Source organism: Synechococcus sp. OH30 (assembly GCF_047462175.1).
Classification (GTDB): domain Bacteria; phylum Cyanobacteriota; class Cyanobacteriia; order Thermostichales; family Thermostichaceae; genus Thermostichus.
The window spans coordinates 164,659-558,663 of record NZ_JANSIP010000001.1 but is presented as its reverse complement, the minus strand read 5'-3'; the positions used below and the strand labels follow the sequence as shown (position 1 = coordinate 558,663).

The following is a 394,005-nucleotide window of genomic DNA, read 5'->3' as shown; positions in this document are numbered from 1 at the left end:
TTGGCTACGAGTTCTAGGGAGGGCTAAGAGGCTGGCAGGTGCAACAGGCACTCTCTTGGGGGGTGGTGATCCTGAGCTATATCGGGCTGGGGCTGGGATCCCTGCCCCGGCTGCGCATGAACCGGGCCACGATTGCCCTGGTGGGATCCGCTTTACTCATTGCCCTAGGAACGGTGCCGCTGCCGCAGGCCTGGGCAGCCATCGACCCAACCACAATTGTCTTTCTCCTCAGCATGATGGTGGTGAACGCCAGCTTGTCCCAGGGCGGCGCCTTCCAGTTGGCTTTGCTGGGCCTAATTCGGGTTAGCCGCAGCCCCTTTGGGCTTTTGCTCATGCTGGTGTTTGGCAGTGGGCTGCTCTCGGCCTTTCTCCTCAACGATACCCTGGCGCTGGTGTTTACCCCCCTCACGCTGCAGGTAACCACTGTGCTGGGGCTGAACCCCATTCCCTATCTCTTGGGCTTGGCGGCAGCCACCAACCTAGGGTCTGTAGCCACCCTGAGCGGCAACCCGCAGAACATTCTCATCGGCTCCTTCTCCGGAATTGGCTACCTGGAGTTTGCCGCCCAGATGACCCCGATTGCCGTGGTGGGGCTGCTGCTGGAGGTGGGGCTGCTGTGGCTCTACTACCCCGAGGTACGCTCGCTGCAGCCCTTCATCCATCAGGCGCCTTGGACGCCGCTGCGCCTCTACCCACCCCTGTTGCGCAAGAGCGTAGCCATTACAGCGGGGCTGTTTGGGGCTTTTGTGGCCGGCTTGCCCCTAGCCGAGTCGGCCCTGCTGGCGGCAGCCCTCTTGCTGATTACCCGCCGGCTGAAGCCGGAGCGGTTTTTGGGGCAGGTGGACTGGAATCTGTTGGTGATGTTCTCTGGGCTGTTTATCCTGACGCGGGCAACCCGAGAGCTGCTGGCCGGCTGGGGACCCAGCCTAGGGCCCTGGGCGGAGCAGGTGGCGGGATCCCCGTTGGCGCTGCTGGCCGCTGTTGCCCTCCTGTCCAACCTCATCTCCAACGTGCCGGCAGTGCTGCTGCTGCAGTCGCTGCTCCCGCTGCAGGGGACGACTGCCTGGCTACTCCTAGCTGCCGGCTCCACCCTAGCGGGCAACTTGACCTTGTTTGGGGCAGTGGCCAATTTAATTACCGTTGAGGCCGCAGCCAGGAAGGGGTATGTGTTAACCTTCGGGGAACACCTGCGCTTTGGTCTGCCCCTGACGCTGCTTACGCTTGGGTTTAGCGGGCTGTGGCTAAGTCAGGCCTGAGCCTTACTGGGCACCAAGGGCAGCCAGCAGCTCGTCGGCCAACAACACTGCCGTATAGACTAGGGCCTGGCGCTGCTCAGGAGACAAGTTGCCAACGGGGGTCTGGGAGTTGCTTAGGATACCTTGCAGTAGCCTGCTGGCCACGTATTCCCGTTTGGAGACGCCGGGGCTGGAGATAGTGGGGTTATCCAGGGAAAACTTTTGGTGGTGCTCGAAAGGAAAGGCGTATTCAGAAGCTACCGGCATGGCTCCACTCCCAACCCAAACTCGAGGCTGTGCTTGGCCCACTTTCCTTGACTGGGAATCCCAGAAAGCAAGGTCTCAAAAAAGACACTACGGGTTATCGTATCAAGGGGATCCCTGCGTGGGGGAGCAGTTGGGTTTGGTCTCCCCGGGAAAGATTGCCATGCACTTGAGCGAGTCTTTTCGACGCACCAAAATTGTTGCCACCCTTGGCCCCGCCAGCTCCGATCCAGCCATTCTTAGGGAAATGATCCTGCAGGGGGCAACCACCCTTCGCCTTAACTTTTCCCATGGGGATCACGAGCTCCACCGCCGCAACATCCGCCTCATCCGCCAAACCGCTATGGACCTGGGCATCCAGGTCGCCATTTTACAGGACCTGCAGGGGCCCAAAATCCGCCTGGGCAAGTTTGCTGGAGGCTCGATTACCCTCAAGAGCGGGGATCCCTTCGTGTTAACCAGTAAGCCCGTTTTGGGATCCCAGGAGCGCAGTTGGGTCACCTACGACAAGCTGGCCCAAGAGGTGCCGGAAGGAGCAACCATCCTTCTCGATGACGGTCGCGTGGAGATGCGCGTGGAGGCGGTGGATCCGGCAGCGGGGGAGCTCTTTTGCCGCACCATTGTTGGCGGCACCCTCTCCGACCACAAGGGAGTAAATTTCCCTGGGGTGCGCCTTAGCATTGGCGCCGTTACCGAAAAGGACAAAGAAGACCTCTATTTCGGCCTCAACCAAGGAGTGGACTGGGTGGCCCTCAGCTTTGTGCGGGATCCCTCGGATGTGCTGGAGGTGCGGGAGCTGATGGCTGCCGTCGGCAAGCGGGTTCCCATCATCGTCAAGATTGAAAAACACGAGGCCATCCAGCAACTGCCCCAGATCCTGGCTCTTAGCGACGGGGTGATGGTGGCGCGGGGGGATCTGGGCGTGGAGCTGCCAGCGGAAGAAGTGCCGCTTTTGCAGAAGCGGATCATTGCCATGGCCAACTGCCTGGGGATCCCGGTGATTACTGCTACCCAAATGCTGGACAGCATGGCCCACAACCCCCGCCCCACCCGGGCCGAGATTTCGGATGTAGCCAACGCCATCTTGGACGGCACCGATGCCGTTATGCTCTCCAATGAAACGGCGGTGGGCAAATATCCTGTTGAGGCGGTGGCCACCATGGCCCGCATTGCCCTGCGCATCGAACAGGACTACTTCAGCCCCCTCTACGCCGATCGCCGCCAACACCTACGTGCTCTTGCCCAGCAAGAGTTGAGCCAAAGTAGGGGCAGCTTTGCCGAGGATAACTCGCTGCGTCCCAAAACTCTCATAGCCGATTCCATTAGCCGCGCTGTGGGGGAGATTGCCGAAGAGCTGGAGGCGGTGGCCGTGATGACCCTAACCAAAACAGGGGCTACCGCTCGCAATGTCTCGCGGTTTCGCCCGCGTACCCCCATTCTGGCCGTAACACCCCATGTGGAGGTGGCGCGGCGACTGCAGTTGGTGTGGGGGGTACGGCCCCTGTTGGTTCTGGACTTGCCTACCACCCGCCAGACCCTTCAAGCTGCCATTAGCCAAGCCCAGGAAGAAGGCCTGCTCAAGGATGGGGACTTGGTGGTGCTCAGTGCCGGCACCCTACCGGGCATCTCTGGTTCCACTGACCTCATCAAGGTAGAGGTGGTGAAGGCGGTGGTAGCTAGAGGCAGAGGATTTGGCAAAGGCACTGTCAGTGGCCCAGCCCGTATCCTTCGCTCCAGCCTCGATGCCAGCAAGATTACCCCCGGCGACATCCTGGTTGCCCGTACCACCGATGCCAGCTATGTAGAGGCAATCAAGCAGGCGGCTGGAGTCATTACTGAAGAGGACGGCGTCTCCTCCCATGCAGCTGTCATTGCTCTGCGACTGGGAGTGCCCGTGCTGGTGGGGGTTAAAGATGCCACACGCCTTATCCGCGATGGGGCCATCGTTACCCTAGACCCAGAAAAAGGCACGGTGACTTCAGGAGCAGACGGCCTGGGTTTTTAAAGACGCCCATGACTTCGGCTTCGCTCCCAGCGCGTCTCTGCTTTACCAGAAGTCTGGCTTGGGCAGCAAAGAAGCATGGGCCTCTCCGACTACCGCTCAGCTCGTCTTCGGAGGTTGATGTTCCTCGAGGAAGATCCAACAAGAAACCCGACAACCCCAGCGAAAACTAGTGAAACTGGCCGAGACCCTAACCACATCAGCAGAGCTCAGAGGCCACCATCGGCACCTTGGAAACAGAGCCAGGGATAGCCCCCCTAGAAGGGGAGGGGATCCCTGTCAGCGCCGTCGAGCGCAGCGACGCAGCAACCACCTAGCGGCAGCCCGATCACCCTCATCCCAAGCTAACCGCTCCACGGCCACCATCACTATTGAGGTAATCGCCGCCTCGCTAAGACGTTGAGAACGCAGCTGCTGCACAGCTAACGTAGCGGCCTCAAGATCGCGTTTGCGAATGGCGCGGAGCAGCTCCTCAGACATAGGTGAAGGCCAGCCTGCCTGATATCCCTTGCTCCCTTTCTACCGCAAGTGCCGGGAGCTTCCCTTTTCCTTCACTTTCCTGTCAGGTAATGCAAAGATTCGTCTTGCGGGCCCAAAATGCTGCAAAAAAACCTTCTGTCCTAGTAGGGGAAGCTGGGCTAAGGGGGAGGGGCTGGCAGACCCCGTTCGCGGCGCAACCCTGAGTCAGCCAGCGGGAACAGCCGTAGGGGAGGGCAGGAGTCGCTCCATGGCCGCCTGCAGCTCCTGCGTCAGAGCTTGGATAGCTTGCCGGCGGTTGGCCTGGTAGGTGGACCAGCGCTCTGAAACTGAGAGGGGATCTCCAATGCGGAAACGGGCTAATCGCGGTCCCAGCTGAGGGGGAGGAGCACTCAGGGGATTCTGGCCTTTGATCCAAGCCAGTAGGTGCCACAGTCGCAGGGCGGTTTCAGCCAGCTCCTCCAGGCTAGGCCGCTCAGGTAGGGGACGGACAGCAAACACCATCAGGGTTTCCACCAAGCGCATGTGCCAGAGGTGGAAAGTGGCTTCAGAGGCAATGCGATTGGCCAGCCCCTTCTCTACAGCTGAGAGGGTAGCAATATTGGAAATATCTTCCCGGTAAATCCAGGACCAGCCTGCCTGTTCGAGGCGATGCCGCCGCTCGATGAAGTCTCCCTGCGGCTGTAGGCCAAAGCGCTGCTCAGCCACGCGCAGAGCCAGATCCGATAAGCTTTGTAGACGTGCCCGCAGATCCCCTCCCTCTCTCCGCTTGATCCGAATTGCAGTAGGCAAAGTAGGGGCATAGAAGCGCTCGTAAAAGCCCTCCATAATCTGAATGAGATGTTCAGCCAGGCGGAGCAAGCGGGCCATGAGAAAGCCTTGGCCAACATGGGCGGAGCGCCTGGTCGGCAGCTGGCAATCGGCCTCCATGCGGCGGAGTAACCTATCGAGGGCTGCCCGGGGATCCTTCAAGTAGTAGTAGCGGAGGCCCACCGGTAGGATCAGCACTTCCTCGGGCCGCCCCGCCTTGAGCAGATCTTCCACGGCCCAAAAGCTCAACTGGGCTACCCCCGGCTCCAGCGGGTTAAGCAGCCCACTCATGCCGTTGATTGTCCCCTCGGGTGCTACTGCCAACGGATAGGGGCCCGAGACCAGCTGCTCGCGAGAGCTCTTCAGCCCCGCCCGATCCAGACGGCCCCGCAAAATCGGGATCCCACCCAGCCGGGGCAAGCCCCAACTGGCAATGGCCCCCAGCCATAGCGGCAGGCCGCGGTCGTAGACAAACAGGACGTGGGGCCGCCGCTGGAGGCGGATCCCCTGCTGTCGGGCCAGCTGCGGCAGAAGATGGGAAAACAAGTACAGCAGGCAGGGGGGATCGTCGAGAGTGGGGTGGCGAAAGGCTACCAACAGGCGAATCTTGCCCGCCTCAAATTGCTGATAAAGCTGAGCCAACCGCTCGCCCCCATCCACCTCAACGCGCGGGATCCCTTTGGCCCAGCGCAACCAAAAAGGCAAGCCTGTTTGCACAAAACGAACTACCCACGGCGTCAATCGCGGCGGCAGAAACTGGAGGGGAGGTTGAACGGTCTGCTGCATAGGGATCCTCAGTCTAGGGGATCAGCACCTTCGGTAAACCTATGCTTTGGATCCCATCATAGGGAAGGCTAAAGAGGCACTGCTGCTCCACTGGATCCCCTCTCTTGAGAAGGCCTTCAACCTCCTGCCGCTTTTTTCCGGGAGCCCCGCGTCTTTTTGGGGGGAGCTTCTTCTGAGGTTGCGTCCTCCATGACCTGGCCGTTTAACACCTGCTTGAGGTGAATGTGCTTATAGCCCAGCTGGATCTCGAACTCATCGCCAGGCTTGAGATTCATCTGTTTGGTGTAGGCAGACCCGATGATGATCTGCCCATTTTTGTGCACGCTGACGCGAAAGGAGGGCTCGCGACCGCGCTTTTCCCGGCTAGAGCTGGGGCCGAGGCTCAGACCTTTTGCCGCCAGCACCGCATCATAAAAAGCATTTAAGTTGACGCGGAGCTTGTTGTTCTTGGTCACGGTTACGTAGCCACAGCGCTTTGCCGTTTCCCGGCGAGGCAGGTGCCCCAAAGCCTCTATCTTCTGCAATAGAGCCTTCCCGGTTAGAGGTTGTGGTGGTATATCCGACATTTTCTAATACCCTACAGCCCTCTCTAAGAGATCATAACCTCCTGACGTACTTCTGCAAGCAAAAGTTTGCGACTCCGTTCCGGGTCGTATTTCACTCTAGGGGAGAAAGGCTCTTCTCAAGGGGGCATTCAATGGATGTTCTGCCTCTGGATAAAGAGGGGTGCAAGAAGTGCTTAATCTAGCCTGGCTTCTGGAACTTCAGCAGCAGAGAGATGGGATTGATTTTGCCCAAATGGCTCAGGAAGGCCCCCTGCCGTCAGCCACAGACCGTTCCACCATAGGCAGGGCAGAGACCCGTGGCCGCGGCTATGGGCTACGGCCCCTCCTTTTGCAACGGTTAGCTGTCAATGGGAAGGCAATTTAGCCAGGCCCCAACTGCTGGGCTACCAGAGAGGGAAGCTGAGCCACAGGGATCCCCTCGAGGATTTCGGCTGCAAAGGCGTAGGTGAGCAGTTGGCGGGCTTGGGCTAGGGGGATGCCGCGGCTTTGCAGGTAGAAGATCTCCTCGGCCTCCAGTTGGCCCACGGTGGCTCCGTGGGTGCATTTGACGTTGTCGGCAAAGATCTCCAGTTGGGGCCGGGTATCCACCCGCGCTTTGGGGCTTAGGAGTAAGTTGCGGTTGGTTTGGGCTGCGTCGGTTAGTTGGGCTTCTCGACTGACGAGAATGCGCCCGCTAAAGACCGCACGGGCTGTCTCGTCGACAATGCACTTGTGCAGTTGGCGGCTGCTACCCTGGGGGGCTTGGTGCCTCAAGCGGGAGTGGGTGTCACTGTGCTGGGATCCCTTCAGCAGGGTCAGCCCCTGCAGTTGGGTGTGGGCCTGGGGCTCCACCTGGGCAATCTCCAGGTTGTGGCGGGAAAACTGGGATCCCCACTGCAGGGCCTGCAGCCGGTAGTGGCTGTGGCGACCCTGGCGCACAGCAGTTTGGCTGATGTGAAAAGCCTGGGATCCCTGCCGCTGGAAGATTACATGGTGCAGGCGGGCTCCTTCGGCCAGGGCAATCTCGGTAACGGCGTTGCCAAAGGGAATCCCTGCCCCCACCGAGACGTGATCCTCAATGAGGGTGAGGGCAGTGTTAGCCTGCAAAGTTACCAGGCAGCGGGGCTGGGCCAAAACCGCCTCTCCCTCTGGGGCCAGAGTGACCCAGAGCAGGTGCAAGGGCGGCAAAACCTCCTGCTGGGGCGGCAGCTCAATCTGGATCCCCTCAGCCAGATGGGCGGCGTTGAGGGCGCTGAAGACGTCGACCTTGGCGATGGTTTGCAACCATCCAGGGGCCGACTGGCTCAGGGGAGTAATTCGCAGGGCTGAGGGCAGGCCGCTCAAGTCAGAAAGGTGGGGAGCAAAGTAGCCGTTGACGAACACCACATAGCTGTGACGGCTCTCCGGCCACAGCCAGGGCTCCAGCACGGCCTTCTCTAGCGTTGCCTGTCCAGGGCCGGCTAGGCGAAAGGTGTGGGCCACTAGCGGCGAGAGGTCGCTGTATTTCCAGTCTTCCTCGCGGGGGGTGGGGATCCCCAGTTCCGCCAGTTGGGCGCGGGCCTGCTGTCTCAGAGGGGTATGGGGATCCTCCACCTCCGGAATTTGGCGGAGGATGTGCTCTAGAAAGGAACGGCCAAAGCGCTCAGCGCCCCCATCTCGAACCGAGGACTTGGGCACCGCAGCGCTCATCCCACCTCCTCCTTGAGCCAGTCGTAGCCCCGCTTCTCCAGCTCCAGCGCCAAGGTCTTATCGCCGCTAAGGAGAATGCGCCCCCCTTCCATCACATGCACATAGTCAGGGGTCACGTACTCCAGCAGGCGCTGGTAGTGGGTAATGAGGAGCATAGCCTTCTCAGGACCAGCCAGTTGGTTAATGCCCTGGGCAACGATGCGCAGCGCGTCGATATCCAGGCCAGAATCCGTCTCGTCCAAAATAGCCAGCGTGGGTTCCAGCACGGCCATCTGCAGGATCTCGTTGCGCTTTTTCTCACCGCCAGAAAACCCTTCGTTGACGGAGCGCTCCAAAAAAGCCGGATCCATTTTGACCAGACCCAGCTTTTGGCGCACGAAGTCATCAAACTCAAGGGGATCCATTTCCGGCTGATCCCGATATTTTTGCCGGGCGTTGTAGGCAGCGCGCAAGAAGTCCAAGTTGCTCACTCCGGGAATCTCGATGGGGTATTGAAAGGCCAAAAAGATCCCAGCCCAGGCCCGCTCCTCCGGCTCCATTTCCAAGAGGTTCTTGCCTAGATAGAGAATCTCACCTCCTGTTACCCGGTAGTCCGGGTGGCCGGCCAAGATCTTGGAGAAGGTGCTTTTCCCGGAGCCATTTGGACCCATGAGGGCGTGAATTTCACCGGCCCGGATCTCCAGGTTCACCCCCTTGAGGATAGGGGTGCCGTCGATCTCAGCCCTGAGATCGCGGACAGATAAGATGACAGGGCTGTTTTCCCGGATCATGTCAGCAGTTACTCTTGGGTCGAAGTATGGGTGGGCAGGCTTGCCCCCAATTGTACTCGTCGGGGATCTAGCCAACGGATCCCTCCAGCTTCAGGCTCAGCAGCCGATCCGCCTCGACGGCAAACTCCATCGGCAATTGGTTGAACACCTCGCGGCAGAAGCCGCTGATGATCATGGAGACGGCGTCTTCTACAGAAATGCCGCGCGATTGGAAGTAGAACAGTTGCTCTTCTCCAATCTTGGAAGTGGAAGCTTCGTGCTCTACCTTGGCAGTGTTGTTTTGCACCTCAATGTAGGGGAAGGTGTTGGCACTGCAATGATCCCCAATCAAGAGAGAATCGCACTGGGAAAAGTTGCGGGCGCCCTCTGCTTTTGGCCCAATTTTTACCAGGCCACGATAGCTGTTTCTAGAGTGCCCTGCCGAGATGCCTTTGGAGATGATCTTGCTGCGGGTGTTGCGGCCTATGTGGATCATCTTGGTGCCCGTGTCGGCCTGCTGGTAGTGGTTGGTCAGGGCCACTGAGTAGAACTCGCCCACCGAGTTTTCCCCTACCAACACACAACTGGGATATTTCCAGGTGATGGCAGAGCCGGTCTCCACCTGCGTCCAGGAGATCTTGGAGTTGGCCCCCTGACAGAGGCCGCGTTTGGTCACGAAGTTGTAGATGCCGCCCTTGCCGTTTTCGTCGCCGGCATACCAGTTCTGCACCGTCGAGTACTTGATCTCGGCATTGTCTAGGGCAATCAGCTCCACCACCGCTGCGTGCAGTTGGTTGGTGTCGAACATGGGAGCCGTGCAGCCTTCTAGGTAGCTGACGTAGGATCCCTCGTCAGCAATGATTAGGGTGCGCTCGAACTGGCCCAGCTCGCCGTTGTTGATGCGGAAATAGGTGGAAAGCTCCATTGGGCAGCGCACCCCTTTGGGCACATAGACAAAGGAGCCATCGCTAAACACTGCCGAGTTCAGCGCCGCGTAGTAGTTGTCGGTAATAGGTACCACCGTGCCCAGGTACTTGCGCACCAAGTCAGGATACTCCCGCAGCGCCTCCGACATGGAGCAGAAAATGATCCCTTCCTTGGCCAACTTCTCCCGGAAGGTGGTGGCCACTGAGACACTGTCGAAAATGGCGTCTACTGCAACATTAGCCAGCCGCTTTTGTTCCGACAAAGGGATCCCCAGCTTCTCAAAGGTTTCCAGCAGCACGGGATCCACTTCGTCGAGGCTCTTTTTCTTCTCCTTTACCTTGGGAGCAGAGTAGTAGACGATGTTCTGGTAGTCAATGGGTGGGTAGGTGACGTTTGGCCAGGTGGGCTCGCTCATCTTCAGCCACTGGCGGTAGGCCCGCAGCCGAAACTCCAGCATAAAGTCCGGCTCTCCCTTCTTGGCCCAAATTTGCCGAATGATGTCCTCGTTTAAGCCTTTGCCGATGGACTCAGAAGGGATGTCGGTAACAAAGCCGTACTTGTAAGGCTGGCTAACCAGGGTGCGGACGCTCGTAGACATGGATAGCTCTCGGTTAGGGACAGGGGCAAAACAGGTGGCCAATTAAAACAACATGGTTGTTGCTTAGCTAATCCTCAGGTTACTTTAGGAATGATCCCGTTGTCAAAGTAGTAGAGAGCGGGGCTGGCAGCGGCAGCTGAGTAAACCCAGTCCAACTAGGAGGGCGAGGGTGGAGAGCGCGCGGAAGATCAGCGGTCCGTTTACGCAACCCCTTTCCAGCAAGCAGGCCATTTTGATCTACCTGCGCAAGGCGGGGCAGGCCACCGCCCAGGCTTTGGCAGAGCACCTGGGCATTTCTCCCCAAGCAACTCGCCGCCACCTCAAGGATCTGGAGGCGGAGGGACTGATCCACCATGTCGCACAGCCCAGTGGCCTGGGCCGCCCCCAACACCTCTATCAGCTTAGCCCCCAGGGGGAAGCGCAATTCCCTGCCAGCTACGACCAGTTTGCCCTTGGCCTGCTCAACACGCTGGCTGAAACTCTGGGAGCGGAACAGATGGGATCCTTACTCCAGCAGCAGTGGCAGCGCAAAGCCCAGGAGTACCGAGCCAAGATAGGCTCTGGATCCCTGACCGAGCGGCTGGAGCGCTTGGTGCAGTTGCGCCAGGCGGAGGGCTACATGGCGGAGTACTACCCCTATCCTGCCGACCTGGCTGCCCCGATTGTCGAGCAATATGTTTTCGTGGAGCACCACTGCGCCATCGCCCAGATTGCCCAGCGCTTTCCCAGCATCTGCGGCCACGAGCTGGAGATGTTTGCCGCCGCCCTGCCCGATTGTCGGGTAGAGCGCCTCACCTGGCAAGTAAACGGAGAACACCAGTGCGGCTACTGGATTGCCAAGCCAGGATCCCCCCCTAGACCCAGCCACGATTAGCAGTTCGTCCTTTGCTGGGCCTACCTCAGGTGACGGCTTCGGAAGACGGGCAAGAGCAGCTATGGATGCATAAAAGTATAGCTATATGGTAGTATAAGCATGAACCAATCTGGATTTTTCCCATGTCAGAGCTGGAGAAGCCGCACCAAGGGGTGGGGCAGGTTACCGCTTACTTTATCAACAACGCCCAGCTTACTTCCTTGATTATTGTGGGTCTGGCCATCTTTGGCCTGCTGGCGGCGACCTTGACCCCCAAGGAAGAAAACCCGCAAATTGTCGTCCCGGCAGCGGATGTAGTTTTGCGGTATCCGGGGGCCAGTGCCGAGGTCGTGGAGAAGACGCTGATCACCCCTGTGGAAGCGAAGCTACGGGAGCTGACGGGGATCGACCACATCTACTCGGTGGCCCAGGCCTCTGGCGGCTTGATCACGGTGCAGTATGAGGTGGGGGAAAACTGGGAAGACAGCCTGTTCAAGCTGCAAAACCATCTGTTTAGCCACCCGGAGCTATTCCCCCCTGGCGCCAGCTATCAGGTGCAGCCGGTCATCATTGACGATGTTCCCATCGTTACCCTCACCTTGACAGGGGCCGACTACAGCGACGATCAGCTACGGCGGGTGGGAGAGCGGCTGCTGGAGGATCTGCGCAGCCTTCCCAACACGGCCCACCTGACGCTGGTGGGGGGGCATCCCCGCACCATCCGGGTGGATTTGGATCCGGAGCGGCTGGCCAGCTATGGTCTTTCCCCGACCCAGGTGGCCCAACAGATTGCCGCCGAAAACTTGCAACTGCCGGCGGGAGAAGTGGAGGTGGGATCCCAGCAGATCCGCCTGGAGGGGGGACAGCGGCTGGCTTCGGCTGAGGACGTGGCCGCTATTCAGATCAAGCCGGAGGTCTATCTCAGAGATGTAGCCAGCGTGCGGGATGAGTTTGCCGAGCGCACCTCCCTGACCCGCATCCACTTCCGCAGCGACGAGCCCATCACGGATCCCTATCCGGATCCGCGCCGCCGCTCGACGGGAGAGTGGATCACCCAGCCGGCGGTCACCATCGGCATTGCCAAGAAGCCGGGAACCAACGCGGTCACCGTAGCCAAGGCCATTTTTCGGCGGCTGGAAGAGTTGCGGCCGCAGTTGCCTCCCGGGATCCAGGTTGCCGTCACCCGCAACGACGGGCGGACGGCCTCAAAAGCGGTTGGGAACCTCTACAACAGCCTCTTCCAGGCCATCGGCATTGTGGTGGGCCTGTTGTTGATCTTCCTGGGCTGGCGGGAGGCGGCCATTGTGGCTTTTGTAATCCCGTTAACTTTGGCCGGCACGCTGGGCGTGGGCTGGGTTGCCGGCCAAACCATTAACCGCATCACCCTCTTTGCCCTGATCCTGGCCCTGGGCACCTTGGTGGACGACGCCATCGCCGTTACAGAGAATATCCACCGTCGCTTTGAGCTGCGCCCCGGCATGAACTTTCGCGAGAAGGTGGAGGAGGCGATTGCCGCGGTGGAGGAATTGGGTGTGCCGGTTATTCTCTCCACCATCACGGTCATTTTGGCCTTCCTGCCCATGCGCTTTGTCACGGGGATGATGGGGCCCTACATGGGGCCGATCCCCTTTAATGTGCCGGTGGCGATGATCATCAGCACAACGCTGGCCCTGACGGTTACCCCCTTTCTGGCGGCCCGCTGGATTCGCCTCAAGCCCTCCACCGAGGCCTCTCCACCCCAGCTCGCTCTGGAAGAAACGCGCCTGTATCGGCTCTACCGCCGCCTGATGCAGCCGCTGCTGGAGTCGGCCTTCCGGCGGCGTCTGCTGATTGGGGTGGTCACTGGCCTGTTCTTGGCCAGCTTTCTCCTGCCCCTGACCCAGGTGGTAAAGTTTCGCATGCTGCCCAAGGCGGACAAGGACACCTTCCTAGTGCAGTTGGATATGCCGCGGGGGACGGAGCTGGCCGCTACCGACGCTGTAGCCCGCGAGCTGGAGGAGGTGCTCAAGCAGGATGCCGAGGTGTTTAGCTTTGAAACCTACGTCGGTACGGGGGCGCCGGTGGACTTCAACGGCCTGCTGCGGGGATCCTACCGCCGCGAGGGCGAGGATGTGGCCGACATCCGCGTCCACCTCAGCCAGCCGGAAGCCCGTCGGATCGACTCGGAAGGGATCGTGCTGCGCCTACGGCCTGCTATGCAAGCGGTGGCGGAGCGGCACAACGCCATCGTGAAGCTGGTGGAAGATCCACCTGGGCCGCCCGTGCGGTCTACCCTGCTGGCAGAAATCTATGGCCCCGACTACGCCCAACTGCGGCAGTTGGCCAAGCAGGTGCGCCAGGTGTTTGGCGAGACGGAGGGCGTGGTGGACATCGACGACTCGGTGAAAAACCCCATTCCCCAGTTGACCCTGAAGGTGGATCGGGAGCGGGCCAACCGCGTCGGCCTGACCACGGCGGAGGTCTCCCAGACCTTGAGCTTGGCCCTGCGGGGATCCACCGTCAGCATCCTGCAACTGCCCGGGGAGCTGACACCCGTGGGGATCCATGTCCGCCTCGAGCCGTCGGCCCGGCAAAGCCTGGAGGATCTCAACCGCATTCAACTGCCGACGCCGACGGGATCCCTGGTTCCCCTGTCGGAGCTGGTGGAGTGGGTGCCCACGGTGGCCGACGAGCCCATCTTCCATAAAGACCAGCGGCCCGTGGCCTACGTAATGGGCGAGATGGCCCGCCGCTCCTCGGTCTATGCAGTCTTGGATCAAATAGCCTATTTCTGGCGGCATCCCCTCCCCAAGGGCTTTTGGATCCAGTGGGATGGGGAATGGAAGCTGACCCTGGACGTGTTCCGGGATCTGGGCCTCGCGATGTTGGTAGCCATTTTGTTGATTTACCTCATCCTGGTGGGCCAGTTCCGCAGCTTCAAGGTTCCGCTGATCATCTTGGGCAGCATTCCCCTGGCCCTCATCGGCATCCTGGTGGGTTTTAGCCTCAACGGAGTGTACTTCAGCGCCACGGCCATGATTGGGGTGATCGCCTTGGCGGGGATCGTGGTGCGCAACGCCATCGTCTTGCTGGAGTTTATCGCCGATCAGCGGGCCCAGGGGGTCAGCCTGGAAAAAGCCATTGTGGCAGCCGGGGCCGTTCGCTTTCGTCCGATTTTGCTGACCAGCATCACCACCATGTTGGGCACGGTGCCCATCTTGTCCGACCCGGTGTGGTCGGGCTTGGCCTGGACGCTGTTGACGGGGATGTTGACCTCTTCCGCCTTGACCTTGGTGGTCATTCCCATCTGGTTCTACGGGGAGCAAATCCGCCTTGCCAAAAAGCTGGCTCTGGAGCAAGCTGCTGCTTAGCCATCCCACCCGTAGAGAAACTTTTTGACATCCACCCTTCGAGAAGGAGACAAGACGATGTGGACATACCTGAGAAGATGGCTCTTGCTGGCGGTGGCCTTAGGCAGCTTGGGCTGGGGCGCTGCCGCAGCCTTGGCCCAGCCGGATCCCGCCCAACTGGCCAAAGCGGTGGAGTCCGTAGAATACCTGGATCAACTGCGGCACGGCCTGGCGGCCAGCTTGGCCGGATCCCCACCTGCGGGGGTGGATGCCGAGACCTTCAAACGGTTTGTCGCCCTGTGGCGGTGCAGGCGCAGGCCCTGGCCCAAGAAAATGGCTGGCAAGTTAAGCAAATTGCCCAAAAGTACCGTAACCCGGAGCACGCCCCCGACAATCTACACGCCACGATGGCCCTGGCCCGTTTCCAGCGGGATCCGGAGCTCATTGGCTTTTGGGAGCGAGAAGTGCTGGCTGGCCAGAGGGGCATTCGCTACTACCGCCGCATCAACGTCGAGGCTAGCTGCCTGGCCTGTCATGGGCCCAAGGACTCGCGACCGGCCTTCATTGTCAGCAAGTACCCCCAAGACCGGGCCTACGACTTCAAGGTGGGAGACCTGCGGGGCATGTACGCCGTGTTCATTCCCGAAGCAGAGGAACCTGCTCGATAACCCCTTGTCCCCAGGCAAGGAGGAGAACCAAATCTTCTCTCCACTTTTTATCGACATATTTTATCGACATATAGTTATATAGTTTGTCAAAATAACAATAGGAGAGGGTTACCAAGGAGTTGATTTCTATGGACGCTGCCCTGGTTCCGTTTGAAGAGCCGCCGCTGTCGCGGCGCCGTTTTCTCAACTTCCTGACCGGCTCGGCGCTGGCGGCGGTGGCGGGTTCGGTGCTCTACCCGCTGGGCCGCTACCTCATCCCGCCGGCGGAGGGATCCGCCAATGGATCGGCCCTGGCCAAAGACAAGCTGGGGAACCCGATCCCGGCGGAGCAGATCTTGGCAGAGCCGCCTGGGACGCGGGCGCTGGTGGCGGGTCTGGCGGGGGAGCCCACCTACCTCACCGTTAGGGAGGGGGGGAAGCTGGACGAGCAAGGGCTGGTGAACAACTGTACCCACCTGGGCTGCACCTTCCCATGGAACCCGCTGGCCGAAGAGTTCCAGTGTCCTTGTCACGGATCCCGCTATGCGGCTGATGGCTCGGTGATTCGAGGTCCGGCAGCGCTGCCTCTGAAACTGGTGCGGGTGGAGGTGCGGGAGGGGTGGATCTGGCTCTCTCCCTGGTTGGATGTCGATCCGCGAACGGGGAGTCTGCCCTGGTGGGTGTGAAGGAGGGCGCTCTTGGGATCGGCTTCTGGCCGCAGGTTTTTTTCATCAAGTTCAGAAAAGAGGGGGAGCAGTTTTGATGGCTCGCGTCGTCGTCATTGGGGCTGGGCTGGGAGGGCTGCCTACTGCCTACGAGCTGCGGCATCTTTTGCCGCAGGGATCCCACCAGGTAACTGTAGTCAGCAATACTCCAAAGTTTACGTTTACCCCTTCTCTGCCGTGGGTGGCGCTGGGCCTGAAGCGGCTGGCGGACATTCAGGTGGAGCTGCCGCAGCGGCTGGAGAGGAAGGGGATTGAATTTATCCAGGGCACGGTAACCGACTTGCAGCCGCCAAAGCGCACCCTGCGGGTTAACGGGGAGCCTCTGGCCTACGACTACTTGGTGGTGGCCACGGGAGCGGAGTTGGCCTTGGACGCCATCCCAGGTCTGGGGCCGGAACAGGGGTTTACCCAGTCGGTGTGCACGCTGCACCATGCTTTGCTAGCTCAGAAGGCGTGGGCAGAGTTTCTCCGCCAGCCGGGGCCGCTGGTGGTGGGGGCGGTGCCGGGGGCCAGTTGTTTTGGGCCGGCCTATGAGTTTGTCTTGCTGGCCGAGGGGCAGTTGCGAAAAAGAGGGCTGCGGGAGCAGGTGCCCATCACCTTCATCACGCCGGAGCCCTATGCTGGCCATTTCGGGATTGGCGGCATGGCGGGGGCCGAGGAGCTGGTGAAACGGCTGCTGGCCCAGCGGCAGATCCGGGTTTTGGCCAATACTGCCATTGCCCGTGTCGAAGAGGGGGAAATCGTGCTGGCAGAAGGGGAGCGGATCCCTTTTGCCTACGCCATGCTGCTGCCGCCCTTCCGGGGAGCCCAGTTCCTGCGGGAAGTCCCCGGCCTGACGGACGCCCGCGGTTTCCTGCCGGTAACTTCCACCTACCAGCATCCCGACTTCGATAGCTTCTATGCGGTGGGCGTGGTGACCCAGCTAGCCCCTTCCGAGACAACCCCTTTGCCGGTGGGAGTGCCCAAAACCGGCCAGATGACCGAGGCGATGGGGATGGCAGTGGCGCACAATATCGCCCTGCGCCTGGGAGCCCTGCGGGGGGAACCCGTGAGCCCGACGCTGGAAGCCATCTGCTTTGCCGACTTCGGCGATACGGGCATTCTCTTTTTGGCGGATCCTGTCTTGCCGGTGCTGGGGCGCCGCCGCCGCGCCCTGGCCGTACAAGGGCCATGGGTCAGTTGGCTCAAGTCCGCCTTTGAGCACTATTTCCTGGCCAAGATGCGCTGGGGGTGGGCGGTGCCTTGGTTTGAGCGCCTCAGTTTGCAGGGGGTGGGGCTCTCTCTGATAGAGCCCATCTCCAAGCCATTGGGAGATTTGGTCTCCCCTTAGAAAAGTTCCGATTTTCTCGTCACGCTCAAGTTACGCCGGACACTTGCGCTATGAAAACTCAAGTCGGCAGGTTGCAACAACAAACGTTTTCCGGCTGGAGCTGGGGCCACCTGGGCTGGGCGCTGCTCTTCCTCTCGCTAGGGGGGCTGGGCGGCTGGCTGCTGGGATCCCAAGGCCGGCCCGGCCAAGGGGGGGCAGCTTTGGAGGTTGCCGGTCGCGTCGGCGGGACAGGGTCCCTGGAAGCCACCGAGGCCGCTCCACTGACCACGCTGGAGGTCAAGCCACGGGAAATCAGCCAAGAGCGGATCCTGGTGGGCAGCCTAGAGGCCGTGGAGCGCACCCCCCTCAGCAGCCGCATCGTGGGCCGAGTCGTGGAGCTGCCGGTTCAGGAGGGGCAGCGGGTGGCGGCTGGATCCCTGATTGCCCGCCTGGATATCAGCGATGTGCAAGCCGCCCAGCAACAGGCCCAAGCCCAGCGGCAACAGGCTGAGGCGCAACTGCAGCAGGCCCAAGCAGGCCTTCTGGCCGCCCAGGCGGGGGTGAGGGGAGCAGAAGAAGCCTTGCGCCAGGTGCAAGCCCAGAAGCAGCAGGCGGAAGCGGAGCTGCAGGAGGCCCGTTTGCACCAAGAGCGGATGCAGAAGCTGCACGCCGAAGGAGCCGTGGCCCAAGCCCAGGTGGATCAGGCCAATACGCGGGTAGCCGTGCTCCTGGGCCGCCTGGCCCAGCTCGAGGCCGGGATCCAGCAGGCCGAACAGGGATTGACCCAAGCACGGGCCCAGCTTGCCCAGGCGGAAAGCCGGATCCCTGAGGTGCAGGCAGCCATGGCCCAGGCCCAGGCAGGGGTGGCGCAAACCCAAGCCAACCTTGCCTACGGAACCCTGGTCGCCCCCTTTGCCGGCGTCGTCACCCGCAAGTATGTGGAGGTAGGGGCTTTGGCGGGGCCGGGCCAGCCGATTGTGGAGCTAGAAAGCAGCGAGCGGCTGCGGTTTTCCGTGGCCTTGCCCGAATCCCTGGCCGGCCAAATCCGGGTGGGACAAGCGGTGCCCATCAACATCGACAGCCTCAACCAAACCGTGGAGGGAACCATCCGCCAAATCATCCCCAGCGCCGACCCCAGCTCAAGAACGGTGGAGGTGAAGGTGGAGATTCCCCCGCTCCCCGGAGCAATGCCGGGCATGCTGGGCCGTCTGAAGTTGGCAGGAGAAACCCGCCAAGCCCTGCTCCTGCCCCAAGCAAGCCTGGTAGAACAGTTCGGCCTTACGGGCGTGTACCGGCTGGTGGAGGGCAAGCCGCTGTTTACGCCCGTGGTGGTGGGATCCCGCTATGGGGATCAGGTGGAGATCCACAGTGGGCTACAGCCTGGAGACGAGGTAATCCAGGAAGCGGCTGCCGTCCGGGCTAGATCCTTCTGAAAACTGTTTCCTAGGACAGAAGCTCAGAGTTCTGCTGACTTTCTTGATTTCCACCGGGCTTGCGGGGCTTTCGCCGCTGCGACCTTGTCGGGCTGAGGCAGCGGAAAGAAGTCCCTCACCGCCCTGAAGCTTTTCTCCTCGCCCCGCTTGCAACAGCGTCGCAGAGTGATGGCTACGGAGCGGGCAAGCTTCTTGATCTGGGTGGGAGAAAACCGTCCTCTGGGCTGCGCCTGGGAACCCTGGGAGCGACCCAGAACCTGAACCCGTCTTGGTAAATCCAGTTTCTTTTTGGGTATACTTCCGCTATACTCATCTCGTACAGATTCCGAGTTCCTTCCCCTGAAGATGACCTGGCGCGCTCCCTTTTTTGGCTACTTTAGCTTTCCCTGGCAACGACCAGGGCGGAAGGGTGGCGCGTAAACCATAGAGCCTAGGTTTACCCGAGTCAGTCCTGAAGCCCTGAGCCCAGTGCCAGGGCTTTTTTGATGGCTCGATGCTCCATTCCCTCACTTCCCATCCCTTGCACACAATCTTGCCCACGATGAAGGACAGTTCTATGCCCCCCCAAACCGACAACTGCAACATCCAAGAGGTGACTCCCTTGATTGCCCCTGCTGCTGTCAAGGCCAAGCTGCCGCTGACGGAAACGGCAGCCCAAGTGGTGCTCTCCACGCGGCAAGCCATCCGCGACATCATCCACGGGCGGGATCTCCATCGCTTGGTGGTGATTGTCGGCCCCTGTTCCATCCACGATCCCGAAGCGGCCCTGGAGTACGCCCATCGCCTCAAGCGGGTAGCCGACCGAACCCGCGAGCACTTAGTGATTGTGATGCGCACCTATTTTGAGAAGCCGCGCACCACAGTGGGCTGGAAGGGGCTGATTAACGATCCCCACCTGGATGGCTCCTGTGATATCGCCACCGGCTTGCAACTGGCCCGTTCCATCCTGCTGCAGATCAACGAGCTGGGCTTGCCCTGCGCCACGGAGATGTTGGATCCGGTAACCCCTCAATACACCGCAGATCTGGTGAGCTGGGCAGCCATCGGCGCTAGAACCATTGAAAGCCAGACCCACCGGGAAATGGCCAGTGGCCTCTCTATGCCCGTGGGCTTCAAAAATGGCACCGACGGACGGCTGGAGATTGCCCTCAACGCCATCCTGTCCGCTAGCCACCCCCACAGCTTCCTGGGCATTGGCCAAGACGGCAGGACGGCTTTGGTAAAAACCACCGGCAACCCTGACCGCCACATCGTGTTGCGGGGAGGTGGTGGCAAGACCAACTATGGGCCGGAGGATGTGGCGCGGGCGGCCCTGCTGATGAAGGATCAAGGGATCCCGCGCTCAGTGATGGTGGACTGCTCCCACGACAACTCCCACAAAGACTACCGCCAGCAGGGAGCCGTCTGTCGAGCAGTGCTGCGGCAGTACCAAGAAGGGCAGCGGGCCTTGATGGGACTGATGCTGGAGAGCAACCTCAAGCCGGGCAAGCAAACTTGGCAGAAGGGAGTGCCGCTCCAGTACGGTGTCTCCATTACTGACGGCTGCATTGGCTGGGAGGAGACGGAGGAGCTCCTGCAGGAGATGGCGGCAACCGTGGCGGGGAAAGCCCTGGCCCTGAGCCATTGAGCCCTTGGACAAGCTCCAGCCTTGTCTAGAGTTGTCTAGGTCTTCCAGAGGAGAGGGGCAGCGCTAAGATCCTGTTGTCCCTCTTCCCCTGTTCCAAGGGGACCGTTCTTGCCAAAACCTTTTTTGCTTTTCTTGAGCCTGTGGTTACCCTCCAACTGGCTTCCCCCACTTCTGAGGCCTGGATTGAGCAGGCCACCCATCACCTTGACCTCATTTTGTTGGACCACGCCAACTGCGAGAAAAAAGCGGCGGGTAACGCCCTCAGTCTCCTCTTTCGCTACCCGGCCAACGGGCGGCTGGTGGAAGCCCTTTCGCCACTGGCGCGGGAGGAGCTGCAGCATTTTGAGCGAGTCCACCGCCATTTGCAGCGGCTGGGGATCCCCTTTAGGCCCCTGTCGGCTGCTCCCTACGCTAGCCGCCTCAACCAACACTTGCGCCGCCGTGAGCCAGAGCATCTTCTGGATACGCTGTTGGTGGCCGCCATCATCGAGGCTCGCAGCCACGAACGCTTGGGCCTGCTGGGAATTCACCTCCTCGATCCCGAACTGCGCCAGTTTTACCTGTGGCTGGCAGCGGCTGAAGAGCGGCACTGGCAGCTGTACCTCGAGCTGGCGCTGGAGCAGTTCCCCGCTGACCAAGTGCAGGAGCGGCTGGACACCCTGCTGCAGGTGGAAGCTGAGATCCTCTCCACCCTTCACCCTGAGCCACGTGTCCATAGCTAACCCCTTCCCTTGCGGCAACCTGAAGGCAGAGGCCTGTTGAAGAGAGCCGGTAGGCAAGGGGGATCGTGGTTGCCTGTCCGGCTCAAACTAAGCTACTGGGGGCGGATAAGCCCCGCCCTGTACTTGGAGAGACACCCTCGCAAAGAGAGGGTAGGAGGGTCTCGGTTGCAACCACGCGGTGGGACATGCCGTGGCTGCTCGGGGAGGGACGACCAGATCCCGTTGAAGTGTTGGCAGAGCGCGGCATAAGCCTTAGCATGGGCGATATTGCCAAGCGGCAGTCGCAGGGGGGATCCTACCAGGAGAAGTCAATGGGGTTCTGCCGTCTGCAGAGAGGGGAAGATCCTGCTTAGCGGCGCTGGCGCAATCCGGAAAGGGCTCCAACCCAAAGCATCAGCCTTGCCTGGAGAGAGAACCACATCTCAGGATTTGTGCGCAATCCAAACAGGGCATACAGGCCCAATAGAAACAAAACACACCCATTTCCCAGCCCTTTGTAAGTTTGAACAATTTGGCTTTGGCTCCAGCCAAATTCATAAACTAAGCGATTCATATCCCCAGCAGCATCTCCTTGGCCACCCAGCAGAGTTCCCCACGGAATTGGAGCTAGCCCTTTTTGAATGCTGTGCCATTGCCAAAAGCTTCTCCAGAGGCTGCTGGCTGCAACTCCCAAAACGACGAATCGCCAAAAGTCCCACCGCCAGCGGTCTGGCAAGCGAAGATAAAAGCAGGCTATTAAGAAGGTCCTGATGTAAAACTCACCGCCTACACCGCCAAAGGTAATGAGCATTTCTTTGGTGCGATTGGGCATGAGCCAGGTCATATAAAACTGCAGCAGAGCAAGAACAATAGCCAATGGCTGCAGCCATTGGATCTGCTCCTCGCGAGCCGACTTGAAGAGCAAAGCCAATAAAAAGAGGATCCCAAAGTACACAAAGGGATCCTTCTCGGAACTGATGCTGGTCCAGCCAAACGGTAAGGGCAAAGCGCGATGCCCACTCCACCAGGCAATTGTGGCATGGCCCAGCTCGTGAATCCAAATGTGCCAAGGGAGATGTAGCACCTGCAGTAGAGCAATGTTGTTTACCAGCAGGGCCACCACCACTGCAGCCGGATAGGCCCAGAGGTTGACTGCCCAGCTATCAAAAGAAAAGCGATCCCAACGCGGCTGGGAGCCTAGGCGCAGGCTGCGCTGCCAAAGCAACTGGGAGCCACGGAAAGCGCGGATTTCCAATTGCTCGAGGCGTGGAATCCGCAGTTGCTTCACCATTAAAAACAGTTGAGCCGCAACCACTGGCGGCGAGAGGCCTTGGGGCAGGGATCCCAGCAGGTGGATGTGCAGGGTGTTGTCAGCAAAATGTACTTGCGCAGGCCAGCCCCGTCGCAGCAGCTCCAGCCGAACAACTCGCACAATTGCTTGGCTGTCCCCAGCGCGGGCCAGGGCGAGGGAATCAGGGGAGGCGGGCATTGCCAGTTACCTCCTAGAGCACGGCGGCAGCACCATTATTCTTCACTGGGCTGACGGACAAAAATTGCGCTCCCTCTCAGGTCGTCCCAGGGGGAGGTTGGTATAGTTGAGGGCAGCAGGTAGGCGGAGTGAGTGGAGGATCATGCCTGGCTTGGACAAGGGGGGGATAAGACGGGATCCCAAACCGTCTAGGCAGAGCGCCCTGTGGGGAGCGACGCTGCTGTTGGGTTTAGCCGCAGCAGGTTTGTTTTCCCCCTTGCCTGTTCAAGCGCAGCCGACCCCTGTTCCCGGTCTGTCTCGCATTGACCGTTGGCACTACGACCCCCAGCGGGGGTGGCTAGAGGTTAACACTGAGGGAGAGGTGCGGCCTTTTTTGTTTGTGCTGCAAAACCCTCCTAGGGTAGTGCTGGATTTTCCCAACACCCTTTTTGGGCAAGAGCCCCAAACCCAGAACTTTCCAGGACGGGTTACCTCGGTGGAGATCAAACAGCTCACCCCAACCATCACTCGCTTTGTGCTGCACCTGCAGCCGGATCAACCCCTTAGTCTTGGCCAACTGCAACTGCTCACCGCCGGCCCTTCCCGCTGGGCTGTCCAGTTCCTCCAGCCCGAGCAATCCCTGCTTCTCCCTCCCTCACCGCCTGCTCCCCAGGAGCCCACGTCCCTGCCTCTGTCAACAGCGTCGCCCGCTCGCCCCGAAGCCAGCCTGCCCTCTCCTCCTGCCCCATCCCCTGCCAGCCATCAGATCTTGGCCATCTCTCCCCACGCGGAGGGCTTCTTTATCCGCACCCAAGGCAGTCCCCCGACCACGGTGCGGCGCATCCTCGATCCGGATCGGGTGGTGGTGGATTTTCTCAACACCACCCTCAGCCCTGCCCTTACCCAGCGGCTCTATACCGTCAACCGCCTGGGGGTTTTGCGGCTGCGGGTGGGGCAATTTGAGCCCACCATTGCCCGCGTGGTGTTGGATGTGGATCCTTCCAGTGGCGATTGGGAGGCCCGCTACGACCCGCAGCAGGGAGGAATCTGGATCCAGCCCGCCGGGGGTGCTGCCCAGGCCAGCCTTCTGCCTGATGTCAGCCCAACCGAGGCCCAAGAACCGCTGGCTACCTTACGCTCGGTGGAGCTGCGGGGGAATCAGCTCATCATTAGCGCCGATGGGTTCATGTTCTACCGGGCCGGCTGGGATCCTGAAAGCGGCGGCTACCGCATCAACGTGGCCCCAGCACGCCTGCCTCCGTCCTTGCCGGATCCCGGCTTGCCCATTGGGGGACCGGTGCAGCGGATCCGCTTTGTCCAAGAGGACGCTCGCACGGTCAGCATTCTGGTACAGCCTGCCGAGGAGTTCAATGTCTTTGAGCCCAACCCTGGCCAGGGATCCCGACGCATCACCCTGGAGCTGCGGCCTCTGAAGGCTCCGCTGCCCAGCCCTCAGCCGCCAGCGCCTGCCCAAGCTTCCCCTCCTCCCCCCCTGGGCCGGACGGTCATTGCCATCGATCCGGGACACGGCGGACGGGATCCCGGCGCCATCGGGGTAGATGGGATCCAGGAAAAAGACATCGTGCTCTCCGTTTCCCACCAGGTTCGACAATTGTTGCAGGAGCGGGGGTATACGGTGGTGATGACCCGCACCGACGACCGCGAGGTGTTGCTGCAGCCGCGGGTGGATAGGGCCGTGCAGGCCAATGCCACTCTCCTGGTGAGTATCCATGCCAATGCTCTGGAGCGCTCCAGTGTTCACGGCATCGAGACCTACTACCTGCGGCCCGACAGCGCTGAGCTGGCCCGGATCCTGCACCGCAGCCTGGTGAGGGCCACCGGTGCCGCCGACCGGGGAGTGAGGCGGGCCCGCTTTTTTGTGGTGCGAGAAACGCCCGTGGGCATGCCCTCAGTGCTGCTGGAGCTGGGGTATGTAACCAACCCAACCGAAGGGCGTAGGTTGGCCACTCCCGAGTATCAGGCCATCTTGGCGCGGGCCATTGCCGAGGGCCTCGAGACCTTCTTGCGCAACCGCTAGAGGATGCCGCCTGTCCTAAGGCAGGGTAGGATACAGCAGCTTAGGCCAAGGTGCTGAGGGAGGAAGGAGCATGCGTTGGGGGTGGGGAGCAGAGCCAGATCCCAGTTGGCCAATTGGGGTGTTTGACAGCGGCCTGGGGGGGCTCACCGTCTGGCGGGCCCTGCGCCGGCAGTTGCCCCAGGAGCGCCTTGTTTACTTTGCGGATACAGCGCGGCTGCCCTATGGGGATCGCTCCCCCGAGGAGATCTTGACCTTTGTGCGCCAGATCCTGCACTGGCTGCAGGCACAGCCCGTGAAAGTGGTGGTGATGGCCTGCAACACCAGCTCGGCGCTGGCTTTGGAGCAAGTGCAGCAGGAGTTTGCCCTGCCCATCCTTGGCCTCATCCTGCCCGGTGCCCAGGCGGCCTTGGCCCAGGGATCCCGTATTGGGGTCATTGCCACGGCGGCTACAGTTAAAAGCCGCGCCTACTCCAAAGCCATCCAGGAGTACAGCGCCCTGGATCCAAGGCGCTTTCCCCAGCCTGTCCAGTGCTGGGAGCAGGCCTGCCCGGCGTTCGTCCCCCTCATCGAAGCGGGTCAGTTAGACAGCCCCGAGCTGCAGCAGGCCGCCAAACGCTACCTGCAGCCGCTCCTGCGGCAGGGGATCGACACCCTTGTCTATGGCTGCACCCACTATCCCCTCCTCGATCCCCTGCTGAGGTCTCTGCTGCCCCCTTCAGTCAAGCGTGTGGATCCCGGGGTGGCCCTGGTGCGCTCCCTGGCCCGCGAACTCAGCCTCTGGGGCCTGCGCCGCCCCCCAACGGCCCCCCCAGACGAACCCCACCGCTTCTACGTCAGCGGGGATCCGGAGCGCTTTGCCCAGTTGGCCACTCCTTGGCTGGGCTTTCGGCCCCAGGTGGAACGGGTGGAATGGCCGGCCCTGGATGTCAACAACTTCCGTCGACCCTAGGCAAGAGCAGCCAGAGGGCTGGGTTGAGGAGAGCCCAAGGCCTGCGGCGCCAAGCCAGGATCCTATCTCCCTTCGCGGAAGCGGGCCGTAGCACCCTGAACCTGGGCCCAGACACGGGTGGGCAAGCCCCAAATGTAGATGAAGCCTTCGGCGGCGCGGTGGTCGAATTGATCCCCTTCCCCGTAGGTAGCCAGCTCTGGGTTGTAAAGAGAGTAGGGAGAACGGCGGCCCACGCAAACTGCTTGGCCCTTGTGCAGCCGCATCCGCACCACACCGGTAACGCTCTTTTGGGTGGTGCGGACGAAGGCGTCGAGGGCCTCCCGCAGCGGCGAATACCAAAGGCCGTTGTAGACCAACTGGCTATAGGTGGTCTCGATGCCGTACTTGTACTGGAGGACCTCACGGGTAAGGGTGAGGCTTTCCAGCTCGCGGTGGGCTGGAATCAGCACACTTAGAGCGGGGCACTCGTAGATCTCCCGCGACTTGATCCCAACCAGCCGGTCCTCAATCATATCGATGCGGCCCACCCCGTGGCTGCCGGCCAAGGCGTTGAGCTGCTCAAAGAGAGCTCTGGGGCTGAGGCGTTGCCCATCCAATCCCACAGGGATCCCTTGCTCAAACTCAATCTCCACATAGGCAGGCTCATCGGGTGTCTGGGCAATGGGCCGGGTGAGGGCGTAGACTTCCTCCGGCGGCTCTTGGTCGGCGTCTTCCAGGATCCCGGCTTCGACGCTGCGGCCGAGGATGTTGAAGTCAATGCTGTAGGGGCTGGACTTCTGCACTGGCAGGGGGATCCCGTAGCGCTCGCCATAGGCAATGGTCTCCTCGCGGGTCATGCCCCACTCACGCGCTGGGGCCAGCACCTTTAGCCTAGGGTTTAGGGCAGCAATGGCTAGATCGAAGCGCACTTGGTCGTTGCCTTTGCCAGTGCAGCCGTGGGCTACGGCGTCGGCACCCACTTCTTCTGCCACCTCCACCAGCAGCTTGGCAATTAGGGGTCGAGCCAAGGCAGTGGAGAGAGGGTAGCGCTGTTCGTAGAGGGCGTTGGCTTGGAGGGCCGGGAAGGCGTAGTCGGTAATCAGGGTCTGGACAGCCTCCCGCACCAGGGATTGCTCTGCCCCTGCCCTAAGGGCCTTGGCCTGGATGGCCTCCAGCTCTGCTCCTTGCCCCAGATCCACCGCCAGGGTTACCACCGATTCCACCCCCCACTCGTGTTTGAGGTAAGGAATGCAGACGGAGGTGTCAACGCCGCCGGAGTAGGCCAAAACCACTTTCTTTGCCCGTCCCATGGTGTTGTGGATCCCTGTTGGCAACAAGTTGCTAGCCCATTATGCCTTGTGGCTTGCCCGCTCTGGATCTAGGGGCAGCTTTGTCGAGTATTCTCACAGAGGATTTCTCCTGGGCTTGGGATCGCTGTCTAGGCAGTTGTTGGCGCAGTGTGGGGGGTGGGGGTTAGGTGAGCACAGCCAGCAGAGGGATCCTGGCAGCACAGCCGAGACTTAGCCGCAGACGAGCCCTGGGGCTGGGGCTCCTGTCGCTGCTGAGCTTTGTGGCCGGGGCAGGGTTTGCCGCCCTCTCCCAGCCGGAAGGGGGATCTCCCGTTGCCGCCCCAGAGCCGGAGGTGCCCCGCTTTACCGCCCACGGCTGGCCGCTGCTGGATCCCCTGCCGCCGCCGGACGAGATCTGGGAGTGCGAGCTGGTGGTAGTAGGCGGATCCTTGGGGGGCGTGGCGGCAGCCAGTCAGGCCATGCGGGGGGGTGTGCAAACCTGCCTCATCGAGCTCACCCCCTGGCTAGGGGGGCAGATCACCTCCCAGGGGGTATCGGCCCTCGACGAGTCCCTCCTCATGCGGCAGCGGGGCAATTTTTCCCGCCACTGGCTGGAGTTCAAAGCCCTAATCGCAAGCCAGCCGGTGCATCTGCCTGCCTGGACAGGGGTGCCCCCCGGAACTCGCGTATCCGAGATCAACAGTTGCTGGGTAGGGGAGCTGTGTTTTCCGCCCCAGGCGGGTCTGCAGGCGGTGGAAACCTGGCTGCAACAGGCTGCCCGCAGCGCCCCCAACAGTCGCTGGGCCACCCAGACTGCTTTTAAGGGGGCCACCTTCAGCGCTGACGGCTCCCGCATTGAGAGCATCTACGCTGTGCGGCGGCAGCCGCGGGATCCCAACTTTGTGCCGCCAGGGCGGCTGTGGCGGGAATTGGTGAGCTGGTATAGCTGGCAGGAAACGGAAGTGTTTGCCAAACGGGTGCTACGGCTGCAGGCGCCACCGGGCCGCCACCTGTTTGTTATCGACGCCACCGACACCGGTGAGGTAGTGGGCTGGGCCGGCATCCCCTACCGGCTGGGCTCAGAAGGGCGAGATCTTACTGGGGAGCCCAATGCCCCGCCGGCCAGCAACCCCGAATGTACCCAGGCCTTTACCTTTCCCTTCGTGCTGGCCATCCACGACGATGGGGGCCGCTCCCGCGCTGAGCTGGCCCAGCTGCAGCCGGGCTACTCCCGCGCCGAACACCGCCGCCAGTTTGACCTGGAGGGGTTTCCCACCTTCAGCGGCCAGAGCTTTTTCAACTACCGCCGCATTGTCAGCAAAGGTCGCACGGATCCCTTTTACGGCACCCCGGTTCCCGGAGATCTAACCCTGGTGAACTGGAACCGCGGCAACGATTGGGGGATCATGAACCCCCCCCTAATCTTGACAGAAGAACAGCTGGTGGCCTCAGGGCAGCGCCACAACTGGCTGGGGGGGCTGGACGTCTCCGCCCTCAAAGATGGAGAAAACCACGCCCTGCTCTTTGCCGAGTGGCTGATGGAAACTCAGTCCCGCGCCGGCTATCCCCTCTCGTTGGTGTTTGCCGAGGACTCTTTGCTGGGCACCCGCTCCGGCCTCAGCCTCTACCCCTACATCCGGGAGGGGCGGCGCATCCTAGGGCGAGCTGCCTACGGCCAGGCGGAATTCCAGATGCTGGAGCAGGATATTCGCGTTGGTGCCTTGGGGGGGCGGGATTTCAGCCCCACGGCAGTGGGGGTGACTCATTACGCCATCGATATCCACGGCTGCCGCTACCGCAACTGGGAGCCTTCCCTGTCAGCCAGCTCGGCGCCTGTCAACGAGTTTTCCGTCCGCCCCATCCTCATCCCCCTCGAGGCCCTCATCCCCCAGAAAGTGGATAACCTGCTCATCGGCGGCAAAGGGATCGCCGTCAGCCACATCGTCAACGCCGCCACCCGCACCCATTACGGCGAGTGGACCATCGGCTCGGCAGCGGGGCTCATCGTAGCCTGGTTGCACAGCCAGGATCCCGGCTTGATCCCGGCTCAGATCGTGCCGCAGGGCAAAATGGCCGACTTGCAGCGCTACCTGGTTGCCCATGGACAGCGGCTGCACTGGTAGGCAGTTGCCGCCGTCCTACCCCTGTGCGCCGGAAGGGAGTGAATCGGGATCCCCTTTTCCGCCATAGCGCCGCTGCCGCCACCACACCAGCAGGGGGCTGGCGATGAAGATGCTGGAATAAACCCCCAAGCTGAAGCCGATGAGCAAAGCGATGGCAAACCCCTTCAGGGTGGCTCCCCCAAAAATGGCAATGGCCAGCAGGGGCAGCATCGTGGTCAGGGTGGTGTTCAAAGAGCGGGCAAAAGTCTGGTTCAACGACAGGTTCACCACCTCGGCAAAGCTGACCTTGCGGCTGACCAGACGCAGATTTTCCCGGATGCGGTCGTAGATAACCACCGTGTCGTTGACGGAAAAACCAATGATGGTTAACAGCGCCACCACAAACAGGCTATCCACCTCCATGCCCACCGTTAGGCCCAAAAGGGCAAACAGACCTGTTGTCAGCACCACATCGTGCAGCAAGGCCACAATGGCAAACACCGCGTAATCCCACTGGAAGCGCAGGGCCAGATACACCACAATGAGCCCAAAGGAGATGAGCACGGCCACGAGGCCGGAACGCAAGAGTAAACGCCCCACCGTCGGGCCCACCGTCTCCACTAGGTTGCGCTCAAAAGGGCCTACCTGCTGCCGCAGCGTCTCCTCTACCGCTAGGCGCTCCTGCTCGGTCAAAGGGGGCATGCGGATTAGGGCTTCCTGGCCGGTCTGGGTGTCCAGTTGGATGATGCTGCTGCCCAGGTTGTGTTCCTGCAGCGCCCGCCGCAGCTCGTCAGTGGTGACAGGCCGCTCAAAACGCAGATCCAACAAGGTGCCGCCGGCAAAGTCCAGCCCCAGCCGCAGCGGTGTCCCTAGAGAGGCCAGAGAAAAGGCCATGCTGACCAGCCCCACCAGCAACACCGCCAAGGAAAGGGTAAACCAGAGCTTGCTGCGCCCGACAATGTCGAAGCGGTAGTCGAGCAACCGCCGGGAGCCCCCCGCCGGATCGGGGGGGGATAACTCTTGCGCCGTCATGATTGAGCTGCCTCCATGCGAACGCCGTAGAGCTCTGGCTTGCGCAGGCTGGGGATCGCCATTGCCGCCAAAAGCAGGGTGCGGGTACAGGTAATGGCCGTGAAAAAGCTCACCAAAATGCCAATGGCCAAGGTGACGGCAAAGCCTTTCACCAGCCCCATCCCCAGCCAGAAAAGTACACCACAGACCAAAAGGGTGGTGACGTTGCTGTCGAGGATGCTGCTGAAGGCACGATTAAACCCTTCCGAGATGGACTTGTAGAGGGATTTGCCCGCCCGCAGCTCCTCCTTGATGCGCTCGAAGATCAGCACGTTGGCATCCACCGCCATGCCGATGCTGAGGATAAAGCCGGCGATCCCCGGTAGGGTCATGGTCACCCCCAGCAGTTGGAACAGAGCAAACGTACAGAGGGCGTAGATGAGAAGAGCAAGATCGGCAACAAGCCCCGGCAGGCGATAGTAGGCCACCATAAACACCAGCACCAGCACCAGGCCGCCAATGCCGGCATAGAGGCTGCGGCGCACGCTCTCTTCCCCCAGCGTGGCCCCCACCGTGCGGTTTTCAATGACGCGAATGGGAACCGGCAGCGCCCCCGCCTTGAGCTTGATTGCCAAGTCAGTAGCAGTTTCCACCGTGAAGTTGCCAGTGATCACTGCCGTTCCGCCAGTAATGCCAGTGCGGGCAAACTCTGGCCCCACGATGGGGGCGCTAATCAGCACGTCGTCGAGAAAAATGCCAAGCGGGCGCCCTGTGCCCGCCAACTCTCGAGTGAGCTGGGCAAATTTTTCTGCCCCTTCCGGCTTAAACTCTAGCAGTACTTCCCAGCTCTGGGAGCCGCGACGAGGGGCTTGGGGATAGGCGTTGCGCAGGAGATCGCCAGTGAGACCAACCCGTTCAAACAAGGCCTCAGGATTCTCTCCTGCAGTTACCTCCCCCTGTTCGTTGCGGGGCAGGGCGCTAACCGGCACCAAGCCCTTGCGGAATTCCAACTGGGCCGTATCCCCCAAAAGAGCAACAGCCCGATCCGGATCCGCTACCCCCGGCAGTTGCACGAATAGACGATCCCGGCCACTGATTTGAATCAAGGGCTCAGTTACCCCTAGGCCGTTGATCCGCTGCTGGACAACGGCCTCCACCCCCTGCATCACCTCGGGAGTAATCTCGGGTACCTCTTGGGTTGGCAAAGCCTGCAGCGTGAGTTGCGTCCCGCCTTTGAGGTCAAGGCCGAGGCGAACTTCTCGGCTCAAGCCTAAGTAGGTAAGAGCAACTACCACTGCTAGGATAAAGACTAGACCTCGCAGGAAGGCAAGCCGATTGAGCCACGAAGCTAGGGATCTGGCCATACTGCCTAGTTAGAAAGCCAAGAACACGGGCGCCCTGGTCGGCAGCCTGAGAGTTTTGTTGTGTTTTGAACTTCTCGATTTTACCCCAGACAGCCTCCCTCTTGGTTGACGTTAGCTCCAAGGCTAAGCTGTTGCCAGGGGCAGGAAGTGCCCCAAACCTGCAAAGGAGGGGAAGTGGAGGTGAATTGGCGACGGACTGGCCCCATGGCGGTGTTGCTGTTTGCCCTACCGTTGGCGGGATCCCCTGCTTGGGGGGGAGAGTACTTCACAGAAGAGGTAACTCGCCCTAGCCTGGAGGTTGTCCATGGCTGGCGGGAGGTGGTGTCCGGCACTCAGGTGACCATCACCAACACCAGTTCGGGGTCCTTTCGGGTGCCCCTGGAAATTGACCTGGCGGATCGGACTAGCTGTGAGCGGGCTGAATTGGTGTTAACCAACAAGAGCACCTTGCCCCTGGGCTCCTTTCAAGATTGCATCCTTAACCTCTTTCCCTATCTGGACAAGTTCATCAACCAAGAAGTGGCCAGCATTCGGGTTACCCTAAAAGGGGTCGCTCCCCTCCTGGAGATCCCTCTGGAAGAGTCGGATCGGCTGATCCTGGCCCAGGTGGCCAACCAATCCCGGGAAGCCTTTGTCTTCTTTCAGCAGGAGCTGGCCCGCGTTTTGGAGCTCTTGAAGCAGCCGACGGCCAGCCAAAGCGCCCCACCCCAACCCTCTGCCCCTGCCAGCCCAACTCCGGCTACCGCTGGACCCAACCCAGGGGAATTGGTGATTGTGGGATCAATCCGGGAGGAACGGGTAGGGGCTGGCAGTCGCCTGAGCGTGGAGGCCATCAACCGCAGCAGCCGCACCGTCCTCAACGCCCGCGCCCGCTTTACCTTCTATCGGGGCGGAGAAGTCGTCGAGACGCGCGTGGCCGCCTTTGAGCCCAGCGATGTACCTCCGGGCCAGAAAGCTACTGCTAGCGTGCTGAAGACAGACGCCAACTGGGATCGCGTTACCGTCACCTTCCAGTGGCAGTAGGACCCCCTCAGGGAGCCAGGGCGTTGCCCCGCAGCAAACTGCCCAGGGTTTTAACGGTAATCTTCAACTGTACCCAGGGGCTCATGGGCGCCACTGTCTTGTAGAGGTAGCTGGCAAAGGTTAACCGCTGCACATCCCGGTCGGCGCACATCTCCACAAAAGCCTCGCGGGTGGCGTTGGAGCGGTAGAACACCCGCTGCAGAAGGTCCAAGACCTTGTAGGTCAGGCCGTACTGGCGATCCCAGCGCTGGAGGTAGAGCTTGAGATCCTCTTCTGTGGGAAGGCGCTTCCCACCGTTGGAGGTCTCGACAATGGTCTCGGCGCACATGCGGCCCGACTTGGCAGCAAAATAGATCCCCTCACCACTTGCCTTGGTTACGTATCCTGCCGCGTCTCCTACCAAGGCAGCTCGGCCCACCACCCGGCGGGGACGGGGGTGCTCTGGAATAGGATGGGCCTCCACCTTGATCACCCGGCCCCCTCGGATTCGTTCGGCGGCGCGGGCGCGGATCCCGGCCTGCAGCTTCTGGAGGCTGGCCTGGTTGGTCTGCATGGTGCCGGTACCTACCGCCACATGGTCGCACTTGGGAAACACCCAGGCATAGAAGTCGGGCGAGACATCGTCTCCCACGTACATTTCTGCCCGCTCCTCGTAGTAGGCCATTTTGTCCTCCGGGAGGCGAATGCGCTCCTGAAAGGCCAGCGCGTAGTTGTAGTCCCCGGCGCCGATGGCTTCTGCCACCTTCGAGTGGAACCCGTCCGCCCCAATCACTACATCCACCGCCAGTGAGCGAGGTGCCCCCTGGGGCAAGCCGCTGGAGAAGTCAACGTAGTGCAGGACGTAAGGATCCCGGCCATTCTGGGGGACTTCCAGATGCATCACCTTGCCGTGAATGAGCTCTGCCCCTTTTTGGCGGGCGCGGTTGCGCAAGAAGGCATCCAGGACCTCGCGGCGGCACATGCCAATGTATTCGCCTTCCTTTTCGAGGGCAATGTCCACCTCGTAGTTGGAAGGCGAGATCATCTTCATCTTGCGCACCTTGCGGTCGATGATCTCCTCCGGCAGGTCAAACTCCGAAACCATACACAGGGGAATGGCACCCCCGCAGGGTTTGGCGTTGTCCAGCTTGCGCTCAAACAAGAAGGTTTCGATTCCCGCTTGGGCCAGAACCTCGGCCGCAGAAGCACCCGCCGGGCCACCCCCAACCACGGCAACTCTCAGGCTCAAGGCGCCCTCCTTTTTCTTTCCTTCTTTCCAAATTCCTAGATCTCCCCCAAAGGGAAGCTAGTCTGCAGCATACACGCAAATGAGTTCCATTTGGGCAATTTCCAGGGATCCCCCCAGGATCCAAGCAGGATAAGGCGTTGTGGCTAGGGTTGGGATCCCTCGATGTGGGAGTAGGGTTCCAGGTGGATGGTGACTCGCACCGGCCCGTAGCGCTCCTGCAGCAGTTGCTCCACCGCTTCGGTGATGCGATGGGCCGACTCCACGTCCAGCGGCTCCACCACCATATGCATTTCGATAAAGATCATCTGCCCTGGGATGCCGCGGGAGGTGATATCGTGGCAGTCGAGGACGCCGGGCAGGCTGAGAACCAGCTCCCGCAATGTCTTAGGCGGAATGGCTACCCGGTCGGTTAAAAAGGGAACGTTTTCCCGCAGCACTTCCCAGCCGCTCCAAAACACCAGCAGCCCCACCGGCACCGCCAGCACCTGATCCAGCCAGGGGATCCCCCAGTAGTGGATCCCGGCCAGTCCCAGCAGCACCGTCAGGGTTACCCAAACATCGCTGAGGGTATGGCGGGCATCGGCCAAGAGCAGCGAGCTGGACAAAGCCTTGCCCCAGGAACGTTCATAGAAGGCCACGAAGAGGTTGATCCCCAGTACCCCCACCATTAGGGTTAGGGTCAGTCCATCGACCTGCAGCGGCGGCTGGGGCTTAAAAAACCGTCCCACTGCTGCGCTGAGGATCTCAAAGCTGGCCATCCCCAGAAAAGCGGCGATCCCCAGCGCTCCAATGGCCTCAAACTTGCTGTGGCCGTAGGGGTGCTCCTCATCCGGCTCTGGCGAGGAAAAGCGGGCCGCCAGCAAGGCAAGAATGTTACTCCCACTGTCGGTAAAGCTGTGCAGGGCATCGGCCACCAAGCTGAGGGATCCCGTCGCTAGGCCCAGCCCCAGCTTGACCAAAAACACCAAAAGATTGAGCCCCAGGGTAACATAGAGCACCCTCTGTACCTGGTGCTGACGGCGAGCGGCAATGGCAGCAGAATCGGGGAAACTCACCGCTCATCAGAAGGGGTAGGTTCTGTTTTATTTTGCCATCGGCTTGAGTTCAAGGCCGTCTTTCCTCCGCTTGAGGATAGGGGATCCCGGTCAGCAGGGTATTTTAGAAGCAAGCCTCGACACGAGGGGGAAGCAGACAATGGACGTGGCGGTCGTGGGGGCCGGCTATGTGGGGTTGGTCACCAGTGCTTGTCTAGCCAAAGTTGGTCACAGCGTCATCTGCGTGGACAACAACCCTGCCAAGATTGAAGGGCTGCAGCGGGGCCGCCTGCCCATCTACGAACCTGGCCTGGAAGAGCTGGTGCAGGCTGGAGCTGAGGCCGGTCGGCTGCACTTTACCACCGACCTGGGCCTGGCAGTGAAAGCCAGCGAGGTCATTTTCATTGCCGTGGGCACCCCAGCTCTGCCCAGCGGCGAGCCAGATTTGCGCTACGTAGAGGCCGTGGCGCGGGAGATCGGCCAGCACTTGGACAACCGCTACCGCGTCATCGTCAACAAGTCCACTGTGCCCATTGGCTCCGGCGACTGGGTGCGCATGCTTATCTTGGATGGGGCGGCAGAGGCCGCTAAGCAGCGGCTGGGCAGCCAAGCGGAAAAACAGCTGGCCCTGGCTGGTGGGGATCCCACCCCCTCCTCCCTGGCCACCCTGGACAAGTCTCCCTGTGTGCCGCCCTTCGACGTGGTCAGCAACCCCGAGTTTTTGCGAGAGGGCAGCGCCATCCACGATACCTTCTACCCAGACCGCATCGTGATTGGCTCCAACAGCCCCCGCGCCATCGAGATCCTGCGGCAGCTTTACGAGCCCATCCTCAGCCGCCAACAGGGCTTGGGCGGGGATCCCGTGCCCTTGCTGGTCACCGACCTGGCCTCCGCCGAGATGATCAAGTATGCCGCCAACGCCTTCTTGGCCACCAAGATTAGCTTCATCAACGAGATCGCCAACATCTGCGAGCGCACCGGCGCCGACATTACCCAAGTGGCCGAAGGGATCGGCCTCGATAAGCGCATTGGCCGCGCCTTCCTCAACGCCGGGATTGGCTGGGGGGGGAGCTGTTTCTCCAAGGATCTGGCCGCCTTGATCCAGACTGCGGCTGACTACGGCTATGAGGCCAAGCTGTTGCGGGCTACTGTCGAGGTCAACCGCGAGCAGCGGCAGCGCCTGGTGGAAAAGCTGCAGCAGGCCCTCAAGGTGCTTAAGGGCAAAACCATTGGCCTTTTGGGCCTCACCTTTAAGCCCCACACCGATGACCTGCGGGATGCGCCGTCTCTAACCCTCATCGAGCAGCTCCACCGCCTCGGGGCCAAGGTGAAGGCCTATGATCCCATTGTCTCGGCTTCGGGGATGCGGGAGGGCCTGGCCCATGTGGTGGTGGAAACGGATGTGTTCCGGCTGGCCCAGGATTGCGATGCCCTGGTGCTGGTGACGGAGTGGCCGGAGTTCTTGTCGCTGGATTACCGGCGCCTTGCCGAGCTGATGCGGCGGCCTTTGCTGATTGATGGCCGCAATTGCTTAGATCGGCAAACCCTTCAACAGGCGGGCATTACCTTAATTGGAGTGGGCTGGTGAAGATTCTGGTAACGGGTGGTTTGGGGTTTATTGGCTCCCATCTGGTCAGCCGCCTTCTGCAGGAGGGCCACGCAGTTATCTGCCTCGACAACGGCTACACGGGGCGGGAGGAGAACGTGCAGGCCCACCGCGACAACCCCGCCTTTACCTTGCTGTGGCACGATGTGGCCGAGCCGCTGCCGCCGGAGCTGGAAAAAGCTGGGATCGAGCAAATCTACCACCTGGCCTGCCCCGCCTCGCCGCCCCACTACCAGGCGGATCCCATCCGCACCATCCGCACCGGTGTCTGGGGCACCTACCACCTGCTGGAGCTGGCTCAAAAAACCGGGGCCCGCTTCCTCCTGGCTTCCACCTCGGAGGTGTACGGGGATCCCCAGGTGCACCCCCAGCCGGAGGACTACTGGGGCCATGTCAATCCCATCGGCCCGCGGGCCTGCTACGACGAGTCCAAGCGCCTGGCCGAAACCCTGACCTTTGATTGGCAGCGGCAATACCAGACGGAGGTCCGCGTGGCCCGCATCTTCAACACCTATGGCCCGGCCATGCGGGAAGACGATGGCCGCGTGGTCAGCAACTTCATCGTCCAGGCCCTGCGCGGGGATCCCCTCACCGTCTATGGAGATGGATCCCAGACCCGCAGCTTCTGCTACATCGCTGACCTCATCGAGGGCTTGGTGCGCCTAATGAACAGCGCCCACCCCGGCCCCTTGAACCTGGGCAACCCGCAGGAGTTCACCATCCTAGAGTTGGCCCAGCAGGTCTTGGCCCTCACTGGCAGCTCTTCTCCCATTGTCCACCGCCCCCTGCCAACCGACGATCCCAAGCAGCGCCGGCCCGACATTAGCAAAGCCCGTGCCCTGCTGGGCTGGGAGCCGCAGATCCCTTTGTCCGTCGGCTTGGAGCTGACCATCCCCTACTTCCGCCGCCGCCTGGGGCTGGCGTAGGAGAATGCCCCCTGGAGTTCCCAGGCCACTGGCCACTTCTAGAGGTGAGTAGAGGGCCCCAAGGTTGTTACATACTACGATACAAATACGGAGAAGGGATGTTAGCCTAAGCAGGGGATCCCCAGGGCCATGGACACTTCTCCTCTATCTCCGGAAGAGCCGACCACCCTCCTGTCCCCAGAGAGCCGCAGGCTGGAAGGGAAGGGGGAAGTGGTGGGTGCCTTTTTGACCGTGCTTCAGGGATCCGACAGGGGCAGGACTTTCCGCCTCGAGGAGACAGCGGTAGTGGGGCGCAGCTCCCAAGCCGACATTCAGCTTTTCGACTCCACCGTCTCTCGGCGGCATTGCCGGCTGGAGAAGGCAGGGGAAAGCTATCTCCTCACAGATCTAGGCAGCCTCAACGGCACCTATGTCAACGGGGAACGGGTAACTTGCCGGGTTCTGGCGGATAGGGATCGCATCCAGGTGGGCAATAGCCTCCTGCAGTTTGCCTACTATGACCAGCTGGAGGAGACTTTCTTTTCCCAGATGGCCACTGCTGCCCTCTATGACCCACTCACAGGGCTGTACAACCGTCGGTTTTTCCTAGAGCACTTGGAGAGGGAGATTGCCTTTGCCCGCCGCCATCACTTTCCCCTCCACCTTCTCTACCTGGATCTGGACAACTTCAAGCTCATCAACGACCGCTGCGGACACTTGGCTGGGGATCAGGCCTTGACTCAGGTGGCCCAACAACTGCAGTCTCAAGTTCGCCGCGAGGACTTACTGGCCCGCCTAGGGGGCGATGAATTCGCCCTCTTGGTGCGCGGGATCCCGGACTCTCAGATCCTGCAGTTGGCCAGGCGCCTACAGCAGGCCATCCAATCCCTTCCCCTGCAGGGGGGAATTCACCTCACCTGTAGCATTGGTGTCGCCTCTTTGCTCCGGCTTCCAGCAGAGACTTCTGCACCCCGCTTCCTAGAGGCAGCCGACCAAGCCCTCTACCAGGCCAAAGCACAGGGGGGCAAGCGGGAGGTGTTGCTGTAGGGTTCAGGATCCTTCCACCAAGCTGGCATAGGCCTCGGCGCTCATCGTGTCCTCGAGATCCTCGGGGTTGGTCATGCGCACCTTGATCAGCCAGCCATCCCCATAGGGATCGTCGGCAATGCTCTCCGGGCTGTCCACCACCGCCTTGTTTACCGCCACCACTTCCCCCGAAACAGGGGCATAGAGATCCTCCACGGCCTTAACGGATTCCACTGAGCCAAAGCTCTCGCCCTTTTCAATCTCTGTCCCCTCCTCGGGCAGGCCGACAAAGACGATATCCCCCAGCTGATCGACGGCATAAGCGGTGATCCCAATCACCGCAATGTCATCCTCAACGCGAATGTACTCGTGGGTGTCCACGTAGCGCAGATGGGGTGGATACTCCAGGGCCATGCCGTTTCCCCCGCTCAATCCAGTGGACTATTCTAGGGCAACCCCAGAGCCTGGTAAAGCTCTCCCCAGGGGGGCTAAAGGAACTCCATCAGCAGCCGATTCACGGTTTGCGGCGCCTCCTGCTGCGCCCAATGGCCACACTCAGGGATGTACTCCTTGCGCAGGCCATTGGGGAAAAAGGGATCCATTCCCTCAGTCAGTTCACGGCTGAGGGCAAAGTCTTCCTCTCCCCAAATGAGTAGGGTGGGGGCGAGGATCTGCCGCAGGGGCTGCAAAAACAGGTTCTGCAGAGTGGGCAGGCTAAATAGGTGGCGATAGTAGTTGAGGGCAGAGGTGAGCACCTTAGGCTTGGCGAGGGCCTCTTGGTAGATCTTTAGGTCGTGGCGAGTGAAGGCGCTTTTGCGCACGGAGGTCTCTTGAAAAATACGCCGCACCCACTCCTCTAGGTTCCACTGCAGCACCCACTCCGGCAGCCAGGGCAACTGGAAGAAAAACAAGTACCAACTGCGGCGCATCTGATCCAAATTGGTCAGGAACTCCCGGCGAAAGCAAGCTGGGTGGGGAGAGTTGAGCACGGCCAGCTTGCGGATCTCATGGGGGAAAAGTTGCGCCCAGTGCCAAGCAATGGCTCCTCCCCAGTCGTGGGCCACCACCACTGCGCTTTTGACCCCAAAATGCGCCAGCAGGCCGCGGACATCCTCGGTGAGAGTATCCAGGTCGTAGCCGTAATCTGGCTTGTCGGAGTCGTTGTAGCCGCGCAGATCAGGGGCCACGACGCGAAACCGCTGCGCCAACACCGGGATCTGGTGCCGCCAGGAATACCAAAACTCTGGGAAACCATGCAGCAGGATTGCCAGCTCCCCCTCCCCCTGGGTGACATAGTGCAGTTGAATGCCATTGGTCAGGGCATAGCCGTGCTGCCAGCTTCCTATCTTGGCAGCCACCTCAGCAGGAAGGCGTTGGATCCCTGCTTCTGTCATGTCGTCTGCTCTCAGGCCAAACCCATGATTTGGTATCCACTCATACTAACCTTTGTCGCTCTCCTGCTAGTGGGGAGTTCTTCGGAGGCGTCTGCAAAAGGCATCTTGGGAAAGAAGCGGCGGCTACAAAGGTCAGATGAGAACTAACACAACATCCCCCCAAAAGATCGCCATTCTAGGAGCGGGGGCCTGGGGAAGCACACTGGCTTTGCTAGCCCAGGCCCAGGGACACGGGGTGCAGGTTTGGGATCGGCGCCATGGCTGGGACCTCAAAGAGGTGCTCCAGGGATCCAACATTATTATTTCGGCCGTCTCCATGGCCGGAGTGCGTCCCGTGGCCGAGGCGGTGCGTCAGGTGGGGATCCCCCCCCAAGCCATTTTGGTCTCGGCCACCAAGGGGCTAGATCCCCTGCAGCTTTTGACGCCAGCCCAGATCTGGGCAGCCACCTTCCCCACTCAGCCGTTGGTGGTGCTCTCCGGGCCAAACCTGGCAGCTGAGATCCGCCAGGGTTTGCCGGCAGCCGCAGTGGTGGCCAGCCGCACTCCCGAGGCAGCGGTACAGGTGCAGCATGCCCTTGCCTGCGAGCGCTTTCGCCTCTACACCAGCAGCGATCCTCTGGGAGTGGAGCTAGGGGGCATCCTCAAGAACGTCATGGCCATTGCCGTGGGGGTGTGTGATGCGCTGCAACTGGGCACCAATGCTCGCTCTGCCCTGGTCACCCGCGGCTTGGCTGAAATGATCCGGGTGGGAGCCTGCTTGGGGGCCCGGCCTGAGACCTTCAACGGCCTCTCAGGATTGGGGGATCTGCTGGCCACCTGTCACAGTCCCTTGAGCCGCAACTACCGCGTAGGCTACGGCTTGGGTCAAGGCAAGCCTTTGTCCCAGGTTCTGGCGGAAATCGAGGGCACTGCCGAAGGGGTTTACACCGCCCCCGTCGTGGTCAAGATTGCCGCCCAGCACAACATCCGGGTGCCTATCACGCAGGAGGTGCATCTGTTGTTGCAAGGGCAGACCACCCCCCCTGCTGCCCTAGCTAGGCTGATGGAGCGACAGCTTACCTCAGAATAAAACCCTCACCCCCCGCTTCTCTCCCTGAGGCAGGCGGATGAGGAAAGGGGTTCTGCACCGTCTCAGGATTTTTGCAGAGGGCTGGGGTACCAAAATGAGCCATTTGGCGGAGTTTTTTTCCTTCAGAGTTCTTCTATGCTGCCTCTGTAGCTTCCCCGTTCGTTCCTGCCTCAGCATGTCCAAACGCATCTTGGTGATTGAAGACGAACCCGCTATCCGCACCTATTTGCAGAAGGTGCTGCAGCGAGCTGGGTACGACACTGTTGCGGCTAGCAACGGGGAGGAAGGATTACAGCTGGTGCGCGCCCTCCTGCCCGACTTGGTCCTGTGCGATGTAGTCATGCCCAAGCTCAATGGCTATGCAGTGCTAGAAGCCGTGCGATGGGATCAAGCCACAGCCCACATTCCCTTCGTCTTTCTCTCCTCCAAAACTTCCCGGGAAGCTACGGAACAAGGGCGACAACTGGGTTCCAACGCCTACCTCACCAAGCCCATTGATCAAAGCCAGCTGCTGAGGGCCATTGCTGCCCACCTAACCTCTAGGGGTTGCCCCTAGGAGTTTCAATCCCAGCCCTTCCCCCTGCGGCAGAGCACGGCTCGACAGGTCAAGAGGCTGGAGCACGGCCAATCGATAAAAAATTCTGGAGTAGCCGCGCCGCGAGGTCGGGGCGGGATCCCCAGTGGAGGTGCAGGTAGGAAGCATGTAGGCGCTCAGTGGCCCAGCCTTCCTGCTGGGGCGGGGATCCCCAGCTGTAGACGGGGTTTGGGCAGGCAGGGCTGCTGCGGGAGCGGTGAAACTCGTGTCCTCGCAGGCAATCCCCGGCCGCTGCCAGGAGGGTGGAGCGTAGAACGGTGGCCTCGCGATAGCCCAGACACAGCCGCTCCCCCATGTCCACGGTGATGGGAAGCAGGCCGGCCATGGGGTAGGTCTTTCCGTCCCAATCAGTGAGGGACTGTCCCAATACCATCAAGCCGCCGCATTCGGCATAGAGGGGGGGATGGGCGGGTGGCGGAGTTTGCTGGGCTATTTTTTCAGAGAGGGCGGCGGCAAACAGTTCTGGGAACCCGCCCCCCAAGAGCAGGCCATCGCAGGGATCCGGTGGCCACAGCCCGACTTCCAGGGGGGAGTACTCCAGGAGCTCCGCCCCCCAAGCCCGTAGGAGATCTAGGTTGTCGGCATAGTAGAAGTTAAAGGCGGCATCGCGGGCCACTGCCACCCGCACTGGCGTTGCCAGGGGATGAACCCCTGGCCAGAGCTCCCCCACTGCTGGCGGCAGGGAGCGGATTAGGGGCAGAAGCTGATCCCAATCTAGGTGGTGCTCTGCCAGCTCAGCCCAGGCCTCCTGCCAGCGGGGAAAGCCAGCCAGTTCCAAGACAGGCACCAGCCCTAGGTAGCGGCTGGGCAGGCGCAAGTCCTCGCGGCGAGGAAATTGCCCCAAAACCGGGATCCCCACGGCTGCCGCTGCCTGCTGTAACACCTGGCCATGGCCCTCTGAAGCCACCCGGTTGAAGATGACGCCGGCAATAGCCAGGCGGGGATCAAAGCGGCTCAGGCCGTAGAGCAAAGCGGCCACGGTCGTTCCCATGCCACTGCCGTCGATGACCAGCACCACTGGGATCCCCAGCAGGCGGGCCACATGGGCGCTACTGGCCCAGGAAGATCCAGGCCCTTGCCCATCGAAGAGACCCATCACGCCTTCTACAATCGCCCCATCTTTGTCCTGACAGTGGTAGCGAAAGCAGCGCTGCACAAAGCTCTCGTCGGTTAAAAAGGGATCCAGATTGCGAGAGGGGATCCCGGCCACTGCCGTGTGGAAGAGAGGATCGATGTAATCCGGCCCCACCTTAAAGGGCTGGATGCGCAGGCCCCGCCGCCGGAGTGCGGCCAGCAGAGCTAACGTGACGGTGGTCTTGCCGCTGCCGCTTGCCGCTGCTGCCAGCAGAATTGCCATCTGTCCAAGGGCTAGAACTCGATACCCCTTTGCGCCTTGATCCCTTGGTCGCGAAAGGGATGTTTGACCAAGGCCATTTCCGTTACTAGATCAGCCCGCTCAATTAGCCCTGCCGGCGCCCCTCGCCCAGTTAGGATCACGTGCACCCTTTCTGGTTTTTCGGCTAGGCCAGCCAACACCTGCTCCAGAGAGAGATACCCCAGCTGGAGGGCAACGTTGATTTCATCCAAAAGCACCAAGTGGTACTCGCCACTGCCCAATAGCTCCCGCCCCTTTTCCCAGGCAGCCTGGGCGCAGGCAATGTCCCGCTCGCGATCCTGGGTTTCCCAGGTAAAGCCTTCCCCCATGGCATAAAAGGCAATCTTCCCTAAGTTCAGCTCGGGATGGGCAGCTAACTTGCGCAACAATTTGGCTTCACCTGGATCCCAGGCTCCTTTGATGAACTGCACCACCCCCACTGACAAGCCCTGGCCGAGGGCCCGAAAGACCGTACCAAAAGCCGCTGTGCTTTTGCCCTTGCCCTGACCTGTGTAGACAATAACTAAGCCTTTGTTGTCACGCATACCTGCCAGGCGCTGGCGCTGGATTTGCTGACGGCGCTGCATCCTTTGCCGGTGTTGCCAGTTTCGCTCGGCCTCTCGTTCAGGGGTCGAGGGCGATGGGGAGGGGTGGGTCATGGTTACCGAGGGGGAACTTGCAGAAGCACTCCCGCAGGCCGAATCCTTCGCCCGGCCCACTGCCTCTCATCCTAATCCGGCTTCCAGCTTTTCGAATCTTCGGACAGCTGTCGCCGCTGGGTTAGGATCCTAGCGGTTGGGCTGTGCTACTGCAGGGGCTCTGGGCTCATGAAGGAGCCGGCTGGTGCCTTCCGAGATAGCCTGCTGCTGGGTTGCTTTGTCTGGGCGGTGCCAAGTTCTGCCCTAGATGCGAACTGGAGCCAGTGGACAGGGCTGGGGGGATCCCGGCGCTGGGATTAGGAGTGGCCGTCGCTGCAGAGCGGCAGGCGCTTACCTGGTGCGGGTTTTGGGGGTGCTCTTTGGGCCTGGCTGCTGTCCACTGACTGGTGGCAAAAGCTGTTTGGCAAGCGGCTGATGCAAACCCTAGGAGGGGGGTGGGGGTATATTAGTTAGGGCTGGGCATTGCTTTGCTGCAGGGGGTGGGATTTCCTGCCTTCTGGGCCAGTGCCCCACCCAGAGGCAGGTTCTGCTGGCCTGCCTAGGTTTTCTGTTTTACTGCTTTCGAAGGAAAGGAGAGGTTCCTTGTCCAAGTCATTTCTGTTTTCCTCGGAGTCAGTGACGGAGGGGCACCCCGACAAAATCTGTGATCAGATCTCTGATGCCATTGTGGATGCCCTCTTGACGGCAGATCCCTCCAGCCGAGTGGCAGCAGAGGTAGTGGTGAGTACGGGCATGGTGATCCTCACCGGGGAAATCACCTCGCAAGCGCATGTCAATTTCACGCGCTTGGTGCGGGACAAACTGGCCGAAATTGGCTATACCGACGCCAGGAATGGCTTTTCCGCTGACAGCTGCGCGGTGCTGGTAGCTTTTGATGAGCAATCTCCCGATATTGCCCAAGGGGTGAACAAGGCCTTGGAAAGTCGCACCGCCTGCGAGGATGAATTCGACCTGCTTGGCGCCGGCGATCAAGGCTTGATGTTTGGTTTTGCCTGTGACGAGACCCCTGAGCTAATGCCACTGCCCATCAGCTTGGCCCACCGCCTCAGCCGCCAGTTGGCTATAGTTCGCAAGAACGGCACCCTGCCCTATCTGCGCCCTGACGGCAAGACGCAGGTAACGGTGGCCTATGAGGGGGGACGTCCAGTGGGCATCCACACCTTGCTCATCTCCAGCCAGCACACGCCAACTATCGGCTCCATTACAGAAGAGGCGGCAGTGCAAGAGCGCATCCGTGCCGACCTCTGGGAGGCAGTAGTGAAGCCTGTGTTTGCTGAGCTGCCCATCAAACCCAATAGCAATACCCGCTTCCTCACCAACCCCACCGGCAAGTTTGTCATCGGCGGCCCCCAGGGGGATGCCGGCCTGACTGGGCGCAAGATTATCGTCGATACCTATGGGGGCTATGCCCGCCATGGCGGTGGCGCTTTCTCTGGCAAGGATCCCACCAAAGTGGATCGCAGCGCTGCCTATGCCGCCCGCTATGTGGCCAAGAATATCGTGGCTGCCGGCCTAGCCCAAAAATGCGAGGTGCAGGTCAGCTACGCCATTGGGGTGGCTCGGCCCATCAACCTGTTGGTGGAAACCTTTGGCACAGGGCGCATTCCTGACGAGGATCTGCTGCGGCTGGTCCAGCGCCACTTTGACCTGCGGCCAGCGGCCATTCTGGCTCACTTTCAACTGCAGGAGCTGCCCCGCCAGCGGGGGGGACGCTTCTATCAAAATGTGGCAGTTTACGGTCACTTCGGCCAAACCCATCTGGATCTGCCTTGGGAGCGCACTGACAAAGCTGCCCTGCTGCGGGAGGAGGCTCTCTCCAGCTCAAGGTTTGTCCTGTCCTGAGCAAGAGGAGCAGGGTTCTTCTCGGGAGGCTGGGGTAGGAGTGGGAGAGTCGACAGGCTGGAGCTCCAAAGTCAGCAAGATCTCTGGCTCACAGGCAGGGGAGGAAAGTTGCAGCCGCTGGAGCAGGTAGCGGAGTTTGGGAGGAAGGTCCTGCAGCTCCGCCAACAACAGGTCAAGGGAAATAGCCGCTTCCTCTGCAAAGCGGGATCCCTTGCCAGCTGGAGTTGGAAGAGGTGAGGGAGGTGGCGCAAGGCAGCTGGTGGCCGTTGCCAGTAAGGAGCGGATCAGCTCCTCTTGTTCTCGCCACAGAGAGCGGCTCATTTCCGGAGGAAAGGTGAGGTAGGGAGCGCCGCGGCGCTGCCAGAGGCGGAGGATTTGTTCTACAGAGGTGGCCTTGTAGCGGCCCCGGTAGAGGGCTTCCAGCAAAGCGGCTGGGATCCAAGGGCCTGGGAACTGCTTGCTCCAGCGCTCCACCCACCTTTGGCTAGTTTGCCCCTCCAGCTCAAATCCATAGCGCTCCAAAAAGGTGGCGGAATCCATCGGCCCCTCCTAGCGCTAGGCAACTCCACCCAAAGCTAACTCAGACCTAGCTAGGCAAAGGCTCCTCCCCAGCTGCTGCGGACCAGCCAACTGGCCCCAATCCTGCTGCTAGGCACAAGCTATAGCCTTCGCCGCCTTCAACACCAGCAAGTCTAAGGTGCCGGTGTTCTCTTCGCCGCGCCCATTAAACGTGGAGCGCACCAGCCACAGCCCCTGGCGCGCACGGCAGCAGAGGTTGAGCAGAGTGCGAGCTAGGATTTGCTGACGCGCCTCTCGATCCTGAGCCGTATCGAAAACTCCCCCCTCCCATTCCGGTGTCAGCACACGGCTGTTGTAGAGCCCGCGCCAGAGAGAGCGGGACCAGCGGGGGTTGGTGATGTCAAACCAAAACTGGTAATCAGCCTCCAAGCCGCGTTGGATGTAGGCCGCTGGCGTGGCCACCACCAGGTAGCGGGAGTAGTCGGGCTCAAAGCGACTGTTGCTGGGGCTTTGTCCCGAGCGAATCATGGCTAAAAAGGCAGGATCCTCTTCTGTAGGAAAGGCGCGGCGAAATCGCTGGGCTGCATCCGTCAGCAGCTGCAGTAGCTCTTGATCCTGAGGGGAAGCAGTGGTTAGGTGCTCGGCAAAAAAGCGCTGGAAGAAAGCGGCTAAGGAAGGCCCAGGCCGGTAGCTGCGCAGCCAGTCCAATAGCCTCTGGTAGCGCTCCAGGTTGGCAAAGCCCACCCGCTCTGGCTGGCGCACGGCAGTTCTAGGCCGCAGGGAACGTCCCACGGGATCTAGGGTATCTTCGGCCAACAGCGCTGCTCGAATGGGATCTAGGTCCAACACCCTGCTAAGCAACAGCCGCCAGGCTGGCAAGGTGGGAAAGGCTCCCCACTGGGGATGGGCCACCTCTGCGGCCGTCAGGAGCGCCCGCACCAGGGGGTAGCGGATGAGAGCTGGGAAGGGGGCAATTGGCAAGATGGGGGCCTCCGGCAACTGCTCCTGGAGGCTTAGGCTGACCCCGGCATCCATGCAAGGCAGGAGGACAGCAAGGCGAAAGGCAGGAATTCCTGCATCCAGCAGTTGCCGGATTTGGGCAACCATGGCCTCTAGGGCTGCAAAGGGGGTTTCTCCCTCCAGCACCTCCACCCTCGGCAGCTTCCCTAGCGCTGGTTCTGGGAGGGGGGAGGAGAACTGGGGAGCCACAGCTCGCGCTATCTGCAGCCCCAAGCGGACCAGGCCGGCTGAACCGCAATAGCTCCCTTCTGTAAACCGAACCTGGGTGTTTTCCAGGAGGAAGCAGGCCACTGTTTCCGGGATCGCCGTCAAGGAGATCCCGCCGCCGAGAGTGTAGCTGAAGAATTGGCTCTGCAGGTGGGCTTGCCCCTGGCGATAGAACTCCAGTGCCACGCCGCAGCTGTCTTCTGCCTGATCCACGATTAGGTGATCCCACTCCTGCCAAAACTCCGCCAAGGGCAGGATGTGCTCCTGAAAGAGGCGGAGTTGCAGGCCAAAATCCAGGGATCCCAACTGCAGCCCTGCCTGCCATAGTTGCTCCACGCAGCAGCTTAGTGCTCCCAGGGCTTCTGCCCGTGCCGGATCCCTGTCCTCGGGCCAGGCCGCTGCTAGCCGGGATCCCACCGCTTCTGCTGTTAGGCCGGAAGCGCCGGCAATGTAGGCGGCGCTGCTAATTTGATCCCAAATCTGGAACTCGTCCAGCCCAAGATTGGCGAAGACCTCCCCATGCCGTGGGCACAAAGCACAGACTCGCCCACAGAGAAACTGGGTGAGATCCTTCGCTAGAGGCACGGGCTCAAACGAGCGCGGCAACTGGGGGACACGCGCACACACCTGCGGCCAGTACTCCGCCAAAGCCCGCCCCACCCGCTGCAAAAACGTCTCAATCCGCCACGGGCCCACCAAACCTGAGCTGAGGGCCTGGAGGCGCCGCAACACCTCTGCTCCCTGCCGCCGACTGCGCACCAGAAACAAGATCCGCGCCGGATTGGCTCCGGCCTGCAGCAAATGCCAGTAGCGATCTACACAAGCCTGGGTCAGCCCGCTGCGCGCCCACCCCATCACACTCTGAAACTCTCTGTCTCCCCGAGCGGCTTTCCCAGTTGCTGAACCCATTTGTTAGCAAAACCTAGACAAACAACCCGTCACCTCACTATGATGTACTACTGTTGTCAATTGAATCCGCCCGCAGCAACAACGGTTCTCGGCAACTTAGCGTGCTGCTAAGCCAGATACTGCCTCTTTGCAGGTAAGTCTGAGCAGCCCCCAAAAGCAGTTTGGCGTCAAAGGGAATTAGGCAAAAAGCGCAGCGCCATTGGCGCTGGGAGACCTTAGGGGATACGACAACTCCCTCTCCATTGCTTTTTCGCCTGGGCAGGTTTCTGCCAGGGCGCCTACTGCCTGGACTTGGGTTAGGGAGCCAGTTGCAAGCTGTTAAAGCAACAGAGCAAGCCGCGCAGGCTTGAGAGGAGGTTTCTGTGGCGCTTGGCATCCTGGGAAGAAAAGTTGGCATGACCCAGATCTTCTCGCCGGAAGGGTTGGCCATTCCGGTGACCGTCGTGCAGGCTGGGCCTTGCACGGTAACCCAGATTAAAACCCAAGCCACGGATGGCTACAATGCCGTGCAGTTGGGCTACTGGCCCACCACTGAGAAGCACCTTACGCGAGCTCAGCGCGGCCACTTGAAAAAGGCAGGGGTGACGGAGCTGCTGCGTTACCTGCGCGAGTTCCGGGTTGACCAGCCAGAAGCCTACCAATTGGGGCAGAAGATTACCGTCGAGATCTTCTCTCCCGGCCAGTTGCTGGACGTGGCGGGTACCTCTATTGGACGGGGGTTTGCCGGCTACCAAAAGCGGCACCACTTTGGTCGGGGTCCCATGTCCCACGGCTCCAAGAACCACCGCCGACCTGGTTCCATTGGCGCCGGCACAAGGCCTGGCCGCGTGTTCCCAGGACTGCGCATGGCTGGTCGGATGGGCGGTCGCCGCGTCACGATTCGCAGGCTGGAGTTGGTGAAGGTGGATCCGGAGCGGAATCTGTTGGTGATCAAAGGCTCGGTCCCCGGCGTGGAGGGAGGGCTCCTGGAGATTACCCCTGCCAAACAGGTGGGCAGTAAACGCTAGAGGAGGGATCCCTGGCAAACCGGCATCGGCAAAGACGAGGGAACCATGGCAAGTTGTGTGGTGAAAAATTGGCAAGGGGAAACAGTGGGCAGCGCGGAGCTAAACCTCAAGGTGGCCCGCCCCGAGACGGCTGTCCACGTTCTCTATCTGGCTCTGCGCCGTCAGATGACCAACGCTCGCCAGGGCAATGCCCACACCAAGACACGGGCTGAAGTGCGCGGTGGCGGCCGCAAGCCCTGGAGGCAAAAGGGCACTGGGCGGGCTCGCGCTGGTTCTATTCGCTCTCCTCTTTGGCGTAAGGGGGGGGTGGTCTTCGGCCCCCGCAAGCGGGAGTACAACCTGGCCATGAACCGCAAAGAGCGGCGGCTAGCGCTACGTACTGCTCTGCAAAGCCGAGCGGAGGACCTGATTGTAGTGGAAGATTTCCAGGACCAGCTTAACCCGCCCAAGACCCGCGTGATGGCCCAAGCCCTGCTGCGCTGGGGAGTGAGAGAGGATCAGTCGGCTCTGCTGATTGTTGCCGAGCGCTCGGAAGTGGTGGAGCGAGCTGTGCGCAACATCACCCGTGTCAAGCTGATTGGCCTGGATCAGCTCAATGTCTTTGATCTGCTCAAGGTCGATTGGGTGCTGATGACAACCTCTGCCCTCGAGAAGCTCAAGGCCCGCTGGGGAGCTCCAGCCCAAGCTGAACTCAGCGAGGAACAAGCTCAGGTTCTGGATCGAGAAAACGGGCAGGTCGAGCCAGGAGCAGCTTCTAGCAACGAGCAAGCTCCCCAGGCTGTGCACCCAACTCCCCCAGCCGCAGAGCCCCTTGCCCCAGCCGTAGAGGAAGCCGAAGCAGTGGCAGCAGAGGAGGAGGACAATGACGGAGAGCAAGCGAATTCTGGCTGATGTTCTGTTACGCCCTGTCATCACCGAAAAGACAACGGCTTTGATGGAGCAGCGCAAATACGTCTTTGAAGTCATGCCCAACGCCACCAAGCCGCTCATCCGGGCTGCCGTTGAGGAAATGTTTGGAGTACGGGTGACTTCTGTCAACACCCTGAAGCTGCCCCGTAAACAGCGGCGGGTAGGTCGTTTTGTCGGCTACCGCAGCCGTCCCAAGCGAGCGGTGGTAACCTTGGCCGAAGGCGATTCCATTGTCCTCTTCCCTGAAACCTAAGACTACTGGTCAAGCCATGGGTATTCGCACGTTCCGACCCTACACCCCCAGCGCCCGCCACATGACAGTCTCCAACTTTGAGGAGCTGTCGCGGGACGAAAATGGCAAGCGACCCCGACCGGAGAAGTCGCTGCTGCAGTTTATCCACCGCAAGAAGGGCCGCAACAACCGTGGCGTCATCACCTGCCGCCACCGGGGAGGTGGCCACAAGCGGCTCTACCGCATCATTGACTTCCGCCGCGACAAGCGGGGGATCCCGGCCACGGTCAAGACCATTGAGTACGACCCCAACCGCAGCGCCCGCATCTGCTTGGTGGAGTACGCCGATGGCGAGAAGCGCTACATCCTTGCCCCTCGCAACATTCAGGTGGGAGCCACGATCATGGCCGGGCCTGACGCTCCCTTTGAGGTGGGCAACGCCATGCCGCTGGAGCGGATCCCCCTAGGGACGATAGTTCACAACGTCGAGCTCTACCCCGGTCGCGGCGGACAAATTGTTCGCGCTGCCGGAGCCGGCGCCCAAGTGGTGGCCAAAGAGGGTAAGTACGTCTCCCTAAAGCTGCCCTCGGGTGAGGTTCGCATGATCCGAGGGGAGTGCTACGCCACCATTGGCCAAGTGGGCAATGTGGACCACAACAACATTAGCCTTGGCAAAGCGGGGCGCAGCCGCTGGCTGGGTCGACGCCCCCACGTGCGGGGCTCGGCAATGAACCCTGTCGATCACCCCCACGGCGGTGGGGAAGGCAAAGCTCCCATTGGTCGCAGCACCCCTGTTACCCCCTGGGGTAAGCCCACCTTGGGGTACAAAACCCGCAAACGCAACAAACCCAGCAACAAGTTTATCGTGCGCGGTCGCCGTCGGGGTGGCCAGCGGGACAAGGGCGGGATGGCCCCGCAATAGGTTTGGCCTCTGCCGCTTACTCTAGCCTAAACCCAGTTGCCAAAGGGGTGAATTCCTATGGGACGTTCTCTGAAAAAAGGTCCGTTTGTAGATGCCAAGCTGCTTCGCAAAATCGAGAAGCTCAACGAGCGCAATCAAAAGCAAATGATCAAGACCTGGTCGCGGGCCAGTACCATCCTACCTGTGATGATTGGTCACACTATTGCTGTCTACAACGGCAAGCAGCACGTGCCCATCTACATCACTGACCAGATGGTGGGTCACAAGCTAGGGGAGTTTGTCCCTACCCGAACCTTCCGCGGCCACGCTGGCAGCGACAAGAAAGCTGCCCGCTCTTGAGTCCAGCAACAAAATAGCAGCAAGAAAGGAGAGCGCCATGGCCGATCCCTCCCCTGAAGTTAAAGCGGTAGCCCGTTACATTCGCATGTCTCCCTACAAGGTGCGGCGCGTTCTCAACCAGATTCGAGGACGCACCTATGCCGATGCCTTGATTCTGCTGGAGTTCATGCCCTACGCCGCCTGCGAGCCGGTGCGCAAGGTGCTGCGCTCAGCGGTGGCCAATGCCGAACACAACAACGGCTTGGATCCCCGCAATCTTGTCATCAGCAAAGCCTACGCTGACCAAGGACCGACCCTGAAGCGGTTTCGCCCCCGCGCCCAAGGTCGGGCCTACCCGATTCGCAAGCGCACCTGCCACATCACCATTGCTGTCCGGCCTCTGGAAGCGGAGGCGGGGACGGCTCCCTAAATCCTCAGACCTCTACCCTTTGCTGGCGTCACCATGGGACAGAAGATCCACCCTTTTGGCTTCCGCCTCGGCATCATCAAGGAACACCGCAGCCGCTGGTTTGCCGACCCGGCCCACTACCCAGCGCTGCTGCAGGAGGACGACTACATCCGCACCTACCTAACCAAGAAGTTGAGCAATGCTGGTCTAGCTGACATTCTCATCGAGCGCAAAGCCGATCAAATCGACCTAGAAATCCGAGCTGCGCGACCTGGAGTAGTGGTCGGTCGGGGTGGATCCGGCCTTGAAGAGCTGCGCCAGGGCTTGCAGAAAGAGCTAAGCCTGCGCGGCAGCCCTGGCAGAACCATCCGCATTAACGTAGTCGAGGTTACCCGTCCTGATGCTGAGGCGACGTTGTTGGCGGAAAACATTGCCCAGCAGTTGGAGCGGCGGATTGCCTTTCGCCGCATTGTCCGCCAGGTCATCCAACGAGCTCAGCGGGCCGGCGTGCAAGGGATCAAAGTCCAAGTTGCCGGTCGGCTGAATGGCGCCGAAATTGCCCGCAGCGAATGGACGCGGGAAGGCCGGATCCCTCTGCATACCTTGCGGGCAGACATTGACTATGCTGAGCGCGTTGCTCAGACCACCTATGGCGTCATTGGGGTCAAGGTCTGGGTCTTCAAAGGGGAAATTCTTCCTGGCCAGGAACGTCTCGAAGCAAAAGTTCCCTTGCAGCAGGCCAAGCGTCGGCAGCAGCGGCGACGGCCTACCTTTGAAGACCGCTCAGCAGCCGAGGCCTAAGGGCCAAGAGCGGAACCCCTACTGCAGTTGACTTAAGGAGCGGCCATGTTAAGCCCCAAACGAACCAAATACCGTAAACAACAGCGTGGGCGCATGAAGGGCAAGGCAACCCGTGGCAACCGCATTAGCTTTGGGGAATATGGCCTGGTGGCCCTAGAACCTGCCTGGATTACGGCACGACAGATCGAGGCCAGCCGTCGGGCTATGAGTCGCTACGTTCGGCGGGGAGGCCAGATCTGGATCCGCATCTTTCCCGACAAGCCCGTTACCCGCAAGCCTGCCGAAACCCGCATGGGATCCGGCAAAGGCAACCCCGAATATTGGGTTTGCGTTGTCAAGCCGGGCCGCATCCTCTTTGAAATGGGGGGAGTTCCCGAAGCAACGGCCCGCGAGGCCATGCGCCTGGCCGCTCACAAGCTGCCCATCAAAGTTAAGTTTGTTACCAAAGCCGACTTTGAGAAGCCAGAACTTGCTCAGGAAGCAGCCGGAGAAGCTCCGGAAGTGTCAGCTAGCGCCGTCTAGAGGAGGAGAGTTAGCCATGCCTATGCCTAAAATTGCCGATGCCCGCGCCCTCTCCGACGAAGAATTGGCCCAGGAGATCTATGCCGTCAAAAAAGAGCTGTTCGAGCTGCGTTTGCAGCAAGCCACAGGGCAGCTCAACCAACCTCACCTCATTCGCTTGCGCAAGCACAAGCTGGCCCAACTGCTGACTGTGGAGGCAGAGCGCAAACGCGGCAAATCCTTGTCCTCAAGTCAGGCTAAGAAGGAGGAGTGATGCCTGCTCGTGAAAAGATTGGCATTGTTGTCAGCAACAAAATGCAAAAGACAGTGGTTGTTGCCGTGGAAAACCGGGTTGCCCACCCAAAATACGGCAAGATTGTCGTCAAAACTAAAAAGTTTAAAGCCCACGACGAGGAAAACCGCTGTCAGGAGGGGGATCTGGTGCGCATTGTTGAAACCCGCCCCCTCAGTCGTACCAAGCGCTGGCGGGTGGTTGAGATCCTAGAGGAAGGGAAGAAGCCATGATTCAGCAGCAAACCATGCTAACGGTAGCCGACAACACCGGTGCCCGCAAACTCATGTGTATCCGCGTCCTAGGCAGCAGCGGCCGCCGCTACGCCAGCCTGGGGGATGTCATTGTTGGCGTTGTCAAAGACGCCCTGCCTAATATGCCGGTTAAAAAATCCGATGTGGTCAGGGCCGTTGTCATCCGCACTGTGGATACTGTACGCCGCCCCGATGGCACCTGTATCCGCTTTGACGACAATGCTGCTGTGATCATCAACAACGACGGCAACCCCCGTGGAACCCGCGTCTTTGGTCCTGTAGCCCGCGAGCTGCGGGAGAAAAACTTTACCAAGATCATCTCGCTTGCTCCGGAGGTTCTGTAATGGTTCGCCCTCTTAAGCCCAGCCAAATCCGACGACTCATCCGGCAGCCTGGCGTTCGCAAGCACCGCAACAGTCTGCGCTACAAGATGCGCATCAAAAAAGGAGATCTCGTTCAGGTAATCTCAGGTGACGACAAAGGCAAAGTTGGCGAGGTGCTGCGGGTCTTCCCCGAACGCAACATGGTTTTGGTGGAAGGGGTTAACATCGTTACCTACCACCGCAAGCCGCAGCGGGAAGGGGAAAAGGGCCGGATTGAGACCAAGGAAGCCCCCATCCATGCTTGCAAGGTAATGCTCTATTCCAAGAAGCACGAGGTTGCCAGCCGGGTCGGCTACCAAATCACCGCCGATGGCCGCAAAGTCCGCGTGCTCAAGAAAACTGGCGAGATCCTTGACTAGAGGGTTGGGAGAGCTCTGACCCAGCCCAGAGCAAGAAGGAGAACCTGCCATGCCTCAGCGTCTGCAAGTCCTCTACCATACCGTCATTGTCCCCAAGCTGCAAAAAGAGCTGGGCTACACCAACATCCACCAAGTGCCTCGCTTGGAGAAAATTGTCATCAATCGTGGCTTGGGAGAGGCCTCCCAAAATGCCAAAGCCTTGGAATCTTCCATTGCTGAGATTAGCGCCATTACTGGCCAGCGCCCTGTGATTACTCGCGCCAAGAAGGCCATTGCTAGTTTCAAGATCCGCAAGGGCATGCCGGTTGGCTTGATGGTAACCCTGCGGCGGGAGCGGATGTATGCCTTTTTGGATCGCCTCATTAATCTGGCTCTGCCGCGCATCCGCGACTTCCGCGGCGTCAACCCCAAATCCTTCGACGGGCGCGGCAACTACACCCTTGGAATTCGCGAGCAACTGATCTTCCCCGAGGTCAACTACGACTCTGTTGACAAGATCAGAGGCATGGACATCTGTATTGTGACCACCGCTAAGACCGATGAAGAGGGCCGTGCCCTGCTCAGAGAGTTCGGCATGCCCTTTGCTTCTTAGACTTACCCCCACAAAAAATTCTCCCCACCAATCTTTCCAGGAGCACTAACCCACCCATGGCCCACACCAACGACACAATTGCCGACATGCTCACCCGCATTCGCAATGCCACTATGGCTCGGCACGAATCGGTGGCGGTTCCGGCCACGCGTATGACCCGTAGCATTGCCCGGGTTCTCCACGAGGAAGGTTTTGTCAGTAGCTGGAGGGAGGAGGGAGAAGGGATCCAAGCGCGGATTGTGCTGCAGTTGAAGTACAAAGGCAAAGGCAAAGACCGCCGACCCATCATCAATGGTCTCAAGCGGGTAAGCCGGCCTGGCCTGCGGGTTTACTGCGGCCACAAAGAACTGCCGCGGGTGCTGGGAGGAATTGGGATCGCCATTATCTCCACCTCCAGTGGCATTATGACTGACCGGGATGCTCGCAAGCGGGGCATCGGCGGTGAAGTGCTCTGCTACGTCTATTAAGGTTTTCCTTGTCAGGAGTGGCTCCATGTCTCGTATCGGCAGACGCCCCATCCCTCTTCCCACCAAGGTGGAGGTTCAAATTGAGGGTCAACAGATCTCGGTCAAAGGCCCAAAGGGGCAGCTACTGCGCACTCTGCCCCCCCTGATTGCTGTGCGTCAAGAGGACCAAAGACTCCTGGTCAGCCGGGTCAACGAGTCCCGGCCGGCCCGCCAACTGCACGGTCTCTGCCGCACCTTGATTGCCAACATGGTTGAGGGGGTATCCAAAGGATTTGAGCGCAGGCTGGAATTGGTGGGGGTGGGCTACCGCGCTTCCACGCAGGGCAACAAGTTGATCCTAAACGTTGGCTACAGCCACCCAGTGGAGATCCCTTTCCCCCCCGGGATCCAAATCTCTGTGGAAGGCAACAACGTCATCGTTGTCTCGGGCATTGACAAAGAGCTGGTGGGCAATACAGCAGCACGCATTCGGGCTGTGCGGCCGCCCGAGCCCTACAAAGGTAAGGGGATCCGCTACCTCGGGGAACAGGTTCGCCTCAGAGCAGGTAAGTCCGGCAAAGGGAAGAAATAGCCATGAAAGCCAACCGCAAACTCACCACCCAACGTCGCCATCGCCGCATTCGCCGCAAGGTTTCCGGCACTCCCGAGCGGCCTCGTTTGGCTGTGTTTCGCTCCCATCGCCACATCTATGCTCAGGTAATCGACGATGTAGCCCAACGTACTCTGGTTTCTGCCTCCACGCTGGACAAGGACCTGCGGGGAGCCTTCCAAAACATCAGCACGGCCACGCGGGAGGCTGCCGCCATTGTGGGGCGTGCGGTTGCTCAGCGAGCTCTACAGGCGGGCATTTCTCGAGTAGTTTTCGACCGTGGCGGCAAGCTCTACCACGGACGGGTCCAGGCCCTGGCGGAAGCTGCCCGGGAAGCAGGCTTACAGTTCTAGTTCCTAAGGAAATGGCTTATGGCTGAGCAAAAAGAACGTCGCAGAAGCAAAAAAAGCCGCGAAGAACAAACCGCCGAGTGGCAGGAGCGGGTTATTCAGATCCGACGTGTCTCCAAAGTAGTCAAAGGCGGCAAAAAGCTAAGCTTCCGCGCTGTGGTGGTGGTAGGCAACGAGCGGGGGCAAGTAGGAGTTGGTGTGGGCAAAGCCAACGATGTGCTGGGAGCAGTGCGCAAGGGAGTCGTTGATGGCAAAAAGCACTTGATTGAGGTGCCCCTGACCAAAGGCCTGTCTGTACCCCATCCCATGCGGGGATCGGGCGGTGCCGCCACAGTTTTGGTGATGCCAGCCGCTCCCGGCACAGGAGTCATTGCTGGGGGGGCCGTGCGCACCGTTTTGGAACTGGCAGGCGTGCGCAATGCCTTGGCCAAGCAGCTGGGCTCTAGAAACCCCCTCAACAACGCCCGTGCTACCATTGACGCCCTGCGGCGGATGCGCACCTTTGAGCAGGTAGCTGAAGATAGAGGGATCGACATGCGCCGCCTGTTGAGTAGGTAAGGAGGTTAGGATGCGACTGGAAGATATTCGCCCCCAACCAGGATCGAAGCGGCGGCGGCGGCGGCTAGGCCGTGGCATTGCTGCTGGCCAGGGAGGTTCTTGCGGTAGAGGAATGCGAGGACAAAAGGCCCGCACAGGAGGAGGTACCCGGCCAGGTTTTGAGGGAGGTCAGACGCCCCTCTATCGGCGGCTACCTAAGCTCAAGCATTTCCCCCGCTACGTGCGACGCCCGCAGTACACCCTAGTTAACCTGCGCGCCCTGGCAGCCCTGCCTGCCGGCAGTGAGGTGACTCTAGAAAGCCTACTGGAGCGGGGGATCGTGACCACCAACGATGGCCCCCTGAAGATCTTGGGGGACGGAGAAGTGGGCGTGCCCCTAACCATCCGAGCTGCTGCCATTACTGCCTCGGCCAAAGCCAAAGTTGAAGCTGCCGGAGGCCAGGTGGAGATTGTGGCATCTCGGCCTGCCCGCTCCTAGGTTGGCCGCAGTTTTTTGGCAGCCCTGGGTTTTGCCGACTTCCCCATCAGCGGCGTAGAGTGGTAAGTAGCTCACCTGGCCCTTTGCTTCTGCGAGGTTTTCCTTATCTATGGCTTACACACGAGGCTCTACTCCCTCCGCTCAAGAGACCTTCATGCAGATGGCGATGGCCTCTGGCCTGCGCAGCCGTCTGTTGCTGACCCTAGGCCTCTTGTTGTTGGTGCGGCTGGGCATCTACATTCCCATCCCCAGCATTGACCGCGCTCGCTTTGCTGCCGAAGCTGCCAGCAGCCCAGTGTTTGGCTTTCTGGATGTCTTCTCAGGCGGTGGCATCTCCGCCCTGGGGATCTTTGCCCTTGGCATCCTGCCCTTCATCAACGCCTCGATTATCATGCAGCTGCTGGTTTCAGCCATTCCGGCTCTGGAGAACCTGCAGAAAAACGAGGGAGAGCAGGGGCGGCGGCAGATCTCTCAGTACACCCGTTACGTTACTCTCCTCTGGGCCATCCTCCAGGGCATTGGCATCTCCTTCTGGGTGCGGGAGTTTGCCAATACCAGTAATGAGCTGGCCTTTATGGCCTCTACCACCCTGGCCCTAGCAGCAGGCTCTATGTTTGTCATGTGGCTGGGGGAAATGATCACCGAGAAGGGAGTGGGCAGTGGGCCGTCACTGCTGATTTTTGTCAACATTGTTGCTACGTTGCCGCGCGCCCTTGGCCAAACCATCAGCCTGGCTCGTGCCGACAGCAGCACCATTGGGGGTATCCTGCTGTTGACGGCTGTCTTCCTGGCTACCATTGTTGGCATTGTCTTTGTCCAGGAGGGCAGCCGCAAAATTCCTGTCGTCTACGCCAAGCGCCAGGTGGGCAACAAGCTGTTCCGGGAGCAGAAGAGCTACCTTCCCCTGCGGCTTAACCAGGGGGGCGTGATGCCCATCATCTTTGCCTACTCCGTGCTCTCCCTACCTTTGGCTTTGGCCCAGTATACCCAGAACCCAACCTTAATCCAGGTGGCCAACTTTCTCTCCCCCACTTCTTGGTTTTACATCCCCTTCTACTTCCTGCTCATTCTCTTCTTTAGCTACTTTTACGCTTCCTTAATCATCAATCCAGCGGAACTGGCGCAAAACTTGAAGAAACTGGGTGCTAGCATCCCGGGAGTGCGTCCAGGCAAGGCCACGGCTGAGTACATCGAAGGGATCCTCAACCGGCTAACCTTGCTGGGGGCGTTGTTTTTGTGTGCAGTGGCCATTATCCCCACAACAGTAGAGCGGGCAACGGGGATCACCACTTTCCAAGGTTTGGGGGCCACTTCGCTGCTCATTCTGGTAGGGGTAGCAATTGAAACCTCCAAACAAATCCAAACCTACGTCATTTCGCAGCGTTACGAAGGGATGGTCAAGCAGTAGTGCTGAGGTTAATCTTTTTGGGACCACCAGGAGCAGGCAAGGGCACGCAGGCGGAGCGCCTGTCAGCCATCTACCGTACCCCCAAAATTTCCACCGGCGATCTGCTGCGGGCAGAGGTCAAAGCTCAGACCCCGCTGGGACAGCAAGCCAAGGTGTACATGGATGCAGGGGAGCTAGTGCCCGATGAGGTGTTGATTGGGATGGTCAAAAGCCGGTTGCAGCAGTTGCCGGAGCAGGGCTGGATCCTGGACGGCTTTCCCCGCACCTTGGCGCAGGCGGAGGCTCTAGAAGAGCTGTTGCGGGAGCTGGGGCAGGACTACGACCACGTCCTCAACCTAGAGGTACCTGACGAAGTGGTGGTGGCACGGCTATTGGCTCGCGGCAAGGAGCAGGGGCGCAGCGACGATGCGGATGAGGCCGTTATCCTCAAACGCCTGCAGGTGTACCGGCAGCAAACTGCTCCTCTCATTGATTTTTACGAGGCGAAAGGCCGTCTGCGGCGGATTAACGGCAACCAGCCGATGGAAGTGGTTCAGCAGCACCTCCAGACCCTTTTGGAAAGCTGCAGGAGGACAGCATGAGCAAGACGGGGGCTGGAAATCCATCCCGGCCAGGATCTTGGCAACAGGGGCTGCAGCTCATTGAGATCAAATCTCGCCGGGAAGTGGAGAAAATGCGCCAGGCTGGGCGAGTGGTGGCCCAGGTGTTGCAGGAAATTGCCGAGCGTCTGGAGCCAGGCTGGACAACTGCAGACATCGATGCCTATGCTGAGCGGCGGGTAGCAGAATTGAATGCCCTACCCAGCTTCAAGGGCTACTACGGCTTTCCCGCCTGCGTCTGCGTCAGCATCAACCATGAAGTGGTGCACGGGATCCCTAGCCCCCACAAAGTGGTGCAGCCGGGGGACATCGTTAAGGTGGACCTTGGCGCCATGGTTGAAGGCTGGCATGCGGATTCTTGCATCACCATTGGCCTAGAGCCCCTCAGCGAGGCCGCCCGCGATCTCATCGACACAGCGGCGCAGGCTCTGCAGGTGGGCATTGCGCATGTTCGCCATGGGGTTTGGCTGCAGGATGTCTCAGGCGCCATTGAGGACTATATTCAGGGGCGGGGCTACTCCGTGGTGAAGCAGTATGTCGGCCATGGCGTGGGTCGCAACTTGCACGAAGAGCCGCAGTTTCCCCACTACCGCACCCCCGAGCTACCCAATCCCAAGCTGCGGGCCGGCATGACGCTGGCCATTGAGCCCATGGTTACTGCCGGGGGAGAAGCCACCCGTGTGCTACCGGATCGCTGGACGGTGGTGACAGTGGATGGCTCCTGGTCAGCCCAGTTTGAGCACACCATTCTGGTTACCGAGTCTGGAGCTGAGATTTTGACCGATCGCACTCCCTTTCAGTCCTAGGGAGCTCCCCCATGAAGGACTGCAACAGCTAGGATAGAAGGAGTAGAGTATTGTTTCGGCTCTTAACCCGCTCTTAACAGCGGGGAGGGGAGCGAGGAAATTGTTGTCGTTGGATAAGGAGGGTTACTTGGCTAAGGAAGACGCTATTGAAGTGGAAGGGGTAGTTACGGAGTCCCTACCCAACGCTATGTTCCGCGTGGATCTGGACAATGGCTTTAACGTTCTTGCCCACATCTCGGGCAAGATCCGCCGCAACTACATCAAGATCCTGCCCGGCGACCGGGTGAAGGTAGAGCTCAGCCCCTATGACCTCAACAAAGGGCGGATTACCTACCGCCTTAAGAAAAACTAGGCCCTCCCCCTGCCCCTGGGGCAGTAAAAGCCGGGTCTAGTGCTCTGCGCTGCTAGGCAGTTCTCCCAACGAGGCCCCAGCAGGCAAGAAGGCCGAGGGCCTGCTTTACAATAGGCCAGCTCCGCCTCTTGGGAGGCTGGGCTCTGGTTCCCTGCCTGAGGTTATGTAGCCGCTTCACCGGTTAAGTGGGATCGCCAGCGCTCTCCTTGGAGGGATCTGAACTTTCAGGGGGAGGGGGAGGTTCTTCTTCTTTAGGGTACTCCTGCTCCCACGCCGGTTGTTCAGAGACAGGGGAGGGGGGAGGTGGCACGGGTTCGGGCAGGAGTTCAGACTCGGTGTCCTCCTCCCCATATTCGTCTTCGTATTGTTTCTCTGCCTCAGCGTCAGCAGCAGACCGGGGCAGAGCAGGGGCAGAGGCGGCTGCAGCCAGCCAGGGAGGTTTGCCCAAGCCCAGGGTCTCCAAAATTCCTTTGGACAATTGGGTTAGGCGGCTCTCAGCGCCATCGGCCACAATGAGGCGCTCGCTGCCCACAGCGATGATCTCCTCGGCAGGGAGTAGATAAGTACTAAGGATAAAGCCGGGCAAAAAGGTCAGACCAAGGTTGGAGAGGATCAAACCCGTGATTAGGCCGGAGACAGAGTTGAATTCGAAATCTTTGACTTTGCCGAGGCGGATCCCTTCTTCAGTTACCACCTCACTGCCAACCACTTGGCTGAGGCCTTCCAAGTCCAGGTTGTCGAACACCTCATCACTAGGGACGAGGATGGCATCTTGGCCCAAGGCAGTTACCTGACGCAGCTCTAGTAAACGCGGCGATCCAGCAAAGGCCTTTTCCAGAACCCCCAGCACGAGGACTTGCCTGGCTTCCAGATCTGCCCAAACTTCGCTAACCACCCCGAGCCGGGCCGCATTGGCTTGGCTAATCACCTGCGTTCCCAGAACCTGTGACCGCCGACAAACCTCTGGTCGCACCAGCGCAACAGATCCTTTCCCAGTCGTCATGGTGGTTTCCCCGTCGTGAGTCGAAGCTTCGCGTCAGTGGGCTGGTCATCCGGCCCCAGGCACCAAAATCAAGTTAATAGTACCATTGCCTGTCCCCTCCCTTGCGGGCGGCTGGGATCGGATCCCGGAGAATTTGCTCACTCCAGGCCAAAAACCGCTCCGTCATGGCCTGCAGGGAATAGTGCTGTTCTACCTGGTGTCGGCAGCGGCTGCGGTCAAGGCTATCCAGGCGTTCTACAGCCCTTACCAAGGCGGCCACGTCGTCTGGCTCCACCACCCAGCCAGTCTCGCCATCGCTAACAATTTCCGCTGGCCCTCCACGGCGGTAAGTAATCACCGGCACGCCACAAGCTAAGGCTTCCACTGCCACCAGGCCAAAGGCTTCCACCCACTTGGGCGTCATGATCAAGGCAGAGCATTGGCCCAAGAGCCGCTGCATTTGGGAAGTGGGCAAAAACCCCCGGTAGTCCAATTGGGCCCGCGGGTACTGTGCTTGAATCTGCTGCCAGTAGGCTGGGTCTTGCAGGTGGCCCAGGATCAGTACCGGCCTTCCCGTCTTCTCGGCCAGGGCAGCGCAGTCTTCCAGGCCCTTTTCTGGGGCAATGCGGCCAACCCAACACAGGGATCCGTTTCCCTCCGCCACAAAGTCGTAGCGGCTGAGGTCGACGCCGCAGGGCAAATAGACAAAGGGATCCCGCCCCGCCGCCATCTGGGCGCGGGCAAAGGCAAAGGTCTGAGCTTGCGCCCGCGAGTGCACTGCCAGCCGACCTGGGTAGCGGTAGGCAATGTGCTCCAGGGCCTGATCGATGGCGTCGCTAAGGGATCCCATGCTGACAATATGGGCCAGGGGGGTGCGGAAAAAATCCGTCAGGTAGAAGGAGAGCCAGTCGTAGCTCCAGTTCACGATGAGCTCGAACTGATCCTGCAATTGGGCAGCCCGCTGCCATAGGTTGGCCACTAGGGAAGGGGTGGAGATACAAACCGGCTGGTCGCGGCGCTGGCTTTGGGCATAGGGCGGGGGGAGGCCTGTAACTGTCTCGATAACTCCCTCTGGCAAGTCGGCACTGTGGGATCCCGCAGGTGCTAGCACGCGCACCTCGGCTCCCCTCTCCAGCAGGCTACGCGCCAAGTTGACAAGGTTGAGCTCTACCCCCCCGCCAGCCCCCGATCCCAGAGGCCCAACGGGGGTGGAGACAAACAAGAAGCGGTGGGGACGAATCATGGGCGGCCTTGCAGGCTCGACCCCTTGCTGGCTAGTTTGGCTAACCCGAGGGGGACAAGGTCAGGTTCTGGCCACGAAGATTTCCCCCTTCTCCACCTTGACCTTATAGGCAGTCAGGTCGGCATCGGCTGGGCCGCGAGTACGGCTGCCATCAGCAGCAAAAGCTGAGCCATGACAGGAGCAGACAAAGTTCTTACCTCGCCACTCCACCTCGCAGCCAGCGTGGGGACAGGTTGCATCCAGAGCCAGTACGGAGTCCGCTTTTTTGGGATCCTTGACCAGCCACAGGGTGGCGGTGTTGTCACCAAAGGCGTTTTCCACCTTGAAGGGACCTCTTTCAAGATCGGCAACTGTTGCAACCTTTACAAATTGCAGCTCGGCAGCCTTGGGGCTGGCAGGGGCGCCCTGGGCAAGGGCCCGGTCAAAACGGCGCCGCGCCAAAGCAGGCAGCAGGCCCATTAGCGCGCCAAAGCCTAGCGCTAGCCAGCGCAGAAAACCGCGACGATTACTGTACATGGCCATTGGCTCCTTGGATAGGGCAAAGTTGCGGCTAGGAAGCGGCTCAAGCCTGGCCTCCCCATGGGGGTGCCAGCACATTGGCCACTTTAATTTTGGTGCACTTTTTGGTGGACTGGAATTGCTTTAGCCAGCGCCAAGCCGCACTTTCGTTGGCAGTTGCCAAGGAGGCCCCCTCTAAAAAAGAGAGCAACGGCCTTGCCCTTGCAGCAGAGGGGCTAACTAGGGGATCTTGCGAAGGCGGCGGCGGCGTTCCTCATATTCTGCACGGGTAAGCAAGCCCTGCCTCAACTGGAGCTCCAACTGCTGCTCGGGATCCTGGACTTCCCGCCCTTTCGCGCTGCTCCAGTCCAGCTCGATGAGATCCCGGTTGAAGCGAAAATCAAAGTCCTCATTGGTCATGGTAAGCAGCCACAGCCCTTCTAGCAGGCAGAGGGCGCGCAACCCATAGCTGAGGATCTGCAGGGGAATAGAGGGGACAAACACCATCAGCCCCACCAGCAAGTACACCCAACCCCAGCGCTTGTGGCCCATGTAGAAGCGCTGCAGTCCCGGGATCAGCACCCCCAGCACTGCCAGCCAGCCGGCTGCCTCGCGGACCAAGCGCTGACTATCCGAGCCCTCGCTCCCAGCCATACCCTGCCCCACCTCTACGTGCCACCAGGCTAGCGCAGTTTCCAAGGGCTTGACAGAGGGGGAGGGAACACCAGCGCCTGCCGCGTATACTTGAGGGGGCAGATCGGAGGGCAAAGATGGCAGAGCGGGAGCTGGCCGTAGCAATCTTGGCAGCGGGCAAGGGCACCCGTATGCGGTCGCAGTTGCCCAAGGTGCTGCACAAGCTGGGATCCCTGTCTTTAATCGAGCGGCTGCTGCGCACGGTGCTGGCCTTAGAGCCGCAGCGCTGTCTGGTGATTGTGGGTTACGGGCAGGAGCAGGTGCGCCAAACCCTACAGGGGTACCCGGTTGAATTTGTGGAGCAGGCCCAGCAACTGGGCACCGGACACGCGGTGCAGCAGCTTCTGCCTGTCCTTGGCAACTTTCAAGGGGATCTGCTGGTGGTTAATGGCGATGTGCCCCTGCTGCGGGTGGAAACCCTCCAGGCACTGGTGGAACGCCACCGCCAAGTCCAGCCGGATGTAACCTTGCTCTCGGCCCAGGTGGCGGATCCCTATGGCTATGGGCGGGTGTTTTGCGATGCCCAGCAGCGGATCCTGGAGCTGGTGGAAGAGCGGGACTGCACCCCGGCCCAACGGCAAAATCGCCGCGTCAACAGTGGCGTGTACTGTTTCCATTGGCCGGCCCTGGCCCGGGTACTGCCCCGTTTGGAGCGGAACAACGCCCAGCAGGAGTACTATCTCACCGACGCGGTTAAGCTGCTGGAGAAAGCCATTGCCTTGGACGCCGAGGATCCGCGGGAAATTATCGGCATCAACGATCGCCGCCAACTGGCCCAAGCCCATCAGATTTTGCAGGATCGCCTCAAGGAAGCCTGGATGGAGGCAGGGGTAACTTTTGTGGATCCCGATAGCGTCAGCTTGGAAGAGACAGTGGAATTGGCCCCGGATGTGGTGATCGAAGCCCAGACCCACCTGCGGGGGAAGTGCCGCATCGGGCCGCGTACTCGCTTGGGGCCGGGCAGTTGGATTGACTCCAGCACCATCGGCTCCGATTGCCACATCCTCTACTCGGTGGTCAGCCACAGCCAGATCGGCAACCATGTCTGGATAGGGCCCTATGCCCATATCCGCCCCAATAGCTGCATTGGCGACGGCTGCCGCATTGGCAACTTTGTGGAAGTTAAAAACACCCAGATTGGCTCCCACACCAATGCCGCCCACCTGGCCTACTTGGGTGACGCCAAGCTGGGATCCCAAGTCAACATCGGCGCTGGCACGGTCATTGCCAACTACGACGGCCAGCAGAAGCACTTCACAGAAATCGGGGATCGTAGCAAAACAGGGGCCAACTCGGTGCTGGTGGCCCCTCTCAAGGTGGGATCCGATGTCACCATTGCCGCCGGCTCCACCATCCCTGCCCGCTACCCTGTACCCGACGACTGCCTGGTGATTGCCCGTGCCTACCCGGTGGTCAAGCCCGGCTGGCGACCGGGGAGCGCTGCTGCTGGCCGTCCCCAGCCTCTACCCCCAGGATCCCTTAGGATCTATCCCATGCGCCTGCTGCCCGGCCAAGACCTCAAGCAGGAGCTGGAGCGTTTTGCCCGCCAACAACCCCTGCAGGCAGCCTTTGTCCTCAGTGCTGTTGGCAGCCTCAGCCAAGCCACCCTGCGTCTAGCCGACCAAACGGAGGATTACTTGTTGGCCGAGCGCCTGGAGATCCTGGCCTTGAGCGGATCCCTATGCCCGGACGGCGTCCATCTTCATCTTACTGTTGCCGATGCCCAGGGCCGAACTTGGGGAGGGCACCTGCGCCCTGGCTGCCTCATCTACACTACCGCCGAAATTGTCCTTGCCGACAGCCCGGAGTACCGTTTCTCCCGACAGTTGGATCCGGCCACCGGCTACCGAGAGTTGCACGTTGAAAGGGTGGCCCCGCAGCCGTTCCAGGCAGTAGGAGAGGGCTGAGCTGGTATATTGGCTAACGTAGCCTTGGGTTGCAGGCACCCTAACCGGTACTGACCTAGCCATAGGGGGGTATTCAGCATGCCCCGAGTGACCACTGCCGAGGAGCTACTGGCAAACTACGCCGCTGGCGAGCGCAACTTCCCAGAATCGAACCTGGTGGGGGTGGACCTGGTGCGCGCCACGCTGCAGGGGGCCAACCTAAGGGGAGCCAACCTCTCCTTTGGCAAGCTGAGCGGGGTTAACTTGCAGGAGGCGGATCTGCGCGGCGCCGATCTCAGCTCCGCCAACCTGATGGGGGCCAACCTGCGCGGTGCCAACCTTTGGGAAGCCAACCTCATCGGCGCTGACCTCAGCTTTGCCGACTTGCGGGAAGCCAACTTGCACGGGGCCTACCTTTGGGAAGCCAAGCTAACCCGTGCGCAACTCCAGGGGGCGGATCTAAGTGGGGCAAAAATAGGTGGAGCGGTGCTGATTGGCGCTGACCTCAGCGGCGCCATCCTGCCCGATGGCACAGTACAGCCCTGGGCTGCTCCGTCAGCAAACAAGGCAGAATAGAACTGTTGCAAGTAGCTCCTCTCATGTTCCTGCTATTTAACTTGCTCCTGACTTTGCTGCTGGCTTTGGGAGTGGCAGTCCTGGCTGGCCAAAACTTGACCTCCTGGACAGTGCAGTTTTTGCTGTGGCGCTCGGTGGAGCTACCCCTGGGATTGCTCATTGCCGCTGCGATTGGTCTGGGCCTGCTGAGCGTGGGACTAAAGTCTTTGCTATGGCCTAAGCGGAACTTTTTCCTGCTTGCCCGCCAATTGCAGGAGCGGCTGCAGCAACTGGAGGGCCAGGAGCTGCCGCCTGCTTAGGGCGCAATCTTCTGGGGCGGGAATGGCCTACCCTCTTACAAGCGCGTAAGCTGAGAAAGGCTCCCTTCGCTTTTGTTGTCAGCAGTGCCTAGCCGAGGTGACAACTATGTCTTCTTCCCCATCCTCCCCCCAAGACCCGCGCGCTCTGCGCAAAGCCCTGCGCAGCTCTAGTACATACTTTGCTAAAGGATTTGAAGAGTACAAGGATCAGGCCCAACAGGAGCTGCAAACGACTTACAAAAGCCGCCTCGTGGAGCAGATCCGCAGCCAGTCTTACCGCTATCAGCGGGGGGATATCACCATCCATCTGGCCAAAGCGTTTGGTTTTTGCTGGGGAGTGGAGCGGGCGGTGGAGTATGCCTACGAAGCGCGGCGCCGCTTTCCAGATCGTCAAATCTGGATCACCAACGAGATCATCCACAACCCCCTGGTTAACCGGCACTTGCAGGAGATGGGGATCCGCTTTGTGGAGAAAGGCCCGGACGGCAAGAAAGACTTTTCCCAAATCCGACCGGAAGACGTGGTCATTTGGCCTGCCTTCGGGGCAAGTGTCTCGGAAATGGAGTTTTTCCGCTCCCAGGGCAATGAGATTGTCGATACCACCTGTCCCTGGGTGTCTCGCGTGTGGAACCAGGTGGACAAACACCGCGCTGCCCAGTTCACCTCCATCATCCACGGCAAGTACGACCACGAAGAGACCGTGGCCACTAGCTCCTTTGCCGGAAAGTATCTGGTGGTGCTGAATCTAGAGGAAGCCGAATGGGTTGCCCGCTACATTTTGGAAGGGGGGGATCGAGAAGAATTTCGGCGACGCTTTGGCAAGGCTACCTCCCCTGACTTTGATCCGGATCGGGACCTGGAGCGGATTGGTATCGCCAACCAGACCACGATGCTGGAAGGGGAAACTCGGGCCATCGCCAAGCTGTTTGAGACCACCATGCTGCGCAAATATGGCCCCCAGGAGCTGGACAAGCACTTCATGAGCTTCAACACCATCTGCAACGCCACCCAAGAACGGCAGGATGCCATGTTTGAGCTCCTGGAGCGGCCTTTGGATGTGGTGGTGGTCATTGGTGGGTTCAATTCCTCCAATACTACCCACCTGCAGGAAATCGCCCTCTCGAAAGGGCTGCCCTCTTATCATATTGATGGCCCCGACTGCATCCAACCTCCCAACCGCATCCGCCACAAGCCCCTCCACCAAGACCCGATTGTTACCGAGGGGTGGTTGCCCGAGGGGCCAGTGCAGATTGGGATTACCTCCGGTGCCTCTACCCCAGACCGGGTGGTAGAGGAGGTGATTCTGCGCATCTTTGCCCTGCGCGAACAGCAGCAGATCCCTGCCCAGTTGCCAGGATGAGGCTGGGATCCGCTTCCTCTCCCCCTAGGGACACTTGGGCGTGCTCACCACTCTTTTTCAGGTCTATCTCCCCCTGCTGGGCTGGACGCTGCTGGGGTTCCTCCTGCAGAGGGGGCTGCCCCCTACTTGGAGCCGCTGGCTGGCCCCCCAAGTTCTAGGCCGCTTCATGTTTTGGGTGGGGGTGCCCCTGGGCACAATTGGGTTTATGCGGGGGGCAGATCTCTCGGGCCAGATCTGGGTGGCGCCTTTGGTCTGCTGGCTGGCCACAGGGCTGGGGTTTGCCCTAGCCGCCGCCTGGCTGCAGTGGCAACACCACACCTGGCAGGGGAAGAAGGATTGGGATCCCTGGCTTTGGAGCAGAGCTCGGCGCGGCAGCTTCTATCTGACAGCCACCCTGGGAAATACGGGTTATCTGGGCTACCCCATCTGCTTGGCGGTGGGCGGGAGTGCCTACTTTGGCTGGGCTTTGTTTTACGACCTCTTGGGTACCCTCTTTACCGCCTATGGGCTGGGAGTGTGGGTGGGCAGCCGCTACAGCGCTTCCTTCCTCCCTCCCTGGGAGGCTCTGCTCCGTGTCCTGAGTAGCCCCACCCTCTGGGCTTTCTTTGTTGGCCTGGCCACCGCTCGCTACCCTCTGCCAGAATGGCTGGCCCAAGGGCTAACTGCCTTTGCCTGGAGCACGATTCCCTTGAGCCTGATCCTCTTAGGCATACGGCTAGCTCAAGTGCCCCACTGGGGATCTTTTCGCCCTGCCGCCGTGGCCCTCTTCATCAAAATTGTTCTTCTGCCCCTTTTGGTGGGCCTAGGGCTAGCCTTGACTCCCTATCCTCCTTTGGCCAAGCTGGTGCTGGTCTTGCAGACTGGCATGCCCCCTGCCATTGCCACCTTGGTGCTGGCGGAAGAATACGACTTGGATCGAGAGCTGACAGCAACAGCCTTGGCCATAGGCTACGTGGCGGCTTTGCTGACCCTACCCTTCTGGTTGCTGCTGTGGGGATCCTAGTAGGCCAAGTGAGATAGGGCCTGCTCCAGGTAATGGTGCACGAGGCGATCCAGCTCAGCTTCCCCCTGGGGCAGCTCCTGCCCCTGCAGCCATACCTGGAAGCCTGAACTTTCCACAATGGCTTGCCGCAATGACTTCCAAACTGCCTGCACAGGCTGGGCTGGAGTGGAGCTGAGAGCAGAACTGGTCATGATCCCCGCCGAAAGAGGTTAGCTCTAACCTTAGGATAGCCCGGGTTCAGCTTGGCTTTGGCTAGCTGGAATACAGTCTCTAAACCAGCAATTGGCTGCGCTGCTGGATGCGCAGAGTTGGCCCCAAGGCATTGAGGAGGGCAACGCCGTAGCTGCGGGCAACAATGCGGCTATCCAAAATGGCCACCCAGCGTTGAGGCAAGCCGGTGGCCTCGACTGCTTCGGATCCCTGCCGCAAGGGGGCGACAGCCCGCTGCAATTGGCTGGCTGCCACCGGCAAAAGGTATTGGCGAAACCAGTCCTGCCGGCTGCGCTGCAGATACTGCACTCTTGCGGCCACCCTAGGATCTTCCATCGAGGGAAACGGCAAGGTGGCAATGGCCAGCAGCTCTGGACAGGGTAGGCTAGCTTTGTGCTGCAGCCAGTAGGACCAGTCGCAGACTAAGATGCCCTTTTCTCCTATGAAGGGGCTATTCACCCGTACCCGCGAGCCAAACTCAGCGGCCAAAGCAGCCCCCACTTGCCCCTGGAGGGGCTGATCCGAAACCAGCACCACCACAAAGCCCCGCGCCTTTGCAATCAGGCTCTTTAGCTCTTGTAGCAAGTGCTCCCGGAACAGAGGACTGTTGGGTAAGGGCAACCATGGCAAATAGAGGGCTAGGCTGGGCAGCGGCTCCCCACCGGAGCGGATCCACTCTTCACCTGAGCCGAAGCGCAGGGGTGTCAAGTCCGGCAGGCCCAGGCGCCAGCGATAGCTCTCTGCCTGCCGATCTAAATCCAGCGCCTCGCCGATAATCACCACTGGCTGGGTAGCCCAGATGGGTGCCAGCCATTCGTGTAAGGCCACTGGGCTGTGGTGAAGGGTGAGGCGGCCAGTCTCGCGATTGGTTTCTGCCCACCAGACCCAGCGGGAAGCGGGATCCCCTTCGGCGCTGAGCCGCCGGCGGAGCTGATCCCAAGGATCCGGCAGCCAGCCGCGGTAGCCAACCACCAAAGACAGCGCTACCTCCAGGTGAACCTGTTCGTCTGCCTGAACCAAGCAGCGGGAAAGGGGCCGTCGCAAAAGCTTTAGAGTCAAATGAACCTGGGCCTGGGAGATCCGCTCGGCCTCCGCAGGAAAGATTTGCCGCAGTTGCTGCCAATGGTTGGCTTCTAGGGTTAGGGTCAGCGCTTGGTAGGCCCACTCCTCCAGCTCCTCGGCGCCGTCCAAGATCAAGGGGATCCCGGTCGGCATCTTTGCCCCCCTTAGGCGCTCTTGCAACCAATCTAGGGGATCGACCAACAGCAACCCTTGAAAGTCAGGATCTGGCCAGCGATCCTTTTGCAGAACTGGCTTATGCAACTGCAAGACTTGTTGCAGCCAGGGGATCTCTTCCCTCAAAATTTGCGCCTGCACGGGCGCTGTGGCACAAAGCAAGGTAGCCTGGGGCCACATCAGAGCCGGCAGCAGATAGCTGAGGCGGTGCTGGCCCCCACCTGGCACCTGAATCAAGGTGCTGCGTCCTAGCCGCAATCCCCGGGCCACCATGCGGGCCATTGTCAACTGATGGGGCCACCCGGCCTCGGGAAGCTGCCGCAAAAGTTGCCGCAACTGTTGGTGGACTTCAACCTCAATCACGGTCGCTACGCCAGGGCTCCGCCACAGACGCTAGGGTGAACTAGCCTATTCTAGGGTAGGGAAGAAAACCAAACGACACCTTTGGGGTGAGCGATGTCTGGTGTTTCTGCTGTTCCCACGCCCTCGCCCAAACTGGGAGCCGCCCAGGCGGGATCCCTGCTCTTAGATCGCTCTGAGTGGGGTCGCTTGCGGATCCAGGGATCCGCCGCCCTAGACTACTTGCACAGCCAGAGCACTCAGAATCTCAAGGCTCTAAGCCCTGGCCAAGGGGCGGATACGGTTTTCGTCACCCCCACAGCAGGGATCATAGATCTAGCCACAGTCTACGCGGAAGAGGAAGCCTGCTGGATTTGGACTTCGCCGCAGCGCTGTCGCTCCCTGATGCAGAGCTTGGGGCGACTGTTGCCCTTTGTGCGCGGGGCCCAGCTAGTCGATGTAACCGATCAGACCTTTGCCTTTGGGCTAATTGGCCCCCAGAGCCAGGCCCTTCTGGAGAAGGTAATGGACCCAGGAGGGATCCCGACAAGACTATACGAACACCGCCAGGTAGAGATTCAGGGGATCCCTGTCCATTTGGCCTGTGGCAGCGGCCTTGCCCAGCCGGGATTTACCCTCTGGGGCAACCTAGAGCACAAAGCCGCCCTTGTCGACTGCTTGCTCCAGGTGGGAGCAGAGCTGGCCTCACCTGAACTTTGGGAAGCCCTGCGCCTGGAGGCCGGTCGCCCTGCCGCCGACCGCGAGCTAACCCCCGACTACAACCCTCTGGAAGCCGGCCTATGGCACGCCATTTCCCTCTCCAAGGGATGCTACATTGGCCAGGAAGTCTTGGCCAAGCAGGTAACCTACCGGCGCATCCGCCAAACCTTATGGGGGATCCGCCTCCAAGGCGAGGCTCAGCCCGGTGCCGACATCGTGCGGCAAGGAGAAAAGATTGGTGTGTTGACCAGCGCTGGTCCCACCTCCCAAGGCTACTGGGGCTTGGGCTATGTGCGCACCAAGTTCGAGCCGGCTGAAGGGTGGGAGGTGGAAGTCGGTTCTGTAGCAGGGATCCTCACCCGCCCGCCCTTTTTGAGCTTTCCGCCTGTTGTTTGAGGTAGATCTCAGCTCCCTAGAGATCGAAATGGCGGCGAAAGCGGGGATCCCACCTGTCCTTTTTGCGCTGATTACAGACTTTGCACAGGGTTTGCAAGTTGCTGATGTCGTTGCTGCCGCCCTGGGCAAGGGGGACGATGTGATCAACCTGAAGCTGCACCTCTGGGGGCGATTTGCCACAACTGCGGCAGCGGAAGCCATCCCTTTGGAAGACATACTCCCGCACAGATGCTGGGATCGGGATCCTCTCACCAGGTTTTCTCTCTTTCATCCATTACTCACCTGTATTGCGAAAACTATCTAGTTCGGAGTCTCGAGATGGGCTATCGGGAATAAACTCGAGACAAACTTTAAGGGATACCTTGCCCTCAGCCCAATCCTTTCTAGGCTGCAGGATTCGGGATTTTACTCCCTCTACTAAAGCTCTAATTTCTACGTGAACCTTTTTTGAGCGAAGGTAGCTATTTGTTCGTGCAATATCTGCAAGAAGGTAATCAATAATTGCACTGTGCAAAATACTAGGAAGATAGATTTGGTCGCCAATCGCAACGGCAGTTTCTTTGTCATCTGCTTTGAGAAGTATCGAGTCAAGCATGTCTTGTTTCCTAGTGCTAACAGACCTGGCTAATCGGCATCCTTTCGAAGGTCATCCAGAGAAAATCCATCGCTTGCTGATCCTGGATCTTCTGGCTCAAACTCAACTATTAGCCTTACCCTAACTGTGCCGGCAATCCATGGCGAGCCAGGACGTAAAAGTTTAACAGGGATCCCTCTCGCATCAGTCATATGGTAAAAATTGCCAGAAACGTTTGTGCCTTTAAGTTTGTCAGATAAACGAGATCCAAAGTTATCATAAGCACTTCGCAAGCAAGCCCCAATAAACTCTTTTGAGTAGATCAGGCCTCCTCCTATATCAATGACGGTGCTTGGAGAAGCATCTATCTCGACAAAGCGATCCTGAGGTTGATCGTTGCTTGACATTGACCCGGCCTCCTAATGCATCCCGCTAACTTAAGCTACTCCTTGTCTGTGCGAAGGTCATCTAGAGGGGATCCATCACTACTTTCTGAGCCCGTACACTCTGGCTCAAACTCTACAGTGATCCGCAATCTGACCCTGCCTTTCTCCCACTCCTTCTTACCCGGCACCAAGAGCTGACAGGTCAGGCCCTGATCAAACCACTTGGTTTCTTGCAGTAGCTTCTCTTCGGGTTGAGGGGCAAGAAGGCTACTGGCAATACTAATCAGGTTTTCCGGCGGGAGGATCCCCGAGGATCTCAAGGCTGCAATAAACAATCGATTGAGCTCTTCCTTTTTGGCCAAATCCTCTTGGGCAGCTTTGACCAGGCTAGCAACCTTGAAAGTTTTGTCCCCTACAGAGAGGATCCCTTCTAAGTATTGCTGCAAGGGCAGGGACTTAGGCAACAAAACTTCACCTCCTCAAAAATAGTAGGGAGAAACAAACTGCTTTATCTCAGATCGTCAAGTATGCTGTCCAGCTCGGAGAAAATCTTACCTAAGTCAGAGATCTCATCACTCGGCCCACTTTCGCTCGCTGGCTGCTCGGAAAAATCTGCTGAGCTGTCGGCTAATTCACCGGTTGAAGAAGGTTTAGGTAGAGAAATCAAGGGCAAAAGTTCACGACCTAGGCCCATAGCCTGTAAGCATAGGTTAATCCCAGAAACAGCTTGGTTGTAGCTATCGATCTTTGCTTCTAGGTCCCTTAGACGCTGCTGGTTTAAGGCGATTCTTTCTTCTGCTTCCTTCCTTAGCGTTGCTTCCATAAACTGCTTTGCTTCAGGATACCTCTGTGGAATTTCATTAGCCACTTCCTTAGCAAAAGGCAAGAGCTGGGTCTTGAGGGTATTGTTGGTTTCTTGCCGGAAGTTAGAGCGTATTGTCTGGCTGACTTTGGGCTCAAAGTCAAGCTTCAGTAATTGCCGGATCCCGGGCTCTGCATCTCGAATAGCGGAAATATCGTAGGACTGAGACGTTTGCTTTAAAACTTCCCGGAACTGGTAAATGGAGAAAGTGCCCTCGTCATAGAAGCGAGGACTTTCTCTTAGATACCGGTCGCACTCTTTTCGAGCACCACTGACTAATGCAGTGCGAACTTTTTCTTTAACCTCTAGTAGTTTCTTCTCTAGATCACCGTCGGATCCCAGTAGGCGAAACAACTGCTTGTAGTAGTCTGAACTGCGTACCCGATCAATAATCCGCCGGAAGGAGTTCTCCACAACTGTGGTGGCAGACTCGACCAGTATATCCTCTAAGTGATTTGATAGGTAGTAAAGAGCCTCAACCAGTACAGCCAAAAAGGGAGCCGTGGAGTTACGGTGGTGGATGCGGACAGCTTGGCTATAGGCACTATCTATTGAGAATGTGTCCAGAAGCTCATCCAGCCTACGCACCATCTTGGCCTGCAGCCTTCGGAAGTCATACTCAAACTCTTTATCCGTTCCGTCAATAATTTCGTTAACCATAGTTTGAATATGTTCATCGAACTCTTGACCAATCCTATTCAACTGCTGATTAATAAGCATTAACTCATGGGCAATCATGCTATCAACTTCTCTAGGCTGGCTGTCTAGGTCTCTATAAAGATCTATGTAAGACTTTCTGAGCTCAATACACAGAGGCTGCAAGTCATCGGCAAGAGCTATAAACAGCTGCGGGCGCTTTTCTTCCTTTAGATAGCGAGTAACTCCACTGCGGAACTCTTCTATGCCGCTATCCTTGATCATGTACTCAACCAGGGGCATGCCCCACTCGTTTAGAATTCGAATATAGTTATCGATAGGAGTCTCGTAGCCGTGCACCGAAGGGCGGAAGGGGGATCCCACAAGCCTGCCTGAAGAGCTACAGTACTTGACAAACTCACTAATAAATTGAGGTGTCTGCTCTCTGCCACCTAGCTCTTTTATACTTTCTGCAAAAATAGTATCTAGACCAAACCTTGTTTCTCGAGTTGTGGCCTTGATCTGTGAGCCGTAGAAGCCAAGCAGGGCACTAGTCTTGAATAGGCGAGCTTGACGAAACTGCTGGTCAATGATGGCCTCTAATCTCTGCCTTAGCTGCGAGTTGTACCAAGTTTCATCAATGCGGTTGAACACATAAAAAACTCGATCGCGAATACTTTCGCTACTTTGGATGTGCTCAATGAGTTCTGTTTCTTCTTTAGTCAGCTCACCCGTTGTAGCACACTTGAGGACACAGACAACTGCGGAAGTATTTGGATCGGCAATTTTTTGATAGGTGCGCTCGGCATCCGCCTTAACCGGAGCATCAATTCCAGGGGTATCGACAATAACGTTTCCATCCTCCAATAGAGGATGATGGCAGTAGTACTCAATCTTCCGCAGAACTGCACTATTGGCACCGCGCCGGGCAAAACTGGCCGCTTCTCTTAGGTTGCCAAGGTTAAGCTGTTCCATCGAGAACACTCTGTTTTCGGTTGGGTGAATTCTGGCGCGGTTTTGCTGGAAACCTTCAATTAATAAGCGCAGCGCATCTGCCTGCTTTGCCCGTTCCGACTTACTTTTGCCGCCCTCCTGCTGAACAATAGCCTCAGCCTGCTCTTTTAGGCGATTGAGGGTGACTTCCTCTAGGTTGTTGCCGCTGGGTAGGGCTAAGCCCAAGCGAGTGCAGAAGGCAGCCATCTGTTCCTGCACCTGCCGCTCGCTGAGGAAGGTGAGTACTACCCTCTCGGCGTCAGGCTCTGCATAGGAGATGTAGCACTCTGTCCCTGTGGCGTGTCCTTCGGCGCTATAGAGAAGCTCCCTTTCCAACAAGGCGTTGATCAGCATCGACTTGCCAGCGCTAAAGGCACCGGCAAAGACAATCTCAAAGGTTGGAGAAATAGCCTTGCTCAGTGAAGCCTGAACTCGGGTTGTGTCTTGCTTCCCCGAAAGCGTGGGATCCTGCTGCCAAAGGTTTAGAATCGTTTCAACGTGCTCCCGTAAGTTCTCACACTGAGGTAAGAGCTGCACAGCCATCTCAGGGACCTCCGCTAGGGCTGGGGAGATTATAACGCCCTCAGCCTCGGGCGTGAGATCCCTATACTACTTTTCTTCCGACGGGGCCCTAGCTTGCTAGGGCAAAGAGGTCACTCCACTCCCGCCTGGGAACGCCGGGCTTAGCGATGATCTCGAAGATGCGGTTTTTTGCTGCCGGTTGAAATAGGCTTTCAACAGCCACTTGAGCTACTTTGAGGCGAGGGATGCTGCCCTCAAAGAGAGTGTCAGCCTGAGAGAGGACAATGCCATCCTCGTTGTCCTGGTTTTTCAGGCCCCCTGGCCGAATGATGGTGTAGGTGAGGCCGCTGTTTTGCAAGTATTCTTCGGCTCGTTTTTTCCACACCAAGATCAGCCAAAACAGGTTGAGGGGATGGAACAACTGGGACACGCATAGAGAAGAAATCAAAACAAAGTGTTGGATCCCTTGGGCTTTGGCCACATCCACTAAGTTCTTGGTGCCTTCATAATCCACTCGGTAAGGCAGAAAGGGATCCCAACTAGGCCTAGCTCCTGTAGCACAGAGTACCACCGTGCATCCCTCCATGCCGGCCCTTAGCGTGGCCAGGTCCAGCACATCTCCCACCACCACTTCTGCTTCGGGGGGCAAAACCTGTGCGGCCAGCTCGCGGCTGCGCACCAGCGCCCGTACCGGGATGCCGCGGCCCACCAACTCTTTGACGATGCGCCGCCCCGTTTCTCCCGTAGCCCCTGCAACAAAAGCCTTCATCTTCTCCCTTTGCCTAGGTTGGCTGTAGTTGTACCAGCTCTTGGGTTGGCCCTGCTAGAACCATTATCCAATCCGCCCAGAGCGGAATGGTAGGGATCCCAAAGCGCAACGAATAGCCCCAACCTGCTGGTGAAGCAAGTTACGGGGGAGTAGCCGGTGGACTTCTATTGAAGTGGCTTGGCTACATCTCCCACCTTAAAGCCAGAGCCGCTGAGAATGCGGCCCACACTGGATCCCTGATCCACCTCTGTCAGTTGAATTTGGCCAGCTGGCTCGGTCAATTTGCGCAGGACTGCTCCTGTGGCCGGATCCTTAACCTCGCGAACGACGCGCTCCACAGAAAGGATCAATCCCACGCGATAGCCGTCGCGGCTGCCCTTGTTCAAGATCACCTGATTGCCGTAGACATCGGCCACCAAGGCATCCACCGTCGGCAAAGAGCGGGGCTGGGCTGCCAAGCGACTGGCAAAACCGGCCAACTGCTGGGCAATTTGCTCCACCGCCTGCTGGCTGGCCAAAACCAGCAGCTTTTCTTCGTTGCTGGTGGCGGATCCCCCGCCAAAGCCGGCAACCGTGACCGTAGTATCCGACTGGCTGGCGTTGCCCCGGCCCTCGACCACGGCCAAGATCTCGGCCGTGCTGGTGCTCACCAGGCGGGCATTGAGCTGCACGTTGGCATCGGCATCCACCGACTCGGCCCCCACCGCCAGCGGAAAGCTGCCGAAGGGGGTTAAGACCGGCACCCCACCGCCGGAACGGCGCACCGACACATCGAACTGGGTAACACTGCCGAGGATCACCGCATCGACCCCGAGGATCCGGCCCACCTGAGCGGCGGTGTTGGCATCCAACCGCCCTGATAGCCCCAAGTTCTGCTCGGCCAAGATCGCGTCCAGCCGCGAGCGCTCGATAACAGAAAAAGTGCCATCTCTCACCAGCCGATCCACCAGCAGATCGCTCACCCCCCGGGAAGCCTCGCGCAGGCTGTAGGAATTGCTGAGGCTGCTGAAATCAAAATCCAAAACCGCAACGCGCGGGCGAGTGCTGGGTTGAGGCGCTTGTCCTACCTGGCTGGGGGCAGAGAGATTGCAGCGAAGGTCTTGGGGAAACTTCTGGCACAGCTCCGGATTGGTGGATTGGGCAGCCACTGGGATCCCCGTCCAACCCAAGCTCAGCAGCGGGATCCCGAACAACAAGAAGAGAGGTTGCGCATGATTGAGCGATCTCCTGGATCGAGGAGGTGGCCACAGTCCATTCTTAGCTTGCACCCAAAAGAGCTTCCGGGGGAGGATGACCAATCTCACCTGGCCGCCTGTTCCAGAAGATGTCCTATACTCTACCGACTTCGAGGCCTTTGGGAAAAGGGATGAAGAGGGTTTGCACAGAGGAGTTGACAGATCTCAACAGTTAAGGCTGGGCAGAGAGGCTCGCCCTTTGTAAGTTGCCGGAAAAGCTTGACCCAATTGGGCCAGGTTCAGAACGGGATCGAGCGTGCAAGCCCAGTGCTAGCCTAGTAAAGCTGTGTTTTTGTGCAAGCTATGCCTGTTCCTAAGAAGAAAACCTCCAAAGCCCGCAGTCGCAGGCGGTATGCTGTCTGGCTGGGCAAAGCCAAGCTACAGGCGCAGCGGGCAATGACCATTGGGCGCGCTATTCTCAGCGGTCGCAACACTGGCTTCTACTACCCCAAAGCCAAATCTGAAGAAGAGGAGGGAGAAGAATAAAGCCTGGCAGCAGGGATCCTGGTTTACATTGGGGTCAGGCTCCCTTGAGAGCTGTTCTGCTGCCTCCCGGTCTTGGTTGTTTAGCGACTGGCATGCGCTCGTTGACCTCTCTTACCTACTACCAGCGGCTGGGCCTGTCTCCAGGGGCTTCCCCTGAGGAGATTCGGCGGGCCTACCGGCAGTTGAGCAAACGCTACCATCCCGACACCTCTCCCCTGGCCCCAGAGGTGGCCATTCGCTGCTTCCAAGAGTTGCACGAAGCCTACCTTGTTCTCAGCAACCCGACCAAGCGGGCTATCTACGATGCCAGCCTCCAGGTAATGATGGCCAAAGCGGGATCACTCGAGCGCATAGGCTCGCCGGGGGCAGAGTCTCTTGAGCTACCCATGGAAACCCGACCGCTTTCTGCAGGTGAGCTCTGTGCTCTGCTGCTGATGGGTGCTACTTTTGTGATCTGCCTAGTGCTGGCAGGCGTTTTGGCGTGGCTGCGGGAGGGCGGGGTGGGCTAACTGGGCTGCTCCAGCTGCGGGCAGGCAGACTAGGAAATGCTCGGCATCTGGCCTAGAAGGTGGTTGAATAGGTAGCTGGGTAGTTTTTATCTCGCCATGCCTTTGCCGCCTGAAACTACACCTCTATATAATCACTCGCTTTTCTCTCTCGAGCAGTGGCTGGAGGAACAGGGTTGTACCCGCGACCCAGAAGATGTAGAGCAGTGGTTTTGCGAGCGGCCGGGCTGGAAAGCTTGCCTGCGCTTGGAAGAAACTAGCATTTGGGTGCGCTACACCTACCCTAACGGCAACACCAAGACTTTGTCTTTTCCCTACTCCCTCAGCCGCAAGGATGTAGAACAGGCCATTTTCGAGGATTAAGTGGCCATGCGCATTCTGCAATTGCCTGCCCTGCGCGACAACTACATCTATCTGCTCTACGATCCCGAGACGGCAACGGCGGCGGTGGTGGATCCGGCAGTGGCCGAGCCGGTGCTGGACAAATTGGCCGAGCTGGGGGCGGAGCTGGTGGCTATCTTCAACACCCACCACCACCACGACCATGTGGGGGGCAACCTGCAACTTTTGGCCCGCTACCCCCGCGCCGTCGTCTACGGCAGCCAGGTGGATCGAGGGCGGATCCCTGGCCAGAGGGTGGAGCTGCAGGCAGGGGAGACGGTGGAATTTGCGGGCCGGCAGGCGAAGGTGCTGTTTGTGCCCGGCCATACGCGGGGACATGTTGCCTACTACTTCCCCGAAAGCGGGGATCTCTTCTGCGGCGATACCCTGTTTGCCGGGGGATGCGGGCGGCTCTTTGAGGGCACCCCAGAGCAGATGCTGGGATCCCTGGATCAACTGCGGCAGTTACCTGAACCGACGCGGGTGTGGTGTGCCCACGAGTACACCTTGAACAATCTCAAGTTTGCCTTGACGGTGGATGGGGACAACCCGGATCTGCAGGCGCGCTATCAGCAGGTGGTGGCCCTGCGCCAGGCGGGATCCCCAACGGTGCCCAGCACCATCGGCGAAGAGCGCCGCACCAATCCTTTTTTGCGCTGGGATCAGCCGGCTCTGCAGGCGGCCACCGGCGTTCAAGAGCCGGTGCGGGTCTTTGCCCGGCTGCGGGGTATGAAGGATCAGTTTTGACACTTTTCTTTCTTTTGGCAATTTCTAAGAGAGCTAAGGCATACTGTCGGGGGGACTGCCTCTAGCTACTCCCTGCAGATCTATGTCTTGCCCCGACTGCCCAGCTCTGCCCGCCTTTCTGCAAGAGCCAGGGCGCTTATTTCTCTGGTTGCCCACTCCTCATACCCACCAGAAGCTCTGGCGGGCCCTGGAGGCCAAGACAGAGGTTCCCGTTCAACTTTTGCAAGACCTTGGCCTAGTTGTTGCCATTGCCCAGGGAGCCCTTAAGAAGACCCTGGAGACAATGGCTGAGATTCTCTCGCAAGAAGAGATGCGGGCCAGCCGCGCCCTGTTTTTGGCCGGAGATAGGGATCCCTGCTGGCAAGATTGCGCCCGGGTGGAGTCGCTGCTGCAGTTGTTCCACCGCACCCAAGCTGGGCTTTTGTTGGAAGTGTTGAAGGAAGACCGTCTCACTACCTACTTTCAGCCCATTGTCCGGGCGCAGGATCCCACTTGTGTAGTGGGCCACGAGGCGCTGGTGCGGGGATTGGACAAAGAGGGCAAAGTGATTGAGCCAGGCTTGCTCTTTGCCATGGCCCGCGAGGCCGGGCTGCTCTACCACTTGGACTTGGCCGCCCGCCGCACGGCCATTGCCGCGGCCACCCAGCACCGCTTACAAGGGGATCTCTTCATCAACTTCAGCCCTACGGCTATCTACGACCCGGCCTTTTGCCTGCGCTCCACCGTCTGGGCCATCAGTCGCGCCGGGATCCCGCCCCAGCGGGTGGTGTTTGAGGTCAACGAATCCGACCGCAGCCCCGATTTGGACCACTTGCAGCGGATTTTGCGCTTCTATCGGCAGGCGGGCTTTCGGGTGGCGCTGGATGACCTGGGCGCCGGCTACGGCTCCCTGAACCTGTTGCACCAGTTGCAGCTGGATCTCATCAAGCTGGATAGGGAGCTCATTCGCGGCGTCGATCGGGATCCCTATAAGGCGGTGATTGCCGAGAAGCTGCTGGAGCTAGCTCAAAAGCTGGGGATCACTACCCTGGCGGAAGGGATCGAAACGGCAGGAGAGCTGCAGTGGGTGCGCGACCGCGGCGTAGATCTGGTGCAGGGCTTTTTCATCGCCCGGCCCCAGCCTGTCCCCTTAGGATTAAGACCCAGAGGATAGCTGCCCCCACGGCTTGAGCGGCTACTGAGAAGATGACCAAGGCCGTGAGGGAGAGATCGTAGAGCACCCCCATCAGGGCGCTGCCCAAAAACCAGGCCAGGCCGTAGATGCTGGTAAACAGCCCAAAGGCAAAGCCCCTCGCCTGGGCGGCCACCATGCCGGCTACTGCTGCCTTCATGACCGATTCCTGGGCGCCCAGGCCAATCCCCCAGAGCAGCATGCCCACCACCGTCAGCCCGTAGCTGCCGGAAAAGGCCAGCGGCGCAAAACCGGCAGACAGGATCACCGCCCCCAACAGGCTCCCCAGCCCCAGGCGGTCAAATAGCCAGCCCCAGCCCAGGGCGGCCAGGGCATCCACCCCCATGGCCAGGGCGTAGAGCAAAGGGATCCCAATAGCTCCTTCGCTTCCGTGCTGCTGCTGCAGGTGCAGGGCAATGAGGGAAAAGTCGGCAAACCCCATGGCCACACAGGCCGCTGCTGTGAGATACAGCCAAAAGACCCTGGAAAAGCCTTTTGCTGGAGTGGTTTCCGGCTCCGGCTCAAAGTCGCGCGGGGTGGGATACAGCCATTGGGCCAGCCCCAGCACCCCTAGCCCCAGGGCCGCCGGGATCCCCAAGGCCAAGAATGCGCCCCGGAAACCGTAGCCAGCGGCAACCATTCCTGCCACCAGCAGCGGCCCTCCCACCGCCCCAACTTGATCCAAGGTCTCGTGCAGGCCAAACCCAATGCCCTGGCCCACCTGCAACGCTGCATGGGAGAGCAACACATCCCGCGGCGGGGTGCGGATCCCTTTGCCCAGGCGCTCGACCAGCAAAAGCAAAGCAGCCCCAGGCCAACTGCTCACCCAGGCCAGAGCGGGGATCACCGCCGTGTTGAGAACATAGCCCAGGGTGGTGAGCTGCCACTGCCCTCGACTGCGGTGCACGGGATCCCTACTGAGACGGTCGCTCCAGTAGCCCACGCCCAGGCGCAGCCCATAGGCCAGCAGCTCCCCCCCGCCGGCCACCAGGCCCACCACCGTGCCGCTGGCCCCCAGGGATCCCAAAAAAGCTCCGGAGATGCTGCGGGCCCCCTCGTAGGTGGCGTCGGCGCAGAGGCTGACGATCCCCAGCAAAACGATGAAGCGCCAAGCACGAGAGAAAAGAGTCATGGCCGGCGTCCATGCCTAGCGGAGACAAGAGGTGAGAGCAAAGAAGGCTTCAGGAGGGTCTTATCTAACCAGGAGCAACTGCGGCCAATCTAAGGCTAAGCCAATCTTGTTCTCCTTCCTTTGCATCGAATAGAATTAGACACCCTCCGTCCTTTTGGCTAAGGGAGCAAAGCAATGGCCGCTAAAAGAATTCTTTTTAAGCTGGCTTGCTTTTTGTTAAGTGCCTGTTTAGTTTCGATAGCATCGACGGTTAAAACAAGTGCCGAGCAGGCGTTCTTAAACGCTGAGTATCTCATAGCTACCTCGCCCCTTCCAGATATTGAGCGGGTTCGTTTTCAAGATGGCAAGTATCAAAGAGGCTCTAGCATTTTTGAAGAAGGGTTTCTAACAGCAAGCCTTGAAAGGCTGGAACCTACCGATCTTAACAACGATGGGCTTCAGGATGTGGTGGCGGTTGTAGCAAGCAGTACAGGAGGCAGTGCTGCCTGGATAAGCCTATCCGGCCTGTTAGGTGGCAGCAAAAACCCCACACTCCTAGAGCCTGTATTTCTTGGCGATAGAGTTGTCGTTAACAACATTTCCATCGCTCGTAGCTCTAGAGGAAGTGCTGAGGTCTGCTTAGATATGCTTGTTCATGGTCCCAAAGACGCCCAGTGCTGCCCTACTAAGAAAGAAAAAAGGTGCTTCACTGTCGCCGAAAACCGATGGATACCCCGTAGAGCCAAATAATCTTTGCTGAGGCCGGTTTGGAGGCCTAGCCTAGCAACAGCTCTAGGGCCCAGCATTGATCTTTAAGCCTCCGCTGCCTGCCCAGGGGTTTCTCTAGGAGACTCTACGAGGATTACAGGAATAGAGCTGGTCTCCAACACCGCTTGGGAAGTGGATCCCACTAGCACCTGCTCCCAGGGGCGGTGGCCCCGCTTGCCTAGGACTATGTCGGTAACCTGCCGCTCCTGGGCTATGTCCACGATGGTCTCCGCCAGGGGGCCGGAAGCCAGGCAAAATTCGTGGCGAATATCCGCCAAAAGACGCTGGGCAAGCTGCCGCAACGCTTCCACCCCCTTCCCCTGAGGCTCATCGGTAACATGGAGCACAATCACTTCCCCATCCACCCGCCGCGCCAGATCCGCTGCCTTGCGCAGCACCGCCTCCGCCAAGGGAGAGGTATCCACGGCGGCCAAGAAGCTCACCTTGCCCTGGCTGCCCACCTTGGTGGGATCCACCTCTCCCTTTTCCAATAGGCGAGGGGCAAAAACTTGGGTTAGCCAGGCCCCTAGGGGTGCTGTGGTCAAAATCGACAGGGCCGCTAGGGCGAGGATCGTGTCCCCGCCAGGGATCCCCTGGGCTAAGGGGATGCCGCCGATGGCCGCCTGCACCGTGGCTTTGGCCATGTTGCCCGGCAGCAAAAAGAGCCGCTCCCGCCAGTTCCAGTTGCTCCCCAGGGTGGAAAGCCACCAGCCCAGGCCCCGGCCCAACAGCAGGCTCAGGGTCAAAAGCAGCAAACCGGGCAAGAGCAGGGATCCCAGTACCTGCAGATCCAAAGAGGCTCCCAGCAGGACAAACAGCACGATCTCCGCCACCGTCCAGAGGGCGTCGAACCCAAGCCGCAGCCGCCGCGCCAGCGGCCCATCCAGTTGGACGAGAAAAAACCCCAGGGCCATCACCGCCAGGTAGCCGGAAAAATAGGGCCACACCTGCGACGCCAGCACCAAGCCCAGCGCCAGGCAGGCCGCCAGCAGCACCTCCTGCGTGCTGTTGCGGGTCCAGTTCTGCTGTACCAAGAGGGCCACCAAAACCCGCGCCCCCAGGTAGCCCACCGCCACCCCCAGCAGGATCTCCATCCCCACCTGGAACGGCAGCCACTGCAGGCGAAGGCTCTGGGCAGATCCCTGCCCCAAAAAGCTCAGCAACAGGCTAAAGCCCAGCAACAGCAGCACATCGGAAAGGGCGCTGCCGGTCAAAATGGCGTCCGGGATCCCTTTGGCTACCCCCCAGCCCAGGCTCTTGAGGCGCAGCATCCCTGGCACAATCACCGCCGGCGACTCCGCCCCGAGCACGCAGCCCAAAAGCAGCCCCGTCCCCCAGTCCAGCCCCAGGATCCAGCGGCTCAAGAGCGCCACTGCCACCGCCTCACAGGCTGCCGGCAAAAACCCCAGGCGCAGGGCCACGGATCCCTGCTGGGCCAGCTTTTCCCAATCCAGCCCCAGGCCCGCCCTCATGAGGATGATCGTGACGGCCACTAGGCGCAGATCCCCGGCTGCCGCCAACAGCTCTGGGGACAAGACCTCTTGCAACAGGATCCCGGCCAGAATCATCCCCACTAGTGGCGGCATCCCCAACCGGCCCACGATCTGGCCGACAAAAAAGCCCATCCCTAAGATCCACAGCCAACTGCCCAGCATCAACAGAACCTCTCTCTTTGCCGTCCGGGTGTCGAAGGGCAGCCCAGGGGAAAGTAGAGCCGCGGAGTGGCAAGCCAACATCAAAGACTCCCACCCCCTGGAGCTGCCCAGAAGAGTAGGAGTCATCAGCCTCAGCCTTGGATTTAGAGAATTCTTAGAACCTGCCTGAGGCGGTTGCGGCGAACCCCATCACCGGTTGCCGGGAAAGGCCGAGCAGCCCACCCGCAACGCATTTGCCCCTTACCGTATCACGCCCCATCTTCCACCGCAACCAAGCGATAGGAGTGATGGGGACGGCCAATGGAGCAATAGAAATCGCTGCAGACATTGTGGGTAAAGCGATCGCTAAGGCTGCGGGTAACCTGCTGCACCACCTGGCTGCCCACCCTCTGAACCAACTTGCGCGGCAGAACTTGCAAAAACTTGGGCAAATGCAGCCGGATATCGAGATGAAGATCCCAGTGGACACGGGTAGTGGCAGGGGATCCCGGTAGCTCCTCCAGCCGGAAACTGGCCTGGCAATCTACCCGATAGGGCAGAGCAGCCTCCCCCGGCAGCTCAGTCGAAGTCAGCCGAAACAGGTAATCTTCCTCCGGCCAGATCTTCACCCCAAAGCAGGGCTCCAGCTCAAACCCCAGCCCGCCCATGCGGAAAAACTGCAGCTTGTAGGTGTCGGCAGAGAGGGGCTCCACCTGGAGTGGCCGGAAGCAGCGCTGGATCCACTGGCCGTGGCCGCGCAGGTAACGGGCCAAAGTCTCCCGATCGGTCTCCAGATCCACTTGGCCCCGTCGCCCAGCCTGCAAATCCAAGTGGACCTTAGCTGTTGGTTGATCTAACGGTGGGGGGTGATCCATCTCCTCCAAAAGCGGCTCCCCCTCTTCGGACAAAGCCCCTTCACTGAGGGGAACGACGGGCTTGGAGTTGGCGATAGACATCCCGAATATCCACCTGATAGTGAGCAAGAGCCACGAGGCAGTGGTACCAGAGATCCGCCACCTCGCGGGCCAGGGCGGTCTTGTCCCCCTCCTTTGCCGCCATCACCACTTCAGCCGTCTCCTCGCCGAGTTTTTTCAGGATGGCGTTGTCTCCCTTGGCCAGCAGGCTGCTGGTGTAGGAATCGGGACGGGGATCCGCCTGGCGGGCCTTGATCACGGCAAACACCTGCGACAGGGTATCGGCGGCCGGGATGGGATCCCCTTCCTTCTCTGGGAGGGTGCGGAAGAAGCAGCTCCGCGCTCCTGTGTGGCAGGCCGCATCTCCCACCTGCTCCACCAAAATGACCAGTGCGTCGCTGTCGCAGTCGTAGCGGATTTGTTTGACCCACTGCACGTGGCCAGAAGTTTCCCCCTTGGGCCAGAACGCCTGGCGGGAGCGGCTCCAGAACCAGGTGCGGCCTGTCTCCAGCGTTTTTTGCAGCGATTCCCGGTTCATCCAGGCCATCATCAGCACCGTCCCGTCCAGGTAGTCCTGCACAATGGCCGGGATCAAACCCTGTTCGTTGTAGCGGAGGCTGTCCAGATGAGCGATCCCCTCCGGCAGAAGAGCGCGGGGCGGATCCGCTGAAGGAATGGAGTCCGAGGCAGCAATCATAGAGGGTAGGAATCCAAAGAGAACATAAAAAGCAAGATAGCAAAGCCAGCTCTCCCCAGGGTACCTCCTCCTGCCCAGCCCGGTTTTTGTTGCCGCTAGGGGGATCTTAATCTGGGCTTAACCCCGTTTTAGTCGTGACTTAAAGTCAAGCTGCTAAGTTTGATACCGAGCTTTCACGCGCCGAGGGAGAGCAATGCGCATCCGGGTAGAAAACCTCTGGGTCACCTTTAAAAACAAGGTTGCCCTAAGAGGGGTTTGCCTCGACCTGTTTGGCGATGGAGCCCAGGTGGTGGCTCTGATTGGCCCCTCTGGCGCTGGGAAGTCCACCCTCCTTAAGCTCCTGAAGGGAATGGTCAGGCCCAGTTTTGGAAAAGTCTGGGTTGGCTCTTTCCCCCTCCATGAAGGCGGAGGGGAGGGGCTGCAGCAGGTGCGCAAGCGCACGGGCATGATCTACCAGACTTTTCAGCTCATTGGCCGCCTGACTGTCTTGGAGAACGTCCTGATTGGGCGCCTGCCCCACCTGAATCTTACCCAGGGCTTGCTGCGGCAGTTCTCGAAGCAAGATCTGGCCCAAGCAGAAAAGCTACTGGAGGAGGTGGGGCTTCTCGAGCACGCCTGGCAGAGGGCCGATGCTCTTTCGGGGGGACAGCAGCAGCGGGTGGGCATTGCTCGCGCCTTGATCCAAGAGCCGGCGCTGATCCTGGCAGATGAACCCATCTCGGCTTTGGATCCCAAAAATGCGCAGGTGATCATGGATTTACTGCTGGGAATGGTTCGTCGACAGGGCATCCCGCTCCTAGTGACCCTGCATCACCTGGAGATGGTGCGCCATTACGCCAACCGAGTTGTTGCCTTCAAGGAGGGGCAGGTTTTCTTTGATGGGCCGGTCTCTGCTCTCACCCCTGAAAAAGAGAAGGATCTCTACTTCGGGGAGGGGGAAGCCTCTCAAACCCTCGGAGGGTTGCCCTCAGCCTTAAGGGCTTGAGGACAGGCAAGCTCAAACTCAACTTCACAACTGCAGAGGAGAATACTCATGCGCAGAAGAAAGGTTTTGGCTCTAGCGGCTTTCCTTCTGGGCTTTGCCAGTTGGGTGCCGGTGCTGGCGCAGAAGCAGAACTGGCCCAAGGAGCTAGTGATCGCTGAAGTGCCGGTGGAGAGTGCTGCTGATTACGAAGCTCGCTATGCGCCTTTCCTGGAATACCTCAAGCAGAGATTGGGGATCCCGGTGCGTTTGTTTGTGGCTGGCGACTACACAGCCGTGATGCTCTCCCAGGCGGAAGGGAAAACCCACGTTGCTTTTTATGGGCCCGCCTCTTACGTCGATGCGATTGAAAAAGCCAACGCCCCCATCGAAGCCTTTGTGAAGGAAGATTCTGTTCGCTCGGGCACTGTTTACCACTCTCTGATGATTTCCAAGAAGGGCAGTGGCATTACAACTCTAGAAGCTGCCAAGGGCAAAGATTTTGCTTTCGTTGACCCGGAGAGCACTTCTGGTTTCAAGGTGCCCATGGCTTACTTCTGTCTAGAGGCCAAGATCAAGCCCAAGGAGTACTTTAAACAAGTTACCTTTGCCGGCAACCATGAGTCGGTTATCCTGGGGGTTGCTCAGGGAACCATTCCCGTGGGGGTGACCTGGGATACCGGGATCAGTATTGCCACCAAGAAGGGCCAAATTAAGGGTTTGGAAGATTTTGAGGTGATCTGGAAGTCCGATCCGATCCCTTCCTCTCCCTGGGCCTACCGCAAAGACCTGCCGGAAGACCTCAAAGAAGCCATCCGCACGGCCTACCTAGAGTACGAGAACACACCGGAAGGCAAGCAATGGCTAGAAGCTCGCGGTCTCAAGGGTTTTGAGCCGGCCAGCGACAAGGATTACGATCCCTTCCGCAGGGTTAACAATGCTCTTAAGCAACCTGAGTGCCAACTCTAAGAAACTGCCCCCCTTACCAGCGGAGCTCAAATGGAGAGATCGCCTCAGTGTTCTCCTCGGCGGGATGGTCTTTTTGACTCTCCTGCTGACGGCGGGGCCGGCTGAGATCTCACCAGTCAGGTTGCTGGCTGGGTTGGGGAGGAGTGCTGTCTTTGTCGCTCGCTTCTTTCCGCCCAGCCTGCAATTTCTGCCAGCTTTTCTTTACTCTTTGCTCCAGACCCTGATCATGGCTTTCTGGGGCACTTTTCTGGCCACCTTTCTTGTGCTTCCCTTGGCCTTCCTGGGATCCAAGAACGTCGTCCGCTCTCCCGTGGTCTATCTGGCTGTTCGCGGGTTAATGGACATCCTCAGGGGGCTTAACGAGCTGGTTCTAGCCCTGGTTTTTGTGGCTGCCATTGGCTTGGGACCTCTCCCAGGGATCCTGGCGTTGACGCTGCACACAGCTGGAGTGGCAGGCAAGTTGCTCTCCGAGGCCATTGAGACAGTGGATATGGGGCAGGTGGAGGCCGTGAGGGCTACGGGCTCCCATCCTCTGTTGGTTCTTGTCTATGGCTTTTGGCCGCAGGTGGCCCCAGCGTTCTACTCGGTGACGCTCTACCTGTTTGAGGTCAATGTGCGCTCGGCAACAGTCTTGGGCTTGGTGGGAGCTGGTGGTATCGGCTTCGATTTGATGCAGACGGTGCGGGCCTTCCGCTTTCAGGACGCCGCCACCATCATTTTGCTCATCCTACTAACCGTGTTTACAATCGACAAGGTCTCGGCGCGAATTCGCCAATCCCTGGTATAGGAGGTGAGGGTGCAGGCTCTTGAAATCCTGGAGCTGCTGCAGGAGGCTCCTGAAAAGACAGTTGTGGCTCTGGCGCGGGAGGTACGGCCCGCTCTGGGAGCTAGCCAGAAGCTGAAGGAAGGGGCAGGCCTGCTGTTGCTCCCCTTCCAGGACTCGCGCAGCGGTACGCCGTTTTATCTGGGAGAAGTCTTGGTTTACGAGGTTTGGCTGCGCTTCCCCCGAAAGGGAGTGGAAGGCTATGGAATGGTGCTGGGGGAACGGCCGCGCCTGGCCCGCTCCCTGGCTTACCTGGATGCCGCGTTGCAGGCGGGGATTGCTGAAGATCGGATCCAGGCCTTGGCCCTGGAAGCTCAGGAACATCTCCAGGAGAAGGATGAGCGCCTCTGGCGCAAGGTGGCCGCCACGCGCTTGGAGGTGGAGACGCTATGAGCGTGCCCATACCTGCAGCCGAACGGCAAAGCCAACAGGTCTTCCGAACCTTGGTGATGGCGCTGAGCTACCCTGGCCGGCTTTGGCGCTTGCCAGCTCGCTCGCTGCGCCAAGCCTTCCGCCTCATTGGAACTACCCTGGTGGATGGAAATGTGGGGGTTTGGGCGCCAGACTGGCTGCTCTTAGATCTGCGCGGTCAGGCTCCTCGGCCCGTGGCCTTGGAGGCGGCGGACTTTGTCTTTGCCGAGCGGCTGGCGGATTTGCCTGCCGGCTGGGAAACCCTCTCGGTTCTTAAGAGGGGCACCTACCTGGAGCCGGAGAGCGGGGCAACTCTCATCCTGGGAACTGGCTGGGGCCAGGGATCCCCTCTTGTCTTCAAGGGCCCCGGCATTGCTGGGGAGGTGCGCTTGGCTGTGGATTTGCCCCCTGCTTTTTGGCGGCTGCGCTCCCAGATCTCGGCCTACCCGTTGGGAGTGGACATCTTGCTTACCGACGGGCAGCATGTAGTAGGCATACCGCGAAGTGTGGAGGTGGGTTGATGGGCTACGTGGTGGCGCGGGGCAGTCAGGAGGCCATTCTCAATGCCGAAGCCCTTTTTCGGGAATTGTTGCCGAGGGGGGCAGGTCAGTGGAGTAAGGGCCTGGCCAGCTACTTGCCCTATCTTTTGGATCAGGTGATGGCGGAAGCTGGCCTCTGGGCTCCAGAGCTGGCTGCTGAGGCCTTGGCCCAGACAGGGGGCGATCTCTACGAAGCGCTGCTGCTTTTGCGAGCTCATCGAACTACCCTTCCTCGCCTGGGCAAAGCGCAGCTTCAGAAAAAAGAAGATTTGCTCCTGGTGCGACGGCTTTCTTCAGCCTTCAAGAGCATTCCCGGCGGCCAAGTCCTCGGCCCCACCCTCGACTACAGCCTGCGTCTGCTGGGTTTTTCCGGAACCCAAGGGGTGGAGCCAGAGACCACGGCTGCTCCCCAGCGCTACCCTTCGGTGCGAACCTGGCTAAAAGAGCAAGGCCTGCTGGAAGAAGATCCAGTGGCAGAGAAAGACTTAGAGGAAGAGATCCCGGATCTAACGCGGCAGCCGCTGCTGTTTCCGGCGCCAAGAGCCCATCGCCTGCAAGCTTTGGCGCGAGGGGACACCGGGGGACTCCTGGCCCTCGCCTACAGCGCCATGCGGGCCTACAACGTCCACACCCACCCAACAGTGGCGGAGTTGGGGGTGGGCTATCTCGAGGTGCGGGCTATCCACCCGGTGCGGGGAGGTAGCTTTCGCCTGGGGCGGATCCGCTTGGCCTTTGCAGAAGTCGTCGGGCATGGGGAGAAGGGATACCGCTTAGGCTTTGCTGCCAGCTTGGGCTGGAACGAGGGGCGGGTTATTGCGGGCGCAATGTTGGATTTGGAGATGGATCGCCCCACCCATCCGGCCCGCAGCGAGGAGTTTGTTCTGGTACACACGGATCCCGTGGAGGCCTCGGGCTTTGCCCTGCACTACAAACTGCCTCACTATGTAACGTTCTTCAGCAATTGGATGAGCCATCAGGAGGCTGCTCTTGAACCCTAAGCATAGCTACGCCTACTTGGATCCTGAAGCCAAGCGAGAAATTCGGCGCAAGGTTCTCAAGGCTTTGGCCATACCGGCATATCAAGTTCCCTTTGCCAGCCGAGAGATGCCCCTAGCCCGCGGCTGGGGCACGGGCGGCCTGCAGCTTACCCTCAGCCTCGTGGGGCCGGAAGATGTGGTGAAGGTCATCGACCAAGGAGCGGATGACTCGGTTAATGCTGCCAACTTGCGCCGCTTCATTGCCCACGTCAGCGGAGCTCGAACCACCACTGATGCTTTGGAAGCAACCCTCATCCAAAGCCGTCACCGCATCCCGGAGGAGCGGCTGCAAGAAGGACAAATCTTGATCTTGCAAGTCCCGATCCCTGAGCCCCTGCGCTACGTGGAGCCTTCCGATGCCAAGGCGCGGGAGCTGCATGCTCTGGGGGACTACAGCCTGCTTTGGGTGGATCTATTTGAAGAACACTTGCGTCACGGCCGCAGCCGCAAGGGAGCAGCCTATCCCGTTCTGGTGCATGGCCGCTATGTGATGGATCCCAGTCCCCTGCCGCGCTGGGATCTGCCCAAGCTGCACCAGGCAGCCCACATCACGCTCTTTGGCGCCGGTCGGGAGAAGCGGATCTATGCTGTCCCCCCTTACACGCAGGTAGAACCTCTGGCCTTTGTGGATCGACCCTTCCAGCCGGAACCCATTGTGGGATCCTGCCGCCGCACCGGTTGCCGCCACGTCTTTCTCAACGCCATTCCCCAGGAGGATGGCAGCTTGGCCTACGAGATCTCCGACCAGGGCTATATGGAAAAACTCCTAGCTGGCAAAGAAAGTGGGCCTTTATTTGTTGGGGAGAAGCAGCATGGTTGAAGAAAGGCCTTTGCTGGAACTGGTCAAGGTTTGGAAAGCCTACGGGGATCGCTGGGCCCTCAAGAACGTCAGCCTCAAGCTCTATCCCCAGGAGGTGCTGGGGGTGGTAGGGGCTTCTGGCAGCGGCAAGAGCACCCTTTTGAGAATTCTCTATCTCCAGGAGACGGCGCAAGGGGAATACTGGCTCAACCTCCCCGGCTGGGAGGGGTGTAATCTGCTGTCGCTTTCTCCCTATGAGCGACCTGCGGCGCGGCGTCACTTGGCCATGGTTTATCAAGAAGCTGCCCAGGCCCTGCGCATGGGCTTTGCCGCCCTAACCAATGTTGCTGAGCCCCTTGTGCTCAAGGGGGAACGGCGATTTGAAGTTTTGCAAAAGGAAGCGCAGGCAGCTTTGGAGAGGGCAGACTTCCCCCTGGAGCGGGCTGGGGATCCGCCTACTTTCCTTTCGGGAGGGGAGCGGCAGCGGGTGCAGATTGCCAAAGCCTTGGCTCAAGAGCCAACGGCCATCCTCTTGGACGAGCCAACGACTGGCTTAGATTTGCTGGTGCAGGCAACCTTCTTGGACACCCTACGCCGCCTCAAGCGGCAGTTGGGGATGAGTCTGATTTTGGTTAGCCACGATCTCTCGGTGGTACGGGCATTGGCGGATCGCATTGTGGTTTTGCACCAAGGAGAGGTGGTAGAAGAAGGCCTCGCCGACCAGGTGCTGGAGGATCCCCGCCACCCCTTTACTCAGGATTTGGTTGCCGCAAGGCTGTAGAGAGATGCTGCAAGTTATCGATTTGGAAAAGCGGTTTTTCCTGCACCGGCTGGGGCGGGAAGTTCTGGCTTTCAAACAGGTGAGCTTCTCCCTACAAGCAGGGGAGTTGCTGCTCCTAGAGGGCCCGAATGGCGCCGGCAAGTCTTCCCTGTTGCGAACACTTTACCGCAGCTACTGTCCCACAGGGGGGCAGATCCTTCTGCAGACTCCTCGCGGAAGGGTGGATCTGGCGCGTTTGGGGGATCGCGAGATCTTGTGGATCCGGCGGGAGTACATCGGCTATGTCAGCCAGTTTCTGGATCCCCGACCCCGCACCACCGCCCTGGAGCTGGTGGCGGAGCCGCTGCTGTGGCGAGGTGTAGAAGAAAGCCGAGCACGGCAGCGGGCGGCAGAGCTGCTCCTGGAGCTGGGCCTAAAGCCCGAGTTACTGGAGGCTTTCCCCACGGGTTTCTCTGGGGGCGAAAAACAAAAGCTCAACCTGGCCCGCTCGCTCATTCATCCCTATCCCTTGCTGCTGCTGGACGAGCCCACGGCCAGCTTGGATGCAGGGGCCAGGAAAGCTCTGCGGGAGCGCCTTCGCCATCTGAAGCAGCAGGGAACTGCGCTTGTTGGCGTTTTCCACTCGCCAGAAGACGTGGCGGGCTTGGTGGACAAAACCTACCACCTGGAGGAGAAGCAAGATGTGGCTGTCCGGACTTAAGCTGGTTCTCCCTGACCAAGTGCTCCCGCTGGGATCCCTGCGGCTGGAGGGGGAGTGGATTGCCGAGATTCGAGAAGGGCAGGTGGACGAAGGAATCCCTTTACAGGGCTTAACCCTCGTCCCTGGCGTCATCGATCTCCACGCCGACAGCCTAGAGCCGGAGCTGGAGCCGCGGCCAGGGGTACAGTTGGCTGCCGAGATGGCCCTGGAGGTTTGGGAAAACCGAGCTCTGGCAGCAGGCATGACCACTGCTTTTGTCACCCTGTCCTTTTGGGAGGGCCTGCCCGGTTGGCGCAGCCCGGAGACCGCTTTGGCCCTGGCCGAGCAATTGGTTGCCCTGCGTTCCCATTTGTCGCTGGACTTGCGGATCCATGCCCGCTACGAAGTCTCTCGCCCCTTGGGAGCAGCAGCCGTTCGCCACGCCCTCAGCCAAGGTTGGGTGGATCTCCTTTCGTTTATGGATCACACGCCTGGCCAAGGCCAGTTCCCGACCCTAGAAGACTACGTTCGCTATATGGCCCGTCACCTGGGCCAGCAGCCTGAGGAGGTTGCCGCCAGCCTCAGGAACCCATCCCAGCCAGAAGTTCTCCCTGCCCTTGCCGAGCTGGCCCAGCAGGCAAAAGAGCGGGGAGTCACGCTGGCTTCCCATGACGACGATTGCCCCGACAAGGTTCAGTTGATGGCCAAGCTGGGCGTGAAGATCAGCGAGTTTCCGGTCACCTTGGCCGCTGCTCTAGAAGCCCAACAGTTGGGCTTACTGGTGGTCATGGGGGCCCCCAATGCTCTCAGGGGATCCTCCCATGTGGGCAATCTCTCCGCCCTCCAGGCCCTGAAGGCAGGATCCCTGGGCGCTCTGGCCACCGACTACTCGCCGGCTGCCGCGCTAAGAGCTGCCTTTGCCCTGGCGGAGAAGCAGGCTTTGGAGTTGCCCCAGGCCATCGCCTTGGTCAGCCGCAACCCCGCCCAGGCCGTTGGCCTCCAGGATCGGGGGGCTCTTTGCCCAGGGCTGAGGGCCGACCTGGTGATCTTGCGGGAGAAGCCCTTCCGGGTTATGGGCGTGTTTGTTGCCGGCAAGCCCGTCTTTCTCCGCGAGGGCCTGGGTTGGCAGGGAAGACTGGATCGCCAAAAAGTTGTGCCCAGAGTCGAAGCCCCCTGAATCTACTCCAGAGCCGCTCTCGGCAGCAGCTTCCGGGTCGGCTTGCGCTCCAGAGGCCAAGTGGGTCGCTCCAGACGGGTATCCACCAGCACAGAGGCTGGGGCGAGATTAACCCGCTCCAGCAGCCGTTGCAGCAGTTGAGCATCGATGGCATCCCCCCCCCTGGATGGGGTTGCCGTTCCCGCCACCAGGGGAGTATCGGCCAGCAGCAACTCTGCCACTGCCTGGGCCAGTTCTTGGCCGTACACGCCATCAGGGCCAGAGGGGAGCAGATCCAGCCGTCCCTGCTGAGCGGCCAGACGGCTTAAGCCCAGTTGCACCGCCACCACGGCCGGGCCCCGCTCCCCTTGCCTTAGAGTGCGCTGGCCGGCCAGGATGCTCTCCAGCTGCGCCTTGGCCACTTCCTGGTCGCCGCTGGGGAGCAACTGCACCAGTCCCTTCAGCCGGCTGCCGGGGGAGTTGGCGCTTGCCTGCTGCTGGGGATCCTCCCTCCACAGACGGGTTAGGTCGTAGAGCAAAATGGCGTGGGGGACAGGGCGGCTGAGCTGGTTGGGGCCGGCATGGCCGGTGGCGAGGATCTCCCCTTGGTAGACCAGTGAGGTGCTGAAGCCAGAGTCCAGCAGCACCGCCTCACGGATCCCGGTTTTGGGCAATAGGCTAGCCAGGATGGCGGCGTTGACGTGGGTTTTGGTAACCCCGATTACCACCTGATCCTGGTTGTCTACGCCAAAAAAGGCGCGGGGGCGGAACTCGGCGGCGCTGGAGAGGCGAAACGAGTCAATCTCCGCTGGCGAAAGGGCCCGGCCATCCTTGACCAGCCACAAACCCGCCACAAACAAGTCCGTGACCTCCGGCATGAGCTGGCGAAGGTTGTCGAGCTGGGTCATGGTGTCGGGATCAAAGGGCACAAAGCGCAGCCGATCCCTGCCTAGGAGTACCAAAGGCCGGCCCCGGATGACCCTGTCATCTTCGGGGCGACCGGGAATAAAGGTCTTGTGGTTGGCGGCCATCACTGGCCCCACCATGACGTTGCTGGCCGAGTTAATCCAAGGAATGGAGAAGAAGCTGCCGTTAATGCCGGCATCGGCTTGGTAGCGCTGGACTAGGGTTCTTACCTCGTAGCGCCGCTCCGCGTGCACCGTAGCCGCCCGTCCGCCGCGGATGGTGAGGATTCTCACCCCGTCGATGACCTCATCGGTTAGAGCCAGGGGCCGTGTCCCATCCAGCCAGTAGTCGGGGCTGCGGCCAAGGGTAAAGGTGCGGGCGCCAACAATGGCCTCGGTGAGGCGAAACTGGTTAAAGCGGCGCACCTCCAGCAAGTTGGGCGACTGTCCCGTAAAGCCGGGATCCATCGTAAAGGCCATCCGGTAACCCGCCTCGGCCAGGTATTGCTTCACCCGCTCGTCCCGATTGCCTTCCGGATAGGCAAAGTAGTGGATGGGGTGGCCCAGCTCCTGCTCCAGCTTGGTCTTGCAGTCAACCACCTCTCGCCGCAGGCGGGCATCGTCCAGCAGCCGCAGGTCGGGAGGATGGTTGACGGTATGGGCGGCAAAGTCAATCAGCCCGCTGGCATCCATCTCCCGCATCTGATCCCAAGTGAAGTGATCTTTGTCCGTAGGCACGCCGACAAAGCCGGTCTGAACAAAGTAGGTGGCGGGGTAGTTGTACTCCTTCAAGAGGGGGTAGGCGTTTTCGTAAAGCCCAAGGTAGGCGTCGTCAAAAGTCAGCAAAATGGCCTTTTCCGGCAAGGGATCCCCGTCCCGTAGGTGTTTGTAGAGTTGGTCGATGTGGATGGGGGTCAGCCCCGCCTGCTTAATGGCCTCAAAGTGCTGCCGCAGCTCGGCTACCGTGGTGTCAAACCAGACTTGTTTGCGGCCAGCCACCACGTCGTGGTACATGATGGCCGGCACGTAGGAGAGGCTGGCCAAGGGAGCCAACGCAAAAGGATCCCGCTGCAGTTGCGGCTCTTGGGGGAGGGGCGGGCGCTGTTGGGCGGCCTTGGCCTTGGCCCGAGGGGTTGGAAACTCAGCTAGGGTCCACGCCAGGGCCGGCAGGCGGCTGGCCCAGTCGGGATGAGCAGTTGCCCAGGCCACCAGGGCTCCAGTCCCAAACCCCAGCACCGTAACCAACAAAGCCAAGAAGCGGAGCAGCCGGAAGCGCAACTTCGTTGGCGGTCGCTGCCCAGAGTTAGAAAAACTTCGGCGCGGGAAGGGGGATCCCCTTTTTGCCCCAGGGACTGGATGACCGCCCCGGCGCGTCGGCGGCTGTCGAGAGGTCATGTCCTCCTCCTCACCGGCAAAACCAACGTCAGCCTACCACCCCCATCTCCTGGTTGGGGATGAGGAAGCCCTTGCCAGTGGTTTGCACCCCAGTCCATAGGAGGGGTAGCAGAGCCACCGCCCAGAAGCTGTCCAGGCAAGTCAGTCGAGGTTGCTCAACAAATTGGACTCTGTAATGCTGACAATCTTGCCCCCCCTTTGGGTAATGCGCTTCACTTCTTGGGAGAGCCGGCTGAAGGGCACTTTGTACTCGACAACGCTCTTGCGCACGCCCCCTCCCACCAGACCCGATACCTTGATGGTGAAAATCTTGTCGCTGTTGGGCAGGGACGAGGCTGCCGAAGGGGCAACCTGAGCAGGTTTGGTCGCTGGAGCCGCTTTCGCTTGCGGTACAGCGGCGCTCTCCCGCTCCAAAAGCAGCCGCCAACTGCGGGGATAGGCGGGAGCCAGACGATAAACCACCTTGTAGGAGCCAGTTACATGGTCATCTTCCGACTCCACCCTCACCACTGTTCCTGCTGGGATATCTAGCTTGGCTCCCTTGGACATCACTTTAATTCCAGGCCAGTTGGTGGGCACATCCGTCAGCAGCTCAACTTCAAACGCTTGATCCCCTAGTAGCAACTTGGCCATGGCGATAACTCCGTTTTGCTTGGCAGGCAGCTGCCAAAAACCCCGCTCGACTACAGCCTCACCGCTAGACATTTTACTGGTTACGGGTGCTCCACCAAAGCCTCCCGCCAGTATCTGTCCTGGAAAGGGAGTCTGTTGTAGATTTGTAAAGGAATTGTCGAGGGTGGCACACCTGGAGGGATCCCCATGCTGAACTTGGCTTTGCTGGATTTGGCAGCAGCTTCGGATTGGCTAACGACTGCCCTTCAGCCGGTGGCTGACTTCTTTGCCGGCTTCAACCTGCCCCAGCCAATTGTGCAGTGGGGGCATCCTCTCATGATGGGGATTGTCGTGGTGGTGATGGGCAGCTTTGTGGGTCTAACGGGCTGGCGGGGGCGGGCCTTGCGCCTGGCAGCCGAGGGATCCCTGCCGGAATCGGCCCAAAAGCCGCTCTTGGATCACCGCAAATTGGCCCCCTGGATGGCCACCTTCCTTGCCCTGGGCTACACCGGCGGCCTTCTCTCCTTGGTCATGCAGGGCAAGCCCCTGCTGAGCAGCCCCCACTTCTGGACGGGATCCCTGGTGTTGCTGTTGTTGGCCGTGAATGGCACCTTGTCTCTCAGCGGCTTTGGCGGCAACCGGGAGACCTTGCGCACTGCCCATGCCTATCTGGGCAGCCTCATTCTCTGCTTGCTCTTTACCCATGCCCTCCTGGGCCTAAAGCTGGGGCTGTCTTTGTAGCGGATCCCCCTAGCTACTAGAGCCAAGCCTAGCGAATGTACTGCACCAGCGTTCGCGAAGCAGAGCCCACCCGCAGCTTGCGCAGGGCATCCCGCTCGATCTGGCGAATCCGCTCGCGTGTCAGGTTAAAGTGGTTCCCCACTTCTTGCAGGGTTCTTGCCCTTTGGCCGTCTAGCCCATAGCGCAACTCCAATACTTGCCTCTCAATGGGCTTTAGGGTCTGTAGGGCAGAACGTACATCTTGCCGCAGAGACTGCTCCAGGATCTCTTCAAAGGGTTGCTCCTGCCGCTCATCCGGCAGCAAGTCCCCTAAGCGGCTTTCCCCTTCCTGGCCAACTGGTACATCTAACGACAGGGGCAAAGCGGCAGCCTGCTGGATGAGGCGCAACTTCTTGACCTTGATGCCCATTGCCCCGGCCAGCTCAGCTTCTGTAGGTCGCCGCCCTCGGGCCTTCGTGAGCTCGCGGTTGGTCCGCTTGAGCAAGCGCACTTTGTCTACCATATGCACTGGCAGGCGGATAGTCCGGCCCTGGTTGGCAATGCAGCGGGTAATGCCCTGGCGGATCCACCAGTGGGCATAGGTACTGAAGCGGAAACCTCGCTCGGCATTGAATTTTTCAGTGGCTCGAATCAGACCTATGTTGCCCTCTTGGATCAAGTCCAAAAAGGGTACCCCTCGGTTGAGGTACTTCTTGGCCACACTCACCACCAGACGCAGGTTGGCGTTGATTAGCTTGCGTTGGGCCTGCTCTCCCTGGCGGATGCGCGAGCGCAGAGTTGCCACAGGGATCTGCAGGGCTGCCGCCAATTCCTCATCGCTGGGATCCTGCCCCCGCTGCTGCCGCCATTCTTTTCGGGCCTGGTCAATGAGCAGCTTCTGCTGAATTTTGCGCGACAGCTCAATCTCTTCCGCGTGATCAATGCGGGGCACCCGGCCAATGGTATTCAAGTAGTGATCAACAGCATCTTCGTTAAGGCGTGCACTGGCCGCCAGGTCAGCCTCTGCAGCGGAATCCACAGCCTCCGGCCAGGGCTCATCGAACTCCTGAGGGGAGAAGGGAAGGTTTTCAGGGTGAGGATGAGAGAGAACCACGGCCACCTTGAGGAGAGAACTTTCCTCCCTAGTCTAGGAAAGTTTCTTCCCCCCCTGTAAGCGAAAATCGATCATCACCGCCTTTTTTGCCTAGAAATTTTCCTGCCTAGAGGGGGGATTACCCCGGATCCTACCCGCTAAGCCCTGACCGAGCAGGCATCCTAGGCGCAAGCGTCCGTAAGCAATTTTCGATCTAGAGCCTGAGGTAGGATGTTTAGGAGGCAGCCAGGCTGCCTGCTCTAACCAAGTTTCCCTAAGAAAATCGTGCTTGCCTAGGCTACCATGGGGCGCCGGAGAAGCCATCAGCCTCCTCAGCCTGGAAAAGAACATTCCTCCTCCCTTGCCAACCCCAACCAGCACCCTCCTGCAGCAAACTTGATTGGAGAGCGAGTGCGCTGGGTACGGGAGAGGTTGCAGCTCACTCAGGATCAACTGGCGGGTCGCCTGGCCAAGTACGGTGTCCATTTGGATTACGTCAAGGTGGGCCAGGTGGAAAAGGGCAAACGGCGCGTCATCGACAAAGAACTGGTGGCTTTTGCCAAGGCGCTGGGAGTCTCGGTTACTTGGCTGCTGAGTGGCGACGAATCTAGCCTCTAGTCAGTTCCCTAGCCCCTACCGCCCTGGCTAGGAGCGGCAGCAGAAGGAGCAACTCCAGGCGCTCTGCTGGCCCTAGGGTCACTCTCCCCCTTGCGGATCGTTACAGATAGTTGAGAAGCTGCAGTAAAGCAAAGCAGAGACTGGCGCTGCCCAAAGGCACGGTCAGGTTATCCAGCCCCCACCAAGAGAACATCTCCAAACCCATGGCTATCCCCCCCACCACGACGCTGATGGCAAGCAACAAGGGAGAGAAGCCAAAGTACCCCAATAGTAGCAATGCCATCACTAGGCTGCTCACCACCCACATGGTCAGGGATCCCTCCCAGCTTTTTTGGAGGGATCCCAGTTGATAGGGATGTTTCCCCCAGCTCTTGCCCACCAGCCCCGCCAAGGCATCGGCCCAGGTCATCACCAGAATGCCAATGACAGCGAAAACTTGTTGCTGGGGCCGCCAAAACAAGAAGAGGAGGAGGCCAATGCTGACAGCATAGAAAAAAGTGCCGAAGCTGCGGCGCCCGACGCTATTCAAGCTAGGCAAGATAGCCACCCGGTAGGAGAGCAGCGCCAAGCCAGCAAACACCAGGGAGAACCCCACCCCAAGCCAGCGGGGCACCTGCAAGGCCCAAGCCAGCAGAATGATATTGCCCACACCAATGTGGACAGCTTTGCGCACCCATTCCCCATCCACTTGTCGGGAGCGCAGCCATTCCGCAAAGGCAAATACGGAGGCCAGCCAGAGAGCGTAGCAAGCAAGCTGCTGCGCTAGGCCCATGAGCTGGCCTCAGAGAGTTTTCAAGTAGCTAAGCAGATCCGCCATTGCCTGGGGATCGGGCTGGAACTGGGGCATGGGCGGAGTCTTGCCACTGGTTACTTGGTAAATGATAAACCGGTCAGAGCGGCGGCTGCTCACCCCCCGCAGGCTGGGGCCTACGCGGCCATCCCCTTCTTCGCCATGGCAGGCGGCACAGTTAAGGGCAAACAGCGAGGCTCCCCTGCTGGCTTGCCCTTCCATGCTAAGAACAGCCTCGATGTAGGGATCTGGCCGCACGGCTGCAGCCAGCCAACTCCAGCCAAAGACCGCCAGACCTACAAGAAGTAGACCCCATCCCAGCTTCCTCACCCAGCCCCCTGACCCCAGCACTTGCAGGAAGGAAAAAAACGGCCTCAGGGGCTGCCCTGGGGAGAGCTGAGAGCAGGCTTGAGGCTCTCCCCTGCTGGAAGCCAAGCAGGGGCTGCCGGAAATGCCGAGATTGGGAAAGAAGAAGGGCACAGCAGACAAACCTGAGAGAAACCGTTTCAATCTTTTACATTTCCACCAATACAATAGCCTAGAAGCCGCTTCCTGCCAACAATCTGTAAGGGTATTTACTTTTTCTTAATGATCTGCGACGGCTTGCTGAGGCTTGGACTTCCTCAGCAGCGGTTGGCTGGGAAACAGGCGTTGCATCACTTCCAATTGGGCCTGGGGATCGCTGTTGAGGCTGTGGATGACGTTGGCCCCTTGCAAGTAACTGCGGAGGCGATAGCCAACCTGCAGGTTTCCATAAATAACAACGGCTGCTACCTGCTCCCGCCGCTGCCCTAGCCAATCCACCACATAGTTGGGCAGAGGATCGCGAACAAAGGCTTGGAAAATCCACTGGCCGCTGCGGTTGTTTAGAGCTGCCTCCAGCAAGCTCAAGGGGGTAAGGGAATGGCTAAGCAGAGGAGGAAGACCCAAGCTGGCGGGAATGCTCAGGGCAGGAGATTCGGCTAAAAGCACTGCTTCAGGACCCAGGGAGAGATCCTGCCAGATCCAGTTCCAACTGCCGGGCGGCAAGGGCAAAGGCAGGGGTTGGCCGCCTGTAACTCCACCGCGGGCCATGGCCGCCTGACAGGGGACAATGTCGCTCTCGGCTAGGAGGGATCCCAACTGGGCGGCCCTGGGCAGAGGGGAGCGGGCGCCGAACAGCTTGGCCAAAGGGGAGTCCTTGGCCAGGGGATCCCCCAGCAGTAGGGGCTTTAGTTGCTCGTCGGAAAAGCCGCGGTTGAGGGCCGGGTCAGTGGGATCCTTAGCCCCCATCCAGCCGGGCAGCAAGCTAAAGTCCGTCTCCGCCAGGGCCGGCCACACTTGCTTGAGCAGGGCGGAGGCGGAGGGAAAAAGCCGCTGCTTGGCCCGCAGCACCCGCGTCACCGATTGGGCAATGGCCTGGGCATCTAGGGATCCCTGCTGCACGGCTTCCACAATGGCCGCCACAGCCGCCACCGGCTCAGGAGGGGCCAAAAGGAGGTCAGCGCCGGCCTGGAGGGCCCGCACTGCTAGTGGGCAGGGAGAGGACTCCGTCCCCCTGCCGCGAACAGCCAACTCGGCCAAGAAGCCCTGATCGAGGCCCTCTGCCACAATCAGCCCACTGAACCCCCATTCTTGGCGCAGCAGTTGCGCTAGCCGTCCCGGCAAAAAAGAGATTGGCCAGCGCTCATCCCACTCTGGCAGCACCACTGGCGCAACCGAGATGGCCCCCACCTGCTCCACCAAGCCGCGGAAGGGCAGCCAGGGTCCTGCTTGCAGTTCGCCCAAGGTAAGGCGCAGGCGAGGACAGCAGGGGGCAGCAGTTGGCTCTAGCGATAGCAGCGGGCGGGCCTGCTCTACCTCGGCCCAGCCTTGGCCGGGGAAGGATCTGGCTGTGGTCAGGATCCCCTCGGGAACCGCCTGCTCACAGCCCCGGATAAAGGCCCGCGCCAGTTGCAACGCCAGGTGCGGCTCCTCCGCCAGCGCCAGCTCTGCTGGGCCTTGCCCCAGGGGCTCAGCCACCGGGCCAAGCAGCCAGTTAATGCCGATGGCCGCCGCCTCCCGCGCCGTGATCCTTCCCCACTGTTCTGCCCAGCGCTCGGCTTCGGATCCCAGGCGGCTTAGGCCCAGGGGGTGGGGGAAAGAAGTAGCCCCCGCCAGCGCCAGGCCGCGACTGGCCTCGGCTGCCACCAAAAGGGGCAGGGCAGCCCAAGACTGCGCCTCCTCGATCAGCAGCAGGGCCTCTGCCACATGGCCCTCAGTAATCCAGAGGCCCCCGATCCCCACCTCTTGGATCAGTCGCTTGAGGACCTCTCGGGGAGGAGACTGGGATCCCAGGCGGGCCGAAACCGGCACCACCAGCAGTTGGGCCACCTGCCGTGCTAAGGACAAGGGCTGCTCAAGGGCAGCGACCGGGGATCCCGAACCACTCATGGACACCATCAGCAAGGGGAAAGCGAGGGGATCCTATCCTTTGCGAAAACGCCGGGCAAGCGCAAAGATCCTAACCCCTCTGCCGGCTGCCGAAACCCTCAACGCCTTTGGGAAGCCCGGCAGCGGTCGCAGGTGCCGCAGGGCAGGCTGGACTGGTTCTCAGGGTAGCCAAAATGTTGCAAAATTGCCTGCCAGCGACAGCCGCGGCTGTGGATGAAGTCCTCCATCCCCCGCCAGGGATCCTCCCGCCGTGGCGGTTGCCAGCGGCGGTGCAGCACCTGGAAGTGAAAGGGATCTGGCCAGTGCAGACAGCCCATTTCCTGTAACAGGCCCAGGGCCACCCGCGTCTCCCCTGGGGGCAAGTCGGCATAGGATCCCTGGGAGGGCAGAGTTTGGAGGAGGCGGCGTGCTTGGGCCAGCAGGCGCTCCTGCTGGGAATAGAAATAGGCTTGGCGCTGGCGATCGGTGGGATCCAGCAGGCCCGTCGGCTCCGAGACAAGCATGAGGGCCCGGCAAGGGCCACCATCCCGCCCGCCCCGCCCCACCTCCTGCAGATAGTCCATCAAGTTAGGGGGCGGGTGAAAGTGCAGCACCCAACGCACGTCCGGCTTGTTGATGCCCATGCCAAAGGCGTTGGTGCAAACCAAAAAGCGCAGCTTGCCCTCTAGCCAAGCCCGTTCCAGCTGGCGGCGGGATCCCGCTTCCAGCCCGCCGTGGTAGGTGGCGGTTTTCTGGTTTTGTCGGCCCAGCCACTCGGCCAGCTCCTCCCCATCCCGCCGGGTGCGCACATACACTAGGCCCGAGCCGGGGTTTTCGGCCAGGAAGCGCAGCAGGCGGCGACGGCGATCCGCTGGGCTCCAGGCCACCTCCACATGGAGGGAGATATTGGCGCGCAGGGGATCGGCACGGATGCACTCCGGCTGCTGTAGCCCTAGGAGGTGGCGCAGGCGGTTGAGGGTTTCGGGATCGGCGGTGGCAGTAAAGGCAGCGATGGGAAAGGCAGGCTGGCCCAAGGCAGGACGCACCAACCCCAGGCGGCGGTAGTCGGGCCGGAAGGATCCTCCCCAGTGCACCAAGGTGTGCGCCTCGTCCACCATGAGGCCGTTGATAGGCACCTGTTGCAGCCGCTCCCAGACCGGCGGGCTAAAGAGGGTTTCCGGCCCTAGATAGAGTAGACGCAGCCGATTCTCCGCCAACGCCCGCAACACCCGCTTGCGCAGAGCCGGTTCCAGCTCGCTGTGCAGACAGGCTGCCGGCAGACGGCGCCTCCAGAGGTCCTGAACTTGGTCCTCCATCAGGGCAATCAGGGGTGAGACCACCAAGGTCAGGCCTGTCTGCAGCAAAGCCGGCAGTTGAAAACACAAGGACTTGCCAAAGCCCGTCGGCAGCACCACGAGGGCATCCCGCTTCTCCAGCAAGGCGCGGATTACCCGATCCTGGGGCGGCCGCAGCGCCTCGTAGCCCCAGTACCGCTTGAGGGCAGAGTAAACCTGCTGCCAATCCTGCAAACGGCAATCCCCTTTGCCGCGATCTCTCTACCTACAGCAATCTACAGCGACTTCCTCGAGGGAAGTTCCGGGCCACTCCAGATCCTCCCAAAGGAAGAGGGGGCAGGGGTGAGGGAAACCCCCTGCCAGATCCACTCCCTAGGCTGGACGGCTGGGATCGGGGCTAGCGGGGAAGCGATGATGCCTGCTCAGGCTGGCAAGGTGGGGTTGCAGTAGCCATAGGGCAGCAGGCTTGTGCGATGCTAGAGGTGGGGTGTTCCTGCTGCTTTGGTTCCCATGACTGCCCTAGATTCCACGTGCTCGCTCCAGCCCAGAGTGGCTTTTGTTCACCGTCGCACAGCAGAGACGGACGTGCAGGTTCGCCTCAACCTCGATGGCAAGGGGCAGCACGAGATCGACACGGGGATCCCCTTTTTGGACCACATGCTGGCCCAGCTCAGCACCCATGGGCTAATTGATCTCCAGATCAAAGCGGTGGGGGATCTGCACATCGACGATCACCACACCAACGAAGACGTGGGCATCGCGTTGGGACAAGCCCTAGCCCAGGCGCTGCAGGATCGGCGCGGCATTTACCGTTTTGGCCACTTCTGGGCGCCTTTGGATGAGGCCTTGGTGCAGGTGGTGCTGGATGTTTCCGGACGCCCCCACCTCAGCTACGGCCTGGAGCTAACTGTGGAGCGCATTGGCCGCTACGAAACCCAGTTGGTGCGGGAGTTTTACCAGGCAGTGGTCAACCACGCCCAGCTGACCCTGCACATCCGCCAGGCAGCCGGCCTCAATGCCCACCACATTGTTGAAGCCAGTTTCAAAGCCTTTGCCCGCGCTCTGCGCATGGCCGTAGAGCGGGATCCGCGCCGACAGGATGGGATCCCCAGCTCAAAAGGGGTGCTGTAAACTTAGCTCCCGCTTCAGCTGGGGACGGCGTGGCTGGCCAAAACAACACTGCCGCAGGCGGGCCAACTCCGCCTCACTGAGATCCTGCCACTGGCCGGGAGCCAGTCCCTCCAGCGAGAGAGGGCCCAGCCGCACTCGCACCAATCGCAGAGTTGGGATGCCGACAGCGGCGGTCATGCGGCGCACCTGGCGATTGCGACCTTCCCGCAGCGTCAGCTCCAGCCAAGTGGTGGGGATGGAGCGGCGAAAGCGAATGGGCGGATCCCGCGGTGGCAAGGGTGGCTCTTCGGTGAGAACCCTCACCTGGGCAGGGCGGGTTTTCCGCCCCTGGATGATCACCCCTTTTTCCAACTGTTGCAGAGCCTGCGGCGTGGGGATCCCTTCCACCTGCACCCAGTAGGTGCGCTCGTGGCCGAACTTGGGATCGAGGAGGCGGGCGTTGAGGCGGCCATCGTCGGTCAGCAGAAGCAGACCTTCGCTATCTCGATCCAACCGCCCCACCGGATAGACCCTGGGCACCGGGATGAAAGACTTGAGAGTTGGCCGCCCCTGCCGGTCGGTAAATTGGGTGAGCACGCCGTAGGGTTTGTAAAACTTGAGGTAGCGCATGGCAAAAGGGTGGATCCCGTCTTTTAAGATTGGGCAGAGCAGCTTCAACGGTAAGATCAAGCCTTAAGGGCAGCGTTTCCCCCTGGCGGCAAAGTTGGACGGATCTCACCTCATGACGATAGACAACAATCTACTCTGGGTTTTAATTGGAACGGCAGGGCTCTCCCTTCTCAGTCTGGTGTACGTGTGGGTGGATGAGGGGATCAAACGGCGCCGCTACGAGCGGCAAAAGCAAGAAGAGGCTGCCCAAGCCGCTGCTGCTGCCCCCGAGCCCACCGCCTCAGAGCCAAAAGCCGAGCTCGAACCCTCCGCCTCTCTCCAGGAGGCAGAGGTAGCGCCTAATACACCCAATGCCCCAGCCGCCACCTCCGAGCCGCTTGCCGATACCGCCGCTAGAACAGAGGAGACGCCGGAGGCCACCCCTTGAAGCTGCTCTTCCCCCGTTCCGCCTAAGTCGGCAGGTGGGCTAACCTGAGACAGGACGGCCAACGGGATCCCTATGTTGCGCCTGTTGCGGATCGAGAACTTCGCCCTCATCGAGCACTTGGAGATCCCCTTTCGGGCAGGGCTGAACGTGCTCACGGGAGAAACAGGGGCGGGCAAATCTATCATTCTCGAGGCTCTCGATGCCGCGCTAGGGGGGCCAGCTCGCGCTCTGCGCAGCGGCAGCGAGCGGGGCCTGGTGGAAGCCATTTTCCAGCCCACGGCCGCCCTGGAGGCCTGGCTAGAGCAGGAGCAAATTGAGCCTTTGGAAGAAGGCCTGGTCTGCAGCCGCGAGCTGGTGGTGCGCAACGGCAAGCTCAGCAGCCGCCTGCGAGTCAACGGGGTGCTGGTGAACAAGGCTCAGATGCTCAGCCTGCGCTCCTACCTGGTGGAGATCACCGCCCAGGGTCAGACAATCCAGCTCCAGTTGCCCCAAACTCAGCGCCGCTGGCTGGATGCCTTTGGCGGCGAAGAGCTGTTGCGCCTGCGCCTAGAGGTGGCAGCTTGCTACCAAACCTGGAGCCAGCTCAAAGCAGAGATAGCATCCCGCCAACAAAACCAACAACTGCGGCTGCAGCGGCTAGATCTCCTGGAGCTGCAAGCCCAAGAACTGGCTGCCCTGCGCCTAGAGGATCCCGGCGAACTGACCAAATTGGAGCGGGAGCGGGAGCGCCTAGCCCACTGCGTGGAACTGCAGCAGCAGAGCTATGCCCTCCACCAACTGCTCTACCAAAACGACAGCGGCTCCCCAGCTATTGCTGACTTGTTGGCCCAAGCCGAGCGGTTGCTGCAGAGCATGGCTCAACGGGATCCCGACCTAACTCCCCTCCTCGAACTGGTTAGCAGCGCCCTCGTTCAGGTGGAGGAGGCCGGACGGGAGCTGCTGCGCTACGGCGAGACCCTGGAAGCAGATCCCAGTCGGCTAAACAAAATTGAACGGCGCCTTGCCCAACTGCGCCAGGCCTGCCGCAAATACGGCCCCACCCTGGCCGAGGTGATGGCCCACGCGCAGCGGGTGCAGGCAGAGTTGGCCCAACTGCGGCACGAGAGCACCGACTTGGAGGAACTAGAGGCGCGGCTGGACCAGGCAGCCCAGGAGCTGGAGCGCCACTGCCAGGCGCTTTCCCACCTGCGGCAGCAGGCGGCCCGGAAACTGGAAAAGGCCCTCGTTGAGGAGCTCAAGCCCCTGGGGATGAGCGGCGTGCAATTCCAGGTGCAAATCCAGCCAGGATCCCCCACCGCCGAAGGGGTGGATCAGGTGAGCTTTTGGTTTAGCCCCAACCCCGGCGAGCCCCTGCAACCCCTGGCCGAGATTGCCTCTGGCGGCGAGATGAGCCGTTTTCTACTGGCCTTAAAGGCGGTGTTCAGCGGCGTGGATCCGGTGGCTACCCTGGTTTTTGACGAGATCGACGTTGGCGTATCCGGCAAGGTGGCGCAGGCCATTGCCGCCAAATTGCACCAGCTGGCCCGGAACCACCAAGTTCTCTGCGTTACCCACCAACCCCTGATTGCCGCCCTAGCCGATCACCACCTGCGGGTTTACAAAGTGGTGCAAGAAGGGCGGACCTGCGTGCGGGTGGATCCTCTGGGAGAGAGGGAGCGCCGGGAGGAATTGGCCCAACTGGCCGCTGGCCACTCCGCCCAGGAGGCAATGGGCTTTGTGGAAGCCCTTCTCAGGCAGGCAGTCCAACTGGCCAGCTCCGCTTAGCTCCCCTCTCCCTCGAAGAGAGGGGCTGGAGGTGAGGGCCTCAGCCCCCCAAAAACAGCTCCAGCACTTGGGGATTGCGCAACAGGTTGGGGCCAGTATCCTCAAAGCGGTTTTCTCCCATGGACAAGACGTAGCCCCAGTCCGCTATAGCCAGAGCCTGCTTGGCATTTTGCTCCACCATCAGGATGCTGACGCCAAGGCGGTTGATCTCCTGCAGGAGAGCAAAGGTCTGCTCAACGTATAGGGGCGACAGGCCAGCAGTGGGCTCGTCCAGTAACAACAGCTGTGGCTCTGTCATCAACGCCCGCCCCATGGCCAGCATCTGCCGCTGCCCACCGGAAAGGGATCCCGCCGCTTGCTTTCGCTTCTCCTTTAGGGGCGGAAACAGCTCATAAACCCGCTCCAGTTGGGCAGTGTAGTTATCGCGCCGGATAAAGGCCCCCATCTCCAGGTTTTCCTGCACCGTGAGGGAGGGAAAGACATTGTTGGTTTGGGGCACAAAGCCAATCCCCCGCCGCACCAGTTGCTCGGCAGGGAGATGGGTGATGTCAGAGCCTTGGAAGAGCACCCGGCCAGAGTGGATAGTGGCCAACCCAAAGAGGGACTTGAGCACCGTGGATTTGCCCGCGCCGTTGGGGCCGATGATGACCACAATTTGGCCCGGATTGACCTTGAGGCGGATCCCTTTGAGGATGTCTACGCCGCGGTAGCCGCTGTAGAGATCCTGAATCTCTAGCAAAGGGGTCATGGGGGGGATCCCTCCGGCGAGACGGTGGAGGCCGGCCCGGAGCTGAGGGCCTCGGCCAGGGCAATGGATCCGAGATAGGCCTCGCGCACAGCTGGGTTTTGCCGAATTTCCTGTATGGATCCCTGAGTCAGCACCCTCCCCCCCGCCATGACCACCACATGGTGGCAAAGGCGAGTCACCAGATCCAGGTCGTGTTCGATGATGCAGAAGGTGCAGCCGCGCTCACGGTTGAGGTATTCGATGAAGCGGATCAAGTCCGCCAGCAGGGTGCGATTGACGCCAGCCCCTGGCTCGTCCAAGAGGATGACCCGCGCGTCCGCCATTAGGGTACGTCCCAGTTCCAACAGCTTCTTTTGCCCGCCGGAAAGGTTGACCGCCAGTTGATCGCGCAGGTGGATGAGGTTGAGCCGTTCCAAAACTTCTTCAGCCCGAGCTTGCAGCTGGCGCTCCTGCCGTTGCACGCGCCGCCAGCGAAACCAGGTGTTGAACAGGTTTTCCCCCGCCTGCTCAGGAGGGACGACCATCAAGTTTTCTAGAACGGTCATGCGGCCAAACTCGCGCGGGATCTGGAAGGTGCGCACTAGCCCGCGTTGAAACAAGCGGTGGGGAGGCAAGCCCGTGACGTCCTCCCCATCTAGCCAGATGCGGCCACTGCTGGGTCGAATAAACCCGGCAATGATGTTGAAGAGAGTTGTTTTCCCCGCCCCGTTGGGGCCAATCAAGCCCGTGATCCGGCCAGCTTCGATGCGGAAGGAGCAGCGATCCAGGGCATTGACGCCGCCAAACTGTTTGGAGACGTTGTCGATAACGATCACACTGCTACCCTGGGAAAACTCCATTGCCTAATGAATTTACCATTCCATTCTATGAACTTTTATCGTAGGATAATGAGCCTTATTTAACCAAACTCGAGAATAGGTTTGCCAAAAAGCTCCCCCTCGGGAGTGGAGCTGACTCTAGGAGGGAACTCTCCGAAGTGACCCAACGTCTGCTTGTACGACCACCAACTTTTGGGAAGTGCAGTTGTATTCTCTCACTGGAGGTTCTTATGCAGAGACTGACACGGCGGGCCTTCGCAACGGCAGCAGCCCTAGCAGCTGCGCTCCTGGTTACCCCCTTGCTACCGAGCACAGCTCAGCAAGCAGCCCAAACCCCGATCAAAATTGGAGCGCTGCTGTCTCTGACGGGTGACCTGCAAGCCTATGGGGAAAACTGCCTCAAGGGCATCAAGCTGGCCCTGGATCAGATCAACGCTGCCGGCGGCGTCCTCGGATCCCAAATCCAAGTGGTGGAGGCGGATGACCAGACCTCAGCCCAACCAGCTATCGATGCGGCCAAGCGGCTGGTGAACGTGGAGAAGGTGGCCGCCATTATTGGTGCTTTGGGCAGTGGCGTTACCATCCCAGTGGCCACAACAGTAACAGTTCCTAGCAAGATTCCGCAGATTTCGCCCGCTTCTACTGCTCCCAGCATCACCACCTTGGACGACAATGACTTTCTGTTCCGCACCGTTCCTTCCGATGCTTTCCAAGGGGTAGCCCTGGCGCAAATTACCCGCGAAGAGAAGCTGGATCGCCTGGCGGTTATCTACATCAATAACGACTACGGACAGGGGCTGGCCGACAGCTTCAAGGCAGCCTTTGAGAAGCAGGGAGGCAAGATCACCAAGGCCGTCCCCTACGAGCCCGGCAAAGCCTCCTACCGCGGCGAGCTGGATCAGCTCAAGGAAGGGGATCCCCAGGCCCTAGTGGTTATTGGCTATCCAGAAAACGGTGCAGTTATTCTGCGGCAGGCCCTAGAAGGGGGGCTATTTAAGCGCTTTGTCTTGACAGACGGCATGCGGTCTCCCGATCTGGCTGCCCAGGTGGGGGCGGACAAGCTAGAGGGATCCATCGGCACCTCCCCCCAGGCCCTCACCGATAGCAAGGCTTACCAAAGCTTTGCCGAAGCCTACAAAACTACCTATGGGGAGCTGCCCCCCACCCCTTACATCGACACCGCCTACGATGCCGCCTTCCTCTTAGCTCTGGCCATTCAAAAAGCCGGCAGCACCGATGGTACTGCCATCCGCGATGCCCTGCGACAAGTGGCCAATCCGCCTGGCACCGAGATCCTGCCTGGCGAGTGGGCCAAAGCAGTGGAGCTGCTGAAGAAAGGGGAAGACATCAATTACACTGGCGCTTCCGGCTCGCTGGACTTTGATGAAAAGGGAGACGTGGCCGGAACCTTTGCCCACTGGACCTTCAAAGGCGGCCAGATCGTGGACTTGAAGGTGTTTGAGCCGAAGAGCTAAAGACTAAACTGCCTTCAAGGAGGAGTAGGGGCTGGCTGGGGAGATGCCTGGCAAGCCCCTGCTTCATGGCACCGCCGGCCCTTTAGGCGTACTCGGCAATGACGACGGTGATGTTGTCCCGACCTCCTCGCTCTTTGGCTGCCTCGATTAATTTGAGGACAAGCTGCTCTAGGTCTTGCACCCTCAAGCAATACTCGGCAATGACTTCGTCGTCCAGCTCCTCGGTGAGGCCATCGCTACACAACAGGAGGCGATCCCCGGGAAGCAGGCTAATGGGTTGGATAGCAGGCGGCCCTGTGTCGGGCCGGCCTAGGCAGCGCTCAAGGATGTGCCGCCAGGGGTGGATGCGGGCCTGCTCTTGAGTCAGCTCCCCCTGCCGAACTGAGCGAGCAACTAGCGTGTGATCCTCCGTCATCTGCTGCAGCTGGGATCCCCGCAGGCGGTAGAGACGGGAGTCGCCAATGTGAGCACTCCAGCAATTGTTGTTGGGATCCACCATCGCCACTACTACGGTGGTTCCCATGTCCGCCCGTTGCGGGTTTTCCCGCTGATCCTTAAGAATCGCCTCGTTGGCAGCTTCCACTGCTTTGCTCAGGAGCTTGGGTGCCGGCACTGTCTCCCAGCCTCCATCCAAACAGGCCCGAATTGTCTCAACCGCTAGCTGGCTGGCTGTGGCTCCCGCTGCATGCCCACCCATGCCGTCGGCAACGATGAAATAGCGCCCTTTTGGATCGCAGTAGTAGGCATCTTGATTGCTGCTACGGACCTTGCCCGGATCCGTAGCGCCAGCATAGCGTCGCATCACCTCAGCCGATCCAATCCCTTTGCCTTCCAGAGTACCCTGACCAGCGCCAAAGCAGCGAGAACAGCCAAGACCAGGGTGACAACCGCTAAAGTAGCATGCCCGGCCAAAAATAGCTGCGTGGCGCTGAGCAAAAAGGCTGCAAACAATACGGCGTAGATGGTGCCCAGGCCAGTTGTGTTGAGCTGACGCAGCAGGCGTTCCATTTCACTGGAGCGGACCCGCAGGCGCAGCTCCCCCTGGTCCAACTTACTCAAGGTCGCCTCTAGGCGGCGGGGCAGGCTGAGGCTGCTGCTGGTAAATTCCACCGCCTGGCGGCTGACTTGGGCTAGCAGGGTTTCCTTCTCGGGTTGGCTACTGTTCATGAGCTCTTCTGCAAAAGGCTTGGCCACCTCGATAAAGTTAAACTCTGGATCTAACCCTTTTCCCAACCCCTCCAGGGTAGTGAGGGCTCGCATGACAAAGGTAAAGGTGGCAGGGAAGCGAAACGGCTGCTCGTAGGCCAGCTCGTAGAGGTCTTCGCTAATGGCCGCCACCGAGATCTCGTCCAGCTTGCCGGAAAAAGGTCTGTCCAGGAAGTGATCCAGAAGGTACTGCACTGAGCGACGGACGGGTGCGAGATCGGCAGTGGGCACCAGAACGCCCAGCTCCACCAGCAAGGCCACCACTTGGTCGGCATTTTTGGCCACCACAGCTGCCAGCATATCTGCCAGCTTTTCCTTGAGGCCGGGACGAAGGCGCCCCATCATGCCAAAGTCGTAGAAAATCAGTGTGCCATCTGGCTTGACGGCAAGGTTGCCGGGGTGGGGATCGGCGTGGAAAAAGCCGTCTTTAAGCAGTTGCCGCAGATAGGCCTCTGCCCCCAAGCGGGCCAAAGCCCTGCGATCCAACCCTGCCGCCCTCAGGGCCTCGTAGTCGCTAATTTTGATGCCCGGTAGGTACTCCAATGTCAGCAGCCGGGGGGAGGTGTAGCGCCAGTACACCTTGGGAACGGCAATCTGGGGCATGTCGCGAAAGTTGCGGCGGAACCTGTCGGCGTTGCGGCCCTCGTTGAGATAGTCCACCTCTTCCCAAAGGGTGCGGCGACACTCTTCGTAGATGCCAATCCAGTCCCGGCCCGGCCCGCCCCAGGGGGTGTGGTGCTGAAAAAACTCGGCAATGCCGCGGCAGATCTCGAGATCGATGGTGAACAGCCGCACTAGGCCCGGCCGCTGCACCTTCACCACCACTTCTTCACCGCTTTTGAGCTTGGCGCGATGCACTTGCCCCAAACTGGCTGCGGCCAAGGGGGTGGGATCAAAGTAGCTGTAGATTTGCTCAATGGGCTTGCCCAGCTCCTGCTGTACAATGGCCGCCACCTGCTCATAGCTGAAGGCAGGCACCCGATCCTGCAGCTTGGACAGCTCCTCCACATACTCAGCAGGGAAAAGATCGGCGCGGGTGGAGAAAAACTGCCCTACCTTGATAAAAGTGGGGCCCAGCTGGAGCAGCGTCTCGCGGATCCAGATGGCTCTAGCACGACGGCGCTTGGCTTTTTGCTCTGGCGTAGGCTGCCCCCCATAGCTCCAGGCCTGCTGGTCCAGCCAGAGGTAGAACAGCCAAGTCAGCACAAAGCGCCAAATGTCAAGGAGGCGGCCCCATCGGCTGTAGTTTTCCCGGGCCCACCGGTAGGCGGTGTAGGGTTTAGCAGGCTTGGCTCCCGTTGCTGTGCTTGCCTTCAAGCGTTTCGATTGCGGTACTTCTGCAACTCAGAGCGGAGCTGGGCTACCTCGGCCCGCAGGTCGTCTAGAGTTGCCTGCAGGTCTTCCACCTTGTAGGTGGACGAGGCCATTGCTTGGGTAGCTAGCGATGCTTCTGTCTCGGCTCGGGCCATCACCTCCTGGGCAAAGGTCTGCCAGCCTTCCTGCAGCTCTGCCCACAGCTTACCTACCTCCGCAGCAATGTCGGCAAGCGTGCCCTCCCAACGCTCCCGCAAGACATCGGCCATTGCTTTGCCGACGAAAAAAGCCCGCACAACGGAATTCTTCATGCAGCCCAAGGGTTAAGAAGCATCACCCAGATTATAACGAATCTTGCCGCAGGCAAGCTGCCGAGCCACCCCACCCGAACAGCAGCGGAGCCTTGGCCCGGCAGTCCCACAGGCACTTGCCCTAGGAAGCCTGTCTAGGGCTAGCGACGGTTGGTGGTCATGTCAGGGATCTTTAGATCAAAGACGCTGATGTTTTGCCGCGCTGCCGGCTTGGGATTGAGCAGGCGAGCCATGTTGATGAAGTTCTCCGGATCCCCAGGTTTAGGCGGGCGGACAACCCGATAGGTGCGCACCACTTCCCGGGCCGAAGGCCTTACGCCGGAAATATCCCGCCAACGTGGTCCATAGCGAGGGGTGACCAAGTTGGTTGGCTTCTCGGAAAGGCGGCGGCGCTGGTAGGGCACCACATCGTCTCCAAAAGCGGCGTCGTACTCCTCGCTATCCACAATGGCGTCGATGAACCCGTCTAGGCCGCGGGTGGCCAGGATAATCGAGTACTGGATGCGCTCCATTTGGCTGTAGGTGGGCCGACCTAGGAAGCGCTGGAAGGTGATCTCAACGAAGCGGTAGTTGTCGTTGGGAACCATGACCAGGTCGCGGTAGACCTCCGACTTGCCCAGGCCACGGATAAACTCTTTCACCGAAATCGCCCCGTTGCGCAACTGGGACTCCAGCGCTCTTTGCCGGTAGCTCTCCAGCATCAGGTGCTCGCTGAAGATTTGGCGGTAGGCGGCGCGGATAACATTCTCAATACCCGTTGGGTCATCGGGGCGGTAGACGGGCGGAGTTTCGTCACTAGCCACAAAGTAGCGGTTTACCCGTTCGTTTTGCGTGGTGGGGCGAACAGCCAGCAAAGGAAGAGACATAGGCGGTGCTCCTATCAAGAAACGAAACAACAAGAAGAGGCTACAGCTCAGTAGCCAGCTCCTCCTGGCTTAGGCGAGCGCGGAGAGGGATCAAAGGATCCGCATCCTGCAAAGCTGTCTGCAGAGCTGCCTTGGCAGCAGGTCGCAGGGAAAGCTCCCCTAGGCGGGCTAGGTCCGTTAGGGCTGCAACAGCGGCATAGCGCACTCCCCAATCGGCATCCCCTAGGCATTGCTGGAGTAGCTGCAAAGCTCGCTCTTGATCGGACAAGGGGCGTTGGGCAGCCACCCGTCCCAGTCCCCGTGTTGCTGCCCGCCGCACGCTAGGGGCGAAATCAGCCACAATGGAGTCGACCAAAAGGGGGTAAGCATCCCCATGGCCAATGCGGGCTAAGGCTCGCACCGAGTAGGCCCGCGCCCCATAGTCAAAGCCGTCAATGTTGGCTAGCAAGGGCTGTACCGCCGCTTCTCCAAAGCGCAACACCTCCTCCAGAGCTGCCTCCCCCACAGCAGGGCGGTTGAAGCCAAAAGCGCGAATGAGCAGGGGGATCCCTTCTACCTGGCCCAGGGAGCCCAGAGCTCGTACCACGCCCAGCAGTTCCGCCTCTGAGGTGGCCTGCTCCAGTTGGGCAGCCAGTTGAGCCACAGCAGGAGGAAGCACTTGCGCAGGGGATGAGGAGGACATAACCGGCCTAGAAGCTAAGGTGAGGTCAAAAAAGTCCCAGCTCTAAAACAGCCTGTCAAGGTGGGGGATGATTGCCGCTGCCACCTGATCTGGCGGCACCCACCCCAACTGCAAGGCCACGTCAAATAGCCGCTTTAGAGCATTGAGGCGCAGGTTAAGGGCCACATTGGCAGTGGCCAACAGGGGGGCTCCTGCAAGCCAGCCCGATTCAGCTAGGTCGAAGAGGGCTGCCTGGCGCAAGCTAAAGTTGGGGTGGGCTAGCAGCGCCACCAAAACTTGAGTCAGCTCCTCCGCTTGGGTAAAGCGATAGAGGACCCAAGCTGCTGCTGAACGCACCCGCTCTGAAGGGTGATCCAAGAAAGGCCGAATGGCTGCTTCAGCTTCGCTAGCGTTGAGGTGGCCCAGCGCCTCAATGAAAGCCTCCCAAGGCTGCTCCTCCTGCGACTTTAACAAAGCTAGCAGGGGCTGCACTGCTCGTCTATCTCCCAGCTGGGCTAGGGCGTAGGCCGCCTCTTCCCGCACCAGCAAATCGCTGCAGCTAAGCGCCTCAATCAGCCCAGGCACAGCCCGGACATCGCCAATTTGCCCTAGAGCTTTGGCGGCGTTGCGCCGCAGCGGGTAGCCTCCCAGGGCAGTGCGATCTCGCTCGTCTTGCAACGCCAACAGCAAGGGCTCAACTGCCCGCCCGTCGCGCATAGTGCCCAAGTACCAGGCGGCGTAGTAGCGCTCCTGCGGATCGTCCCCTTGCAGCCAGGCTATTGCCTGCTCCCAGGTAAGCTGCTGGGGCAGCACTGCCGTGTTGGAGGCTAGACGAGCTATTGCAGAGCCATTCATGAAGCCAGGGCAACTTTTTCAACAACTGCTTGCCTAGAGCCAAGCCCCAGGGCAGTAGGATCCCTTACTGGACAGGAGGAGTAGGGCCTTGGGCAGGGGATCCCGAGAGAGGGATAACCCGGAGAACCTTGCCACCCATCCGTAGAATGCGCCGCATCTCAGCAGACAGCCGGCTGTAGGGGACGGTAAGCGTAGCAGTGCTGCGGCGCACTTTCTCTGAGGTACTCAGGGCCTCAGGTGGGTTGAGTAGGCCAGTGTACTCAATTCTGTAAACCCGACTACCGGCTTCTGTCAGAGCCTCTGGGCTACTGGTGCTTTGACCGAACATACCTTTCCCCGCTGTTTGAATAGTTGTCTTGCCACTCCCGCTGCCCAAGCTCGGAAGAGGCCTACACAGTTAGCAAAAGAACCCTAGGAGGCACTGTCAAGCTGCCTCGCCCTAAAGTTGAGGACTCCCATCCCTTCGGTTAAGCCTGCAGGCAGACAACCCACTCCCTAGGAGAGCTTGGTTACTAGGAGCTAGGGAGCTTACCTCCACCCAGGTTGCTGCCTGCTAGGCAAACCAAAAGAGATTGGCTCAATGGCTAAGGAGCCCTATCTTTACCTCCCCTAGCTGAGGGCGTTGATGGCGTAATCGAAGTAGATGGCCGCTTCATTGGCCGCTTGGCCCTTCAGCATGCCCAGAGCGCGGCTCTTCATGTGCTGCAGAGCCACGATGTACCAGCTGGGGGAGAGGTTAAAAGCGCGGTTCACTTCCCGCAGACCAGCCACCAAGTATTCGTCGAGGGGGCCGGTGCCACCGGCAACCAGCGAGTAGGTGATAAAGCGCAGGTAGTAGCCGATGTCACGGGCGCACTTGGCCTGAAAGACCTCGCCATGCCCCATCTCCCCTGGTTGGCTTAGGTAGGGGAAGCGCTTGAACACTTCTTGCACCGCTTCGCGCACCAGCGTCTGTTGGTTTTGGGTTAATACACGAGCTGCTTCTAGAGAGGCGGCAGCCCGCTGGTAGCGACCACTCACAGCCTGCAGCTCGCTGGCGTTGAGAAAACGCCCTTGATTGTCAGCAGCGGCAATTGCCTCAGTAATAACAGTTTTCACCTTTCAACTCCTCAATGCGTTCACTGCTAGCAAAAACAGACCTTAAGCAGCCAGTCCACCCCAAATTGGGGGACTTCTGCTTGCTACTAAAAGAAGCTTTGCTTAGCACGGGCCAAGCCGGCCCCCGCTAAAAACACCCTACACAATGGCGGCAGCAGCTTTGTCGAAGTAGCTGGCCACTTCGCTTTGGATTGCTGAGCAGTCGCCAGGGGTGATGCCGTTTGGATCCATGATCTTGGCCAGGGCTTCTCTCTTCATAGCCGCAATGGCATTGGCCATGGAGCTGGTGGGCACTCCCAGAGCAATGTAAGTTTCCCGCAGACCGTTCAGGCAGCGATCTTCCAGCACGGAGCTGTCTCCCGCCAAGGTGGCGTAGGTAATGTAGCGCAAGATGATCTCCAGGTCGCGCAGGCAAGCAGCCATGCGGCGGTTGGTGTAGGCGTTACCGCCGGGAGCAATTAGATCTGGCTCCTGGGCAAACAGAGAACGAGCTGCGTTAACCACAATTTGAGCAGCGTTGCTGGTCATGCGGTTGACGGCATCCAGGCGCTTGTTGCCTTCTGCCACCAAAGCCTCTAAACGAGCAAAGTCTTGTTCACTTAAAAAAGCGCCACGTGCATCTGCCTGAGTAATTACCCGGGTAAAGGCGTCTTGCATAATGGATCTCCTCTTGGTTTTTTCCCAAAGTAAGGATGAGCGACTGGCTGATCCTCTCAAAAGCTAGCTGCTCAGCCTCGCTGGATGCGGGATCCGTTCGCCCAAAAACCGGGGATCCTGTGAAGGGGGCTCAAAACTACCTCCACCGAAGCCCCAGATTTTGAGACCGGCCGACAACTCCTACAACTTTCAGACAGCCGAGCATCCAGGACAATTTTATAGCGCGGGAGCGATGAGTATTTTGTGAAGATTTACAAACAAGCAGATCGGCCTGGCCGGCAAGCTCCTCGTTCTGCCAGTGCAGTGAGCGGGCAATTGGTCGACAGGGGAGCTAAAAAATGTAAATATTCGTTTCATTTCTTTTCCGCTGCAGCCATCAAGAGTGCGGGGCCCCTACTCCTTGCAGGGCAGCCTTGAGCTCGCGGCAGAAGCAAGCAATTTGTTGCAGGCCGTGGGCAGGGGTGGGCGCTTTGGCCAGCCGTTGCACAAAGGCGCTGCCGACAATGGCGGCATCGGCTCCCCAGAGGGCAATCTGGCGAGCCTGGTCGGGGGTAGAGATGCCAAAGCCCACCCCAATCGGCAGGGAGGTGGATTGGCGCAACTGCTGCAGCAAGGTTGGGAGCCGCTGCTCGAGGGTGGCCCGCTCGCCAGTGACGCCGGTGGTGCTGACCAGGTAGATAAAGCCCTTGGAGTGTTGGGCAATGCGCCGCATGCGCTCGGGGGGGCTGGTAGGGGCCACCAGTAAGATGAGGTCGATCCCCTCTGCCTGCGCTGCTTCCCGCAGGGCTCCGGCCTCTTCTAGAGGCAGGTCAGGGACGACTAGGCCAGCACAGCCAGCCTGGCGCAGCTGCTGCACAAAGTTGGGGATGCCGAGCTGGTAGATGGGGTTGTAGTAGGTGAAGAGGATGAGAGGGGCCCGCAGCGAGAGGCACCTCAACCCCTGCAAAATGGCGCCCAAGGTCACGCCCCGCCTAAGGGCACGGGTAGCTGCTGCTTGGATCACCGGCCCATCGGCCAGGGGATCCGAGTAGGGCACCCCCAGCTCGATGAGATCAGCGCCGTGGTGATCCAGCACCTGCAGAGCCTCAAAGGTGGTTTGCAAGTCGGGATCCCCGGCGGTGAGGTAGGGGATAAGGGCGGCTTCACCGCGGCTGCGCAGCGCCTGGAAACAGGCTGTGATCCGGCTGGGCATGGGATCCGACCCCTCTGGTTTTTTGGAGAGCATTACCACTCTAGCGCCTAGCGGGATCCCTGGGGGATGGGCACAAAATCGTAGCCCGTACCGGAGCGGTTGCCCCGTTCGACGCGCACCAGCACGTAGGGGGCATCGCGGTCGCCGGAGGGCAAAAAGCGCACCTCCCCGGAAGCGCCTCCCTGCAAGCGGAAGTTGGGGTCGCCCAGGACGGCAAGAACAGCGCTGCGGCTGGGGGATCCCTGCCGAAGGGCCTGGAGAAAAACACGGGTGGCGTCGTAGGCCAGGGCGGTGCGCCAACTCACCTGCCCTCCCCACATCTGGGCTGCCTTCTGGGCAAAGCCGCGGCTGCGGGGAAGATCGGGGTGCCAGGGCACCGCCACCACCATGCCCTCCACCGCTGCTCCCCCTTCCTTGAGCGTGGTGAGGCTAAAAAGCACATCTCCCCCCACCAGGGCAAGGGGTTGGCCGCGGAGGGCGTTCTGGCGGGCAACGGCCAGCGCGTGTTGGGCTACGGAAGCCGTAGGCGCCAAGAAAGCCACCTGGGATCCCTGCTCCAGCGCTCTCTGGAGGCTGGCCTGGGGGTTGAAATCGGCGGCTGTTAGGTCGAAGGTGGCCAGCACAATCCCCCCTTCGCTGGTCAGGGTGGAGGCAAAGGCGTCGCGCAGGCTGGTGCTGTAGGCGCTGTTGGGGTTGTAGAAGATGGCCACCCTCTGCAGGCGCAGTTTGTTAAGGACATAGCGGGCCAGTTGCGTGCCAGCAATCTGGTCAGAGGGGACGGTGCGAAAGATGGCGTTCCCCAGCAGGCTGATGCGGGTGCTGGTGGAGGTGGAGGAGATCATAGCCAGGCCGGCAGCCTGATAGATCTCAGCCGCCGCCAGGGTGGCATCGCTGGCGTTGTGGCCGATCACCCCCAAGATCTCAGGCTGGCCCACCAGGGCTTTGGCCACTGCCGCCGCTCGCTCTGGGTTATCCCCGTCGTCGGCAATCACCACCCGCAGCAGCCGCCCTGCAATACCCCCTTGCTGAAATAGCTCCTCTTGGGCCTGGGCCACGCCCCGCAGTGTCTCTTTGGCGCGGTTGGGGTTACTGGAGATGGGCACCACCACGGCTATGCTCAAGGGGTTGCCCTGCTGCTGGGCGCGGGCGTTGTTGAGGAAAATGCGAGCTTCCGGGTCGTTGCGGTTGTTCTGTAGCCCCATCTCTAGGAGCGGGATCGCCGCCCTAAAATTGCCCTGGCGGATGAGCTCTGCCGCGGCCACGGCGGCGGGGCTGCTATCGGCAAAGAGGGTGCGCTCGCCGCTGGTTAAGAGCAGATCCTGGGCCCCACTGCCCAACCCTGGCAGCGAGATCCCTTGCGGCCAGCGAAGGTAGCCCGCCCGCCAAGCGCGATGACCGCCCCAGAGGAGCAGGAGTCCCAGAACAATGTAGACGATAGGTGGCGGAGACTTGGCAACCATGGAGGAGTTGCAGCAGGGCCAGCTGCTCCAGAATGGAAGTAGGCCCAAAAGGAGGCCGCCTCGCTAGCATTGGCCAGTGGGCGATACCGTAGTCTTCCCATGATAGAGGCTGTCGAAAACCCTGTGCCGCAGGATCCGCTGGAGCAGGCGCTCTGGGACTGGCACCGGGGCCAAGCCAAGGGAGCTTTGCGCCTGCACGCCTACAGCGCTGAGGGGATCCCGCTGGCAGAGGAGCCCCAGGTGATCTCACCGGAGGTGTTCTTCACCCAGGAGCTGCCGGAGGTGGAGGCCCTGGCTTTGGATCTCTGTCGAGGTCGCGTGCTGGACATTGGTGCCGGCACAGGCCGCCACAGCCTGCTGCTGCAGGAGGAGGGGTTGGCTGTGGCCGCCCTGGATCGCTCTCCGGTGGCGTTGCAGATCATGGCCGAACGGGGGGTGCGCTGCCGTATTGCCGCCGACCTGTTTCACTGGGCAGGGCCGGAGGAGCCCTTCGATACGCTGCTGTTGCTGATGAACGGCGCCGGCCTAGTGGGATCCCTGGCGGGGTTGGAGCGTTTTTTGCGCCTGGCTCGCCCTTGGATTCAGCCTATGGGTCAGTTGCTCTTGGACTCTACTGAGCTCAGTGACTTCGGCGAAAACCCAGCACCTCTAGAGGATCTGCTGCCGCGAACTCCAGAGCCGGCCATTCCTGCGGATCCAGAAACCAGGGTTTTAGAAGAGGAAGGGAGAGGGGAGGTAAAAACCAAGGTAGTCAACTTTGTGGCCGAATACAACGGTCAGCGCGGGGATCCCTTCCCCTGGCTCTTTGTGGATCCAGAGACCCTGCTGCACTATGCCCACGCCAACGGCTGGCAGGGACAAATTCTCTACCAAGAGCCGGGGGGAGCTTTCCTGGCGCGGCTCACCCCCTTGTACTAGTCCGAGCGGGAGTTCCTTGAGGTGAGGCCAGCCAAACCCCCAGTAGGGCTCTAGGCGATACTTTAGAAGAGGTCCTTGAGTTCAATCAGTACCAACGATGGCTCAGCCTGCCCTGCGCATCCTGCTTGTGCGCCACGGTGAGAGCACCTTCAACGTCGAAAATCGCATCCAAGGCCGCTCCGATCTCTCTCGCCTTACCCCCAGCGGAGAAGCGCAGGCACAGCGGGTAGCTGAGGCTCTAGCCGGGATCCCCTTGGATTATGTCTACTGCAGCCCTCTCTCCCGCGCCCTCGACACCGCCCACATTCTTCTCAGGGAGCGAGGGGGGATCCCGTTGCTGATTAGTGAGCAGCTGCGGGAGATTGACCTAACGGAGTGGGAAGGCTTGACCTTTGCCGAGGTGAAGGAGAAGTACCCGGAAGAGTACTACCGCTGGCGGTACCAGCCCGACGAGCTGGAGCTGGGGGGACGCTTTCCAGTGCGGGATCTCTGGCAGCAAGCGCAGGTCTTTTGGCAGCAGTTGGCTGAGCAGGTGCAGTTGGATCCCCGCTCGGAGCGGGGGAGTGATCCTACGCATCCCCTCAACGTTCTTATCGTCGGCCACAGCGGCCTCAACCGTGCCCTGGTCAGCACGGCCATTGGCTTGGGGCCAGTCCACTACCACCGTCTGGGGCAAAACAACTGTGCTATCAGTGTTCTCAACTTCCCCCAGGGCCTGGGGGGACCAGTGCAACTGGAATCTTGGAACATCACCGCCCATCTGGGCCAGCCTCTGCCCAAGCGCAAGCAGGGGATGCGCATTCTGCTCGTGCGACATGGCGAGACGCAATGGAACCGGGAGCAACGCTTCCAGGGGCAGCGGGATATTCCCCTCAACGCCACCGGCGAGGAGCAGGCAGCCAAGGTGGCCGAGTTTTTGGCGGATCAGCCGCTGCACCTGGCCTTTTCCAGCCCCCTCAAGCGGCCCTGGGCTACCGCTGACGCCATTTGTCGCCACCACCCCCACCTCATCCTGCGCCCAATGGTGGAGCTGCAGGAAATCTGCCACGGCGACTGGGAGGGCAAGCTCCAGAGTGAAGTGGAAGCCGAATACCCCGGCGAGCTGGAGCGCTGGCAGCGGGATCCTGCCGCCGTGCAGATGCCCAACGGGGAAAACCTCTACCAAGTTTGGGCCCGCACTCGCTCGGCCTGGGAAGAAATTTTGACCACTACGGCCGCTCAGTTTCCAGAAGGTACGGCAGTGGTGGTAGCCCACGATGCCATCAACAAGGCCATTATCTGCCAGTTGTTCGACCTTTCTCCCCATGCCTTTTGGATCTTCAAGCAAGGGAATGGCGGCATTACCGTCATCGACTACCCGGAAGGAAAGGAGGGTGCGCCAGTTTTAAGAGTGCTGAACCTCACCACCCACCTGTCCGGCCAGATTCTTGACTGCACCACTGCGGGCGCTCTCTAGGGGGTGAAGATGGGATCCCCTCTCCCTGTCGACCTGGGTTTGCCGGATATTTGCCTGCAAGGAGTACGCCTGTTGGATCCCTGGCGCCAGCGCGATGAAGTAGCTGATGTTTGGCTACGTCGGGGCCGCCTTCTCCTCGTCGAGGCAGCAGCGATCCCCGCCAAGGTTCCCCGTCTGGACGCCTCCAGCTGGGTGCTGGGCCCAGGCTTGATCGATCTGTACACCTACAGTGGCGAGCTGGGGGAGAGGGGCTTCTCCACTGGCCGCGAGACCCTCACCTCCCTGGCAGCCGCAGCGCGAGCAGGCGGATTTACCCAAGTTGGCCTCCTGCCCACTCCTGTCCCGGGGACGGCAGCTTTTCCGGTGCTGGATCAGCCAGAGCAGCTGGGCCGCTATCGCCGCCAGCGTGGGGATCCCCGCTGGCTGCCCTGGGCTGCCCTTAGCTTGGGTGACCGGGAAGAAGCTCCCAGCCCCTGGGGAGAGCTGGCCCACGCCGGAGCCATTGGCTTTGTGGCTCGGGTCGGCGGATTAGAGCCGCTGCGCTCCTTGGCTCTGCTGCGACGGGCCCTGGAGTATTTGCGACCTTGGAATAAGCCGCTACTGGTTTGGGCCTGGGATCCCACCCTGGCGGGCTCGGGCAGTCTCTACGAGGGAGTATGGGCCCTTCGCCTAGGGCTAAAGGGCATCCCAGCCAGTGCCGAAACTGCCGCCTTGGCCCGCCTCCTGGAAGTGCTGCGCAGCGTCCCTTCGCCGGCGCCGGTGCATGTGATGCGCCTTAGCCAAGCCCGCAGTCTAGAGCTTGTCCAGCAGGCCCAGGCAGAGGGGCTGCCGGTTACTGCCAGCACCACCTGGATGCACCTCCTCCTGTCGGAGGAAGCTGTCCTCGAGGGCGGCTACGATCCCAACCTGCGCCTGCTGCCTCCTCTGCCCCATGCTGCCGACCGGGAGGCCCTTATTGCCGGGATCCGCAGCGGCAACTTGGGCATCGCCACCGATCATGCTCCCTACACCTACGAGGAGAAAACCCTGCCCTTTGCCGAGGCTCCTCCTGGGGCCATAGGCCTGGAGTTGGCCTTGCCGCTGCTGTGGCAAAACCTGGTGGAGACGGGATTGCTAACAGCGCTACAGCTCTGGTCGGCCCTCAGCCTCTACCCGGCCCGCTGCCTGGGGCTGGAGCCGCCCTGTCTGGATCCCGGCAGTGACTGGGTGCTCTTTGATCCAACCCATACCTGGACAGTTTCAGCAGCTACCCTCCGCTCCCATTCCCAAGCCACTCCCTGGTTGGGCAAGACCCTGCGCGGCAAGGTGTTGCACACCCATGTTGAAGAAGGAAGCTAGCCCTGAGGCCGAGACCGGCAAAACCCGTTCTCGTTGCCCGCAGGGCCGTGAATCCCCTCCCATGCAAACCCAGATCCTCCCCCCCACCCCTGAGCACCTTGCCCTGGCGGCCGAAGCGCTGCGGCAGGGCCAGTTGGTGGCCATGCCTACAGAAACGGTCTACGGCCTGGCAGGCCACGGCCTCAACGAGCAGGCGGTGGCCAAGATCTTTGCCGTCAAGGAGCGCCCTCGTTTCGATCCCCTGATCCTGCACCTTCCAGCCGGGATCCCTCTCGAGGGGCTGGAGGGAAAGCTAGTGGATCTGTCGGCTTTTACTGCCACCGCTCGCGCTCGCCTGGGATCCCTTGTCGCCACCTTCTGGCCGGGCCCGCTGACCTTGGTGCTACCCAAGGGCCCGCAGGTGCCGGATCTCGTCACCAGTGGCTTGCCCACCGTGGCGCTGCGGGTGCCGGCCCACCCCGTAGCCCAAGCTTTGCTGCAGGCAGTTCAGGTGCCTTTGGCTGCCCCCAGCGCCAACCGCTTTGGCCGCCTCAGCCCCACCTCGGCCCAGGCTGTCTACGCCGAGTTGGCGGGGCGGATCCCCTATATTTTGGACGGGGGGGAGTGTGCCGTGGGCGTGGAATCGACAGTCCTCAAGCTTAGCCCCGATGGCACCCCCACCTTGCTGCGCCCCGGCGGGATCCCGCTGGAAGTTTTGGCATCCCACCTCGATTTGCCCCTCAGCTCTCCCCCTGCCCCCGGAAGCGGCGAGAGGCCGGAAGCTCCAGGACAACTGAGCAGCCACTACGCCCCCGGCAAGCCCCTCTGGTTGTTACCCGTTGCCTTTGCCCAGCTCCAGCCCGAGGACTGGCAACAGTTGCGGCGATTGGCAGTGGGACACTCCCACCTGGGCATTCTCAGTTTTGCTGCCAAACCGGAAGCGCTGGCAGAAAGCCTCTCCCGCCACTGGCCTGAAGTTGCCTTTACCCTAGAATGCCTGGGCCCCGATCCCAACTTGGCGGCCCGCGCCCTCTTTGCCAGCCTGCGCCGCCTGGATGAGGGAGCAGCCACTCTGCTATTGGCTGAACCGCCACCGGTCGTCACCGGCCTAGGTTATGCAATTATGGATCGGCTACGACGGGCCAGCCGCTTATGGAAGCCTCCCCTCTCGTCGCTATCGTGATGGGCAGCGACTCAGATCTGCCTACCCTAGCCCCTGCCGCCCAGGTGTGTGAGGAGTTCGGGATCCCCTATCACCTCCAGATCCTCAGCGCCCACCGCACGCCGGAAGCAATGGTGGAGTTTGCCCGCCGCGCCCATACCCAAGGGATCCGCGTCATCATTGCCGGCGCCGGCGGGGCAGCCCACTTGCCGGGGATGGTGGCGTCTCTAACTCCTCTGCCGGTCATTGGGGTGCCGGTGTTTAGCCAATCCCTACAGGGGCTAGACTCCCTCTACTCGATTGTGCAGATGCCCAAAGGGATCCCCGTGGCCACTGTAGCCATCGGCAATGGGTACAACGCTGGACTCTTGGCCGTGCAGATCCTAGCTAGCGGCGATCCCGCCCTACAACAACGGGTGCTGGCCTATCGGGAAAGCCTCAAGCAGAGCGTGCAGGAGAAAAATGCCCGCTTGCAAGCCCAAGGGTGGAAGGCCTATCTAGCTGGCCTCAGTGGGGCAGAGCGCTCTTAGCATAGTTGAGGGGACGCCGGCCTAGGGGGCTAGCGGATCCCCTCTAGAGGAAGCGCAGCTTTGGGAGTTCCAGCGGTGAAGAAGGGAACGGAGCGCCCCTCCCCTGGCCAGGGATCCTGGCGAGAGTATCTGCAGCGGGTTCAGAAAGGGGCAGTAGAAGTGGGATCCCAGGTGGCCCTATGGATGCTTGCAGGGCCGCAGTGGCGGGTTCTGGCTTTGTCGGGCTTGGCCCTGGCGGGGCTGGCTTTTTGGCACTGGCGCCTGGCCCTTTCCTTAGCGGTGGGCACGGGGGTGATGCTAGGGGTGTACGCGGCTTGCAGCCCTGAGTTTAGCCGCCGCTGGCAGGAGTGGCAAGCTTGGCTGCGCCAAGCCGATCGCTCCCTGCTGCTGGCTGGGGCGGGGGGGGCAGGCGCTGCCCTCGGTACCTACCTTGTGGTCTCAATCTGGGCAGAAGCCAGCCAACGCTGGCTAGCCACGGGCGCCATTGTGCAGGGGCTGGTTACGCTGGCCCTGCTGTTGCTGCTGTTTGGGGAATGGCTCAGCCGCCGGCAGGAGCGGCGGCGTTCCCAATTGGAGCGGGATCTGGGTGACATTGCCTCCCCCGATCCCTACAGGCGGCTGCTGGGCGTGCGCCGGCTGCAGAGCCTTATGCCCCATTTGGATCCCGAACAAACCCGGCTAGCAGTGGACTATCTACGCCTGGCCCTTGACCAGGAAACAGTGGCTGTCGTGCGGGAGGCCCTCTTGGAAGCCCTGCAGGGATGGGGGATCCTGCGCCGCCTCAACGATTTGACCAGTCTCCAGCAACCCGAAGGCAGTGGCGATCCCTCGGCAAGCCGTAGGGGCAACGCCTAAACGGCCAGCGGCTTCAAGAGTTGGTTAGGTGTAATCGCCCTTCAGGGATAGCTTTTGCCTCCTCGAGGAGAAAAGGGAACTCGAGCTAGAGCTTCTCCGTCGTAAAGGAGTGTAAACCTACTCTTCACGGAGGGTTACATCGCATGATTCGCAATCTCTTCGCGCTCTCTTTGGTCGTTGCCTCGGCCGCTACGTTGGCTGCAGCCCCTGGAGTCCATGCCAGTAGCCCCAGCCCAGCGCCTGAAAGCGCGAAGACTGCGGCTCCTGCCCAAAAAACCATCGTGGATGTTGCTGCAGAGGCTGGCTCCTTCACCACCCTAATCAAAGCCCTGGAGGCTGCTGACCTGGTGAAGACCCTCTCTGACAAAGGTCCCTTCACCGTTTTTGCCCCGACGGATGAGGCCTTTGCGGCCTTGCCGAAAGGCACTCTAGACGACTTGCTCAAGCCAGAAAACAAGGAGAAATTGAAGCGAGTGCTCAGCTATCATGTGGTGTCTGGCGAACTTCTCTCTCAAGATCTAAAGGCCGGTAAGCTAACTACCCTTGCCGAAGCCCCTGTGGAGATCGCCGTCAAGGATGGGATCCAGGTCAACGACGCCAAGGTGGTAACCCCTGATCTCAAGGCCTCCAACGGCGTTATCCACATCATTGACAAGGTAATCCTGCCACCAGAGAAATAACCTTTTTGGCCTCCTGAATCTACAGAAAGCCCACCCAGAGCCCCCAGCTCCAAGGCTAGGGACCTTGGACTGCAACGGGGGCTCCCTGGCTTCTTGGCTTTTGGGATTTTTACACTCCTTCAATACCAACACTGGAGGTGTAGATTGCCTCCACAGATACACCAGCCACCCGCCGGGGACGCACGATCATGTACTCATTGTCCATTTGCTTGGGCAAGGGGATGAACTCGTCCCCGCCCACCATCAGCTGGTTGATTAGCTCTGTGTATTCTCTGGCATCCTTGACCCGTACCTGCAGGGTTTGACCCCCTTCCAGCATGATGTGAATGAGGTAGCCATCGGGTTTCCTGGGCATGGGTGCTCCTGCTTGGCTGCAGCAAAGGTCGATAAGGGAGGTTCTCATGAACATAACATTATTCCCCCTCGGGGAGACCTGACCAAGCTGTGGCTCCTCTTGCAGGCAGGGGAGAACATCCTCCCTTACTAGGCCATAGCCAGCGAGGGACGGGAGGAGGACCCCTAGAGAGTTCCCCTGGGAGGGTCGGTGGGCATAGAGTAACAGGATGGACCCACTTTGGGTTACTTCCTCGCTTCCTCTGGTGGCTGGGATGGCCAACACCCCTCTCCCTCAACGGCTGGACTGGCGCAACCTCAATGCCCTTTGGGGATCCGTTTTGGCCGAGACCTTGAGCCGGCTGGGTTGTCGGGTGGCCGTGGTGTGTCCAGGATCCCGCTCTGCCCCCCTCACCTATGCGCTAGCGCGGCACCCCGAGATCGAGGCCATTCCAGTGCTGGATGAGCGGTCAGCGGCCTTTTTTGCCCTTGGCTTGGCCCAGCGGCTGCGGCAGCCCGTTCCCCTCGTTTGTACCTCCGGCAGTGCTGGTGCCCATTTTTTCCCTGCCCTGATCGAGGCAGCAGAAAGTGGCTGGCCACTTTTGGTGTTGACGGCGGATCGGCCGCCGGAGCTGCGCCACTGCCGCGCCGGTCAGACCATCGACCAGGTAAAGCTCTACGGCCATTACCCCAACTGGCAGGCAGAGTTGGCAGTGCCCAGCGCCGACCTGGAAGCTCTGGCCTACCTGCGCCAAATGATTGTCCACGCCTGGGAACGCGCCCTCTACCCCTTTCCCGGCCCCGTGCATCTCAACGTGCCCTTGCGGGATCCCTTGGCCCCTGTTGCTGATGGCAGCACTGCGCCTCTAGTCCATTTGCAGGAAGATCCTGAGTTTGAGAAGACCTTTTTTCGGGGGGTGGCTCCTGCTGGATTTCCCTTCCCGACAAGGCGGAACTCTTCTCAGGTAGAGACAGCTTCTTTTTGGCAGGAGTGGTGCAGCTGCGAGCGGGGGGTGATCTTGGCAGGGCCAGCCCAGCCGGCAGATCCCCAAGAGTACGTGGCAGCAGTGGCCCGTTTGTCGCTGGCTCTGGGCTGGCCGGTGCTGGCGGAGGGACTCTCCCCCTTGCGCAACTACGCTTCCCTTAACCCTTACCTCATCACTACCTACGACTTCCTCCTGCAGCGGGGGGATCCCTTGCTCTGGCCGGAACACGTCATCCAACTGGGATCCCTGCCCACCAGCAAGGTGCTGCGGCAAGTTCTGGCGCAAGCGGCTCCCCGCACCTGGCTACTCGACCCCCGTCCTCAGAACGCCGATCCCCTCCACAACTCCACAACCCACTTGCCCTACACAGTAGAGGAGGTGGCGGCAGGGATCCCGGCAGGCAAGGCCAAGGCAACCGCTTTTCTGCAAACCTGGCTGAGGGCGGAAGCAAAAGCTCGGGTTGAGCTGGATCGCCTGCTGGCGGCTGTGCCGGAGTGGTTTGAGGGCAAGGTTGCCTGGTGGCTGGCCCACCACCTGCCTCCGGAAACGCCGCTATTTATTGCCAACAGCACGCCGGTGCGGGATGTGGAGTGGTTCTGGCCGCCCAACGACCGCCGCATCCGGCCTTACTTTAACCGCGGCACCAACGGCATCGACGGCATCCTCTCGACTGCCTTTGGAGTGGCCCACCGCTATCGCCCGACGGTGTTGCTGACTGGGGATCTGGCCTTTCTGCACGACTGCGGTGGCCTGCGGCTTAGCTCTCAGCTACAGGGATCTCTAACCATTTTGCTCATCAACAACCAGGGAGGAGGGATTTTCGAGCTACTGCCCATTGCGGAGGTGGGCCGCCAGGGGCTCAATCCTCCCTTTGAGCCCTACTTTGCCACTCCCCAGGCGGTAGATTTTGCTCGCCTCTGCCAGGCTCACGGCATTCCCCACCAGCGGCTGGAGACGTGGGAGGAGCTGGCTCAAGCCCTGGATCCCTTGCCCGCCCAAGGGGTGCAAGTGTGGGAGATCGTTACCAATCGGCGGGCGGACGCGCAGCGACGGCAGGAGTGGTTTCGGCGCTGGTCTGAGCCGCCCTCCACGCCATAACCCGGTTCCAAATCTGCTCCGGCAGATCCTCAGCCTCGCAGTCTAGCCACTGGATCCCTGGCATGGCCCGAAACCAGGTCATCTGCCGTTTGGCAAACTGGCGGGTACGCCGCACAATCAAAGGCTGGAGCTCCGCCTCTGGGATCCGCCCTTCTAGGTAAGCACTAATCTCCGCATAGCCCAAGGTCTGCAGAAGAGGCAAGTCCGGCCCATAGCGCTCCCGCAGCGTCTTTACCTCCTCGATCCACCCCTGCTCCAGCATTGCCGCTGTGCGCCGGGCAATGCGTTGTTCTAGACGGGGCATCGGGCAGTGCAGCCCCAAGATCAAGATGGGGTAGTTGGGAGGGTGGGCCTGCCGCAGGCGGGAAGCCGGCTTCCCGGTGGTGTAGATGATCTCTAAAGCCCGCAGGGTGCGCACCTCGTCATGGGGGTGAATCTGCCGAGCGGCCACGGGATCCAACTGCTGCAGCCAGGCGTAGCGGATCTCAGGCGGCCACGTCTCCAATTGAGCGCGCAACTGGGGCTGCGGGGGAACTGCCGGGATCCCCAGCCCTGCAGTGATAGATTGGATGTAAAGCCCCGTCCCCCCCACCAGAATGGGAGTCTGTCCCTGCCGATGGGCCTCGGCAATGCGGGCTTGGGCGGCTCGTTGGAACTCGGCCACAGTGTAGGTGTGGCGGGGATCCACAAAGTCAATGAACTCATGGGGCCAAAGGGCCCGCTCAGCAGGGGTGGGCTTGGCGGTGCCGATGTCAAACTCCCGGTAGACCTGACGAGAGTCGGCGTTCAACAGGGGGGATCCCAGCCGCCGGGCCAGCCACAACGCCTGCTGCGACTTGCCGGTGGCGGTGGGGCCAGCAATAACGATGAGCCCCGGCCCTACGGTCGAGGAGGGAGCTTCTCGGCAGTCGCGCCCAGTTGGATACGGGTTTTGATCCATCCGCTGTCGGCAAGAAAGTTCACCCAGGGCAGCAGGTTAAGATTTCTAAGGAACCTTAGCACTGTGAGTGAACGACTCCCGACCCTCGTCTTCGTTGAGTAAACCCACCCTGGCTTACGACAGGCTGCGCGAACAGCTAGCGTACCGGCTTCGCATTTTTTGTTGGTCCAGAGGCCTCGGCCTGCTGCCACCCTGCGACCCCCAGCACGAACAAGTCAGGGAAATTACTTGTTCCCCCTAGTTGTAGCACGAACGGCTTTCGTCCCGACACTACATGGAACTCCAGTGCAGGGCTTCCCGCTGGTTAAGCTAGAATAAGGCATTCATGGCCCCTATCCTCTTCCTGGCCTCTTGATCTCCCCGTGATCTCATCTTACGTCCCTGCTTCTCTAGCTGCGTTGGGCGGGGCGTGGCTTTGGTTTGAGCTGCCCCTGGTCAGGCTGTTGCTACGGGCGGCACGGCGAGGGCTGGCCAGCCTTGGCAGAGCAGTTGGAGCAGGTGTCTTGGCAGCACTGCTGACGTGGGAAGGTTACCCAGCGCGGGCAGAAGTTTTGGTGCTCAAGCAGGGAGAAGTGCGCACGCTGCCCCTCTTGCAAACGCGGGCCCGACCGTCCTGGCAGATGGAAATGCTCTATTTGGGCATGGTGGAGGAGCGCTTCCTAAGCTACGCCCGCGCCAACAATTGGGAAGCCCTCTCCAGCGACCGGGAGGATCCCCGCTGGAGCCGCTGGCAACTGCGCCCCGGGGGTGAGGCTCTCTACTTGCCGGCTGCCCCTTCGTCGCGGGATCCCTCCGTGCCCCCCCTCTATGCCCGCGGGTTTTATGTGGAGGCCTACTTCATGGGCGGGCGCCTAGTGGGGATGCACCTGATTTATAACCCAGAGGAACCGGGCTTCAATCCAAGGCAGCTGCAAAGACTTGTCCGCGCTTGGTTCCCCGATAACCGCCTGATGGTGTACTACCAGGTGCTGCCGGAGGATCCCGACCAGCAGGTGCTAGAGGCCTACTGGGGTACTATCCCTCCTCCCTACCTTGCTGACATTCAGCGCAACAGCCGCCTGCCTTTCTGCCAGGTTTTTTTCAGCCCTACTTCGCCCCAGCCAATCACTCCTCCTTCCACGCCTCCCCATTGCCTAGTCCAAGCCGCCAGTGAGGAGGGTACGGTGCCTTCGGCTACCCAGCAGGAGACCGCCGCTCTGCGCTAGAATTTCGGGCTCGTCCTCCCCTCCCTGCTCCTCTGTGCCTTGGCCTGAGAGGAGCGCAAGAGCACGGTTTTCCCAAATCAAACCGTTACCAGCTCCGGGCGACGGCTGTTGCGGATAGCGCGAATAGCCTCCGCATAGTCTTTGGCCTTGAACACGGCCGAGCCGGCCACGATGGCATTGGCCCCCGCCTCGATCACCTGCCAGGCGTTGCTAGCCTTGATACCGCCATCCACCTCGATCCAGGGATCCAGACCGCGCTCGTTGCAGAGAGCCCGCAACTGGCGAATTTTGGGCACCACTGCTGGAATGAAGCTCTGGCCGCCAAAGCCGGGGTTGACGCTCATGATCAAGACCAGATCCACCAGATCCAGCACGTACTGGATGAGCTCCAAGGGGCTGGCCGGGTTGAGCACCACGCCCGCCTGTTTGCCCAGATCCTTGATTTGGCTGAGGGTGCGGTGCAGGTGAATGGTGGAGCTGGACTCGGCATGAACGGAGATAATGTCGGCCCCCGCCTTGGCAAAGTCGGCCACGTACTTTTCCGGCTCCACAATCATCAGGTGGACGTCCAGAGGCTTGGCCGTAACCGGGCGCAGGGCTTCCACCACCAAGGGGCCAATGGTAATGTTGGGCACAAAGCGGCCATCCATGACGTCCACGTGGATCCAGTCGGCCCCCGCCTCATCCACTGCCCGCACTTCTTCTCCTAAGCGGCTAAAGTCTGCCGAGAGGATGGAAGGGGCAATAACAAGTGGCTTTTGCCCAGAGGTCGCTGACGGCTGAGTCATGGTGAGTATCCAAGTTGTAAACCGCAAAACAGGGGGCCTGCTCCTCTATGGTACGGGGTTTGATCCCCTTTGCAAAGCACCACCCTGCTTCTCGGCTTGGAACCTAGGGGTGGGGATCCCGACGAAGCTGGCCCCCCGGAAAACTTGGGCCAGATGACCCCAGGGATGCGGCGGCTGGGCGTTGCTCTGCGGCTCTGGAGCAGCCTGTTCTGAAGGAGCTGGGTTCACCTCTTCTTCCAACCGCAGGGCAAGCTGCTGCAATTGCAAGTAGATGCCGTTAACAGCCAGCATGGCCAAGACGGTGCCGAAAAACTTGGTGTGGGATCCCATAGACCAACCCCTAGGCAAGAAGCAAGATAGAGGATATTCTCGTCGCCGCTGCCCTAGCTCCACCTTAGCGTCTGGGCGGAACAGGCCCTTGGAGATTACTCTCGCCCGCTTCAAGGCCTTGCGGTGAACGACTCCCGACACTCATCTTCGTTTTAGATAGCGTACGGGCTTCCCGCTTCACAGACTTGTTGGTACAGAGGTCTCAGCCTACTGCCACCGGGCGACCCACGGCAGGAATAACTTGTTCTCCTCAATTGTAGGACGAACGGCTTTCATCCCGACACTGATATAAATACAGTGCAGGGCTTCCCGCTGATTAAGCTAAAGCAACGTCATGAGCACCTATCAACACCTCCACACCGCCCTTTGGGTTAGCGATCTGGCCAGGGCCGAGCATTTCTACGCAACTGTGCTCGGGCTCCCGAAGGCAGAGCGGTTTCCCTTTAACTTTCCTGGTGCTTGGTACCAGGTGGGGTCTTCGCAGATTCATTTGATCGTCCCTGAGGAGCCACTTAACCAAGGGCAGCAAGCCAGTCGTGGCAGCAAGGCGAAGTGGGGGCGCCTTCCCCATGTGGCCCTGGGAGTGGAAGATCTGGAGGCGGTAAAGGCCCGCCTGCTGCAGGCAGGCTATGAGGTGCAGCCCAGCGCTTCCGGGCGGGCGGCTGTGTTTGTTCGGGATCCCGACGGGAATGTGATTGAGCTAAGCTCCCTGAGTTCCCCCCAGCCATGACCGCCATGCCAGAGCCCTCTTTGCCCCAGCCAAGCAGCCTCCTCCCCTCCTTTGACCCGGCCACCGCCTTGGTCAACTCGGCGCAGATGCGGCGTCTTGAGGAGGAGATCTTCGCTGCCGGCATGCCCGTGGCCGCCCTGATGGAGAAGGTGGGGCTGGCCGCCTTTGCCCAGTTGCAGCAGGATTTTCCCCAGGTGCAGCGCATTGGCATCCTCTGCGGCACGGGGCACAATGGCGGCGACGGCTTGGTGGTTGGGCGAGAGCTGCGGCTAGCCCAAAAGGAGGTGAAGGTTTGGTTGGGGAAGCCGGATCTCAAGCCCCTAACCGCTAACCACGCCCGCTACCTCAGGGCTCTGGGAGCGGAGTTTGTGGAGCGGGTGGAGGCGTTGGCCGACTGCGATCTGCTCATTGACGCCCTCTTTGGCATTGGCCTAAACCGGCCCCTGGGGGATCCCTGGGCGGGGGCGGTGGAATGGGCCAACGGCAGCGGCATTCCCATCCTCAGCCTGGACTTGCCCTCCGGCCTCAACGACCAGACAGGCGAGATCTGGGGCTGCTGCATCCGCGCCAGCCACACCTATGCCCTGGGCCTCTGGAAACGGGGCCTGTGGCAGGAGGCGGCTCTGCCCTGGGTGGGACGGCTGCATCGCCTTGATTTTGGCATCCCCCCTTGGGCCTGCCTAGCAGGGGCGGTTCCCCAGCTATTGCTGAACCCTTGGCCCCATTTTCCCCCTGACCCACCTTTGGATACCCACAAATATCGCCAGGGATCCCTGCTAGTAGTCGCAGGGTCGGCGGCCTATGCCGGGGCGGCGGCGTTGGCCGGGCTGGGATCCCGCGCCAGTGGCGTGGGCATGGTAACCCTGGCGGTGCCGGCGGAATTGAAGGGGCTCATCCACAGCACTTTGCCGGAAGTCTTGGTTCACCCCTGGGAAGGGATCCCGGCTCTGCCGCCGCTGGGCGAAAAACCTTTCCAGGCGGTGGCAGTGGGGCCCGGCCTAGGAGAAACCCGCCGGCGACTGCTGGAGAGCTTGCTGCAGGATTGGGCCGGGATCCCTTGGGTTATCGACGCCGATGGCCTCAATGCCCTGGCGGAGATGGGGGTGGAGCGCTTGCAAGAAAACGGGATCCAAGCCATCCTCACCCCCCACCTGGGGGAATTTCGCCGGCTTTTTCCAGGGATCCCGCTTGCGGATCGCATGGAGGCAGCCCAGAGAGCAGCAGCCCAGAGTGGAGCGGTGGTGGTTTTAAAGGGAGCACGGACGGTCATCGCCTCTCCTACGGGGGAATGCTGGGTCAACCCGGAGAGCACACCGGCTTTGGCCCGCGGTGGCAGCGGCGATGTCCTAACTGGCTTAATCGGCGGCCTGGTGGCGCGCAGAAGGGCCCAACTGGGTCAGTCGATGGGGATCGCGGAGCTGCTCAGTTGTGCCTGTGCTGGAGTGTGGTGGCACGCCCAAGCCGCTATCCAGCTGGCGGGGGAGCGGGGTCTAACAGGGGTGGATCCGGCCCACCTAGGGGAGTACCTGCCCAAAGCGCTAAGTCGGCTTAAGGTTGCAGGAACCCCAGGGCTAGCCCCAAGAAAATGAACAGGCCAAACCCAATCCGGTAGACGATAAACAGCCAGGTGCTGCTGCGCTGCAAAAATCGAATGAGCCAATCGATGGACCAGTAGGAGAAAACAAAGGCCGAGAGCGTCCCCAACCCCTGCGACAGCAGTGCCTCTGCCCTGAACTCGGCGATAAATTCCTCCACCCCGGCCAAAAAGAGGGCCGGGATCCCTAGCAAAAAGGAGTAGCGGGCGGCAGCCGAGCGCTGCAAATCCAGCAACAGAGCCGCTGTCAGCGTCACACCGGAGCGGGATACCCCTGGAATCAAAGCCAAAGCCTGGGCCAGCCCTACCCAGAGCCCATCCCAAATGCCCAGGCTGTGCAGATCTCGCCGGCGTTTCCCCACCCGTTCCGCCCAGCCCAAAGCCAGTGCCAAGCCAATGGCGGCAGTAGCAATCACCCCCAACTGGCGGGGCGGGGATCCCCAAATGGCCTTGACGGCCCACCCGGCAACCCCAATTGGCAACGTCCCCACCAGGATCCCTATGAGCAGCCGCCAAGACTCCTGCTGGAAATCTCGCTCCTGCCAAGCCTTCCAGGAGCCAAGGAGCACCTGGCGCAGATCAGAGGCAAAGTAGATCAACACTGCCCCCAAGCTGCCCAACTGGATTACCGCCGCAAAGGAAGCGCCTGCATCTGGCCAGCCCAGCAAAGCCGGAACCACCCGCAGGTGCGCCGTGCTGCTAATGGGCAGAAACTCGGTGATCCCCTGCACCATGCCCAAGAGCAGGGCCTGCCACCAATTGGGATACCAGGTGTCGGCTAGGACCAAAGACAACCTCTCCCTGGATGCCAGGCTACCGTTCGCCCCCAGCTCCTCTTTGGATCCCTTGAGGTTGTTGAAGCCAGAGGCAGCGGCCATTAGAAGGTAAGCCGCTCCGGATCGTCGATGGTGATGAGCCAGTTGCCCACCTTGCGGAAGAGCGGATTGGGCTCTGTCCCCTTTACCCGCGCTTCTACCCGGTAGATGCCGGCAGCGGAAGGATTGCGCACATTGGAGAGCACCAAGCGGATCTCCTGGCCGGCGGCAATGGGCTGACGGGCCACCACCTCCAAGGAGCGAAACTCCTCGTCCCAATACACTTCCGCCAGCTCCACTGGCTTCCCCTCCACCTCTAGGCGCACATTCTGGGGATCGATGACGGCATCAAAGTTCCTGTCCCCACTAATTAGAACTTCTGCTACCGCCACGTCCTGCGGTGGGATCGTCAGGCGATAGCGATCCAGCCGACCACGAATGCCGCGAAAATCCAGCCGATAGCTGAGGACAGGTACCCCCTCGCTGCCCGTGATGACAAAGCCCGACTGCCCCACTGCTGGACGGGACAGCAGCAGGGATCCCACTACACCTGCCACCGCCATCCCCAGCCGCACCCAGCCAAAAAGCTGCCAGCACTTTGCCCCTCTCACCACCCAAACCTCCCCAAACACGTCAGCGCCTCAGAGCTCTGCAATCGCTAGCGACTCAGCAAGCAGCAGAACCGTATCCAAAACACCCTCCATTCTAAATGGGTGGGATCCCCGCTCAGGACCCAACAGAGTGCGGGGGTGCGCAGTTTTTCCCAGCCACCAGAACCTTGCAGTCCTGATGCTCTGCCACGTCCAGGAGCTGGTGGGAGGGTGGGAGGATCACTTAAAGAAACTAAGTACTCCCACCCCGATTACCATCAGCACCCAGAGCAGGGATCCCACCAAAAGGACATTCTTGGCCCGGCTCCAGTCGCTGGCTGAGCTAAGGAGCACTGGCACTGCCACCACCAGGAGCAAGCTGTAGAGCACCAACACCAACAGAGCAATTTGGAAAATGAGCATCATCTTTACGGATCCCTCACAAAAGTCTTGTCTTAAGATAAAGGCTCCCGACAACAGCGGGCTGCCCAAGCCGGGCCGGCTTGCTGCGCACCGGCGGCAGGAGAGAAAGGATAACGCTCTGACTATACCAAAACTGGGATCCCTCTCGCCGGGGCAGCTGATGGATGAACTACCTAGATACAGACTGCATTCGGAAAGGGTTGAAGTCGGTTGCCACGTCAAAGTAGTCTTCCTGTTCCTGTTGCTTTAGCCAGCCGGTGATGGCGTAGGTCAGGGGCGTACAGACTGCCTCAACGGCACACTTGAACACGTAGTTGGAGACAATGAGGCTCATCAGACCGGGAAACACCCCCCAGAAGGCGATGAGAATAAACAGGCCCGTATCCACCGCCTGGCCCACCAACGTGGAGCTGATGGTGCGTGTCCACAGCCAGCGTCCCCGCGTCCACACCTTCAGGCGGGCCAGCACATAGGCATTGGCAAAGCTGCCGCTCCAGTAGGCAATGAGGCTGGCCAGTACAATGCGCGGGGCAAGGCCGAGAATCTGGTTGTAGGCTTCCTGGTAGGGCCAATCGGGGGCTGCCGGCAGGGATCCCACGATCATCAAGGTTACCGACAGCAGGGCCGCCGAGAAAAACCCCAACCAGATCACCCGCCGCGAGCGGGCATAGCCATAGACCTCCGTGAGGATGTCGCCGAAAATGTAGCTGAGGGGAAAGAGAATAGTGCCGCCATCAAAGGTAAACGGCCCCAAAAGCACGATCTTGGCCGAGGCGATGTTGGAAATGAGCAGCACAGCCACAAACAGGGCCGTCACCGCATCCAGGTGCCGGTAGGCGCGCTCCAAGCCTTGCTCAGACATCAGGATCCCCCTAGCAGTTTACGAATATGCCGCAACTCCTTGACGATCAGGGCCAAGCCCTGACTGTGCCGTTCCACTTCGCTAGTGAGTTTACGGATCTGCTCTTCTAGACTAGCGCTGTGGGCTTCCTGACGGTCTAGGCGCTGGCTGAGGTTGACAAGCCGCGTCACCACCTCCCGCTGGATGAGGTTTTCCGTGCCTTGGATGAGCAGGGTCTCGATGGCGGTGAGCTTGTTCAAGAGCAACTGGGTGTTGGTTTCCGACCCCGGCTCTGGTGCCGCCTCAGGGGTCACCCGCAAGGCCTTTTGAATTTGGGCCAGAAGGGCTTCCGCCTCAAAGGGCTTTTCAATGAAGTCAAAATCGACAAAAGGCTCAGGGATGCGGGCTGTTACCTGCTCTTTCATCCCCGACATCATAATGACAGGGGTGTTTTTCAGGCTCTCCTCCCGCCGGATGGCCTGCAAGGTCTCGTAGCCATCCATGTTGGGCATGACGAAATCCAGCAAGATGAGATCGGGATGGTGCTTTTTGGCAACCTCCAAGCCCGTCAGGCCATCTTTAGCCTCCAGCACCTGGAATTGATCGGCCAAGATCCCAGCCACCATCTTGCGGATCATGATGCTGTCGTCAATGACCAACACCGTCTTGGCTGTCATGCTCGGGCGCTCCCTTTTCCCAATCTGCTCGACTTGCTCAGCCTCTTCCCCCAGGGCATTAGGCAGTGGAGACGTCTTTCCTGGGACACCAATAGAGTACTCTCCCTGCTAAAGAAGTGGGGTGGGACTAGCAATTCGCCGGCTCTCCCAAGGCCCAGAACTTGCCGGTTTCGCACCGCTGCCTTGCTATAATCTAACGTAAACAAACATTAAGCATTCGCACCTTGCAGGGTTATGAGCCTACAGTTAAGCTCCGAGCTGTCGCTGCCAATCCCATCGCCAGTTGGAGAGGCAGCCTACCGTGCCTTTCAGTGGAGCAAAAACCTCTTCGGCTTTGTCCACAAGGCTCTCTCCACGCAGGCTTCCGAGCTGATGCTCTCTGCCATTAGGGAGTTGCAGAGCTTTGTCTCCGGCAAGCCCCTGCCGCCGCGGGAGCGGGTAAAGGTCAGCGCAGCTACTTTGCAGGAGTTGCGGGCTCGTTACGAACGGCTGCTCCAGGTCGATTGGCAAGATGCCGAGGCAGGTTACTACCCTCACGCGCTTCTCTTTGACAACCCCTGGCTGGACTTTGCTCGCTATTACCCAGCCGTGTGGTTGGAACTGCCCCAGATTACCCGACGGGTCCACAGTCGGCGCTACCAGGAGTTTTCTCCAGACATCTCCACAGAGGGCTACCCGAAATACTACCTGCAGAATTTCCACTACCAAACCAACGGCTACCTAAGCGATCGCTCGGCTGAGCTCTACGACCTCCAGGTGGAGCTGCTGTTTGGGGGCACGGCGGATGCCATGCGGCGACGGGTAATCCGGCTGCTCAAGGATGCCCTCGATCCTGCTCTATCTGCTCCCCACATTCTCGATGTGGCTTGTGGTACGGGGCGCACGCTGCGCCTTTTGCGGGGAGCTCTGCCCAAAGCGGCGCTGTACGGTCTGGATCTTTCCCCTGCCTATCTGCGCAAGGCCAACCGCCTGTTGCAGGAGTTGCCTGGGGAGCTGCCCCAGCTCATCCGCGCCAACGCTGAGGCTATGCCCTATGCCGACGCCACCTTTGATGCGGTTGTCAGTGTGTTTCTCTTCCACGAGCTGCCCGGCCCGGCCCGGCAAAATGTCATCAACGAGATGAGCCGCGTGGTGAAGCCGGGGAGCGTCATTGTCATCTGCGACTCGGTGCAACTCTTGGATTCGCCGGAGCTGGAGGAGACGATGGAAGCTTTTGTGCAAACCTTCCACGAACCCTACTACCGAGACTACATCCGCGACGACCTGGGGGCGCGTCTGCAGCAGGCAGGCTGTGAGGTGCTGCGCCGGGAAACCCACTACGTCAGCACTTATATCCTAGCCCGTAAGAGTTGAGCGCCCTTGCCAAAAGCGAGGAAGAGGGGAGTCGCAGTTGTCTGTCTGAAGTATAGTAGTAGCAGACACGAAACCTGGGATAAAAAGCTAGGCCACCCATACCTCTGGCTGCAAGGCGGTTAAAATCCCCTTTTAGGCTCATGTCTCCTCCGTATGGCTCCCTCCGTGCTGGCATCACTGCGCTGAAGCAGGAGCGCTACCTAGAAGCGATCAACCTTCTTGAGTCTTTTTGCTACTGCTGTTCGATTCAAGGGAGCTCACCCCGCCGGAAGGAGCGTAGAGACTCCAGGCTAAACTCCGAGGAATGTGCTCTGGCGCGAGTGGCTCTGATTATGGCCTATCAGGGCAGTGGCGACCTGGAGCGCTCGACTGCCCTCTGCCAGGAACTGTTGGAGCAGGGGGAAACCCCTTCAACTCCCCTCTGGGCACGGGAGTGGGCAGCCCAAGCTCTAGCTACCCTCAAGCAGGCGGCAGAACATCCTATGCCCCCTGAGGAGGTAATGGCGCGGCTGCCTGCCCTCCAGCAGTTGGAAGCCTGCCAGCCCTGCTGGAGCTCTCGCGACCCGGCCCCCCATTTGCTTAAGTCCGCCACCTGATTGCGCATGTCTGCCACTGAGCCCACTACCTACCACTTCATTGTTGCCAGTTTGGATTTTTTGCGGTCTGAACCTCTAGAGGAGGTGCTGGAAGAGCGTCGCCGACACTACGAGGAGCACCATCGCCCCATCGATTTCTTTTGGGTGCCCCAGCCGGCTTTCATGGAAGCTCCTGAGTTCAAGCCGCTGCGCCACAAGTTGAAGGAGCCGCTGGGAGCGGTGGTCTCGACCAATGAGGATTTCATCCGTTGGCTGGCGCTGCGCCTTACCTTTGTGGAAAAGGGCAGCTTTGTAGCCCCCAGCGAGTCGATCCCAGATCCCTTGCGCTCCCTATCGTTTTCAGAAAGCTGATAGCCTTTCCCTACCCTCGCCTTAGCGGCTTGCTCAGGGGGGAGGCACAACTTGGGCGGCCCAGGGGTAAGCTGCCCTGGAGGGGAAGCCAGTTTGATTGCAGGCTAGGTCAAGATTTAAGATTAGGGCACCTCTCCCAATCCAGCAGCGGTAATGCTGGAGCGCGGCAGGGAAAACCAAGGCGGGGGAGAGGGATATGCTGAACGGGGGCACCATGACTTTGGAGCAACGATGGGACTGGCCGGAAGGGGAGGTGGAGGTCTGCCACCGGACTTCTCATCTTCGGGATCTTCCTTCCCCATTTCCTTCAACTGAGGTGCTGAAGTCAGAGGCCCCCCCACTTGAGCCGCCGGCAAGTCCCCCCTCCGGCTCGCTGAAGTGTTCGTCGGGGGATCCCTTGCCAGAGCCCCCTCCCCAGGATCCCAAAGAGGACAGCCAAGCGGATTCCCCTTTCTCAGGGACAGGCCTGGGAAACTTTGCTGCCGTCCTGCGTCGACCCAATTTCCTGCTGCTGTGGATGGGGCAGGTGTTTTCCCAGTTGGCCGACAAGGTGTTGTTGGTGCTGCTGATTGGGGTGATCTCGAAGCAGTTTCAGCCAGAGGGGGCTTCCATCAGCGGCTGGGTGGCGGCGGTTATGCTGGCTTTTACGCTGCCGGCGGTGCTGTTGGGCAGTCTGGCAGGGGTGTTTGTGGATCGCTGGCCCAAGAAGGGGGTGCTGGTGCTCTCCAACGTACTGCGCGGGATCCTGGTGCTGCTGTTGCCGCCGCTGCTCTGGCTTACCGCCGGGCGTGACCTTTGGCCAGGGATCCCTTTGGGCTTTGGCAGCCTGTTGCTGGTGAGCTTTGCCGTCTCTGTCTTGACCCAGTTTTTTGCTCCTGCCGAACAGGCCACTCTGCCGCTGATCCTGCCTAGGCGGGAGCTGTTGGCGGCCAACTCCCTCTACACCACGACGATGATGGCTTCGCTGATCGTCGGCTTTGCCATTGGCGAACCCCTATTAACGCTGGCGGATCGCTGGGTGCACACTTGGCTGCCTGGCTGGGACGTGGGACCGGAGCTGGTGGTGGGGGGAGCCTACCTGTTGGCGGGATCCCTGCTACTGCTGCTGCAACCCCACGAGAGGCTAGAGCCCCGGCCTTGGCAGGCTCCCCATCTCTGGGAAGATCTCAAGCTGGGCCTGCAATACATCGGGCAAATGCCCTTGATCCGCGCGGCCTTGCTGCAAATGGTGGTGCTCTACTCGCTGTTTGCGGCGCTGGCAGTCTTGGCGGTGCGCATGGCCGAGGTGACGGCGGAGCTGGAGGCAGATCAGTTTGGGGTGTTGCTGGCGGCTGCCGGCCTGGGCATGGCCATTGGCGCCTTTTGGGTGGGGCATACGGGCCGGCAGGTGAGCCGTCGCGCCTGGAGTGGGCTGGGATCCCTGTTGCTGTGTCTGTCCTTGGTGGCTTTGTCCTGGACGGAGGGGAAGCTGTTTCCCAGCTTGGCTTGGATTGTCCTGCTGGGCTGTGGAGGGGCGTTGGTGGCGGTGCCCATGCAAACCTTGCTCCAGGAGGAGACCCCCGAACATCTGCGCGGCAAGGTTTTTGGACTGCAGAACAATGCGGTCAACATTGCTCTCAGTTTGCCGCTGGTTTTGGCGGGGGTGGCAGAAACGTATTTCGGCCTTGCCTGGACGTTTCTCGGCCTGGCAGCCCTGACTGGGTCGGCGGGGCTGTACCTCTGGGGTCTGCTGGGCAGAGAGGGGCACAGATAAGTTTTTCTGCTGGATAGCTGCGGCGTAGGGCTGTCGGTCTAGGTTTCTCCCTTGAGAGGGGAGCAGCGGACCGACGTGGGAGGTGAGTCTGCTACCCTTATAGAGGCTTTGAATCGCACATCCCGTTGCAGATCAGCGTTCTGGCGCCGTAGGGATCCGCCCATGCACATCGCCTGGATAGGCAAGAAGGCACCTTTCTGTGGCAACGTCACCTATAGCCGTGAGGTGACCAACGGCCTTTTGGAGCGGGGACATCAGGTGAGCTTTTTCCATTTCACCAACGAAAGCCCCTCCCCCAGCCTGGAGGCCCCTGCTGTAGAGGGATCCCGTCGTGAGCTGGTGGGGCGGGATGTTTCCCTGCCCTGTCTGTACAAGTCGCAGATCTACACAATCCCGGCTCCCAACGCCCGGCGGTTGCTGACCCAAGCCCTACGGGAATTGCAGCCGGATTTGGTGCATGCTTCTTTAACAATTTCGCCCATTGATTTTGTGTTGCCGGAGATCTGCGCTGAGCTCAACCAGCCCCTGGTGGCTACTTTCCACCCGGCTTTTGACCGACGGCGGCGCAACATCGCCTCCCGCACCCAATACCTGGCCTATCAGCTCTATGCCCCCTGTTTGGCCCACTACGACCGCACCATTGTCTTCTCGGAAACGCAGCGCCAGATCCTAAGCAAACTGGGGGTGAGCCGCGAGCAGGTGGTGGTCATTCCCAACGGCGTCGACGTTGATAAGTATTCGCCAGGACCCTCCACCCTGAAGCAACGGTTGGGGCTGGAGCGGGTCTTTGTCTACCAAGGACGGATCTCGCCGGAAAAAAATGTCGAGGCCCTGCTCAAAGCCTGGAAGCAGGCTCAAATGGGTGAGAAGTGTGGCCTCCTGATTGTGGGGGATGGACCCCTGCTCAATACTCTCAAGCCTTTCTACACCCGCCAGCACGGGATCTACTGGCTGGGCTATGTGGCGGACGAGCAGGAGCGTATCGAGATCCTGCGGGGATCTGACGTGTTCATTCTGCCTTCCTTGATTGAGGGGCTGTCCTTGTCGCTGCTGGAGGCGATGGCCTGTGGGGTGGCAGCGGTGGCCACTGATGTCGGTGCCGATGGCGAGGTTCTAGCGGATGGAGCCGGGATCTTGTTGGACCCCGCTCGGGTGACAGTGGAGCTGCAAACGCTGCTTCCGCTATTGCGGGATCAGCGGGAGTTTACCCAACTGCTGGGGATGAAAGCCCGCCAGCGCGTTCTAGAGCGCTACACCCTCAGCCACAACCTCAGTCGCCTAGAGCAGCTCTACCAAGAACTGTGCCAGGGATCCCGTCAGCGCCGCCGGGCCTGAGGAAGACTGTTGGGATTGGGCTAAAACTTTTGTGATGGAGCTTCTGACATTTTTGCTAAACTGCATCGTTATGTTTCCAGGGGATCTCCTCTAGCTTCCCGATGGATGAGCACAACCCGCAAAAAGCCTTTCCGGCCCAGCCCCCTGCCGGGCTATCGGGTTTGTCCTGGCCGGAGTCTTTTCCTGCCAAGGTTCTGCCTGCCTCGCTGCCGCCCACAACCGACCAGGACACGCTCAGCTCAGTTCAGGAGGATCCCACCCCTAGGCTGGGCACTGCCAAGGAGAAGGAGTCGCCAGCCCTCTTGCCCGCCCCGGCCAAAGCTGAAGCCGGTGCAGACCAGCAGTCGATGCTGTACCTGCTGGGAGGATTGGCCTTTGCCCTGCGCTCCTTCAACAACCTCAACCAGATCCTGGAGCTTACCGCTTTTGTGGCCAGCCAGCTCACCGAAGCTGATGGGGGAGCCCTAGTGCTGTTTAGCCCCAACGGCACCATTCAGTTGGATCAGCTGCATTGTTCAGATCTTGAGCGCCGCGAGCAGATTCGCGCGGAAATGGAGCAGATTGCCCAGAGCCTATCTGCTCAGGAGCCCCTCCTCAAAGCAGAAGGATCCCTGGCGGTGAAGATCCCAGCTCTCGAACATCTTCTAGACGAGCGCCTGCGTCAGAGCCTGGGGCCAGATGTGCGCCTGTTTGGCACGCCCCTGTTGATTCGTAACTCTGTCCAGGGTCGCCTGTACGTTTTCAGTCGCCAGCCCACCTACCACTGGACTGAGCGCCGCCAGCAACTGCTGCGCCTCGTGGCCGACCAAGCGGGTGTGGCCATTGAGAATGAGCGCTTGACGGCGGCCTTGCGCCGCAAAATGGCCTTGGAAAAAGAAATGGAGATTGGCTCCTACATCCAGACCCAACTGTTGCCCCGCCACTACCCCCAAGTCAAGGGCATTCGGCTGGCGGCCCGCTGCCGCGTAGCCAGCAAAGTGGGGGGCGACTACTACGATTTCATCAAGATCCCGAAGGCACCTGCCTCTGGGGAGCCGGGCAGCAACCTGGAGGAATCGTCTGAGCCGTCGGCAGACTCTCGCCTGGCGATCGTGATTGGGGATGTTATGGGCAAAGGCGTGCCTGCCGGCCTGCTAATGAGCATGACCCGCGCCATGGTGCGGGCAGAAGCCCTTAACGGCCACTCGCCGGCCCGTGTTCTCCAACATCTCAATCGGGCTATGTACAGTGATCTGGAAAACTCCAGTCGCTTTATTAGCTTGTTTTACTCGGAGTACGATCCCCGCTCCCGCCGCTTGTGCTTTAGCAACGCCGCCCACAACCCCCCCCTCTGGTGGCGGGCCCGCAGCCGCGACATCCAGCCCCTAGACACGGAAGGAGCGCTGATTGGCTTGGAAAAACACAGCCAATACACGGAAAGCTGCGTGCAACTGCAACCAGGGGATGTGGTAGTCTACTACACTGATGGCTATATTGAGGTTGCAAATACCCGCGGGGAGCGGCTAGAGACCTCAGGTCTAGTGGAGGCCATCCAGCGGGCTGCTAGTTGCTACGAGTTGCCCGAGGAGATCCTAGAAAGCCTCTTTGCCCAGATGGAGGCTTTCCGAGGCCCTAGGAGATCCCGCCCTGTTGTCCCCGAGCCAGCGGCGGAGGTGGAGCTTCTGTTCCAGGACGAGATTTCTTTGCGGCCTGAGCTGGTGGACGATACGACGCTGGTGGTGTTGAAAGTATTGCCCGATTCTGAGCCAAGCTAGGTAGGAAGGTTCAAACTGAGGGTACCCTCTAGTAGGGAAGCCTCCTAGGGGGGCGGCTCACTTTCCCAGTCAACCTTCACCTGAGGTACAAGCATGCACTTCACTGCTTCTGGCTTCGAGCTTTCCTCGGTTTATTTGCCGGCCTCGCCGGCCTTGCAGACGGAGGCGATGGTTGCCCAAGTGTTCCGGCAGGACGTGCTGGGCGATATCCGCAAGGGGTGGAACAACTTTGTGGAATCGGGCCAAATTTGGGCGCTTTTGATAGGAATCGTGGCGGGCTACATGCTCAAGAGCATCACTAGCTCCCACTAGAGGCAGTAGCCCTTGGACCTCCTGGCGCTGAGGTGGCGGCGCCTTGGCCGTTGCTGCTTAGCTTGCTTTTTTCTAGTCTTCCTGTGGTAGTCGATCCCTATCCTCCTTCCGCGTCCATGTCCCAGCCGACAGCCCCTTCCACCCCGCGCCCCTGGAGCGGACGCTTTGCGGGATCCCTGCACCCTCAGATTGCCCGCTTCAATGCCAGCATTGGCTTTGACATTCGCCTTTTGCCCTACGATGTGGCCGGATCCCTGGCCCACGTGCAGATGCTGGGGGCCTGCGGCATCTTGAGCCGCGAAGAGGCAGAGCAGATTCGGCAGGGGCTGGAGCAAATCCAGAAGGAGGTTGCCGAGGGCATCTTCCAGCCCGACCCAGAGGCGGAAGATGTCCACTACGCCGTCGAGCGCCGGCTGGTAGCGTTGGTAGGGGAGGTGGGGAAGAAGCTGCACACCGGCCGCTCCCGCAACGACCAAGTGGCCACCGACCTACGCCTTTACCTGCGGGATCAAATCGACGCTATCCGCCACTCCCTCTGGGAGCTGCGAGGGGTCTTGCTGGAGTTGGCTAGCCAGCACGTGGAGACAATCCTGCCCGGCTACACTCACCTGCAGCGAGCCCAGCCCGTGAGCCTAGCCCATCACCTTTTGGCCTACGAAGAGATGTTCTGGCGGGATTGGCAAAGGCTGGGACGGGTGCGAGAAGAAGTGAACGTCTGTCCCCTGGGATCTGGGGCGCTAGCTGGCACTTCCCTACCCATTGACCGGCACCTTGCCGCTCATTTGCTGGGGTTTGAGCGCATCAGTGCCAACAGCTTGGATGCAGTGAGCGACCGTGACTTCCTCGTGGAGTTCCACGCTGCCGCCAGCTTGATTATGGTTCACCTCAGCCGCCTCTCGGAAGAGATTATCCTCTGGGCATCGCAGGAGTTTGGCTTTGTCGCCCTCACCGATACTTGTGCTACCGGCTCTAGCCTTATGCCCCAGAAAAAAAACCCCGATGTGGCAGAACTGGTGCGGGGCAAAGCCGGGCGGGTATTCGGTCATCTGCAAGCTCTGTTGGTTACCCTCAAAGGGCTGCCCCTGGCCTACAACAAAGACTTGCAGGAGGACAAGGAGGGGCTTTTTGATGCTGTCGATACTGTAAAAGCCTGCCTGGAGGCGATGCGGATCCTCCTGCGGGAAGGCATCCAATTCCAAACCCAGCGCCTAGAGGCCGCGGTGCAGACAGACTTCTCCAATGCCACCGATGTAGCCGACTACCTAGTGCGCAAAGGGATCCCTTTTCGCACTGCCCATGATCTGGTGGGCCGGATTGTGCGCACCTGTCTTGCGGAAGGTATCTTATTAAAGGATTTGCCCCTGGAGCGCTGGAAAAGCTTTCACCCCGTCTTCGAGGAGGATATCTTTGCGGCCATCGATCCCCGGCAGGTAGTGGCTGCGCGGCTTAGCCCTGGAGGCACTGGCTTTGCCGCAGTACGGCAGGCCCTGCAACGGGCCCAGGCCCGCCACCAGCAGCTAGAGCTAGGGTAGCACCGCCCTCCTAGAAGCAGCCTTGACAGAATTGGAGGCAGGATGGGATCCCAAGCCACCTCCCCACCCCCCTTTGCTTTGGGAGAAGTGGTGGAAGCCAACACCACCACCTTCGTGGCCCAGTGCTTTGAGCCGGAGCGGCTGGCTTTCCCAACCCTGCCTGCTCTTGGTAGCTGGATCTGCTCTCAGGATGAAGAGAGCGGCAACTGGATCTATGGAGTGGTTTGCTACGCGGCCATCACGCCTGTTGACCCAATTCACCGACCTAGAGCTTTAGGCTTGTCCCTCCAACAGCTGCGGGAGCAGCAGCCCCAAATTTTCGCCATGTTGCGCAGCGACTTCCGTGCTGCCATTGTTGGCTTTGTCAGCGGGGAGCGAGTTTACCAGTACCTGCCGCCGCGCCCGCCCCAGATTCACCAGCCAGTTTATCCCTGCTCGGAGGGACAGGTGCGGGAGTTTTGTCGCTCGTTTGAGTTTCTGCACACCCTGCTGCGCATCAACAGCATTCCCAGCGACGAGTTGGTAGCTGCTGCCATCCGCCAGACCTATCGCCTCTTGAACCGGGACCGCCACTGGTTGGTGCAGGTAGGGCGGCAGTTGAGCTTGCTGTTGCGGGAGGATTACGAACGCCTGAGGGCAATTTTGCGAAAGATTGAAGCCTAGGCGAAGAAATATTGAGAACGGTGCTGAATCCCGCTGAAATGGCCCCTGAGGGTGATAGTCTGGGACAAACTCAATGACCTGCTCTTTTGTGCACCTCTTGGATTGAAATGTTTGACAAATTTAATCCCTTTGACAAGCCCTCCAAAGGTAATTGGGCAGGCCGCACTTTTTCTGCCGCTGTTGGTGCCTCCTTGGCCGCTGCAGTTTGCATAGCCCACGGCCAGTCACTTCTCCTCTCGCTGCTGGTGGTCAGCTGCGCGACGGTGTTTACTCTTATCTGCGACGAAATGGGGTGGATGTAGACAGCCCTGGACAAAAGGGATCCTCCGTCTGCATTGCAGCTTTCTTCTTGCTTGCACGAGAAAGCTATCTAGAAACGTCCTGTGCCGCTATGCCCGCGTATAGTTGATGGTTAGCGTCAATGCATGCTAATGCAAACAGAAAGCAGGGGTAAAGCCATTAGGAGAAACTGACAAGGGTGGCGTGTCCCTGTATCCGGAGGCTGAGCTTTTAGGTACAGCCCAGTAGCCCCCGTTAGTTAATCCCCCTCCCTCGGCTTCGGCGGTGGAGGGAATTTATTGCTGTGCGGGCAGAGGTGGAGCTGCTCCCAAGGTGTCCTTGGTAAAGCTAAGGTGAGGGAGGTCTTGACGATACAGGTATAGTCTCTGTTGAGAACCTTGCAGACTGGCGAGGCGGGACCTAGGCCTTGCCCAGGCGCAAGGGAGGGAGGCCTGGAGAAGATTTGGGTCCTGCCTAGAGTCCATTGCCCTTGAGCCCATGACTTTCCTTCCTCTGGTTTCCGTGATCTTAGGCACGCGGCCCGAGGCCATTAAGCTGGCCCCAGTTATCCAGGCTCTGCGGGCCAGTCCCCACCTGCGCACTGAAGTAGTCCTGACGGGGCAACACCGGGAGATGGTGGATCAGGTGATGCGGCTTTTTGGCCTGCAGGCGGACTGCGACTTGGGGATCATGCGTCCTCGCCAAAGCCTAACTGATATTACCGAAGCCACCCTGCGCGGCCTGGAGCCCTACCTGCAGGCGCAGCAACCCCAACTGGTCTTGGTCCAGGGTGACACCACCACAGCCTTTGCTGCTGCCCTAGCTGCTTTTTACCAACGCATTCCCGTGGGGCACGTGGAAGCTGGCCTCCGCACCGACGATCTTTACCATCCTTTTCCTGAGGAGGCCAACCGCCGCCTCATCTCCCAGTTGGCTACCCTTCACTTTGCCCCCACGCCGCAGGCGGTGGAAAACCTAAAGCGCAGCCACGTGGTTGGCTCTATCTACTGCACCGGCAACCCAGTTATCGATGCTCTGCAGCAAGTGGCCTCCCTTGGGATCCCCTGTCCCATTCCCGGTCTGGACTGGGAGCGCTATCGCGTTTTGTTGGTTACCGTACACCGGCGGGAAAATTGGGGGGATCCCCTCCATGCCATTGCTAAGGCTCTCCTACAACTTTTGGCTGAGTTCCCTGACACCGCGATTCTTTTACCTCTCCACCCCAACCCGGTGGTGCGGGAGCCCCTGCAAGCTCTCTTGGGATCCCAGGAGCGAGTCTTTCTCACTGATCCCTTGGACTATCCCTGCTGGGTGAGTGCCATGCAGCGCTGCACTCTCATTCTCACAGATTCGGGCGGCATCCAAGAAGAGGCTCCTGCTCTGGGCAAACCGGTGCTGGTGCTACGGCAGACCACCGAGCGCCCAGAGGCAATTGCTGCTGGCACCGCCCGCCTAGTCGGCACCCACCCCGAAAAGATCCTGGAGGCGGCCCGGGAACTGCTCAGCGATCCCCAAGCCTACGCCCGCATGGCCCAAGCCAAAAACCCCTTCGGCGACGGCACAGCTGCCCAACAAATTTGCCACCTCATTGAGGATCAGTTGCACCTAAAGAGCTGCCAGGGATAAATTCCACGGGAAGATTACACAAGTCCGGCCTTGTTTTGAAGGCAACAGCAGAGCTCCCTTGAGGTATTGTAGAGCACACGAGTTTGTAGGCAAGTTGGCATTCCTAAAAAGCTCAACTGTAAGGAGGAGGCGTAAGCAAAGTAGCAAACCTCAAAGAGCCCAGAGTATCCTGGTGAGGCCTTGTATTGGCAGGGGAGGAGAGTTGCCTTAGGGTCAGCTAGGATGCTTAGTATTGAATAGAGTCTTAAGGGCTGACATGCCATCTAGCTGGTTCTATACCTCCTTCCCTACCCCTGAGCAGGAACTAGAGCAAGCCCACTTGGCTTCTTCTCGCTGCAGCAAGCCCTCCTCAGGCGAAGGGCTGGGGGCCAGCTTCGAAGGAAACGGCGCCCAGAGTAAGGCGGCAGGTTATCCAGAGGAGAACATGGTGAGCAATGCCGCAAAAATTAAGGTGGTAGGGGTAGGGGGGGGAGGTGGCAACGCCGTCAATCGGATGGCAGCTAGTAACCTCAAGGGCGTTGAGTTTTGGAGCATCAACACCGACGCCCAAGCTCTTGCTCAATCCTCAACGCCAACAGTGAAATGCCTGCAAATTGGGCAAAAGCTAACCCGTGGGCTAGGGGCAGGTGGCAACCCAGCCATTGGTCAGAAGGCGGCCGAGGAGTCGAGCGAAGAAATTGCTGCCATTCTGAAGGGGGCAGATCTGGTCTTCATTGCTGCTGGCATGGGAGGGGGTACAGGGACAGGGGGAGCGCCTGTGGTTGCCCAGATTGCCAAGGCCAGTGGCGCCCTAACCGTAGGAGTGGTGACGCGGCCTTTTTCTTTTGAGGGCAAGCGGCGCGCCAAGCAAGCTGAAGAAGGGATCCAAGCGCTGCAGGAGGCAGTGGACACCCTGATTGTGATCCCCAACGACAAATTGCTCTCGGTAATCTCTGAGCAAACCCCTGTGCACGAAGCCTTTCGCGTTGCCGATGATGTCTTGCGCCAGGGGGTGCAGGGCATCTCCGATATCATTCTCATCCCGGGCATGATCAACGTGGATTTTGCCGATGTGCGCAGTGTCATGGCCGATGCCGGCACTGCCCTGATGGGCATTGGCATGGGCTCCGGCAAGTCCCGCGCCCGCGAAGCTGCCATTACTGCCGTGTCCTCTCCCCTTTTGGAAACCTCCATTGAGGGGGCTAAGGGCGTCCTCTTCAATATCACTGGCGGACTGGATCTGTCGTTGCACGAGGTAACAGTTGCAGCTGAGATTATCGCCGAGGCCGTGGATCCGGAGGCCAACATCATCTTCGGCACCGTGCAAGACGAGCGCATGCAGGGCGAGGTGCGCATCACCGTTATTGCCACCGGTTTTGACCGACCGCGGTCGGCTGCTAGCACTCCTGCAGCTAAGGCCTCCGCAGGCAACTCAGGGGGGACGCGCAAGACCCTCTCTGAACCACCCCCTCGGCAGCCCCCTGAGCCTGAGCCCCCTCCTTCCGGCGGCTTGGACATTCCCGAGTTTTTACGTCGTCGCCGTCCGCCTCTCTAGGTAGGATTGAGAAATGGCCAGTTAAGAGCAGCAAGTCTTGGGGTGGTGGAGGAGTCATGAACATTGTCGTCCTGGCGGGAGGCCGTTCGGCAGAACGGCAGGTCTCCTTGGTGACGGGTAGGGCCTGCAAGCAAGCTCTGGAGGATTTGGGGCATCGCGTAAAGCTCATCGATCCGGAGGAGGACCTGCCCCTGCGCCTTTGGCAGGAACGACAGGCTGGCTGCGACTTTGTTTGGATTGCCTTGCATGGCCCAGGCGGCGAGGATGGGGTGGTGCAGGGGATGCTGGAGTGGCTGGGCCTGCCCTACCAGGGATCTGGGCCCCTGGCCAGCGCTCTAGCCATGGACAAGCTGGTCTCTAAGCAGATCTTTCGGGCTGCAGGGATCCCCACCCCTGACTGGCTGGTCTGGGATAAAGCGCAGCCGCTCTCCTGGGTTGAGTGCGTGGCGCGCTTAGGATCGCCGCTGGTGGTCAAGCCCAGCAACAGCGGCTCGACGGTGGGGATCAGCATTGCCCGGGATGAGGAGTCGTTTGCCCAGGGGCTGGAGTTGGCCTGCTCGGTCTCATCGCGGGTTTTCCTAGAGCGCTACATTCCCGGTAAGGAGATTACCCTTGCCATTCTCTCCGGCCAGGTTCTCCCAGCCATTGAGATTATCCCGGCACGGGGAGACTTTTACGACTACGCCGCCAAGTATGCCCCCGGCGGCTCGCGGCATTTGATCCCTTGTTCCCTCAGCGCGGCAGGGTTGGCCCGCTGCGAGGCGGCAGGGCTAAAGGCCTATCAGGTGTTGGGATGTGAGGGCCTAGCGCGGGTGGATCTGCGGGTGGATGCTGACGAGAACCCCTGGGTGCTGGAGGTGAACACCCTGCCTGGCATGACCCCTACTTCGCTTTGCCCAGATGCGGCAGCGGCGCTGGGGTGGACGTTTACAGAACTGGTGGAGCGGATACTGCAGGATGCCCTACGGAGGGCAGCTTTGACCCGCTCGCCCCTCCCGGTTTAGCCCCACCCCTGCTGGCCACAACTTCTCCGGGCTTAGGGGGCGGGTGGAACTGATGGCCTTGCTTTTCCAGCACGAGCGCGGTCTCCTCAGCGCCCCTAGACCGTCACCTCTTCCCAGGACCTCCAGCGCGGCTTGCCTTCTTGGCCTAGATGCAGGGAGTCAAGTTGGGTTTGGAGCAGGTGCAGGTGAGCTTGGCAACGCTTGACAGCAACCCTGACAGGGACGGCCAAGCGAGCCTGCAACGCCTGGGCAATCTCAGCTTCTGTCTTCAAGATCCCAGGGCGGGCAAGCCAATTCCAATACGGCCGTTATGGCCGGGGGAGGGGCGCTGCTTCGGGGTAAAATGTATCCGCATCTCCAGGGAGACAGGGATTCCCCAGCAGATCCCGGCATACAACTGGCAGTCTTATGCAGGAAAAAACCATCGTCCGCAACTACTTCAACACGGTCGGCTTTGAGCGCTGGCGCCGCATCTACGGCAACGAGGAAGTCAATTTTGTCCAAAGAGATATCCGACTGGGCCATGCCCGCACTGTTGAAACGGTGTTGCAGTGGCTGGGGGATCCTTCAGGTTTGCGCATTTGCGATGCCGGCTGTGGGGTGGGCAGCCTCAGCCTGCCTTTGGCTGCCCGTGGGGCGCAGGTATTTGCCAGCGACATTTCCGAACAAATGATTAACGAAGCGCGTCGCCGGCAGCAGCTCGAGCTGGGATCGCCAGACAATCCCCAGTTTCAGGTTCTGGATCTGGAGGAGCTGACAGGGGAGTACGATATCGTCGTCTGCCTGGATGTAATGATCCACTACCCCGAAGCCGACGCCCTGCGTATGCTTAGGCACTTGACCGGCTTAGCCAAGTCCCGCCTAATCTTCAGCTTTGCTCCCAAAACCCCCTGGCTGACGCTGCTCAAGAAAGTGGGAGAGTTCTTCCCTGGCTCCACCAAAACCACCCGTGCCTACCAACACCGCGAGGCAACGTTGGTCAGCCACCTTGCCGAGTGGGGCTGGAAAGTCCAGCAGCGACAAACCATTCAAAGCCGCTTCTACTTTGCTTGTCTGCTCGACCTGGTGCGCTACAACTTCGTTCCCAATTGCACGGGTAACAACACCTTCAGCAACACCGGCTAGGCCCGGGGGATCTTGAGCACTGCCCAGGGCCCACCCCAGGTCTTTGTGAAGTAGCCGTTCCCATCCTGCTAAAAACTCGCGCTGCCCAGCTAGGGAGTAGCCTCAATGGCCAGGATCCCTAGTTTGCAACCGGCTTTGGACTTGGCACCCGCAGCAGCTCTGCTCCCTCTAGCACCCGCGCCGAGCGGATGACATCTCCCACTTGGATACGCTCCACCCACTCCATGCCACTGGTGACATAGCCAAACACTGCATAGCGCCCATCCAAAATTGGCAGATCCGAGAGGGCGATATAAAACTGGGATGAGGCTGAATCCAGAGGACTGGAACGGACCATGGCCACCGCGCCTAGGCGATGGGGCAGGGCCAACTTACTCAGGGCCAGGGGATCCTCAATCAAGGTGTTGTAGCGGGGGTAGGGTTCTCCCCGCACCTGGATTTCTAGGGGGAGGGTCCGTAGGCGGCTGCTGCCCGGCTCGGTGGCGCCACCGCTGCCATCTCCGCGGGGATCTCCTCCCTGCACCACAAAAGGTTGGGGATCTTTCTCCACGCGATGGAAAGTAAGGCCGTTGTAGAAGCCCCGCTGCACCAGATCGACAAAATGGCCAGCCGTAAGGGGCGCTGCATCGCCGCGGATCTCCAGGAGCACCCGCCCTCGCCCTTCAGCAGTCTGGATTTCCAGTTCCACCACCGCTCTGCCTTGCAATTGCGGGCGATCGGCATAGGCTGCCGGGATCCCCTTCAAGGCTTCTGCTGAAGGAGGCCTGCCGTGGCAGGCCAGTAGACTGAGACACCCATATCCCAACACCAAGCCGATCCCCAGCTTGCCCCCTGTCATCTGTGCAAGCCTCGCGTAACCATGCGTAGCGTGCTTCTCGTATTCCCTCCACGAACGGACACGGGATGCCCCAGCGCCTGGTTGTACCCAATTTCAACCCGGGGGTGTCCAAGTCCAGGGCGGGGCTTATCCACCCCCAGCAACTAATGAGACAACCCCAACTGCAAGGTAAGGCTGCGAACACCGTTGCTCACAGCCACGCCGTAGCGGGTAATGGAGGTGACCCGCCACTCGCCTTTCACCCTCTGGCCCGCCTGCACCTGCCGCACCACCTTGTCCACCAAGATCAAGGCCTTAGGAGCGCCTGGATCGTGGATCAGCCCCACCAATTTCATCGGCGGCGGTGCTTCTTGGGAGGGGAGCGGCGCCGGCGGAGTCAACCTTCGAGAAGGAGGGGGAGCGGCGGCTACTGGTCTTCCCGCTTCCGGCTTGGCCGCGACCTCTCCCCTTGGCTCCTGAGAGGCACCCTGCTTAGGCAGATCCAGACAGTTGGAGGACGGCTCCTGAGCTGGCGGGGGAGCAGAAGGGACAGGCTTAGGCGTCTCGAGGCGGGGATCCCTTGCGGGAGCGGGATCGGCCAGCGAGAAAACCCCCACCCGCGGACCCAGAGTTAGCCAAAAAGCTAGCCCCACCACTAGCGTGGCCAGCAAACCCAGCAGCAGCCCGCCACTAGCCGAAGAACGGTGGGAAAGCAACGGGGGGCGTGTACCCAAATAGGGATACTCCTCTGCCCCCCCTTCCTCAAGGCTGTGCTCCAACTCCTCCAACAGCTCATCCAGGAGAGAGTCGGCTTGATTTGTATAACCGGCCAAGGCCCACGGAGAACAACGGCTCCTGGCTGCTGAAGCATCCAACCCAGACACGGAAACGGAACCTCCCTAGCCTGACGGCAAGGCGCCCGCGGCGGTGAAACACCCCAGCTGCTGTCTCCTTACCCCCGCGACCTCAGAGGAGCCGCATTTCTGGGTACTCGGTCAACAGCGCTTCCGCCGACAGGGTGTCTCCCTCCAACTGCGGCGTCCACAGCACTTCAATGGCCACAATCCGCTCGGCAGGGATGGAGGCCAACTGCATTAGCCACTGCCGCAGCTCTGCCACGGACTTAACTACAGGTAGTGTACCCAAGTTGCCGCGATACGCAACTAGTAGAGTAACGACCAAGTACTCGCCGACATCTGGGATCCGCCTAGTCGATTGGGGCAGGGCTGCTTGGGAAAGCTGCTGGATCTGGTTGTTACGGTTGGTGAGGGTTTCCGCGCTAAACTTGCTCCGCTCTTGCAACGAGGCTCGGTAGAACAGGGATTCGGCCTGGGAGAGAGGCCGCTTCTCCGCCTCTGCATAGCCATAGACCCAGTAGTCACTGTAGCGCATCAAACTAAGGCTGACTTCTTGCAGCAGTTGGCTCAGCCCCTCTGGGGACTGGGTATCCGCTTCCAGAGCCAGCGCGTTGATCTCCTTTTGCAGTTGTCGGGCGCTGGCCAGCAGGCCCACTTTCACCTGGGCCACGGTTACTGGCGGGTCAGCAACCCCTTCGTCACCCTCTTCGGAAACAGCTGAGCGCAAGCTGCGCACCAGAAAGCTACCGGCCCCAATCAAAAGCAGCAACGTCAGCAGGCTGCCACCGCCTCCCCAAAACAAGGGCACCACTAAGGGAAACCCAAACCCCCCTCCGTAGCTGGGGTACACCGGAGCGGAACGGGGACCAACGGTGCGGGGAGCTGAGAAAGTCGGGGAGCGGAAAGAGCCACCGCCAACACGACCACCACTGCGCGCCCAGACAGCACTGAGGGGCGCCAAGGCCAGGATCACGGCCAGAGCAAGAGCCAACAGGGACCGGCAGAAGCGACCGATTCGTTTCAGCATGTTCACAGTTTGTCCACGTCCTTCCTCAATTGTAGGCTCTTTCCTCAGCCGGCAGAGGCCAGGGGCTTGCTCTCCCTGAACGACTCTCGATCCTCATCTTTGTTGGGTAAACACAAACACAATATGGCCTACGCCACCTACGCAACCCAAATCCAGGGCAGGGCTTCCCGCCGATTCAGCTAACCCTATCCAGCAACTTGGAGCATTACAGACCATTACAATCTGTATCGAGCCCTTGCCAAGTTCAACCCCAAACCCATGGACGGGCCAAGAGGAGGAGCAATGCAGCCAGTAGAAGTGCAAGAGCGGCCCCAGAAAAGGCAATCTCTTCAGTCCTTGGCCCAGAGGGAGGTGCGGCTGTTGGTGTTGGACATCGATGGCACGCTGGTAGGACCTTCCAACCAAGTTTCAGAGCCAGTGCGACGGGCAATCCAAAGGGCTAAGGCGGCAGGCGTGCGGGTGGCCATTGCCACGGGTCGGATGCATCGCTCTGCCGAGCGATTTCACTACGCCATTGGAGCGGATATGCCCCTCTGCAGCTACCAAGGGGCGCTCATTCGGGATCCCGAGAGCCAGAAGACGTTCAAGCACTGGCGCTTGGACTGGGCGCTGACAGAGGAGTTGTTGCAAGTGCTGCAGGATCTGCCGGTGGGGGTCCATCTCTACATCGACGACCAGCTCTATGTGCGGGAACTCAGCCCTCTGAGCCACGCCTATGCTGAGCGCTCGCAAGTGCCGTTCCAGATTCTTTCCCCTGCCCAATATGGGCAAAGACCCACCAAGATCCTAGTTGTTTCAGAAGATACGGAGTTTTTGCAGGAACTCCAGGGATCCCTGCGGCAGCGGTATTCTCCAGAGCAGCTCTATCTCACGCGGTCAGAGCCAATTTTTTTGGAGGCTACCCATCCAGCGGTGAACAAGGGCAATGCAGTGCGCTTTCTGGCGGAAGAGCTGCTGGGGCTGTCGGCGGAGCAGGTGATGGCCATTGGGGATGGCGACAATGACATTGAGATGCTGCGCTATGCAGGGATCGGGGTGGCCATGGGGAATGCCTCACCGGCTTTGCTGCCCTACGCTGATTGGGTGGCTCCTCCCGTCACCGAGGATGGGGTGGCGGTGGCCATCGAGACCTTTATCCTCACCTAGGCAGGGATCTGACCGTGGGCTTAGCTGATTCTCCCTTCCCCCAGATTATCCTGCGTCCGGAGCAGCAACAGGTCTTGGCCTATCAATCAGGGCAGCTGGGGATTGCTGCTGTTCCAGGGAGCGGCAAGACGTTTATCCTGGAGCTTCTGATTGTCAATCTCATCCTCAAGCGCGGCATCCCGCCCGAGCGCATCGGGGTATTTACCTACATGCGCTCAGCACGGGTCAATCTGCTGCGCCGTATCAACCAACGCCTGCAAGAGGCGGGCTACCCAGATCGCTTTACCCAAGCCTTTACCTTGCATTCCCTAGCGCTGCGGGTGTTGCGGGAAGCCCCCGGCCCTTGGGAAGAGCTGTCCATCCTGGAGGAATATGAGCAGGAGCGCCTTCTCACCCGTCTCTGCCGCGCCTGGCTCAACTCCCACACCCACCTCTGGGAGCCCCTGATCCCTGCCGATGAGAGGGCAGTCTACAACCGGCTGCGGTTTCGGCGCAGCTTTCAACAGATGGTGCAGGCGGTGATCAGCACAGCTAAGAACCTGCGCCTGGAGCCGGAGGTGCTCCCCAGAGAGGGCTACCTAGGCTGGGCGGCTCCCCTCTATGCTGCCTACCAAGCGGAGCTGCGTCGCCGAGGCCAGCTGGACTACGACGACCTGGGCTGGCAGGCGGTGGAGCTGATTGAGCGGGACTCGGCGCTGCAGCAGCAGGTGCAACAGTGGTACGACTACCTATTCGAGGACGAAGCTCAGGACAGCTCCCCCCTCCAAGAAGAGCTGCTGCGGCTGCTTAGCCAGCGCACGGGCAACCTAGTACGGGTGGGGGATCCCAACCAGAGCATCATGGGCACCTTCACCACCGCGGAGCCGCGGCTATTTCGTGACTTTTGTCAGGCCAGTCCCCAGGTCATCTCGCTGCAGGAGTCCAGCCGCAGTGCTCCCCAGATCCTGGAGCTGGCCAACCGCCTGGTGGACTGGGTAACTCAGGAACACCCCATCCCAGCCCTGCGCACCGCTCTAGCTCGGCAGCACATTCGTCCAGCCAGTACCGGCAGCCCAAATCCCCCAGCCAGCGAAGGACAGGTGGAGTTTCGCTGCGTCAGAGGAACCCCCGAGCAGGAGCTGCAGGAGGTGGCTCAGTGGGCCTTGACAGCCGCCCAGGCCTTCCCCACCCAAACAGTGGCTATTCTGGTTACCACCAACGAGCTGGGAGGAAAAGCCCTCGACTACCTGCGGGAAAGGGGCGGAGAGCGGGTTATTGACCTGTTGCGGGGCAGCCCCACCCAGCGGCGGGTGCTGCTGCAGCTCAAGGGGGTGATTGACTGGTTGGCCCAGCCCACTTCCTCTGCTCGACTGGCTGCAGCCGTAGAGCACCTAGCCGACTGGGCCGGGATCCCACGGGCGGAGCTGGAGCCAATGCTGGGCTGGATCCGCGCCTCGCTGCCAGAGCGGCTGCTGTTTCCCCAGTTTGGGGAAGCTCCTACCTGGCCAGATAGCCCCTCTTGGCAAAGCTTAGGCCAGTTGCTGCAGACCCTGGCCAGTTGGCTACGGGCTGGGCGTTCTCCCTGGCTGGAGGTGCTGAATTTCATTGTCCAAAGCCTCTACCGCAAGCCGGAAGAGCTGTTTGTGGGTTGCTATGTCATCAACCAGTTGGAGCAGGTGTTGGGATCCCTCCCTGAGGCGGATTGGCAGGAGATTGCCCAAGAATTTCAGGTGATTCTGGATTACCGCCTCCGCAACTTGCCCTCGGAGCTCTTTGCCTTCAACCCCGAGCCGGGCAGCATCACGGTTGCTACGCTGCACCGTGCCAAGGGTTTGGAATGGGATCAGGTCTTCATCCCCCAGGTGTCGGCCTACGAGTTTCCTACCCACTATGAGGAGCGACCGGTGGGGCTAAAGTTTTTGGAAGATGTCGATATGAAAGCAGAAGCCCTGGCCCAGCTGCGCCAGCTTAGCCGCAGAAGCTACTGGGATCTACAGGCCAACTCTCCTACCGAGCAGGCCTTTTTGGACTTGGCTGCAGAGCGGCTACGGCTGCTGTATGTGGGCATTACCCGCAGCAAACGGCGGCTGACCCTCTCGGTCTCTAGCCACTCCTCCTATGGCAGAGAGCAAAGCCCAGCTTTGGCCTTTCGCGTGCTCAGGCGCAGTTTTGAGCTCAATTAGCATTTGTTCTGCCTCCCGCCTGCTAGCATAGCTAAGCCCAATCGGGCAGTCGTAACAAGGGTGTTTTGCAATGCAACCTCGGCGTGTTGCCCGCGAACTGGCCTTGCTGGGGGTCAGCCAACTGCCGGCCACGGCGGCCAAACTCAGCGAAAAACAACTGGAGGACTTGCTGCTGGCAGCCATCCGCACCCTGCAGGAGGAAACCCATGAAACCCTTGCGACGGCAGCGGCAGAAATTGAGCGCAGTGACCGCCTGTTGCAGGAGAGCGATCCTCTGTTTTTGGCTGCCTCCGAGGTCAAGGAAGAGAGTGGATCCCGTTCCCTTGCCCTCCGTCTTCACCAGGCCCAGCGACATTTGCAGCGTCTGGAAAGTGCCTTGCAGGGGGCAGCTGTGCCAAGGGAGTTGCCAGAGCTGGTTTACCAAGCCCAAGTGGCCCTCGGCAATGCTGGCCAAGCCCTAGAGCACCTGGAGCAGCGCCTGCAGAGCGTCCGCCACATCCTGGAGGAAGTTGTTCAGTTGTCCCAAAAGGCAGTCAACCGGCTGGGGGCTGCCCTCTCGATGCCGGAACTGCTGCACCTTGCCCAAGCCCAAGAGGTGCGCACCTATGCTCTGCAACTGTTGACCGCCCTGCATACCCACAAAGAGGTGATTGACGCTCGTTTACAAAAGGTTCTGGTGGGCTGGCAATTGCAGCGGTTGGGGCGGATCGAGCGGGATATCCTGCGCCTGGCGGTGGTAGAGATGGAAATACTGGCCAGCAGTCCCGTTAAGGTCGCCATCAACGAAGCTGTAGAGTTGGCCAAAAAATACGGGGACCCGGAGGCCGCCGCTTTCGTTAACGGCGTGCTGCGGCGGGTGGTGGACAACCCGGTGGAGACCCCCGAAGGCCCTGCTGCCACCTCCGCAGGCTGAGCAGATAAACCTCCCCTGCTCTAATGCGGAGGGAGACTGGGCAGGCAGATCTGTCTCAGACAAGGGCGTTTCTCCCACCACCAGGATCCTTCCTGCAGGGCTGCCACGGGCTTAAGGCTGGGATTGTCCCTGAGCACTACCCGCCAACTTCTGCCTTGCAGGTGGGGCTGGAAGTGCCCCTTTAGCAGAATGCCCTAGCCAGATCCCTGGCCAGTTCAGCAGGGCAGCTTGCTCTTGCCTCCAGAAGCTACGTGCTGCCCACCCTCCCTTCCCCCTCGACACTGGCTAGGGGTAGGTTGAGACCGGCAGCGGCAAGAGAGGGTTTTGCTTGTCCAGAAGCGGGCGATGAGATTCGAACTCACGACATCCAGCTTGGGAAGCTAGCGTTCTACCACTGAACTACGCCCGCAGTTAACCTCGACTACCATATTAGCACTTCTTGGGCGGGATCCCTGGTACAACAGAAGCAGCGTTCTGCCTTTGGCCGATGCCCTCTATTCTTCTGCTCTCCGGTAGCCCCGGCCCCCGCGAGTCTGCCGGCCCACCGCCGCGGTCGGAGGCGATTTTGCACCATGCTGCTGGGATCCTGGCCAGCCTGGGGTTGAAGACGGAGTTTGTTTCGGTGCGGGATTTGCCGCCAGAGGATTTGGTACGGGTTAACTTCGAGAGTCCTCAACTTAAGCAGATTCAGGAAAAGGTGGCCCAAGCCGCCGGGATTATCCTCTCCGCTCCTGTGTACAAGGCTTCCTATCCCGGCGTGTTCAAGGCCCTGTTGGATTTGCTAGACCAGGATGCCTTTGTCGGCAAAGTGATTCTCCCCATTGCTACGGGGGGAACGCTGGCCCACCTGTTGGCCATCGACTTTGCCATGAAGCCGGTGCTGGCCGTGATGGGCGCAACCCACATTTTGAAAGGGATCTACATCCTCAGCTCGCAAATCCAGTTTGAGCCAGACGGCACCCTGCGCCTGGAGGAGGAGATTGCCGAACGCCTGCAGGCTGGGCTCCAGGCCCTTGCCCAGGCGGTGCAGTGAGGAACTCTCTCAGGGATCCCGCAGCAGCACTGGTGTGCTTACAGCAGTGCTTTGCCCCAGCCGGTCGAAAACCCGCAAACTGAGGAGGTAGGGGCCGGGCGCCAGGGTTGAAGGGGGGCGGAGGCGGAAGCGAGTAGTGCAGGATACCTCGCCGGCAACACAGTTGACCTGGGCTGCCGAGAGGGTTTGCACCTCGATCCCTGACCAGGAGAGCTGCAACGCCAGCTCCGCCGGGAGCCGCCCCGGTACCGACACCGCGATCCCCACCTCCAAAAAGTTGCTCCGACTGATGACGGGCGGAATGTCGCTGCTAAGGATGAGTGGCGGCAGAGGAGGGCTAGGAGCCAGAGCAGCAGGGCTACACCCCCCTGCAGCCGCTACGGCCAGTAGGGCCAGTGTCAGTGGCCAAAGTCGGGATCCCACCGGACTTCCACCTAAAAATCCCTCTCCCAGTATAGGCGGTAAGCAGGAGATCCCTAGCGTCAGTTTTGTGGGAACCCAAAAGTTTACGCTATATGTGGTGGTCAAGCTGGATCTTCCCCCCCAGCATCTGCTACAGTAAGGCGCATGACCTGTTGAGCAGCCCGGCTATGGAAGGGGAAGAGGAGCTAGAAACGTTGCGGGCGCGGGTGCGCAACCTGGAGCGATCCCTGGCCGAGTCAGAGGCGCTGTCGCTGCAGCAGATTGAGTGTATCCAACGCCTGGAACAGCAACTGCAAAAGCAGGAGCAAGCGTTGCAAGCCTGTCAGGAAGAGAAGGCTCGGCTGGAACAACGTCCTACCCTGGAAGCTTTTCAGCTTCAGCAGCAGCACATTGAGGAGCTACAAAATCTCCTCTGGGAGATGGAGCGGCGCCCCACGCTGGAGCACTACCAGCTCCTGCAGCAGCAGTTGCAAACCAGCCAAGCGGAAATCGAAACCCTCAAGGCAGAATTGCAGCGGCGTATCGAGCCGGCCCGGTTCTATCAACTGCAGCAGGAGATCCTGGAGCTGAAACAGCAAGCGAAGCAGCTGGAGGAATACGCCGCCAAGTTATCGCAGGTGCAGCTTTTGCAGACCCAACTGCAGCTCCGCATCCAGGAGTTGGAGAAAGAAAAGGCGCAGCTGCAGGCGCAAATTCAGGAGCTGGCCAGTCGGCCCTCTGCCCAGGAGTTGGAAACCCTGCGGGCGGAGCTGGAAGCTGCCCACCGCCAGGCTGAAGCGGAGTGGCAACGTCTGAGGACCCAGCTGGAGAGTGAAAAAGCCCACCTCAAGGCCGAGCTGGACAAGGCCCGGCAACAGATTCGTCAATTGCAGCAAGGTTCCTTGCCGGAGCAGGGGGAGAAGCTGCAAGCAGAGTTGGAGCGCCTGCGCCAACAGGCCTCTTTTGCCAAAGCGGAGCGGGCCAGCTTGCTGGAAGAACTGCAGCAGAGCCGTCAGCAGCAGGCGGAGCAGACCCAGCAGCTTCTTGCCCTGAAAGAGCAGGTGCAGGCTCTCACCTCTGAGCTGGACGCCCTGCGAGCTGAGCGGGATCAGCTCCGCCAAGAGCTGGCCCAGCGACCAACGCAGGAAAGCCTGAAAGAAGCCCAGCGGGCGCGGGAAGTGGCGGAGGCCCACTCTCTATTTAGCCAAAAGCAGATAGAGAAGTTGCAGCAGCAGGTGGCGGCCCTGAAAGCTGAGTGTGCCCAGGCCCATGCCTACGCGCAAACGCAGGAAAAGGAGGTGGCCCTGTTGCAGCAGCGCAACCGGGAGCTGGAGGAGCAACTGGCTGCCCTGCACCCGTCGGCTCCCGGCCGGGCCGTTGTCGAGCCCAGGTCGAGCCAGCCGGCTGCTGCCCACCGCTGGCCCGCTCAGGAACGGCTGCAAGCAGCGCCTGCCCAGCCTGCTCCCTCCCCAAAAGGAGCTGCCGTCCCTCCTACCGGCGAACCCCCAACGGGGAGAATGCCTGCCGGCGGGATCCCCCCCCTTACCCTCAAGGAGGAGCAGGATCGCACAGAAAGGCTGCTGAAGCGCTCTGTTTTGGCCACGGGCTGCAGCGGCGGAGAAAGGGGGGAGCGCAGCCGCATCGAGTTGCCCACTTTTGTGCAGCGGCGGCTCTACTCAGCGCTCCATGCTCGCGGATCCAGCGGCTCTCCAGCTTGAAAACGGGGCCAGGCCCAGCGCAGCAGGGATCGCAGTTGGGCATGAAACCGCTCCGGTGCAAACTGCAGAGCATGGGCGCGAATCTGCCGCGGATCCCACTCCTGGCGCTCTGCCTGGCGCAGTCCTTCGACGAGGGCTTCCACACTGGCTTCGGAGATGAGGATCCCCGTTTGGCCGTGGCGGACGGTCTCGCAGGTACCGCCTCGGTTGAGGGCCACCACCGGTCGGCCACAGGCCTGGGCTTCCACGGCCACCAAGCCAAAGTCTTCCTCCCAGGGCAACAGCAGCAGCCGGCAATTGGCCAGCAGTTCCTGGAAGCACTCTAGAGGCTGGTGGGGCAAAAACTCCACCTGTGGTCCTGCCAATTGCTTTAGCCGCGGCAGCTCCGGCCCTTCCCCCACCACTACCAAACGGCGGTTCAGTTGCTGGCAGGCAGCAATGGCGAGATCCACCCGCTTGTAGGGCACCAGCCGGCTTACCACCAGGTCGTAGTCGGCCTGGGGAGTGGCCACCGGCTCAAACCCCTGCAGCGGCACCGGCGGATAGATAACCACGGCCTCGCGGCGGTAGAGCTTGGCGAGGCGCCGGCGGATGTGCTGCGAGTTGGCAATCAATAGATCTGGCCGCTGGGCCGCCACAAAATCCCACTGGCGCAGGCGGTGCATTAGCCATCGGCTGAGGGCAGCAAGCGGGCGGATCCCTGTCAACCCCTCCCGCTCAAGGTAGATCTCCCGGTTTTCCCAGAGGTAGCGGGGCGGGCTGTGGATGTAGCTTAGGTGGAGGGTGGAAGGCCCTGTCAAGATCCCTTTGGCAAAGGCATGGCTGCTGGAGATTACACAGTCATAGCCGGAAAAGTCGAAGCTCTCGTAGGCTAAGGGCATCCAGGGTAGCAGGTACTTGAGGCGGCCATGGTAGTTGCGGCGCAGTACCCCTAGCCACTTGGCCCAGCTTTGCAAAAACGAAGTGTGAACGGAAAGCTCCCGCCAGCTCGGCGGCAGGGTGTGGGCCGAGAAAAGGCTGACATAGAGGGGAGCCTGCGGGGCAAAGGCCAGTAGCTCCTGCAAAACCTTTTCCGATCCCCCCGGCCAGATGAGGTACTCATGCACCAACGCTAGGCGCTGCGGCCAAGAGGGCTCCCAACTCGGCATAGCTAGGACTCTGCCGCGGGGGGTCTTTTGCCAATAGGGCCGCTGACCTTTCTGGCTTTTTCGTCAAGCCGCTCGCTAATGTAGGCGTAGATCTCCCGGAAGCGCGGCACTGCCCGCATCTCTAGGCGGCTGCCGTCTTTGAGGGTGAGCACCATATCGCCCCAAGTGCCCAGGCCCCGCGGCACCGTCACCACCTTGGCAATCTCCTTGTAAATGACATCGGAGCGCTCCTTCCCCCCCCAGCCGCCAATGACCGTGATGCGGCGATTGGTAATCCGGTAGTGAACCCACAGCCTGCGCACCAGCGCCCCTACAAATAGAGGCAAGCCAACCACGGTAAGACCGACAAAGGAGTTCAACACTAGATCGCCAATATGGGGCCCGCCTTCAAAAAAAACCTCTTCTTTGATAGCCATGCCCAGTCGAATGTTCGTAGGGACCATAAACAATCTTAAACAGTTTCTTAGCCTTCCCCAACTGCCCGGCAAGCTAGCGGGAGAGGCGGGAGCGGGTTTGCCGTTGAAGGGCTTGCCCTGAGCAATAGGTGGCCCAGATTAGGCGAACAAACAGGGCTATCACAACCAGCGCCACGGCTGCTGCCCCGATATTGCCCAGCCAGCCCCATCCCTCTAACCCGGTCAGAGCCACCAAGGCCCAAGAGGCGGGGTGCAGCATTCCACCCAAGAGGAGAATTTGCGAGAGGAGTTGCCCAGCCGTAAAGCGGGATCCTAGCACCACCAGCGCCAGGCCGCCGCCGATGTTGATGAGTCCCATATTGCCCAAAAAGGCGTAGCAGATGTGCCAGGCGTACTTTTGTTTGGGCACCTCTTGCCAGGAAAGGGGTTCTGTAGGGATCCCTGAGGCCTCCTGGGGGGCAAGCGGCAACGGCTGAACTTGGCTGAGGATCCAGCCCAGGACAATCGCGGCAGCAAGCATTGCCACGCCTGCCTTCACGTTCAACTTGCCAGGGATAGCCAGCTCGGGGTGGGCCCACATTGCCGCTCCTCCTCCCAACCTGTCCTAGCCTATCCTGTCTTTGCCTCCAATTGGCCACTAGCCTCGATCCCGGGGATAGAGCGGCGTGCCACAGCGCTTACAAAACCGGGCATCCTCATCGTGCTGGGAGAGGCCACAGCCTGGGCAGGCCCACTGAACTGAGTTGCCGCTTTTCACCAGTTGCTTGATGAGCTCTCCCACTTGCCAAGGGATCAGGGCCACGCCCGTCAAGATCATCAGCACCGTCAACAGCCGGCCCAGCTCAGAGGTGGGGGTGAGATCCCCAAACCCCACCGTGGTCATGGTGACAACAGAAAAGTAGAAAGCATCCAAAAAGGTGGCAAAAGTGGTGGGATTGGCCGGATGTTCCACCTGGTAGATAAGGCCAGAGTAGACAAAGACAATCGCAAAGAGAGTAAAAAGGATGCGCAACAAGATGCGGGTGTCAGCGGAGATTACCTGACCCAATAGGGTCTTGCCCTCCACTAGGCGCAGCAGCCGCAGGATGCGAAACCAGCGCAAGAGACGGATAAAGCGAATATCGGCTAGACCAGCAAAAAATGGCAAAATCGCCAGCAAGTCAATGAGCGAATAGAGGCTGAAGACATAGCGCAGCTTCTGGGGAGCCGCTGCCCAGCGCAGCAGGTACTCCACCACAAACAGGCCAAGGATCAAGCGATCCAGCCGCTCTAGGCTAAGGCGCACCTCCAAGGGCAGGGGATAGGTTTCCGCCACAAAGAAGGTGGACGAGCAGAGAACCAGGGCTGCCACCAGTAAATTCACCCAGCGGCTTTCGGGAGTGTCTTCATCTCCCCAATACCGCTGGAGGAGGCCAGCAGGGACAAGCTTGGCTTGAGGGGAGGCCTGGGAGGGTAGGGTGGTCACAAACAAGCTCCAGTTGGGAGAGATCGAGAGAGTTTCCTTGCAGCGCCTGTCGGGCGTACCTTGACTAGGGTAATGGAAACTGGTAGGTAGAGCGAACTTCAATCCTACAAACGTCTAGGCTTGAGGTGAGTATTGAATCGATGTTGCCTCCCATTGTCCTGGCTTCACAATCTCCTGCCCGCCGCCAACTGTTAGAAGCTGCGCGGATCCCTTTCCGCGTTCAACCCAGCTACTTTGACGAAAGCCAAATCCAAAGCTCGGATCCAGTTGAACTGGTGCAGAAGCTGGCCTCGGCCAAAGCCGAAGTGGTGGCGGCCCAGCAACGGGAGCCTGTTTTGGTCATTGGGGCCGACTCGGTGCTCTACCTCAAGGGAGAAATCCTGGGCAAGCCGGCCAATGCTCTGGAAGCGGAACGGCGCCTGCGGCAAATGCGGGGCGAAGTGGGAGAGCTCTACACGGGTCATGCCTTGATTGACACGAAGCAGAACCGCCGCCTCACCCACTATGCGGTTACGCGGGTGTTTTTTGCTAAGCCCAGCGACGAGGAGATCCGCGCCTACGTGGCCACCGGCGAGCCGCTTAATTGTGCGGGCTGCTTTGCCATGGATGGCCGGGGCAGCCTGTTTGTGGAGCGGATTGAGGGGTGTCCTGGCAACGTCATCGGGCTAAGCTTGCCCCTGCTGCGCCGCATGATCCAGGAGTTGGGCTACTCCCTCACCGAAGTCTGGAGTTAGCTAGGGGGGGTGGACAAGTCCTGCACTGCCCTTGCAGAGCCAGGGCCGGGATCCAAACACCCCCGCCAAGAGGCGGTGAGCGCTGCTGGAGTCGAGGACACCTACGCGGTGGGGCAGCCCGTGTCTGCTCGTGGAGGGACTGCAAGATCCCGTTGAAGCGGAAGAGGAGGAGCTCACCCGTCTAGATGCCGCTTGAGCAGCTCGTTGGCTAGCTTAGGATCCGCCCGCCCTTGGGTTTTTTTCATCAATTGCCCGACAAAGTAGCCAAAGAGCTTGGTTTTACCCCCGCGATACTGCTGCAGTTGCTCGGGGTTTTCTGCCAGCACCTCGGCAATCATCTGCTCCAAGAGGTGGCTATCGGAGATTTGGGTCAGGCCCTTGGCCTCCACCAAGGCGCGGGCAGAGCCACCTTTTTCCAACAGCTCCGGCAGGATCTCCTTGGCAATTTTGCTGGAAATGACGCCCTGCTCGATGAGGCTAATTAGCTCGGCCAGGGTTTCCGGTTTTAGGGCAATGTCGGGGTAGTCCAGCTTGTGGGTGTTGAGGTAGCTGGCAATGTCGCTCATCATCCAGTTGGCGGCTGCCTTCGGGTCAGCGCCAGCGGCAACCACGGCCTCAAAGTACTCGGCGGTGTTGCGTTCGTCGGTGAGGTAGCGAGAGGCGTACACCGAAAGTCCGTACACCTCTTGGTAGCGCCGCCGCTTCACAGCCGGTAGTTCCGGCAGCTCCGCCTGCCAGCGGGCTTTTTGCACCTCGGTAACGCGAATGGGCGGCAGATCCGGCTCGGGAAAATAGCGGTAGTCGCTGGATCCCTCTTTCTTGCGCATGCTGATGGTGCGCTGGCTGTTTTCTTCCCAAAGGCGAGTTTCCTGCACGATAGGCTCGCCCGCTTCCAAAGCCTTGACTTGGCGTTTGAACTCGTACTCAATCGCCCGCTGGATGGCGTTGAAGGAGTTCATGTTTTTGATTTCCACCTTCGTGCCGAAGGTTTGACTCCCCAGCGGACGCACCGAGATGTTGACATCGCAGCGCAGGGATCCCTCCTGCAGGTTGCCATCACACAGGCCGGCGTAGCGCAGGATGCGGCGCAGCTCCTGCACGTATTCTGCGGCTTCCTCGCCGCTGCGGATGTCTGGCTCGCTGACAATTTCGATGAGGGGGACTCCTGCCCGGTTGAAATCCACCAGGGAATAGCTGGATCCCGCAAGGCGATCGCTGCCAGCATGCACCAACTTGCCCGCATCTTCTTCGATGTGCAAACGAGTGATGCCAATGCGCTTGGTGCGGCCGTCGCTAAGCTGGATCTCGACCCAGCCTTGGGTGGCAAGGGGTAGGTCGTACTGGGAGATTTGGTAATTTTTGGGCAAGTCGGGGTAGAAGTACTGCTTGCGGTCAAACTTGCTGTAAGGGGCAATGGTGCAGTTCAAAGCCAAAGCTGCTTTGACTGCATACTCTAGAACCTTTTCGTTCAGCACCGGCAGCGTACCGGGCAGGCCCATGCAGATGGGGTCAATTTGGGTATTGGGGGGAGCGCCGAAGGCCGTTGCGCTGCTGGAGAAGATCTTGGAGCGGGTGCTGAGCTGGCAGTGCACCTCCAGCCCAATGACAGCTTCGTATTCCACTTTGGCAGGAGCAGCAACCGTCATGGCCAAAAGAGTAAAGGGTAGGTTTCCCCATTCTAGTGGGATGTCGCCAGCTCCTGACCCGCTGCCTCAAACGGTGGGGCGGATCTCAAAGGTGGAGAGGCCCTCGGGTGGCTCGGAACGGTGTTCGACGCCCTCCACCCGCGAGCCGGGGCTGCCCTGCTGACACCAGCGCAGCATTGCCTCCACCGCCGCCGGGGATCCCTCAAAAACCGCCTCGACACGGCCATCCCGCAAGTTGCGCACCCAGCCGTGGACGCCGGCGCTGCGGGCCATGGCTTCCGTGTAAGCCCGAAACCCTACCCCCTGAACTCGCCCGCGCACCCAAACGTGAACGCGAACTGTGTCATTCATGTTGACAGGGATCCCTCCTCCGAGGTGCTACGAGGTTCCGGAGCTGCTGGCGGCTCGGCTGGCTGGGCCGTAGCTTTCTCGGCCTGCTGCTCTAGGCGCTGCCAGAGAAAGTTGATGAGGGCAACCAGTCCCAGGATCCCCAACGAGATCCCGCAGGCGTACCCAATGGCTTGCCACAGCACAGGAGACATGCGCCAACCTCGCTTGTGCAGAAAGCTCCCTTCTGACCTTATCAGACAGAAACGGAAAAAGAGGGGATCCCTGGACAACGCCCCCCAAGCTGGACAAGATTCGGCACAATGGGGAGAAGTGTTTCTAGCGAGCAGTTGAGAAGAGGCCATGGCCTACAAACTCTGGATCGACGGCCAATGGGTGGATAGCCAAGGGGGAGACCTGATGGTTATCGAGAACCCGGCCACGGGGGAGAAACTAGCGGAGGTGGTGGACGCCAGCCCCGCCGATGTGGATCGGGCAGTCCAGGCTGCCCAAACCGCCTTTTCCGATGGCCGCTGGTCGAAGCTCACCCCCGGCGAGCGATCCCTGGCCCTCTGGAAACTGGCGGATTTGATCGAGGCGCAGGCTGCTGAACTGGCGCGCCTGGAGTCGGAAAACACCGGCAAGCCCTATGAGTTGGTGAGCTTGGGAGGGGATCTGCCTCTTGCGGTAGATAACCTGCGTTTCTTTGCCGCTGCCGCCCGCGACATCCATGGCTTCAGCGCCGGAGAATACGCCAAGGGTTACACCTCACTATTTCGCAAGGAGCCGGTGGGGGTGTGCGCGCAAATTACCCCCTGGAACTACCCCCTGCTGATGGCCGTCTGGAAGATTGGCCCTGCCCTGGCCGCCGGCTGCACGGTAGTGCTCAAGCCTGCTCCCACCACTCCTCTAACCACCTTGAGGCTGGCGGAGCTCACTGCCGAGGCCGGGATCCCGCCGGGGGTGGTCAACATCGTTACCGGAGGCGATGCTACCGGCCAAGCCCTGGTGGAGCACCCGCAGGTACGCATGGTTAGCCTCACTGGCTCTACCGCCACCGGCAAGCAGGTGATGCGCACCGCTGCCAACACCCTGAAGCGGGTGCATTTGGAGCTGGGGGGCAAGGCGCCCTTCCTGGTCTTTGCAGATGCCGACCTGGAAAGCGTAGCCGCCAAGGCCGCCTTTGCTGCCACCTTCAACAGCGGCCAGGACTGCACGGCAGCTACCCGCATCTATGTGCACGAGAGCAGACTGGCGCAGATGCAAGAGGCCATTGTCGAGGCAATGCGCAAGGTGGTGGTGGGGCCTCCCTTTGAGGCGGGGGTAGAGATGGGGCCTTTGGTCTCGGCAGCCCAGCGGGAGCGGGTGATGGGATTCGTGGAGCGGGCCAAAGCCGAGGGAGCCAAGGTGCTAACCGGCGGGCGGATCCCTTCCCGGTTTGACCGGGGCTACTACTACGAACCCACAGTGATTACCGATGTCGATCAAAAAGCGGAGATCGTGCAGAGTGAGGTTTTTGGGCCAGTTCTCACCCTCAGCTCGTTTCGCGAAGAAGCAGAAGCGCTACGCCTGGGCAATGACGTCCTATACGGGCTGGCGGCTTCTGTGTGGACTCAAGATATTGGACGAGCAATGAAGCTGGCGGCTGAGCTGGAGGTGGGCACCGTCTGGATTAACGATCACCTCCCCATCGCCTCGGAAGCCCCCCACGGCGGCTTCAAGCAATCGGGATTTGGCAAAGATCTCTCGACAGAAGCGGTACGAGAGTATCAGATTACCAAGCATGTGATGATTGCAAGCCGCTGAAGTTTGACAAAACAGCAGCACTTCAGTAGGGACATCCAGAAACCCTTCCCCATCTCATTCGCGTCAGCGGCGCGGAGCGCTTAGTACGGGGCTACCGAGCTATTCTTCTGTGTACAGCTCTCAATCTGCCCTGGATCTGGGAAGATCTCAAAAGATTGGCAAGATTTAACCGTCGATGACCCACCTCCCTAAGTCACCCCTGGGATCTGCAACCCTAGCCCCCCCCCGCACCTTCCCCCTTACCGCTGTCGTCGGACAGCAAACCGCCAAGCTAGCCCTATTGCTGGCGGCGGTGGATCCCAGCTTGGGAGGGGTGGTGCTGGTGGGGCCGCGCGGCACGGCCAAGTCGGTTTTGGCCCGAGGGATCCACGCCCTGCTACCTCCCATCGAGGTCATCGCCGGCTCCTATTGCAACGACGACCCGGCGCGGCCCGAGACCTGGTCGGACTGGGCCAAGGCCCGCTACCCGCAGGGAACAACGCCCCCTACCCAAGTGATAGCTCCTCCCTTTGTCCAGATTCCCTTGGGGGTGACGGAGGATCGGCTGCTGGGATCCGTGGATGTGGAGGCCTCGGTGAAGCAGGGGGAAACGGTCTTCCAGCCAGGGCTCTTGGCTGCCGCCCACCGGGGTGTGCTCTATGTGGACGACATCCACCTCTTAGACGACGCCATCGTCAACCTGCTGCTGACGGTGGTGGGAGAGGGAGTAAACCGCCTGGAGCGGGAAGGGCTGAGCCTGCAGCACCCCTGCCGGCCTCTCCTAGTGGCCACCTACAACCCCGAAGAGGGATCCCTGCGCCCCCACCTGCTGGATCGCCTAGCGCTGGTGGTGCCGGTGGGGCAGGAGCTGAGCCTGGAGGAGCGAGGGGAAATTGTCCAGCGGGCAACTCGATTTGTCGACGCCCCTGAGCCCTTTCTGGCGGAACACCAGGCGGAAGTGGAGGAAATCCGCACCCGCATTCTCCTGGCGCGGGAGTGGCTGCCCCAGGTCAAGCCACGGCGGGAACAGATCCACTACCTGGTGCAGGAGGCCATCCGCGGCAATGTCCAAGGCCATCGAGGGGAGCAGTTTGCCCTGCGGGCGGCCCGTGCCCTGGCGGCGCTGGAGGGACGGGATCACCTCTTGGCCGAAGACCTGCAACAGGCGGTGCAACTGGTGCTGCTGCCCCGCGCCCGCTACAACCCCGACCAGCCGCCGCCTCCCCCACCCCCATCCCAACAGTCGGATCCTCAGCCGCCAGAGCCCGCCAAGGAGGGGGAAGACAGAGAAGAGACAGAACCCCAGCCGGAAAATCCTAGCCTGCCCCAGGAGTTTTTCTTCGACCCCGAACAAGTGGCCCTTGACCCGCGCCTCTTGGCCTTTGCCCAAGCGCTAAGCCAACAGGGAAAAACGGGATCCCGCAGCTTGGTGTTTAGCACCGACCGGGGCCGCTACGTCAAGCCCATCCTGCCCCAGGGAGCCAACCCCCGCATCGCCGTTGACGCTACCCTGCGGGCTGCTGCCCCCTACCAGAAAAGTCGCCGCCTGCGGCAGCCAGGACGGGCCGTCATCGTCGAGCCTGGCGATATCCGCGCCAAGAAGCTGGCCCGCAAAGCTGGAGCCTTGGTGATCTTCGTGGTGGATGCCTCTGGCTCCATGGCTCTTAACCGCATGCAGGCGGCCAAAGGCGCAGCTCTGCGCCTGCTGACCGAGGCCTACCAAAACCGCGACAAAGTTGCCCTGATTGCCTTTCGCGGTGAGGCTGCGGAAGTGTTGCTGCCCCCCACCCGCTCCATCGAGCTGGCCCGCCGCCGTCTGGAATCCCTGCCCTGTGGCGGGGGATCCCCCCTGGCCCATGCCCTCACCCAAGCGGTGCGCCTGGGGGTGAATGCTCGCGCCAGTGGCGACGTGGGTCAAGTCATGCTGGTGGCCCTTACCGATGGCCGGGCCAATATTCCCCTCAGCCGCTCTCTGGGACGGAGGGAGGGGGACTCTGTCGACATCAAGCAAGAATTGCGAGAGATTGCCCTGCGCATTCGCGCTTTGGGGCTAAAGCTGCTTTTCATCGACTCGCAAAGCCGCTTTGTCACCACTAGCTTTGGCGCTGAGCTGGCGGAACTGGCAGGCGGACGCTACTTGCACCTCCCCCGGGCCACGGACCAGAGGATTGCGGCCCTAGCCCGTTCGGCTCTTCGAGAGGAACGTAGCTCTCCCTAGAGGAGCTGCAGCTGTAACTTTTCTTAATGGATTGGTTATGATCCCTGTAGGCGCTCTTCACCTTGCCCTATGGCCACAGGACTTCTGCCAGAACTCTCCCTGCCCCATTCCATGCTTACTGACTGGGTCAGCCGGGGAGTAAGTGCTGCCATTCGTGCCCTCTTCAAGCAAGCTGGGCGGGTGGAGGCGCGGGTGCGGGCAGAACCGATTACTAAATTGCTGCAGGGGCGGATCGACAGCTTTGAGCTGGTGGGCCAGAACCTGCAGATGTACAACGGCCTGCAACTCTCGCTCCTAGAGCTGTTTTGCAGTGCCGTGGCCATTGATTTTAGCCAAATCTGGCAAGGGCAGATTAAGCTGCGCCAGCCGGTACAGGCCAGGATGCGGGTAGTGCTGAGCGAAGTGGATCTGGCGCAATCCTTCAACACCCCTCTTGTACTGAACAAGCTAGCTCAGGTGGAGGGAAAGAACCAGCCCCTGTCATTTTGCCAGGTGGAAGTGCGCCTCACCCCAGAGCAGCGGTTGCAATTGCGGGCCAAGGCGCAGCAGGGAGAAGGCAGGGTTTTTCAGGTGGGCTTCTCCGCCCGCCTCGAGGTAATAGAGCGCCGCTGCCTCTGCTTGGCCGATCCTTTGTTTGAGGGCGAGACAGAAGAGGGACGCGCCCTTAGCCGCGCTTTGGTCGACCACCTGAATACACTCCTCGATTTGGATCGACTGGCCTTGGGAGGGAGCAAGCTGCAGGTAGATCGGGTGTGCCTCCAGCCTCACCAGATGATCCTCTATGGCAGCGCCATTCTGGCGCGCTTTCCCACCCGCCGATCCCACTCGGAAAATGCTTGACAACCCTTCAGGGGGGGGAGTACGCTCAAAAGCGGTGAGGAGTGAAGAGAAGAAGCCTCTGGGGTCGAAACAGGGAAAGACGCCCAGAGGTTTTTTCACAACCTGTTGACGGCTGGTCGGAGTTCAACGCCGGGCCTCTACCTTCAGCAAGGCCGGACAATTTTTCTCAGCACCTCAACCCTCCTTGGGCCCCGATTGGCCAAAAAGCCTGCTTACCCAACCAGCTCTTGGGGCAACTTTTTGCTGGGAAGAGGCGGGAGAGTTTTCCCTTGCTGTGAAAATGCCTCGGTCTTTCGCCAGCCCTCTTGACCCGTCTGCCGCTCTCTGGCCTAATTCAAGTCAGGCCTCTCTCCCGTTCTCCATTGAGATACCGCCTCCTTGAGTTCTGGCGTCGCTGCTTTCCCCACAGCCTGCGCACTCAGGTGGCGCTGGTGATTGCCAGCCTTTCCTTTGTCCCTAACCTGGTCTTTATCCTGTCAGTGCCTTGGATCCTGCCCGGCACAGAGCTCAGTCCCGAGGGATCTGTCCTGCTGCTGCTGTGGATCCCTTTGCTGGCGGTGCTCTCAGCGCTGGCGGGCTATGCTTTGTCTTCCCTGCTCTTGCAGCCCCTGACCTTGCTAGCCCGCGAGCTGGCCCACCTGGAAACCTTGATTAACCAGCCAGGCCGCTGGACTTTGCTGCTCCGCCCAGGGGATCCCCAAGAGGTTCTGATCCTACGGCAGGCTCTTGCCCATCTGCTGCGCCAGATCCAAAGCGATCAAAGACGGCGGGAGGCTTTCACAGCTACGCTGGTGCATGACTTGAAAACTCCCCTCATTGCCTTCGGGCATCTGCTGAGTGCCCTCAAGCAGGAGCTGCCCTTGAGTCGCCAGGAGCAGCTTGCCCTGCTGGATCGCATGCTGGAGGAGAACCAACGCAACCTGGCGCTGGTGCAAAAGATGGTGGAGGCCTACCGCCTAGAGCGGGGGGAGATTGCCCTGCATCCCCGGCCCTGTGACCTGGGATCCCTAGCCCGACGGGTGGCCGAACGCATGGGATCCCTGGCTCGAGAGCGAAGGATTGACCTGCGGGTGGAGGGAGAAGGGTGGGGCAACGCCGATGAGGCCGAGCTGGAGCGGGCGCTGGTGAATCTCGTAGACAATGCCTTGCGCTATGCCCGCCATGCGGTGGTGCTGACTGTTGGCCCTCGCCAAATCCAGGTACGGGATGATGGACCCGGCCTGCCGGCTCCCCTAGAAGATTTGGCCCAGCCCTACATCGCCCAGCCCCTTTCCATCGCCGGCCAGCACTACCCGAGCGGATTGGGAGGCCTAGGACTCTACATTGCCAAGGGCATCCTGGAGGCGCATGGAGGAGAATTGCGTCTGGTGGAGACGGGATCCCAAGGCTCTACCCTGGCCCTGGTACTGCCCTGATGCCCAACCCTGCCCTGAAGGGCGAGGAGTCTTGTTCCTGGTTCACCCTCCAGCCGGCGCAGCCGTGCTCGTTGCCTCGGGCATCTGCCCGGTCGGGGCGGTACTGTCTCACTCGCTTCCCAACAGCGCGCCTAAGGCAGACTGCAGGGACGCCGACTCGCGCGCCTGTCTTCTCTGGCAAGACGCCAGATAAGGGCCTGCCAACCACTTGCCACTCACTCGACGGGACGGCCCCGATACATCAACCGGTACTTTGCCGGTGGGGGCGCAGCCGTTTGCCCTTGGCGTTCTTCTGGTGCAACGGGCGGGGAAGGAAGGGAGCTGTCTTTTTCAGGCCGCAAACCCGCCTGCTCGAGAACCGCGTGAAGAGCTGCCGTGTCAATGGGAAAAGGCCACCTGGCTGCCTTGTAAACTTGCTCGAGGGAGTGAAGAATGTCGTCGGCTTCGGCCAAACCAGGGATCACCTCGGCTGCCCCCTGGGAGATGGCCCAGCGCCGCTCTGCCGGCTCAATGCGGCGACGGGGGTGATGAGTGAGAATCACAGGGATATCCGGAAGCCGGCTCCGACACTCTCGACAAAAGGCATAGGGGTTAAACAGCCCCGTCGTCATATCCACCACCATCAGATCCGGAGGATGAGTTGCCGCCACCTCCACCAGATCTGCCTGAGGAGAAACCAGCACCACGGCATGGCGCTGAGACTCCAGCACCGACTTCCAGAGCTGGGCCTGCCAAGGCTGACCCTGAGCCACCAAAACGGTCTTGGTCACGGTGAGCAGAGCTAGGTGAGCAAAAGGGGAAGGGGAAACCTGCACGACTTAACGGCTCGCCTCAGTTCACAACTTTGCCTAGGGCGCAAGCTAGCATTTCCAATCAAGAAAAACAGTAACTAGCCATACAGGTAGGGTTGGACCGACCCCGCCGCTCGGGTAGCTGAAACTCCACCAGTTTGCGGCAGATTTTTGGGTACAGTTTGTCCGGCAGCTTCAGCGCTTGCCTTGCTCGGGCAAACCAACCTCAGCTTTCTCTTCGGTTTCGGATCCCAGCTCGGCCTGCAAGGCCTGCCACTCCTCGGGGGAGAGGGAGTGAAGTTTCTCTTGGATTTGCTGCCTCTCAAAAGCGGCCCACTGGGCCTTCAGGGTCATTTCCCTGCTCAACACCCGCTTCAGGTAGCCCACAGTCCAGCCCAGGCACCCCAGCAGAAACACCACGCTTGACACCTGCTGCGCCGCGCCCGTATCCAAGCCGGCCCAAAGCAACAGCCCGTAGAAAAGTCCTCCCCCCAAGAGCAGGGCTAGGCCAATGCCGAGAACATCCCGTCTGCGCATAGCTGGTAGGTTGCAGAAGGGCGGGCTCTAGATCGAACGCGGCTTGGGTCGAAACGTCATGAAGGGAGCCACGAGCACCATACCGGGGAAGAAAAACAAAACTAGGAAAAACATCAACACCTTTTCCCAGGCACCGCTGTAGTTCCAGCGCTTGTCCACGTACACCAAAAACAAGAACGGCAGCACCAGCAGGTAGAGAACTGCTAGGGCAGCATAGGTCAAGCCAATGAGCGTTGGGGTCGAAAGCATCTCCAGTTGCCTCAAATTAGCCTGTGCCAATCCAGCCCGCATCGGGGTTACATTGCAGCATTGTAATAGCGAATAAACTTGTCGGCTTAGCCGGCTCTTCGCCTTATTGCTATAAACTCGTGCTGATGGCCCCGACAGGGCAGGTAGAGACGCATTGTTCGCACATAACACAGCGATTACGCAGAAACTCCAGTTTCCAGTCAGGAGCGGCAATCTTCAGCGCCTCGGTGGGGCAAACGCCTGTACACAAGCCGCAGTCCACACACAAAGCCGGGTCAATCTGAATTTCCTTGGCCTGTTCGGCTACCTCGATCCCCAACGACTGCACCCACTCTAGCCCTGCTTCTACTTGGTCAATATCTCCGGAGAGCTCCACCACGAGGGTGCCCACTTCGTTGGGACTCACCCTAGCACGCACGATGTTGGCGGCCACGTCGAAGTCCTTGGCCAGGCGGTAAGTAACAGGCACATTCACCAAGTGCCGCGGGAAAATCAATGTTACTCGTTTGCGCACAGCGTCTCAGGTTGCTGGTTGAGCATTGACCAGGCCACACCTTCCAGTATGGCAAGGCTGTCCTCCCTGGCTGCTCAAGCCCCTGCCTGCAGGGGCAGAAGAACTGGCAAGGCGGGAGTTTCTCCCCTTGGCTCCGGCGCCTGCCACAATGGAAGCAGAGCGTTCTTGATCCCCACCCCATGAACTCGGCCCGGCCCCGCCTTAACTCCGAGCACTACCGACAGATGTTGGTGCGCGATGGCGAGCGGCGCTTCCGTGAGTGGCATACCGCCTTTCTCAACTACCAGCGGCGGTTTTTACGCGAGATGGAGCAACTGCGTCTTCGGTATTCCTCAAATCGCTGAGTAATGCCCCCGGCTATCCCTTCTCTCCTGGTTTCTTCTGAGCCTGATTCCTCCCTCCGCCAGGAAACCCTGGAATTACTGGAGTGGCGCCGCCTCTGTCAACATCTGGCCACTTTTGCTGCTACGCCCCTAGGCCGCCGCGCCTGTCTAGAGCTGGATCCCTGGCGCAGCCGCGAGGAGAGTGAGGTCTGGCTTGATCAAACGGAGGAGGCCATGCGGCTGGATTGCAGCCAGCCAGGGGGGGTTTCGCTAGAGGGGATCCACAACCTGCTGCCGGCCTTGGAACGGGTCGAGCGAGGGGGCATCCTGAGCGGGGAAGAGCTGGTCCAGATTGCCACAACGCTGGGAGCTGCTCGCCGCCTGCGTCGCCTCATCGATGACCAGGATCACCTACCCCGCCTGCGGGAGTGGGTGAGCACACTGCGCACTTACCCTGAGCTGGAGCAGGAGATCTTCCGCTGTCTGGATGAGCACGGCGAGGTGAGAGATAGCGCCAGCCCAGCCCTTGCCGATTTGCGCCGTCAGCACCGCCTTTTTCACAGCCAGATCCAAGAACGCCTGCGGGAGGTGATGAGCCAATGCCCCCAGGCGCTGCAGGATACCCTGATTGGCCAGCGGCAGGGGCGCTTTGTGCTGATGGTGAAGGCCACCCACCGCGACGTGATCCGGGGCATCGTCCACGACAGCTCTGCCAGTGGGGCCACCCTCTATGTGGAGCCCTACGCTGTGGTGGAACTGGGCAACCGCCTGCGGGAAACCGAGGTCCAGATCCAGGCGGAGGAAGAGCGAATCTTAGCAGCGCTCTCGGCCCAGGTGGGATCCGTAGCCGCCGACTTGGAGCATCTGCAAGCGGTGCTGGTTGGGCTGGAGCTAGCTCTGGCCCGCGCCCGCTATAGCCTGTGGTTGAAGGGCAACCGTCCCCAGTTCGTTGCCGCTGGATTGCGCCTGCGCCAGGTTAGACACCCTTTGCTTTGGTGGCAGGTCCGTCAGGAAGGCAAAGGCCCAGAGGTGGTGCCCATTGACTTCACCCTCTCCGAGTCTATCCGCGCTGTGGTCATTACTGGCCCCAACACCGGCGGCAAAACCGTGGCCTTGAAAACCCTGGGCCTGTTGGTGCTGATGGCCAAGGCAGGGATCTTCCTGCCAGCTCAGGATCCACCCCAACTGCCCTGGTTTGAGGGGGTCTATGCCGATATTGGCGACGAGCAATCCTTGGAGCAAAACCTCTCTACTTTTTCAGGCCACATCCAGCGGATTAGCCGCATTGTGCAAACCCTGCAATCGCGTCCAGAGCCGGCCCTTGTTTTGCTGGACGAGGTGGGGGCGGGCACAGATCCCACGGAGGGCGCTGCCCTGGCAGCTGGGCTATTGGAGTATCTCTCAGAGAAAGCCCTGCTTACCCTGGCCACCACCCACTACGGCGAGCTAAAAGCTCTCAAGTACCAGCACCCCGGCTTTGAAAATGCCTCGGTGGAGTTTGACGAGATTACGCTGGCCCCTACCTACCGCCTTTTGTGGGGGATCCCGGGCCGCTCCAACGCCTTTGCCATTGCCCGGCGGCTGCAATTGGATCCGGAGATCCTGCAGCGGGCCCAGCGGTATCTGCAGGGAGAAAGCCAACTGGAGAAAGTAATTGCTGGGTTGGAAGCGCAGCGGGCTCACTTGGAAGAGCGGCTAGCTCAGGTGGGATCCCTGCACCAAGAGCTAGAGACCCTCTACCGCCAAATGCAAGAGCGCAGCCAGCGGCTGGCCGAGCGAGAAGCGCAACTGGAATACCAGCAGCGCCAGGGGCTGGAAACTCTGCTGGCTGCTGCCCGCCAAGAGGTAGCCGCCGCCATTCGCAAGCTGCAACAGGGGGACGATCCCCGCCAGGTAACCGCCCATCTCCAGCAAATCCGCGAACGCTACTTGCCGGCACCTCTACCTGTGGACACCGAGTTTGTGCCGCAGGTGGGGGATCGGGTGCGGCTGCGGGGCCTGGGACAGACAGGAGAGGTCATTGCCGTCGAAGGGGAGGTGTATGTGGTGCGCAGCGGCATCCTCAAGTTCACGGTGCCGCGGGGCCAGTTGGATCCCATCGATGAACATCAGGCCAAACAGCGCCAGCGCCCCAAAGCTCCTCCCTCCCCTCCGCCCACCACTGCTCCCCTGAACCTGCGCACCAGCCGCAACACCCTTGACCTAAGGGGGAAAACTGTAGCCGATGCCGAGGCGATTCTGGAACAGCACTTTGCCCAAGCCCCTCCTGGCCCGGTTTGGATCATCCACGGCCACGGCACGGGACGCCTGCGGGCCGGCGTCCAGGCCTACCTCCAAAATCACCCGCGTGTCCAGAGGTTTGCCCCGGCGGATCCCCAGGATGGGGGTACCGGCGTAACGGTGGCCCAGCTGCGATAGGATCCCTCAAGTCTCTGCCTCTGCTTGCAGCAACTCCCCTTCTCCCTCTTGCCGCCGGCTCTGCCAATGCCAGTAGCCGCACAGCAGTTGACTATCCCCAATGAGCTTCAGCATCACCGCCACCACCACTGTCCAACTGAGAGGCCCAAAGGCAGTGCCTGCTGCAACCAACAGCGCCAGCCCGGAAAGGTTAAGTCCCAAGCCTTGTACCCCCATCCCCAAGAGGCTCTCGCGATCCGACATCCGACAACTCCCAAAGGTGGATGGTCCCAATTTCCCTGGCCAGAGCTGGAAAAAGAACCTATCCAAGCCTCAGTGGCGTTGCCCTAAGCCGCCCACTTTGGGAGGCATAATGCGGCGCGGTGTCTTCCCCCTTGCAGTCATCCCAAGGTCAGCCGCTGCTAAGGCCGTGCTGCTGGAGTAACCTTGGAACAAAAGGTTACAAAGGGGATAGAGGTAGCTGCCCTGGGTAAAAACCTAGGGTGACCCCAGCTTTTCCCTCTTGGGAGTCTGCTGCTCCCTTTGCTAGGCAGTCCACGAGGACCAGGTTAATTATCAATACGGAGTATTAGGTAGACTTAAAGTTTCGTTTAGATTGGTATCCCATAGATTGGCATCTCAGCCCTCAATGGGTTTGTTGCGAGCGAACTTACCGGTTGCTTAGCAGTCTGCTTTGAGATACGGGTTGACTAAGTTTGAGTAGCCATGAAACTCGAACTGACTCCCCGCCAGCGGAAGATTCTCTGGGCGACAGTGCGCAGCTACATTGCGACGGCTGAACCTGTCGGTTCCAAGACTTTGGCTCAGTCGTATAACTTTGGGGTAAGCACAGCCACCATTCGTAACGACTTAGCCACCCTTGAGCAGGCGGGGTTGCTGTTCCAGCCCCACACCTCTGCCGGTCGGATCCCTTCTGACTTTGGCTATCGGGTTTATGTCAACGATTTGTTGACCTCCGGCTGCATGGAGGGGATCCCCAACGACGCTCCCCAGCCAGAGCCCCATCCGGCGCTGCAGCAGTTGCTGGATCAGGTCAGTCGTGAGCTGGGAGACGACCTCGACAGTTTCCTCCAGCGAGTAGCGCAGCTTTTGGCCCAGGTGAGCGGTTGCATTGCTCTCATCACCCCACCTCAGGGGCCAGTGGTAGCCATTCACCACGTGCAGTTGCTGTCGGTAGGACCAGCTCGGGTGATGGTGGTGGTGGTTACCGATTCCTATCAAGCCCATTCAGCCTTGGTCAGTCCACCGGAACGGCCTGAAAACCGCTACGAGGATCTGGAAGACGAGCTGCAGCTACTTAGCAACTTTCTCACCCTCAAGCTGCGGGGCAAGACCTTTGCCGAGCTGCAAGACCTGAGCTGGCTAGAGCTGGACAAAGAGTTTCGCGCTTACAGCCATTGGCTGCAGCAACTGCTGCATTTGGTGGTTCAGCGCTATCTACGGCCCTCTTTGGGGCCTGTGTTTAGTGCAGGCATGACGGAGCTGATGCGGCAGCCAGAGTTTTCCCAGCCGCAGCGGGTGCAAGCAGTGGCCCGGTTGATTGAGGAGGGCTCTGAGCAACTGCAGGGGATGATTGGGCTCTATGCTGCCAGCACCCCAGCTTGCCAGGACGGGGCTGCTCTTTCTGCCCCGCTGGCCAAGAAGCCTTCCTCCTCTGCCGATCCCAAGCGGGATCCCTCCCACAACAACATCCCTGTGATCATCTACATTGGCAGCGAGAATCCGCTGGAATCCCTGCGCCACTGCACGGTGATCGCCTCGGTCTATCGCCGTCGCTCGGCGCCCCTGGGGACGGTCACCTTGCTGGGGCCAACGCGGATGGCCTACGAGCGCAGCATTGCAGCTGTGCAGACGGTGGCCTCCCATCTCACGCGGGCCCTAGCCTAGCAAGTCTAGAAGCGGGTTGCCTGGGAGCAGTACCCCACCGTGGCTAGACTCTCTCCTCTCCACCTGCGGGTTCAGTGTGCCATCCGAGAGCGGCAACTGCTTTGCCCCGGCCAGCGGCTGCTGGTGGCCTTTTCCGGCGGGCAGGATTCTTTCTGTCTGCTCCAGATCCTGCGCGATCTGCAGCCGCGCTGGAACTGGCAGATTTTTGTCTTGCACTGCAACCACCGCTGGTCGGAGGAGGAAACAGCCTGTGCCCACTTTTTGCAAGAGTGGCTCCACCAGCAGGGCCTCCCCCACGCCGTCGAAACTGCCGATCCCATCCGCTGGGATGAAGCGGGGGCCAGGGCTTGGCGCTACCAACAGTTGGATAAATGGGCGCGCGCCTGGAATTGCCAGGCCGTGGTTACAGGGCACACAGCCAGTGACCGCGCAGAGACGTTCTTGTGGAACCTGCTGCGGGGCACGGGAGCGGCTGGGCTAGCCAGCCTGGATTGGCAGCGGCGTTTAGACGAGCGGGATCCGACCTCTGCCTGGTTGGTGCGACCGCTGCTGGGCCTTTTCCGTTGGGAAACAGAGGAGTTTTGCCGGCAGTACCAACTGCCGGTCTGGCCGGATCGCAGCAATCAAGATTTGGCGCACGGGCGCAACCGGATCCGCCTGGAGGTGATGCCCTATCTCAAGCAGCACCTTAACCCTCAGGTAGAAAAAGCCCTGAATCGGGCCGCCACCTTGCTAAAAGCGGAACATGAACTGGTGGTGGCGCAAGCTGCGCAACTGTGGCCGCAGGTGTATGAGCCAGCCCTACCAGGGTTGCGACGGGATCCCTTGCGAGCTGCTCCCCTTGCCCTGCAGCGGCAGGTCATGTTTAAGTTTTTGTCTTTGCTGATCCCCCATCACCCTACCTTTGAGCAGGTGGAAGCGGGGATCCGGCTCCTCAAAGCAGGTCGCCGTAGCCGCAGCCCCGACTATCCTGGGGGTGGCTGGCTGGAGGTAAAAGGGGAGTACTTGGCTTGGGTTGCTCGCCCCTGTTCTCCAGTAAGGACTCCGTCCCACTGAGGTCCGCGGCAGCGCTAGAGCGCAGCTGCGCCACCCTGGCCTTCCTGCAAACTGGCTACAGCCATGAGCATGCCCCGCGCTTTGTTCAAACATTCTTGGTACTCCCGCTCTGGCTCGGAGTCAGCCACGATGCCTGCCCCAGCTTGCACGCTCACCCGGCCGCGGTGAACCAGCAGGGTGCGGATGGTGATGGCAGTGTTCAGTTGGCCAGCAAAGTCGTAGTAGCCGTAGGCGCCGGCATAGGGGCCGCGGCGGCACTTCTCCAGTTCGTGGATAATCTGCATGGCGCGAATCTTGGGGGCACCGGTCACCGTGCCGGCAGGGAAGGTGGCCCGCAGCAGATCCCAGGCACTGTACTGAGGATCCAACTGCCCCACCACGTTGCTGACAATATGCATCACGTGGCTGTAGCGCTCAATTTGCATTAGGTCGTCCACCTGCACGGATCCCAGGCGGCAGACCCGCCCCAGGTCGTTGCGGGCCAAATCCACCAGCATGACGTGCTCCGCCCGCTCCTTGGGATCTGCCAACAGCTCCTGCTCCAACTGGCGATCTTCGGCAGGGGTGGCGCCGCGGGGACGGGTGCCAGCGATGGGACGCACGGTGGCAATGCGCTCTTCCCCAACGCGGCTAAGCTTGACCATCACCTCCGGGCTGGAGCCGACAAGGCAGAGATCGCCAAACTGCAAAAATGCCATGTAGGGGGAAGGGTTAATGAGCCGTAGGGAGCGGTAGAGCTGGAAGGGATCCCCGGCAAAAGGAGTGGTGAAGCGCTGCGAGAGGACCACCTGAAAGATCTCGCCGGCGCGGATGTACTCTTTGGCCCGCTCCACTGCCTGGCAGTAGGCGTCGCGGCTGAGGGTGCTGGGAGGAATCTGATCCGGTAGGTGGGGCTTCCAGTTAAGGCTAAGGTGGGAGAGGGAAAGGGGGGCGCTAAGCTGTTGCACCAACGTTTCCACCCGCTGGCAAGCTTGGGCGTAAGCCTGCTCCGCCGGCTGCTGGCGCGTGTCGGCAAAGGCCACCACCCAGATCTTGCGCTTCACCTGGTCGAAGATGAGGATGCTGTCCACCTGCATTAGGATAGCGTCAGGAGGATCTCCCGGCTGCCAGGGATAGATAGGCACCCTAGGCTCAATCCAGCGAATGAGCTCATAGCCCCAGTAGCCAAAGAGCCCGCCAATGCTGCTGGGCAACTCCGGCAGGTGCACTGGCTTATAGGGCTGCAGGCAGCGGGCCAAGATGGCAAACGGATCCCCCTGGTGCTGCTCCTGCCGACCGTCGCGGTGGATTTGCAGGGCCTGGTCCCCGCGCACCTCTAGCACCCACTGGGGAGCGCAGCCGAGGAAGCTGTAGCGGGCCACCTGTTCCCCCCCCTCCACTGATTCCAACAGAAAGTTGTAGGGCTGCCCAGCGCAGACCCGGTACCAGGCAGAGACGGGCGTTTCCAAGTCCGCTACCCATTCCTGGTACACCGGGATGAAGTTGCCCTGGCCAGTGAGGGCAAGAAACTCTTTCAAGGGAGGGTAAACCATGGCCTGCAAGTTGGGATCCCTGCTTTCCCAGACTTTATCCCAGAGCGGATCCCTCTGACCTGCCCAGTTGCTCTAGGATCAGAGGCTACCGGGCTAAGGGCGGCTCTACCTTTAGGAAATCTTGGCTATGCAAGTTCCATCGCAGATCCTCAGCGAGCGCCTGCGCTTTCAAGGCCACAAGTACACCTTTGTTAGCCAGCGTTTGCGCTTTCCCAACGGGACAGAGGGAGAGCGGGAGTACCTCATCCACCCCGGTGGCGTGGTGGCCGTGCCAGTGACTGCCGAAGGCAAGTTTGTCTGCATTCGCCAGTATCGCTTTGCTGTCGCCTCCTACCTTTACGAATTTCCTGCCGGTACTGTCGAGCCGGGGGAACAGCCGGACGAAACCATTCGCCGTGAGCTGGAAGAAGAAACTGGCCTGCGGGCTCACCGCTGGGATTCGCTCGGCCAATTTTATCTCTGCCCCGGCTATTCCAGCGAGATTATGTATGCCTATCTAGCGCGGGATCTGGAAGTGCTGGATTCTCCTCCCGCTAGGGATGAAGACGAAGACATTACTGTTGTCGAGTTTTCTCCTGATGAACTTACAGAAAGGGCCAGTTTTGGCCTCGATTTGGACAGCAAATCCATTGCCTGCTTTTGGCGGGCCCAACTGTTTTTGGCAGCAGAAAAGAGGACCCTTGCCAGGGGGAATGGGCCCTAGGCAGGGCAGCCAGTTCCTGTCCTGCTTAAACCTCCCCCCGCGGGAGAGGGGGTCACCTACAGCAAAGTAGCAGCATAGCGGGCAGCCCCCCTCAAACCCACCTGCTCGTTGACCACCACCTGCACCGACAGCTGCTCCAACAGTGGCCGCATTCGCCCCTTATCCAAAAAGGCTGCCAGAAACTCCCCCTGCCTCAACAGGGGCAAGAGCTTGGGGGCAATCCCACCGGCAAGGAAGAGGCCGCCGCGGGGCAACAGGTGCAGGGCAAAATTGCCGACAGCCGCTCCGTAGAGGCCAATGAACAGCCGCAAACACTCCCTAGCGAGGGGATCCCGTCCCTCCAGGGCGGCATTGGCAATTTCAGCGGCTGGATCAATCCAACCGGCCCCCTTTTCCCAGGCGGCAATTTGGGCTAACACTTGCTCCTCTCCCTGGGCCCAGCGACTATCCCGCAAAAACTGGTAGATGGCTACGATCCCCTGGCCGGAGACCACCCGCTCGGTGGAGACACGCCCGTATCGCTGTTGCAAGTACTGCAGCAGCTCCCATTCCTGAGGGGTGCGCGGGGCAAAGTCCACATGTCCTCCCTCGCTGGCATGGACCTGGTAGCCACCTTCTCCCCAGGTGAGGTAGGCCTGCCCCAGCCCTGTGCCCGCTCCAATGACTCCAATGGGCGCCCGCGGCTGCCGTTCCCCCGCTTGCAAAGTCTCCAGCTCCCCCTCCCTCAGCGCTAGCACGCCATAGCCTACGGCGCTGAAGTCGTTGATCAAAGCTAGGCGCGGGATCCCCAGCTCTACGGCCAATTGGCTTGAGTGCAGGCTCCAGGGCAGGTTGGTGATTTTGGCCGTTTGTGGGCCCCCATCCCCTTGCTTTTCCTCCATCACTGGGCCAGCCACAGCAAAGCAGGCAGCAACCGGTTGGGGATCTCGCCCCAGCTCCTGCCGCGCCTGGGCCAGAAACTCCAGCACCAGCGGGGTGAGGTGGGGATAGCTCTGGCTGGCGTAGCGGCGGTGGTAGAGGCTGTGATTGAGATCTTGGGCATCGAAGAGGCTGAGGCTGCTCTTGGTACCCCCAATATCTCCGGCCAACAGCAAGTCCATAGGATTTCTTCTAGCCAGCAGCTTCCTTTCCACCCTGCCACCTCTGGAGAGGCCATGCCAACCTCAGGCCGCCTCGACCCGCCAAGATCCCTGCTGCGAGGGCTGCTAGGACCCACTAGGCGGAGGAAAGCGCAGAAAAGGTGCTATGTTAACTGCTGTGAAGTTTCTTAATATCGCGCTTTGCCTTCTCTACCTTTTTTACCCCTTCTTGCGGAGAAGCGTTTTGGATCCCTTAGGTCTCACCACGCCGTTGGAGGAGCGGCGGCTATGCTGGTGGGCCTACCCGTTTTTGTGGAAGCGCCCCTGGTGCGCTCTGCCCCTTGGCTGAGCTTGGCGATGGCTGTAGGCTGGCTGGGCCTTAGCTTGCGGCTCTACTCACGGCCCCGCACCCGCATCTGGGGGGATCTGCTCTATGGCTTCACGCTGACTTGGCTAGCAGGCTCCCTCTACTGGGGCTGGCTGCGCTGGGAGCCCCTCTGGCACATGCCGGTGGAAGCTTTAGGGATCCCCATTGTCTGGTGGGGGGCACGGCAACGCTTTGCCCGCATCGGCACCTGGTTTTATCTCGGCTCCCTGTGGGGCACGGCAGTGACAGATCTTTACATTCACTTGCTAGGGCTAGGGCCGGAGTGGCGGCAGGCGATGCAGTTGGAGCGGCTGGAGCAAGCGGCCGTCCCCTTTAGGGCTGCACTCGACAAAGTGGCCACCCCTTTGGGGATGGCTTGGGGCATTGGCTTGGGCCTTCTGCTCCTTGGGGTTGGCCTGGGGGTCATTCAGGGATCCCGGCGACTGCACCACTGGGCCTTTGCCGGAGCAGTGCTGAATACCCTGGTGGTGGATGGGCTGTTTGTTTGGGGGGCAGCCACGCTGCGCTAGGCGAGGTTACGACGCTGAGGCTCCAGAAGAGGGTGTTTCTGCTTCCTCAGGGGACACCTCTGACGGTGGCGCTGGCTGGGGCAAGAAATTGACGACTTCCCACCTCTTGCCACCGGCAGAGGCATAGGCCAACAGCCATTGCTCAGTTGGGCCCTGGGACTCTGCCTGTTTGACTTTTTGACGGGCCAAGGTGAGCTGGAAGGGATCCCCCTTGCGGCGGTAGGGTCGGCGGGATCCCGGTGGCTTCACAAGGAGGGTGTAGGTGCCGCTGAGGTGGTGGCCCTCCAGGGTTTCTCCTGAAGTCAAGAGCAAAGGCTCACGGCGATCCCGCTGGATGCGGACATCTTGCACTTCCAGATGGTCTGCCAAGCGATCGCTGCCCACCAACGAGGCAACCGGCCCCGCCAGGTGAGTCAGCTGGTAGGCCAAGGCCTGTTGCACCACCGACTTGGGTGGTCTGGGAGCACAGCCTGCTAGGAGCCCCAACAAAACAATGGCCAGAAGACTCAGCCGGCAACGCCTGCAACTTACCGTGGCCCTTTCTTTTAGCATCTCCAACTCCCCCCTGTCTTGGCCAAGCCCGCTAGACAACAGCAGCGCTGGGATGCTGCTTCAAGTACTCAGTATTGACCCCTGACTCGCGGGTGAGAGCCACTAGACCGGTGCGGGCAATCTCCCGAATGCCAAAGCTAGTCAACATCTTAATGATGGCCACCATCTTGCCTGGATCGCCGGTGACTTCCAACGTTAACGACTCTTCCGCCACATCCACAATGCGGGCCCGGAACATCTGCGCCACGTCCAGGATGGCAGAGCGGGTCTCAATGCTGGCATTGACCTTGACCAGCATCAGCTCCCGTTCTACACAGGGGACGTGGGTAATATCCGTTACTTTTAGAACCTCGATGAGCTTGTAAAGCTGCTTGGTTAGCTGCTCCACATCGTGCTCGTCTCCCTGCACCACCATAGTGATGCGAGAGATCCCAGGCCGCTCGGTGGGTCCGACGGTGAGGCTGTCAATGTTGAAGCCCCGGCGGGCGAACATGCCGGCAATGCGGGTTAAGACCCCGGGCTGATCCTGCACAAGAGCGCTGAGGGTGTGTTTCACGGCAGCCACAGAAGGAGGGGCGATGAGCTGGTACGAATTTTACGCCAATTTCGCAGCCGCCAGCCTAGGATCCCTCCTCATCCTCATAGTTGCCGCAAAGCCCGCTGGACCTGCTCTTGCAGGACCGGGTTGTGGCGCTGGCAGCCAAGGTGCAAGGCAGCTTGCCAACTGGCAATGGCTGTCTCGGGGTCTCCCAGGTTGCGGTAAGCCAGTCCCCTTCCGTAGAGACCGTACTCGTCCGCAAGAGCAAGGGGATGGCCGCCGGCCTCTAGGCGAAAGGCCTGCTCGTAATCGTCGAGGGCAGCCTTGATCTCCCCCAGCTCGTAGAGAAGATTGCCCCTGAGGTAGAGGGCATAGGGCTGGCCGGGCTCTGCCTCTAGGCTGCGGCTGAAGTCAGCAATCGCTTCAAAATAGCGATCAGCCCAGGTGTAAGCGACGCCCCGCCAATAGTAATGGGCTGGCGAGGGATCCCAGCGGATGGCCTGGGACCAGTCAGCTACCGCTGCCTCCCACTCCCCCAGGTAGCCGTACACCTTGGCGCGGCAGGCATAGGCGGGCGCCCAGGTGGGATCGCGAGCAATTGCCTCATCCAAGTGAGCCAGAGCTGAAGGTAGAGATCCCTGCTGCAGGTACAGCTCAGCCAGGCGGAGATGGTGGGAAGGACGGGGCTGCAGCCGTACTAGCTTGGTCAACTCGGCGGTTGCCCCTTGCAGATCCCCTTGCGCTTGGCAGATGAGGCTGCGGTAGAAATAGGGCTCTGGGCGGTGGGGGAGCAACTGGGCCGCTTGGTCGAAGTCCGCCAGCGCCTGGGGAAGCTGGCCGAGCTCGAGGTGAACCTGACCCCGCAGGAGGTAGGCATTGGCTAGACGGGGATCCTGCTGCAGCGCCAGGCTAAGCTGCTGGATGGCCCCTAGCAGATCCCGGTTGAGCCACCGTTCGCGACCGCGGTTGTAGGCCAAGATGGCTGGGCGGGTGAAGGCAGAAATTGCCGCTGCACTGGCCAGGCCCATCACCGCCAAGAGGCGATCCTGGCGCCAGCTGGCCAGACTCCCCAGCAGCAGGGTGGCAGCGATGCCAAGGCGTAGGCTGGCAGAGGCGTAGGCTTTGGGCATGGCGTTCTCAACAAACTCAGCCCTCCCCTAGCTTGCTACGACCTACAGCCCGCTGACCAGAAAAGAGCGCAAGCCTCGGCATTCCTGCCTGGGGCTATAGCTGTGGGGAGCTCCGCCGCCGAGAGTGCGGCGCAGCTTTAAATATCCCCTCGCCTCAGTAGGCCGTAGGCCTTGGAGTTGGGGCCACAGCTTCCCCCAGGCGCCCTGTGGGGGCTTTTCCTCTAGGTTGCCCCAGATTCGCGTTTCTTAGGCCCACTTGCTTGATGAGCAAAGGCCTAGGCTAGCGCCATCGTAGAGTTGAACCACGCGGCCTAGAAGCCCCCCGCAGGAGCCAAGGCTTGGACAACTTAGCCCCCTGCTGCGGCTTAGCAGGTCGGTCCTTATTGCGCAGGTCTTCGACAAAGACAGCTCTCTTGCAGCCGTCCTTGCTGCCGCTGCTACCAGCAAAAGGCTAGCGCGGCTGGCCAAAATCGTTGGCAAACTTTGCAAGAAGTGCAACTGCAAGCTAATCGAGCTCAGGGGGGAAGCAGCTCCCTTCCACCTCCCTTTCAAACATCCGCTCTAAAGGGTAGCCGCCCCTCGCTAAAACGCTGGCCAGAAGAGAGGATGGGCGGCAAACTAACGGTGGTATCTACCCAAAGGCAGCAGTGGAGGACAAGTCGAGGGCCGGCTTGGGCCGGCAACCTCTACAGAACAGCCGGCAACTTGCCCGCTGGCGCCGCCACCGGGCTGAGGGAGCTCGCCTGGCGCGGCTTTGGGGGGATCAGATCCCAACAGGCCAACAACTGGACTTCCGCCTTGCGGTAGTGGGCTTGGCTTTGGCCATCGCCCTGATGGGAGTGGGGGCCCGTTTGGCCTATTTGCAACACCACCAGGGGCCAACCCTAAAGCAGCGAGCCGAGGCCCAGCAGCGGGCTCAGCTCCGACCCTTCCTCCCCCGCCGCTCGATTGTGGATCGCCACTCCCTTGCCCGCCAGCAGGCGGAGCTCTTGGCTGTGGATCGGCCCGTCTACACCCTTTGGGCCCACCCTCGCCTTTTTGGCAAGCGCACCCCCCAGGAGATTGCCACTGCTCTAGCTCCTCTGCTGCGGCGGCCAGTTGAGGAATTGACTCAGCAGTTGTCGGCTACTCACTCGGTACGGCTGGAGCGCTGGCTGGCCCCAGAAGTGGCGGAGCGAATTCAGGCTTTGTATCTGGACGGTCTGGAGCTGGTGAGCGAACGGCAGCGGGTCTATCCCCAAAAGGAGATGGCCGCTGAGGTGGTGGGCTATGTAGATCTAGACCACCGGGGCCAGGCGGGAGTGGAGTATTCTCAACAGGCACTGCTGGAGCGGAGAGTTCAGCCAGTTACCGTTCCTCGAGATGGCTACGGCCAGTTGTTGGCTGCTGAGGTGCCGGAAGGGCTGCTGCAATCTGGCGAGACGGTGCTGCAACTGACCCTAGACATGCGCCTGCAGCGGGCTGCCCGCGCTGCCCTGAAAACGCAACTGGAACGGTTTCGAGCCCTGCGGGGCACAGTGATTGTCCTCCAACCCCAGACGGGGGAAATCCTGGCGCTGGTGAGTGAACCTACCTACGATCCCAACCGCTACTTCGAGTACGACCCCGCCCTTTTTCGCAACTGGGCCGTCACAGACCTGTACGAGCCGGGATCCACCTTCAAGCCCATCAATATCGCTATTGGGCTGGATGCGGGAGCCTTCACTGCTGAGGAACGGGTTTACGACGCGGGGCAGATCTGGATTGGCCGCTGGCCCATCCAAAACCACGACTACCGCCAGCGGGGTGCCCATGGCTGGATAAGTGTTGCCGAGATTCTGCGCCTGTCTAGCAACGTGGGCATGGTGCACCTGATGCAAAAGCTAGATCCCCGCCAGTACTACCATGCCCTTCTACGGCTAGGATTCAATGAGCGCAGCGGTGTGGATCTGCCCTTTGAGCCCCCCAGTCGCCTGAAACCCCTGCGGCAGTTTCTAACTGTGCCGGTGGAGCGGGCCACCGTCGCCTTTGGCCAGGGGATAGCCCTCACTCCTCTGCAGTTAGCTACCTTGCACTGCATCATCGCCAACGGCGGATTAAAGGTGCGGCCCCATGTGGTGCGCGGCTTGGTGGAAAAGGATACCGACACTCTGGTTTGGGCCCCTCCCCAACTGACGCCCGTGCGGGTGTTGTCGGAGGAGGCCACGTTGGCAGTGCGCATCCAGATGCGGGATGTGGTGGACTTTGGCACCGGGCAATTGGCCAAGATCGAGGGGTATGAGATTGGCGGTAAAACGGGCACTGCCCAGAAAGTTGGGCCCCAGGGAGGCTACTTGCCCGGCAAGCGCATCACCAGTTTTGTGGCCTACTTCCCAGCCCTTCGGCCGCAGTATGTGATTTTGGCGGTGATCGACGAGCCTAAGGGGGAGGATGCCTTTGGCTCGACAACGGCAGCTCCTGTGGCTCGCTCGGTAATCCAGGAGATCATTGCCCTGGAAGGGATCCGCCCCAATTCCCCCTAGCCACCGCCACTGTCTAACTTGGCGCTCGCCAGCTGAGCTTGGCGTTAAGGTAGAAGTTCCAAAAGACCACAATGCCAATGGCCATTAAGTTAGCCAGCAGGTAGTGAATGCCTAGGTGCTCACTCAGCAAGATCAACAACGAAGAGTTAAGCAGCAGGCCAATTAAGCAAATAACATTAAACTTGACCAATCGCTTCAGACGATTCCAGAGGCCTGGCTGTAGCTGGGTGACATGGCGAAACGTCCACAGGTCATTCCAGAGAAAGTTGTTGAGAATGGCCACCTCAGAGGCAATGAATTTACTGATAGCCAGATCCCACCCTAAGTTGCTGGGATCGTGGAGCAAATACAGCAACGTCATATCCACAAAGGTGCCAGACAGGCCAACCGTGCTAAAGCGCAAAAAGGATCCCACCTGTCCCAGCGAGAAGCGCAGGTGGATGAGATGGTGGAGATACTGAAGACAAGTTTGCAGCTGGATTTTGCTCTCGCCGTTTTGGCGCTCCTGGAAGACGTAGCCGACTTCAGCAATGGTTTTCACCCGGCCCCGCGCCAGCACCTCGATCAAGAGCTTATAGCCCTTGGGACTGAGGGGGATCCCGGCAATGGCCTGGCGTCGGACCAGAAACAAGCCACTGAGCGGATCCGACACCCGCCTGAAGATCCCCGGCAGCAAAACCAGCCCGATGGCTTGAGCTCCCCGAGAGACGAGGCGCCGGCCCAAATTCCAGTGGCTCACTCCTCCCGACTCCACGTAGCGGCTGCCCACCACCAGGTCTGCCCCTTGCTGAATAGGAGGCCACAACTTGAGGATGATCTCTGGCGGATGCTGCAAGTCGCCATCCATCACCCCTAGTACCTCGCCGCGGGCAACTTGCCATCCCCGTAACACGGCGGTAGCCAGGCCCCGTTCCTGGTGGCGGCAGATAACCTGCAGTTGCGGGAATTCTTCTTGCAGTTCTTGGGCCACTTTGGCCGTGTAGTCGGGGCTATTGTCATCCACCACAATTAGCTCGTAGGCCCCAGGCAGGATTTTGTCCAGATGGGTACACACCTGCCGGATTAGGCTGCTTATGCTGGAGGCCTCGTTGTAGGTGGGGATGACCAGCGAAAGTTGCACAGGGCTGGGCTGAGACAGAGGCGGGATCTGAATAGGGGCTGCCGAAACTTGCAGCTGGTTGGACGAAGCAGGAGCTCCATGAGGCATTCAGCCGACCACCCCAAAAAACACCGAAAAGCATCCCAAGCAGGAGCTGGAGCGCGGATCCAGCAGAAATGCTCAGCTGCCTTGCTTGGCAAGACTGCTCCGCGCCACCGGCGCGCTAACGATCCCCTATCGTACCGAGGGATAACCCCTAGAGCTAGACGGCTCTCCACCTACCCAGCGCCTCTAGGAGGATCCCGGCGAAGGGGTGATCAATAGGGGCACCTCGACCTGGGCAGAGTTGGGCTCCGGCAGCGGTGGGGAACTGGGGTAGGGGATGCGCTCGTGGTTGGACTCTCGCCAAACTTCCACAAAGGCCTCGGCCACTACCTCCAGATCCTCTAGTGTCAAGCCACTGTCGACCAGTTGGCCATCCTGCCAACGGGCCTGGACAATTTTGCGGATAACAGCCTTGGCCCGCTCCAGTACCTCTGGGCCAAAGCCATCGCTCAGGGTCATGCTGCGCAGCGCCGCCTCACAGGCATCGGCCAGCATCACCACCCCTGTCTCCTTGCTTTGGGGGATCGGGCCATCGTAGCGGAAAGGCTGCTCAGGAACCGGCTGGCCTCCCGCTTTCAACTGAGCCTGATGGTAGAAATAGGCAATCAAGATCGTTCCCTGGTGTTCAGGAATGAAAGCCTGGACGGCGGTGGGCAACTTGTACTGCTTGGCCAGCCGCAGCCCATCGCTGACATGGGCCTTGATAATTTGAGCGCTGCGGTAGGGATCGTCCAGTTGCGTGTGGGGGTTGAGGCCGCCCATCTGGTTTTCGATGAAGTAGCGGGCCTGCAGCATTTTGCCAATGTCGTGGTAGAGGGTGCCTGTGCGCACCAGCTCCACGTTGAGATTGAGCTTCTGGGCCGCCCGTTCCGCCAAGGTGGCTACAAACAGGGTGTGCTGGAACGTGCCAGGGGCCTCTGCCGCCAGCCGCCGCAGCAGGGGGCGGTTGGGGTTGCTTAGCTCGATGAGACGAATGGGGGTGGCCAGATCGAACAGGCGCTCCAGGTAGGGGCTGGCTCCCAGGGCCACAATGCTCCACCCCAGCGTGATCCCCCCTCCCAAAGCCATGGCCAATAGGTCAAGGCTGCCACGGGTAGCCAAGCTGAGGGCTCCATAGGTTAGCATCTGCAGTGCCGCCGCCCCTCCCCCCAACAAGGCCAGCTCTTCCCGGGAACGGGCCCGCCCAGCCAGGGCACAGGCCACTCCACTGGCAGAAAGCAAGGGCAGGAAGCCAAGCAAGGTGGCCTCAGAAACTAGAGGTAGAAACAACGCCTGGCCTACCACCACCACCAAGCCCAGCCCCGCCCCATAGAAGCTGCCCAGCAACAATCCCACCGCTGGTAGAGAGTTGAACTCCAGCTGGGACAAAGCCGCCGAGAGGGGCGCTGTTAAGGAAAGCAGCAGAATCAACAGGCGATCGCGGCGGCGCAATCCCGGCTTCAGGCGTCGCTGCAGCGGCACAAAGACAGCCAAGCCTAGACCCATGAGGCCAGCTACTCCCACGAGGCCCCAGCCGTTCATCCGGCGCTGGGTAAAGCCAAAGTGGTCCAGGATCAGAAACGCCTTAGGAGTAATGGGCTCGCCTGCCCGCACGATAACCTGGTTTTCCGCAACCGAGATCAGGACGGGCTCGACTTTTTCCAGCTCGGCACGAATCCGCTGCTCGGTGCGCTGGGGATCTACCTCCAGGTTGGGAATGAGCACCTGTTGCAGCCACTGATAGACCAGCCCCTGTAGCTCCTGCCGCTGGGCAGCGCTGCCGGGAAAGGTCAGCTCATCCAGTTGGGCTTGGATCCCTTCAGCCCGCACTTCGCGCGGCAGCCCATCCACAATGCCGAGCTTCTGCACCCGCTCCAAAACCCGCCGACTCAAACTCTGGAGCTGCTGCCACTCAGCCTCTGTTAAGTTGAGAACTGGGGCAGGAACAGGGGGGGTGAGCTGTTCCAGAGCCGGCAGGGCTGCCCGATAGCGCTGCTGGGCCGCCTCCACCTGGGCAATCAGTTGGGTGTAGGGATCCATCACCTCTGGAGCCGGCCTGTCCAGCCAGGCTCGCTGCCAAACTTCAATGAGCTCTTGCCGGGCCCGCTGATCAGGGGGAAGCTGCTCTGGCCGCTCGGAGGGTTTTGCCGGCAAAGGCGGAGCAGTCGAGGGAGTGCGGATGGCCGTTTGCCGCACTGCCGCTTGCAGGGCCTCCCATTCTTCCGAGGGCAGCTGGCGCAGATAGATCTGGGTAGGCAGGGAGAGCAACTGAACGGAAACGTAGGGCAAGGGGCCAGCCTCTTGCCGAATGGCTTCCACTGCAGCCAGGAGGGCCTCTAGGTTTTGCCGCATGCTCTCGTTGGCAGCAGGGTTAATCTTGAGGGCCTGTACCACCCGCCGTCGCGCCTCGGCCTGCCGCGCCTGGGTGGCCTCCACATCCTCAATCTTTGCCGCCGCAGGGGCGATAAACGTCTGCGGCGAGCGACTGCCGACGGTCAGTTGTGGCTCGTTGTAGTAGCGGATCCCGTGGACAGCAGTGAGGGAGAGCAGCGCCAGCAGGTGGCCAAGGAGTTGCTCAGAAAGGGAGGGCCGGGCTTTGCGAGCAGACGGCGCCTGCGGTTGTCCCGTCCAGCGTTGCGCCATAGGTGGTAAGGGATTGTTCGTCAATTTGCCTGGCAGCCTCTTCTTTAACCGGCCAGCCCCGGGAACCGCCTAGTCACCAATGGTAATCTGGCCAATCATGCCTGCTTCAGCGTGGCCAGGGATCGTACAAACCAGGGAGTAAACCCCAGATTTGAGGGGGATAAACTGCCACTCCACTGCCGCGCCTGGCTTGAGCTCAATTTCTCGGATCTGTCCTTTAATTTCTACCCCAGCCACCTCCAATTTGCGCGTCCAAACAGCATCCGCAAAGTCTTTGGCGCTGAAGTAGTGCTTCAATTGGCTGGGATTGCTCAAACGCAACCGGTAGAGGTTGCCGTTGCGAAAAAAAAGCTCCTTAGGCACAAACACCAACTGGTTGTCGGCCGTGCCCAGCTCAACCGTTTTGTCCTGCGGCGTTTGCCGTGACAGATCCCGCCCCCAGGCCGGCCAAAGGAGGCCGCCACTCAACATCCACAGACAGCAGCTCAGGATTAGGAGATAGCGCAGCCCACGCAGCATAACCACTACTAACCAACACCCTGGAAACCCCAAGATAGCAGCTCAAGAGAAAGACGGGAGACCTGCCCTGGCAGCGGGCTGGACTGCCACCAGCTCCTGGCTTGCGCCCTGCAGCCCTTGACTAAGCCACAGAGTGGGGGGTGCCGCTGCAGCGCTTCCCTTGCCTTGTTCCATGGCTACAGCCGCAACGTAGCCCTCGGCAACCCGGAGAGGCAAGACTAGCCAGGCGGGATCGGGATCCCTGGCCAGCCTTCTGGCACCAGCCAGACCCACGCCCATGGCTTTCAGGAGAGCCTCTTTTTGGGTCCACATCTGCAAAAAAACTGCGTCCCGCTCTGGCGGTGGGCAGGCGAGGAGGTGGGCTTGCTCAGCGGCGGAAAAATAGCGCTGGGCAATGCGTTGCCAATAAGGCACGGGTCGGATCTGCTCCAAGTCCACACCAATTCGACGCTGCAGCGTCAAGCCCACCAGGATCCCCTGCTGGGAGTGGCTGAGGTTGAACTGCAGCGGTAGGGGTGGATCCCGCCAATAGGGCTTACCGCTAGCCGTGCGGTCAAGGGAGATGTCCTGGGGCGGAATGCCAGTGTAGCGGCTGAGCAAGGTTCGCAGCAACAGACGACCAGCCAGGAAACGGCGCCGATCCTCCAACAGGTGCAGTTGCTCTGCCCGCTGCCGTTCCTCGAGGGAAAGCAAGTCAAGCTGAGGGAGCAACGCCTCCAAGGGGGGCACCTCCTCTAGCCACAGGTAGATCGCTGGCTTTTCTAGCTCCAGCAGCCGTTGCCGCAGTCTTACCCTCCCAAGCTCCAGAGGCCCAGACAGTTCTGGAGGTTGCAAATAGGGTAACATGGCCTTGGGCTGGCGTGGTTGGAACACCACCTAGACAGTAGCTCTCTTCCTGGACGTGCTCGCAAGGCCAGGGTTGACTTGATGTATTCCTTTCACTACCCACCCCGCCCCGACCGTATCCGCAGCGCTCCTCAACAGGCTACTCGCCAAGGGATCCTCTGGCCGTTGCTGGTCGTTACGGCTGTGGTGTCCGGCTGTGCAGGGGCTTTCCTGGCGGCCATGCTGCCCCGTCCGGTTCTCCCCCCTTCTCTAAGTGCTGAGGACCAGGCAGTCTTCCGACCGGATGCCCTGCGGGCTGCTGCCCTGGATCAGTCCCTGCACATTCTCATCCTTGGCACCGACAAGCCAGATCCCACCCTCTCGGGATCGGGGGTGGCACGCTTTAACAGCCGCTCCGACACCATCCTTCTTGCTCGCTTTGATCCCCAGGAGCGGCGGATTACCGTGTTGTCGATCCCTCGCGACACCCGCGTGCGCTTGCCCGGCTTCGGCGTGGCCAAGATCAACGCCGCCAACCTGGTGGGAGGCCCTGCCCTAACCGCTCAGGTGGTGAGCCAGTTGCTGGGCGGGATCCCGATTGACCGCTACGTCCGCCTCAATACTGAGGCCCTGGAAGCCATAATCGACGCAGTGGGTGGCGTGGAGGTCTACGTACCGGAGCCCATGCAGTACGTGGATCGCACGCAGCAGTTGTTTATTAACCTAGAACCCGGCTGGCACCGCCTCAACGGGAAACAGGCCCAACACTTTGCCCGCTTTCGCCGCGACCACCTGGGGTTGGGAGATATCGGCCGGGTGCAACGGCAACAGGAGCTGCTGCGGGCCCTCAGCCGGGAACTGCTTTCCCCTGCCGTCTGGCCGCGCATCCCGCAGGTTTTGCAGGTTGTCCGTACCCACCTGGATACCAACCTTACTTGGGAAGAAGTCTTGAGCTTGGCCAAGTTCCTTCTCACCTACGGCGGGGATCGCATTGATTTCCTCCTGTTGCCGGGCCGCTTCAGCCAACCAGGAGAATTTGCCACCAGCTACTGGCTGCCGGATCTAGCCGGGATCCGCCGTGTGGCCGCCACCCATTTTGGCCTGGAGGCAGAAGTGGCCCCCATCCCGCCGCAACACCTGCGCATAGCTGTGCAAAACGCTACCGGCAAGCCGGGGATGGCCCGCCGCATGGTGCAAGAACTGATTAGACAGGGCTACACCCAAGCTTTTGCCGTCGAAGACAGCCCCCAGGTGTTGCCGCACACGGAGATCCTCGCCCAAAGTGGGGATCGGGAGGGAGCTATGCAGGTTCGCGCTGCCATTGGGCTAGGAGAGCTGCGGGTGGAGTCCACGGGAGTTCTCAACTCCGACATCACCATTCGTCTGGGTCAAGATTGGGCAGAGCAGCTTGCCCTCGAGATAAACCAGGGCCAGAGCCAGCATAGAGGAGCTCAGCTCTAGGGCCAGTTGATCTGGGTGCCAATTGTCGAGGGGGATCCCAGTTTTCCTCCTGGCGCTAGGGACACAAAAACAGTTGCTAGCGTGCTGGGTTTAAAACAGCAGCGTCCAAAGCTGTCCTACTAGGCCCTAGGAAGGCAAACCGCGTATACCAGGAGGGTGAGGCTTGAGGCTTAGTTTTCTTGGTAGATTGGAACTAAGCTGGTTCTAAGTTGGTTCAAGTGGCAACCTGCCTATGACCGTCCTGGAACAGGGAGCTATCACGGTCCACACGGAGAACATTTTTCCCATCATCAAGCAGTTTCTCTATTCGGATCGCGAGATCTTTTTGCGGGAGCTGATCTCCAACGCTGCTGATGCCATTGCCAAGCTGAAAATGGCCAAGCTGGCTGGCGAAGTGACGGATCCCCCAGAGCCAGAGATTGTCATCTCGCTCCACAAAGAGGCCAAGACCCTCTCCGTAAGCGACACTGGCATCGGCATGACCGCCGAAGAGGTGAAAAAATACATCAACCAAGTGGCCTTCTCCAGCGCTGAAGAGTTTATTCAAAAGTACAAGGACAAGGGGGCGGACCAGGTCATCATTGGTCACTTTGGGCTGGGTTTTTATTCTTCCTTTATGGTGGCGCAGCGGGTGGAGATCGACACCCTTTCCTACCGGCCTGGCAGCACCCCTGTGAAATGGTCCTGTGACGGCAGCCCCAATTTTACCCTCTCATCTTCCCAACGCTCTGCCATCGGCACCACTGTTACCCTCTACCTAACCCCCGATAGTGAGGAATATTTGGACCCAGGCCGCATCCGCGAACTGGTGCGCAAGTACTGCGACTTTATTCCTGTTCCCATCAAGCTCAACGGAGAGGTTATCAACCGGCAAAAGCCTCTCTGGAAAATTCCTCCTTCAGAACTTAAAGACGAAGACTACCTAGAGTTTTACCGCTATCTGTATCCCTTCCAGGAGGATCCTCACTTCTGGGTCCACATCAACACAGACTATCCTTTCATTGTGCAAGGGATCCTTTACTTCCCCAAGTTGCGCCCGGATATTGATCCCACTAAGGGTCAAGTTAAACTTTTCTGCAACCAAGTTTTTGTCCAGGATAACTGTGAGGAGGTTATCCCTAAGTTTCTCCTGCCCTTGCGCGGCGCCATCGACAGCCCCGATATCCCCCTCAACGTCTCCCGTAGTTTCTTACAAAACGACCGCACCGTTAGGCGCATTGGGGATCACATCGCCAAAAAGGTGGCAGATCGCCTCAACGAGCTCTACAGAGAAGACTACGAAAAGTACGTCAGGGTCTGGCCAGATATCAGCCTCTTTATGAAATTTGGGGCCATGAACAATGACAAGTTCTTTGCCCAGATCAAAGACATTCTCATCTTCCGAGTGGCCGGATCCCCTGCTGATAAACCGGAGTACGTGACTCTCAAAGAATACCTGGAGCGCACGCGGGAGAAACAGAACAAGCGGGTTTACTACGCCACCGACGAGGCAGCTCAGAGCGCCTACATCGACCTGCACCGCTCCCAGGGCCTAGAAGTCATCATGCTAGATAGCTGGATCGACAGCCATTTCAGCAGCTTCCTGGAGCGGGAGTATCGGGAAGAAGGGATCCAATTTAAGCGGGTGGACTCGGAGTTGGATGAAGCCCTGATCAGTAAAGACAAGGCTGCTGAGATTGTTGACCCCACAACTCAGAAAACCCGCAGCGAAAAGCTGGTGGATCTTTTCCGTCAGGCGCTGGGGAAAGAAAAGCTGCAAATCAGGGCCGAGGCCCTTAAGTCAGAGTCGGTTCCGGCCATGATCCTACTGCCGGAAACCCTGCGGCGGCTGCAAGAGCTGAACGCTATCTTGCAACAGAAGCCAATGGAGTTTTTGGAAGAACACACCCTAGTTCTCAACACCGCCCACCCCCTGATCCAAAACCTGCAAGCTTTGGCCGAGGAGGGGCGGGATCCAGAGCTGGTCAACCTTATCTGCAACCACATCTATGACCTAGCGCTGATTACCCAGAAGAGCTTCGACCCAGCAGCGGCGCGGGCCTTTGTGCAGCGCTCCAACGAGGTGCTGACGCGGCTTACCCGCCGTTAGTAGGCAGCACTCTCCCAGCCGGCTCCCGTCTGCAGAGCTTCTGCTGGCCCAGGCAAGGGAGGGCGAGAGCTGGCGCCGTTTCTGCTCTCTTGGAGAAGGGGAGCCACCTGCCGCATAAGGGTAGCCATCTCTAGGGCACTCATGGCGTACTCCCAGCCCTTGTTGTTTTTGATCCCAGCCCGCTCTAGCGCCTGCTGCAGGGTGTCGGCCGTGAGGATACCGAAAATGACCGGCACCCCAGTACGGAAGCCTGCTGCCGCGATCCCCTTGGCCACCTCTGCCGCCACATAGTCAAAGTGGGGGGTCTGCCCCCGGATCACCGCCCCCAGGCAAATGATGGCATCGTAGCGGCGGGACTGGGCCAGTTGGTGGGCTACCAGCGGCACCTCAAAGCTGCCAGGCACCCAGTAGTAGTCCACCTGGCGGCTCTCGGGGCTGACATCTAGGCCATGCCGCTTCAGGGCATCCTGACACCCCTCCAACAACTTGCCCACAATTAAATCGTTAAACCGGCTAATAACAATGGCTAGACGCAGATCGCCTGTCTGAACAAAATTCCCTTCGTAAACTGCCATCTTGCTGCTCCGGGAAAAGAAAGCGGCCTCCCCTAGGCCGCAAAGCGGCACTTTTTATCCTGGCATACTCCCGCTGCTCCTGGCCCAATCGGCTAGCTAGGCCAAGAAGGGATCCCTAGACAGACGGCGTGGCAGGCTAGTAGGGGTCTCCAGGCTGGCCGCCCACTCACTGAGGAGGGCATTGACCCAGTGGGGCAGCTCGTCGTGGGCACAGTGGCCTACCCCTGGCAGCTTCACCAAAGTAAGAGCCGGCTGCCAGCGCTTGAACTGATCCGCCAAAAAACTGGGCACCGCCGGATCCTCTTGACCCCAGAGGAGGAGAATGGGCATTTTGAGGGCGGGCAGGAGGCGCCTGGGGCTGTCGAAGCGGCGGCAGAGGATGGCCCTGAGGCTGTCCAAGAACACATGGGCTGCCCCCAGGTCAAAAGCTGGCGCTTGGAAGATCTGCACCAGCTCGTCGTCCACCTGCTCATCCCGCTTGTAGACGTTTTTGATCCAGGCCCGCAGTACCTCAGTTTGCCGCAGCCAATGAAAGAGGTGGGGATAGGTGAGCGGGCACCCCAGCAAGGCAAGGATCCCTTCGCAGAGGGCTCGCACCAGGACATCCCAGGGAGGGGGCAACTCTTCGGGGTGGGGCCCATCGGCGCAGCTAATCAGGCACAGGCCCTTCACCATCTGGGGATAGCGGCTAGCGGCAATCACCCCCACCAGCCCGCCCAGGGAGTGGCCAACCAGGATCAGGGGCTGCTGGATGTGGACGTGCCAAAACTCGTACACCTGCTCCACCCACAGGTCAACGCTGTAGGCGATCTCCGGCTTGGCGCTTTTCCCAAATCCCAGCAAGTCGAGGGCGTAGACAGAGCGCTGCGCTCCCAGGGGGATGATATTGTGGCGCCAGTGGCCTACCGAAGCTCCAAAGCCATGGATTAGAAGGGCCGGCGCCGCCACCAAGTTTACCTGGCCAGTGGGGGTGTGAGCGCGACTAGGAGTGTAGGTGAAGTGAATGGGCCAGCCCCGCCAGACCCAAGTTTGGGAATGGCCATAGCGAGGCAAGCCCGAGAGGGGATCCCTGGTGTCAGCTGCTTGGGGGGGAGAGGGCATTTCAAGTCTAGGGGAGGAGCAAGTTAACAACAAAAGCCCCACTGCTAGAGTGGATAGACCCATCATAGCGACTGCGTCGGGGTGCCTTGAGATGAGCGAGGAGACAGACTGGATAGACCCCATTACGGCGGCCAGCTTTCGCCAGATCGACCAAGAGATCGGTCCCCACCCCTGGCAGGGGATCCCCTATGAGATTGTGCGCCGCGCCATCCACGCCACCGCTGACTTCGAGCTGCGGGATCGCTTTGTGTTCAGCCCCACGGCAGTTGAGGCGGGGCTGGCGGCCCTGCGGCAAAAACAGCCGGTGGTGGTGGATGTCAGGATGGTGGCCGCCGGGATCCAAGCGGGCCTTGAGGCTCAGGGGATCCCGCTCCACTGCGCCTTAGACTGGGTGGAAGAGCCCCTTGCAGTTGGGCAAACCCGCGCTGCTCAGGGGATGATTAAGGTGGCCCGCCGCTACCCGGAGGCCATCTTTGTTGTTGGCAATGCCCCCACCGCCTTGTTGGCGCTGGTGGAGGAGATTCGCGCGCAGCGGCTCCGGCCCAGCCTCGTGATTGGGGTGCCGGTAGGCTTTGTGGCCGTGGAGGAGGCAAAGCAAGCCTTGGCCCAAACGGATGTCCCCCAGATTCGGGTGGAGGGCCGCAAGGGTGGATCCCCGGTGGCTGCCGCCATTGTCAATGCTCTACTGCTAGCCGCCCGCCGCCTCCCCTCCTCAACCCACTAGAATTGGAGCTACGTCTGCACTCCCCCAATCCACCTATCGAACGCCCAATGGCTGACCGGCCACCTCAGCTGGCAGTGGTAGGCGTAGCGGGGGACGGCTCCGTGGCTTCCTGGGGGATCCGGCCTCTCTCCCAAGCCCAAACCCTGGCCGGGCCCCCTAGCCTGCTGCAGCTCTTTGCCGACCATCCCGCTCGCAAGGTCTGGCTTACTGGACCGGTGGAAAGTTGGATCCCGCTTCTGCAGAAGGAACTAGCGCAGGGATCGGTGGTTTTGTTGGCCAGCGGGGATCCCCTGTTTTTTGGAATTGGGCGCCTGCTGACCCAGTATTTCCCACGGGAGCAGTTGGCGTTCTACCCGCAGGTGAGCTCAGTGCAGTTGGCCCTCAACCGCCTGCAGATCCCCTGGCAGGAGGCCACCATCCTCAGCCTGCACGGACGGGGAATGGAGCTGTTGGAACCCGTTCTCAAACAGGGATCCCCTGTGATTGTGGTGCTTACCGATCCCAAGCACACGCCAGCCGGCCTAGCCCAGTTCATTGCCGACCTGCAGCTGCCAGTGCGCTACCAGGCCTGGGTGTGCAGCCAACTGGGATCCCCCCAGGAGCAGATTGTGCCCCTCCTTGCAGGGAAAGCCTCCACCTTCCCCAGCCCCAACCTGGTAGTGTTGCAGCGCGTTGAGTCGGAACCGGATCCCCGTCGCTGGCCCCTAGTCGGGATCCCCGACGATCAGTTCCACACCTTTCCCGACCAGCCCGGCCTAATCACCAAACAGCCCATCCGCCTCCTCACCCTGGGGGCGCTGCAGCTGCCACGGCAGGGAGTAGTTTGGGACATCGGGGCCGGCACCGGCTCGGTGGCTGTAGAGATTGCCCGCCTCTCGCCCCAGCTCCAGGTCTATGCCATTGAGCGCAATGCCACAGGCATTTGTCTTATCCAGCGCAACCGCCAACGCTTCGGCCTGGAGAACCTGCACGTGATCCCGGGGGCAGCGCCCCAGGCGCTGGCTGACCTGCCGGATCCGGATCGGGTGTTGCTGGGGGGAGGTGGCAAAGGGATCCCCCAGCTCCTGCCCGTAGTGGCGGCCCGCTTGCGGCCTGAAGGAATCCTGGTGGCCAACTTCGCCACCCTGGAAACCTGCAGCGAAGCTCTACAGTGGCTGCGCTCACGGGGCTGGCAGGTGCGGCTGGAGCATGTCCAGATCTCCCGCTCAACAGCCCTGGCGGAGGGCACTCGTTTTGCCCCCCTCAACCCCGTTTACCTGTTGCAAGGGATCCCGGCCAGTTCTTGACCTCCTCCCCCCCTACCGGCTTGCTCCAGCCCACGCAAGCCAACAGCGCCGCCGGAGGGACGGGACTTGAATCCCCTTTTCTTGGCCATCGCCGTAACGCTTTCCCCCGGGCCAGGGGGCTGGCGGCAAACTACCCCTCGTCCTCTTCGTCGTTGCTGAGCCCTCCTCGGTAGAGGTAGGAAGGTCGGTTGGTCTTCTTAATGTAGTCCTTGATGGATTCTAGGTCGATGTAGCGATCCGCCAAGTTGATGAGTTGATCACTGGTCATGGAGCGCAGGCTAACCACCTCCACCCGTGCTCCCTGATAGCTAACGGCATTGACGGCATAGGCCAAGTCGCCGTCGCCGCTCACCAGCACCGCTGTCTCATACCAGCGCACCAGCGACAACATGTCCACGGCAATCTCCACATCTAGGTTGGCCCGCTTGGATCCATCCGGGAGCTGGGTTAGCTCTTTGGTAACCACCCGGTAGCCATTGCGGCGCATCCAGAGCAAAAACCCCTGCTGCTTTTCGTTGTTGCGATCAACGCCGGTGTAGAAGAAGGAGCGCAAAAGGGGAGAACGACCGGTGAGCGTCTTCAGGAGGCGGGTGTAGTCAATCTCAATGCCCATCTGCAGGGCAGCATAGAAGAGGTTGGCCCCGTCAATGAAGATGGCTACGCGCCCGCGGTTGTCCTGGAAAGGCTCCGGAAGTTGAAAGCCAGGCTCAGGATCAAGACGCAACATTCGAGTTTTCTTCTCCAAGTTTTGGCAAAGGGGTAGAGAAAGTAGAATATTGCCAAGGGTCAGGAGGGCAAGGCATTGGCACAGCAGGGCCCTAGCTTACGCCATTACCCTAGCGTAGAAGATCACCTCCCCCTGGAAGACTTCCAAAATCCTAAAGAAAAATACTTAGCCGAGCCTGGGCAGGGAGGTCTGCTCTCTTATCGCTTCCCCACTCCCCTCCACAAAGGGGTGTTGCGCAGCCGCTACAAACGCTTCTTTGCGGAGGTGGAACTAGAGGACGGGCAACAGGTAACTGCCCACTGCCCCAACACTGGCCCGATGACGGGAGTCTGCCAGGTGGGGGCAGCTGTGTACCTCTCCTACCACCCCCATCCCCAGCGCAAGCTGGCCTACACCTGGGAGATGATCCAAGTAGGGGAGGTGTGGGTAGGGATCAACACTGGCCTCCCCAATCGCCTGGTGGAATGGGGGCTGGAACGCGGCTGGTTTCCCCAATTGGCGGGATTTTCCCATTGGCAACGGGAAGTCACCTGCGGCAGAAGCAAAATCGACTTCTTGCTCAGGGGAGACTCTGGCTTGGCCTACCTAGAGGTTAAAAACACCACCTGGGCGGTGGGATCCCGCGCCCTCTTCCCGGATACAGTGACAACTCGCGGCCAAAAACACCTGGAAGATTTGATCCAGATCCGCCGGCAAGGGCAGCGGGCTCTGCTGCTGTATTGGATTAACCGCGCCGATTGCACCGAGTTTGCCCCCGGGGCAGAACGGGATCCCCGCTATGCCCGTCTGTTTTACCAGGCCCTGCAAACGGGGGTTGAGGTGCTGCCCTACCGGGTCGAGGTTTCGCCGCAAGGGATCCGCCCCTTGGGCCTAGCTCAACTTGTGGTCTAAGAGAACCTTCTGGGATGCAAGTAGCCACCTGGAATGTCAACTCCATCCGCACCCGCCTGTCTCAGGTTTTGGCTTGGTTGGACAAGCAGGGATCCCTGGATGTGCTCTGCCTGCAAGAGACCAAGGTGGTGGATGAAGACTTTCCCCGGGCCGCCTTCGAAGAGCGGGGCTTTCATGTGGAGGTGTACGGGCAGAAAGCCTACAACGGCGTTGCCCTCATCAGCCGGGAGGTGCCGGAAAAAGTAGAGCGCGGCTTTGGGGCCCTGCTGCCGACAGCAGCAGAGCTGGACGAGCAAAAGCGGCTTATCGGCGGCCTCTACCGCGGCATCCGCATCCTCAACCTCTATGTGCCCAATGGCGAGGCGGTGGGATCTGACAAGTACGCCTACAAGTTGCGCTGGCTGGCCTGCCTGAAAGAGTACCTCCAGCTGGCCCTCGACCAAGGGCAGCCGATTCTTCTCTGTGGTGACTTCAACATTGCCCCGGAAGATCGGGATATCTACGATCCCAGCAAAGCCGGAGAAATCATGGCCTCGGAGCCGGAGCGGCAGGCCCTGCGGGAGATCCTGGCTTTGGGGTTTGAGGATGCCTTCCGCAAGTTTAACCCGGATCCCGGCCATTTTAGCTGGTGGGACTACCGGGCCGGAGGGTTTCAGAAGAATCGCGGCTGGCGCATTGATCACCTTTACCTTTCCCCTCTGCTTCAGGACAAGGCTATTGCCTGCTGGATTGACCTTGAGCCGCGGCGGTTACCGAAGCCCAGCGACCATGCCCCTGTGGTTGTAGAGCTGGCAGTCTAAAATCCCCAAGCCGCTCCTTGCCAATCCTTCCCTGAGACAAGAGCGGCTACCTGCGCTAGGCTGGTAGGTGTTAACGAATGTATCGGGCTACCGCCATGGCGCTCTTTGGTTTTGGCAAACTGAGCAAGAAACTGACCCTGCCCACGCCGGAAGAGGCTTTGCCGGGCCGCTCCGAGCCAATGGCAATCGTTAACCGGCACTACGTCAAGGGCACGCCCCTAAAGCCTCCCTTTCCCGAGGGCATGGAGCTGGCCATGTTCGGCATGGGCTGCTTTTGGGGAGCCGAGCGCAAGTTTTGGCAGTTGCCCGGAGTGTTTACCACTGCCGTGGGCTATGCGGGCGGGTATACCCCCAACCCCACCTATGAGGAAGTTTGCACCGGCTTGACTGGCCACAATGAGGTGGTGCGGGTGGTTTACGATCCCAGCCAGATTAGCTACCTGCAGCTTTTAAAGGTGTTTTGGGAAAACCACGATCCCACCCAAGGGATGCGCCAGGGCAATGATGTGGGCACCCAGTATCGCTCCGGCATCTACGTCTACTCCCAAGCCCAACGGGAGCTGGCGGAAAAAACCCGCGATCTCTACCAGCAGGCTTTGAGCGCCCACGGCTACGGTCGGATCACCACTGAGATCTTGGAGGCTCCAGAGTTCTACTACGCCGAAGACTACCACCAGCAGTACCTGGCCAAAAACCCACGCGGCTACTGTGGCCTGGGGGGAACGGGGGTGCCGCTGCCGGAGCTCCTCCCTAAGTCTGTTTAAGCCCCACGGAACTGTCCAGACGCGTCCTTGACAGCGCCTTGACAAGAATCCCCCGCCTTGAGGCGGTGGGAGCGTCAACCTGGCCAATGGCGGCCATGGCCCTTACCCCCGGTCCCTCTCCCTCAGGGAGAGGGGAGTCAGAGCGGCGCGTTCGTGACGGCGTTGCCTAGCGCTAACGACGTACAGAAACCTTTCATTTTCCCGGTTGCTTGCTTGCAAGGATCCCAAAAGATGTTTAGAAGATGCGGCGGGAAGGGGATCCCCGCTCCAGCAGCTCCTTGGCTACTAGGGTCACCACTGCCAGCAAGGAGAGCACCACCGCTGCTGCATAGGCTGAGCCCGTGGCATAGCTGCGGTAGGCATCTTCCACAAACAGAGGTAGGGTTTGGGTGCGCCCAACGATGTTGCCCGAGACCACCGCCACAGCGCCAAACTCCCCCATGGCACGGGCATTCGTTAGGATGACGCCGTACAGAAGGCCCCAGCGGATGTTGGGCAGGGTGATGCGCCAAAAGATCTGCCAGGAATTCGCTCCCAGGGTTTTGGCGGCCTCTTCCTCTTCGGTGCCGGTTTCTTCCAAGACGGGCAGTACCTCCCGCACCACAAAAGGCAAGGTGATGAAAGCCGTGGCCAGCACAATGCCCGGAAAGGCAAAAAGGACCCGCAGGTTCCAGGATCCCAGCCAACCTTGACGGCCAAAGATTAGCACCAGCATCAGGCCGGCCACTACTGGCGAAATGGAAAAGGGCAGGTCAATAAGGCTAAGCAGCAAGGCCCGTCCTGGAAAGCGGCGGCGGGCCAAGGCTAGGGCGGCGCAGAGGCCAAAAAGAGTATTGAGCGGCACAACAACCAGGGCAGTCAGCAAAGTCAAGCGGGCCGCACTGAGAAACTCTCGCTCCCCTAGGTGCTGAAAAAAAGTGGGGATCCCTTCCCGAAAGGCCTGGTAGAAAACATTCACCAGCGGGATCCCGATGAGCAGACCTACGTAGAGCAAGACGATCCCAATCAGCAGGCCAGCTAGCCAAGGGCTGGCGGGTGGTGCAACTTCCCTAGGTTTCATGGCGACTTGCCCAGCCTTGCAGAAGGTTAATCACCGCCAGCAATAGAAAGGAGATCACCAACATCACTGTTCCAATCACGGTGGCGCCGGCGTAATCGTACTGTTCCAGTCTTTGGATGACCAGCACCGCCGCAATCAAGTCCTGGAAAGGGATGCTGGCGGCAATAATGACGATGGAGCCATACTCACCGACCGCGCGAGAAAACCCCAGCGCCACCCCTGTTAGGATAGAAGGCAGAATTTGCGGCAACACCACTCGGCGAAAGGTCTGCCAGCGGGAGGCGCCCAAGCTCCAGGCAGCTTCTTCCACCTCTGGTTCCAGTTCCTGGAGCACCGGCTGCACGGTCCGCACCACAAAGGGAAAAGAGATAAACAGCATTGCCACCCCCACCCCCAAGCGGGTAAAGGCAATGCGAATTCCCAAGGGAGCCAGCAAGGATCCTATCCAACCGTTGCTGCTGTAGACTGTGGCCAGGGTGAGACCGGCCACAGCCGTGGGCAGGGCAAAGGGCAGATCAATTAACCCCTCGAGGAGCTTTTTGCCGGGGAAGGCGTAGCGCACCAACACCCAGGCGGTTAGGGTGCCCATCACACCGTTCACGAGGGCTGCCAGCAAGGCAGTTACAAAAGTAACCTCATAGGCAGAGAGGGCTAGGGGATCGGTTGCAATCCGCCAAAACTCTGCCCAGCCCAGGGTGCTGGACTTGGTAATCAAGGCAGCCAGGGGCAAGACTAACATCAGGAAGAGATAGCTCAGGGTCAGCCCCCACGGCCAAGACAGTTGAGACAACGCTTGCAGCAAGGTTCCCTAAGCTCCCACAGGCATGGCTGTCATTTCCGTTTTTTTGATGGGGAAGGCTTTGATTACCCTAGGGCGCACGTAAACCTGCTGCCCTATGTGCAGCGGCTGGCTGGCGTATTGCTCGCGGCTGAGGTGGGCCCAGAGGGAGCCGCCATCGCTGAGAATTAGCTCCGCCTGGATCTCCCGCCCTAGGTGAATGATCTCTTTGACCCAAGCCGAGACACCGCTGCTGGTGGGGTTGAGCTCGATTTGGACATCGTGGGGGCGCAGAAAAAGCCGATGCGGGCCGGCTTGGGCTTCAGGGAGTTGGCAGGACAATACAGAGCGAGGCGAGAGCTCGTTGACCGGGCCAATAAAGCTCATGACAAAGGGAGTGGCCGGATGATCATAGATCTCAGCCGGGGATCCCACCTGTTCCACCCGCCCCTGGTTCATGACCACAATTTGGTCGGCCACCTCCATGGCCTCCTCTTGGTCGTGGGTAACAAACACAGTGGTAACGTGCACCTCGTCATGCAGGCGCCGCAGCCATTGGCGCAGCTCCTTACGCACCCTGGCATCCAGCGCCCCAAAGGGCTCATCCAAAAGCAACACCTGCGGCTCCACCGCCAGAGCACGGGCCAGGGCCACCCGCTGGCGCTGTCCTCCTGAAAGCTGTGAGGGGTAGCGATCTCCAAACCCTGACAGTTGCACCAGCTCCAGCAGCTCGTCCACCCGTGCCTGGATCTCAGCCCGTGGCAGCTTGCGGATCTCCAGGCCAAAGGCAATGTTCTGCCGCACCGTCATGTGCTTAAACAGGGCGTAGTGCTGGAAGACAAAGCCAACGTTGCGCTCCTGGACGCTGGCATGGGTGGCATCCCGCCCCGTGAGGAAGATCCGCCCTGTGTCCGGCTTTTCCAGGCCGGCAATGAGACGTAGCAGGGTAGATTTGCCAGAACCCGACGGCCCCAGCAAAGCCACCAGGGATCCCGTGGGAATGATGAGATCCGTAGGGTGGAGGGCCTGAAACTGGCCAAAACGCTTCGATACCCCTGCAATGGTGATGCCCATAGGTTCTGCCTAGCTAGTGGTTGGTCTAAGGAGTTGCTGGCTCGGTTGCCGGATGGTGCTGCAGCTAGGGGTAAGGGAGGTGAAATCTGCAGCTAATCTACGGTAAACCTGTCAACAAACCGTTGATACAGCTCCCAGGATACCTTGAATGGGGATGCAAAACAAGGGAGGCTCCCTACAGCCCGGCTTGGATGCGGTCAAACGCAGCCCCATCGGCAAAAAAGCGGTTTTGGATTGCTTCCCAGCCCCCCAGGTCGGCAACAGTTACCAGCCTCTCAATGGGAGGGTACCGCCAGGCAAACTCTTGCGCCACCGTCGGCTCCACCGGACGGAAACCCACCTCGGCAAAGGCCCGTTGCGCTTCTGGAGTAAACAGGTAGTTCACAAAGGCTTCGGCCACGCTGCGGGTTCCTTTGCGCTCCACCGTGGCATCCACCACGGCTACGGGGTTGTCGATGGAAATGTTGGGATCCGGCACCACGTAGGGCAAGGACTGGCCGCGCAGACCGGCCAGGATCACCTCCTGTTCGTAGGTGAGCAGGGCATCTCCCTGCCCTTTTTGGAAAAAGACATCCGTAGCCTCCCGCGAGTCCCGTGGCAGGACGCGGACATTTTTGTAGACCTGGGTGGTGAAGGCCAGGGCTTGGGGCTCCGGAACAGCACTCCAGAGGGCCAAAAAGTTCCAGCGGGCACCCCCTGAGGTTTTGGGGTTGGCGGTGATCACCTGCAGGCCGGGCCGGGCCAGGTCCAGCCAAGAGCGGATACCGTGGGGGTTGCCCTGCCGCGTTACAATCACCACGACCGAGCGGGTAACGATCCCTTGGTTGGGCGTGCGGCTTTCCCAGCCCGGTCGAATGAGACCGGCAGCCACAAGGCGCTCCACATCCAGGCCCAGGGCCAGAGCCACCACATCGGCATCCAGCCCGTCAATGACCGCCCGCGCTTGTGTGGCCGAGCCGGCGTAGCTGCTTTCTACGCGCACCCGTTGGCCGGTCTGGGCCAGCCAGTGGGCCTCAAAGGCAGGGATGATCTGCCGGTAGGCGTCGCGGGTTACGGCAAAAGAAGCTAGGAGAATCCTCACTTCCCTCTGGGATCCCACCCCGCAGCCGCCCAGCCCCAGCAGAAGTCCTAGGAGGAGGGATCCCACCGCCAGCCACCGCCCCACTCTCCCCGACCAGGCCACCGCGACAGGTGAGGAGATCCCCCCTGTCCCTTCCCTCTTCACAGCCACCCCCATTCCGCTCTCCCCAAGAACCTAAAGGTTGAACGGCAGGGATCCATTCTACGGTCAGCCGGTCGGCAGACCGTCTTTAGGGCCAGGGATCCCTAGGCAGGGCAGGGGGTGGGAAGCGCCGCATCGGCGGCAAGATCCAGCGTGGCCCTGAGGAGGCCGGGATCCTCTGGAGAAGGGAGCAGCTGGAACCCCAAGCGCCTGCAGAGGCGGCGCATGCCCTCGTTTTCGCTGAGCACCTCGCCGGTGAGGCGCCGGATCCCTTCGCAGCGGGCCACCTGAATCAGGCGGGTCAGCAGCTCCGTGCCGATCCCCTGTCTTTGGTAGGGATCCGCTACCAGCAGGGCAAACTCGGCTTCTTCGGGAAGGCCGTGTTTTTTGGAGAGGCGGCTGATGCCGAGGAGGTGGGGCTCTGGGTCTTGCCGCTCGGCCACCAGAGCAATCTCCCGGTCGTAGTCGTTAAAGCAGATGCGAACCAAGCGCTCGTGGGCGATGCGGGCGCTGTATTTGATGGGGTGGAAGTAGCGCAGGTAGATGCTGTAGTCGGAGACGTGGCGGTGAAACTGGATCACCAGCAGCTCGTCTTCGGGACGGATGGGGCGGATGGTGATGCCCTCGCGGAAGGGCCAACTGTACTGGCTGGGGTAGGGGCGGATGGCCAATGGTACGGGGGGTTCCTGCTCCGAGCGCAAAATGACGCGGGCATCCAAAGCCAGCAGTTGCTCGCCTGAGGCCAGCAGGGGGTTGATGTCGATCTCTTGGATCTGCCGCTGTTCGGCCACCAGTTGGCTGAAGCGCACCAAAAGCTGTTCCAGCGCTTCCAGATTGACGGCTCGGCGCCCCCGCACCCCCTTGAGGGCCTTGTAGATGAGGGTATTCTCCATCAGGCGGCGCGCCAAGGTGGTGTTGAGGGGGGGAAGGCCAATGGCGCGATCCTGGAACACCTCCACCAGTTGGCCGCCGCTGCCAAACAGCAACACCGGCCCAAACTGGGGATCCTCGCTGCTGCCCAGGATCAGCTCGTAGCCGTCGGTGCGGATCATCGGCTGCACCGTCACCCCTTGGAAGTGCTCTGGCCCTGCTTTCTCGCTGACGTTGCGGCGAATCTGGGCGAAGGCCCGCCGCACCGCTTCGGCATCGGGCAGGTTGAGCTGGACGCCGCCCACGTCACTCTTGTGGGTGAGGGTATGGGAGTAGAGCTTCAGCACCACCGGGTAGCCCATTTCTGCGGCGGCCTCTACCGCTGCTTCCGGGCTCTTGGCCACCCGCGTAGGCACCACCGGGATCCCGTAGGCGGCCACGATCTCCTTGGACTCGACCTCGGTTAAGAGCCGGCGACCTTGCTGCCGGGCTTGGCCGAGAATTTGTTGCACCCTCTCGCCCTCGACTGCTGTTGCAGGGAGCAGAGTGGGAGTTTCGTAGAGGGCCTTGAGGTTGTCGCTAAAGCGCCACAGATAGCTGAATACCCGTGCCGCCTGATCCGGGTAGCGGTAGGTGGGGATCCCCGCTTGGTTAAGGATCTGCTCGCCGGCATCCACCAGGTCTCCCCCCATCCAACTGGCCAGGATGGGCTGCCGGGAGCCGCTGCGCCGCCAGGTCTCCACCACCTTGGCAGCAGTGGCGGTGGGATCCGTCATCGCCTGGGGGGTGAGGATCACCAAACAGCCCTGGCTGGCGGGATCCCGCAGCACGATCTCCAGCGCCTGGGCAAAGCGCTCCGGCCCGGCATCGCCCAAAATATCAATGGGATTGCCGTGGCTCCAGTGGGGCGGCAGGATGGAGTTAAGCTGCTCCAGGGTTTGGGGAGAAAGCTGGGCCAGGGATCCCCCGGCGCGGATGAGGGCGTCGGTGGCCAGCACCCCCGGTCCGCCGGCATTGGTGAGGATGCTGAGGTGGGGGCCCTGCGGGCGGGGCTGTTTGGCCAGCACCTCCGCCATGTCGAAGAGATCTTCAATGTGATCCACCCGCAGCACACCGCAGCGGCGGAAGGCTGCATCCAAAACCGCGTCGCTGCCGGTGAGGGATCCCGTGTGGGAAGCTGCCGCCTGGGCCGCCGCCTGGGTACGCCCCGCCTTGATGACAATAATCGGCTTGCTCAGCGCCACCTCGCGGGCCGCCGACACAAACGACCGCGCATCCCCAATCGACTCCATGTAGAGGACAATGCTGTGGGTATGGGGATCCTCGCCCAGATAGTCGATGAGATCCCCCCAGCCCACATCCAGCATGGATCCCAGAGAGATGAAGGCGCTAAAGCCGACATTTTCCCGCAGGCTCCAGTCCAGGATCGAGGTGCAGAGGGCCCCGCTTTGGCTGATAAACCCCACGTTGCCGGGTCGGGCCATCTGGGCAGCAAAGGTGGCATTGAGGCCGGTGTGGGGGTTTTGGATTCCCAGGCAGTTGGGACCAATGAGGCGCAGCTTGCCGCGGGCAGCCTCTTGGATGGCCTTTTCCAGCTCCAGCCCCTCCGGGCCAATTTCCTTAAAGCCTGCCGAGAGGACAATGGCCCCCTTGACGCCGGTCTCGACGCATTCTTGGATAACCGCCGGCACCCCGGCTGCCGGGATGGCGATGATGGCCAGATCCACCGGCTCCGGCAGAGCAGAGAGCCGCTCGTAGGCCCGGATGCCCAACACCTGGTGCCGCTTGGGGTTGACCGGGTAGACCGTGCCGCCAAAGGGGTGGCTGATGAGGTTCCAGAGCACCGTGCGCCCCACACTGCCCTCGCGCTCTGTTGCCCCCACCACCGCCACCGAGCGGGGCAGAAAAATGGGATCTAAGGGGTGGGATCTGGCCTTCCAGATGTCCAGGCTGGGATCGGGGCGGTGCAGCGTAGCCATAGCCGTTGCAAGGAGGGAGAAGCACGTTTTGGCGGGGAGGAAGGCCGACCTTAAACCAGAGCCGGCTCCGGCTGGTGGTAGAGGGCAGCCTCCACCCGGCAGCCCCGATAGGCCAAGACGTACAGCTCCTTCATATCCTGAATGAGGGGGTAGCGGGGGTTGGCGCCGGTGCATTGGTCATCAAAAGCCTGCTCCGCCATCGCTTCCAGACGGTCGTAAAAGGCCTGCTCGCTCTCGCCGAGGGCCTCGCGAATGCTGGCCGGGATCCCTAGCTTCCGCTTTAGCTCCTCGATGGCCTCGATAAGGCGCATGACCTTTTCATCATCATTGGCTCCCCCCAACTGCAGGTAATCGGCAATCTCGGCATAGCGGTGCTTGGCGTTGGGGTAGCGGTATTGGGGAAAGATGGCCTGCTTGAAGGGGGCGTCGGTGGCGTTGTAGCGGATGACGTGGGTAATCATCAGGGCATTGGCCAGGCCGTGGGGCAGGTGGAAGGTGGATCCCAGCTTGTGGGCCAAGGAGTGGCACACCCCCAAAAAGGCGTTGGCAAAGGCCATGCCGGCAAGGGTGGCGGCGTAGTGGACTTTTTCCCGCGCTTCTGGATCTTCAGCTCCCTTCTCGTAGGCCCGCGGCAGGTAGGTCATCAGCAGCTTAATTGCCTGCAGCGCCAGCCCGTCGGTAAACTCGCTGGCCATCACCGAGACATAGGCTTCCAAGGCGTGGGTGAGGGCATCGATGCCGCCGTAAGCCGTCAGCTTCTTGGGCAGCTTCAGGGTGAGATCCGGATCGACAATGGCCATGCTGGGGGTGAGAGCGTAGTCGGCCAGGGGGTACTTGATCCCCACCCGGTCATCGGTTACCACCGCAAAGGGCGTTACCTCGGATCCCGTCCCGGAAGTGGTGGGGATGCAGACCAGTTGGGCTTTTTGCCCCAGCGGCGGCAGCTCGTAGACCCGCTTGCGGATGTCCATAAAGCGCGTTGCCAGGCCTTCAAACTCCACCTGGGGCTGCTCGTACATCAGCCACATCACCTTGGCCGCATCCATCGGGGATCCGCCGCCCACGGCGATGATGACATCCGGCTGAAACTGGCGCAACTGCTCCAGGCCGCGGTTGACGTTGCTGAGGGTGGGATCCGGCTCCACCTCGTGGTAGACATCCCACTTTATCTGCAGCTCCTCGAGAACCCGGGTAACCGGCTGCAGCACACCCAGCTCGAAGAGGGGCTTATCGGTCACCAAAAAAGCCCGTTTTTTGCCGGCCAACTCCCGCAGCGCCACCGGTAGACATCCCGGCTTGAAGTAGATCTTGGGCGGCACCCGGAACCAGAGCATATTTTCCCGCCGGTAGGCCACGGTTTTAATGTTGAGCAGGTGGCGCGGCCCCACATTGTCGGAGACGGAGTTGCCCCCCCACGTGCCACAGCCCAAAGTTAACGAGGGATCCAGCCTAAAGTTGTAGAGATCCCCAATTGCCCCCTGGGAAGAGGGGGTGTTGATCAGCACCCGCGCTGTTTGGAGGGCCTGCTCAAAGTAGGCAATGTCGTCCTGGTTGGCGGGATCGGTATACAAAACAGAGGTGTGGCCCCGCCCACCGAAATTGACCAGTTGGACAGCAACCTCGACGGCGCTGTGGAAATCCTTGGCGCGGTAGAAGGCCAAAACAGGGGCCAATTTTTCGTAGGAAAACGGCTCTTCGGGCCCCACCTTGTCCACTTCCCCAATCAGCAGCTTGGTGCCTTCGGGTACCTGGATCCCGGCCAGAGCAGCGATGGTCTGCACCGATTGGCCAACAATAGCTGGATTGAGACGGCCATCCTTGAGGAGGATGCGGCGCACCGCTTGCGTCTGTTCCGGATCCAAAAAGTAGGCTCCTCGATGGCAAAATTCCGCCTTCACCTGCTCATAAACGGCCTCCACCACAATCACCGCCTGTTCCGAGGCGCAGATCATGCCGTTGTCAAAAGTTTTGCTGAGCAAGATTGAACTGACGGCCATGGGAATGTCGGCACTGGCGTCGATGACCGCCGGCGTGTTGCCCGCTCCCACACCCAGCGAGGGGTGGCCGGAGGAATAGGCCGCCTTGACTAGGGCGGGGCCGCCGGTGGCCAGGATTAATTTCACCTCCGGGTGCTGCATCAAAGCCTGAGAAAGCTCAATCGTGGGCTCGTCAATCCAGCCAATCAAGCCCACAGGCGCGCCTGCCGCCTCAGCCGCCTCCTTGACCACCTTGGCCGCGGCAATGGTGCATCGTTTGGCGCGGGGGTGAGGCGCAAAGATGATGGCGTTGCGGGTTTTCAGAGTGATGAGGGCTTTGAAAACCGTTGTCGAAGTGGGGTTGGTGACCGGCACAATGCCCGCCAAAAGCCCCACCGGCTCAGCAATGCGCTCGTAGCCAAAGCTCTCGTCCCGCTCAATGACGCCACAGGTTTTCTCGTGTTTGTACTTGTTGTAAATGTATTCAGAGGCAAAGTGATTTTTGATCACCTTGTCTTCCACAATGCCCATGCCGGTCTCCTCTACGGCCAGCTTGGCCAAGGGGATCCGCTCGTTGTTGGCTGCCAGGGCAGCTTTGTGAAAGATTCGATCCACCTGCTCCTGGGTGAAGGTGGCATACTCAGCCTGGGCAGCTTTCACCTGCTGGATTAAGGCTTCCAGTTCCTCGAGATTGGTAACAGGCATAGGTGGATCCCTCCAAAATCACCTCCATACGGGTTAAGAGTTGAGGCAACCATGAGAAATTGCTGGAAAACTCCATAGGCTCACTGGCTGGCTAAGCGCCCACAGGTGCGGGAACCTGGATCTCGGTGGTCATTTTTGGGGGATGGGTGAGGGTGTTGTGGATGATGCAAGCGTCGACAGCTTTTTCTAGGCCCTTTTGCTGCCTTTCGTCGAGGGGGATCCCCGTCTGAACGCGAATGCAAATGTTGTCTAAGCGGCTGGGGTGCTCAACTTTATCTGCAGTAACAACCACTTCCAGCCCCCGAGGATCCAACTGCCGCGCTTCCAGATACTTGACGGCATAAAAGCCAACACAGGCACCCAAAGAGGCCAAAAACCACTCCGGCGGCGTCATTCCCTGATCTTGGCCGTGGTTGTCCAAGGGCTGATCGCTGAGGATGCGATGGCCGCGGCTTTCGGCTTGAAATTGAACGCCATTTTGGTAGGTTACGCGCACTTCCACTAGGGATCCCTCCTCTATTTTTCCATCTGCCAGAGTTGGCCAGCTCCTAGCCTATAAGTTCAACCTAGCGCTACTTTAGGGGCAGCCTAAGAATTTTAGAGATGACTTTGGGATCAAGCTGATGCAAATGGGGATTGACTCTGTTTTTGTTACTGTTGCTACGGCAATAAACTCAGTCTTAGCAGCCATTAAACCGCCACCAATCCCCGCTCGCGAAAGATCTGCAAAGCGTGGTTGATCTGTTCCGGGGTGGGCGGCTGGACATCGCTGAGGGTGTAGGGCAGTCCCAACTGCTGCCATTTGTATTCCCCCATCTTGTGAAAGGGCAAAACCTCCACCCGCTCCACGTTGGATAGAGTGGCCACAAACTCAGCCAAGCCCTTGATGTTTTCCTCAGGATCTGTTAGTCCAGGAACGAGAACAAAACGAATCCAGGTGGGCTTTTGAATCTGATCCAAATAGCGAGCCAGATCGAGAGTGGGCTGCAGCGAAACGCCGGTAACTTTGCGATAGAGCTCCGGCAGATAGGACTTGATATCGAGCAACACCAAATCCGTATGGGCCAAAACTGGCTTGGCCACCCCCAAGGGCGCGTAGCCGGAAGTGTCCAGCGCCGTGTGCAAGTCCAGCTCGTGGCAGCGGCGGAAAATCTCGGCCACAAAGTTGGGTTGCATTAACGGTTCCCCCCCGCTGGCCGTGACTCCCCCACCCTTGAGGTAGTAATTGCGGCAGCGCTGGATCTCCGCCATGAGGGAGTCCACCGTCACCACCTGGCCGGCATTGGGATCCCGACAGTCGGGATTGTGGCAGTACAGACAGCGCAGAGGACAGCCCTGTAGGAAGATGACAAAGCGGATCCCTGGCCCATCCACCGTGCCACAGGTCTCGACCGAGTGAATGCGGCCGGTTATCGGCGTCAAGGGGTTGAGCGGGGTATCCATACTTCTATCCTCAATGGCTTTTGCAAAATATCAATTAATCTTGAGGTTTTCTTCCCAATTGCTGGCCATGTTGTGCACATCACGGTTTGGACTTTACCCAGACTGTGTTTTTCTTAACGGTTGAAAACCAATGGAAAGACCTCCTACTGGGAGGCCTCTGCCGAGAGGTTGTGCAGGCGATGGGCTTTGGGATCAAAGCCCGCCGGGAAATGGGTATAGGCATCGTAATCGGCGTGATCCAGCAAAGCCCCCTCCAAGAGGGCACCGCGGAAATTGCTGCCGAAAAGTAGACATCCCCGCAGGTCGGCTTTGGATAGGTTGGCGCCGCTCAAATCGGCAAAGCTGAGATCGCACCCCCGCAGGTTGGCGCCTGCCAGGTTGGCGCCGCTGAAATCGGCATAGCGCAGGTCGGCACCGGCTAGGTGGATCCCTTGTAGGTCGGCCTGGGGCAGCTCGATCTCCTGGAAATCTCGCCGTCCCGCCGCGTAGTCTCTAACCAAATCCCCAACGCTATAGTTCATGGAACCTCCTTGCTTGGGGAGGGGGGATCCTTCACCTGGCTAGGGGCAGCCTTCCGGGATCCCCCGCCCCCTCGTTTAGAAGTGTTGATGGAAGGTGCGGTTAATCACATCCAGTTGCTGCTCGCGGGTAAGCTTGATGAAGTTCACCGCGTAGCCGGAAACCCGGATGGTGAGCTGCGGGTAGAGCTCTGGGTGCTCCATGGCGTGCAGCAGGGTCTCGCGGTTGAGGACATTCACGTTGAGGTGAAAGCCGCCATCCCGCATGTAGCCGTCCAGCAGCCCCACCAGGTTGGCAACCCGCTCCTCGGCCGTGCGACCTAGGGCCGCCGGCACGATGGAGAAGGTGTTGGAGATGCCATCCAGCGCGTCGTCGTAGGGCAGCTTGGCCACGGAGGCCAGCGACGCCACCGCTCCCTTGGTGTCGCGGCCATGCATGGGGTTGGCCCCCGGTGCAAAGGGCTCGCCAGCCCGCCGCCCATCGGGGGTGTTGCCGGTTTTCTTTCCGTAGACCACGTTGGAGGTGATGGTGAGAATGGACTGGGTGGGGATAGCGTTGCGGTAGGTTTTGTGCTTGCGCAGCTCCGCCATGAAGGTCTGCACCAATTGCACCGCAATCTGGTCAACCCGGTCGTCGTTGTTGCCATATTTGGGGAAGTCGCCCTCCACCGCGTAGTCCACCACCAGGCCGCGCTCGTCCCGAATTGCCCGCACCCGCGCATACTTGATGGCCGAGAGGGAATCCGCCACCACCGATAGGCCAGCCAGGCCAAAGGCCATCGTGCGCACAATGTCGCGGTCGTGCAGGGCCATCTCCAGGCGCTCGTAGCAGTACTTGTCGTGCATGTAGTGGATGATGTTCATGGTGTTGACGTAGGTCTTGGCCAGCCAGGCCATCATCTGCACCAGGCGCGGCCACACCTCGTCGTACTCCAACACCTCAGAGGTGATGGGGGCGTAGGCCGGGGCCACCTGCTCACCGGAGATCTCATCCCGACCGCCATTGATGGCATAGAGTAGGCACTTGGCCAGGTTTACCCGCGCCCCAAAAAACTGCATCTGCTTGCCAATGCACATGGCCGATACGCAGCAGGCGATGCCGTAGTCATCCCCCCAGTAGGGGCGCATCAGGTCGTCGTTTTCGTACTGGATGGAGCTGGTTTCGATGGAGACCTTGGCGCAGTAGCGCTTGAAGGCTTCCGGCAGCCGCTCCGACCAGAGCACCGTCAGGTTGGGCTCCGGCGCCGGCCCCAGGTTGTAGAGGGTGTGCAGCATGCGGAAGCTGGTCTTGGTGACCAGAGGTCGCCCATCCAGCCCCATGCCGCCAATGCACTCAGTTACCCAGGTGGGATCGCCGCTGAAGAGCTCGTTGTACTCTGGCGTGCGCAAAAACCTGACCATGCGCAGCTTCATGACAAAGTGGTCGATGAGCTCCTGGGCCTCTTCTTCGGTGAGGATCCCGGCCTGCAGATCCCGCTCGATGTAGATGTCTAGGAACGTGGAGACCCGCCCCAGGGACATGGCGGCACCGTTTTGCTCTTTGACCGCTGCCAGGTAGGCTAGGTACAGCCACTGGATGGCCTCGCGGGCATTGGTTGCTGGCCGGCCCAGGTCAAAGCCGTAGCTGGCCCCCATTTCCTTGAGCTCGTGCAGGGCTTTGATCTGCTCTGAGAGCTCCTCCCGTAGGCGGATGGTCTCTTCATCCATCGTGTCCAGGTCTAGGCTGGCTTTTTGCGCCTCCTTGTCTTCAATCAGCCGATCCACCCCGTAGAGAGGTACCCGCCGGTAATCACCGATGATGCGGCCTCGCCCATAGGCGTCCGGCAAGCCGGTGATGATGCCAGAGCGGCGGCAGCGGCGCATCTCCTCCGTGTAGGCGTCAAAGACCCCGTCGTTGTGGGTCTTGCGGTATTTGGTAAAGATCTCCTTAACCTTTGGATCCAGCTCGTAGCCGTAGGCCTTGAGGGCCGTCTCTACCATGCGGATGCCGCCAAAGGGCAGGATGGCCCGCTTCAGGGGCTTGTCTGTCTGCAGACCTACAATTTGCTCCAGCTCCCGGTCGATATAGCCCGGCGGGTGGCTGGTGATGCTGGAAGGAAGGTCGGTGTCAGCATCCAAAACCCCCCGCTCCCGTTCCAGCGCCATCAAATCCTTAACCTTGGCCCACAGCCGCTGCGTGCGTTCAGTGGCCGGCGCCAAAAAGCTTTCATCGCCGGTGTAGGGAGTGTAATTGCGCTGAATAAAATCTCGGACATCAATGCAGCGTTGCCACCGTCCCGGGACAAAATCTCTCGCGATCGTTTGCTCAGATACTTTACGCTCTCCGCTTTTTTCGGCCTTCGATTCTGTAGACAAAGCTACAGAACGGTGCGCGCTCACTACCATAACAATCCTCCCGGCTCTTCCGCCTGACAACTTCGCCAATAGACTGGCAATAGAGCAAGGTGACACCCCGTTGACTGCCAAAAGCTACAACAATCTTTGCAAAAGAGAAGGACAAACGACTCGCCTACGGGAGAGCTTTTAGCAACTCTGCTGTTTCTTTTTTGAGCTGTTTGCCATACACCTTGCCCACTTCAATTCTAGTCTCCTCCCCTCTCAGGCGGTTCTTGCTTCTGCATTTTTTCGGTATTGTCCTAAGAGGCTGCCAAGGGGAGTTGCCAAATGGCTAGCTTAGGTCAAGGTAGGCTGGAGTCAGTGCCTTTAGTCAGTGGGGTGGCGCAGTAACCGCTCGAGGGAATCTCCGTAGCAATTCCTCCACTGCTCTCCCTCTTGCCCTGAGCTAGGAAAAAACTGAGGCAGGGATCTGCTCCCACTGCGAGGGGTAAGAGTTTTGAACTAAGGTAAACTTTGGTGTTTGCTTTGAGAGAAGTGTTAAATACAACCTCTCATGCAGCTGGGGCTTGCCTATCATCCTGTCTGGCTGTCTGGCGCTGGGTAGTTTTGGTTCCTAGACTGAGCCCCTTCCTTGAGGATTGCTCATTGCTGTGCTACATATGTCTTAACTGCCTGGCATGAGTATTTATTACTATGCGGCTCGTCTGCGGCCAAAAGGGGGCCTTGCCGAGCCGAGGACGAAGGAGGAGCGTAATGTTCACACGGTTGGCGGAACAATACCGCAGCTACGTTCAAGACCTGGTGATGAGTTTGCAGGCCCTGGCCATTGCTTTGGAGAAGCGGGGCTACCCAGCCTCCTGCTACACCTGCGGAACCTCCTTTGAGAGCGCTTCCTTCATGGTCAGCTTGCGGGAAGGGCATCTGATTCGCTTTTTGGTTTCCGAGTGCTCCATCAGCTGGACGGAGATGCGGGATGAGCGAGAGCTGATGAAGCTGGAAGGAGCAGAAGCCATTCGTCAGCTTCAGGATCTGGTAGAGCTGATCAAAGACGATCTGGTGGCTAGCGCTGCGCCAGCGGAAGCTCTAGCCAGTAGCCGCTGATCCCTGTCAGAGACTCCCTAGCCAAGAAATCTATAGCTGTTGGAGGCCACCTCTGGAGCTAAAGAGCAGCCTTCTAGGGACACACTTGCGCTTAGTCGTTTCCCTATACCCCCAAGGGGATTCGAACCCCTGTCGCATCCGTGAAAGGGATGTGTCCTAGGCCTCTAGACGATGGGGGCATCTGGAAGCAGGGCGATCTTGATTCTAAAGAGACGGGTTTAGTTCTGTCAACTTACGTTTCTTGCTAGTCGGCCTCCTGCCCCGGCCAAGATCAGGACTCCCAGGAGAGCCAGGCCCAGCAATCCAGCAATTAGGAGAGGTTCATCGGAGATCGCATCCATGTACACCTCACCTCTTGAGGGGGATAATAAAGATCCAGGTCCTGCCCTACTCAAGTGGCGAGAGGGGCAGCTCTTCAGAGGCTTAAACTACACTATCTATAGTAATGACCCATCGCTTGGACTAGCATGATTCCCACCGTTATTGAGCAATCTGCACGCGGCGAGCGCGCTTTTGATATTTACTCGCGTTTGCTACGGGATCGGATTATCTTCTTGGGCACGCCGGTAGATGACGATGTTGCCAACCTCATTGTGGCCCAGATGCTCTACCTGGAATCCGAAGACCCCGAGAAAGATATCTACCTCTACATCAACTCTCCCGGCGGCTCTGTCTATGCTGGCATGGCCATTTACGACACCATGCAGCACATCCAACCCGACGTCTCCACCATCTGCATTGGTCTCGCAGCCAGCATGGGAGCCTTTTTGCTGGCAGGGGGCGCCAAAGGCAAACGCATTGCCCTTCCTCATGCCCGCATCATGATTCACCAACCTCTGGGAGGAGCCCAGGGTCCAGCCACTGACATCGAGATCCAAGCTAGGGAGCTTCTCTTTATCAAAAACAGTCTCAACAGTCTGCTTGCTTACCACACCGGCCAACCGCTGGAGCGCATCGAGCGCGATACTGACCGCGACAACTTTATGACCCCAGAACAGGCCAAAGAATACGGCATCATCGACCAGGTAATCACCAAGAAGCCCCAGCCCTCCCTGACCACCGTTTCCTAGCTCCCCTGGCTGCCGGAAACTTCCTTGCCCAGCGCCCTGTCGGGGGAGCTGGGATCCCCCTCAGAAAGATGTGAAGAGAGTTAAAGAAATCTATCTTGCTGCCAAGAGAGGGCCTGGCTTGCTTTAAGTAAACTAATCAAACTCATAAAGAAAGTAATGATCTGCCTCTCATCGCAGATGATAGGTTAGGATTAAACCTAAGGTAGAGTTGCATCGTCGAAATCGCAGCTGCGACAGGAGCTGGAAATATTCCCAGGGAATTTTCTAGGCTCGACGTGTCAAAGCTGGCGATGGAAGAAGTTCTAGGGGTAAGGCTCAGATCTTTCCCCTGCCTAAGGGAGGGGGATCAAGGCACAAGTTGAGCCTCCCACTTGTGAGGCAACTCCAGGAGCAGGATTTTTACCTCTGCTCCCTTGACTGTCTTGAGTGGCTGTATTTTCAACTTTGCAGAGTTTGTCATTCGTGTAGAGGGGGATTGACGTGGCCTACTCAGCAACCAAAACCAAAGGCGGCTACCAAGCGGGGGTAAAGGACTACCGGCTGACCTATTACACCCCCGATTACACACCTAAGGATACTGATATCCTGGCCTGTTTCCGAGTTACGCCTCAGCCGGGCGTCCCTCCGGAAGAAGCGGGGGCAGCCGTAGCGGCTGAGTCCTCAACAGGCACCTGGACAACGGTTTGGACCGATCTGCTCACTGACTTGGATCGCTACAAGGGCCGCTGCTACGACATTGAGCCGGTTCCTGGCGAAGAGAACCAGTATTTCTGCTTCGTCGCCTACCCGCTGGATCTCTTCGAGGAAGGCTCAGTTACCAACATGCTCACCTCGATTGTGGGCAATGTCTTCGGCTTCAAGGCCTTGAAGGCGCTGCGGCTGGAGGACTTGCGTATTCCCGTAGCCTACTTGAAGACCTTCCAGGGCCCTCCCCACGGTATCCAGGTAGAGCGGGATAAGCTGAACAAGTATGGTCGTCCACTGCTGGGCTGCACCATCAAGCCCAAGCTAGGCCTTTCCGCCAAAAACTACGGGCGGGCTGTGTACGAGGCGCTGCGGGGTGGGCTGGACTTTACCAAGGACGACGAAAACGTCAACTCCCAGCCCTTCATGCGTTGGCGGGATCGCTACCTGTTTGTCATGGAAGCGGTCCATAAAGCGCAGGCAGAAACCGGCGAGATCAAGGGGCACTACCTGAACGTGACGGCGCCCACCTGCGAGGAGATGTTCAAGCGGGCGGAGTTTGCTAAGGAGATTGGTGCCCCCATCATCATGCATGACTACCTCACCGCCGGCTTTACGGCCAACACCAGTCTGGCCAAGTGGTGCCGCGACAACGGCATTCTGCTGCACATCCACCGCGCCATGCACGCGGTGATTGACCGGCAGAAAAACCACGGCATCCACTTCCGGGTGCTGGCCAAGTGCCTGCGCATGTCGGGTGGCGACCACCTGCATGCCGGTACGGTGGTGGGCAAGCTGGAAGGCGACCGCGCCATCACCATGGGCTTTGTGGATCTCATGCGAGAAAACTACGTTGAGGCGGATCGTTCCCGCGGCATTTTCTTCACCCAAGATTGGGCTTCCATGCCGGGGGTGATGCCGGTGGCTTCCGGTGGGATCCACGTTTGGCACATGCCCATACTGGTGGAGATCTTCGGGGACGACGCTGTGCTGCAGTTTGGTGGCGGAACCCTAGGTCACCCCTGGGGGAACGCTCCAGGCGCGACGGCCAACCGGGTGGCTCTGGAGGCCTGCATCCAGGCCCGCAATGAAGGCCGAGATCTGATTCGCGAGGGCAACGACATCATCCGCGAAGCAGCCAAGTGGTCGCCAGAACTGGCCGCTGCCTGCGAGCTGTGGAAAGAGGTCAAGTTCGAATTCAAGCCCGTCGATACGCTCTAAGAGTCTTTCGGGGGCAAGGGATCTCCAGCTTCTCTTGCCCCCTGTTTGCCCCGTCCCCCGGATTGGTCATGGATGTAAAGCAGATTGCCAAGGATACGGCCAAAACGCTGATCAGCTACCTGACCTATCAGGCGATGCGCACGGTGCTGGCCCAACTGAGCGAGACGGATCCTCCCAGGGCCCTCTGGCTGCAGCAGTTTTCTGCTCGGCAAAGCTTCCAGGATGGGGAGGCTTACCTGCGGGCCTTGCTGGCAGAGCGGGCCGACTTGGCCTACCGCATCATGACTGTTCGGGAACACCTAGCGGCGGAGGTGGTGGACTACCTGCCAGAAATGGCCAGAACTGGCATTCAACAGGCCAACATGGAACACCGCCGCAACCACCTGGAACGGCTGACCTCAGCAACAGGATCCCTGCCCCTTACCCACCCGGAGGCAGGCTCCTTTCTACAAAACCCTACATCTGAAGTGGAGTAATCTCAGTCATGCAAACCCTACCGAAAGAGCGCCGCTACGAAACTTTCTCCTATTTGCCACCCCTGACGGACCTGCAGATCCTCAAGCAGGTGCAGTACATCCTGGATCAGGGCTACATCCCGGCCATCGAATTCAACGAGTCTTCCGAGCCAACCGACCACTTCTGGACCTTGTGGAAGCTGCCGCTGTTTGGCGCCACTTCCCCGCAGGAGGTGCTAACAGAGCTCCAGGCCTGCCGTAGTGCTTACCCCAATTGCTTCATCCGTGTAGTGGGGTTCGACAACATCAAGCAGTGCCAAGTGCTTAGCTTCTTAGTCTACAAGCCAAGCGGCTTGCGCTAAGAGCTGGCCAAAGCCCCCGGCCGCATCTGACATCCACAGGGGAGAGAGCTGCCGAAGGGCTCCTCCCCTCTTTTCTGCAAAGGAATTTCTTACGATCCGATCCCCAGGAGCGCTCCCAACCCCACCGCCAGAAGAGCAGCTAGGGTTGTTTGAATGCCGTTAACCACCTCATTGGCCATCCAAGCTAGGCGAGGCTGCAACACCACTCCCATCCAGCTTTCTGCCAAGGTGGCTAGGAGGCCAGCTAGCCAGCAGGCGCCCAGCCACCAGGGATCCCCTCCCACCCATTCTCCGCCAATGCCCCAGGCCAGGGCGGCTATCCCTGCTGCCGCCGCCACCCCCGCCAGGGATCCCTCTAGGCTCACAGCTCCCTCGGTGCCTGCCGGCACCGGCCGAAAGGTGGTGAGCAAAAAGGTCTGTCGTCCATAGGCTTTTCCTACTTCGCTGCTGACGGTATCGGCCAACTTGGCGGCGAAGCTGGCGCTATATCCCAGCCACCAAAGGGGGTGGGGGAAGAAAGCGTATCCCACTGCACATACTGCCCCGGTCAAAGCAGAGCCCCAGACATTTTCTGGGCCTCGTGCCCCCCCTCGCTTCTCAGCAATCCCCTGCCTTTGCTTGCGGTGGATCCCCAGCCAGGTGACGGCTGTGCCCACCAAAAAGTAGGCGGCCACCACCGCATAGCCCCGCCACCCTAGGCCCCCCCACACCAACAGGCCCAGCAGGCCGGCGTGGAACACCCCAGCTCGCGTCAAGGCCTTCTGGGGACTCTGCAGGGCCAGCACCACCAAGATGAGATTGAGCCAGAGCGCCACCCCCCACTGACTTAAAAGCCACCCCAGGCCCATCGCTGTTCTCCATCCCCAGCAGAGGTGGCCAGTTCCCAGCTATCGCAACGGAGAGGGAGGGATTCGAACCCTCGACGGAGCCTTTTGGGCCCCGTAACTTCTTAGCAGGAAGCCGCTTTCGACCACTCAGCCACCTCTCCATACCCGCGGAGTCAGCAGTAAGCTGAACCCCGGCTGCTAGTTGACCCATTGTAGAAGATGGGCTCCCAGCTGGCAACTGTTCAATGATGGGAGTCATTGCGTTAGTAATTTCTTGACGGGCGCAAGGTCAACTCTTTAACCAGTGGGACAACAGGCACAAAACTGACAAGCTGCAGGGTTTTTGGTCTCGGCAGCTTGACCGCGTGACCAAGCAAAGAAACCGTAGGAGGCGGGATGCCGTCCACAAGGCTGCTCGCTGGGTAACTTCGTCCCCCCTACGGGATCGGGAAAGTTATCTTGGGTTGGAATACAGAAGCAAGACTGCAACTCAGGAAAGGTTCACAACCAAAACTTCGTGCCTATGCCAACAGGCCAGTTGAAGGAGCGCATAGCCCCACTCTGCTAGCGTTCTGGATTGAGGTGGATGAGGCGCACAGTTCCCAGACAAGCTTCTTGGATGGAGATGAGCTACCCCACTCCGGTGAAAAACCCAACAGGTGGTGGCTCTTTGGGAAGCGAGGAGGGTGGGTGAAGAACGCCTTTGCAGCTCCGTTTGCGGGCTGGGTAAGAATCCCCCAAGTTAGTCGGGGGAGGGTAATCAAACGCTGCTGCCGGGGGAGTCTCCCGGCGTCAAACCCTTTGCCAAGGCTGGCCAGAACCCAGAGCGCCCTGGCCGCTGCTTCTGATAGGATCACCATCACAGGTCTTAGGGTGCACAGCGCCCGCGGCATGCACAACACCTCGACTTCTTCCGCCGCCATCGATCTTGAGATCATCTCCTTGTCAAGCCCTCGACAGGCCATGTCCCTAGCGGGGGTGCAAGAGGCTAACTTGAAATGGATTAGCCGCTGCAGCGGCGCCTCGGTAACCCTGCGGGGGCAGGATCTCTACCTGAAGGGGACCCCTCAACAGCGGCAGCAAGTGCGGCAGTGGCTAGAATTGCTGAGGCCCCTTTGGCAAGCTGGCCACCCTGTAACTGCAATTGATGCCGAACAAGCCTTCCGCGCCCTCTCCAACCAGGAAGCTGAGGCCTATCGGCAAGTGCAAACAGGAGGTGTTCTGGCCCGCACCCGCAAGGGGGAGCTGATTCGGCCTAAAACGCCCCGTCAGCAGGAGTACGTGCAAGCCATTCGCACCCACGATCTCTGCTTCGGCATTGGGCCGGCAGGCACTGGGAAAACCTATCTGGCTGCCGTTGTGGCCATCACAGCCCTGCAAAACCGCGAGTACGAGCGTTTGATCCTGACACGCCCGGCGGTGGAGGCAGGGGAGAAGCTGGGGTTCTTGCCAGGGGATCTGGTAGAGAAGGTGGATCCCTATCTGCGGCCTCTCTACGATGCCCTGTTTGAGTTTATCGAGCCGGCCAAGCTGCCTCAGCTTATGGAGCAGGGGATAATCGAGGTGGTGCCCCTGGCCTACATGCGCGGCCGCACGCTAAGCAACGCTTTCATCATTTTGGACGAAGCCCAGAACACCACTCCGGAGCAGATGAAGATGGCGCTCACGCGGCTGGGGTTTCGGTCGCGCATGGTGGTTACTGGGGATCTCACCCAAACGGATCTGGGCAGACATCGCCTCTCGGGGTTGGCCGCTGCGGAGCGCATCCTGGCCGGGGTGGAGGGGGTAGCCTTTTGCTACTTTGACCAGCAAGATGTGGTGCGCCACCCGCTGGTGCAGCGGATTGTGGAGGCCTACGCCCGCTACGAGAGCCAGCAGTGAGGCCGAGGGTCATCTTCTTCGATGTCGTGGGCACGCTGTTGCGGGTGCGGGGCAGCGTTGGCCAAGCCTATAGCCAGGTGGCAGCGGAGTATGGGGTAGGGGTAGATCCGCAGGCCCTGGATCGCGCCTTTGCCCAAGCTTTTGCCAGCGCTCCCCCGCCGGCCTGTGGTGGTCTATCGGGATCCTCCTTGCTGGCTTGGGAGCGGGCCTGGTGGCAGCAGGTGGTGCGCCAGACCTTTGCGGGGGTGGGATCCCTGGCTGAGTTTGGGGAGGAGCGCTTTGCGGCGTTTTTTGCCCACCTTTTCGAGTATTTTGCCGGGGCGGATCCCTGGGAACTGTATCCGGAGACGCTGCCAGTTCTCCAGGCTCTTCAGGGGGAAGGGATCCGGCTGGGGGTGATCTCCAACTTCGACAGCCGCCTGCCCAGGGTGCTGCAGGCACTGGGGTTGGAGGGCTATTTTTCCAGCCTCACCCTCTCCACCCAGGTGGGCTATGCCAAGCCCGATCCCCGCATCTTCCAAGCTGCCCTGGAGACGCAAGGGATCCCCCCCGAAGCCGCTTGCCACATCGGCGACAGCTACCGCGAAGACTATCAAGGGGCCACAGCAGCGGGCTTGAGAGCCCTTTGGCTGGATCGAGAAGGGAAAGATCCCTCCTGCCAAGGGCGGATAGGCGACCTCTGGGGAGCCCTTTCCATTCTCAACGACTCAGCAGGGGAGCAAAAACCCCATCGGGCTTGAGCAAGTAGCGCCGCAGATTCATCTGCCGCTCCAGAAGGCAGGCGTGGCCGCTCCAAGGCGAGATCTCCACCTGGGCCTGGGGCAGCCGCTCCGCCAGACGCTGCACCTCCTGCACCGAGGGCAGGAGGCGATCCCGCCCCCCCGCCACCAGCAAGGTCGGCAGGGCCATCGATTCCAGGGGCAGCTCTTCCACAACAAAGGATCCCAGCAAGGCTAGGCGCTGGGCAGCCACCTCTGGAGCGATGCTATGCACAGTCTGGCGCAACCGCTCCCGATCCGGCGGCTCCATTTGACTCAGCTCCGCCAAAAATCCCAGCCCCCGCTCGGCGAGTTGGTGATAGAGCGCCGGCGGCAAAAAGGGCAGGAGAAGATGACCCGCCCACCACCAGGGTCGGCGCCGCAGGGAGGAAGCCGGATTGACCAGAATCAGGCCGCGACAGCGCTGGGGCTGCTGGGCGGCGACGGCCAACGCTAGGCAGGCTCCAAAAGACTCGCCGCACAGATAGGCTCCTTCTTCCAGGTGGGATCCCACCCACTCAACCAAGCTCTCCCAGCTATGCCCCGCTTCGGGGTGGTTTAAGCTCACAGGGCGGACGCGAAACTCGGCCTGCAGAGCCTGCGCCTGCCGGTAAAACAATCGGCCCGTGCCATCCAGGCCAGGCAGGTACAGTAGCAGCGGCCGCTCCTGGCTGCCTGCCTGCGGCGCCGGCCTGATCCCGCTAGAGGCTGCTGCCTCGCCACTTCTCTTTTTCATCTCTCTACTAATCCCAAGCGCACCTGTTCCCGGGCGGCTGCCGTTAACTCCTGAATCACCTGCAGCCGCTCCTGGCGGCAGGTGTAACGCCTTGCTCCCTCCACCCAAAGAGGGGATCCCACTCGCACCACCACCTGACGATAGATCACCACTGGATGCCCCCCCGCCTGCTGAAACCTGGGCTCGGTGGGGTCAAACCAGCGGAAAAAAGCCATGGGGATGTCCATCCCCCGCCACTCGTGTTGGGCCCACACCGCTACCGGCAGAATTGGCAGAGGGTCTACCCCGGCAGCCAAGGCCAGGTGGGCAAAGCCCGGCTGAAACCGGCCCAGCTCCTGGGGTGAGGTCTCGCGGGTAATCTGCTCTGCCCCTTCCGGGAAAATTCCCACTCCTCCGCCTGCTGCCAACGTGGCCTGAGCCTGGCGAAAAAAGGCAAGCTGGGGCCCGGATCCCTGCTGCAGGGGGATACAACCCAGGGCAAAGGCTACCTCCCGCAAGAGGGGCACCTGAGAGAGGTAGTAGTGGCAGGCAAAGCGGATTGGCCGCTCCAGCCCAGCAATCAGCACCGGCGCATCCAAAAAGCTGCGATGGTTACTGACCACCAGCAGCGGACCCTGGGGAACCCGCTCCTTGCCCTCCACCCACACCTCCGTCTGGAAAAGAGCAAGTAGCAACTGGGCCAGTACCCTGGCCTCCAGGAATCTGCTGCCTTGCCTAAGCGCTGTCAAGGATTCCATCTTTGAGTTTGCTCAATAGTCCACCCCGCGCCGCAGATCGGCTCCTTGCTCGGCATAGTGCTTGTGGCTTACCATTTCCGAATGGACGGAGGCCAGCTCAAAATAGGGCAAGGGGGCATGGCAGCGCCCTGTGATGATGATCTCTGTGTCCCGCGGCTTGCGCAGCAAAGCCTCAACAATCGGCTCCACGTCCAATAGCTCCAGATCCACCGTGGGGTTGAGCTCATCCAGAATGATGGTTTTGTAAAGCCCAGAGGCAATGGCCGCCCGTGCCAGCTCCCAGCCCCGCTCTGCCTCTACATAATCGATTTCCTGCTGCTTGCCCCGCCAGACAATGGCATCGCGGCCGCAGCGCTGGTGATCCACTAGGTCAGGGTAGCTCTCCCGCAAGGCCCGAATGGCCGCATCTTCCGTGTAGCCCGTCCCCCCTTTGAGCCACTGCATGATTAGGACGCGGTGGGAGAGATCCTTGCTAATGCCACGCCCAATCGCCTGCAGGGCCCGCCCTAGGGCGCTGGTGGATTTGCCTTTGCCGTTGCCGGTGTAAATCTCAATGCCGCTGAGGGGGGGCTGACCGTTCTGGGGATCCGTCGCCCGACGGACGCTGCGCATTTCTGAGTGCAGATCGGCCAGGTCGATAATTTCTTTGGGTGCCCCCCGCCCAGTGATGATCACCTCTATCTCCTCCGGCTTTTGCTTGAGGGTGCTGACAACCTCCTCCACCGGCAGAAGGCCCAGATCCAGCACCGGGTTTAGCTCGTCCAGCACCACCACCGAGTAAAATCCTGAGGCCAGTGCTCCCTTGGCCACATCCCAGCCGCGGCGGGCCTCCTGGCGGTCAAACTTGGTGATCTCGTCGGGGCCGAAGAACTCGCCCCGCCCCGTGCGCAGCTGATCAATGAGGTGGGGGAAGCCCCGCTGGAGAGCGGCAATTGCTGCATCCTCTGCGTAGGTGCGACCCGGTCCCTTAAGAAACCGCACCAGCAACACTCGGCTGGGGGCCGAGTTTTCAATGCCCAGGCCAATTGAACGCAGCACAACCCCCAGCGCCGCCTGCGACTTGCCTTTGCCCTCGCCGTCGTAAACGTGGATCTGGCCTCGCCGGCGGTCAAATTGTCGCGCCGTTACAATGCCGATTTCTGCCCTGCCGCTCCGCATTCTTCTGTTGCCTAGAACGCTCGCTTCCCTACCCCCATCTTAGCTAGAGGAAGCGGGGAAGCCCAGAAGAGGCCAGAACTGGTAAACCCCGGGATAAGATGAGCAATGGTTATCCAGTCCAGTGCTCGTCTAGCGAGGGATCCCGCTTGTACCCGAGTGCGTTTTCTTCTCGCCCCTTGCCCCCTGCAGTGGAGAGCCCCATTGAGTTGGTGGGACGCACACCGCTTATTCGCCTGCGACGGGTTACTGCTGATCTGCCGCCAGCGGTACGAGTTTATGGCAAAGCAGAGTGGTACAACCCCGGGGGCTCGGTCAAGGATCGCCCGGCCCTGAACATGATTCGGGCTGGCGAACGCGAGGGCAAGCTGAGGCCTGGCAAGATCATTCTGGATGCCACCAGCGGCAACACGGGCATCGCCTATGCCTGGATAGGGGCAGCTTTGGGGTACAAGGTGAAGCTGGCCCTACCGGCCAACGCCAGCCCAGAGCGCAAGAAGATCCTCGCTGCCTACGGCGTGGACTTAGTGCTCACGGATCCAGCCCTTGGCTCCGATGGGGCCATCGAGAAAGCTCGTGCTCTCTATGCCGAAAACCCCGATCTCTACTTCTATCCCGACCAGTACAGCAACCCCGCCAACTGGCAGGCCCACTACGAGACCACAGGGGTGGAGATCTGGGAGCAAACCCAGGGACAGGTCACCCACTTTGTAACCGGGCTAGGCACCAGCGGCACCTGCATGGGGGTAGGGCGGCGCCTGCGGGAGTACCGCTCTGATATCCAGATCATTGCCATGCAGCCCGACTCCCCCTTCCACGGCCTTGAAGGCCTCAAGCACATGGCGACTGCTCTCAAGCCAGAGATTTATGATCCCAGCTTGCCGGACCGGCACCTCGAGGTTTCCACTGAAGCTGCCCAGAAGATGGTAAAGCGCCTAGCCTTGGAGGAGGGGCTACTAGTGGGCATCTCTTCTGGTGCCAATGTGGTGGCTGCCCTTGAGGTGGCGCGCCAACTTTCAAGTGGGGTTGTGGTCACCATTTTCTGCGATGGGGCCGACAAGTACCTCTCAGAGCGGTTTTGGACGGAGGATTAGTGCCTTGCTGTCCAGTTGCCGGCCCCTTAACACCCCAGCCTTTCTGCTGCTAGGATAGTGGGAGTCAAGCTAGCGCGGATGTGGCGGAATTGGTATACGCGCACGTTTGAGGGGCGTGTGGCTTTGCCATGCGAGTTCGAGTCTCGCCATCCGCAGTAGATCCTCGCCTCTAACTGCTCCTTCCCCTTGAGAGGGAAAACAGGCAGTGGAGCTATCTTGGCTTTTTGCGCTACTCGTGGATGGCGTCCTGCAGGCGGGCGCCCTAGGTGCGGGCAAAGCGCAGGTCAGCTCCAGCCAGATTGGCATTGCGCAGATCGGCCCCGCGCAAGTCGGCGCCGTAGAGGGAGGCGAAGGAGAGATTGGCCCCCCGCAAATCTGCACCCCGCAAGTCCGCTCCCTCCAGGTGGGCACCGCTGAGGTTGGCGCCAGGCAACTGGGCTCGCCGCAAGTTGGCTCCCACTAGATAAGCACCGCTAAGATTAGCGCCTGTCAGGATGGTGCGCTCTAGATTGGCCTCGATGAGGTCGGCGCCCTGGAGGTTGGCTTCCGCCAGATCCAGGTGGCTCAGCTCAAGGGATCCTAGGCGGCAGTTAGGGCACGCTTTGGAGGCCAGTAGGTAGCGTAGGAAGCAGGCGTTAGGAGGTGTGGCAGCGGCAGCGGAAGCGACAGCAGCCGTGGTCAGCAGCGCCAAAGCGGCGGAAGCTTTGAGATGGAGATTCATGGTAACCAAGCCTCATCTCGAGGACGGAGCGGGGTTGTCCTGCGTTGGTCCCATGATAGTGGTATCTGCTGGCTTCGGCCACTCTCTCAAATGGGGGAAAGCGATCCACAGCCAGCGGTTGATTGCCCCAGTCCCAGCAAAACTGAATTCCAGGGGATTGCCAGCCAAGGAGGAGGGTTCGGCTTGCCTTTCCTCGAGCTGAGCCGGGCGACAGGCAAGCTTTCCCAGGAGGGGAGAGGACAGCAACGCAGGGAGCAACAGCGACAATCGGAGTCAAGGTTGCTGGATACCGAGCCTCCCCTTTGGAGGCAGCGCGTGCAGCTACGGCAGGCGGCGAGGATCTCCCAGTTCCCATGCAGGTCTGGAGCAGCCTGGGGAGAAAAGGGAGAAGCCTCTATGGAACTAGCCCTCTAGGATCAGTCAACATTGAACAGCAACCCTGTGCTGGTCTATGCAGATTCGACTGGAAAACATCTGTAAGCGCTATGGCCGCCGCGAGGTGGTCAAGGATGTCAACTTGAGCCTTGAGCAAGGAGAAATTGTTGGGTTGCTGGGGCCCAATGGAGCGGGGAAAACCACCACCTTTTACATCATGACCGGCTTGATCCAGCCCAACCGAGGCCATGTCTGGCTGGATGACCAAGATATTACCCATCTGCCAATGCATCGCCGCGCCCGCTTGGGGATTGGCTACCTGGCCCAGGAGCCCAGCATCTTCCGCCGCCTCAGCATCCAAGACAACCTGCTGCTGATTATGGAGCAGACGGGGGTGCCCCGCCGCCTCTGGCAGCAGCGCCTCAACCACCTGCTAGAGGAGTTCCGCATTGCCCATGTGGCCCACAGTTTGGGCTTGCAGGTGTCGGGGGGAGAACGGCGCCGCGCCGAAATTGCCCGCGCTCTGGCTGCCGGGATCCACGGGCCAAAATTCCTGCTGCTGGATGAGCCCTTCGCAGGGGTGGATCCCATTGCGGTGGCAGATATCCAGGAGGTGGTGGCCAAGCTCAAGCAGCGGGGCATCGGTGTTTTGATTACTGACCACAACGTGCGGGAGACGCTGGAGATCACCGACCGGGCCTATATTCTCAACGAGGGTGCCATCCTGGCCAAGGGTACACCAGCGGAGCTGGCGGCGGATCCCTTGGTGCGCAAGTATTACCTGGGGGAGAAGTTCCGCCTCTAATGAGCTTCCTCTACTGCCAGGAATACAAAGCCCGCAGGCGTTGGCTTTTCTTGTGCTGGTGGGCCTGCATGCGGGCCAGCAGCTCATCCAGAAGGGCAACCGCCTCCAGGAGATAGGGGCCCTTATTGAGCATGACGCACTCGGCGCGGGCAGACATCACCGCATCGGAAAGCTCAGGCCGGGAGGGCAAGCCCTCTTTGGTGAGCTGATCCAGCACCTGCGTAGCCCACACCACGGGCACATGGGCGGCCTCACAGATCCACAGCAGTTCCTCCTGGATCTCCCCCAAGCGCAGCCAGCCCATCTCCACGGCCAGATCTCCCCGGGCAATCATCACCCCCAGCGGCCTATTAGCAGCCGCCGCGATGAGAGCCGGCAGGTTTTTCACCGCTTGTCGGGTCTCGATTTTCAGGATTAACCCCAAGTCAGGCCGAGCCTGGCGCCGCTCCAGCTCAGAAAACAGCACCTGCAGATCCGCCGGCTGCTGGACAAAGGAATAGCCCACTAGGTCGGCATACTGCACCACAAAGTCCAGGTCTTGGCGGTCTTTCTCGGTCAGGGGCTGGATTGGGAGTTGGCTGTCGGGAAAGTTGAGGCCTTTTTCGGCTCGTAACTTCTTGCCCTGGGGAGCAACTTTGTCCACCTCCAGCACCACGCCCGCTGGCTCGATCCCCACGACGCGGGCGCCAATCTTGCCGTCGTCGATCCAAACAGTTGCTCCCACCTGCAGGTTTGCCAAAACCTCCGGCAGGGTGCAAGCCACCTGGCAGGGGATGTCAGAGTTGACCGGCGGCATGGCTGCCGTGAGCAGGATGCGATCCCCGCAGTACACCTTGGCTTTACCGGGGGGCATGGCCACCGGGCCAGTGCGGATCTTGGGGCCGGCCAGGTCGAACAAAATCTTGCAGCGCCGTTGGGTCTGGGCTTCGGCCCAGCGCAAGTGGGCCACCATTTTCTCCCACCCCGAGGGATCGTCGTGGGCGCAGTTGATTCGCGCTACATCCATGCCCCGTTGCAACAGTTGCAGCAGCAGCTCTGGCTGCTCGGCAGCTTCGCTGGGCAGGGTTACCATGATGCGGGCGCGGCGGTGGGGCGAGGGAGGGCCAAAGAGAACCGCAGTGTGCTGCTCTAGGGCCATGTCTCCAGCGTAAAACTCCTCATAGCTGGGCCCCTTGTGGCTTAGGCCCTGCGTGGCTGCCAAAATAGCAATCACCGCATCCAGGTTTTCCAAAACCCGCGATTCGCATCGCCCCAGCGAGGACAGCCCCACAGCAGCCAGCTCTAATTGCAGGTTGCGCAGATCGTGTTGGCGCAGCGCTAGGTAGCGCGCCAGGTTGCAAATGGCTGGAGGAGGATCCGCAGAACAGCCCCAAGCGGCTAGGTAGGTTTGGGATCCCTCGACCACTTGCCGGCGCAGCTCCAGGAGTCTTTCTAGCAAGCCTTTGAGATTGGGGAGAGCAGGAGCCATGCTCGGAGATTTTGCAGAAATAACCGGCCAGGCCCAAGGCTAATTCTGAGCACACTTTTGCACAATCATAGGTCGATCTAGGGGGCAATCAACCTTTCGTTCCCCAACGTTCCAGTCTAGAGTCGTTAACAGCCTTCGGCTCTCCCGAAGGGCTGGCTGTCCTAGCTACTACTTCCTTGGGCTGCGTGAAACTCTCTTCTCCCCCCACTCCTTATTCGGTTGAGCAGTCCTGCCCCAGGCTCTCCCTCGTCTGTGCGGTAGGTCTGATGGATCGCTACCTCATCTCCGAGATGCTCCTGCCCTTTCTCTTTGGGGTGGGGGCGTTTACCACCCTGGTGATGGCAGTGGGATCCCTGTTTGAGCTGGTGCGTCTGGTGGTGGAGGCGGGGCTGTCCCTTTCGGCAGCGTTGCAAGTGTTTGTGTTGCGGGCACCGGGGATCATCGTCCTGACGTTCCCCATGTCCATGTTGCTGGCAACACTGCTGGCCTATGGGCGCCTGTCTGCTGATAACGAGATCACTGCCCTGCGGGCCTGCGGCGTGAGTCTCTACCGGCTGGTGGTGCCTGCTCTCCTCCTCAGCCTCTTGGTGACGACGTTAACGTTTCTCTTCAACGAGCTGGTGGTGCCGGTGAGCAACCGCCAGGCGGCCCTGACTTTAAACCGTGCTTTGAACCGGGATCCGGACTTTCGCCGCGAGAACATTCTTTACCAAGAGTTTGGCGAGATCCTTACGCCCGAGCCGGACGGCACTTTTTCCCGCCGGCAAGGGCTAACCCGTCAGTTCTATGCCCGCAGCTTCGATGGCCAGCAGATGCGCGGCGTCATTGTCCTCGATTTTTCCAACGAGGCTCTCAGCCAAATTCTCTTGGCGCAACGGGGGCGCTGGGATCCCCAGGAGAACCTCTGGGTGTTTGAAGAGGGCACCACCTACCTCGTTTCGCCCGACGGCACCTACCGCAACATCGCCACCTTTGCTCGGCAGGAGCTGCGTCTGTCGCGGGCGCCGCTGGATCTGGCCCAGGAGGTTCGCAGCCCCGAGGAGATGAACATTCAAGAGCTGCGCCGCTACATCGAAGTCCTCGCCAGCTCGGGGGATCTGCAAAGGGTACGCCGCCTCCAGGTCAACCTTAGCCAAAAGTACGCCATCCCCTTTGCCTGTCTGGCCTTTACCTTAATTGGGGCGCCTCTGGGCCTGCGCCCCCAGCGCACCAGTTCTTCTCTGGGCCTGGGCCTCAGCGTGCTGATTATCTTTGCCTACTACGTGCTGCTGTTTGTCAGCCAGGCGCTGGGGCAGATTGGGACGCTGGGGCCGGAGGTGGCAGCTTGGTTGCCCAACTTCATCTGCTCCGCAGTGGGGCTGGGACTACTTTACCGAGCCAATCGCTAGGCTAGCTAGCGCAGGGGGATGAACTCGGTGCGGCCAATAATTTGTTGGCCTTGGTCGGAGAGGGCGTAGTTGATGAAGTCAGCCACCACGGGGCTGGTTTTTGGCGGCACCACCAAAAATACGTTGCGAGCCAGCGGGTAGCGGCCACTTTGAATGGCCTCGCGAGTGGGCATTTGGCCGTCGATGGGTACTATCCTCACCGTTTGCTGGTTCTGCACCTGATCCACAGTGCTGTAGGTGATGCCATCTTCCCCCAAAGCCCGCAGAAGCGGAGTGGTGACATCTTGGGTGGCGGTGGTGAAGTAGGGCGGGTTGTCGGGGGCAAAGGGCAGCCCCAGCAGCACCAGCTCCTGGAAGACAGTGTAGGTGCCGCTCTGGGGGGCGCGGTTGAGAACGCGAATTGGGCGATCCGGGCCGCCCACCTGACTCCAGTTGGTGATCCGGGCCTGGAAGATATCGGCCAACTGCTGCAGCGTCAGGCCGCCCTTGTAAGGGTTGTTTACCCCCACCGCCACCGCCAGGGCATCTTTGGCCACCGGGATCGCCTGCAAACCCGCCTGCACCTCGCTGGCATTGAGGGGACGAGAGCTGGCAGCAAGCTGGATGCGGCCTTCCATGAGGGCCTTGAGGCCGGCATTAGAGCCATTGGGCTTGCCATCGGGGATCCCGTAGGTAATGGGAATACCAGGGTTGCGCTGGCTGTAGCCCGCCTTCAAGGCCAAGACAAGGCGCACCATGGTGACACTGCCATCCATCTGCAGCACCGCCGGGTTGGGCAGGGAAGTATCCAGGTTAACCGAGCTGGCAGGTGGATTGGGGGCTTGCGCCTGGGGAAGGTTGGGTGCTGTCGGGGCTTGCGGCTGGGCAGCCGGCATCTGGCCGGGGACAGAAGGCACGTTCCCTCGAGTTAGGAAGGAGTCCAATAGGCCGGAGCGATAGGCGTACCAGCCACCACCCCCCAAGAGGGCAATCAAGAGGATGTAGACAATTGGCGGCGGACCGGAAGGCCGCGGGGTCATGGAATTTCTCCTGAAGAACAGGGAGGATCTCCCTCTGTTGTATCAGCTGCTTGCCCCTTTGAGGTGAGCAACAGGTCAAGGAACAAAGTCCCTCACCTCCCGTAACTCAATCACATCGGCGCGGGGATCTGCCTGCACGACTTCCAGTTCAATCCAAGTTGCCGGAGGAACCTGGCGTTCTAGGCGCACCGGCACCCGAAAGGCAATCTCCTCCAGCAGAGCCATGACGAGGTTTTCCTCCTCCCGCAGATAGCCCAAGACCAAGGCCCGCCAAATCTGCCCCGGTCGCTGGCGGAGGTACTCGATGCTCCAGTAGCGCTTGGACTTGCGCTCCACTTGAACCGCTTCTGCAGTGCCCGGCTCAATGGCCAGCAACAACTGCTGCACCTCGGCTTCGGTCAAGGGCAAGGGATCCCCCCGCAAAAAAGCCTTGATCTGGTAGTGGGCCACCAGATCCAGGTAGCGGCGAATGGGGGAAGTTACTTGACAGTAGGCATCGAGACCCAGCCCCGTATGTCGCCCCGGTTGGGTGGCCACCTCTGCCCGCGATAGACAGCGCATGATGGCAAAGGATCTCACCGGCCCCTGGGGATACAGATCCAAAACCTCCGGCGGGGGGAGCTCAGGAGCCGGCTGCAGGCGATAGGGCACCGGGATCCCATTTTGGCAAGCAAAGCGAGCGGCCACCTCGCCGGCCAGCACCATCATCTCCGCCACCATCTGCCGCGCCGGCGTATCCTCGATAACGCGCAGGTGGGGGGTCTCGTCAATGACCTTAATGTCCTGCTCCGGCAGGCCGATCTGGATGGCCCCTTGAGCCATCCGCCAGGCGTAGCGCCACTGGGCTGCCCGCGCAATGGCCGTCAATTGGGCCTCTGCCCCCAACTCCAGCATCTCGTCGGCATCGTCGTAGGTGAGGCGGTAGTTGACCTGGATTTGGCTAAGGCAGATCTCGTAGTTGCGCACGGCACCGTCGCATCCCAGCCAGATGCCGAAGCTGAGGGCAGGCCGCACCTCCCCCTGCACCAAGCTCATTAGGCCGGTGGACAGCTCCGGTGGAAACATCGGGATCACCCGCTCGGGCAAATAGACACTGGTACCCCGCCGGCGGGCCTCCAGATCCAGAGGATCCCCCCACTGCACCCAGCAACTGGGATCGGCAATGTGGATCCAGAGCTTGATCTCCTCCTCCGACCAAAACTCAACACTGAGGGCATCGTCGATATCGCGGGTGCTGGCGTCGTCAATGGTGTAGGTGTGGAGATGGGTGAGATCCCGCCGCAGATGGGGATCCAGGAAGGGAGGAGGGCCACCCAGCAAAGTTTGGGTGTAGCGCTCCACCTCCTTAGGAAACTGGGTGGGGATCCCGGTGAGGCGCAAGGCCAGGTTCTCGTGGCGGCTCCACAGGCCCAAAGCCACCAAAGCCTCAAAAGCCCCCTGCGGCGTGTCGGGGAATCCCAGTAGCCGCAGCAGGTGGGAGGCCCGCTCGCGATCCGAGGGGGTAAGGTTGTGGGAAAGATCCTCATAGTTGCGAATGCTAGCTGCCGCTCCCTGCAGCGCTAGGCGCTCCAGCAGCTCCAGACGGGCTCGTTCCGCTGGGGTCCAAGTGTACTTTTGCCCAGGCTGGGCCACCGCTGCCCTTAGGCGGGCCTCAAACTCGGCCTGCTCCTGCTGCCGCTGCTGGGTAACAGCAATTTGGTGGAGGATTTCCTTCACCTGCGCCGGCGGGCGCGGCTCGTAGCCCTCCCCCTTTGCCTTGAAGTAGATGTAATCCTCGCTCAAGAGGCGGTAGGCAGCATAGGTGGAGACTGGGGAATCGTCAGAAAACAACAGCTGCGCCATCTCCGACAGGCTCAGGGGCCGGCGCTCCTCCTGAACCAATTCCCAAGCCAGAGCCAAGCTTTCGGGATCCAGCTTGGCCTGTACCGCCTGCCAGAAGCTGGGGATATCGGAAACCGTAAAGCTGGAATTGCCGTTGAGGGCAAACGTAATTTGGCGGGGGTGAACGCTATAAACCTGCCCTGAGGGCACCTCCAGGAGGAGATTCTTTTTGCCTTCTGTGCCCTGAACTACCGCCAATAGCCGCTCGTTATTGTGGCGGAACTCTACCAGCGTACCCTTTTCCACCCTCTTTACCCATCATGCTTGCTGCTGTCAACATTCTCTCCCAGCTCCCTCTCCCCTGGCCATGGGAAAAACCCGCCACGCAACTTTGAACAAAGCAGCTCCTCCCAGTTATTGCGGGATCGTTAGAGTGGGCTGCTGTTTGCGTATTGCCTGTGATATAGCTTCTAAGGAAAGCTACCAAGCCAGTGAGGACCAGCAGCAGCAAGGTAGAGCCTTGACCGGAGATTTGCGGTCTCCCCATCCCCGGGAATTTATCTAGCTAGTCCCCTAGGCTTGTTGGCAACGACGAGGTTAGCCGTGAACAGCCCAAAGCGCCTACTAATTGTTGATGATGATCCCAATCTCATCCTCCTGGTGAAGGATTACCTGGAGTTTAGGGGCTACGAGGTGGTGGCAGCCAGCAATGGACGGGAAGCGCTGGAAATAATGCGCCACTGGACTCCGGATCTCATTGTCTGCGATGTGATGATGCCGGAGATGGATGGCTACACCTTTGTCCAGACCATTCGCTCTGATAGCACCACGGATTGGATCCCGGTCATTTTTCTGTCGGCGCGCGGGCAAACGACCGATCGGGTACGCGGGCTCAATACGGGGGCAGACGCCTACCTGGTCAAACCCTTTGAAGCGGAAGAGCTGGTGGCCCAGGTGGAAGCCGTCCTCAAACACACGGAGCGCCTGTTGCAAATGCGAAGTGTCGGCATTCAGCCGGTCATCAAGCTGGATCGGGAAGTTGAGCTGACCCCCACAGAAACCAAGGTGCTCCAGTATGTGGCTAGAGGGATGTCCAACCGCGAGATTGCCGAGGTGATGGGGGTGAGCCAGCGCACCGTCGAAAGCCATGTCAGCAACATGCTGGCCAAAACTGGCCTGCACAACCGCACCGAGCTGGCCCGCTGGGCCATTGAAAGTGGTTTGGGCAGGGGCTGAGGGGCTACCGAGAGGACTTCTCTGCTGTCCGGGGCAACTTTTCTGCCCTTGTCTGTCGTTTTGGCAGCAAACTAATAAAGTGAGGTAACCGGTCAGGGTGCCTCTGTCCACTACGATCTAGACCCCATGGGATCCCGTTTCCCGCGTCCGGCCCGACCCATCCGCTCCGGCCACTATCCGGCCAAAGAGCTGTGCAGCCAGTGCGGCCTCTGCGATACCCGCTATGTCGCCTACGTCAAAGAAGCCTGTGCCTTCTTAAACCAGCAATTTACCCGCCTGGAAGAGCAAACCCACGGGCGATCCCGCGAGTCGCTGCGCTCCGAGTCGACTGCCGTTAGCGACAGCGACTACTTTGGCGTCTACGAGGCAATGTACACGGCCCGCCGGCGGGATCCAATCCCCGGTGCCCAGTGGACGGGCATCGTCAGCAGCATCGGCATGAAGGCCCTCAGCAGCGGCCTAGTAGAAGGGGTGGTGTGCGTGCAGGCGGATCCCCAGGATCGCTTTCAGCCGCGGCCTGTCTTGGCGCGTACTCCGGAGGCGGTCTTGGCGGCGCGGGTTAACAAGCCAACCCTATCCCCCAATCTCTCCGTCCTGGAGGAGGTGGAGCAAAGTGGTCTCAAGCGCCTCTTGGTTATCGGGGTGGGCTGTCAGATCCAGGCTTTGCGGGCGGTGGAGAAAAAGCTGGGCCTAGAGAGGCTCTACGTGCTGGGCACGCCCTGTGTGGACAATGTCAGCCGCGCCGGCCTGCAGAAGTTTTTGGAAACCACCAGCCGCTCCCCGCAAACGGTGGTGCACTACGAGTTCATGCAGGACTTCCACATCCACTTCAAACACGAAGACGGCTCGGTGGAAAAGGTGCCTTTTTTCGGCCTCAAGACCAAAGAACTCAAGGACGTATTTGCCCCCTCTTGCCTTACCTGTTTCGACTACGTCAACGGCCTGGCTGATCTGGTGGTGGGCTACATGGGATCCCCCTTTGGCTGGCAGTGGCTGCTGGTGCGCAACTGGCGCGGGCGGGAGCTCTTGGATCTGGTTTGGGAAGAGCTGGAAACCCAACCGGTGATCTCGCAGGGATCCCGGCGAGCGGCAGTGCAGCAGGGGATCCAAGCCTACGAGCAAGCCCTGAGCTTGCCCATGTGGCTGGCTCGGATCCTGGGGGCAGCAATCCAGCGCTTTGGGCCCCGTGGCCTGGAATATGCCCGCTTTTCCATTGATTCCCACTTTGTCCGCAACTATCTCTACCTGCGCCGCCACTACCCCCACAAGCTGGAGCAGCATGTCCCTCCCTTTGCCCGGCGCATTGTAGAGCAGTACCAACTCCCCTCTCCCTAGCTGGAGGTGAGGTAGCGGATCCCGGCTTCCGCCCAGCGGTCGATGGCCTGGCCCAAGCGCTGGCAATCGGCAATCAGGCTAATTCGCACATAGCCTTCCCCCCCTTCCCCAAAGGCGCTGCCAGGGGTTACGACCACGCCCGTAGATTCCAGCACCCGCAGGGCAAACTCCGTCGATCCCTCAGGAGTGCCATCGGCAGTGCGGGGCGTCGGGATCCAGAGGTACATTGTTGCCCGCGGCGGCTCAATCTGCCAGCCCAGCTCCGCCAGGCGGCCAATGAGATAGTCGCGCCGGCGGCGGTAGCGCTCCTGCACCTGCTGTAGGTAGCTCTCTGGCAGGGCCAAAGCCGTCTCGGCCGCCTTTTGCAGTGCGCCAAAAATGCCGTAGTCGAGGTTGGTTTTCAGGGTGCGCAGGCTCTGGATAATCTGGCGGTTGCCCACCACAAAGCCTACCCGCCAGCCAGCCATGTTGTAGGTCTTGGAGAGGGTGTGGAACTCCACGGCCAAGTCCTTGGCGCCAGGGATCTGCAGCAGGCTGGTGGGCCGATAGCCGTCAAAGGCCAGCTCCGCGTAGCACAGGTCGTGCACCAGAATGAGCTCATAGCGGTGGGCAAAGGCCACCACTTCTTCAAAAAACGAGCGGGGCGCCACCGCCGCCGTTGGGTTGTTGGGGTAGTTGAAGTAAAGTACCCGCGCCTGCTTGGCCACCTCCGGCGGGATCTCCTGCAAGTCAATGAGCCACCCCTTCTCGGGGCGCAGCAGCAGCGGGTAGATCTGCCCGCCGGCAATCATGGGGCCGCGAAAATGGGCCGGGTAGGCGGGGCTGGGCACCAGCACCAGATCCCCCGGATCCACATAGGCCAAGGCCAGGTGGGTCAGGCCCTCTTTGGATCCCAAAAGAGGCAGCACCTCTCCATCGGGATCCAGCTCCACTCCATAGCGGCGCCAGTACCACTCAGCAATTGCCTGGCGGAAGCTGGCCGTGCCCTCAAAGGGAGGGTAGCCGTGGTGGACAGGATCGGCAATGGCCGCCTGGGCCGCCTCCACCACTGGCTGGGGAGTGGGGCCATCGGGGTTGCCCATGCCCAGATCGATCAAATCCAACCCCTGCTGGCGGGCGCGGGCCTTCAGCTCATCCAGACGGGCAAAGACATAGGCAGGCAGCTTGCGTAGGCGTTGGGCGGGGGCAAGGTTCATAAAACCAGTCCAGAGGGGGCTGACTTGGGGTTAACTGCACAGCTTATCGCCAGAGCTGCTCCCAAGGCAATGCAGAGCAGAGCCAGCCTTGGGCAGCAAGAAAACCAACGGCTAGGATGGAGATCTAGCTTTGGCCTTTTGGCGATTGGAGTCGTGCCCCTACCTGTAGTTGCCGTTGTGGGTCGCCCCAACGTGGGCAAATCCAGTCTCGTCAACCGCCTGGCAGGGACGCGGGCGGCCATTATCCACGACGAGCCCGGCATAACGCGGGATCGCCTCTACCAAGAGGTGGAGTGGAATGGGCGCCGCCTGCGGGTGGTGGACACAGGCGGGCTGGTTTTTGGCGACGACAGTGAGTTTCTGCCCCACATCCGCCAGCAGGCCATGCTGGCAATGGCCGAGGCCCATGCCGTCATCTTCGTGGTGGATGGCCGCGAGGGGCTAACTCCTGCTGACAAAGAATTGGCCGATTGGCTGCGCAAACAACCCCTGCCGGTGGTGGTGGCTGTCAACAAGTGCGAGTCAGGGCAACTGGGCCTGGCCCAGGCGGCAGCTTTTTGGGAGCTGGGGCTGGGGGAACCGATCCCCTGTTCCGCCATCCACGGCAACGGAGTGGCAGAGGTACTGGAGGCGGTGCTGCCTCATCTGCCGGAAGGAGAGGAAGCTGCCGGTGAAGCAGAGCCCATTGCTGTAGCCATTGTCGGCCGGCCCAATGTGGGTAAGTCCAGCCTGCTCAACCGCCTGGTGGGATCCGAGCGGGCCATTGTCAGCCCCATTGCTGGCACCACCCGCGATGCCATCGACACTCTGGTGGAGTGGGAGGGGCAGAGCTATCGTCTCATCGACACCGCCGGGATCCGCAGGAAAAGCCGGGTGGAATACGGGGTGGAGTTTTTCAGCATCAACCGCGCCTTCAAAGCCATCCGGCGCTCGGATGTGGTGCTGCTGGTCATTGACGCCCTGGAGGGGGTAACCGAGCAGGATCAGCGGCTAGCTGGCCGCATTGAGGAAGAAGGCCGCGCCTGCATCATCGTTGTCAACAAGTGGGACGCGGTGGAAAATACTTACACCATTAACGAGTACACCCGCGAGATCCGCGAGCGGCTGTACTTTATCGACTGGGCACCCCTGTTGTTTGTCAGCGCCCTCACGGGGCAGCGCACCCACAAGATCTTTGCCGAGGTCAACACGGCGGTAGCCGCCCATCGCAAACGCATCCCCACCTCTGTGGTTAACGAGGTGCTGCAGGATGCCCTTGCCTGGCAGTCGCCCCCCGCCAACCGCCAGGGCAGGCAGGGTAGGATCTACTACGGCACTCAAATAGGGGAGCGGCCCCCTACTTTCCTCCTCTTTGTCAACGATCCCGATCTCTTCAAAGAAAACTACCGCCGCTACCTGGAAAAGCACTTCCGGCAAAACTTGGACTTCACCGGCACTCCCCTCCGCTTTATCTGGCGCGGCAAGTCCGAGCGGCGGGTGGGCCAGGAAGTGCGCAAGCTAGAGGGATCCCTGGCCTCCCCCTAGGACTCCACAGCGGCAAGACAACAGCTTTTTTCTGTTAAGCAAACCGCAAACAAGGCTTATGGCTGTGGATGCCAACGTCAAAACTCTAGTGGAAAACCGCCGCGCCCGCTTTGAGTACGAGATCTTGGAGACCTACGAAGCCGGGCTCCAGCTAACCGGCACAGAGGTGAAATCCATCCGAGCCGGCAAAGCCAATCTCCAGGACGCCTTTGCGCTCTTTCGCGATGGCGAGGCCTGGCTGCACAACCTGCATATTGCCCCCCACGGAACTACCAGCAAGGAATTCAACCACGATCCCACCCGCCGCCGCAAGCTGCTATTGCACCGCCGTGAGATCGACCGCCTGCGGGGCTTGGTGGAGCAGAAGGGCCTGACTGTGGTTCCCCTGCGGCTGGTGCTTAACCGCGGCTGGATCAAGGCCGAGCTGGGCGTGGCCCGCGGCAAAAAGCTCCACGACAAGCGGCGAGCCATTAAGGAACGGGAGACGCGGCGGGAAATCCAGCGGGAGCTCAAGGGGCGCTAAGGCCCGCCAACTCCCGGTAGCTCCAAGGGGGTAACCTGCGCTCTCCAATGGCACTGGCGCCCTTGCTGCAGCTTCAGGGAGAGGCTCGGAAGCAAGATCCAACTCGGTCGGCCTCCCAGGGGGAGGTAGGGTCCGCTGCCTAGGGAGTTCTAGGCACCCGGGAGAGGGAAGAAGCGCTCGGTGGCTTGCACCCGCTCACACCAGGCGCGGATGTTGGGGAAGGGTTTGAGGTCGAAGCCACCCTGCTCGGCCACATGGGTGTAGGTAAAAAGGGCCAGATCTGCAATCGTGTAGCGGTTGCCTACAAAGAACGCTTTCCCCTGCAGATGGCCTTCCATGATCTCCAAAGCCTCCGTGCCAAGTTTCCGGTTCTGGGCAATCAGCTCGGCGTTGGCCTCGGCTTGTCCAGTCCGCACTAGGAAGCGAGTGGTGGCAATGTAGCGGGCAATGCGGGTCTGTTCAAAAAGGAGCCATTTCAAGATCTCAGCCCGCTCCAGCCGCGTTTGGCCGTAGAGAGGGGTGTCTTCTGCTAGGTAAACCAAGATTGCCGCCGACTCGGCCAAGACCGTGCCATCTTCCAGCTCCAAGGCCGGGATCTGGCCCAAGGGGTTCTTGGCCAGGTACTCGGGGCGGCGATTTTCTCCAGTTCTGGAATTGACCTCAACCGTCTCGTAAGGGATCCCCAACTGCCTGAGGAGCAGCTCCACTTTGTAGCAATTGCCGGAGGTGGGGATCCCGTACAGTCGCAGCATGGTCGTCAGCCTCAGCCTATAACTTTACCATCACTATCATCGCCTGCGGGACCCTCTTGCACCCCTAGGACTCCAGCCGATAGCCGAAGTTGCGCAGCAGGTGCTCGGAGCGCCGCCAGTGGGGCTGGACCTTGACAAAGAGCTCCAGGTATACCTTGCCGGCAATGAGCTTTTGAATCTGGAGGCGGGCGGCCTGGCCAATCTGCTTGAGCCTTTCTCCTCCCTTGCCGATGAGGATCCCTTTTTGCGAGTCCCGCTCCACGTAGAGGGTGGCTAGGATACGGGTAACGGTGGGGGTTTCTTCCACCTGGTCAATGGTCACGGCTACCGAGTGGGGCACCTCCTCGCGGGTGTGCAGCAGCACCTGTTCCCGGATAAGCTCCGCCATGATGAATCGCTCTGGTTGATCGGTTACCAGGTTGGGCGGATAGTAATAGGGCCCGGGGGGCAGCAGGTCAACGGTGGCCTGGATGAGGGGTGCCAAACTGCTGGGATCCAACGCCGACACCCAGACGACGGGGGCGTCGGGCCGCAGGGCTTGGTAGCTCTCCTGGTGAGCCTGGCGCCTGGCCGCGTCTTTGGGCAGGAGATCGGCTTTGTTGCAGACAAGGATGCAGGGGGTAGCAGCAGGGATCCGCTCGGCGATAAAAGCATCTCCCCGCCCTGCCGGCACCGAGCCATCCACCACAAAGAGGACGACATCCACGCTCCCAATGGCAGCCTGGGCGTTGTGCACCAAGATCTCCCCCAGGCGGTGGTGGGGCTTGTGGATGCCGGGAGTATCCACCCAGATGATCTGGGCTTGGGGCAAGGTAAGGATCCCGCGCAGGCGGTTGCGGGTGGTCTGGGCCACGGGGGAGGTGATGGCAATCTTCTGGCCCACCAGGGCGTTCATGAGGGTGGACTTGCCCACATTGGGCCGTCCAATGAGCGCTGCAAACCCTGACTTAAACCCTGCTGGGGCAGTTGGGAGGGCAGAGGGCTCCAGCTCCCTCGTTCGAGCTGGCTCCAGCGCTTCTGGGATCCCCTGCCCTGCGAGATCCGGAAGCGGAGAATAGCTGGCCTGCTCTTCCTGCTGTTCTGCTGCCATTATTGCGAACCCTATTTCTGGTAGGTGGGCAAGAAGTGCGCCTGGTCATTGTCCAAACCTAGCAAAGCCTCGGGGAGGGGTAGGGAAAGAGATCCCAGACTGGCCAGGGTCGTGCCGGGGTAGTAGAAAGCGAGGATCTGGGCCGCATTCAACCCCTGCCGGGCCAGGGTGTAGGCGCCGTACTGACTCAGCCCCACCCCATGGCCAAAACCGCCGCCGATAAAGCGGTAGCCCGTCAGCTGCTGGCCCTGGTTGAGGGGCTCGATGCGGAATAGGGTGCTGTAGAGGCGGGGAAAGGCCAGGCGCACCTGATCCTTGCGCAAAACCAGCGAGTAAGGCCCTTGGGGCGTCTGCAAGTCCACCCGCAGCGCCTGCACCCGACCACTGACCGAGCGCTCCAGAACCTGTAGCCTCTGGATGGTGGTCCATTCAGGCAGGGGGATCCCCAGGTAGTCTTGGTTAGCCCGCAGTTGGGCGTTTAGCTCAGCCAGGGATTGGGAGAACTCCCAGCGGAAAAGGGGGGATACCCCTGCTTCATTGAAACCCTCCCGCCGCCTCAGAAAGGCCTGCAAGTTGTCTTCTTGCCGCAAGTCAAAGACCAGCTCCGCCTGGGGGGCAATGTCGGCGCGAGGGCGCAAGTAAGGGCGGGGCTCACCGTCCCACACCTCTTCAAAGCCCGCGGAGATGCCGCCATTGGCAGAGGAATAGACGGCATCCACCAGCTCGCCATTGTAGGTAAGTACCAAACCGGTGGTCTGGCGAATGGCCTCGTCAGCCCGCGGGTGGGTTCCCGTCAGCCCCTTGTAAACCTGGCAGTGGGTGTTGGCACAGAGGTGGTAGTCGTCAATCTGAAAGCGGTGCAGGTTCTTGAGGGCGTAGGTGCGCGCCAAGATGGCCTGGGCGGCCATGGCAGCAAAGGGAGCCCCCGGCCCTACCTCATGGGGCACCACCCCCCGCAAATAGGTTTCCAAGGGCACGGCGTTGACCACGGTGTAGCTGCCGTAGGCGTTAGGCTGAATGGTAATCGAGCCAGCATAGTAGCGGTCGTTCACCTGCAGATAGCCGGCATCCGAGGTTACCCGAAGCCGGGTGCGGTGGTAGCGAAAGTAACCATGCACCCAGCTCAGCTGGGGCTGCTGGCGCCGCTGTTGCACCTCCAGCCGCACCTGGGGGATCTCTTTTGCTTGCGCATATTGTTGAATCTGGAGCAGTTGTTGGGGAGTGTAGGCGCGGCTGGCCCACACCTGCCATTCCTGGGGCTGAGCAATCTCAGTGCGGATCCCTAGAGCCTGCCAATAGTTGGCGCTGGCCTCGGCGCTCTCAAAACTTTTGTGACTGCTGAGGATAAGGCGGTAAACGGTTTCTGGATGGGCTAAGGCGCGGTTGACGATCCCAACGGTTACTCGCGGGGTGCGCTGCGTTTGTGTGCTGCCGTCGGCCTGGGGAAATTCCAGCGTCAGCAGCGACCCAGTTGGTGCCGCCAACTCCACCTGATCCTTCTCAGAACGACCAAAGTGCTGCAGGATGCCCACCCGTAAAATCGGGTTCTGCGGGGTAACCACCGTCGCCCAAGTCTTTCCAGGAGGGGCGCCGGCAGCGCGAAACGCCAAAGCCGCAAGCAGCACACCCAAGCCAGAAATGAGCGTACTCTGCAAGGGGGGCCGAGGCTGGGTGGGGGGAGGTTGGTAACTGGGCATGGACGCTTTATGCTGATAACGCACCCCGTTGATTCTACCTGCATCTCTTTGGGCTAGTATGGATGCTTTTTTCCCCTCTACCCCCCCTCCTCTGCGCAAGGGAGCCGGCTGGCGACTGGGCTGGGATCCGGCGCGATCCCCGTTTGTGGCCCTGGTGGGGGGAGAAACGTGGGCGCTGGAGCTAACTCAAGAAGAGTGGCAAGCTTTTGGGCAGGGGGTGTACTGCCTGCGGCAGGATATGGAAGCCATAGCCTCCCAACTGATGGCAGAAGAGAGCATCACTCTGGAGCGAACTTTCCCCTGGCTAACTTTGATTGCCAGTGGCAGCCCCACTGCCTGGGATCTTTACCTACAGTTGCATCAGGGCCGGCGCGGCGAAGGCTTCTGGCCAGCAGAGGCTGTCCCAGGGCTGTGTCGTGCTCTTGCCCAGTTGCGGGAGCAAGGCAAAGTTTAGATCCAGTAATGGCCCAGGGAATTCGTTAGGATGGTTGCAGTGGGGCAGCGCCAGAACCCTCATGTCGACAGCTTCAGAGCTCAAGCCGGCTCAGCCTCGCGACTGCCGAGATTGCCCTCCAGATGGCCAGCCAATTACCATTGCCCTAGCCAAGGGAGCTTTGCTAGCCGATGCTATCCGCTGTTTGCAGCAGGTAGGGATCGACTTCAGCCGCTTTCTGGATCCGGCCAATCGCCTCTTGCGCATTGAATCCCCCACCCAATTCAAGGGACAGCGCTACGCGGCGCTGCTGGTGCGCAACCAGGACGTGCCAGTGTACGTGGAGTACGGCCAGGCCCAACTGGGGATTGTCGGCTACGATGTCCTGCGGGAGCGCTACGCCGGCAGGAAAGCGGAGGTAGCCCACCTGTTGGATTTAAAGTTTGGCTACTGCCGCATGGCGGTGGCTCTTCCCCAAGACAGCCCCTACACCTCAGCGGCCCAGTTGCCTCCCTATGCCCGGGTAGCTTCCAAGTTTGTCCGCTGCGCCCGCGAGTATTTCGACCGCCTGGACTTGCCGGTGGAGCTCATCTCCCTCTCTGGCTCGGTGGAGCTGGCTCCCCTTGTTGGCATGGCTGATGCCATCGTGGACTTAGTAGCCACCGGACGTACCCTGCGGGAAAATGGCCTGGTGGAACGGGACTGTCTCTTCGAGAGCACAGCCCGCCTGATTGCCCATCCCACCAGCTACCGGGTTAACCAGCAGCCCATTGGCGAGTTGGTGGCTCAGATCCGGGAGCGCTGGCTGGGCTCTGTACTAGCAGTTGGCTAGCTGTGAACTACCCCATAGGCAGGTACCTGACGACAAGGCTTTTGTCTCTTCCTCTGCCCTAGTGGATACCGGGCTCCTGTCCCCAGAGCAGACGGGGTATTGACCCTCCCCCGACACTAAAGCTGGCGAGCGACTCTTTTCCGCCCCGCACTTCGGACAGCCCTGGGAAGGCTTGAGGGTTGGCGGGGAAGACAGACCGCCCTTCTGCTCCCTTCTGGAGGTCAGCATCGGGTTGAGGGTTGCAAACCCTACCGACAGAACTCCGTCCCCCTGACCCGAGCAGGCAAGTCAACGGGAGGAAGGAGGAAAGAGCCCCTGTACTCGTAGGGTCAGGGCTGGGAGGATGTCAGGATTGCGTACAATGGGGGCATTGGTTTAATTGCCCCAGCAGATTCAAAACAGGTTTTTCGAGGTTGATTATGCGGTACCGTCCCCTACTCGCCATCCTGTTGGCCCTCTGTCTGAGCGTCTTCGCCTTTCGGGCTGAGGCGGCCAAGGCTCCTCTAACCTACGACCAGATCCGCAACACGGGCAAGGCGGCCATTTGCCCTTCGGTCTCGGACGATGCCCGCGGCCGCATTGAGGTGCCCAAGGGGGGATCCCTAAAGCTAACCGATGTCTGCTTCCAGCCAGTGCAAATTGAGGTGGAAGAAGAAAAACGGAACGGGGAAAAAGAGTTTATCAAAGCCAAAAACATCATGATCTCGGCCGCTACCCTGGGGCCGATTAAAGCCGAAGTAACTGCCAAAGACGATGGCTTGGAGTTCAAAGTGGTGGATGGGATCACCTTCCAGCCCACAACCGGTCAGTTGCCTCGCCGCGAGCTGGTGCCCTTTTTGTTTAGCGTGAAAGACTTGGTGGCTACCGCTCCAGGATCCGCCATCGATCCCTCAACGGACTTTGAAGGAGAGTTCTTGGTGCCTGGCTACCGTACCAGCAGCTTCCTCGACTCGCGGGGGCGCGGCTCCAGCACTGGCTACGACACGGCTGTAGGGCTGCAGGCAGCTAAGGAGGACTTTGCTGCCAACCGCAAGGTGGACGAGATCTCCCAGGGGAAAATGTCGCTGCGCATTGCTCGCGTGGATCCCAGCAGCGGAGAAATAGGTGGCTCCTTTGTGAGCATTCAGCAATCTAGCACCGAGCAGGGGGCACTGAAACCTCGCACCGTTCGCGTTCAGGGCCTGTTTTACGCGCGGCTGGCGCAGGAGTCCTAAAAAAGCTTGAGGCAGCTCATACCCGAGGCAGGGATCTCTCCCTGCCTATTTGTTCCTGCCAAGGGTGCAGCAGTGGCAGGTCTTGGGGTAGGCACCTTACACCCCTCTCTGGGGGTTGACGCCAGCCAGGAGCTATAGCCTTCGAGGAGCGCAACAGGCATGGCCAACTACGACTGGATCGTCATCGGGGGCGGGATCACAGGGGCGGCCCTAAGCTATGAGTTGGCCCGCCAGGGGGGATCCGTTCTTCTAATTGAAAAGGAGGCGCTGCCGCCCAGTGCCACTCGCTACAGCTACGGTGGCCTGGCCCATTGGGCGGGGAAAACCCCCCTCCTCAAAGCCCTGGGGGAGGAAGGGATCCAACGCTATCGCACCCTCTCAGAGGAGCTGGAGGCGGATCTGCAATTTCGCGAGCTGGATCTGCTCCTGCTGATTGCTCCTGGCTACTCCGTGGAAAGCGTGGAGGCGGATCTGGCTGACTGTCGCATTCCACCCCAGCGCATTTCCGTGGAGACGGCCTGTGAGCTGGAGCCCCTCTTGAATCCGGTGGCCCTGGAGGGCGTGCTCTGGGCGCGACATGGCCACATTCATCCCTGGCTGACGACGCTGGCTTTTCAGAAGGCTTTCCAACGCCTGGGGGGATCCCTGCTTTTGCAAACCGTAACCGGCTTGCGGCGGCAGGGGCAGCGGATCACGGGGGTGGAGACCCCTACAGGCTGCTATGGGGCAGCCCAGGTGGTGGTGTGCGCCGGCGGCTGGACGCGGGCTCTGTTGCGCCAGGCCGGGATCTGGGCCCCTATCTACTTCACCCACGCCGAATCCCTTGAGCTGGAGCCTGCAGAGGTGCGGTTGAGAACCATCGTCATGAGTGCGCCCGTGCAGCGGCTGGAGCTGGAGCGGCAAGCCGGCCATCCCGACCGGGATCCCCTCTGGGACAAGCCGGGACAGGAGATCTGCCCGCCGATTTTGGATGTCGGGATCCTGCAGTTTCTAGACGGCAGCCTTCGCCTGGGCCAGATCAGTCGGGTGCTGACGGATCCCCAGGCCGAGGTGGATGCCGCCGCTAGCGAAGCGCAAATCCGCTCCCAAGTAGAGCGCTACTTGCCGGCAGTAGCTCACTTGCCCGGGCGCTGGCGCCACTGCTTAGTGGCCTTTAGCAGCGATCACCACCCTCTGGTGGGATCCCTGCCCGGCTGGGAAGGGCTGCAACTCTTTTCCGGCTTCAGCAACCCCTTAGCCATTGTGCCGGCCTTGGCCCGCCGCTTTGCCCAGCAGGCCTACGGACAGGCCGATGAGTGGCTTCCCAGTCTCTCGCCGGCGCGCTTTGCTGGGTTCTCACCCCCTGCCCCTCTCCCTCAGGGATAGAGGCAAAAGAATCCTCCCTCCTTGCTCAAGACCCCTCCTCAGCCGGCGGTGTCTCCAGCAGGTCTTCCAGGCTCAGTTGGACTTGGCGCTGCAAGGCCCGAATGGCTTGATATTCCTGTTGAATACTGGCCTGGTACTGGGCGGCAAGGGCGGTGTTGCCCTCGGAAAAGGCTTGATCCCAAAGCCGGGTCCAGTAGCGGTAGCGCTTTTGGCGAATCTCCAGCTCCATGTTGGCCAAGGCGGCGCGCACCACCAGCTGGGGGCGCATCAGGGCAATACGGGTTGTTTCATCCAGCCAGAGCAGGTGGCTAAGGCGCTCGTTGAGCTCATCGTCTTGGGCGCAGAGGGTGCGCAAAGCCGTCAGCAGAGCCTCTCCCTGCTCTTCCAGCTCCGGTTGCCCTGCCAGTAGCTCCAAGATCCGCTGCCACAACTCCCGGTGGGGACGGAAGCTAAATTGCAGCTCTCGCTCCAGCAAGGTGTGGCGGATCTCGCGGCGGTACTCGGCAAAATGCAGGAAGATCTGCAGAAGGTGGGACTCTGCTTGCAACAGTTTGGATCCCTTGTTGGCAGAAAGTGGCTGGGGTTGAGCCCAGCGGTGCTGGCGTACGGCACGGCGCAGATCCTCTTCCAGGTCGCGGCTAAGGCGGGCGTTGCCGCGGCTAAGCAATTCCGCCACCTTGTGAATGTACAGAGAGCGCCACTGTCCGCCCAAGCCAGCCAACAAGTGCACCAGCGCCTGATAGGCCTGCTGGAAATCGGCAGCTTGGCTGAGATCTCGACCGGCCAGCACCTGCTCAATCTGCCAATCCAGCCATAGGGGAGCCTGAGCCAGCAGGGCCTCCAATTGGGAAGCGGGGTGCTGCCGCAGGAACTCGTCGGCATCTTTCCCAGCGGGGAGGGTGAGGATGCGCAGCTCAATTTCCCCCCGCCGCGCTTGCTCTTCAATGGCTGCGATAGCCCGGTTGGCGGCGTTGAACCCAGCGGGGTCGGCATCGAAGTTGAGAATGAGCCGCTTAGACTGCGTGTAGCGCAGCAAGGCCTTGACCTGCTGCGGCGTCAGGGCCGTGCCCATGGCGGCTACAGCATAGGCAATCCCGGCTTGGTGCAGGGCGATGACATCGAAGTAGCCCTCCACTACCAAGACTTGGTCGGCCTTGGCAATGGCCTCGCGGGCAAAGTTAAGGCCGTAGACCACCTGGCTTTTGTTGAACAGCTCGGTTTCTGGAGAGTTCAGGTACTTGGGCTGCTCCTCTCCCAAGGCTCTGCCGGCGAAGCCAATTACCCGCCCCTGGGGATCAAAAATGGGCAGCATGATGCGGTTGCGGAAGCGGTCGTAGTGGCCGGATCCCTGCTGGCGCGGCACCAGCAAGCCGGCTTCTTCCAGGAGCTTGACCGGCTGACCCTTCTGGTTAACCAGGTATTCGTAGAGCGACTGCCACCCGGGGGGAGCAAAGCCAATTTGAAACTTTTGCCAAGTCTCTTCGCTTAGGCGCCGGCTGTGCAAATACTCGCGGGCTGCAGCTCCCACCTGGGAGCGGAGAGCATGCCGATAGAAATCGGCAGCCAGGGCCAAAATCTCCAGCAGCTTTTCCCGGTGGGAGAGTTGGCGCTCGTAGTCCTGGGACAGGGATCCCTTTGGCTCCGGCAGGGGCAGGTGGTAGCGCTGGGCCAGGCGGCGCACGGCGTCGGCAAAGGAAAGATGCTCGGTCTGCATGACAAAGCGAATCACATCTCCCCCTGCCCCACAGGCGAAGCACTTGTAGATCTGCTTGCTGGGGCTGACCTGAAAGCTGGGCTTGTGGTCGTTGTGGAAAGGACAGAGGCCGACGAAGTTCTTGCCCCGCTTGTGCAGCACCACCTTTTCGGCCACCACCTCGACAATATCGGCCCTTTGGAGCACCAGTTGAATGAACTCGGGGGGCAGACCGCTCATGGTTTGGAGGGATCCCAACCTCAAGGTAGGCGGGGGAAACTCGACAGGCCGTCTTTTGACGGGGCTCAAGGGGCCTGGGATAATGAGCATGCCTTGAAGGCTGGTTTTTGGTCAATGCCTAAGATGAAAATGCAAATTGTCAAGCCTTTTTTTATAGGGCTTTTGTTGGCCATCTCTACCCTCTTTTGGAGTCCACAAGTGGCTTCTGCAGAGCCAGACTTGGCCTTGGGAGCCAAGGTTTTTCAGGCCAAATGTGTGGGCTGTCATCTCAACGGGCGCAACTCTATAGTGCCGGCTAAAAATCTCTCCCTAGCTGCCCTGCACGAGTACCACGTCGATACGCCTGAGCTCATCCAAGCCCAGGTGCGCAACGGCAAAGGGGCCATGCCTGCTTTTGGCAAGCTCCTCAAGCCAGAAGAGATCGAGGCAGTGGCCGCCTACGTTCTGGATCGCGCTGAGCACAACTGGAGCAAGGGCTGATGGGAAAAGAAGGTGCTCAGAACCCCGCCTTACTAACCCAAAGCTTGGCGGAAGGGCAGGGATCCCGCCGCCGGCTCCTGTCAGTTGGCATAGGGGCCCATGGGCTGGTGGCCGTCGGCATCTCCGCCCATGGAGTGGTGGCCATTGGCGTGGTGACCCACGGCATTCTCTCCATTGGCCTGGTGGCCATGGGCGCCCTCTCCTTTGGGCTGGTGTCGATGGGCTTGGCCAGCGCCGGCCTGGTGTCCATGGGCCTCTCCAGTTGGGGTCAGCACAGCATGAGCGTGACCGAATCCCACGGATCCCATCACCATCCTTAGCTTTTGTTGGCCGGATCCTGCCTAGTTCCCTTTCCACCTAGCGTTGTTAAGGAGTATTTGCAATGTTCAGTTGGCACAGTTACCTGGCCTTGGCCAAGAAATCTCTGCTGGCCCTGGGAATGAGTGTTGTGCCCCTTTCTTCTGCTTGGGCCCATGTGACTGTCCATCCCAAAGAGGCCCCGGCGGGCAGCGTTGCCAAGCTCACCTTCCGCGTGCCCCATGGCTGCGATGGCTCCCCAACCATTCGCCTGCGGGTGCAGATCCCGGAAGGGGCCACCTCGGTGAAGCCGATGGTGCACCCCCTCTGGAAAATTGAGACGGTGAAAAAGCCGCTGGATAAGCCCTACGAGTCCCACGGGAAGATGATCACCGAAACAGTGGCCGAGGTGATCTGGAGCGGCGGATCCCTGCCGGATGAGTTCATGGATGAGTTCAGCCTCATCCTCAGGCTGCCGGATCGCCCCGGCGAGACTATCCCCATCCCGGTCATCCAGGAGTGTGAACAAGGCATGTACCGCTGGATCCAGGTGGCGCAGCCGGGGGAGGATCCCAAAAACCTGCCAGAGCCGGCGCCGCTGCTGAAGCTGACGGACAAAGGAGGGACCCACGGCCACGGCCATGGCGCTCGCTAGCCGGGTTGCCGCTGGAATCATGTCTTTTTTGCAAAAAGGGATCCTCTTCTGGATTCGGGTTGGTCTCCTGGGCACCCTGCTGTGGGTGGGCGGGATCCAGCCCGTTTTTGCCCATGCCAGCTTGCTCTCCACCTTTCCCGAAGATGGAGCAATCCTGCAGGAAGCGCCGGCGCAGGTGCGGCTAGTCTTCAATGAACCCGTGCAGCTCACGCAGCTCCAGGTTTTGGACGGCAACGGCCAGGTGCTGCCCCTGGAAAACTTGGTTAGCACGGGCAACGCACCGCAGGGGGATTTGCCGGCGGAGATCCCGGAGGGGGTTTACATCGTCAGTTGGCGGGCCATTTCTGCCGATTCCCATCCGGTAAGTGGTTCGTTTGCCTTTCAGGTGGGGACGGCGGATCCGGGGCTGTTGCCAGCGGCAAGGGCAGCCCAAGCGGGGGATCCCTTCTATTGGCCGCTGGTGGGAGTGCGCTGGGGGATCTACCTGGGCAGCCTGTTTGTGGTGGGCGTGCTGGGTGGGTGGCGGCTGCTGCGGGAGCGGTCGAGCGCTGCAGATGAAATAGAGCTCTCTGCCGAGGCCTGGGCTTTTGCGGCTGCCTGGCTCACCCTCAGCCTGACGCTGGTGGCTTTGAGTTTGCACCTGGCCCAGCTCTACCCCCACTTTGCCGGGCCGGAGCTGCTGAGCGTGCTGGCCTCTCCCTATGGTTGGGGCACGGGGCTGCGGCTGGTGGGGCTGGGGATCCTGATCTGGGCCTGCGAGGGCGGCCCTGGCTGGGCCAGCGGATTGGGGTCGATGGCGGTGATTGGCTCGTTTTTGCCCATCGGCCATGCCCTCACCAGCGAGTATCCAGCAGGGACGATGGCCCTCTTGGGGCTGCATCTAGCCGGCTCGGCTTTTTGGTTGGGGGGGTTGTGGGGGCTGGAGCGCCTGCTAAGCCATTCGCGCCAGCGGGACGGAGTCCTTGAGTTGACTCCCCCCGCAGTAGGCCTCATCCAGCGGTTTTCCGACGTGGCCACCTGGGCCGTGCCGGGGCTGGTGCTGGCAGGGGTGGGAATGGGCGGGATCCACCGCGGCTGGGACTGGGCTCATCCCTACGGGCAGTACCTCTGGGCCAAGCTGCTGCTGGTGCTGATGATTGTGGGCTTGGGCGCCCACAACAAGTTGCGGCTGCTGCCGGCGCTGCGGTCGGGGGTCTGGGCGGCGGCTCGATCCCTGCAGGAGATTGTCCGCCTGGAGTTGGTGGGGCTAGTTTTGGTGCTGGCCTTAACCAGCTTTCTAGTGGCCCAAGCCCCTCCTGGGCAAGGAGCAGAACTCCCCCGGGAGCCAGCCTGCCAAGAGACATTGGACTGGCCAGAAGGCAGCCTCCGCCTGCAGATCCTACCCTGTCGCCCCGGCAACAACAAGGTGCAAGTGGAAGTCAAAGGGATCCCGGCCCAGGAGCTGAGCTTGGACTTTGACCTGCCCGCGCGTGGGATCCCGCCTTTGCGGCGCCAGGCCCTGCCGAAAGAACCTGGCCGATTTGAGGTGGAAGAGGTCCTCTTGCCCTTAGCAGGAGAATGGCAGATCCAGGTAAGGCTGCTAGTGAGCGACTTCGAGGAGCGACGGGAGCAAGTTAGGCTTAGGGTGGGGGATCGCTAGGAGCTGCCTAGGGAGTGAGCCTCTTCTTCCCCAAGGCGACCTTGGTACCCCTGCAACTGGAGGGCAGTCTGGAAGTCCTGACAGGCTCCTTGCCAGTCACCAAGGGCAGCGCGGGCTAGGGCGCGATTGCAGTGGGCTTTGACATGGCTGGGATCCAGTTGGAGAACCTGCGTGTAGTCGCAAATAGCTGCCGCAAAGTCTCCCTGTTGGGCATAGGCCCAGCCGCGGTTGTTCAAGACCCAGAGGCGCGTTTGGGGATCCAGCTCCAGTTGCAGGAGCTGGGTGTAGTCGGCCAGTGCGCTCTCGATCTCCCCCGCCTGATCCCAAAGGAGAGCCCGCCAGAAGAGGGCGTGGCGCTCCTGCGAATTCAAGAGCAGGGCCTGGGTGTAGTCGGCAATGGCCTGCTGTAGCCGGTTGGCCTGCCGGTGGAGATCCCCCCGCTGCCGGTAGGCGAGGGCCGCATCCGCCAGGCCCCAGTCGCAGTTGCAGCTCAAAGCTTGGTCAAGGTCAGCCAACGCCGCCTCCTTGTTGCCTAAAGCCAGATGTACCGCCGCCCGCAGGGCAAATCCCTGAGACGCCTGCGGCTGCGCTTGGATCAGGGCTGTGAAATCCGCCAGTGCTCCCTGCCAGTCCCCCAGCCGCTGCCGCGCCATACCTCGGTATAGATGGATACGGGCCATTAGATCCGGCCCACGCCGGCTCCCCGGCTGGCCTGCCCACTGCAGCGCCTGGGAGAAGTCCTCACAGGCTGCCGGCCACTCTTCTTGCTCAAAATGGATCTGGCCGCGGTCGAAGTAGAGCTGCGGGTTATGGGGATCCCGCTCTAGGGCAGCTGTGTAGTCCTGCAGCGCCGCCAAGGGATCCCCCAAAAGCCGGTGAACCTGGCCGCGGCTGCTGTAGGCCCTGGCATCGCTGGGATCCAAAGCAATGGCCTGGCTCAAGTCGGCCAGAGCCGCTTCCAGATGGCCCAGATTCAGATGAGCAATTCCGCGGTTGAGGTAGGCCTTGACCAACTGGGGATCCAGCTCCAAGGCGCGGTCAAAGTCGGCTAAAGCGCCTGCCAGATCCCCCAACTCCTGGCGGGCCAGCCCCCGGTAGCAATAGGCCTGGGCTAGTGCAGGGTTAAGGCGGAGCGCCTGTTCACAGTCCGCCAGCGCTGCCTCTAGGGCGTTGTTGCTTAGGTGGGCCATAGCCCGCTGCAGATAGAGCTCCGCCTGCACTGCCACCTCTGCTTCAGAGCTTCCAGCAGCCTGTAGCGCAATGGCCTGAGAGAAATCCTCAATGGCCCCCTGGAGATCCCCCACCGCTTGCCGGGCCAGGCCGCGGCGGTGGTAGGCCTTGCTGTGACCGGGATCCAACTGCAGCGCCTGGGTGTAGTCCTCTATCGCTCCCTGGAAGTCCAGCAACTGCGCCCGCGCCACTCCCCGGTTAAAGTAGGCTTCGCCATCCTGCGGATCCCGCTTGAGGACTTCGGAGAAATCTGCCGCTGCCCCCTGGGCATCCCCTAGATAGCCGCGCACCACGCCGCGGTTAAAATAAGCCCGCACCTCCTCAGGGTTGAGCTCAAGGGCGCGGGAATAATCCTCAATCGCTTGCTGCGGCTGCTCAAGCTGCCGGTAGGCGTTGCCGCGGTTGTAGTAGGCCACTGCCCAGTGGGGATTGAGGCGGAGGGCGTGGGTATAATCGGCAACTGCCCCTTCATAGTCCCCTAGCCGGTAGCGGGCCAGGCCACGGTTGAAATAGGTGCGGGCCTCTCCCCCCGCCAGTTGAATGACGCGGGTGAAATCTTCAACTGCTCCTGCCCAGTCGCCAGTTTTGTAGCGGGCGCTGCCCCGCTGGCTGTAGGCGCGGCTATTCTGGGGATCCAGTTGAATGGCCAGGGTGTAGTCGGCAATCGCCCCTTGGAGATCCCCTTGGCGGGCTTTCTCTTGGCCACGGACCAAGAGGCGTGCTGCCAAAACCTGGTCCACCGAAAGATCAGAAGCCAGAGCTTCGTTGGAAACAGGCAGCAGGGGCCGCAGCGCCTCTAGCACCTCAGCCGCCGACTGAAAGCGCTCTTGCCAGCGGGGACAGATCATGCGATCCAAAATTGCCGCTAGCGCCTCGCTCACTGGGGCCAGATCCCGCCAAAGCAGCTGGCCAGTGCGCGGATCGTCTGGGATCTTGGTGGGGGGGCGCCCAGTCAGCGCCTGAATGGCCAGCACTCCGACCGAGTAGATGTCGCTACAGGGCTGCGGCTTGCCAGCAAGCTGTTCTGGGGCTATGTAGCCCACCGAGCCGATGACTGTTGCCACCTGGGTTTGGCCAGGAGCCGGGCTGACCAACCGGCCCACCTCCTTCACCGCCCCAAAGTCAATCAACACCAACTTGCCGTCGGAGTCGCGGCGCATCAGGTTGGCTGGTTTGATGTCCCGATGCACGATTTGACGGGCATGGACATAGCGGAGGATCTCCAGGATCTCCCCCAGCAGTTTGACGACCTCCGCTTCGCTCAAGGGCTGGCCGGCCACCAGCTCTTGGCCGAGATCGTGGCCGGCAATGAACTCCTCGACTAAGTAGAACTCCTGATCCTGCTCGAAGTGGGCCAAGAGGCGGGGCACCCGGTCGTAGTGGTTGAGTTGGTTGAGAACTTTGGCTTCCCGTTCAAACAGCTTGCGAGCCGTGGCTAGGGTATGGGGATCCGTGGAGAGAGGGCGCAGGCGCTTAACTACGCAGGGGGTGTTGAAGGTGTCTCGATCCACCGCCTTGTAGGTAACCCCAAACCCCCCTTGCCCCAGAAGGCCGAGGATTTCGTAGCGCCCCCGCAGAATGGTTCCCGGCTTAACCTTGTCGTCCATGGCCTAGCTCGCCCCGCTGTGATCTTGGTCACGGCAAGCTGGCTCGATTCTGCCACAAGCTGCTCGCCTGCAGCGAGTTTGCCCTTAGTCCTGCACGTACTCTTCGCCGGAGATTAGGGCTGCTTCTGCCTTCTGGAACTCCCGTCCCAGGTAGGCAGCGTGGCTAAGCTGGGAGACGACCTTTTCGCTTTCTTTTTCAAAGATCTGGACACACAACTCCTTGGCCGTCCGCCCAACGTACACCCGCTGTGGGGAGCGATTGACTGGCCCCCGCGCTGGGATCACCGCCCCCGTCTCCGGGTCGGTGGCCAGCCCCCGCTCGTTGATCACGGTGCTGTAGTACTTGGCGCAAATGAGCTGCTGCTGCCGATCAATGTAGATAACAAAGTAGCCTGCCGGATCCAGCTCTAGGGGTCGGCGGGAAAGCTGGTCATCGATGCGGCGCACCTGCTCCCGCAAAGACTCAGAGGAAAAAGACGACATGGTAAAGTTGCCAAGAAGCCAACAAAACGGGTGTCAACGTAGCCAAGACTACCTTCATTATCCCTATTGTGGCCGAGAAAGGGGATCCCTGGAGAGTTGATTGCTGTAGAAAAAGCCCCCTTGTTGGCCAGGGTTTTGGTTAAGCAATTGGCGGCGGCTTAAAGCAAGTTCAGTGGAAAGGCGGATGCTTGCCAGGGGGAGCTGAGATTACGCTGAAGGCGGTAAGCAAGGGAGAGTCTTTGCTAAGATGCAGTCCGCCCAAGCTGAGAGAACCGTGGGGGTTGGGATCCCTGAGATAACACCTTCTGGAGAGCAGGAGCCGGCGGGCCATCTCCTCATCGTGGACGATCAGCCCCACAGTCGCCTGTTGCTGGGGGATCTGTTGGAGAGCATTGGCTATCGCGTCAGCGAGGCGGAAAACGGCCAGCAAGCCCTGCAGATGCTGCCAAGCTTGCAGCCGGATCTGGTCCTGTTGGATGTGATGATGCCGGGGTTGGACGGATTCGAGGTCTGTCGGCGCATCAAGGCTGATGAAGAGACACGCCTGATCCCGGTGGTGTTGATTACAGCGGCCGGCGACCGCAAAAACCGCGTGCGTGGCATCGAGGTCGGAGCCGATGACTTCTTGAGCAAGCCCTTTGATGAGGCGGAATTGCTGGCGCGGGTGCGGTCCCTCGTTTACCAAAAGCACCTCAATGAAGACCTGGATCATGCTGCCCAGGTTTTATTTGCCATTGCCCGCAGCGTAGAAAGCCGGGATCCCATCACTGGGGATCACTGTGAGCGTCTGGCACAACTGGCCAAGGGCTTCGGCGAGTTTCTCCAGCTACCCCGTCCCTTGATCAAAGCGCTGACCTGGGGAGCCTACCTGCACGACATCGGCAAAGTGGGCATACCTGACGCCATTTTGAGCAAAACGGGCAAACACACGCCGGAAGAGTGGGAGGTGATGAAATCCCACGTCTTGATCGGGGAGGAGATCTGCCGCCCGCTGCGCACCATGAAGGATGTGCTGCCCCTCATCCGCCACCACCACGAGCGCTGGGACGGCAGCGGCTATCCCGATGGCCTCAAGGGAGAAGAGATCCCACTCGTGGCCCGCATCTTCCAGATTCTGGACATCTACGACGCCCTTACCTCGGAGCGGCCTTACAAGCGAGCCTTCACTGTCCAAGAAGCCATGGACATCCTACAGGAAGAAACGGCCAAGGGCTGGCGGGATCCCTACTTAGTGGAGCGTTTCTTTGAGTTTTTGCGGTCACGGCTGCCCCAGTTGGAGTAGGCTGGGGTAGGTAGGCCCTTCAAGACAAGATCCTTTGGTTAGCAGGGATCCTCTACGGCGCTGTGTAGGCTGTCGCCAACTGTTTCCCCGCTCCCAGTTGTGGCGGCTAGTTAGGCAATACGGTACTCACCAGGTGCTTTTGAACCAGGGTATGGGGCGTTCTGCCTACCTGTGTCGCCGGCTAGACTGTCTGCAGGCGGCGCGGCGGAGGCAGCAGCTGAGCAAAGCTCTCAAGGCTTCGGTGCCAGACTCGCTGTGGCAGCTGCTGGAGCAGGAATTGGCAGAAGGCCGACAAGAGACATCAGATGCAAAAGGCTGAGTCTCAAAAGCTCTGCCAGCAGCTAGGGTATTGCTTTACCCCCCTGCCAACTACACGGCAACCCCTCTTAGTTGTCAAAATGGGGTTGGGTGAGGTCAGCTACAGCCACCCTCTAGGGACTACAGAAGAGTTATTCTAAAAAGGCGCTGTTGGTGTTGGTTCCTGCCCCCGCTGTTGCTAGGGCGGCTTTGGACTTCGCTTCCCCCTAGGATCTTCAAGACCGTCCCCTATGCCGGGAGAAACGCCCGCCTAGATGATTCAAGCGTAAAACTAACGAGGAGATAGGAGCAGAGGCGAGCAGAGGAATGACCGACAAAGTTCGACTTTACGACATTGCCCGCGAACTGGGACGTGACAATCGCGAGGTGCTAGAGGCTTGTGAGCAGTTGGGGATCCCTTTCAAGAGCCATAGCAGCACCATTTCCCTAGAGCAAGCCGAGTTGGTGCGTAGCAAACTGGGCGGATCCCCCAGTGGGAAACCGCCTCGCCCGCGGACCAAGTCCCAAGGAAGCTCGCCAGCAGAGGCATCGGCAGAAGCCAAAGCCAGTGAGCGCTCTCAGGCTATTGTCGGCATTCGCCGGCCTGCTCCTGCTCAGCAGCCAGCTACCCCTAGGGAGGCCAGCTCTCCCAAACCGCTGTTGCAGCGACCAGAGCGCCTCCCCCCTGCTAAAGAGGCTTCTGCGGCCAGCCCCGAACGAATAGGCCCGCCGCGGCAACAGGCTACTCCCGCAGGAGAGACCAAGCCACAGCTAGCGGCCCCTCCAGCTCGACCTGAACCTAGTGGAGCCAAAACAGCCAGCGCCGAGACCAGCCCTGCTCCGGTGGCTAAGCGCCCGGTGGTGCTTCCCCCTCCTCAGCGGGTTACCCCCCCTCCTCATCCCGCAGAAGCAAAGGCTCCTCCGCCGCAAAGACCGCGTCCCCAACTGGTGGGCCCACCTGTTCGCCCTGCCAGTCATCCCGAGCCCCAGCCAGCAGCCCTCAAAAAGGCAGACAGCCCCAGTAAAGCCGAGGAGGCTCCTCGGTCCCAGCCGCGGTTGGAGTTGGTAGGGCCTCCCATCCGTCCTGCCGCTAAAACAGTTCCCCCCGAGCCAGAGCCTTCTCCCCGCTTGCCCGAAGTGATCCCTGGAGAACGCTCTACTCCCGTGCTGGCCGAGGCTCCCGTGCGGCCTGCCCCATCCAAAGTCAAGCGCAAAGCAGTGGAAGAAGAGGAAGATGAGGAGCTACAAGCCCTAGAACGGCGATCCAGCCGCACTCAGGCCGAGCGCAAGCGCAAACGCAGACGCGAGGAGGGAGACGGAGACGGCTTGCTGGACTTGGATTCCCTGGCCGTGAGCTCCACCGTCAAGCAAGCGCAGCTAAACGCTATCCAGCCCTTGCCGCGTCCCGCTGCCAAGCCCCCTGCGCAGCGTCCACCAGCAGCGGTTGTCTCGACCCCGCGCCCTCGGCCAGCGGCTGACCCCTCCCCGCAGCCCTCAACCCCTGCTCAAGCCAGCCCTCCAGAAGAGGAATTGCTGCCCCAAGAGAAGGTTCTGGTTCTCGAAGGCAGCCTCAGTGTGCAGGAACTGGCCCAGCGCCTGCGGGTGTCGGAAACAGAGATCATCAAAACCCTCTTCTTTAAGGGGGTGAAGGTAACCATCAACCAGGTTTTAGACGAGTCGCTGGCTGAAACGGTGGCCAAAGAGTTGGGCTATGAGGTTCGTCGGCCAGAGACAGAGCCCAAAGTCAAGAAAAGCGAGATGCTTGAGCTGGAGGACATTGACCACCTGGTGTCCCGTCCGCCAGTGGTAACCATCATGGGCCACGTGGATCATGGCAAAACCACTTTGCTCGATGCCATCCGCCAAACCAATGTGGCCCAGCACGAAGCAGGTGGGATCACCCAGCGCATTGGTGCCTACCACGTGGACGTAGACTTTGAAGGCCAGAAGCGGCGCATTGTTTTTCTGGATACTCCTGGCCACCAGGCCTTCACGGCCATGCGCGCCCGCGGTGCCAGCGTCACTGACATTGCTGTCTTAGTGGTGGCTGCCGACGATGGGGTGCAGCCGCAGACGCTGGAGGCCATTAGCCATGCACGGGCAGCCCACGTACCCATCATCGTGGCCATCAACAAGATTGACAAGCCCGGCAGCCAGCCGGAGCGCGTCAAGCAGCAGTTGGCAGAGCATGGGCTGGTGCCGGAGGAGTGGGGTGGCGACACGCCCATGGTGGAGGTCAGCGCTCTTACCCGCCGCAACCTAGACGCGCTGCTAGAGATGATCCTGTTGGTGGCGGATGTGGCCGAGCTGCAGGCCAATCCCAACCGGCCCGCCCGCGGCACTGTGATCGAAGCCCACTTGGACAAAGCGCGGGGACCCGTGGCCACTTTGTTGGTGCAAAACGGCACCCTGCGGGTGGGGGATACGCTGGTGGCTGGAGCCGTGTTTGGCCGCGTCAAGGCCATGATGGACGACCGTGGCCAACGGCTGCAGGAGGCCGGGCCCTCTTCAGCGGTGCAACTGCTGGGCTTGGAAGAGGTGCCGGCGGCAGGGGATGAGTTTCAGGTCTATGGCGATGAGAAGGAAGCACGCCGCGTTGCTGAGGAGCGGGCGGAGGCCCTGCGGCAAAGCCGTTTGCAACAGGCGTTGCTCTCTCGTCGCGTCAGCTTGACTAGCATTTCTGCCAAAGCCCAGGAAGGCCAGCTCAAAGAGTTGAACCTAATCATCAAAACAGACGTCCAGGGATCCGCCGAGGCCATCCAGACGGCCCTGCAGGATTTGCCGCAAGAGGAAGTGCGCTTGCGGGTTCTTCTGGCAGCTCCTGGGGAGATTACAGAGACTGACGTGGATTTGGCAGCAGCCAGCGACGCCATTATCTTGGGCTTTAACACCACCTTCGCCCCCGGCGCGCGGCGAGCTGCCGACGAGAAAGGGGTCGATGTGCGCGAATACAACATTATCTACAACCTGCTGGATGACCTGCGGGCAGCCATGGAGGGCTTGCTGGAGCCAGAAGAGGTGGAGGAGCTGCTGGGCCAAGCGGAAGTGCGCAAAGTCATCCCCATCAGCCGCGGCACTGTGGCTGGCAGCTACGTGCTCTCCGGCAAAGTGCAGCGCAACGCCCTGGTGCGGGTTCGCCGCAAGGGAGAAGTGGTCTACGAGGGACGCCTCGACTCTCTCAAACGCTTCAAGGACGACGTGCGGGAGGTGGCTGCTGGTTTCGAGTGTGGGATCGGTATTGAGAAGTTCGATGCCTGGCAGGAAGGGGACATTATCGAGGTCTACCAAATGGTTACCAAGCGGCGGACCCTAGCTCCCGCCTAGTCAATTTGGGCGGCCTAGAGGCCGAGGGATCCCGGTTGAGGGGAGCCCGAGGAGGGGTTTTCTCCAGAACACAAGTGGAGAGGAGGAATGCAACGGAGCCAGCGATTGAGTCAGATGTTGTTTGTAACCCTGCGGGAGGATCCTGCTGAAGCAGAGCTGCCCAGCCACAAGCTGCTGCTGCGAGGCGGTTTTATCCGGCGGCTCTCCCCAGGGATCTACACCTATCTGCCCCTGCTGTGGCGGGTGCTGCAGAAGATCTCGGGCATTGTCCGGGAGGAGATGAACGCCATTGGGGCTCAGGAGTGTCTTTTGCCCCAGTTGCAGCCGGCAGAGATCTGGCGGGAATCGGGCCGCTGGGAGGTGTATACCCAGGCAGAAGGGATCATGTTCGCCCTCAAAGACCGACAGGGACGCGAGCAGGCCCTGGGCCCCACCCACGAAGAGGTAATCACCCTGCTGGCGCGGGATCTCATCCGCTCCTATCGCCAGTTGCCGCAAATCCTCTATCAAATCCAGACCAAGTTCCGCGACGAGATTCGACCCCGCTTTGGCCTGCTGCGGGGGCGGGAATTCCTCATGAAGGACGCCTACTCCTTCCACGCCAATGAGGAAAGCCTGCGCCAGACCTACCAGGACATGTACCGCGCCTACTGCCGCATCCTGCGCCGCTGCGGGCTGCAGTTTCGTGTAGTGGAGGCCGACGCCGGCGCCATTGGCGGACCCTCGGCAATGTCCCAGGAGTTCATGGTGCTGGCTTCTGCCGGAGAGGATGAGATCCTCTACACTCCCGATGGCTCCTACGCTGCCAATGTGGAGAAAGCCGTCTCCCTTCCACCGCCGGCGGCAGCGTCTCCCTACACCACCTTCCAGGTTCTGGATACCCCGGGAACGGAAACCATTGAGAAACTGGCTGCTTTCTTGAAGATCTCCCCCACCCTAATTGTTAAGAATGTGCTCTACCAGGCCCTCTACGACAACGGCCAGCGGGTAGTGGTCTTGCTGAGCATCCGCGGGGATCAAGAAGTCAATGAGGTGAAGTTGGCCAACCACCTCAACCGTCTGGCGGAGCGCTACCAAGCCAACAAGCTGCTTAAACTAACCTTGGCGGATGCTGAGATCCAAAAAAGCTGGCAAGGGGATCCCGTGCCCGTGGGATACATTGCCCCTGACCTACCCGATAGCTGCCTCGGGGGGCAGGAACACTTTGCCCCCCAGATTCTGCGCCTAGTTGACCAGACGGCAGCCACGCTGAAAAACTTTGTAACCGGCAGCAACCAGGTGGGGCGGCACGTGGTGGGGGCCAACTGGGGTGAGCAGTACCCCTTGCCGGAGGTGGTTGATGTGCGCAAAGCCCAGGCAGGGGATCGCTGTCTGCTCAACCCTGAGCAGGTTCTCCAGGGAGCCCGCGGCATTGAGGTCGGCCATATCTTCCAGTTGGGCCTTAAGTTCTCGCTGCCAATGCGGGCTACCTTTACCAACGAAAACGGCCTTGAGCAGCCGCTGTGGATGGGCTGCTATGGCATTGGGGTGTCGCGGCTAGCCCAGGCGGCGGTGGAACAGTCCCACGATGCCAACGGCATCATCTGGCCGGTGGCCATTGCCCCCTACCACGTGGTGGTGGTGGTGCCCAACACTTCTGATCCGGAGCAGATGCAGGTGGCGGAAAAATTGGTGCAGGAGCTGGACGCTGCCGGTATTGAAACCCTCTGGGACGACCGGGATGAGCGAGCGGGCGTCAAGTTTAAAGATGCCGATCTCATTGGGATCCCCTATCGCCTAACCACGGGACGCAGTCTCAAGCAGGGCAAGGTAGAACTGGCGGAACGGGCCACTGGTCAGGCTGTGGACATTCCCATCGAAGCTGTGGTGCCTACCCTGAAAGAACGCCTTGCCACTGCCTTGGCAGTGGCCGACTGAGGAGTTGCTTTGCAGCTCTTTTTTTCCTATGATGGGGTATATCTCGATCCTCGGTAGCTCAGCGGTAGAGCGGTCGGCTGTTAACCGATTGGTCGCAAGTTCGAATCTTGCCCGAGGAGCTTGCCTTGGCTACTTGACATCCCCCCCTGGGAGCTATAATGCCCTCTGGCCATTTTTGCGTCACGTATTCCGAGGGTATTGACTGTGATTGACCTGTCGCGGATCCCTGCCCAACCCAAGCCAGGCCTGCTTAACCTCCTAATTGAGATCCCTGGCGGCAGCAAGAACAAGTACGAGTTTGACAAGGACATGGGCGTGATGGCCCTAGACCGGGTGCTCTACTCTTCGGTGCAGTACCCCTACGACTACGGCTTTGTGCCCAACACGCTGGCAGGGGACGGGGATCCCTTAGATGGCCTAGTTATCATGGATCAGCCCACCTTTCCGGGGTGTGTGATTGCGGTGCGCCCGCTGGGTATGCTGCAGATGATTGACGCAGGGGAGCCGGATGAGAAGTTGCTGTGCGTGCCTGCTAAGGATCCTCGCTATGCTTCCGTAACCAAGCTGGAAGATATTGCCCAGCACCGCCTGGACGAGATTGCCGAGTTTTTTGCCACCTACAAGCGCCTAGAGAAGAAAGAAACCCAGATCCTGGGCTGGAAAGGTCTGGCCGAAACCGAGGCAGTGATTGCCAGCAGCATTGCCGCCTACCAACAGTCCAAGTAGCTCCCCAGCTTTTCTAGACTGGAGCGCGCTGCTAGGGGTGCTGGCCAGTTGGCGCTCAGCTGCCCTGGAGGGGGCTCCTTGAGCTAGCCTAGGTTTGGACTCGACGGCTTTTGCTATGGTGGATACCCTTCAGCTTTGGCTCTACCACTTAGAGCAGTGGGCAGCGGAGCTGGTCCAAGGGCAACTGCAGCACCTCTCTCCCCTGAGCTGGCTGGCAGTGGGCCTGGCAGGTCTGGTTACCAGCCTTTCTCCCTGTATGCTCTCTATGTTGCCGGTAACCATTGGCTACATCGGCGGCTACACCCCTACTACCCCCGCTGCTGCCGGAGCAGTGCGCCGGCAAGTTTGGGTGCAGTCCCTAGGCTTTGCGGTTGGTGTGGCTTTGACCCTCAGCGGGCTGGGCTTGGGAGCAGCTTTGCTAGGCCGGGTTTACGGACAAACCACCGCCTTTGGATCCTTAGTGGCGGGAGGGATCGCCATCCTCATGGGGCTAAACCTGCTGGAAGTTGTCCCCTTGCGCTTCCCCGATTGGTTTAACCGGTTGGAGATCCCTGGCGATTGGCCTGGGCTGGGCCGGTCAGTGGCGCTGGGATCCACCTTTGGCCTGGTGGCCTCTCCCTGCAGCACACCGGTTTTGGTGGCCCTGCTGGGCTGGGTCTCCACCACGGGGCAGCCCTGGGTGGGGGGCGGGCTGCTGCTGGCCTATGCACTGGGGCTGGTCTTGCCGCTGCTGGTGGCCGGGGTGTTCACTGGCTCCATCAAGCAACTGTTGGCCCTGCGGCGCTGGTCGGGCTGGTTCACCTATGCCAGTGGCGGGGTGTTGGTGGGCTTTGGCACCCTGACGATCCTCTCCGCGTGGGCCTAAGGGAACAGGCTAAGATGGGGCTGCCCTGAGAGGGGCATCCAAGTCTTGAGCTAACAACTTCCCATGGTTATCCATCCTCTGCCGCTGTTGCGGCGGTACTTTCGCCATGAGCTGCTGCCGCTGCTGGCGGATCTGCGCCTGGCCATCGGTCTTCTCTTGGCGATTGCCCTTTTGAGTGCTGTCGGCACGGTGATCGAGCAAGAGGAGACGGTGGCCTTCTACCAGGCTCACTATCCTGAGCATCCGGCCCTGTTTGGCTTTCTCACCTGGCGGCTGATCCTCCAGCTGGGGTTGGATCACGTCTATCGCACCCCTTGGTTTCTGGCCCTGTTGATCCTGTTTGGCAGCAGCCTGGCCGCCTGTTCTTTCACGCGCCAGTGGCCGATGCTCAAGGTGGCCCGCCGCTGGAGCTACCTCACCCGTCCTTCCTCCTTCCAGCGGCTGCCCTTTTGGGCCTATCTGCCCCAACACTCCCTAGAGGGGCTGCCGCAGCGGCTGCGCCAACGGGGTTATGCGGTGTTTCAGGAGGGATCCCGGCTCTATGCCCGCAAGGGGCTAATCGGGCGGTTTGGCCCCATCGTGGTGCACGTCAGCCTGCTGCTAATCCTGTTGGGAGCCATCTGGGGCAGCCTCGGGGGCTTTAAGGCGCAGGAGCTGATTCCCAGCGGTGGGGTTGCTGCCATTGAACATGTAACCGGGGCAGGGGATCTGGCTCGTCTGCCCACCTGGCAAATTCGGGTTAACCGCTTCTGGATTGACTATGCTCCCGACGGACGGGTAAAGCAGTTTTACTCTGACCTCTCGATTCTAGAGGGTGGCCAGGAGGTCAAGCGCCAGACCATCTCTGTCAACCATCCCCTCTCCTACCGCGGCGTGACCCTCTACCAAGCCGACTGGGGCATCGACAGCATCCGCATCCGCCTTAACAACAGCCCCTCCTTTCAAATTCCAGTGGTGCCGGTGCCCACCCAGACAGGCAGCAAGCTCTGGGGCGCTTTTGTGCCCACCCGACCGGATCTCAGCGAGGGCTTGACGCTGTTGTTGCCGGATTTGCAGGGGACGGCCCTGCTCTACGACACCCAGGGCCAGTGGGTAGGATCCCTGCGCCAGGGCATGAGCCTGGCCCTTGATGAAGTGGCTCCGCAGCGCTTTCCCAAACGCCTTACCCTGCACCTAGACGAGGTTATCGGCGCCACCGGCCTGCAAATGAAATCGGATCCAGGGATCCCGCTTGTCTACCTCGGCTTTGGGCTGCTGATGCTGGGGGTGGTGATGAGCTATTTCAGCTACAGCCAAGTTTGGGCTCTGGAGACGGAAGCAGGGCTTTACCTGGGGGGCAAAACCAACCGCGCCCTGGTGACCTTCGAGCGGGAGTTTGCCTGCCTAGTGGAGCAGCAAAGACTTTCCTCCTTCCCTTCTAGGGAGAAAGAACCTTGCTCTATCGAGGCCAACGGCTAGGCTCTCTGCCTGCAAACAAGCTTAGGAAGTTTTGGGGCAACTATGGCTTTTTCTCCTGCGCTAGCCACCTTTCTTTCTAGCCAGGCCGCTCCTATTCCCATCCAAACTCCCTCGACAGTCGCGGAACTGGCTCGGCTCCTCAAGGAGTGCCAGGGGCAGAAGGTCTTGCCGCTGGGGCAGGGGAGCAAGTGGGGATGGGCTCCTCGCTTGGAGGCTGTGGATCTTATCCTCAGTACCCGTGGGCTGTGCCGCCTCATTGACCACGCAGCTGCCGACCTAACGGCGACGGTGGAGGCCGGTATGACCCTGGCGGAGCTACAGGCCATCTTGGCCGAGCGAGGACAATGGTGGCCGGTGGACCCGCTTTATCCTGACTGGGCGACGGTGGGCGGCATTATCGCCACTGCCGATACGGGCTCGCTGCGCTGGCGCTACGGTAGCATTGGCGACCTAGTGCTGGGCATTACTTGGGTGCGAGCCGATGGGGAGGTGGCTAAGGCGGGCGGGCGGGTGGTCAAGAATGTGGCCGGCTACAACTTGACAAGACTATTTGCCGGATCCCTGGGCAGCTTGGGGATCCTGACGCAGGTAACCCTGCGGCTCTATCCCCTTCCCGCGGCCCAAGCAACTTTGCTGGCTGCAGGGGCGCTGCCGGATTTGGAGACCCTAGCTCGGCAGGTCCTGAGTGCGCCAGTCAGTCCGGTGGGGGTGGATCTCTGGCTGGGGGCAGGGGGATCCCAGCTCTGGATCCATTTCCACGGCTCCGAGCGGGGAATTGCCCACCAGATGACCCAGGTGCAACAGCTAGCTCCAGCAGGATTGAGCTGGCAAGAGGCAAGACCGGGGGCTCTGCCTCTGCCCTCACCCCGCTTGGGGATGGTGTTGGCCAAGTTCGGCTGCTTGCCCAGCCAAAGCCTGGCGACTCTGGAGCAGTTCCAATCCCTTTTCCCTAACGCTCAGGTGCAACTGCATCGCGGCTGCGGGTTGGGGCGAGCCTGGATCCCTCAAGCGGAGAAGGGATCCCTGCTGCAGCTGCAGCGCTATCTCCAGGCGGCGGGGGGGTTTCTCGTACTTTTGGAAGCGCCAGCCGATCTAAAGACAGCTTTAGCCCCCGACTTTGGCCCCACGGCAACCCTAATGCACAAGCTAAAGCAGCAGTTTGACCCCGCTGGGATTTTCAGCCCCCGCTTCCTGTAACACCCTCCCCCCCTCCTGCTAACGCCTAGAGTGCGGGCTTCTTGCTTCAACGGGATAGACTCCCACCGCAGGGTTGTACCCGGTGGCCACGATCCCTGCGCCCCCCGCAGCTCCAGCAGGACTGCCTAGGGACGCCCTTCCGAGGAGAGGCGGGGAGGGATCCCTAACATTTGCAGCAAGGTTCTAGCCGCATCTTGGCCAGACAGCCAGGCACCTTCTACGCGCCCTCCAGCACACCAATCGCCGCTGCACACCAGGGGTAGTCCCTTGCCAGAGCCAGTGGGAATGTAGGTGCCAAGGCTAGCAAGACCTATTGCCTCCACCGGAAAAGCGTAGCGCCAGCGATGAACTTGGATCCACTGCGGCGAGGCCAGCCAGGATCCCAAGCGCTGGGCAGCATGGGCCAGCAGCTCTCGACCAGCCTTTTCCAGCTCCGCAGGCGCGGCCTCAAGATACAGCGACGACCACTCCGCTCCCCCTTGCAAGACCACTAGCGGCGGCAGAGGCTGTGGCCGCTTGCTGCTGTCTAGGGCCACCCAGGCTAGGAGGGGATCGTCCAAACCCTTGATCCCCTTCCAGGGGGGCAGCGGCGTGTTTTCGGCGTAGCTGGCCAACACAGCAATGCAAGGCTGGTAGGCAGCCGCTTCCAAAAGGGACAACAGGTTATCCCCTGGAGGAATCTTTCCCCGCAGCAAAAGCAGTACCTGGGGAGCAGGAATGGCCATCACCAGGGCAGCAGCCTCGTAGCACTGGCCATTTTCGGCTTGCACTTGCCAGGTCGTTGCCTGGGGCTCGAGGCCAACCACTCGAGTTTGGGTGTGAACGGCCAGGGGAGCAGCCAGCTGCTTGGCCAGCGCCGTCATACCCTGGGGACAGGCATAGCGCGGCTTCTCCTCGTTGGCACTTTCTGGGCGCAGCCCTTGGCGATCCAGCAGATGCAAGGAGCGGGTCCACTCCCTCAGCAGTCCCAAGCCCAGGAGCTCCTTGAGCCAACGATAGAAACCATCAGAGTCGGCAGTCAGGTACTGCGCTCCATGATCCACAGGCACCGTCTGGCCGGCGTGCTGAACCCGTCGAGTGGCCATACGCCCGCCAAGGCCCGCCGATTTCTCAAGTACCAGAACCTGCAGGCCTGCCCGCAGCAGCTGCCGCGCACAGGTCAAGCCGGCTACCCCTGCTCCGACAACAATGACATCTGCCGACTTCCTGTCAGCCCGCTCAGACGGTGACCCTGCTTCTGGGGGATTGGCGTCTGACATACAGGGACTCTAGCGGCTGCCAACGGATCCTTAGCTGTTGCTCTTGCCAAAGGGGTTGTTGCCCCTCTCGCCAAAGAGCTTGGCTTCCCCCTTGAGGGCAGCCTTGATGATGTTGTAAGCGGCCCAGCTTACTGCTAGAGCAACTGGCGCCAGAATGATGAGGGGGCGGAGATCCATCTCCATAGGCTTCCTTCTCTCCAAGGGCGACACAGCGGGGTAACTTGGTAGCCCCGTACTAAGGGCTCCGCGCCGCTGACGCGAGTAGTGCGGAGCGGGACGTAGTCCTTGAGCGACTTGAGTCGCTCGCCAATGCTATAACAACTATAACCCTAAGCAAGCACCCACCCCGGTGGAAGACCCGAACACTGCGGTAAGTCAACTTTGAGACTTGGTTCCAAGGGACTGTCTAGGGGCGTCTTGACAGCGCCTTTGCAAGTTTGTCTGCAGACTGCGTAAGAATCCCCCGACTTTACTCAGGGGAGGGTCAAGACTCTGGAAAAGGGACTACGTCATCGTTAGGGGTCAACTTGTTGCTACCCTAGACCTGGGGAATGTCGCCCTTGGCAAGTTGCGCTTGCTGGGGTGCCACGTGCTTCTAGCAGCAAGCCCCCAAGAGCTTGCGGGATCCTAGAGTCAAGCTCAATCCTCTTTGGCTCCTGGGGATCCCTGCCGACGAATGAGCTCGATTGGCAAGCCATCGGGATCGGCGATGAAGGCCACTTCGTAGGTTTGAGACCCAATTTTCTGGCATTGGGGCGGCAGCAGCAAGATCAGGGGCACTCGCGCTTGTAAGTGTTCTAGATAGTCAGCCAGAGATCCCCATTCGGGGCCCACCTCAAAGGAGGGGTGGTAGTAACCCACATAGTGGGGATCCCCGAAGGGATCGGGGGCAGGGTAGGGCTGGGGTACCTGAATGAGCTCCAGACGGCCCCAGGGGCCGCCCATCCAGCAGGCCAAGGTGCTGCCGATGGTAAACCGTTCTTCTACCCCAAAGCCTAGCCCTTCGTAGAAGGCCATGGAGCGGAAGATATCGGCAGTGCGAATCGAAAAGTGGTGCATTGTCAGGATGGAGTATCAGCAGAAGGCAAAGCGAGAGCCGCTAGTCAAGCGGAGACAGACTTGCTACGCTCCTGAGAAGTAGTCCCTGATTCTTGAGCCACTCTTCCAGTGTGCCCTTGCTCGCCAAAAGCGGGAGGCACGACAGCATCGGTTAGTCTTTTTAGGCCTCATCATGCCCAAGCTGGTCATTGTTGAATCTCCTACTAAAGCGCGTACCATCCGCAGCTTCTTGCCCGCCGACTATGAGGTGCAAGCCTCCATGGGACATGTGCGCGATCTGCCCGAGTCGGCTGCCGACATCCCCGAGGAGGTGAAGGGAGAAGAGTGGAGCCGCCTTGGGGTCAATGTCCACGCTAACTTCGAGCCTCTCTACGTGATCCCCAAAGAAAAAAGAAAGGTGGTCAAGGAGCTAAAAGAGGCGCTCAAGAAGGCAGATGAGCTGATCCTGGCCACTGACGAAGACCGGGAGGGGGAAAGCATCAGTTGGCACCTGCAACAGGTGCTTCAGCCCAAGGTGCCTACCCGCCGCATGGTGTTCCACGAAATCACCCGCGAGGCCATTCAGGAGGCTCTACAAAATTGTCGCCAGGTAAACGAGCAACTGGTGCGTGCCCAAGAAACCCGCCGCATCCTGGATCGCCTAGTGGGCTATACCCTGTCGCCCCTCCTGTGGAAAAAAATTGCCCCCAAACTCTCAGCCGGGCGGGTGCAATCGGTGGCAGTGAAGCTCTTGGTGGATCGGGAGCGGGAGCGGCGAGCCTTCAAAAAAGCCTCTTACTGGGATCTGCGGGCAGAGCTGCAGCTGCAAGGTGCTGATCCGGCAGCGGTTTTCCCGGCAGAGCTGGTGAGCCTGGGCGGCAAGCGTCTGGCCAGCGGACAAGACTTCGATCCCAGCACGGGGCAGCTCATGGCTGGAAGGGACGTGGTGCTGTTGGATCAAGCCCAGGCCGAAGCCTTGCGGGAGCGTCTGCTGGGGAAAGTCTGGGTGGTCAGTTCTGTAGAAGAGCGCCCCTCCACCCGCAAGCCCGCCCCTCCCTTCACCACCTCCACGCTGCAACAGGAGGCCAACCGCAAGCTGCGCCTGTCGGCCCAGCAGACGATGCGCATTGCCCAAAAGCTCTACGAGGAGGGCTACATCACCTACATGCGTACCGACTCGGTCCACCTGTCGGAACAGGCCATCCGCGCCGCCCGAGCCTGCGTGGAGGCAATGTACGGCAAGGAGTACCTCAGCCCTGAACCGCGGCAGTACATCACTAAAACCAAAGGAGCCCAGGAAGCCCACGAGGCCATTCGTCCCGCCGGCTCGGAATTTCGCCTGCCCAGCCAGACTCCCCTCACGGGTCAGGAGTTGGCCCTCTACGACCTAATCTGGAAGCGCACCGTTGCCAGCCAAATGGCTGAGGCGCGGCAAACCCACACCGTTGTGCTGATTGCTGTCGACGATGCCGTGTTCCGGGCTAGCGGCAAGCGCATTGACTTCCCCGGCTTCTTTCGCGCCTACGTAGAGGGATCCGATGACCCAGAGGCGGCTCTGGAAGACCAAGAGGTGTACCTGCCCCTGCTGCGGGTAGGGGAGCAAGTGGACTGCCTGCGGCTAGAGCCGGTGGTTCACGAGACCCAACCTCCACCCCGCTATACAGAGGCCTCCCTGGTGAAGGTGTTGGAAAAGGAGGGCATTGGCCGGCCCAGCACCTATGCCACCATCTTGAGTACAATCCTCAGCCGCGGCTACGCGAGGCTAATGGGGAACACTCTGGTACCCACCTACACGGCCTTTGCAGTTACCGAGCTTTTGGAAAAATACTTTCCCAATCTCGTCAACATCCACTTCACTGCCGAGATGGAGCAAACCCTGGATGATATCGCTTCCGGCCAGGCGGAGTGGCTGCCTTATTTGCGCCACTTCTTCCTGGGTGAGCAAGGCCTTGAGGGACAAGTGAAGGCAGGGGAGCTAGAAATTGACCCCAGCCTGGCCCGCTCCATCCACCTGGAAAACCTACCTGCCAAGATAGGTATTGGTCCCTACGGACCCTACGTGGTGGTCGAAACCGAAGCGGGGGAGGTACGCGCCAATCTACCTGAGGACATTCCCCCCGCTGACCTGACCCTGGAACACATCGAGGAACTCATCCGGCGCAAGCAGGAAGGCCCCAAGCCGATTGCCTTCCACCCAGAGACCCAAGAGCCCATCTATGTCATCCCCCAGGGCCCCTACGGACCCTATGTGCAGTTGGGGGAAGTCTCTGAGGAAAACAAAAAGCCCAAGCGCGTCTCCCTGCCCAAAGGACTCAAGCCGGAGGACGTCACTCCAGAGATGGCGCTGGGGTTGCTCAGCCTGCCACGTACGTTGGGCGAGCACCCCGAGTCGGGGAAAAAGGTGCAAGCCGGCATTGGTCGCTTCGGCCCCTACGTGGCCTGCGACGGGGAGTTCCGCTCGCTGCCCCCCGAGGAGGATGTCCTGACCATTAGCTTGGAGCGGGCGCTAGAGCTGTTGGCCCAGCCCAAAAAAGGCCGCACTCCCACCTCGGCCAAGCCCCTAGGCGAGTTGGGAGTCCACCCCGAGGACGGCAAGCCGGTAACTCTGCACGACGGCCCCTATGGGTTCTACGTCAAGCACGGCAAAGTCAACGCCTCGCTGCCTAAGGATCTCTCCCCCGAAGTCGTGACGCTGGAGATAGCTCTGGAGCTGCTGGCGGAAAAGGAAGGTAAGGGCAAGGCCCAAGCAAACGCCAGCTGCCCAGCTGCGGCCAATCAGGCCAAGAGAGCTGAGGCTGCCGTTCCCCAGAGGCAACGCACGGTGCAGGGCCCTGCCCGCAGCAAGGGACAAGCTCAAGGGGAGGACCCTACCCAATGCCCTCCCCCTCTTCTTAAGGTTGTTCCCAAAGCTCGGGCTTAAGCCCTAACTCCCCTTAGCTGGCTAACTCAGCAGAGGTTAGCCCAGGCTAAGGCCCTACAAGGGTTGGCCAAAAGCTAGGTGGCCGCAGTTGACCCTCTCTTCCCCCGTCTTACCCTGCCTTCTGCTGCTTAGGGAAACTAAGCAGCCTGTTCAAAAATGCTCCGAACCCAGCTGCTAATGATGGAGAGGGCAATTGCACCAAGCAGGGCCCAGCCAAAGTTGTCGATCTTGAAAGCATCACCAGCAAGCTTGTCGGCAATGAGCAAGCAAATAGCGTTCAAAATGAGCGAAAACAAGCCCAGGGTGAAGATGGTAAGCGGTAGGGTGATCAACTGCAGCAATGGCTTCACTAAGCTATTGACCAGACCAATGGCTAGCGCCGCTACCAAGGCACCCCCAAATCCGGAGACGTGGATCCCGGGCAACAGCCAAGCCAAAATCATCACGCTCAAGGCCGACATTAACCAGGTGGCCAAAAGAGATGCCATGCTTCCTCCCTTACCCCGCTGGGGCAGCCATTTTGCCCTCTATGCTACCTAGATCCGGCCGCTCCTCGGGACTGTACGTCTGCAGGGCCAAGGCATGGATGCTCTGCCCCATCTCCTCAGCCAGGGCGGCGTACACCAGGCGATGCCGTTGCAAAGAAGTTTTGCCAGTAAAAAGAGGGGATACCACCTGCACGCGGTAGTGCCCTCCCGATCCCTGTTGCCCGCCTCCATGGCCTGCATGGCGGTGGGACTCGTCCTCCACGTGGACGTAAAGAGCTTGCAGCTTTTCAGCTAGGAGCTGCCGCAAACCATCTGCGGTGAGCATGGGTTTTAAGGTTGACTGTCAGCCTGGGCAAAAGCTGCTTCCACTAGGGGGCGCAACTCGTTGCGGGCATGCATTTCCTGGAGGATGTCACAGCCGCCAATAAACTGCCCGTTGATGTAGATTTGTGGAATGGTTGGCCAGTTGGAAAACACCTTGATCCCCTGGCGAATTTCCGGGTCCTCCAGCACGTTAATTGCCGTGTAGGGAAAGCCCAAGCTGTCCAAAATGCGCACAGCTGTGTAGGAAAACCCACATTGGGGCATTTCTGGGGTGCCCTTCATGTAGATCAGTACCTTGTGGGTGCGGATTTGCTCGCGGATCTTCTCTTCCAAAAGGGGGTCTAGCATGGCCGTCTGCTGGTCGAGCAACACCAGTATTTCATTGGTCTAGTCTAGCTGCTGTCAAGCAGGTGGAGGCTAGCAGGGATCCCCCCACTGGCAGCAAAAAGTGCTAGAAGGGGAGAAGTGGAGGTTCCCTATCGGAGGCCGTTCATGCTGACCGAGGCCAAGCAGTCGGCGGCAGAAAGCCCCCAAGCAGACAGGAGTGAGGCTCCCCCTTCTAAGCAGCCAAAGACAAAGCTGGGGTTTTGGCAGCAATTTTGGGAAGATGTTGACTGTGTCTTTGAGCGGGATCCAGCGGCGCGCAACCGCTGGGAGGTTATCCTCACCTACCCAGGGGTACACGCTCTGTTTCTACACCGCATTGCCCATTGGCTGTGGCAGCGGCGCTGCTTCCTGCTGGCTCGGTTGATTAGCTTCATTTCCCGCTCCTTTACCCTGATTGAAATTCACCCGGCAGCCCGGATTGGGCGGCGCTTTTTCATCGACCATGGCTGTGGTGTGGTGATCGGGGAGACAGCGGAAATTGGCGACGATGTTACCCTCTATCACGGCGTTACCCTGGGGGGCACCTCTTGGACAAAAGGTAAACGGCATCCCACCCTGGAAGATGGGGTGATCGTGGGCACAGGGGCGAAGATCCTGGGGCCAGTTCGCATTGGTGCCAGAGCCCGCATTGGAGCCAACGCAGTGGTGATCCACGATGTGCCTCCGGGGATGACAGTGGTAGGGATCCCGGGCCGGGCCGTTATCCCACCCCATCAACGCCGCATCCCTGCCCATGGCATCGACCTCGATCACCACCTCATGCCTGACCCGGTGGGACGGGCAATCGAGCAGCTGTTGCACCGCATTCAAGAGCTGGAAGCCCAGGTGGCCCGTCTTAGCCAAGAGCGGGAGCGGGCCCAGCAAGAGAGTTCAGGGGCGGGTGACTAGCTCGGCAGTATCCGCAAGGCGTAAGTTTAAAAGGGCAGCGTTCGCAGCTTCCTCAGGCGCAGGGGAGAAGCTTGCTCTGTTGCGTAACCCTTTTTGCGGCAAAGGGGTGGAGCCATTTCAGCAGGGCGAGCTAGGGTGCTAGCATCTCGGCTCTACGGGGAAAACGGTGATGATGCCGGCCAAACCCCTCTCTGGGGTAGCAGCTCTGCTCTGCCTAGGCCTAGCTCCAGCCGCTCTGGCCCAGACGCTTCTGCCGCAGCAAAAGACAGAACAGCGCCACCCCTCTACAAAGCAACGTCCTACAAAACATTGTCTTCGTCGTGCCCAACCCCCCAACGCAGCCCTACGCTGGCAGGTGGGGTTGGCGCCGCAGCCCCTCACCTCCCCCTGCCCCCATCACAATCCTTATCCTCAACTCCCAGGCCAACTTGGCCGCCGAGGCAGCCGAGCCGCAGGGTTGTGGCCAGCGCTGCCAGGGATCCCTGCGCCTGCCATAAAAAGAGGCTGCTTTTGCCATTGGGTTCGTGCCAAGACCCGGATCCGCTATGAATGGGGGTTGGTAGTATAATTCAGGCCAATGGTTCCCCACTGGCACTCTTGGCCCAGCTCTTCAATATCTTTGTGGTGGGCGAGGGATCCCCATGAACCGTTCCAGGCAACTGAAACTCCAGCTTGCTGCAGGGCTTGCTTGTGGGATGGGGCTGCTGGCAGGAGTGGCGGCTTGGGCGCAATCAGCTCCCCCGCCGGACAGCCTGGATCTGCGCACCAGTGGCGACACCCCCGCCCAACCCACCCCCACACCTACCCCCGCCGCCAGCGAGCCAGAAGTTTTGGTGGCAGAGGTGGTGGTCGAGGGTACCGACGACCCAGAGCTGATTGAGCAGGTTTACAAAGTTATCCGCACCCGCGCCGGCGAGGTCTCCACTCGTTCCCAACTGCGGGAAGACATCAACGCCGTGTTTGCCACTGGTTTCTTTGCCGATGTCCGAGCGGTGCCCTCCGATACCCCCTTGGGAGTGCGAGTTACCTTTGAGGTCAAGCCCAACCCCATCCTCAAAGCCGTGCGCACCGAAGGGGCAAAAGTTTTGGATCCGGAGGTGCTCCAGAAGGCCTTTGCCGACCAAGAAGGGCGGGTGCTCAACTTTGGCAAGCTGCAGGCAGCAGTGGCCGAGATTGAGCAGTGGTATGCTGACAAGGGCTACGTACTGGCCAAAGTGACAGATGTGCGCTCCTCCGAAGATGGCACCCTCACCCTAGAAATTGCCGAAGGGGAGATCGAGGACATTCGCGTGCAGGGCAACACCAAAACCCGCGACTTCATTATCACCCGCGAGTTAAAGACCAAGCCGGGGGATGTGTTTAACCGCAACCAAATTCAGCAGGATCTGCAGGCAGTTTTCAACCTCAACCTTTTTCAGGACGTGAATGTGGGGCTTAACCCCGGTCGGGATCCCAACAAAGTCGTGGTGGTGGTGAACGTGGAAGAGCGCCGCACCGGCACCTTGAGCGGCACCCTCGGCGTCAGCTCGGCCACGGGGGTCTTCGCTGGCCTTAGCGTCTCGGAAGAAAACTTGGGCGGCAACAACCAAAAGGCCAGCTTTAATGTTCAGGTAGGCACCAATGAAACTCTGTTTGATTTGAACTTCACCGATCCCCGCATCGCTACGCTGGAGATCCCCACCTCCTACAGCATCAATATCTCCAACCAGCAGAGCTCCAGCTTTGTTTTCAACGAGGGATTGACTCTGCCCAACGGGGATCCCGTGCGCATCAACCGGCTGGGTGGCAGCGTCACCTTCTCGCGTCCGATTGGGGGCAATTGGCGGGCCAGCTTGGGCACCCGCATCCAATTTGTGGAAGCCCGCAACAGCAACGGCGAACAGGAGCGCTTTGATGTGCTGGGCAACCCCATTACCTTTAGTGCCAGCGGCCAAGACAGCTACACCACCTTGCGGTTTGGCCTTATCCACGACAGCCGCGACAACCCCAACAGCCCCAGCCAGGGATCCGTCTTTCGCCTCTCTACCGAACAGTCGGTACGTTTGTTTGCGAATGGCCTGAACGCCAACCGCCTCGAAGCCAGCTACAGCCAGTTCATTCCCGTCAAGCTATTTGAAACGCGCAGTGAGCGGCCGCAGGTGCTGGCTTTTGACGTGCGGGCGGGCACCACCCTTGGCGACTTGGCTCCCTACGACGCTTTCCCCATTGGTGGAGGCAACTCCGTGCGGGGATTTTTTGAAGGCGGCGTTGGCTCCGGCCGCAGCTTTGCCACCGCAACAGCGGAGCTGCGCTTTCCTCTTTTCGACCCGGTGGGGGTAGTGGTTTTTGCTGACTACGGCACGGATCTAGGTAGCGGTGCAGCAGTTATCGGCAATCCGGCGGCAGCGCGCAACAAGCCGGGCAGCGGTTTAGGTCTGGGAGCTGGCATTCGCATCCAATCTCCCCTGGGGCCGCTGCGCATTGACTACGCCGTTGGCCAAGGAGAGGCCGGCCGACCTCAACTGCACTTTGGCATTGGGGAGAAGTTCTAACTTGGCGGTGGGATATGGTGGGAGCAGCACTTGTGAGGAAAGAACCCATGCACCCTAGCCAATCCTTACGCGGGGGCTCCTTGCTGCTCTTGCTCTGCCTCAGCCTAGCCCTAGGTGGGTGTGGACAACTGGCACGGCTAGGCATTGGCACAACCCCCATTGCCCAGATCGAACAAAATCCTGCTCGCTACACTGACGTATACGTCCGCGGTCGTGTGGTCAACCAGATAGGTGTGTTTGGCCAGGGGGTGTACGAGATCCAGGACCCTAGTGGCTCCCTCTGGGTCATCACCAACAAGGGGCTGCCGGCCATGAACAGCACGGTAACTGTGCGTGGCAGGGCCCAGGAGGGGATCTCGGTGGCAGGGCGCCGCTTTGGGGTATCGCTAGTAGAAGTCGAGCGCTTCTAGCTAGCCCCAAGAGCTACCATGGAGACTCGGCCCGCCAGGGTTTTGGCAATCTGACGCAGCGCCTGGGCCGAGGCCGACTCGGGTTGGTCGACGACAATGGGCCTGCCCGCATCTCCCCCCTGGCGCAGGGCAATCTCTAACGGGATCCGCCCCAGCAGTGGGATCCCTAGCTCGCGGGCCGTAGTTTCTCCGCCGGCTGAGCCGAAGATATCGTACTGGCGATCCGGTAGGTCAGGCGGAATGAAGTAGCTCATGTTCTCGACAATGCCAAGGATGGGCACCCCCAACTGGCGAAACATGTTCAAGCCCTTGCGGCTATCCAGCAGGGCCACCGACTGCGGCGTGGTGACGATCACGGCTCCCGCCAGCGGCACCGCTTGAGCTAGGGTCAATTGCGCATCCCCGGTGCCGGGGGGCATGTCCACGATGAGATAGTCCAGCTCCCCCCACTGCACCTGGTAGAGGAATTGGCGGATAACACCGTTGAGCATCGGCCCCCGCCAGATCACCGGCTGATCCCGCCCCACCAAGAGACCCATCGACACCATCTTGACGCCGTAGTTCTCCAGGGGGAGGATCTCTTCGCTGCCATCTTGCCGCTTGCGCACCAATAGAGAGCAATCCTGCAGCCCCAGCATCAGGGGCACGTTGGGGCCGTAAATATCCGCATCCAGCAGCCCCACCCGCGCTCCGCTCTGGGCCAGCGCCACAGCTACGTTCACCGCTACGGAGGTTTTGCCCACCCCCCCCTTGCCGCTGGAGATGGCGATGATGTTGCGCACGCCGGGGACAGACTGGCGATCCGGCAGCGAGGGCGAGCGGGGAGTTTCTGCTGTAACGGTGACCTCGATGGTTTCAATGGGAGCCAGGCGGCGGATGGCAGCCTTGCATTCCTCGACGATGAACTCCCGCAAGGGGCAAGCTGGTGTCGTCAGCACCAGAGTAAAAGCCACCCGCTCCGGCTCGACGCGAATGTCGCGGATCATGTTCAGTTCCACCAGGCTGCGGCGCAGCTCCGGATCTTGAACCGGGCGCAACGCCTCAAGGATGGCGGCAGCATCGAGGGTAGAGGTGGTCATGGCATCAAAAATGAGGTAACGGCTCTATTTTTCACTCTAGTCGGTTTTTCTCCAGGGTCTTCGCTGGCTGAGCAGGGCAGTTGCGAAACTGTCTGCCAACGCTGTAGCCGACTGGCCTAGGCTGGCTCTGGCCGACGGAGGAGGGCAATGGTGCAAGCGCTGATCGCAGGAGTCGGGTTGTGGTTGGGACTCACATGCTTGGCCCCGTTGATCCCTCTGCTGGCAAAGAGCCACTCTCTCCCCTGAGCGGCAGCCCACCTCGGCCTGGGATCCCTCCTGCTGCTATTTGCCCTGGGCTGTTAACCCTCTGGGATTCTGTCGCTGCTCCCCCTGCACAATGTCCCCAACCCCCGGGAAAAAGAATAAGCTGGAGTCTGTCCCGTGCCGATGGTCCAGGAAAAGGGTGGGTGGAGCCGGGCAAAAGTATGGAAATTCGTCCTGCCACGCCTGAGGATGTGCCCGTTCTGTTTGATCTCATCTGCGCTTTGGCCGAGTACGAGCACCTGAGCCACCTGGTAACGGGATCCGCCGAGCTATTGCGGCACCATTTGTTTGGCCCGGAGGCCTTTGTTTCAGCGTTGGTAGCGGAGGTAGAGGAGCAGGTGGTGGGGTTTGCCCTCTACTTTCGCAACTTTTCCACCTTCCTCACCCGACCGGGGATCTACCTGGAAGACTTGTTTGTGTTGCCGGAGTTTCGCGGCAGGGGCATTGGCAAGGCGCTCTTGGCGCGGGTGGCCCAGGAGGCAGTGGCCAAAGGATATGGGCGGCTGGAGTGGAGGGTTTTGGACTGGAACCAGCCAGCAATTGAGTTCTACCGGCGCCTGGGTGCCAAGCCACATCCGGAGTGGATCCTGCACCGCGTGGTGGGTGCTGAGCTGGAAGCTTTGGCTCGGCTGGCCAAGGATCCCTACCCCTCTTGAGCAAGAGATCCTAGGGATCCCTGCGCGAAAGGGGAGCCTAGACCTCTATACTTAGCGGCTGAGCCGAGGTTGAGCCGAGCATGAGCCCAACGCAAACCGTCACTCCCCAAGGGGCTGAGATCCTCTGCATTGGCACAGAGCTACTCTTGGGAGAGATCACCAACACCAACGCCCAATACCTGGCAGCCGAGTTGGCCAAGCTGGGGATCCCGCACTACTACCAAACGGTGGTGGGGGACAACGAAGCCCGCATCCACCATGCTTTGGAGGTGGCCTGCAACCGCTCCAGCCTGCTTTTAATTACAGGAGGGCTGGGGCCAACCCCGGATGATCTGACCCACGCGGCGCTAGCCTCCTTTTTTGGAGTAGAGATGGTGGAGCACCCCCAGCTCTGGGAGGAGATTTTGCGAAAGTACGGGCAGCGGGGCCTTGTGCCCTCGCCCAGTAACCGCAAGCAGGCTTTTCTGCCTCAGGGGGCAACCATCCTGCCCAACCCCCTGGGTAGCGCCTGCGGCCTCATTTGGCAGCCCCGCCCCAACCTGCACATCCTTACTTTTCCCGGCGTGCCGCAGGAGATGCAGCGCATGTGGCAGGAGACGGCTGTACCCTATTTGCGCTCCCTGGGCTGGGGCAAGGAGGTGTTCTACAGCCGCGTGTTGCGCTACTGGGGCATTCCTGAATCGACTTTGGCCGAGCGGGTGGCCCCCTGGCTGGCGGGGGAAAATCCCACGGTCGCTCCCTACGCTGGTCAGGGAGAGGTGCGCCTGCGGATTACCGGACGTGCCCCCACGCGCGAGGCGGCGGAAGCATTGATTGCCCCGGTGGTGGAGCAGATTTTACGGGTGTCTGGAGAAGACTACTTCGGCAGCGACGAGGCCACCTTGGCCAGCGTGGTGGGGGAGCTACTCTTGCAGCGGCGGCAAACCCTAGCGGTGGCAGAATCCTGCACCGGTGGCCTCCTGGGGCAGTTGGTAACCGGGATCCCGGGCAGCTCGCGCTACTTCCTGGGCGGCATTGTTGCCTATGACAACCGCTTCAAGGAGCAGCTTTTGCGGGTAGATCCAGAGACCCTGCGGCAGCACGGGGCTGTGAGCGAGCCGGTGGCGGCTCAGATGGCGCTGGGGGCCAAACAGGTTTTTGGCTCCGACTGGGCCCTAAGCATTACCGGCATTGCTGGGCCAGAGGGGGGTACCCCCACCAAGCCAGTTGGTCTTGTCTATCTGGGCTTGGCCGACCCGGAGGGGAAAGTGGAAGTCCACGAGTACCGCTTCGGCAGCCTGCGGGGCCGCGAGGGCGTGCGCTGGTGGAGCGCCCAGACGGCGCTAGATTGCCTGCGGCGGCGCTTGCTCCGTTACCCCCTTTCGGAGGGATCTACTCCTGAGCGTCCAGATCCTTGAGTAAGCTGGGGGAGCAGGCAGACTTGGAGCAGGTTGATGAATCCTGCGGAGGCGGGCAAGGAGGCCCTGCGGCAGGGCCGCTTTCAAGAGGCCATCCAACTTCTTGAGGACTACTTGGCCCAGTTCCGTCAGGAGGGCAAAGCAGAGGGGAGCCCGGCAGGCTCCTCCGACAGCCAAGTCCTGGAGGCCCAGATGAACCTGGTGCGGGCCTACCATCTGGCGGGCCAGGCCGAGAAGGCGCGGGCCCTCTGTCTAGAACTGCTGCAGCATCCGGATCCCCAGGCGCGGGGCTGGGCCCAAAAAATCCTGCCCCGCCTGCCCGCCCCAGAAAAACCCGTTGCTTCTCCACCTAGGGAACAAGGCCCTCCTCCAGAGCCCCTTCCTAAAGCTCAGCTGGTCTCCCCCCGCCAACGGGCTGCTCCATTAGGGGGGAGGATCCCCTTGCCGGTGCAGGCGGGATCCCTGGCGTGGGCCAAGTGGGGATCCCTGGGGGTGGGCATCCTCTTCCTCTGGGGGTTGAGTTTTTTGCTGGTGGGCAGCCACCTGGATTTTGGGCGGCTGAGTTTTCCGCGGCAGCTTTGGTTTTTGCAGGGGTTGCTGCCCTGGCTGCGCAACGGCTTGCGCTGGCTAGTGGCCGGTAGCCTGGCGGTTAACTTTGGGGTGGGCCTTCTCTTTTTTGCCCCCTGGCTTATGGATCAGCTGCACCGGCGGCTGCACAAGTTGCGTTGGGCCAGCCTGGGGGAAATCGAGCGCCACAGCCCTGAGGCGACCCGCCTGCTGCAGCGCCTCTGCGCCCAAAAACAACTGAAACAACCCCGCCTGGGGGTGATCCCGGAAGGGGGGCCACTGGCGTTTGTTTACGGCACTTTCCCTGATGGCGGCCGCATCGTGGTCACCCAGGCTCTCTTGCAGCAGCTTGCCCCGGACGAGATTGCCGCTGTCTATGCCCAGGCGCTGGGGCGGATCGTCAACGGCGATATCCTGATCCTGACTCTGCTGGGATCCCCCGTTCAACTGGTTTACTTGGCTCTGGAGCAGGTGAGCCAACTGGGAAGGCAACGGCGGGATCTCATCGGGCATGTGGCCCCCCTGCTCTACCTCATCTACACGGTGCTTTCCTACCCCCTGTTTTTCCTTTCTCGCCTGGGCACCTCCCACGCCGATCACTTCGCGGTAGAGGCGACGGGCAACCCCAACGGGCTGATGGCCGCCCTGCTCAAGTCAGCTGCCGGCCTGCAGGAGGCCCACAAAAACGACCGCCGCCCATCTTCGCTGCTGCACTGCACCCGACTGTTCAGCTTCTTGGACTTCAAAACCACCGCTGCCGCCAGCGCCGCTGTCCGCCTTCCGGATCCCGCCCAAGCCAGCCAGCTCTTCCGCTGGGATCAGCTTAACCCCTGGGCCCGCTGGATGCAGCTCAATTCCAGCCATCCCCTGCTGGGGCGGCGCTTCCAGGTTTTGGGGGAATATGCCCAGCGGCTGCGCCTTTTGCCCGAGCTAAGCCTAGTTCAGCCAACGGAGGAAGTGGCTCCTCCAAAGGCTCGCTTCTGGTTGGATCTGGCTATCTATGCTGCTGAAGTGGTTGGGATGGTGATTGGCTGGCTGGGGGGGCTGATCCTCTACCTAGCGCTGCAAAATCGCCTCGATCCCAAGGTTATTGCCGCGGCCGCGATGGTGGGCTATGGCGTGGGACTGTGGGCCAAGGCGGCGTTGATGTACCGCGGATCCCTGTCGCCCCAGCCAGCTGACGTGCTCAGCTTGCTGGCTGATCCCGAGGCAGATCCCTGCCGCAGTCAGCCAGTGGAGCTGGAAGGGGAGCTGCTGGGCTTGGGACAAGCCGGCTATCAACTGGGGGCAGAGCTAAAGCTACAGGATGCCACCGGCCTGATCCCCCTGCGCTTTACCTCTCCCCTAGGACCGGTGGGCAATGTCTTTTCCGGCCTAAAGCCCCTCCGTGCCCTCATGGGCCAGCAGGTCAAGGTGGTGGGCTGGTTCCGCCGCGGCAACACTGCCTGGGTGGATTTGGCCTACGTCCAGGCGGGATCCCAGCAGCTCCACAGCCGTCCTCGTCTGTGGCTGGCTTTGTTGGGCTTGGGAGTTGTCTTGCTGGGGATTTGGGGGGCCTTTTATTTCCCCAACTTGGCCTCTTATTTTAGGCGGTAGTGAGCTGCCTAGCGGCGGGAGGGCACCAACTGGGCCTTGCGCAGCCGCACCGACTGGGGTGTGACCTCCACCAGCTCGTCTTCGCCAATGTATTCCAAGGCTCGCTCTAGGGTCATCTCCACCGGTGGCTGCAGCTGTACCAGCTCCTCTCCAGTTGAGGAGCGATGGTTTGTTAGGTGTTTCGTCTTGCAAACATTCAACTCCAAGTCCTGGGGTCGGTTGTGCTCACCCACAATCATGCCCTTGTAAACGCGGGTGCCTGGCTTAATGAAGAATACACCTCGGTCCTCCGCATTCTTCAGGGCGTAGGCAGTGGCTACTCCCTCTTCAAAAGCAATGAGCACGCCATTGCGGCGGGTCTCCAGCCCTGTGGTGAGAGGACGGTACTCCAAAAAGCTGTGGCTCATGATCCCCTCCCCGCGGGTGATGCGGACGAACTCGCTGCGGAAGCCAATGAGCCCTCGCGCCGGGATGACGAATTCCAACTGGGCCCGCCCATCTGCGCCTACCCTTAGGTCCTGCATCTCTCCCCGCCGCTCGCCCAGCCGTTCGATGCAGGCGCCCACCGTTGCTTCTGGCACATCCAGCACCAAAAGCTCATAAGGCTCGTAGGGCTGGCCGTTCACTTCGCGGAAAATCACCTTCGGCTGGCCAACCTGGAACTCGTAGCCCTCCCGCCGCATGGTTTCTAGCAAAATGCCCAGGTGCAGTTCGCCTCGCCCCGAAACCAAGAAGCAATCCGGGGAGTCAGTCTCTTCCACCCGCAGCACCACATTGGTCTCCAGCTCCCGCAGCAGGCGTTCGCGCAGTTGCCGTGAGGTTACAAACGTCCCCTCTTGCCCAGCAAAGGGAGAGTCGTTGACACAGATCCTCACCTGCAGCGTGGGCTCATCCACTTTGATGAGGGGCAAGGCCTGGGGGTTTTCTGGTGAGGTGAGGGTGTGGCCAATGTGGGCCTCGGCAAACCCCGCCACGGCAACGATGTGGCCGGCACTAGCCTCTGTCAGCTCAATGCGCTCCAGCCCCTGGAAGCCAAAGAGCTTGGTTACCTTGCCCTTGGCAATCGACCCATCTTCCTTGACCACCGCCAACTGATCCCCGACCCGAATGGTGCCATTGTGGATCTTGCCAATCACAATCCGACCCAAGTATTCCGAGTACTCCAGCGTCGTCACCTGGAGTTGCAGCGGCTTGGTGGGATCCCCAATGGGTGGCGGGACGTACTTGAGGATGGCCTCAAAGAGGGGCCTCATGTCCAGAGGGCCGCTGTAGTTGCCCTCGAGGAAGGCTTTGAGGTTGGCTTCTTCCAGGGCAAAGCCCTGCAGACCCGAGGCAAATAGGTAGGGAAAGTCGCACTGGTCTTCGTCAGCGCCTAGTTCCAAAAACAGATCTAACACCTTGTCAATGACCTTGTAGGGCTCGGCATGGGGCCGGTCAATTTTGTTGACCACCACGATTGGTCGCAAGCCCTTTTCCAACGCCTTGCGCAGTACAAAGCGGGTCTGAGGCATTGGGCCTTCGTTAGCATCCACAATCAGCAGACAGCCTTCCACCATGCCTAGCACCCGCTCTACCTCCCCGCCAAAGTCAGCGTGACCGGGGGTATCGACGATGTTGATCAGGGTTTCGCCATAGCGAACGGCAGTATTCTTTGCCAGGATGGTGATGCCCCGCTCCCGCTCTAGGGCATTGCAATCCAGCACGCAGGGGGGAGTGTCCTCTCGTGCCCGTAGGGCTCCTGCCTGGCGCAGCAGGGCATCCACAAGTGTGGTTTTGCCGTGGTCAACGTGGGCAATGATAGCAACGTTGCGGATAGGGATCGGCATAGCCGTCAATTCGTGGAAAAACTCACCCCCAGCTCTTCCTGGGGGTGCCTCTACAACTCTAGCGCAAAGAATTGAAACTCCCGCCAGCTCGGGGGATTTTTAGGGAGTCCTCAAGCGAAAAGGCGTTGTCAAGCGGCTCCTAACCACCTCCCTAGGGCAAAGTCCCAAGGTTCTGCTTACTTTAGCAAATTAGGCCGGAGCCCCCTCTTTCTCGCCTAAGACCCGCCCAGAGGTTTGCCACCGGTCGGGTTGTTTGCCTCCAAGAAGCTGGCTGGCCAGCTGTAGCTACAACTAGCAAGCTGCATCTTTGGTTGGCAGCTAAAGTTGCCGAGGGGCTTTTCCACCCCGCACTACAGGAGGGGACTAGCAAGCTCTGCTTCTGGGATCCATCCCAGGGAGCATAGGATCACCAGCCCCGCTAGAGCGTGCCCCACCCCGCTGGCCAACCCTTGCCTCACATATCAGCCCCGCGCAGGTAGAGCACCAGGATGACCGCCGGCCCTGCCAGGACAATCATCGCCAGCAGCAGCAACTGCACAAACACTTCGTATTGTCCAAACATAACCCCAAATCTTGTAGCCTACCTTTGACACTCCCACCGACTAGCGTCGGGGGATTCTTACGCAGCCCCCAGAGGGACTCGTAAAGGCGTTGTCAAGACGCCCCTTGACGGTTCCCCAGTCTCCAGGTTCCGCTTACGTACTGGCTTTTAGCACTGTCCGGGTCTTTCACCGGGGTAGGTGCTTGCTTAGGAGCAATTATAGCCTTGGCAAGCGACTCCAGTTGCTCAAGGACTACGTCCTGCTAACGCGAACGGGCTTTTCCACCCCACACTAATTGCGCTAGCGGGACAGAGGGTTACCCAGCGAGTCTGGGGTGGGGCTCGCTTTGGCCTAGAGATAAAACCTAGCGCTCCTGCTGAGCCTGAAAGGGGATTGGCTCGAGGTTAAACAGTTCCTGCAAAATTTGCATGGCCTTCCGCCGCGCCTCGATGTCCCGCTTGGCCCGCAGTTGCACCATGGGGTCGTGCAGAATCTTGTTGACGATGCCGCGAGTGAGGGCGTCAATAACCTCCAGGTGCTTCTCGGCAAAGTCCTTGCCCAAGCGGGAGAGAGCTTTCTTCATTTCCTGCTCCCGGATAGACTCCACCTTGTGGCGCAGGCTGGAAATGGTGGGCACCGTCTCTAGGGAACGCCACCACTCCATAAACTGCTCTACCTCTTCCTCTATCAACGCTTCGGCAGCCGCGGCCAGCTTTTGCCGTTGGGCACGGTTTTCTTCCACGATGCGGGAGAGGTGATCCACGTTGAACAACCGTACCCCTCTTAGCTTTTCCACCCCGGGATCAATGTTGCGGGGCACGGAGATATCCACCAACAGCAGCGGCTGATCTGGCTGCAGCACTTCCACCAGTTGCGCGTAGGTGAGGATGGGCTGGGTGGCAGCGGTGCTGGTGAAGACCAGATTGGACTCTGCCACGCTGCCTAGCAGCGACTCCCACGGCAGGACTTGAATGGGCTGCTCAAATTGCTTGGCTAGCGCTTCTGCCCGCTCCAAGGAGCGGTTGACTACTGTGATGTCCACCGCCCCCTTGGCCAAGAGGTGCTGCACCAGCAGCCGGGCCATTTTCCCTGCCCCCACCACTGTAATCTTGCCCTGGGAGAGGGAACCCTGCTCTTGCAGCGCCAGCTCCACGGCTGCCGAGCTAATGGACATGGCGCCGGTGCCGATCCCTGTCTCCGTGCGGACGCGCTTGCCGGCAGTGATGGCCGCCTTGAAGAGGCGGTTGAGGATGCGATCCATGCCGTTGCAGGCCTGGCCCAGTTGCTGTGCTTTTTTCACTTGCGACAGGATCTGCCCTTCCCCCAACACCAAGCTCTCCAGCCCGGCAGCCACCCGCATCAAGTGGGTCACCGCATCTTGGTAGAGCAGGGTAAACAGGTGGGGACGCAGCTGGGGCAGGGGGATCCCCTTTGCCTCCGCCAAAAACTGCATCGTCTGCCGCACTCCACTTTCTGTTTCTGGGGTAACGATGTAGACCTCCAGCCGGTTACAGGTGCTGAGGATTGCTGCTTCCTCAATGTGGGGGTAGGCAAGGAGCTGCTGGATCCTCCCTCCCACCTCCGCGTCCGCGATACTGAGGCGCTCCCGGATCTCCACAGGAGCTGTGCGATGGCTAAGACCGACAACCGCGATAAACATGCCTCTCCGTTGTCTCTAGACCAACGATTATTAAATCTCCAAACAAAGGAAAAATTCGCCCGCAAACAAAAGCAGCCTCAAACCCAAGCAAAGCGTCTTACCTGTCTTGGCTGCGGCAAGCTTAGGTAACTTTTCTCAGCCTACCTAAACCCTAAGACCAGTATCGGATCGGTTTTGCCGAATTTTGCTGAAGAGTTATTACGTTTTTTCCGGGTCGGCCTTGATAGATTTTTTAACGTTCTCCCAGGCAAAAGGGCGACCTTCCCAGGGGAAAGCCGCCCTTATCACGAAGATCCAGCAGAGGAGACCTCAGCGCAGTTGTAGGGCAGGGGGGTGCTCGCCTTCCTTCAGGTGGATGGTATCCACAAAGCGCACCGTGCGGGATTGGCTAGAAATCACCAGCGTTTCCGTGCGAGCCCCACCCCCGAAGAAGCGCACGCCCCGCACTAGATCCCCATCAGTGATACCGGTGGCAGCAAAGAGCAGCTCTTTGCCACTGGCTAGCTCCTCACACTCCCATACCTTATCGGGATCCTCAATGCCCTTTTCTTTCAGCTCTCGCCGAGTCTCTTCTACCGGTGGCAGGTAGGTGCCTGCCTGTACCACTTCGGGATCGTAGATTAGCCGCCCTTGGAAGTGGGCGCCTAGGCAGCGCAGGGCGGCTGCTGAGATCACTCCCTCAGGAGCTGCTCCGATCCCCATCAGGGCATGGATACCCGTGCCGTTGAAGGCCACCGAAAGGGCTGCCGAGAGGTCGCCATCGGTAATTAACTTTACTCGTGCCCCCGCCTCGCGGATCTGGCGAATGAGATCGACGTGGCGCTTGCGATCCATAACCACCACGGTTAGATCCGCCACCTCCCGACCCAGGCTTTCGGCAATGATCTTGAGATTCTTTTCTGGCGGATAGTCAAGGTGGACTTTGCCCTTGGCCTGGGGCGGGGCCGCGAGTTTTTGCATGTAGATGTCGGGGGCGTTGAGAAGGCCACCTTTCTCGGAAATGGCCAGCACAGCCATAGAGCCGTTCTGGCCTTTGGCCACGAGGTTAGTGCCCTCGCAGGGATCCACAGCAATATCAATCTCCACCAGCTCTTCCGCGCGGTAGAACTGCTCGGCGTCCGGGCGGGTACAGAGGCCCACCTCTTCCCCGATGTAGAGCATGGGGGCCTCATCGCGAGTTCCCTCCCCAATGACAATTCGACCGCGCATGGGGATCTGATTTAATTTCTCCCGCATAGCCTCCACCGCTGCCTGGTCAGCGGCCTTGTTGTCCCCCTTGCCCATCCAGCGGGCGGCGGCAATGGCAGCCTGTTCCACCACTTCAATGATCTCGAGCCCCAACTTCTTGTCCACGGTATGCCCCCCTTGGTCTTTCGGAACGATGAAGGCCAACTTCAGCAGACTCTCCCCCAGTTTACCAGGGTAGGCTTCTTCTCGAGACCCGCTTCCCTAACCTGAGGAAAGAAATTGCCAAAAGCCAAGCGCAAAGAGCGATCCCCGTCCCAAGTGTTGGCTATTGTCGGCCGGGGATCAAGGATGATAGCCTGTTTTAAAGGCAATAAGTTTTTCTTAAGGGAATTAAAAAAAGCAATGAAAAGATACATTTTTGTCAACCGCTCTGAGCAGGTTCAAGTCATCCGGACCATCCCTGGCCACTGGGAGCGCACCCTCTTCCCCGGCCAGTATGCCATTTTCGAGGCAGAACCCGACGACTACCTAGAAGTTTACAGCTGCTGCTGGGCCACCACCATCTTGGAAGAGCGCCGCCCCTGTCGCTGCTTGCTGGATTCTTCGCTTCCTGAAGCCGAAGCCCACCCCTACCTGCCCCCTCGGAATACTCTGGCAGATGCTGTGTGAAGGGGTTGCTTTAGCTTGCCCGACCGGTAAGACAAACTCATTATGAGTATGGTATCTTAGCTTTAGTTTACATTTGCATCTTACCGGAAGGAGGGTCAACCTATGTCTCAGCAAGGATGTCTGCGGGTGGGCCAGCCCGCTCCTGATTTTTCGGCCACTGCCGTCTACGACATGGAATTTAAGACGATAAGGCTCTCCGACTACAGGGGCAAGAAATACGTGGTGCTGTTTTTCTACCCCTTAGACTTCACCTTCGTCTGCCCAACCGAGATCACGGCTTTTAGCGATCGCTACGACGAGTTTGCCAAGCTGGACACAGAGATCCTCGGCGTCTCGGTGGATAGCGAGTACTCTCACCTGGCCTGGATCCAAACTGAGCGCAAAGCTGGCGGGGTGGGCGAGCTAAGGTATCCGCTGGTCTCCGACCTGAAAAAAGAAATCAGCGCCGCCTACAATGTTCTGGACCCTGCCACAGGAGTGGCGCTGCGTGGCCTGTTTATCATCGACAAGGAAGGGATCATCCAGCACGCTACCATCAACAACTTGGCTTTTGGCCGCAGTGTGGATGAAACCCTGCGCACCCTGCAGGCTATTCAGTATGTCCAGTCTCACCCCGATGAAGTTTGCCCGGCCAACTGGCAGCCTGGTCAGAGAACCCTGAAGCCCGACCCAGTCAAATCCAAGGAGTTCTTTGCGGCGATTGCCAAGTAAACACCTCCCCAACCCGCCTCAGGGACTCGGGGGATGCAGCTCCGGCGCTGGGTAAGCCGGAGCTTTTTTGCCCCACGTAGGCAGGGGAAACGGCTAGCTGCTCCAAAACCCGCTGCGGATAGAAATCCCCTGCCCAGCTCAGGGGATGGGAGGGGACAAAGGTTGCTGGAATTAGTCCCAGGGTTTGCCGTTGGTGAACTTGTAGGTAACTGGCTCGCGGTTTTTGCCGATACTGTGATCCACCTTGCCAATGGGCTGGCGCCCCTCGTTGACTTTTTCGGGGAAGACGCCATCTTTGGGATGCACCAGCTCCGGCTCTCCCCCGGCCGGAATGCGGAAGATCTGGTAGTCGTTGATTTTGTATTCAGAGCGCAGCTGGGCCCCCAGCGCTAGGCACTGCTCCTTGCGGGCAAAGGTGAGATAGTTTTTGCCCTCCACCATCTCAGCTGCCCCGCCGGTGGGCATTTCAAACACTTGCCCTGGCTTGCCGGTCCAGGTGATTACGTATTTTTCTTCGGTTTCGGCTGCGCTTAACAGCCCTCCAGTAGATCCCCCAAACAGGGGCAGCTTGGCTCCTTGCCGGGGATCGCCTTGCATCACAGCCATAGCCTCCCTTCTCGTTGTGGTTGGTGGTGTTTAAGCCGCGCTTGCAGTTGATGACGCGCAGCACTTTGAATCTACCATTGACTTAATCTTTGACCTTAGAACTGGCTAGGAACTGTAATTTTTCGTAGCAGAGCCAGTTCCACTGGGGAGAGCTCCCACTGCACCTGCTAAGCCAGCCGGGAGGCAGACTGGAGAGCCCCCCGGTCTAACTCCCCTGGGCCAACTCCAGAAAAGCTCCCATGCGGCGAAACTTTTGGTAGCGCTCTTCCCGCAACTCCCGCCCGCTGAGCCTGGAAAGTTCCCTGAGATGCCTTAGAAGAGCCTCTTTGAGGGTTTGAGCAGCCTCCAGAGGGGCACGGTGGGCGCCGCCAACCGGCTCTGGCAGGATCTCATCAATGACTTCCAGTTGCAACAGATCCTGGGCAGTGATGCGCAGGGCGGCTGCCGCCTGGGGGGCTTTTTTGGCATCTTTCCAAAGGATGGCGGCACAGCCCTCCGGCGAGATCACCGAATAGACCGCATGTTCAAACATCAAGACGCGGTTGCCCACTCCAATGGCCAAAGCCCCCCCGGATCCCCCTTCGCCAATCACAGTGCAGATGATGGGGATCTCCAGCCGAAACAGAGTCTGCAGGTTGGTGGCAATGGCCTCCCCCTGACCCTCAGCCTCTGCCTTAACCCCTGGGTAGGCCCCCGGCGTGTCGATGAAGGTCAACAGCGGCAGGCCAAAGCGGTGGGCATGTTCCATCAGCCGCAGGGCCTTGCGGTAGCCAGCAGGATTGGGCATGCCGAAGTTGCGGTGGATGTTGTCTTTGGTGTCGCGGCCCTTTTGGTGGCCGAGGATCATCACCGGCTGATCCCCCAGCTTGGCTAGGCCCCCGACAATGGCCGGATCGTCTTGGCCGTGGCGATCCCCGTGCAGCTCAAACCAGTCGTCGCAGATGGTCTGCACATAGTCCAAGGTGGTGGGACGGCGGGGATGTCGAGCTACCTGCAGCCGTTCCACCGGCGTCAGATGGCTGAAAATCTCGCGGCGCAGCTCCTCAGCTTTGGCCTCCAACTGGCGAATCTGCTCGGAGGCGTCGATGTCGTTTTCTTCGGCCAAGGCCCGAATTTCCTGGATACGCTGTTCTAGAGCAGCAACAGGCTGCTCAAACTCCAGCAGCAGGCGGTCAGTGGGTTTGGTCATAGTCATTTGCGTCAGGAGCAAGGTGCGGCGGCTACTACAGCTTGCCCCGGCTTCCAGAGCCAGAACTTGATTTGGCGGCGCGTAGCGCTATCTTCTCACATCCAAACTCTTTAAGCTAGAGATGGCATTCTTCTAGCTCTCTTCAAACCTGTGTCTTCCTCCTCTGCCCCCCTTCCGCTGCGCTGGGCGGTGGGGGGAGCCGTCGTCCTGGCCAGCGCAGGGGTTGCCTTCTGGCACTCCATTCCGCCTGAGGGCCAGATCCGCGTCCATACGCAAAGGCTCCTGCAAGCTATCGAAGGGCGGGACTGGGCCCAGGTGGAGAACTTGGTGGCTGAGAGCTACCGCGATGGTTGGGGCTTGGATAAACAGCAGGCCCCGGCCTACGGCCGTGAGATCTTCAGCCAATTTTGGCATCTGCGTCTCCAGCCCCAAGCAATCCAGGTGCAGCCTGAACCAAGGGATCCCCATCGTCAGGGCCAGGCCACCTTCTGGTTTGTGATCGAGGAAGCGGGCGGCCCCCTGGCCAACTGGACACGGGAGCAGCCCTTCCTGTTGCACTGGCGGCGGCATCCCTATCGCTGGGAGCTGACGCGGCTGGAAAACCCAGCCTTGGATCTGCCCCCTGCTTTCCCTCAAAAGCAGCCAGGCCCCCTCGCAGGACCTGCTACTGCCCAAAAGCCAGGGCTAGGGCAGGGAGTTCCTTATAGGCGGAAGGTAGCAGCCACCCAGCTAGGGGAGCAAAGAGCCAGGGGGATCCTTCCTGGGGGTTTTTGATTTTGAATTAGGAAAGGATCCCTTGTTCTGGCAGGTTTTTTCCTATGACACCTGTTGCAAGAGATGGGGGGCCAATCGGTGGCCGCGGAGACCGGTCTTTGCCAACTCGGCTGCCCCTACTGCTGGCACCGGCAGGGGATTGGGAGTGTGCCAAGGCGGCTGTGGAAAACGGCGCCGATGCCATCTATTTTGGACTGGAACGGTTCAACGCCCGCCTGCGCGCCCGTAACTTCACGGAGGCGGATTTACCGGAGCTGATGGCCTGGCTGCACCAGCGCGGGGTACGGGGCTATGTAACCTTGAATACTTTGGTCTTCCCAGAGGAGCTGGAGGAGGCGGAACGGTACATCCGCGCCATGACGGCAGCAGGGGTAGACGCCGTCATTGTGCAGGATGTTGGCATTGCGCGGCTGGTTCGGCATCTTTCTCCTGATCTCCCCCTCCACGCCTCGACGCAGATGACCATTACCAGTGGCGTGGGAGCTGAGTTTGCCGCCGAGCTGGGCTGTGAGGTGGTGGTGCTGGCGCGGGAGTGTTCCCTCAAGGAAATAGCCAAGATCCGCGCTCATCTGGAGGAGAAGGGATCCCCCATTGCTTTGGAGGTCTTCGTGCATGGGTCTTTGTGCGTGGCCTATTCGGGGCAATGTCTAACCAGCGAGGCCCTGGGGAGACGCTCGGCCAACCGCGGGGAGTGTGCCCAGGCCTGCCGCCTGCCCTATGAGTTGGTAGTGGACGGGATCCGGCGTGATCTCGGGGAGAAGCGGTATCTGCTTAGCCCCCAGGATCTGGCGGGGTTGGAGGTGCTGCCGGAGCTGGTCAAGCTAGGGATCCACTGCCTGAAAATTGAGGGCCGCCTGAAATCGCCGGAATATGTAGCCAATGTAACGCGCATCTATCGGCGGGCCTTAGACGCCTTGGGGGCAGGGCAGGCGTGGCAGCCCTCAGCTCAGGAGTGGTATGAGCTGGAGATGAGCTTTTCCCGCGGGCTGTATACCGGCTGGCTGCGGGGTATCAACAACCAAGAGCTGGTGCATGCCCGTTTTGGCAAAAAGCGGGGAGTCTATCTAGGACAGGTGGTGAGGATCCAAGGGGAGCAGGTGGGGGTGCGCCTAGAGGCCCCCCTCAAGGTAGGGGATGGGGTGGTGTTTGACCAGGGGGAGCCGGAGCTGCCGGAGCAGGGGGGGCGAGTCTACCGTGTGCAAGAGCAGCAGGGGTTGGCCTGGCTTAGCTTTGCTCCGGGGGCAATTGACTGCAAACGCCTACGGGTGGGGGATCGCCTCTGGAAAACCAGTGACCCAGAGCTGGAGAAACGCCTGCGCCAGAGCTACGCCGGGGATCAGCCCCGCTTCCGACGCCCCGTTCACCTGGAAGTCCACGGCCAGGCCGGCCTGCCCCTGACGCTGATTTTGCGCGACGAAGAGGGCCACGTGGTGCAGGTGGACTCCCCCGTGCCCTTGCAGCCTGCCTATCGGCAGCCCCTCACCGACGAGAAGCTGCAGCAGCAACTGGGCCGGCTGGGGGGCACGCCCTTTCGCCTGGGATCCCTGCACAATGCCCTGAAGGGGAAAGTGATGCTGCCGGTGAGCGTCCTCAACCAAATGCGGCGCCAAGCCGTGGAGCAGCTGCAGGCGCTGCGAGCTCGACCCCGCCGCTGGCACCTGAACCCTAACGCCCGCTGGCAGGACCTGCTGCCCCCCCCAGAGCAAGCCGAGCCGGGATCGCCCCAGCTTGTGGTGCTGGTGCGGGAGCCGGAGCAGTTGCTGGCAGTGATTGCCTGCGGCATCCGCCAGATCTACCTAGAGTTTGAGGATCCCCGCCGCTACCGGGAAGTTATCCGAGCTACCAAAGCTGCCCACCCCGAGGTGGAGCTGTGGGTGGCCCCGCCCCGCATTACCAAGCCGGGAGAAAGCTGGATCCTCAAACAGGTGTTGGCAGCAGGAGCCGATGGCTATCTGGTGCGCAACTACGACCACCTGCGCTTTTTTGCCAACCAGCGCTGCATCGGCGATTTTTCCTTGAACGTGGCCAACCCCATCACCGCCCACTATTTCAAAAGCCGCTACCCCTTGGAGCGCCTGACGGCCTCCTATGACCTCAACCACGAGCAACTGGGATCCCTGCTGCAAGCTGGCCCCGCCCACTGGTACGAGGTTACCATCCACCAGCACATGCCCCTGTTTCACATGGAGCACTGCGTCTTCTGCGCCTTTTTGTCGAGCGGCACGGATTACACCAATTGTGGCCGCCCCTGCGAAAAACACGAGGTAAAGCTAAGGGACAGGGCTAATGTTGAGCACATTTTGAAAGCTGACGCTGGCTGCCGCAACACCCTCTACAATGGCAAAGCCCAAACTGGGGCCGAATATGTGCAAAAACTGCTGGATCTGGGGCTGCGCTATCTGCGCATCGAGTTCCTCCAGGAGTCTCCTGCGGAGATCCAACAAACTCTGCGTTGTTACCAGCAACTCCTTCAGGGCCAGATGAGTGGCTCTCAACTGTGGCGCCAGCTGAAGCTCCACAGCCAGCTAGGGGTAACACGCGGTTCTCTGGAAAGTTGACAAGGGACGGCGCGGCCAAGCGCAACCCAAAAAGTGACGGGATCCCGGCCCATGCTCTTTTCGCCGCCGCAGATGCTCCCCCCCGCCCTCTACCCCCTCCTGCACCGGAGCCTGAAGACTCTTTTCCCGGAGGCTCTCTGGGAGCTGCCCCCGCATCCTAAGAAGCAGCAGGTGGCCCTTACCTTTGACGACGGCCCCCACCCCCAGCACACGCCAGCTCTCTTACGGGTTTTGCAGGAGTTTCAGGTGCCGGCCACCTTCTTTGTGTTGGGGGAACGGGTGCAGCGCTGGCCTCACCTGGTGCGGCAAATTCGCCAACAGGGTCATGGCATTGGTCTGCACGGCTGGCAGCACCGCTCCTTTACCCAGCTCAGCCGCAGCGAATTGCATAGCAGCTTGCGGCGCAGCCAAGCCGCCCTGGTGGCTGCCTGCGGTGGGATCCCAGAAGAATATCGGGCTGTGCGCCCCCCTAACGGCCTGTTTTGGCCGCAGACACTGGTGGAGCTGCATCGCTGGGGATTTTTTCCAGTGATGTGGACCGTGGTGCCCGAAGATTGGCTAGAGCCGCCGGTTGCAGTGGTGGTGGAGCGAGTGCTGGCCCAAGTGCGGCCTGGCTCTCTGATTGTGCTCCACGACGGCGTCCAGGGGGGATCCCAGGTGGCCGAGGTCGTGTGCTGCTTAATTCCAGCTCTGCGGGAGCGAGGGTTAGACTTTGTCCGTCTGCCCTACACCGGTATCTTCCCAGTTCCAGAAGAAATTGAATAAAGTGAAGTCAGCCATTGGCAAGGGGCAAGCTATGGGCGTGCGCAAGCTTATCTACGGCATTTTTGGTCAGCGGGCCGGTAGCCTCATCGTCGGCACGTGGAACTGGCTGTGGGGGCTCCCAGTGGAAAAAGGCGGTGCAGAGGCAGTGGCGGTGGCCGAAGAATCGCTGCGAACCATGCAGGAGACCGTGCAGCGGCTTACTGAAGCCGTCGCCACCCAGGTAGCTGCCTACCAGCGGGCCGAGCAAAAGTACATGCAAAAGGTGCGGGAGTACCAAGCGCTGGAGAACAAGGCTCGCCTGGCCATGCAGCGGGGAGATCAGGAGGCCGCTCGCCTAGCTATGGCCCAAGCCCTGCGCATTGAGGCGGCTCTTGGCCCGCTCAAAGAACAAGTGGAAACTGCTGAGCGCTATGTCAAGGCTGCCAAGGAAAAGCTGGCCCGAGAAAAAGAGCGGCTGGCTATCTACAAGAGCGAGCTGAGCAACCTCAAGGACATCTACGAGGTGAACAAAGCTATTGAGCAGATGAGCCGCGTTAACAACGCCTACAGCATCGACTCGGCTAAGTCCCAATTTGAGGCGGCCAAAAACGCCATCCAAGCTCGCCAGCTCAAGGCTCACGCCCTCAGCGAGCTCTCCGAGGATCGCAGCGAGCAACTTGCCGCCCAACTTGACGAAATGGCCCTCGACGACGAGATCTCCCGCCGCCTAGCCCTGCTCACTGGCCAAGGGAGCAGCTCCGCCAATCTCCCCTTGCCGGATTTGGACTTTGAAAAGCGGCCTTGATCCCCTGCCTAGATGCAGTCTGTCTCCTGTTGAAGCCTACCTCCCTCTTCTTGCCCAGAAAGACTGAGGTTACGTGGCATTGCCTACTCGTGGGTAAAATCGGCCTCTACCACCTGGCCCGTATCGGAACCGGTGGCCACTGCTTGCACGGGTGCTGCCTGGGGCACCTGGACAATTTGAGGGGTAAAGACAAATAGGTTGTACACCGTGTTGCGGCGGATATTGTCCAGCATCTCGAGGAAGAGTTCGTAGCCCTCGTTCTTGTATTCGATGAGGGGATCCCGTTGGCCATAGCCGCGCAGGCCCACCGCTTCCCGCAGGGCCTCCATCTGCTGCAGGTGCTCCCGCCAGAGGGTATCCACCTGCTGCAGCAGGAAGAAGCGCTCCGCCTTCCGCATCAGGCCTGGCTCAAACGTATCCAAGAAAGCCTCCTTGGCCTCGTAGGCCAGCTCCGCCTGTTTAATCAGGTAGTCGAGAATCTCCTGGTAGGAGAGATCTCGTAAGTCCTCGACCTTGAGGTTTTCCTTGAGCAGGGGGATGAACTCCTGCATCTTGGCGGTTAGCTTGTCAATTTCCCACTCTTCTGGGGGCAGCTCAGGGTTGACGTGGGCCTGCACGATCTCCTCAACGGTCTTGCGCACGTAGTCGAGGATCTTGGTTTTGAGGTTCTCCCCTTCCAGGATGCGTCGCCGCTCCGAGTAGATAGCCCGCCGCTGGTTGTTGAGAACCTCGTCATACTCGAATACCTGTTTGCGCAGGTCAAAGTAGTACACTTCCACCTTGCGCTGGGCATTCTCCAAGCTCTTCGACAGGAGGGGGTGCTCAATGGGCATGTCTTCATCTACCCGGAACAGGTCCATGAGCTTGGCCACCCGCTCGCCGCCGAAGATCTTGAGCAGGTTGTCCTCCAGGCTGAGGAAAAAGCGCGAGGAGCCGGGGTCTCCTTGCCGTCCAGCGCGGCCCCGCAGCTGGTTGTCAATCCGTCGGGATTCGTGGCGCTCCGTACCAATGACATGCAAGCCCCCCAGCCGCACCACCTCCTCGTGCTCGGCCTCCGTGACCTTTTCGTACTCGGCCTTGATGCTGTTGTAGACCTCCCGCAGTTGCAAAATCAGTGGATCCTGCACGGGTGCCTTCTCCGAGGCCACTGCGATGAGATCTTCCACCACCAGCTCCGGCAGGCGGTTTAAGCCGTACTTGGCCACTGCAGCCGCCACCACCTCGTCCAGGGCCTGGCTAGTGCGGGGTGACAGCTCACAGGGGTAAAAGTTGGGAGAGACCACCGTCCAGGATTTTTTCGGCTTGGGTGAGGCTGAGCCAAACCCCTGACCGCCGCCGCGGCTCACTATGGGGACAGATCCCAGGGGGTCGTCGGGATCCAGCTGCGCCAGTTTGGGCATTAGCCGTTCCCGTAGCTTGAGGCGGGCCATGTATTCCGCGTTGCCACCCAGGATGATGTCCGTGCCTCGCCCAGCCATGTTGGTAGCAATGGTTACAGCACCTTTGCGCCCCGCCTGGGCAATGATCTCCGCCTCCCGCTCCACGTTCTCCGGCTTGGCGTTGAGGAGGTTGTGGGGGATCCCCCTTTCCTTAAGCATGGCTGAGAGGCGTTCGGATTTTTCCACGCTGGTGGTTCCCACCAAAACAGGGCGCCCCTGGGCGTGCATGTAGGCAATTTCCTCAACCACCGCCTTCCACTTAGCGTTTTCGGTTTTGTACACCAGGTCAGGGGCATCTATGCGGCGAATGGGTCGGTTAGTGGGGATAACAGTAACTTCGAGGTTGTAGGTTTTGACAAACTCCGCCTCCTCCGTGCGAGCAGTGCCCGTCATGCCGGCAAGCTTGGGATAGAGGCGGAAGAGGTTTTGGTAGGTAATGGTGGCCAGAGTTTGGCTCTCGCTTTGAATGGGCACCCCCTCTTTGGCTTCAATGGCCTGGTGCAGTCCATCTGACCAGCGGCGGCCGGGGAGCACCCGTCCTGTGAACTCGTCCACAATCACTACCTCTTGGTTGCGGACGATGTAGTGGACATCTCGGATAAAGAGCTCCTTGGCCTTCACAGCGTTAAAGATAAAGTGCGCCCAGGGATCCTTGGGATCAAACAGATCGGAGACCCCCAGTAAGCGCTCAGCAGCTTCAAAACCTTCGTCGGTGAGGATGATATTGCGGGCTTTTTCATCCACCTCGTAGTGCTCGTCCCGGATCAACTCCCGCGCCACCTGGGCCGCCTTGAGGTACTTTTCGGAGGGACGGGCCATCTGGCCAGAGATAATCAAGGGGGTGCGCGCCTCGTCGATGAGGATGGAGTCCACCTCGTCGATGATGCAGTAGTTAAAGGGCCGCTGCATCACCTCTCTGATGTCGGTGGCCATGTTGTCCCGCAGGTAGTCAAAGCCCAACTCGCTGTTGGTGCAGTAGGTAATGTCGCAGTGGTAGCTGCGCCGCTTCTCGGCGGTGGACATGCCCTCTTGCACCAGGCCAACCGTCAGGCCCAGGAAGCGGTGCACCTGGCCCATCCACTCCGAATCCCGCCGGGCCAAATAGCCGTTGACAGTTACGATGTGAACCCCCTTCCCGGTTAAGCCGTTTAGGTAGGCAGGTAGGGTGGCAACTAGGGTTTTTCCCTCCCCCGTTTTCATCTCGGCAATTTGGCCCTCATGCAGCACCATGCCGCCAATGAGCTGTACGTCGTAGTGGCGCAAGTTAAGAACCCGCTTGGCCGCCTCCCGCACCACCGCAAACGCCTCGGGCAGGAGCTCGTCGAGGGACTCTCCTCTGTCTAGGCGCTGGCGAAACTCGGTGGTCTTGGCCCTCAGCTCTGCATCGGAAAGGGAGGCAATCTCAATCTCCAGCGAGTTGATTAGCTTGACAGTAGGCAGGTACTTGCGGATCTTGCGTTCGTTGGGATCCCCGAAGAGTTTCTGGAGGGCTTGGAGCATGGGCGAGCCTAGGCCAATAGAACGGGTATAGCGCAATTTTATCATTCCCCTTCCATTGACTTGGGCGGCTAGAACTCTGGCAGGAGGGAGGTGCTTGCGGCCAAGGGCAAAAAGATGTCAGGCTAGGGAAGCGAAGGGATCCTACGGCCTATGAATTTTTTGGGCATTGGGCTGCCAGAAATGCTGGTTATCTTTGCAGTGGCCCTCTTGGTGTTTGGGCCGCGCAAGCTGCCAGAGGTGGGTCGTGCCCTAGCTAAAACCTTGCGCAGCCTACAGGATGCTGCTAGAGAGTTTGAGACGCAGTTAACTCAGGAAGCCCAGGAGCTGGAAAAAGCTGCCCGCGCCTCTGCTTCCCAGACAGCAGCTGCAGCTTCGCCCAAAACCAACCCAGTCGCCACCGCCGAGGCAGCTGCAAAACCGGTAGCTGCGGCAGAGCCCGGGGCCCCTGCAGACAACAACCCGCCGACAGCGGATGCTGCCTAGCTTCCTCGCTTTGACCTGGAGATCCCTCGCCTTTTTAGGCAGGGGCGGCCATACTTCGTTCCAGGGATTGAGGCTGCTGTCCCGCTTGCTCTTGTTCAAATCCTAGGGTAAAAGGGCTGAGTTTCCTTTATGCCCACGGCCACTTTGTTGGTCTCTTGTCCCGATCAAAAAGGGCTGGTAGCCAAGCTCTCCAACTTCATCTACAGCGACGACGGCAACCTTCTTCACGCCGACCACCCCACGGATCTCGAGGCAGGGCTGTTCCTGAGCCGCCTCGAGTGGGATTTGGAGGGCTTTCGGCTGGAACGATCTCCGGCATTGCCCGCGGCATCCAGGCCAACTGGGAGCTGCATTTTTCCGACACCCGCCGGCGCATTGCGGTGGGGGCCAGCAAGCAGCCCCACTGTCTGTTGGATTTGATCTGGCGGCAGAGGGCTGGGGAGCTGCCGGCGGAGAAGCAACCACCCCAACTGCTCCTTCGGCATCGATGTTTCTCCGGAGAACAAGGCCGAGCATGCTGCAGGAGTATCGCATTGACTTGGTGGTGCTGGCCAAATACATGCAGGTCTTGAGTGGGTGGCTGCTTCGCCAGGCGCCGCCGGTGATCAACCTGCCTGCTTTTGCCGGTGCCAACCCCTACCCGCGTGCCCACCAGCGGGGCGTCAAGATCATTGGCGCTACTGCCCACTACGCCCCCGAGGAGCTGGACGGGGGCCAATCATCGATCAGGAGTGGTGCGGGTGAGTCACCGCAACACGGTAGCCGACCTCATTCGCAAGGGCCGCGACATGGAGCGCCTAGTCCTGGCCCGGGCCGTGCGCTATCACCTGGAAAATCGCGTGCTGGTCTACCCCAACAAGCCGGTGGTGTTGCTTAGGGGAGCTGCGCCGTTCCAAGGGATCCCTTCCCCAGCAGGGCGGCGCTCCAGAAAGAGAGCTGCTCTGCCAAACTGGAAAGCAAGAGTAGAGGTGGGATTATGGCCTTCGATTGGTTTCGCCGTCGCTACACCGACTCCAAGGGTGGAGCAGAATCCTCTCCCCAAGACCCTGAGTTGGCGGCCCCCCCAGCGCCAGAGCCGGCAGCCATGTCGCCAGAGGACTACTTGGCCTTTGCCAAGGCCGCCTATGCCAACCTAAAGGCGCGGGCTGCAGCCCAAGCCACTCAAGCAGAGGTTGTCTCCCCAGCCGCCCCAGCGCCAGAATCGCCTGCAAGTAAGGGATCCCAGCCCTCTGCTCCAGAGGCGGCAGCAACTGAGGCGGTCTCTCCCACCTCGCCCCCTGTCCAGCCGGCTGCTGCACCTTCCTTTTTTGATCTGGCTCCTCGCGCTGCCGAGCGCCTGCAGGCCCTTGCAGCTACTGCCATGGAGGAGCCGGAGCCAGGAGGTGTAGCCGCGGTAGCCCCTCCTGCTGCCCCAGCGCCGCAGTCAGCCGCAGAAGAGCTGGTTTTTGACGAGGGCTTTCGCTGGTCAGCCGAGATCCTGGCGGCCCAAGGGCGCAAACCCGAAGAGATCTCCGTAGAAGAGATCTCCTGGCTGCAAAAGCTGCGGCGAAGTCTAGGCAAAACCCGCCTTAACCTCATCAACCAGCTAAAAGCCTTAGTGGGCCGCGGCCCTCTCGACCAGGATGCCGTCGAGGAAATTGAGGCATTGTTGCTGCAGGCGGATGTGGGGGTTGAGGCCACTGAGCAGATCATTCAGGCCCTGCAAAGACGCCTGCGCGAAGAGGTAGTACCCCCAGAGGAGGCGGTGAAGTACCTCAAGCAGCAGCTGCGGCAGATGCTGACAGTGGGGGATCCCACCTTTGCGCCGCAGCGGGGCACGCTCAACATTTGGCTGATCGTAGGCGTGAATGGGGTGGGCAAGACCACCACCATTGGCAAAATTGCCCATGTGGCCCGCGAGTCTGGCTACCAGTGTCTAATTGCTGCCGCCGATACCTTCCGCGCTGCCGCTGTCGAGCAGCTCAAGATCTGGGCGGAACGCGCTGGGGTGGAGGTGATCGCCAACCCGTCCCCCAATGCCGATCCGGCGGCGGTGGTGTTTGATGCCATTACAGCCGCCAAGGCCAGAGGCACCGAGTTGCTGCTGGTGGATACAGCAGGCCGGCTACAAAACAAGAAAAACCTGATGGAGGAGCTGGCCAAGATCCGCCGCATCATCGACAAGAAAGCGCCTGAGGCCAAGGTGGAAAGCCTCTTAGTTTTGGATGCCACCCAAGGGCAAAACGGCCTGCGCCAGGCCCAGGTGTTTGCCGAAGTGGCCAAGCTAACCGGCGTCATCCTCACCAAGCTCGACAGCACTGCCAAAGGGGGGATTGCCCTGGCCATTACCCAGCAGATGCACTTGCCCATCCGCTTTATTGGTGCCGGCGAGGGGCTAGAGGATCTGCGACCTTTTTCCAGCTATGAGTTTGTGGAAGCTCTTCTAAGCGAGTATTGAACCCCCCTGGCCATGCGTCGCCGTCAACTTCTGCCCTGGAGCGCTGCAGTGGTGGCGGCTGGACTGTTGTGGGCTTGGGGCGGATCCCACTGGCTCCAGGCGGGCATGGAGCTGACGCTGGCCAGGCCAATTCAAGATCCAGGAGCACTGCAGGAATTTGTTGCCACCTTGGCCCAGGTGCTGTCGGGGGTGCTGGGCTTCACCCTCTCGGTGGTGGCGATTGTGGTGCAGTTGAGCGCGGATCGCTTTACCCCCAAGGTCACCGAGCTATTTTTGCGCGAGAAGGTCAACTTCTACCTGTTCTTTTTTCTCATCCTGGCCAATGTGGTCAGTTTGTGGAGCTCGATGGCCCTTGGTTTCTTCGACAATCCAAGACTGCTGATCGGGCTTAATTTGCTGCTGGGCACGGCCTCGTTTTTGCTACTGATCCCCTACTTTCGCTTTGTGTTTCACTTCCTGCAGCCAACTTCGATTGTCCGCCGCATCAAACAGCAGGCACAGCAGGCGATTCTCAGATCCCTGGCTTCCCGGCCTGCCCAGTTCCTACTTGCCAGACGACCTTTGGGCCCCGAGCAGGCCTGCCCCTCTGCGCCAGAGCCTTACTCGACAGCCCAGCAGCGCTGCCTGGCGGCTCTAGATGAGATCAAAACCATCGCCACCAGTGCTCTGCATCAGCAGGAGGGGGTTATCCTTCTAGAGGCCTTGGATAGCCTGAAGGCCCTGTGGCTATTCTATGCCGAGCACAAGGCCCACCTGCCCTGCTCCTGGTTTCTCCTGACCCCCGCGCTGCGGCGGGATCCCGACTTTGCCTCGGTGGATGAGCGGCTATTGAGCCAGATTGAGGCGGAGGGATCCTGGCTGGAGCTGAAGATCCTGCGGCAGTATCAGGCTCTGTTTGCCGAGGGGCTAAATGGCATGCGCCAGGTGAGCACCCTGGTAGCTATCCACACACGGGATCTGGGGATCCGGGCTCTGCAAAGCCAACAGCTTCGGCTGGTGGAGTGGGTAATCAAGTTTTTCAACACCTACCTACGGGCCGTCATCAACGCACGAGATATCCGCAGCGGCTACAACCTGCTCAAGCAGTACCGTCTGCTGGCCGAGGCTGCTTTGCGCCAGCGGCAGCCGGCATTGGTTTTGCAGATAGTTAGCCATTTTCGCTACTACAGCCTGGTGGCCTACAAGGCCGGCCTCTTTTTCCTCTGCGAAACCTTTGGCTTTGACCTGGGCGTTTTGGCCCAACTGAGCTGTGCGCTGCAAGCGGAAACAACAGAGGCCATCCTGCAGGTCTTGTTGCGCCTAGATCAAGACCCGGAAAGCGAGCAGCAGGAAGCCACCCTACGCGGGATCCGCAAAACCCAAGTCCGCTTGGCAGCCTATTTCCTCAGTTGTGGCCGGGAGGATTGGGCGAGGCTGATCTATCAGGACATGCAGCACGAGCCCTTGGCCCGCCTGCAGATTATCCGCCAGGAGCTGCTCTCTACGGCGGCAGAGTTTTGGGAATTTACCGACCGGGGGGAGAACTTCTACTACCTGGAGCCCGCCCTGCAACCCTATGCCGAGCAGTTTTTTGGCTGGTTCCAGGGACTGACCTCACTGGTAGATGGGCTAGAGAGTACCTCTGGATCCCTGGAGCTTCCCTAAAAAAAGCCAGATCTCTTTCCGCAGAGTCTAGTCTGGTTAGAGCCGCCACTGGCTGCTGTTTCAGAGGGCTTGTCTCATGCGTCCTTCCGGCAACCCCAACCGTCTAAGCAGTGCTTCTTTTGTCCAGTTTCGCCGCGACCCAAACCTGCTGTCCTTTTGGGGCCTGAGCCTGTTGATCACGGGCCTGGCGGTGCCCCTGTTTGTGCTTTCGGGGGCGGATCCCAGCTTGGCTGGCTGTGACGAGAGCTTTTATGCCCAGATGGCCCGCGAGCTGCTGCGGGGAGGCAACTGGCTGGGGCCAACTTTTCTGGGGGAGCCCTTTTTTGAAAAACCTCCCCTGCTTACCTGGAGTGTGGCCCTCAGCTTTGCCCTCTACGGCGTAAACGAGTGGGCGGCGCGGCTGCCCGGGATCCTAGCGGCTCTGCTTTCTATTCCCCTCATTGGCTGGATTGGGCGGGCCTTTTTGCCAACCCGGGCAGCCCTGCTGGGCATGGCGGTTTTACCCCTCTGCTACCTCTGGGTGCAGCAGGGACGGCTGGTGGGGCAGGACGTGCCCCTAACCTGCCTAGAGCTCTTGGGGATCCTGGCCCTAGTCAACGGCAGCCGCGGCCACCGGCGCTGGTTTTGGTTGGTGGGGGTAGCCTTTGGGCTGGGCCTCTTGATGAAGAGTGCCATGATCCTGCTGCCGGCGGTTGCTTTGATCCCCTACCTGTGGCAGCAGCGGCGGCACTGGCTGGGATCCAGCTCCTTTTGGCTGGGGATGTTGCTAGGCTTGGGGATCTTTGGCCTCTGGCTGGTGCCGGCTATGGGGGTGTATGGCGCAAAGGTGCTAGCTGCCTTGGTGGGGAAGGTATGGGATCTGGGGCGAGAACCCTTCCATGCCGATGCCACCGGCTGGTACTACTTTTGGCACCTCCCGATCCACGGCTTCCCTTGGACGGTTTTGGCCTTGGTAGGAGGCTGGCTGCTGCTGCAGCAAAAGCCGGGATCCACCCTGCTGGTTTGGTCTTTCCCCCTGCTGCTGTTTTTGCTCTTGCAGCTCTACCCTACCAAAACGCCCTACTACACGGTACAGCTCTATCCCTGGCTGGCTCTCCTGGCAGGAGTGGCCCTGGATCAAGCTCTGCCGTTTCCGCTCCGCACCGGCTCGGTGGCAACAGCGGGACGAGGTTCTTTGCGAGACAGGCCCCACCTGGCCCAGGTGCTCTCCTGGGGGCTGGCGGCGGTGGGGACCCTGCTTTTGGGTTTGGGAGTGGCCGTCAGGTGGGACGTCGAGGGACTGGAGCTGCTCCAACCCCACGCCTGGTCGTTGGTGGCCATTGGTCTGTTGTATCTGCTCTTGCCGGCAATCTGGAGCTGGCGGCGGGTGCTGCACTATGCTGGTGAACTCTGGGTGGGTACGCTCCTGGTTGCCAGCCTCCTCACCATGGTCAGCATTGTTCTGCGGCCTGACTTTGGCAATTTCAATCCCGCCTTCGCTCAGATGGACTGGAAACAGATGCTGGGCTCTGCCGACCCCGATTTTCCCGTGGTAGACATTGGCCGCAGCGGCCTGGCGGATGTTTGTCAGGCCCAGGCCCTCGCCTTCTACACCCCTAACCCCGGGCGATGGGTGGATAACCAGGCCCTACGGGCAGGGGAACATGGGGATTACCTCTGGGTCTCCCCTGTCCAAGCTCAGCAGCTATCGCTCCAGGAGCTGGGGCTACAGCCTTTGGCTGAGGTGGAGGGCTGGCAACTGGTGCGCCGTTCGAGTTAAGCCAGCGGCAAGCTTTCCCCCTCTCCCTAGCGAAATCACAAGCTGCTGGGCTGGCGTTTAACCGAAACAGCCCAGGCAACCTAGAGAAGGATCCCGTCAACTTTTCTTCCTTCCCCCTCGTGGCGAGGGCAGCCGCTTCCCAAGGGCCGAAGCCAGAGACGCTTTGCTATGGGCAAGGTCGGATTCGAACCGACACGGTTTCCCGCCGCATTTTGAGTGCGGTGCGTCTACCAGTTCCGCCACTCGCCCAGCTGGATCCATTATCGTACTGAAGGGACAGAGCCCCGTCAACTTTGCTGCCCCAAGCTGTCCGATAGGGGATCCCCGCCGATGTTGGTTAGTCTGACTCCGGCCAAGCCCCCGCAATCTGCCCGATACTCGGCACTCTTTTGGGGCATTCTAGGTCTAGAACTAGCGATTTGCAAGGGATCCCCCATGATCCGACTTTTGGTGGCTGCTGCCGTGGTGCTGGTGGGCTTTCTGCTGGTCAACCGCCTCTACCGCAATCCGCTGAGCTCGGAGCCGAGGCCGGAACAGGCCAGCCCCGAGGCCGCCCAGCAAGGGATCCCTCAGGGAGGGCCACTGCAGATCTACCAGTCGCGGGAACAGCTCCAGCAAACCCTCAACCAAGGGGCCACGGCCACGCAGCAGCAGGTGGAGGCCCTCGAGCAGTCCTTGGGGAATTGAGTTGGGGCTTGCAAACAGGGCTGCCGTCTGGCTTGACGGTGGGGCCGGGAAAGCCCGCACCCAAAGTTGTCAGAAGGCTCGAAGCTCACTCCTCAGTGGGAGGAGGGATCCCCAAGAAAGCAGCCAGAGCAGCGAAGTGAAGGCTTGGGCAGATTCCCCAAACGCGCTAAAGTCGAGAATGCTGCAATTTTAGATAGATCCTCCATGCGGATCCCTCCTGTTCCCCCAGAAAAAGCCGATAAGCAACTGCAGAAGGTTTACGAAAGCCTGGAGAAAACCTACGGCACTGCCCTCAACCCGCTACAGGTGATGGCCCATAAGCCGCAACTGATGCGGGCAGTGATGAACCTTTACGGGGCGCTGCAGACGGAAAACCCCAACCTGCCCGCGGAGCTGAAAGAACTGGTTAGCATCCGCATTGCCCAGATCAACGGCTGCCGTCACTACTGCCTGCCCTACCACACCCTGCAGGCCCAAAAGTACGGCGTCTCGCCGGCCAAAATTGCAGCGGTAGCCCAGGCCCGCACCAGCACCCTTTACACCGAGGCGGAAAAGCTGGCCATTGAGTACGCCGAGCGGATGACTGTGCCTAGTATGGTGGTAACCGACAGCTTCTTTGCCCGTCTCAAAGCCATTTGGTCGGACGAGGATCTGGTGGAGCTCTCGGCCTGGATTGGCTTTATGAACTTCTGGACCAAGGTCATCGCTGCTTTGGATGTGCCCTTGGATCCCATCTTTGCCGAGCAACTTCGTGCTTCCTAGCCAACAGCCAGTGGCCGGAACCCCCCATCTTGCTGGGAGAAAGGCAAGCAAGGCTCCCAACCCTGCCCTAAGCCCAGTCATCCCGTGTGCTGAAGCTGTGGCCATACACCTGGCCGCGAGCGTGGATCTGGCGGGTGCGGGCAAATAACTCTTCTTCACTTAGGCCCCACTGTTCCAGGATCTGATCCAAATCCCGCTGCAGATCCCAGGCACCGGGGAAGCCGCAGTAACGGATGCGCAGACGGGCTACTTCCGCCAGGGCCCAGTCGGAGGGAGGGTTGGCCATCAGCTCATTGAGGAGAGCTCGATCGGTATGGTATTGCGGATGTTGCTGCTCGCCTCGAGAGAAGCCATCGGCAGGGGAACCGGTCATCGCCCTTCCTCCTTTTTTCCCTACTCTAGCCAAGCTCAATGGCGAGGATTGGGATCCTTGATGTCTACAGCCACCGAGAAAAAGTAGGAAAGCCGCTATACTGCAAGTGTTGCAGAGTATAAACCTGAGCTGCGGAGGTGGCGGCCATGCCCATGCCCATGATCGAGACCCGTACCGATCGAATGCTGCTCAACTTTGGGCCCCACCACCCCTCTATGCACGGGGTCTTGCGCTTGCTGGTTACCCTTGATGGCGAAAACATCGTCGACTGCGAGCCCGTGATTGGCTACCTGCACCGCGGCATGGAAAAAATTGCCGAAAACCGCACCGTGGTGCAATATCTGCCCTACGTCTCCCGCTGGGACTATGGGGCCGGCATGTTTAACGAGGCCATTACTGTCAACGCCGTCGAGAAGCTGGCCGGGATCAGCGTGCCCAAGCGGGCCAGCTACCTGCGGGTGATTATGCTAGAGCTGACCCGCATTATCAACCACCTACTCTGGTTTGGCCCCTTCTTGGCAGACTTGGGTGCCCAAACCCCCTTCCTCTACGCCATGCGGGATCGGGAGTGGATCTTGGACCTCTTTGAAGCCGTCACCGGCATGCGCCTCATCAACAACAACTACTTCCGCGTTGGGGGCGTAGCGGTGGATTTGCCCTACGGCTGGACGGAAAAGTGCCTCGATTTTTGCGAGTACTTCCTGCCCAAAGTGGATGAGTACGAGCGTCTGGTCACCGACAACCCCATCTTCCGCCGCCGCCTGGAAGGGGTGGGCGTTATCTCCAAGCAGGACGCCATCAACTGGGGCCTCTCGGGGCCGATGCTGCGCGCCTGCGGCGTCAACTGGGATCTGCGCAAGGTAGATCACTACGAGTGCTACGACGACTTCGACTGGGAGGTGGCGGTTTACCCCGAAGGAGACTGCCTAGCCCGCTACCGAGTGCGCATGAAGGAGATGCGCGAGTCCTGCAAAATTGTCCAGCAGGCAGTGAAGGCCCTGCCCGGCGGTCCCTTTGAAAATCTGGAGGCCAAGCGCATGCTGGAGGGGCCGAAGTCAGAGTGGAACCAACTGGACTATCAGTTCATTAGCAAAAAGCCCTCGGCCAACTTCAAGATCCCTAAAGGGGAAGCCTACGTGCGAGTGGAGAGCGCCAAAGGGGAACTGGGCATTTACATTGTTGGCGACGACAGCGTCTGTCCTTGGCGCTGGAAAATTCGTCCGCCTGGCTTTGTTAACTTGCAAGTTTTGCCTCAGCTGGTTCGGGGCATGAAGGTGGCCGATATGATTGCTATTTTGGGCAGCATCGACATCATCATGGGGGAGGTGGATCGCTAAAATACTGCTAGGAAAGCGAGGACAAAGGCGATGGCCTGGGCGATCCTGGTTCTGCCGCTTCTGATCGTTGTAACTATTGCTGCAATTATCGGCCCCAAGCAGTGGGCCAAGTACCAAGAAGAAAGGCGTCGCCGTGCTGAGCAGCTCTCCGATGCCCGCCTCCAGGCCATCATTGAGCAGGAGCTACGCCGCCGCTACCGTCCTCCCCAGTCGGATCTCAACAATAAGACCTAGTCAGGGATCTTAGGAAGCTACTTCACTCCATGACCACTACTGGTATTGACTTACAGCGCAGCTTTGAGACCGCCTTGCAAAACTTGGGGCTGAGTCCAGGCGCTGCCCACGCTCTGTGGATACCTCTGCCCATGTTACTCATGGTCATCGCTGCCACCCTGGGGGTGATGGTCATGACGTGGTTGGAGCGCAAAATCTCGGCGGCAGCCCAACAGCGAATTGGCCCCAACATGGCCGGCCCCCAGGGGGTACTGATCCCGATTGCTGATGGCATCAAGCTGCTGACGAAGGAGGATGTGCTGCCCAGCCTGGCTGACCCGGTTTTGTTCACCCTGGGGCCGATCCTGGTTTTCTTACCGGTCTTTTTGTGCTACCTGGTGGTTCCCTTTGGCCAGAACCTGTTGATCTCCAACATTGCCATTGGCGTCTTTTTCCTAATCGCCACCTCCAGCGTGCAGCCCATCGGCTTGTTGATGTCCGGCTACGGCTCCAACAACAAGTACTCTCTGCTGGGGGGGCTGCGGGCGGCAGCTCAGTCAATTAGCTACGAGCTGCCCCTGGCCCTGTCGGTGCTGGCAGTGGTGCTGATGAGCAACGGCCTAGACACCGTGGGGATTGTGGAGCAGCAAAGCGGGCTGGGGATCCTCAGTTGGAATGTCTGGCGGCAGCCGATTGGCTTTGTCATTTTCTTGATCGCGGCCCTGGCAGAAACGGAGCGGATCCCGTTCGACTTGCCGGAGGCAGAGGAAGAGCTGGTGGCTGGCTACCACACCGAGTACTCCGGCATCAAGTTTGCCCTGTTTTACCTAGGCTCCTACGCCAACTTGCTGCTGGCTTCCCTGATGGCGGCGGTGTTGTACCTGGGTGGCTGGTCGTTTGTGGTGCCGGTGGAGACGATTGCCGCCTGGCTTGGGATCCCGTTGGACAACCCCTTTTTGCAGATTGGCGCGGCGGTCTTAGGGATTCTCATGACGATGGTCAAGGCTTTTATCTTTGTGTTCTTGGCCATCCTCCTGCGCTGGACAGTGCCGCGGGTGCGCATTGACCAACTGTTGGACTTGGGGTGGAAATTTCTGCTGCCTGTCTCGTTTGTGAACTTGCTGTTGACGGCAGCCTTGAAACTTGCCTTCCCCGCCTTTTTCGGGGGTTGAATGAGAGTACAAGAGAGAGGAAAGCGACTATGACTTTTCTAAAGCGAGTTGGCGAATACGTAAGCGACGCTTTCAAAGCAGCCAAGTACATCGGCCAGGGGATGGGGGTGGTTTTCGACCACATGAACCGCCGGCCCGTAACTGTTCAGTACCCCTTTGAGAAATTGATCCCCTCCGAGCGCTTTCGGGGACGCATTCATTTCGAGTTCGATAAGTGCATTGCCTGCGAGATCTGTGTTCGGGTTTGCCCCATCGACCTGCCGGTGGTGGACTGGGTCTACAACACCGAGCTGAAGAAAAAAGAACTCTATAGCTACAGCATTGATTTTGGAGTGTGTATTTTCTGTGCCAATTGCGTCGAGTTTTGCCCCACCAATTGCCTCTCGGTTACCGAAGATTATGAGCTAGCCACCTACGACCGCCACGAACTGAACTACCACCAGGTGGCGCTGGGCCGTCTGCCTTCCAAGGTCACGGAAGATCCGATGGTGACGCCGCTGCGGGAGTTTGCCTACTTGCCCAAGGGGGTGATCGATCCCCATGAGCTGCCTGCCGGATCCCAGCGGGCTGGCAAGCGACCGGAGGAGATTCTGGCGGAGATGAAAGCAGCTAAGGAAAAAGAAGCAAAAGCTGCTACAGAACAGCCCGCCTAGCAGGAGCAGTCAAGTCATAACCAGTCTCTGTGAACAAGAAAATACCTGACCGCTACTCATCTTCACCCTAAACGGCAGCCATTGCGCCAGCAGGCCAGAGGCCCTGTCCAGGCTAGTTTACTGAGATAGCTGGACCGAAGTTGAAGTAGGTAGTGCTGCCAGGGTTGGTGGTGTTGTCAAAGGCGTTCAGAGTCGTCCCGCCCACCGTGATTGGCTGCGGCGAGGGGATGGCGGGCGTTATCCGGATCTGGCCACCGAAGGGGATGGTGAAGGGCTCAGGGAAGGTGGCCACGTTGCCTGCCACTGAGGTGGAGGTGGCGATGACCGTGCCGTCGGCCAGGCGGATGGTGACTATCGCGCCGGCAGGCAGCCCCGGAATGGTGACCTGCAGGCCTGCAGGACTTGGAGTTGGTGTCGGCGTAGGCGTGGGTGTGGGCGTGGGCGTAGGTGGAGGTGTCAGTGTCGGTGCCGGGGGAACTGTGGGTGTTGGCGTGGGCGTTGGCAGGGGTGTCGGCGTGGGTGTGGGCCTTGGCGTCGGCGTAGGCGTGGAGCCTGTGCCAATCCTTTCAGCAAAGTTGCCCTGGAAGCCGTTGCCAGCCAAGTAAGCGGTAGCTACTGCCGCTGGCGTGCCAGGGGCCACCTGAATGGCTACCCCCGCGCCCTCGCCCCGGGCTAGGAACGTATTTCCGGCAATGGTGCGGGCTTGGGTTCCTTGCAAGATGCGAATGCCGACGCTGCCGGCTATCCTGCCCACAACAATCCGGTTGGATTGAATGATCGGAACTGATCCGGCTCCATCCAGTTGGATCCCAGTGGTGGCGCCCCTAGCTGTCTGGCGAGCCTGCAGCGCCAACCCAGCAGTCGTAGGTGGATCCCCCTCGATTTGGTTGTTGCGGAAAACCCCGCCGGAGTTGTCACTGTAGCGAACCCCCAAAGCCCCCAGAGCTTGCAGAAGGATTGCGTTGTTCTCCAGGAGCGGATTACTCCCTGGCACAGTGCCAACACCTACGCCTCCTGTCTTGCTGACAGTGACCGAGATGCTGGCGACGCGACCATTGCCCGAGATCTGCACACAGGGATCCGAAAACTGCTGGCAAAAAACCTGGGCCAATTGGTTGACAGCTCCCTCCAAAACGGCGGCATTACCGTTGACCAAGATGTTGGAGCTGGGGCTATTGAGGGTAACCTTGCTTGGCTGAAAGGTGCCATCGTTTACCTGAATCTTTCCGCCTTCCAACACCACCTCCACCCCTTGCAGGCTGGTTTGGCTAGCTACGATGACGTTGAACAACCCGGCCAGAATCTCGTAGGCAGCAGAGCTGGTAATCCGAATCCGCCCGCCATTGGTGCCGTCACCTCCATCCAGGGCCAGGTTCTTCTCCAGTCTCTCCTTGCCCGCTCCCAAAATCTCAATCAGCACCTCCAGGCCGGCTGTAGCACTTTGCAATCGCTGCGCCTCTGCCACGGCATCGGCCAACTTAGTGAAGGGGCCCTTGGCCGGATCCACCCTTAGAATGACAGGCTCCCCAGTCGGCGGCGGCAGAGGAGGAGAGTTGCCCGCGCCTCCCCCACAGCCGAAAGCGATCCCTGCCAACAGAGGCAGCAAGAGGGAACGGGTTCGCCAGGTGGAGCCGTTTCTAGGAAGGGATCCCTTCATCATTGGAAAATCCTTGGCAAATTCCTATCAGTCAAACCTATCAGAAGGGCAGACACCTGGAGCCCTGATAACCCCCTAGGATCTAATCCTCGTCCTGCACCAATTACAAGTAGCCCAGGGCAGAAGCTGAGCCGGTATATCCTGAGAAGAAAGCCCAGATGGGGTTACAGATGGCCATGGCCTCTTTCGTTCGCTCGATTACACCCCAAGAACTGGCCGCCCGCCTGCGCGATCCGGAGGCCGGCCCCCTGCAACTCATCGATGTGCGGGAACCGGCAGAGCTGGAGCTGGTCAACCTCAGCGCCCTTGGCTTTCGCCACTACCCCTTGAGCTGTTACAAAGAGTGGAGCGAGCGAATCTTGAGGGAGCTGGATCCCCATTGCCCAACCTTTGTCCTCTGCCACTATGGGATCCGCTCTGCCCAGGTGAGCGAGTGGTTGCAGGCCAACGGCTTTACCCAGGTCTACAACATTAGCGGTGGCATCCACGCCTGGGCCCTGGAGGTGGATCCCACCCTGCCCACCTATTGAACTTCTACAGCGTCAGGGATCCCACCTTTTGCTCCAACAACTGCGCTAGATCTTGCAAGAAAGCTGCGGCGTGGGCACCGTAGATGACGCGGTGGTCACAGGTAAGGTTAACCTGCATCTGGGAGCGGATGGCGATGGCTCTTTCCGGCGTGGCCACCACGGTGGGGCGAGCAGCACCAATGGCCAAGATGGCCCCTTGGTTGGGGGGCAGGATGGCGTCGAAGCGATCCACCCCAAACATGCCCAGGTTGGAGAGGGTAAAGGTGCCGCTGGTGTACTCCTCCGGCTGCAGTTGCTTGCGCCGCGCCCGCTCCACCAGATCCTTCCAACGCCGTGAGAGTTCGTACAGGTCAACTCGGTTGGCCTGTCTGAGCACAGGGGTAATTAGGCCCCCATCTTCCATGGCCACCGCCACGGCGATGTTGATGTCGGCTTTGTAGTGGATCCCGTTTTCGGTGTAGCTGGCGTTGAGGAGGGGGTGCTTTTCGAGAGTGAGGGCCACAGCCTTGACCAAAAGGGCCGTCAGCGTTACCCCCTTGGGCTTCACCTGTTGGTAAAGCTGATCCAGGCTGTCGGTGGTGATGGTGTAGCCGACGTGGAACACCGGCACGCCCAAGCTGGCGTTCATGTTGCGCACCACCGCCGCCTGCAGGGTGCTCAGGGGAACCACTTCTCCCAGGGGCGCAGAAACGGGGGGAGGAGTGACCGAGGAGGGAGCTGCCACCCGCGGGGAGGCAGCCTGAGCTGCGGCCCGCTCCACATCTTCGGCTACGATGCGCCCACCAGGACCGGAGCCGCGCACCGTGCGCAGGTCAACCCCCAGGCTTTCTGCCAATTTTTTCGCCCGTGGGGAAGCCAGGATGCGCTGGGATCCGGCTCCGTCGGAGCCACTTGGGGGCGCGGAGGGGGGGCTTGCTGCAGGCGCAGGGGTTGGCCGTTGAACGGTGGGGACAGAGGCCGCGCTAGGGGTAGCCGCCGGCGCAGCACCCTTAGAGAGGGCCTTGGCTCTCTCCTGGGCCTCGGCCAGCTCCGCTTCGGTTTCAGCAATGAGGGCGATGGGGGCGCCCACCGGCGCCGATTCCCCGGCTGGGATGAGGATGCTGGCCAGAATGCCGCTGTGGAAGGACTCCACATCCATGTCTGCTTTGTCCGACTCCACCACCAGGATGTTTTCCCCTTTCTCCACTCGGTCGCCGGGGTTCTTCAGCCAGGCAACGATCTTGCCCGTTTCCATGGTGGAGCTGAGGGCCGGCATGGAGAGTTCGTGGATCATGGCGGGGGTGGCAACACAGCAGAGAAGATTGTAACCCAGCAGACGGGATCCCGGCGCAGTCCCCTGGGCCTAGTGGGCGCCGGCAGCTTCCGCCTCGGCCACCACCAACAGGGTTTTCAGCAGGGAATCGGGGTTGAGGCTGATGGAGTCGATCCCCTGCTGCACCAGAAAGCGGGCAAAGTCAGGGTAGTCGCTGGGGGCTTGTCCACAGATGCCGATCTTGCGCCCGTGGCTTTTCACCGTCTGGATCACCTGGGCGATCATCCGCTTGACGGCCTCGTGGCGCTCGTCAAAGAGATGGGCCACCAGGGCCGAGTCGCGGTCCAACCCCAGGGTGAGCTGGGTGAGGTCATTGGAGCCGATGGAGAAGCCGTCGAAGATCTGGCAGAACTCGTCGGCCAGGATGACGTTGCTGGGCAGCTCGCACATGACGTACACCTGCAGGCCATTTTCCCCTCGCACCAGGCCGTGGCGGGCCATCTCCTCCAGCACCTTGTGCCCCTCTTCGGGGGTGCGGCAGAAGGGGATCATCAAGATGACGTTGGTCAGGCCCATCTCGTCCCGCACCCGTTTCATGGCCCGGCACTCCAGCGCAAAGCCATCGCGGTAGCGGGGATCCGTGTAGCGGGAGGCGCCCCGCCAGCCAATCATGGGGTTTTCCTCGTGGGGCTCATAGCGGGATCCGCCCAGCAGGTGGGCGTATTCGTTGCTCTTGAAGTCCGACAGGCGCACAATCACCGGCTTGGGGTAGAAGGCAGCGGCGATGGTGGCCACCCCCTGGGCCAGCTTGTCTACAAAGTACTCCGGCTTGTCGGCATACTGGGCGGTGAGCTCCGCCAGGCGCGGCTCCTCCTTGACCGCCTCGTTGTAGTGGATTAAGGCCAGAGGGTGCACCTGGATGTGGTTGGCGATGATGAACTCTAGCCGCGCCAGACCCACGCCGTCGCAAGGGATCTCGCTCAGGCCAAAGGCTTTTTCCGGGTTGCCCACGTTCATCATCAGTTGGGTGCGGGGGCGGGGCAGCTCCTCTAGCGGGATCTCCGTCACCTCATAGGGCAATAGACCAGGATAGACGCGCCCTTCCTCCCCTTCGGCGCAGGAGACGGTGATGGGATCGCCGGAGCGGAGCACCTGTGTGGCGTTGCCGCAGCCAACAATGGCCGGGATCCCCAGCTCACGGGCGATGATGGCCGCATGGCAGGTTCTGCCCCCCTGGTTGGTGACGATGGCGCTGGCCTTTTTCATGATTGGCTCCCAGTCGGGATCGGTTTTCTCCGTCACCAGCACCTCGCCAGCCTGGAACTGATCCGAGCGGCGCACATCCAAAATGACGCGAGCTGTGCCCTGGCCGATGGCTTCCCCCACCGCCCGTCCCCGCACCAGGGGGTCGGGGCGCGCCTCCGTCTGCGTAAAGCGGTAGGTCTTGAGGCGGTTGGTGGCCTTTTGGGATTGCACCGTCTCGGGGCGGGCCTGGACGATGAACAGCTCGCCCGTGATCCCGTCTTTGGCCCACTCAATGTCCATGGGGGTGAAGCGGCCCCGCAGCGCCGAGTAGTGCTCCTCGATGAGGCAGGCCCAGCGAGCCAGCTCTAGGATCTCGTCGTCCTGCAGGGCATATTGGCGGCGCAGGCCCTCGGGGACGGGCACGTTTTTGGTGGAACGGGATCCCTCCTCGTCGTAGACCAGCTTCAGGGCCTTGCTGCCCAGCTTCCGGGAGAGGATGGGGCGCAGCCCCTGCTTTAGGGTAGGTTTGAAGACCACGTATTCGTCGGGGTTGACGATGCCTTGCACCACGTTTTCCCCCAGCCCATAGGCAGCGGTGATCAACACCGCGTCTTTAAAGCCCGTTTCTGGGTCGATGGAGAACATCACCCCCGAACAGGCCAGGTCGGAGCGCACCATCTTCTGCACCCCCACCGAGAGGGCCACCTGGAAGTGGTCAAAGCCCTTGATCTGGCGGTAGGAGATGGCCCGGTCGGTAAACAGGCTGGCAAAGCAGCGGTGGCAGGCATTCAGCACTGCCTGGATCCCGTGCACGTTGAGGTAGGTCTCCTGCTGGCCGGCAAAGCTGGCATCCGGTAGGTCTTCTGCTGTGGCGCTGGAGCGCACCGCCACATCGGTATCGGGGCCGTAGCGCTCGCACAGCTTCTGGTAGGCTTCGCTGATGGCCTGCTCCAACTCTGGGGGGAAAGGCGTCTGCAGAATCAAGGTGCGGGCGGCTTTGCCCCGCTCGCGCAGGTTCCGCACATCCTCGATATCGAGGTCTTTGAGGATCTCCCGCAGCTTCTCCTCGAGGCCGCCTGCAGCGATGAACTGGCGATAGGCATGGGCAGTGGTGGCAAACCCCAGGGGCACGCGGATTCCTTTGGGGGTCAACTGCTGCAGCATCTCTCCCAAGGAGGCGTTTTTCCCACCCACCTGGGCCACGTCCCGCAGCCCCACCTCTGTGAGGGGCACAACCAAGGGTGGCTCTGAGCCAAGCTGGTGGTGAGAGGATCCCAGCGCTACTCCATCCGACATGCCTTGTCTCCTTATGCCCATCAGAGCAAGCGTGAATTAGTTGTGGGTAGCAGAAAGACCTTTTCCAGCCAGGATCTGGCCTGGCTTTAAGGAGTCTACCCCCACTAGTGTACTGAGGGTTTTCCTGGGGCTAGAATCCCGGCACAACGCCCCTAGAGACGGCTGAGATGGGGAGGAGACAAAGGCAATCTCGCTAGGATCCGGCTGAAAAAGCTGCCACAAATCTTCGCCCTTTTTTACCTAATGCAAAAGAACCGCTCTGCCACAATGTTTTCAAAGCAGCAGTTTGCGGAAACAGGGCAAATGGAAGGCCCCAGGGATCCGGCGGCAGCAATTCGCCAGGTAAGAGTGACGGAAAAACAGCAGGGCTTGCGGCTGGATCGCGGGTTGGCAGAACAACTGCCGGATCTGTCGCGCTCGCGCCTGCAGCAGCTCATTCGCCAGGGCCAGGTTTGGCTCAATGGGCGGCCCTGCCTGGATAAGGATCGCCCCCTGCAAGCCGGGGATGAGATTGAGGTGCGGATCCCGCCAGCCACCCCTACAACTCTGGAGCCGGAGCGGATCCCCTTAGACATCCTCTACGAAGATGAGGATCTGCTGGTCATCAACAAGCCGCGCGGTCTGGTGGTGCATCCTGCTCCTGGACATGCCAGCGGCACGCTGGTGCACGCATTGCTGGCCCACTGTCCTCGCCTTTCCGGGATCAACGGCGAGCTGCGCCCAGGGATCGTCCATCGCCTCGACAAGGACACCACCGGCGCCCTGGTGATTGCCAAACACGATCAGGCCCACCAGCATCTGCAGGCCCAGATCCAGGCCAAGACGGCTCGGCGCATCTACCTAGGGGTGGTGTTTGGCCGGCCAGCCCAGAGCCAAGGCACGATCTCTGCCCCCATTGGCCGCCACCCGGTGGAGCGGCAGAAGATGGCGGTTTTGCCTCCCGGCCAAGGGCGAGCGGCGGTAACCCACTGGCAGGTGCTGGAGCGATTGGGCAACTACACCCTGATGCAGTTTGAACTGGAGACCGGCCGCACCCATCAAATTCGGGTGCATGCCGCCCACCTGCGCCTGCCCATTGTTGGGGATCCCCTCTATACCCAGAGCAAAACCAGCCCCGTCAAACTCAGCGGCCAAGCTCTCCACGCCTGGAAGCTCTCCTTTGTCCACCCGCGCACTGGCCAGCCGCTGCAGTTTACTGCCCCCCTGCCGGAAGAGTTCGAGCGGCTGCTGCGGCAGTTGCGCAGCCAGGTTGGGTAGGGATTCAAGCTGCCAAGGGTTGCAAAAAGCTAGGACAGGAAGGTCAGCGTTCTTAAACAGAAGCTAACCCAGTTTTTACCAGCCCACAACCTCAGTTCAAGCCCAAAGATGCTTGACTGGGGGCAATTGGCTATGGTTGCGGCTGCTGGCGTTGCGGAGGCTAGCCTTATGAGTTCCCTGAGTTCCCGTCGCTTTTTCCTGCAGTTGCTGATGTTTGGCGGTGGGGCAGCCGCCCTAGCCGCCTGTGGGGGCACCTCCAGTTCCTCTATCCCGCCCCTGGGAGAGCCGGGATTTCCCCAGGGGGTGTTTGCCGGGGATCCCACCTCCGAGGGGGCGGTGCTTTCCACGCGGGTGGTGCCGGCCAGCAGCGTGGATACGGTGCCTGTGACGCTGCAGGTGGCGGAAAATGCCGAGTTCAACCCCATTCTGCAGCAGGTTGCGCTAACTGCCCGCCGCGTGGCCGGTCGCAACTACCGCACCGAGCCGGGCGACTACATTGCCCGCGCCGTTGTTACGGGCCTGAGGCCGGCGCAGCGCTATTTCTACCGTTTTGTTAGCGACGGGTTTACCAGCCCTGTGGGCCAGTTCCGCACCCTGCCGGCTCCAGGCGATGGGCGGCCCATCCGCTTCTTGCACATTAGCTGCGCCAACGAACCTCCTTTCCCCATTGGGGCGGCCCTGTTGGCAGAGGTTAACCGCGGCGATATTGATTTCATCGCCTTCAACGGCGACACCGTTTATGCGGATCGCTTCTGGCTGGGGCTGGATCCGGTACCGACGCTGGAGTTTTACCGCAGCCTCTATCGGGATCAGCGGGATCCCCAGTATGCCGGGCCGGAGTTTGCGCAGTTGTTCGGTCGCACCTCCTTTGTCGTTAACTGGGATGACCACGAGGTGATTGACAACTACAGCGGCCAGAAGGCCCGCGGCGGCCGCGCCGTCCAGCTCAACGACACCACCGGGCAAACCCGCGATGTGGAAGATCTCAGGGTGCTGGGCTACCAGGCCTTTTTTGAGTACAACCCCATCACCCCCAACTTGACGGATGTACCGGGGGTAGATAGCCGGGATCGGGTGTTTCGCAGCTTCCGCTACGGTGCCAACGCCGAAGTCTTTATCCTCGATCTGCGCCAGTACCGCGACTTGGCTGCTGCGACCCCCATCCTGCCCATTTTGCCCCCTGGCCTGACCCGGCAGCGCTTTTTGGAACTGGCCGGCCTCCGCCTCACGCCCGAGCAGGAGACCCTCTTCTTCGGCCCGCCGGGATCGGAAGAGGCGCTGTTTAACCTGCTGCGCCGCACGCCGCGCATTCTTTTGGGAGAACCCCAAAAGCAGTGGCTGTTCAACGGCCTGCGCAGCTCCACCGCCACCTACAAGTTCATCGTCAGCGAGTTTCCCATCACGGTGACCTATTTCCGCTCCAACGATGTTTGGGAGGGCTACTGGCTGGAGCGGCAGGAGGTGATCGACTTTATTGAGCGCAACAACATCCGCAACGTGGTGTTCCTGAGTGGCAACAACCACGCCGGCTTCATCGGCCAGGTCAACCCCGGCAGCAGCAACCCCATCTGGGAGGTGTGGACTGGCCCCACCGGGCGCAGCGTGACCGCCTTGAGCATCGACGAGCTGGGCAGCCAACTGGGGATCCCCAACGCCAGCCGCCTCTACTACCGGATTGTGAATGGCTTTCTCGCCCCTGTGAACCCTGCCAATCCAGAAGTGAGCGGGATCCCTGGCGTCACAACCGGCAACCTGCGCTTTTTGGAGCTGGCGGTGCCCAACTACACCGTCATCGAAGTCTCCGGCAGCCGCTGCACCCTTCAGGTCAAGGGCCCCACCGGCAGTGTCCTCACCGATCCCCTGGGGCGCCGCGGAGAACTGGTGCTGCCCCAGTGAGTCAAGGGCTTTGGGCAGGTTTTCTCAGTCTCATTCTGATCGAAATTCAGGGATCCCTGCGCAAGTTGGGATCCCTTTTTGTAACTCTTTTTTGCAGCTTGTAAGGAAGATGTCGGCTGTGATCGCAATCAGCCGGCAAGCAAAAGCCTTAATGCTAGCCTGTAGGCACGGGCAGGGATCCTTGTTGCGGCAAAGGAAACTTCATGGAAGGAGGAAAATCCGATGGTTGCTCTGCGGGGTTGGCTGGCAGCGGGCATGATCGGGGCGGCTGCAATCCTGGGTGGTGGTGAAGCGTGGGCCCAAAGGAGCTTGTGGCTACTGAACGGGCAATCGACCTGGGTTAACGGTTATTTCTACCCAGGCGAGAACATCTGGGCCCAGTGCGACCTCGACTGCCACGACGTGGATCTGGTGCTTTACGATCGCAACGGTCGGTGGGTAGCCGAAGATACGCTCTTGGACGATCTTCCCATCGTCCAGGCTCCCTATGAGGGCAGCTTCGCCGTCCAGGTGATCATGGCCGGCTGCCGCCACCCACGCGGCTGTGCTGTCGTCGTCGATTCTGACTACGGCTTCTAGCGCTTCCCTCACCCCTAGCCCCTCTCCCTCTTGGAAGAACCGCCTGCTGTAGGGATGAAGGGGGCTGCCTAGGCGGGTTTGTGGCTGGCTTCCTGCACTTTGGCGTGAGTGAATTTGCTCAAGCCATGGATGGTTTTTTCCCAGTAGAAGGGCTTGGTAAAAAGCTGCCACAGGGCCATGTAGGCTGCAATGGAGTGCAGTTGCCAGTAAATGGGGTTGAGAAGAGCATAGAAGGCCAGATCGTAATAACCCCGCCGAAAAACGGCCACCAAGTTCAAGTAGATCCCAATGGCATTGCCCACCAAGAGGTTAAACAAGCCCAAGTAAATTAGCCAACTGGGAAAAATGTTTTGCAGCCAATGGGCGCGGGTGAGCAGCCAGTAGAAAAACAGCAGCCACATGATGGGGCTGGTGAGGAAGGTGAAGAAGCTGCCGCCGATAAAAAATTGGTAGGCCAGCCAGTTCTTGAGGCCCAGCTTGCGCAAAGAGCGCAGCGGGTTGCGGTTGTGCACCAGCCAGGTCTGCATATAGCCTTTGATCCAGCGGGAGCGCTGCCGGATCCAGTTTTTGAGGGCGCAGTTGGCCTCTTCGTAGGTGGTGGAGTTGATCACCCCCACTGTGTAGCCGTGCTGGCTGGCGCGAATGCCCAGATCGGCATCTTCGGTGACGTTAAAGGGATCCCATCCCTGCAATTCCCGCAGGCGGTCGGTGCGGAAGTGGTTGCTGGTGCCCCCCAGGGGAATGGGCATTTTCAAGGTTTCCAGGCCCGGCAGCAGGTAATCAAACCAATAGGAATACTCCAGGGTAAACATGCGGGTGAGAAAGTTCTCGTTGCGGTTGAAATAGTTGAGGGCCGCTTGAACGCAGACCAAGCTGGGATCCCCTTTTTTGAAGGCAATGATGGCTTTTTTCAGTTGATCCGGGTCGGGGATGTCTTCGGCGTCGTAGATGGTGAGGTATTCGCCGCGGGCAAAGGCCAGGCCGTAGTTGCAGGCTTTGGGCTTGGTCTTGGGCTTGCTATCCGGCACAATCAGTAGGCGCACGTAGCGGGGTGGCTTGGCGGCGCGGGCGGCCTCGATGGTGGCCTGGTCGTTTTCTTCCAATAGGATCAGCACGTCCAAGCGCTCGTGGGGGTAGTCCAGCTTGGAGAGGGAGTTGATGAGAATCGGCATCACCTCCGGCTCTTTGTAGACCGGCACCAGGATGGTGTAGATGGGCAAGCTGTGGTCATCGAGGGCGGCCACTTCCTCGTCGGTAATCTGGTGGAAGCGATCGGCGGATCCCACGAGGCTAAGCAGGAACTTGAAGAGAATCGAAGCAACGTAGAAGAGGTTAATCAAAAGCACCAAGATCGTCAGGGTTGTCCAGGGGGCGCTGGCCAAGCCCCACAGCAGCAGCAGCAGCAGGCCATAGCCGACGGCAATTTGCGAGGGGGTAAACACCCGCGAGGCCGATTCCTCCGGCAGACGGGTCAGCAGCTTGTACACCGCCTCTTGGCTAAAGCGGGATCCCTGATCTTGGCTGAGGAGCTGGGTGATATCTTGCTCGGTGCCCAGCACCTTTTCTATCCGCAGCCCTGGCCGCCAACTGTAGAGCAGCTCGTCCACCGCCCAGTCCAGGGGGTCGTTGACCATCACGGTGAGGGTATTCTCGTCGCTCCAGCTCAGGGGGTAGAAGAGGTGGCGCATCATCAATTCCGGATCGAACTGGCGGCTCAGGCTCTCGTCCCGGTAGAGCAGCCCTGTTCCCATTAGCTCCGAGACGGAAGGGTAGCCCAACAAATGGGCCAGAATACTGAGATACTCGCGGGTGGAGAGGTAGCTCAGCCGGGTCAGCACCTGCCCCAGGCTGGATCCGGTGCGGCGGCGGATCTCCAGAGCCTGCTGCCACTGCTCCAGGGTGAGACGGCTGCCCAGCAGCTCAGCAGCCAGCTTGCGCTCGAGGATAACTGTCAAGATCTGTTTTTCGGTGGCCGGGATCTCCCACAGCTTTTCGGCCTCTGGGCAAAGGCGTTTCACCGCCTGCCAGACGCCGGGATAGCCGGGCTCTTCCGTGGCCACCACAACGGTTTGCGGGTTGAGCCAGCCACAGGGCAAAAAGCGCACTGGCAGGAGATCGCTGGGTTCCACTAGCCAAGGCAGCTCTAGATCTAGAGGCTGCTTGAGCAGCCAGTCCCGCAGCTTGGGCCGATCCAAAATCTGGCGACACAGCTCGGCAAACTTGCCGGGATGCATGACCCGCAAGCTCCAAAAAGCCCTGGGCAAGGAGCAGCCCACCTCTTCCCGGTACTCCTCCGCTGCCGCCAGTTGCTGGCGGGTGAGATAGCCTGCGGCCAAAAGCGAGGACTTGAGGGACTGGAGCATGGCCTAAAACCCGCGGCTTGGCTCAAGTCTGGCTCAACCGCAAGCCCATGCCCAGCCCCCCCTAGGAAGGGAGGGGCGACTCGGGGGGGCGGGCCAAGCGGCGATAGACATTCCAGGCTCCTACTGCCAATAGAATAGCCAGCAGCAGCACCAGCCAATAGCGGTACTGCCACAGCAAAAGCTGCCAACTGAAGCGGCCTGGGTAGCGCACCCGGTAGCCTTGGGGGGTGAGATCCCAGCTCTGCACCTGGGTGAGGGCGGGAGTGGCGGCGTAGGCGGTGAGCACATTTCCCTGCAGTTGGTTGGCCAGGCGGGTGCGTGGATCGGCAAGGCCGCGGCTGAGGCGTTCTGCCAAGGCCGGATCAGATCCCCACCAGGACAGCCAAAGGGTGGGCCTGCCTTGGAGCAAAAAGTACTGCAAGAGGCCGAGGTTTTCCTGGGGTTGGGCGGCCAGGGCCACCTGCTGGTTCAAGGGGTTGAGGATCTCGAACTGGGATCCCAGCCGGATGGGGCTGTGAGGGAGCTCCACCTGCTCCGGGGCAGCGACAAGGATCTGCCAGGCGAAGTCGCCTGTTTCCAGTTTGGTCTTTTCCTGGGGCAGAAACTGAAGGGTGGGCAGGAGCGGTCGGGCGGCCAGCCGACTCAAGGCCCCCACCAGGTAGGCGGCAGCCGGCAGCCATTGGGGATCCCCCAGCCAAACCCGTCCGGATCCCTGCAGCACCGCCGGGATCTCCTGCAGCTCGCCGTTGGGGGCTTGGTAGCCGCTCCAGAGAAAGCCGGAGCTATCCGAGCGCACCTGAACCGTCAGCGGCGTCAGGGATCCCTGGCAATTGCCGGGACTGGCCCCGTAGTCAAAGCGCAGCTCCAGTTGGTTGAAGCGGCGCAGCAGGCGGGTGGGCAGGGTCACGGTCTCGTTGAGCTGGCTGCGACCAGTGAGGTTGTAGGTGCGCAGCAGAACGCCGTTCAAGAACACATAGCCCGTCAGGCGATCCCCGGCCCGACCATCCACCGGGTTCATGATCACATCCAGTTGGGCCGCCAGATCCCGCGGGCGCCCCCCCAACTGCGCCAGGTTGAAGTTAAAGACCAAGGACTGGTTGCCAAAGCCCCGCAGCAGGGGATCCACGATCCCCAACTCCCGCAAGCTGAGGCGGTTGGCCTTGAGAGCCCGCTCCCAGTCCGCCACCGCCGCCACCCGGATGCCGCGGCTCACTAGCCCCGCCCGCTTCCACTCCTCATAGAGGGCAAGAATGGCCTCGCGGCGGGCGGCCACCCGCAGCCGCGATCCCTCTGGGGTAATCTGATGCTGCAGGTGGGGGGTAAAGTTGGCCGGCTCCAGAATTACTTGAGGCCCCTTCCCTGGACGGTTGCTCCAGAGGATAGGGGTCTGAGGGAAGAGGTGGGCCAGCAAGCTGTACAGGCCCAGCGCTGCTTCTGCCACCTCAGGAGAGGGGTTGGCGGGCACCACCAGCGTGAGCTGGGGGTACATCAGGTGCAGAAAGCCGGCCACTGTAGCATCGGGCACGCGGGGCACCAGCTCAAAAAAACTGTCCCGCCCTACCCTCAGCAGCAGGTTGCCAGTGTTGAGGTCGGCACAGATGTCGTCGCTAATGCTCAAAAACGGCTGCACCGACACCGTGATAAAGCGCTCGCCCGGCGGCAGGTCAGGGATCGGCACCCGCACCACCGGCTCCTGGCGCAGATCTTGCACCAGAAAGATCCCCGCCAGCTCCTCGTTAATCAGCACCCGCACGGTAGAGGTGGGCTTGAGCACCGGCGAAGGTTCTAGGCGCAACTGCACAAAGCTGGCTTCCGGGTCGATGCCGTTGATGGGCGCAGGGACGGTGACATCCAGGCGCGGGTTGGATCCCTGCAGCAGCACCGAACGCTCATAGCCCAGCCTCTGGAAAGCAAGGGGCTCCGCCCGCACTGCCTCTGTTGGCACGCAGCAGAGCAAGCCAGCCACCAACAGCCCCCACCCTCGCCTTACCCTAGCCATCTGCGGGATCCCTAGCCCCTGCTCCGACGACAGAAAAAGCCTACACCTGCGGCGGGGGCAGTCGCCAAACTTCTAGGAGTATATGGCGCAAGAGTGATGAACTGGCCACAAGAAAGCCCCCTTCCTCAGGAACTCTCCTAGGCGCGGGCGTAGTCGTCCTCAAAGCGCACGATGTCGTCCTCCCCCAAGTATTCCCCGTTCTGCACCTCGATAATCACCAAGGGGATGGTGCCGGGGTTTTCCAGACGGTGCTTGGTGCAGGGGGGAATGTAGGTGGACTCGTTGGAGTTAAGCAGCACCACCTCCTCGCCCCGGGTAACGCGCGCCGTGCCCCGAACTACGATCCAGTGCTCGCTGCGGTGGTAGTGCATCTGCAGGCTAAGGCGATGGCCGGGCTTGACCTCGATGCGCTTGATTTTATACATCGGGCCTTCATCCAAGATCCAGAAGGCTCCCCAGGGGCGGGTCTGAGCCTGGGAGGGCAAAAGCTCCAGCGCCGGGATTGCTGCGTCGTTCATGTCCCGCACAGACTGTAGCATTGAGGTCACACCTTGTTCCACTTCAGGGACTCTCTTATCTTCATCTGCGGCGCGGCAACTTTTCATCGACCATCTTGCTGAACCCAATACGCCAAAACTCGTAGAAAAAAAGTCTCGAGAAGGGGAATACTAACCCGCCCTTGCATCTCTAACAGTTTTTGCAAAACTTGTTGGCATCAAGTTGCTCTTAGGATCAGCTAGGGTGTTGCAGTGCCCTAGCCCGTCAAGTTTAGCGAAACTCGTTCATAGGGTATGGATGTTTGTAAACCGGCTTAAAGCTATCTTGAGGCTCGTTGCGCCGGTAGGGATCCCTTTGCTGCTCCTGGCTGGCCTCTTGTGGGGGTTGAAGGAAGGCTGGGGCTGGGTGAGCCTAGAGATGCAGTTTCTTGGCTACAAGGGATCCGTAGCCGCCCTGGGGCCGGATCCGCGCCTGCCGATTGTCGGCACCACCTTTCCCCCTTCGCTGGTGCTGGCCACGGCCATTTTGGGGCGCTCGCCGCTGGTGTTGCAGGCCATTTTGGGATCCCTGGTGTTGGATTGGATGGGGCAACAGTTGCGCCGTTTGCCTGTCGGCTTGGGGTGGCGCTGGCTGTGGGGCCTGTTGCTGCTGCTGCAGCCGGCTTTGCTCCTGATGCTGCTGCGCAGCCCCGTTTGGACGGCCACCTCGCTTTTAGTGGGGGTGAACATGGCCTTGTTGTTCCCTCTGGCCAACGAGAAACAAGCAGCGGAGAAGGACGAGCTGCCCGTTACCCTGCGGCTGCTGCTCATTGGGCTGGCCTTGGGGCCGCTGATGGCGCTGCGCTGGGAGAGCGGCTGGCTGTTGCCCTGGCTGGCAGGACTGCTGCTGGTGGCTTTTCGCCGCGAATCTTGGGGGTTTCGCTGGGTCTCGCTGCTGGTGGTGGGGTTTATCAGCCTGGCCCTGATCCTGAGCTGGCTGTATGTCAACTGGTTGGCGGTGGGGGATCCCTGGGCTTTTACCTACCAGGTGGGTAGCGGCCTGCGCCTGCCGCAGTTGCGGGAAGACCTGCAGCAGGCCGGCGGCTGGCGGGGGTTGGTGGAGCTGGGGAAGTGGCTGGCGGTGCTGGCCCCTGCCTATCTCCTCTTGGGGATGGGATCCCTGCTGGGCCGCTGGGTCTGGGCCTTGATCTGGGCGATGCCGCTGGTGATCCTCTTGGCTTCCCTGGGGCAGGGGCTGTTTTTGCCGGAGCTGAGCCGCTTTGCTCTCGTCTGGGTGCCGCTGCCGTTGCTGATGGGGGCCTACTTAGTCCGCGGAGCCGGCCCCGGCTGGGCCAAGCGGCTGTTGATCACTGCCCTTTTGGGACTGAACTGCCTCACCGCCGGCTATGGGCTAAGCCAAGAGCCACGATTTTTGGCGCCCCTGGTGGTTGAGGAGCGGGATCTCTGGGAGCGGCTGGTGGCAGGGGTGGCGCCCCTTAGCCGTGAGTTGGAAGCGGCCCAAGACCTCTACGAAGTGACCTCCGCGGGGCAGGTCCTGGCAGCGTGGCGCCGGCAGCGGCAGGCAAAGCGCCAAGTAGGGGAATATCTCCGCCGCCACCTGCTGCCTGGCGAGAAGGTGTTGGTGGACGACGACATCCACTTTGAGGCTATCTTTTGGGCGGGGGATCCCCGCTTGTTCCTTACTCCCCACCAGTACGAGTTTGCCTTGGCCCTGCAACACCCCCAGGAGCGGGTGGACTACTTGCTGGTGGCGGGGCCGGCGGATCCCTTGCGGAGCGCCGACCGCATCCTGCAATTTTGGCCTGAGCTTACCTTTGAGGGGCTGCCGGGCTTTAGGGAGGTCTACAGCTCCCCGCAGGTGCGGCTGTGGGCCCGCCAGGCAGAGCTTGAGGAGGAGACGAGATGACCTGGAAACGGCAATGGCCGCGGCGACAGGTGCTGCAGATGGGCGGAGCGCTGCTGGCTGCCTCTGGAGTTGCCGGCTGTGGTCAGGGCTCCGAGAACGTTGCCACGGGGAACCTGAACTTGTCAGAGCTCTTGGCCCGCTGGGAGGTGGGCATTGGCGAGGATCCCGGTCGCTTCCTCTGGGAAATCGAGTCGGATCCGCAGGTGGCAGCGGTGGCGCGGGACTGGGATCCCCATTTCTTAAGCGGCTGGCTCAACAGCTTTGACCACCGCCAGGGGGATCTCTCCTTCTGGCGTAACTGGCACCAGGCGGGGCTTTTGCGGCAGTGGTTTGAGCGGGGCTACAGCCTGCACATCATCACCTGGGAAGACGACACCACCCGCCCCTGCGGCGACTACCACCTCTCGCCGCAGTTTATCCAGGACGTAGCCGAGCTGGCCGGGTATATTGCCCAAGCCAATCCCCAGGGCCGCCCCACCTACTGGAGCCTGGCCACTGAGTTTTCCTACTGGCGCGTCCCTGCCGATACCTACAACGCCGACACTGCCCCCTACTACCAGGCTCTCATGCGCAACGTCTTAAGAGCCCGCCAGGCCATCAAGGAGCGGCTGCCCGAGGCCGAGGTGGCTCTCTGCTGGGGCGGCTGGATTGCCACTTTTGACGATCCCCGCCGGGGGGCAGGGCGCAGCATGGTGGAGCCTTTTGCCGAGACGATGAGCCAAATGGACGGGATCGCCTTCCAGTCGATGCGCCAGCGGCGGCCGGGGGAGTTCAACCCAGAGCTCAACGGCCCAGATCCGGGTAACCCCGAGCAGATCCGCCTCTGCTGCCGTCTCTTTGCCCCCATCCACCGCAACCTGATGCTGGCCCACTACGAGCCCTCGATTAAGGACAAGCACCCCAACGGTGGCCGGGCCGACACCGTCCAAGTGGATTTTGAGATCATGAGCCGGCCCGAGTGGCTGCAGGAGGTGTCGCAACTGGGATTGCGGCGCCTGTCCCTGATGCACTACGGCCTCTACAAGGGGGATCCCTATGGGGCGCTGACGGCAGCCCGGCAATTCCGGGCCCGCGTAGGTTTGCCGGCTATTGCCCAGAGGGTGTAGGTGGATGGAGACGAAGGCCCAAAACGGAGCTCTGCAGGTACAATCCCCCTTGGCGGCGCCGTCGAGGGGGATCCCTAGATGAAGCCTTTGGCAATTGCAAGAAGCTGGCTACTGGGCCTGGGCCTTGTCTTGGGGGGTTGGGAGCTGCCGTCCTGGGCTGGCTGCAGCTTCCCTCGCGGGGCAGGGAAAACGTTTTTCTCGCTCCGGCCCGAGGTGTACCAACCCCGCACCCGCTTTGACCAGGGGGGACGTCTGCAGCAGGCCCTTTCCGAGTACGGCGAGACCCGCCTCAACCTGTTTGGCGAAACCGGCCTCAGCGATCGCCTCACCCTCAACCTCAACACCAGCTACGTTTTCCTGGAAAATCGCTTTGCCAGCGGGGCTGAGACCGTTACCCAGCGCAACCAGGGCCTGCGGGATCTGGAGCTGGGCCTGCGCCACACCTGGGGAGAGGGGGATCCCTTTTTCTCGGCTCAATTGACGGCCCTGATCCCGCCGGGATATGCCACCCAGAACACCCCCCTGCCCTTGGGCTATGGGGTTTTCGGCTACGACCTCAGCGCCGGCCTGGCCGCTTCGGGCAAGCTGGGATCCCTGCCCGCCTTTTTCGACTCCTGTCTGACCTTTCGGGACTACCTGGGCTACCCCGGCGACCGTCTCAAGGCCAACTTGACCTTTGGAGCAGATCTCAGCCCTGAGGTGCAGGCCATTGTGGCTTTGGATGGCGACTTCACCCTTGGCAACGGCGCCCCGCTCCTTTTTGGGGATCTGGCGGTGCAGGATCCCGACTACAGCAACCTCAAGCTTTCCGGCCAGCTCAACTGGCGCCTAGAGGAGGGGCTGACCCTGGGGCTAGGGGGATTTCAGTTTTTAACAGGCCGCAACACCAATGCCGGCGGCGGCTTCACTGGCTATGTGTGGCTAAGTTACTAAAACTCAACAAAATGTTGCGGGGTATCTGCCGCGGCAGCAGGGATCGGCAGAGGCAGATCTAGGATGAGACTTGGCAAACCTTGGCCTGGAGAACGGGTCCCATGCCTCGCTTTGAAAACATCGTTGCCGCCATCGACGGCAGCGGCCCCACCGAGCAAATGGTGCACACGCTGCTATCTTTGCCGGCCTTTGCCCAGTGCCACGTAACCCTGCTGCATGCGGTGCCTTCCCAGACCTCTGCTGAGGACATGCGCGCTGCCTGGCAAAAGGGGCAGGAGCTGTTGGCCCAGACGCTGCAGAGTTTTCCCCCGCGGCCTGGGTTGAAGATCAGCACTCAACTGGTGGAAGGGGATCCCAAGGTGGTGGTGTTGCAGGTGGCCGAGTCCCTGCCCAATCCCCTCATCGTGATGGGATCCCGCGGGCGCAACCGCATCATGGCCATTTTGCAGAACTCGGTCAGCCAATACGTCTTCCAGCTCGCCTCCTGCCCCATGCTGCTGGTTAAAGACGACGCCTACGTCAAATACCCCAGCCACGTCATGGTGGCCCTCAACAACTCCCCTGCCGCCCAGGCTGCCTTTGCCACAGCCCTGGATCTGGTTGCCGGTATCCCGGGAGCCCAGATTTTTCTGGCCTCGGTACAACTGGATGCCGACGCCCAAGGCCGGGACGAGGTTATAGACAAAGCCATTGCCACCCTCAAAAGCCGCCAAATTCCCCACCGGCTGTTTACAGCGGTCGGCGATCCCGGCGCCGAGATCGTCCGCTTGGCGGAAGAGAGCAAGGCCGACCTGTTGGTGATGGGATCTCCGGATCGCCGGCCCAGCATTGCCCGCAGCATCCCCGACTTGGATCGGCTGCTGGGGCGCTCCATCTCCGACTATGTGCGGGTGCACATCGGCTGCCCTGTGCTGATGGTGCGCTCGGCCCAAGACCGAGACTGAGGGATCCCTAAGGCAGGATAGAACGGCGCTCCGTCACGCGGTCGCTTTGCTGCTGGCGATCCGGACTGACGGCCCAAGCCTCGAAGATGAGTTCAGGGACGCCGGGGGGAATGGTCATGCGGGTGAGGGCTTGCCACCGTCCCTGGTCATCGCGGGAGAAGTCCAGCAACCAACGGGGGCCATCCACCAGCGAGCGGGTGCGGCCGTGCTTGACCCAAAACTTAATCCACAAAGGAGGCTGAGAGGTCGAGCCACTGGCAGAATTGACCGAGGCCGGCAAACGCAGCACTACATCGAAATTGTCACCTGCCCGCAGTTGTTCGGGCACCAGCAGCTGTGGCGCTGGGCACACTCCTAGGGGCAAGGCTTCTGGGTTCTGCTCAGTAACCGGCAAAGGTAGCGCGGGCGGGACTGGCAGGACAGCCTCTTCGCTGGGCAGCTCAGGTGAGGGGGAGGGCGGAAGGGAGGAAGGAGGCACTGCCTCTGCTTCGGCTTGGGCCTCAGCTGGGGGTACGGTGTCGGCAGGCAGCTCTCCCGGCTGAGCCGGGCGGGGAGCTGGGGAGCTGCCCTGCCAGATGCGCAACAACTTCTGCAAAGTTCGCTCGGGAGAAAGCAGGGTTGTGGTCGAGGCAGGAGTGGCAACGTCCGTCAACCTGTCTTCCTCTTGGTGCTGCTGGGGGAGGGGGGTCTCCGAGGCAAGGGATTCTTGGCTGCGGCAGCGAATGGAAAAAGGAATCGTGAGCGGCTCTGAAGCCTGCCCAGAGGAGGGAGTGAGGCGCAGCTCTCCCCGCAGAGGACGCGCCCACGGCTGACTTGGCAGGGTAAGGGGAAGGCTAAACACTGCCGCTCGCGCTTGCCCTGGGAGTTGAATCTGCCGTCGCCCTTGGAAAAGGGGATCCTGGTTCCCTTCCTGCCAAAGCTGCACCTGGAGTTCGCCGCTACAGCCAATTCGCCCGGTTAACACCAGCACTTCCTGGGGGGATCCCTCCAGGTCGCTGTGCAGGAGGGAAAACAGCTCTGGGGGGACGGCAGCCTCTTGGGTCTGAGTGGAAGCTTCGGGCTCCGTTGGCTGGACCACCGAGGGTGCTGCTGGTTCCGACTGAGCTGGGGCGGGTACGACCTGGAAACGCAGACAATTGTTTAGCTCCGTCTCGCCAAACAGCTCAGCTATCAAATCGGCATCGCGGCAGTGCAGCTCCCAGAAACCAGGGGAGAGGTGGGTGGCCGGCAAGATGAGGCTGATCCCCTCCTCGTTGGTGCGCACCGAACGGGTTTGCAGGAGCGAGGTGGCTCTCTTTGAGGCTTTCGCCTCCGCTGGAGCTCCCTCATCTTCTGCTGTCAAAGGGCGGTAGTGAACTTCCACAGTAATGGTGAAGTAGGGTTGGGGACAACGGGCCAGGATGGTGTAAGTGTCCTCCTCCAGAATGGCTCCCTCGGCTGGTACTGGCTGCCATTCTTCTTGTCCATCGCGCCGTACCCAAAAACTCAGCATTGCGCAGTCACCTTTGGGAGAGTAGATACTTCACCAGCTCAGCTTGCAGGAGGGTTTGCTGCTGTCCTGTGGGCAAGTGCTTCAGCTGCACCTCCCCGGCCGCAGCTTCCGCCTCTCCCAGCACCACAGCCCAAGTGGCGCCGCTACGGCTAGCCCGTTTGAACTGTTTGCTAAAGGGGCTGCCGCTGAGATCCAGCTCGGTGCAAAAACCAGCTTGGCGCAGGGCCTGGGCAACGAGAAGGGATTGAGCTTCCGCTTTGGCTCCGCGGGAGATCACGTAGACGTCTAGGGGCCCTGCCACCCCCTCTGGCTGCTTTTTTTGCAGCAGCAGCACCAGCCGCTCCAGGCCAATAGCCCAGCCCACCGCTGGGGTTGGCGGCCCGCCCAGCTCTTCCACCAGGCCGTCGTAGCGCCCGCCCCCGCAGACAGTGCTCTGGGCTCCTAGCTCGGGCGAGACAATTTCGAAGGCGGTGTGGGTGTAGTAGTCCAAGCCACGCACCAGGTAGGGATCCAGCTCATAGGGGATGTCTAGGGCCTTGAGATGGGCTTGCACTTGCTCGAAGAAGGCGCGTGAGTCAGCACTGAGGTAATCGGGCAGCTTGGGCGCTTTCTCGGCAAGGGCGCGGGTATGGGGATCCTTGCTGTCAAGGATGCGCAAGGGGTTGCGGCTGAGGCGCTCCTGGGAGTCGGGATCAAGCTGCTCTTTCAAGGGGGTGAAGTAGTCCACTAGGGCTTGGCGGTAGGCCCGCCGATCCTGCCCATCCCCGAGGGAGTTGAGCCGCAAGGTAAGGTTTTCCACCCCCACCGCCCGCAACAGCTCCCAAGCCAGAGCAATGACCTCGGCGTCAGCGCGGGGATCCCGGCTGCCTAGGAGCTCCACCCCCAACTGATGGAACTGGCGTTGCCGCCCCGCTTGGGGACGCTCGTAGCGAAACATGGGCCCGCAATACCATAGGCGCTGCACATCGCCTGCCATCTGCAGCCCGTGCTGGATATAGGCCCGCACCACACCAGCAGTGTTCTCAGGGCGCAGGCTTACCTCCTGCTCGCCGCGAGTGCTAAAGGAAAACATCTCCTTGCCCACCACGTCAGTGGCGCTGCCGAGGCTGCGGGCAAAAAGCTCTGTTAACTCCAAAATGGGGGTGCGGATCTCCTGGTAGTTGGCCCGCCCCAAGATCTCGCGAGCCCTGGCCTCCACCTGCTGCCACAGCCTCACCTCCTGCGGCAGAATGTCGCGGGTGCCTCGCACCGCCTGGATTTTCTCCATGTTGGCTCCTCTTGGGCCCCCAAGGGTTTATGTCAATGCCATAATATCGGCAACCGTGTTCCTGCTGCCGAGGGGTAGAGCGAGCTAGCCTCGGCTCAAACTAGCATAGAAGGCGGCAACTTGGCTGGCAGCGGCCACAGCTGCTGTGGTGGATCGCAGGATTGTCGGGCCCAAGGAGACAGGCACTCCGCCGTAGGCTTCCGCCTGGCGCCGCTCGCTCTCTGTCCAGCCCCCTTCTGGGCCAATAGCCAGTGCCACCACGGGATCCCGCAGTTGCGGTAGGACCTGCAGCAGCAGAGGGGCGTCCTGGCGGGCGACGGCTATACCCCACCAGTTGGCCCTTAGCTCGGCCAGCCAGCGGCTCCAGGAAGTAGGCGGGTCAACTTGGGGCCAGTGCAGCCGCTCACACTGTTCTGCTGCCTCCCGCACAATTTTTTGCCAGCGTTCCTGCCGCCCAGATCCCGGCTCTACCACGGTGCGCTCCGTCAGCAAAGGGGTAATGCGGGCTACCCCCAGCTCAGTAACCTGGCGAAACACCTCATCAAACCCCAGCCCCTTGACCACTGCCAAGCCCAGATGCAGGTAAACGGGCAATTCCCGCGGCAGCGCCTCCACCTCGGTTGCAATCTGGCATTTCTGGGGCTGCCAATGGGCTAGCCACAGCTTGCCGGAGCCATCCAAAACCAAAAAGGGATCCCCTGGCCGGAGGCGGTGCACCCGCTGCAGGTAGTGCCGCTGTGAGCTACTTAAATGGAGCCCGCCCGCGGGATCCCGTTGGGCCGGATCGATGGCTAGGCGGGGCAGGGAACTTAAATTGTGCGTGCGTTCAGACAGCACCATTCCCCCCGTCGCCAAAGGGATGCAACCAACCACTCGTGGGCCTCCAACATCTCCGTAACCAGCTTGGCCTGCTCCAGGAGAATGCCGCTGAGGATGAGCCAGCCCCCTCTTTTCACCACCAGGCCAAACTGCGGGATCATGTCTAGGATCACCTCCGTCAGAATGTTGCACACCAGCCCCTCCACCATCTCGGGAATGTGCTCCAGGCTACCTTTGGCCACCACAATGCGATCCGTCAGGCCGTTGAGATCCCGGTTCTGGAGAGTGGCCTGCACCGCCAGCGGGTCAACATCCACGGCATAAACCCGCTTGGCTCCTAAGAGAGCCGCTGCCACGGACAAAATGCCCGAACCACAGCCCACATCGGCCACTGTGACTCCCCCAGCACCCCCCCCAAGGCGCATCTCCAGGGCCTCCAGGCAAAGCTGGGTGGTCGGATGAGTACCTGTGCCAAAGGCCATGCCCGGATCCAGCCGCAGCAGGAGACGACCGGGGTGGGGAGGTGGATCCAGCCAAGACGGACAAATAAGCAACCTGTCCCCGACCCACTGGGGCTGCCAGTGCTGCTTCCAACTGCTGCTCCAGTCCTCCGCCTCTATGCGTTCCCAGCGCAGTTTGGGAAGGGGCTGGCCAGCTACGAGGGCATCTTGCCGCAGGCGCAGGGCCAGAGCTGCCAAGTCCAAGAGGGTGGCGCGGGAGCAGGGCAAGTAGGCATGAATGCTGATTTGGCCTTCGTCATGAGCCTGGCTGGCCATGCCTTGACAGCCAAAGCTCTCCAGCCGCCAAAAGATCTGGTCCTCCTGAACAGGGGAGGCAACGATGTGGAGATCCCACCAGCTTCCGGCGGGATCCAGCAGCTGGGCAGAGGAACGGGAGGAGGGATCAGGAGTGGTCCTGTTCACGGGAGTTCCTGCCTGGGGAAACGAAAACGGCTGCCATACCCCTTGGCTTGGGCAAGCCAGTTCTTTTCTAGTCTAGGATCACCCGCTAACGGGCAGCCCCCCTGATGAGGGGTTTGATGCCCCCCTCGATCCCCTGGGATAGAACAGGAGAAGAATTGAACGCGCACTTCGTATCCTTGGCAAAGCTCTGCACGAGGGGAGGGAGCTAAGCTGTGTTCTTTGTCAAGTGGCAATGCAAGGGGTGAGAGGAATGGTAGCCGAGCAGTCGCCAGAACAGGGCACCCCACCTTCTCTCGAGCCGGCCGGGGAGCGGAAGGTGGACCAAGGAGGGGGAGCTGGGGATCCCCATCTACTCAAGGTCAACCCTAGCAAGAGCTCCGTCCCCCTGACGCGAACAGCTCTGATGCGGCGCTTTAACCAGAGCTTTCCGCCTTTTTACAGCCAGTTTGTCAGCAGCGAGGTTCAGGTGCAAAACCTGCGTCTGGCCTATGCCCTCTACCAGACTCGCAAGGCAGTGGTGCAGATGCAGGACGAGCGCTGTAAGACACTGGTTTGTCTAGCTTACCGCAATCGCCCCTCTCTGCTCAGCGATCTGTTTGGGGTGCTCACGGCATTCAATCTCTCAGTGCACAGCATCCATCTCTACGGGCAGATCTACGCACCCCACTTGGTATTTATTCGGGTCACTGTCTCGCGGGATGGGCACAGCCTTTCTGCCCAAACCAAACTTAGCCTAGAACGGGCCATTCACGAGTGCTTGGCAGGAGCGTTTCCTGTTCATGAAACCTTGGCGCTGGAGTTTGATCTCAAGGCTGCTCTAAAGGACACTCAGGTTTCTTTTTATCTTGACCCCCTGTTTCACCTGCCCACGCTACTAGTGGAGGTGGACAACCAGCCAGGTGTATTTTACCGGGTAATGACCGCTCTGGCGCAGGAGGATTTGACCGTTGTTAACCTCAATTTGCTGCTCCGCCGCAAACGGGTGCGCTTTATCTTCTACCTGCTAGGCCCGGAGGCAGCCCCAACTTTGCCGGAGTTGCTGGGGCAGAAATTGGCGTTGAGCATCCAACGGCGGCTGCAAGGGGAACCCGTCTAGAAAGGACACCGTCCCCCTGAGGCGAATGGCCCTAGATCTGCAGAGGACTGGGGGGCAAGTCAAAAAGGACGGTGCTCATGTAGCGCTCGGCCCAGGCGGGGCCAAAAGCTTTTTCCAAAACGCGGCGGGTGCGGTCGTTTTGCTGTTGTTGACTGCAGTAGCGCTGCTGCCCTTGGTAGTGCGCCATAATCTGGCTGGGATCCGTCTGCGGGGGGATCTGGTGCGCCAGCTGGCAGTGCAGCTCCAGGTAACGGCAGGCAAAGTGCAAAAAGCGCTCGGCCTCGACTTCGTTAGTGGGACGCACAAACAGGCAGTAGGGGGAGAAGATCGTCCCCCAGGAGGGAAGTTGCCGTCGCTGCTGAAAAGGAGCGCGATGGGATCCCAGGGCTTCCAGCTCCTGGATGTAGGGATCTGGCAAAGTGGGAGTAACCGGTGAGAGATCGACAATGGCAGCACTTACCTGGCCGCGGCCGGCCACAATGTCACAGCCAAACAGCGGCAGCGGGTACTGCGGTTGAGGAAACATGACACAGTGGAGAATGTCCAGGCTTTGGCCAGCCTGGGCCAGCTCCAGGTGCAACTTGCGGAAGGGCCCCCCCTGGTAGCAGCGGTTTTCAATCTGCAGTTTCTCGCCTTCTAGGCGGCCCTCCACGTAGCCCAGATCCTCGGGCAGGTCATAGGGGGTCAAGGTGAGGTGGGATCCCCAAGTGCTCAGAATCGCCTCCGCAAGGCGCCCAATGAGGGGATGCACTTGGGCTTGCAACGTAGGAGGAGTAACCACGGAAGGGGTGGGATTCGAACCCACGGTGGCCTCACGGCCACAACGCTTTTCGAGAGCGCCACAATCAACCACTCTGTCACCCTTCCATCTATCCATCACAATATAATATATTAGCGACAAACAGGCTATCCTGTGTGGGCCGAACAGAGAGTGCCGGCTCAAGAACCCCGCCCCGCCGAGGCAAAGGGTAGCCCTGTAGGTAGCAAGCCAGCTACAGTACGCCCAGCCCCCCATCACCCTCGCACCAGGAGGGTCTGCCTCTCCTCCAGCGGCATTGCTGCGGCTTAGGGGAAAGCCAGTCCTGAATACTTTCACTGGACGGTTTCTCTCCTGGCTAAACTAAGCATGAACTTCCTAATAGCGGAGAGGTTGAAGTTTTCTCTGCCCTGTCCCGCTTACCCATTAGAAACCTTGAGTTTGCAAGCAATAGGCAGGACTTGAGTCATATTGGAGTTATGCATTACCACAGCTGCATTCCCGCCGATCCTTGCCCTCCGCCCTGCTACCGCGACCGTCCTACGGACAGAGGGGGGCGCCTGCGGAGTGTAGCTAGTCCAGAAGGCGGCCCCTGCAATGAGATCATGGAGGTATGGCTGCCCTTTCCATTCACCACTTTCGCCAGGCTAAGCAGATAGGTCAACCGCTGGTGGCCCTCACGGCTGCCGACTACGCCACAGCCCAGATTTTGGATCAGGCTGGGATTGACCTGATCCTGGTGGGCGACAGCCTGGCCATGACCAGTCTGGGCTACAGTAGCACCCTGCCCTTGACGCTGGAACAGATGATCCACCATGCCCAGGCGGTGCGCCGGGGGGTAGTGCGGGCCTTTCTGGTGGCTGACCTGCCCTTTTTGAGTTACCAAGTCCACAAAGAACAGGCTCTCCTCTCGGCAGGCCGGCTAATCAAGGAAGCGGGAGTCAATGGGGTGAAGCTGGAGGGGGGCTACCCCGCTATGGTGGAAACGGTTGCCTTTTTGGTGCAGCGAGGGATCCCCGTTCTGGGCCACATTGGCCTCACACCCCAGGCTAAACACCAGCTGGGGGGCTACCGCCAGCAGGGAAAAACACCGGAAGAGGCAGAGCGGCTGTGCCAGGAAGCTTTGAACCTAGAGCAAGCGGGAGCTTTTGCCCTAGTCCTGGAACATATGCCGGCGGACTTAGCCGCGCAGATTACCCGGCAACTCCAGATCCCAACTTTGGGAATTGGAGCCGGCCCTGCCTGCGACGGTCAGATCCTCGTCACCCATGACCTCCTGGGCTTAAGTGAGCGAATCCCGCCTTTTGCTAAGGCCTACGCCAATTTAAGACAGGTAATCCGAGAGGCCGTGGAAACTTTTGCTGAGGATGTCCGCCAGAAAGTGTTTCCTCCTCCCTAAGAGCTCCCTGGGAGCAAACTGTGTTATCCAAGTAAGGAAGCAGAACTAATGAGGTAACCCTTGTGGTTCCTGCTGGACTGAAGCGCTATGCCGTTCGGTATGCCTCCATGCCCCTGATGGTTTATCGGGAGCTGGCTGCCCACTTGGCTTGCATTCCCGGCGTAGAAACGCAGCTGGAATGGAGAAAAGATCCCACCTTTGACTACTCTGCTAGCCAAATTGAGGCACTGCACATCTACCAAGCACCAGAGGCTGATAGAGAGCAAATTCAGCGCATTCTTGACCACTATGGGCCATGGCAGTATAGCCCCCTAGAAGATTAGTGTCCTAGGTGGGCGAAACAGGGATCCTAGATAAGGATCCCTGGCCTACTTTTTAGCTGGAAAAGTTTTGGATCAGAAGCGCCTCGGGAAGTTACTGACTCTGAACTGGTAGGTGCAGCTTACGGGCCAAGCCTAGCTGCGCCAGCAGCCAAATGACCCAGTAGGTCATGTCAATTTCCCACCAACGCAAGCCTGCTTTTACGCACTTTGGATCAGCGTGATGGTTGTTGTGCCAGCCTTCGCCGTAGGTCAAAAGAGCAGCCCACCAAAGGTTACGGGCATTGTCGTTGCTCTCGAACGTTCGATAGCCCCAGAAGTGGCTGGCTGAATTGATCAACCAGGTGCAGTGCAGCAGCAGCACCGTCCGTACAAAGATGCCGTAGATAACAAACGGCCAGCCCCCCACCAGATAGAGCCCAGCAGCTAGCGGCAGTTGCAGCAGTAGCCCATACTTGTCCAGCCAGCGGTAAAAGGGATCCCGAGCCAAGTCTGGCGCAAAGGCAAAATACTTCTCAGGGTTGAAGAACTCTTCTCGCTGGTAGATTAGCCAAAGCATGTGGCTCCACCAAAAGCCTTTGCTGGCTGAGTAGGGATCCTTTTCCTCGTCCTCAGTAAACGCGTGGTGCTGGCGATGGCCACCTACCCAAAAGATTGGCCCTCCTTGAAGAGCCAGGGTACCAAGTGTAGCAAAAACATACTCCAGCCACTTGGGCACCTGGAGACTGCGATGGCTGAGAAGGCGGTGATACCCCAAGCAAATCCCCAAGCTGCCAAAACACCAGTGGAAAAATAGGGCTACTCCCAAGGCAGACCAGGAGAAGAAAAGAATGCCACCCACCAAAGCAACGCTGTGGAGGGCTATGAAAAAAAGAACGAACTCCCAAGCAAACCGAAAAGGCTTCCGGGACTCAGGTTGAATCAAGGGAACAGGGTTGTTAGGATTGCCCAAGGAATTGGGGGAAAGGGAGACAGTCATGAACTAGACAAACCTCAAGGTAGAGAAAAAAGTAGAGCAGAGTTCAATCGCTCCTTGCACGCTTGCTTCTCATGCAAAAGCCGCTTTTCTCCAGCGCTAAGAAATGCGCTGAATCCCTCTTTCCCTTACCGGTGCAAGCCTCAGCAAGGGAGACGGCTAGAAGCAAGAGAGCAAAAGAGTGGCCGATGGTATCTCGCCTGAGGTTAAGCTTAACGATATTTCACCCCAAGTGCAAGTGATACTTGCAGACTGCTTTTCATCTTCAGGATCTTCTCTTGGCTCCTTACCCCATCACCCACCATGGCACGTCCCTCTTCCCGGCAAAGGCTGCTGAAGGCAGCTCGAGAGCTATTCGTCCGTCAGGGCATTGCCCAGACGACCACTCGGCAAATTGCAGACTTGGCTGGGGTTCATGAAGTAACCCTGTTTCGGCACTTTGGCAGCAAGCAGGGGCTGCTCCTAGCTGTATTCGCTGAGCTGGGAGTTTTCTCCGGTGTTGCCGACTTACCCCTTCCAGCGGATCCCACCACCTTCCAGAGCGCTGAGCTGCAGGCCATTCTCCTCCGCTATGTCCAAACCTGCTTCCAAGCTCTAGCCGATAACCCTGAACTGGTGCGCTCGTTGGTGGGAGAAGCAGGCTCCTACTCCGAGGAGCATCGCCGTGCCTTGAGAGCAGGCTTCCTGCAGGCACAAGAGCAGCTCTGCAACTACCTGAAACAGATCCCCAGCCCAGACCTACAGGCAATCGACTCTGAGCGCCTTCATGCAGCTGCTGGGGCTCTCCACTTGATGATTCTAGGGGCAGCTCTGCTGGCCGTTACTGCTGGCTTGCCCTGCAGCAACACCGACCAGCCCTCGTCTAACCCAGCGGACAAAGGTATGTCTTGCCCCGGCGTCCCCGCTCTCCTGCAAGCCTGTGTAGAGCTGTGGATGGCAGCCCTGACGGGCATGAAGCAGGCCTACAGCCCGCCCTGAAAAAAATCTCCTCAGGGCTGGGTAATTAAAGAAGAGATGAGGAGGTTGTAAGCCGGGTTCTGTAGTGGGGTGCTCCAAGGAGCAGCCCTCACTGGCGGTCATCTCTCTGGGAGTGATGTTACCATCACCCTCTAGCGGCTCACCACCACCGAGACCACCCTTCCCCAACTGCTTGGTTGAGTACCGTGACCTCGGTGCAGCTGACAGGGGCGAAGAACAGCCATAATCCTGCAGCTGCGGCCTTGCTTTCCACCGGGGTTTACCGAGCCAGCGCCTCACGACGCTGCTGGTGGGCTCTTACCCCACCTTTGCACCCTTACCTGTGCTGGGATCCCAGCCATCGGCGGTATGTTTCTGTGGCACTATCCTCGCGGTTTCCCGCACTGGGCTTTCCCCAGCGGTGTGTTCTTCTGAAAGCCCGGACTTTCCTCATCCTGCTGTCTGGTGGCGACAGCGAGGACGCGACCGCCTGCCCCTCCTATCTCTTCACTTTTCAATCTTACCGCATCCCTCTAGCGTAGAAAATCCCCCTCTGTCTGGGCTGGGGTTCTCCCTGGGGCCACTGGCTGGCTGCCGCGCAGCAGCTGACCAGCTTGCAAAACTGCCGCTGCTAAGTGCCTTCCCACCGTTGGCAAGGAGCCAGCCCCGCCAGGAGTCCGTCCCGTTGAGGCAAACGGTCGGCCTATCCTCCCAGGGGAGTTCTTGGGCGGGGAAAGCGCTGCATCAGCTCTTGGACAGCCTCGGCATGGTAGGAGCTGCGGGTAAGCGGGGAGGACACCACCTGCAAAAAGCCCAGCTCTTCTCCCACCCGTCGCCAGTGGTCAAACTCCTCCGGGGGCACGTAGCGCTCCACTGGCAGGTGCTTGGGACTGGGAGCCAGGTATTGGCCAAGAGTAAGGATGTCGCACCCTACCTGGCGCAGATCTTGCATGACCTGCAAAATCTCTGCGGCGGTTTCCCCCAGACCCAACATTACTCCTGACTTGGTGTAGAGGCCGGGATCCCACTGCCGCGCCAACTCCAGCAGCTTGAGGGAGCGCTCGTAGTTCCCTTGGGGGCGCACCCGCCGGTAGAGGCGGGGCACGGTTTCCGTGTTGTGGTTAAGCACTGTGGGGCGGGCAGCGAGAATCTGCTCCAAGGCCTGCCAGTTGCCGCACAGATCTGGGATCAAGACCTCGATGGTCGTCTGGGGCATGCGGCGGCGGATTTCGGTAATGCAGGCAACAAACTGGCTGGCTCCCCCATCGGGGAGATCGTCCCGGTTGACGGAGGTAATCACGGCATGGCGCAACCCCAGCCGTTGCACGGCTTCCGCCACCCGCAGCGGCTCAGTGGGATCCAAAGGCGGAGGCCGTTTGGTGAAGTCGATGTCGCAGTAGGGGCAGGCGCGCGTGCAGGCTGGGCCCATGATTAAAAAGGTGGCAGTGCCGTTGGCAAAGCATTCTCCTAGGTTGGGACAAGAGGCCTCTTCACAGACGGTGTTCAGGCCTAAGTCCCGCAATAGGTGTTTGACGGATCCCACCCGCTGGGGGGCCTTGGCCCGCAGCCAGGGGGGCTTGCCACTAGGGGAAGCAACAGCGCCCAAAGAAAACCCTCCAACCAACCGCCACTAGCAACTTGCGTATCTCTCAGCTTATTCTCTCATTTGGCTCGGTAGCGAGCCGACCTCGCTGCTCCCAGCGCCTTGGAAGAGCCAAAACCTCTGGAAACGACTTGGTCTTCCTCCTGTCCGCGTCAGGAGAACATACGAGGCGGGGCAGAAAAGCCCCCAAGCAACTTTAGGGGCCAACTTATACTAGACTAGGGTTGTTGCTACCGGACCAAAGACTTCTTCCTGCTGACGCGGCCGCGAAAGCGGCCCAGCTTGCCTAAAGGAAGTCTAGGGGCAGTTTGACAGCCCCTTTACGAGCCTGTTTTGGGTCTGTGCAAGAGTCCCCCGAACCTAGTCAGCAGGAGTGTCAAGGCATACTCATACTGAAAAGCGAATGTTGAGCGATAGGGATCCCACATGGTTGTTGCTGCTCCTCCCTCTCTAGAACAACTTGCCATCAACACCATTCGTTTTTTGGCGGTGGATGCTGTTCAGAAGGCCAACTCCGGCCACCCTGGCCTGCCGATGGGGGCAGCACCCATGGCCTATGTGCTTTGGCAGCATTTCCTCAAGTTCAACCCCCGCAACCCCAAGTGGGTGGATCGGGATCGCTTTGTCCTCTCGGCAGGCCATGGCTGCATGCTGCAGTATGCTCTGCTACACCTGACTGGCTTTGACCTTAGTCTTGAAGACCTCAAGCAGTTTCGCCAGTGGGGGTCCAAAACCCCTGGCCACCCGGAAAACTTTGAAACTCCTGGTGTGGAAGTAACCACTGGCCCCCTAGGGCAGGGAGTGGCCAATGCCGTGGGCCTGGCCATTGCTGAAGCCCACCTAGCCGCCCGCTTCAACAAGCCCGGCCACACAATTGTTGACCACTATACCTACGTAATCTTGGGTGACGGTTGCAACATGGAGGGGGTGGCCTCGGAAGCAGCCTCTCTGGCTGGCCACCTCAAGCTGGGCAAGCTCATCATGCTCTACGACAGCAACCACATCTCCATCGATGGCAGAACGGAAATTACCTTTACCGAAGATGTGGGCAAACGCTACGAGGCCTACGGGTGGCATGTGCAAAAAGTAGAGGATGGCAACCACGACCTGAAGGGGATTGCCGCCGCTATCCAGAAAGCTAAGGAAGTTACCGACAAGCCTTCCTTAATCATTGTCGAGACCACTATTGGCTACGGCTCCCCCAACAAAGCGGGCACCGAGAGCGTCCACGGGGCACCGCTGGGACCGGAAGAGGTGAAGCTCACTAAACAAAATCTGGGTTGGCCGCTGGAGCCGGAGTTCTACATCCCCGACGAAGTGTTGGCCCATTTCCGCCAAGCCATTGAAAAAGGGGCCAAGGCTGAGGCCGAGTGGAACGAGCGCTTTGCTGCCTACGAGAAGGCTTACCCCCAGGAGGCTGCTGAGTTTAAACGGATCATGGCGGGGGAACTGCCTGTGGGTTGGAAAGAAGCTCTCGCCCCAATTGCTGAAACCGGCAGGGAATCCACCCGCAATCTCTCCAAGCTTTGCCTCAACGCTCTAGCCAAGGTGGTGCCTGAGCTACTGGGCGGATCCGCCGATCTAGCCCACTCCAACATGACTTACTTGAAGGGGATCCCAGAGTTTCAAGCCGGCTCCTACCATGGGCGCAACTTCCGCTTTGGAGTCCGGGAACACGCCATGGGGGCCATTGCCAACGGCATGGCTCTGCACGGCGGCCTCATCCCCTACGACGCCACCTTCCTAGTTTTCAGCGACTACATGCGGCCGGCCATCCGGCTGTCGGCCCTCTCGCGGGCACGGGTGTTGCACATCATGACCCACGACTCAGTGGCTCTGGGAGAAGACGGTCCCACCCACCAGCCCATTGAGACGTTGGCCTCCCTGCGAGCTATTCCCAACCTCTACGTCATCCGCCCCGCTGATGCTCGCGAGACGGTGGGAGCTTACCAAGTAGCCCTCGAGTCTACATCCACCCCTTCGGTGCTGGTGTTTACCCGGCAGGCGGTCAACCCCGTGGAAGGCACCTCCATTGAGGGAGTGGCCAAGGGAGCCTATGTGGTGGTGGATGCCCCCAACCCGGAGCTTATCTTGATTGCCACCGGCTCGGAGCTGGAGCTGGCAGTCAAGGCTGCAGCCCAACTGCGCCAGGAAGGTCGGGCGGTACGGGTGGTCTCCATGCCCTGCATGGAGCTGTTTGAGGCCCAGCCCCAGAGCTACCGCGACTCTGTCTTGCCTCCCAACGTTACCAAGCGCATCTCCGTCGAGGCCGGCTCTACCTTTGGCTGGCACAAGTACCTGGGCTTTGAAGGGGTAGCTATTGGCATTGACCGCTTTGGCGCCTCCGCCCCCGGCCCTGTGTGCATGGAGAAGTTTGGCTTCACGGTGGAGAATGTGCTCAATACTGCCCGCCGGCTCCTATGCTAAGGTTTTGGCTTCTCCGGCCTGAGCCCAGCAGGGATCCCTTCTCTGCTGGGTTTTTTGCTGCCTGGTGGAAAGGCTGACAACTTGAGCAGCAGGACCAGCAAAACATTGCAGACTCACCCGCAACCCCCTTGTTGAGGCGTACCCTTGAAAAAACAGCGGCCATCTGGTCTGGCCGGCCCTTTTTGGGAACAATACAAGCAGGCGAGGAAGGGCATCCCCCATTCCGAGACAGAAAGAAGCATGAGACCCACAAAACAAAGCAAGAGAATTGGCTGGATCATGGCCGCTCTGTCAGTCTGGGTAGGTGGACACCGGGCCGTCGCTCAGCCTGCCTTTCAAACAGTGCCGCTACCGCGCCTGCCAGTGGGGGTGGACCAATCGGTCTTTGACCAGCCGGTGGCCCGCTTCAACCCCAACCTGCCTGCCGAGCTGGTGATCCACAATCGCACTGGTCTGCCTCTGGAATATGGCTTTACGGATCCGCGGCAGAAGGTGTCGGAACTTCCGCCGGGAGAAACGCTGCGCCTAGGCAATCTACCCATCCCCAATTGCATGGCCATCAACACGCCGATGTTGTCTCCCGTGGGCTACCGGGTGAGCGTGGATCCGTTGAATGTCATCACCGTAGAGGTGCGCCGGGTCAACGATGTCTCTGGCGACCATTGCCTAGATCTGCAAAAGACAGGCGCTATTTTCGTGAATTGATGACAGCTTGAACCGGCAAAATGTAGCCTTGGGGCTCTCGCGGCTGCTTTCTCACCTTGGCAAAGTGGCCGCCGCCTTCTACACGTTAGATGGTAGTTAACCTTACTCAAATCTGGCACTGGAATTGGGTCTATAGGAGAGCCAATCAGAGGTGCAGGCGTATCGACAGCAATTGACCCCTGTGACAAGATGCAAACAGGATGTCTAGATCGAGGGTCTCGCAGACTTTGCTCTGCCTCTGGGCGACTCACCTGTAATCCAGCTTAAGTGTCCTTTACCTGTTTTGGATGGTCTCATGGGCGATAGCTTGTCTTCTTGGTTTCCCCGTGCCCTGGTGATTGGCGCTGCGGTTGTGGGGCTGTCGGGCCTTCCGGCAAAGGCTCAGCAAATTACGGATCCCAGCCCAGCTCAAGCGGCCACTAATGTGGAGCCCACCTCGCCAATCTCGGCTTCTTTTCGCAGCCAAGATGGGGTCAGCGTGCGCCCAGAAACAGTGCGGGTTTTTCTAGACGGCAAAGATGTAACTGCCGAGTCGGTGATTACCCGGGATTTCTTCACCTACCGTCCCTCGCAACCGCTGCCCCCGGGACGTCGGGAAGTCCTTCTGGAGTTCACCAATACGCAAGGGGTGACCCGCCGCGTTACCTGGAGCTTCACCGTGGGTAGCCCCGTCCGCGCCTCTATTGACCTGGTGGATCACAACGCCGGTAATCGCCCCTTGGCGGCGGGCGAGATCCTGTTGGTAACCGTTAAGGGCACTCCCTCCAGCCGAGTAACCGTTTACCTGGTTCAGGACGGACGGCAGGTGCAAACTCTACAAGCCCAGGAAGTTGCCAGTGGCACCTATGTGGTCAACGCCTTGATCGAGCCAAAAGATGCCACCCGCGAAGGGATCGTCATCGCTCGCCTGGAAAACGGCGGCCAGGTGCGCTTTATGACCGCGGAACAGCCAGTTCGGCTGGTTGAAGGAGCTACCGCTGGCATCCAGCGACTCACCCCCCAAGAGGTTCCCTCCAGCCTGCTGCCCCAGATTACCAACCTGCGGGATGGGGATCGGGTTGCCGGTTCTTCGTTTACGCTGCAGGGTACCACGGCTCCCAATGCTTCGGTGCGGGTAACAGTAACGGCTTCGACTTCGCTGGGGGGCATCCTCACCGCTCAGCAGACTGTGATGAACCAAACTGTCCAGGCAGATGGGCAGGGCCGTTTTACCATCACCGTTCGGCCCCCCATTCCCGCTGCTGGCACGGTGTATCAGGTAAACCTCACGGCTACTTCTGGCAACCAAACCAGCCCAACGGTAACCCTGCGCCTTACCCAGCAGTAGGGGACCAGCCCCCCTCGCTCCCCCAGCTTCTGCCTAAGCTTTCAGCGTGGCCTCAACTGGAGCTCCTAGCGCTGAGGGAGGGCTAGTCTGAGTTTTCAAGCTCTGCAGTTGGCGGCGGCTCCTGAACGTCTTGGGTAGGGGTTAGGGAGAGGGAAGACTGCTGTTGCCAGTGCCACAGGAGGGCAGCCATAACCAAAGCAGGAGAAGCAATCATAGCCACAATCACCGGCATCGTCTTCGGCAAGGCCAGGTAGGGGCCACCGTATTTGATTGCAACACTAATAGCAGCAGCAGCCCCCATCAATTGCAGGGCAAACGCCAGGGTTTTGGGCTGCATAGCTCTGCTGCTCCAGTTAGAGCTTGCCATCCAGAGGCCAATTCTTAAGGATCCAGATTAGCACCCAAGGCAAACTTTGCCCTTGCAGGGCGGGTTTAGAAAGTGGCTCTGGGGGGCATAGGTGAACGGAACAGCGCTAGAGTTGGCTACATAGGCAAAGCTGACTAGCGCTATAGAAAGGGTTTCACTCCGCTGTGCCATGACTCAGCAACTCCCTTTTGAAGGAGGGGGATCCCGTCGAGGGCGGGTGATTGCAACGGATTTGCGGGAGGAGATGCAGCGCTCCTACCTGGAATACGCCATGAGCGTAATCGTGGGGCGGGCCTTGCCGGATGTACGGGATGGCCTCAAGCCAGTCCAGCGCCGCATCCTCTACGCCATGCACGAGCTGGGCCTAACGCCGGATCGCCCCTACCGCAAATGTGCGCGGGTGGTGGGGGACGTGCTGGGGAAGTACCATCCCCACGGGGATCAGGCAGTTTATGATGCGCTGGTGCGCATGGCGCAAGATTTTTCCAGCCGCTATCCTCTGGTGGCGGGACACGGCAACTTCGGCTCGCTAGACGACCCGCCAGCGGCCATGCGCTACACCGAGTGCCGGCTGTCGGCACTGAGCCACAGGGTACTTCTAGAGCAGGTGTCGGAGGAGGTTGTCGATTTTATTGCCAATTTCGACGGATCCCACCTCGAGCCAACTGTTCTGCCAGCTCGCCTGCCTGTCTTGCTCCTCAACGGCGCTTCTGGGATTGCTGTGGGCATGGCTACCAGCATCCCGCCCCATAACCTAGGAGAAGTGGTGGACGGCCTGCTGGCTTTAATCGACCATCCCAATCTCAGCCCAGAGGAGCTGTTGCGCTGGATCCCGGGGCCGGACTTTCCCACTGGTGGCCAGATTGTTGATAGCCAGGGGATCCGAGAAGCCTATCTCACTGGCCGCGGCTCCATTACGCTGCGGGGGGTGGCCCGTTTTGAGGAGATCCAGCAGGGCAAAGGACGCCACCGGCGGCCTGCTCTAGTGGTCACCGAGTTCCCTTACCAGGTGAACAAAGCTGCCTGGATCGAGAAAGTGGCGGAGCTGGTTGCCCAAAACCGTCTCAGCGGCATTGCCGACCTGCGGGATGAATCGGATCGCAGCGGCCTTCGAGTGGTGGTGGAGCTCAAGCGAGAGGCCAATCCTCAGGCGGTTTTGCAGCAGTTGTACAAGCTGACCCCTCTGCAGAGCAACTTCGGGGTAATCCTGCTGGCCCTGGTGGATGGAAAACCGCAGCAGCTGAACCTAAAGCAGCTCTTGCAGCATTTTTTGCACTTTCGCGAAGCTACTCTCAGCCGGATGTTTCGCACTGAACTGCAGCAGCTACAGCGCAAGGCGGAAGAGGTGGCGGGGATGGTGCTGGCCCTAGCTGATCTGGAAGGGGTGATCAACTTGCTGCAGCAAGCCCCCGATGGCCCCACAGCCAAAGCCCAACTGCAGGCCCGCTTGGGTTGCACCCCCCAGCAGGCGGAGACAATCTTAGCCATGCCCCTACGCCGCCTGACAGCCTTGGAGCGGGAACGGCTGCAGCAGGAGCAGGCGCAGTTGCAGGCCCGCATCGAAGAATTGCAGGAGCTACTGAGTGACCGCCGCAAGCTCCTGAAGTACTTGAAGAAAGAGCTGCGCCACTTGAAGAAAACCTTCGGGGATCCGCGGCGGACCCAGATTCTTTCTAAGACGGAGCTGGAGGCAGAACAGGCTTAGTCCCTGGGGGCGAAGCTAGCTGCAAGGCCCCTTGCCTAGCCGTTGCTCCCGTAGCAACCCAGCGCAGGGGAAAGGGGGCGAAGAGGTGCTGGTCACTGCGGCAAAGCTTTCACTCTGCCCCTCGAAGGGATCGCAGGGGGTACCCTTGTTGCCACCTTCCCCTTGGGCCTCGATCCCGAAGAGGCAAGCTTGGCAGGGCTCAGCCAACGGGGATCGACGAGCTGAGCTGGGCAGCCCTTCCGATCCCAAGCTGCAGGACGGTGACGTTGTCCTCGCCAGCGGGCGAGTGCTGCGCTTAGCGGCAGAGCCGATCCTACCCCTGGGTTGAAAGCTATGGGCACACCGGCCCTGCATAACCTACTGGGGATGGCGCCGCTGCCCCCGCGGGGTCCTGATTTAGGGGCTGCTTCTGGGCCAGATCCCAGCCCTGGAGCGGGGCAAGGCAGGCACCGCAGCCTTTCCCCCTCCCGACAAAGTAGGCCTGGTCCCCAACCTGGCAGGGCACTCCTCTCTGCAAGTTGCTCTGCTTACCGAGCTCTCCTCCGCCGCAATCCCGCTGCCAGAGGGATCCCCTTGGACTTGCGCCTGTTTCGGCCGCAGGGCAAGATTGAATAGCTCCGCAGACAGCTTTGGGGGAAGGCAGCAGTCTGGACGCTAGGACAGCAAGCCATTCCCCAGCGAGGCAGAATCAGCCGGCTTAAGGCCGGGATCCGCTGGCGGCGCCTCGGGGTGGCGGACAGGCTTGGGAAGAGTGCCGCCTGACTTGAGGACCAAGCAGCGCACAGTTTGGTGCAGTTCCTCCAGCAAGATGTTGAGGGCAGAGCGGAAGTCGCGCTGGTCCTCCTGCATTTGTTCCAGAATGGCGCGAATGACTTCCTTGCAATCCTTGAGGATGTGTTGCTGCTGAGCGATGATCTGCACCAGCTCAGCGTGTTCTTTGAGGAGCTCCCGCAAGCAGGCGCGCAGCTCGTCCACCTGGCTTTGCCAAAAGGCCTGCCCCTCCCGCAGCTCCATGACGCTGATGCGCAAGTCAGCTGTTGAGTCACGCAGTGCTTCACTTTGGCGGCGCTCGGCCTCCAGTTGGCGCTGCTGCTCTTCCTGCTGTTGGCGCAACTCGGTGTTGGCCTGCAGGTTGGCTTCAGCTGCCCTAAGCAATCGCTCTAGGCGGGCCTCCACAAGAGCCCAGCGCTCCTGCTCTAGCCAGGACCGACTCCGAGGAACTCGCCAGCCAAAGTATCTCAAAGTCACTTTCCCCTGTCTTTTGGGCAAGGGCATCCTCCAACCTGGGGCTTGCTAACTTTTCCAATCATACTGCTTTTTGGGCCCTCCCTCAGTTTCTCAACCGCTCTGAAAGACTTGGACAACACTGGACAAAAGCGAGCTTTTGCCTGTCTCGCTGCTTTCTTCCTGCTTTAGCGACCCCTACCTAGCCGGCTGTCTAGCCCTGCCGGAGGAATCTCCGCAGGCGTAATCCTGAGGTCGAGCCCATTAGGTTCTCAATTGCAACCTCGCCAGGGATCCCGGAAGTCCCTCTAGGATGAAGAAAGTTTGCAGAGAGGAAAGCCATGCCTTCACTGGCCAATCAGGTGGTGTTGATTACTGGTGCTTCTGCCGGAATTGGGAAGGCCGTCGCCCTGGAAGCGGCCAAACGCGGCGCTCACCTGGTGCTGGCAGCCCGCCGCGAGCAGCTGCTGCAGGAGGTCAAAGACCTGGCCCAGAAGCAGGGAGTAGAGGTGCTGGCAGTGCCCACCGACATGGCCGACACGGCCCAGGTAGAGGCGCTGGCCCAAAAGGCTCTAGAGCACTTTGGCCGGGTGGACATCCTAGTCAACAATGCCGGCTACGGTCAGATGGGACCGGTGGAAGAGGTGGATGTGGTGGCAATGCGGCGCCAGTTCGAGGTCAACGTGTTTGGCCCGCATGCCCTCACCCGCGCCCTCTTGCCCCAGATGCGGGAACGGGGCAGCGGCCGCATCCTCAACCTTAGCTCCGTAGCTGGCCAGATCTCGATGCCTTTTAGCGGTGTCTACAACGCCACCAAGTTTGCGGTGGAAGCCCTTAGCGATGCCTTGCGGGTGGAAGTGGCCCCCTTCGGCATTAAGGTTATTGTGATCGAGCCAGGGCCGGTGGCCACTGAGTTTGGCCGCGTGGCCGAAGCAACCTTTGCTGCCGTTGTCAATCCCAACGGCCCCTACAAGGCCATCTTGGACAAGGCGGCCGAGCTGGCTAGCTCATTTAACAAAATGGCCTGGCCGGTGGAAAAAGTGGTAGAGCCAATCCTGCGGGCCATGACCGACCCTCATCCTTCCGACCGCTACACTGCTTTTCCAGGCGGTAAGTTGGCTCTGGGGCTGATGCGGCTAATGCCCGCCGCTCTGGCTGACGCCATGTGGCGGCGTGTCTATGGTCTCCCTAGGTCAGCCTAGGCACTTGCCGGCGGGAAGGATCGGATCCCTGAACTTCTCCTGCTGCTGCGGGGTTGTGCCTTACAGGAGCAAGAGGTTAACTTTGTTAAAGGACTTTTAATGAGGGGGTGTTTTTCTTCCCTATGAACAAGTCTCTTTCCCCCCAGCGCTGGTTGATTGCTCTCATGCTGGGCTTCTGTCTCTGGCAGGGATCCAGCCTGGCTCCTGCCCATGCGGCCCTGGCCTCTGCCCTTACCTACGACCGCTTCTTGCGCTATGTCGAGGAGGGGCGCGTTACCGACGTGCGCCTTCTAGACAACAACCTGGTAGCGGAAGTTACGGCTGTTGATCCCCAGACGCAGCGCTCCACCCGCTATCGGGTCAACCTACTGCCCACCACTGTGCCGCAACTGGTAGAGCGCCTCACCGAGCAGGGGGTCGAGGTAACTGTAGTGCCCAGCCGCGATGGCAGCGCCTTCTGGGCCCTTCTCGGCAACTTAGTGATCCCCTTGATGCTTTTGGGGGGCCTGTTCCTGCTCCTACGCCGTGCCAGCGGAGGAGTAGGTGGCCCTGGACAAGCCATCAACTTTGGCAAGTCGCGGGCCCGCTTCCAAATGGAAGCCAAAACTGGTGTCACCTTCGACGACGTAGCCGGGATTGATGAGGCCAAGGAAGAGTTGCAGGAGGTGGTGACCTTCCTGAAGAAGCCAGAGCGCTTCACCGCCGTGGGGGCAAAGATCCCCAAAGGCGTGTTGTTGGTGGGGCCGCCGGGGACGGGCAAAACGCTTCTAGCCAAGGCCATTGCTGGCGAGGCAGGTGTGCCCTTCTTTAGCCTGTCCGGCTCTGAGTTTGTGGAGATGTTTGTGGGTGTGGGGGCTTCGCGGGTGCGGGATCTTTTTCGGAAGGCCAAGGAGAATGCCCCCTGCATTGTCTTTATCGACGAGATTGACGCGGTGGGCCGGCAGCGGGGAGCTGGCATTGGTGGAGGCAACGACGAGCGCGAGCAAACCCTGAACCAGTTGCTTACGGAAATGGATGGGTTTGAGGGTAACTCCGGCGTGATCGTTATTGCTGCAACCAACCGCCCTGATGTCTTGGATGCGGCGCTTTTGCGGCCGGGGCGCTTTGACCGCCAGATTACGGTAGATCGGCCTAGCTTTAAGGGCCGCTACGAGATCCTGCGCGTCCATGCCCGCAACAAAAAGCTAGCCGAGGAGGTTAGCCTGGAGGCCATTGCCCGCCGTACCCCTGGCTTTGCTGGTGCCGATTTGGCCAACCTGCTCAACGAGGCGGCCATCCTGGCAGCCCGCCGCCAACACAAGGCCATTACCAACCAGGACATTGACGATGCCCTTGACCGCATCACTATCGGCTTGACCAAGCCGCCGCTGTTGGATGGCAAGAGCAAGCGCCTGATTGCCTACCACGAGTGCGGCCATGCCCTGTTGATGACCCTCTTGCCCCATGCGGATCCCCTGAACAAGGTAACGATCATCCCCCGTTCCGGAGGTGCTGGCGGCTTTGCGCAGCAACTGCCCAACGAGGAGCAGATTGACTCCGGCATGTACAGCCGTGCCTGGCTGTTGGACCGGGTGGTGGTGGGCTTTGGCGGTCGGGCAGCTGAGGAGATTGTCTTCGGCTACTCCGAAGTAACCACTGGAGCTAGCAACGACCTGCAGCAGAACACCAACCTCGTGCGGCAGATGGTGACCCGCTTTGGCATGTCCGAGTTGGGGCCGCTGATGTGGGATCCCCCCAACAACGAGATCTTTTTGGGCGGCGGCTGGATGAACCGTGTCGAATACTCCGAGGAGGTGGCCGCCAAGATTGACCGGCAGGTGCGGCAGATCCTGGAAAGCTGCTACCAAAAGGCCAAGCAAATCTTGCTGGAGCACCGGGCGCTGCTGGACCGGCTGGCCGACACCTTGGTGGAGCGGGAAACCCTGGATGGGGACGAGTTTCGGGCCATTGTGGCAGAATACGTTCCCATCCCCGAGAAGGTCGGCTTGCCCAGCCCAAAGACGGCCTAGGGAGCCCCTCTTCCTGCCGGATTGATGAGCTTAGAGGAGGGTGGTTGTCGGGGGTGCTACCTGGCAGCTGCCCTTTTGTTTGGCAAGGTTTGGGTTGTCCCATGCGCTCTTTTCTGTCTGCTCTGCCAGCTCGCCTCTACCGCTGCCTAAGCTGCGGTCAGGAAGGGCTAAGCCTGCCACCGGCGCGGGAGCCAGGCTCTGGCGTGGATCGGGTTTATTGTCCCCGCTGTGGCCAGGTTTACCCCATTCTGCCTTCCGGGGCGGTGGATTTTCTAGCCACCTCGCCCGAGTTGTCCCTTACTCCCGCCCAAGCTATTGCCCATCTACCCGGCTTTGCCTGGGCCTACGACCGACTCTGGCGACCCTGGGCCCTGTCACTGTTGTCGGGAGAGAGCTTTGGCAGCGAGCGGGAAGGCCAGTTGCTGGCAGAACTGGTGGGCGAGGCGGATCCTATCTTGGATCTCGGCACTGCCGGGGGGTACTGGAGTCGCCTCCTTTTGAGCAGGGATCCGCAGCGGACGGTGATTGGCTTGGACACTGCGGCAGGGGTCCTGGCAGAGGCAGCCCAACAGGCCCAGCCCCACTGGCAACACTACAGCCTGCTGCGGGCGCGGGCGGAACAGCTCCCCCTAGCCTCTGGGGCCTTTGGGGCGGTGATTAGCGGGGCAACCTTGAACGAGGTGCCGCTAGATCCCTGTTTGCAGGAGGTGGCCCGCATTTTGCGGCCTGGCGGGGTGTTTGTCTCAATGCACAGCCAGCAGGTTCAAGGGTGGGGGCAAGTGGTGCAGCGCTGGCTGGAGGCGACTGGACTCCGCTTTTTCTCGGCAGACGAGCTGCGCCGGCACCTGGAAACGGCAGGGCTGCAATTGGAGCGCTACCTCAGCTTTGGTTGGGTGGCTTTTGTGCAGGCAGTGCGGGGCTAAGGGATCCACTCCAGGCCAGCGCCGAAGCTGGATTCCTGCGCCAAGGTGGAGTGGCGCAGGCTGTAGCGGGCAGCCAGGCGAAAGGAAGGGCTGATGGCGTAGGCAGCAGTGATTTCTGCCAAGGTGGCCTGTCCCTCTTCCGACTCCTGGGGGGTCACCCAACTGTAGCTGCCAGTCAGGTCGGCAGCTCCAGGAGCCAGGGCCAAAACGAAAAAAACCCCATAGCTCACCCCCCTGAAGCGCCGGTTCTCCTGCTCCCAAGCCCGGTAGCCCAGCTGGGGAGCCAGATTAAAGCGGGATCCCACAGGGGCAAGAAAGTAACGCACCTCTGAGCCGTACTGGCGGACGACCGGATTTTCCAAAGATTGGCGGTAGTCGCCGCTGAGGGTGAGGCGATCCCCCAAGCGCAGGTCCTGCAAGCCAATTCGCCACTCGGAAGCCGACTCGAAACCCACTTGCAAACGGGTCGGCAAAACGGGAGTATTGCGGATTTCTTCCAAAAGATCGGGGGGGTCTTGCAGCCAGCGGCGCAACACGGGGCTATCTATCTGACCCTCCAGCCCCAACGCAGCTGAGAGGGACGGGAGATCCACCTCGACAGCCCAGGCTGGCCCCTTGGGCATCAGGCAAGCTCCAAGGAGCAACACACCCCAACAAAGCTCTCTGCCCACTTCCGTTCCCCCCTGCAAGCCCCGCCTGTCCCGCCTTATAACTGTAGCTGCTTCCGCTTCCAAAGACAGCAAGGCTCTTGGCAGGGCAGCGACAGCACTTCAAGACGGACCAGCAGCGCCAATAACTATCTGTTTCGGCTGTTGGCTATGACCCGCAGCCGCTGGGACAGGTTTTGCAGTTGCCGCTCAAGTTGCAGGTTCTCCCGCTGCAACTGGCTAATTTTTTCGCAGCTATAGAGAACGGTAGTGTGGTCTTTTCCACCAAAGTAATCGCCAATTTTGGGTAAGCTGAGGCGGGTGTGCTGTCGCATCAAAAACATGGCAATTTGCCGCGCATGGCTAATGTCCCGCTTGCGGGAAGATCCCAATAAGCTCTCTCGGTCAATGCCAAATTCCTCACAGACGACATCAACAATCATGTCAGGAGTAATCTCCTTGGGTTCGCTGGGGGGGTTGAGGATGGGCTGAATCGTCTCCACGCTCATCGGCAGACCAGAAATGGAGACGTAAGCAACGGCACGAATGAGGGCACCCTCCAGCTCGCGGATGTTGCTGGTGTAGGTGGTGGCAATATATTCGATGACCTCTGGCGGCAGGCTCATCCCCTCGTACTCAGCTTTTTTCTTGAGAATGGCCATGCGGGTCTCGATATCGGGCGGCTGAATTTCTGCAATTAAGCCCATTGAAAACCGAGAACAAAGCCGCTCCTGGAGCCGCGGGATCAGGTGAGGGGATCGGTCAGCAGCTAGCACAATCTGTTTGCCCGATTCATGCAGAGTATTAAAGGTGTGAAAAAACTCCTCCTGGGTATACTCTTTGCCTTCGATAAATTGGACGTCGTCTACTAACAGAATATCCACATCTCGGTACTGCTCCCGGAAAGACTGCATACTGTCTCGCCGGATGGCATCGATGAGATCATTGGTAAAGCGCTCGGTGGAGACGTAGAAGACCTTAGCCCGTGGATTGGCCTCTAGCTGGTAGTGGCCGATTGCCTGCATCAGGTGAGTTTTGCCTAGCCCTACCCCACCGCAGAGAAACAGAGGGTTATAGGCCCGCCCCGGCTTGTCCGCTACGGCCAGGGCTGCTGCATGGGCCATGCGGTTGTTGGGGCCAACCACAAACTGCGAGAAGGAATACTTGGGATTGAGCTCTGGTGCTCGCATAGGTAGGCTGCTGCTCGCCTCTAGCCCCCGTAGAGCAGAATCAGGGAAGCCTCCAGGGCGGCGGGAGCTGGGCTTCTCAACTGTCGAAGGAGGCTCTTCCTCAACCAAAGCTTGGGGAGCAACGGAAAACTCTACCTGCAAAGGGATCCCCGCCACCCGCTGCACCACTTCGGTGATGGTGGAGGCATAGTGCTTCTGCAGCCAGCCCCGTGCCCATTCGCTGGGAGTGGAGATGGTGAGGCGGTTGCCCACCAACGACTCAGGCCGTGCTGTCTTGATCCAAGCTTCAAAGGTTGGCCGGCTGAGCTGCACTTGTAGATGGCCCAGAGCCTGATCCCAGAGCTGCTCTAGAGAGATGTCCACGCCACACGCCCAGAGCGACACACCACAACCCCCGAGAGAACAAAGCACTCAGCAGGGCTTCCACTCTCGGGATTCCCAATTTAACTGCTTGGCGTGGGGTGTCCAATCTACCCATTTTCCCCTGAGTTTGCTAGAATGGCCCTTTGCTGACTGTATGTAAGTGGACTCAATTGCCCCCTGCCCGCCGCGGCAGGCTGTGTTGAAGTTGGGAGTTGGTTTTTCACCATGCCTCAGCGTACCCTTCGTGGCACTAACCGCAGACGCATTCGGGTTTCTGGGTTTCGAGCCAGAATGCGCACGCCGGGTGGGCGGCGAGTCCTGAAGCGGCGGCGGGCCAAGGGGCGTTATCGTCTGGCTGCTTCCTGAGGCGTCCAATTCCCCTGCCAGAGGCGCAAGCAAGGGTTAAGTTGGGGCTGGGATCCGCCACCATGCTACCTGCTCCTTATCGCTTGCGGGATCGGCGGGCGTTTCAGGCGCTTTACCAGTCGGGCCAGCGGCGTTCCACTGCTGGATTGATCCTGCTGTTTCAACCAATGCCGGCAGGAGGTGAAGGGATCCCTAGCCAGGTGGGACTGGCGGTCAGCAAAAAGGTGGACAAATCGGCGGTACGGCGAAATCGGCTGCGGCGCCGGCTGCGGGAAGCTCTGCGGCCTCTCTGTCCCCACCTCAAGCCCGGCTATCAACTGCTATTTATCCCCAAGCCCAATTTGCTTACCTACAAGTGGCCAGAGCTGCAAGCAGAGGTGCGCTACCTTCTCCAGAAGGCTGATTTACTCGTTAGCCCAGAGGAGGGGCTTGGGTAGGTAGGCGGGGCTAACTCCTTTGCTACTCTACTGGCCTGTACTAGGGGAGTGAGGTGACGCAGGTATCTTGGGGCAATTTCCTAGCAGAGGGAATCAAGAAGCTCTACGGAAGGGGAATCCCGCCAATACCCTGTGCGAGACCTCTATCGGGAGGCAGAGGGATCCTCTGCCGAAGCGGCGCTGGCCTCTTTAACGAGCCTGCCCTCAACTGGTTTAAGGCTTTGAAAATGGCGCTTGGCAGGTACACGGAGGAGGTGCAGGGATCCCTCCCCAACTCCAGGCCAACCTTGAGAGCGAGACTCCTCCCCCTATCCTCAAAACCTGGAAAGCGTTGAATCAAACTAAGGATCTTAGACCTCAGCAGGGGGCCATCCTGGAAATCCAGTTTTGCCTGCGCATCTCCAGTTCCCACTTGACGCTCAATCTCGGCCCTTTGATGACTCTGACGCGAGAGGGTTTTGTCCTGCTTTGTGCAGCCAATCCGGAACTGAAACTGGAGCGCCCTGCCCAGAGAGAGCTAGGGGTTGTGTCCCCGACCAGCGGTGAAATGGGCAACCTCAACTCAATTTGTCTGGAACCGCCAGTTAGGCCGGGGCAAAGCCTTTGATTTTTCTCTGCCTTCGGGCAGCGACCGCTCTCCTGACCTGGCCTGGATCCCGCTGGAAAAGGGGCAGAGGCGCGCCGGAGATTCCTGCCCTTGTGCCCCGACTTTCTCTTGCCCGCCGGTTCCTGGCTCCAAGTCCAAGCCAAGATGCCGGAGTACCTGGACAACGGCTGCCGCCTGGGGTGGCTTTTAGACCAAGCGGGTGATGATCTACCGGGCAGGACAGGTGCCGGAACTGGTGGAAAACCCAGAAACCTTGTCGGGAGAAGAGGTGCTGCCTGGCTTTACCCTGCCCATCCGCAAAATCTGGTCTGCCGGGAGCTAGAACTGCCAGGGTTGCCCTTACCTCCAGACCTACAACCGCTAGGGTTTTGAGAGGCAAAAAATAGGCACCCCCCACTGCCCACAGTGGCAGGAGGAAGGGCGGGGGGTTTATTCTATTCGCAGCATCTGCAAAAAGGCAGGTCGCCATGAGGAGATGGGCGCAGGCAGGGAGAGTGTGGGCAATGGCCGTGGCAATCGGCGGGATCCTTCCAGCCAGCGTGAGAGGCCAGGCAGCTCTGCCACCCGTTCCGGTCGTCCCCTCAATTGAGGAGCCAACTGTTGCGCCAGCCTCGCCCTCCCAAGGGGCGCCAGCCAATCCCGCGCTTCGGCCCCCTTCTTCTGCGCCAGCGCTGGGCCAGGATCTGCGCTATCTGGTAGGGCTGTTCATCAACGAGTCTTGGCAGGCGGGCAACCAGGCTGCTGCGGTCAACTACAGCGACCTCTACACCCGCCTGTTGGCCCGCACCTATAGGGATCCCCGCCCGCCCATTGAAGTTGAGTACGAGCTGATTCGAGAGATCCTGCGCGAATATGGGGATCCCGCCGATCGCTTCTGGGATCCGCAAAGCTTTAGGGACTTGCTCAACCGTCCTCGCCCGCCCCTCCAGGCGCGTCAGATTGGGCCGCGCCAGGTTTACCTGGCAGTGCCGGAGCTCACCCCTGCCACCGCCCAGCAGATTCGCCAAGCCCTCTACACCCAGGATTACAGCCAAGGCATTGTCCTCGACCTGCGGGGGTCGGTGGGCTATGACCCGCAAGTGATAGCGGATGTGGCGCGCTTATTTTTGCCCCGTTCCGTGCAGCCGCTGCTGGTTACGGAAGACCGCTTTGGTCAATCTACCTCCTGGAACAGTGAAAACTTGCCCCTCGCCGCGGGGATCCCGTTGGCTGTCCTTGTCGATGGCAACACCCGCCAGGGGGCGACCCTCTTGGCAGCCCAGCTGGGAGCTAGCGGCAGCACCGTTATTGTGGGACAGACCACCCAAGGCAGCGAGCGCCAGACCCGCTTCTTTGCCCTGCCTTCCGGTGCGGCAGTGGAACTGGCCGTAGCCACTTGGAGAACAGGCGATGGACGTTCCCTAGCCCAGGGTTTGGTGCCCTTGCAAAGGGTAGAGGGAGATGAGAAAGCCTGGCTCAAGGCTGCCCTAGAAGCCCTGGCCCTACCTCCCCGCCGCCCCAGCCCCCCGCCCCGCCCCACCGTCCTGGTTCAAGAGGGCCGTGTCGGTCGCTTTGTCCTGGGCATGGATACCCGCAACGTCGATACCCACCTCTTGGGCAACGTGGAGCTAATCCCGGCCGAATCTCGGGCAAATGTATTTCAGCCCAACAGCGACCTGAAGATCTTCTACTTGCCAGACTACATCCTCTTTGCCTACCGCCGTCCGGGCGTTCTCAATAGCTTTTTTGCCGACCGCATCTACACCACCCACCCCGAAGCCATGACTGGCGAAGGGATCCGCATTGGCTCCACCTACTCCGAAGTGATCGCCGTTTACGGCGGCCCCGGCGAAAACGGCTACAACGAGGTGGTGCCCTACCCCAAAGGAAGTCGGGAATACCTGCGGGAGGATCGCTACTACGTCAACTACGATGCCCTGGGCCTGTCCTTTGTCTTTGCGGTGGGCTCCAACCAAGTGACCGCCATCGGCCTGTTCAAGCCGGGGAGTTGAGGACGGAAAAGTTAATCGATTGTTAACCTTTTTGTCAAAAACCCTCAACACCCCCCCGAGCCATGGGGTAAATTAGTGCAGCGACCCCGGGAAAGGGGTTTTTGTGCTGTTTACGGACTGGGGGAGAAGCCTTTGGCAAACGTTGTGGTTGTCGGTGCCCAGTGGGGCGACGAAGGAAAAGGTAAGATCACCGACCTCCTCAGTGAGAAAGCCCATGTAGTCGTTCGCTACCAGGGTGGCGTTAATGCCGGCCACACGGTGGTGGTGGGGGGCAAGACCTTTAAGTTGCACCTTATCCCCTCCGGCATCCTCTACCCCGATAAGCGCTGCGTCATCGCCAGTGGTACGGTGATCGATCCCGAAGTTTTGCTGGCCGAGATCGACCAACTGCACCAACTGGGGATCTCCACCCACAACCTCTACATTGCCGAAACGGCCCACGTAACCTTGCCCTACCACCGCGTCATCGACGTGGCCGAAGAAGAGCGGCGCGGCATCTACCGGCTGGGCACCACTGGCCGGGGCATTGGACCCACCTACGCCGACAAGGCCGAGCGCATGGGCATCCGCGTCGTGGACTTGATGTACCCTGACCAACTGCGGGAGCGCCTCAGTTGGGCTATCCCCTACAAGAATGTTTTGCTGGAGAAGATCTACAACTTGCCTCCCTTAGATCCAGAGCCGATTATCGAGCAATACCTGGCCTATGCGGAGCGGCTGCGCCCCTATGTCACTGACGCCGCCCTGCTTCTCACGCAAGCCATTGAGGAGCGGCAGAACATTCTCTTTGAGGGAGCGCAGGGTACGCTGTTAGACATTGACTATGGCACCTACCCCTACGTCACCTCTTCCCATCCCATTGCTGGCGGCGCCTGCGTGGGGGCTGGGATTGGCCCCACCAGCATCGACCGGGTAATTGGGGTGGCTAAGGCCTACACCACCCGCGTTGGCGAGGGCCCCTTCCCTACCGAACTTAAAGACGAAATCGGTGCCTATTTGCAGTCTGCTGGCGGCGAATTCGGCACCACCACGGGGCGGCAGCGGCGCTGCGGCTGGTTTGATGGTGTCATTGGGCGTTATGCCGTGCGGATCAACGGCCTCGACTGCCTGGCCATCACCAAGTTGGATGTTCTAGATGGCCTGGAGGAGATCAAGGTGTGCGTGGCCTACGAGTACCAGGGTCGCGAGATCCATCACTTTCCCAGTGATGCCCGCGTCTTTGCCCAGTGCAAACCCATCTACAAAACCCTGCCCGGCTGGAAGTGCTCCACCAAAGGCTGCCGCTCCCTTGAGGACCTGCCTCCCGAAGCCTACGACTACCTGAAGTTTTTGGCCCAGTTGATGCAGGTGCCGATTGCCATTGTCTCCCTAGGAGCCAGCCGCGACGAGACCATCATTGTCGAGGATCCCATCCACGGCCCCAAGCGTGCTCTCCTTTACCCCAATGGCAGCAAGCAGGTTCACGCCCTCATGCCGGACTAACTTGGCACTCCCCCGACTTTAGTCGGGGGATTGACGGACTTGCAAAGGCGCTGTCAAGACGCCCCTAGACAGTTCCTTCAAAGCCCAAGGGTCTTCACCGGCGTGGGCGCTTGCTTAACATTGGCGAGCAACTCGTTTCCGCCCCGCACGAATCACGCTAGCGGGACGGAGAGTTACCAAGCTACTGTATTCCAGCTCGTAGCTCCTCCGCTAAGGGGTAGCGCCTAACCCCGCCTCAGCGAGGGCCGTGCAGAGGGCAAAGGGCAACCCTGGAGGGGGCTGCTACTGCCCCCTGAGGATCCGCTAAGCTCATAAGGTAAGGATTGCTGTCCCTGTCTTCTGGTCTTGCCATGGCTGCTCCCACCTACTCCATCATCACCTTTGGCTGTCAAATGAACCGAGCCGACAGCGAGCGCATGGCCGGGATCCTGGAGTCGCTGGGGTATGTGCCCGCCGCAAACGAACTGCAGGCAGACTTGGTTCTCTTCAATACCTGTACCATCCGCGACAACGCTGAGCAAAAGGTGTATTCCTACCTAGGCATCCAGGCGCAGCGCAAGCGGAAAAACCCCGCCATCAAGCTGATCGTGGCCGGCTGCGTGGCCCAGCAGGAGGGAGAGCGGCTGCTGCGCCGCGTCCCGGAGCTCGACCTGGTCATGGGCCCCCAGTACGTCAATCGCCTGGGAGATCTGCTGGCCCAGGTGGAGGCTGGCAACCAGGTGGTGGCCACTGAGCCTGTCGAGATCCCGGAAGACATCACCAAGCCCCGCCGGGATAGCCGGGTGACAGCCTGGATCAACGTCATCTACGGCTGCAACGAGCGCTGCACCTACTGCATTGTGCCGTTGGTGCGGGGACGGGAGCAGTCGCGCCAGCCGCAGGCCATCCGCGCCGAGATTGAGGACGTGGCCCGGGCCGGCTACCGCGAGGTCACCTTGCTAGGGCAAAACATCGACGCCTACGGGCGGGATCTGGATCCCAAAACCAACCTGGCCAGCTTGCTGCGCTTTGTCCACTCGGTGGAAGGGATCGAGCGGATTCGCTTTGCCACCAGCCACCCGCGCTACTTCACTGAAGAGCTCATTGCCACCTGTGCCGAGCTGCCCAAGGTGTGCGAGCACTTCCACATCCCCTTCCAGGCGGGCAGTGACGAAGTCCTCAAGCGGATGCGGCGCGGCTACACCCAGGAGCGCTACCGCCAGCTCATCCAGCTCATCCGCCAGTACATGCCCGAGGCCACCATCAGCGCCGATGCCATCGTTGGCTTCCCCGGTGAAACGGAAGCCCAGTTTCAAGAAACCCTGCAACTGGTGCAGGATATCGGCTTTGATTTCCTCAATACTGCCGCCTACTCTCCCCGCCCGGGCACGCCAGCGGCGGAGTGGCCCGACCAAGTGCCAGAAGAAGAAAAAAGCGACCGCCTGCAACGGCTCAACCGCTTGGTAGCGGAGGTGGCTGCCGCCCGCAGCGCCCGCCTGCTGGGCCAGGTGCAGGAGGTGCTGGTGGAAGGCCCCAACCCCAAAAACCCCCGCCAAGCTATGGGACGTACCCGCGGCAACCGCATCGTCTTCTTCGACGGCGATCCCGAGCAATTGCAGGGATCCCTGGTGCCAGTGCGCATCACTGCTACGCGGGCTTTCTCTCTTAGCGGCGAGATGGTCAAAGCAGGGGAAGGGAAACCCCAACCTGCAGAGCTGGAAGTTTGTGCCTAAGCCCACGACGAGGATTGAACTCGTGACCTCCCCCTTACCAAGGGGGTGCTCTGCCACTGAGCTACGTGGGCAGCGTGGTGGGCCGAGTTGGATTCGAACCAACGTAGGCGTAAGCCAGCGGATTTACAGTCCGCCCCCTTTAACCACTCGGGCATCGACCCATAGACGCTGGTCCTCTATAGTAGCAGAAAAAAGGGTGCCCAGGAGCAACTTAGGCCCAGGTAGAAGCTGAGGGAGCTTTCCCCAGCCCAATTGGCGAGAAAACTTGGTAGGGTGGAAAACAGGCCTCTAGCTTGCAACTATGGTCTTAAGGCTCAGCACTCCGCCTTCTGTCGAGTCCGTTTCTCCTAACCAGTCCCTGCAGCCGTTAACTAGCCGCGTCAACCGCCAGGGCCACCTGGAAATTGGTGGCTGTGACGTGGTGGAGCTGGTGCGCCAGTTTGGCTCCCCCCTCTACATCCTGGACGAATGGACCCTGCGGCAGGCCTGCCGCCTCTATCGCGACACCTGGGCCCGCTGCTACCCTGGGCAATCCCAAGTCTTGTATGCTACGAAAGCCTGGAACTGCTTGGCCATCTGTGCTTTGGCGCTGCAGGAAGGGCTGGGGCTGGATGTCGCCTCTGGCGGCGAGCTGTACACTGCCCTGCAAGCAGGAGCTAGAGGCAAAGATCTCTACCTGCACGGCAACGCCAAGTCAGCAGAGGAGCTGGCCATGGCCCTGGAGGTGGGCTGCACCCTGGTCGTAGATAGCCTCTACGAGCTGCAGCAGGTGGCGGCCCTGGCCACCCCTGAACGACCCGCCCGCTTATTGGTGCGGGTCAACCCCGGTATTGACGTCCACACCCATGAGTACATCCGCACCGGCCAAACCGACAGCAAATTTGGCATTGGCCAGTGGCAACTGCCGGAGGTGTTTGATTTTCTGGCAGCCCATCCGCAACTGCACTGCGTCGGGCTCCACGCCCACATTGGATCCCAGATTTTTGATCTGCAAGGACACCGCGACCTGGCGGGGGTACTGGCTCAGATCTGGCGGCAAGGGTTAGACAAAGGCCTGCCCCTCCAGGAGCTCAATGTGGGCGGCGGCCTGGGGATCCGCTATGTCGAATCCGACGATCCCCCGTCCATCCCAGAGTGGGTGGAAGCCGTGGCCACTGCAGTGGAGCAGAGTTTCACTGCCGCTGGGATCCCCCTGCCCAAGGTGCTCTGCGAGCCTGGACGGTCTGTGGTTGGGCCAGCGGCTGTAACTGCCTACACCTTGGGGGGCAAGAAGTGGATCCCGCCCAGCGAAGACCTTCCCGAAGGGCGTCTCTACGTCACCATTGACGGCGGCATGTCCGATAACCCCCGCCCTATCACCTATGGGGCCCGCTACACCGCCCTTCTGGCCAACCGCCCCGAGGCTGAGGCCACCCAGAGGGTAACAGTGGCCGGAAAACACTGCGAGTCGGGGGATGTGCTCTTGAAAGATGTGCTTTTGCCCAACCCAGCGCCCGGCGAAGTCCTAGTTGTGTTGGCCACCGGCGCCTACAACTACAGCATGGCCTCCAACTACAACCGCTTCCCGCGGCCGGCAGCAGTGCTGGTCAACCAAGGGAAGGCCCAGTTAATCCTGCGGCGGGAAACTTATGCCGATTTAATCCGTCAGGATATCCTACCAGAGCAGTTGCGGCCCTAGAGGCAAAAAGCGCCAGCAGGGAGCTGCCCAAGTTGCCAGGGAGGATCTAGCCTACTGGGCTCAACTGGGAAGACCTGGAAGCCAGGGAGGAGGTAAATGGTAGGCTGGTCAGGGAACCGCAGTCCGGCAAGATTCTCGCGGTGGGACGGCGCAGGCGAAAGGTCTGCAGCACGAGGGGAGTGTGGACGGGGTTTTTCGGCATGCTGGCGGCCTTATGGGCTTGGCTACAGCAATTTACCTTTCTCAGCCTCTTGGATTGGGCACTGGCTGTCCTGCTATTGGCTTTGGCCCTCTATTCCACCCGCAAGAGCCGGGCCGGGGTGCTGGTGCGGGGATTTACGGTGCTGTTGGTGCTCTACCTGGCCACAGCGGCGCTGCCGCTGGTGCACCTCATTTTAGATCGCTTGCTCCTGGCTGCGGCCGTGGCCATGGGGGTGCTCTTTCAGCCAGAGCTGCGGCAGCTCTTGGAGCAGTTGGCCAAGATCATCCGCATGGAAGGGTCAGATCCTCCAAACGGGGATGAGGAAGATTATGAGGAGGGCTTGGTGGAGGAAGTGGTGCAAGCCGTGCGGGAGCTCTCCCAAAGTCGGACGGGGGCTCTAATTGTAATTGAGCCGGATCAGCCTATTGACTCACGGGTGTTTACTGACAAGGGGGTCTCTCTTCAAGCACGGGTATCGCGGGAGCTTTTGCAGACGATTTTCCAGACCTCGACCTTGCTCCACGATGGGGCAGTTCTTATCCATCGAGATCGCATTCGCGCAGCAGGAGTCATCCTGCCAGTTTCAGAGCGAGCTGCTTCCCGTCAACTGGGAACCAGGCACCGGGCGGCAATGGGGATTACCGAGCAAGCCAATTGCTTGTGTATTGTGGTTTCAGAAGAAACCGGGTCCATCTCTCTAGCAGAGGGTGGACGCATCGAGCGTCCCCTAACCAGTGCCAGGTTACATGAGCTGCTGCTAGAGCGGTTGCGCCATTCCCGCCAGTCCAAAAAACGAGAGGCTCCTCTCAGGAGACTGGGGATCCACTCGTGGGTTTGCAACGGACCGTTGCGCTGGTGGGGATCCCTGCTTGATTCAGCCAAACGCTCTCGCAAACCTGAGAAAACGCTTCCTAAAGAATAACCTCCATGACTCTTTCTCCTGCTTATCTTCAGTTACCTGCCGATCTCGATCCGCAGTTGTTACCCCGCCACGTGGCCGTGGTGATGGATGGCAACGGGCGGTGGGCACAAAAACGGGGGCTCCCCCGCAGCGTCGGCCACCAGCGGGGGGTAGCGGCCTTGAAGGAGCTCGTCCGCTGCTGCCACGATTGGGGGATCCCGCTCCTTACTGCCTATGCCTTCTCCACCGAAAACTGGGGCCGAGCCCGCGAAGAAGTCGATTTCCTCATGACTTTATTTGAGCGGGTGCTGTGGCAAGAGTTGGAGGAAATGGTGGAGCAGGGGGTGCGCATTCAGTTTGCCGGCCAGTTGTCGGCCCTGCCCCCCTCTCTACAGGAGGCCATTGGGCAAGCAGTGGAGTGTACCCAGCACAACGAGGGTCTTTGCCTAACGGTGGCTCTCAACTATGGAGGAAGACAAGAGATCCTGCAGGCTTGCCGCTCCATTGCCACCCTGGTACAGCAAGGACTGCTGCAGCCGGATCAAATTGATGAGGCCCTTTTCTCCCAGTTTCTCTACACCAACGGCCTCTCGGATCCCGACTTACTAATCCGCACCAGCGGCGAGATGCGCCTTAGTAACTTTTTGCTCTGGCAGATGGCTTACACTGAGCAGTACTTCACCCCCATCCTTTGGCCCGATTTTGACCGCGCTGCTTTTCACCAGGCTCTGCTCAGCTACCAGTCGCGCCAGCGACGGTTTGGCAAGTGAGGAGGTTCTCTACCCCCCCTCTAGGAAAACTGAGGAGCGAGGGCTCTGAGGCAGGTGCTAGCGCAAGAAGGTGGTTACTAGCCACATTAACCCAAATGTAATTCCCACCCACAGGAGGCCAGGGGCATCGCCACCGGTAAGGGGCAAAGCAAGACTATAGGCCAACACCAGCCCCAGGATCAAGGCCGCCAGCGCCAAGAAGAAAGAGCGGAGGAAGCGGCGTTCCTTGCGGTACAGGAAATAGATGGAGGTCATCAGCCCCAGCGCCAGTTGTAAGGAGGGATACTCTTCGGGGGAGAGGACAACCCAACCTAGCAACCCTCCCAAAATCCCTGCTGACCAGAGGGCGGTGGCCACCGAAGGGGTGTCCAGCCAGCGGTTTAACCCAAAAGAGATCTTCTTGACCGGGCGGGGTAAACCCACCTCTGGCGCAGGAGAGCCAGGGCGCTGTTCTGCGTAGCGAATGCGATCCGGGACGGGGATCTTGCCCTCTTTGCGCAGGCGCAGGCGCTGCATCAGGATAGCGTCGTAGGCTTGCTCCACCCGTTCCTGCTGCGCTTCATCTGCAGCCAAGCTGGCTAGGAGTCGTGCCCGCGCCGACTGGATCTCCTCAAAAGAGGCTTCTTCACTGACCCCCAGCACTTGATAGGGACTCATCTCAGCCATGACGACCAGCCTGCTTGTAACTCTCTATCACCCTAGCCTAGCCGCCAATTGAAGAACCGCCTGGGAGGGTTGAGGGTCTAGCCTCGCCGCCGCCAGGAGCAACGCCCGCAGCGATTGGGCCACCTGCTCAACGGCTGCTGGAGTGGTAGCCCTGCCCAGGCTAAGGCGGATAGATCCCAGGGCCTCAGCCTCAGAATAGCCCATGGCCAGGAGAATGCGGCTAGGGATCTGTTGTCCACTACTACAGGCAGAGCCGGCGCTGATGGCGATTCCCTGGCGGCTCATCTCCCTCACCAGCACGTGCCCCGGGATCGCGGCGGTGCAGTAGCTGAGGTGGTGGGGCAGGCGTTGCTCCAGATCTGCAGGGCCAGTTAGCCGCAAACCGGGCACGGAAGCCAGCAACTGGGCCAAGTGCCGCTGCAGCTGCCGTAGGCGGGCCGTCTCCCGCTCCAGCTCTTGGGCAGCCAAAGCTGCCGCCACCCCCAGGCCAACGATCCCTGGGATCCCTTGGGTGCCGGCTCGCAGCCGCCGTTCTTGGCCGCCCCCCCGCAGTAGCGGTTGCAGCTCCACCCCTGGGCGCACGTACAGCGCCCCCACCCCCTGTGGCCCGTAGAGCTTGTGCCCAGACAAGGAGAGCAGATCCACAGGCAGCTGCGCCAGATCCAAGGGGATCCGCCCTACCGTCTGCACTGCGTCAGTGTGGAAGAGCACTCCCGCCTGGCGGCAGATGTAGCCCAGCTCAGCAATGGGCTGCAGGGATCCCACCTCATTCTGGCCGTGGATGATGGAGACCAGAGCGGTGTTGGGCCGCAACGCCTGGATCAGGGTTTGGGGATCCACCTGGCCAGCGGAGTTCACTGCCAGGCGGGTTACCTCCCAGCCCTGGGCCTGCAGCTGGCGGGCGGCGTTTTCCACCGAGGCGTGCTCGACACTGGAGATGATGAGGTGTTGGGGGGTGGAGTAGCGCTGAGCCACCCCAAATAGGGCCAGGTTGTTCGACTCCGTCCCGCCAGAGGTAAACACCAGCGCCTCCGGCTCACAGTTAAGCAGCTCAGCCACCTGCTGCCGCGCCCGTTCCATGGCCATGGCCGCCCGTTCCCCCCACCTATGCAAGCTGGAGGGGTTGCCCCAACTTTCCTGCATCACCAGCCGCATGGCCTCGATGACCTCCGGCCGAGGCGGCGTGGTGGCGCTGTGGTCAAAGTAAAGCGCGGGATCCAGCATGAGCAGCTCACACCTTAGGTCTCTATGTCCCCATCTTAGGGCCGGCTTGCTGACAAGTCCTGCCCAAGGGGGCACTAGTACCCCTCCTGCGGCCAGCAGGGCAATGGCCTCCGCTTGGCGGGGGCTGCCTACTTGAAAAGGCTAGGGCGTTGGCGGTGCATGGCCACCGATTCCACCAGACCAATGGCCAGAAAGTTGGTCAACAGAGCGGAGCGGCCGTAACTCAAAAAAGGCAAGGGCAGGCCGGTAATGGGAGCCAAGCCAATTGTCATACCAATATTGACAACCGCCTGAAAGAGGATCATGGCCAGCACCCCAATGGTAATTAGGGAGCCAAAATTGTCCTTGGCCCCCTGGGCAATCCAGATCAGCCGCGCGCACAGAATCCAAAACAGGAGCAGCACCGTCAGGGTGCCGACAAAGCCCATCTCTTCCCCAATGGCTGAGAAGATGAAATCGGTGTGCTGCTCGGGAATGAAGTCCAGTTGGGTTTGGGTGCCCTGCTGGATGCCCCGGCCCCAGAGCCCGCCGGCGCCGATGGCAATGCGGGACTGAATCAGGTGGTAGCCGGATCCCCAGGGCTCTTGCATGGGATCAATGAAGATCTCCAGCCGCCGCCGCTGGTAGGGCTTGAGGATGTGCCAGGCCAGCTGGCCCAGATGTCCGGAGAGCAGGTTGAGCACTCCAAAGCTTAGCGCCCCCGACCACCGCCAAGGCAGCCGCCAAGCGGCTAGGCTCACCATGCCCAGGCACCAGATTAGCCAAACCCAGAGCATCCAGCTCAATCCTGGGCGGGTGTGCAGGCCATAGAGAATGGCTCCCACCGCCGGCGACACCAGCAAGAGGATCCAACTGCCCTTGGCTCCAGCCCAGTAGAGCATGACCAGCAAAATGGCCACAAACACCAGGGCCGTACCCAAATTGGGCTGAAGAAAGATCAAAATCCAAGGAGGAGCAATGACGGCAACAGCCACCCAAATCTGGCTGAAGTACCGGATGGGCCAGTGGTGCAAAATAGCTGCCAGGGTAATAATGACCCCCAACTTGGCAAACTCGGAAGGCTGGAGCTGGAAGCCGGCAATGGAGATCCACCGCTCTGCCCCCCCTGCTGCCGTGCCGAGGAAGAGCACCGCAATCAAGCTTGCCAAGGTTAGGAAGTAGGTCAACCAATGCCAGCGCAACAGTCGTTCATAGGGGATCCGCGCCACCATTCCCAAAAACCCTAGGCCAATGCCAGCCATCACCAACTGCTGCAGCCAGTAATGGCTGATGGGCCGCTCCCAGACCACGCTGCGGATGGCAATAATGCCGATGCCTGTCAAGGCCAGCACCGTGGCCAGCAAAATGCTGTCGAACTCGCGCCAGGGGGTGACAACTTGCCTCAAAAACCGTTGCCAGACGGGCAAGGAGGCTGCCTTGGGATCAGGATTACCTAGCAGGAGAGCCATAGCCGCCGGAGCAACATCGGCACTAGCTTACTGGAAAACTGGCTCTAAAGCCCTGCCGCTAAAACAGGGCTGCTCCGTATGCGCACCGCCAAGACCTTGCCACGGGTTACCCCTGCAGGGGCTCTTCCCCCACTGCAAAGGCAGCAGCCGCAACTCCAGAGCCGGCCGATCCCCAGCAACCCAACTAGAAGCGGTGCAAACACCAAGTAGACCCAAACCCCAGCGCTTCTAGGCCAAGCCCAGTCTGGCTGGGATCCCCTCGCCGCTAGAGGTAACCCCTGGCACTCATTCCTGTGGCAGCTGCTCACCCCCCCAGACCTGCTGCCGGGATCTCCGCAGACGTTATCTCGGGCCTTAAGAAAGCCAAGCTTGCTAGGTAAAGACACAGTTGCTGGGGCGGGAAAAGCTAATGCTACGATAGCAGGGCGTGCCTTTGGGCGCTAGCTACGGACGAGTTCAACACCGATCTGTGGTTCGCTCTGCCCCCTTTCTTCGTCCTTCTCCGCTGCCGCCTGTTTCTGAGAGCAATCGGCTTAAGATATTTTCCGGGAGTGCCAATCCAGCTTTAGCCCAGGAGGTAGCCCGGTATTTGGGCTTAGACCTGGGCCCGATACTGCGCAAGCGCTTTGCCGATGGCGAGCTGTACATTCAAATCCAGGAGTCGATTCGCGGCGCCGATGTTTACCTCATCCAGCCCACCTGCCGCCCAGTCAATGATCACCTCATGGAGCTGTTGGTGATCATTGACGCCTGCCGCCGCGCCTCTGCTCGCCAGATCACGGCCGTTTTGCCCTACTACGGCTATGCCCGTGCCGACCGCAAAACGGCGGGACGGGAGGCCATCACGGCCAAACTGGTGGCCAATATGATTACTCAGGCGGGAGCCCACCGGGTGCTGGCCATGGATCTGCACTCGGCCCAGATCCAGGGCTACTTCGACATCCCCCTCGACCACGTCTATGCCCAGCCGGTTCTTCAGGCCTACCTCAAAGAAAAAGGCCTCCTCGAGGAAGACATTGTCGTTGTGTCTCCCGATGTGGGGGGTGTGGCGCGGGCCCGTGCTTTTGCCAAAAAACTCAAGGAAGCTCCGCTGGCCATCATTGACAAGCGTCGCCAGGCCCACAATGATGTGGAGGTCATGAACCTCATTGGCGACGTGCGGGGAAAGATTGCCATCCTCGTGGATGATATGATTGACACGGCGGGCACCATCTCCGAAGGGGCAAAGTTGCTGCGCAAGGCGGGAGCCAAGGCAGTTTATGCCTGTGCCATTCATCCTGTCTTTTCCGATCCCGCCATTGAACGCCTGCAAGGCGGCTTGTTTGAAGAGGTGATTGTTACCAACACCATTCCTGTCCCGCCAGAGAAGCAGTTTCCTGGGCTGACCATCCTCTCGGTGGCCAATGTGCTAGGGGAAGCTATCTGGCGTATCCACGAAGATAGCTCCGTCAGCAGCATGTTCCACTAACGGAGCCGCCTTTGCCCCCGCTCTAGCGCCTGGGGAGCACCTCCACGCGCACGGGGGCAAGGCCTGCCTGCACCATACCCAGAGCTTCTGCCGCCCTTAGGGAGAGGTCGATAATTCGATTGGGGATAAAGGGGCCGCGATCATTGATGCGCACCACAACCTGGCGGCCATTCCTCAGGTTGGTTACCCGCACTACCGTCCCGAAGGGCAGCGTAGGGTGGGCTGCCGTCATCTCGTTGCGAGTGGGGTGTAGGTCGTACCAAGAGGCGATCCCTTCCTGCACTAGACTAGCCTTGAGCTGCTGGACTGGAACTGGCGGCGGCGGAGCGGCAGTCTTGGCTTTTAGAGTAGCCAGCTGCGGCAAGACAGGAGCAGGGAGAGGAGGAGCACCCAGCAGCAGCCGGCGCAGCCGATTGGTGGCCAGAAGGGCTGTATCCACTGGGCGTTGGTTATCCACCAGGAGTACGCCTTCATCAACACGCAACAATTCCTTGCCGTTAACCCGAACGGCATAGAGACGATCCCCGGATTTGGGCTCGGTCCAAGCCAGGGTGATGGTGGTGTCTTCTAGAGATCCCTGGGCCATTTGGTTGAGCTGGGCCACTAGAGAACTGGCCCGCAGCAACGGCGGCTCCAAGCGAGGGTGCTCGACAAAGGTAACAATGGGCAAGTCCCGCACATAGACGGTAACCGCCTGCCGCCCGTCGATTAGGTAGGCGTAGAGGGTGGCAATGGGCTGAGGAGCAGACTGCTTTTGTTCGCCAATCTTGAGGATGGGCTCTTCGAGGAGCCGAGGGAGGCTTGCCTGGGGGGAGGGGAGGAGAGACGACAAGTCCTGCACGTTCAAGGTGCCAGGTTTTGCAGGCAGGGAAGGATTGGGCTGGGGAGCAAAGACAAGCTTGGCTGCGGGAGAAAGCGAAGGGCCTTCCAGGGGTAACTCTGCGGCTTGGGTGGTGGTAGAGCCACTGCGGGCTGACGCTTGGGCCCTGGCATTACTGAGCAGACCCATGGGCCAGCTTAAAGCTGTGACACAGAGACAGCTAACCAAGCCCAACTTGGGGGCAGGAGCCAGTCCCTGTCCAAGCCATTTTTGAGTTTGCATGAGGCCGCGCTCCTCTTCAACTCGTCCAACTTCCAACGCGATGGCTAAAACAGAAGTTAATGTACCATGGGTTTCTGGATTGACTGGTTTGCCTGCCCAGGCGCAAAAGCCCAAGTCCAGTTATCGTAAGGGTATTTGGCATCTTGGACTACCGCTCAGCAGGGGTTGACATCGATCGCGGACGCGCTTTTGTCCAAGGGATCCGGGAGCGCGTTGAACGGAGTTCTACAGGTTCCCCCGGAGTCTTGGGTAGCATTGGCGGCTTTGCCGGCTTGTTCGAGCTGCCAGCAGGCTACCGTGCCCCGGTTCTGGTGGCCGGGGCCGATGGAGTGGGGACCAAGCTGGAGATTGCCCAGCAGTGGGGGCAGCACCGCGGCGTCGGTATTGATCTAGTGGCCATGTGTGTCAACGACGTGCTGACGGTGGGAGCCAAGCCGCTGTTTTTCCTGGACTACATTGCCACCGGCAAGCTGCAGCCAGAGGCCCTCTGGCAAGTCATCGAGGGCATTTTAGCGGGCTGCCAGGAGGCCGGCTGCCAACTGCTGGGGGGAGAAACGGCGGAGATGCCGGGATTCTACCCGCCTGGAAAGTACGACTTGGCGGGATTTTGCGTTGGGGTTGTGGACAAGGCAGACATTCTAGACGGCTCTCAGGTGCAGCTGGGGGATCGGCTGTGGGCTCTGCCCAGCAGCGGCCTGCACAGCAACGGCTTCAGCCTGGTGCGGCGCATTGTGGCCGAGCGAGGCTGGCGCTGGGACCACCAACCCTCCGGCTGGGATCGGCCTTTGGCGGAGGTGTTTCTCACCCCCACCCGCATCTACGTGCAGGCGGTGCAGCGGCTGCAAGCGGCAGGGATCCCCATCCACGGCATGGCTCACATCACCGGCGGCGGCATCCCGGAAAACTTGCCCCGCTGTTTGGCTCCTAGCCAGGCGGCGCGGCTAGAGCCCCACAGTTGGCCCATCCCACAGGAATTTCTCTGGCTGCAGGAGCAGGGCCAGGTGGAGACTTTGGAGATGTTCAACACCTTTAACCTGGGGGTGGGCTATGTGCTGGTGGTGCCCCCTGCGGCGGAAGATTTGCTGAGATCGCTGCTGCCGGAAGCCTTCCCTATTGGCGAGGTGGTGGCCGCCCGCCCTGGGGAGAGCCGGGTCTTGGGGCTGGAGGAGTGGGGATCCCTAGGACCTTGAGTCCCCACCAAAAGGGGGATGGGGATCCCGTCTGCCGAGGCCGGGCGCCGCTATGCTAAGTTTGCAAATGGCCTTGGCGTCGTTTGTCCCCGGCTTAACAGGCCTTCTGGGTCCACAACTGCCGCTAACCCTCTAAGCGAGGAAGCGTCGATGACAGGTTTATCCACTGCTTCGGCAACCATGGCTGCCATTGAGGTAGAGCATCTGAGCAAAACCTACGGCAGCTTTACCGCCATCCGCGATATTTCTTTCCAGGTGAATGCCGGCGAGATCATGGGGTTTCTAGGGCCCAATGGCGCCGGCAAGACCACCTCGATGCGCATTCTGGCGGGGTACTTGCCGGCTACGGAAGGAACGGCGCGGGTGGCCGGGTTTGATGTGCACGAAAACCCGATGGCAGTGCGGCAGCGCATTGGCTATTTGCCAGAAAACCCGCCCCTCTACCCCGATATGACGGTGGAGGCCTACCTGCACTTTGTTGCCCAGATTAAGCGGGTCAGCGCTGGTGACCGACCTAGGCGGGTAGACGAGGTAATTCGCCGCTGCAGCCTGGAAGACAAGCGCCACACCCTCATCCGCAAGCTCTCCAAGGGGTACAAGCAGCGGGTGGGCCTGGCCCAAGCTTTAGTGCACGACCCGCCCGTGATTATCCTCGACGAGCCCACAATTGGGCTGGATCCCAAGCAGATCATCGAGGTGCGCAACCTCATCAAAAGTCTGGCAGGGGAGCACACCATCATCCTCTCCACCCACATCCTGCCGGAGGTAAGCATGACCTGCGACCGGGTGGTGATCATCAACCGCGGCCAGGTGGCAGCCATCGGCACGCCTGCCGAGCTGACGGCACAGGTGCAGGATCGGCAGCAGGCAAAGCTGGTGGTGGGCGCCCCTGAGGAAACGGCCATCCGGGCGGCCCTGCAAAACCTGCCCCAGGTGGAGGTGGTGAGTTTGCAGCCCCTGGGATCCGATCCCCCTCGCTGGCAGGTGCAGCTTAAAAGCAACGTTGCTGCCGTTCGCGACAAAGGGACAGAGTCCTTAGGCTGGATCCCGGAGGTGGCCAGGGTCCTGGTGCAGGCGGGGATCGACCTCTACGAGATCGGTCGTCCCCAGGCTTCTTTGGAAGAGATTTTCCTGCAGCTCACCACCCAAGAGGGATCCGCAGGCACATTGGAGGAAGCAGCATGAACGGAGCAGTGGCCATTTTTCGCAAAGAACTGCGCGGCTACTTCACCTCCCCCATTGCCTATGTGGTGGCGGCGGTGTTCTGGGGCCTGGCGGGGTTTTTCTTTGTCAACATCTTGGTGCGGGTCATTAACTTCTCCCAGCAGGTGGATCTCTTTGCCCAGTTTGGCCAAGAGAACCCCTTCGATGCCGCCACCATCCTGTCGCAGCAGTTTCTCAATTTGCTGAGCACCCTTTCCCTATTTTTATTGCCTATCTTCACCATGAGCTCCTACGCCGAGGAGCGGCGGCGGGGCACGATGGAGCTGTTGGCTACCTCCCCCATTACCAACCTAGAGGTGGCCCTGGGCAAGTGGCTGGCGGTCTGGGTGTTCTTCATTACCTTATTGCTGCCGCCTCTGGTTTACCACGTGCTGGTGCTAAGTAGCGCCAGGCCAGCGGTGGATTACCGCTTAACTCTGATGGGCTATGTGGGACTTGCCCTGCTGGCGGGTAGTGTCATGGCTTTGGGGTTATTTGTCTCTTCTCTAACAGACAGCACCCTCATTGCTGCAGTGGCTACCTTTGGGTTGATCCTGCTGCTCTGGGTCATCGACGCTGCCGCCGGCCAGGAGAACACGTGGATTGCCGCTACCCTGCGGCACATCTCCCTGCTGCAGCAATACAGCAACTGGGTGCAAGGGATCCTCAGCAGCAGTAGCGTCGTCCTTTTCCTCAGCATCATTGTGCTGGGGCTGTTTGCCACGGTGCAGTCGGTGGAAAGCTTGCGCTGGCAGCAGGGCTAGGGTTGTCTTGGGAGGCGTGCAGTGATGAAGGACTGGCGGGCACTGGCAGATTGGACGGGGATCGTCGGCCTTGGTGTGATTGCCATCGGCCTGCTGGTGGGATCCGCTCTCACCGGCTGGACGGCGGTGCCCCTCAGCCTCATGGCCACGGGCTTGGCTCTGGTGGTGGTTTGGGGCTTCACCCACCGGCAGGAGGTGAGCCTGTTCTTGGGGCTGCGATCCACTCAGACCAACGCCAACATCCTGGTGGCGGTGGCGGCGATGGCCGTCATCCTGGTGCTGGTGAATGTGGTAGCGGTGCGCTACGACCTGCGCCTGGATCTCACTGAGGAGGGCCTGTTTACCCTCTCGCCTCAAACCCGGCAACTGCTGCAGGGGTTGGCCCAGCCGGTGAAAGTCTGGGTGGTTACCACGGCGCCGGATCCCAACCTGCGGGAGCAACTGGAGCGCTACCGCCGCCTCAACCCTGAGCGCTTCCAATTTGAGTTTGTGGATCCCAACCGCGATCCCCTAACGGTGCAGCGGCTGCAGGTGACGCAAAACAACACCCTGGTGGTGGAGGCGGGAGAAAGCCGGCAGCAACTGCCGCAGCCCCCTGCCCCTGAGCTGGAGAGCAAACTGACCCCCGTCTTGTCTAAAGTGGTCAACCGCGGGGAGCTGCTGGCCTATTTCGTGCAAGGGCATGGGGAAGTGGGCCTAGAAGCGCGGGAAGGCACCCCCACCCTGGCCCAGGCCGTGGCAGCCCTCGGCCAGGAAGGCTATCGGGTGGAGCCTTTGAACCTGGTGCAGTCGGAGATCCCGGACAAGGCCGATGTGCTGGTGTTGGCAGGGCCGCAGCGGGCTCTCTTCCCGGGGGAGGTGGAGAAGCTGCAGGAGTACCTGGCCAAGGGAGGGCGCCTGCTGCTGCTCATTGGGCCACGGGTGGATGCTGGCTTGGATCCCTTGCTGGAAGAGTGGGGCGTGGTTTTGGGAGATGACATCCTTATCGAGGTGAGCAGCGTCAGCCAACTCCTGGGCACGGGGCCGGCAGTTGCCCTAGTTACCACCTACGGGGATCACCCTATTACCGCCCCCTTGGCCGAGCAGAGGCTGATGACCCTCTTTCCTCTGGCTCGTTCTGTAGAAACCCAAGCCCGCGAAGGGATCCAGGCCACACCCTTGCTGCGCACCAGCCCCCAGAGCTGGGGGGAGACCAGCCCCAACCTGGAGGCTGGCCCCGTGCAATTTGACCCGGCTCAAGACAAGCCTGGCCCGCTAACCCTAGGTGTCGCCTTGAGCCGCCGGCTGGAAAGAAGCGAGAAGCAGGATTCCCAGCAGAGTTCAGCACCTGAGGCCCGCCTGGTGGTCATTGGCAATGTCAACTTTGCTCTTGACGGCAACCTGCGGCAGCAGGGCAACCGGGATCTCTTCCTCAACGCGGTTAACTGGCTAACCGAACAGACCGAGCAGATCTCCATCCGCCCCAAATCTATTACCGACCGCCGTCTCACCCTGACCGACCAGAACTTCCGCTGGTTGGTGCTGGGATCGACGGTACTCCTGCCGCTGGTGGCGTTGGGGGTGGGGGCCGTGCTTTGGTGGCAAAGGCGGTAGAGCTGGGGGAGGACAAGCATGTTTAAGCGCAGCACCTGGATTCTCTTGGGTTTGGCGGTGGCCGCTCTGCTGGGGTATTTCCTCCTCGACAGTTTCCAGCAGCTGCGCCAGCAGCAGCAGGCGGAGCGGGCGCGGCTTTTCCACTTTGCCCCCGACACCATTGCCCGCATCGAGATCCGCCAGCAAAAAGAGGGGAAACCCGAAGCAATTGTTTTGGAGCGCACTCCTGAGGGAGAAGAAGGCTCTCGCTGGCGCGTCCTCCAGCCCATCCAGTCAGCAGCCCTGGACTTTCCGGTGGAGCAGCTCCTCAACACCTTCTCCCGCCTCACGCCCCAGGTAACCTTGGAGGAAGCCAGCGATCTAGCTGCTTTTGGTCTAGACCAGCCGCGCTACCAGCTTGCTCTTTTCCCCAAGGAAGGGGATCCTTATCGCCTGGCCATCGGCAATGACAACTTCGACGGCTCCGGCTTCTACGCCCAACCCGAAGGAGGCAAGGTAGTGCTCTTGGCCAGCAGTCAGAAGGGATCCCTGCTTCCTTCCCTTTTGACGTTGCGGGACAAAACCCTGCTGCGCTTTGATAGGGCGGCGGTGAAGTCTCTCCAAGTGCAATTGGCCGAGGCAGAGCCAGAGGTTGTCCGCTTGCAGCGGCAGGAGGAGACTTGGCAGATTGTCGAGCCCAGAGAGCTGCCTGCCGATGACCTCAACGTTGACCGCCTGCTCAACACCCTGTCTCGTCTGCAGGCGGTGGAGTTTCCCGCTGAAACCAAGGCAGAGCTGGCTCCCTATGGGCTGGAGAAGCCCTCTGCCCAGCTAAGCGTTGAGCTCAAGGACGGCAAAACCCTGAGCGTGGCCTTAGGAGCGGAGCAAGAGGGCCAGGTGTACGTCATTACCTCTGAACACCCGGCGGTGGCTACCCTCCTCACCAGTACTGCCGACATCCTCCGCGCCGACCTGGAGGAGCTGCGGGATCACCGCCTTGCCCGCCTCAACCCCAACCAAGTCGGCCAAGTTACCCTAGAGTCGCTAGGGGAGCGAGTTACCCTCAACCCTCTGCCGCAGGAGAAGGGATCGCTGGAGCTGCGCTGGGAAAACCCAGAACGACCCGGCCAGCCAGTTAACCTCAGCTCTCTCTTGGCCAGCCTCAATGCTGCCCGTGCCAAGGAGTTTGTGCCAGAAACCGATCCCGACGCCCAGAAGGCCCTAGCCACGCCAGACCTCAAGCTTGACATTGCACCCAAGCCTGAGACAGAGCAGGAGCCCCTGACCCTGAGCCTCAGTGCCGCTGGCCTACGCGCCTATGCCCGCAGTAGCCGCCAACCCGATATAGCTGTGCTCGACCTTAGCACCTTCAACAGCATTGAAACAGAGGTCAAGCAACTGCTAGAGGAGAAAGAAGCAGAGGAAAAGGCTTCGCCCTAGGACGGCGGGGTGGCCATTTGGTTTTCCTGCTGCTGGGATCCCTTTCTCAGCTTCTCTCCCTGGAGGGTTAGAACTGAGCAGGGGGCGTGGTGGAGCACATAGTTGCTGACGCTACCTAAAAACAGCTCGCTCAGCCCAGAGTAACCGCGGCGACCCACAACGATTAGGTCGGCTTGCCAAGAGCGGGCCAAGTCACAGATGACCCGACCGGGACTGCCATAGCTGAGGTTGTACTCGGCGCACACTCCCTCCTCGGCCGCCCTCTCCACCAGAGAGCGCAGGTAGTTCATCTGGTTTTGCTCGAAAATGGCGCACTGCTCCCGGTAGGATTGCCACAGCTCGGCGCTGAGAGTAGAGTTGTAGTCCATGCCCAAGATCATCGGCGGCTCGGGAGCGCCAGGCTCTTCCTGCGACAAAACGTGGAGGAGCATCATCTGAGCCCCTAGGGCCTTTGCCACCTGGAGGGCCCCTTGAAATACCCCTTCACTCAACTCCGACCGATCCACTGCCACCAGAATCCTGCTGAACATACCAACTTCCTTAACTGCATTGACCTCTCTAGGCAAAAGGGGCAACCTTCTGCTTGCTCCTCAACCCACCCCCTCCTTGGGGGAGGTGGGTGAAGCTTGCCAAGTAGGAGCTCTCCAGGGCTGAGCAGCAGTTGGAGGCCCACCGCCTCTAGAACGGGATCTCGTCTTGGTCAGGCAGAGGGGCGACCTCTTCTTCAACAGTCTCCCTGCTGGAGTCGCCCATCCCCGTTAGGGAGAGAACCCGAGCAGAGCTAAGTTGATGGATGCGGCGGGCGGTGATCTCCGCCAGCTTCTCCTTGCGTCCATCCCGCTCTACCACATTCATGTGCAGCTGACCCTCTACTGTGATCTGATCCCCCACGTGACAGGTATCCACCACCCGCTGGGCCAGCTCTCCAAAAGAGGCAACCCGCACCTGGTAGGGCGGCTCCTCTGGGCGCAAGCTGGGGAAGCGCAGGAGCAAAGATGCAACCGCTAGGTTATCGGGTGTGTAGCGCAGCTCTGGCTCACTCGCTACCTCCCCCATCAAAACAATCGAGTTCATGACTAAGCCCCAGGAAGTTCACTAGTAGGTGGAAACAAGGCCCCTTGACATTGTAGTCTGGGCTCAGGATGGGATTCTGTTGACTCAATCCCGGCGCAGGGTCATGTAGCGCAGCACGTTCTCGTTGATGCGCAGATTTTTCTCCCAGGTGGCCACTGCCTTCGGCTCGGCCTTGTAGTTGAACTGGATGTACAGTCCTTCCTTAAACTTTTTCATCTCAAACCCAGCGAAGCGACGCTTGCCACGGTTGGTAATTTCCAGGTCGGTCGCCCCGTTTTCTCGTAGGAGTGACTCCTGTTCGCTGAGAAGTTGGGCTAGGGGTTCCTGCGAGAGGTCGGGGCGCACAATCAGCATCGTTTCATAGGCGCGGGGCATGGAAGCAGGTTCTCCTCGAGACTCTAAGATGCAATTGACTATCCTAGCTGCTCTTTCTGGAACCGGAAAAGCCATTTCCCCCCTCTGCGGTCAAAAAAGTAGGCATGCCTCTCGCAAGAGGAGATCCCTTGTTCGATACAATAGGGGGGTACTTTGATAGCTATAGCCAAGAGACTGCAGGGTTGCAAGCATGAGTGCCGAGGAAGTCTACCAGCGGGTTCGCAAGATTGTGTCCGAACAACTGGGTGTTGAGGACGACAAAGTAACCCTGGAGGCCAATTTCCAGAACGACCTAGGGGCCGACAGTCTTGATACCGTAGAGCTGGTCATGGCATTCGAGGAGGAATTCGATCTAGAAATCCCCGATGAGGATGCCCAGGGCATTGCCACGGTGCAGGATGCCGTCAACTACATCCTCTCCAAGAAGGCTGCCTAAGCTGGGAGAGGGGGTAGGCCTCCCCCTTCCCCCTCGAGGGGGAGTGCTAAGGAAGAGGACTCACGGTTGTCTATGGATCCTGCCGCCGCTCCTATGTCCGTCCCAACCAACTCCCACCGTCGCGTTGTCATCACGGGCCTGGGGGCGATAACCCCCCTTGGCAACTCTCCTGCCGAGTTTTGGCAGGGTCTGCTGGCAGGGCGCTCTGGCATTGGGCCAATTACCCACTTTGACGCCTCTCGCCACGAGTGCCGCATTGCCGGGGAGGTGAAGGGCTTTGATCCCCTCGACTACCTGGACCGCAAGGACGTCAAGCGCACCGACCGCTTCGTCCATCTGGCATTGGCTGCCACCCAACAAGCGCTGGAGGACGCCCAGTTTCGCATTACCGATCTCAACGCCGAGCAGGTGGGGGTAATCTTGGGTACTGGCATTGGCGGCATCCGGGTTTTGGAAGAGCAGCAGACCATCTACTTGCAAAAAGGGCCGGATCGCTGCAGCCCCTTCATGGTACCGATGATGATTGCCAATATGGCGGCGGGCCATGTGGCCATTCACTTTGGCGCCAAGGGGCCCAATTCCTGCACGGTGACGGCCTGTGCTTCCGGCTCCAACGCCATTGGCGATGCCTTTCGGCTTATCCAGCGGGGGGAAGTGCAGGTGGCCATTACAGGGGGCACAGAAGCGGCAGTGACTCCCCTGTCGGTGGCTGGCTTCAGCGCCATGAAGGCCCTTTCCACCCGCAATGAGGCTCCTGCGCAGGCCTGCCGGCCCTTTGACCGGGATCGGGATGGCTTTGTGATGGGGGAGGGAGCGGGGATCCTCCTGCTGGAGGAGCTGGAACATGCCCGCGCCCGCGGTGCCAAGATCTACGCCGAGATCGTCGGCTACGGCCTTACCTGTGATGCCCACCACATCACCAACCCTGCTCCCGGCGGCGAGGGCGCTGCCCGCGCAATGCGGCTAGCCCTCAAAGATGCAGGGATCCGGCCAGAAGAGGTGCAGCACATCAACGCCCATGCCACCAGCACGCCTGTGGGGGATGTTGCCGAGGTGCAGGCCATCAAGGCAGTTTTCGGCGAGCATGCCCCTCGCCTGGCTATTAGCGCCACCAAATCCATGACCGGTCACCTGTTGGGGGGGGCAGGCGGCATTGCTACCGTGGCGACGGCCCTGGCCATCTACCACGGCTGGGTTCCCCCCACCCTTAATCTGGATAACCCTGACCCCGAGTGCGAAGGGCTGGACTTTGTGCCCCACAAGGCGCGGCAGATGGCCATTGACGTGGCCCTGGTCAATGCCTTTGGGTTTGGGGGGCATAACGTGACCTTAGCCCTGCGCCGCTACTCTGCTGATTGAGGGATCCCGCCTATGTCCATCCCGGAAGGCTCCGCCCCCTCTGTTCGCCAGCAGGCTTTGGCCGCCTTGACGGCGGAGCTGACACAGCAGGGCCATCCCCCCGAATACGCCCAGCACATGGCAGCGGCAGTGATTTTTCAGGCCGATCTGGATCTCTGCGCCGCCCAGTTGGCGCGGCTCTTGAGTTGGCTTAAGCAAAACCACCCGCAGCTCTACCCAGAGGCGGTGCAACTGGTGGATGCCACCCGCGAGGAGTTTGAGCGGCGGGTTCAAAGGGGATAGGTAAGGGCCTGAGATGCCAACGCTAGGATAGGGGGGATCTCCTTACCCCCAGGCTCACTACTCATGGCTGCGGAACTGCTTCCCTCTCCCAAGAGGAGAGAGGCGGGGGGGTGAGGGAAAAGTTTCGTTGACCCGCTAGAGATGGCTACTACAGATGCGAAGTTCCCCAAGCGGATAGCTCAGCCGCCAGACCTAGAGAAGTCCCACGGGCCCTTTCAGGAACAGGCTGGGCAGGGATCCCTGCTGCTTCATGTTGGAGGCATGAGCTGCGCCGGCTGTGTTCGGGCCGTCGAGCAAGTCTTGCTCAACCAGCCGGGGGTGGTCAAAGCCAGCGTTAACCTAGTTACCGAATCGGCCCTTGTGGAATTTGCCCCTGGCAGCCGGCCTGATCCAGAACATCTGGCCCGGATCTTGACAGAGGCAGGGTTTCCCAGCTCCTGTGCCGCCGGCAGGGGCGATTCTCCCCCAGATCCCTCCCCAGCCGGAGGGAAGAGGGCCCTGGAGGCGCCTGCGGATCCCCTCTCCCAGCAGCGGCGGCAGACCCAAGCCCACATTCGCCAGGCCCTCACCGCCGCTTTTTTACTGCTCATCTCTGCCGCTGGCCACCTGGATCTGTTCACTCGTCTAGGCTTGCCCGTCCTCAACGAGGTCTGGCTGCACTGGGGGTTGGCGACGTTGACCTTCGTCGGCCCAGCCCGTGGCCTTGTCCTGGACGGCTGGCGGGCGGCGCGGCGGCTGGCTCCCAACATGAACACCCTAGTCACTCTGGGATCCGGATCCGCCTACCTGGCCAGTTTGGTGGGGCTGTTGGCCCCGCAGGTGGGCTGGGAGTGCTTCTTTGACGAGCCGGTGATGCTGCTTAGCTTCATCCTGCTGGGGCGGGCCCTGGAGCAGCAGAGCCGTCTGCGGGCCGCCAGCAGCTTGCAGGCCTTGCTGAGCCTGCGCCCCAGCTTGGCTCGCCGAGTGCCACCCCAAGAGGCGGGGGGATCCCTGAGCTCAGAGGGAGAGTGGTGCCCCATCGAACAAGTGCAGGTGGGGGACTGGCTGCAGGTGCGGGCCGGGGAGCAGATTCCGGTGGATGGAGAAGTGATTGCCGGCCAGGCCACGGTGGACGAGGGCATGCTCACCGGCGAATCCCTACCTGTGCTCAAACAGCCAGGGGATCCGGTCGTGGCCGGGACGGTCAACCAATCAGGGCTGCTGCTGTGCCGGGCTACGCGCACCGGGAAAGACACCACCCTGGCCCAGATCATCCGTCTGGTGGAAGAAGCCCAAGCCCGCAAGGCCCCTATCCAAGGCGTGGCCGACCGGGTGGCCGGTTACTTCACCTACGGCGTGATGGCGCTGGCCCTTCTCACCTTTGCCTTCTGGTACTGGGTTGGGATCCCGCTCTGGGGAAGCGAGCTCCTGATGGGGGTTGGTCTCCACTCCTCTCTGCACCTAGGGGATCACCCCCCCCATCCTACCCCTCTGCTCCTTAGCCTTAAGCTGGCCATCTCGGTGCTGGTGGTGGCCTGCCCCTGCGCCCTGGGATTGGCTACACCCGTAGCCATTTTGGTGGGCACCGGCTTGGGTGCGGAGCGGGGACTGCTCATCCGCGGCGGCGATGTCCTGGAGAAAACCCACCGCCTGCAAACAGTCGTCTTCGACAAAACCGGCACCCTCACCCAGGGGGATCCGCACCTAACGGATTGCCTTGCCCTCGACCCTGCCCTGGATCCGGCTCGGCTGCTGCAACTGGCGGCCACAGTAGAAAGCGGCACCCGCCATCCTCTAGCCCAAGCCATTTTGGGGGCCGCCCGCGAGCGGGGACTGGCCTTGCTTTCTGCCGACGAGTTTCACACCCAGCCGGGAGTGGGGGCCTCGGCGCGGGTGGAAGGGCAAGAGGTCCTCTTGGCCTCCCTAGAGGGGTTTGCCGCCCTGGGGATCCCGCTTTCTCCTGAGGCGCAGACCCAAGCCAAGGCGCTGCTGGAAGCTGGCAAAACGGTGGTGGGCGTGGCCCTGAACAGATCCCTGGTGGGGTTGTTGGCGGTGCAGGATCCCTTGCGGCCTGATGCCCAGGCAACCCTGCAACAGCTCCAGAAAATGGGCCTGCAGGTGGTCTTACTGACTGGGGATCGGGCCGAGGTGGCCCAGCAGGTGGCCCAAGCTCTACAGGTGCCAGGGATCCGCGTCATTGCCGAGGTGCAGCCGGCAGATAAAGCCCAGGTTATCCGAGATCTGCAGGCCCAGGGCCGGAGAGTTGCCATGGTGGGGGATGGCATCAACGACGCTCCCGCCTTGGCCCAAGCCGATGTGGGCATTGCCCTGCACTCTGCCACCGCTGCCGCCCTGGAGACTGCCGATATCATCCTCATGCGCAACCGCCTCTGGGACGTGGTAGAAGCCATCCGCCTTAGCCGCGCCACCTTCCGCAAAATCCAGCAAAACCTCCTCTGGGCCTTCGCCTACAACCTGGTCGGGATCCCGGTGGCCGCCGGCGCGCTTCTGCCCGGATTCGGCCTCGGCCTCAGCCCCGCTCTAGCAGGCGGCCTCATGGCCTTCAGCTCCCTCAGTGTAGTCCTCAATTCACTCCTTCTCAAGCGAACTTTTACATCCAGTGGATCTTCTGATGGTCAGAGTTAAAAAGTATTAAAAACTACAAATATCTCAACTGGTACCTGTTGCTATTTCCGAAGTTTTGCTGGATTTCCGCCACAACTTCTGTTCCATTGAGGCCTAGAGAGTGGGGACTCTGGTTAAGTTTGATTGAAAAGATGAATTAGCTGTAACTTTTGAGCATCTAAGTGTAGAATCGAGCTTAAGCTTGCCCGGAGTTGCCCTTTTTTGTAACTTGCTTAGCAAGGGAAAAACCGGGAAAATACTGAAAAGGCCGGATCCAATAGGTAGAGGGAGCGCGGAAACATGGCAATGCTCGGAGATCTTCAGGAATTTTCCCTAGCCGACCTGTTGCATTTGATGGAAAAAGGAAAGAAAACAGGCCAACTGTCGGTTTGGGCACCTACTGGCATTTATCGAGTTTGGCTGTATCAGGGGCGCGTGGTGGCGGCCTTATCTCCCCAAGAAGAGCATCGGTTGGAGCGCTTGCTGGTACGCTTAAACCTGGTCAACGAGCAGGTGGTGGCGGAGTTGGCCTTCCTCTGCAGCTTGCAGGAGCCTCTAGGCCTTTGCCTGCAGCGGCAAGGGTTGATCTCGCCAGCAGCTTTGGCCAAGCTCTTCCGCCATCAACTGCAAGTGGGGCTCTACAGCCTCTTTGCTCTAGAAGCTGGCCAGTTTAGCTTTTTGCCCAACGTGCCCCTGCCCTACCGCGAGATGACCGGCCTAAGCAAAGGGGCCAGCGCCGTGGTTCTGGAAGCGCTGCAGCAACTTCGGTTGGAGCAGCGCCCGGAAGAAAACCTGCCGCAGCCGGACAGCTACTTCTGGCGCACCAGCACCGAGCTGCCCTTGTACAAACTCTCGCCGCTGGAGTGGGCCATCCTAGAGCAGATTTCCCCCGCTCGTAACCTAGTTGAGTTGGCTCAATCCCTGAAGGCAGATCTCTTGGAAGTGCGCTATGCCTGTGCCCGCCTGGCCAAGTTGGGGCTCATCAGCCCCTGCGACAGCTCGGCGGCTACGCCTCAACCTGCGCTCGCGGCGGCTTCTAAGCTTCTTTCCACCCTTCGGGAAGAGAAGGAGCCGGTTAAGCCTTCTTTGGTTAGCCGCCTCTCTAGCCTCCTCAAAACCATTCGCGAAAAATAAGCCGGCAGGGTAAAATCCTATGGCATTTCCCCATGCCGGCTTTACGAGGCTAAAGAATTGCTATGGCCATCGTTGGAGACCTCCAGGAATTTTCTTTGCCCGATCTGTTGCAACTAATCGAAAGGGGCAGCAAGACAGGGCAACTTTCCATCTGGGCCCCAAACGGTATCTACAGAATCTGGTTTTACCAAGGTCGGGTGATTGCAGCTCTGCCCCCCGAAGAGGAGCACTGCTTGGAGAGTTTGTTGGCCCGTTCCGGCTTGGTTAGCAAGCGGGTGGTGGAAAAGCTGGCTTCTTTCTGCGGCCTAGAAGAGCCGCTGGGGCGGTGTTTGCAGCGGCAAGGGTTGATCTCGCCAGCAGCTTTGGCCAAGCTCTTCCGCCATCAACTGCAGGTGGGTCTCTACAGCTTGTTTGCTCTGGAAGCGGGTCAGTTCAGCTTCCTACCTAACGCACCCATGCCTTATCGGGAGATGACTGGCCTAAGCAAGGGGGCCAGTGCTGTGGTTCTGGAAGCGCTGCAGCAGCTTAAGCTCGATCAGTTTCCTGAGGAGAACCTGCCGCAGCCGGACAGCTATTTCTGGCGCACCAGCACTGAGCTGCCCTTGTACAAGCTCTCTGCCTTAGAGTGGGGGATCCTGGAGCAGGTTTCGCCTTCGCGCCGGCTGACCGACCTAGCCCGGGCGCTGGGGGCAGATCTTCTGGAAGTTCGCTATGCCTGCGCCCGCCTGGCCAAGCTGGGGCTCATCAGCCCCTGTGACGGCCCAACAACTATTGCTTCTGCTTCTCTCCCGGCTTTCTTGGACAAGTCGGCACCAGCAGCAGACAACCTAGAAACCGCAAAGGAGAAGCTGAACACCAAGCTGCCTCCCTCCCAAGAAGGGAATGAGCAGGTTAAGCCCTCCCTCGTCGCGCGACTTGCCACTTTACTGAGGGGAGTTCGTGATAGATGATTTTTTGGGTAGATCTCTGCGCTACTATCTTCTGCAGCAGGTATAAGAACAGATGGAAAAATGACAAGAAGGACTGAGAGCGGGGAGAGAAAGGATGGCTAACTTATCCTCTTTGCAGGCAATTCTGCAGAACTACGTTTCCAGCACGCCAGGAATTCAAGGAGCGGCTGTGGTTACTCCTGATGGGCTGCCATTGGCATCCGCCTTGCCCGTAGGCATGGACGAGGAGAGAACCTCGGCTATGTCTGCTGCCATGCTTTCTTTGGGGGAGCGGATTGGGAAAGAGTTGGGTCGTGGAACCATAGAGAGGGTCCTTGTGCAGGGAGAAAAGGGATATGGAGTTTTAACCAGTTGCGGCCCCGATGCTGTACTGTTGACAATTGCTAGTGATGAAGTAAAGCAGGGTTTGCTGTTTTTGGAGATGAAGCGAGCCGCAGCAAGCATTGCGGAAGCCATGAAGTAGAGAGCGGGGAAGCTGAGCTTGACTTTGACCTGAT

371 protein-coding genes, 9 tRNA genes, 1 other RNA gene, 4 pseudogenes and 1 riboswitch are annotated in these 394,005 nt (G+C 60.4%); of the genes and pseudogenes, 219 read left to right on the top strand and 166 right to left on the bottom strand.

The annotated features are described in order from the left end of the window. Positions 1 to 38: 38 nt before the first annotated feature. Complete coding sequence (locus NW830_RS02810; protein WP_414359180.1) at positions 39 to 1,256, top strand: anion transporter; 1,218 nt, start codon at positions 39 to 41, stop codon at positions 1,254 to 1,256. Positions 1,257 to 1,259: 3 nt separating this feature from the next. On the opposite strand, the gene NW830_RS02805 is transcribed toward NW830_RS02810, so the two are convergent. Continuing rightward, positions 1,260 to 1,502: a hypothetical protein gene (locus NW830_RS02805; RefSeq protein WP_414359182.1), complete on the bottom strand. Its 243-nt coding sequence runs from the start codon at positions 1,500 to 1,502 to the stop codon at positions 1,260 to 1,262. A 160-nt stretch (positions 1,503 to 1,662) separates the two neighbouring features. On the opposite strand from NW830_RS02805, the gene pyk reads away from it, so the two are divergent. Continuing rightward, entirely contained in the window at positions 1,663 to 3,504 is a 1,842-nt protein-coding gene (pyk, locus tag NW830_RS02800; protein ID WP_414360019.1) for a pyruvate kinase, read from the top strand. A 276-nt stretch (positions 3,505 to 3,780) separates the two neighbouring features. Here pyk and NW830_RS02795 read toward each other — a convergent pair whose 3' ends face one another. The 6 genes from NW830_RS02795 to sufB all read right to left on the bottom strand — a co-directional run bounded on the left by NW830_RS02795 (position 3,781) and on the right by sufB (position 10,082). Further along, complete coding sequence (locus NW830_RS02795; protein WP_414359183.1) at positions 3,781 to 3,981, bottom strand: hypothetical protein; 201 nt, start codon at positions 3,979 to 3,981, stop codon at positions 3,781 to 3,783. Between the two features lie 204 nt (positions 3,982 to 4,185). Continuing rightward, complete coding sequence (locus NW830_RS02790) at positions 4,186 to 5,574, bottom strand: 1-acyl-sn-glycerol-3-phosphate acyltransferase (RefSeq protein WP_414359185.1); 1,389 nt, start codon at positions 5,572 to 5,574, stop codon at positions 4,186 to 4,188. A gap of 116 nt (positions 5,575 to 5,690) precedes the next feature. Next, positions 5,691 to 6,140 carry an AbrB family transcriptional regulator gene (locus tag NW830_RS02785; protein ID WP_414359186.1) on the bottom strand — a complete coding sequence of 150 codons (450 nt, stop codon included), beginning with the start codon at positions 6,138 to 6,140 and terminating at the stop codon, positions 5,691 to 5,693. A 360-nt stretch (positions 6,141 to 6,500) separates the two neighbouring features. Further along, positions 6,501 to 7,808, bottom strand: coding sequence for a Fe-S cluster assembly protein SufD (sufD, locus tag NW830_RS02780; RefSeq protein ID WP_414359188.1), 1,308 nt, complete (start codon positions 7,806 to 7,808; stop codon positions 6,501 to 6,503). Next, positions 7,805 to 8,578 (bottom strand): Fe-S cluster assembly ATPase SufC, encoded by a 774-nt coding sequence (gene sufC, locus NW830_RS02775; protein WP_414359190.1) that lies wholly within the window; start codon positions 8,576 to 8,578, stop codon positions 7,805 to 7,807. Before sufC ends, sufD begins: the two co-directional genes overlap by 4 nt. A 67-nt stretch (positions 8,579 to 8,645) precedes the next feature. After that, positions 8,646 to 10,082: a Fe-S cluster assembly protein SufB gene (gene sufB, locus NW830_RS02770; RefSeq protein WP_414359191.1), complete on the bottom strand. Its 1,437-nt coding sequence runs from the start codon at positions 10,080 to 10,082 to the stop codon at positions 8,646 to 8,648. Positions 10,083 to 10,251: 169 nt separating this feature from the next. Here sufB and sufR point away from each other — a divergent pair, with 169 nt between their 5' ends. The 9 genes from sufR (at position 10,252) to NW830_RS02725 (ending at position 21,080) form a co-directional block, all read left to right on the top strand. Beyond that, a complete protein-coding gene (gene sufR / locus NW830_RS02765) occupies positions 10,252 to 10,956 on the top strand; it encodes an iron-sulfur cluster biosynthesis transcriptional regulator SufR (protein ID WP_414359192.1) in 705 nt (234 codons plus the stop codon). Between the two features lie 122 nt (positions 10,957 to 11,078). Next, positions 11,079 to 14,285 (top strand): efflux RND transporter permease subunit, encoded by a 3,207-nt coding sequence (locus tag NW830_RS02760; RefSeq protein WP_414359193.1) that lies wholly within the window; start codon positions 11,079 to 11,081, stop codon positions 14,283 to 14,285. 278 nt (positions 14,286 to 14,563) lie between these two features. Beyond that, positions 14,564 to 14,932 (top strand): DUF3365 domain-containing protein, encoded by a 369-nt coding sequence (locus NW830_RS02755; protein WP_414359195.1) that lies wholly within the window; start codon positions 14,564 to 14,566, stop codon positions 14,930 to 14,932. Between the two features lie 128 nt (positions 14,933 to 15,060). Further along, entirely contained in the window at positions 15,061 to 15,597 is a 537-nt protein-coding gene (gene petC / locus NW830_RS02750) for a cytochrome b6-f complex iron-sulfur subunit (RefSeq protein ID WP_414359196.1), read from the top strand. A 76-nt stretch (positions 15,598 to 15,673) separates the two neighbouring features. Next, positions 15,674 to 16,966: an NAD(P)/FAD-dependent oxidoreductase gene (locus tag NW830_RS02745; protein WP_414359198.1), complete on the top strand. Its 1,293-nt coding sequence runs from the start codon at positions 15,674 to 15,676 to the stop codon at positions 16,964 to 16,966. A 50-nt stretch (positions 16,967 to 17,016) separates the two neighbouring features. Continuing rightward, positions 17,017 to 18,378 carry an efflux RND transporter periplasmic adaptor subunit gene (locus NW830_RS02740; protein WP_414359200.1) on the top strand — a complete coding sequence of 454 codons (1,362 nt, stop codon included), beginning with the start codon at positions 17,017 to 17,019 and terminating at the stop codon, positions 18,376 to 18,378. A gap of 556 nt (positions 18,379 to 18,934) precedes the next feature. After that, a complete protein-coding gene (locus tag NW830_RS02735) occupies positions 18,935 to 20,005 on the top strand; it encodes a 3-deoxy-7-phosphoheptulonate synthase (RefSeq protein WP_414359202.1) in 1,071 nt (356 codons plus the stop codon). Positions 20,006 to 20,145: 140 nt separating this feature from the next. Beyond that, positions 20,146 to 20,727 (top strand): tRNA-(ms[2]io[6]A)-hydroxylase, encoded by a 582-nt coding sequence (locus NW830_RS02730; protein ID WP_414359203.1) that lies wholly within the window; start codon positions 20,146 to 20,148, stop codon positions 20,725 to 20,727. 185 nt (positions 20,728 to 20,912) lie between these two features. After that, positions 20,913 to 21,080 carry a hypothetical protein gene (locus NW830_RS02725; RefSeq protein ID WP_414359204.1) on the top strand — a complete coding sequence of 56 codons (168 nt, stop codon included), beginning with the start codon at positions 20,913 to 20,915 and terminating at the stop codon, positions 21,078 to 21,080. On the opposite strand, the gene NW830_RS02720 is transcribed toward NW830_RS02725, so the two are convergent. After that, entirely contained in the window at positions 21,077 to 22,195 is a 1,119-nt protein-coding gene (locus NW830_RS02720; RefSeq protein ID WP_414359206.1) for a hypothetical protein, read from the bottom strand. The genes NW830_RS02725 and NW830_RS02720 overlap by 4 nt on opposite strands. A gap of 244 nt (positions 22,196 to 22,439) precedes the next feature. On the opposite strand from NW830_RS02720, the gene NW830_RS02715 reads away from it, so the two are divergent. Together NW830_RS02715 and murI are read left to right on the top strand one after the other, a co-directional pair. Then, a complete protein-coding gene (locus NW830_RS02715; RefSeq protein WP_414359207.1) occupies positions 22,440 to 24,212 on the top strand; it encodes an N-acetylmuramoyl-L-alanine amidase in 1,773 nt (590 codons plus the stop codon). Between the two features lie 70 nt (positions 24,213 to 24,282). Beyond that, positions 24,283 to 25,161: a glutamate racemase gene (gene murI / locus NW830_RS02710; protein WP_414359209.1), complete on the top strand. Its 879-nt coding sequence runs from the start codon at positions 24,283 to 24,285 to the stop codon at positions 25,159 to 25,161. A 62-nt stretch (positions 25,162 to 25,223) separates the two neighbouring features. On the opposite strand, the gene NW830_RS02705 is transcribed toward murI, so the two are convergent. After that, positions 25,224 to 26,450, bottom strand: a complete 1,227-nt coding sequence (locus NW830_RS02705; RefSeq protein ID WP_414359211.1) for an argininosuccinate synthase — start codon at positions 26,448 to 26,450, stop codon at positions 25,224 to 25,226. A gap of 167 nt (positions 26,451 to 26,617) precedes the next feature. On the opposite strand from NW830_RS02705, the gene NW830_RS02700 reads away from it, so the two are divergent. Then, positions 26,618 to 28,552, top strand: a complete 1,935-nt coding sequence (locus tag NW830_RS02700; RefSeq protein ID WP_414359213.1) for an FAD-dependent oxidoreductase — start codon at positions 26,618 to 26,620, stop codon at positions 28,550 to 28,552. A gap of 15 nt (positions 28,553 to 28,567) precedes the next feature. Here NW830_RS02700 and secF read toward each other — a convergent pair whose 3' ends face one another. Then, a complete protein-coding gene (secF, locus tag NW830_RS02695; protein ID WP_414359214.1) occupies positions 28,568 to 29,563 on the bottom strand; it encodes a protein translocase subunit SecF in 996 nt (331 codons plus the stop codon). Then, positions 29,560 to 30,906 (bottom strand): protein translocase subunit SecD, encoded by a 1,347-nt coding sequence (gene secD / locus NW830_RS02690; protein ID WP_414359215.1) that lies wholly within the window; start codon positions 30,904 to 30,906, stop codon positions 29,560 to 29,562. The genes secF and secD overlap by 4 nt, the downstream gene beginning before the upstream one ends. A gap of 180 nt (positions 30,907 to 31,086) precedes the next feature. Here secD and NW830_RS02685 point away from each other — a divergent pair, with 180 nt between their 5' ends. After that, on the top strand, positions 31,087 to 31,929 hold the full coding sequence (locus NW830_RS02685) for a hypothetical protein (RefSeq protein ID WP_414359216.1): 843 nt from the start codon (positions 31,087 to 31,089) through the stop codon (positions 31,927 to 31,929). 7 nt (positions 31,930 to 31,936) lie between these two features. Here NW830_RS02685 and chlP read toward each other — a convergent pair whose 3' ends face one another. Next, on the bottom strand, positions 31,937 to 33,157 hold the full coding sequence (gene chlP, locus NW830_RS02680) for a geranylgeranyl reductase (RefSeq protein ID WP_414359218.1): 1,221 nt from the start codon (positions 33,155 to 33,157) through the stop codon (positions 31,937 to 31,939). 143 nt (positions 33,158 to 33,300) lie between these two features. After that, on the bottom strand, positions 33,301 to 34,212 hold the full coding sequence (locus tag NW830_RS02675) for a cation diffusion facilitator family transporter (protein ID WP_414359220.1): 912 nt from the start codon (positions 34,210 to 34,212) through the stop codon (positions 33,301 to 33,303). Positions 34,213 to 34,351: 139 nt separating this feature from the next. On the opposite strand from NW830_RS02675, the gene NW830_RS02670 reads away from it, so the two are divergent. The 3 genes from NW830_RS02670 to NW830_RS02660 all read left to right on the top strand — a co-directional run bounded on the left by NW830_RS02670 (position 34,352) and on the right by NW830_RS02660 (position 37,749). After that, a complete protein-coding gene (locus tag NW830_RS02670; RefSeq protein ID WP_414359222.1) occupies positions 34,352 to 35,779 on the top strand; it encodes a UDP-glucose dehydrogenase family protein in 1,428 nt (475 codons plus the stop codon). After that, complete coding sequence (locus NW830_RS02665) at positions 35,776 to 36,723, top strand: UDP-glucuronic acid decarboxylase family protein (RefSeq protein ID WP_414359224.1); 948 nt, start codon at positions 35,776 to 35,778, stop codon at positions 36,721 to 36,723. The genes NW830_RS02670 and NW830_RS02665 overlap by 4 nt, the downstream gene beginning before the upstream one ends. A 129-nt stretch (positions 36,724 to 36,852) precedes the next feature. Then, positions 36,853 to 37,749, top strand: a complete 897-nt coding sequence (locus NW830_RS02660; protein WP_414359225.1) for a diguanylate cyclase — start codon at positions 36,853 to 36,855, stop codon at positions 37,747 to 37,749. A 3-nt stretch (positions 37,750 to 37,752) separates the two neighbouring features. On the opposite strand, the gene gcvH is transcribed toward NW830_RS02660, so the two are convergent. Together gcvH and NW830_RS02650 are read right to left on the bottom strand one after the other, a co-directional pair. After that, complete coding sequence (gcvH, locus tag NW830_RS02655) at positions 37,753 to 38,142, bottom strand: glycine cleavage system protein GcvH (RefSeq protein ID WP_414359227.1); 390 nt, start codon at positions 38,140 to 38,142, stop codon at positions 37,753 to 37,755. A gap of 74 nt (positions 38,143 to 38,216) precedes the next feature. Beyond that, the gene (locus tag NW830_RS02650; RefSeq protein WP_414359228.1) at positions 38,217 to 39,122 is read right to left on the bottom strand and encodes an alpha/beta fold hydrolase; all 906 of its coding nucleotides are present in this window, start codon (positions 39,120 to 39,122) and stop codon (positions 38,217 to 38,219) included. 136 nt (positions 39,123 to 39,258) lie between these two features. On the opposite strand from NW830_RS02650, the gene NW830_RS02645 reads away from it, so the two are divergent. After that, positions 39,259 to 40,191 (top strand): NAD(P)H-dependent glycerol-3-phosphate dehydrogenase, encoded by a 933-nt coding sequence (locus tag NW830_RS02645; protein ID WP_414359230.1) that lies wholly within the window; start codon positions 39,259 to 39,261, stop codon positions 40,189 to 40,191. A gap of 175 nt (positions 40,192 to 40,366) precedes the next feature. Then, positions 40,367 to 40,747 (top strand): response regulator, encoded by a 381-nt coding sequence (locus NW830_RS02640; protein ID WP_414359231.1) that lies wholly within the window; start codon positions 40,367 to 40,369, stop codon positions 40,745 to 40,747. Between the two features lie 49 nt (positions 40,748 to 40,796). On the opposite strand, the gene NW830_RS02635 is transcribed toward NW830_RS02640, so the two are convergent. Next, positions 40,797 to 42,143, bottom strand: coding sequence for a cobyrinate a,c-diamide synthase (locus tag NW830_RS02635; RefSeq protein ID WP_414359233.1), 1,347 nt, complete (start codon positions 42,141 to 42,143; stop codon positions 40,797 to 40,799). 11 nt (positions 42,144 to 42,154) lie between these two features. Next, positions 42,155 to 42,820: a cob(I)yrinic acid a,c-diamide adenosyltransferase gene (gene cobO / locus NW830_RS02630; protein WP_414359235.1), complete on the bottom strand. Its 666-nt coding sequence runs from the start codon at positions 42,818 to 42,820 to the stop codon at positions 42,155 to 42,157. Between the two features lie 168 nt (positions 42,821 to 42,988). On the opposite strand from cobO, the gene NW830_RS02625 reads away from it, so the two are divergent. Together NW830_RS02625 and metK are read left to right on the top strand one after the other, a co-directional pair. Beyond that, complete coding sequence (locus NW830_RS02625) at positions 42,989 to 43,120, top strand: hypothetical protein (RefSeq protein ID WP_414404548.1); 132 nt, start codon at positions 42,989 to 42,991, stop codon at positions 43,118 to 43,120. 282 nt (positions 43,121 to 43,402) lie between these two features. Beyond that, positions 43,403 to 44,662 (top strand): methionine adenosyltransferase, encoded by a 1,260-nt coding sequence (gene metK / locus NW830_RS02620; RefSeq protein ID WP_414404547.1) that lies wholly within the window; start codon positions 43,403 to 43,405, stop codon positions 44,660 to 44,662. Here the strand turns inward: metK and NW830_RS02615 are convergent. Further along, a complete protein-coding gene (locus NW830_RS02615; RefSeq protein WP_414359239.1) occupies positions 44,642 to 45,202 on the bottom strand; it encodes a hypothetical protein in 561 nt (186 codons plus the stop codon). The two genes, metK and NW830_RS02615, sit on opposite strands and share 21 nt — an antisense overlap. A gap of 108 nt (positions 45,203 to 45,310) precedes the next feature. Then, positions 45,311 to 47,317, bottom strand: a complete 2,007-nt coding sequence (locus tag NW830_RS02610; protein ID WP_414359241.1) for a hypothetical protein — start codon at positions 47,315 to 47,317, stop codon at positions 45,311 to 45,313. 362 nt (positions 47,318 to 47,679) lie between these two features. Here NW830_RS02610 and rplC point away from each other — a divergent pair, with 362 nt between their 5' ends. From rplC to infA, 22 genes and pseudogenes are all read left to right on the top strand, one after another. Further along, complete coding sequence (rplC, locus tag NW830_RS02605) at positions 47,680 to 48,324, top strand: 50S ribosomal protein L3 (RefSeq protein ID WP_414359243.1); 645 nt, start codon at positions 47,680 to 47,682, stop codon at positions 48,322 to 48,324. Between the two features lie 45 nt (positions 48,325 to 48,369). Then, positions 48,370 to 48,996: pseudogene (gene rplD, locus NW830_RS02600) on the top strand (50S ribosomal protein L4); the annotation flags it as partial. A 190-nt stretch (positions 48,997 to 49,186) separates the two neighbouring features. Then, the gene (locus NW830_RS02595) at positions 49,187 to 49,486 is read left to right on the top strand and encodes a 50S ribosomal protein L23 (protein ID WP_414359244.1); all 300 of its coding nucleotides are present in this window, start codon (positions 49,187 to 49,189) and stop codon (positions 49,484 to 49,486) included. A 16-nt stretch (positions 49,487 to 49,502) separates the two neighbouring features. After that, positions 49,503 to 50,387: a 50S ribosomal protein L2 gene (gene rplB, locus NW830_RS02590; RefSeq protein WP_414359246.1), complete on the top strand. Its 885-nt coding sequence runs from the start codon at positions 49,503 to 49,505 to the stop codon at positions 50,385 to 50,387. 57 nt (positions 50,388 to 50,444) lie between these two features. After that, on the top strand, positions 50,445 to 50,726 hold the full coding sequence (gene rpsS, locus NW830_RS02585) for a 30S ribosomal protein S19 (RefSeq protein ID WP_414359248.1): 282 nt from the start codon (positions 50,445 to 50,447) through the stop codon (positions 50,724 to 50,726). Positions 50,727 to 50,763: 37 nt separating this feature from the next. Beyond that, complete coding sequence (gene rplV, locus NW830_RS02580; protein ID WP_414359250.1) at positions 50,764 to 51,135, top strand: 50S ribosomal protein L22; 372 nt, start codon at positions 50,764 to 50,766, stop codon at positions 51,133 to 51,135. A 33-nt stretch (positions 51,136 to 51,168) separates the two neighbouring features. Next, positions 51,169 to 51,915, top strand: coding sequence for a 30S ribosomal protein S3 (gene rpsC / locus NW830_RS02575; protein WP_414359251.1), 747 nt, complete (start codon positions 51,169 to 51,171; stop codon positions 51,913 to 51,915). A 45-nt stretch (positions 51,916 to 51,960) separates the two neighbouring features. Then, positions 51,961 to 52,437, top strand: coding sequence for a 50S ribosomal protein L16 (gene rplP, locus NW830_RS02570; protein ID WP_414359253.1), 477 nt, complete (start codon positions 51,961 to 51,963; stop codon positions 52,435 to 52,437). Positions 52,438 to 52,453: 16 nt separating this feature from the next. Beyond that, positions 52,454 to 52,690 (top strand): 50S ribosomal protein L29, encoded by a 237-nt coding sequence (gene rpmC, locus NW830_RS02565; RefSeq protein WP_414359254.1) that lies wholly within the window; start codon positions 52,454 to 52,456, stop codon positions 52,688 to 52,690. Continuing rightward, entirely contained in the window at positions 52,690 to 52,941 is a 252-nt protein-coding gene (gene rpsQ / locus NW830_RS02560) for a 30S ribosomal protein S17 (protein WP_414359256.1), read from the top strand. Before rpmC ends, rpsQ begins: the two co-directional genes overlap by 1 nt. Next, a complete protein-coding gene (rplN, locus tag NW830_RS02555) occupies positions 52,938 to 53,306 on the top strand; it encodes a 50S ribosomal protein L14 (RefSeq protein ID WP_414359258.1) in 369 nt (122 codons plus the stop codon). The genes rpsQ and rplN overlap by 4 nt, the downstream gene beginning before the upstream one ends. Next, a complete protein-coding gene (gene rplX / locus NW830_RS02550) occupies positions 53,306 to 53,704 on the top strand; it encodes a 50S ribosomal protein L24 (protein WP_414359260.1) in 399 nt (132 codons plus the stop codon). Before rplN ends, rplX begins: the two co-directional genes overlap by 1 nt. A gap of 49 nt (positions 53,705 to 53,753) precedes the next feature. Next, complete coding sequence (rplE, locus tag NW830_RS02545) at positions 53,754 to 54,296, top strand: 50S ribosomal protein L5 (protein ID WP_414359261.1); 543 nt, start codon at positions 53,754 to 53,756, stop codon at positions 54,294 to 54,296. 56 nt (positions 54,297 to 54,352) lie between these two features. Then, positions 54,353 to 54,763 carry a 30S ribosomal protein S8 gene (gene rpsH, locus NW830_RS02540; protein ID WP_414359263.1) on the top strand — a complete coding sequence of 137 codons (411 nt, stop codon included), beginning with the start codon at positions 54,353 to 54,355 and terminating at the stop codon, positions 54,761 to 54,763. Between the two features lie 25 nt (positions 54,764 to 54,788). Further along, positions 54,789 to 55,334 carry a 50S ribosomal protein L6 gene (gene rplF / locus NW830_RS02535; protein WP_414359265.1) on the top strand — a complete coding sequence of 182 codons (546 nt, stop codon included), beginning with the start codon at positions 54,789 to 54,791 and terminating at the stop codon, positions 55,332 to 55,334. Between the two features lie 2 nt (positions 55,335 to 55,336). Beyond that, a complete protein-coding gene (gene rplR, locus NW830_RS02530; protein ID WP_414359267.1) occupies positions 55,337 to 55,705 on the top strand; it encodes a 50S ribosomal protein L18 in 369 nt (122 codons plus the stop codon). Positions 55,706 to 55,723: 18 nt separating this feature from the next. After that, positions 55,724 to 56,260 (top strand): 30S ribosomal protein S5, encoded by a 537-nt coding sequence (gene rpsE, locus NW830_RS02525; RefSeq protein ID WP_414359268.1) that lies wholly within the window; start codon positions 55,724 to 55,726, stop codon positions 56,258 to 56,260. Positions 56,261 to 56,270: 10 nt separating this feature from the next. Then, entirely contained in the window at positions 56,271 to 56,738 is a 468-nt protein-coding gene (gene rplO, locus NW830_RS02520) for a 50S ribosomal protein L15 (RefSeq protein ID WP_414359269.1), read from the top strand. Between the two features lie 109 nt (positions 56,739 to 56,847). Then, positions 56,848 to 58,146, top strand: coding sequence for a preprotein translocase subunit SecY (gene secY, locus NW830_RS02515; protein ID WP_414359270.1), 1,299 nt, complete (start codon positions 56,848 to 56,850; stop codon positions 58,144 to 58,146). After that, a complete protein-coding gene (locus tag NW830_RS02510; protein ID WP_414359272.1) occupies positions 58,146 to 58,727 on the top strand; it encodes an adenylate kinase in 582 nt (193 codons plus the stop codon). The genes secY and NW830_RS02510 overlap by 1 nt, the downstream gene beginning before the upstream one ends. Next, a complete protein-coding gene (gene map / locus NW830_RS02505; protein ID WP_414359273.1) occupies positions 58,724 to 59,551 on the top strand; it encodes a type I methionyl aminopeptidase in 828 nt (275 codons plus the stop codon). Before NW830_RS02510 ends, map begins: the two co-directional genes overlap by 4 nt. 127 nt (positions 59,552 to 59,678) lie before the next feature. Then, a complete protein-coding gene (gene infA / locus NW830_RS02500) occupies positions 59,679 to 59,903 on the top strand; it encodes a translation initiation factor IF-1 (protein WP_414359274.1) in 225 nt (74 codons plus the stop codon). A gap of 181 nt (positions 59,904 to 60,084) precedes the next feature. Here infA and NW830_RS02495 read toward each other — a convergent pair whose 3' ends face one another. From NW830_RS02495 to NW830_RS02480, 4 genes are all read right to left on the bottom strand, one after another. After that, on the bottom strand, positions 60,085 to 60,906 hold the full coding sequence (locus NW830_RS02495; protein ID WP_414404546.1) for a PRC-barrel domain-containing protein: 822 nt from the start codon (positions 60,904 to 60,906) through the stop codon (positions 60,085 to 60,087). Positions 60,907 to 60,979: 73 nt separating this feature from the next. Beyond that, a complete protein-coding gene (locus NW830_RS02490; protein ID WP_414359276.1) occupies positions 60,980 to 62,128 on the bottom strand; it encodes a glycosyltransferase family 4 protein in 1,149 nt (382 codons plus the stop codon). A 60-nt stretch (positions 62,129 to 62,188) separates the two neighbouring features. Continuing rightward, complete coding sequence (locus NW830_RS02485) at positions 62,189 to 62,650, bottom strand: ubiquinol-cytochrome c reductase iron-sulfur subunit (protein ID WP_414359277.1); 462 nt, start codon at positions 62,648 to 62,650, stop codon at positions 62,189 to 62,191. 216 nt (positions 62,651 to 62,866) lie between these two features. Next, entirely contained in the window at positions 62,867 to 63,280 is a 414-nt protein-coding gene (locus NW830_RS02480; protein ID WP_414359279.1) for an SHOCT domain-containing protein, read from the bottom strand. Positions 63,281 to 63,396: 116 nt separating this feature from the next. Here NW830_RS02480 and glmU point away from each other — a divergent pair. From glmU to NW830_RS02450, 6 genes and pseudogenes are all read left to right on the top strand, one after another. Next, positions 63,397 to 64,746: pseudogene (gene glmU / locus NW830_RS02475) on the top strand (bifunctional UDP-N-acetylglucosamine diphosphorylase/glucosamine-1-phosphate N-acetyltransferase GlmU); the annotation flags it as partial. A gap of 66 nt (positions 64,747 to 64,812) precedes the next feature. Continuing rightward, positions 64,813 to 65,226, top strand: coding sequence for a PPC domain-containing DNA-binding protein (locus NW830_RS02470; RefSeq protein ID WP_414360021.1), 414 nt, complete (start codon positions 64,813 to 64,815; stop codon positions 65,224 to 65,226). Positions 65,227 to 65,304: 78 nt separating this feature from the next. Then, positions 65,305 to 65,781, top strand: coding sequence for a pentapeptide repeat-containing protein (locus NW830_RS02465; RefSeq protein ID WP_414359281.1), 477 nt, complete (start codon positions 65,305 to 65,307; stop codon positions 65,779 to 65,781). A gap of 23 nt (positions 65,782 to 65,804) precedes the next feature. Then, positions 65,805 to 66,080, top strand: coding sequence for a LapA family protein (locus NW830_RS02460; RefSeq protein ID WP_414404545.1), 276 nt, complete (start codon positions 65,805 to 65,807; stop codon positions 66,078 to 66,080). 106 nt (positions 66,081 to 66,186) lie between these two features. Next, positions 66,187 to 67,440 (top strand): 4-hydroxy-3-methylbut-2-enyl diphosphate reductase, encoded by a 1,254-nt coding sequence (locus NW830_RS02455; protein ID WP_414359284.1) that lies wholly within the window; start codon positions 66,187 to 66,189, stop codon positions 67,438 to 67,440. A 40-nt stretch (positions 67,441 to 67,480) separates the two neighbouring features. After that, the gene (locus NW830_RS02450) at positions 67,481 to 68,443 is read left to right on the top strand and encodes an AEC family transporter (RefSeq protein ID WP_414359285.1); all 963 of its coding nucleotides are present in this window, start codon (positions 67,481 to 67,483) and stop codon (positions 68,441 to 68,443) included. On the opposite strand, the gene NW830_RS02445 is transcribed toward NW830_RS02450, so the two are convergent. Continuing rightward, positions 68,440 to 68,634 carry a hypothetical protein gene (locus tag NW830_RS02445; RefSeq protein ID WP_414359286.1) on the bottom strand — a complete coding sequence of 65 codons (195 nt, stop codon included), beginning with the start codon at positions 68,632 to 68,634 and terminating at the stop codon, positions 68,440 to 68,442. The genes NW830_RS02450 and NW830_RS02445 overlap by 4 nt on opposite strands. 79 nt (positions 68,635 to 68,713) lie before the next feature. After that, a complete protein-coding gene (locus NW830_RS02440) occupies positions 68,714 to 70,252 on the bottom strand; it encodes a hypothetical protein (RefSeq protein ID WP_414359288.1) in 1,539 nt (512 codons plus the stop codon). 93 nt (positions 70,253 to 70,345) lie between these two features. On the opposite strand from NW830_RS02440, the gene NW830_RS02435 reads away from it, so the two are divergent. Then, complete coding sequence (locus NW830_RS02435; RefSeq protein WP_414359290.1) at positions 70,346 to 71,344, top strand: YgfZ/GcvT domain-containing protein; 999 nt, start codon at positions 70,346 to 70,348, stop codon at positions 71,342 to 71,344. 16 nt (positions 71,345 to 71,360) lie between these two features. Here the strand turns inward: NW830_RS02435 and NW830_RS02430 are convergent, their stop codons facing one another. The 7 genes from NW830_RS02430 to NW830_RS02400 form a co-directional block, all read right to left on the bottom strand. Next, positions 71,361 to 71,615: an HNH endonuclease gene (locus tag NW830_RS02430; protein ID WP_414359291.1), complete on the bottom strand. Its 255-nt coding sequence runs from the start codon at positions 71,613 to 71,615 to the stop codon at positions 71,361 to 71,363. A gap of 3 nt (positions 71,616 to 71,618) precedes the next feature. Beyond that, entirely contained in the window at positions 71,619 to 71,939 is a 321-nt protein-coding gene (locus tag NW830_RS02425; RefSeq protein ID WP_414359293.1) for a KGK domain-containing protein, read from the bottom strand. 29 nt (positions 71,940 to 71,968) lie between these two features. Next, positions 71,969 to 72,325, bottom strand: coding sequence for a KGK domain-containing protein (locus NW830_RS02420; RefSeq protein ID WP_414359295.1), 357 nt, complete (start codon positions 72,323 to 72,325; stop codon positions 71,969 to 71,971). Between the two features lie 35 nt (positions 72,326 to 72,360). After that, positions 72,361 to 72,771, bottom strand: a complete 411-nt coding sequence (locus tag NW830_RS02415) for a KGK domain-containing protein (protein ID WP_414359297.1) — start codon at positions 72,769 to 72,771, stop codon at positions 72,361 to 72,363. Between the two features lie 41 nt (positions 72,772 to 72,812). Then, positions 72,813 to 75,338 (bottom strand): dynamin family protein, encoded by a 2,526-nt coding sequence (locus NW830_RS02410; RefSeq protein WP_414359299.1) that lies wholly within the window; start codon positions 75,336 to 75,338, stop codon positions 72,813 to 72,815. An 88-nt stretch (positions 75,339 to 75,426) separates the two neighbouring features. After that, the gene (locus NW830_RS02405) at positions 75,427 to 76,086 is read right to left on the bottom strand and encodes an SDR family oxidoreductase (protein WP_414359300.1); all 660 of its coding nucleotides are present in this window, start codon (positions 76,084 to 76,086) and stop codon (positions 75,427 to 75,429) included. Between the two features lie 164 nt (positions 76,087 to 76,250). After that, the gene (locus tag NW830_RS02400; protein WP_414359302.1) at positions 76,251 to 77,282 is read right to left on the bottom strand and encodes a CsgG/HfaB family protein; all 1,032 of its coding nucleotides are present in this window, start codon (positions 77,280 to 77,282) and stop codon (positions 76,251 to 76,253) included. A 342-nt stretch (positions 77,283 to 77,624) separates the two neighbouring features. Here NW830_RS02400 and NW830_RS02395 point away from each other — a divergent pair, with 342 nt between their 5' ends. The 5 genes from NW830_RS02395 to NW830_RS02375 all read left to right on the top strand — a co-directional run bounded on the left by NW830_RS02395 (position 77,625) and on the right by NW830_RS02375 (position 80,594). Continuing rightward, on the top strand, positions 77,625 to 77,807 hold the full coding sequence (locus NW830_RS02395; RefSeq protein WP_011430004.1) for a 50S ribosomal protein L32: 183 nt from the start codon (positions 77,625 to 77,627) through the stop codon (positions 77,805 to 77,807). A gap of 92 nt (positions 77,808 to 77,899) precedes the next feature. After that, a complete protein-coding gene (locus tag NW830_RS02390) occupies positions 77,900 to 78,316 on the top strand; it encodes a J domain-containing protein (RefSeq protein ID WP_414359304.1) in 417 nt (138 codons plus the stop codon). 96 nt (positions 78,317 to 78,412) lie between these two features. Further along, the gene (locus NW830_RS02385) at positions 78,413 to 78,676 is read left to right on the top strand and encodes a DUF3143 domain-containing protein (protein WP_414359305.1); all 264 of its coding nucleotides are present in this window, start codon (positions 78,413 to 78,415) and stop codon (positions 78,674 to 78,676) included. A 6-nt stretch (positions 78,677 to 78,682) separates the two neighbouring features. Further along, positions 78,683 to 79,441, top strand: a complete 759-nt coding sequence (gloB, locus tag NW830_RS02380) for a hydroxyacylglutathione hydrolase (RefSeq protein ID WP_414359306.1) — start codon at positions 78,683 to 78,685, stop codon at positions 79,439 to 79,441. A gap of 82 nt (positions 79,442 to 79,523) precedes the next feature. Then, the gene (locus tag NW830_RS02375; protein ID WP_414359307.1) at positions 79,524 to 80,594 is read left to right on the top strand and encodes an EAL domain-containing protein; all 1,071 of its coding nucleotides are present in this window, start codon (positions 79,524 to 79,526) and stop codon (positions 80,592 to 80,594) included. On the opposite strand, the gene NW830_RS02370 is transcribed toward NW830_RS02375, so the two are convergent. Continuing rightward, complete coding sequence (locus tag NW830_RS02370; RefSeq protein WP_414359309.1) at positions 80,545 to 81,744, bottom strand: MFS transporter; 1,200 nt, start codon at positions 81,742 to 81,744, stop codon at positions 80,545 to 80,547. The genes NW830_RS02375 and NW830_RS02370 overlap by 50 nt on opposite strands. Before the next feature lie 174 nt (positions 81,745 to 81,918). Here NW830_RS02370 and NW830_RS02365 point away from each other — a divergent pair, with 174 nt between their 5' ends. After that, positions 81,919 to 82,473 carry a hypothetical protein gene (locus tag NW830_RS02365; protein WP_414359310.1) on the top strand — a complete coding sequence of 185 codons (555 nt, stop codon included), beginning with the start codon at positions 81,919 to 81,921 and terminating at the stop codon, positions 82,471 to 82,473. A gap of 62 nt (positions 82,474 to 82,535) precedes the next feature. On the opposite strand, the gene NW830_RS02360 is transcribed toward NW830_RS02365, so the two are convergent. From NW830_RS02360 to hisIE, 3 genes are all read right to left on the bottom strand, one after another. After that, positions 82,536 to 84,272: a cation:proton antiporter gene (locus NW830_RS02360; protein WP_414359312.1), complete on the bottom strand. Its 1,737-nt coding sequence runs from the start codon at positions 84,270 to 84,272 to the stop codon at positions 82,536 to 82,538. Next, a riboswitch (Fluoride riboswitch) is annotated at positions 84,256 to 84,349 on the bottom strand. (Overlaps the previous gene by 17 nt.) 45 nt (positions 84,350 to 84,394) lie before the next feature. After that, positions 84,395 to 85,081 carry a DUF1997 domain-containing protein gene (locus NW830_RS02355; protein WP_414359314.1) on the bottom strand — a complete coding sequence of 229 codons (687 nt, stop codon included), beginning with the start codon at positions 85,079 to 85,081 and terminating at the stop codon, positions 84,395 to 84,397. Beyond that, complete coding sequence (gene hisIE, locus NW830_RS02350; protein ID WP_414359316.1) at positions 85,041 to 85,736, bottom strand: bifunctional phosphoribosyl-AMP cyclohydrolase/phosphoribosyl-ATP diphosphatase HisIE; 696 nt, start codon at positions 85,734 to 85,736, stop codon at positions 85,041 to 85,043. Before hisIE ends, NW830_RS02355 begins: the two co-directional genes overlap by 41 nt. A 193-nt stretch (positions 85,737 to 85,929) precedes the next feature. Here hisIE and NW830_RS02345 point away from each other — a divergent pair, with 193 nt between their 5' ends. From NW830_RS02345 to NW830_RS02300, 10 genes are read left to right on the top strand one after another with little or no spacing between them, the layout of a single operon-like run. Further along, a complete protein-coding gene (locus NW830_RS02345) occupies positions 85,930 to 86,721 on the top strand; it encodes a phosphonate ABC transporter ATP-binding protein (RefSeq protein WP_414359317.1) in 792 nt (263 codons plus the stop codon). A gap of 48 nt (positions 86,722 to 86,769) precedes the next feature. Then, entirely contained in the window at positions 86,770 to 87,666 is an 897-nt protein-coding gene (gene phnD / locus NW830_RS02340; RefSeq protein WP_414359319.1) for a phosphonate ABC transporter substrate-binding protein, read from the top strand. Next, the gene (gene phnE, locus NW830_RS02335; RefSeq protein WP_414404544.1) at positions 87,635 to 88,453 is read left to right on the top strand and encodes a phosphonate ABC transporter, permease protein PhnE; all 819 of its coding nucleotides are present in this window, start codon (positions 87,635 to 87,637) and stop codon (positions 88,451 to 88,453) included. Before phnD ends, phnE begins: the two co-directional genes overlap by 32 nt. A 9-nt stretch (positions 88,454 to 88,462) precedes the next feature. Next, a complete protein-coding gene (gene phnG, locus NW830_RS02330; RefSeq protein WP_414359323.1) occupies positions 88,463 to 88,882 on the top strand; it encodes a phosphonate C-P lyase system protein PhnG in 420 nt (139 codons plus the stop codon). Further along, positions 88,879 to 89,421, top strand: a complete 543-nt coding sequence (gene phnH, locus NW830_RS02325; protein ID WP_414359324.1) for a phosphonate C-P lyase system protein PhnH — start codon at positions 88,879 to 88,881, stop codon at positions 89,419 to 89,421. The genes phnG and phnH overlap by 4 nt, the downstream gene beginning before the upstream one ends. Next, entirely contained in the window at positions 89,421 to 90,437 is a 1,017-nt protein-coding gene (locus tag NW830_RS02320) for a carbon-phosphorus lyase complex subunit PhnI (RefSeq protein WP_414359326.1), read from the top strand. The genes phnH and NW830_RS02320 overlap by 1 nt, the downstream gene beginning before the upstream one ends. Continuing rightward, positions 90,427 to 91,296 carry an alpha-D-ribose 1-methylphosphonate 5-phosphate C-P-lyase PhnJ gene (locus NW830_RS02315; RefSeq protein WP_414359328.1) on the top strand — a complete coding sequence of 290 codons (870 nt, stop codon included), beginning with the start codon at positions 90,427 to 90,429 and terminating at the stop codon, positions 91,294 to 91,296. Before NW830_RS02320 ends, NW830_RS02315 begins: the two co-directional genes overlap by 11 nt. Further along, positions 91,289 to 92,056 (top strand): ATP-binding cassette domain-containing protein, encoded by a 768-nt coding sequence (locus NW830_RS02310; RefSeq protein ID WP_414359329.1) that lies wholly within the window; start codon positions 91,289 to 91,291, stop codon positions 92,054 to 92,056. Before NW830_RS02315 ends, NW830_RS02310 begins: the two co-directional genes overlap by 8 nt. Before the next feature lie 4 nt (positions 92,057 to 92,060). Then, positions 92,061 to 92,756 carry an ATP-binding cassette domain-containing protein gene (locus NW830_RS02305; RefSeq protein WP_414359330.1) on the top strand — a complete coding sequence of 232 codons (696 nt, stop codon included), beginning with the start codon at positions 92,061 to 92,063 and terminating at the stop codon, positions 92,754 to 92,756. Further along, complete coding sequence (locus NW830_RS02300) at positions 92,737 to 93,912, top strand: alpha-D-ribose 1-methylphosphonate 5-triphosphate diphosphatase (protein ID WP_414359332.1); 1,176 nt, start codon at positions 92,737 to 92,739, stop codon at positions 93,910 to 93,912. Before NW830_RS02305 ends, NW830_RS02300 begins: the two co-directional genes overlap by 20 nt. A 2-nt stretch (positions 93,913 to 93,914) precedes the next feature. On the opposite strand, the gene NW830_RS02295 is transcribed toward NW830_RS02300, so the two are convergent. Both NW830_RS02295 and NW830_RS02290 read right to left on the bottom strand, forming a co-directional pair. Further along, positions 93,915 to 96,191 carry a polysaccharide deacetylase family protein gene (locus NW830_RS02295; protein WP_414359334.1) on the bottom strand — a complete coding sequence of 759 codons (2,277 nt, stop codon included), beginning with the start codon at positions 96,189 to 96,191 and terminating at the stop codon, positions 93,915 to 93,917. Positions 96,192 to 96,332: 141 nt separating this feature from the next. Continuing rightward, a complete protein-coding gene (locus NW830_RS02290) occupies positions 96,333 to 96,824 on the bottom strand; it encodes a phycobilisome linker polypeptide (protein ID WP_414359335.1) in 492 nt (163 codons plus the stop codon). A 186-nt stretch (positions 96,825 to 97,010) separates the two neighbouring features. On the opposite strand from NW830_RS02290, the gene NW830_RS02285 reads away from it, so the two are divergent. Beyond that, positions 97,011 to 97,544 carry a DUF4079 domain-containing protein gene (locus tag NW830_RS02285; RefSeq protein WP_414359336.1) on the top strand — a complete coding sequence of 178 codons (534 nt, stop codon included), beginning with the start codon at positions 97,011 to 97,013 and terminating at the stop codon, positions 97,542 to 97,544. Between the two features lie 28 nt (positions 97,545 to 97,572). On the opposite strand, the gene NW830_RS02280 is transcribed toward NW830_RS02285, so the two are convergent. Beyond that, a complete protein-coding gene (locus NW830_RS02280; protein ID WP_414359338.1) occupies positions 97,573 to 98,643 on the bottom strand; it encodes an RpoD/SigA family RNA polymerase sigma factor in 1,071 nt (356 codons plus the stop codon). 369 nt (positions 98,644 to 99,012) lie between these two features. Here NW830_RS02280 and NW830_RS02275 point away from each other — a divergent pair, with 369 nt between their 5' ends. After that, positions 99,013 to 99,234, top strand: a complete 222-nt coding sequence (locus tag NW830_RS02275; RefSeq protein ID WP_414359339.1) for a helix-turn-helix domain-containing protein — start codon at positions 99,013 to 99,015, stop codon at positions 99,232 to 99,234. Between the two features lie 100 nt (positions 99,235 to 99,334). On the opposite strand, the gene NW830_RS02270 is transcribed toward NW830_RS02275, so the two are convergent. The 4 genes from NW830_RS02270 to NW830_RS02255 form a co-directional block, all read right to left on the bottom strand. Next, the gene (locus NW830_RS02270) at positions 99,335 to 100,006 is read right to left on the bottom strand and encodes a diacylglycerol/polyprenol kinase family protein (RefSeq protein WP_414359340.1); all 672 of its coding nucleotides are present in this window, start codon (positions 100,004 to 100,006) and stop codon (positions 99,335 to 99,337) included. Positions 100,007 to 100,015: 9 nt separating this feature from the next. Further along, positions 100,016 to 100,345 (bottom strand): c-type cytochrome, encoded by a 330-nt coding sequence (locus NW830_RS02265; RefSeq protein WP_414360024.1) that lies wholly within the window; start codon positions 100,343 to 100,345, stop codon positions 100,016 to 100,018. Positions 100,346 to 100,609: 264 nt separating this feature from the next. Then, entirely contained in the window at positions 100,610 to 102,445 is a 1,836-nt protein-coding gene (locus NW830_RS02260; RefSeq protein WP_414360026.1) for a glycoside hydrolase family 3 N-terminal domain-containing protein, read from the bottom strand. An 89-nt stretch (positions 102,446 to 102,534) separates the two neighbouring features. Then, on the bottom strand, positions 102,535 to 103,944 hold the full coding sequence (locus NW830_RS02255; protein ID WP_414359341.1) for a RecQ family ATP-dependent DNA helicase: 1,410 nt from the start codon (positions 103,942 to 103,944) through the stop codon (positions 102,535 to 102,537). A 276-nt stretch (positions 103,945 to 104,220) separates the two neighbouring features. Here NW830_RS02255 and hisB point away from each other — a divergent pair, with 276 nt between their 5' ends. Further along, positions 104,221 to 104,841: an imidazoleglycerol-phosphate dehydratase HisB gene (hisB, locus tag NW830_RS02250; RefSeq protein WP_414359343.1), complete on the top strand. Its 621-nt coding sequence runs from the start codon at positions 104,221 to 104,223 to the stop codon at positions 104,839 to 104,841. Here the strand turns inward: hisB and NW830_RS02245 are convergent. Next, positions 104,824 to 105,450, bottom strand: coding sequence for a pseudouridine synthase (locus tag NW830_RS02245; RefSeq protein ID WP_414359344.1), 627 nt, complete (start codon positions 105,448 to 105,450; stop codon positions 104,824 to 104,826). The genes hisB and NW830_RS02245 overlap by 18 nt on opposite strands. A gap of 112 nt (positions 105,451 to 105,562) precedes the next feature. On the opposite strand from NW830_RS02245, the gene NW830_RS02240 reads away from it, so the two are divergent. Then, a complete protein-coding gene (locus NW830_RS02240) occupies positions 105,563 to 105,877 on the top strand; it encodes a hypothetical protein (protein WP_414404543.1) in 315 nt (104 codons plus the stop codon). A gap of 72 nt (positions 105,878 to 105,949) precedes the next feature. Beyond that, positions 105,950 to 107,641: a DNA repair protein RecN gene (gene recN, locus NW830_RS02235; protein ID WP_414359347.1), complete on the top strand. Its 1,692-nt coding sequence runs from the start codon at positions 105,950 to 105,952 to the stop codon at positions 107,639 to 107,641. A 40-nt stretch (positions 107,642 to 107,681) separates the two neighbouring features. Here recN and NW830_RS02230 read toward each other — a convergent pair whose 3' ends face one another. Next, positions 107,682 to 108,389: an ABC transporter ATP-binding protein gene (locus NW830_RS02230; protein WP_414359348.1), complete on the bottom strand. Its 708-nt coding sequence runs from the start codon at positions 108,387 to 108,389 to the stop codon at positions 107,682 to 107,684. Continuing rightward, positions 108,386 to 109,228, bottom strand: coding sequence for an ABC transporter ATP-binding protein (locus NW830_RS02225; protein WP_414359349.1), 843 nt, complete (start codon positions 109,226 to 109,228; stop codon positions 108,386 to 108,388). Before NW830_RS02225 ends, NW830_RS02230 begins: the two co-directional genes overlap by 4 nt. Before the next feature lie 209 nt (positions 109,229 to 109,437). On the opposite strand from NW830_RS02225, the gene NW830_RS02220 reads away from it, so the two are divergent. Beyond that, on the top strand, positions 109,438 to 110,682 hold the full coding sequence (locus NW830_RS02220) for an ABC transporter substrate-binding protein (protein WP_414359351.1): 1,245 nt from the start codon (positions 109,438 to 109,440) through the stop codon (positions 110,680 to 110,682). An 82-nt stretch (positions 110,683 to 110,764) separates the two neighbouring features. On the opposite strand, the gene NW830_RS02215 is transcribed toward NW830_RS02220, so the two are convergent. From NW830_RS02215 to NW830_RS02165, 11 genes are all read right to left on the bottom strand, one after another. Next, the gene (locus tag NW830_RS02215; protein ID WP_414359352.1) at positions 110,765 to 111,484 is read right to left on the bottom strand and encodes a Stp1/IreP family PP2C-type Ser/Thr phosphatase; all 720 of its coding nucleotides are present in this window, start codon (positions 111,482 to 111,484) and stop codon (positions 110,765 to 110,767) included. After that, on the bottom strand, positions 111,484 to 113,205 hold the full coding sequence (locus NW830_RS02210) for an ABC1 kinase family protein (RefSeq protein ID WP_414359354.1): 1,722 nt from the start codon (positions 113,203 to 113,205) through the stop codon (positions 111,484 to 111,486). The genes NW830_RS02215 and NW830_RS02210 overlap by 1 nt, the downstream gene beginning before the upstream one ends. Further along, the gene (locus NW830_RS02205; protein WP_414359356.1) at positions 113,202 to 113,513 is read right to left on the bottom strand and encodes a DUF6825 family protein; all 312 of its coding nucleotides are present in this window, start codon (positions 113,511 to 113,513) and stop codon (positions 113,202 to 113,204) included. Before NW830_RS02205 ends, NW830_RS02210 begins: the two co-directional genes overlap by 4 nt. 140 nt (positions 113,514 to 113,653) lie before the next feature. Further along, complete coding sequence (locus NW830_RS02200) at positions 113,654 to 114,379, bottom strand: phycobilisome rod-core linker polypeptide (RefSeq protein ID WP_414359357.1); 726 nt, start codon at positions 114,377 to 114,379, stop codon at positions 113,654 to 113,656. 40 nt (positions 114,380 to 114,419) lie between these two features. Beyond that, positions 114,420 to 115,061 carry a HEAT repeat domain-containing protein gene (locus tag NW830_RS02195; RefSeq protein ID WP_414359359.1) on the bottom strand — a complete coding sequence of 214 codons (642 nt, stop codon included), beginning with the start codon at positions 115,059 to 115,061 and terminating at the stop codon, positions 114,420 to 114,422. Between the two features lie 42 nt (positions 115,062 to 115,103). Next, on the bottom strand, positions 115,104 to 115,895 hold the full coding sequence (locus NW830_RS02190; protein ID WP_414359361.1) for a HEAT repeat domain-containing protein: 792 nt from the start codon (positions 115,893 to 115,895) through the stop codon (positions 115,104 to 115,106). 64 nt (positions 115,896 to 115,959) lie between these two features. After that, positions 115,960 to 116,223, bottom strand: a complete 264-nt coding sequence (locus NW830_RS02185; RefSeq protein WP_414359363.1) for a phycobilisome linker polypeptide — start codon at positions 116,221 to 116,223, stop codon at positions 115,960 to 115,962. A 281-nt stretch (positions 116,224 to 116,504) separates the two neighbouring features. Continuing rightward, the gene (locus NW830_RS02180) at positions 116,505 to 116,993 is read right to left on the bottom strand and encodes a phycocyanin subunit alpha (RefSeq protein ID WP_414359365.1); all 489 of its coding nucleotides are present in this window, start codon (positions 116,991 to 116,993) and stop codon (positions 116,505 to 116,507) included. A 138-nt stretch (positions 116,994 to 117,131) separates the two neighbouring features. Further along, positions 117,132 to 117,653 carry a phycocyanin subunit beta gene (locus tag NW830_RS02175; RefSeq protein ID WP_414360029.1) on the bottom strand — a complete coding sequence of 174 codons (522 nt, stop codon included), beginning with the start codon at positions 117,651 to 117,653 and terminating at the stop codon, positions 117,132 to 117,134. A gap of 373 nt (positions 117,654 to 118,026) precedes the next feature. After that, positions 118,027 to 118,842 (bottom strand): tryptophan synthase subunit alpha, encoded by an 816-nt coding sequence (gene trpA, locus NW830_RS02170; RefSeq protein ID WP_414359366.1) that lies wholly within the window; start codon positions 118,840 to 118,842, stop codon positions 118,027 to 118,029. Between the two features lie 47 nt (positions 118,843 to 118,889). Next, on the bottom strand, positions 118,890 to 120,302 hold the full coding sequence (locus tag NW830_RS02165; RefSeq protein ID WP_414359368.1) for an ABC transporter substrate-binding protein: 1,413 nt from the start codon (positions 120,300 to 120,302) through the stop codon (positions 118,890 to 118,892). A 99-nt stretch (positions 120,303 to 120,401) separates the two neighbouring features. On the opposite strand from NW830_RS02165, the gene NW830_RS02160 reads away from it, so the two are divergent. The 7 genes from NW830_RS02160 (at position 120,402) to NW830_RS02130 (ending at position 127,220) form a co-directional block, all read left to right on the top strand. Further along, positions 120,402 to 121,220, top strand: a complete 819-nt coding sequence (locus NW830_RS02160) for a class I SAM-dependent methyltransferase (RefSeq protein ID WP_414359370.1) — start codon at positions 120,402 to 120,404, stop codon at positions 121,218 to 121,220. Between the two features lie 97 nt (positions 121,221 to 121,317). Next, on the top strand, positions 121,318 to 122,676 hold the full coding sequence (locus NW830_RS02155) for a histidine phosphatase family protein (protein ID WP_414359372.1): 1,359 nt from the start codon (positions 121,318 to 121,320) through the stop codon (positions 122,674 to 122,676). 9 nt (positions 122,677 to 122,685) lie between these two features. Beyond that, positions 122,686 to 124,014: a dihydroorotase gene (locus tag NW830_RS02150; protein WP_414359374.1), complete on the top strand. Its 1,329-nt coding sequence runs from the start codon at positions 122,686 to 122,688 to the stop codon at positions 124,012 to 124,014. Next, complete coding sequence (locus NW830_RS02145) at positions 123,995 to 125,176, top strand: L-threonylcarbamoyladenylate synthase (protein WP_414359376.1); 1,182 nt, start codon at positions 123,995 to 123,997, stop codon at positions 125,174 to 125,176. The genes NW830_RS02150 and NW830_RS02145 overlap by 20 nt, the downstream gene beginning before the upstream one ends. Continuing rightward, entirely contained in the window at positions 125,146 to 125,685 is a 540-nt protein-coding gene (gene purE, locus NW830_RS02140; RefSeq protein WP_414359378.1) for a 5-(carboxyamino)imidazole ribonucleotide mutase, read from the top strand. The genes NW830_RS02145 and purE overlap by 31 nt, the downstream gene beginning before the upstream one ends. Before the next feature lie 75 nt (positions 125,686 to 125,760). Then, positions 125,761 to 126,540 carry a hypothetical protein gene (locus tag NW830_RS02135; RefSeq protein WP_414359379.1) on the top strand — a complete coding sequence of 260 codons (780 nt, stop codon included), beginning with the start codon at positions 125,761 to 125,763 and terminating at the stop codon, positions 126,538 to 126,540. Positions 126,541 to 126,821: 281 nt separating this feature from the next. Then, the gene (locus tag NW830_RS02130) at positions 126,822 to 127,220 is read left to right on the top strand and encodes a fasciclin domain-containing protein (protein WP_414359381.1); all 399 of its coding nucleotides are present in this window, start codon (positions 126,822 to 126,824) and stop codon (positions 127,218 to 127,220) included. Positions 127,221 to 127,329: 109 nt separating this feature from the next. On the opposite strand, the gene NW830_RS02125 is transcribed toward NW830_RS02130, so the two are convergent. After that, on the bottom strand, positions 127,330 to 127,575 hold the full coding sequence (locus NW830_RS02125) for a hypothetical protein (protein ID WP_414404542.1): 246 nt from the start codon (positions 127,573 to 127,575) through the stop codon (positions 127,330 to 127,332). A gap of 253 nt (positions 127,576 to 127,828) precedes the next feature. On the opposite strand from NW830_RS02125, the gene menD reads away from it, so the two are divergent. Then, entirely contained in the window at positions 127,829 to 129,637 is a 1,809-nt protein-coding gene (menD, locus tag NW830_RS02120) for a 2-succinyl-5-enolpyruvyl-6-hydroxy-3-cyclohexene-1-carboxylic-acid synthase (RefSeq protein WP_414404541.1), read from the top strand. Here the strand turns inward: menD and miaA are convergent. Next, positions 129,561 to 130,577 (bottom strand): tRNA (adenosine(37)-N6)-dimethylallyltransferase MiaA, encoded by a 1,017-nt coding sequence (gene miaA, locus NW830_RS02115; RefSeq protein ID WP_414359386.1) that lies wholly within the window; start codon positions 130,575 to 130,577, stop codon positions 129,561 to 129,563. The genes menD and miaA overlap by 77 nt on opposite strands. Before the next feature lie 503 nt (positions 130,578 to 131,080). Here miaA and NW830_RS02110 point away from each other — a divergent pair. Continuing rightward, positions 131,081 to 131,782: a hypothetical protein gene (locus NW830_RS02110; protein ID WP_414404540.1), complete on the top strand. Its 702-nt coding sequence runs from the start codon at positions 131,081 to 131,083 to the stop codon at positions 131,780 to 131,782. 77 nt (positions 131,783 to 131,859) lie between these two features. On the opposite strand, the gene rpe is transcribed toward NW830_RS02110, so the two are convergent. Together rpe and NW830_RS02100 are read right to left on the bottom strand one after the other, a co-directional pair. After that, positions 131,860 to 132,570 (bottom strand): ribulose-phosphate 3-epimerase, encoded by a 711-nt coding sequence (gene rpe, locus NW830_RS02105; protein ID WP_414359390.1) that lies wholly within the window; start codon positions 132,568 to 132,570, stop codon positions 131,860 to 131,862. Positions 132,571 to 132,615: 45 nt separating this feature from the next. Continuing rightward, positions 132,616 to 132,900, bottom strand: coding sequence for a hypothetical protein (locus NW830_RS02100; RefSeq protein ID WP_414359392.1), 285 nt, complete (start codon positions 132,898 to 132,900; stop codon positions 132,616 to 132,618). A 334-nt stretch (positions 132,901 to 133,234) separates the two neighbouring features. On the opposite strand from NW830_RS02100, the gene NW830_RS02095 reads away from it, so the two are divergent. Both NW830_RS02095 and NW830_RS02090 read left to right on the top strand, forming a co-directional pair. Beyond that, positions 133,235 to 133,630 carry a VOC family protein gene (locus NW830_RS02095; RefSeq protein WP_414359394.1) on the top strand — a complete coding sequence of 132 codons (396 nt, stop codon included), beginning with the start codon at positions 133,235 to 133,237 and terminating at the stop codon, positions 133,628 to 133,630. Further along, on the top strand, positions 133,627 to 135,219 hold the full coding sequence (locus NW830_RS02090) for an NAD(P)H-hydrate dehydratase (RefSeq protein ID WP_414404539.1): 1,593 nt from the start codon (positions 133,627 to 133,629) through the stop codon (positions 135,217 to 135,219). Before NW830_RS02095 ends, NW830_RS02090 begins: the two co-directional genes overlap by 4 nt. Here the strand turns inward: NW830_RS02090 and NW830_RS02085 are convergent. The 5 genes from NW830_RS02085 to NW830_RS02065 form a co-directional block, all read right to left on the bottom strand. After that, positions 135,179 to 136,012 carry an undecaprenyl-diphosphate phosphatase gene (locus NW830_RS02085; protein ID WP_414360031.1) on the bottom strand — a complete coding sequence of 278 codons (834 nt, stop codon included), beginning with the start codon at positions 136,010 to 136,012 and terminating at the stop codon, positions 135,179 to 135,181. The genes NW830_RS02090 and NW830_RS02085 overlap by 41 nt on opposite strands. 89 nt (positions 136,013 to 136,101) lie before the next feature. Further along, positions 136,102 to 136,653: a DUF2808 domain-containing protein gene (locus NW830_RS02080; protein ID WP_414359398.1), complete on the bottom strand. Its 552-nt coding sequence runs from the start codon at positions 136,651 to 136,653 to the stop codon at positions 136,102 to 136,104. Between the two features lie 216 nt (positions 136,654 to 136,869). Next, a complete protein-coding gene (gene psbZ / locus NW830_RS02075) occupies positions 136,870 to 137,055 on the bottom strand; it encodes a photosystem II reaction center protein PsbZ (protein ID WP_414359399.1) in 186 nt (61 codons plus the stop codon). Between the two features lie 166 nt (positions 137,056 to 137,221). Next, entirely contained in the window at positions 137,222 to 137,914 is a 693-nt protein-coding gene (locus tag NW830_RS02070; RefSeq protein ID WP_414359400.1) for a queuosine precursor transporter, read from the bottom strand. Continuing rightward, complete coding sequence (locus NW830_RS02065; RefSeq protein ID WP_414359402.1) at positions 137,914 to 138,570, bottom strand: response regulator; 657 nt, start codon at positions 138,568 to 138,570, stop codon at positions 137,914 to 137,916. Before NW830_RS02065 ends, NW830_RS02070 begins: the two co-directional genes overlap by 1 nt. Positions 138,571 to 138,804: 234 nt before the next feature. Here NW830_RS02065 and NW830_RS02060 point away from each other — a divergent pair, with 234 nt between their 5' ends. From NW830_RS02060 to bchM, 14 genes are all read left to right on the top strand, one after another. Then, positions 138,805 to 139,923 carry a class I SAM-dependent methyltransferase gene (locus NW830_RS02060; RefSeq protein WP_414359404.1) on the top strand — a complete coding sequence of 373 codons (1,119 nt, stop codon included), beginning with the start codon at positions 138,805 to 138,807 and terminating at the stop codon, positions 139,921 to 139,923. A gap of 320 nt (positions 139,924 to 140,243) precedes the next feature. Continuing rightward, the gene (locus NW830_RS02055) at positions 140,244 to 140,519 is read left to right on the top strand and encodes a hypothetical protein (protein WP_414359405.1); all 276 of its coding nucleotides are present in this window, start codon (positions 140,244 to 140,246) and stop codon (positions 140,517 to 140,519) included. A 6-nt stretch (positions 140,520 to 140,525) separates the two neighbouring features. Then, the gene (locus NW830_RS02050) at positions 140,526 to 140,870 is read left to right on the top strand and encodes an MgPME-cyclase complex family protein (protein ID WP_414359407.1); all 345 of its coding nucleotides are present in this window, start codon (positions 140,526 to 140,528) and stop codon (positions 140,868 to 140,870) included. A 196-nt stretch (positions 140,871 to 141,066) separates the two neighbouring features. Next, the gene (locus tag NW830_RS02045) at positions 141,067 to 142,623 is read left to right on the top strand and encodes an MFS transporter (protein ID WP_414404538.1); all 1,557 of its coding nucleotides are present in this window, start codon (positions 141,067 to 141,069) and stop codon (positions 142,621 to 142,623) included. Positions 142,624 to 142,785: 162 nt separating this feature from the next. Beyond that, on the top strand, positions 142,786 to 143,958 hold the full coding sequence (locus NW830_RS02040; protein WP_414359410.1) for a glycosyltransferase family 4 protein: 1,173 nt from the start codon (positions 142,786 to 142,788) through the stop codon (positions 143,956 to 143,958). 101 nt (positions 143,959 to 144,059) lie between these two features. Continuing rightward, positions 144,060 to 145,712 carry a PP2C family protein-serine/threonine phosphatase gene (locus NW830_RS02035; RefSeq protein WP_414359412.1) on the top strand — a complete coding sequence of 551 codons (1,653 nt, stop codon included), beginning with the start codon at positions 144,060 to 144,062 and terminating at the stop codon, positions 145,710 to 145,712. A gap of 93 nt (positions 145,713 to 145,805) precedes the next feature. Beyond that, positions 145,806 to 146,024, top strand: a complete 219-nt coding sequence (locus NW830_RS02030; protein WP_414359414.1) for a hypothetical protein — start codon at positions 145,806 to 145,808, stop codon at positions 146,022 to 146,024. A 116-nt stretch (positions 146,025 to 146,140) separates the two neighbouring features. After that, positions 146,141 to 147,556, top strand: coding sequence for an argininosuccinate lyase (gene argH, locus NW830_RS02025; protein ID WP_414359416.1), 1,416 nt, complete (start codon positions 146,141 to 146,143; stop codon positions 147,554 to 147,556). 42 nt (positions 147,557 to 147,598) lie between these two features. Continuing rightward, a complete protein-coding gene (locus NW830_RS02020) occupies positions 147,599 to 148,219 on the top strand; it encodes a hypothetical protein (RefSeq protein ID WP_414359418.1) in 621 nt (206 codons plus the stop codon). Positions 148,220 to 148,326: 107 nt separating this feature from the next. Beyond that, positions 148,327 to 148,521, top strand: a complete 195-nt coding sequence (locus tag NW830_RS02015) for a hypothetical protein (RefSeq protein ID WP_414359420.1) — start codon at positions 148,327 to 148,329, stop codon at positions 148,519 to 148,521. Between the two features lie 475 nt (positions 148,522 to 148,996). Continuing rightward, entirely contained in the window at positions 148,997 to 150,124 is a 1,128-nt protein-coding gene (wecB, locus tag NW830_RS02010; protein ID WP_414359422.1) for a non-hydrolyzing UDP-N-acetylglucosamine 2-epimerase, read from the top strand. A gap of 424 nt (positions 150,125 to 150,548) precedes the next feature. After that, positions 150,549 to 151,658 (top strand): cell division protein FtsZ, encoded by a 1,110-nt coding sequence (gene ftsZ, locus NW830_RS02005; RefSeq protein ID WP_414360033.1) that lies wholly within the window; start codon positions 150,549 to 150,551, stop codon positions 151,656 to 151,658. A 56-nt stretch (positions 151,659 to 151,714) separates the two neighbouring features. Next, positions 151,715 to 152,662, top strand: coding sequence for a D-alanine--D-alanine ligase (locus tag NW830_RS02000; RefSeq protein ID WP_414359424.1), 948 nt, complete (start codon positions 151,715 to 151,717; stop codon positions 152,660 to 152,662). 408 nt (positions 152,663 to 153,070) lie between these two features. Then, entirely contained in the window at positions 153,071 to 153,787 is a 717-nt protein-coding gene (bchM, locus tag NW830_RS01995; RefSeq protein WP_414359426.1) for a magnesium protoporphyrin IX methyltransferase, read from the top strand. A gap of 118 nt (positions 153,788 to 153,905) precedes the next feature. Here bchM and NW830_RS01990 read toward each other — a convergent pair whose 3' ends face one another. The 3 genes from NW830_RS01990 to NW830_RS01980 form a co-directional block, all read right to left on the bottom strand. After that, positions 153,906 to 154,625, bottom strand: coding sequence for a peptidylprolyl isomerase (locus tag NW830_RS01990; protein ID WP_414359428.1), 720 nt, complete (start codon positions 154,623 to 154,625; stop codon positions 153,906 to 153,908). Positions 154,626 to 154,768: 143 nt separating this feature from the next. Continuing rightward, complete coding sequence (locus NW830_RS01985; RefSeq protein ID WP_414404537.1) at positions 154,769 to 155,437, bottom strand: hypothetical protein; 669 nt, start codon at positions 155,435 to 155,437, stop codon at positions 154,769 to 154,771. Between the two features lie 133 nt (positions 155,438 to 155,570). Further along, the gene (locus tag NW830_RS01980; protein WP_414359431.1) at positions 155,571 to 156,488 is read right to left on the bottom strand and encodes a DUF1517 domain-containing protein; all 918 of its coding nucleotides are present in this window, start codon (positions 156,486 to 156,488) and stop codon (positions 155,571 to 155,573) included. Between the two features lie 282 nt (positions 156,489 to 156,770). Between NW830_RS01980 and NW830_RS01975 the strand changes: the two genes are divergently transcribed. The 3 genes from NW830_RS01975 (at position 156,771) to nusB (ending at position 160,709) form a co-directional block, all read left to right on the top strand. Continuing rightward, entirely contained in the window at positions 156,771 to 157,634 is an 864-nt protein-coding gene (locus NW830_RS01975; RefSeq protein ID WP_414404536.1) for a Cof-type HAD-IIB family hydrolase, read from the top strand. Between the two features lie 14 nt (positions 157,635 to 157,648). Beyond that, positions 157,649 to 159,796, top strand: a complete 2,148-nt coding sequence (locus NW830_RS01970; protein WP_414359435.1) for an ATP-dependent helicase — start codon at positions 157,649 to 157,651, stop codon at positions 159,794 to 159,796. Between the two features lie 70 nt (positions 159,797 to 159,866). After that, entirely contained in the window at positions 159,867 to 160,709 is an 843-nt protein-coding gene (gene nusB / locus NW830_RS01965; RefSeq protein WP_414359436.1) for a transcription antitermination factor NusB, read from the top strand. Between the two features lie 337 nt (positions 160,710 to 161,046). On the opposite strand, the gene NW830_RS01960 is transcribed toward nusB, so the two are convergent. After that, positions 161,047 to 161,118, bottom strand: a tRNA-Gly gene (locus tag NW830_RS01960). Between the two features lie 78 nt (positions 161,119 to 161,196). On the opposite strand from NW830_RS01960, the gene ssuE reads away from it, so the two are divergent. Beyond that, positions 161,197 to 161,742 (top strand): NADPH-dependent FMN reductase, encoded by a 546-nt coding sequence (gene ssuE / locus NW830_RS01955; RefSeq protein WP_414359438.1) that lies wholly within the window; start codon positions 161,197 to 161,199, stop codon positions 161,740 to 161,742. 9 nt (positions 161,743 to 161,751) lie between these two features. On the opposite strand, the gene NW830_RS01950 is transcribed toward ssuE, so the two are convergent. After that, positions 161,752 to 162,165, bottom strand: coding sequence for a hypothetical protein (locus NW830_RS01950; protein ID WP_414359440.1), 414 nt, complete (start codon positions 162,163 to 162,165; stop codon positions 161,752 to 161,754). 167 nt (positions 162,166 to 162,332) lie between these two features. Between NW830_RS01950 and NW830_RS01945 the strand changes: the two genes are divergently transcribed. Further along, a complete protein-coding gene (locus tag NW830_RS01945) occupies positions 162,333 to 163,862 on the top strand; it encodes a hypothetical protein (RefSeq protein ID WP_414359442.1) in 1,530 nt (509 codons plus the stop codon). On the opposite strand, the gene NW830_RS01940 is transcribed toward NW830_RS01945, so the two are convergent. The 4 genes from NW830_RS01940 to NW830_RS01925 form a co-directional block, all read right to left on the bottom strand. Next, positions 163,817 to 165,010, bottom strand: coding sequence for a glycosyltransferase (locus NW830_RS01940; protein WP_414359444.1), 1,194 nt, complete (start codon positions 165,008 to 165,010; stop codon positions 163,817 to 163,819). The genes NW830_RS01945 and NW830_RS01940 overlap by 46 nt on opposite strands. Positions 165,011 to 165,012: 2 nt before the next feature. After that, the gene (locus NW830_RS01935; RefSeq protein ID WP_414360036.1) at positions 165,013 to 165,426 is read right to left on the bottom strand and encodes a PH domain-containing protein; all 414 of its coding nucleotides are present in this window, start codon (positions 165,424 to 165,426) and stop codon (positions 165,013 to 165,015) included. Between the two features lie 73 nt (positions 165,427 to 165,499). Beyond that, positions 165,500 to 166,006 carry a hypothetical protein gene (locus NW830_RS01930; protein WP_414359446.1) on the bottom strand — a complete coding sequence of 169 codons (507 nt, stop codon included), beginning with the start codon at positions 166,004 to 166,006 and terminating at the stop codon, positions 165,500 to 165,502. Between the two features lie 57 nt (positions 166,007 to 166,063). Then, complete coding sequence (locus tag NW830_RS01925; RefSeq protein ID WP_414359448.1) at positions 166,064 to 166,891, bottom strand: ion transporter; 828 nt, start codon at positions 166,889 to 166,891, stop codon at positions 166,064 to 166,066. A gap of 140 nt (positions 166,892 to 167,031) precedes the next feature. Between NW830_RS01925 and NW830_RS01920 the strand changes: the two genes are divergently transcribed. After that, positions 167,032 to 167,625, top strand: a complete 594-nt coding sequence (locus tag NW830_RS01920; RefSeq protein ID WP_414359450.1) for a Maf family protein — start codon at positions 167,032 to 167,034, stop codon at positions 167,623 to 167,625. 173 nt (positions 167,626 to 167,798) lie between these two features. Here NW830_RS01920 and gatB read toward each other — a convergent pair whose 3' ends face one another. The 3 genes from gatB to NW830_RS01905 form a co-directional block, all read right to left on the bottom strand. Then, complete coding sequence (gene gatB, locus NW830_RS01915) at positions 167,799 to 169,271, bottom strand: Asp-tRNA(Asn)/Glu-tRNA(Gln) amidotransferase subunit GatB (protein ID WP_414359452.1); 1,473 nt, start codon at positions 169,269 to 169,271, stop codon at positions 167,799 to 167,801. 66 nt (positions 169,272 to 169,337) lie between these two features. Then, complete coding sequence (locus tag NW830_RS01910; RefSeq protein WP_414359454.1) at positions 169,338 to 169,622, bottom strand: acylphosphatase; 285 nt, start codon at positions 169,620 to 169,622, stop codon at positions 169,338 to 169,340. After that, complete coding sequence (locus tag NW830_RS01905; RefSeq protein WP_414359456.1) at positions 169,619 to 169,813, bottom strand: hypothetical protein; 195 nt, start codon at positions 169,811 to 169,813, stop codon at positions 169,619 to 169,621. Before NW830_RS01905 ends, NW830_RS01910 begins: the two co-directional genes overlap by 4 nt. A gap of 148 nt (positions 169,814 to 169,961) precedes the next feature. Here NW830_RS01905 and NW830_RS01900 point away from each other — a divergent pair, with 148 nt between their 5' ends. The 4 genes from NW830_RS01900 to NW830_RS01885 all read left to right on the top strand — a co-directional run bounded on the left by NW830_RS01900 (position 169,962) and on the right by NW830_RS01885 (position 175,856). Next, complete coding sequence (locus tag NW830_RS01900; RefSeq protein ID WP_414359458.1) at positions 169,962 to 171,404, top strand: gamma-aminobutyraldehyde dehydrogenase; 1,443 nt, start codon at positions 169,962 to 169,964, stop codon at positions 171,402 to 171,404. A 175-nt stretch (positions 171,405 to 171,579) separates the two neighbouring features. After that, a complete protein-coding gene (gene bchD, locus NW830_RS01895; protein ID WP_414359460.1) occupies positions 171,580 to 173,601 on the top strand; it encodes a magnesium chelatase ATPase subunit D in 2,022 nt (673 codons plus the stop codon). A 69-nt stretch (positions 173,602 to 173,670) separates the two neighbouring features. Further along, positions 173,671 to 174,441 carry a DUF2993 domain-containing protein gene (locus NW830_RS01890; protein ID WP_414359462.1) on the top strand — a complete coding sequence of 257 codons (771 nt, stop codon included), beginning with the start codon at positions 173,671 to 173,673 and terminating at the stop codon, positions 174,439 to 174,441. 362 nt (positions 174,442 to 174,803) lie between these two features. Further along, the gene (locus NW830_RS01885) at positions 174,804 to 175,856 is read left to right on the top strand and encodes a sensor histidine kinase (RefSeq protein ID WP_414359464.1); all 1,053 of its coding nucleotides are present in this window, start codon (positions 174,804 to 174,806) and stop codon (positions 175,854 to 175,856) included. A gap of 215 nt (positions 175,857 to 176,071) precedes the next feature. Here NW830_RS01885 and NW830_RS01880 read toward each other — a convergent pair whose 3' ends face one another. The 4 genes from NW830_RS01880 to NW830_RS01865 form a co-directional block, all read right to left on the bottom strand. Further along, positions 176,072 to 176,671, bottom strand: coding sequence for a response regulator (locus NW830_RS01880; RefSeq protein ID WP_414359465.1), 600 nt, complete (start codon positions 176,669 to 176,671; stop codon positions 176,072 to 176,074). A gap of 171 nt (positions 176,672 to 176,842) precedes the next feature. Further along, complete coding sequence (locus tag NW830_RS01875; RefSeq protein ID WP_414359467.1) at positions 176,843 to 177,184, bottom strand: DUF3007 family protein; 342 nt, start codon at positions 177,182 to 177,184, stop codon at positions 176,843 to 176,845. Positions 177,185 to 177,211: 27 nt separating this feature from the next. Beyond that, on the bottom strand, positions 177,212 to 177,433 hold the full coding sequence (gene ndhL, locus NW830_RS01870) for an NAD(P)H-quinone oxidoreductase subunit L (RefSeq protein ID WP_414359469.1): 222 nt from the start codon (positions 177,431 to 177,433) through the stop codon (positions 177,212 to 177,214). Positions 177,434 to 177,542: 109 nt separating this feature from the next. Then, complete coding sequence (locus tag NW830_RS01865; RefSeq protein WP_414359470.1) at positions 177,543 to 177,947, bottom strand: NIL domain-containing protein; 405 nt, start codon at positions 177,945 to 177,947, stop codon at positions 177,543 to 177,545. Positions 177,948 to 178,126: 179 nt separating this feature from the next. Here NW830_RS01865 and NW830_RS01860 point away from each other — a divergent pair, with 179 nt between their 5' ends. Further along, positions 178,127 to 178,291: a hypothetical protein gene (locus tag NW830_RS01860; protein WP_414359472.1), complete on the top strand. Its 165-nt coding sequence runs from the start codon at positions 178,127 to 178,129 to the stop codon at positions 178,289 to 178,291. Between the two features lie 3 nt (positions 178,292 to 178,294). Then, the gene (locus NW830_RS01855) at positions 178,295 to 180,688 is read left to right on the top strand and encodes an endonuclease MutS2 (RefSeq protein WP_414359474.1); all 2,394 of its coding nucleotides are present in this window, start codon (positions 178,295 to 178,297) and stop codon (positions 180,686 to 180,688) included. Between the two features lie 6 nt (positions 180,689 to 180,694). Here NW830_RS01855 and NW830_RS01850 read toward each other — a convergent pair whose 3' ends face one another. After that, positions 180,695 to 180,931: a hypothetical protein gene (locus tag NW830_RS01850; protein WP_414359475.1), complete on the bottom strand. Its 237-nt coding sequence runs from the start codon at positions 180,929 to 180,931 to the stop codon at positions 180,695 to 180,697. 462 nt (positions 180,932 to 181,393) lie between these two features. On the opposite strand from NW830_RS01850, the gene NW830_RS01845 reads away from it, so the two are divergent. Together NW830_RS01845 and tilS are read left to right on the top strand one after the other, a co-directional pair. Further along, positions 181,394 to 182,575: an HrcA family transcriptional regulator gene (locus tag NW830_RS01845; protein WP_414359476.1), complete on the top strand. Its 1,182-nt coding sequence runs from the start codon at positions 181,394 to 181,396 to the stop codon at positions 182,573 to 182,575. Positions 182,576 to 182,614: 39 nt separating this feature from the next. Further along, positions 182,615 to 183,631 (top strand): tRNA lysidine(34) synthetase TilS, encoded by a 1,017-nt coding sequence (gene tilS, locus NW830_RS01840; RefSeq protein ID WP_414359478.1) that lies wholly within the window; start codon positions 182,615 to 182,617, stop codon positions 183,629 to 183,631. Between the two features lie 14 nt (positions 183,632 to 183,645). On the opposite strand, the gene trpE is transcribed toward tilS, so the two are convergent. After that, positions 183,646 to 185,163 carry an anthranilate synthase component I gene (gene trpE, locus NW830_RS01835; RefSeq protein WP_414359480.1) on the bottom strand — a complete coding sequence of 506 codons (1,518 nt, stop codon included), beginning with the start codon at positions 185,161 to 185,163 and terminating at the stop codon, positions 183,646 to 183,648. Between the two features lie 127 nt (positions 185,164 to 185,290). Between trpE and NW830_RS01830 the strand changes: the two genes are divergently transcribed. After that, positions 185,291 to 185,866: an NUDIX hydrolase gene (locus NW830_RS01830; RefSeq protein ID WP_414359481.1), complete on the top strand. Its 576-nt coding sequence runs from the start codon at positions 185,291 to 185,293 to the stop codon at positions 185,864 to 185,866. 56 nt (positions 185,867 to 185,922) lie between these two features. Here the strand turns inward: NW830_RS01830 and NW830_RS01825 are convergent, their stop codons facing one another. Further along, a complete protein-coding gene (locus tag NW830_RS01825) occupies positions 185,923 to 186,966 on the bottom strand; it encodes a glucokinase (protein ID WP_414359482.1) in 1,044 nt (347 codons plus the stop codon). A 267-nt stretch (positions 186,967 to 187,233) separates the two neighbouring features. Between NW830_RS01825 and NW830_RS01820 the strand changes: the two genes are divergently transcribed. Next, on the top strand, positions 187,234 to 187,842 hold the full coding sequence (locus NW830_RS01820) for a DUF3120 domain-containing protein (RefSeq protein WP_414359484.1): 609 nt from the start codon (positions 187,234 to 187,236) through the stop codon (positions 187,840 to 187,842). Positions 187,843 to 187,848: 6 nt separating this feature from the next. On the opposite strand, the gene NW830_RS01815 is transcribed toward NW830_RS01820, so the two are convergent. The 3 genes from NW830_RS01815 to NW830_RS01805 all read right to left on the bottom strand — a co-directional run bounded on the left by NW830_RS01815 (position 187,849) and on the right by NW830_RS01805 (position 190,062). Further along, complete coding sequence (locus NW830_RS01815) at positions 187,849 to 188,394, bottom strand: hypothetical protein (protein WP_414359486.1); 546 nt, start codon at positions 188,392 to 188,394, stop codon at positions 187,849 to 187,851. A 31-nt stretch (positions 188,395 to 188,425) separates the two neighbouring features. Further along, complete coding sequence (ilvN, locus tag NW830_RS01810; RefSeq protein ID WP_414360037.1) at positions 188,426 to 188,950, bottom strand: acetolactate synthase small subunit; 525 nt, start codon at positions 188,948 to 188,950, stop codon at positions 188,426 to 188,428. An 83-nt stretch (positions 188,951 to 189,033) separates the two neighbouring features. After that, a complete protein-coding gene (locus NW830_RS01805; RefSeq protein WP_414359488.1) occupies positions 189,034 to 190,062 on the bottom strand; it encodes a tetratricopeptide repeat protein in 1,029 nt (342 codons plus the stop codon). A gap of 647 nt (positions 190,063 to 190,709) precedes the next feature. On the opposite strand from NW830_RS01805, the gene NW830_RS01800 reads away from it, so the two are divergent. Further along, a complete protein-coding gene (locus tag NW830_RS01800) occupies positions 190,710 to 192,563 on the top strand; it encodes a peptidoglycan D,D-transpeptidase FtsI family protein (RefSeq protein WP_414359489.1) in 1,854 nt (617 codons plus the stop codon). A gap of 13 nt (positions 192,564 to 192,576) precedes the next feature. Here the strand turns inward: NW830_RS01800 and NW830_RS01795 are convergent, their stop codons facing one another. From NW830_RS01795 to NW830_RS01780, 4 genes are all read right to left on the bottom strand, one after another. Then, the gene (locus NW830_RS01795; protein ID WP_414404535.1) at positions 192,577 to 193,770 is read right to left on the bottom strand and encodes a glycosyltransferase; all 1,194 of its coding nucleotides are present in this window, start codon (positions 193,768 to 193,770) and stop codon (positions 192,577 to 192,579) included. A gap of 183 nt (positions 193,771 to 193,953) precedes the next feature. Then, on the bottom strand, positions 193,954 to 196,389 hold the full coding sequence (locus tag NW830_RS01790) for an HD family phosphohydrolase (RefSeq protein ID WP_414404534.1): 2,436 nt from the start codon (positions 196,387 to 196,389) through the stop codon (positions 193,954 to 193,956). 69 nt (positions 196,390 to 196,458) lie between these two features. Beyond that, the gene (locus tag NW830_RS01785) at positions 196,459 to 196,908 is read right to left on the bottom strand and encodes a plastocyanin/azurin family copper-binding protein (RefSeq protein WP_414359493.1); all 450 of its coding nucleotides are present in this window, start codon (positions 196,906 to 196,908) and stop codon (positions 196,459 to 196,461) included. 42 nt (positions 196,909 to 196,950) lie between these two features. Continuing rightward, positions 196,951 to 197,784: a 4'-phosphopantetheinyl transferase family protein gene (locus NW830_RS01780; RefSeq protein WP_414359495.1), complete on the bottom strand. Its 834-nt coding sequence runs from the start codon at positions 197,782 to 197,784 to the stop codon at positions 196,951 to 196,953. 51 nt (positions 197,785 to 197,835) lie between these two features. On the opposite strand from NW830_RS01780, the gene NW830_RS01775 reads away from it, so the two are divergent. Both NW830_RS01775 and htpG read left to right on the top strand, forming a co-directional pair. Then, entirely contained in the window at positions 197,836 to 199,194 is a 1,359-nt protein-coding gene (locus NW830_RS01775; protein WP_414359496.1) for an LCP family protein, read from the top strand. A 232-nt stretch (positions 199,195 to 199,426) separates the two neighbouring features. Continuing rightward, a complete protein-coding gene (gene htpG, locus NW830_RS01770; RefSeq protein ID WP_414359498.1) occupies positions 199,427 to 201,283 on the top strand; it encodes a molecular chaperone HtpG in 1,857 nt (618 codons plus the stop codon). Here the strand turns inward: htpG and ribH are convergent. Together ribH and NW830_RS01760 are read right to left on the bottom strand one after the other, a co-directional pair. Continuing rightward, entirely contained in the window at positions 201,280 to 201,858 is a 579-nt protein-coding gene (ribH, locus tag NW830_RS01765) for a 6,7-dimethyl-8-ribityllumazine synthase (protein ID WP_414359499.1), read from the bottom strand. The genes htpG and ribH overlap by 4 nt on opposite strands. 96 nt (positions 201,859 to 201,954) lie before the next feature. Then, a complete protein-coding gene (locus NW830_RS01760; RefSeq protein ID WP_414359501.1) occupies positions 201,955 to 202,959 on the bottom strand; it encodes an alpha/beta fold hydrolase in 1,005 nt (334 codons plus the stop codon). Positions 202,960 to 203,050: 91 nt separating this feature from the next. On the opposite strand from NW830_RS01760, the gene NW830_RS01755 reads away from it, so the two are divergent. After that, entirely contained in the window at positions 203,051 to 203,683 is a 633-nt protein-coding gene (locus NW830_RS01755; protein WP_414359503.1) for a cobalt-precorrin-8X methylmutase, read from the top strand. Positions 203,684 to 203,730: 47 nt separating this feature from the next. Beyond that, on the top strand, positions 203,731 to 204,969 hold the full coding sequence (cbiE, locus tag NW830_RS01750) for a precorrin-6y C5,15-methyltransferase (decarboxylating) subunit CbiE (RefSeq protein WP_414359504.1): 1,239 nt from the start codon (positions 203,731 to 203,733) through the stop codon (positions 204,967 to 204,969). 130 nt (positions 204,970 to 205,099) lie between these two features. On the opposite strand, the gene NW830_RS01745 is transcribed toward cbiE, so the two are convergent. Then, the gene (locus NW830_RS01745) at positions 205,100 to 205,696 is read right to left on the bottom strand and encodes an NYN domain-containing protein (RefSeq protein ID WP_414359506.1); all 597 of its coding nucleotides are present in this window, start codon (positions 205,694 to 205,696) and stop codon (positions 205,100 to 205,102) included. A gap of 189 nt (positions 205,697 to 205,885) precedes the next feature. Here NW830_RS01745 and sfsA point away from each other — a divergent pair, with 189 nt between their 5' ends. The 3 genes from sfsA to msrA all read left to right on the top strand — a co-directional run bounded on the left by sfsA (position 205,886) and on the right by msrA (position 208,151). Continuing rightward, complete coding sequence (sfsA, locus tag NW830_RS01740) at positions 205,886 to 206,587, top strand: DNA/RNA nuclease SfsA (protein WP_414360039.1); 702 nt, start codon at positions 205,886 to 205,888, stop codon at positions 206,585 to 206,587. A gap of 14 nt (positions 206,588 to 206,601) precedes the next feature. Next, on the top strand, positions 206,602 to 207,387 hold the full coding sequence (gene xth, locus NW830_RS01735; RefSeq protein WP_414359508.1) for an exodeoxyribonuclease III: 786 nt from the start codon (positions 206,602 to 206,604) through the stop codon (positions 207,385 to 207,387). Between the two features lie 95 nt (positions 207,388 to 207,482). Further along, entirely contained in the window at positions 207,483 to 208,151 is a 669-nt protein-coding gene (msrA, locus tag NW830_RS01730) for a peptide-methionine (S)-S-oxide reductase MsrA (RefSeq protein ID WP_414360041.1), read from the top strand. 235 nt (positions 208,152 to 208,386) lie between these two features. On the opposite strand, the gene cysW is transcribed toward msrA, so the two are convergent. The 10 genes from cysW to pflB all read right to left on the bottom strand — a co-directional run bounded on the left by cysW (position 208,387) and on the right by pflB (position 222,161). After that, entirely contained in the window at positions 208,387 to 209,211 is an 825-nt protein-coding gene (gene cysW / locus NW830_RS01725) for a sulfate ABC transporter permease subunit CysW (RefSeq protein WP_414359509.1), read from the bottom strand. Next, complete coding sequence (gene cysT, locus NW830_RS01720) at positions 209,201 to 210,013, bottom strand: sulfate ABC transporter permease subunit CysT (RefSeq protein WP_414359510.1); 813 nt, start codon at positions 210,011 to 210,013, stop codon at positions 209,201 to 209,203. Before cysT ends, cysW begins: the two co-directional genes overlap by 11 nt. A 6-nt stretch (positions 210,014 to 210,019) precedes the next feature. Beyond that, positions 210,020 to 211,063: a sulfate/molybdate ABC transporter ATP-binding protein gene (locus NW830_RS01715; RefSeq protein WP_414359511.1), complete on the bottom strand. Its 1,044-nt coding sequence runs from the start codon at positions 211,061 to 211,063 to the stop codon at positions 210,020 to 210,022. A gap of 175 nt (positions 211,064 to 211,238) precedes the next feature. Then, the gene (locus NW830_RS01710; RefSeq protein WP_414359513.1) at positions 211,239 to 212,300 is read right to left on the bottom strand and encodes a sulfate ABC transporter substrate-binding protein; all 1,062 of its coding nucleotides are present in this window, start codon (positions 212,298 to 212,300) and stop codon (positions 211,239 to 211,241) included. A gap of 89 nt (positions 212,301 to 212,389) precedes the next feature. Then, on the bottom strand, positions 212,390 to 215,134 hold the full coding sequence (locus NW830_RS01705; RefSeq protein WP_414359514.1) for a GNAT family N-acetyltransferase: 2,745 nt from the start codon (positions 215,132 to 215,134) through the stop codon (positions 212,390 to 212,392). Between the two features lie 50 nt (positions 215,135 to 215,184). Continuing rightward, complete coding sequence (adhE, locus tag NW830_RS01700; protein ID WP_414359516.1) at positions 215,185 to 217,815, bottom strand: bifunctional acetaldehyde-CoA/alcohol dehydrogenase; 2,631 nt, start codon at positions 217,813 to 217,815, stop codon at positions 215,185 to 215,187. A gap of 91 nt (positions 217,816 to 217,906) precedes the next feature. Beyond that, positions 217,907 to 218,317: an OsmC family protein gene (locus NW830_RS01695; protein ID WP_414335832.1), complete on the bottom strand. Its 411-nt coding sequence runs from the start codon at positions 218,315 to 218,317 to the stop codon at positions 217,907 to 217,909. 188 nt (positions 218,318 to 218,505) lie between these two features. Further along, positions 218,506 to 219,258, bottom strand: a complete 753-nt coding sequence (gene pflA, locus NW830_RS01690) for a pyruvate formate-lyase-activating protein (RefSeq protein ID WP_414359518.1) — start codon at positions 219,256 to 219,258, stop codon at positions 218,506 to 218,508. Between the two features lie 143 nt (positions 219,259 to 219,401). After that, positions 219,402 to 219,779, bottom strand: a complete 378-nt coding sequence (locus NW830_RS01685) for a pentapeptide repeat-containing protein (protein ID WP_414359520.1) — start codon at positions 219,777 to 219,779, stop codon at positions 219,402 to 219,404. Between the two features lie 75 nt (positions 219,780 to 219,854). Next, on the bottom strand, positions 219,855 to 222,161 hold the full coding sequence (gene pflB / locus NW830_RS01680; RefSeq protein ID WP_414359521.1) for a formate C-acetyltransferase: 2,307 nt from the start codon (positions 222,159 to 222,161) through the stop codon (positions 219,855 to 219,857). Between the two features lie 705 nt (positions 222,162 to 222,866). Between pflB and NW830_RS01675 the strand changes: the two genes are divergently transcribed. Further along, positions 222,867 to 223,214, top strand: coding sequence for a DUF1815 family protein (locus NW830_RS01675; RefSeq protein WP_414359523.1), 348 nt, complete (start codon positions 222,867 to 222,869; stop codon positions 223,212 to 223,214). Positions 223,215 to 223,320: 106 nt separating this feature from the next. Here the strand turns inward: NW830_RS01675 and NW830_RS01670 are convergent. Continuing rightward, positions 223,321 to 223,393: transfer RNA gene (locus NW830_RS01670), tRNA-Glu, on the bottom strand. 288 nt (positions 223,394 to 223,681) lie between these two features. Here NW830_RS01670 and clpP point away from each other — a divergent pair. The 4 genes from clpP (at position 223,682) to NW830_RS01650 (ending at position 227,006) form a co-directional block, all read left to right on the top strand. Then, positions 223,682 to 224,284, top strand: coding sequence for an ATP-dependent Clp endopeptidase proteolytic subunit ClpP (clpP, locus tag NW830_RS01665; protein ID WP_414359525.1), 603 nt, complete (start codon positions 223,682 to 223,684; stop codon positions 224,282 to 224,284). 480 nt (positions 224,285 to 224,764) lie between these two features. After that, positions 224,765 to 226,189 (top strand): form I ribulose bisphosphate carboxylase large subunit, encoded by a 1,425-nt coding sequence (locus tag NW830_RS01660; protein WP_414359527.1) that lies wholly within the window; start codon positions 224,765 to 224,767, stop codon positions 226,187 to 226,189. Positions 226,190 to 226,257: 68 nt separating this feature from the next. Then, positions 226,258 to 226,665 carry a RuBisCO chaperone RbcX gene (gene rcbX, locus NW830_RS01655; protein ID WP_414359529.1) on the top strand — a complete coding sequence of 136 codons (408 nt, stop codon included), beginning with the start codon at positions 226,258 to 226,260 and terminating at the stop codon, positions 226,663 to 226,665. Positions 226,666 to 226,673: 8 nt separating this feature from the next. Next, a complete protein-coding gene (locus NW830_RS01650) occupies positions 226,674 to 227,006 on the top strand; it encodes a ribulose bisphosphate carboxylase small subunit (RefSeq protein WP_414359530.1) in 333 nt (110 codons plus the stop codon). An 89-nt stretch (positions 227,007 to 227,095) separates the two neighbouring features. Here the strand turns inward: NW830_RS01650 and NW830_RS01645 are convergent, their stop codons facing one another. Continuing rightward, the gene (locus tag NW830_RS01645) at positions 227,096 to 227,854 is read right to left on the bottom strand and encodes a TIGR00297 family protein (RefSeq protein WP_414359532.1); all 759 of its coding nucleotides are present in this window, start codon (positions 227,852 to 227,854) and stop codon (positions 227,096 to 227,098) included. 48 nt (positions 227,855 to 227,902) lie between these two features. After that, positions 227,903 to 227,994: transfer RNA gene (locus tag NW830_RS01640), tRNA-Ser, on the bottom strand. A 730-nt stretch (positions 227,995 to 228,724) separates the two neighbouring features. Here NW830_RS01640 and NW830_RS01635 point away from each other — a divergent pair. Then, positions 228,725 to 229,714 (top strand): PhoH family protein, encoded by a 990-nt coding sequence (locus NW830_RS01635; protein WP_414359533.1) that lies wholly within the window; start codon positions 228,725 to 228,727, stop codon positions 229,712 to 229,714. Then, entirely contained in the window at positions 229,711 to 230,454 is a 744-nt protein-coding gene (locus tag NW830_RS01630; RefSeq protein WP_414359534.1) for an HAD-IA family hydrolase, read from the top strand. Before NW830_RS01635 ends, NW830_RS01630 begins: the two co-directional genes overlap by 4 nt. Here the strand turns inward: NW830_RS01630 and NW830_RS01625 are convergent. From NW830_RS01625 to NW830_RS01615, 3 genes are all read right to left on the bottom strand, one after another. Beyond that, the gene (locus NW830_RS01625) at positions 230,414 to 231,208 is read right to left on the bottom strand and encodes an alpha/beta fold hydrolase (protein WP_414359536.1); all 795 of its coding nucleotides are present in this window, start codon (positions 231,206 to 231,208) and stop codon (positions 230,414 to 230,416) included. The genes NW830_RS01630 and NW830_RS01625 overlap by 41 nt on opposite strands. Next, positions 231,205 to 231,882 carry a lysophospholipid acyltransferase family protein gene (locus tag NW830_RS01620; RefSeq protein ID WP_414404533.1) on the bottom strand — a complete coding sequence of 226 codons (678 nt, stop codon included), beginning with the start codon at positions 231,880 to 231,882 and terminating at the stop codon, positions 231,205 to 231,207. The genes NW830_RS01625 and NW830_RS01620 overlap by 4 nt, the downstream gene beginning before the upstream one ends. A 75-nt stretch (positions 231,883 to 231,957) precedes the next feature. Next, complete coding sequence (locus NW830_RS01615) at positions 231,958 to 233,103, bottom strand: cob(I)yrinic acid a,c-diamide adenosyltransferase (RefSeq protein ID WP_414359540.1); 1,146 nt, start codon at positions 233,101 to 233,103, stop codon at positions 231,958 to 231,960. A 146-nt stretch (positions 233,104 to 233,249) separates the two neighbouring features. Here NW830_RS01615 and NW830_RS01610 point away from each other — a divergent pair, with 146 nt between their 5' ends. Then, positions 233,250 to 234,194 carry a PLP-dependent cysteine synthase family protein gene (locus NW830_RS01610; protein WP_414359541.1) on the top strand — a complete coding sequence of 315 codons (945 nt, stop codon included), beginning with the start codon at positions 233,250 to 233,252 and terminating at the stop codon, positions 234,192 to 234,194. A gap of 74 nt (positions 234,195 to 234,268) precedes the next feature. Beyond that, positions 234,269 to 234,349, top strand: a tRNA-Leu gene (locus NW830_RS01605). A 107-nt stretch (positions 234,350 to 234,456) separates the two neighbouring features. Here the strand turns inward: NW830_RS01605 and NW830_RS01600 are convergent. Then, positions 234,457 to 234,915 (bottom strand): pentapeptide repeat-containing protein, encoded by a 459-nt coding sequence (locus tag NW830_RS01600; protein WP_414359542.1) that lies wholly within the window; start codon positions 234,913 to 234,915, stop codon positions 234,457 to 234,459. A 451-nt stretch (positions 234,916 to 235,366) separates the two neighbouring features. Between NW830_RS01600 and lptB the strand changes: the two genes are divergently transcribed. Then, positions 235,367 to 236,095 (top strand): LPS export ABC transporter ATP-binding protein, encoded by a 729-nt coding sequence (gene lptB / locus NW830_RS01595; RefSeq protein WP_414359543.1) that lies wholly within the window; start codon positions 235,367 to 235,369, stop codon positions 236,093 to 236,095. Between the two features lie 10 nt (positions 236,096 to 236,105). Here lptB and NW830_RS01590 read toward each other — a convergent pair whose 3' ends face one another. Next, positions 236,106 to 237,563: a pyruvate kinase gene (locus tag NW830_RS01590; RefSeq protein ID WP_414359544.1), complete on the bottom strand. Its 1,458-nt coding sequence runs from the start codon at positions 237,561 to 237,563 to the stop codon at positions 236,106 to 236,108. Positions 237,564 to 237,829: 266 nt separating this feature from the next. Between NW830_RS01590 and NW830_RS01585 the strand changes: the two genes are divergently transcribed. Next, on the top strand, positions 237,830 to 238,951 hold the full coding sequence (locus tag NW830_RS01585; RefSeq protein WP_414359546.1) for an LptF/LptG family permease: 1,122 nt from the start codon (positions 237,830 to 237,832) through the stop codon (positions 238,949 to 238,951). A 5-nt stretch (positions 238,952 to 238,956) separates the two neighbouring features. Here NW830_RS01585 and NW830_RS01580 read toward each other — a convergent pair whose 3' ends face one another. Both NW830_RS01580 and NW830_RS01575 read right to left on the bottom strand, forming a co-directional pair. Continuing rightward, entirely contained in the window at positions 238,957 to 239,970 is a 1,014-nt protein-coding gene (locus NW830_RS01580) for a phosphate ABC transporter substrate-binding protein (protein WP_414359548.1), read from the bottom strand. 75 nt (positions 239,971 to 240,045) lie between these two features. Then, entirely contained in the window at positions 240,046 to 242,097 is a 2,052-nt protein-coding gene (locus NW830_RS01575) for a ribonuclease catalytic domain-containing protein (protein WP_414359550.1), read from the bottom strand. A 297-nt stretch (positions 242,098 to 242,394) separates the two neighbouring features. On the opposite strand from NW830_RS01575, the gene NW830_RS01570 reads away from it, so the two are divergent. Both NW830_RS01570 and NW830_RS01565 read left to right on the top strand, forming a co-directional pair. After that, a complete protein-coding gene (locus NW830_RS01570; RefSeq protein WP_414359552.1) occupies positions 242,395 to 243,027 on the top strand; it encodes a response regulator transcription factor in 633 nt (210 codons plus the stop codon). Between the two features lie 126 nt (positions 243,028 to 243,153). Further along, a complete protein-coding gene (locus NW830_RS01565; protein ID WP_414359553.1) occupies positions 243,154 to 244,362 on the top strand; it encodes a Coenzyme F420 hydrogenase/dehydrogenase, beta subunit C-terminal domain in 1,209 nt (402 codons plus the stop codon). Here the strand turns inward: NW830_RS01565 and NW830_RS01560 are convergent. After that, positions 244,359 to 245,558, bottom strand: coding sequence for an aspartate aminotransferase (locus NW830_RS01560; protein ID WP_414359554.1), 1,200 nt, complete (start codon positions 245,556 to 245,558; stop codon positions 244,359 to 244,361). The two genes, NW830_RS01565 and NW830_RS01560, sit on opposite strands and share 4 nt — an antisense overlap. A 153-nt stretch (positions 245,559 to 245,711) precedes the next feature. On the opposite strand from NW830_RS01560, the gene der reads away from it, so the two are divergent. Together der and smpB are read left to right on the top strand one after the other, a co-directional pair. Beyond that, a complete protein-coding gene (gene der / locus NW830_RS01555) occupies positions 245,712 to 247,082 on the top strand; it encodes a ribosome biogenesis GTPase Der (RefSeq protein ID WP_414359556.1) in 1,371 nt (456 codons plus the stop codon). Between the two features lie 58 nt (positions 247,083 to 247,140). After that, positions 247,141 to 247,605, top strand: a complete 465-nt coding sequence (gene smpB, locus NW830_RS01550; RefSeq protein ID WP_414359558.1) for an SsrA-binding protein SmpB — start codon at positions 247,141 to 247,143, stop codon at positions 247,603 to 247,605. 149 nt (positions 247,606 to 247,754) lie between these two features. On the opposite strand, the gene NW830_RS01545 is transcribed toward smpB, so the two are convergent. From NW830_RS01545 to NW830_RS01535, 3 genes are all read right to left on the bottom strand, one after another. Further along, positions 247,755 to 248,357 (bottom strand): glutathione S-transferase family protein, encoded by a 603-nt coding sequence (locus NW830_RS01545; RefSeq protein WP_414359559.1) that lies wholly within the window; start codon positions 248,355 to 248,357, stop codon positions 247,755 to 247,757. A gap of 64 nt (positions 248,358 to 248,421) precedes the next feature. Beyond that, positions 248,422 to 249,447 carry a GTPase Era gene (gene era / locus NW830_RS01540; protein WP_414359561.1) on the bottom strand — a complete coding sequence of 342 codons (1,026 nt, stop codon included), beginning with the start codon at positions 249,445 to 249,447 and terminating at the stop codon, positions 248,422 to 248,424. Positions 249,448 to 249,458: 11 nt separating this feature from the next. Then, a complete protein-coding gene (locus NW830_RS01535) occupies positions 249,459 to 251,144 on the bottom strand; it encodes a SpoIID/LytB domain-containing protein (RefSeq protein WP_414359563.1) in 1,686 nt (561 codons plus the stop codon). Between the two features lie 58 nt (positions 251,145 to 251,202). Between NW830_RS01535 and NW830_RS01530 the strand changes: the two genes are divergently transcribed. The 4 genes from NW830_RS01530 to NW830_RS01515 all read left to right on the top strand — a co-directional run bounded on the left by NW830_RS01530 (position 251,203) and on the right by NW830_RS01515 (position 254,988). After that, the gene (locus NW830_RS01530) at positions 251,203 to 251,598 is read left to right on the top strand and encodes a DUF1818 family protein (protein WP_414359564.1); all 396 of its coding nucleotides are present in this window, start codon (positions 251,203 to 251,205) and stop codon (positions 251,596 to 251,598) included. A 61-nt stretch (positions 251,599 to 251,659) separates the two neighbouring features. Beyond that, a complete protein-coding gene (gene hisG / locus NW830_RS01525) occupies positions 251,660 to 252,409 on the top strand; it encodes an ATP phosphoribosyltransferase (RefSeq protein WP_414359566.1) in 750 nt (249 codons plus the stop codon). Positions 252,410 to 252,828: 419 nt separating this feature from the next. Next, the gene (locus NW830_RS01520; protein WP_414359567.1) at positions 252,829 to 253,623 is read left to right on the top strand and encodes a photosystem II manganese-stabilizing polypeptide; all 795 of its coding nucleotides are present in this window, start codon (positions 252,829 to 252,831) and stop codon (positions 253,621 to 253,623) included. Positions 253,624 to 253,782: 159 nt separating this feature from the next. Continuing rightward, positions 253,783 to 254,988, top strand: coding sequence for an NAD(P)/FAD-dependent oxidoreductase (locus NW830_RS01515; protein ID WP_414359569.1), 1,206 nt, complete (start codon positions 253,783 to 253,785; stop codon positions 254,986 to 254,988). Positions 254,989 to 255,013: 25 nt separating this feature from the next. Here NW830_RS01515 and dnaG read toward each other — a convergent pair whose 3' ends face one another. Next, complete coding sequence (gene dnaG / locus NW830_RS01510) at positions 255,014 to 257,011, bottom strand: DNA primase (protein ID WP_414359571.1); 1,998 nt, start codon at positions 257,009 to 257,011, stop codon at positions 255,014 to 255,016. A 108-nt stretch (positions 257,012 to 257,119) separates the two neighbouring features. Here dnaG and NW830_RS01505 point away from each other — a divergent pair, with 108 nt between their 5' ends. The 4 genes from NW830_RS01505 to NW830_RS01490 all read left to right on the top strand — a co-directional run bounded on the left by NW830_RS01505 (position 257,120) and on the right by NW830_RS01490 (position 259,992). Then, a complete protein-coding gene (locus tag NW830_RS01505; RefSeq protein ID WP_414359572.1) occupies positions 257,120 to 257,401 on the top strand; it encodes a c-type cytochrome in 282 nt (93 codons plus the stop codon). Further along, a complete protein-coding gene (locus NW830_RS01500) occupies positions 257,401 to 257,721 on the top strand; it encodes a hypothetical protein (RefSeq protein WP_414359573.1) in 321 nt (106 codons plus the stop codon). The genes NW830_RS01505 and NW830_RS01500 overlap by 1 nt, the downstream gene beginning before the upstream one ends. A gap of 62 nt (positions 257,722 to 257,783) precedes the next feature. Then, complete coding sequence (locus NW830_RS01495) at positions 257,784 to 258,353, top strand: YcnI family protein (protein WP_414359575.1); 570 nt, start codon at positions 257,784 to 257,786, stop codon at positions 258,351 to 258,353. Beyond that, positions 258,340 to 259,992 carry a copper resistance protein CopC gene (locus NW830_RS01490; protein WP_414359577.1) on the top strand — a complete coding sequence of 551 codons (1,653 nt, stop codon included), beginning with the start codon at positions 258,340 to 258,342 and terminating at the stop codon, positions 259,990 to 259,992. The genes NW830_RS01495 and NW830_RS01490 overlap by 14 nt, the downstream gene beginning before the upstream one ends. Here the strand turns inward: NW830_RS01490 and NW830_RS01485 are convergent. Beyond that, positions 259,989 to 262,829, bottom strand: coding sequence for a tetratricopeptide repeat protein (locus NW830_RS01485; RefSeq protein WP_414359579.1), 2,841 nt, complete (start codon positions 262,827 to 262,829; stop codon positions 259,989 to 259,991). The two genes, NW830_RS01490 and NW830_RS01485, sit on opposite strands and share 4 nt — an antisense overlap. An 84-nt stretch (positions 262,830 to 262,913) precedes the next feature. Beyond that, the gene (locus NW830_RS01480; protein ID WP_414359581.1) at positions 262,914 to 263,312 is read right to left on the bottom strand and encodes a DUF4346 domain-containing protein; all 399 of its coding nucleotides are present in this window, start codon (positions 263,310 to 263,312) and stop codon (positions 262,914 to 262,916) included. 247 nt (positions 263,313 to 263,559) lie between these two features. Here NW830_RS01480 and NW830_RS01475 point away from each other — a divergent pair, with 247 nt between their 5' ends. From NW830_RS01475 to NW830_RS01435, 9 genes are all read left to right on the top strand, one after another. After that, positions 263,560 to 264,594 carry an HD domain-containing phosphohydrolase gene (locus NW830_RS01475; protein WP_414359582.1) on the top strand — a complete coding sequence of 345 codons (1,035 nt, stop codon included), beginning with the start codon at positions 263,560 to 263,562 and terminating at the stop codon, positions 264,592 to 264,594. A 34-nt stretch (positions 264,595 to 264,628) separates the two neighbouring features. Beyond that, positions 264,629 to 264,913 carry a YlxR family protein gene (locus NW830_RS01470; protein ID WP_414404532.1) on the top strand — a complete coding sequence of 95 codons (285 nt, stop codon included), beginning with the start codon at positions 264,629 to 264,631 and terminating at the stop codon, positions 264,911 to 264,913. A 305-nt stretch (positions 264,914 to 265,218) separates the two neighbouring features. Continuing rightward, on the top strand, positions 265,219 to 268,215 hold the full coding sequence (infB, locus tag NW830_RS01465) for a translation initiation factor IF-2 (protein WP_414404531.1): 2,997 nt from the start codon (positions 265,219 to 265,221) through the stop codon (positions 268,213 to 268,215). 87 nt (positions 268,216 to 268,302) lie between these two features. Then, positions 268,303 to 270,132, top strand: coding sequence for a proline--tRNA ligase (locus tag NW830_RS01460; protein ID WP_414359585.1), 1,830 nt, complete (start codon positions 268,303 to 268,305; stop codon positions 270,130 to 270,132). Between the two features lie 47 nt (positions 270,133 to 270,179). Next, positions 270,180 to 270,251: transfer RNA gene (locus NW830_RS01455), tRNA-Asn, on the top strand. 88 nt (positions 270,252 to 270,339) lie between these two features. Beyond that, positions 270,340 to 270,858, top strand: a complete 519-nt coding sequence (locus tag NW830_RS01450; protein ID WP_414365475.1) for an inorganic diphosphatase — start codon at positions 270,340 to 270,342, stop codon at positions 270,856 to 270,858. A gap of 115 nt (positions 270,859 to 270,973) precedes the next feature. Continuing rightward, positions 270,974 to 271,723, top strand: coding sequence for a cytochrome c biogenesis protein CcdA (locus tag NW830_RS01445; protein WP_414404551.1), 750 nt, complete (start codon positions 270,974 to 270,976; stop codon positions 271,721 to 271,723). Between the two features lie 63 nt (positions 271,724 to 271,786). After that, positions 271,787 to 273,181, top strand: a complete 1,395-nt coding sequence (locus NW830_RS01440; protein WP_414403118.1) for a cytochrome c biogenesis protein — start codon at positions 271,787 to 271,789, stop codon at positions 273,179 to 273,181. Positions 273,182 to 273,223: 42 nt separating this feature from the next. Next, complete coding sequence (locus tag NW830_RS01435) at positions 273,224 to 274,378, top strand: FAD-binding oxidoreductase (RefSeq protein ID WP_414404530.1); 1,155 nt, start codon at positions 273,224 to 273,226, stop codon at positions 274,376 to 274,378. Positions 274,379 to 274,503: 125 nt separating this feature from the next. Here the strand turns inward: NW830_RS01435 and NW830_RS01430 are convergent, their stop codons facing one another. The 3 genes from NW830_RS01430 to NW830_RS01420 form a co-directional block, all read right to left on the bottom strand. Further along, a complete protein-coding gene (locus tag NW830_RS01430) occupies positions 274,504 to 275,637 on the bottom strand; it encodes an NAD(P)/FAD-dependent oxidoreductase (RefSeq protein WP_414404529.1) in 1,134 nt (377 codons plus the stop codon). Between the two features lie 30 nt (positions 275,638 to 275,667). Beyond that, positions 275,668 to 275,820 (bottom strand): photosystem II protein Y, encoded by a 153-nt coding sequence (locus tag NW830_RS01425; protein ID WP_414404528.1) that lies wholly within the window; start codon positions 275,818 to 275,820, stop codon positions 275,668 to 275,670. A 456-nt stretch (positions 275,821 to 276,276) separates the two neighbouring features. Then, on the bottom strand, positions 276,277 to 276,696 hold the full coding sequence (locus NW830_RS01420; protein ID WP_414359594.1) for a VOC family protein: 420 nt from the start codon (positions 276,694 to 276,696) through the stop codon (positions 276,277 to 276,279). Positions 276,697 to 276,868: 172 nt separating this feature from the next. Here NW830_RS01420 and topA point away from each other — a divergent pair, with 172 nt between their 5' ends. After that, on the top strand, positions 276,869 to 279,595 hold the full coding sequence (topA, locus tag NW830_RS01415) for a type I DNA topoisomerase (RefSeq protein ID WP_414404527.1): 2,727 nt from the start codon (positions 276,869 to 276,871) through the stop codon (positions 279,593 to 279,595). Between the two features lie 137 nt (positions 279,596 to 279,732). Here the strand turns inward: topA and NW830_RS01410 are convergent, their stop codons facing one another. The 3 genes from NW830_RS01410 to grxD are packed head-to-tail and all read right to left on the bottom strand — an operon-like array spanning position 279,733 to position 280,755. Beyond that, entirely contained in the window at positions 279,733 to 280,083 is a 351-nt protein-coding gene (locus NW830_RS01410) for a phage holin family protein (RefSeq protein ID WP_414359595.1), read from the bottom strand. 10 nt (positions 280,084 to 280,093) lie between these two features. Further along, positions 280,094 to 280,408, bottom strand: a complete 315-nt coding sequence (locus NW830_RS01405; RefSeq protein ID WP_414359596.1) for a BolA family protein — start codon at positions 280,406 to 280,408, stop codon at positions 280,094 to 280,096. Positions 280,409 to 280,413: 5 nt separating this feature from the next. Further along, positions 280,414 to 280,755, bottom strand: a complete 342-nt coding sequence (gene grxD, locus NW830_RS01400; RefSeq protein ID WP_414359597.1) for a Grx4 family monothiol glutaredoxin — start codon at positions 280,753 to 280,755, stop codon at positions 280,414 to 280,416. 144 nt (positions 280,756 to 280,899) lie between these two features. Here grxD and cysE point away from each other — a divergent pair, with 144 nt between their 5' ends. The 4 genes from cysE (at position 280,900) to NW830_RS01380 (ending at position 284,623) form a co-directional block, all read left to right on the top strand. Continuing rightward, positions 280,900 to 281,682, top strand: a complete 783-nt coding sequence (gene cysE / locus NW830_RS01395; RefSeq protein WP_414359599.1) for a serine O-acetyltransferase — start codon at positions 280,900 to 280,902, stop codon at positions 281,680 to 281,682. 320 nt (positions 281,683 to 282,002) lie between these two features. Next, positions 282,003 to 282,179, top strand: coding sequence for a hypothetical protein (locus NW830_RS01390; protein ID WP_414404526.1), 177 nt, complete (start codon positions 282,003 to 282,005; stop codon positions 282,177 to 282,179). A gap of 144 nt (positions 282,180 to 282,323) precedes the next feature. Further along, the gene (locus tag NW830_RS01385; protein ID WP_414404525.1) at positions 282,324 to 284,213 is read left to right on the top strand and encodes a BamA/TamA family outer membrane protein; all 1,890 of its coding nucleotides are present in this window, start codon (positions 282,324 to 282,326) and stop codon (positions 284,211 to 284,213) included. Between the two features lie 47 nt (positions 284,214 to 284,260). Continuing rightward, positions 284,261 to 284,623, top strand: coding sequence for a hypothetical protein (locus NW830_RS01380; protein WP_414359603.1), 363 nt, complete (start codon positions 284,261 to 284,263; stop codon positions 284,621 to 284,623). Here the strand turns inward: NW830_RS01380 and NW830_RS01375 are convergent. Next, positions 284,620 to 285,702 (bottom strand): Mrp/NBP35 family ATP-binding protein, encoded by a 1,083-nt coding sequence (locus NW830_RS01375; RefSeq protein WP_414403112.1) that lies wholly within the window; start codon positions 285,700 to 285,702, stop codon positions 284,620 to 284,622. The genes NW830_RS01380 and NW830_RS01375 overlap by 4 nt on opposite strands. Before the next feature lie 425 nt (positions 285,703 to 286,127). On the opposite strand from NW830_RS01375, the gene NW830_RS01370 reads away from it, so the two are divergent. The 3 genes from NW830_RS01370 (at position 286,128) to NW830_RS01360 (ending at position 290,182) form a co-directional block, all read left to right on the top strand. After that, entirely contained in the window at positions 286,128 to 286,622 is a 495-nt protein-coding gene (locus tag NW830_RS01370; protein WP_414404524.1) for an N-acetyltransferase family protein, read from the top strand. An 80-nt stretch (positions 286,623 to 286,702) separates the two neighbouring features. Further along, on the top strand, positions 286,703 to 288,019 hold the full coding sequence (locus NW830_RS01365) for a competence/damage-inducible protein A (RefSeq protein WP_414404523.1): 1,317 nt from the start codon (positions 286,703 to 286,705) through the stop codon (positions 288,017 to 288,019). 36 nt (positions 288,020 to 288,055) lie between these two features. Further along, positions 288,056 to 290,182 carry a M48 family metalloprotease gene (locus NW830_RS01360; RefSeq protein ID WP_414404522.1) on the top strand — a complete coding sequence of 709 codons (2,127 nt, stop codon included), beginning with the start codon at positions 288,056 to 288,058 and terminating at the stop codon, positions 290,180 to 290,182. Between the two features lie 8 nt (positions 290,183 to 290,190). Here the strand turns inward: NW830_RS01360 and typA are convergent, their stop codons facing one another. The 4 genes from typA to glpX form a co-directional block, all read right to left on the bottom strand. Further along, on the bottom strand, positions 290,191 to 292,008 hold the full coding sequence (gene typA, locus NW830_RS01355; protein ID WP_414404521.1) for a translational GTPase TypA: 1,818 nt from the start codon (positions 292,006 to 292,008) through the stop codon (positions 290,191 to 290,193). Between the two features lie 454 nt (positions 292,009 to 292,462). Next, the gene (gene psb30 / locus NW830_RS01350) at positions 292,463 to 292,570 is read right to left on the bottom strand and encodes a photosystem II reaction center protein Ycf12/Psb30 (RefSeq protein ID WP_414359612.1); all 108 of its coding nucleotides are present in this window, start codon (positions 292,568 to 292,570) and stop codon (positions 292,463 to 292,465) included. A 344-nt stretch (positions 292,571 to 292,914) separates the two neighbouring features. After that, positions 292,915 to 294,210: a glutamyl-tRNA reductase gene (locus tag NW830_RS01345; RefSeq protein WP_414404520.1), complete on the bottom strand. Its 1,296-nt coding sequence runs from the start codon at positions 294,208 to 294,210 to the stop codon at positions 292,915 to 292,917. A gap of 309 nt (positions 294,211 to 294,519) precedes the next feature. After that, positions 294,520 to 295,563, bottom strand: a complete 1,044-nt coding sequence (glpX, locus tag NW830_RS01340) for a class II fructose-bisphosphatase (RefSeq protein WP_414360054.1) — start codon at positions 295,561 to 295,563, stop codon at positions 294,520 to 294,522. Positions 295,564 to 295,800: 237 nt separating this feature from the next. On the opposite strand from glpX, the gene NW830_RS01335 reads away from it, so the two are divergent. Both NW830_RS01335 and NW830_RS01330 read left to right on the top strand, forming a co-directional pair. Then, positions 295,801 to 296,067 carry a DUF1830 domain-containing protein gene (locus tag NW830_RS01335; RefSeq protein WP_414359614.1) on the top strand — a complete coding sequence of 89 codons (267 nt, stop codon included), beginning with the start codon at positions 295,801 to 295,803 and terminating at the stop codon, positions 296,065 to 296,067. A gap of 102 nt (positions 296,068 to 296,169) precedes the next feature. Then, complete coding sequence (locus NW830_RS01330; RefSeq protein WP_414359615.1) at positions 296,170 to 296,778, top strand: peroxiredoxin; 609 nt, start codon at positions 296,170 to 296,172, stop codon at positions 296,776 to 296,778. A gap of 171 nt (positions 296,779 to 296,949) precedes the next feature. Here NW830_RS01330 and NW830_RS01325 read toward each other — a convergent pair whose 3' ends face one another. Both NW830_RS01325 and NW830_RS01320 read right to left on the bottom strand, forming a co-directional pair. Continuing rightward, positions 296,950 to 297,384, bottom strand: a complete 435-nt coding sequence (locus NW830_RS01325; protein ID WP_414359616.1) for a photosystem I reaction center subunit II PsaD — start codon at positions 297,382 to 297,384, stop codon at positions 296,950 to 296,952. Positions 297,385 to 297,589: 205 nt separating this feature from the next. After that, positions 297,590 to 298,573: an acetyl-CoA carboxylase carboxyltransferase subunit alpha gene (locus NW830_RS01320; protein WP_414359618.1), complete on the bottom strand. Its 984-nt coding sequence runs from the start codon at positions 298,571 to 298,573 to the stop codon at positions 297,590 to 297,592. A 150-nt stretch (positions 298,574 to 298,723) separates the two neighbouring features. Here NW830_RS01320 and NW830_RS01315 point away from each other — a divergent pair, with 150 nt between their 5' ends. From NW830_RS01315 to NW830_RS01300, 4 genes are read left to right on the top strand one after another with little or no spacing between them, the layout of a single operon-like run. After that, positions 298,724 to 299,347 (top strand): hypothetical protein, encoded by a 624-nt coding sequence (locus NW830_RS01315; RefSeq protein ID WP_414359620.1) that lies wholly within the window; start codon positions 298,724 to 298,726, stop codon positions 299,345 to 299,347. A 44-nt stretch (positions 299,348 to 299,391) separates the two neighbouring features. Beyond that, positions 299,392 to 301,905: a DUF3656 domain-containing U32 family peptidase gene (locus NW830_RS01310; protein ID WP_414359621.1), complete on the top strand. Its 2,514-nt coding sequence runs from the start codon at positions 299,392 to 299,394 to the stop codon at positions 301,903 to 301,905. Positions 301,906 to 301,956: 51 nt separating this feature from the next. Next, positions 301,957 to 302,670 carry a polysaccharide deacetylase family protein gene (locus tag NW830_RS01305; protein ID WP_414359622.1) on the top strand — a complete coding sequence of 238 codons (714 nt, stop codon included), beginning with the start codon at positions 301,957 to 301,959 and terminating at the stop codon, positions 302,668 to 302,670. Positions 302,671 to 302,701: 31 nt separating this feature from the next. After that, positions 302,702 to 303,454, top strand: coding sequence for a PspA/IM30 family protein (locus NW830_RS01300; RefSeq protein WP_414404519.1), 753 nt, complete (start codon positions 302,702 to 302,704; stop codon positions 303,452 to 303,454). Positions 303,455 to 303,537: 83 nt separating this feature from the next. On the opposite strand, the gene secA is transcribed toward NW830_RS01300, so the two are convergent. Then, positions 303,538 to 306,393, bottom strand: a complete 2,856-nt coding sequence (secA, locus tag NW830_RS01295) for a preprotein translocase subunit SecA (protein ID WP_414360056.1) — start codon at positions 306,391 to 306,393, stop codon at positions 303,538 to 303,540. A 150-nt stretch (positions 306,394 to 306,543) separates the two neighbouring features. Between secA and NW830_RS01290 the strand changes: the two genes are divergently transcribed. The 5 genes and pseudogenes from NW830_RS01290 to NW830_RS01270 all read left to right on the top strand — a co-directional run bounded on the left by NW830_RS01290 (position 306,544) and on the right by NW830_RS01270 (position 312,716). Further along, positions 306,544 to 306,876 carry a TatA/E family twin arginine-targeting protein translocase gene (locus NW830_RS01290; RefSeq protein ID WP_414359626.1) on the top strand — a complete coding sequence of 111 codons (333 nt, stop codon included), beginning with the start codon at positions 306,544 to 306,546 and terminating at the stop codon, positions 306,874 to 306,876. Positions 306,877 to 307,005: 129 nt separating this feature from the next. Next, positions 307,006 to 307,751, top strand: a pseudogene (locus NW830_RS01285) (formyltetrahydrofolate deformylase); the annotation flags it as partial. 101 nt (positions 307,752 to 307,852) lie between these two features. Next, positions 307,853 to 309,313: a signal recognition particle-docking protein FtsY gene (gene ftsY, locus NW830_RS01280; RefSeq protein WP_414359627.1), complete on the top strand. Its 1,461-nt coding sequence runs from the start codon at positions 307,853 to 307,855 to the stop codon at positions 309,311 to 309,313. A 12-nt stretch (positions 309,314 to 309,325) separates the two neighbouring features. Continuing rightward, a complete protein-coding gene (locus NW830_RS01275) occupies positions 309,326 to 310,957 on the top strand; it encodes a DUF2254 family protein (protein WP_414359628.1) in 1,632 nt (543 codons plus the stop codon). A 76-nt stretch (positions 310,958 to 311,033) separates the two neighbouring features. Continuing rightward, positions 311,034 to 312,716: an ArnT family glycosyltransferase gene (locus NW830_RS01270; protein WP_414359629.1), complete on the top strand. Its 1,683-nt coding sequence runs from the start codon at positions 311,034 to 311,036 to the stop codon at positions 312,714 to 312,716. Between the two features lie 169 nt (positions 312,717 to 312,885). Here the strand turns inward: NW830_RS01270 and NW830_RS01265 are convergent. After that, positions 312,886 to 312,965: transfer RNA gene (locus tag NW830_RS01265), tRNA-Leu, on the bottom strand. Between the two features lie 186 nt (positions 312,966 to 313,151). Here NW830_RS01265 and NW830_RS01260 point away from each other — a divergent pair. Then, complete coding sequence (locus NW830_RS01260; protein WP_414359631.1) at positions 313,152 to 313,403, top strand: hypothetical protein; 252 nt, start codon at positions 313,152 to 313,154, stop codon at positions 313,401 to 313,403. A 204-nt stretch (positions 313,404 to 313,607) separates the two neighbouring features. Further along, a complete protein-coding gene (locus NW830_RS01255; protein ID WP_414359632.1) occupies positions 313,608 to 314,165 on the top strand; it encodes a carboxymuconolactone decarboxylase family protein in 558 nt (185 codons plus the stop codon). A gap of 67 nt (positions 314,166 to 314,232) precedes the next feature. On the opposite strand, the gene NW830_RS01250 is transcribed toward NW830_RS01255, so the two are convergent. Further along, positions 314,233 to 314,538: a DUF3288 family protein gene (locus NW830_RS01250; RefSeq protein WP_414359633.1), complete on the bottom strand. Its 306-nt coding sequence runs from the start codon at positions 314,536 to 314,538 to the stop codon at positions 314,233 to 314,235. A gap of 152 nt (positions 314,539 to 314,690) precedes the next feature. On the opposite strand from NW830_RS01250, the gene NW830_RS01245 reads away from it, so the two are divergent. The 4 genes from NW830_RS01245 to ndhI are packed head-to-tail and all read left to right on the top strand — an operon-like array spanning position 314,691 to position 317,913. Continuing rightward, positions 314,691 to 315,875, top strand: a complete 1,185-nt coding sequence (locus tag NW830_RS01245; protein WP_414360059.1) for an NAD(P)H-quinone oxidoreductase subunit H — start codon at positions 314,691 to 314,693, stop codon at positions 315,873 to 315,875. A gap of 30 nt (positions 315,876 to 315,905) precedes the next feature. Next, the gene (locus NW830_RS01240) at positions 315,906 to 316,109 is read left to right on the top strand and encodes a hypothetical protein (protein WP_414359634.1); all 204 of its coding nucleotides are present in this window, start codon (positions 315,906 to 315,908) and stop codon (positions 316,107 to 316,109) included. Between the two features lie 29 nt (positions 316,110 to 316,138). Further along, a complete protein-coding gene (gene nuoH / locus NW830_RS01235) occupies positions 316,139 to 317,260 on the top strand; it encodes an NADH-quinone oxidoreductase subunit NuoH (protein ID WP_414359635.1) in 1,122 nt (373 codons plus the stop codon). A 29-nt stretch (positions 317,261 to 317,289) separates the two neighbouring features. Continuing rightward, positions 317,290 to 317,913, top strand: coding sequence for an NAD(P)H-quinone oxidoreductase subunit I (ndhI, locus tag NW830_RS01230; protein WP_414359637.1), 624 nt, complete (start codon positions 317,290 to 317,292; stop codon positions 317,911 to 317,913). A gap of 112 nt (positions 317,914 to 318,025) precedes the next feature. Here the strand turns inward: ndhI and NW830_RS01225 are convergent, their stop codons facing one another. Beyond that, the gene (locus NW830_RS01225) at positions 318,026 to 319,573 is read right to left on the bottom strand and encodes a right-handed parallel beta-helix repeat-containing protein (protein WP_414359640.1); all 1,548 of its coding nucleotides are present in this window, start codon (positions 319,571 to 319,573) and stop codon (positions 318,026 to 318,028) included. A gap of 167 nt (positions 319,574 to 319,740) precedes the next feature. Here NW830_RS01225 and NW830_RS01220 point away from each other — a divergent pair, with 167 nt between their 5' ends. Continuing rightward, positions 319,741 to 320,100 (top strand): rhodanese-like domain-containing protein, encoded by a 360-nt coding sequence (locus tag NW830_RS01220; RefSeq protein ID WP_414404518.1) that lies wholly within the window; start codon positions 319,741 to 319,743, stop codon positions 320,098 to 320,100. A 4-nt stretch (positions 320,101 to 320,104) separates the two neighbouring features. Here the strand turns inward: NW830_RS01220 and NW830_RS01215 are convergent, their stop codons facing one another. Together NW830_RS01215 and ppsA are read right to left on the bottom strand one after the other, a co-directional pair. Further along, positions 320,105 to 321,373: a dihydrolipoamide acetyltransferase family protein gene (locus NW830_RS01215; protein ID WP_414359643.1), complete on the bottom strand. Its 1,269-nt coding sequence runs from the start codon at positions 321,371 to 321,373 to the stop codon at positions 320,105 to 320,107. Positions 321,374 to 321,442: 69 nt separating this feature from the next. After that, positions 321,443 to 323,893: a phosphoenolpyruvate synthase gene (gene ppsA, locus NW830_RS01210; protein ID WP_414359645.1), complete on the bottom strand. Its 2,451-nt coding sequence runs from the start codon at positions 323,891 to 323,893 to the stop codon at positions 321,443 to 321,445. A gap of 303 nt (positions 323,894 to 324,196) precedes the next feature. On the opposite strand from ppsA, the gene NW830_RS01205 reads away from it, so the two are divergent. The 3 genes from NW830_RS01205 (at position 324,197) to NW830_RS01195 (ending at position 327,625) form a co-directional block, all read left to right on the top strand. Beyond that, the gene (locus NW830_RS01205; protein WP_414404517.1) at positions 324,197 to 325,150 is read left to right on the top strand and encodes an RluA family pseudouridine synthase; all 954 of its coding nucleotides are present in this window, start codon (positions 324,197 to 324,199) and stop codon (positions 325,148 to 325,150) included. A 168-nt stretch (positions 325,151 to 325,318) separates the two neighbouring features. Further along, entirely contained in the window at positions 325,319 to 327,046 is a 1,728-nt protein-coding gene (locus NW830_RS01200) for an alkaline phosphatase D family protein (RefSeq protein ID WP_414359648.1), read from the top strand. Positions 327,047 to 327,448: 402 nt separating this feature from the next. Beyond that, on the top strand, positions 327,449 to 327,625 hold the full coding sequence (locus NW830_RS01195; RefSeq protein ID WP_414404516.1) for a hypothetical protein: 177 nt from the start codon (positions 327,449 to 327,451) through the stop codon (positions 327,623 to 327,625). Positions 327,626 to 327,693: 68 nt separating this feature from the next. On the opposite strand, the gene NW830_RS01190 is transcribed toward NW830_RS01195, so the two are convergent. From NW830_RS01190 to NW830_RS01180, 3 genes are all read right to left on the bottom strand, one after another. After that, on the bottom strand, positions 327,694 to 329,988 hold the full coding sequence (locus NW830_RS01190; RefSeq protein ID WP_414359653.1) for a glycosyltransferase family 2 protein: 2,295 nt from the start codon (positions 329,986 to 329,988) through the stop codon (positions 327,694 to 327,696). A 61-nt stretch (positions 329,989 to 330,049) separates the two neighbouring features. Further along, complete coding sequence (locus NW830_RS01185) at positions 330,050 to 331,987, bottom strand: cellulose biosynthesis cyclic di-GMP-binding regulatory protein BcsB (RefSeq protein WP_414359656.1); 1,938 nt, start codon at positions 331,985 to 331,987, stop codon at positions 330,050 to 330,052. 137 nt (positions 331,988 to 332,124) lie between these two features. Continuing rightward, complete coding sequence (locus tag NW830_RS01180; protein WP_414360062.1) at positions 332,125 to 332,505, bottom strand: cupin domain-containing protein; 381 nt, start codon at positions 332,503 to 332,505, stop codon at positions 332,125 to 332,127. A 277-nt stretch (positions 332,506 to 332,782) separates the two neighbouring features. Here NW830_RS01180 and NW830_RS01175 point away from each other — a divergent pair, with 277 nt between their 5' ends. The 4 genes from NW830_RS01175 (at position 332,783) to NW830_RS01160 (ending at position 337,373) form a co-directional block, all read left to right on the top strand. After that, complete coding sequence (locus NW830_RS01175; RefSeq protein ID WP_414359658.1) at positions 332,783 to 334,390, top strand: hypothetical protein; 1,608 nt, start codon at positions 332,783 to 332,785, stop codon at positions 334,388 to 334,390. Further along, the gene (locus tag NW830_RS01170; protein ID WP_414359660.1) at positions 334,387 to 335,496 is read left to right on the top strand and encodes a hypothetical protein; all 1,110 of its coding nucleotides are present in this window, start codon (positions 334,387 to 334,389) and stop codon (positions 335,494 to 335,496) included. The genes NW830_RS01175 and NW830_RS01170 overlap by 4 nt, the downstream gene beginning before the upstream one ends. A 78-nt stretch (positions 335,497 to 335,574) precedes the next feature. Next, positions 335,575 to 336,429: a hypothetical protein gene (locus NW830_RS01165; protein ID WP_414359663.1), complete on the top strand. Its 855-nt coding sequence runs from the start codon at positions 335,575 to 335,577 to the stop codon at positions 336,427 to 336,429. Between the two features lie 101 nt (positions 336,430 to 336,530). Then, complete coding sequence (locus tag NW830_RS01160; RefSeq protein ID WP_414359664.1) at positions 336,531 to 337,373, top strand: universal stress protein; 843 nt, start codon at positions 336,531 to 336,533, stop codon at positions 337,371 to 337,373. Positions 337,374 to 337,380: 7 nt separating this feature from the next. On the opposite strand, the gene NW830_RS01155 is transcribed toward NW830_RS01160, so the two are convergent. The 4 genes from NW830_RS01155 to prmA all read right to left on the bottom strand — a co-directional run bounded on the left by NW830_RS01155 (position 337,381) and on the right by prmA (position 341,874). After that, the gene (locus NW830_RS01155; RefSeq protein WP_414359666.1) at positions 337,381 to 338,865 is read right to left on the bottom strand and encodes a hypothetical protein; all 1,485 of its coding nucleotides are present in this window, start codon (positions 338,863 to 338,865) and stop codon (positions 337,381 to 337,383) included. A gap of 7 nt (positions 338,866 to 338,872) precedes the next feature. After that, positions 338,873 to 340,132: a histidine--tRNA ligase gene (gene hisS, locus NW830_RS01150; protein WP_414359668.1), complete on the bottom strand. Its 1,260-nt coding sequence runs from the start codon at positions 340,130 to 340,132 to the stop codon at positions 338,873 to 338,875. Positions 340,133 to 340,216: 84 nt separating this feature from the next. Continuing rightward, positions 340,217 to 340,972 carry a 16S rRNA (uracil(1498)-N(3))-methyltransferase gene (locus NW830_RS01145; protein ID WP_414359671.1) on the bottom strand — a complete coding sequence of 252 codons (756 nt, stop codon included), beginning with the start codon at positions 340,970 to 340,972 and terminating at the stop codon, positions 340,217 to 340,219. Then, a complete protein-coding gene (gene prmA, locus NW830_RS01140; RefSeq protein ID WP_414359674.1) occupies positions 340,942 to 341,874 on the bottom strand; it encodes a 50S ribosomal protein L11 methyltransferase in 933 nt (310 codons plus the stop codon). Before prmA ends, NW830_RS01145 begins: the two co-directional genes overlap by 31 nt. A gap of 250 nt (positions 341,875 to 342,124) precedes the next feature. Between prmA and NW830_RS01135 the strand changes: the two genes are divergently transcribed. Beyond that, the gene (locus NW830_RS01135) at positions 342,125 to 342,970 is read left to right on the top strand and encodes a hypothetical protein (protein WP_414359675.1); all 846 of its coding nucleotides are present in this window, start codon (positions 342,125 to 342,127) and stop codon (positions 342,968 to 342,970) included. 31 nt (positions 342,971 to 343,001) lie between these two features. On the opposite strand, the gene NW830_RS01130 is transcribed toward NW830_RS01135, so the two are convergent. Together NW830_RS01130 and NW830_RS01125 are read right to left on the bottom strand one after the other, a co-directional pair. Continuing rightward, positions 343,002 to 343,751 (bottom strand): phycocyanobilin:ferredoxin oxidoreductase, encoded by a 750-nt coding sequence (locus tag NW830_RS01130; protein ID WP_414360064.1) that lies wholly within the window; start codon positions 343,749 to 343,751, stop codon positions 343,002 to 343,004. After that, a tRNA-Ser gene (locus NW830_RS01125) sits at positions 343,751 to 343,837 on the bottom strand. Before NW830_RS01125 ends, NW830_RS01130 begins: the two co-directional genes overlap by 1 nt. Positions 343,838 to 344,340: 503 nt before the next feature. Between NW830_RS01125 and panB the strand changes: the two genes are divergently transcribed. Beyond that, entirely contained in the window at positions 344,341 to 345,126 is a 786-nt protein-coding gene (panB, locus tag NW830_RS01120; RefSeq protein WP_414359678.1) for a 3-methyl-2-oxobutanoate hydroxymethyltransferase, read from the top strand. 62 nt (positions 345,127 to 345,188) lie between these two features. Then, positions 345,189 to 345,449 carry a hypothetical protein gene (locus NW830_RS01115; protein ID WP_414359680.1) on the top strand — a complete coding sequence of 87 codons (261 nt, stop codon included), beginning with the start codon at positions 345,189 to 345,191 and terminating at the stop codon, positions 345,447 to 345,449. Positions 345,450 to 345,540: 91 nt separating this feature from the next. Here NW830_RS01115 and NW830_RS01110 read toward each other — a convergent pair whose 3' ends face one another. Beyond that, the gene (locus tag NW830_RS01110) at positions 345,541 to 346,425 is read right to left on the bottom strand and encodes an acyl-CoA desaturase (protein ID WP_414359681.1); all 885 of its coding nucleotides are present in this window, start codon (positions 346,423 to 346,425) and stop codon (positions 345,541 to 345,543) included. Positions 346,426 to 346,725: 300 nt separating this feature from the next. On the opposite strand from NW830_RS01110, the gene NW830_RS01105 reads away from it, so the two are divergent. Beyond that, positions 346,726 to 347,400, top strand: a complete 675-nt coding sequence (locus NW830_RS01105) for a TetR/AcrR family transcriptional regulator (protein WP_414359684.1) — start codon at positions 346,726 to 346,728, stop codon at positions 347,398 to 347,400. Between the two features lie 31 nt (positions 347,401 to 347,431). Here the strand turns inward: NW830_RS01105 and rnpB are convergent. Beyond that, positions 347,432 to 347,883: RNase P RNA component class A (rnpB, locus tag NW830_RS01100), an RNA gene on the bottom strand. 199 nt (positions 347,884 to 348,082) lie between these two features. Beyond that, positions 348,083 to 348,985, bottom strand: a complete 903-nt coding sequence (gene lipA / locus NW830_RS01095; RefSeq protein WP_414359687.1) for a lipoyl synthase — start codon at positions 348,983 to 348,985, stop codon at positions 348,083 to 348,085. 423 nt (positions 348,986 to 349,408) lie between these two features. Here lipA and tkt point away from each other — a divergent pair, with 423 nt between their 5' ends. The 3 genes from tkt to NW830_RS01080 all read left to right on the top strand — a co-directional run bounded on the left by tkt (position 349,409) and on the right by NW830_RS01080 (position 353,441). Beyond that, on the top strand, positions 349,409 to 351,409 hold the full coding sequence (gene tkt, locus NW830_RS01090; RefSeq protein WP_414359690.1) for a transketolase: 2,001 nt from the start codon (positions 349,409 to 349,411) through the stop codon (positions 351,407 to 351,409). A gap of 279 nt (positions 351,410 to 351,688) precedes the next feature. Continuing rightward, the gene (locus NW830_RS01085) at positions 351,689 to 352,114 is read left to right on the top strand and encodes a hypothetical protein (protein ID WP_414359692.1); all 426 of its coding nucleotides are present in this window, start codon (positions 351,689 to 351,691) and stop codon (positions 352,112 to 352,114) included. 295 nt (positions 352,115 to 352,409) lie between these two features. Next, entirely contained in the window at positions 352,410 to 353,441 is a 1,032-nt protein-coding gene (locus NW830_RS01080; RefSeq protein ID WP_414359693.1) for a hypothetical protein, read from the top strand. An 82-nt stretch (positions 353,442 to 353,523) separates the two neighbouring features. Here the strand turns inward: NW830_RS01080 and NW830_RS01075 are convergent, their stop codons facing one another. After that, positions 353,524 to 353,778 (bottom strand): hypothetical protein, encoded by a 255-nt coding sequence (locus NW830_RS01075; RefSeq protein ID WP_414359695.1) that lies wholly within the window; start codon positions 353,776 to 353,778, stop codon positions 353,524 to 353,526. Between the two features lie 199 nt (positions 353,779 to 353,977). Here NW830_RS01075 and NW830_RS01070 point away from each other — a divergent pair. Beyond that, a pseudogene (locus tag NW830_RS01070) lies at positions 353,978 to 355,480 on the top strand (DNA gyrase/topoisomerase IV subunit A); the annotation flags it as partial. A 687-nt stretch (positions 355,481 to 356,167) separates the two neighbouring features. Here the strand turns inward: NW830_RS01070 and NW830_RS01065 are convergent. Further along, the gene (locus tag NW830_RS01065; RefSeq protein ID WP_414359697.1) at positions 356,168 to 356,689 is read right to left on the bottom strand and encodes a hypothetical protein; all 522 of its coding nucleotides are present in this window, start codon (positions 356,687 to 356,689) and stop codon (positions 356,168 to 356,170) included. A 389-nt stretch (positions 356,690 to 357,078) separates the two neighbouring features. On the opposite strand from NW830_RS01065, the gene NW830_RS01060 reads away from it, so the two are divergent. From NW830_RS01060 to NW830_RS01050, 3 genes are all read left to right on the top strand, one after another. Continuing rightward, entirely contained in the window at positions 357,079 to 357,939 is an 861-nt protein-coding gene (locus NW830_RS01060) for an SDR family NAD(P)-dependent oxidoreductase (RefSeq protein ID WP_414359700.1), read from the top strand. Between the two features lie 122 nt (positions 357,940 to 358,061). After that, positions 358,062 to 359,948, top strand: a complete 1,887-nt coding sequence (ftsH, locus tag NW830_RS01055; RefSeq protein ID WP_414359703.1) for an ATP-dependent zinc metalloprotease FtsH — start codon at positions 358,062 to 358,064, stop codon at positions 359,946 to 359,948. Between the two features lie 101 nt (positions 359,949 to 360,049). Beyond that, positions 360,050 to 360,871, top strand: coding sequence for a class I SAM-dependent methyltransferase (locus tag NW830_RS01050; protein WP_414359704.1), 822 nt, complete (start codon positions 360,050 to 360,052; stop codon positions 360,869 to 360,871). On the opposite strand, the gene NW830_RS01045 is transcribed toward NW830_RS01050, so the two are convergent. Further along, the gene (locus NW830_RS01045) at positions 360,868 to 361,494 is read right to left on the bottom strand and encodes a hypothetical protein (RefSeq protein WP_414359706.1); all 627 of its coding nucleotides are present in this window, start codon (positions 361,492 to 361,494) and stop codon (positions 360,868 to 360,870) included. The two genes, NW830_RS01050 and NW830_RS01045, sit on opposite strands and share 4 nt — an antisense overlap. Before the next feature lie 173 nt (positions 361,495 to 361,667). Continuing rightward, a complete protein-coding gene (gene dnaA, locus NW830_RS01040) occupies positions 361,668 to 363,071 on the bottom strand; it encodes a chromosomal replication initiator protein DnaA (RefSeq protein WP_414360066.1) in 1,404 nt (467 codons plus the stop codon). 225 nt (positions 363,072 to 363,296) lie between these two features. Between dnaA and rpmH the strand changes: the two genes are divergently transcribed. From rpmH to miaB, 5 genes are all read left to right on the top strand, one after another. Further along, positions 363,297 to 363,437 carry a 50S ribosomal protein L34 gene (gene rpmH / locus NW830_RS01035; RefSeq protein WP_414359708.1) on the top strand — a complete coding sequence of 47 codons (141 nt, stop codon included), beginning with the start codon at positions 363,297 to 363,299 and terminating at the stop codon, positions 363,435 to 363,437. Between the two features lie 62 nt (positions 363,438 to 363,499). Then, positions 363,500 to 363,874: a ribonuclease P protein component gene (rnpA, locus tag NW830_RS01030; RefSeq protein ID WP_414359710.1), complete on the top strand. Its 375-nt coding sequence runs from the start codon at positions 363,500 to 363,502 to the stop codon at positions 363,872 to 363,874. Positions 363,875 to 364,984: 1,110 nt separating this feature from the next. Further along, positions 364,985 to 366,472 carry a S41 family peptidase gene (locus NW830_RS01025; protein WP_414359712.1) on the top strand — a complete coding sequence of 496 codons (1,488 nt, stop codon included), beginning with the start codon at positions 364,985 to 364,987 and terminating at the stop codon, positions 366,470 to 366,472. 132 nt (positions 366,473 to 366,604) lie between these two features. After that, positions 366,605 to 367,954, top strand: coding sequence for an adenylosuccinate synthase (locus NW830_RS01020; RefSeq protein WP_414359714.1), 1,350 nt, complete (start codon positions 366,605 to 366,607; stop codon positions 367,952 to 367,954). Between the two features lie 350 nt (positions 367,955 to 368,304). Next, positions 368,305 to 369,666 carry a tRNA (N6-isopentenyl adenosine(37)-C2)-methylthiotransferase MiaB gene (gene miaB / locus NW830_RS01015; protein ID WP_414359715.1) on the top strand — a complete coding sequence of 454 codons (1,362 nt, stop codon included), beginning with the start codon at positions 368,305 to 368,307 and terminating at the stop codon, positions 369,664 to 369,666. On the opposite strand, the gene NW830_RS01010 is transcribed toward miaB, so the two are convergent. Both NW830_RS01010 and NW830_RS01005 read right to left on the bottom strand, forming a co-directional pair. Further along, a tRNA-Thr gene (locus NW830_RS01010) sits at positions 369,666 to 369,737 on the bottom strand. The two genes, miaB and NW830_RS01010, sit on opposite strands and share 1 nt — an antisense overlap. Positions 369,738 to 369,741: 4 nt before the next feature. Continuing rightward, a tRNA-Tyr gene (locus NW830_RS01005) sits at positions 369,742 to 369,827 on the bottom strand. Positions 369,828 to 369,967: 140 nt separating this feature from the next. Between NW830_RS01005 and lysA the strand changes: the two genes are divergently transcribed. The 3 genes from lysA (at position 369,968) to NW830_RS00990 (ending at position 373,217) form a co-directional block, all read left to right on the top strand. Continuing rightward, positions 369,968 to 371,344: a diaminopimelate decarboxylase gene (gene lysA / locus NW830_RS01000; protein ID WP_414359717.1), complete on the top strand. Its 1,377-nt coding sequence runs from the start codon at positions 369,968 to 369,970 to the stop codon at positions 371,342 to 371,344. 179 nt (positions 371,345 to 371,523) lie between these two features. Continuing rightward, positions 371,524 to 372,468 (top strand): diadenylate cyclase CdaA, encoded by a 945-nt coding sequence (cdaA, locus tag NW830_RS00995; protein ID WP_414359719.1) that lies wholly within the window; start codon positions 371,524 to 371,526, stop codon positions 372,466 to 372,468. 5 nt (positions 372,469 to 372,473) lie between these two features. Then, the gene (locus tag NW830_RS00990; protein WP_414359720.1) at positions 372,474 to 373,217 is read left to right on the top strand and encodes an isoprenyl transferase; all 744 of its coding nucleotides are present in this window, start codon (positions 372,474 to 372,476) and stop codon (positions 373,215 to 373,217) included. Positions 373,218 to 373,274: 57 nt separating this feature from the next. Here the strand turns inward: NW830_RS00990 and NW830_RS00985 are convergent, their stop codons facing one another. The 3 genes from NW830_RS00985 to rodA form a co-directional block, all read right to left on the bottom strand. Continuing rightward, positions 373,275 to 373,883: a CPP1-like family protein gene (locus NW830_RS00985; RefSeq protein ID WP_414359722.1), complete on the bottom strand. Its 609-nt coding sequence runs from the start codon at positions 373,881 to 373,883 to the stop codon at positions 373,275 to 373,277. A gap of 27 nt (positions 373,884 to 373,910) precedes the next feature. Continuing rightward, positions 373,911 to 375,107 (bottom strand): cysteine desulfurase family protein, encoded by a 1,197-nt coding sequence (locus tag NW830_RS00980; RefSeq protein WP_414359724.1) that lies wholly within the window; start codon positions 375,105 to 375,107, stop codon positions 373,911 to 373,913. Positions 375,108 to 375,235: 128 nt separating this feature from the next. After that, a complete protein-coding gene (rodA, locus tag NW830_RS00975) occupies positions 375,236 to 376,546 on the bottom strand; it encodes a rod shape-determining protein RodA (RefSeq protein ID WP_414360069.1) in 1,311 nt (436 codons plus the stop codon). A 478-nt stretch (positions 376,547 to 377,024) separates the two neighbouring features. Between rodA and NW830_RS00970 the strand changes: the two genes are divergently transcribed. Next, the gene (locus NW830_RS00970) at positions 377,025 to 378,023 is read left to right on the top strand and encodes a ribose-phosphate pyrophosphokinase (protein WP_414359726.1); all 999 of its coding nucleotides are present in this window, start codon (positions 377,025 to 377,027) and stop codon (positions 378,021 to 378,023) included. A gap of 22 nt (positions 378,024 to 378,045) precedes the next feature. On the opposite strand, the gene NW830_RS00965 is transcribed toward NW830_RS00970, so the two are convergent. Next, the gene (locus NW830_RS00965) at positions 378,046 to 379,032 is read right to left on the bottom strand and encodes a septal ring lytic transglycosylase RlpA family protein (RefSeq protein ID WP_414404515.1); all 987 of its coding nucleotides are present in this window, start codon (positions 379,030 to 379,032) and stop codon (positions 378,046 to 378,048) included. Between the two features lie 236 nt (positions 379,033 to 379,268). Here NW830_RS00965 and purM point away from each other — a divergent pair, with 236 nt between their 5' ends. The 5 genes from purM to NW830_RS00940 all read left to right on the top strand — a co-directional run bounded on the left by purM (position 379,269) and on the right by NW830_RS00940 (position 385,294). Further along, positions 379,269 to 380,315 (top strand): phosphoribosylformylglycinamidine cyclo-ligase, encoded by a 1,047-nt coding sequence (gene purM / locus NW830_RS00960; RefSeq protein WP_414359730.1) that lies wholly within the window; start codon positions 379,269 to 379,271, stop codon positions 380,313 to 380,315. A 150-nt stretch (positions 380,316 to 380,465) separates the two neighbouring features. Then, positions 380,466 to 381,500 carry an ABC transporter ATP-binding protein gene (locus NW830_RS00955; protein ID WP_414359731.1) on the top strand — a complete coding sequence of 345 codons (1,035 nt, stop codon included), beginning with the start codon at positions 380,466 to 380,468 and terminating at the stop codon, positions 381,498 to 381,500. Next, positions 381,497 to 382,282, top strand: coding sequence for an ABC transporter permease (locus NW830_RS00950; protein ID WP_414359733.1), 786 nt, complete (start codon positions 381,497 to 381,499; stop codon positions 382,280 to 382,282). Before NW830_RS00955 ends, NW830_RS00950 begins: the two co-directional genes overlap by 4 nt. 24 nt (positions 382,283 to 382,306) lie before the next feature. Next, positions 382,307 to 383,875, top strand: a complete 1,569-nt coding sequence (locus NW830_RS00945) for a GldG family protein (RefSeq protein WP_414359736.1) — start codon at positions 382,307 to 382,309, stop codon at positions 383,873 to 383,875. An 18-nt stretch (positions 383,876 to 383,893) separates the two neighbouring features. Beyond that, complete coding sequence (locus NW830_RS00940) at positions 383,894 to 385,294, top strand: DUF4340 domain-containing protein (RefSeq protein ID WP_414359737.1); 1,401 nt, start codon at positions 383,894 to 383,896, stop codon at positions 385,292 to 385,294. Here the strand turns inward: NW830_RS00940 and NW830_RS00935 are convergent. From NW830_RS00935 to rpsF, 3 genes are all read right to left on the bottom strand, one after another. Next, entirely contained in the window at positions 385,291 to 385,824 is a 534-nt protein-coding gene (locus NW830_RS00935; protein ID WP_414359740.1) for a universal stress protein, read from the bottom strand. The two genes, NW830_RS00940 and NW830_RS00935, sit on opposite strands and share 4 nt — an antisense overlap. A gap of 148 nt (positions 385,825 to 385,972) precedes the next feature. Continuing rightward, a complete protein-coding gene (locus NW830_RS00930) occupies positions 385,973 to 386,368 on the bottom strand; it encodes a single-stranded DNA-binding protein (RefSeq protein WP_414359743.1) in 396 nt (131 codons plus the stop codon). An 84-nt stretch (positions 386,369 to 386,452) separates the two neighbouring features. Further along, a complete protein-coding gene (gene rpsF / locus NW830_RS00925) occupies positions 386,453 to 386,743 on the bottom strand; it encodes a 30S ribosomal protein S6 (protein WP_414359746.1) in 291 nt (96 codons plus the stop codon). A gap of 190 nt (positions 386,744 to 386,933) precedes the next feature. On the opposite strand from rpsF, the gene NW830_RS00920 reads away from it, so the two are divergent. The 7 genes from NW830_RS00920 to NW830_RS00890 all read left to right on the top strand — a co-directional run bounded on the left by NW830_RS00920 (position 386,934) and on the right by NW830_RS00890 (position 393,971). Then, positions 386,934 to 387,179, top strand: coding sequence for an acyl carrier protein (locus NW830_RS00920; RefSeq protein WP_414359749.1), 246 nt, complete (start codon positions 386,934 to 386,936; stop codon positions 387,177 to 387,179). A gap of 93 nt (positions 387,180 to 387,272) precedes the next feature. Continuing rightward, positions 387,273 to 388,538 (top strand): beta-ketoacyl-ACP synthase II, encoded by a 1,266-nt coding sequence (gene fabF, locus NW830_RS00915; RefSeq protein WP_414359751.1) that lies wholly within the window; start codon positions 387,273 to 387,275, stop codon positions 388,536 to 388,538. A gap of 12 nt (positions 388,539 to 388,550) precedes the next feature. Then, positions 388,551 to 388,820 (top strand): hypothetical protein, encoded by a 270-nt coding sequence (locus NW830_RS00910; protein ID WP_414359753.1) that lies wholly within the window; start codon positions 388,551 to 388,553, stop codon positions 388,818 to 388,820. A 141-nt stretch (positions 388,821 to 388,961) separates the two neighbouring features. Beyond that, complete coding sequence (locus NW830_RS00905; protein WP_414359756.1) at positions 388,962 to 391,445, top strand: heavy metal translocating P-type ATPase; 2,484 nt, start codon at positions 388,962 to 388,964, stop codon at positions 391,443 to 391,445. Positions 391,446 to 391,730: 285 nt separating this feature from the next. Then, positions 391,731 to 392,558 (top strand): DUF4388 domain-containing protein, encoded by an 828-nt coding sequence (locus NW830_RS00900; RefSeq protein ID WP_414359758.1) that lies wholly within the window; start codon positions 391,731 to 391,733, stop codon positions 392,556 to 392,558. Between the two features lie 62 nt (positions 392,559 to 392,620). Then, on the top strand, positions 392,621 to 393,508 hold the full coding sequence (locus NW830_RS00895) for a DUF4388 domain-containing protein (protein ID WP_414359760.1): 888 nt from the start codon (positions 392,621 to 392,623) through the stop codon (positions 393,506 to 393,508). Positions 393,509 to 393,602: 94 nt separating this feature from the next. Continuing rightward, positions 393,603 to 393,971, top strand: a complete 369-nt coding sequence (locus NW830_RS00890; RefSeq protein ID WP_414359763.1) for a roadblock/LC7 domain-containing protein — start codon at positions 393,603 to 393,605, stop codon at positions 393,969 to 393,971. Positions 393,972 to 394,005 lie beyond the last annotated feature (34 nt).

Coding starts and splice junctions, on each gene's coding strand:
- NW830_RS01420 (WP_414359594.1), bottom strand. CDS start 276,696: ATGCACCACTTTTCGATTCGCACTGCCGATATCTTCCGCTCCATGGCC.
- NW830_RS01290 (WP_414359626.1), top strand. CDS start 306,544: ATGAATTTTTTGGGCATTGGGCTGCCAGAAATGCTGGTTATCTTTGCA.
- pyk (WP_414360019.1), top strand. CDS start 1,663: ATGCACTTGAGCGAGTCTTTTCGACGCACCAAAATTGTTGCCACCCTT.
- panB (WP_414359678.1), top strand. CDS start 344,341: ATGGCTGCCCTTTCCATTCACCACTTTCGCCAGGCTAAGCAGATAGGT.
- rplV (WP_414359250.1), top strand. CDS start 50,764: ATGGCCGATCCCTCCCCTGAAGTTAAAGCGGTAGCCCGTTACATTCGC.
- miaA (WP_414359386.1), bottom strand. CDS start 130,577: ATGGATCAAAACCCGTATCCAACTGGGCGCGACTGCCGAGAAGCTCCC.
- gcvH (WP_414359227.1), bottom strand. CDS start 38,142: ATGGCCCTGGAGTATCCACCCCATCTGCGCTACGTGGACACCCACGAG.
- NW830_RS01085 (WP_414359692.1), top strand. CDS start 351,689: ATGGCCGCTCTGTCAGTCTGGGTAGGTGGACACCGGGCCGTCGCTCAG.
- ppsA (WP_414359645.1), bottom strand. CDS start 323,893: ATGTCGGATGGAGTAGCGCTGGGATCCTCTCACCACCAGCTTGGCTCA.
- NW830_RS01165 (WP_414359663.1), top strand. CDS start 335,575: ATGAAGCCTTTGGCAATTGCAAGAAGCTGGCTACTGGGCCTGGGCCTT.
- NW830_RS01435 (WP_414404530.1), top strand. CDS start 273,224: ATGGCTTTTTCTCCTGCGCTAGCCACCTTTCTTTCTAGCCAGGCCGCT.
- NW830_RS01745 (WP_414359506.1), bottom strand. CDS start 205,696: ATGTTGCGTCTTGATCCTGAGCCTGGCTTTCAACTTCCGGAGCCTTTC.
- NW830_RS02725 (WP_414359204.1), top strand. CDS start 20,913: ATGCCGTGGCTGCTCGGGGAGGGACGACCAGATCCCGTTGAAGTGTTG.
- NW830_RS02385 (WP_414359305.1), top strand. CDS start 78,413: ATGCCTTTGCCGCCTGAAACTACACCTCTATATAATCACTCGCTTTTC.
- NW830_RS02365 (WP_414359310.1), top strand. CDS start 81,919: ATGGCCGCTAAAAGAATTCTTTTTAAGCTGGCTTGCTTTTTGTTAAGT.
- rplR (WP_414359267.1), top strand. CDS start 55,337: ATGAAAGCCAACCGCAAACTCACCACCCAACGTCGCCATCGCCGCATT.
- NW830_RS01050 (WP_414359704.1), top strand. CDS start 360,050: ATGCGCTCTTTTCTGTCTGCTCTGCCAGCTCGCCTCTACCGCTGCCTA.
- NW830_RS01935 (WP_414360036.1), bottom strand. CDS start 165,426: ATGGCTATCAAAGAAGAGGTTTTTTTTGAAGGCGGGCCCCATATTGGC.
- NW830_RS01715 (WP_414359511.1), bottom strand. CDS start 211,063: ATGGGCATCACCATTGCAGGGGTATCGAAGCGTTTTGGCCAGTTTCAG.
- nuoH (WP_414359635.1), top strand. CDS start 316,139: ATGACCACTACTGGTATTGACTTACAGCGCAGCTTTGAGACCGCCTTG.
- rpe (WP_414359390.1), bottom strand. CDS start 132,570: ATGACTCAGCCGTCAGCGACCTCTGGGCAAAAGCCACTTGTTATTGCC.
- NW830_RS01405 (WP_414359596.1), bottom strand. CDS start 280,408: ATGCTCACCGCAGATGGTTTGCGGCAGCTCCTAGCTGAAAAGCTGCAA.
- NW830_RS02015 (WP_414359420.1), top strand. CDS start 148,327: ATGTTTGACAAATTTAATCCCTTTGACAAGCCCTCCAAAGGTAATTGG.
- NW830_RS02310 (WP_414359329.1), top strand. CDS start 91,289: ATGGTTGAAGAAAGGCCTTTGCTGGAACTGGTCAAGGTTTGGAAAGCC.
- smpB (WP_414359558.1), top strand. CDS start 247,141: ATGGCTGTGGATGCCAACGTCAAAACTCTAGTGGAAAACCGCCGCGCC.
- NW830_RS02360 (WP_414359312.1), bottom strand. CDS start 84,272: ATGACTCCTACTCTTCTGGGCAGCTCCAGGGGGTGGGAGTCTTTGATG.
- adhE (WP_414359516.1), bottom strand. CDS start 217,815: ATGCCTGTTACCAATCTCGAGGAACTGGAAGCCTTAATCCAGCAGGTG.
- dnaG (WP_414359571.1), bottom strand. CDS start 257,011: ATGCTCATTATCCCAGGCCCCTTGAGCCCCGTCAAAAGACGGCCTGTC.
- NW830_RS02370 (WP_414359309.1), bottom strand. CDS start 81,744: ATGACTCTTTTCTCTCGTGCTTGGCGCTTCATCGTTTTGCTGGGGATC.
- NW830_RS01245 (WP_414360059.1), top strand. CDS start 314,691: ATGCCCATGATCGAGACCCGTACCGATCGAATGCTGCTCAACTTTGGG.
- NW830_RS01430 (WP_414404529.1), bottom strand. CDS start 275,637: ATGTCAGACGCCAATCCCCCAGAAGCAGGGTCACCGTCTGAGCGGGCT.
- NW830_RS01990 (WP_414359428.1), bottom strand. CDS start 154,625: ATGACAGGGGGCAAGCTGGGGATCGGCTTGGTGTTGGGATATGGGTGT.
- sufB (WP_414359191.1), bottom strand. CDS start 10,082: ATGTCTACGAGCGTCCGCACCCTGGTTAGCCAGCCTTACAAGTACGGC.
- NW830_RS01645 (WP_414359532.1), bottom strand. CDS start 227,854: ATGGGCCTGGGGTGGCTTTTAAGTCAGTGGGGGGTGGCGCTCTGGCTC.
- NW830_RS01445 (WP_414404551.1), top strand. CDS start 270,974: ATGGTGGATACCCTTCAGCTTTGGCTCTACCACTTAGAGCAGTGGGCA.
- NW830_RS02240 (WP_414404543.1), top strand. CDS start 105,563: ATGACGATAGACAACAATCTACTCTGGGTTTTAATTGGAACGGCAGGG.
- trpA (WP_414359366.1), bottom strand. CDS start 118,842: ATGCCCAGCCGGATCACAGCCTGTTTCCAGGCGCTGCGCAGCCGCGGT.
- sufC (WP_414359190.1), bottom strand. CDS start 8,578: ATGATCCGGGAAAACAGCCCTGTCATCTTATCTGTCCGCGATCTCAGG.
- NW830_RS02070 (WP_414359400.1), bottom strand. CDS start 137,914: ATGTCTGAGCAAGGCTTGGAGCGCGCCTACCGGCACCTGGATGCGGTG.
- gloB (WP_414359306.1), top strand. CDS start 78,683: ATGCGCATTCTGCAATTGCCTGCCCTGCGCGACAACTACATCTATCTG.
- NW830_RS01980 (WP_414359431.1), bottom strand. CDS start 156,488: ATGCTGAAACGAATCGGTCGCTTCTGCCGGTCCCTGTTGGCTCTTGCT.
- NW830_RS01310 (WP_414359621.1), top strand. CDS start 299,392: ATGACACCTGTTGCAAGAGATGGGGGGCCAATCGGTGGCCGCGGAGAC.
- NW830_RS00945 (WP_414359736.1), top strand. CDS start 382,307: ATGAAGGACTGGCGGGCACTGGCAGATTGGACGGGGATCGTCGGCCTT.
- NW830_RS01270 (WP_414359629.1), top strand. CDS start 311,034: ATGCGTCCTTCCGGCAACCCCAACCGTCTAAGCAGTGCTTCTTTTGTC.
- rpsH (WP_414359263.1), top strand. CDS start 54,353: ATGGCCCACACCAACGACACAATTGCCGACATGCTCACCCGCATTCGC.
- NW830_RS00990 (WP_414359720.1), top strand. CDS start 372,474: ATGACTCTTTCTCCTGCTTATCTTCAGTTACCTGCCGATCTCGATCCG.
- NW830_RS02660 (WP_414359225.1), top strand. CDS start 36,853: ATGGACACTTCTCCTCTATCTCCGGAAGAGCCGACCACCCTCCTGTCC.
- NW830_RS00940 (WP_414359737.1), top strand. CDS start 383,894: ATGTTTAAGCGCAGCACCTGGATTCTCTTGGGTTTGGCGGTGGCCGCT.
- NW830_RS01930 (WP_414359446.1), bottom strand. CDS start 166,006: ATGTGGGCCCACCCCGAGCTGGCTATCCCTGGCAAGTTGAACGTGAAG.
- NW830_RS01320 (WP_414359618.1), bottom strand. CDS start 298,573: ATGACCAAACCCACTGACCGCCTGCTGCTGGAGTTTGAGCAGCCTGTT.
- NW830_RS01815 (WP_414359486.1), bottom strand. CDS start 188,394: ATGCTAAAAGAAAGGGCCACGGTAAGTTGCAGGCGTTGCCGGCTGAGT.
- NW830_RS02455 (WP_414359284.1), top strand. CDS start 66,187: ATGTCTTCTTCCCCATCCTCCCCCCAAGACCCGCGCGCTCTGCGCAAA.
- NW830_RS01075 (WP_414359695.1), bottom strand. CDS start 353,778: ATGCAGCCCAAAACCCTGGCGTTTGCCCTGCAATTGATGGGGGCTGCT.
- ndhI (WP_414359637.1), top strand. CDS start 317,290: ATGACTTTTCTAAAGCGAGTTGGCGAATACGTAAGCGACGCTTTCAAA.
- NW830_RS01045 (WP_414359706.1), bottom strand. CDS start 361,494: ATGCCCAAGGGGCCAGCCTGGGCTGTCGAGGTGGATCTCCCGTCCCTC.
- grxD (WP_414359597.1), bottom strand. CDS start 280,755: ATGCTAGACCCCCTTTTGGAAGAGAAGATCCGCGAGCAAATCCGCACC.
- NW830_RS01300 (WP_414404519.1), top strand. CDS start 302,702: ATGGGCGTGCGCAAGCTTATCTACGGCATTTTTGGTCAGCGGGCCGGT.
- cbiE (WP_414359504.1), top strand. CDS start 203,731: ATGGCTGACCGGCCACCTCAGCTGGCAGTGGTAGGCGTAGCGGGGGAC.
- NW830_RS01805 (WP_414359488.1), bottom strand. CDS start 190,062: ATGCCCAAAGCCTACGCCTCTGCCAGCCTACGCCTTGGCATCGCTGCC.
- NW830_RS01615 (WP_414359540.1), bottom strand. CDS start 233,103: ATGCGGAGCGGCAGGGCAGAAATCGGCATTGTAACGGCGCGACAATTT.
- rpsF (WP_414359746.1), bottom strand. CDS start 386,743: ATGCCCCGCGCCTATGAAACGATGCTGATTGTGCGCCCCGACCTCTCG.
- NW830_RS01790 (WP_414404534.1), bottom strand. CDS start 196,389: ATGGCGCAACGCTGGACGGGACAACCGCAGGCGCCGTCTGCTCGCAAA.
- NW830_RS02270 (WP_414359340.1), bottom strand. CDS start 100,006: ATGGGCCTAGCGCAGCAGCTTGCTTGCTACGCTCTCTGGCTGGCCTCC.
- NW830_RS01830 (WP_414359481.1), top strand. CDS start 185,291: ATGCAAGTTCCATCGCAGATCCTCAGCGAGCGCCTGCGCTTTCAAGGC.
- pflA (WP_414359518.1), bottom strand. CDS start 219,258: ATGGATACCCCGCTCAACCCCTTGACGCCGATAACCGGCCGCATTCAC.
- NW830_RS01900 (WP_414359458.1), top strand. CDS start 169,962: ATGGCCTACAAACTCTGGATCGACGGCCAATGGGTGGATAGCCAAGGG.
- NW830_RS01685 (WP_414359520.1), bottom strand. CDS start 219,779: ATGAACTATAGCGTTGGGGATTTGGTTAGAGACTACGCGGCGGGACGG.
- rplX (WP_414359260.1), top strand. CDS start 53,306: ATGGTTCGCCCTCTTAAGCCCAGCCAAATCCGACGACTCATCCGGCAG.
- psb30 (WP_414359612.1), bottom strand. CDS start 292,570: ATGTTTGGACAATACGAAGTGTTTGTGCAGTTGCTGCTGCTGGCGATG.
- NW830_RS02745 (WP_414359198.1), top strand. CDS start 15,674: ATGGCTCGCGTCGTCGTCATTGGGGCTGGGCTGGGAGGGCTGCCTACT.
- NW830_RS02645 (WP_414359230.1), top strand. CDS start 39,259: ATGAGAACTAACACAACATCCCCCCAAAAGATCGCCATTCTAGGAGCG.
- bchD (WP_414359460.1), top strand. CDS start 171,580: ATGACCCACCTCCCTAAGTCACCCCTGGGATCTGCAACCCTAGCCCCC.
- NW830_RS02670 (WP_414359222.1), top strand. CDS start 34,352: ATGGACGTGGCGGTCGTGGGGGCCGGCTATGTGGGGTTGGTCACCAGT.
- NW830_RS01440 (WP_414403118.1), top strand. CDS start 271,787: ATGGTTATCCATCCTCTGCCGCTGTTGCGGCGGTACTTTCGCCATGAG.
- NW830_RS01945 (WP_414359442.1), top strand. CDS start 162,333: ATGGAAGGGGAAGAGGAGCTAGAAACGTTGCGGGCGCGGGTGCGCAAC.
- phnE (WP_414404544.1), top strand. CDS start 87,635: ATGCTCTTAAGCAACCTGAGTGCCAACTCTAAGAAACTGCCCCCCTTA.
- NW830_RS01650 (WP_414359530.1), top strand. CDS start 226,674: ATGCAAACCCTACCGAAAGAGCGCCGCTACGAAACTTTCTCCTATTTG.
- phnD (WP_414359319.1), top strand. CDS start 86,770: ATGCGCAGAAGAAAGGTTTTGGCTCTAGCGGCTTTCCTTCTGGGCTTT.
- NW830_RS01485 (WP_414359579.1), bottom strand. CDS start 262,829: ATGGACGACAAGGTTAAGCCGGGAACCATTCTGCGGGGGCGCTACGAA.
- NW830_RS01425 (WP_414404528.1), bottom strand. CDS start 275,820: ATGGAGATGGATCTCCGCCCCCTCATCATTCTGGCGCCAGTTGCTCTA.
- secY (WP_414359270.1), top strand. CDS start 56,848: ATGGCTTACACACGAGGCTCTACTCCCTCCGCTCAAGAGACCTTCATG.
- NW830_RS01495 (WP_414359575.1), top strand. CDS start 257,784: ATGTTCAGTTGGCACAGTTACCTGGCCTTGGCCAAGAAATCTCTGCTG.
- NW830_RS02635 (WP_414359233.1), bottom strand. CDS start 42,143: ATGGCAATTCTGCTGGCAGCAGCGGCAAGCGGCAGCGGCAAGACCACC.
- NW830_RS02125 (WP_414404542.1), bottom strand. CDS start 127,575: ATGCCCAGGAAACCCGATGGCTACCTCATTCACATCATGCTGGAAGGG.
- NW830_RS01820 (WP_414359484.1), top strand. CDS start 187,234: ATGCTGGTGGGCCTACCCGTTTTTGTGGAAGCGCCCCTGGTGCGCTCT.
- NW830_RS01160 (WP_414359664.1), top strand. CDS start 336,531: ATGCCTCGCTTTGAAAACATCGTTGCCGCCATCGACGGCAGCGGCCCC.
- NW830_RS02760 (WP_414359193.1), top strand. CDS start 11,079: ATGTCAGAGCTGGAGAAGCCGCACCAAGGGGTGGGGCAGGTTACCGCT.
- NW830_RS02785 (WP_414359186.1), bottom strand. CDS start 6,140: ATGTCGGATATACCACCACAACCTCTAACCGGGAAGGCTCTATTGCAG.
- NW830_RS02245 (WP_414359344.1), bottom strand. CDS start 105,450: ATGCGCTACCTCAAGTTTTACAAACCCTACGGCGTGCTCACCCAATTT.
- NW830_RS02795 (WP_414359183.1), bottom strand. CDS start 3,981: ATGTCTGAGGAGCTGCTCCGCGCCATTCGCAAACGCGATCTTGAGGCC.
- NW830_RS01545 (WP_414359559.1), bottom strand. CDS start 248,357: ATGCTGCGACTGTACGGGATCCCCACCTCCGGCAATTGCTACAAAGTG.
- hisG (WP_414359566.1), top strand. CDS start 251,660: ATGTCGACAGCTTCAGAGCTCAAGCCGGCTCAGCCTCGCGACTGCCGA.
- NW830_RS00900 (WP_414359758.1), top strand. CDS start 391,731: ATGCTCGGAGATCTTCAGGAATTTTCCCTAGCCGACCTGTTGCATTTG.
- NW830_RS02705 (WP_414359211.1), bottom strand. CDS start 26,450: ATGGGACGGGCAAAGAAAGTGGTTTTGGCCTACTCCGGCGGCGTTGAC.
- NW830_RS01625 (WP_414359536.1), bottom strand. CDS start 231,208: ATGAAAAAGAGAAGTGGCGAGGCAGCAGCCTCTAGCGGGATCAGGCCG.
- NW830_RS02195 (WP_414359359.1), bottom strand. CDS start 115,061: ATGTCCTCCTCATCCCCTGCGCAAGTGCTTCCTCCTGCTGTGGCTCAA.
- recN (WP_414359347.1), top strand. CDS start 105,950: ATGTTGCGCCTGTTGCGGATCGAGAACTTCGCCCTCATCGAGCACTTG.
- NW830_RS01515 (WP_414359569.1), top strand. CDS start 253,783: ATGGCCAACTACGACTGGATCGTCATCGGGGGCGGGATCACAGGGGCG.
- gatB (WP_414359452.1), bottom strand. CDS start 169,271: ATGACGGTTGCTGCTCCTGCCAAAGTGGAATACGAAGCTGTCATTGGG.
- NW830_RS01475 (WP_414359582.1), top strand. CDS start 263,560: ATGCAGTCCGCCCAAGCTGAGAGAACCGTGGGGGTTGGGATCCCTGAG.
- NW830_RS00980 (WP_414359724.1), bottom strand. CDS start 375,107: ATGCTGGATCCCGCGCTTTACTTTGACCACAGCGCCACCACGCCGCCT.
- topA (WP_414404527.1), top strand. CDS start 276,869: ATGCCCAAGCTGGTCATTGTTGAATCTCCTACTAAAGCGCGTACCATC.
- NW830_RS02320 (WP_414359326.1), top strand. CDS start 89,421: ATGGGCTACGTGGTGGCGCGGGGCAGTCAGGAGGCCATTCTCAATGCC.
- NW830_RS02625 (WP_414404548.1), top strand. CDS start 42,989: ATGAAGGAGCCGGCTGGTGCCTTCCGAGATAGCCTGCTGCTGGGTTGC.
- NW830_RS02100 (WP_414359392.1), bottom strand. CDS start 132,900: ATGGGATCCCACACCAAGTTTTTCGGCACCGTCTTGGCCATGCTGGCT.
- NW830_RS01585 (WP_414359546.1), top strand. CDS start 237,830: ATGGATCGCTACCTCATCTCCGAGATGCTCCTGCCCTTTCTCTTTGGG.
- rcbX (WP_414359529.1), top strand. CDS start 226,258: ATGGATGTAAAGCAGATTGCCAAGGATACGGCCAAAACGCTGATCAGC.
- NW830_RS00985 (WP_414359722.1), bottom strand. CDS start 373,883: ATGGCTGAGATGAGTCCCTATCAAGTGCTGGGGGTCAGTGAAGAAGCC.
- NW830_RS02190 (WP_414359361.1), bottom strand. CDS start 115,895: ATGAATGGCTCTGCAATAGCTCGTCTAGCCTCCAACACGGCAGTGCTG.
- rplN (WP_414359258.1), top strand. CDS start 52,938: ATGATTCAGCAGCAAACCATGCTAACGGTAGCCGACAACACCGGTGCC.
- NW830_RS02260 (WP_414360026.1), bottom strand. CDS start 102,445: ATGGTGTCCATGAGTGGTTCGGGATCCCCGGTCGCTGCCCTTGAGCAG.
- NW830_RS01345 (WP_414404520.1), bottom strand. CDS start 294,210: ATGTTTATCGCGGTTGTCGGTCTTAGCCATCGCACAGCTCCTGTGGAG.
- NW830_RS01940 (WP_414359444.1), bottom strand. CDS start 165,010: ATGCCGAGTTGGGAGCCCTCTTGGCCGCAGCGCCTAGCGTTGGTGCAT.
- rpsC (WP_414359251.1), top strand. CDS start 51,169: ATGGGACAGAAGATCCACCCTTTTGGCTTCCGCCTCGGCATCATCAAG.
- NW830_RS01560 (WP_414359554.1), bottom strand. CDS start 245,558: ATGAACCTTGCCCCCGCCCAACGCCTACGCAAGCTGCCTGCCTATGTC.
- NW830_RS01155 (WP_414359666.1), bottom strand. CDS start 338,865: ATGCTGAGTTTTTGGGTACGGCGCGATGGACAAGAAGAATGGCAGCCA.
- NW830_RS02740 (WP_414359200.1), top strand. CDS start 17,017: ATGAAAACTCAAGTCGGCAGGTTGCAACAACAAACGTTTTCCGGCTGG.
- NW830_RS01910 (WP_414359454.1), bottom strand. CDS start 169,622: ATGAATGACACAGTTCGCGTTCACGTTTGGGTGCGCGGGCGAGTTCAG.
- NW830_RS01175 (WP_414359658.1), top strand. CDS start 332,783: ATGTTTGTAAACCGGCTTAAAGCTATCTTGAGGCTCGTTGCGCCGGTA.
- NW830_RS01500 (WP_414359573.1), top strand. CDS start 257,401: ATGGGAAAAGAAGGTGCTCAGAACCCCGCCTTACTAACCCAAAGCTTG.
- NW830_RS01250 (WP_414359633.1), bottom strand. CDS start 314,538: ATGACCGGTTCCCCTGCCGATGGCTTCTCTCGAGGCGAGCAGCAACAT.
- NW830_RS02045 (WP_414404538.1), top strand. CDS start 141,067: ATGCTGAACGGGGGCACCATGACTTTGGAGCAACGATGGGACTGGCCG.
- NW830_RS01860 (WP_414359472.1), top strand. CDS start 178,127: ATGAACTCGGCCCGGCCCCGCCTTAACTCCGAGCACTACCGACAGATG.
- NW830_RS00910 (WP_414359753.1), top strand. CDS start 388,551: ATGTCCATCCCGGAAGGCTCCGCCCCCTCTGTTCGCCAGCAGGCTTTG.
- NW830_RS01220 (WP_414404518.1), top strand. CDS start 319,741: ATGGCCATGGCCTCTTTCGTTCGCTCGATTACACCCCAAGAACTGGCC.
- NW830_RS01580 (WP_414359548.1), bottom strand. CDS start 239,970: ATGACCCCGCGGCCTTCCGGTCCGCCGCCAATTGTCTACATCCTCTTG.
- murI (WP_414359209.1), top strand. CDS start 24,283: ATGCGTTGGGGGTGGGGAGCAGAGCCAGATCCCAGTTGGCCAATTGGG.
- rplE (WP_414359261.1), top strand. CDS start 53,754: ATGCCTCAGCGTCTGCAAGTCCTCTACCATACCGTCATTGTCCCCAAG.
- NW830_RS01490 (WP_414359577.1), top strand. CDS start 258,340: ATGGCGCTCGCTAGCCGGGTTGCCGCTGGAATCATGTCTTTTTTGCAA.
- NW830_RS02300 (WP_414359332.1), top strand. CDS start 92,737: ATGTGGCTGTCCGGACTTAAGCTGGTTCTCCCTGACCAAGTGCTCCCG.
- sufD (WP_414359188.1), bottom strand. CDS start 7,808: ATGAGCGCTGCGGTGCCCAAGTCCTCGGTTCGAGATGGGGGCGCTGAG.
- NW830_RS02425 (WP_414359293.1), bottom strand. CDS start 71,939: ATGCTTGACTCGATACTTCTCAAAGCAGATGACAAAGAAACTGCCGTT.
- NW830_RS01360 (WP_414404522.1), top strand. CDS start 288,056: ATGAATCCTGCGGAGGCGGGCAAGGAGGCCCTGCGGCAGGGCCGCTTT.
- NW830_RS02405 (WP_414359300.1), bottom strand. CDS start 76,086: ATGAAGGCTTTTGTTGCAGGGGCTACGGGAGAAACGGGGCGGCGCATC.
- NW830_RS02065 (WP_414359402.1), bottom strand. CDS start 138,570: ATGACAGCCAAGACGGTGTTGGTCATTGACGACAGCATCATGATCCGC.
- NW830_RS01305 (WP_414359622.1), top strand. CDS start 301,957: ATGCTCTTTTCGCCGCCGCAGATGCTCCCCCCCGCCCTCTACCCCCTC.
- map (WP_414359273.1), top strand. CDS start 58,724: ATGAGCAAGACGGGGGCTGGAAATCCATCCCGGCCAGGATCTTGGCAA.
- NW830_RS00965 (WP_414404515.1), bottom strand. CDS start 379,032: ATGGGTCTGCTCAGTAATGCCAGGGCCCAAGCGTCAGCCCGCAGTGGC.
- NW830_RS02090 (WP_414404539.1), top strand. CDS start 133,627: ATGACCGCCATGCCAGAGCCCTCTTTGCCCCAGCCAAGCAGCCTCCTC.
- NW830_RS02375 (WP_414359307.1), top strand. CDS start 79,524: ATGTCTTGCCCCGACTGCCCAGCTCTGCCCGCCTTTCTGCAAGAGCCA.
- NW830_RS01105 (WP_414359684.1), top strand. CDS start 346,726: ATGGCACGTCCCTCTTCCCGGCAAAGGCTGCTGAAGGCAGCTCGAGAG.
- NW830_RS01905 (WP_414359456.1), bottom strand. CDS start 169,813: ATGTCTCCTGTGCTGTGGCAAGCCATTGGGTACGCCTGCGGGATCTCG.
- NW830_RS02610 (WP_414359241.1), bottom strand. CDS start 47,317: ATGGGTTCAGCAACTGGGAAAGCCGCTCGGGGAGACAGAGAGTTTCAG.
- hisB (WP_414359343.1), top strand. CDS start 104,221: ATGACTGCCCTAGATTCCACGTGCTCGCTCCAGCCCAGAGTGGCTTTT.
- phnH (WP_414359324.1), top strand. CDS start 88,879: ATGAGCGTGCCCATACCTGCAGCCGAACGGCAAAGCCAACAGGTCTTC.
- psbZ (WP_414359399.1), bottom strand. CDS start 137,055: ATGATGCTCATTTTCCAAATTGCTCTGTTGGTGTTGGTGCTCTACAGC.
- NW830_RS02020 (WP_414359418.1), top strand. CDS start 147,599: ATGGGATCCCAAGCCACCTCCCCACCCCCCTTTGCTTTGGGAGAAGTG.
- NW830_RS02295 (WP_414359334.1), bottom strand. CDS start 96,191: ATGACCTCTCGACAGCCGCCGACGCGCCGGGGCGGTCATCCAGTCCCT.
- NW830_RS01260 (WP_414359631.1), top strand. CDS start 313,152: ATGATCCGACTTTTGGTGGCTGCTGCCGTGGTGCTGGTGGGCTTTCTG.
- NW830_RS01920 (WP_414359450.1), top strand. CDS start 167,032: ATGTTGCCTCCCATTGTCCTGGCTTCACAATCTCCTGCCCGCCGCCAA.
- rplF (WP_414359265.1), top strand. CDS start 54,789: ATGTCTCGTATCGGCAGACGCCCCATCCCTCTTCCCACCAAGGTGGAG.
- NW830_RS02060 (WP_414359404.1), top strand. CDS start 138,805: ATGAGCCTACAGTTAAGCTCCGAGCTGTCGCTGCCAATCCCATCGCCA.
- NW830_RS02145 (WP_414359376.1), top strand. CDS start 123,995: ATGTTGAAGAAGGAAGCTAGCCCTGAGGCCGAGACCGGCAAAACCCGT.
- NW830_RS00905 (WP_414359756.1), top strand. CDS start 388,962: ATGGCTACTACAGATGCGAAGTTCCCCAAGCGGATAGCTCAGCCGCCA.
- bchM (WP_414359426.1), top strand. CDS start 153,071: ATGCAGGAAAAAACCATCGTCCGCAACTACTTCAACACGGTCGGCTTT.
- NW830_RS02305 (WP_414359330.1), top strand. CDS start 92,061: ATGCTGCAAGTTATCGATTTGGAAAAGCGGTTTTTCCTGCACCGGCTG.
- NW830_RS02410 (WP_414359299.1), bottom strand. CDS start 75,338: ATGGCTGTGCAGCTCTTACCTCAGTGTGAGAACTTACGGGAGCACGTT.
- cobO (WP_414359235.1), bottom strand. CDS start 42,820: ATGACCCACCCCTCCCCATCGCCCTCGACCCCTGAACGAGAGGCCGAG.
- fabF (WP_414359751.1), top strand. CDS start 387,273: ATGTCCGTCCCAACCAACTCCCACCGTCGCGTTGTCATCACGGGCCTG.
- NW830_RS00895 (WP_414359760.1), top strand. CDS start 392,621: ATGGCCATCGTTGGAGACCTCCAGGAATTTTCTTTGCCCGATCTGTTG.
- NW830_RS02285 (WP_414359336.1), top strand. CDS start 97,011: ATGCTGAACTTGGCTTTGCTGGATTTGGCAGCAGCTTCGGATTGGCTA.
- NW830_RS01530 (WP_414359564.1), top strand. CDS start 251,203: ATGGATGCTTTTTTCCCCTCTACCCCCCCTCCTCTGCGCAAGGGAGCC.
- NW830_RS02290 (WP_414359335.1), bottom strand. CDS start 96,824: ATGGCCAAGTTGCTACTAGGGGATCAAGCGTTTGAAGTTGAGCTGCTG.
- NW830_RS01705 (WP_414359514.1), bottom strand. CDS start 215,134: ATGGCTACGCTGCACCGCCCCGATCCCAGCCTGGACATCTGGAAGGCC.
- era (WP_414359561.1), bottom strand. CDS start 249,447: ATGGCAGCAGAACAGCAGGAAGAGCAGGCCAGCTATTCTCCGCTTCCG.
- NW830_RS01460 (WP_414359585.1), top strand. CDS start 268,303: ATGCAACGGAGCCAGCGATTGAGTCAGATGTTGTTTGTAACCCTGCGG.
- NW830_RS02040 (WP_414359410.1), top strand. CDS start 142,786: ATGCACATCGCCTGGATAGGCAAGAAGGCACCTTTCTGTGGCAACGTC.
- NW830_RS01215 (WP_414359643.1), bottom strand. CDS start 321,373: ATGATCCACGAACTCTCCATGCCGGCCCTCAGCTCCACCATGGAAACG.
- NW830_RS02155 (WP_414359372.1), top strand. CDS start 121,318: ATGGCTCAGCCTGCCCTGCGCATCCTGCTTGTGCGCCACGGTGAGAGC.
- rpsS (WP_414359248.1), top strand. CDS start 50,445: ATGGGACGTTCTCTGAAAAAAGGTCCGTTTGTAGATGCCAAGCTGCTT.
- NW830_RS02435 (WP_414359290.1), top strand. CDS start 70,346: ATGTCTGGTGTTTCTGCTGTTCCCACGCCCTCGCCCAAACTGGGAGCC.
- ribH (WP_414359499.1), bottom strand. CDS start 201,858: ATGGCAGTTTACGAAGGGAATTTTGTTCAGACAGGCGATCTGCGTCTA.
- NW830_RS01890 (WP_414359462.1), top strand. CDS start 173,671: ATGGCCACAGGACTTCTGCCAGAACTCTCCCTGCCCCATTCCATGCTT.
- NW830_RS01520 (WP_414359567.1), top strand. CDS start 252,829: ATGCGGTACCGTCCCCTACTCGCCATCCTGTTGGCCCTCTGTCTGAGC.
- NW830_RS01145 (WP_414359671.1), bottom strand. CDS start 340,972: ATGGTGCTGTCTGAACGCACGCACAATTTAAGTTCCCTGCCCCGCCTA.
- NW830_RS02215 (WP_414359352.1), bottom strand. CDS start 111,484: ATGCGACGCTATGCTGGCGCTACGGATCCGGGCAAGGTCCGTAGCAGC.
- NW830_RS02650 (WP_414359228.1), bottom strand. CDS start 39,122: ATGACAGAAGCAGGGATCCAACGCCTTCCTGCTGAGGTGGCTGCCAAG.
- NW830_RS01325 (WP_414359616.1), bottom strand. CDS start 297,384: ATGGCTGTGATGCAAGGCGATCCCCGGCAAGGAGCCAAGCTGCCCCTG.
- NW830_RS02035 (WP_414359412.1), top strand. CDS start 144,060: ATGGATGAGCACAACCCGCAAAAAGCCTTTCCGGCCCAGCCCCCTGCC.
- NW830_RS01255 (WP_414359632.1), top strand. CDS start 313,608: ATGCGGATCCCTCCTGTTCCCCCAGAAAAAGCCGATAAGCAACTGCAG.
- ftsZ (WP_414360033.1), top strand. CDS start 150,549: ATGGTGAGCAATGCCGCAAAAATTAAGGTGGTAGGGGTAGGGGGGGGA.
- infB (WP_414404531.1), top strand. CDS start 265,219: ATGACCGACAAAGTTCGACTTTACGACATTGCCCGCGAACTGGGACGT.
- NW830_RS01385 (WP_414404525.1), top strand. CDS start 282,324: ATGAACCGTTCCAGGCAACTGAAACTCCAGCTTGCTGCAGGGCTTGCT.
- NW830_RS01330 (WP_414359615.1), top strand. CDS start 296,170: ATGTCTCAGCAAGGATGTCTGCGGGTGGGCCAGCCCGCTCCTGATTTT.
- NW830_RS02150 (WP_414359374.1), top strand. CDS start 122,686: ATGGGATCCCCTCTCCCTGTCGACCTGGGTTTGCCGGATATTTGCCTG.
- petC (WP_414359196.1), top strand. CDS start 15,061: ATGGACGCTGCCCTGGTTCCGTTTGAAGAGCCGCCGCTGTCGCGGCGC.
- tkt (WP_414359690.1), top strand. CDS start 349,409: ATGGTTGTTGCTGCTCCTCCCTCTCTAGAACAACTTGCCATCAACACC.
- NW830_RS01590 (WP_414359544.1), bottom strand. CDS start 237,563: ATGGCTCCTGCTCTCCCCAATCTCAAAGGCTTGCTAGAAAGACTCCTG.
- NW830_RS00935 (WP_414359740.1), bottom strand. CDS start 385,824: ATGTTCAGCAGGATTCTGGTGGCAGTGGATCGGTCGGAGTTGAGTGAA.
- NW830_RS01825 (WP_414359482.1), bottom strand. CDS start 186,966: ATGGACTTGCTGTTGGCCGGAGATATTGGGGGTACCAAGAGCAGCCTC.
- NW830_RS00930 (WP_414359743.1), bottom strand. CDS start 386,368: ATGAACTCGATTGTTTTGATGGGGGAGGTAGCGAGTGAGCCAGAGCTG.
- NW830_RS02230 (WP_414359348.1), bottom strand. CDS start 108,389: ATGACCCCTTTGCTAGAGATTCAGGATCTCTACAGCGGCTACCGCGGC.
- NW830_RS02805 (WP_414359182.1), bottom strand. CDS start 1,502: ATGCCGGTAGCTTCTGAATACGCCTTTCCTTTCGAGCACCACCAAAAG.
- NW830_RS02165 (WP_414359368.1), bottom strand. CDS start 120,302: ATGGTTGCCAAGTCTCCGCCACCTATCGTCTACATTGTTCTGGGACTC.
- NW830_RS01225 (WP_414359640.1), bottom strand. CDS start 319,573: ATGATGAAGGGATCCCTTCCTAGAAACGGCTCCACCTGGCGAACCCGT.
- NW830_RS01380 (WP_414359603.1), top strand. CDS start 284,261: ATGCACCCTAGCCAATCCTTACGCGGGGGCTCCTTGCTGCTCTTGCTC.
- pflB (WP_414359521.1), bottom strand. CDS start 222,161: ATGGTAGTGAGCGCGCACCGTTCTGTAGCTTTGTCTACAGAATCGAAG.
- ftsY (WP_414359627.1), top strand. CDS start 307,853: ATGGCCTTCGATTGGTTTCGCCGTCGCTACACCGACTCCAAGGGTGGA.
- NW830_RS01565 (WP_414359553.1), top strand. CDS start 243,154: ATGGGATCCCGTTTCCCGCGTCCGGCCCGACCCATCCGCTCCGGCCAC.
- NW830_RS01275 (WP_414359628.1), top strand. CDS start 309,326: ATGCGTCGCCGTCAACTTCTGCCCTGGAGCGCTGCAGTGGTGGCGGCT.
- rpmH (WP_414359708.1), top strand. CDS start 363,297: ATGCCTCAGCGTACCCTTCGTGGCACTAACCGCAGACGCATTCGGGTT.
- NW830_RS02050 (WP_414359407.1), top strand. CDS start 140,526: ATGTCTGCCACTGAGCCCACTACCTACCACTTCATTGTTGCCAGTTTG.
- NW830_RS02495 (WP_414404546.1), bottom strand. CDS start 60,906: ATGACGACTGGGAAAGGATCTGTTGCGCTGGTGCGACCAGAGGTTTGT.
- nusB (WP_414359436.1), top strand. CDS start 159,867: ATGCAACCTCGGCGTGTTGCCCGCGAACTGGCCTTGCTGGGGGTCAGC.
- NW830_RS02430 (WP_414359291.1), bottom strand. CDS start 71,615: ATGAAAGAGAGAAAACCTGGTGAGAGGATCCCGATCCCAGCATCTGTG.
- NW830_RS02790 (WP_414359185.1), bottom strand. CDS start 5,574: ATGCAGCAGACCGTTCAACCTCCCCTCCAGTTTCTGCCGCCGCGATTG.
- NW830_RS02220 (WP_414359351.1), top strand. CDS start 109,438: ATGCAGAGACTGACACGGCGGGCCTTCGCAACGGCAGCAGCCCTAGCA.
- rpmC (WP_414359254.1), top strand. CDS start 52,454: ATGCCTATGCCTAAAATTGCCGATGCCCGCGCCCTCTCCGACGAAGAA.
- htpG (WP_414359498.1), top strand. CDS start 199,427: ATGACCGTCCTGGAACAGGGAGCTATCACGGTCCACACGGAGAACATT.
- NW830_RS01755 (WP_414359503.1), top strand. CDS start 203,051: ATGAGCGAGGAGACAGACTGGATAGACCCCATTACGGCGGCCAGCTTT.
- NW830_RS01975 (WP_414404536.1), top strand. CDS start 156,771: ATGCAGCCAGTAGAAGTGCAAGAGCGGCCCCAGAAAAGGCAATCTCTT.
- NW830_RS01060 (WP_414359700.1), top strand. CDS start 357,079: ATGCCTTCACTGGCCAATCAGGTGGTGTTGATTACTGGTGCTTCTGCC.
- secF (WP_414359214.1), bottom strand. CDS start 29,563: ATGACGGCGCAAGAGTTATCCCCCCCCGATCCGGCGGGGGGCTCCCGG.
- NW830_RS02470 (WP_414360021.1), top strand. CDS start 64,813: ATGCGCCTGCTGCCCGGCCAAGACCTCAAGCAGGAGCTGGAGCGTTTT.
- NW830_RS02205 (WP_414359356.1), bottom strand. CDS start 113,513: ATGAAGAATTCCGTTGTGCGGGCTTTTTTCGTCGGCAAAGCAATGGCC.
- NW830_RS02735 (WP_414359202.1), top strand. CDS start 18,935: ATGCCCCCCCAAACCGACAACTGCAACATCCAAGAGGTGACTCCCTTG.
- NW830_RS01185 (WP_414359656.1), bottom strand. CDS start 331,987: ATGGCTAGGGTAAGGCGAGGGTGGGGGCTGTTGGTGGCTGGCTTGCTC.
- NW830_RS02465 (WP_414359281.1), top strand. CDS start 65,305: ATGCCCCGAGTGACCACTGCCGAGGAGCTACTGGCAAACTACGCCGCT.
- wecB (WP_414359422.1), top strand. CDS start 148,997: ATGACTTTCCTTCCTCTGGTTTCCGTGATCTTAGGCACGCGGCCCGAG.
- clpP (WP_414359525.1), top strand. CDS start 223,682: ATGATTCCCACCGTTATTGAGCAATCTGCACGCGGCGAGCGCGCTTTT.
- NW830_RS01785 (WP_414359493.1), bottom strand. CDS start 196,908: ATGCTGCGTGGGCTGCGCTATCTCCTAATCCTGAGCTGCTGTCTGTGG.
- NW830_RS01775 (WP_414359496.1), top strand. CDS start 197,836: ATGTATTCCTTTCACTACCCACCCCGCCCCGACCGTATCCGCAGCGCT.
- NW830_RS00955 (WP_414359731.1), top strand. CDS start 380,466: ATGACAGGTTTATCCACTGCTTCGGCAACCATGGCTGCCATTGAGGTA.
- NW830_RS01110 (WP_414359681.1), bottom strand. CDS start 346,425: ATGACTGTCTCCCTTTCCCCCAATTCCTTGGGCAATCCTAACAACCCT.
- NW830_RS01080 (WP_414359693.1), top strand. CDS start 352,410: ATGGGCGATAGCTTGTCTTCTTGGTTTCCCCGTGCCCTGGTGATTGGC.
- argH (WP_414359416.1), top strand. CDS start 146,141: ATGTCCCAGCCGACAGCCCCTTCCACCCCGCGCCCCTGGAGCGGACGC.
- NW830_RS01370 (WP_414404524.1), top strand. CDS start 286,128: ATGGAAATTCGTCCTGCCACGCCTGAGGATGTGCCCGTTCTGTTTGAT.
- secD (WP_414359215.1), bottom strand. CDS start 30,906: ATGGCCAGATCCCTAGCTTCGTGGCTCAATCGGCTTGCCTTCCTGCGA.
- lysA (WP_414359717.1), top strand. CDS start 369,968: ATGGTCTTAAGGCTCAGCACTCCGCCTTCTGTCGAGTCCGTTTCTCCT.
- ndhL (WP_414359469.1), bottom strand. CDS start 177,433: ATGCTTTCGACCCCAACGCTCATTGGCTTGACCTATGCTGCCCTAGCA.
- cysW (WP_414359509.1), bottom strand. CDS start 209,211: ATGAAACCTAGGGAAGTTGCACCACCCGCCAGCCCTTGGCTAGCTGGC.
- NW830_RS02720 (WP_414359206.1), bottom strand. CDS start 22,195: ATGCCCGCCTCCCCTGATTCCCTCGCCCTGGCCCGCGCTGGGGACAGC.
- NW830_RS01025 (WP_414359712.1), top strand. CDS start 364,985: ATGGCCGTGGCAATCGGCGGGATCCTTCCAGCCAGCGTGAGAGGCCAG.
- NW830_RS01190 (WP_414359653.1), bottom strand. CDS start 329,988: ATGCTCCAGTCCCTCAAGTCCTCGCTTTTGGCCGCAGGCTATCTCACC.
- NW830_RS02030 (WP_414359414.1), top strand. CDS start 145,806: ATGCACTTCACTGCTTCTGGCTTCGAGCTTTCCTCGGTTTATTTGCCG.
- NW830_RS00950 (WP_414359733.1), top strand. CDS start 381,497: ATGAACGGAGCAGTGGCCATTTTTCGCAAAGAACTGCGCGGCTACTTC.
- typA (WP_414404521.1), bottom strand. CDS start 292,008: ATGCCGATCCCTATCCGCAACGTTGCTATCATTGCCCACGTTGACCAC.
- NW830_RS01850 (WP_414359475.1), bottom strand. CDS start 180,931: ATGTCGGATCGCGAGAGCCTCTTGGGGATGGGGGTACAAGGCTTGGGA.
- rpsQ (WP_414359256.1), top strand. CDS start 52,690: ATGCCTGCTCGTGAAAAGATTGGCATTGTTGTCAGCAACAAAATGCAA.
- rnpA (WP_414359710.1), top strand. CDS start 363,500: ATGCTACCTGCTCCTTATCGCTTGCGGGATCGGCGGGCGTTTCAGGCG.
- xth (WP_414359508.1), top strand. CDS start 206,602: ATGCAAGTAGCCACCTGGAATGTCAACTCCATCCGCACCCGCCTGTCT.
- NW830_RS02485 (WP_414359277.1), bottom strand. CDS start 62,650: ATGGCCATGTACAGTAATCGTCGCGGTTTTCTGCGCTGGCTAGCGCTA.
- NW830_RS01855 (WP_414359474.1), top strand. CDS start 178,295: ATGCCCCCGGCTATCCCTTCTCTCCTGGTTTCTTCTGAGCCTGATTCC.
- rplB (WP_414359246.1), top strand. CDS start 49,503: ATGGGTATTCGCACGTTCCGACCCTACACCCCCAGCGCCCGCCACATG.
- NW830_RS02395 (WP_011430004.1), top strand. CDS start 77,625: ATGCCTGTTCCTAAGAAGAAAACCTCCAAAGCCCGCAGTCGCAGGCGG.
- NW830_RS00890 (WP_414359763.1), top strand. CDS start 393,603: ATGGCTAACTTATCCTCTTTGCAGGCAATTCTGCAGAACTACGTTTCC.
- NW830_RS01170 (WP_414359660.1), top strand. CDS start 334,387: ATGACCTGGAAACGGCAATGGCCGCGGCGACAGGTGCTGCAGATGGGC.
- NW830_RS01760 (WP_414359501.1), bottom strand. CDS start 202,959: ATGCCCTCTCCCCCCCAAGCAGCTGACACCAGGGATCCCCTCTCGGGC.
- msrA (WP_414360041.1), top strand. CDS start 207,483: ATGGCGCTCTTTGGTTTTGGCAAACTGAGCAAGAAACTGACCCTGCCC.
- NW830_RS01135 (WP_414359675.1), top strand. CDS start 342,125: ATGGTAGCCGAGCAGTCGCCAGAACAGGGCACCCCACCTTCTCTCGAG.
- rplP (WP_414359253.1), top strand. CDS start 51,961: ATGTTAAGCCCCAAACGAACCAAATACCGTAAACAACAGCGTGGGCGC.
- NW830_RS02225 (WP_414359349.1), bottom strand. CDS start 109,228: ATGGAGTTTTCCCAGGGTAGCAGTGTGATCGTTATCGACAACGTCTCC.
- NW830_RS01635 (WP_414359533.1), top strand. CDS start 228,725: ATGCACAACACCTCGACTTCTTCCGCCGCCATCGATCTTGAGATCATC.
- NW830_RS01410 (WP_414359595.1), bottom strand. CDS start 280,083: ATGGCATCTCTTTTGGCCACCTGGTTAATGTCGGCCTTGAGCGTGATG.
- NW830_RS02000 (WP_414359424.1), top strand. CDS start 151,715: ATGAACATTGTCGTCCTGGCGGGAGGCCGTTCGGCAGAACGGCAGGTC.
- NW830_RS02615 (WP_414359239.1), bottom strand. CDS start 45,202: ATGGATTCCGCCACCTTTTTGGAGCGCTATGGATTTGAGCTGGAGGGG.
- NW830_RS01535 (WP_414359563.1), bottom strand. CDS start 251,144: ATGCCCAGTTACCAACCTCCCCCCACCCAGCCTCGGCCCCCCTTGCAG.
- NW830_RS01600 (WP_414359542.1), bottom strand. CDS start 234,915: ATGAATCTCCATCTCAAAGCTTCCGCCGCTTTGGCGCTGCTGACCACG.
- NW830_RS01365 (WP_414404523.1), top strand. CDS start 286,703: ATGAGCCCAACGCAAACCGTCACTCCCCAAGGGGCTGAGATCCTCTGC.
- NW830_RS01480 (WP_414359581.1), bottom strand. CDS start 263,312: ATGTCGTCTTTTTCCTCTGAGTCTTTGCGGGAGCAGGTGCGCCGCATC.
- NW830_RS02460 (WP_414404545.1), top strand. CDS start 65,805: ATGTTCCTGCTATTTAACTTGCTCCTGACTTTGCTGCTGGCTTTGGGA.
- ftsH (WP_414359703.1), top strand. CDS start 358,062: ATGAACAAGTCTCTTTCCCCCCAGCGCTGGTTGATTGCTCTCATGCTG.
- miaB (WP_414359715.1), top strand. CDS start 368,305: ATGGCTGCTCCCACCTACTCCATCATCACCTTTGGCTGTCAAATGAAC.
- NW830_RS01845 (WP_414359476.1), top strand. CDS start 181,394: ATGAAACTCGAACTGACTCCCCGCCAGCGGAAGATTCTCTGGGCGACA.
- NW830_RS02345 (WP_414359317.1), top strand. CDS start 85,930: ATGCGCATCCGGGTAGAAAACCTCTGGGTCACCTTTAAAAACAAGGTT.
- NW830_RS01205 (WP_414404517.1), top strand. CDS start 324,197: ATGGAAGGCCCCAGGGATCCGGCGGCAGCAATTCGCCAGGTAAGAGTG.
- NW830_RS01710 (WP_414359513.1), bottom strand. CDS start 212,300: ATGGGGGTGGCTGTGAAGAGGGAAGGGACAGGGGGGATCTCCTCACCT.
- NW830_RS01795 (WP_414404535.1), bottom strand. CDS start 193,770: ATGCCTCATGGAGCTCCTGCTTCGTCCAACCAGCTGCAAGTTTCGGCA.
- NW830_RS02595 (WP_414359244.1), top strand. CDS start 49,187: ATGACGGAGAGCAAGCGAATTCTGGCTGATGTTCTGTTACGCCCTGTC.
- rpsE (WP_414359268.1), top strand. CDS start 55,724: ATGGCTGAGCAAAAAGAACGTCGCAGAAGCAAAAAAAGCCGCGAAGAA.
- NW830_RS02480 (WP_414359279.1), bottom strand. CDS start 63,280: ATGGCTGGGAGCGAGGGCTCGGATAGTCAGCGCTTGGTCCGCGAGGCA.
- cysE (WP_414359599.1), top strand. CDS start 280,900: ATGCTGACCGAGGCCAAGCAGTCGGCGGCAGAAAGCCCCCAAGCAGAC.
- NW830_RS01240 (WP_414359634.1), top strand. CDS start 315,906: ATGGCCTGGGCGATCCTGGTTCTGCCGCTTCTGATCGTTGTAACTATT.
- NW830_RS01335 (WP_414359614.1), top strand. CDS start 295,801: ATGAAAAGATACATTTTTGTCAACCGCTCTGAGCAGGTTCAAGTCATC.
- trpE (WP_414359480.1), bottom strand. CDS start 185,163: ATGGTTTACCCTCCCTTGAAAGAGTTTCTTGCCCTCACTGGCCAGGGC.
- menD (WP_414404541.1), top strand. CDS start 127,829: ATGGCCAACACCCCTCTCCCTCAACGGCTGGACTGGCGCAACCTCAAT.
- NW830_RS01875 (WP_414359467.1), bottom strand. CDS start 177,184: ATGCGCAGACGGGATGTTCTCGGCATTGGCCTAGCCCTGCTCTTGGGG.
- NW830_RS02445 (WP_414359286.1), bottom strand. CDS start 68,634: ATGACCAGTTCTGCTCTCAGCTCCACTCCAGCCCAGCCTGTGCAGGCA.
- hisIE (WP_414359316.1), bottom strand. CDS start 85,736: ATGATTGCTGCCTCGGACTCCATTCCTTCAGCGGATCCGCCCCGCGCT.
- NW830_RS02160 (WP_414359370.1), top strand. CDS start 120,402: ATGATAGAGGCTGTCGAAAACCCTGTGCCGCAGGATCCGCTGGAGCAG.
- lptB (WP_414359543.1), top strand. CDS start 235,367: ATGCAGATTCGACTGGAAAACATCTGTAAGCGCTATGGCCGCCGCGAG.
- rplO (WP_414359269.1), top strand. CDS start 56,271: ATGCGACTGGAAGATATTCGCCCCCAACCAGGATCGAAGCGGCGGCGG.
- NW830_RS02390 (WP_414359304.1), top strand. CDS start 77,900: ATGCGCTCGTTGACCTCTCTTACCTACTACCAGCGGCTGGGCCTGTCT.
- ssuE (WP_414359438.1), top strand. CDS start 161,197: ATGCCCTCTATTCTTCTGCTCTCCGGTAGCCCCGGCCCCCGCGAGTCT.
- NW830_RS01200 (WP_414359648.1), top strand. CDS start 325,319: ATGAGTTCCCTGAGTTCCCGTCGCTTTTTCCTGCAGTTGCTGATGTTT.
- hisS (WP_414359668.1), bottom strand. CDS start 340,132: ATGGAGAAAATCCAGGCGGTGCGAGGCACCCGCGACATTCTGCCGCAG.
- NW830_RS02200 (WP_414359357.1), bottom strand. CDS start 114,379: ATGTCTCTTCCTTTGCTGGCTGTTCGCCCCACCACGCAAAACGAACGG.
- NW830_RS02490 (WP_414359276.1), bottom strand. CDS start 62,128: ATGATTCGTCCCCACCGCTTCTTGTTTGTCTCCACCCCCGTTGGGCCT.
- NW830_RS01375 (WP_414403112.1), bottom strand. CDS start 285,702: ATGACCACCTCTACCCTCGATGCTGCCGCCATCCTTGAGGCGTTGCGC.
- NW830_RS02095 (WP_414359394.1), top strand. CDS start 133,235: ATGAGCACCTATCAACACCTCCACACCGCCCTTTGGGTTAGCGATCTG.
- NW830_RS01675 (WP_414359523.1), top strand. CDS start 222,867: ATGTTCACACGGTTGGCGGAACAATACCGCAGCTACGTTCAAGACCTG.
- NW830_RS02185 (WP_414359363.1), bottom strand. CDS start 116,223: ATGTTCGGTCAAAGCACCAGTAGCCCAGAGGCTCTGACAGAAGCCGGT.
- NW830_RS02355 (WP_414359314.1), bottom strand. CDS start 85,081: ATGTCTATCGCCAACTCCAAGCCCGTCGTTCCCCTCAGTGAAGGGGCT.
- NW830_RS00920 (WP_414359749.1), top strand. CDS start 386,934: ATGAGTGCCGAGGAAGTCTACCAGCGGGTTCGCAAGATTGTGTCCGAA.
- secA (WP_414360056.1), bottom strand. CDS start 306,393: ATGCTCCAAGCCCTCCAGAAACTCTTCGGGGATCCCAACGAACGCAAG.
- NW830_RS02420 (WP_414359295.1), bottom strand. CDS start 72,325: ATGTCAAGCAACGATCAACCTCAGGATCGCTTTGTCGAGATAGATGCT.
- NW830_RS02640 (WP_414359231.1), top strand. CDS start 40,367: ATGTCCAAACGCATCTTGGTGATTGAAGACGAACCCGCTATCCGCACC.
- purE (WP_414359378.1), top strand. CDS start 125,146: ATGGAAGCCTCCCCTCTCGTCGCTATCGTGATGGGCAGCGACTCAGAT.
- NW830_RS01180 (WP_414360062.1), bottom strand. CDS start 332,505: ATGAACGACGCAGCAATCCCGGCGCTGGAGCTTTTGCCCTCCCAGGCT.